This is a genomic window from Streptomyces reniochalinae (assembly GCF_003323735.1).
GTDB classification, from domain to species: Bacteria; Actinomycetota; Actinomycetes; order Streptomycetales; family Streptomycetaceae; genus Streptomyces; species Streptomyces reniochalinae.
The window spans coordinates 1-461,373 of the sequence record NZ_QOIM01000040.1 but is presented as its reverse complement, the minus strand read 5'-3'; the positions used below and the strand labels follow the sequence as shown (position 1 = coordinate 461,373).

The 461,373-nt window shown below is 72.6% G+C and carries 375 protein-coding genes, 1 tRNA gene and 14 pseudogenes (1 of these 390 only partly in view); 156 read left to right on the top strand and 234 right to left on the bottom strand.

Annotated elements, in window-relative coordinates; translation table 11 throughout:
• The 4 genes in view from DQ392_RS23875 to DQ392_RS23860 are tightly spaced (at most 46 nt apart) and all read left to right on the top strand, a layout consistent with a single transcriptional unit that may run on beyond the window.
• A protein-coding gene (locus tag DQ392_RS23875) for a class I adenylate-forming enzyme family protein (RefSeq protein WP_114017768.1) crosses the window boundary here: on the top strand, positions 1-877 show its 3' portion. The gene continues 686 nt to the left of window position 1, outside the view; 877 of the gene's 1,563 nt are visible here — the last part of the coding sequence; the start codon falls outside the window, past its left edge; its stop codon occupies positions 875-877.
• A gap of 46 nt (positions 878-923) precedes the next feature.
• Positions 924-1,748 carry a class I SAM-dependent methyltransferase gene (locus DQ392_RS23870; RefSeq protein WP_114017724.1) on the top strand — a complete coding sequence of 275 codons (825 nt, stop codon included), beginning with the start codon at positions 924-926 and terminating at the stop codon, positions 1,746-1,748.
• The gene (locus tag DQ392_RS35400) at positions 1,745-3,505 is read left to right on the top strand and encodes a CoA transferase (RefSeq protein ID WP_114017723.1); all 1,761 of its coding nucleotides are present in this window, start codon (positions 1,745-1,747) and stop codon (positions 3,503-3,505) included. Before DQ392_RS23870 ends, DQ392_RS35400 begins: the two co-directional genes overlap by 4 nt.
• Complete coding sequence (locus DQ392_RS23860) at positions 3,502-5,184, top strand: class I adenylate-forming enzyme family protein (protein WP_245981821.1); 1,683 nt, start codon at positions 3,502-3,504, stop codon at positions 5,182-5,184. Before DQ392_RS35400 ends, DQ392_RS23860 begins: the two co-directional genes overlap by 4 nt.
• Here DQ392_RS23860 and DQ392_RS23855 read toward each other — a convergent pair.
• The 6 genes from DQ392_RS23855 to DQ392_RS23830 all read right to left on the bottom strand — a co-directional run bounded on the left by DQ392_RS23855 (position 5,174) and on the right by DQ392_RS23830 (position 12,102).
• Positions 5,174-7,234, bottom strand: coding sequence for a phosphocholine-specific phospholipase C (locus DQ392_RS23855; RefSeq protein ID WP_114017721.1), 2,061 nt, complete (start codon positions 7,232-7,234; stop codon positions 5,174-5,176). The two genes, DQ392_RS23860 and DQ392_RS23855, sit on opposite strands and share 11 nt — an antisense overlap.
• Positions 7,235-7,465: 231 nt before the next feature.
• The gene (locus tag DQ392_RS23850) at positions 7,466-7,876 is read right to left on the bottom strand and encodes a PGPGW domain-containing protein (RefSeq protein ID WP_114017720.1); all 411 of its coding nucleotides are present in this window, start codon (positions 7,874-7,876) and stop codon (positions 7,466-7,468) included.
• A 186-nt stretch (positions 7,877-8,062) separates the two neighbouring features.
• Positions 8,063-8,722, bottom strand: a complete 660-nt coding sequence (locus tag DQ392_RS23845; protein WP_114017719.1) for a response regulator — start codon at positions 8,720-8,722, stop codon at positions 8,063-8,065.
• The gene (locus DQ392_RS23840) at positions 8,719-9,909 is read right to left on the bottom strand and encodes a sensor histidine kinase (RefSeq protein WP_425470589.1); all 1,191 of its coding nucleotides are present in this window, start codon (positions 9,907-9,909) and stop codon (positions 8,719-8,721) included. The genes DQ392_RS23845 and DQ392_RS23840 overlap by 4 nt, the downstream gene beginning before the upstream one ends.
• A gap of 307 nt (positions 9,910-10,216) precedes the next feature.
• Entirely contained in the window at positions 10,217-11,140 is a 924-nt protein-coding gene (locus DQ392_RS23835; protein ID WP_114017717.1) for an alpha/beta fold hydrolase, read from the bottom strand.
• 356 nt (positions 11,141-11,496) lie between these two features.
• Entirely contained in the window at positions 11,497-12,102 is a 606-nt protein-coding gene (locus DQ392_RS23830) for a class I SAM-dependent methyltransferase (RefSeq protein WP_114017716.1), read from the bottom strand.
• A 733-nt stretch (positions 12,103-12,835) separates the two neighbouring features.
• Here DQ392_RS23830 and DQ392_RS23825 point away from each other — a divergent pair.
• Both DQ392_RS23825 and DQ392_RS23815 read left to right on the top strand, forming a co-directional pair.
• Positions 12,836-14,773: an ABC transporter ATP-binding protein gene (locus DQ392_RS23825; protein ID WP_245981819.1), complete on the top strand. Its 1,938-nt coding sequence runs from the start codon at positions 12,836-12,838 to the stop codon at positions 14,771-14,773.
• Between the two features lie 373 nt (positions 14,774-15,146).
• On the top strand, positions 15,147-15,386 hold the full coding sequence (locus tag DQ392_RS23815; protein ID WP_114017715.1) for a hypothetical protein: 240 nt from the start codon (positions 15,147-15,149) through the stop codon (positions 15,384-15,386).
• A gap of 244 nt (positions 15,387-15,630) precedes the next feature.
• Here the strand turns inward: DQ392_RS23815 and DQ392_RS23810 are convergent, their stop codons facing one another.
• Positions 15,631-17,151 (bottom strand): sugar porter family MFS transporter, encoded by a 1,521-nt coding sequence (locus tag DQ392_RS23810; RefSeq protein WP_114017714.1) that lies wholly within the window; start codon positions 17,149-17,151, stop codon positions 15,631-15,633.
• A 245-nt stretch (positions 17,152-17,396) separates the two neighbouring features.
• Between DQ392_RS23810 and DQ392_RS23805 the strand changes: the two genes are divergently transcribed.
• The 5 genes from DQ392_RS23805 (at position 17,397) to DQ392_RS23785 (ending at position 22,661) form a co-directional block, all read left to right on the top strand.
• Complete coding sequence (locus DQ392_RS23805) at positions 17,397-17,816, top strand: MarR family winged helix-turn-helix transcriptional regulator (RefSeq protein WP_114017713.1); 420 nt, start codon at positions 17,397-17,399, stop codon at positions 17,814-17,816.
• Positions 17,817-18,216: 400 nt separating this feature from the next.
• Positions 18,217-19,080 carry an FAD binding domain-containing protein gene (locus tag DQ392_RS23800; RefSeq protein ID WP_114017712.1) on the top strand — a complete coding sequence of 288 codons (864 nt, stop codon included), beginning with the start codon at positions 18,217-18,219 and terminating at the stop codon, positions 19,078-19,080.
• Positions 19,077-19,607: a (2Fe-2S)-binding protein gene (locus tag DQ392_RS23795; RefSeq protein WP_181856557.1), complete on the top strand. Its 531-nt coding sequence runs from the start codon at positions 19,077-19,079 to the stop codon at positions 19,605-19,607. Before DQ392_RS23800 ends, DQ392_RS23795 begins: the two co-directional genes overlap by 4 nt.
• The gene (locus DQ392_RS23790; protein ID WP_114017710.1) at positions 19,604-21,967 is read left to right on the top strand and encodes a xanthine dehydrogenase family protein molybdopterin-binding subunit; all 2,364 of its coding nucleotides are present in this window, start codon (positions 19,604-19,606) and stop codon (positions 21,965-21,967) included. The genes DQ392_RS23795 and DQ392_RS23790 overlap by 4 nt, the downstream gene beginning before the upstream one ends.
• 19 nt (positions 21,968-21,986) lie before the next feature.
• On the top strand, positions 21,987-22,661 hold the full coding sequence (locus DQ392_RS23785) for an SRPBCC family protein (protein ID WP_114017709.1): 675 nt from the start codon (positions 21,987-21,989) through the stop codon (positions 22,659-22,661).
• A gap of 717 nt (positions 22,662-23,378) precedes the next feature.
• Here DQ392_RS23785 and DQ392_RS23780 read toward each other — a convergent pair.
• The 19 genes and pseudogenes from DQ392_RS23780 to DQ392_RS23690 form a co-directional block, all read right to left on the bottom strand.
• The gene (locus DQ392_RS23780; protein WP_114017708.1) at positions 23,379-24,005 is read right to left on the bottom strand and encodes a hypothetical protein; all 627 of its coding nucleotides are present in this window, start codon (positions 24,003-24,005) and stop codon (positions 23,379-23,381) included.
• Positions 24,006-24,282: 277 nt separating this feature from the next.
• A pseudogene (locus DQ392_RS35890) lies at positions 24,283-24,805 on the bottom strand (RHS repeat-associated core domain-containing protein); the annotation flags it as partial.
• A 1,033-nt stretch (positions 24,806-25,838) separates the two neighbouring features.
• Positions 25,839-25,923 (bottom strand) — tRNA-Leu (locus DQ392_RS23770).
• Between the two features lie 153 nt (positions 25,924-26,076).
• Complete coding sequence (locus DQ392_RS23765; RefSeq protein WP_114017707.1) at positions 26,077-27,141, bottom strand: sugar phosphate isomerase/epimerase family protein; 1,065 nt, start codon at positions 27,139-27,141, stop codon at positions 26,077-26,079.
• On the bottom strand, positions 27,138-28,532 hold the full coding sequence (locus DQ392_RS23760) for an alkaline phosphatase family protein (RefSeq protein WP_114017706.1): 1,395 nt from the start codon (positions 28,530-28,532) through the stop codon (positions 27,138-27,140). Before DQ392_RS23760 ends, DQ392_RS23765 begins: the two co-directional genes overlap by 4 nt.
• Positions 28,529-29,710, bottom strand: coding sequence for a metabolite traffic protein EboE (gene eboE / locus DQ392_RS23755; RefSeq protein ID WP_114017705.1), 1,182 nt, complete (start codon positions 29,708-29,710; stop codon positions 28,529-28,531). Before eboE ends, DQ392_RS23760 begins: the two co-directional genes overlap by 4 nt.
• Positions 29,711-29,723: 13 nt before the next feature.
• Positions 29,724-30,590 carry a TatD family hydrolase gene (locus DQ392_RS23750; protein ID WP_114017704.1) on the bottom strand — a complete coding sequence of 289 codons (867 nt, stop codon included), beginning with the start codon at positions 30,588-30,590 and terminating at the stop codon, positions 29,724-29,726.
• Between the two features lie 61 nt (positions 30,591-30,651).
• Complete coding sequence (locus DQ392_RS23745) at positions 30,652-31,353, bottom strand: EboA domain-containing protein (protein ID WP_114017703.1); 702 nt, start codon at positions 31,351-31,353, stop codon at positions 30,652-30,654.
• Positions 31,347-32,321, bottom strand: a complete 975-nt coding sequence (locus DQ392_RS23740) for a sugar phosphate isomerase/epimerase family protein (protein WP_114017702.1) — start codon at positions 32,319-32,321, stop codon at positions 31,347-31,349. The genes DQ392_RS23745 and DQ392_RS23740 overlap by 7 nt, the downstream gene beginning before the upstream one ends.
• The gene (locus tag DQ392_RS23735; protein WP_245981818.1) at positions 32,318-33,475 is read right to left on the bottom strand and encodes an SCO3242 family prenyltransferase; all 1,158 of its coding nucleotides are present in this window, start codon (positions 33,473-33,475) and stop codon (positions 32,318-32,320) included. Before DQ392_RS23735 ends, DQ392_RS23740 begins: the two co-directional genes overlap by 4 nt.
• Positions 33,415-34,545, bottom strand: a complete 1,131-nt coding sequence (locus tag DQ392_RS23730; protein WP_114017700.1) for an inositol-3-phosphate synthase — start codon at positions 34,543-34,545, stop codon at positions 33,415-33,417. Before DQ392_RS23730 ends, DQ392_RS23735 begins: the two co-directional genes overlap by 61 nt.
• 256 nt (positions 34,546-34,801) lie before the next feature.
• Positions 34,802-36,148: a ThuA domain-containing protein gene (locus DQ392_RS23725; protein WP_114017699.1), complete on the bottom strand. Its 1,347-nt coding sequence runs from the start codon at positions 36,146-36,148 to the stop codon at positions 34,802-34,804.
• Between the two features lie 13 nt (positions 36,149-36,161).
• Complete coding sequence (locus DQ392_RS23720; protein WP_114017698.1) at positions 36,162-38,612, bottom strand: PQQ-dependent sugar dehydrogenase; 2,451 nt, start codon at positions 38,610-38,612, stop codon at positions 36,162-36,164.
• 214 nt (positions 38,613-38,826) lie between these two features.
• On the bottom strand, positions 38,827-39,825 hold the full coding sequence (locus tag DQ392_RS23715; protein WP_114017697.1) for a sugar phosphate isomerase/epimerase family protein: 999 nt from the start codon (positions 39,823-39,825) through the stop codon (positions 38,827-38,829).
• A gap of 9 nt (positions 39,826-39,834) precedes the next feature.
• Positions 39,835-41,025: a Gfo/Idh/MocA family protein gene (locus tag DQ392_RS23710; protein ID WP_114017696.1), complete on the bottom strand. Its 1,191-nt coding sequence runs from the start codon at positions 41,023-41,025 to the stop codon at positions 39,835-39,837.
• 182 nt (positions 41,026-41,207) lie between these two features.
• Entirely contained in the window at positions 41,208-42,266 is a 1,059-nt protein-coding gene (locus DQ392_RS23705; RefSeq protein ID WP_114017695.1) for a substrate-binding domain-containing protein, read from the bottom strand.
• Positions 42,263-43,276: an ABC transporter permease gene (locus DQ392_RS23700; protein ID WP_181856556.1), complete on the bottom strand. Its 1,014-nt coding sequence runs from the start codon at positions 43,274-43,276 to the stop codon at positions 42,263-42,265. Before DQ392_RS23700 ends, DQ392_RS23705 begins: the two co-directional genes overlap by 4 nt.
• A gap of 143 nt (positions 43,277-43,419) precedes the next feature.
• Positions 43,420-44,919 carry a sugar ABC transporter ATP-binding protein gene (locus tag DQ392_RS23695; RefSeq protein ID WP_114017694.1) on the bottom strand — a complete coding sequence of 500 codons (1,500 nt, stop codon included), beginning with the start codon at positions 44,917-44,919 and terminating at the stop codon, positions 43,420-43,422.
• A gap of 110 nt (positions 44,920-45,029) precedes the next feature.
• Complete coding sequence (locus DQ392_RS23690; protein WP_114017693.1) at positions 45,030-46,211, bottom strand: ROK family transcriptional regulator; 1,182 nt, start codon at positions 46,209-46,211, stop codon at positions 45,030-45,032.
• Between the two features lie 194 nt (positions 46,212-46,405).
• Here DQ392_RS23690 and fdhD point away from each other — a divergent pair, with 194 nt between their 5' ends.
• Positions 46,406-47,248, top strand: a complete 843-nt coding sequence (gene fdhD, locus DQ392_RS23685) for a formate dehydrogenase accessory sulfurtransferase FdhD (RefSeq protein WP_114017692.1) — start codon at positions 46,406-46,408, stop codon at positions 47,246-47,248.
• A gap of 25 nt (positions 47,249-47,273) precedes the next feature.
• Here fdhD and DQ392_RS23680 read toward each other — a convergent pair whose 3' ends face one another.
• Positions 47,274-48,311: a bile acid:sodium symporter family protein gene (locus tag DQ392_RS23680; protein ID WP_245981817.1), complete on the bottom strand. Its 1,038-nt coding sequence runs from the start codon at positions 48,309-48,311 to the stop codon at positions 47,274-47,276.
• Between the two features lie 325 nt (positions 48,312-48,636).
• Between DQ392_RS23680 and DQ392_RS23675 the strand changes: the two genes are divergently transcribed.
• A complete protein-coding gene (locus DQ392_RS23675) occupies positions 48,637-50,463 on the top strand; it encodes an AMP-dependent synthetase/ligase (RefSeq protein ID WP_114017691.1) in 1,827 nt (608 codons plus the stop codon).
• Between the two features lie 166 nt (positions 50,464-50,629).
• Complete coding sequence (locus tag DQ392_RS23670; RefSeq protein WP_114017690.1) at positions 50,630-51,466, top strand: aldo/keto reductase; 837 nt, start codon at positions 50,630-50,632, stop codon at positions 51,464-51,466.
• 119 nt (positions 51,467-51,585) lie between these two features.
• Here the strand turns inward: DQ392_RS23670 and DQ392_RS23665 are convergent, their stop codons facing one another.
• Entirely contained in the window at positions 51,586-51,891 is a 306-nt protein-coding gene (locus DQ392_RS23665; RefSeq protein ID WP_114017689.1) for a 4a-hydroxytetrahydrobiopterin dehydratase, read from the bottom strand.
• Positions 51,892-52,197: 306 nt separating this feature from the next.
• Positions 52,198-52,620 (bottom strand): annotated as a pseudogene (locus tag DQ392_RS23660) (RrF2 family transcriptional regulator); the annotation flags it as partial.
• A gap of 120 nt (positions 52,621-52,740) precedes the next feature.
• On the opposite strand from DQ392_RS23660, the gene DQ392_RS23655 reads away from it, so the two are divergent.
• Both DQ392_RS23655 and DQ392_RS23650 read left to right on the top strand, forming a co-directional pair.
• Positions 52,741-53,052, top strand: coding sequence for a YrhK family protein (locus tag DQ392_RS23655; protein WP_114017688.1), 312 nt, complete (start codon positions 52,741-52,743; stop codon positions 53,050-53,052).
• 188 nt (positions 53,053-53,240) lie between these two features.
• On the top strand, positions 53,241-54,314 hold the full coding sequence (locus tag DQ392_RS23650; protein ID WP_114017766.1) for a fatty acid desaturase family protein: 1,074 nt from the start codon (positions 53,241-53,243) through the stop codon (positions 54,312-54,314).
• Between the two features lie 40 nt (positions 54,315-54,354).
• Here the strand turns inward: DQ392_RS23650 and DQ392_RS23645 are convergent, their stop codons facing one another.
• Positions 54,355-56,421: an alkaline phosphatase family protein gene (locus tag DQ392_RS23645; protein ID WP_114017765.1), complete on the bottom strand. Its 2,067-nt coding sequence runs from the start codon at positions 56,419-56,421 to the stop codon at positions 54,355-54,357.
• Between the two features lie 279 nt (positions 56,422-56,700).
• Between DQ392_RS23645 and DQ392_RS23640 the strand changes: the two genes are divergently transcribed.
• Together DQ392_RS23640 and DQ392_RS23635 are read left to right on the top strand one after the other, a co-directional pair.
• Positions 56,701-57,477 (top strand): MBL fold metallo-hydrolase, encoded by a 777-nt coding sequence (locus tag DQ392_RS23640; protein ID WP_114017687.1) that lies wholly within the window; start codon positions 56,701-56,703, stop codon positions 57,475-57,477.
• Positions 57,478-57,554: 77 nt separating this feature from the next.
• Entirely contained in the window at positions 57,555-58,208 is a 654-nt protein-coding gene (locus DQ392_RS23635; RefSeq protein WP_181856564.1) for a DedA family protein, read from the top strand.
• 19 nt (positions 58,209-58,227) lie between these two features.
• Here DQ392_RS23635 and DQ392_RS23630 read toward each other — a convergent pair whose 3' ends face one another.
• From DQ392_RS23630 to DQ392_RS23620, 3 genes and pseudogenes are all read right to left on the bottom strand, one after another.
• Entirely contained in the window at positions 58,228-59,541 is a 1,314-nt protein-coding gene (locus DQ392_RS23630; RefSeq protein WP_245981815.1) for an MBL fold metallo-hydrolase, read from the bottom strand.
• On the bottom strand, positions 59,542-60,807 hold the full coding sequence (locus tag DQ392_RS23625; RefSeq protein ID WP_114017686.1) for an aminotransferase class I/II-fold pyridoxal phosphate-dependent enzyme: 1,266 nt from the start codon (positions 60,805-60,807) through the stop codon (positions 59,542-59,544).
• Between the two features lie 509 nt (positions 60,808-61,316).
• Positions 61,317-62,102 (bottom strand): annotated as a pseudogene (locus DQ392_RS23620) (SigB/SigF/SigG family RNA polymerase sigma factor); the annotation flags it as partial.
• A gap of 268 nt (positions 62,103-62,370) precedes the next feature.
• On the opposite strand from DQ392_RS23620, the gene DQ392_RS23615 reads away from it, so the two are divergent.
• Both DQ392_RS23615 and DQ392_RS23610 read left to right on the top strand, forming a co-directional pair.
• On the top strand, positions 62,371-63,180 hold the full coding sequence (locus DQ392_RS23615) for a methyltransferase domain-containing protein (protein ID WP_114017685.1): 810 nt from the start codon (positions 62,371-62,373) through the stop codon (positions 63,178-63,180).
• Between the two features lie 77 nt (positions 63,181-63,257).
• The gene (locus DQ392_RS23610; protein ID WP_114017684.1) at positions 63,258-63,614 is read left to right on the top strand and encodes a VOC family protein; all 357 of its coding nucleotides are present in this window, start codon (positions 63,258-63,260) and stop codon (positions 63,612-63,614) included.
• A gap of 142 nt (positions 63,615-63,756) precedes the next feature.
• Here DQ392_RS23610 and DQ392_RS23605 read toward each other — a convergent pair whose 3' ends face one another.
• The 3 genes from DQ392_RS23605 to DQ392_RS23595 form a co-directional block, all read right to left on the bottom strand.
• Positions 63,757-65,748 carry a DUF5107 domain-containing protein gene (locus tag DQ392_RS23605; protein ID WP_114017683.1) on the bottom strand — a complete coding sequence of 664 codons (1,992 nt, stop codon included), beginning with the start codon at positions 65,746-65,748 and terminating at the stop codon, positions 63,757-63,759.
• A gap of 235 nt (positions 65,749-65,983) precedes the next feature.
• Positions 65,984-66,298, bottom strand: coding sequence for a hypothetical protein (locus DQ392_RS23600; RefSeq protein ID WP_114017682.1), 315 nt, complete (start codon positions 66,296-66,298; stop codon positions 65,984-65,986).
• On the bottom strand, positions 66,295-67,086 hold the full coding sequence (locus DQ392_RS23595) for a 4'-phosphopantetheinyl transferase family protein (protein ID WP_114017681.1): 792 nt from the start codon (positions 67,084-67,086) through the stop codon (positions 66,295-66,297). Before DQ392_RS23595 ends, DQ392_RS23600 begins: the two co-directional genes overlap by 4 nt.
• A 201-nt stretch (positions 67,087-67,287) precedes the next feature.
• Between DQ392_RS23595 and DQ392_RS23590 the strand changes: the two genes are divergently transcribed.
• Positions 67,288-68,325 carry an aminoglycoside phosphotransferase family protein gene (locus DQ392_RS23590; RefSeq protein WP_245981813.1) on the top strand — a complete coding sequence of 346 codons (1,038 nt, stop codon included), beginning with the start codon at positions 67,288-67,290 and terminating at the stop codon, positions 68,323-68,325.
• Between the two features lie 101 nt (positions 68,326-68,426).
• On the opposite strand, the gene DQ392_RS23585 is transcribed toward DQ392_RS23590, so the two are convergent.
• The 6 genes from DQ392_RS23585 to DQ392_RS23560 form a co-directional block, all read right to left on the bottom strand.
• Entirely contained in the window at positions 68,427-68,960 is a 534-nt protein-coding gene (locus DQ392_RS23585; protein WP_181856555.1) for a DinB family protein, read from the bottom strand.
• Complete coding sequence (locus DQ392_RS23580) at positions 68,957-70,999, bottom strand: S9 family peptidase (protein ID WP_181856554.1); 2,043 nt, start codon at positions 70,997-70,999, stop codon at positions 68,957-68,959. Before DQ392_RS23580 ends, DQ392_RS23585 begins: the two co-directional genes overlap by 4 nt.
• 6 nt (positions 71,000-71,005) lie before the next feature.
• Positions 71,006-72,487: a M20/M25/M40 family metallo-hydrolase gene (locus DQ392_RS23575; RefSeq protein WP_245981812.1), complete on the bottom strand. Its 1,482-nt coding sequence runs from the start codon at positions 72,485-72,487 to the stop codon at positions 71,006-71,008.
• Positions 72,480-73,313 (bottom strand): M55 family metallopeptidase, encoded by an 834-nt coding sequence (locus DQ392_RS23570; RefSeq protein ID WP_114017759.1) that lies wholly within the window; start codon positions 73,311-73,313, stop codon positions 72,480-72,482. Before DQ392_RS23570 ends, DQ392_RS23575 begins: the two co-directional genes overlap by 8 nt.
• 241 nt (positions 73,314-73,554) lie before the next feature.
• Complete coding sequence (locus tag DQ392_RS23565; RefSeq protein ID WP_245981810.1) at positions 73,555-76,356, bottom strand: MFS transporter; 2,802 nt, start codon at positions 76,354-76,356, stop codon at positions 73,555-73,557.
• Between the two features lie 288 nt (positions 76,357-76,644).
• On the bottom strand, positions 76,645-77,088 hold the full coding sequence (locus DQ392_RS23560; protein WP_114017680.1) for an SRPBCC family protein: 444 nt from the start codon (positions 77,086-77,088) through the stop codon (positions 76,645-76,647).
• Between the two features lie 201 nt (positions 77,089-77,289).
• Here DQ392_RS23560 and DQ392_RS23555 point away from each other — a divergent pair, with 201 nt between their 5' ends.
• The 3 genes and pseudogenes from DQ392_RS23555 to DQ392_RS23545 form a co-directional block, all read left to right on the top strand.
• Complete coding sequence (locus tag DQ392_RS23555) at positions 77,290-78,390, top strand: Rv2578c family radical SAM protein (protein WP_114017679.1); 1,101 nt, start codon at positions 77,290-77,292, stop codon at positions 78,388-78,390.
• A 12-nt stretch (positions 78,391-78,402) separates the two neighbouring features.
• Positions 78,403-78,816, top strand: coding sequence for a RidA family protein (locus tag DQ392_RS23550; RefSeq protein WP_114017678.1), 414 nt, complete (start codon positions 78,403-78,405; stop codon positions 78,814-78,816).
• A gap of 36 nt (positions 78,817-78,852) precedes the next feature.
• Positions 78,853-79,140 (top strand): annotated as a pseudogene (locus tag DQ392_RS23545) (hopanoid C-3 methylase HpnR); the annotation flags it as partial.
• Between the two features lie 95 nt (positions 79,141-79,235).
• On the opposite strand, the gene DQ392_RS23540 reads toward DQ392_RS23545, so the two are convergent.
• Complete coding sequence (locus DQ392_RS23540; protein ID WP_114017677.1) at positions 79,236-79,817, bottom strand: pyridoxamine 5'-phosphate oxidase family protein; 582 nt, start codon at positions 79,815-79,817, stop codon at positions 79,236-79,238.
• Positions 79,818-79,875: 58 nt separating this feature from the next.
• Positions 79,876-80,460 carry a HEAT repeat domain-containing protein gene (locus tag DQ392_RS23535; RefSeq protein ID WP_114017676.1) on the bottom strand — a complete coding sequence of 195 codons (585 nt, stop codon included), beginning with the start codon at positions 80,458-80,460 and terminating at the stop codon, positions 79,876-79,878.
• A 354-nt stretch (positions 80,461-80,814) separates the two neighbouring features.
• Here DQ392_RS23535 and DQ392_RS23530 point away from each other — a divergent pair, with 354 nt between their 5' ends.
• The 10 genes from DQ392_RS23530 to DQ392_RS23485 all read left to right on the top strand — a co-directional run bounded on the left by DQ392_RS23530 (position 80,815) and on the right by DQ392_RS23485 (position 93,456).
• Entirely contained in the window at positions 80,815-82,599 is a 1,785-nt protein-coding gene (locus DQ392_RS23530) for a 3-hydroxyacyl-CoA dehydrogenase family protein (RefSeq protein ID WP_114017675.1), read from the top strand.
• An 89-nt stretch (positions 82,600-82,688) separates the two neighbouring features.
• Complete coding sequence (locus tag DQ392_RS23525; RefSeq protein ID WP_181856553.1) at positions 82,689-83,480, top strand: TetR family transcriptional regulator; 792 nt, start codon at positions 82,689-82,691, stop codon at positions 83,478-83,480.
• A gap of 223 nt (positions 83,481-83,703) precedes the next feature.
• A complete protein-coding gene (locus tag DQ392_RS23520; protein WP_114017757.1) occupies positions 83,704-85,164 on the top strand; it encodes an amino acid permease in 1,461 nt (486 codons plus the stop codon).
• 336 nt (positions 85,165-85,500) lie between these two features.
• A complete protein-coding gene (ccrA, locus tag DQ392_RS23515) occupies positions 85,501-86,874 on the top strand; it encodes a crotonyl-CoA carboxylase/reductase (RefSeq protein WP_114017673.1) in 1,374 nt (457 codons plus the stop codon).
• Positions 86,875-86,882: 8 nt separating this feature from the next.
• On the top strand, positions 86,883-88,988 hold the full coding sequence (locus DQ392_RS23510; protein ID WP_114017672.1) for a protein meaA: 2,106 nt from the start codon (positions 86,883-86,885) through the stop codon (positions 88,986-88,988).
• The gene (locus tag DQ392_RS23505; RefSeq protein WP_114017671.1) at positions 88,989-89,960 is read left to right on the top strand and encodes an HpcH/HpaI aldolase/citrate lyase family protein; all 972 of its coding nucleotides are present in this window, start codon (positions 88,989-88,991) and stop codon (positions 89,958-89,960) included.
• A 1-nt stretch (position 89,961) separates the two neighbouring features.
• Complete coding sequence (locus DQ392_RS23500) at positions 89,962-90,486, top strand: MaoC family dehydratase (RefSeq protein WP_114017670.1); 525 nt, start codon at positions 89,962-89,964, stop codon at positions 90,484-90,486.
• 1 nt (position 90,487) lies between these two features.
• Positions 90,488-91,702 (top strand): acyl-CoA dehydrogenase family protein, encoded by a 1,215-nt coding sequence (locus tag DQ392_RS23495; RefSeq protein ID WP_114017669.1) that lies wholly within the window; start codon positions 90,488-90,490, stop codon positions 91,700-91,702.
• A 169-nt stretch (positions 91,703-91,871) separates the two neighbouring features.
• Positions 91,872-92,561 (top strand): phosphatidylserine decarboxylase, encoded by a 690-nt coding sequence (locus DQ392_RS23490; protein ID WP_245979434.1) that lies wholly within the window; start codon positions 91,872-91,874, stop codon positions 92,559-92,561.
• On the top strand, positions 92,548-93,456 hold the full coding sequence (locus DQ392_RS23485) for a CDP-alcohol phosphatidyltransferase family protein (protein ID WP_114017667.1): 909 nt from the start codon (positions 92,548-92,550) through the stop codon (positions 93,454-93,456). Before DQ392_RS23490 ends, DQ392_RS23485 begins: the two co-directional genes overlap by 14 nt.
• A 146-nt stretch (positions 93,457-93,602) precedes the next feature.
• Here DQ392_RS23485 and DQ392_RS23480 read toward each other — a convergent pair whose 3' ends face one another.
• The 3 genes from DQ392_RS23480 to DQ392_RS23470 all read right to left on the bottom strand — a co-directional run bounded on the left by DQ392_RS23480 (position 93,603) and on the right by DQ392_RS23470 (position 97,115).
• Positions 93,603-94,703, bottom strand: coding sequence for a glycerate kinase (locus DQ392_RS23480; protein ID WP_114017666.1), 1,101 nt, complete (start codon positions 94,701-94,703; stop codon positions 93,603-93,605).
• Between the two features lie 141 nt (positions 94,704-94,844).
• The gene (locus DQ392_RS23475; RefSeq protein WP_114017665.1) at positions 94,845-96,275 is read right to left on the bottom strand and encodes a phytoene desaturase family protein; all 1,431 of its coding nucleotides are present in this window, start codon (positions 96,273-96,275) and stop codon (positions 94,845-94,847) included.
• 18 nt (positions 96,276-96,293) lie between these two features.
• Positions 96,294-97,115: an inositol monophosphatase family protein gene (locus DQ392_RS23470; RefSeq protein WP_425470587.1), complete on the bottom strand. Its 822-nt coding sequence runs from the start codon at positions 97,113-97,115 to the stop codon at positions 96,294-96,296.
• A gap of 58 nt (positions 97,116-97,173) precedes the next feature.
• Between DQ392_RS23470 and DQ392_RS23465 the strand changes: the two genes are divergently transcribed.
• Positions 97,174-97,947, top strand: a complete 774-nt coding sequence (locus DQ392_RS23465) for an SIR2 family NAD-dependent protein deacylase (RefSeq protein WP_114017756.1) — start codon at positions 97,174-97,176, stop codon at positions 97,945-97,947.
• Positions 97,948-98,033: 86 nt separating this feature from the next.
• Here the strand turns inward: DQ392_RS23465 and DQ392_RS23460 are convergent, their stop codons facing one another.
• The gene (locus DQ392_RS23460; RefSeq protein WP_114017663.1) at positions 98,034-98,729 is read right to left on the bottom strand and encodes a B3/B4 domain-containing protein; all 696 of its coding nucleotides are present in this window, start codon (positions 98,727-98,729) and stop codon (positions 98,034-98,036) included.
• 154 nt (positions 98,730-98,883) lie between these two features.
• On the opposite strand from DQ392_RS23460, the gene DQ392_RS23455 reads away from it, so the two are divergent.
• Positions 98,884-99,708, top strand: coding sequence for an SDR family NAD(P)-dependent oxidoreductase (locus DQ392_RS23455; RefSeq protein WP_114017662.1), 825 nt, complete (start codon positions 98,884-98,886; stop codon positions 99,706-99,708).
• Between the two features lie 108 nt (positions 99,709-99,816).
• On the opposite strand, the gene DQ392_RS23450 is transcribed toward DQ392_RS23455, so the two are convergent.
• Positions 99,817-100,620, bottom strand: a complete 804-nt coding sequence (locus DQ392_RS23450) for a FadR/GntR family transcriptional regulator (RefSeq protein ID WP_245981808.1) — start codon at positions 100,618-100,620, stop codon at positions 99,817-99,819.
• Between the two features lie 300 nt (positions 100,621-100,920).
• Here DQ392_RS23450 and DQ392_RS23445 point away from each other — a divergent pair, with 300 nt between their 5' ends.
• From DQ392_RS23445 to DQ392_RS23435, 3 genes are all read left to right on the top strand, one after another.
• Positions 100,921-101,778, top strand: a complete 858-nt coding sequence (locus DQ392_RS23445; protein ID WP_181856552.1) for a serine hydrolase — start codon at positions 100,921-100,923, stop codon at positions 101,776-101,778.
• Between the two features lie 3 nt (positions 101,779-101,781).
• A complete protein-coding gene (locus DQ392_RS23440; protein WP_114017660.1) occupies positions 101,782-102,882 on the top strand; it encodes a mandelate racemase/muconate lactonizing enzyme family protein in 1,101 nt (366 codons plus the stop codon).
• Between the two features lie 195 nt (positions 102,883-103,077).
• Complete coding sequence (locus tag DQ392_RS23435) at positions 103,078-104,154, top strand: C40 family peptidase (RefSeq protein ID WP_114017659.1); 1,077 nt, start codon at positions 103,078-103,080, stop codon at positions 104,152-104,154.
• Between the two features lie 102 nt (positions 104,155-104,256).
• Here DQ392_RS23435 and DQ392_RS23430 read toward each other — a convergent pair whose 3' ends face one another.
• Positions 104,257-105,405, bottom strand: a complete 1,149-nt coding sequence (locus DQ392_RS23430) for a DUF819 family protein (protein WP_114017658.1) — start codon at positions 105,403-105,405, stop codon at positions 104,257-104,259.
• 159 nt (positions 105,406-105,564) lie between these two features.
• Positions 105,565-105,909, bottom strand: a complete 345-nt coding sequence (locus tag DQ392_RS23425; RefSeq protein ID WP_220182655.1) for a DUF3870 domain-containing protein — start codon at positions 105,907-105,909, stop codon at positions 105,565-105,567.
• Positions 105,910-106,464: 555 nt separating this feature from the next.
• On the opposite strand from DQ392_RS23425, the gene DQ392_RS23420 reads away from it, so the two are divergent.
• From DQ392_RS23420 to DQ392_RS23405, 4 genes are all read left to right on the top strand, one after another.
• The gene (locus tag DQ392_RS23420) at positions 106,465-106,962 is read left to right on the top strand and encodes a hypothetical protein (protein WP_114017656.1); all 498 of its coding nucleotides are present in this window, start codon (positions 106,465-106,467) and stop codon (positions 106,960-106,962) included.
• Between the two features lie 9 nt (positions 106,963-106,971).
• A complete protein-coding gene (gene lplAB / locus DQ392_RS23415; RefSeq protein ID WP_114017655.1) occupies positions 106,972-108,027 on the top strand; it encodes a lipoate-protein ligase LplAB in 1,056 nt (351 codons plus the stop codon).
• 215 nt (positions 108,028-108,242) lie between these two features.
• Positions 108,243-108,845, top strand: coding sequence for a thioredoxin domain-containing protein (locus DQ392_RS23410; protein ID WP_114017654.1), 603 nt, complete (start codon positions 108,243-108,245; stop codon positions 108,843-108,845).
• A 41-nt stretch (positions 108,846-108,886) separates the two neighbouring features.
• Positions 108,887-109,198 (top strand): GNAT family N-acetyltransferase, encoded by a 312-nt coding sequence (locus tag DQ392_RS23405; RefSeq protein WP_114017653.1) that lies wholly within the window; start codon positions 108,887-108,889, stop codon positions 109,196-109,198.
• A gap of 79 nt (positions 109,199-109,277) precedes the next feature.
• On the opposite strand, the gene DQ392_RS23400 is transcribed toward DQ392_RS23405, so the two are convergent.
• The 4 genes from DQ392_RS23400 to DQ392_RS23385 form a co-directional block, all read right to left on the bottom strand.
• Positions 109,278-110,297 carry a TIGR03842 family LLM class F420-dependent oxidoreductase gene (locus tag DQ392_RS23400; protein ID WP_114017652.1) on the bottom strand — a complete coding sequence of 340 codons (1,020 nt, stop codon included), beginning with the start codon at positions 110,295-110,297 and terminating at the stop codon, positions 109,278-109,280.
• Between the two features lie 12 nt (positions 110,298-110,309).
• Positions 110,310-111,710 carry a dihydropyrimidinase gene (hydA, locus tag DQ392_RS23395; RefSeq protein WP_114017651.1) on the bottom strand — a complete coding sequence of 467 codons (1,401 nt, stop codon included), beginning with the start codon at positions 111,708-111,710 and terminating at the stop codon, positions 110,310-110,312.
• Positions 111,707-112,981: an aspartate aminotransferase family protein gene (locus DQ392_RS23390; protein WP_114017754.1), complete on the bottom strand. Its 1,275-nt coding sequence runs from the start codon at positions 112,979-112,981 to the stop codon at positions 111,707-111,709. Before DQ392_RS23390 ends, hydA begins: the two co-directional genes overlap by 4 nt.
• A gap of 113 nt (positions 112,982-113,094) precedes the next feature.
• Positions 113,095-113,937 carry a nitrilase-related carbon-nitrogen hydrolase gene (locus tag DQ392_RS23385; RefSeq protein ID WP_114017650.1) on the bottom strand — a complete coding sequence of 281 codons (843 nt, stop codon included), beginning with the start codon at positions 113,935-113,937 and terminating at the stop codon, positions 113,095-113,097.
• A 227-nt stretch (positions 113,938-114,164) separates the two neighbouring features.
• Between DQ392_RS23385 and DQ392_RS23380 the strand changes: the two genes are divergently transcribed.
• The 5 genes from DQ392_RS23380 to DQ392_RS23360 all read left to right on the top strand — a co-directional run bounded on the left by DQ392_RS23380 (position 114,165) and on the right by DQ392_RS23360 (position 119,186).
• Positions 114,165-115,769: a CocE/NonD family hydrolase gene (locus DQ392_RS23380; RefSeq protein ID WP_114017649.1), complete on the top strand. Its 1,605-nt coding sequence runs from the start codon at positions 114,165-114,167 to the stop codon at positions 115,767-115,769.
• 166 nt (positions 115,770-115,935) lie between these two features.
• A complete protein-coding gene (locus DQ392_RS23375) occupies positions 115,936-116,508 on the top strand; it encodes a MarR family winged helix-turn-helix transcriptional regulator (protein WP_114017648.1) in 573 nt (190 codons plus the stop codon).
• Complete coding sequence (locus tag DQ392_RS23370) at positions 116,505-117,959, top strand: MFS transporter (RefSeq protein WP_425470585.1); 1,455 nt, start codon at positions 116,505-116,507, stop codon at positions 117,957-117,959. The genes DQ392_RS23375 and DQ392_RS23370 overlap by 4 nt, the downstream gene beginning before the upstream one ends.
• A 43-nt stretch (positions 117,960-118,002) precedes the next feature.
• Entirely contained in the window at positions 118,003-118,566 is a 564-nt protein-coding gene (locus tag DQ392_RS23365; RefSeq protein WP_114017647.1) for an isochorismatase family protein, read from the top strand.
• 125 nt (positions 118,567-118,691) lie between these two features.
• Entirely contained in the window at positions 118,692-119,186 is a 495-nt protein-coding gene (locus tag DQ392_RS23360) for a cupin domain-containing protein (RefSeq protein ID WP_114017646.1), read from the top strand.
• Between the two features lie 33 nt (positions 119,187-119,219).
• On the opposite strand, the gene DQ392_RS23355 is transcribed toward DQ392_RS23360, so the two are convergent.
• Positions 119,220-119,744 carry a MarR family winged helix-turn-helix transcriptional regulator gene (locus tag DQ392_RS23355; protein WP_114017645.1) on the bottom strand — a complete coding sequence of 175 codons (525 nt, stop codon included), beginning with the start codon at positions 119,742-119,744 and terminating at the stop codon, positions 119,220-119,222.
• Here DQ392_RS23355 and DQ392_RS23350 point away from each other — a divergent pair.
• The gene (locus DQ392_RS23350; protein WP_114017644.1) at positions 119,743-120,585 is read left to right on the top strand and encodes an alpha/beta fold hydrolase; all 843 of its coding nucleotides are present in this window, start codon (positions 119,743-119,745) and stop codon (positions 120,583-120,585) included. The two genes, DQ392_RS23355 and DQ392_RS23350, sit on opposite strands and share 2 nt — an antisense overlap.
• A gap of 82 nt (positions 120,586-120,667) precedes the next feature.
• Here the strand turns inward: DQ392_RS23350 and ggt are convergent, their stop codons facing one another.
• A complete protein-coding gene (ggt, locus tag DQ392_RS23345) occupies positions 120,668-122,662 on the bottom strand; it encodes a gamma-glutamyltransferase (protein WP_114017643.1) in 1,995 nt (664 codons plus the stop codon).
• A gap of 153 nt (positions 122,663-122,815) precedes the next feature.
• Between ggt and DQ392_RS23340 the strand changes: the two genes are divergently transcribed.
• Positions 122,816-123,577 carry a hypothetical protein gene (locus DQ392_RS23340; RefSeq protein ID WP_114017642.1) on the top strand — a complete coding sequence of 254 codons (762 nt, stop codon included), beginning with the start codon at positions 122,816-122,818 and terminating at the stop codon, positions 123,575-123,577.
• Between the two features lie 19 nt (positions 123,578-123,596).
• On the opposite strand, the gene DQ392_RS23335 is transcribed toward DQ392_RS23340, so the two are convergent.
• From DQ392_RS23335 to DQ392_RS23315, 5 genes are all read right to left on the bottom strand, one after another.
• Complete coding sequence (locus DQ392_RS23335; RefSeq protein WP_245981804.1) at positions 123,597-124,535, bottom strand: amino acid ABC transporter permease; 939 nt, start codon at positions 124,533-124,535, stop codon at positions 123,597-123,599.
• The gene (locus DQ392_RS23330; protein ID WP_114017641.1) at positions 124,532-125,176 is read right to left on the bottom strand and encodes an amino acid ABC transporter permease; all 645 of its coding nucleotides are present in this window, start codon (positions 125,174-125,176) and stop codon (positions 124,532-124,534) included. The genes DQ392_RS23335 and DQ392_RS23330 overlap by 4 nt, the downstream gene beginning before the upstream one ends.
• Positions 125,177-125,194: 18 nt before the next feature.
• The gene (locus tag DQ392_RS23325) at positions 125,195-126,115 is read right to left on the bottom strand and encodes a glutamate ABC transporter substrate-binding protein (RefSeq protein ID WP_114017751.1); all 921 of its coding nucleotides are present in this window, start codon (positions 126,113-126,115) and stop codon (positions 125,195-125,197) included.
• A gap of 81 nt (positions 126,116-126,196) precedes the next feature.
• Positions 126,197-126,940 (bottom strand): amino acid ABC transporter ATP-binding protein, encoded by a 744-nt coding sequence (locus DQ392_RS23320; RefSeq protein WP_114017750.1) that lies wholly within the window; start codon positions 126,938-126,940, stop codon positions 126,197-126,199.
• Between the two features lie 147 nt (positions 126,941-127,087).
• Positions 127,088-127,531: a DUF6278 family protein gene (locus DQ392_RS23315; RefSeq protein ID WP_181856550.1), complete on the bottom strand. Its 444-nt coding sequence runs from the start codon at positions 127,529-127,531 to the stop codon at positions 127,088-127,090.
• A gap of 176 nt (positions 127,532-127,707) precedes the next feature.
• Between DQ392_RS23315 and DQ392_RS23310 the strand changes: the two genes are divergently transcribed.
• Positions 127,708-129,558 carry an SGNH/GDSL hydrolase family protein gene (locus tag DQ392_RS23310; protein WP_114017639.1) on the top strand — a complete coding sequence of 617 codons (1,851 nt, stop codon included), beginning with the start codon at positions 127,708-127,710 and terminating at the stop codon, positions 129,556-129,558.
• 91 nt (positions 129,559-129,649) lie between these two features.
• Here DQ392_RS23310 and DQ392_RS23305 read toward each other — a convergent pair whose 3' ends face one another.
• Genes DQ392_RS23305 through pcaDC form a run of 3 tightly spaced genes read right to left on the bottom strand, consistent with a single transcriptional unit; the run spans position 129,650 to position 132,457 of the window.
• Positions 129,650-130,429 carry an exodeoxyribonuclease III gene (locus DQ392_RS23305; protein ID WP_114017638.1) on the bottom strand — a complete coding sequence of 260 codons (780 nt, stop codon included), beginning with the start codon at positions 130,427-130,429 and terminating at the stop codon, positions 129,650-129,652.
• Positions 130,430-130,475: 46 nt separating this feature from the next.
• Entirely contained in the window at positions 130,476-131,153 is a 678-nt protein-coding gene (locus DQ392_RS23300; RefSeq protein WP_114017749.1) for an MBL fold metallo-hydrolase, read from the bottom strand.
• Between the two features lie 5 nt (positions 131,154-131,158).
• The gene (pcaDC, locus tag DQ392_RS23295; RefSeq protein ID WP_114017637.1) at positions 131,159-132,457 is read right to left on the bottom strand and encodes a bifunctional 3-oxoadipate enol-lactonase/4-carboxymuconolactone decarboxylase PcaDC; all 1,299 of its coding nucleotides are present in this window, start codon (positions 132,455-132,457) and stop codon (positions 131,159-131,161) included.
• A gap of 545 nt (positions 132,458-133,002) precedes the next feature.
• Between pcaDC and DQ392_RS23285 the strand changes: the two genes are divergently transcribed.
• The gene (locus DQ392_RS23285; protein ID WP_181856549.1) at positions 133,003-133,470 is read left to right on the top strand and encodes a nuclear transport factor 2 family protein; all 468 of its coding nucleotides are present in this window, start codon (positions 133,003-133,005) and stop codon (positions 133,468-133,470) included.
• Positions 133,471-133,536: 66 nt separating this feature from the next.
• Here DQ392_RS23285 and DQ392_RS23280 read toward each other — a convergent pair whose 3' ends face one another.
• A complete protein-coding gene (locus DQ392_RS23280; protein WP_245981802.1) occupies positions 133,537-135,000 on the bottom strand; it encodes an MFS transporter in 1,464 nt (487 codons plus the stop codon).
• 203 nt (positions 135,001-135,203) lie between these two features.
• On the opposite strand from DQ392_RS23280, the gene DQ392_RS23275 reads away from it, so the two are divergent.
• Entirely contained in the window at positions 135,204-136,061 is an 858-nt protein-coding gene (locus tag DQ392_RS23275; protein ID WP_114017633.1) for a helix-turn-helix transcriptional regulator, read from the top strand.
• Between the two features lie 123 nt (positions 136,062-136,184).
• Here the strand turns inward: DQ392_RS23275 and DQ392_RS36260 are convergent.
• The 24 genes and pseudogenes from DQ392_RS36260 to allB form a co-directional block, all read right to left on the bottom strand.
• Positions 136,185-136,388 (bottom strand): annotated as a pseudogene (locus DQ392_RS36260) (acyl carrier protein); the annotation flags it as partial.
• A 168-nt stretch (positions 136,389-136,556) separates the two neighbouring features.
• Positions 136,557-144,041 (bottom strand): annotated as a pseudogene (locus DQ392_RS35390) (type I polyketide synthase); the annotation flags it as partial.
• A gap of 78 nt (positions 144,042-144,119) precedes the next feature.
• On the bottom strand, positions 144,120-150,758 hold the full coding sequence (locus DQ392_RS23250) for a type I polyketide synthase (protein WP_181856548.1): 6,639 nt from the start codon (positions 150,756-150,758) through the stop codon (positions 144,120-144,122).
• 15 nt (positions 150,759-150,773) lie between these two features.
• Positions 150,774-150,989 (bottom strand): MbtH family protein, encoded by a 216-nt coding sequence (locus DQ392_RS23245; RefSeq protein WP_114017631.1) that lies wholly within the window; start codon positions 150,987-150,989, stop codon positions 150,774-150,776.
• Positions 150,990-151,061: 72 nt separating this feature from the next.
• Positions 151,062-153,764 (bottom strand): condensation domain-containing protein, encoded by a 2,703-nt coding sequence (locus DQ392_RS23240; RefSeq protein WP_114017630.1) that lies wholly within the window; start codon positions 153,762-153,764, stop codon positions 151,062-151,064.
• Complete coding sequence (locus DQ392_RS23235) at positions 153,764-154,372, bottom strand: helix-turn-helix transcriptional regulator (protein WP_114017629.1); 609 nt, start codon at positions 154,370-154,372, stop codon at positions 153,764-153,766. Before DQ392_RS23235 ends, DQ392_RS23240 begins: the two co-directional genes overlap by 1 nt.
• A complete protein-coding gene (locus DQ392_RS23230) occupies positions 154,369-156,132 on the bottom strand; it encodes a non-ribosomal peptide synthetase (RefSeq protein ID WP_114017628.1) in 1,764 nt (587 codons plus the stop codon). Before DQ392_RS23230 ends, DQ392_RS23235 begins: the two co-directional genes overlap by 4 nt.
• A gap of 4 nt (positions 156,133-156,136) precedes the next feature.
• Complete coding sequence (locus DQ392_RS23225) at positions 156,137-156,940, bottom strand: hypothetical protein (RefSeq protein WP_114017627.1); 804 nt, start codon at positions 156,938-156,940, stop codon at positions 156,137-156,139.
• An 80-nt stretch (positions 156,941-157,020) separates the two neighbouring features.
• The gene (locus DQ392_RS23220) at positions 157,021-157,482 is read right to left on the bottom strand and encodes a YbaK/EbsC family protein (protein ID WP_181856547.1); all 462 of its coding nucleotides are present in this window, start codon (positions 157,480-157,482) and stop codon (positions 157,021-157,023) included.
• Between the two features lie 221 nt (positions 157,483-157,703).
• Positions 157,704-158,612 (bottom strand): LmbU family transcriptional regulator, encoded by a 909-nt coding sequence (locus DQ392_RS35385; RefSeq protein WP_181856546.1) that lies wholly within the window; start codon positions 158,610-158,612, stop codon positions 157,704-157,706.
• A 252-nt stretch (positions 158,613-158,864) separates the two neighbouring features.
• Positions 158,865-159,641, bottom strand: a complete 777-nt coding sequence (locus DQ392_RS23205) for a thioesterase II family protein (protein WP_245981801.1) — start codon at positions 159,639-159,641, stop codon at positions 158,865-158,867.
• Between the two features lie 734 nt (positions 159,642-160,375).
• Positions 160,376-160,963, bottom strand: a complete 588-nt coding sequence (locus DQ392_RS23200) for a hypothetical protein (RefSeq protein WP_114017748.1) — start codon at positions 160,961-160,963, stop codon at positions 160,376-160,378.
• A gap of 65 nt (positions 160,964-161,028) precedes the next feature.
• Positions 161,029-162,069: an ROK family glucokinase gene (locus tag DQ392_RS23195; protein ID WP_425470583.1), complete on the bottom strand. Its 1,041-nt coding sequence runs from the start codon at positions 162,067-162,069 to the stop codon at positions 161,029-161,031.
• A gap of 251 nt (positions 162,070-162,320) precedes the next feature.
• The gene (locus tag DQ392_RS23190) at positions 162,321-163,118 is read right to left on the bottom strand and encodes an ATP-binding cassette domain-containing protein (protein ID WP_114017624.1); all 798 of its coding nucleotides are present in this window, start codon (positions 163,116-163,118) and stop codon (positions 162,321-162,323) included.
• Positions 163,115-164,116 (bottom strand): ABC transporter permease, encoded by a 1,002-nt coding sequence (locus DQ392_RS23185; protein WP_245981844.1) that lies wholly within the window; start codon positions 164,114-164,116, stop codon positions 163,115-163,117. The genes DQ392_RS23190 and DQ392_RS23185 overlap by 4 nt, the downstream gene beginning before the upstream one ends.
• Positions 164,117-164,205: 89 nt before the next feature.
• On the bottom strand, positions 164,206-165,171 hold the full coding sequence (locus DQ392_RS23180; RefSeq protein WP_114017622.1) for a sugar ABC transporter substrate-binding protein: 966 nt from the start codon (positions 165,169-165,171) through the stop codon (positions 164,206-164,208).
• A 322-nt stretch (positions 165,172-165,493) separates the two neighbouring features.
• The gene (locus tag DQ392_RS23175) at positions 165,494-166,213 is read right to left on the bottom strand and encodes a GntR family transcriptional regulator (protein WP_114017746.1); all 720 of its coding nucleotides are present in this window, start codon (positions 166,211-166,213) and stop codon (positions 165,494-165,496) included.
• A 124-nt stretch (positions 166,214-166,337) separates the two neighbouring features.
• The gene (locus DQ392_RS23170) at positions 166,338-166,832 is read right to left on the bottom strand and encodes a GNAT family N-acetyltransferase (RefSeq protein ID WP_114017621.1); all 495 of its coding nucleotides are present in this window, start codon (positions 166,830-166,832) and stop codon (positions 166,338-166,340) included.
• A 70-nt stretch (positions 166,833-166,902) separates the two neighbouring features.
• Positions 166,903-168,135, bottom strand: coding sequence for a cytochrome P450 family protein (locus tag DQ392_RS23165; RefSeq protein ID WP_114017620.1), 1,233 nt, complete (start codon positions 168,133-168,135; stop codon positions 166,903-166,905).
• 154 nt (positions 168,136-168,289) lie between these two features.
• The gene (locus DQ392_RS23160) at positions 168,290-168,940 is read right to left on the bottom strand and encodes a bifunctional 4-hydroxy-2-oxoglutarate aldolase/2-dehydro-3-deoxy-phosphogluconate aldolase (protein WP_114017619.1); all 651 of its coding nucleotides are present in this window, start codon (positions 168,938-168,940) and stop codon (positions 168,290-168,292) included.
• Between the two features lie 100 nt (positions 168,941-169,040).
• Complete coding sequence (locus DQ392_RS23155) at positions 169,041-169,970, bottom strand: sugar kinase (protein WP_114017745.1); 930 nt, start codon at positions 169,968-169,970, stop codon at positions 169,041-169,043.
• A gap of 251 nt (positions 169,971-170,221) precedes the next feature.
• The gene (locus DQ392_RS23150) at positions 170,222-170,647 is read right to left on the bottom strand and encodes a guanyl-specific ribonuclease (RefSeq protein WP_114017744.1); all 426 of its coding nucleotides are present in this window, start codon (positions 170,645-170,647) and stop codon (positions 170,222-170,224) included.
• A gap of 337 nt (positions 170,648-170,984) precedes the next feature.
• Entirely contained in the window at positions 170,985-172,118 is a 1,134-nt protein-coding gene (gene alc / locus DQ392_RS23145) for an allantoicase (RefSeq protein ID WP_114017618.1), read from the bottom strand.
• Positions 172,115-173,458, bottom strand: coding sequence for an allantoinase AllB (allB, locus tag DQ392_RS23140; protein ID WP_181856545.1), 1,344 nt, complete (start codon positions 173,456-173,458; stop codon positions 172,115-172,117). The genes alc and allB overlap by 4 nt, the downstream gene beginning before the upstream one ends.
• Before the next feature lie 247 nt (positions 173,459-173,705).
• On the opposite strand from allB, the gene DQ392_RS23135 reads away from it, so the two are divergent.
• A complete protein-coding gene (locus DQ392_RS23135) occupies positions 173,706-174,539 on the top strand; it encodes an IclR family transcriptional regulator (protein WP_114017617.1) in 834 nt (277 codons plus the stop codon).
• Between the two features lie 244 nt (positions 174,540-174,783).
• Here the strand turns inward: DQ392_RS23135 and DQ392_RS23130 are convergent, their stop codons facing one another.
• Positions 174,784-176,601 (bottom strand): serine/threonine-protein kinase, encoded by a 1,818-nt coding sequence (locus DQ392_RS23130; protein ID WP_114017616.1) that lies wholly within the window; start codon positions 176,599-176,601, stop codon positions 174,784-174,786.
• Between the two features lie 62 nt (positions 176,602-176,663).
• The gene (locus tag DQ392_RS23125) at positions 176,664-176,984 is read right to left on the bottom strand and encodes a DUF5955 family protein (protein ID WP_114017615.1); all 321 of its coding nucleotides are present in this window, start codon (positions 176,982-176,984) and stop codon (positions 176,664-176,666) included.
• 234 nt (positions 176,985-177,218) lie between these two features.
• On the opposite strand from DQ392_RS23125, the gene DQ392_RS23120 reads away from it, so the two are divergent.
• The 3 genes from DQ392_RS23120 to DQ392_RS23105 all read left to right on the top strand — a co-directional run bounded on the left by DQ392_RS23120 (position 177,219) and on the right by DQ392_RS23105 (position 181,188).
• Positions 177,219-177,890, top strand: coding sequence for a nucleotidyltransferase family protein (locus DQ392_RS23120; RefSeq protein WP_114017614.1), 672 nt, complete (start codon positions 177,219-177,221; stop codon positions 177,888-177,890).
• A gap of 393 nt (positions 177,891-178,283) precedes the next feature.
• The gene (aceB, locus tag DQ392_RS23115) at positions 178,284-179,912 is read left to right on the top strand and encodes a malate synthase A (protein ID WP_114017613.1); all 1,629 of its coding nucleotides are present in this window, start codon (positions 178,284-178,286) and stop codon (positions 179,910-179,912) included.
• 223 nt (positions 179,913-180,135) lie between these two features.
• Complete coding sequence (locus tag DQ392_RS23105) at positions 180,136-181,188, top strand: hypothetical protein (RefSeq protein ID WP_181856544.1); 1,053 nt, start codon at positions 180,136-180,138, stop codon at positions 181,186-181,188.
• A gap of 104 nt (positions 181,189-181,292) precedes the next feature.
• Here the strand turns inward: DQ392_RS23105 and DQ392_RS23100 are convergent, their stop codons facing one another.
• From DQ392_RS23100 to DQ392_RS23075, 6 genes are all read right to left on the bottom strand, one after another.
• Positions 181,293-181,964, bottom strand: a complete 672-nt coding sequence (locus DQ392_RS23100) for a GOLPH3/VPS74 family protein (protein WP_114017610.1) — start codon at positions 181,962-181,964, stop codon at positions 181,293-181,295.
• A gap of 74 nt (positions 181,965-182,038) precedes the next feature.
• Entirely contained in the window at positions 182,039-183,499 is a 1,461-nt protein-coding gene (locus tag DQ392_RS23095) for a YfcC family protein (RefSeq protein WP_425470590.1), read from the bottom strand.
• Positions 183,500-183,889: 390 nt separating this feature from the next.
• Positions 183,890-184,360, bottom strand: a complete 471-nt coding sequence (locus DQ392_RS23090; protein WP_114017608.1) for a GNAT family N-acetyltransferase — start codon at positions 184,358-184,360, stop codon at positions 183,890-183,892.
• Positions 184,361-184,442: 82 nt separating this feature from the next.
• On the bottom strand, positions 184,443-185,228 hold the full coding sequence (locus DQ392_RS23085; protein WP_245981842.1) for an AroM family protein: 786 nt from the start codon (positions 185,226-185,228) through the stop codon (positions 184,443-184,445).
• Between the two features lie 2 nt (positions 185,229-185,230).
• On the bottom strand, positions 185,231-186,946 hold the full coding sequence (locus DQ392_RS23080; RefSeq protein ID WP_114017607.1) for an OPT/YSL family transporter: 1,716 nt from the start codon (positions 186,944-186,946) through the stop codon (positions 185,231-185,233).
• Positions 186,947-187,126: 180 nt separating this feature from the next.
• On the bottom strand, positions 187,127-188,119 hold the full coding sequence (locus DQ392_RS23075; RefSeq protein ID WP_114017606.1) for a DUF1177 domain-containing protein: 993 nt from the start codon (positions 188,117-188,119) through the stop codon (positions 187,127-187,129).
• A gap of 539 nt (positions 188,120-188,658) precedes the next feature.
• Between DQ392_RS23075 and DQ392_RS23070 the strand changes: the two genes are divergently transcribed.
• From DQ392_RS23070 to DQ392_RS23060, 3 genes are all read left to right on the top strand, one after another.
• The gene (locus DQ392_RS23070; RefSeq protein WP_181856543.1) at positions 188,659-189,504 is read left to right on the top strand and encodes an IclR family transcriptional regulator; all 846 of its coding nucleotides are present in this window, start codon (positions 188,659-188,661) and stop codon (positions 189,502-189,504) included.
• A 110-nt stretch (positions 189,505-189,614) separates the two neighbouring features.
• Positions 189,615-190,349: a dipeptidase PepE gene (pepE, locus tag DQ392_RS23065; RefSeq protein ID WP_114017604.1), complete on the top strand. Its 735-nt coding sequence runs from the start codon at positions 189,615-189,617 to the stop codon at positions 190,347-190,349.
• A gap of 154 nt (positions 190,350-190,503) precedes the next feature.
• Positions 190,504-191,199 (top strand): helix-turn-helix domain-containing protein, encoded by a 696-nt coding sequence (locus DQ392_RS23060; RefSeq protein WP_114017603.1) that lies wholly within the window; start codon positions 190,504-190,506, stop codon positions 191,197-191,199.
• Positions 191,200-191,323: 124 nt separating this feature from the next.
• Here the strand turns inward: DQ392_RS23060 and DQ392_RS23055 are convergent, their stop codons facing one another.
• The 8 genes from DQ392_RS23055 to DQ392_RS23020 form a co-directional block, all read right to left on the bottom strand.
• Entirely contained in the window at positions 191,324-192,838 is a 1,515-nt protein-coding gene (locus DQ392_RS23055) for a nucleobase:cation symporter-2 family protein (RefSeq protein ID WP_114017602.1), read from the bottom strand.
• Between the two features lie 316 nt (positions 192,839-193,154).
• Positions 193,155-194,552: an 8-oxoguanine deaminase gene (locus DQ392_RS23050; RefSeq protein WP_114017601.1), complete on the bottom strand. Its 1,398-nt coding sequence runs from the start codon at positions 194,550-194,552 to the stop codon at positions 193,155-193,157.
• A 195-nt stretch (positions 194,553-194,747) separates the two neighbouring features.
• Positions 194,748-195,683 (bottom strand): factor-independent urate hydroxylase, encoded by a 936-nt coding sequence (gene pucL, locus DQ392_RS23045; protein WP_114017600.1) that lies wholly within the window; start codon positions 195,681-195,683, stop codon positions 194,748-194,750.
• A 5-nt stretch (positions 195,684-195,688) separates the two neighbouring features.
• A complete protein-coding gene (uraH, locus tag DQ392_RS23040) occupies positions 195,689-196,114 on the bottom strand; it encodes a hydroxyisourate hydrolase (protein WP_114017599.1) in 426 nt (141 codons plus the stop codon).
• Entirely contained in the window at positions 196,111-196,629 is a 519-nt protein-coding gene (gene uraD, locus DQ392_RS23035; protein WP_114017598.1) for a 2-oxo-4-hydroxy-4-carboxy-5-ureidoimidazoline decarboxylase, read from the bottom strand. Before uraD ends, uraH begins: the two co-directional genes overlap by 4 nt.
• A gap of 168 nt (positions 196,630-196,797) precedes the next feature.
• The gene (locus tag DQ392_RS23030) at positions 196,798-197,181 is read right to left on the bottom strand and encodes a helix-turn-helix domain-containing protein (RefSeq protein WP_114017597.1); all 384 of its coding nucleotides are present in this window, start codon (positions 197,179-197,181) and stop codon (positions 196,798-196,800) included.
• Complete coding sequence (locus DQ392_RS23025) at positions 197,181-197,435, bottom strand: YkoF family thiamine-binding protein (protein WP_114017596.1); 255 nt, start codon at positions 197,433-197,435, stop codon at positions 197,181-197,183. Before DQ392_RS23025 ends, DQ392_RS23030 begins: the two co-directional genes overlap by 1 nt.
• 38 nt (positions 197,436-197,473) lie before the next feature.
• Positions 197,474-198,379: a helix-turn-helix domain-containing protein gene (locus tag DQ392_RS23020; protein ID WP_114017595.1), complete on the bottom strand. Its 906-nt coding sequence runs from the start codon at positions 198,377-198,379 to the stop codon at positions 197,474-197,476.
• A 245-nt stretch (positions 198,380-198,624) separates the two neighbouring features.
• On the opposite strand from DQ392_RS23020, the gene DQ392_RS23015 reads away from it, so the two are divergent.
• From DQ392_RS23015 to gcl, 4 genes are all read left to right on the top strand, one after another.
• Complete coding sequence (locus tag DQ392_RS23015) at positions 198,625-199,506, top strand: SAM-dependent methyltransferase (RefSeq protein WP_114017594.1); 882 nt, start codon at positions 198,625-198,627, stop codon at positions 199,504-199,506.
• A gap of 211 nt (positions 199,507-199,717) precedes the next feature.
• Entirely contained in the window at positions 199,718-200,536 is an 819-nt protein-coding gene (locus DQ392_RS23010; RefSeq protein WP_114017593.1) for a TIM barrel protein, read from the top strand.
• Positions 200,537-200,596: 60 nt separating this feature from the next.
• Positions 200,597-201,529, top strand: coding sequence for a 2-hydroxy-3-oxopropionate reductase (locus tag DQ392_RS23005; RefSeq protein WP_281273032.1), 933 nt, complete (start codon positions 200,597-200,599; stop codon positions 201,527-201,529).
• 160 nt (positions 201,530-201,689) lie between these two features.
• Complete coding sequence (gene gcl / locus DQ392_RS23000) at positions 201,690-203,459, top strand: glyoxylate carboligase (protein ID WP_114017591.1); 1,770 nt, start codon at positions 201,690-201,692, stop codon at positions 203,457-203,459.
• 51 nt (positions 203,460-203,510) lie between these two features.
• Here the strand turns inward: gcl and DQ392_RS22995 are convergent, their stop codons facing one another.
• Together DQ392_RS22995 and DQ392_RS34555 are read right to left on the bottom strand one after the other, a co-directional pair.
• The gene (locus tag DQ392_RS22995; protein WP_114017590.1) at positions 203,511-206,249 is read right to left on the bottom strand and encodes a class III lanthionine synthetase LanKC N-terminal domain-containing protein; all 2,739 of its coding nucleotides are present in this window, start codon (positions 206,247-206,249) and stop codon (positions 203,511-203,513) included.
• An 88-nt stretch (positions 206,250-206,337) separates the two neighbouring features.
• Positions 206,338-206,493 (bottom strand): hypothetical protein, encoded by a 156-nt coding sequence (locus DQ392_RS34555; protein WP_181856542.1) that lies wholly within the window; start codon positions 206,491-206,493, stop codon positions 206,338-206,340.
• 256 nt (positions 206,494-206,749) lie between these two features.
• Here DQ392_RS34555 and DQ392_RS22990 point away from each other — a divergent pair, with 256 nt between their 5' ends.
• A complete protein-coding gene (locus tag DQ392_RS22990) occupies positions 206,750-208,222 on the top strand; it encodes a catalase (RefSeq protein ID WP_114017589.1) in 1,473 nt (490 codons plus the stop codon).
• Between the two features lie 288 nt (positions 208,223-208,510).
• On the top strand, positions 208,511-209,230 hold the full coding sequence (locus tag DQ392_RS22985; RefSeq protein WP_114017588.1) for a hypothetical protein: 720 nt from the start codon (positions 208,511-208,513) through the stop codon (positions 209,228-209,230).
• Between the two features lie 100 nt (positions 209,231-209,330).
• Here DQ392_RS22985 and DQ392_RS22980 read toward each other — a convergent pair whose 3' ends face one another.
• Positions 209,331-211,016 (bottom strand): AMP-binding protein, encoded by a 1,686-nt coding sequence (locus DQ392_RS22980; protein ID WP_114017587.1) that lies wholly within the window; start codon positions 211,014-211,016, stop codon positions 209,331-209,333.
• Positions 211,017-211,176: 160 nt separating this feature from the next.
• Between DQ392_RS22980 and DQ392_RS22975 the strand changes: the two genes are divergently transcribed.
• Positions 211,177-212,151: an endonuclease/exonuclease/phosphatase family protein gene (locus tag DQ392_RS22975; RefSeq protein ID WP_245981796.1), complete on the top strand. Its 975-nt coding sequence runs from the start codon at positions 211,177-211,179 to the stop codon at positions 212,149-212,151.
• Between the two features lie 233 nt (positions 212,152-212,384).
• On the opposite strand, the gene DQ392_RS22970 is transcribed toward DQ392_RS22975, so the two are convergent.
• The 5 genes from DQ392_RS22970 to DQ392_RS22950 form a co-directional block, all read right to left on the bottom strand.
• Positions 212,385-213,548, bottom strand: coding sequence for an XdhC family protein (locus tag DQ392_RS22970; RefSeq protein WP_114017585.1), 1,164 nt, complete (start codon positions 213,546-213,548; stop codon positions 212,385-212,387).
• Positions 213,549-213,656: 108 nt separating this feature from the next.
• A complete protein-coding gene (locus DQ392_RS22965) occupies positions 213,657-215,138 on the bottom strand; it encodes an NCS2 family permease (protein WP_114017584.1) in 1,482 nt (493 codons plus the stop codon).
• A 293-nt stretch (positions 215,139-215,431) separates the two neighbouring features.
• Positions 215,432-217,825, bottom strand: a complete 2,394-nt coding sequence (pucD, locus tag DQ392_RS22960) for a xanthine dehydrogenase subunit D (RefSeq protein ID WP_114017583.1) — start codon at positions 217,823-217,825, stop codon at positions 215,432-215,434.
• Complete coding sequence (locus DQ392_RS22955) at positions 217,826-218,341, bottom strand: (2Fe-2S)-binding protein (protein WP_114017582.1); 516 nt, start codon at positions 218,339-218,341, stop codon at positions 217,826-217,828.
• Positions 218,332-219,237 (bottom strand): FAD binding domain-containing protein, encoded by a 906-nt coding sequence (locus DQ392_RS22950; RefSeq protein ID WP_114017581.1) that lies wholly within the window; start codon positions 219,235-219,237, stop codon positions 218,332-218,334. The genes DQ392_RS22955 and DQ392_RS22950 overlap by 10 nt, the downstream gene beginning before the upstream one ends.
• Before the next feature lie 259 nt (positions 219,238-219,496).
• Between DQ392_RS22950 and DQ392_RS22945 the strand changes: the two genes are divergently transcribed.
• Complete coding sequence (locus tag DQ392_RS22945; RefSeq protein ID WP_114017580.1) at positions 219,497-221,224, top strand: PucR family transcriptional regulator; 1,728 nt, start codon at positions 219,497-219,499, stop codon at positions 221,222-221,224.
• A gap of 87 nt (positions 221,225-221,311) precedes the next feature.
• Here DQ392_RS22945 and DQ392_RS22940 read toward each other — a convergent pair whose 3' ends face one another.
• From DQ392_RS22940 to DQ392_RS35380, 4 genes are all read right to left on the bottom strand, one after another.
• Positions 221,312-221,995, bottom strand: a complete 684-nt coding sequence (locus DQ392_RS22940) for a response regulator transcription factor (protein WP_181856541.1) — start codon at positions 221,993-221,995, stop codon at positions 221,312-221,314.
• A 65-nt stretch (positions 221,996-222,060) separates the two neighbouring features.
• A complete protein-coding gene (locus DQ392_RS22935) occupies positions 222,061-223,416 on the bottom strand; it encodes a sensor histidine kinase (protein WP_245981794.1) in 1,356 nt (451 codons plus the stop codon).
• Positions 223,410-224,531, bottom strand: a complete 1,122-nt coding sequence (locus DQ392_RS22930; protein WP_245981792.1) for a glycosyltransferase family 4 protein — start codon at positions 224,529-224,531, stop codon at positions 223,410-223,412. The genes DQ392_RS22935 and DQ392_RS22930 overlap by 7 nt, the downstream gene beginning before the upstream one ends.
• Complete coding sequence (locus DQ392_RS35380; RefSeq protein ID WP_245981790.1) at positions 224,449-226,242, bottom strand: hypothetical protein; 1,794 nt, start codon at positions 226,240-226,242, stop codon at positions 224,449-224,451. The genes DQ392_RS22930 and DQ392_RS35380 overlap by 83 nt, the downstream gene beginning before the upstream one ends.
• A 251-nt stretch (positions 226,243-226,493) precedes the next feature.
• On the opposite strand from DQ392_RS35380, the gene DQ392_RS22920 reads away from it, so the two are divergent.
• A complete protein-coding gene (locus tag DQ392_RS22920) occupies positions 226,494-227,342 on the top strand; it encodes a hypothetical protein (RefSeq protein ID WP_114017740.1) in 849 nt (282 codons plus the stop codon).
• 57 nt (positions 227,343-227,399) lie between these two features.
• Here the strand turns inward: DQ392_RS22920 and DQ392_RS22915 are convergent, their stop codons facing one another.
• Positions 227,400-228,164 carry a GntR family transcriptional regulator gene (locus DQ392_RS22915; protein WP_114017576.1) on the bottom strand — a complete coding sequence of 255 codons (765 nt, stop codon included), beginning with the start codon at positions 228,162-228,164 and terminating at the stop codon, positions 227,400-227,402.
• A 130-nt stretch (positions 228,165-228,294) separates the two neighbouring features.
• On the opposite strand from DQ392_RS22915, the gene DQ392_RS22910 reads away from it, so the two are divergent.
• Both DQ392_RS22910 and DQ392_RS22905 read left to right on the top strand, forming a co-directional pair.
• Positions 228,295-229,146 (top strand): (2Fe-2S)-binding protein, encoded by an 852-nt coding sequence (locus DQ392_RS22910; RefSeq protein ID WP_114017739.1) that lies wholly within the window; start codon positions 228,295-228,297, stop codon positions 229,144-229,146.
• A 216-nt stretch (positions 229,147-229,362) separates the two neighbouring features.
• A complete protein-coding gene (locus tag DQ392_RS22905) occupies positions 229,363-230,532 on the top strand; it encodes a DUF2637 domain-containing protein (RefSeq protein ID WP_114017575.1) in 1,170 nt (389 codons plus the stop codon).
• A gap of 189 nt (positions 230,533-230,721) precedes the next feature.
• On the opposite strand, the gene DQ392_RS22900 is transcribed toward DQ392_RS22905, so the two are convergent.
• On the bottom strand, positions 230,722-231,087 hold the full coding sequence (locus DQ392_RS22900; RefSeq protein ID WP_114017574.1) for a VOC family protein: 366 nt from the start codon (positions 231,085-231,087) through the stop codon (positions 230,722-230,724).
• A gap of 95 nt (positions 231,088-231,182) precedes the next feature.
• Between DQ392_RS22900 and DQ392_RS22895 the strand changes: the two genes are divergently transcribed.
• Both DQ392_RS22895 and DQ392_RS22890 read left to right on the top strand, forming a co-directional pair.
• Entirely contained in the window at positions 231,183-232,148 is a 966-nt protein-coding gene (locus DQ392_RS22895) for a helix-turn-helix transcriptional regulator (protein WP_114017573.1), read from the top strand.
• A gap of 291 nt (positions 232,149-232,439) precedes the next feature.
• On the top strand, positions 232,440-232,895 hold the full coding sequence (locus DQ392_RS22890) for a helix-turn-helix domain-containing protein (RefSeq protein ID WP_245981788.1): 456 nt from the start codon (positions 232,440-232,442) through the stop codon (positions 232,893-232,895).
• Positions 232,896-232,945: 50 nt separating this feature from the next.
• Here DQ392_RS22890 and DQ392_RS22885 read toward each other — a convergent pair whose 3' ends face one another.
• From DQ392_RS22885 to DQ392_RS22870, 4 genes and pseudogenes are all read right to left on the bottom strand, one after another.
• A complete protein-coding gene (locus DQ392_RS22885; protein WP_114017572.1) occupies positions 232,946-234,118 on the bottom strand; it encodes a protein phosphatase 2C domain-containing protein in 1,173 nt (390 codons plus the stop codon).
• 60 nt (positions 234,119-234,178) lie between these two features.
• Entirely contained in the window at positions 234,179-235,756 is a 1,578-nt protein-coding gene (locus DQ392_RS22880) for an AlkA N-terminal domain-containing protein (protein WP_114017571.1), read from the bottom strand.
• Positions 235,757-235,835: 79 nt separating this feature from the next.
• Positions 235,836-235,964, bottom strand: a pseudogene (locus DQ392_RS22875) (ribosome small subunit-dependent GTPase A); the annotation flags it as partial.
• 292 nt (positions 235,965-236,256) lie between these two features.
• Positions 236,257-237,327 (bottom strand): YihY/virulence factor BrkB family protein, encoded by a 1,071-nt coding sequence (locus tag DQ392_RS22870; RefSeq protein WP_114017570.1) that lies wholly within the window; start codon positions 237,325-237,327, stop codon positions 236,257-236,259.
• A gap of 141 nt (positions 237,328-237,468) precedes the next feature.
• Here DQ392_RS22870 and DQ392_RS22865 point away from each other — a divergent pair, with 141 nt between their 5' ends.
• Positions 237,469-239,142 carry an acyl-CoA dehydrogenase family protein gene (locus DQ392_RS22865; RefSeq protein WP_114017569.1) on the top strand — a complete coding sequence of 558 codons (1,674 nt, stop codon included), beginning with the start codon at positions 237,469-237,471 and terminating at the stop codon, positions 239,140-239,142.
• Positions 239,143-239,178: 36 nt separating this feature from the next.
• On the opposite strand, the gene DQ392_RS22860 is transcribed toward DQ392_RS22865, so the two are convergent.
• Positions 239,179-239,799, bottom strand: a complete 621-nt coding sequence (locus DQ392_RS22860) for a TetR/AcrR family transcriptional regulator (protein ID WP_114017568.1) — start codon at positions 239,797-239,799, stop codon at positions 239,179-239,181.
• A gap of 132 nt (positions 239,800-239,931) precedes the next feature.
• Here DQ392_RS22860 and DQ392_RS22855 point away from each other — a divergent pair, with 132 nt between their 5' ends.
• On the top strand, positions 239,932-240,897 hold the full coding sequence (locus DQ392_RS22855) for a beta-ketoacyl-ACP synthase III (RefSeq protein ID WP_114017567.1): 966 nt from the start codon (positions 239,932-239,934) through the stop codon (positions 240,895-240,897).
• Positions 240,898-240,945: 48 nt separating this feature from the next.
• Here DQ392_RS22855 and DQ392_RS22850 read toward each other — a convergent pair whose 3' ends face one another.
• The 4 genes from DQ392_RS22850 to DQ392_RS22835 all read right to left on the bottom strand — a co-directional run bounded on the left by DQ392_RS22850 (position 240,946) and on the right by DQ392_RS22835 (position 244,588).
• A complete protein-coding gene (locus DQ392_RS22850) occupies positions 240,946-241,932 on the bottom strand; it encodes a carbohydrate kinase family protein (RefSeq protein WP_114017566.1) in 987 nt (328 codons plus the stop codon).
• A 133-nt stretch (positions 241,933-242,065) separates the two neighbouring features.
• Positions 242,066-243,793: a murein biosynthesis integral membrane protein MurJ gene (gene murJ / locus DQ392_RS22845; protein WP_114017565.1), complete on the bottom strand. Its 1,728-nt coding sequence runs from the start codon at positions 243,791-243,793 to the stop codon at positions 242,066-242,068.
• 115 nt (positions 243,794-243,908) lie between these two features.
• Entirely contained in the window at positions 243,909-244,355 is a 447-nt protein-coding gene (locus DQ392_RS22840; RefSeq protein WP_114017564.1) for an ATP-binding protein, read from the bottom strand.
• Positions 244,355-244,588: a hypothetical protein gene (locus tag DQ392_RS22835; RefSeq protein ID WP_245981785.1), complete on the bottom strand. Its 234-nt coding sequence runs from the start codon at positions 244,586-244,588 to the stop codon at positions 244,355-244,357. Before DQ392_RS22835 ends, DQ392_RS22840 begins: the two co-directional genes overlap by 1 nt.
• 267 nt (positions 244,589-244,855) lie before the next feature.
• On the opposite strand from DQ392_RS22835, the pseudogene DQ392_RS22830 reads away from it, so the two are divergent.
• The 5 genes and pseudogenes from DQ392_RS22830 to DQ392_RS22810 all read left to right on the top strand — a co-directional run bounded on the left by DQ392_RS22830 (position 244,856) and on the right by DQ392_RS22810 (position 247,427).
• A pseudogene (locus DQ392_RS22830) lies at positions 244,856-245,623 on the top strand (DUF5753 domain-containing protein).
• Positions 245,604-245,825 (top strand): DUF397 domain-containing protein, encoded by a 222-nt coding sequence (locus DQ392_RS22825; RefSeq protein WP_114017563.1) that lies wholly within the window; start codon positions 245,604-245,606, stop codon positions 245,823-245,825. The pseudogene DQ392_RS22830 and the gene DQ392_RS22825 overlap by 20 nt, the downstream one beginning before the upstream one ends.
• Before the next feature lie 51 nt (positions 245,826-245,876).
• Positions 245,877-246,179: an acylphosphatase gene (locus tag DQ392_RS22820; RefSeq protein WP_114017562.1), complete on the top strand. Its 303-nt coding sequence runs from the start codon at positions 245,877-245,879 to the stop codon at positions 246,177-246,179.
• A complete protein-coding gene (locus DQ392_RS22815; protein ID WP_114017561.1) occupies positions 246,176-246,973 on the top strand; it encodes a Mut7-C RNAse domain-containing protein in 798 nt (265 codons plus the stop codon). The genes DQ392_RS22820 and DQ392_RS22815 overlap by 4 nt, the downstream gene beginning before the upstream one ends.
• A gap of 34 nt (positions 246,974-247,007) precedes the next feature.
• Positions 247,008-247,427 (top strand): hypothetical protein, encoded by a 420-nt coding sequence (locus tag DQ392_RS22810; protein WP_114017560.1) that lies wholly within the window; start codon positions 247,008-247,010, stop codon positions 247,425-247,427.
• Between the two features lie 30 nt (positions 247,428-247,457).
• Here DQ392_RS22810 and DQ392_RS22805 read toward each other — a convergent pair whose 3' ends face one another.
• Both DQ392_RS22805 and DQ392_RS22800 read right to left on the bottom strand, forming a co-directional pair.
• On the bottom strand, positions 247,458-247,916 hold the full coding sequence (locus DQ392_RS22805) for a protein-tyrosine phosphatase family protein (RefSeq protein ID WP_114017559.1): 459 nt from the start codon (positions 247,914-247,916) through the stop codon (positions 247,458-247,460).
• Positions 247,917-248,072: 156 nt separating this feature from the next.
• Positions 248,073-248,792, bottom strand: a complete 720-nt coding sequence (locus DQ392_RS22800; protein ID WP_245981783.1) for a restriction endonuclease — start codon at positions 248,790-248,792, stop codon at positions 248,073-248,075.
• A gap of 250 nt (positions 248,793-249,042) precedes the next feature.
• On the opposite strand from DQ392_RS22800, the gene DQ392_RS22795 reads away from it, so the two are divergent.
• Positions 249,043-249,573: an SRPBCC family protein gene (locus DQ392_RS22795; protein ID WP_114017557.1), complete on the top strand. Its 531-nt coding sequence runs from the start codon at positions 249,043-249,045 to the stop codon at positions 249,571-249,573.
• Here the strand turns inward: DQ392_RS22795 and DQ392_RS22790 are convergent.
• Positions 249,513-250,823 carry an MFS transporter gene (locus DQ392_RS22790; RefSeq protein WP_114017556.1) on the bottom strand — a complete coding sequence of 437 codons (1,311 nt, stop codon included), beginning with the start codon at positions 250,821-250,823 and terminating at the stop codon, positions 249,513-249,515. The two genes, DQ392_RS22795 and DQ392_RS22790, sit on opposite strands and share 61 nt — an antisense overlap.
• A gap of 328 nt (positions 250,824-251,151) precedes the next feature.
• Between DQ392_RS22790 and DQ392_RS22785 the strand changes: the two genes are divergently transcribed.
• The 14 genes from DQ392_RS22785 (at position 251,152) to DQ392_RS22720 (ending at position 264,642) form a co-directional block, all read left to right on the top strand.
• The gene (locus DQ392_RS22785) at positions 251,152-253,020 is read left to right on the top strand and encodes an ABC-ATPase domain-containing protein (RefSeq protein WP_114017555.1); all 1,869 of its coding nucleotides are present in this window, start codon (positions 251,152-251,154) and stop codon (positions 253,018-253,020) included.
• 23 nt (positions 253,021-253,043) lie between these two features.
• The gene (locus DQ392_RS22780; RefSeq protein ID WP_181856540.1) at positions 253,044-253,625 is read left to right on the top strand and encodes a GNAT family N-acetyltransferase; all 582 of its coding nucleotides are present in this window, start codon (positions 253,044-253,046) and stop codon (positions 253,623-253,625) included.
• A 316-nt stretch (positions 253,626-253,941) separates the two neighbouring features.
• The gene (locus tag DQ392_RS22775; protein WP_245981781.1) at positions 253,942-254,745 is read left to right on the top strand and encodes a phosphatase PAP2 family protein; all 804 of its coding nucleotides are present in this window, start codon (positions 253,942-253,944) and stop codon (positions 254,743-254,745) included.
• Positions 254,746-254,944: 199 nt separating this feature from the next.
• A complete protein-coding gene (locus DQ392_RS36010) occupies positions 254,945-255,028 on the top strand; it encodes a putative leader peptide (RefSeq protein WP_312000843.1) in 84 nt (27 codons plus the stop codon).
• A gap of 234 nt (positions 255,029-255,262) precedes the next feature.
• Positions 255,263-256,957 carry a nitrite/sulfite reductase gene (locus tag DQ392_RS22770; RefSeq protein ID WP_114017552.1) on the top strand — a complete coding sequence of 565 codons (1,695 nt, stop codon included), beginning with the start codon at positions 255,263-255,265 and terminating at the stop codon, positions 256,955-256,957.
• Positions 256,954-257,163: a hypothetical protein gene (locus DQ392_RS22765; RefSeq protein ID WP_114017551.1), complete on the top strand. Its 210-nt coding sequence runs from the start codon at positions 256,954-256,956 to the stop codon at positions 257,161-257,163. Before DQ392_RS22770 ends, DQ392_RS22765 begins: the two co-directional genes overlap by 4 nt.
• Positions 257,160-257,876, top strand: coding sequence for a phosphoadenylyl-sulfate reductase (locus tag DQ392_RS22760; protein ID WP_114017550.1), 717 nt, complete (start codon positions 257,160-257,162; stop codon positions 257,874-257,876). Before DQ392_RS22765 ends, DQ392_RS22760 begins: the two co-directional genes overlap by 4 nt.
• 29 nt (positions 257,877-257,905) lie before the next feature.
• Positions 257,906-258,448, top strand: coding sequence for an adenylyl-sulfate kinase (gene cysC, locus DQ392_RS22755; RefSeq protein ID WP_114017549.1), 543 nt, complete (start codon positions 257,906-257,908; stop codon positions 258,446-258,448).
• Positions 258,445-259,380 (top strand): sulfate adenylyltransferase subunit CysD, encoded by a 936-nt coding sequence (cysD, locus tag DQ392_RS22750; RefSeq protein WP_114017548.1) that lies wholly within the window; start codon positions 258,445-258,447, stop codon positions 259,378-259,380. The genes cysC and cysD overlap by 4 nt, the downstream gene beginning before the upstream one ends.
• A 2-nt stretch (positions 259,381-259,382) precedes the next feature.
• Positions 259,383-260,738, top strand: a complete 1,356-nt coding sequence (locus tag DQ392_RS22745; RefSeq protein ID WP_114017547.1) for a sulfate adenylyltransferase subunit 1 — start codon at positions 259,383-259,385, stop codon at positions 260,736-260,738.
• 247 nt (positions 260,739-260,985) lie between these two features.
• Entirely contained in the window at positions 260,986-262,107 is a 1,122-nt protein-coding gene (locus tag DQ392_RS22735; RefSeq protein WP_114017545.1) for an ABC transporter substrate-binding protein, read from the top strand.
• Between the two features lie 54 nt (positions 262,108-262,161).
• Entirely contained in the window at positions 262,162-262,917 is a 756-nt protein-coding gene (locus tag DQ392_RS22730) for an ABC transporter ATP-binding protein (RefSeq protein ID WP_245981779.1), read from the top strand.
• Positions 262,904-263,860 carry an ABC transporter permease gene (locus tag DQ392_RS22725; RefSeq protein WP_114017543.1) on the top strand — a complete coding sequence of 319 codons (957 nt, stop codon included), beginning with the start codon at positions 262,904-262,906 and terminating at the stop codon, positions 263,858-263,860. The genes DQ392_RS22730 and DQ392_RS22725 overlap by 14 nt, the downstream gene beginning before the upstream one ends.
• Positions 263,860-264,642 (top strand): sirohydrochlorin chelatase, encoded by a 783-nt coding sequence (locus DQ392_RS22720; protein WP_114017542.1) that lies wholly within the window; start codon positions 263,860-263,862, stop codon positions 264,640-264,642. The genes DQ392_RS22725 and DQ392_RS22720 overlap by 1 nt, the downstream gene beginning before the upstream one ends.
• A gap of 30 nt (positions 264,643-264,672) precedes the next feature.
• On the opposite strand, the pseudogene DQ392_RS22715 reads toward DQ392_RS22720, so the two are convergent.
• The 15 genes and pseudogenes from DQ392_RS22715 to DQ392_RS22640 all read right to left on the bottom strand — a co-directional run.
• Positions 264,673-265,146, bottom strand: a pseudogene (locus DQ392_RS22715) (hypothetical protein); the annotation flags it as partial.
• A gap of 83 nt (positions 265,147-265,229) precedes the next feature.
• Complete coding sequence (gene ssuE, locus DQ392_RS22710; RefSeq protein WP_114017541.1) at positions 265,230-265,832, bottom strand: NADPH-dependent FMN reductase; 603 nt, start codon at positions 265,830-265,832, stop codon at positions 265,230-265,232.
• Positions 265,833-265,925: 93 nt separating this feature from the next.
• Positions 265,926-266,294, bottom strand: a pseudogene (locus tag DQ392_RS22705) (winged helix-turn-helix domain-containing protein); the annotation flags it as partial.
• Positions 266,267-267,163: a TauD/TfdA dioxygenase family protein gene (locus tag DQ392_RS22700; protein WP_114017539.1), complete on the bottom strand. Its 897-nt coding sequence runs from the start codon at positions 267,161-267,163 to the stop codon at positions 266,267-266,269. The gene DQ392_RS22700 and the pseudogene DQ392_RS22705, both read right to left, overlap by 28 nt.
• Positions 267,160-267,930, bottom strand: coding sequence for an ABC transporter ATP-binding protein (locus DQ392_RS22690; RefSeq protein WP_245981777.1), 771 nt, complete (start codon positions 267,928-267,930; stop codon positions 267,160-267,162). Before DQ392_RS22690 ends, DQ392_RS22700 begins: the two co-directional genes overlap by 4 nt.
• Before the next feature lie 3 nt (positions 267,931-267,933).
• Positions 267,934-268,980 (bottom strand): ABC transporter substrate-binding protein, encoded by a 1,047-nt coding sequence (locus DQ392_RS22685; protein ID WP_114017538.1) that lies wholly within the window; start codon positions 268,978-268,980, stop codon positions 267,934-267,936.
• A 259-nt stretch (positions 268,981-269,239) separates the two neighbouring features.
• A complete protein-coding gene (locus DQ392_RS36255; RefSeq protein WP_341483331.1) occupies positions 269,240-269,326 on the bottom strand; it encodes a putative leader peptide in 87 nt (28 codons plus the stop codon).
• Positions 269,327-269,556: 230 nt separating this feature from the next.
• Positions 269,557-270,798 carry a S8 family peptidase gene (locus tag DQ392_RS22675; protein ID WP_114017536.1) on the bottom strand — a complete coding sequence of 414 codons (1,242 nt, stop codon included), beginning with the start codon at positions 270,796-270,798 and terminating at the stop codon, positions 269,557-269,559.
• Positions 270,799-271,037: 239 nt separating this feature from the next.
• Positions 271,038-272,276, bottom strand: a complete 1,239-nt coding sequence (locus DQ392_RS22670; protein WP_114017535.1) for a S8 family peptidase — start codon at positions 272,274-272,276, stop codon at positions 271,038-271,040.
• Positions 272,277-272,475: 199 nt separating this feature from the next.
• Positions 272,476-273,003 carry a DUF1697 domain-containing protein gene (locus tag DQ392_RS22665; RefSeq protein ID WP_114017534.1) on the bottom strand — a complete coding sequence of 176 codons (528 nt, stop codon included), beginning with the start codon at positions 273,001-273,003 and terminating at the stop codon, positions 272,476-272,478.
• Positions 273,004-273,039: 36 nt separating this feature from the next.
• On the bottom strand, positions 273,040-274,359 hold the full coding sequence (locus tag DQ392_RS22660) for an SAV2148 family HEPN domain-containing protein (protein ID WP_114017533.1): 1,320 nt from the start codon (positions 274,357-274,359) through the stop codon (positions 273,040-273,042).
• Between the two features lie 487 nt (positions 274,360-274,846).
• Positions 274,847-275,494, bottom strand: a complete 648-nt coding sequence (locus tag DQ392_RS22655) for a dihydrofolate reductase family protein (RefSeq protein ID WP_114017532.1) — start codon at positions 275,492-275,494, stop codon at positions 274,847-274,849.
• Between the two features lie 73 nt (positions 275,495-275,567).
• Complete coding sequence (locus tag DQ392_RS22650; RefSeq protein ID WP_114017531.1) at positions 275,568-275,750, bottom strand: hypothetical protein; 183 nt, start codon at positions 275,748-275,750, stop codon at positions 275,568-275,570.
• Between the two features lie 96 nt (positions 275,751-275,846).
• Complete coding sequence (locus DQ392_RS22645; RefSeq protein WP_245981776.1) at positions 275,847-277,169, bottom strand: MFS transporter; 1,323 nt, start codon at positions 277,167-277,169, stop codon at positions 275,847-275,849.
• A 119-nt stretch (positions 277,170-277,288) separates the two neighbouring features.
• A complete protein-coding gene (locus DQ392_RS22640) occupies positions 277,289-278,170 on the bottom strand; it encodes a LysR family transcriptional regulator (RefSeq protein ID WP_181856539.1) in 882 nt (293 codons plus the stop codon).
• Between the two features lie 109 nt (positions 278,171-278,279).
• Here DQ392_RS22640 and lpdA point away from each other — a divergent pair, with 109 nt between their 5' ends.
• The gene (lpdA, locus tag DQ392_RS22635; protein ID WP_114017528.1) at positions 278,280-279,710 is read left to right on the top strand and encodes a dihydrolipoyl dehydrogenase; all 1,431 of its coding nucleotides are present in this window, start codon (positions 278,280-278,282) and stop codon (positions 279,708-279,710) included.
• A 109-nt stretch (positions 279,711-279,819) separates the two neighbouring features.
• Here the strand turns inward: lpdA and DQ392_RS22630 are convergent, their stop codons facing one another.
• From DQ392_RS22630 to DQ392_RS22610, 5 genes are all read right to left on the bottom strand, one after another.
• Positions 279,820-281,334: an MFS transporter gene (locus tag DQ392_RS22630; RefSeq protein ID WP_245981840.1), complete on the bottom strand. Its 1,515-nt coding sequence runs from the start codon at positions 281,332-281,334 to the stop codon at positions 279,820-279,822.
• A 259-nt stretch (positions 281,335-281,593) separates the two neighbouring features.
• Positions 281,594-282,007 (bottom strand): peptide-methionine (R)-S-oxide reductase MsrB, encoded by a 414-nt coding sequence (msrB, locus tag DQ392_RS22625; protein WP_114017526.1) that lies wholly within the window; start codon positions 282,005-282,007, stop codon positions 281,594-281,596.
• A 20-nt stretch (positions 282,008-282,027) separates the two neighbouring features.
• Positions 282,028-283,440, bottom strand: a complete 1,413-nt coding sequence (murC, locus tag DQ392_RS22620; RefSeq protein WP_114017525.1) for a UDP-N-acetylmuramate--L-alanine ligase — start codon at positions 283,438-283,440, stop codon at positions 282,028-282,030.
• An 82-nt stretch (positions 283,441-283,522) separates the two neighbouring features.
• Positions 283,523-283,993 carry an indole-3-glycerol phosphate synthase gene (locus DQ392_RS22615; protein WP_114017524.1) on the bottom strand — a complete coding sequence of 157 codons (471 nt, stop codon included), beginning with the start codon at positions 283,991-283,993 and terminating at the stop codon, positions 283,523-283,525.
• 79 nt (positions 283,994-284,072) lie between these two features.
• Positions 284,073-284,873, bottom strand: a complete 801-nt coding sequence (locus DQ392_RS22610) for a pyrimidine reductase family protein (protein ID WP_114017736.1) — start codon at positions 284,871-284,873, stop codon at positions 284,073-284,075.
• Between the two features lie 64 nt (positions 284,874-284,937).
• Here DQ392_RS22610 and zapE point away from each other — a divergent pair, with 64 nt between their 5' ends.
• Together zapE and DQ392_RS22600 are read left to right on the top strand one after the other, a co-directional pair.
• Positions 284,938-286,065: a cell division protein ZapE gene (zapE, locus tag DQ392_RS22605; protein ID WP_114017735.1), complete on the top strand. Its 1,128-nt coding sequence runs from the start codon at positions 284,938-284,940 to the stop codon at positions 286,063-286,065.
• Between the two features lie 90 nt (positions 286,066-286,155).
• On the top strand, positions 286,156-287,556 hold the full coding sequence (locus tag DQ392_RS22600; RefSeq protein WP_114017523.1) for an alkaline phosphatase PhoX: 1,401 nt from the start codon (positions 286,156-286,158) through the stop codon (positions 287,554-287,556).
• A 42-nt stretch (positions 287,557-287,598) separates the two neighbouring features.
• Here the strand turns inward: DQ392_RS22600 and DQ392_RS22595 are convergent, their stop codons facing one another.
• Together DQ392_RS22595 and DQ392_RS22590 are read right to left on the bottom strand one after the other, a co-directional pair.
• The gene (locus DQ392_RS22595) at positions 287,599-288,276 is read right to left on the bottom strand and encodes an ABC transporter (protein ID WP_114017522.1); all 678 of its coding nucleotides are present in this window, start codon (positions 288,274-288,276) and stop codon (positions 287,599-287,601) included.
• Positions 288,273-289,217: an ATP-binding cassette domain-containing protein gene (locus DQ392_RS22590; protein WP_114017521.1), complete on the bottom strand. Its 945-nt coding sequence runs from the start codon at positions 289,215-289,217 to the stop codon at positions 288,273-288,275. Before DQ392_RS22590 ends, DQ392_RS22595 begins: the two co-directional genes overlap by 4 nt.
• Before the next feature lie 33 nt (positions 289,218-289,250).
• On the opposite strand from DQ392_RS22590, the gene DQ392_RS22585 reads away from it, so the two are divergent.
• The 4 genes and pseudogenes from DQ392_RS22585 to DQ392_RS22575 all read left to right on the top strand — a co-directional run bounded on the left by DQ392_RS22585 (position 289,251) and on the right by DQ392_RS22575 (position 293,507).
• Positions 289,251-290,003, top strand: coding sequence for an aminoacyl-tRNA hydrolase (locus DQ392_RS22585; protein WP_114017520.1), 753 nt, complete (start codon positions 289,251-289,253; stop codon positions 290,001-290,003).
• Positions 290,004-290,205: 202 nt separating this feature from the next.
• Complete coding sequence (locus tag DQ392_RS34550; RefSeq protein WP_181856538.1) at positions 290,206-290,364, top strand: hypothetical protein; 159 nt, start codon at positions 290,206-290,208, stop codon at positions 290,362-290,364.
• A gap of 131 nt (positions 290,365-290,495) precedes the next feature.
• A pseudogene (locus tag DQ392_RS22580) lies at positions 290,496-291,693 on the top strand (multinuclear nonheme iron-dependent oxidase).
• A 212-nt stretch (positions 291,694-291,905) separates the two neighbouring features.
• Positions 291,906-293,507 carry an alpha/beta hydrolase gene (locus DQ392_RS22575; protein ID WP_245981774.1) on the top strand — a complete coding sequence of 534 codons (1,602 nt, stop codon included), beginning with the start codon at positions 291,906-291,908 and terminating at the stop codon, positions 293,505-293,507.
• A 14-nt stretch (positions 293,508-293,521) separates the two neighbouring features.
• Here the strand turns inward: DQ392_RS22575 and hemQ are convergent, their stop codons facing one another.
• Both hemQ and hemG read right to left on the bottom strand, forming a co-directional pair.
• Positions 293,522-294,238, bottom strand: a complete 717-nt coding sequence (hemQ, locus tag DQ392_RS22570; protein ID WP_114017519.1) for a hydrogen peroxide-dependent heme synthase — start codon at positions 294,236-294,238, stop codon at positions 293,522-293,524.
• Positions 294,235-295,695 (bottom strand): protoporphyrinogen oxidase, encoded by a 1,461-nt coding sequence (hemG, locus tag DQ392_RS22565; RefSeq protein ID WP_114017518.1) that lies wholly within the window; start codon positions 295,693-295,695, stop codon positions 294,235-294,237. Before hemG ends, hemQ begins: the two co-directional genes overlap by 4 nt.
• Positions 295,696-295,843: 148 nt before the next feature.
• Between hemG and DQ392_RS22560 the strand changes: the two genes are divergently transcribed.
• Positions 295,844-297,244: an FAD-dependent oxidoreductase gene (locus DQ392_RS22560; protein WP_181856537.1), complete on the top strand. Its 1,401-nt coding sequence runs from the start codon at positions 295,844-295,846 to the stop codon at positions 297,242-297,244.
• Positions 297,245-297,267: 23 nt separating this feature from the next.
• On the opposite strand, the gene hemE is transcribed toward DQ392_RS22560, so the two are convergent.
• Entirely contained in the window at positions 297,268-298,365 is a 1,098-nt protein-coding gene (gene hemE, locus DQ392_RS22555) for a uroporphyrinogen decarboxylase (RefSeq protein WP_114017516.1), read from the bottom strand.
• A gap of 75 nt (positions 298,366-298,440) precedes the next feature.
• Here hemE and DQ392_RS22550 point away from each other — a divergent pair, with 75 nt between their 5' ends.
• The 5 genes from DQ392_RS22550 to DQ392_RS22530 all read left to right on the top strand — a co-directional run bounded on the left by DQ392_RS22550 (position 298,441) and on the right by DQ392_RS22530 (position 305,899).
• Positions 298,441-299,112 carry a DUF3000 domain-containing protein gene (locus DQ392_RS22550; protein WP_114017515.1) on the top strand — a complete coding sequence of 224 codons (672 nt, stop codon included), beginning with the start codon at positions 298,441-298,443 and terminating at the stop codon, positions 299,110-299,112.
• A gap of 1,130 nt (positions 299,113-300,242) precedes the next feature.
• Positions 300,243-300,923: a response regulator transcription factor gene (locus DQ392_RS22545; protein WP_027737418.1), complete on the top strand. Its 681-nt coding sequence runs from the start codon at positions 300,243-300,245 to the stop codon at positions 300,921-300,923.
• 106 nt (positions 300,924-301,029) lie between these two features.
• Positions 301,030-302,295 carry an HRDC domain-containing protein gene (locus DQ392_RS22540; RefSeq protein WP_114017514.1) on the top strand — a complete coding sequence of 422 codons (1,266 nt, stop codon included), beginning with the start codon at positions 301,030-301,032 and terminating at the stop codon, positions 302,293-302,295.
• Between the two features lie 266 nt (positions 302,296-302,561).
• Entirely contained in the window at positions 302,562-303,779 is a 1,218-nt protein-coding gene (locus DQ392_RS22535; protein WP_114017513.1) for a thiolase family protein, read from the top strand.
• On the top strand, positions 303,776-305,899 hold the full coding sequence (locus DQ392_RS22530) for a 3-hydroxyacyl-CoA dehydrogenase NAD-binding domain-containing protein (protein ID WP_114017512.1): 2,124 nt from the start codon (positions 303,776-303,778) through the stop codon (positions 305,897-305,899). Before DQ392_RS22535 ends, DQ392_RS22530 begins: the two co-directional genes overlap by 4 nt.
• 195 nt (positions 305,900-306,094) lie before the next feature.
• On the opposite strand, the gene DQ392_RS34545 is transcribed toward DQ392_RS22530, so the two are convergent.
• The 3 genes from DQ392_RS34545 to dxs form a co-directional block, all read right to left on the bottom strand.
• A complete protein-coding gene (locus DQ392_RS34545; RefSeq protein WP_181856536.1) occupies positions 306,095-306,262 on the bottom strand; it encodes a hypothetical protein in 168 nt (55 codons plus the stop codon).
• A gap of 259 nt (positions 306,263-306,521) precedes the next feature.
• A complete protein-coding gene (locus DQ392_RS22520; protein ID WP_114017510.1) occupies positions 306,522-308,090 on the bottom strand; it encodes an ArnT family glycosyltransferase in 1,569 nt (522 codons plus the stop codon).
• A 181-nt stretch (positions 308,091-308,271) separates the two neighbouring features.
• The gene (gene dxs, locus DQ392_RS22515; protein WP_114017509.1) at positions 308,272-310,209 is read right to left on the bottom strand and encodes a 1-deoxy-D-xylulose-5-phosphate synthase; all 1,938 of its coding nucleotides are present in this window, start codon (positions 310,207-310,209) and stop codon (positions 308,272-308,274) included.
• Positions 310,210-311,523: 1,314 nt separating this feature from the next.
• Here dxs and DQ392_RS22510 point away from each other — a divergent pair.
• From DQ392_RS22510 to DQ392_RS22505, 3 genes and pseudogenes are all read left to right on the top strand, one after another.
• Entirely contained in the window at positions 311,524-311,826 is a 303-nt protein-coding gene (locus DQ392_RS22510) for a hypothetical protein (RefSeq protein ID WP_114017508.1), read from the top strand.
• 13 nt (positions 311,827-311,839) lie between these two features.
• Positions 311,840-312,001, top strand: a pseudogene (locus DQ392_RS36250) (helix-turn-helix domain-containing protein); the annotation flags it as partial.
• 666 nt (positions 312,002-312,667) lie between these two features.
• Positions 312,668-314,422: pseudogene (locus tag DQ392_RS22505) on the top strand (AfsR/SARP family transcriptional regulator); the annotation flags it as partial.
• 15 nt (positions 314,423-314,437) lie between these two features.
• Here DQ392_RS22505 and DQ392_RS22500 read toward each other — a convergent pair.
• The 12 genes from DQ392_RS22500 to ngcE form a co-directional block, all read right to left on the bottom strand.
• The gene (locus DQ392_RS22500) at positions 314,438-317,125 is read right to left on the bottom strand and encodes a DUF4132 domain-containing protein (RefSeq protein WP_114017506.1); all 2,688 of its coding nucleotides are present in this window, start codon (positions 317,123-317,125) and stop codon (positions 314,438-314,440) included.
• Positions 317,125-317,526 carry a hypothetical protein gene (locus DQ392_RS22495; RefSeq protein ID WP_114017505.1) on the bottom strand — a complete coding sequence of 134 codons (402 nt, stop codon included), beginning with the start codon at positions 317,524-317,526 and terminating at the stop codon, positions 317,125-317,127. The genes DQ392_RS22500 and DQ392_RS22495 overlap by 1 nt, the downstream gene beginning before the upstream one ends.
• 150 nt (positions 317,527-317,676) lie before the next feature.
• Positions 317,677-318,996, bottom strand: coding sequence for a sugar ABC transporter permease (locus DQ392_RS22490; RefSeq protein WP_114017504.1), 1,320 nt, complete (start codon positions 318,994-318,996; stop codon positions 317,677-317,679).
• A complete protein-coding gene (locus DQ392_RS22485) occupies positions 318,993-319,799 on the bottom strand; it encodes an ATP-binding cassette domain-containing protein (RefSeq protein WP_114017503.1) in 807 nt (268 codons plus the stop codon). The genes DQ392_RS22490 and DQ392_RS22485 overlap by 4 nt, the downstream gene beginning before the upstream one ends.
• Before the next feature lie 137 nt (positions 319,800-319,936).
• Positions 319,937-321,049 (bottom strand): substrate-binding domain-containing protein, encoded by a 1,113-nt coding sequence (locus DQ392_RS22480; protein ID WP_114017502.1) that lies wholly within the window; start codon positions 321,047-321,049, stop codon positions 319,937-319,939.
• A 254-nt stretch (positions 321,050-321,303) separates the two neighbouring features.
• A complete protein-coding gene (locus DQ392_RS22475) occupies positions 321,304-322,491 on the bottom strand; it encodes an ROK family transcriptional regulator (protein ID WP_114017501.1) in 1,188 nt (395 codons plus the stop codon).
• Positions 322,492-322,692: 201 nt separating this feature from the next.
• Positions 322,693-323,598 (bottom strand): carbohydrate ABC transporter permease, encoded by a 906-nt coding sequence (locus DQ392_RS22470; RefSeq protein WP_114017500.1) that lies wholly within the window; start codon positions 323,596-323,598, stop codon positions 322,693-322,695.
• Positions 323,598-324,548 carry a carbohydrate ABC transporter permease gene (locus DQ392_RS22465; protein WP_181856535.1) on the bottom strand — a complete coding sequence of 317 codons (951 nt, stop codon included), beginning with the start codon at positions 324,546-324,548 and terminating at the stop codon, positions 323,598-323,600. The genes DQ392_RS22470 and DQ392_RS22465 overlap by 1 nt, the downstream gene beginning before the upstream one ends.
• A gap of 46 nt (positions 324,549-324,594) precedes the next feature.
• The gene (locus DQ392_RS22460; protein WP_181856534.1) at positions 324,595-325,857 is read right to left on the bottom strand and encodes an extracellular solute-binding protein; all 1,263 of its coding nucleotides are present in this window, start codon (positions 325,855-325,857) and stop codon (positions 324,595-324,597) included.
• Positions 325,858-326,138: 281 nt separating this feature from the next.
• Entirely contained in the window at positions 326,139-327,089 is a 951-nt protein-coding gene (locus DQ392_RS22455; protein ID WP_114017498.1) for a carbohydrate ABC transporter permease, read from the bottom strand.
• 13 nt (positions 327,090-327,102) lie between these two features.
• Positions 327,103-328,158 carry a carbohydrate ABC transporter permease gene (locus tag DQ392_RS22450; RefSeq protein ID WP_114017497.1) on the bottom strand — a complete coding sequence of 352 codons (1,056 nt, stop codon included), beginning with the start codon at positions 328,156-328,158 and terminating at the stop codon, positions 327,103-327,105.
• 42 nt (positions 328,159-328,200) lie between these two features.
• Positions 328,201-329,628, bottom strand: a complete 1,428-nt coding sequence (gene ngcE, locus DQ392_RS22445) for an N-acetylglucosamine/diacetylchitobiose ABC transporter substrate-binding protein (protein WP_114017496.1) — start codon at positions 329,626-329,628, stop codon at positions 328,201-328,203.
• A gap of 484 nt (positions 329,629-330,112) precedes the next feature.
• On the opposite strand from ngcE, the gene DQ392_RS22440 reads away from it, so the two are divergent.
• On the top strand, positions 330,113-333,508 hold the full coding sequence (locus DQ392_RS22440; RefSeq protein ID WP_114017495.1) for a GH92 family glycosyl hydrolase: 3,396 nt from the start codon (positions 330,113-330,115) through the stop codon (positions 333,506-333,508).
• Positions 333,509-333,593: 85 nt separating this feature from the next.
• Here the strand turns inward: DQ392_RS22440 and acnA are convergent, their stop codons facing one another.
• Positions 333,594-336,314, bottom strand: a complete 2,721-nt coding sequence (gene acnA / locus DQ392_RS22435) for an aconitate hydratase AcnA (RefSeq protein WP_114017494.1) — start codon at positions 336,312-336,314, stop codon at positions 333,594-333,596.
• Positions 336,315-336,600: 286 nt separating this feature from the next.
• On the opposite strand from acnA, the gene DQ392_RS22430 reads away from it, so the two are divergent.
• Positions 336,601-338,022, top strand: coding sequence for an APC family permease (locus DQ392_RS22430; protein WP_114017493.1), 1,422 nt, complete (start codon positions 336,601-336,603; stop codon positions 338,020-338,022).
• 395 nt (positions 338,023-338,417) lie between these two features.
• On the opposite strand, the gene DQ392_RS22425 is transcribed toward DQ392_RS22430, so the two are convergent.
• Positions 338,418-338,876: a DNA-binding protein gene (locus DQ392_RS22425; RefSeq protein WP_114017492.1), complete on the bottom strand. Its 459-nt coding sequence runs from the start codon at positions 338,874-338,876 to the stop codon at positions 338,418-338,420.
• A gap of 199 nt (positions 338,877-339,075) precedes the next feature.
• On the opposite strand from DQ392_RS22425, the gene DQ392_RS22420 reads away from it, so the two are divergent.
• Entirely contained in the window at positions 339,076-340,605 is a 1,530-nt protein-coding gene (locus DQ392_RS22420; protein WP_114017491.1) for a helix-turn-helix domain-containing protein, read from the top strand.
• Between the two features lie 87 nt (positions 340,606-340,692).
• On the opposite strand, the gene DQ392_RS22415 is transcribed toward DQ392_RS22420, so the two are convergent.
• The 4 genes from DQ392_RS22415 to DQ392_RS22400 form a co-directional block, all read right to left on the bottom strand.
• On the bottom strand, positions 340,693-341,508 hold the full coding sequence (locus tag DQ392_RS22415) for an SAM-dependent methyltransferase (RefSeq protein WP_114017490.1): 816 nt from the start codon (positions 341,506-341,508) through the stop codon (positions 340,693-340,695).
• Positions 341,509-341,633: 125 nt separating this feature from the next.
• On the bottom strand, positions 341,634-342,197 hold the full coding sequence (locus tag DQ392_RS22410; protein WP_114017489.1) for a TetR/AcrR family transcriptional regulator: 564 nt from the start codon (positions 342,195-342,197) through the stop codon (positions 341,634-341,636).
• Between the two features lie 104 nt (positions 342,198-342,301).
• Complete coding sequence (locus DQ392_RS22405) at positions 342,302-343,714, bottom strand: amidase (protein ID WP_114017488.1); 1,413 nt, start codon at positions 343,712-343,714, stop codon at positions 342,302-342,304.
• The gene (locus DQ392_RS22400; protein ID WP_114017487.1) at positions 343,701-343,925 is read right to left on the bottom strand and encodes a hypothetical protein; all 225 of its coding nucleotides are present in this window, start codon (positions 343,923-343,925) and stop codon (positions 343,701-343,703) included. Before DQ392_RS22400 ends, DQ392_RS22405 begins: the two co-directional genes overlap by 14 nt.
• Positions 343,926-344,060: 135 nt before the next feature.
• Here DQ392_RS22400 and DQ392_RS22395 point away from each other — a divergent pair, with 135 nt between their 5' ends.
• Positions 344,061-345,074, top strand: a complete 1,014-nt coding sequence (locus tag DQ392_RS22395; RefSeq protein WP_114017486.1) for an MBL fold metallo-hydrolase — start codon at positions 344,061-344,063, stop codon at positions 345,072-345,074.
• Here DQ392_RS22395 and DQ392_RS22390 read toward each other — a convergent pair.
• The 4 genes from DQ392_RS22390 to DQ392_RS22375 form a co-directional block, all read right to left on the bottom strand.
• Entirely contained in the window at positions 344,963-346,033 is a 1,071-nt protein-coding gene (locus tag DQ392_RS22390) for a Gfo/Idh/MocA family protein (RefSeq protein WP_114017485.1), read from the bottom strand. The two genes, DQ392_RS22395 and DQ392_RS22390, sit on opposite strands and share 112 nt — an antisense overlap.
• Before the next feature lies 1 nt (position 346,034).
• Complete coding sequence (locus tag DQ392_RS22385) at positions 346,035-346,955, bottom strand: sugar phosphate isomerase/epimerase family protein (RefSeq protein WP_114017484.1); 921 nt, start codon at positions 346,953-346,955, stop codon at positions 346,035-346,037.
• Between the two features lie 442 nt (positions 346,956-347,397).
• A complete protein-coding gene (locus tag DQ392_RS22380; RefSeq protein WP_114017483.1) occupies positions 347,398-348,582 on the bottom strand; it encodes an NAD(P)/FAD-dependent oxidoreductase in 1,185 nt (394 codons plus the stop codon).
• Positions 348,583-348,803: 221 nt separating this feature from the next.
• Complete coding sequence (locus DQ392_RS22375; protein ID WP_114017482.1) at positions 348,804-350,042, bottom strand: MFS transporter; 1,239 nt, start codon at positions 350,040-350,042, stop codon at positions 348,804-348,806.
• A 156-nt stretch (positions 350,043-350,198) separates the two neighbouring features.
• On the opposite strand from DQ392_RS22375, the gene DQ392_RS22370 reads away from it, so the two are divergent.
• Positions 350,199-350,783, top strand: a complete 585-nt coding sequence (locus DQ392_RS22370) for a CGNR zinc finger domain-containing protein (protein WP_114017481.1) — start codon at positions 350,199-350,201, stop codon at positions 350,781-350,783.
• A 100-nt stretch (positions 350,784-350,883) separates the two neighbouring features.
• On the opposite strand, the gene DQ392_RS22365 is transcribed toward DQ392_RS22370, so the two are convergent.
• Positions 350,884-351,381: a RidA family protein gene (locus DQ392_RS22365; protein WP_114017480.1), complete on the bottom strand. Its 498-nt coding sequence runs from the start codon at positions 351,379-351,381 to the stop codon at positions 350,884-350,886.
• Complete coding sequence (locus DQ392_RS22360; protein ID WP_114017479.1) at positions 351,378-352,739, bottom strand: acyl-CoA dehydrogenase family protein; 1,362 nt, start codon at positions 352,737-352,739, stop codon at positions 351,378-351,380. The genes DQ392_RS22365 and DQ392_RS22360 overlap by 4 nt, the downstream gene beginning before the upstream one ends.
• A 192-nt stretch (positions 352,740-352,931) precedes the next feature.
• Between DQ392_RS22360 and DQ392_RS22355 the strand changes: the two genes are divergently transcribed.
• Positions 352,932-354,725: an AMP-binding protein gene (locus DQ392_RS22355; protein ID WP_114017478.1), complete on the top strand. Its 1,794-nt coding sequence runs from the start codon at positions 352,932-352,934 to the stop codon at positions 354,723-354,725.
• Between the two features lie 4 nt (positions 354,726-354,729).
• Complete coding sequence (locus DQ392_RS22350; protein WP_114017477.1) at positions 354,730-355,617, top strand: PaaX family transcriptional regulator; 888 nt, start codon at positions 354,730-354,732, stop codon at positions 355,615-355,617.
• Positions 355,618-355,659: 42 nt separating this feature from the next.
• Here the strand turns inward: DQ392_RS22350 and DQ392_RS22345 are convergent, their stop codons facing one another.
• The 3 genes from DQ392_RS22345 to DQ392_RS22335 form a co-directional block, all read right to left on the bottom strand.
• A complete protein-coding gene (locus tag DQ392_RS22345; RefSeq protein WP_114017476.1) occupies positions 355,660-355,929 on the bottom strand; it encodes a DUF3099 domain-containing protein in 270 nt (89 codons plus the stop codon).
• An 88-nt stretch (positions 355,930-356,017) separates the two neighbouring features.
• The gene (locus tag DQ392_RS22340; RefSeq protein WP_245981771.1) at positions 356,018-358,291 is read right to left on the bottom strand and encodes a bifunctional salicylyl-CoA 5-hydroxylase/oxidoreductase; all 2,274 of its coding nucleotides are present in this window, start codon (positions 358,289-358,291) and stop codon (positions 356,018-356,020) included.
• Between the two features lie 128 nt (positions 358,292-358,419).
• On the bottom strand, positions 358,420-359,247 hold the full coding sequence (locus DQ392_RS22335; RefSeq protein WP_114017474.1) for an enoyl-CoA hydratase family protein: 828 nt from the start codon (positions 359,245-359,247) through the stop codon (positions 358,420-358,422).
• Between the two features lie 212 nt (positions 359,248-359,459).
• On the opposite strand from DQ392_RS22335, the gene DQ392_RS22330 reads away from it, so the two are divergent.
• The 3 genes from DQ392_RS22330 (at position 359,460) to DQ392_RS22320 (ending at position 361,806) form a co-directional block, all read left to right on the top strand.
• Entirely contained in the window at positions 359,460-360,713 is a 1,254-nt protein-coding gene (locus DQ392_RS22330; RefSeq protein WP_181856533.1) for an AAA family ATPase, read from the top strand.
• Between the two features lie 200 nt (positions 360,714-360,913).
• On the top strand, positions 360,914-361,243 hold the full coding sequence (locus DQ392_RS22325) for a nucleotide pyrophosphohydrolase (protein WP_114017732.1): 330 nt from the start codon (positions 360,914-360,916) through the stop codon (positions 361,241-361,243).
• Between the two features lie 104 nt (positions 361,244-361,347).
• Entirely contained in the window at positions 361,348-361,806 is a 459-nt protein-coding gene (locus DQ392_RS22320) for a DUF6099 family protein (protein ID WP_114017473.1), read from the top strand.
• Between the two features lie 80 nt (positions 361,807-361,886).
• Here the strand turns inward: DQ392_RS22320 and DQ392_RS22315 are convergent, their stop codons facing one another.
• Together DQ392_RS22315 and DQ392_RS22310 are read right to left on the bottom strand one after the other, a co-directional pair.
• Complete coding sequence (locus tag DQ392_RS22315) at positions 361,887-362,189, bottom strand: heavy-metal-associated domain-containing protein (RefSeq protein WP_114017472.1); 303 nt, start codon at positions 362,187-362,189, stop codon at positions 361,887-361,889.
• A complete protein-coding gene (locus DQ392_RS22310) occupies positions 362,186-362,590 on the bottom strand; it encodes a nuclear transport factor 2 family protein (protein ID WP_114017471.1) in 405 nt (134 codons plus the stop codon). The genes DQ392_RS22315 and DQ392_RS22310 overlap by 4 nt, the downstream gene beginning before the upstream one ends.
• 73 nt (positions 362,591-362,663) lie before the next feature.
• Between DQ392_RS22310 and DQ392_RS22305 the strand changes: the two genes are divergently transcribed.
• The 6 genes from DQ392_RS22305 to DQ392_RS22280 all read left to right on the top strand — a co-directional run bounded on the left by DQ392_RS22305 (position 362,664) and on the right by DQ392_RS22280 (position 369,254).
• Complete coding sequence (locus DQ392_RS22305) at positions 362,664-363,284, top strand: TetR/AcrR family transcriptional regulator (RefSeq protein WP_114017470.1); 621 nt, start codon at positions 362,664-362,666, stop codon at positions 363,282-363,284.
• 43 nt (positions 363,285-363,327) lie between these two features.
• Complete coding sequence (locus tag DQ392_RS22300) at positions 363,328-364,251, top strand: LLM class F420-dependent oxidoreductase (RefSeq protein WP_114017469.1); 924 nt, start codon at positions 363,328-363,330, stop codon at positions 364,249-364,251.
• Complete coding sequence (mmuM, locus tag DQ392_RS22295; protein ID WP_114017468.1) at positions 364,248-365,246, top strand: homocysteine S-methyltransferase; 999 nt, start codon at positions 364,248-364,250, stop codon at positions 365,244-365,246. Before DQ392_RS22300 ends, mmuM begins: the two co-directional genes overlap by 4 nt.
• Positions 365,247-365,285: 39 nt before the next feature.
• Entirely contained in the window at positions 365,286-366,539 is a 1,254-nt protein-coding gene (locus tag DQ392_RS22290) for an arginine deiminase (RefSeq protein ID WP_114017467.1), read from the top strand.
• Positions 366,540-366,625: 86 nt separating this feature from the next.
• Entirely contained in the window at positions 366,626-367,633 is a 1,008-nt protein-coding gene (gene argF, locus DQ392_RS22285; RefSeq protein ID WP_114017466.1) for an ornithine carbamoyltransferase, read from the top strand.
• A 178-nt stretch (positions 367,634-367,811) separates the two neighbouring features.
• On the top strand, positions 367,812-369,254 hold the full coding sequence (locus tag DQ392_RS22280) for an amino acid permease (RefSeq protein WP_114017465.1): 1,443 nt from the start codon (positions 367,812-367,814) through the stop codon (positions 369,252-369,254).
• A 25-nt stretch (positions 369,255-369,279) separates the two neighbouring features.
• Here DQ392_RS22280 and DQ392_RS22275 read toward each other — a convergent pair whose 3' ends face one another.
• Positions 369,280-370,359, bottom strand: coding sequence for a DUF5954 family protein (locus DQ392_RS22275; RefSeq protein ID WP_114017464.1), 1,080 nt, complete (start codon positions 370,357-370,359; stop codon positions 369,280-369,282).
• Between the two features lie 476 nt (positions 370,360-370,835).
• Between DQ392_RS22275 and DQ392_RS22270 the strand changes: the two genes are divergently transcribed.
• From DQ392_RS22270 to DQ392_RS22260, 3 genes are all read left to right on the top strand, one after another.
• A complete protein-coding gene (locus DQ392_RS22270) occupies positions 370,836-371,420 on the top strand; it encodes a sigma-70 family RNA polymerase sigma factor (RefSeq protein WP_114017463.1) in 585 nt (194 codons plus the stop codon).
• Positions 371,417-372,208: an anti-sigma factor gene (locus tag DQ392_RS22265; protein ID WP_114017462.1), complete on the top strand. Its 792-nt coding sequence runs from the start codon at positions 371,417-371,419 to the stop codon at positions 372,206-372,208. The genes DQ392_RS22270 and DQ392_RS22265 overlap by 4 nt, the downstream gene beginning before the upstream one ends.
• A gap of 116 nt (positions 372,209-372,324) precedes the next feature.
• Positions 372,325-372,696 carry a hypothetical protein gene (locus tag DQ392_RS22260; protein WP_114017461.1) on the top strand — a complete coding sequence of 124 codons (372 nt, stop codon included), beginning with the start codon at positions 372,325-372,327 and terminating at the stop codon, positions 372,694-372,696.
• A 186-nt stretch (positions 372,697-372,882) separates the two neighbouring features.
• Here DQ392_RS22260 and DQ392_RS22255 read toward each other — a convergent pair.
• The 5 genes and pseudogenes from DQ392_RS22255 to DQ392_RS22240 form a co-directional block, all read right to left on the bottom strand.
• A pseudogene (locus DQ392_RS22255) lies at positions 372,883-373,161 on the bottom strand (class I SAM-dependent methyltransferase); the annotation flags it as partial.
• Entirely contained in the window at positions 373,124-373,327 is a 204-nt protein-coding gene (locus DQ392_RS34115; protein WP_147266561.1) for a hypothetical protein, read from the bottom strand. The gene DQ392_RS34115 and the pseudogene DQ392_RS22255, both read right to left, overlap by 38 nt.
• Positions 373,324-374,628 (bottom strand): class I SAM-dependent methyltransferase, encoded by a 1,305-nt coding sequence (locus DQ392_RS22250; RefSeq protein ID WP_425470580.1) that lies wholly within the window; start codon positions 374,626-374,628, stop codon positions 373,324-373,326. The genes DQ392_RS34115 and DQ392_RS22250 overlap by 4 nt, the downstream gene beginning before the upstream one ends.
• 2 nt (positions 374,629-374,630) lie before the next feature.
• Positions 374,631-375,338: a DUF1365 domain-containing protein gene (locus DQ392_RS22245; RefSeq protein WP_245981833.1), complete on the bottom strand. Its 708-nt coding sequence runs from the start codon at positions 375,336-375,338 to the stop codon at positions 374,631-374,633.
• Positions 375,339-375,439: 101 nt separating this feature from the next.
• A complete protein-coding gene (locus DQ392_RS22240; RefSeq protein WP_114017457.1) occupies positions 375,440-376,738 on the bottom strand; it encodes an NAD(P)/FAD-dependent oxidoreductase in 1,299 nt (432 codons plus the stop codon).
• Between the two features lie 240 nt (positions 376,739-376,978).
• Here DQ392_RS22240 and DQ392_RS22235 point away from each other — a divergent pair, with 240 nt between their 5' ends.
• From DQ392_RS22235 to DQ392_RS22215, 4 genes are all read left to right on the top strand, one after another.
• Positions 376,979-378,868: a molybdopterin-dependent oxidoreductase gene (locus DQ392_RS22235; RefSeq protein WP_114017456.1), complete on the top strand. Its 1,890-nt coding sequence runs from the start codon at positions 376,979-376,981 to the stop codon at positions 378,866-378,868.
• A 116-nt stretch (positions 378,869-378,984) separates the two neighbouring features.
• Positions 378,985-379,644: a fasciclin domain-containing protein gene (locus tag DQ392_RS22230; RefSeq protein WP_114017455.1), complete on the top strand. Its 660-nt coding sequence runs from the start codon at positions 378,985-378,987 to the stop codon at positions 379,642-379,644.
• Between the two features lie 270 nt (positions 379,645-379,914).
• Positions 379,915-380,787: a PP2C family protein-serine/threonine phosphatase gene (locus DQ392_RS22220; RefSeq protein WP_114017454.1), complete on the top strand. Its 873-nt coding sequence runs from the start codon at positions 379,915-379,917 to the stop codon at positions 380,785-380,787.
• Positions 380,784-381,866: an MASE1 domain-containing protein gene (locus DQ392_RS22215; protein ID WP_114017453.1), complete on the top strand. Its 1,083-nt coding sequence runs from the start codon at positions 380,784-380,786 to the stop codon at positions 381,864-381,866. The genes DQ392_RS22220 and DQ392_RS22215 overlap by 4 nt, the downstream gene beginning before the upstream one ends.
• Before the next feature lie 71 nt (positions 381,867-381,937).
• Here DQ392_RS22215 and DQ392_RS22210 read toward each other — a convergent pair whose 3' ends face one another.
• The 11 genes from DQ392_RS22210 to yhfZ form a co-directional block, all read right to left on the bottom strand.
• Positions 381,938-382,534 carry a DUF4291 domain-containing protein gene (locus DQ392_RS22210; RefSeq protein ID WP_342774974.1) on the bottom strand — a complete coding sequence of 199 codons (597 nt, stop codon included), beginning with the start codon at positions 382,532-382,534 and terminating at the stop codon, positions 381,938-381,940.
• Positions 382,535-382,643: 109 nt separating this feature from the next.
• The gene (locus DQ392_RS22205) at positions 382,644-383,477 is read right to left on the bottom strand and encodes an aldo/keto reductase (protein ID WP_114017730.1); all 834 of its coding nucleotides are present in this window, start codon (positions 383,475-383,477) and stop codon (positions 382,644-382,646) included.
• Positions 383,478-383,678: 201 nt separating this feature from the next.
• Entirely contained in the window at positions 383,679-384,098 is a 420-nt protein-coding gene (locus DQ392_RS22200; protein ID WP_114017452.1) for a PPOX class F420-dependent oxidoreductase, read from the bottom strand.
• A 197-nt stretch (positions 384,099-384,295) separates the two neighbouring features.
• A complete protein-coding gene (locus DQ392_RS22195) occupies positions 384,296-385,510 on the bottom strand; it encodes a phosphopentomutase (protein ID WP_114017729.1) in 1,215 nt (404 codons plus the stop codon).
• A gap of 95 nt (positions 385,511-385,605) precedes the next feature.
• Positions 385,606-386,769 (bottom strand): alanine racemase, encoded by a 1,164-nt coding sequence (locus tag DQ392_RS22190; protein WP_114017451.1) that lies wholly within the window; start codon positions 386,767-386,769, stop codon positions 385,606-385,608.
• Between the two features lies 1 nt (position 386,770).
• Positions 386,771-387,973, bottom strand: a complete 1,203-nt coding sequence (locus DQ392_RS22185; protein WP_114017450.1) for a PLP-dependent aminotransferase family protein — start codon at positions 387,971-387,973, stop codon at positions 386,771-386,773.
• Between the two features lies 1 nt (position 387,974).
• On the bottom strand, positions 387,975-388,943 hold the full coding sequence (locus tag DQ392_RS22180) for a phosphotriesterase family protein (RefSeq protein ID WP_114017449.1): 969 nt from the start codon (positions 388,941-388,943) through the stop codon (positions 387,975-387,977).
• Positions 388,944-388,974: 31 nt separating this feature from the next.
• Positions 388,975-390,369, bottom strand: coding sequence for a YhfT family protein (locus tag DQ392_RS22175; protein ID WP_245981769.1), 1,395 nt, complete (start codon positions 390,367-390,369; stop codon positions 388,975-388,977).
• 43 nt (positions 390,370-390,412) lie between these two features.
• Entirely contained in the window at positions 390,413-390,769 is a 357-nt protein-coding gene (locus DQ392_RS22170; RefSeq protein WP_114017448.1) for a DUF2620 domain-containing protein, read from the bottom strand.
• A gap of 92 nt (positions 390,770-390,861) precedes the next feature.
• Positions 390,862-391,236, bottom strand: coding sequence for a PRD domain-containing protein (locus DQ392_RS22165; RefSeq protein ID WP_114017447.1), 375 nt, complete (start codon positions 391,234-391,236; stop codon positions 390,862-390,864).
• 110 nt (positions 391,237-391,346) lie between these two features.
• The gene (gene yhfZ, locus DQ392_RS22160) at positions 391,347-392,291 is read right to left on the bottom strand and encodes a GntR family transcriptional regulator YhfZ (protein WP_114017446.1); all 945 of its coding nucleotides are present in this window, start codon (positions 392,289-392,291) and stop codon (positions 391,347-391,349) included.
• Between the two features lie 517 nt (positions 392,292-392,808).
• Here yhfZ and DQ392_RS22155 point away from each other — a divergent pair.
• The 4 genes from DQ392_RS22155 to DQ392_RS22140 all read left to right on the top strand — a co-directional run bounded on the left by DQ392_RS22155 (position 392,809) and on the right by DQ392_RS22140 (position 400,883).
• A complete protein-coding gene (locus tag DQ392_RS22155; protein ID WP_181856558.1) occupies positions 392,809-395,463 on the top strand; it encodes a SpoIIE family protein phosphatase in 2,655 nt (884 codons plus the stop codon).
• Positions 395,464-395,504: 41 nt separating this feature from the next.
• Complete coding sequence (locus DQ392_RS22150) at positions 395,505-397,457, top strand: PucR family transcriptional regulator (protein ID WP_114017444.1); 1,953 nt, start codon at positions 395,505-395,507, stop codon at positions 397,455-397,457.
• 249 nt (positions 397,458-397,706) lie between these two features.
• Entirely contained in the window at positions 397,707-399,116 is a 1,410-nt protein-coding gene (locus DQ392_RS22145) for a type III PLP-dependent enzyme domain-containing protein (RefSeq protein ID WP_114017443.1), read from the top strand.
• A gap of 237 nt (positions 399,117-399,353) precedes the next feature.
• Entirely contained in the window at positions 399,354-400,883 is a 1,530-nt protein-coding gene (locus DQ392_RS22140; RefSeq protein WP_425470579.1) for an amino acid permease, read from the top strand.
• A 175-nt stretch (positions 400,884-401,058) separates the two neighbouring features.
• Here the strand turns inward: DQ392_RS22140 and DQ392_RS22135 are convergent, their stop codons facing one another.
• Together DQ392_RS22135 and DQ392_RS22130 are read right to left on the bottom strand one after the other, a co-directional pair.
• Positions 401,059-401,268, bottom strand: coding sequence for a DUF397 domain-containing protein (locus DQ392_RS22135; protein WP_114017442.1), 210 nt, complete (start codon positions 401,266-401,268; stop codon positions 401,059-401,061).
• Complete coding sequence (locus tag DQ392_RS22130; protein ID WP_114017441.1) at positions 401,250-402,092, bottom strand: helix-turn-helix domain-containing protein; 843 nt, start codon at positions 402,090-402,092, stop codon at positions 401,250-401,252. Before DQ392_RS22130 ends, DQ392_RS22135 begins: the two co-directional genes overlap by 19 nt.
• Before the next feature lie 180 nt (positions 402,093-402,272).
• On the opposite strand from DQ392_RS22130, the gene DQ392_RS22125 reads away from it, so the two are divergent.
• Both DQ392_RS22125 and DQ392_RS36005 read left to right on the top strand, forming a co-directional pair.
• Complete coding sequence (locus DQ392_RS22125) at positions 402,273-402,674, top strand: hypothetical protein (protein WP_425470578.1); 402 nt, start codon at positions 402,273-402,275, stop codon at positions 402,672-402,674.
• A 113-nt stretch (positions 402,675-402,787) separates the two neighbouring features.
• Positions 402,788-403,018, top strand: coding sequence for a hypothetical protein (locus DQ392_RS36005; protein ID WP_114017440.1), 231 nt, complete (start codon positions 402,788-402,790; stop codon positions 403,016-403,018).
• A gap of 44 nt (positions 403,019-403,062) precedes the next feature.
• Here DQ392_RS36005 and DQ392_RS22115 read toward each other — a convergent pair whose 3' ends face one another.
• From DQ392_RS22115 to DQ392_RS22100, 4 genes are all read right to left on the bottom strand, one after another.
• The gene (locus DQ392_RS22115; RefSeq protein WP_114017439.1) at positions 403,063-403,554 is read right to left on the bottom strand and encodes a phospholipase; all 492 of its coding nucleotides are present in this window, start codon (positions 403,552-403,554) and stop codon (positions 403,063-403,065) included.
• A gap of 255 nt (positions 403,555-403,809) precedes the next feature.
• Positions 403,810-404,361, bottom strand: a complete 552-nt coding sequence (locus DQ392_RS22110) for a sigma-70 family RNA polymerase sigma factor (protein ID WP_114017438.1) — start codon at positions 404,359-404,361, stop codon at positions 403,810-403,812.
• A 392-nt stretch (positions 404,362-404,753) separates the two neighbouring features.
• Positions 404,754-405,779 carry a hypothetical protein gene (locus tag DQ392_RS22105; RefSeq protein WP_114017437.1) on the bottom strand — a complete coding sequence of 342 codons (1,026 nt, stop codon included), beginning with the start codon at positions 405,777-405,779 and terminating at the stop codon, positions 404,754-404,756.
• A gap of 91 nt (positions 405,780-405,870) precedes the next feature.
• Positions 405,871-406,770 (bottom strand): lytic transglycosylase domain-containing protein, encoded by a 900-nt coding sequence (locus tag DQ392_RS22100; protein WP_114017436.1) that lies wholly within the window; start codon positions 406,768-406,770, stop codon positions 405,871-405,873.
• A gap of 888 nt (positions 406,771-407,658) precedes the next feature.
• On the opposite strand from DQ392_RS22100, the gene DQ392_RS22095 reads away from it, so the two are divergent.
• The 8 genes from DQ392_RS22095 to DQ392_RS22060 all read left to right on the top strand — a co-directional run bounded on the left by DQ392_RS22095 (position 407,659) and on the right by DQ392_RS22060 (position 416,359).
• A complete protein-coding gene (locus tag DQ392_RS22095; protein WP_147266560.1) occupies positions 407,659-408,195 on the top strand; it encodes a DUF6668 family protein in 537 nt (178 codons plus the stop codon).
• An 11-nt stretch (positions 408,196-408,206) separates the two neighbouring features.
• Positions 408,207-408,512, top strand: coding sequence for a hypothetical protein (locus DQ392_RS22090; RefSeq protein WP_245981767.1), 306 nt, complete (start codon positions 408,207-408,209; stop codon positions 408,510-408,512).
• A 60-nt stretch (positions 408,513-408,572) separates the two neighbouring features.
• Entirely contained in the window at positions 408,573-408,848 is a 276-nt protein-coding gene (locus DQ392_RS22085; protein WP_114017433.1) for a hypothetical protein, read from the top strand.
• Complete coding sequence (locus DQ392_RS22080) at positions 408,848-409,615, top strand: DUF8175 domain-containg protein (protein ID WP_114017432.1); 768 nt, start codon at positions 408,848-408,850, stop codon at positions 409,613-409,615. The genes DQ392_RS22085 and DQ392_RS22080 overlap by 1 nt, the downstream gene beginning before the upstream one ends.
• Position 409,616: 1 nt before the next feature.
• Positions 409,617-410,969 carry a hypothetical protein gene (locus DQ392_RS22075; protein ID WP_114017431.1) on the top strand — a complete coding sequence of 451 codons (1,353 nt, stop codon included), beginning with the start codon at positions 409,617-409,619 and terminating at the stop codon, positions 410,967-410,969.
• A gap of 124 nt (positions 410,970-411,093) precedes the next feature.
• A complete protein-coding gene (locus DQ392_RS22070) occupies positions 411,094-412,587 on the top strand; it encodes an SCO6880 family protein (RefSeq protein WP_114017430.1) in 1,494 nt (497 codons plus the stop codon).
• A 104-nt stretch (positions 412,588-412,691) separates the two neighbouring features.
• Positions 412,692-414,299 (top strand): ATP/GTP-binding protein, encoded by a 1,608-nt coding sequence (locus DQ392_RS22065; protein ID WP_245981827.1) that lies wholly within the window; start codon positions 412,692-412,694, stop codon positions 414,297-414,299.
• Positions 414,296-416,359, top strand: coding sequence for a type IV secretory system conjugative DNA transfer family protein (locus tag DQ392_RS22060; protein WP_114017429.1), 2,064 nt, complete (start codon positions 414,296-414,298; stop codon positions 416,357-416,359). The genes DQ392_RS22065 and DQ392_RS22060 overlap by 4 nt, the downstream gene beginning before the upstream one ends.
• A 52-nt stretch (positions 416,360-416,411) precedes the next feature.
• Here the strand turns inward: DQ392_RS22060 and DQ392_RS22055 are convergent, their stop codons facing one another.
• Entirely contained in the window at positions 416,412-417,638 is a 1,227-nt protein-coding gene (locus DQ392_RS22055) for a DUF418 domain-containing protein (RefSeq protein ID WP_114017428.1), read from the bottom strand.
• 51 nt (positions 417,639-417,689) lie between these two features.
• Positions 417,690-418,667, bottom strand: coding sequence for a hypothetical protein (locus tag DQ392_RS22050; protein WP_114017427.1), 978 nt, complete (start codon positions 418,665-418,667; stop codon positions 417,690-417,692).
• An 848-nt stretch (positions 418,668-419,515) separates the two neighbouring features.
• Here DQ392_RS22050 and DQ392_RS22045 point away from each other — a divergent pair.
• Complete coding sequence (locus tag DQ392_RS22045; RefSeq protein ID WP_245981765.1) at positions 419,516-422,371, top strand: AfsR/SARP family transcriptional regulator; 2,856 nt, start codon at positions 419,516-419,518, stop codon at positions 422,369-422,371.
• A gap of 23 nt (positions 422,372-422,394) precedes the next feature.
• Here the strand turns inward: DQ392_RS22045 and DQ392_RS22040 are convergent, their stop codons facing one another.
• Positions 422,395-423,291, bottom strand: a complete 897-nt coding sequence (locus DQ392_RS22040; RefSeq protein ID WP_147266559.1) for a hypothetical protein — start codon at positions 423,289-423,291, stop codon at positions 422,395-422,397.
• 225 nt (positions 423,292-423,516) lie between these two features.
• On the opposite strand from DQ392_RS22040, the gene DQ392_RS22035 reads away from it, so the two are divergent.
• Entirely contained in the window at positions 423,517-423,945 is a 429-nt protein-coding gene (locus tag DQ392_RS22035; protein WP_114017425.1) for a DUF4913 domain-containing protein, read from the top strand.
• Positions 423,946-424,023: 78 nt separating this feature from the next.
• Here DQ392_RS22035 and DQ392_RS22030 read toward each other — a convergent pair whose 3' ends face one another.
• From DQ392_RS22030 to DQ392_RS22000, 7 genes are all read right to left on the bottom strand, one after another.
• Positions 424,024-426,084, bottom strand: a complete 2,061-nt coding sequence (locus DQ392_RS22030) for an RICIN domain-containing protein (protein ID WP_114017424.1) — start codon at positions 426,082-426,084, stop codon at positions 424,024-424,026.
• 255 nt (positions 426,085-426,339) lie between these two features.
• A complete protein-coding gene (locus DQ392_RS22025) occupies positions 426,340-427,833 on the bottom strand; it encodes an ATP/GTP-binding protein (RefSeq protein WP_114017423.1) in 1,494 nt (497 codons plus the stop codon).
• Between the two features lie 48 nt (positions 427,834-427,881).
• Positions 427,882-429,381, bottom strand: a complete 1,500-nt coding sequence (locus tag DQ392_RS22020) for an SCO6880 family protein (RefSeq protein WP_245981763.1) — start codon at positions 429,379-429,381, stop codon at positions 427,882-427,884.
• Positions 429,368-430,696 (bottom strand): hypothetical protein, encoded by a 1,329-nt coding sequence (locus tag DQ392_RS22015; RefSeq protein ID WP_114017421.1) that lies wholly within the window; start codon positions 430,694-430,696, stop codon positions 429,368-429,370. Before DQ392_RS22015 ends, DQ392_RS22020 begins: the two co-directional genes overlap by 14 nt.
• Positions 430,696-431,484: a DUF8175 domain-containg protein gene (locus DQ392_RS22010; protein ID WP_114017420.1), complete on the bottom strand. Its 789-nt coding sequence runs from the start codon at positions 431,482-431,484 to the stop codon at positions 430,696-430,698. The genes DQ392_RS22015 and DQ392_RS22010 overlap by 1 nt, the downstream gene beginning before the upstream one ends.
• 62 nt (positions 431,485-431,546) lie before the next feature.
• The gene (locus tag DQ392_RS22005; protein WP_114017419.1) at positions 431,547-431,864 is read right to left on the bottom strand and encodes a hypothetical protein; all 318 of its coding nucleotides are present in this window, start codon (positions 431,862-431,864) and stop codon (positions 431,547-431,549) included.
• A gap of 11 nt (positions 431,865-431,875) precedes the next feature.
• Positions 431,876-432,484, bottom strand: a complete 609-nt coding sequence (locus DQ392_RS22000; protein WP_114017418.1) for a DUF6668 family protein — start codon at positions 432,482-432,484, stop codon at positions 431,876-431,878.
• Positions 432,485-432,613: 129 nt separating this feature from the next.
• On the opposite strand from DQ392_RS22000, the gene DQ392_RS21995 reads away from it, so the two are divergent.
• The 4 genes from DQ392_RS21995 (at position 432,614) to rfbD (ending at position 436,425) form a co-directional block, all read left to right on the top strand.
• Entirely contained in the window at positions 432,614-433,645 is a 1,032-nt protein-coding gene (locus DQ392_RS21995) for a bifunctional lytic transglycosylase/C40 family peptidase (RefSeq protein WP_114017417.1), read from the top strand.
• Complete coding sequence (locus DQ392_RS21990; RefSeq protein ID WP_114017416.1) at positions 433,642-434,355, top strand: hypothetical protein; 714 nt, start codon at positions 433,642-433,644, stop codon at positions 434,353-434,355. Before DQ392_RS21995 ends, DQ392_RS21990 begins: the two co-directional genes overlap by 4 nt.
• Positions 434,356-434,385: 30 nt before the next feature.
• A complete protein-coding gene (locus DQ392_RS21985; RefSeq protein WP_181856531.1) occupies positions 434,386-435,426 on the top strand; it encodes a hypothetical protein in 1,041 nt (346 codons plus the stop codon).
• 105 nt (positions 435,427-435,531) lie between these two features.
• Positions 435,532-436,425, top strand: coding sequence for a dTDP-4-dehydrorhamnose reductase (gene rfbD / locus DQ392_RS21980; RefSeq protein ID WP_114017414.1), 894 nt, complete (start codon positions 435,532-435,534; stop codon positions 436,423-436,425).
• A gap of 49 nt (positions 436,426-436,474) precedes the next feature.
• On the opposite strand, the gene DQ392_RS21975 is transcribed toward rfbD, so the two are convergent.
• The 3 genes from DQ392_RS21975 to DQ392_RS21965 all read right to left on the bottom strand — a co-directional run bounded on the left by DQ392_RS21975 (position 436,475) and on the right by DQ392_RS21965 (position 439,845).
• Positions 436,475-437,722, bottom strand: a complete 1,248-nt coding sequence (locus DQ392_RS21975; protein WP_114017413.1) for a class I SAM-dependent methyltransferase — start codon at positions 437,720-437,722, stop codon at positions 436,475-436,477.
• Between the two features lie 67 nt (positions 437,723-437,789).
• Positions 437,790-438,587 carry an O-methyltransferase gene (locus DQ392_RS21970; RefSeq protein WP_114017412.1) on the bottom strand — a complete coding sequence of 266 codons (798 nt, stop codon included), beginning with the start codon at positions 438,585-438,587 and terminating at the stop codon, positions 437,790-437,792.
• Positions 438,588-438,633: 46 nt separating this feature from the next.
• The gene (locus DQ392_RS21965; protein ID WP_114017411.1) at positions 438,634-439,845 is read right to left on the bottom strand and encodes a nucleotide disphospho-sugar-binding domain-containing protein; all 1,212 of its coding nucleotides are present in this window, start codon (positions 439,843-439,845) and stop codon (positions 438,634-438,636) included.
• 258 nt (positions 439,846-440,103) lie between these two features.
• Between DQ392_RS21965 and DQ392_RS21960 the strand changes: the two genes are divergently transcribed.
• Positions 440,104-441,027, top strand: coding sequence for a putative sugar O-methyltransferase (locus DQ392_RS21960; RefSeq protein ID WP_114017410.1), 924 nt, complete (start codon positions 440,104-440,106; stop codon positions 441,025-441,027).
• Between the two features lie 116 nt (positions 441,028-441,143).
• Here DQ392_RS21960 and DQ392_RS21955 read toward each other — a convergent pair whose 3' ends face one another.
• The 9 genes from DQ392_RS21955 to DQ392_RS21915 all read right to left on the bottom strand — a co-directional run bounded on the left by DQ392_RS21955 (position 441,144) and on the right by DQ392_RS21915 (position 458,199).
• A complete protein-coding gene (locus tag DQ392_RS21955; RefSeq protein ID WP_114017409.1) occupies positions 441,144-441,752 on the bottom strand; it encodes a dTDP-4-dehydrorhamnose 3,5-epimerase family protein in 609 nt (202 codons plus the stop codon).
• A gap of 251 nt (positions 441,753-442,003) precedes the next feature.
• A complete protein-coding gene (locus DQ392_RS21950; RefSeq protein WP_114017408.1) occupies positions 442,004-444,334 on the bottom strand; it encodes a HelD family protein in 2,331 nt (776 codons plus the stop codon).
• A gap of 56 nt (positions 444,335-444,390) precedes the next feature.
• Complete coding sequence (locus DQ392_RS21945; protein WP_114017407.1) at positions 444,391-447,309, bottom strand: BREX system ATP-binding domain-containing protein; 2,919 nt, start codon at positions 447,307-447,309, stop codon at positions 444,391-444,393.
• A gap of 534 nt (positions 447,310-447,843) precedes the next feature.
• On the bottom strand, positions 447,844-448,815 hold the full coding sequence (gene rfbB, locus DQ392_RS21940) for a dTDP-glucose 4,6-dehydratase (protein WP_114017406.1): 972 nt from the start codon (positions 448,813-448,815) through the stop codon (positions 447,844-447,846).
• Positions 448,816-448,834: 19 nt separating this feature from the next.
• On the bottom strand, positions 448,835-454,312 hold the full coding sequence (locus DQ392_RS21935; protein ID WP_114017405.1) for a type I polyketide synthase: 5,478 nt from the start codon (positions 454,310-454,312) through the stop codon (positions 448,835-448,837).
• An 81-nt stretch (positions 454,313-454,393) separates the two neighbouring features.
• Positions 454,394-455,437, bottom strand: a complete 1,044-nt coding sequence (locus DQ392_RS21930; protein WP_114017404.1) for a ketoacyl-ACP synthase III family protein — start codon at positions 455,435-455,437, stop codon at positions 454,394-454,396.
• Between the two features lie 101 nt (positions 455,438-455,538).
• Positions 455,539-456,300: an O-methyltransferase gene (locus DQ392_RS21925; protein ID WP_114017403.1), complete on the bottom strand. Its 762-nt coding sequence runs from the start codon at positions 456,298-456,300 to the stop codon at positions 455,539-455,541.
• A 37-nt stretch (positions 456,301-456,337) separates the two neighbouring features.
• Positions 456,338-457,549, bottom strand: coding sequence for a cytochrome P450 (locus DQ392_RS21920; protein WP_114017402.1), 1,212 nt, complete (start codon positions 457,547-457,549; stop codon positions 456,338-456,340).
• Positions 457,550-457,593: 44 nt separating this feature from the next.
• Positions 457,594-458,199, bottom strand: a complete 606-nt coding sequence (locus DQ392_RS21915; protein WP_114017401.1) for an allene oxide cyclase barrel-like domain-containing protein — start codon at positions 458,197-458,199, stop codon at positions 457,594-457,596.
• A gap of 461 nt (positions 458,200-458,660) precedes the next feature.
• Here DQ392_RS21915 and DQ392_RS21910 point away from each other — a divergent pair.
• A partial coding sequence (locus DQ392_RS21910) for a type I polyketide synthase (protein ID WP_425470577.1) occupies positions 458,661-461,373 on the top strand: 2,713 nt, incomplete at its 3' end.

Sequence of the window (461,373 nt, the reverse complement as noted above, 5' to 3'; positions counted from 1 at the left end):
GGACCCGGCCGAGATCGCCATCCTCACCACGCAGGACCCCGACGTGGCCGATCCCCTCCTGCGCGCCCACCCGCCGACCCTCGTGGAGGCGCTCCCCTCCGCCTACGTCCGCTTCCAGCCGCTGACCGCCCGCCTCGACAACCCCTTCCGCCGGGTGCGGCTGTTCATCAGCACCTACGACGCGATGCATCCACCGACCCTCCGCGCCTACCTGCGGGCCACCGCGCACCGTGCGCCGCTGTGGATGCAGGGCTGGGGGCAGACGGAGACGGGCCCGCTGACGTTCCGCTTCCACACCCGGCGGTCCGTCGCGCACACCTCCGAGGCGCGGGGCGTGGGCCGTCCGGTACCCGGCAAGACCCGGCTGCGCGTCGTCGACCCCGACACGTTCCGCACGCTGGGCCGCGGACAGGCCGGGCTGGTGCTGGCCCGCACGTCCGCCTGCGCCACCGGATACGTGGGCGAGAACGAGCGCTGGGCGGCCAAGCGGCACGGCGCCTGGTGGAACACCGGCGACCTGGGGCGCCTGCGCGGCGACGGCAGTGTGGAGCTGTTGGACCGCGAGGTGGACCACACCCCGGGCCTGAGCTGCCTGCGCACCGAGGACCTGCTGGAGGACCGGCTGCCCGAGGCCGCCGAGTGCGTGCTGCTGAGCCCCTCGGGGCGCGCTCCGCTGCCGGTCGTCGTCACCCAGGACGGCCTGCTGGACCGCGCCGCCTGGGACCGGGCGGTGCGGGACCTGCCGCCGCTGGGCGAGCCCGTGGCGCTGACGTGGGATCAGGTGCCGCGCACCGGCACGGGGAAGGTACGCCGCACGGCGCTGCTGCGGCAGCTGACCGGGAGCGGCGAGACGGTGGGCTCGGGACGGTGGACGTGACGAGCCGCGCACCGGGTCCTGGCGTAACGAGAAAGGACGGTACACCGTGGCCGACACACTGACGCAGGCGGCGCGTTACGCGTTCGACAACGACACCGAGCACAGCCGCGAACAGCACCGCTGTCTGGCCGCCGCCTACGACACCGCCACGTTCGCGCACCTGACCGCGGCCCGGGTGGCGCCGGGCTGGCGGTGTCTGGAGATCGGTGCGGGAGGCGGCACGGTCGCGCACTGGCTCGCCGAGCGGGTGCTGCCCGGCGGCCATGTCACGGCCACCGACGTCAAGCCGCACCACATCGCCGCCAGGGCCGGTTTGACGGCGCTCGCGCACGACGCGGCCACCGACCCGCTCCCCGAGGCGGCCTACGACCTGGTCGTCGCCCGGCTGGTGCTCCAGCACCTGCCCGAACGCACCGCGGTGCTGGGCAAGCTGGTACGGTCCCTGGCCCCTGGCGGGGTGCTGCACGTCGAGGAGTTCGACACCTCCTACGAGCCGCCGCTGCTGACACCCGACGAGGAGTCGGCCCGGGTCTACGAGAAGTTCCTGGACGCCAAGTGCGCCGTCTTCCGCGCGGGCGGCGGCGACCCCCACTGGGGGCGGCAGGTGCCCACGGCGCTGCGCGCGGCCGGGCTCGTGGACCTCGACGTGCGGCCCCGCATCGAGCTGCGCACCTCCGACTCGCCCGGCCTCCAGCTACAGCTGCACCACACCTACCACCTCCAGTACCAGCTGCTGGCCGCGGGCATGACGCGCGACGAGCTCGCACGGGTCAGGGCGCTGATGCGGGACCCGGGCTTCCGTGCGGCCTCCAGCGTCCTGTACGCCGTCCAGGGCCGCAGGCCCGACGACGGCCGAGGGGCGGCTACGTGACGACGAGTACGCCGCGCGCCCAGGTGGCGCCTGCTCCCACCGTCGCCCACCGGGTCGCCGACCGGCTGCTGGCCCTGGTGGGCGACCCGGGCACCGCCACCGTGCCCTGCCGCATCGACTGGGCGGGCCCCGTCGACCTTCCCCTGCGCAGCGAGCAGGCCGTGCAGGCGGCGTGCGGAATCATGCAGGTGCACGGCCGCGCCGCCGGACGGCCCACGCCGCTCGCCGTCGACTACGCCGGCACGGTGGCCGGGATTCTGGCGGCGCAGGGGGTCTGCGCCGCCCTGCTCGGCCGCGCCACGGGGCGAGACGTCGCGCGGGTGCGTACCTCGGTCGGCCAGGCCGCGCTGTTCAGCGTCGGCCAGTACCTGGCCGCGGCCACCGCCGAAGGCGACGAGGACGACGCGCCTCCCGCCGCGCGGCGGGAGGCGCCCACGGACGTGGGCCACCGTCCCTTCGTCTCCGCCGACGGTGTGTCCTTCGAACTGGAAGCGCTCGACGCCGAACGGTGGCTGGGCTTCTGGCAGCGCCTGGGGGCGCCCGGCGCCGCGCTGAGCCAGGGGTGGCGCCCCTTCCAGCAGCGCTTCGCGACGGCCACCTGTCTGCTGCCGCAGGCCCTGTACCGTGCCGTGGGCGCCGCGCCCTACGCGGCGATCCGTACGGCCGCCGCACAGGCGGGCGCCGACGTCCTGCCCATCGGCGAGGACCCGGGGGCCGGCCGGCCGCCACCGGCCTGGCGGCTGACACCGCTGGACAAGGCCACGACCGGCACCCCACCGGCCCGGGAAGCGGTACCGAAGCCGCCCGGCAGCGGGCCCGCTCCCCTCGCGGGGCTGCGCGTCGTGGAGTCCACCCGGCGCGTGCAGGGGCCGTTGGCGGGGCACGTGCTGCGGCTGCTGGGCGCCCAGGTGGTGCGGGTCGAACCCCCCGGCGGCGACCCGATGCGGGGCATGCCGCCCATGGCGGGGCCCACCTCGGCGCGCTTCCGTGCGCTCAACGACGGCAAGCAGGTCGTCGAGGCGGACCTCACGACGGGCCAGGGGCGGCGCACCGTGCGGGAGCTGGTGGCGGGCGCCGACGTCTTCCTGCACAACTGGGCCCCGGGCAAGGCGGCGCGGCTCGGCCTGGACGCCGCGGACCTGTCCGCCGTCCGGCCGGGACTCGTCCACGCCTGGGCCTCAGGATGGGGCGAAGCGCTGGGGCAAGCCCCGCCGGTGGGCACCGACTTCCTGGTGCAGGCGCACAGCGGGCTCGCCGCCGCCGTACGTCCGGCCCATCTGCCGCCCGCACCCTCGCTGATGACGCTCACCGACGTGCTCGGCGGGCTGCTGAGCGCGCAGGCCGTACTCGCGGGGCTGCTCGCGCGCGAGCGCACCGGGCGGGCGCAGCGCGCCGACTCCTCGCTGCTGTCCGCCGCCGCCCTCGTGCCACGGCCACGGCAGCGTGTCCGGTGGGGCCCGTGGGAGACGCCGCCCGCGACCGCCGACGGCCACCTGTGGCTGGGAGAGACCGCCCGCGCGCACCCGGAGCAGCTGGGGCGCGTCCTCGGCGCGGACGCGGCCCGCTGCCCCGACACGGCCGCTGCCCGGCTGCGCACGGGGACGAGCAGCGCGTGGGCGGCGCGCTTCGCCGAGGCGGGCCTGACTGCCCTGCCGGTCGGCACCGACCTCGCGCGGCTGGCCGCCGACCCGCGCTTCTCAGCCGCCGTCCGCCACGACGCGTACGCGCGTCCGCTCGCCCCGTGGGAGTTCCTGTGACCACCGCCGCTGCCGTGTGGACGTCGAACGCGGGCGTGACCGTGCGGGACCTGGTCCCCGCCTCGCTCCGCCGCGCGTGGGTGGACCGCGGGTGGTGCCCGGACCGCGACGTGTACGCCCTCTTCTCCGACCACGTACGCGCCCACCCCCGCAGGGCGGCGGTCGTCGACGCGTCGGGCACCGTCGACTACGCCGGGCTGGATGCCACCGTCCGCCACTTCGCCTCCCGCCTGGCCGAGCACGGTCTGGGCCCGGGCGACATCATCGCCCTGCGGCTGCCCAACGGGCGGGCCGCGGTGGCGGCGGAGCTGGCCGTGGCGGCCGTCGGCGCGGTCGCCCTGCCCTACCCGCCGGGGCACGGCAGCCTGGGCCCGGCCGGTCTGCTGGCGCGCTCCCGGGCCCGCGCCCTGGTCGTGGCGCGGGAGCGTGACGCCGTGCCGAGCGCCGGACTGCCGCACCTTCGAACGCTCTTCACCTGCGGCGAAGCCGGTGAAGGACCGCAGGGGGCCGAGTCGCTGACGGCCGCGTCCGGCAGGCACTTCCGGCCCCGTGCGCACGATCCCGAGGCGCCCGTCCGCCTCCTGGTCTCCTCGGGTTCGGAAGCCGAACCGAAGATGGTGGCCTACTCGCACAACGCGATGGCGGGCGGCCGCGCCTCCTACGTGCGGGCCCTGCACGACGGTAGCGAGCCGATGCGCAACCTGCTGCTCGTCTCGCTGGCCTCGTCGTTCGGCTCACTCGGCAGCTACGTCACGCTCGCCGCGCTCGGCGGCACGCTGCTGCTCCAGGACGGCTTCGACGCGGCGGCGGCCCTCCGTACGCTGGTCGCGCACCGCCCCACCCACGTGTTCGGGGTTCCGGCGATGCTGCGGCGGCTGGCCGACGTGCCCCGGCTGCCCGGGGAGGACGTCGGCGGGCTGCGGGCTCTCGTCTCCAGCGGGGCCGCGCTGCCCGGGGCGACCGCCGAGGCGTGCCGGGCCCGCTTCGGCCGCCGCGTCCTGACGGTCTACGGCTCCTCGGACGGGGTGAACTGCCACACGGCCAGGGGCGACGGCGGCGGGCCCACCTGCGCCGGGCTGCCGGACCCCGCGGTCGCCGAGATCCGCGTCGCCGAACCCGGCGGCAGCGCGCTGCCCCTGCCCGCCGGGCGGTCGGGCGAGATCCTGGCCCGCGGCCCGATGACCCCACTGAGTCATGTGGCGGGGCCCGGCCAGGACGCCCGCTACCGCACGGACGACGGCTGGGTGCGCACCGGCGACCTGGGGCGGCTGGACGCCGAAGGGCGGCTGCACGTTCTCGGGCGTCTCAAGCAGATCGTCGTGCGCGGCGGATACAACATCAGCCCCGCCGAGGTGGAGCGGGAGCTCGGCAGCCACCCCGCGGTGGCCGAGGTGGCGTGTGTGGGGGTACCGGACCCGGAACTGGGCGAACGCCTGTGCGCCTGCGTGCGCCAGGTGCCCGGCATCCGGCCCACTCCCCTGACGCTCGCCGCGCTCACCTCCTATCTGGAGGACGAGCGCGGCCTGGAGCGCCGGAAGCTCCCCGAGAGGCTGCTCCTGGTGGCGAACATGCCGCTCGGCCCCACCGGCAAGGTCTGCCGCACCACCCTCGCCGGGATGGCCGCGGCGTCCCTTGCCGGCAGGGCCGAGCCGCCCGCGTGCGCGCCGGTCAGTCCGTGAGGGTGGCCGGGTCGCTGACGCCGGGCTCCCCCGTCTCGACGTGTCCGGCGAGCCGGCGCAGCCACGCGTCGTCGGTGTCGGTGGTGACCGACAGGTCGTACCAGCGCTTGGTGGAGCGCAGGCCCACCGTCCGGACGACCCGCGCGCCTGCCCGCACCCTGTGGGTCTCCTTTTCGCCGCCGTAGGCGTTGACCACCGTCAGGTCGCAGTCGTCGTCGCCGTCGTTGCTCATGGTCAGCTCAAGGTCACCGCTCTCGCCCAGGTGGCGGGCGGTGACCTCCGGCCCGGCCTTGTCCGCAGGGCCTGTGAAGGTGCGCAGGAAGCCGCCGGGACCGTGCACCGTCAGGTCGTAGGCACCCTCGGAGTAGGCCGCGTTCCACGTGTCGGACAGCTTCTTGCCCGCCTCGGTGGTGTAGGTCCAGGGGCCGTCGGTGCGGTTGGCGGAGGTGACGAGGAAGAAGGCGCCGGCCTGCTCGCCGCCGCTGAAGGTGAGCGTGAACTTCCCGTCGGCGACCTGCGCCGAGCCGTCCACCAGCGGCGCGTAGGGCAGCGGCCGGGTCGGCCGGGAGCCCGGCTCCTGCTTGGGCAGCACCGGCTCGGCCGGGGGCTTGGGCACGTAGGAGTCGTGCCGCTCGTCGTCCGGCGGCTCGTAGGCGTCGGTGTCGGGCAGCGACGCCGGTTCCGTCTCCTTGAGACCGAAGTCGAACGCCGAGGTCAGGTCGCCGCACAGGGCACGGCGCCAGGGCGAGATGTGCGGCTCGTGCACGCCGAAGCGGCGCTCCATGAAGCGGATGATCGAGGTGTGGTCGAACAGTTCGGAGCAGGCGTAGCCGCCGGTGCTCCAGGGGGAGACGACGAGCATGGGAACGCGCTGGCCGAGGCCGTAGGGGCCGGGCTCGTAGCCCTCGAGGCCGCCGGTGTAGGTGTCGAGTTCGGTGGTGACGGTGGAGCGGCCCTGCGCGTGAGAGGCCGGCGGGTAGGCGGGGACGACGTGGTCGAAGTAGCCGTCGTTCTCGTCGTAGGTGATGAACAGCGCGGTCTTCGCCCACACGTCCGGGTTGGAGGTGAGCGCGTCGAGGACCTGGGAGATGTACCAGGCGCCGTAGTTGGCGGGGAAGTTCGGGTGCTCGGTGAAGGCCTCGGGCGAGGCGATCCAGGAGATCTGCGGCAGCTTGCCGGACTGCACGTCGGCCTTGAGGATGTCGAAGAAGCCGTCGCCCTTCTTGGCTTCGGTACCGGTGCGGGCCTTGTCGTAGAGGGGGTCGCCCGGCTCGGCGTCCTGGTACTTGGTGAACCACAGCAGCGAGTTGTCCCCGTAGTTGCCGCGGTAGGCGTCCTCGATCCAGCCCCAGCCGCCGTCCTCGTTCAGACCGTCGCCGATGTCCTGGTAGATCTTCCAGGAGATGCCCGCCTGTTCCAGCCGCTCGGGGTACGTCGTCCAGCCGTACCCGGCCTCCTCGTTGCCGAGGACCGGGCCGCCGCCCTCGCCGTCGTTGCCCGCGTGCCCCGTCCACATGTAGTAGCGGTTGGGGTCGGTCGCCCCGATCATCGAGCAGTGGTACGAGTCGCAGACGGTGAAGGCGTCGGCGAGCGCGTAGTGGAACGGGATGTCCTCGCGGGTCAGATAGGCCATGGTGCCGGGCCCCTTGGCCGGAATCCACTGGTCGTACCTGCCCTCGTTCCAGGCCTGGTGCCCGCCCGCCCAGTCGTGGTTGAGGCCGGCGATGAACTGCATGCCCAGGTTCTCGGCGTCCGGGTGGTACGGCAGCACGTCCTTGGAGCCGTCCGACTGGTGCCACACGGACTTCTTGCCCGTGGGCGCCATGGGGCGCGGGTCACCGAAGCCGCGCACACCGCGCAGGGAGCCGAAGTAGTGGTCGAAGGACCGGTTCTCCTGCATCAGCACGACGATGTGCTCGACGTCCTCGATGCTGCCCGAACGGCGGGCCGCGGGGATCGCGGCGGCGCGTTGGATGCTGCCGGACAGGGCGGAGAAGCCCGCGGTGGCGCCGGCGATCTGGAGGAACCTGCGGCGGTTGAGTGCTGGCATCTGTCTGCTGACCTCACAAGGGTGTGCGAAAACGTGCGAGTCAACGGAGTCTGTCAAGAAGAACCCCGTCCAGGGAAGTCACCTGTATGAACAAGTTGGCAACATCCGAGGACGATACGCCACCCTCCCACCCGTCTCTACCTGCACAATCACGACGTTTCCCGCCTCGGCTTCACAACCGAGCGGTGCGCGCCGCCGCGCAGCATCAGCCGGGCGGAGCGGGAGCGCCGGTCACCGCCGGGAGGCCCGTTGCGCGGTGACCCGGCGGCGGCTCCACACCAGCAGCCCCACCAGGATGAAGCCCGCGAGGATCAGGCTGGAGCCTGTGCTCCAGCCACTGAAGGGGAGGTCGGGCACGAGCCCCCAGGCCACCCCAGCGGCCATCAGGGCGAGCGCGGCGAGGGCGGATCCTGCCAGCCGCAGCGGTGAGGAGACGCTCTCCTCCGCGGCCTGGAGCGCCCTGGCCCGCACGGGCCCGACGTACCGGTTCAGGCCCGGAAACTCCCGGGAGAGGACGACCAGGCCCGCGAAGACGAGCAACAGCCCGGGCCCCGGCAGGACGAGGAGCGCCACCCCGACGAGCAGCAGCAGCCCCCCGCCCACGAGTGTCCCTACGCGCCTGACATGTCTGCCGGCCGCCATACCTCTCCCTTCACCGCCGCACACTTCTCACGGGCATCTCCGACACCAGGAGACCAGAAGACCAGAAGACCCGGAGACTGTCGGCCTGACACGGCGCCACGGCGAGCGCGCGACACTGGCCGGCCACCGCTCACCGGCCGCCGGCGACGGCGGCGGGACCCCTGGGGGGATGAGGGCGCCGGAGCGTCAGGTCACCAGGCCGCGACGGTAGGCGTAGACGACCGCCTGGACGCGGTCGCGCAGGTCGAGTTTGGTCAGGATGCGGGAGACGAAGGTCTTGACCGTCTCCTGGCTCAGCAGCAGCGCCGCGGCGATCTCGCTGTTGGAGAGGCCGTCCGCGATGAGGCGGAGAACCTGGAGCTCGCGTGGGGTCAGCGGGGTCTCCTCCGGGGTGGACTCCGCGGGCCGGATGCGGGCGGCGTACCTGCCCACGAGCTGACGCGTCACCTCGGGGTCCAGCAGCGCCGCACCCGTCGCCACGGTGCGGATCCCGTGGAGCAGCTGGGCGGGCGGTGCCTCCTTGAGCAGGAACCCGCTCGCCCCCGCGCGCAGCGCCTCGTACACGTAGGCGTCGAGATTGAACGTCGTCACCACGAGCACCTTGACGGGGTGCTCCACCCCGGCGCCGGCCAGCAGACGGGTGGCCTCGATACCGTCCAGCACCGGCATGCGCACGTCCATCACGACGACGTCGGGGCGCAGCCGGCGCACGAGGTCGACCGCGGTCCGCCCGTCCCCGCACTCACCCGCCACCTCCAGGTCGGGCTGCGCTCCGATGATCGTCACCAGTCCGGTACGGACCAGCATCTGGTCGTCGCAGACGAGGACCCGGACCGGCGGCGTCACGACAGGCTCCGCGCGGGTATACGTGCCCGTACGACGAAACCGCCGCCGCGCTGCCTGCCGGCGCTGAAGTCGCCGCCCAGGACGTCGACCCGTTCACGGAGCCCGGCCAGGCCCCGGCCGCTCCCGCCGCAAGAGGCGGCCCGCGCACCGGAACCTTCCGTGCCGACCTCCACGACGATCTCCTGCGCCCCGTGCCGCACCCGGACCGAGGTGCGGCCCCCATGGGCGTGCTTGAGGGCGTTCGTCAAAGCCTCCTGAACGACTCGGTAGGCCACCAGGTCGGCGCTTCCGGTCGACTCCGCGGGCGTCCCCTCCTCGGTGAACTCCACCGGCTGACCGGCCCGGCGCGTCTGCTCGACGAGCGTGAGCAGTCTGCCCACGGGAGGCGTTCTGGCGCCGGCGCGGTCACGGTCGCGGTCGGGAGGCGTCCCCGCGTCGGCGCGGTGGTCCGGGTTGAGCAGGTCGAGGAGGTGCCGCAGGTCGGTGAGGGCCCGCCGGCCGGTGTCCGAGGTGGCGGTGAGCGCCTGGTCGAGGCGGTCGGGCGCGGCCGTCAGACAGCGTGCCGCCTCCGCCTGCACCACCATCGCCGTCACATGGTGCGTCACGACGTCGTGCAACTCGCGCGCGATACGCGTCCGTTCGGCGGTACGTGTCTCCTCCGCCACCCGGAGACGGCGTTCGTCCTCCGCCTTCCGGGTGGAGCGCCACCAGGCGCCGATCCCCCACACCAGGGCACACGCCAGGTAGAACACCACGAACTCCTCCAGGCCCTCCGTGCCCAGCCGGAAGAGGACGAACGCCAGCGGCACGTACGCCACGGAGAAGCAGAGCACGGTGGCACGCCGGTGCCACTCCAGGTGGGCCCCCGCGCTCAGCAGCGCGAAGGACAGCCCCGTACCGGCGAGCGTGTGGTACCCGAGAAGCTGGTCGACGGCGAAGCCGACGAAGACCACGGCGAGACAGGTGACAGGCCGGCGCCGCCGCACCGCGAGCGGAAGGCACTGGAGGCAGATCGCCACCACGGTCAACGCCTCGAAGGGGCGGGTGGGCAGACCACCGAGCTGCGTCCCGTGGCTGTGGAACGCCGGCACGAACGAGGGCACGAGCAGCAGCAGCGCGAGCGGGAGATCCCGTACCACGACGTCGAGACGACGCCACAGACGAGGGACCAGCCGAGAACCGATCACCGGGGAAGTGTACGGGTGGCCACGGCCTGCTCCGCGCGCCGCTCGGCGCGCCCCTCCGTACGCACCTGTGCGCACTCTCGTGTGCGCCGCGACGACCAGCAGCTGCCATACCGCTCTCATGGGACCCCCTCTCCGCATCCGCAGCCGAAGCGCCACGCTGACCCGGAACGCTACGGACCCGAAGGCCCACGGGCGTCACCACGCGGTGGACACTTGCGGGGCCTCCGCGTAGCTCGCACGGGGGACAACGCACCGAACACGCGGGCAGAGCGGCCTCCAGGACGCTCAGCGGCGTACCCGCCCGTCCCTACGCCCGGTCAGCGGCCTGCGAGGTGACGCGCCGCAGCGCCCCGACCGCGACGTCCGGCTGGTCGAGGTAGATGTAGTGCTCGCTGTTCCCGGCGGTGCTCAGCTTGCTGCGGCTGGAGACCGCGAGCCACTTGCGCTGCCCCTTCGACCACGCCCGCTCCATGCCGGACCCGTACTCGGGCACCTCCGCCAGGTACCGCTTCCCGTGTTTGACCACCTCCACGGGGATGTCCCCGGCGGAGCGGACCTTCCCGTCGCGGACCGTGAGCCGCTCGGGGTTCTTCCCGCCCAGCACCGCGAGCGTCTGGTCGCGCAACTCGGCGGCCGGGCCGGTGGCGGACTCGGGTACCGCCTCGGCGAGATCCGCGTTCTGCGTCGGCGAGGTGGCGTCCATCAGCACCAGCCCCGCCACCCTGTCCGCGTTGTCGCCGGCGTACCGGGCGGCGATCAGACCTCCCAGCGAGTGCCCGCCGAGGACGACCGGAGCGTCCCCCGAGACCCGCTCGATCACGCCGGTCAGCACCTTGCCCGTGCTGTCGAGGGTCTGCGGCCCGCCCGGCTTGTCGCTGGCACCCGCGCCGAGCCGGTCGTAGGAACACACCCGGTTGTGGCTGCTCAACGCCTTCTGGAGGCCGGCCATCTTCTTGAGCTCGTCGCCGCCTCCGTGCAAAAGGACGATGACCGGCTTGCCGTCCGCGGCGGTACCGGCGCAGGACACGTTCACCGACCGTCCTTCGACCTTGACCTTCCTGGTCCCGGTACCGGTGAGCATGGCGTCGTCGGCGGGCCGCCGCGGAGCGGACGATTCCGGTGCCGGGTGCGAGGAGGCGTCCTTTGACGGCTCCTCGCAGCCGACGAGCCCGACGCCACCCACGGCCCAGCACAGTGCGATGACGGCAGAATTCCTGCCCTTGCGGCTCATAAGATCGCTCCCGTAACACAACGCAGGCGGGGCCCGAGGCCACGCACCTGTCCGCGACCGGAACGCCGCGGTCCCCCGAACGCTACGAATCCGTCCCCCCGGAATCGTCACCCCACGGTGGACACCTGGGTGTGGCTCACACGGGGGACGCCTCGTTCAGAGACGGAACGTCTACGGGCGTGCCCGGCTCGCGGACAACGCAGCCGGTGGCGCCGTGCAGCCCACCGCGCCGGCTGCGCTCACGCGTCTCCTGAGCCACACGCACAGTACGCGTGGGCCGGCCTCGGCGTGCGGGACCGCCCGGCCGTCGAGCCGGCCGAGCGGCGGAGCCGAACCGACCACCAAGACGGGCTGCCTCACCGGCGGTGGACGCTGACGGCATAGCCGCCGCCCTCGTACGGGTCGGCATCCCAGGTCGAGAAGCGGTCGACGAGGGCGAGGCCGGCTGCGGCACAGTAAGCGTCGTACTCGGGCAGCGTGATGCTGGGCGGCACAGGCAGGTGGGCCGCGTCCAAGCCGAAGCCGGCGACGATGTAACCGCCCGGCCGCAGGGCGGCGGCCAACCGTCCGACCACCGTGGCCTCGGTGCCGGCGGCGAGCAGCGGGAAGATGTTCCCTGCGGCGACCACGAGGTCGAAGTCCGCTGCGATGCCGAGCCGGTCCGGCTCGAACTCGGCCAAGTCGAGCTGGAACCACGGCAGATCCGGCGCCTGTTCCCTCGCCACGGCCAGCATGGACGCGTCGCGATCCACGCCGACACAGTCGTAGCCGAGCTCCGCCAGCCGGATCATGACCCGGCCGGTACCACACCCGGCGTCCAGCACCCGCGCCCCGGCAGGCACCAGGGCCGCGCAGAGCCGCGCCTCGCCGTGCACGTCCTTCCCACTACAGGCCAGCGCCGCGAACCGCGCGGCGTAGTCACTTCCGGACGTCTCCCCGGTCAGCTCACTCCAACGGCTCATGAGACCAACAATAGAGCGGCCGTACGCGACCGCCCTGGTCGCCACAGGGGTGCCAGGAAAAGAGCAGGTCTGTGCCGGCGACGGGCCGGCAGTTCGCCGCCGCCCGAGGCGGATGGGAGCAGAACTTGACGCGCGGCGGACCCGTCGCTCCCCCTGCATGACGGCCGGGGCCGTGTTCACCAGGAGCGCCGGGCGGAAGTCCGTGAGGGGCATGCCCTGTGCGGCGGGCCACGGCCTTCGTCAGGGCGTCGACCATCCCGAAAGCGCGTCGACCATCTCGCAAGGCAGCCGGGGCCGCTGATCGGCCACCCGGTCACCTTCGACATGAAGGGCGCAATCCCCCGAAGGAGCGCCCCGAGCCGATCGAACGAGTTTGATGCCCGCCCACCCCCAGTCCTCGCGGCCGGCCCCCGCCATGGGAACTCACGTTCACGAAGTGCCCGCGAACAGGCCGTGACGAGACCGGATTCGGCGCGTTTTTAGAGCACCAGTGCCACCTAGCCGCCCAGACGGAGGACACCGTGAGTCCTGTCCCTGCCCCCGCCCACCAGCCCCCTGGAATCGAACAGCGCCTCTCCCCCACCGTGCACGGCGTTGACGGCGGCGGCGCCGGCCCGGCACGTCCGGATACGGGGTGGGCGGCGTGAGTGAGTCCACCGATGGATCCGCCCCCGCAGTCCCGGGCCCGCGCACCGCCCCGCCCACGTCCGACACGCCTCCTGCCGCATCGCAGATGCGGTTCGTCGATGTCACCGGCAGCCGCGAAGCGGCCGGCCGCTCGATCCGCATGCGCGACATGGCCCGGCGTCTGCCCCAGCTGGTGCGCCGCTCTCTGTCGCTGGCCTGGCGGGTCGACCGGCGTGCCACCGTCGGCCTCCTGCTGTGCCAGACGGCCTCCGGCGTGATGCAGGCCCTGGGCCTGGTCGCGATCAGCGGCACCCTTACCGCGCTGCTGAGAAGCGGGGACGTCTACCAGCGGCTGGTGGAGGCGTGGCCCTCGGTGGCGCTGCTCGCCGGCGCGGCCGGCGTACGTGCCCTGCTGGGGATCACCGTGGGCTGGCTCTCCTCCCGGCTCGGCCCGCTCATGACCCGCGAGGCCGAGCAGATGCTGCTGACCGGCTGCGCCGAGGCGGAACTGCGCGCCTACGACGATCCCGACTTCAACCGTGACCGCGAAGCGGCCGACCGCGGCGCCCAGGTCACCGGAGACCTGGTCAACGAGGGGCAGGACCTGATCGCCTCGTCCGCCTCGTTCGTCGCCGGGGCCGTGGTCGTGACCGGGGTGCACTGGGTCCTGCTCCCACTCCTGGTGGCAGCCAGCCTTCCGCAGGCCATCGCCCAGGTCAGCGCCGCCCGGGTGCGGTATCTGGCCAACCTCCGCAGCAACGGTGACCACCGGATGCTGGGCGTGCTGCGCTGGCACATCTACACCAAGCACGCCGCCGACCAGATCCGCGCCGGCACCATGGCCGGCTTCCTCACGGGCCGCTACCGGCAGACCGTCGCCCGGATCAACCGCGAGGACCGCGCCGCGGCCGACAAGGGCGCCCGCATGTCCGTGCTCGGTGCCGTGTGCGGAGGTCTCGGGTCGGGCCTCGTGTGGGCGGCGGTCGTGGTGCTGCTGGCCACCGGCCGCATCGGCGTCGGGCACGCCGGAACGGCCGTCTTCGCCCTGCAAACGGTGGGGCAGTCGGTCCGCGGCCTGGTGAGCGTCGGGGCCCGCGCGGTGCGTACGGGGCTGTACATGGACGACTGGAGCAACTTTTTGACGAAGGCCGGCGGATTCCGCATGCGCCGGGGCGAGCACCGGCCCGAGCCTCCGGAGACGATCCAGATCAAGGGTGTCTCCCACCGCTATGCGGGCAAGGGCAGCGACGCGCTGTCCGATGTCTCGCTCACCCTGCGCCGGGGCGAGGTCACCGCGCTGGTCGGCTTCAACGGCTCGGGCAAGTCCACGCTCTCCAACCTCGCCTGCGGCCTGTACCTGCCCACCGACGGCGAAGTGCTGTGGGACGGCGTGCCGACCGGCGACGCCGACCCGCGGGCGCTGTGGCAGCGGGTGGCCCTGGTGCCGCAGGACTACGCGCAGTGGCCGCTCACGGCGCGCGAGAACATCACCCTCGGCCAGCCCTCACCGCGCGGCGACGCGGCGGTGCACGAGGCGTGCGAGGCCGCCGGCGCCGACGAGGTCGTCGACAAGCTCGGCAGCGGCCTGGACACCCTCCTCGCCCGCGAGTGGCTCAACGGAGAGGAACTGAGCGGAGGCCAGTGGCAACGCATCGCGCTGGCCCGTGCGTTCCACCGCCCGGCAGGACTGCTGGTCCTCGACGAGCCGACCGCGAACCTCGACCCCCGCGCCGAGTACCGGATCTTCCAGCGGCTGCGGGACCTGGCCCGCGACCGGGCAGTGCTCTTGGTCACCCACCGCATCACCAACGTGGCCGTCGCCGACCGCGTCGTGGTGCTCGACGAGGGCCGGATCGCGCAGGAGGGCACCTACCGAGAGCTCGCCCAGCAGCAGGGCCTGTTCAGGGAGCTGCTGTCCTACCAGGTCACATCCGAGCAGGCCACGTCCGAGCAGGCCACGTCCGAGCAGGCCACGTCCGAGCAGGCCGCGTCCGAGCAGCCCGCGTCCGAGCCGGACGGCGAGACGCGCGGGACACACGCGTGAGCCGCCCCGGGAAGCGGCCCAGGCGCAGGGTCGCGCGGACGCGGGGGCGGATGGGTGGCACGTCATCGCCACCGTCGTATCTCGGCCGGCACCGCACGAGCGGGAGGCCCTGGCCGGGCTGCCGGGCGTCCTCGACGGCACAGGCGACCCGTCCAGCCGCTCGACACTGCCCGGACACGTCACGCGCAGCGCGGTCGTCGTCGACCGCGACCAGCGAGTGCGCCGGCTCGACCAGGGCCGTCGGAAGTCTCCGTGCATTTTCTCCCCGGAGCCGTGAACTTCCGCCGCGGGTTGATCATCGAACCTCGGGAAAGGCGTGAGAACCGCCGGTCCGGCTTCCACCCGGCCCGGCACCGCACGTGAGGAGAAATGCATGAAGAAGTCATGGCGTAGGCCGGTGACCTACGGTCTCGCTGTCGTCGCCGCCGCGGTCGCGGTTCCGCTGTCGGCCGGCTCCGCCTCCGCAGCGAGCTGGCACGACATCGCCAGCGGACCCGCGGTGTACTCCAACATGGCCGAGTGCGAGTCGGAGATCCCCAAGGCGAAGGAGCACTACCAGGACGCCACGTGCACCGACGTCAACGGCAACATCACGCTCTGGGCGCTCTACTGATCCGGTAGCCGCCCGCGCGCCGGGGCCCGCCCTCCTCCCCGGGCGGGCCCCGCCTTCATGTCGGCCCGCAAGTACGACCTGTCTGTGCCTGCCTGAGCCCAACGCCGGCAGACCGTCCGACGCCGCCCCCTCAGCATGGGACGTGGAGTCTTCCTCGGCTCAACTGCGCGAGGGATGTCTGCCGTGAACGTACTGACGCGGACTGTCCAGCGACGGGGCCTGCCGGTGGTAGGCCCCGTCGGTCTCAGGACCCCTTCCTGGCCGGTTTCGGCAAGAAGGTGCCGCGCTTCAGGCTCTGTTCGATGGCCTCCAGCGAATGCCCCTTGGTCTCTGGCACGCGGAAGAAGACGACGATCCAGGCGGTGACGTTCAACATGGCGTACACCAGCATCGCCCCGCCCAGGGTGAGCGTGCTGACGAGGGTGAGTGCGGTGGAGGTGACGAGCAGGTTCGATCCCCACAGTGCCGCTGCGTGCAGGCCGGTGGCCGCGGGGCGGATCCTGAGCGGATACACCTCCGACCCGATCAGCCAGCCGACGACCTGGATGCCCCCGGTCTGGAAGAACATGAACGCCAGCAGCATGGCCAGTGCGAGCCACCGGTTGGGCTGATCGTCAGAGACGATGAAGAGCAGACCGAACAGCGCGATCGACACCGCCGAGCCGGGCAGCATGGTCAGCATCAGGCGCCGGCGGCCGATGCGGTCAACCAGCAGCTTGCCGACCAGGGTCATCACGACGTAGACGACGCCGACATAGACATTGGCCTGTAGCGAGAAAGTCGAGGGGAATCCCACGTCGGTCAGGATGACCGGCGTGTAGTAGATCATCATCTCAAGTCCTGTGATCTGAGTGAAGATCGCCACCGCGATTCCCGCGATCAGCGCCGGACGCAGCCACTTCTCGCCGAGGGCCCGCCACGGCCCTTCCTCGGCCTCGTTCTCCCGGCGCATGACGTCCTGGATGTCCCGCACCTCGCGGTCAGCCACCTGTCCGCTGGGGCGGACCCACCGCAGCACCCTTCGCGCGGGATTGATGTAGTTGCGGTGCACCAGCCAACGTGGGCTTTCCGGCAGCAGGAGGATCCCGATAATCAGGAACACCGCGGGGACCACCGCGACCATGATTTTCCAATGCCAGGCGACGTCACGGAAGATGACATTCACCAGCGCCGCGCTCAGAATGCCAATGCCGATCGCGACGTTGAAGAACGTCACGAAACCGCCTCGACGGTCCGGCGGGGACAACTCGGCGATGTAGGTCGGGATGGTCTGGGTACTGCCGCCCACCGCCAACCCCAGGAGCAGTCGGCTGCCGATCAGCGTGAGGGGTTCGGGAGACAGACCGGCCAGAATCACCCCGACGCCGAAAATCGCAGCAACCGTGATGATGGTGCCCCGCCGCCCGAACCGGATCGTGAACGGTCCCGCCACGAGCGCGCCGATCACGGCGCCGAGCAGGATCGAGGAGGTGATCATCTGTTCGACGGTGTTTCTAGGGATGGTGGCACCGAACAGCTCGTAGGATTTCGTGATCCCGAAGTCCTGGGCGATCTGGTCCAGGGTGCCGGAGATGACTCCGGTGTCATAGCCGTACAGCAGCCCGCCCAGCGCCGCCACGAAGGCCACATAGTAAATGTTCCGTGTCGAGGAGCTCGCCGTCTCGGCGGGAATGCCCGAGAGTTTCTGCTCCTCCGGTGACAGCTTCGGCTCATCGCCGAATCCTCGGTCCCCGGGGTCTTCGGGCTGACTCCGTCGGTCGGGCATACGTGCTCCTTGCCGAGGTCTGAGTGAAAATCGTGACAGACGAAACAATAATGAGCACCCAGCTGGTCAGATCGATGTTTCCCCGGTGAGTTGGCAGCCTGATACTGAGCTGTTTCCCACCCCTTCCCGACACGGCCCGCGCCGCCGTGCACCCACCCGGCGCAGCAAGGCATGCCGCTGGGCGAGGCCCTGCTCGTGGGTCACGAGCTGGTGGGCGCCCCACAGGTCGACGGTAGGCTCACGGCATGAGCGAAAGCGGTGTCGGCGAGAGTGACGCCTGGCGGGCGGGCATCCTGCTGCGCCAGGTTCACCAGCGGAAACACCAGGCGATTGATGCCGCCTTGGCCGCGCTGGGGGTGTCCATGTCGCAGTACGTCGTCCTGCTGGCTGTCGTGGAGCACCCTGACTCCTCAGCCCACGAGCTCGCCGTAAGTACGGCGCAGACGGACCAGTCGCTCGGCGCACTCGTCCGCCGCCTCGTCGACAGCGGCCTCGTGGAGCGGACATCGGGCCCGGGGCGGGTGCACCGCCACCGCCTCACAGCGCGCGGACACGACCTGGTGGAGCGTTGTGAAGGAGTGGTCACACGCGCGCTCAAGGAGGAGTTCTCGGCGTTGAGTGACGCTGAACTGGCCCAGCTCCGGGACATGTTGGAACGCCTGTAGCCCGCTCCGTCCCTGGTGGATCCACGCCGCGCCGCGGGCCGGCGGCACTTCGTCGACTCCCCCGGCGGGCGGCGACACGCCCCGGCTGCCGTCGAGAGTCTCCGGGGGCTGCGGCCTCCCGGGGGCGACGGCGGGTGAAGACAGCCGAGGCAGCTCCGTGTCCGGGCGCCGGCCCGCCGCAGACGGTCGCGTCGCTCCTGTGAACACGGCTGCCGGCCATCGCTTCCGCACTGCACGTGTGGCGAGTGCCGGCCGTGCGCCACACACGGTCGCGCATGGGGGGCATGTCCCGGGGGTTGACAATCGGCGACGAGCCCGCGTTCCCTGAATAAGGAGCCTTATTAAGCCCTTAGGTAACCCGTCCGGCCCAGCGCGCTCGGACGAGAGGACAGGTGGTTGTGTGAAACCGGGTCCCTTCGACTACGAGGCCCCGGCCTCGCTCACCGAGGCCGTGCGGCTGCTCGCCGACCAGGAGCGTGAGGCGAAGGTGCTGGCCGGTGGCCAATCCCTGATCCCCATGCTGAACATGCGGCTGGCCCGGCCCGGGCTGCTCGTCGACATCACCCGCGTCCCGGAGCTGAGCGGGCTGTACGTGGACGAGGCGGGCCATCTGCACGTGGGTGCGGCCGTCAGGCAGGCCGCTGCCGCCGCGGCACCCGAAGTACGCGCCGGGTGGCCGCTCCTCGCGGGGGCCATCGCGCACATCGGGCACCCGCAGATCAGGAACCGGGGCACCGTGTGCGGCAGCCTCGTCCACCATGATCCGGCGGCCGAACTCCCAGCCGCATCCCTGGCGTTGGAGGCCCGGTTCACGATAGTGGGGCCGGGCGGAAATCGGACGGTCACGGCCGAGGACTTCTTCGTCAGCACCTTTCAGACCGCCGTCGGGCCCGACGAGATCCTCACCGAGGTGGTCTTCCCGCCGGCGCCCGGTGACGGCTGGTCCTTCGCCGAGCATGTCCAGCGCCGCGGCGACTTCGCAGCGGTGGGTGTCGCCGTCGCCCTCGCGCGCAGGCAGAACGCGATGCACCGGGTACGGGTCGTCTTCTGCGGGGCCGGGCCCCTCCCCGTTCGCGTGCCGGAAGCGGAGTCGGCGCTGGAGGGGCGGCCCCTCGACGCCGAAGCGCTGGAGGGAGCGACCGCGCTCGCGGGTGCGGCCCTCGACCCGCCCAAGGACGTGCACGCGAGCGCCGAGTGGCGGCGCGAAGGAGCGCAGACGCTGCTCCGCCAGGCCCTGACCGAAGCATGGGAGCGAACAGCATGAGCGAGCGAGTCGACCATCCACCACTGACGGAACCCACGGCGTGGCGTGGAGTCGAACTGGTCGTCAACGGACGCCCACTGACCGCGCAGGTCGAGTCGCGCCTGCTGCTCAGCGACTTCCTCCGGGGCAGACTGCGGCTGACCGGCACCCACGTCGGCTGCGAGCACGGAGTCTGCGGCGCCTGCACCGTGCTGGTGGACGACGTCCCCGTACGTTCCTGCCTCACGCTCACCGTGCAGTGCGCGGGCACGCACATCCGCACGATCGAGGGGCTGACAACCGCTGGCAAGCCCCTCGGAGCCGTCCAGAGAGCCTTCCACGACAACCACGGCATGCAGTGCGGCTTCTGCACGCCCGGGTTCGTGATGACCTGCACCGCGCTGAGCGAAGCCGCCGAGCGGCCGGATGAGGACCACATCGCCGACGAGCTCAGCGGGCATTTGTGCCGGTGCACCGGTTACCGCAACATCCGTGCCGCCGTGCGGCAGGCGCTGGACGAGACCCACGGGAAGGGGCAGACGGAATGACGCGACAGCACTCCTCCGAGCCGACCGGCTACGTGGGGCAGAGTGTCCCGCGCGTCGAGGACGAGCGGCTGCTGCGCGGGCACGGCCGGTACGTCGACGACATCGCGCTGCCCGGCACGCTGGAGGCGGCCGTCCTGCGCAGCCCACACGCCCACGCCCGCATCACCCGGCTGGAGACCGCCGCCGCCCGCGACCTGCAAGGCGTGCACGCGGTCTACACCGCCTCCGACGTCGCCGCGCTCAAGCCCCTGGTGAACGAGGCGGAGCTGCGCGTGCCCCCAGGCCTGGCCGAGAAGCTGGAGCCGCTGGTCCGCACGCTGCCGATGCCGCTGCTGGCGCGCGAGAAGGTGGTGTACGCCGGCCAGCCGGTCGCCCTCGTCGTCGCCGACAGCCGCTATCTCGCCGAGGACGCGCTGGAGCTGGTCGAGATCGGCTACGAGCCGCTGCCCGTGGTCGTCGATCCCGAGCGGGCACTCGAACCCGGTGCTCCGCTGGTCGAGGAGAGCTGGCAAGACAATCTCGCCCTGGAGCTGGAGACCGGCGTCGGCGCCCCCGACACCGCGTTTCGCGAAGCGGCCGTGGTGATCGAGGAGGAGTTCGCGGTACACCGCCACGTGCCCTCGCCGATCGAGACCCGCGGCGTCCTCGCCGCACCCGGGGCGTATGACGGCCGGCTCACGGTATGGGCGAACACCCAGACCCCGCACCGGGTGCGCGACCACATCGCCATGAGCCTGGCGATGCCGGCCGACGACGTGCACGTGGTCGCCGTCGACGTCGGCGGCGGCTTCGGCCAGAAGGGGATCCTCTACGTCGAGGAACTGCTCGTCCCCTTCGCTGCCCGGGCCCTGGGCCGCCCCGTCCTGTGGCGCGAGGACCGCAATGAGAACCTCACCGCCGCCTCGCACGCACGCGAGCAGACGCACCGGATAGCGCTGGCCGCCGACGCAGAGGGGCGGCTGCTCGGCCTCCGTGACCGCATCCTGGTCAACTTCGGCGCCTCGACGATGACCGGCCTGGTCGTGCCGTACAACTCCGTGATCCACCTGCTGGGCCCCTACCGCGTCCCACACGTCGACATCGCGGTCCGCGCCGCCCTCACCCACACCACCTTCACCTCCCCCTACCGGGGCGCGGGCCGGCCCGAGGCCGTCTTCGCGATGGAGCGGGCACTGGACCGGCTGGCACGCCGACTCGGCCTGGAGCCCAGCGAGTTGCGCCGACGCAACCTCATCACGCCTGAGGAGATGCCGTACCGCACCGGGCTGCTGGACCGCTCGGGCGAGAAACAAGAGTACGACTCCGGCGACTTCCCCGAACTGCTGCGGCGAGCCGTCGACCACATCGACCTGCGGGGCGTGCGCAAGCGGCAGAGCGAAGCCGCCCGGAGCGGCGACCAGCGGACCGGCGTCGGCTTCGCGGTCTATCTCGAAGCCACCGGCCTCGGCCCCTTCGAGTCCGCCCGCCTCACCGTCCGCCCCAACGGACAGCTGCGACTCGCGATCGGCGCGCCGTCCCAGGGGCAGGGGCACCGCACCAGCATGGCCCAGATCGCCGCCGACGCCGTGGGCGTCCCCATGGAGTCGGTGGACGTGCTCGGCGGCGACACCGACGCGGTCCCCCACGGCGTGGGCACCATCGCCTCCCGCGCCCTCGTCACCGCCGGAAACGCCACCCACCGCGCGGGCCTCGCACTGCGCACCCGCATCCTCGACGCGGCCGCGGAACGGCTCGGCGTGCCCGCCGAGGAGCTGAGCATCGACGGGACGAGGGTCCGTCACCCCGGGGGAGCCGAGACGGCGCTGGCCGCGCTCGTCGCCGACGGCGCCGAACTCAGCGAGACCGCGTACTTCCGTCCCGGCGGGTTCACCTACGCCAGTGGAGCCCACGCCGCCGTCGTCGATGTCGACACCCGCACCGGACACGTATCCATCGAGAAGTACGTGGTCGTCCACGACGCCGGGCGGATCGTCAATCCGGTGATCGCCGAGGGCCAGATCACCGGGGGCGTCGCCCAGGGCATCGCCGGCGCGCTCTACGAGGAGATGATCTACGGCCCGGACGGCCAGCCGACCACCACGACGTACATGGACTACCTTCTCCCGACCTCCTCGGAGATCCCCGACCTCCACCTGGACGAGATCGTCACCCCCAGCGCCCTCAACGACCTCGGGGTCAAGGGCCTCGGCGAGGGCGGAGCCATCGCCCCCCAGGCGGTCCTCACCAACGCCGTGGAAGACGCGCTGACGCCGCTCGGCGTGGTCGTACGGCGCGGCCCGCTCACCCCCGACCGCGTCCGCGGCCGCATCCGTGAAGCCCAGGCCGTCCACTCCGAGCAGGCCGCCCCCGTCCCCTCTTGAGCACGTGAGGAGCCTCCGCATGCAACTCGATCACAGCTTCAGCGTCCCCGTCCCCCGCGCGGAGGCATGGTGCCTCTTCCAGGACATCGGCGGCATCGCACCGTGCATGCCCGGTGCCGTCCTCGACGAACTCGACGGCGACTCCCTCACCGGCCGCATCAAGGTCAAGGTCGGCGCGGTGCAGATGAGCTATCGAGGCCAGGGCACCGTCGAACGCGACGAGGCCGCCCAGCGCGTCGTGCTCGACCTCAGCGGCAGCGAAACCCGCGGTGCCGGAACCGCCGCGGCCACGGTTGTCGCGTCACTCACCGAAGAGAACGGCCACACGCGCGTCCGCGTCCTCACCGACCTCGACCTGACCGGCCGGCCGGCACAGTTCGGCCGCGGCATCCTCGTCGAGGTCGGCGAGCGACTAATCCAGCAGTTCGCCTCGAACCTCGAGACATACCTGCGCGAACGGCCCGCACCCACCACGACAACACCAACACCCCCTGCGGCCGCCGGTGCGGCTCCGGCCACGCCTGCGTCGGCCCCCGAGCCCGAAGCCCTCGACCTGGGCGCCGCGCTCTGGCCCTCCCTCGCCCGAAGGGCGAAGATCCCGGGCCTGATGGCGGCGACGGCGGTACTCACCGCACTCGCCGTCCGCGCTGTCCTGCGCAAGCCCCACCCCGACGTCCCGCCGCATGCCCCGTAACCCCTGTGATCTCCTCATGAGGACGGGCCATTGATGGTGGGTCGGCTTCCGCCGCCGGCTGCGAGGTTCCCTTCGCCACCGCGGCCATCGGCGACGGACCGCGCCGTCTCCTGGGCGGGACGAGAGAAGCGGTGCCCAGGGCGGCATGGAGCACCGGCCCGCTGTGACGAGAGCGGTCTGCGGCCGCGGCTCCACGAAGTGCTGCTGACAGAACTCAACGCTGCGGCCAAGCTGGGCCGCCGCCGGTACATGACCGACTCCTCGTACGTAAATTCGATCACGAAGAAATTTGTTTGGCCTCCTCACCTGTCGGCCGGGGCGGGACCGCCTCGAAGCACCGGGTGACCGCCGACGGGCACGGGACCCTCTCGCTGCCTCGGACACCAGTCAGACGGCCACCCCGGTTGGCTCATATACAGCGTCGCTGGCGACGGGGGCGGTGATGCGTTGTCAAGATCTCTTCCGTCGACGCGCACCGTGTGCGATGTTCACGCTGCGAGGGAGAGCCTCGTAGCCTGCGAGACCGCAGCATCCCAAGGCGCGGTGCACCGCTGCACATTTGTTCCAGCTCTCGCTCCATTCGAAGATTGCGGTGTGGGCGACTGTTCTGGTCAGCCAGGGCTGCGTGCCGATCGGGTCATTGCGCCAGCATCGTCCCGTCCGTCCCGACGGACAGACGGAATTTCAACTGCTCCGCAAGAGTGGCGAGTTCGTAGCTTATGTCCGCCTCGGGGCACCGTAGTTCGCGGTCAGAGTTGCGGCATATTCTTGCGGGACGACCCAATTCGCAAATGTCGGTGGAAGGTACGACTCCAGGGCCCCCGCAACATCCAAAAATGGGCCAAAGCAGGCACACCAGTCATTTCGGGCTGCCGCATCTGGAAAGCCTTGAAAAACCGCCAACTCAGGATCCCTTTCACCCCAGCATCCCCATTTCCCAGATGGACCGGTCAAAGCGATGACGTTCGCTGAAATCGCCAGTGATCCCATGATGTCCCCGTCGGGTTCGTGACCGATAGCCGCCCAGTATTCATCTTTGTCAGCTTCGACGGGCAGTGAAACCGCCGGGTACATCCGGTAGTCAGAGAGATAGAAAGTCTCGCACTCAGGCTCAAGGGCGACTAGCTCGACACGCGTATCACCGTACCACTGGGCCATCGCGCTGAGCGCTGGCCAGAATTCCGGAGTGAGGACTACGTCGAACTCACAGAAAAGGGATTCTCCATTGTCCCGCCTAAACACCTTTTCAGGCAATCTGGCGTCAAGATCAAATGTAGCGGCGGCGCGCGAGCGGACCTTCCGGTAATCTTCGCTATCTTTGACGATCCAGTCATCCCCTGCCATCAATCTTCTCCTAGCCTAATCTTGATGTCTGGCTTCTTGGACCCTGGAGCGTAGTAGTCCGCAGTCCATCCCTGGTGAGTATTTGCCTTCCCTCGGAGAAAATACCTTGCCCCCTCCTTCTCATACATATGATTGGAGCCTTTTTGGGTATGCATCCATCCATTGGATTCGAGGTTTGTGCCGAACTCTATGGGACCCACATCTGTTGACTTATTCAACATGCGAGCACGGGGCTTTGTAATGTCCTTATATTCGGATGAGGGCGAGGGGCCATCCTTGCATCCGGCGAGACCAAGTGGGTCAATCCAGCTGTGAGGGTTGGGGACGTAGGTGGTGGGATTGGGGGCAGGGGACAGGCCGAGAGGGTCCGGGGTGAGGTAACGAGCCGTCTCGGGGTCGTAGTAGCGGAAGTAGTTGTAGTGCAGGCCCGACTCCGGGTCGGCGTACTGGCCCGGGAAGCGGAGTGGGCAGGTGACGTCACCGTGGCCGTCAGGCGAGGGGAGGGGAGTGCCCCACAAAGTGGTGCGGTTCTGCCAGGCCAGTGAACCCTCGGGCGTGATGAGTTCTGTGGGAGTGCCCGTCAGGTCGGTGACAATCGCGTGGAATGCGGGGCGCGTTGCCGTGGGCTCGGTGAGTTTGGTGAGGAGTGAGGTACCGGGCTCGGGGACGAGCTGGGTGTGGTCGGTTTGGGTGAGGGGGCGGTGGGTGCCGGGGGTGTAGTCCCAGGTGGTGAATTCGCCGCCGGGGGTGGCCTGTTCGGCGAGGCGGGTGTCGTCCCAGGTGAAGGTGGTCGTCTCGCCACGTCATGGCAACCTCCTGCGCTGCTCAGTCGGTACGGTCGGCCGCGTGGTCAGTCGCGGACGATGGGCTGGTTTTCCTTGACGGTCACCTCCTGCTCGCGGCTGGACTGCCCTCCGGAAGGGTTGGGTCGCTGGCGGGCCGTCGGGATCGGCAGAATCGATCCAGGCCACGTCCCACACCAGGGAAAGCTTGAATGGATATGTGCCGTGCCCGCCGCCGCTCTTCCCAGAGGCCCGCTTGTAGCGGATGTCGCAGTTGGCGCCCTTTGAATCGATCTGATAGCCGCCCTTGACCTTCTCCAGGTCGTACGTGCAGGTGCGCGGGTGCGCCTCCTTGGGTGAATGCACAACGTGAAACCCGAGACTCCGCCGCCGAAGAAGAGAGCGCGGATGGCTTGTTCCCCCTCTCCGCACTCGCGATTCTGCCTGACTTCTGACCGTGTCACTGCCGCAGGCTGACAGGCGAGCGAGGCGGCGACGACCGTCGCAGCGAACGAGGCATACGGAAACTTCGCTTGCTCATCGAGTTCAACTCCCGAGTACCGCGGCGGCGTTGCGACCCACTCGGTCCGGATCATGCTCGCCCCCCGGTGCGCCAAAAACACTCAAGTGTAATCACACGGTCACTCGAACAACAGGACAAAATGCTACTTCTCAGGTCACGTAACATCCCTTAAAGGGTGAAATATCTGAGCAACCGCCCGGCTCTCGATATCGACGCCAATACGGCCCGGCGACCGCCATGGAATGGGTCAACCGAGCCGCCGCCGACCGGGACGCCGCCCAACGAAAGGTCACCGCCGCCCAGGCGGCCCCGCCCCGAAGGCCGCCCGCCCGCTCACCGAGGAGGAGATCGCTCAGGTCATCAAGGGCCTCGGGGACCTCACCGACCGGCTCCGGCAAGCCACCCCTGAACGCAAAGCACCGCTCTCCGCGGCCCTCGGGCTCACGCTCATCCACGACCACGGCAAAAGGGGCCGTGACTGTTGAGTCACGGCCCACATGCGTCCGCACACGACGTGCAGATGGTCTGTGTCCGAGGGGGGACTCGAACCCCCACGCCCGATAAAGGGCACTAGCACCTCAAGCTAGCGCGTCTACCATTCCGCCACCCGGACCGGGCTGCGCCACGTCAGCGGGGCTGCCGTGGCGACGCCCGTAACGATACCAAGGGTTTGGAGTGCTTCTCACCTGGGTTTCCAGAGGAGAAGAGGGGTTACGTCCCCTTTGCGACGAAACGTCCCATGGTGTGGGCGGGCCCGCTCGGGCCGTTACCGCCTTCCGCGGAGGTACGCCGCGGAGCGGCGGGCCGAGGTGAGGGAGCCGGCCGGGTTGGCCGCCGGGTCCACCGCGTCGTCGCGCTCCATCAGCCAGTGGTGGCCACCGCGGCCGTGGCCGCGGTGGCGCCGCAGCACCGTACCGATGAAGTTCTCGTAGTCGAGGTCGCCATCGCCGACATCGACCATGTGGAGGCCGTCGGCGGACGCCTCGTCGTGTTCGCCGTCCTTGACGTGGAAGAGGGGGTAGCGGTGCGGGGCGGCCAGCACGTAGTCGAGGGGTTCGAAGGGGGCGGGGGTGCCGTCGGCGCGTGTGCTGAAGCGGTACTGGCCGGCGAACGCCCAGTAGATGTCCATCTCCAGGTAGACGAGTTCGGGGTCGGTCTCGGCGAGGAGGACGTCGTAGAGGCGGACGTGGGGCTTGTCCTCGGCGAAGCCGAACTCCATCTGGTGGTTGTGCTGGTAGAACTTCAGGCCGCGTGCGCGGGCGGCGGCTCCGTAGGTGTTGAAGTCCTCGGCCGCGCGCTTCCAGCCGTCGACGGTGCGGCCGTAGCGGTCGGGGCTGGCGGCCGTGCCGACGTGCGGGAGGCCGAGCGCGGCCGCGTCGTCGACGACCTTCTCCAGTTGGGTGGCGAAGGTGTAGTCGTCCGGGTTGTCGGAGTAGTAGCCGACGTGGCTGCCGATGCCCCGCAGCCCGTGGTCCCGCATCAGCCGTTTGAGCTGCCGCAGCGTGAGGGCGCCGGTGCCCTGCGTGTAGCCGGCGAACTCGACCGAGTCGTAGCCGTAGCGCTCCAGCTCGCGGAAGACGGTGGCGAAGCCGAGCTCCTGGACCTGGTCGCGGACGGTGTAGAGCTGGATGCCGAGCTTGCCGCGCGGAACGAGCGGCCGGTGGCCGTGGCCGTGGCCGTGCCCTGGGGCGGGGTGCCGGCCGGTGGCGGGCTCGGCGGCGGCGGGACCGGCGCCGAGCAGCGTGGCGGCCGTGGCGCCCGCGGCGACGCTGAGGAAGCCGCGGCGGCGCAGGGTGTGGTCGAGTTCGGGGTGTGCGGGTCTGTGCGTCATGAGGCATCTCCCAGTGCGAGATCGAGGAGCAGGCGTTTGACGTCGGTGGCGGGGAAGGGACGGGTCTTCGCCGCGGCGCCGAGTGCGTCGGGGCGTGAGCACAGGAGGACGGGTCCGTCCTCGGTGCGGTCCGGCAGCCTGCCGTGGCTGCCGCGGATCGGTGACGGGTCGAGGGGGACGACGGCCATGCGGTACCGCATGCCGGTCTTCTTGCGGGCCAGCGCGGCGGCGGCGCGCAGCTTGACGTAGGGGTCGTGGGGGTCCATGAACAGTTCGACGGGGTCGTAGCCGGGCTTGCGGTGGATCTCGACGAGCTGGGCGAAGTCGGGTGCGCGGCGGTCGTCGAGCCAGTAGTAGTAGGTGAACCAGGCGTCGGGCTCCGCGACGGCGACCAGTTCGCCCGAGCGCGGATGGTCGAGCCCTGCCTCCTTCTTGCCCGTCTCGTCCAGCAGGACGTCGAGGCCCGGCACCCCGGTCAGCGCCTCGCGGGTGGCGGGCAGGTCGGCGGGGTCGCGGACGTAGACGTGGGCGAGCTGGTGGTCGGCGACGGCGAACGCCTTCGACGTCCACGGGTCGAGGTACTCCATGCCGTCCTGGGCGTGGACCTCCAGCAGTCCGGCGCGGCGCAGCACACGGTTGATGTCGACGTGGCGGCTCACCGGGGTGATGCCGTACTCGGACAGGACGACGACGGTGCGGCCTTCGGCGCGGGCGTCGGCCAGCAGGGGGGCGAGGGCGGCGTCGACGTCGGCGGCGGCGCGGTGTGCGCGCGGGTCGTCGGGGCCGTGGCGCTGGAGGTCGTAGTCGAGGTGGGGGACGTAGGCCAGAGCCAGGTCGGGGCGGCGGGTGCGCAGGATGTGGCGGGTGGCGTCGATGATCCACTGCGAGGAGGTGAGGTCGGCGCCGGGCCCCCAGAAGGTGAACAGGGGGAAGTCGCCCAGTTCGGCCACGAGTTCGTCGTGCAGGTCGGGGGGCCGGGTGTAGCAGTCGGGTTCCTTGCGGCCGTCGGCGTAGTAGACGGGGCGCGGGGTGACGGTCCAGTCGGTGTCGGCGCCCATCGCGTACCACCAGCAGATGTTGGCCACCGTGTAGCCGGGCTGCCGCTCCCTGGCCGCGTGCCACAGCTTCTCGCCGCCGACGAGCGCGTTGTGCTGCCGCCACAGCAGGACGTCGCCGAGTTCGCGGAAGTACCAGCCGTTGCCGACGATGCCGTGGCCTGTGGGGAGTTCGCCGGTCAGGAACGTGGACTGGGCGGCGCACGTGACGGCCGGCAGCACCGTCGCCAGGGGGGTGGAGGCGCCGTCCCGCGCGAGGGCGCGCAGGTTCGGCATCCGCTCCAGCAGCGCGGGGGTGAGCCCGACGACGTCGATGACCAGCAGCGGGGTGGTCATGGCAGCTCCTTGAGGCCGAGGCCGACGAGAAGGTCGCGGGCCGTGGCCAGCTCGGCGGCGAGGCCGTCCGCGAGCTGGGCGCGGGTGGTGGGGCGCAGTCCGGGCGGCAGGGCCTGCCAGGTGTAGGTCTCCACCTCCAGGTGCCGGGTCAGCGGTGCCGGGCCGCCGACCAGGTGGGTGAGGGCGGCTCGGAGCACACCGGTGGTGGCGTGCAGCGGCTCGGCGAGCGGGGCGTGCAGGGGCACGTGGAAGTGGGACCGCCAGGGTCCTTCGGTGGGCAGGGCGCCGGGGGCGAGCGCCCGGTCGAGGTCGTCGGTGGCGCGCAGGGTGCCCGCGGGGGTGAGGGCGCGGGTCTGGTGCAAGAAGCGCGGCTCGGCGAACTCGGTGAGCGCGTGGCGTACCTCGGGCCGCTCCGGGTGTTCGGCGTGCAGGGCGGCCGACAGCTGCGCCTTGACGACGGTCAGTCCGGCCTCGCCGAGCGCCGCGACCGCCTTGGCGGGGTCCTCGAACGCGGTGGCCAGGTGGCAGGTGTCCAGGCAGACGCCGATCCGGTGCGGGGGCGGCCCGCCTTCCCCGGTCAGCGCCTCGACGGCGTCGGCCGTCGTCTCCACGGTGCAGCCGGGTTCGGGCTCAAGACCGACGCGTACGGAGCGCCCGGTCAGCTCCTCCAGCGCGTCCAGCCGCCCGGCGAGGGTGTGCAGGCGGGTCAGCGCGCGGTGCCGGGCCTCGGCGTCGAAGCCGGTGCGCCAGGCCAGCGGCAGTGTGGAGATGCTGCCCTCGTGTACGTCGTCGGGCAGCAGGGCTGTCAGCAGCCTGGCGAGGTCGGTGGTGTGGTCGAGGCGTGCGTCGTCGGTCCAGTCGGGGCGGTAGACGCGGTACTTGACGTGGCTGTCGCCGAAGCCCTGGTAGGGGAAGCCGTTGAGGGTGACGACCTCCAGGCCCGCCCGCTCCAGCCCGGTGCGCAGCCTGCGGACGGCCGCCGGGTCGTCGGTGAGGGTGCGGGCGGCGTCGCGGGCCAGCCACAGGCCGATGCCGAGCCGGTCGCGGTGGAGCCGGCGCCGTACCGGCTCCGCGTACTCGGTCAGTTGGTCGAGGACGCCGTCGAGTTGTTCGGCGGCGTGGACGTTGGTGCAGTAGGCGAGGTGGACGGTGGTGCCGTCGGGGTGCCGGAATCGCATGGCCGCGCTCTCCTCACTCTCCGCCGCGCAGGATCGAGTTGCCCTCGAACAGCTGCGCCTCGGGGGCGGTGGCGTCGAGGCGGAGGCGGCCGCTTCGGCCGTAGAAGGCGACCGGGTTGCGCCACAGCACCTGGTCGACGTCGTCCTCGTCGAATCCGGCGGCGAGCATCGCGTCGGCGACGTGCGCCGTCTTGAGGGGGTCGCTTCTGCCCCAGTCGGCGGCCGAGTTGACCAGCACCCGCTCGGTGCCGTGCACCCGCAGGATGCGCACCATGCGGTCGGGGTCCATCTTGGTGTCGGGGTAGATGGAGAAACCGAGCCAGCAGCCGCTGTCCGCGGCGGGCCCGACCGTGGTCTCGTTGAGGTGGTCGAGCGCCACGGAGGCGGGCGGCAGCCCGGACTCGCGCAGGACGTCGAGAGTGCGGGCCAGTCCGGCCGCCTTGTCCCGGTGCGGGGTGTGCACCAGCGCGGGCAGCTCGTGGGTGCGGGCGAGTTCCAGCTGGGCCGCGAGCGCCGTGTCCTCCGCCGGGGTCATCGCGTCGTAGCCGATCTCGCCGACGGCGACCACACCGTCCTTGAGGAGGTAGCGGGGCAGCTCGTCCAGGACGGGCAGGCAGCGCGGGTCGTTGGCCTCCTTGGGGTTCAGCGCGAGGGTGCAGTGGTGGGCGATGCCGTACTGCGCGGCGCGGAAGGGCTCCCAGCCCAGGAGTGAGTCGAAGTAGTCGTAGAAGGAGGCGGGCGAGGTGCGGGGCTGCCCGAGCCAGAAGGACGGTTCGACCAGGGCGCGGACCCCGGCGTCGTACATCGCGGCGTAGTCATCGGTGGTGCGGGACGTCATGTGGATGTGCGGGTCGAAGATGCGGCGGGTCGGGGACGGCATGGTGGGCGTCACGCTCCTCGCTGTGGCGACCGCTTCTCGCTGTGGCGGCCGACGGGGCTTGCTACGACTCGGATCCCTCGGCGCGGTCCTGCGGGCTGGCCGGGCGTGCCGGGGTCTCGTCGAACCTGGCCAGGCGCAGCGCGTGGCCGAGGTCCTCGGGCACGGCGCGTCCCGCGGCGGTGCGCTCGCGGGCGTAGTCCTCCAGCATCCTGGCGAGTTCGCCGTCGCCCGCCGCCCGGTGTTCGAGTCCGGTGACGGCGGCCAGCGGCACGCCGGTGAACAGGCACTTGAGGATGCCGTGGCGCCACTGGTGTGCGTCCAGGTGCGCGGCGGCGTACGGGCCGAGCGCGGCGGCGACCAGCCGGGTGTCGTTGGTCCGCAGCGCGTCCTCCACCAGGCCGAGGGCCGCCCCGGCCGCCGGCGGCGGGTCCAGGTGCGGCAGTGCCAGCAAGACGGCCCGCCGCTCGTCGGCCGAGCCGCGCCGGTAGAGCGCGACGACGGCGTCGGTGCCGGGCGCGGCGGCGTGCAGGATGAGCACGCGGGCGGCGTCGACGGGGTCGGGGGACGAGCCCTGCTGCTGCTGGGTGGTGTGGCACCGGCGGCCCGCGGTGACGAAGTGCCGCTCCCACGGGGGCAGTCCACGGGCCTGGTCGTGCTCGCCGGCGTCGGCCGCCTCGGACAGCGCCAGGTGCAGCCAGGCGCGCGCGTCAGCGGTCAGGCGCAGTTCGAGACCGGTACGGAGCGAGGCGAGCGGGGTCAGCATGGCGCGGCCTCCTGCCGTGGTGGCGTGGCGTCGGCGGTGCGGGCGGCGGAGCCGACGGCCGTGGTCTCGCCCGGGGTGCGGGCACCGGACTCCGCGGCGGTGAGGAACTCCAGTGAGGAGGCGGCCCGTTCAGGTCCCGCGTGCGAGTCGCGGGGCAGCTCGACGGTGACCAGCCCGTCGTAGCCGACCTCGCGCAGCGCCGCCAGTACGGGCGGGAAGTCGATCTCCCCCTCGCCGAACGGCAGGTGTTCGTGCACGCCGCGCCGCATGTCCTCGATCTGCACGTGCCGCAGCCACGGCGCCGCCTCCCGTACGCAGGCGTCGGGTGGTTCGGCCTCCAGGCACTGGCAGTGCCCGACATCGAGGGTGAGGCCGAGCAGTGCGGGGCTGCCGAGCCCGGTGCGCAGCCGGTCGAATCCGGCCAGGTCGCCGAGGAGGTGGCCGGGCTCGGGCTCGATCGCGAGCGGGACGCCCGCGGCCTGCGCGGCGTCGAGCACCGAGCCGACGCCTTCCGCGAGCCGCCTCCAGCCCTCTTCCTGCGCGGTCCCCTCTGGCAGCTTCCCGCTGAAGCAGTGCACGGCGTGCGCCCCCAGGTCGGCGGCCACGCGCACGGCTTTGAGCAGCAGTTCGGTCCGCGCGGCGCGGGCCTCGGCGTCCGGGTCGAGCAGCGTCGGGTGGTGCTTGCGGCGCGGGTCGAGCACGTAGCGCGCCCCCGTCTCGACGGTGGCTGTCAGCCCGTACCGCTCCAGCGCCCTGGCCACCCGCGCGGTACGGGCCGCCAGGCCGGGGGCGAGCGGGTCGAGGTGCATGTGGTCGAGCGTCAGTCCGACGCCCGCGTAGCCGAGGTCGGCGAGGAGGCCGAGCGCGTCCTCCAGCCGCAGGTCGGCCAGGCCGTTGGTGCCGTACGCGTACCGTAGCGCCGGGTTCTGCGGTGGCTGCTGCGGGTGCGTGCGTGGGTTCCGCGTCATGTGGGGCTGACCTTCCGGGACATGCGGCGGGCGAGGGGCAGCAGCGCGAGCAGCGCGACGGCCGCCGGTCCACGCCCTGTACCCCTCTCGGCGAGGGGGGCTCCCCCCGCGCCGGGGCGGACTCCCCCCGCTTGGGCCGGCACGGCGGAACGGGCGCCTCCTCGACCGGCCTGCGCGGGGCGGGCGCCCGCCGCGGCGGACTCCGGGACACGGGCCGCCGCACCCGCCACATCGGTGGCGCGGGCGGCGCCCGTCGCGAGCGCCGCCTGGAGCGGGATCATGGCGCGGATGCCGCCGCCGACCGCCCGCTGGAGCAGCGGTGGGGAGGGGTTGAGCGCGGCGTGCAGGAGGGGCCGCGAGGCGGTCGCGGCGTACACGGCGCTCGCGGTCAGCGCCAGCGGGGTGCGCCGCCGCGCCGTCCACGCGGAGATCGCGCCGACGGCGCCGAGCGCGGCGAGCGGCACCCCGGGTGCACCGCCCTGCGTCTCCCGCCGCGAGACCGCGGTCACGGCGAGGGTGTGACCGCCCATGAGCGCCGCCGCGCCCCACACGTCGCGGGCGCGGGAGGCGTCGCGTACGCGGCGCTCACGCGCCCGCGGCGCGGCGGCGCCGTCCGAGGGGAGCGGGGCCGCGACGCCGGCCGCCGCCGCTCCCAGCAGGACGTCGAGGAAACGGGCCGTCGCCATGGCCGCAGGCCCGGCAGGGGTGCGGTTGAGGCGCAGGTCGTAGGCCCACACGGTGGCGGCCAGCGCGGTCGCGGTCGCGAGGGGGAGCCGTCCGGCGCGGGCGGCCAGCGCCAGCCCTGCCGCGGTCAGGCCGCCCGCTGCCGCGAGGGCCGCCGCCGGGTGGATGCGCCCTGAGGGCAGAGGCCGCTCGGGCCGCTCGCGGGCGTCCTCGTCCCGGTCGGCCCAGTCGTTGAGCGCCATGCCCGCCTCGTACAGGCACAGCGAGGATCCGGCGGCCAGCACCGTGCCGCGTGTCGGGACGCGTCCTGCCGCCGCCGCCCCCGCCAGTGCGTCTCCGGGCACCGTGAACAGGGCTGAGACACGCAGGAGTTGCGCCCACGCGGCCGCGCGCCCGGGCCCGCGCCCCGTCATGCGGCGCCTCCGGAGGCCGGGGTGAGACGGGCTGCCAGGCCGAGCAGCGCGCGCCACTGCCCGTGCAGGTCGGCGGGCCCGCTGTCGGGGTCCTTGAAGTAGAAGCCCAGGCCCTCGACGGGTCCGGCGAGGCGCAGTTCGTCGGCGCGTGCCAGCAGGCGGGCGAGGTCGAGGACGAGCGGTGCGGCGAGCGCCGAGTCGCAGCCCTGCCAGATGGTCTGGAGGATCATGCGGGAGCCGAGGAAACCGTCGAAGGCGATGTGGTCCCAGGCCGTCTTCCAGTCGCCCAGCGCGGGGACGTCGTCGATGTGCACCTCTCCCTCGGGGAGTGCGCCCAGGTTGTCGGCGAGTACCCGTTCCTTGCCCGCGTTCTTGGCGGCTGCCGCCGCCGGGTCCGCGAGGGCCGCGCCGTCGCCGCCGCCGAGCAGGTTGCTGCCGGACCAGGCCCGCACGGCGAGGGCCCGCTGCGCGAACATCGGCGCCAGTACGGACCGCAGCAGGGTCTGTCCCGTCTTGCCGTCCCGGCCCGCGTGGGGGACGCCCGCCGTGCGTGCGGCCTCGGCGAGGCGGGGGTGGTGCAGTCCGGTGGATGGCGTGAAGTTGACGTACGGGCACCCGGCACGGAGCGCCGCGGCGGCGTAGAGGGAGCTGGGTGGGAGAGGCCCTTGCGGGGAGGCCGGATGGGGTTCCGTGCTGGCGACGTTGACGACGACGGTGCGGGCGAGGCCGTGTGTGCGTCCGAACTCGGTGATGTCGTGCGCGCAGGTGTCGATGAGGGCGTCCTCGTCGCGGCGGTCGGAGGCCGGAGCGGGCGCGCCGGGACGGATCGCGGCGTCGGCCGCGGCGAGTTCGGCGTGGAGCGCGGAGGGGAGCCCGTGCGGGACGACGCCCGCCTCGGCGAGGGCCTCGGCCCGCTTGGGGAGAGGGCAGCTGGCCGTGTCGTGACCGCCGAAGACGAGGGAGTCCAGGGGTGGCAGCGAGGCACCGGCGAACGGGGGTGTCTCGGTCACGAGCCCTGTGGGTGGGGTCAGTCGCGCGGCGAGGGCGGTGGCGCCGGTGATCGTCGTGGTGGCTACGGACCCTCTGGCGCCTATGAGCCACAGGCCCGTGCGCGGTGGTGTGCTCACGCTGTCCTCCCTTGTGCCTTGCCGTGCGGTGCGGGGCGCCTGCGGCGGGCGGCCCCATGTCGCCCCGTTCCCCACGGGGAGCGCTTCTTGCGTAGCCTCCGGTGCCTTCGGTGCGTCGGCGGTGCGGTTGCCCGGCGGACGCGGGCCGGTTGTGCCCGCCCGTTCCGGCCCGGGGAACGCCCGCCCACGGCCCCGCCGGCCACCGGGCCGGGCCCGGGGGCCCTCGCGTGGCGGGCCCCCGGGTGTGGTGTCTCGGTCAGTCCAGTTGCCGTATGCGCACGTCGCGGAACGCCACCTCGTCGCCGTCCCCGTGGTTTTGGAGACCCACGTGGCCGTCCGTGAGGCTGCGGGCCGGGTCGGTGTTGGTGTAGTCGTTGACGAGGGTGCCGTTCAGGTAGATGCGCAGGCGCTCGCCCTCGACGCGGAGTTCGTAGGTGTTCCACTCCCCCGGCGGGTTGAGGGCCGCGTCGCGGGCGGCCAGGTCCGCGGACTGGAAGCCGTAGACGGAACCCGTGGTCTTCTCGTCGGTGTCGGTGGCGTCGATCTGGATCTCGTAGCCGTTGTCGACGGCGGACCACGGGTCGTCGGAGCCGGGGAACCCGACGAAGACGCCGGAGTTGTCGTCCCCGTCCTCGCTCGCCATCCTCCAGTCGAGTTTCAGCGAGTAGGAGGAGAACTCACGCTGTGCGTACCACAGCAGGCCCATGCCGCCGCTGCTGGTGAGCGTCCCGTCCTCGCTCTCCTCGAACGAGCCGGGCCCCGCCTGCTTCCAGCCGTCCAGTCCGTTGCCGTCGTACAGCGGGGTGTAGCCGCTCTCGGGACGGCAGTCGGCCTGTACGGCTCCGGTGGCGTACTGGAGGCCGCCCAGCAGGTGCTGCCGGAAGGCGGGGTCGGCGTAGGACTCCTTGGTGTGCCCCGCGCCGGTGTAGAAGGCGCGGCCGCCGGAGTACTCCTGGCACCAGGCGAAGGGGTGGTCCTCACCCATGGTGCCGCCGGTGTAGGAGTCCTCGTCGAGGGTGGCCAGCACGTGGGCGTGCTCGCGCGGGTTGGAGCGGTAGTCGTACCACTCGTCGGTGCGCTCCCAGCTCTCGTCCAGGTGGGCGGTCGCCGGGTGGCCGCGGTCCTCGATCTCCATGGTGGCGGGCTGGACCGCCGGGTGGGAGGAGAAGTAGGCGCCGGCCAGGCCGCCGTACCACTCCCAGTCGTACTCGGTGTCGGCGGCGGCGTGCACACCGACGTAGCCGCCGCCCTCGCCGATGTACTTCTCGAACGCCTCCTGCTGCCCTTGGTCGAGCACGTCGCCCGTGGTGGAGAGGAAGACCACGGCGTCGTACCGGTCCAGGTTCTCCCCGGTGAACGCGGTGGCGTCCTCGGTCGCGTCGACGGTGAAGCCGTGCTCGGCGCCGAGTTGCTGGAGGGCTGCGATCCCGTCGGGGATGGAGTCGTGGCGGAATCCGGCCGTCTTGGAGAAGACGAGCACCCGCTCATCGTCGGCCACGTGGCCGGGCTGCTGTGCCGCCTGACCGGGGACCGCGAACGCTCCGGTGAGGAGCGCGGCGGCCGCCAGGGTGAGGCGGGCGCGGTGTCTGCCGTGTCCGGTCATGGTCTGCCTCCCCTCATCCGGTGGTGACGGTGAAGCTGTCCAGGTCGAAGAGGTCTCCCTCACCGCCGGTGAAGACCAGGTAGAGCTTGCCCGCGTCCTCGGGCGCGCCGGTGATGTCGGTGCTCACCTCGCTCCAGCCGTCGGTCGCGGAGACCTTCGCGGTGCCCAGCAGCGGGCCGTCGGGCGCGTCGGCGTGGACCTCCACGGCGCCGTCCGCCGTGCCGGCCACGCGGGCGGTGAGCTTGCTGACGTCTGCGGGCGCGTACGGGTCGTAGGCGATCCACTGGCCGTTCTGCGCCCCGGTGACGGCCTTGCCGCCCTCGGCTCCGTCGGCGCTGCCGGTGGTGACGCCGTCAGCCGAGGTGGTGAAGTGCTCGGCCTGGCGGTGCTTGGGCTGGAGGATGCTCTGGCCGTGGCTGGTCAGCGGGGGCTGGCCGTTCGCGCCGTTGTCGGTGTAGGACGCGTCGATGACGCCGAAGATGTTGGCGTTCGGGTCGTGGTCACCGTCGGCCTGGGTCTTGAGCGTGCCCTCGCAGCCCTTGGCCGAGGTCATCGGGTGGCCGTGGCTGTCGTGTCCGAGGATGTAGTTGACCTCGACCTTGGAGCAGTCGATCTCGGACTCCTCGGGGTCGGTGACCTGGACCTGGAAGGGGATCTCGTCACCGAAGGTGAAGGGCTGCCCGTCGGCGGGGAGCTTGAGTTCCACGGTGGGTGCGGTGTTGCCGACGGTGACGTGGACGCTGGCCGACCCGGTACGCCCCGTGCCGTCCTCGGCGGTGACGGTCGCGGTGTAGGTGCCGTTCTCCTCGTAGGTGTGGCTGGGATTCGCCTCGGTGGAGGTGGCGCCGTCGCCGAAGTCCCAGTTCAGCTTGGTGTCGTCGCCGTCCTCGTCGCTCACCTTCGAGGTGAAGGCGACCTTGAGCGGTGCCTGCCCGTCACTCACGTCGCTGCCCGCCTCGACGACGGGGCTGTGGCCCTCGGTGGCGTTCTCGATCCGGTAGAGCGCGGAGTTCTCGTCGCCGTTGAAGTAGCCGGTGCCGTAGTCGAGGACGTAGAGGGCGCCGTCGGGGCCGAAGTCCATGTCCATGACCTGGGTGCCGGTCCACGGGAAGTCGTTGATCTTGGTGACCTCGCCGTCCTGGCCCTGCTCGATCCGCTTGATCCACTGGCGGCCGAACTCACCCGCGAAGAAGTCGCCGTCGAACTCCTCGGGGAACTTCGCCGGGCTGTCGTTGTTCTCGTCGTAGCGGTAGACGGGGCCGCCCATCGGCGACTCGGAGCCGTCGCCGAACTCGGGCACCGACGGGCCGTCGTACGGGATCCATGCGGCGTGGGCAGGCGGCAGGTCGGTCAGCCCGGTGTTGCGGGCCGAGGTGTTCTTCGGCGCCGCGCAGTCGAACTTCTCACCTGAGGTGCCGGTGGCGAAGTCGTAGTCGGTGTAGGCGTCGTTGTCGCCGGTGCAGTACGGCCAGCCGAAGTTGCCGGCCTCGGTGACGCGGTTGAACTCGACCTGGCCCGCGGGGCCGCGGTCCGGGTCGGCGGTGCCCGCGTCGGGGCCGTAGTCACCGACGTAGACCGTGTCGGTCTTCTTGTCGACGGTCATCCGGAAGGGGTTGCGGAAGCCCATCGCGTAGATCTCGGGCCGCGTCTTGTCGGTGCCCTCGGGGAAGAGGTTGCCGTCGGGGACGGTGTAGGAGCCGTCGTTCGCGACCTTGATGCGCAGGATCTTGCCGCGCAGGTCGTTGGTGTTGCCCGCCCCACGCCGGGAGTCGAAGGCCGGGTTGCGGTCGGCGCGGTCGTCGATCGGGGTGTAGCCGTCCGACTGGAACGGGTTGGAGTCGTCCCCCGTGGACAGCAGCAGGTTGCCCTTGGAGTCGAACGCGATGTCACCGCCGACGTGGCAGCAGGTGCCGCGGTCGGCGGGGACGTCCAGGATCTTCTTCTCGCTCGCCTTGTCCAGGGTGCCGTCGTCCTTCAGCACGAACCTGGCCAGCCGGTTGACGCCCTTGAACTTCTCGAAGTCCTCCGCCGTTCCGCTGTCGGGGGCGTCCGTGGACGGCGTGTCCAGCGGGGGCGCGTAGTAGAGGTAGACGAACCGGTTCTCGGTGAAGCCCGGGTCGACTCCGACGCCCTGGAGGCCCTCCTCGTCGTGGTCGTAGACGTCGAGGGTGCCGGCGACCTTCGTGCTGCCCTTCGCGTCGGTCAGCCGCAGGGTGCCTTCGCGGGCCGTGTGCAGGACGGAGCGGTCGGGGAGGACCGCCATCGTCATCGGCTCGCCCATCTCCTCCACGCCCTTGGCGAGCGTGACCTGCTGGAACTCGTTCGCCTCCGCGCCCTTCGCGGGCTGCGTCGCGGGCGCGGGCGCCGATGCGGCCTGCGCCCCCGCCGTCGCGGCGCCCGCGATCAGGAGCGCGCTCGCGAGGGACGCCAGGCCCGTGCGGAGTCTGCGGTGTCGTATGTGCACAGCGGTTCCTCCTGGGAGGTCCGGGGGTGTGACGGGTGGGGTGGTGGGGGTGCCGTCGTTACTGTGCTGTGCTGTTCGGCTACGTCCTCAGGACCGTAGCCGCGTTTGTCCGGGCCCGGAACCCCTTTGACGCGCGAGAAGTTGAATTTGTCCTCAGTCAGGACAAAGAGGGCCCGCCCTCCCCGGCGCCTGTCCGGGGAGGGCGGCGCCGGGGTCAGTTGCCGAAGGCCGCGTCGAACGACGCGCTCGGCGGCTCGTAGTCGTAGGCCCGCAGCCGGGCGAGCGCCTCGGGCGCGCCGACGAGGCGGTCCATGCCGGCGTCCTCCCACTCCACGGAGACCGGCCCCTCGTAGCCGATGGCGCGCAGCATGCGGAACACGTCCTCCCAGGCGACGTCGCCGTGCCCGGCGGAGACGAAGTCCCAGCCCCGCCGCGGGTCGCCCCACGGCAGGTGGGAGCCGAGCCTGCCGTTGCGGCCGTCCAGCCGCCGCCGGGCCTCCTTGCAGTCGACGTGGTAGATGCGGTCCCGGTAGTCGTACAGGAAGCCGGCGGGGTCCAGGTCCTGCCACACGAAGTGCGAGGGGTCGAAGTTGAGCCCGAAGGCGGCCCTGTTGCCGACCGCCTCCAGCGCGCGCTGCGTCGTCCAGTAGTCGTAGGCGATCTCGCTGGGGTGCACCTCGTGCGCGAACCTGACGCCCTCCGCGTCGAACACGTCGAGGATGGGGTTCCAGCGCTCGGCGAAGTCCTCGTACCCGCGGTCGACCATCTGGGGCGGGGTCGGCGGGAACATCGCCACCAGGTGCCAGATGGAGGACCCGGTGAAGCCGATGACGGTGTCCACGCCGAGCGCGGCGGCCGCCCGTGCGGTGTCCTTCATCTCCCCGGCCGCCCGCCGCCGTACGCCCTCGGGGTCGCCGTCGCCCCAGATGCGGGGCGCGACGATGGCCTTGTGCCGCTCGTCGATGGGGTGGTCGCAGACGGCCTGTCCGGTCAGGTGGTTGGAGACGGCCCAGCACTCCAGGCCGTACTTCTCCAGCAGCCGGCGCCGCCCGTCCACGTATCCCGGCTCGGCGAGCGCCCGGTCGACCTCGAAGTGGTCGCCCCAGCAGGCGAGTTCGAGCCCGTCATAGCCGAAGTCCCGGGCCAGCCGGCAGACCTCCTCCAGGGGGAGGTCGGCCCACTGCCCGGTGAAGAGGGTGAACTTACGTGCCACGGTGACCTCCTAGGCGGTTGCCGGGTTCTCCACCGGCGTGTAGACGCAGTTCTTCCCGGCGCTCTCCTCGACGGCGGCCAGCACCCTCTGCACCTGGAGCCCGTCCTCGAAGGACGGCGCGGGCCGCTCGCCCGTCGCGACGGCGTGCACGAGGTCGCGCGCCTGGTGGGTGAAGGTGTGCTCGTAGCCGAGCCCGTGCCCCGGCGGCCACCAGGCTTCCAGGTAGGGGTGGTCGTGTTCGGTGACGAGGATGCGCCGGAAGCCGGACTCGCCCGCCGCCTGGGTGTGGTCGTGGAACTCCAATTCGTTGAGGCGTTCCAGATCGAAGGCGAGGGAGCCGAGGGTGCCGTTCAGCTCGACGCGGAGCGCGTTCTTGCGTCCCGCGGCGACGCGGGTCACCTCGAAGGAGGCCAGCGCGCCACAGCCGAGCCGTCCGGTGAAGACGGCGGCGTCGTCCACCGTGACGGCTCCGAGCTCCCCCTCGGGGGCACCGTCGCCCAGCGGGCGCTCCTTGACGAACGTCTCCGTCTGGGCCGAGACGCCCGCCAGCAGGGAGCCGGCCACGTGCTGGGCGATGTCGACGGCGTGCGCGCCCAGGTCGCCGAGGGCGCCGGAGCCCGCGGTCTCCTTGCGGAGTCGCCAGGCGAGCGGAAAGGCCGGGTCCACCAGCCAGTCCTGGAGGTAGCTGACCCGTACGTGCCGCACCTCGCCCAGGCGCCCCTCGGCCACCATGCGGCGGGCGAGCGCCAGCGCCGGTGTGCGGCGGTAGTTGAAGCCGACCATGGCCGCCTGCCCGCGCTCGCGCGCGGCCCGCGCCGCCGCTGCCATGGCCTCCGCCTCGGCGACGGTGTTGGCCAGCGGCTTCTCGCACAGCACGTGCTTGCCGGCCTCCAGGGCCGCGATCGCGATGTCCGCGTGGCTGTCGCCCGGCGTGCACACGTCGACGAGGTGGACGTCGTCGCGCGCGATCAGCGCACGCCAGTCGGTCTCGGCCGCCGCCCAGCCCAGACGTGCGGCGGCGGCGCGCACGGCGGCCGGATCGCGCCCGCACACGGCAGCCAGCGCCGGGGTGAGCGGCAGGTCGAAGACCCGGCCCACGGTGCGCCAGCCCTGCGAGTGCGCCTGGCCCATGAACGCGTAGCCGACCATGCCCACGCCCAGGGGCGGCGCGGTGGCGGGCGCGGTGCTGTCGTACGGCATGAAGGTCCTCCCTGTCGGGGTTGCGGTCCCCGGGGCAGCGGGCCGCGCCGCACGGTGGTGCGGCGAGCGCGCTGCCGGGGATCCCGTCCTGCGTCAGCGGTCCCGTCCTGGCCCGGCCGGCCGGTGGGGGCCCGCACCGGCCGGTGAAGGCCGTGGGCCGGTGCGGCGGCCGGGCCTGCCCGTCAGGTGAAGCCGATCGGGAGGTACTCGTCGACGTTCTTCTTCGTCACCACGGCCGAGTAGAGGGTGACCTGGGCGGGGATCTCGTACTCGGCCATGCCGGAGATGCCCTTGCCCTGGCCCAGCGCGCGGGCCAGGTCGATGGCGGAGGCGGCCATGGTGGGCGGGTAGAGGACGGTGGCCTTCACCACGCTGTCGTCCTTCTTGATGGCCTCCATCACGCGCTTGGAGCCCGCGCCGCCGACCATGATGAACTCGTCGCGGCCCGCCTGCTTGATGGCCCGTTCGGCGCCGACGCCCTGGTCGTCGTCGTGGTTCCACAGCGCGTCGAAGCTCTTCTGCGCCTGGAGAAGCGCGGACATCTTCTTCTGTCCCGACTCGACGGTGAACTCGGCCGCCTGGCGGGCCACCTTCTCGATGTTGGGGTAGTTCTTGAGCGCGTCGTCGAAGCCCTTGGTGCGCTGCCGGGTCAGCTCCAGGTTGTCGATGCCGGCCAGCTCGACGACCTTGGCGTTCTTCTTGTCCTTGAGCTGTTCGCCGATGTAGCGCCCGGCGTTGAGGCCCATGCCGTAGTTGTCGCCGCCGATCCAGCACCGGTACGCCTGCTGCGTGGAGAAGATCCGGTCCAGGTTGACGACGGGTATCCCGGCGCGCATCGCCTTGAGCCCCGCCTGGGTGAGGGCCTTGCCGTCGGCGGGCAGGACGACCAGGACGTCGACCTTCTTGTTGATCAGCGTCTCGACCTGGCCGACCTGGGTGGCGTTGTCGTTGGAGCCCTCGGTGGCCTCCAGCGTGACGTCCTCGTACTTCTTGGCGCGGTTCTTGGCCTGCGTGGTGATGGCGTTGAGCCAGCCGTGGTCGGCCTGCGGGCCGGCGAAGCCGATGGTGACCTTCTTGCCCGGCTTGGAGTCGGCCACCTGCGCGCCGGCCGACTCCTCCTTGCCGTCGTTGTTCTCGTTGCTGGTGCAGCCCGTGGCCAGGAGGGCCGCGCCGGCCGCCGTGCCGAAGAGCATGTTTCTGCGGCTGGTGGCCGCCCGGGGAACGCGTGGGTTATCGGTCATGACGTGGAACGACCCTTCTGGACCAGGACGGCCGCGACGATGATCGCGCCCTTGGCGATCTGCTGGATGTCCGTCTGGAGGTTGTTGAGGGCGAACAGGTTGGTGATGGTGGTGAAGACCAGGACGCCGAGCACCGAGCCGAGAATGGTGCCCCGGCCGCCGCTGAGCAGGGTGCCGCCGATGATGGCCGCGGCGATGGCGTCGAGTTCGTACAGGTTGCCGTTGGTGTTCTGTCCCGAACCGGTGAGGATGATCAGCATGAACGCGGCGATGCCGCAGCACAGCCCGGACAGCAGGTAGAGCAGCAGCCGCTGGCGCTTGACGGCGATCCCCGCCAGCCGGGAGGCCTCCGCGTTGCCGCCGACGGCCACCGTGCGGCGCCCGAACGTGGTGCGGTTGAGCACCAGCCAGCCGACGACGCACACGAGGGCGAAGACCAGCACGATCGGCGGGATGCCGAGCACATAGGAGTCCTTGATGCCCAGGTCGAGGACGGCGTCGACCTGGACGACCTGCGTGTTGCCGTCGCTGATCTGCAACGCCAGGCCGCGGGCCGAGGCGAGCATGGCCAGCGTCGCGATGAACGGCACCATCGGCCCGTAGGCGATGAGCAGCCCGTTGACGAGTCCGCAGCCGAGGCCCACCAGCAGACTGCACAGCAGCATCCCGGTGAGCCCGAAGTCCTGGGTGGCCACCGTGGTGGCCCACACCGAGGCGAGCGCGACGATCGCCCCGACGGACAGGTCGATGCCACCACCGATGATCACGAACGTCACGCCGACGGTGACGACGCCGATGACGGAGGCCTGGGTGAGGATGAGGCGGAGGTTCTCCCCGGCCAGGAACTCGTCGGGCTTGGTGAGCGCGCCGACGACCACGAGGGCGAGCAGGACGCCGACGAGGGAGAGCTGCCGCACGTCGAACGGCATCCGGCGGCTGCCCGTGTGCTCCTTCTTCGCCTGGGGCGGTGTGGGTGTGCTTGCCACGGTGGTGGGTGCGTCTGCGTTCATGTGCGGTCACCTCTGGGGGCGTCGTGGTCTCGTGGGTAGTGCGCGCCGTGGCCGGGTGCGGTCGGCGGTCGTGCCCACCCGTCCCGCCCCGCCCGGCGCCTGCCCACGACCCGCGCTCGCGTGGGCGGAGTCAGGCAGGGCCCTCATGCCGGGGCGCCTTCCATCACGAGGTCGAGCACGCGGTGCTCGTCCAGTTCGTGGGCGGGGGCCGTGTGCACGACGCGACCCTCTTTCAGGACGAGCACCCGGTCGGCGAGGCCGAGGACCTCGGGCAGTTCGCTGGAGACCAGGAGCACGCACACCCCCTCGTCGGCCAGCCGCCGGATGACGGCGTACAGCTCCGCGCGCGCACCGACGTCCACACCGCGCGTCGGCTCGTCCAGCAGCAGCACCCGGCAGCCGTGCAGCAGCCAGCGGGCGAGAACGGCCTTCTGCTGGTTGCCGCCGGAGAAGGTGCTCACCGCACGCTCGGGGGAGTCGGGGTGGAGCGCGAGGTCGCGGGTGTGCCGGTGTGCCGCGGCCCGCTCGCGGCCGCGGTCGAGCCAGCCGGCGCGGGCGAAGCGGGACAGCGAGGAGACGGAGACGTTGCGGGTGACCGACTCCAGCATCAGCAGCGCCTGCGACTTGCGCTCCTCGGGCGCCAGCCCGATGCCGGCGCGGACCGCGGCCGGGATGCTGCCGGGCCGCAGCGGCCTGCCGTCGACCAGCACCCGTCCAGCGGTGGGACGCCGCGCCCCGTACAGCGTCTCCAGGATCTCCGAGCGGCCCGAGCCGACCAGCCCGGCGAGCCCGACGATCTCACCGGGCCGCAGCTGGAGGTCCAGCGGGGCGAACTCGCCGTCCCTGGCGAGCCCCTCGGCGCGCAGCACGGGCTCGGACCGACTCGGGGCACCGGGTTTGGCGGGGAACGCGCTGCGCACGTCCCGTCCGGTCATCCGCGCGACGAGTTCGTCGGTGGGCGTGGTGCGGGCCGGCAGATCGCGGGCGACGACGCTGCCGTCCTTGAGGACGGAGACGCGGTCGCCGATGCGGCGGATCTCCTCCAGCCTGTGGGAGATGTAGACGACGGCCACCCCCTCGGCCGTCAGGCTCGCGACGATGCGGAAGAGGTTGTCGACCTCGTCGGGGTCGAGCGCGGCGGACGGCTCGTCCATGATGATCAGCCGGACGTCGTGGGAGAGGGCGCGGGCCATCGAGACGATCTGCGCCCCGGCGGCGGACAGTGAGCCGACGAGCGTCCCCGGGTCGATCTCCGGATGGCCGAGCCGGGCCAGCAGTTCGGCGGTGCGGCTCCGCGCCTCGCGGGCCCTGATGAGGCCGCGGGTGGCGACCTCGTGCCCGAGGAAGACGTTCTCGGCGACCGAGACGTGCTCGACCAGGTCGAGTTCCTGGTAGATGGTGGCGATGCCCAGCCGCATCGCGGAGACGGGCGTGGGCAGCCGCACGGGATCGCCGCGCCAGGTGATCTCCCCCTCGTCGGGCTGGTGGGCCCCGGAGAGAACCTTGATCAGGGTGGACTTGCCCGCGCCGTTCTGGCCGAGCAGACAGTGGACCTCACCTTCCTCCACATCGAGGTCCACGCCGTCGAGCGCTCGGACACCAGGAAAGGACTTGGTGATTGAGGACATCGTCAGCAGGGGCATGCAGGACCTCCGTCCCAGGGCCGTACGGGGTGCGCTGTGCGGTGCTCGTACCGGTGGGGCGTGCGTGCTTCGGGCCTTGCGTGGTGGGTGGCGCCGTGCCTCGGGGGGTTCTACGCGGGTGAGAACAGGTGGTCGCTGGTGAGCCTGGCCGCTCCCGTCACCCCCGCGACCTGTCCCAACTCGCCCAGCACGATGGGAAGGTTGCCGGTCGCCAGGGGCAGCGACTGGCGGTAGACCTGGGTGCGGATGCTGGCCAGCAGAGTGTGGCCGAGCCCGGTGACCCCGCCGCCGATGACGACCAGGCCGGGGTTGAAGAAACTGACGAGCCCCGCGATGACCTGGCCCACGCGGGCCCCGCCCTCGCGGATGAGGTCGAGTGAGGTGCCGTCCCCGGCGGAGGCGGCGACGGCGATGTCGGCGGCGCCGAGCCGGCCGTTCGCCTCCAGCAGCCGGGCCAGCTCCGGCGAGCGCCCGTCCCGGGCCGCTTCCTCCGCGTCCCTGGCGAGGGCGGCCCCGCCGAAATAGGCCTCCAGGCAGCCGCGGTTGCCGCAGGCGCACTGGCGTCCTTCCGGCTCGACCTGGATGTGGCCGATGTCGCCCGCGCTGCCTGTGGTGCCGTGGTGGACGTCGCCGCCGACGACGACGCCGCAGCCGATGCCGGTGCCGATCTTGACGCAGAAGAAGTCCCGCACGGAGCGGGCCACTCCGGCCTGCATCTCGCCCATGGCCATCAGGTTCACGTCGTTGTCGACCATCACGGGGCAGCCGAGTTCCTGGCTGAGCGCCTCCCGCGCCGGGAAGCCGTCCCAGCCGGGCATGATCGGCGGGGCGACGGGGATGCCCTCGGGGAAGCGGACGGGGCCCGGCACGCCGATGCCCGCACCGTCGAACCCCTCGGCGACGCCGCTGTCGCGCAGCTTGGCCACCATGGCCAGCACCTGGTCGAAGACCGCGACAGGACCCTCGCGGACGTCCATGGGCTGGTTGAGGTGGCCGAGGATCTCCAACTCGGGGTTGGTGACGGCGACGTCGATCGAGGTGGCGCCGATGTCGACACCGAGGAAGCGCAGTTGCGGTGCCAGGCGGATGTTGTGCGAGCGGCGCCCACCGCGCGAGGCGGCGAGCCCGTCGGCGACGACGAGCCCCGTCTCCAGCAACCGGTCGACCTCGACGGCCAGTTTGGAGCGGGACAGGTCGACGCGGTCGCCGAGCTCGGCGCGTGAGCGCGGGCCGCCGTCGCGCAGCAGGCGGAGCAGTCGCGCCTGGTGCGCGTTCGCGGGCCGTGCAGTCATGCGCCTCACCGCTACCCCTCCAGCCGCCTGTGTCGGCATCACGTCCGGGAATGCACGGGGAACGTAGCAGTGGGAGCCGGGGTTGGGAAGAAGTTATGCGTTAACCAGCACGACTTTTTCCCGCCAGTGGACAAAGGGTCGCTCCAGCACGTCCCGCCTCCTGGCTTAGGGTCGGGGACAGGAGGTGAGGCGACATGGGCAGGGTCACCGAGCGGCGCCCGGTCATCCGGGTGCGGGACGGCGCCGTCAGCACGCGGCCCGACACGCTGGTGGCGGAGGAGCCGCTGGAGATCCGGCTGAACGGGAAACCGCTGGCCGTCACCATGCGCACCCCGGGTGACGACTTCGCGCTGGCCGCCGGCTTCCTCGTCAGCGAGGGCGTCATCGGGGCGGCGGACGAGCTGGCCACCATCGTCTACTGCGGCGGCGCCCGCGACGAGGGCGGCAACACCTACAACGTCGTCGACGTACGGCTGGCACCGGGCGTGCCCGTCCCCGACATCGCGCTGGAGCGCAACGTCTACACGACGTCCTCTTGCGGCCTGTGCGGCAAGGCCAGCCTGGACGCCGTACGGACGACGACGCGCTGGCAGCTGGAGGCGGAACGCCCGGCAGGGCTCGGCATCGACCTGCTGGCGGCCCTGCCCGAGCGGCTGCGCGCGGCGCAGCGGGTCTTCGACCGCACCGGCGGCCTGCACGCGGCGGCGCTGTTCTCCCCCGCGGGCGAGCTCCTGGACGTGCGCGAGGACGTGGGCCGCCACAACGCCGTGGACAAGCTGGTCGGACACGCCGTGCAGAGCGGCGCGCTGCCGCTGCGGGACGCGCTGCTGATGGTGTCGGGCCGGGCCTCTTTCGAGCTGGCCCAGAAGGCGGTGATGGCGGGCGTTCCCGTGCTGGCCGCCGTCTCGGCGCCCTCCTCGCTCGCGGTGGACCTGGCCGAGGAGACGGGTCTGACCCTGGTCGGCTTCCTGCGCGGCACCTCGATGAACGTCTACGCGGGCGCGCACCGGCTGGCGCTGCCGGTGGGCACCGGCTGAGGCGGGGCACCCGCGCCGGCAGGGCTTACCGGGAAGGTGCCGTCGTCGGAAGCGCGCCCGCGGGGGCACCTTCCGCCCCACCGCTCACCCGCCCTTCCCCGGCTTCCCCCTCTTCGTCCGGCGCCCAGCGGCGGGCCAGGTAGGCGCAGACCATGAGCTGCATCTGGTGGAAGAGCATCAGCGGCAGCACCGCGACGCTGGCCTGGGCGCCGAACAGGACGCTGGCCATGGGCAGCCCCGCGGCCAGCGACTTCTTCGAGCCGGCGAAACAGATGGCGAGGCGGTCGGGGCGCTCGAAGCCCAGCCGGCGCGACCCGAACCAGGTCAGGGACAGCATCAGCGCGAGCAGGACGGCCTCGACGCCCAGCAGCGCCACCAGCCGCGCCGGGGTGACCCGGCCCCAGATGCCCTCCGTCATGCCCTGGCTGAAGGCGGTGTAGACGACGAGGAGCACCGAGGAGCGGTCCACGTAGCCGAGCACCCGTTTGTGGCGGGTGAGGAAGCCGATGAGCCAGCGCCGCACGAGCTGGCCGGCGACGAAGGGCGCGAGCAGCTGGCAGGCGATCTCGATGAGGCCGCCGGCGGACAGGGCCGCCTGGCCGCCGATGAGCCAGGCGGCCAGCAGCGGGGTCGCGACCATCCCGAAGAGGCTGGAGTAGGTGCCCGCGCAGATGGCCGCCGGCACGTTGCCCCGCGCCATGGCGGTGAAGGCTATGGAGGACTGGATGGTGGAGGGGACCAGGCACAGGAAGAGGAACCCGTCCTGGAGTCCGGGCGTGAGCACGTGAGGGACGAGTGCGTGGGAGGCGAGGCCCAGCAGCGGGAAGAGGACGAAGGTGCACACCAGGACGGCCAGGTGCAGCCGCCAGTGGCTGAGCCCGTCCAGCGCCTCGCGGGTGGAGAGCCGTGCCCCGTAGAGGAAGAAGATCAGCCCTACCGCGATCTTGGTGGCCCAGCTGAATCCGTGGGCCACACCTCCTGAGGCGGGGAGCAGCACGGCGATCAGGACCGTGGTCACCAGCAGCAGGACGTAGGGGTCCAGGTGTCGGGTGAGGCGGCGCATGGGCACCAAGATACCGATGGGCGGAATCGCGCTTCCGAAGCGTCGCCCCCTGGCACTCCCCCGCACCAGGACCCAGCTCCCCCGCGCCGCGAGGAGCCGCGCGGAGCCACTCCCGCTTTCGCGAAGATTTGCGAAGCCTCGCGAAGGTTCGGTGCAGAAACCCGGCGGGTCGGGCGACGACTTGGCGGCGATCCCCTCACCCGCCGTCGAACTGTCCTCAATTGACCGACTGACCTGCGGGGACTCCCTGCCGATCATGGTGCCCGATCGGATACGGTCACTCGCACCGCCCCATGTGGCGCTGTGCAGTCGAGGAGCAGAGTCTTTGCGCGAGTTCACCGTTGACGCGTTGGCGACGGAGCCCCAGGTGGGCGGGCTGGCCGACGCCGTCTTCGCGCACGCCGACGAGCGTCCGGCCCTGCCGTTGCTGGCCCGCAAGGACCCGCAAGGCCAGTGGCAGGAGGTGACCGCGGCCCACTTCCGCGACGAGGTCGTCGCGGTGGCGAAGGGCCTGCTGGCCCAGGGCGTCCGGTTCGGGGACCGCGTCGCGCTGATGTCCCGTACGCGCTACGAGTGGACGCTGCTGGACTTCGCGCTGTGGTCGATCGGCGCCCAGCCCGTCCCCGTCTACCCCACCTCCTCGGCCGAGCAGGTCGCCTGGATGCTGCACGACGCCGAGGTGTCGGCGGCGGTGGTCGAGCACGAGGACCACGCGATGACCATCGGCTCGGTCGTCGACGGGCTGCCGCGGCTGAAGAAGCTGTGGCAGCTGGACGCCGCCGCCATGGAGGAGATCGTCGCCGCCGGCGCGCACCTGGACGACGAGGTGGTCCACCGGCACCGGCTGGCGCTGACCCCGGACACCGCCGCCACCGTCATCTACACCTCCGGCACCACAGGGCGCCCCAAGGGCTGTGTGCTCACGCACGCCAACTTCATGGCCGAGGCCGACAACATCGTCGCCCGCTACGACCAGGTCTTCGGCGCCAAGCAGGGGGAACAGGGCTCCCTGCTGCTGTTCCTGCCGCTGACCCACGTCTTCGGACGGATGGTGGAGGTCGCCGCGGTGCGCGGCGGGATCAAGCTGGGGCACCAGCCGGAGATGACGGCCAAGGCGCTCCTGCCCGACCTGCGGGCCTTCCGCCCCACCTTCATCCAGGCGGTACCGCACCTGTTCGAGAAGATCTTCCAGAGCGTCCGCCGCAAGGCCGAGGCCGACGGCAAGCTGGGCCCCTTCGAGAAGGCCGTGGACGTGGCGGTCCGCTACGCGGAGGCGCTCGAACACAAGGCGTTCGGCAGCGGCCCTGGACCCGGTGCCTCGCTGCGCATGCAGCACCAGCTCTACGACCGGCTCGTCTACACCAAGCTGCGGGAGGCGATGGGCGGCCGCTGCCGGTACGCGATGTCGGGCGGCTCGGCCATGGAACGGCGGCTGGGGCTGTTCTTCGACGGCGCGGGCATGCGGATCTTCGAAGGGTACGGGCTGACCGAGACAACGGCCGCCGCCGTCGCCAACCCGCCCGAGCGCCCCCGCTTCGGCACGGTGGGACAGCCGATCCCCGGCACCACCGTGCGGATCGCCGACGACGGTGAGATCCTGCTGCACGGCGGGCAGGTCTTCGGCGGCTACCTCAACAACCCGCACGCCACCCACAACTCCCTGCGCGGCGGCTGGATGGCCACCGGCGACCTGGGCTCCCTGGACGACCGGGGCTACCTGACGATCACCGGCCGCAAGAAGGAGATCCTGGTGACCTCCGGCGGCAAGAGCGTCTCCCCTGGACCGCTGGAGGAGCGGGTGCGGGAGCATCCGCTGGTCGGTCAGTGCATCGTGCTGGGCAACGACAGGCCGTACGTGTCCGCGCTGCTCACCCTCGACGAGGAGGCGGTGCAGCACTGGCTGGCGATGCGGGACAAACCCGGTCTGGACCCCGCCGAGCTGCTGCGGGACGAGGATCTGGAGCGGGAGATGCGGCGGGCGGTCGTCGCGGCGAACACCCAGGTCTCGCAGGCGGAGTCCATCCGCACCTTCCGGATACTGGCCCGGCCCTTCGCGGAGGAGGACGGGCTGCTGACGCCGTCGATGAAGCTGAAGCGGGGCGCGATCGAGACGGCCTACGCCGCCGAGATAGAGGCCCTGTACCGGGGCTGACGGCCCGGAGCGGGGCACCGGGCTGATGCCGCCCGGATCCCTGGGTACCCCGGGGGCGAGCGCCGGGTGCAGGGGAGGAACCGGGAGGGAACAGAAGCCGGGCACCGGGCGTTCACCTGGGGGGCAAGCAGCAAGAGAACCCGAAACGAACGTAAGGACCCCTCGCGTGAGCAACGTTCCCACCACCACGCTCAACAACGGCGTCGAGATGCCGCAGCTCGGCTTCGGCGTCTGGCAGGTGCCGGCCGACGAGGCGGCCACGGCGGTGACCACGGCGCTGGAGTCCGGCTACCGCAGCATCGACACCGCCGCGGCGTACGAGAACGAGGAAGGCGTGGGCCGCGCCCTCGCCGCCTCGGGTCTGCCGCGCGACGAGCTGTTCGTCACCACCAAGCTGTGGAACTCCGAGCAGGGCTACGACTCGACCCTGCGCGCCTTCGACGCCTCGCTGGCCAAGCTCGGCCTCGACGCCGTGGACCTCTATCTCATCCACTGGCCGATGCCCGAGGTCGACGAGTACGCGGACACCTGGCGCGCGTTCGAGAAGATCTACGCCGAGGGGCGCGCCCGCGCGATCGGCGTCTCGAACTTCCAGCCGGCCCACCTCAACCGGCTGATCGAGCTCGGCGGCACCGTTCCGGCCGTCAACCAGATCGAGCTGCACCCGCGGCTCCAGCAGTCGGTGCCCCGCGCCTACCACACCGACCACGGCATCGCCACCGAGGCCTGGTCCCCGCTCGGCCAGGGCGGTGACCTGCTCGACGACCCGACGCTGACGGGGATCGCGGGCAAGCACGGCAAGACCGTCGCCCAGGTGGTGCTCCGCTGGCACCTGCAACTGGGCAACGTGGTGATCCCCAAGTCGGTCACCCCCTCGCGGGTGCGGGAGAACTTCGATCTGTTCGACTTCGAGCTCACCAGCGAGGACATGGCCGAGATCGCCGCCCTCAACACCGACACGCGGCTGGGCCCCGACCCGGACTCCATGAACTGGAGGGGCTGACCCGCGGTCCACGGCGCGGCCACGTCCGCGCCGCACCTCATGCGCCCTGTGCCGCCCCGAGGGGTGGCACAGGGCGCGTGGTGTGCGGGGGCACGGCGCCGCGGGGCCGTCTTCGGCCGTCAGTTCGCGCCGTGTCCCGGAGCGAGCTCCTCGATACGCCGGGCCAGCGCCACGTCCAGCTCGGTGATCTTCCCGCCGACGCTGTGCGTGTTGACCGTGACGGACAGCGAGTTGTAGCCGAGCGTCAGCTCGGAGTGGTGGTTGAGCTCTTCCTGGACGGCGGCGACGTGCAGGGCCATCGCCGCGGCCGGCAGGTGGCCCGCCAGCGTGTAGGAGCGGGAGACGCTGTCGCCGTCGGTCGTCCAGTGCGGCAGACCGGCCAGCGCCTGCTCGGTCTCCTCGGGGGTCAGCGGCTGCGGCGCCATAGGATGCCCTTCCTTCCGAACGGTGCTTACCTCTACGGGAGTCAGCCTGCCACGCGGCGGCGGTCACCGTCGGGCCCCGCGGGCGCCGGCCGGGGTCCGTCAGCCGGCCGGCCACATGTCGGGCCCGAAGACCTCGTAGTGGACGCGGTCCGCCGCGACGCCGCCGTCCAGCAGTTGGGCACGCAGGGCGCGCATGAAGGGGAGCGGACCGCACAGGTAAGCGCGCAGACCGGCCGGGAGGGTCACCTCGGCCGGATCCATGCGGCCGTCGCGGTCGGTGTACCAGGTGTGGGCGTGCCCGTCGGCCACCGTGCCCAGCAGGACAGGCCCTGTGGGCGACTTGACGAGGTCGGAGACGGTCAGCGGATCGAGAGTGGCGAAGAATGCCTCCTGTGCGGAGCGGAGAGCCGAGCGCAGCCGGCAGGCCCGGTGCAGCGGGCACGGGTCGTTCCCCTCGCACTCCACCACGTCGCCCGCGCCCTCGAACTCGCGCGCGAGCCAGCCCACCGACGCGGTCCGCCCGGCCCCCGTGAGCGCGAGGCCGCCACCCCGGCCACGCCAGGTCTCCACCACGCCGAGCCGCTGGAGACGGTTCACCACCTTCGCGAGGTGGCTGTAGGGGACGGCCATGTCGTCGGCGACCTGCCGGGCGACACACAGCTCCTCCCCCGCCACCGCCAGCCGCATCACCACACGCAGTGCCAGATCCGTCGACTTCGCCAACCGCATGACAGCACCCTAATTAAATGTGAATCTGCCGTGCGAATTCTGTGCCCGCTTGACACCCCGCCACCGGATCGGCTCGTCGCACCACGCCCGCACCGCCCGCCTCCACTAGCGTCTGATCCCGTGCCCCAGAAACCGCCCCACCGGGCAGCCAGCCTCACCCTGCACATCGGCCACGCGGAACTCGTCGTCCGGCAGCGCTACGAGGCGGCCAGCGTCGCCAACGACGCCCTGATCGCCGTCTGGTTCCTGATCGGCAGCATCATGTTCTTCTCCCCCGCGTGGACGCACACCGGAACCTGGTGCTTCGTCCTCGGCAGCGTCGAGCTGATGATCAGACCCGCGATCCGGCTCACCCGGCAGCTCCACCTCCAGCGGCTGCGCGGCGGCGGCACCGCCGCCGCCGCGCTGACCGCCTCCGACCAGGACTACTGACCAGGGGCCTGCCACCCGGGCCCCGCCGGACCCGCTGACCCCCTACGGGACCTCCCCGAAAGCGGGCATCCGGGATGCCCCTGAGCCCTGGTGTAGCTAGCTACACCAGGGCTGGAGGCCAGGCCCCCGGCGGGAGAGGCGTGCTGCGCGGCTGTCAGCCCACCGGCACGGCCGGAAGGCTCGAGGGCATGACGACAGCGACCGACACGGCCCGCCCACGCCCCGCCGCCGGCGCCACAGCGGCTGCCCGTGAGGCCCGCCAGGGAAGCGACTTCTCCCGGCTCGCCGACCGGATCTCCGCCGCGGGTCTGATGGCCCGCAGGCCGCTCTACTACACCGTGCGCCTCACCCTGGTCGCCGCGGCGTTCGTGGCGGGCTGGGTCGCCCTGTTCACCGTGGGCACCTCCTGGTGGCAGCTCGCGGTCGCCGGATACCTCGGCCTGGTCTACGGACAGCTGGCGCTGGTCGCCCACGACCTCGCACACCGGCAGGTCTTCCGCGGCCGCCGCGCCAGCGAGACCTTCGGCCGCGCGGTCGGCAACCTGGGCATCGGCATGTCCTACGGCTGGTGGATGAACAAGCACACCCGCCACCACGCCAACCCCAACCACGAGGACCTCGACCCCGACGTGGCACCCGACATCCTCGTCTGGTCGCGGGAGCAGGCGAGCGAAGCGCGCGGGCTCCCCCGCTTCATCGGACGGCACCAGGCCGCGCTCTTCTTCCCCCTGCTGACACTCGAAGGCTTCAACCTCCACGTCTCCAGCTTCCGGGCACTGCGCCGGCCGCACATGAAGCGCCGGTGGCTCGAAGGCGGACTGCTCCTCGTGCACACGGCCGGCTACCTGGCAGCGCTCTTCACCGCGCTGCCCGCCGGCATGGCCGTGGCGGTGCTCTTCGTCCACCACGCCGTCTTCGGCGTCTACCTGGGCAGCATCTTCGCGCCCAACCACAAGGGCATGCCCACCCTCAAGGGCGACGAGCGGCCCGACTTCCTGCGCCGCCAGGTCCTCACCTCCCGCAACGTGCGCGGCGGACTGCTCACCGACGTCGCGCTCGGCGGGCTCAACTACCAGATCGAGCACCACCTCTTCCCCAGCATGCCGACGCCGCACCTGCGCAAGGCGCGGCCCCTGGTCCGGGACTACTGTGCCGAGCTGGGCATCGCCTACCACGAGACGGGGCTGCTGGCGTCCTGGCGCGAAGCACTGCGCCACCTGCGGGATGTGGGCGCCCCGATCCGCGACCGCGACCACGCGTGAGCCACCGCGTCACGGCACGGCACGCGGCCGGTGGGCGGGGTCAGGGCGCCGGGGAGAGCGGCTGGTTCTTCGCAGGCCCCGGCGTAGCGAGGGGTGCCGGGCCCGGCACGGGACGGGGCTCGGCGGACTCGGTCAGCCAGCGACGCAGCACCCGGTGGACCGCCTGGGCCCCCACCAGCTCCTCCCCCGGTTCGACGGGGGGAGACAGCTCCAGCGGAGAGAGGAGGAAGGCGTGGCTCTGCTCGCCGCCCAGCCCACCGTGCGAGCCGACCTGCTCCTCGAAGGCGTGCACCGCGCCCGTCGCCGGGTCGAACGCCGAGTTGACCATGATGTCGGGCGCGTGCGGGAACTGGGCCGTCCGCAGTACCGCCTGGGCCGCACCGGGTCCGAACGGCGCCAGCGGGTCGCGCGGACCGACCACCTCGCCGGTCAGCAGCCGGCGTTCGCAGCCGCCCGCGCCCAGTACGACGGGGCCGTGCCGGGCGCTGCGCACCAGCACGAAACCGATCCCCTGGTGCTCGGTCAGCGTCGGCAGCAGCGCGGGCCGCAGCTCCTGGATCCGTTCCCGGGTCAGTCGCCCCGGCACGTCGGGAAACGAGATCAGCCCCAGGTTGCCGGAGGCCAGCACCACAGGCCCCCGGTCGCGGTCCGGTTTGCGCGGGACTTCCTGGCCGCACTCCTCCGGCCGCCGCAGTGCCGCGCGCGCCGCGGCGCGGGCCTCGGAGCCGCTGGCCGTCCGGCCGGCACGCCGGGGCACCTGAAGTCCGCTGCCGGCACGCACGAGCTCTTCCAGCGACAGCCCGTACGCCTCCTCGAACGTCTCGCCGAAGCTTTGCCCATGGTCGGAGAGCAGCACCAGACGGTAGGGGCGCGGGGCGCGCGCGGCGACCTTGGCGATCAGCTGGACCGATCTGTCGAGGCGGCGCAGCACCTGCCGGGTGTCCCGGCCGCGCGGCCCGGAGTGGTGGGCGACCTCGTCGTAGCCGACGAGGTCGGCGTAGACGGCGGTGCGGCAGCTGAGCATGTCCCCCAGCACTGCGGCCACCACCACGTCCCGCTCGACGACGGTGGCGAAGGCCCGGATGAACGGGTACAGCCCGCCGCGCCCCACCCGGGGGCGCTCACGGCGCAGCAGCGCCCGCGTGGACTGCACCATCTCGCGCACGACCTCGGCCACGAACGAGACGGCGGTGCGGGTGGCGTTGGCGGGATCGGAGAAGTAGGCGAAGTACCCGGCACGGGAGCGGGTCTCCTTGCCGCGGCGCGCCGCGACGGAGAGCACCAGTGCCACCTGGCGGGCGCCGCCGGTGAACAGATTGCCCCGGCTGGCGCCGTCCTGGGCGAGGAGCCCCTTGTCCCCCGTGCGCTCCATGGCGCGGCGCTGGAGCTCGGCCGCGCTGGTGGGCCGGTTGCTGACGACGACCTCACCGGTCTCCTTCTCGTACCAGCGGAAGGCGGGGACGTCCTGGTTGCTGCCGTGCAGGATGCCCAGCTGGCTGGCGCCGGTCTGACTGGACCAGTCGGTGCGCCAGCGGGTGATCCTGTGGGTACGCCCGTACAGCGCGGCCACGGCGGGCATCAGCGGCTCCCCGCCCTCGGGCGCCTCCAGTGCCTCCTTGAGCACCTCGTACCCCAGGCCGTCGAGCTGGAGGAAGACCGTGCCGGGTGTGGTGGGCGGCTCGGCCCTGCCCTCGCGGCCCTCCCTGCGCTGCCGGCGGACTGCTATCCGCGCCAGCCTGCGGCGGTAGGCGCGATCGTCCCGTACCGCCAAGAACGCGTTGGTCGCCGAGGACGCCGCCGACATGGCCGCGGCCACGACCACGGCCATCGTCGGATCGGTGCTGCCGCGGCCGTACGGGACCAGGGAGAGCGCCAGCCACAGCAGCGACCCGTTCAGGAAGAAGACGAGCAGCCCCAGGACGAGCGCGGGCACGAGCAGGAAGGCGCGCACCAGCAGCGGCCACACCAGAGCGCTCAGCAGCCCGAAGGCGCCGGCACCCGCTGCCGCCGTGACACCGATCACGGTGGCGCTGTCTCCGCTGGCGGACTGGAGGCGGAAGTCGGGCAGCACACCCGCCAGGACGAGCATGGTCAGCGTGCCGGCCATCCAGACCGCTGTGACGCGCAACGCCGCCACGCCCAGCCTGTGCCACGGAATCCGGGGAACGCGCACGTCCGTCAGGTCACCTCCCACCCGTCCGAGGGGACATCCTCCCCTGTTGGGACATCCTCCACTTTTGCACAGTCCGGTACGACGCCCGGATCGCCCTTCGAAGCGGAGGCGGCGCCCGGTCCGCACCGTCGCACGCTTAGGCTCGTATCCATCGGACACCCGGCGACGGGGACCGTGAGCAGGACGGAGCAGCGAGCGGGAGGAGGAGCGCACGTGCCGGTCGAAGTCACCTGGTGGGGACACGCCACGGCCACCGTGCGGGACTCGGGCATCACGGTGCTCACCGATCCCCTGCTGGTGCACCGCCTCGCTCATCTGCGCCGCAGGCGGGGCGCGCTGCCACCGCCTCAGGCCGCGCATGCCGACCTGGTGCTCATCTCGCACCTGCACGCCGACCACCTGCACCTCGGATCGCTCGCCAGGCTGGCCGAGGGCACCCGCGTCGTGCTGCCGCTCGGCGCGAGGCGCGCCGTGCCGGGGCTGCGGCGGGTGGCGCGGCGGCTGGAGCTGACCGAGGTGGCGCCGGGCCAGACGGTGGAGGCGGGACCCGTGACCGTACGAGCCGTACCCGCCTCGCACGACGGCCGCCGGCTGCCGGTGGGACGGCACGCCGTCCCCGCGCTGGGGTACGTCATCGAGGGCGAGGAGCGCACCTACTTCGCCGGGGACACCGGGCTGTTCGAGGGCATGGCGCAGGCCGTCGGCCCGGTCGACACGGCGCTGCTGCCCGTCGGCGGCTGGGGCCCGTTCCTGGGCGCGGACCATCTGGACGCGGGCCGGGCGGCCGAGGCCCTGGCGCGGCTGCGGCCGCGCAGCGCGGTACCGGTGCACTTCGGCACCTACTGGCCGGTCGGCATGGACGCGGTCAGGCCGCACGAGTTCCACTCCCCCGGCCTCGAGTTCAAACGGCTGGCCACCCACCCCGCGCCCGACGTCACGGTGCACCTGCTGGGACACGGCGAGTGCGTGCGGCTGGAGGCGGACAGGTGAACGGTGCGCTCACCGAAGGACTGAGCGCGGGACTGACAGACCTGAGTCCGCGCGTGACGACGGACCTCGGCTCGGGTCTGGGCGGGCTGGCGACGGTCGCCGAGACCCTCTCCGACGCGGTGGTCAGGCCCCCGGAGGCCACCCAGCAGGCCCTGGGCTACCCCTCGCTGTTCCTGCTGATCGTCCTCGGCTCGCTGGTGCCCGTCGTACCGACCGGCGCGCTGGTCAGCGGAGCGGCGGTGGTGGCGCTCCACCAGAGCCTGCCGGTGTTCGCGCTGCTGACCGTCTTCGGCATCTCCTCGCTCGCCGCCTTCCTGGGCGATCTCGGCCTCTACTGGCTGGGCAAACGGGGCGTCGGCTCCAAGAACGGCTCCCGCTGGCTTTCGGCACTGCGCGAGCGGGCCGCACCGGAACGGCTGGCCCAGGCGGACCGGAAACTGCGCGAACACGGAGTCGCCGTGCTCGTCGTCTCCCGGCTGGTGCCCGCCGGACGCATCCCCGTGATGCTCGCCTGCCTGCTGGCGCGCATGCGCATGCGGGAGTTCGCTCGCGGCGACGTACTGGCCTGTCTGGCCTGGTCGGCGGTCTACCAGCTCATCGGAGTGGCGGGCGGCTCGCTCTTCCCCCGCCCCTGGGAAGGCGTGGCGGCCGCCGTCGCCTTGACACTGCTCGTCAGCGTCGCCCCCTCACTGTGGCGCCGGGTGCGGCGGCCGCGCGCATCGGAGCAGTGACGCGCCGCCGGGCCCGGGGTCAGGGGTGCGCGGGCTCCAGGACGCGGGAGGCGCCCACCGGCAGGTCCCACAGGTCCTCGCGCGGCAGTTCCGCCTTGCGCCAGGCCGCCCGTACCCGGGTGAGCGGCTCCAGCGGGGGCTCCTGAGAGAGCAGGAACGTCGACCAGTGCATCGGCGCCATCCGGCGCGCCCCCAGATCCTGGCAGGCGCGCACCGCCTCCTCCGGGTCCGTGTGCACCGGACGCAGCATCCAGCGCGGGTCGTAGGCGCCGATCGGCAGCAGCGCCAGGTCGATACCCGGGTAGCGGCGGCCGATCTCACCGAACCAGTGCCCGTACCCGGTGTCACCCGCGAAGTACACCCGCTGCTTGTGCCGGTCGGTCAGCACCCAGCCGCCCCACAGCGAGCGGCAGGTGTCGGTCAGGGAGCGCTTGGACCAGTGGTGCGCGGGCACGAAGTCGAAGCGGACCCTGCCGCCGCCCGCCTGCCCCGCGGGGGACGGCAGCTCGGCGCCCTCCCACCAGTCGAGCTCGGTGACGGTGGTGAAGCCGCGCTTGCGGCACCAGCCGCCCAGCCCCGCGGGGACGAAGAGAGGCGTGTCGCGCGGCAGCCTGCGCAGCGTGGGCGCGTCGAGGTGGTCGTAGTGGTTGTGCGAGATGACGACCGCGTCCACCGTCGGCAGGTCCTGCCAGGCCACGCCCACCGGGGTGACCCGGGCGGGCGTACCCAGGATCTTCCGCGACCAGACCGGGTCGGTCAGCACCGTCAGACCACCGATGCGCACCACCCAGCTGGCGTGCCCCGCCCAGGTGACGGCGACGGTGTCGGGCCCCACGTCCGGCATCGGGCCCGGCGCGAAGGGCAGCTTGGGGATCTCCTCGGCCAGCGCGGAGGAGACCGGCCGCATCGCGCCCTCCCGGGCCAGCCGTGCCAGCGCGCGGACGCCGGGCAGCGGCGAGGTCAGCCGGTCGGCGAAGGAGCGCGGCCACATCCGCAGCGCCCCCACGGGGCGCGGCGGGGACACGGCGGGCGGCGGCGGCCGCAAAAGCACGTCGGTCGGCCCGTGGCGGGCGGCGCCACAGGCCGACGCGGGTCTTTCCGACGGTTCAGCGGGCGGCTCACCACCCGGCGGGGAACTGTCCGCAGACGGGCTGACCGGCAGTTCGCCATCCGGTGACGGGCTGTCCGGCAACGCGCCCGCAGGCGACAGGCTGTCCGGCAGCGGATCGGCCGACGGGGTGCCGGAGGGGGCGGCCCCTTCCCGTGCCGGGTTCTCGCCCGACGGGGAGGCGGCGGAAGAGCGCTCGGAACGCTGCCCGGTCCGATCGGTCATCTAGTGAGGGCTCCCATCCGTGAGGTCGGCCAGCACCGACTGCACCTGTGCCAACGCCTCGGCCTCGCCCGGCAATTCCCCCTGCGCCGGCCCGGTGGGACCGCGCTGCCGTGCCCCGGGAACCGGCCCGGCGTCGGCAGGCCCCGCCGCGGTGGAGGAGACGGTCGGCACGCCGGGGGCGACGGCGGCGGAAGGGCCGGGCGGTGCGCCGCCGAGCGCCTCCGTCGACAGCCGCACCCGCAGCTCGCGCGGATCGTCGCCGAAGCGGTGCCCGCCCTCCGCGTACGGCCCCAGACGGCGCACCAGCTCCGCCTCCAGGCGCGGCGCGTCGGTGATGCCGCGCGCGGCGAGCCGTGCCCTGAGCTGGTCCAGGTCGGCATAGACGTGCCGGCCCACGCGGGGCGGGCGGCAGGTCGCTCCGGCTTCGGTGACCGCCCCGTGGAGCATCCCGGCCAGCCGGCCGTTCCGACGCGCGTCGGCGTCCCGTCGGGAGCACATCTGGGCCGGTTCGGACAGCGCCGCCTCGGCCGCCTCGGCCGACCGTTCCGACAGCCCCGAGCCGAGCAGGCCCAGCACCTCGTGCACCTGTTCGCCGAGCAGCGCGCCGCCGCGCGTGGCGGAGAACCGGGCGACGCCCGCGCACAGGCCGGGCTGCGGCAGCGCGGCGCCGAGGTCGGTGAGCACCACCACCTGCTCGGGACGGCCCGCCTCCGCGAGCATCTGGGCCGGACTGACCACGACGGTGTCGTCCGGGGCGTGCGAGGTGTCGCGCCACGTCTCGTCGCTGACGAGCAGCAGGTTTTCGGCGACGGCCGCCTCGCACACCTCATGCAGCAGTTCGGGTGGCGCGGCCGTGCCCGTGACGTCGTCGGCGACGGAGAGCACCAGCGCGTGCGGCGCCTCCCCGTCAGCGCGCGCCCTGCGCACCGTCTCCAGCAGCGCGAAGGGGTCTGGCACACCGCCGCACTCGGCGGGCACCGGCACCGTGCGCACGGGCTGCCCCAGCAGGTGCGCCTGCGGCGCGTACCAGGACGCGCACGGGTGCGGCAGGAGCACGCCCGCCGCACCTTGCCGCTCCCGTCTGCCCGCGGCGGCCAGGACGGCGAGCAGCAGCAGCGGCGCCGCGGGGGCCACGGCCACCTGCGCGGGTTCGGTCGGCAGGCCGCGCCGCCGCCAGTACCCGCTCGCGGATCCCCGCACGGCGGCCGGGCCGGTGAGGGGACGCGGGCCCGCGCCCCCTCCGCTCCCCTGGCCGGTGCGCCGCATATGTGCCGCCTACCCGTAGATCAGACAACCCTCTTGTGTACACCTTCGCAGACGGCGGTGACACCGGCATCGCCGACACGAAGCACCGTGCCGGAGCACGGCCCCTCGGCAGAGGGCCGCACGTCCCTTCCGGGACAGGGCTGTCAGCCGCGGGCCGTGGCCGGTACGGGGGCGTGCGGGCGTCGGGCGTGCCCGCCCGCCCCGGAGCCCTGCCGATGCTTCCGCCTGCCGTCGGTGTTGGTGTTGGTGTTGGTGTTGGCGTCGGTGTTCGTACGGCGACCGGCGTCGTACCCGCGCGGGGCCGTACGCCGCCCATCGCCCTCGCGGGCGCCGCAGCGCACAGGCTCGGCCCCCGGGGCCCGCCCCGTCACCCGCACCTCCGACTCCGAGGTGGCGGACTCCTCGGCCTCCTCGATCCCCTGGGCCTCCCGGACGTCGTGGGTCTCGGGGACTTCCCGCCCCCGGGTGTCGGGCGCCGCCGCGCCCGACACCCCGCGTCCGAGGCGCCGGTCGGCCTCCACCTCGTGGTGGATGCGGCTGCACGTGCTGCTGATCAGGCGGGAGACGTGCATCTGCGAGATACCGAGCTGTTCGGCGATCCGGCTCTGCGTCATGTCGCAGAAGAAGCGCAGGTAGAGGATGCGCCGCTCGCGCTCCGGCAGCCGTCGCAGCCGCGGTTTGACCGCCTCGCGGTAGACGACCTGGTCGAAGCCGGGTTCGCAGCTGCCGAGGGTGTCGACGAGGGAGTACCCGTCGTCCGCGCCGGGAAGTTGCGCGTCCAGTGACAGCGTGCTGTAGCTCTCCATCGCCTCCATGCCGAGCAGCACGTCCTCCTCGCGCAGTCCGGCGTGTTCGGCGATCCGCCGTACGGAAGGGGTGCGGCCGTCGAGCGAGTGGCTGAGCTCACGCCGGCTGGTGCGGACCCGGTTGCGCAGCTCCTGCACGCGCCGGGGCACGTGCAGCCCCCACAGGTGGTCGCGGAAGTGCCGCTTGACCTCGCCGACGATGGTCGGCACGGCGAAGCTCTCGAACGCGCAGCCGCGCGAGACGTCGTACCGGGCGACGGCCTTGACCAGTCCGAGCGCGGCGACCTGCTGGAGGTCTTCCAGCGCCTCACCCCGGTTGCGGAAGTGCCGGGCCAGCCGTTCGGCCATCGGCATCCAGGCCCGCACCACACGCCGGCGCAGCTCTTCCTTCTCGGGCCCGTCAGGCAGTGCGGCGATGCGTCGGAACTCGGCCGAGGTGTCGGGCGCGTCGTCGTGCGGGTGCCTCGAGCGCTGCGTACGAAGGGTCATCGGCTGTGCTCCCCTACCGGTCACGTCGTCGGACAGACACCGCGGGAGCGAGGGCACCGGCGGGGCGGGCGAACGGCCCTGGGGCGCGCGCGTCTTACCCGCGGGTGTGCCTTCTTTCCGAAGCACGGGCGGCCGGGTGCCCGGCGAAGCGGGCGGCAAACCAGCCGGGTGCCGGGCCGTTCGCCGGGGCGCGTGGCAGCCCCTCCTACATGTCCACTATGTGGGCGATAGTTGCTCACATGGCAAGACGACTCGTTAGGGTGCCCGCATGGCACACGAGACCGCCGTGTACACCCACGGCCACCACGAGTCCGTCCTGCGCTCCCACCGCTGGCGCACCGCCGACAACTCCGCCGCCTACCTGCTCGGCGCGCTGCGCCCGGACCACCGCGTCCTGGACATCGGCTGCGGGCCCGGCACCATCACGGCCGACTTCGCCGCCCTGGTGCCACAGGGCACGGTCACCGGACTCGACGCGGCCGAGGGCGTACTGGCCCAGGCGCGTCGAACGGCGGCGGAACGCGGGGTGGCCAACACGCGGTTCACGACCGGTGACGTCCACGCCCTCCACTTCCCCGACGACAGCTTCGACGTGGTCCACGCGCACCAGACCCTCCAGCACGTCGGCGACCCCGTCACCGCGCTGCGCGAGATGCGCCGGGTGTGCGCGCCCGGCGGAGTGGTCGCCGCCCGCGACGCCGACTACGGCGGAATGTTCTGGTACCCGCAGGTGCCCGGCATGGACGAGTGGCTGGACCTCTACCGGAACGTCGCCCGGGCCAACGGCGGCGAACCCGACGCCGGACGCCGGCTGCACGCGTGGGCACGCCAGGCCGGCTTCACCGACGTCGAGATCACCACCGGCACCTGGTGCTTCGTCTCACCGGAGGAACGCGCCTGGTGGAGCGGGCTGTGGGCGGACCGCACGGTGGACTCCGGATACGCGGCCGTCGCGGTCGAGTCCGGCCTGGCCACCCGCCGGGATCTGCACCGCGCCGCCGAGGCGTGGCGGGCCTGGGGCGCGGAAGAGGACGGCTGGTTCACCGTCGTCCACGGCGAAATCCTCTGCCACGTGTGAACCGGAACCGCCTGCGGGCAACTCCCCACCCCTCGCCGGGGTTCGGCACAGCCTGCGGCCCGTCCTAGGGTAGGGCCATGGATATTCTGGGGACCTCGCTGCGTATCTGCGTCGACGATCTGGACGCCGCGGTACCGGTGTACGAGCGGCTGGCGGGTGCCGAGGCGGCGCGCTTCGAGAACGGCTCGGTGGAGGTCGCCGCCGTGGGCCCGTTCTTCCTGATGAGCGGCCCCGAAGGGCACCTGGAGGTGCTCAGCAAGATCAAGGCCACGCTCGCCGTGAAGGACGTCGACGACGCGCTGGCCGACCTGCACACCGTGGGAGCCCAGATCATCGCCGGCCCCAAGTCCACACCCATCGGCCGCAGCCTGGTGGCCCGCCACCCGGACGGCAGCGTCTTCGAGTACATGGACAGGAAGGACGCCCCGCAGTGAGGTTCCTTCCCGACGTGTGACGCACGCGGCGGTCGCGAGCCGCCCCCGCAGCCCCGCCCGAGGGCCGCGGGGCTGCCGGCAGCCGGGGGCCGCGGAGTTGCCGGCAGCCGGGCTGCCGGCAGCGGCTGTGCGAGGCTACGGCTTACGGCCGCATGCGGAAGTCGTAGCGGTGCGGCAGGGGTTCGTCCGTCAGCGCCGCCCAGGTGTCGCTCAGCACCTCCTCGCCCTCGCGCAGGTCCTCCACCTCGAAATCGCTGTCGAAGACGGCGCGGGCGCCGGCGGTGTCGCCTCGCGCCAGCAGGACGCGGGCCCGCAGCAGTCGGAAGCGCCCGCGATCGCGCTCGGCCGCGGGGAGTTCGTCCAGCACGGCGGCCGCCTCGCCGGGGCGGTCCGCGGCCAGCAGCGCCTCGACCGCTTCGCGCGCGAGCGCGCTCAGTGCCGCCCGCGCCGAGACCTGGCCGGCGTCCAGCCCCTTCCGCGCGTCCGTGACGGCGTCGAGGCTCCGCTGGGCCGCGCGAGCCGTGTTCCCGTCCTGCTGGTCGGCGACGGCCAGGCAGCGCAACGCCGGCCAGCGCGCGCCCCCTTGCGCGGAGCCGAGGGAGCGTTCCCAGCTGCGTACCGCCTGGGAGCGGTCGCCCGCGTGCCACTGCGCGACGCCCAGGTGGTGGTCCAACTCGTACCCGGTTGCTCCCTTTGCGGCGTGCGCGGACTCCAGCAGCTCCCGCCACTCGGCCGCGACGAGCGTCGGCCCCGGAGGGAGGCCCGCAGGCCCGCACGGCAGCGCGCCGGTACGCAACAGCTCCGCCCACGGCCGCTGGTCCTCACCCATCGTCCCCGCCGCGAAAGGGGTGCCGGGCAGTGTGAAGCCACCGCGCTCCACCTCCAGCGCGCCCCACCCCGAACCGACCGCCAGCGGCTCCCCCTCGGGGTCGGCGTCGGCGTACGGCCGCCACGCCTCGTACGCCGCCTCCACGCGGGAGCGGGGCAGCGCGGCCTCCAGCCGCTCCTCCGTGTGGCCGCGCGCCGCCGCCCAGTCGGCGCCGTGGACAGCGGCGGGGTCGGTGGCCAGCGGGCCGTAGGCCTCCAGCCAGGAGAACTCGCCGCCCGCCTCCAGCGGGACGTGTTCGAGCTGGGTGCGTGCCAGGCCCGCCTGGATCTCGACGTATCCGGGCGTGCCGGGCTCCGTCAGCCACTGCTGCCAGCGCCTGCCGCCCGGGCCCGAGCCCCAGACGAACAGCTTGCGGCCGCGCAGCACGTCCGTGGAGGTCTGGACGAGCCCCTGCCCCTTCTCGTCGAGCGAGGCGATCCACTTGCGGGCGCCCTCGGGCACCTCGTAGAAATAGTCGGCGGGGAACCGGCTGCGCAGCGGATAGCTCAGGTCCGTGCCCCGCCACTCGGGAACGGGGATACGGCGCAGCCGGCGCTCGTAGGCGAAGTACCACGTCTCCTCCGCGGGCGCGAGGACACGCGTGCCCTCGTCCTCCGGAACGGCGATGTTCGACCACCAGTAGACCGGCACGGTGCGGTCGTGCGGATTGCGGATACGGGCGCCCACGTACAGGAAGTCCGACTCGTCGGGCAGCCACAGGTCCACCTGGAACGGGGTGTCGCGCAGCCGCTCCCACTCCCACAGCCGCACCATCGCGCCGTCCCCGCCGGGCGCGGGCACGCGCGCCGCGTGCACGGGAGCGCAGGAGAGCGTCGTGTGGCCTGTCGCACCGATGTTCCACTCGATGCCCCCGGAGTACCAGGCACCGTTGAGGGCGAAGTCGGCCGGCTGGAACACCGGGTTGGCGTAGAGGAGTTCCTGGCCGCTGGGCTTGTGAAAGAGGGAGGCGACGCGCCCCCCGAGACCCGGGAGGACGGTGGCGCGCAGGCGATCGTTCTCCAGGACGAGGGTGTCGAGCGGGGCAGGCTCGCGGCGCCGCCCGTAACCGTCGAGTACCCGGGCAGGCAGCACCGAGCGCAGCGGACCGTATCCGACCTGGTGAGCCATCTCGACGGGCAGCGCGGCGCGTTCGGACTCCTGAAGGGTGTGTGCCTCATCCAGCGGCAGCAGCGCGGGCAGCGGGTTCTCCGGGCCGAGCGGCGCGACGGGCAGGGTCCTGGTACTGCGTCGTACAGTCGTGGCCACGGGCAACCTCGCTTCTTCACGCGTCGTCCACGGGCGCCGCCGCCTGACCGGGACCCCCGATGACCATGGAACACGTTCGGCCCCTCCCGCGCCAGATCCTTTCCGCGCCTCTCCGCCGCTCCTCTCCTGGTCTCCCGCAGCGGAACAGGGCGGCTGTCGCGGCCCTCCAGCCGCGGAGCAGGGGCAGTCGCCGCCGCCCGGTGCACTCCCGCTCACGCGCGCCGAGGGGGTCGCCTCAGCGCAGCACCCGGGTCAGCAGTTCGGTCAGGAGGCGTGCGCCCGGCATCTCCGTCGCGTCCCGGTCCGGGTCGTAGACCGTCAACTGGAGGCCCGCACAGCGCGGTGACGCCACCAACGGCGCCACGAGAGCGCGCAGTTCGCCGGGGAAGAGGCCGCCGGGCTCGGCGCTGTCCACGGCGTCGAGCGCACGGGAGAGCTCCTGGTCGCGCCGGGCGCCCGGCAGCTTGCCGCAGCCCGGCACGGCGCCGGGCGCGGGAGGGCGCAGGCCCAGATTGGCGGGCGCCTCGATCAGTACGGTGCGCCGGCTCATCCCGGCTCGCTCTCCCCCGGCCCGCCCCCGGTCGGCGATCCCGTGGCCGATTCCGTCGGCGATTCCGCCGGCGACGGGACGTCCGCGCGCTCGGCGTCCGCCCCCTCACCCCGCGCACCGGTCTGCCGCAGCGCGCTCGCGGCCGCGTAACCGTCCGGCACCGTCAGGTCGGTCAACTGCCAGCCGGGGACCCGGGCGGGCCGGTCCAGCGCGCTGACGTACGTGAGAGCGGGGTCCTCCCCCAGGCCCGACCCGGTGCCCTTCAGGTAGGCCTCCTTACGCGTCCAGCAGCGGGCGAACGCGGCGGGCAGCGCGTCCGGCGCGAGAGCGGCCAGTTCGACCTGCTCGCTCGGGTGGAGCGCGGACGTCGTCTGGATGGCGGCGGCGACGGACGGATACTGCTCCACGTCCACACCGATGGGTGCGGCGGCGAACGCCAGCGCCACCAGGTCACCGGCGTGCGAGAGGGAGAAGTGCACCGGGTCTCCCGGCACGGACGGCCGCCCGTGCGGACCGTCGCACACGGGGCAGTCGGCACGGGTGAACGGCACGTCCTGGGGGGCGAGGCCGAGCAGCCTGCCGAGTTCCTCGCGCAGCGCCAGGTGGGCGACCAGGTAACGGTCGCGGTCGGCCTGGAGTACGAACTTGGCGGCACGCTCGCGCTCTTCCGCCGAGAGCGGTGCCTGCGCGCCTGGCGCCGCTGCGGCGGCCGCGTGCTCGGACACGCGCACGAGGCGCACGACGGGAGAGTGGAGGGGATCGGTGGTACCGGAGGCGGCACTCGTCATGCGGTGACCGTACCCGAAGGAGTGAAGCGCTCACGCGCGAGTCCGCGAACGCGCGAACGAAAGTCTCCCCTTACGGTGGTGGGCCAGGCCGTGCCGGCCGAACCGGCCCAGCCGGCCGAACCGGCCGAACCGGTGGCGGGCCGGGGCCCGCAGCCACGACCGCACATCGGCCGTCACCCCTCGACCGCCAAGGACGATGCCGTGACCGACCTCGACTCCGAGGCGCAGAGCCCCTCCCCGCCGCAGCCCAACCCTCCCGGCTTGCCAGGGACGTCGGCGCCCTGGACACCGGCACCGTCCGCCCTGTTCCCGCCCACTGTGCCGGTACTCACCGAGATGAGCCGCACGGACAGCGGACGCGCGTGGCTCGCAGGATTGCCCGCGCTGGTCGAGAAAGTGCGCGCACGCTGGCAACTGCGCCTGGGAGCGCCCTTCCACGGCGGCAGCTGCTCGTGGGTGGCTCCGGCCGAACGAGCGGACGGCAGCCGAGCCGTACTCAAGCTGACGTGGCCCCACCCGGAAGCCCGCACGGAGGGCACCGCGCTCAGCCTGTGGAACGGCGACAGCGCCGTCCGCGTGCACGAACAGGACGCCGAGCACTTCGCGCTGCTGCTGGAGCGTGTCGAACCCGGCGACGAACTGGGCCGCGCCGACCACCTGCCCGCCGAGGACCGCCTGCTGTCCGCCGCCGAGGTACTGCGCCGGCTCTGGTCCGCAGACGCGGCGAAGGCCGCCGCACTCGGGATCGACGCGCTCGCCGACACCACGGCCGGGTGGGCCCGCGTGGCCGAGCGGCAGGCCGCCAGGCAATGGCCCGCCGAACTGGACGCCGGCCTCTACCGGCTGGCGGAGCGGCTGTTCCGCGCACTGCCGCCGACCGCCGACCGCACGGTGGTACTGCACGGCGACTTCAACCCCGGCAACCTGCTGTCGGCCCGGCGCGCCCCGTGGCTGGCCATCGACGCCAAACCGATGACGGGCGACGCCGCCTTCGACCCGTGGCCGCTGCTCGAACAGATCGACGACCCGTTCGCGCACCCCGATCCACACCGCGTGCTCCGCCACCGCACCGCCCTGCTCGCGGACGCCGTGGGTGAGGACGTCGACCGCATACGCGCCTGGGCGGTGGCGCGGCACGTCGAGTACGCGCTCTGGTCCGTGGACGAGGACGCCGACCTGCACCACAGCATCACCCTCATGCGGCAGGCCCGTGTCCTCGCGGACGTCGCGGCGCTGTGACCACCACGGGGCGGGACCCGCCCACGTGGGCCGCCCACTCGGGCTCAGGCTCGGCTCTCCCCTCGCCCCCGGAGCGCCGCCCCACCGTCAACGCGCTCGTGTCACTCCCCCGTGCCGCCGCCCGCCAGCTCCACGACCACGTCGAGCTGGCCGACGTGCCGCGCGTACTCCTGGAGCAGGTGGAAGAGGATCCAGGCGAGGCTGGGGGCCTCCCCGGGCGCGGAGAAGCGGCCGCCGACCGCCGCCCGTCTGTCGAGCGCCGCGTCCGCCGTCGCCTCCCGGGAGCGCTCGCACTGCCGGGTGAACGCGTCGAGGACCTCCTGGACACTCATGCCGTCAGGCACGTACCAGCGGTCCGCCTCGGTCTCCGGCTCCCGGTCACCCCACGGGGCGGCGACCTGCTCGGCGCGGAAACCCCAGTGCAGCCAGCGCTGTTCGACGTGCTGGAGATGACGGATCAGCTCCAGTGGCGTCCAGCCCGAAGGGAGCCGGCTGGTGCGCAGCTCCTCCTCGGAGAGGCGGGCGGCCTTGCGGAGCAGGGTGCGGCGGTAGTAGTCGAGGTAGCCCTCCAGCAGGGTGTGCGGATCGGCCAGGGACGGGTCGGGCTCGCCCTCGGGCAGCGGGGGAACGCTCATGGGCGCAGCTCCAGCTGTGGGACGTCCTCGCGAGCGAGGCCGAACGTCTGGGAATACAGCGACAGTTCTGCCTCGACCGCACGGACGATGGTGTCGGCCCTGCGGAAACCGTGCCCCTCCCCTTCGAACGCCAGGTAGGCGTGGGGGACGCCCCGGCCCTTGACCTCCTTGAGAAAGCGGTCGCACTGGACGGGCGGACAGATCACGTCGTCCAGCCCCTGCAACAGTACGAACGGTGCGGCGACCCGCTGTGCGGCGTTCACCGGGGAGCGCTCGCGATACCTGCCTGGCACCTTCGCCAACGAGCCGACCAGCGACTCCAGGTACTGCGACTCGAAGTCGTGGGTCTCCCCCGTGGCCCACCCTGCCAGGTCGAGGATCGGGTAGGAGATGGTGGCGCAGGCGTAGACGCCCTCCGCGAGCGGCGAGGTGAGGGAGGCCGCGCTGGTCCAGCCGCCGGCGCTGCCGCCGCGGATGGCCAGCCGTGCCGGGTCCGCGGTGCCTTCGGCGGCCAGGGTACGGGCCACCGCGGCGCAGTCCTCGACGTCGACAACGCCCCACTGTTCCCGCAGCCGGTTGCGGTACTGCCGCCCGTATCCCGTCGAACCGCCGTAGTCGACCTCGGCGACGCCGATGCCGCGCGAGGTGAAGTAGGCGATCTCCAGGTCGAGCACCAGGGGTGAGCGGCTGGTGGGGCCGCCGTGCACCCACACCACGTACGGCGGCAGCTCGCCCTCGGGCGCGGTGCGGTCCGGGTGGTGCGGCGGGTAGAGGTGGGCGTGGATGTCCCGTCCGTCGGGGCCGGTGAACGTGCGGATCTGCGGCTCGGGGTAGTAGGCCGGGTCCACGTGGTCCTCGTGCCGGGCGGCCAGGACGACGGTGTGTCCGGTTCTGGTGTCCAGCTCGACGATCTCGTACGAGGTACGCGGGCTGGCGGCGATGCCCACGACCCGGGAGTCGACGACGGCGAGCGAGGCCGCCCACTCGGTCCACGGCCCTGCCGTGTCGACGAGTTCCCCCGTCCGGGGGTCGAGCACACCGAGCCGTTGGGCGCCCCTTCCGTGCAGCGCGGCGACCAGTCCGCCGGGCAGTGGCGCGAACCAGCGCTGACCGATCTTCCACGACGCGCCGGCGAACTCCTCCTCGCGGGGGCACAGCGGCACCCGGGGAAGCGTCGGGCCCCGTCCCGGCTCGGCGGCGTCGGCCGCCTCGGCCGCTTCGACGTCCACCCGCGCCAGGTTCCACCAGCCGCTCGCGTCCGTCGCGACGACCAGCGAGCCGTCGTGGGCGAACTCCACCTGGGCGACGGACTCCTCGGGGCCGCCGGCGACCGCGTGGGGGGTGCCGAGCGTGCCGTCGTCGGAGATCCGCGCGGTCATCACACGGGTGCCGTCCCACGGCATCGCGGGGTGATTCCAGGCGAGCCAGGCCGCGCGGTCTCCTGCCGGGGCGAGGCGCGGGCCGGTCACGAACCGGTCGCCGTCCCCGGTCAGCTCCCGCACACGGGTGCGGTCCCCGGCGGCCGATCCGTCGAGCGGGACCGCGGCCAGCATCCTGCGCAGCTCGGTGGGCGCCTCTCCGATGAACTCCTCCAGCACGCACCACACCTCGCCCCGCTCGGGGAGCACGACGGGATCGCACCAGCGCAGCCCCGCGTCCCTGGCGTCCGAGAGCGGCGTCAGCGGGCGCGGCTCGGCGTCCGGCGCTTCGGGCTCGAAGGCGTAGAGCCGCTCGTCGGCGAAGTGCGTGAAGACGACCAGGGGGCCGCCCTGGGGGCGTGGGGCGCCGGCCCAGGGCAGACCGCCGTACTCGATGACGCGGTTGCGCACGTTCCACGGCGCGGGCAGCACGCTGGTGGCCGGCTGTCCGTCCGCTGTGCACCGCATCAGTGCGCGGCGTCCGCCTTCCTCGGGGCGCGGCTCGGTCCACCACAGCTCCTCGCCGACGGAGCCGAGGAACTCGGGCCGCCCGTCGTGCGCGGCGACGGTCCGCGCGTCGATGGGTGAGGGCCAGGTGCCGTAGGGGGCCTGGGAGATCACGGGTGGTCAGCCTCCTGACGGGGTGTTCGTGTCGCGCGCCGGCGGATGGTCGGTGGGCGGGGGCGCGGCGTCCCCCGCCGGGACCGCGCCCCCCGTGCCCGGGGCGCCGGTACCGAGCAGTGTGCGGTCCAGGACGCGGATGCCGAAGTGCAGGGCCTCGACGGGGACCCGCTCGTCCACGCCGTGGAAGAGCGCCTGGTAGTCGAAGCCCTCGGGCAGCTTGAGCGGCGTGAAGCCGTAGCCGACGACGCCGAGCCGGGAGAACTGCTTGGCATCCGTGCCCCCTGACATGCAGTAGGGCACGGCGCGCGCTCCCGGGTCGAAGTGCTCCAGCGCCTCGCTCATGGCGGCGAACAGCGGCGAGTCGACGGGCGCCTGGAGCGGCACCTCGCGGTGCTGGAACTCCCAGCGCACGTCGGGACCGCTCAGCTCGTCGAGTGTGGTGTGGAACTCCTCCTCGGCGCCCGGCAGCATGCGCCCGTCCACGCGCGCGGTGGCCGTCCCCGGGATGACGTTGACCTTGTAACCGGCCTCCAGCACCGTCGGGTTGGCGCTGTTGCGCACCGTGGGCTCGATCAGGGCCGCTCCCCGGCCGAGTTGGGCGAGCAGCGCGTCCACCTCCGCGTCCTTCGCGTCGGGGCCCAGCGGGCGCAGTCCGTGCACCTCGGCCAGGCCGGCGAGCGCGGCCCGCACGGTGGGGGTGAGCCGGACGGGCCACTCGTGCTCGCCGATGCGGTGGACGGCGGCCGCCAGCCGGCTGACGGCGTTGGCCCTGTTGACCTTGGAGCCGTGCCCCGCCCTGCCGTGGGCGGTCAGCTTCAGCCACGCCGTCCCGCGCTCCCCGGCGGCCACCGGGTAGAGGCGCAGGCCGTCCTCGGCGTGGAAGGTGAAGGCTCCGGACTCGCTGATGCCCTCCGTGCAGCCCTCGAACAGCTCCGGGTGCTGTTCGACGAGGAAGTCGGAGCCGAACTCCGCGCTGTCCTCCTCGTCGGCGGTGAAGGCCAGGACGATGTCGCGGGGCGGCCTGACGCCCGCGCGGGCCCAGGCGCGCACCAGGGAGAGCGCCATCGCGTCGGCGTTCTTCATGTCGATGGCGCCCCGTCCCCACACCACGCCGTCCCGCACCTCTCCGGAGAAGGGGTGGACGCTCCAGTCGGCGGGTTCGGCGGGGACGACGTCGAGGTGGCCGTGGAGCAGCAGCGCGTCCGCTGAGGGGTCGGTGCCCGGGACGCGGGCGACGACGTTGGTGCGTCCCGGTTTCTTCTCCAGCAGCCGCGGCTCGATCCCCGCTTCGGCGAGCCGGGAGGCGACGTACTCCGCTGCCTGCCGTTCGCTGCCCTCGCCGCCGCCGTGGTTGGTGGTGTCGATCCGGATGAGCTCGGAGGTGGCCGTCACCACCTCCTCGAAGACCTGGGCGTCCAGGTGGTGGCCGGGGCCGGGCCACTGCTCGCCCGCGCCGGGTGCTCGTCGTCCTGCCGGCTCAGCCATACTGCTCCTCCACCGCCGAGGAGACGACGGTCGTGACGGCCTTGAAGCACCGGATGGCCTCGTAGGCGCTGGGTGAGGTGTAGGAGACCCGGCGCTCGGCGGTGCGGGCGACTCCGGGGACGACGGTGGCCGCGCCCACGAGGTGCTCCGCGTCGAACTCGATCTCGATGGTGTGCGGTTCGGGCGCGGGTGGGGTGCGCCGCACGGCCAGGGGCGCGGCACGGCACGCCGCGTCCCGGATCTCGGCCGCCGTGCGTGCGGGCGGGCGGCAGACGGCGGCGTACCGCGACACGTAGTCCTTGACGGCGACGCCACCGGCCTCCGGTGCGTACCCCTTGGCGTCCTCGACGGTGCGGTCATCCCCCGTCACCAGCACGATCGGCACGCCGTACTCCGTGGTGACCAGCGAGTTGAGATACCCCTCGCTCGCCCGCACGCCGTCGGCCCACACGCCCGTCAGCGAGTTGGCGAGGAAAGTGTGGGCGAGCACGCCCTCGCTGCCCGCGCCCGTGTGATAGCCGATGAAGGCGACTCCGTCGACGTCGCCGTGCTGGATGCCCTCGATCATCGAGAGGGACTTGTGCCTGCCGGTGAGCATCTCCGCGCGCTCATCCAGCTGTTCGAGCAGCAGATTGCGCATCGTCCAGTGCGCCTCGTTGATGAGCACCTCGTCAGCGCCCGCCTCGAAGAAGCCGCGCACGGCCGCGTCCACGTCGGAGGTGAACATCGACCGGCAGCGTTCCCACTGCGGGGTGCCCGGCAGCACGTCAGCCGGCCAGGTGACTCCCGTTGCGCCCTCCATGTCGGCGCTGATGAGGATCTTCATGTCCCGGAACGTTACGCGGTCGGCCATCGCCAGGACACCCCTGTGGATAACTCCACTGGTTTAGACCATTCGATTCCACCCGGGCGGGTGAGAAGCTGCCCCCCTCGCACCGCTGACCTGCGCGTTACCCAGTCGGCACGCCGCGCCGTACCGCGCGGCGAGGGCATGCGCGGAGGAGGGAAGCACCCACCGGTGCGGCACCGGATCGGCGCCGCACCGGTCGGCGGAACCGCGGTCCGGCTCAGTCCTCGTGGCCCAGTTGCACGTCCCGTTCCGTGCGACCGCCGGCCGCGATCTGCAGCACGGTCGCCACCGGCGGGTAGCCCGCGGCCACGACCGTGTACTCGCCGGAGGCGAGATCGACGAAGCGGAAGATGCCGTCCGCGCCGGTCGTGGCCGTGTCGACGACGTTGCCCGCGGCGTCCAGCAGCGTGACCCTGGCCTCCTCGACGGGCCGCCCGCCGCTGGCCCGCACGGTGCCGCGCAGCACCGCTCCGCCCGCCAGTTCGATGTCCTGCCTGGTCTCGCGGGAGGCCTGGACGGAGATCGGCAGCGCGGCCGGGCGGTAGACGGGCGCGCTGGCGGCCAGCGTGTACTCGCCCGCCACGAGTTCGGTGATGACGTAGGTGCCCTCGCGTCCGCTGCGGGTGGTGGCCACGACCTCCCCGCGCACGTCCGTCAGCGTCACCGTGGCGTCCTTGACGGGATTGCCGTCGGCGGTCAGCACGCTGCCGGCCAGGCGTCCCGCTCCGCCGAGCACCACGTCGAGGTCGACGGGGCGCTCTCCCACGCTGACGCTGACGGCGCGTGGCTGGTGCCCGCCCGCGGCGGCGATCAGCACGTAGGCGCCCTCCCCCGGCGTGCTCAGCGCGTACCGCCCATCGTCGCCCGTCGCGCCGCGGCCGATCTGCCGGCCGCCGGTGTCGACGAGGGTGAGTGCCGCGCGGGGGACGGCGCTGCCGTCGTGGTGCCGCACCGTGCCGCAGACCGGAACGCCTGCGGCGTACGGCGCTGCGGGGGTGTGCGAGGGCTGCGCGTGGAGGTGGGGGGCCGCTCCGTTGGCCTCGGGTGCCGGTGCGGCGGACGAGTCAGCCGTGCGAGCCTGCGGCACGGACGTGTGCTGGGACACCAGTGGTTTCTCCTTGAGGAAGAGGGACAGTGCCAGCCCGAGGACGAGCACAGGTACGAGGTAGAGGAAGATCCGCGGCATGGCGTCGGCGTACGCCTCGATGTAGCCGTCGCGCAGGGGCGCGGGCAGGGCGCGCACGAGCTGCGGGGTGATGGACTCCGGGTCGGGCAGCTTGCCCTGGCCCGCGGGCAGTTCACGGGCGAGCGCGTCCGCGAGCCGGTCGGCGAGCAGGGTGCCGAACAGCGCCGCGCCGACGCTGCCGCCGATCTGCCGGAAGTAGTTGTTGGCGCTGGTGGCCACCCCGAGGTCGGCGGAGCGCACGGAGTTCTGCACGGCGAGCACGAGGACGGGGAGCACGAAGCCGATGCCGAGCCCGAGGATGCCGGACCAGACGCCGAACACCTGGCGCGAGGTGTCCTGGTCCAGTTTGGAGAGCAGCCACATGCCTTCGGCGGAGAGCGCGCAGCCGATGACGGGGAAGATCTTGTAGTGCCCGGTGCGGGAGATGAGCTGCCCGGAGAGCGTGGAGGAGACCACCACGCCGCACATCAGCGGCAGCATCAGCAGCCCTGAGGTGGTGGCGCTGACGCCCTCGACCATCTGCAGGAAGCTGGGCAGGTAGCTGGCGGCGCCGAACAGCGCGACGCCGATGGCGACGCCGACGAGTCCTGTGACGTTGAAGACGGAGTCCTTGAACAGCCGCAGCGGGAGCACGGGTTCGGGCGCGAAGCGCTCGGCGACCAGGAAGAGGACTCCGCTGACCACGGCCCCGGCCGCGAGCCCCCAGATGACGCGGTCGCCCCACTCGTACGTCGTACCGCCCCAGCTGGTCAGCAGGACCAGGCAGGTGGAGAAGGCGGCCATCAAAAGTGCGCCGGACACGTCGAGCCGGGGGCGCACGCGGGGGCGCGGGAGCTTGAGCGCGAAGGAGGTGACCAGGAGGGTCAGCAGGCCGACGGGGACGTTGAACCAGAAGCACCAGCGCCAGGAGAGGTCGTCGGTGAACCAGCCGCCCAGCAGCGGGCCCGCGACGGAGGCGAGGCCGAACGCGCCTCCGATGAGCCCCATGTAGCGGCCCCGTTCGCGGGGCGGCACCACGTCCGCGATGATCGCCTGGACGCCGATCATGAGGCCGCCTGCGCCGGTGCCCTGGACGGCACGGTAGACGATCAGCGCCTCCATGGACCCCGCCCAGCCCGCGAGGGCGGAGCCGACCGTGAAGACTCCGATGGCGAAGAGGAAGAGCCCCTTGCGGCCGAAGAGGTCACCGAGCTTGCCGTAGATGGGCAGCCCGATGGTCGCGGCCAGCAGGTAGGCGGTGACGGCCCAGGACATCTGGCTCAGGCCGTCGAGCTCACCGACGATCTTGGGAAGCGCCGTGGCGACGATGGTCTGTTCGAGCGCGGCGAGCAGCAGGGAGAGCATCAGCGCGCAGAACACCAGGCGCAGGCGCCTGGGGCTGAGGGGGATCTCCGACTGGGTTCCCGCGACGTCCGCCTGCGGGGACTCGCCGGCAGGCGGACGGACCGGCTGCGCGGGGTCGGCCTCGCCGGGGAACGGGGGCTGAGGCTGTCCGGACGTACCGGGTGGCGGGGGCTGCCCGGGGGCGAGCGCACCGCCCCCGAGGGTGGTGTCCCAGGAGGGCTGCCCCGCGTCCGGGCCGGGGCGCCCGCCGTGCGCGATACCGGCCCAGACGTCGGGCTCGGTACCGGCCCAGGTGGCGGCCTCGGCGCCCGCCACCTTGGGTGCCCGCACCGGCACGGCAGCGACCGGCGCCTCGCGCCGGCCCGGCACCTCCACCCTGAACTCGACCGCGGCCGGGCTGTGAGCGGCCGCGGCCCGGGCCGCGCCCCCTCCCGGCGCGGGATGCTCATCGTCCCTGCTGTCGAGAATCGTCCCGCCGGTCCCGCCCATCGCACTCCCCTTGCCGCTGCTTTCGGGGGAGTATTTCTCGCATTGCACGACAAGAGCGTTCAACCGCGGTTCTGGTGCGCGGCATGGGACAGATGGGACTCAACTCGGTTGCCCGAGGCGTCTTTCGACCCGCCGAACAGGGGTTTTCCCCGCCGGGCCGACGCCGTCGGCAGTCGAGTGCGGGCAGCGGAAACCACCCGATCCAGTGAGCGCCGAGCGCGGGCTCACCTCGCGGTGAGCGCCCCGCAGGGGCTCACCGGCGAGGCGTCGGCCCCCCGGGGCGAGCGGTCACTCGACCTTGGAGGCGAGCCGCGCCAGCAGGTCGTCGTAGATGCGGGCCAGACCCTTGGGCGCGAAGGTCTTCTCGAAGAAGCCGCCGATGCCGCCGGCGCCGTTCCAGACGCTGGTGACCGTGACCCGTGCGCTGTTCGGCTGCGCACCGGGGGTGACCCGCCAGGTGGTGACCATGGAGGAGTTGCGGTCCTTCTCGACCAGTTCGCCGTCAGCGGGCTCGCCGACCTCCAGCAGGCAGTCGCGGACGCGCTTGGACGTGGCCTGGAGCTTCCAGTGCACGACGGTGCCCTCGCCGTCGCCGCCCTCGCGCACCTCGTACTCGCTGAACTGTTCGGGCAGCACCTCGGACCGGGTTCCGTTGTAGTCGGCGAGCGCATCGAACACTTTCTCGGGCTCGGCGGCGATCTCCCGCTGCGTGGTCGCCTCGACCTGCGCCATGGCTCCTCCTGTGCTGGTCGCCCCGCATGCGGCGCGGGGCTCTACGGACATCGCGACCAGCCAACCACCCTCACCCCGGGCTCCCAAATCCACCTTGACAGGGCCGGTGGGAACAGGTGTTCTATTCTGTGGGGGACGTCAGGGACGAGAGAGCGAGAGTGCCGCCAGAGGGACGCGACACCAGCACTGAGGAGGCCGCACATGCGCTGGGACGAACTGAGGGACACCGACGAGCACAGCCAGGCCGCCGCGCCCGCCCTCTTCGGCACCTCGGCCGTCACCCGGACGTTCGACACCCCCGAGTTCCGCGGCATCACCTTCCACGAGGTACGGGCGCGCTCGCTGGTGAACAAGGTGCCCGGCGCCTCGCGCATGCCGTTCGAATGGACGGTGAACCCCTACCGCGGCTGTTCGCACGCCTGCGTCTACTGCTTCGCGCGCAGGACGCACAGCTATCTCGACCTGGACACCGGCACGGGGTTCGACACCCAGATCGTCGTCAAGGTCAACGCGCCCGAGCTGCTGCGCAAGGAGCTGAGCAGCCCGCGCTGGCGCGGTCAGCACATCGCCATGGGCACGAACGTGGACTGCTACCAGCGGGCGGAGGGACGGTACCGGCTGATGCCGGGCATCCTGACCGCACTGCGCGACTACGCCAACCCGTTCTCGCTCCTGACCAAGGGCACTCTCATCCTGCGCGACCTGGACCTGCTGCGCTCGGCGGCCGCCGTCACCGACGTCGGGGTCTCGGTGTCGGTGGGCTTCACGGACGAGGAACTGTGGCGGACGGTCGAGCCCGGCACCCCCGCCCCGCAGCGGCGGCTCGAGGTCATCCGCCGTCTCACCGAACACGGCATCCCGTGCGGGGTGCTGATGGCTCCGGTCATCCCGTTCCTCGGCGACTCACCGGCCCAACTGCGCACGACCGTCCGCGCCATCGCCGCCGCCGGAGCCACCTCCGTCACGCCGCTGGCCCTCCATCTGCGTCCCGGTGCCCGCGAGTGGTACTTCCACTGGCTGCGCCGGCACCACCCGCACCTGGTGCGGCACTACGAGGCGCTGTACTCGGGCGGCGCCTACGCGCCCAAGTGGTACCAGCGGCGGATCACGCGCCAGGTGCACGAGTTGGCGGCCGAGTACGGAGTCGGCCCCTCGACACCGGGAGCGGCACGGCGGATCGGCCCGGAGGCGGCGGGCCCGGACGAGGACGGAAGCGGCGACGGGTCCACGGGGACGGGAGCGGACGCGAGCGCGCAGGTGCTCTCCCCGGAAGACCGCTGCACGCAGCTGACGCTGCTCTGAGAGCATGCGCGCATGTCGACGCTCAGCCACCTCACCACCCCCGCGGGCCTCGCCCCGGGCAACGGATACAGCCACGTCGTCCACGGAGAGGGCCGGATCGTCGCGATATCCGGCCAGGTGTCCCTCGACGCGCACGGCGAGGTCGTCGGGGAGGGAGACCCCACGGCGCAGGCCGAGCAGGTGTTCGCCAACCTGCACCGCTGTCTTGAGGGGGCCGGTGCCACGTTCGCGCAGGTCGCGAAGTTCACCTTCTTCGTGACCGATCTCGCGGTGATGCCCGCGCTGCGGTCCGTACGCGACCGGTATCTGGACCCCGAGCGGCTGCCCGCGTGCAGCGCGGTACAGGTCGCCGGACTCGTCCGCCCCGAACTGCTGATCGAGATCGAGGCGCTCGCCGTTCTGCCCTCCGGGACCGCCCGGACATGACGCGCCCGCGCGGCGCACCGGGGCCCCAGCGGACGCCAGGCCGTCATCAACCGCAAGCACCTCGGGCTGAGCACGGCGATCGGCGCGATGCGCGTCCTCGGCCGCAACCTGGCGTACGGCCAGACGAACTCCGCCCGCATGCTGTGGAAGTTCGGCCGGGTCTACAACGCGAACCGGCAGCTGTCCGACCACGCGCGCGAGGTCCGCTACGAGCTGCCGCTGCCCGAGCGGCGCACCGCGGCGCCCGGGCGCAAGGAGCTCTTCGTCCACACCATCGGCCGGGCGGGCCCGCGGGCCCAGGCGGGGCCCGCGACGCCGCAGTGACACCGGGCCCGCCTCGCCCCGGTGGCACAGGGCCCGCCTCACCTCGGTGACAGCGGCCCCTCGCTCTCCCCTGCCGGCCTCGCCCTCACGACGCCTCAGCCGTCCCCGGCCTCGCGCGGCGGCGCGTCCTCCCGCGGCGGAGCGTCGTCGTTGCCTCGCCTGATGGTCCGCGGCGGCCGGCCCGGCTTCCAGGTACGGAAGACGATGTCCGGGTCCTCGATGGTGACGCGCACCACCTCCTCGACCTCCACCCTGAAGAGGTGGAACTGCTCCGGCACGTCGCCCTCCGGCATGCCCGCCGCCCAGCGCGCGAGCTCGGCCGGCTCGCTCACCTCCACCGCGCGGCCGGAGACGCGCACGTCTCCGCCGTCCATGTCCGCGCCCCCCGGGTTGGCGTACATCGCGCACCTGTTGTCGCGCCGCAGGTCCAGTGCCTTGCGGGAGTTCGGCATCATGCCCAGCCACATCTCCCCCTCCCGGAAGTCGGCCTCCAGCCCCGTCAGCCGGGGCGAGCCGTCCCTGCGCAGGGTGGCCAGGACGTGGTGGGTGTACATGGCGAAGCGCTGTTCCACCGCGTCGGCGAAGCGGGGTTCGGCCCTGTGGAACTCAGCCCAGCTCACTCCGTGCGCGGTGCGGGGTGCGTTCTCGTTCGGCGTCGTGCGGCCACTCGTCGTCATGCGGCCACTGTGGCGCGGTAACCGGACACCTTCTGTCGGGTATCGCGCGGCGTTCAGGTCAGCTCGGGATCCGGGCCAGTGCCGCTTTCGCCGACGGGGAGAGGCGGTGGTGCTCGGCGGCGGCGTCGAGCACGGGAACGGCCCGCTTGTCCCCCAGCGCGCCGAGACCCACCACGCACGCCTCAGCGATCGGCCAGTAGTGCAGGGGGCCGATCAGCAGCCGCTGGAGGACGTTGATGAGGGTGGGGACGGACTCGGGGGCCCGCAGGGCGGTCAGAAGTCGGACCGGGTAGAGCGCGTAGGCGGTGCGCAGCTCGTTGGTGGCCAGGGCCGCGGCGGCCTTGGCGGTGCGCGGGTCGCGTAACCGCTCCAGGGCGTGGGCGGCGCTCGCGCAACAGACCGGGTCGCGGTAGTTCAGCAGGAACACGAGGGTCTCGAAGGCCCGCTTGTCCCCCGCGTTGCCCAGTGCGAAAGCCGCTATCTCGCGGGCCCACAGCGGCCGTTCGGTCTCCACGAGCACGGCGGCGAGCTGATCGCGCGCCTCGGTGCCGCGCTGCCTGGCCAGCGTGACCAGGCGGGCGTACTCGACGGGCTCGGCCTCGGTCCGCACCCGGTCGATCAGCGCTCGAAAAGCGTCGCCCACTTCGGTCCCCCTCACGTGCCGCGTTCCACAGCGTGGAAGTGTTCCTACCCCTGGCTTTCTGATTACCCACGAGTTACGGTGCTCATCAGAGCGGTACCCCCGCTCAGGCGGTTTGGTGACGCAGCCGCCGAGAGTGACGTCGGTTCGGCAGCGGGCCCCTCCCGCGCCCCAGGCGCGCGGCCCGTACGGGCCGCCCCGCGCTCCGGCCCCGGGACAGGGCCGCGCGGCGGGGCGTGACCGGTAACTCCCCTGCCTCGCGCGTGTGTACGCCCGTGCGCCCGGTAGTGCACGAAACCCTCACCCTCATCAGCCACGCCCCCTCGGGGCCTGTGTCACACCCTCTGGAGTCCCCTGATGGACCGTCCTCCTCTGCACACCATCGCCGTCGTCGGCCTCGGCACGATGGGTACCGGCATCGCCGACATTCTCGCCCGAGCCGGGCGCGAGGTCATCGGCATCGACACGAACGAAGCAGCCGCGCGGCAGGCCGTCGCCGCGCTGGAGTCCACGACCGCGCGCGCGGTGGAGCGTGAGCGGATGACACAGAGCGAACGGACGGACGTGCTGGCGCGCTTCCGCACCTTCACCGGGATCGAGGCGGCCGCCGAAGCCGATCTGGTCATCGAGGTGGTGCCGGAGGACTACGACACCAAGTGCCAGGTCTTCGCCGCGCTGGACACCCTCGTGCGGCCGGAGACGATCCTGGCCACCGGAACCAACGCGCTGTCCGTGACGCGGCTGGCCGCGGACTCCGACCGGCCCGAACGCGTGCTGGGTCTGCACTTCTTCAACCCGGCCCCGGCGATGCGGCTGGTGGAGGTCGTCTCCTCGGTGCTGACCGCGCCACGCGCCGTGGCCGCCGTCACCGCACTCGCCGAGGAGCTGGGCAAGGATCCGATCGCGGTCGGTGACCGCCCCGGGTTCGTCGCGGACGGGCTGCTGTTCGGCTACCTGAACCAGGCGGCCGCGATGTACGAGTCGCGCTACGCCACCCGCGAGGACATCGACTCCGCCATGCGGCTGGGGTGCGGTCTGCCGATGGGCCCGCTCGCCCTCCTCGATCTGATCGGGGTGGACACGGCACGTACCGTACTGGAGGCCATGCACGCCCAGTCGCGGGACCGGCTGCACGCGCCGGCCCCCGTCCTGCGCCAGCTGGCCGACGCGGGGCTGACCGGCCGGAAGGCCGGCCGCGGCTTCTACACCTACGCGGCGTCGGGCAGCGCCGAGGTGGTGCCCGACGCGCTCACCCCCGATCCGGCGGCGTCCGGCGCCGCGGGCCGCCCGGTGGCAGCGGTCGGCGTCGTGGGCTCGGGGACGATGGCGGGCGGTATCGCCGAGGTGTTCGCGAAGGCGGGCTTCCCCACGGTGCTCGCGGCCCGCAGCGAGGAGAAGGCGAAGACCGCCAAGGAGCGGGTCGGCGCCTCGCTGGACCGCGCGGTGCGCAAGGGGCGGATAGCGAGCGGGGACCGGGACACCGCCATGGGGCTGATCACCCCGGCGGGATCGCTCGACGCGCTGGAAGGGGCCGACCTGGTGGTCGAGGCGGTGGCCGAGGACCTGGACGTCAAGCGCGCCTTGTTCCGGCGGCTCGACGGGGTCTGCAAGCCGGGTGCCGTCCTGGCGACGACCACCTCCTCGCTGCCCGTGGTCGCCTGCGCCCGCGCGACCTCGCGGCCCGCTGACGTGATCGGGATGCACTTCTTCAACCCGGCGCCCGCGATGAGGCTGGTGGAGGTCGTCACCACCGTGCTGACGGGCGAGGAGGCGCACGCCACGGTCCGCGGGGTCTGCGCGAAGGTCCGCAAGCATCCGGTCGACTGCGGCGACCGCGCGGGCTTCATCGTCAACGCGCTGCTGTTCCCCTACCTGAACAACGCGGTGAAGATGGTGCAGGAGCACTACGCCTCGCTGGACGACATCGACGCCGCGATGAAGCTGGGCGGCGGCTATCCGATGGGCCCCTTCGAGCTGTTGGACGTCGTCGGTCTGGACGTCTCGCTCGCCATCGAGCGGGTGCTGCACGAGGAGTTCCGCGATCCGGGGCTGGCGCCCGCGCCGCTGCTGGAGCACCTGGTCTCCGCGGGATGCCTGGGCAGGAAGACGGGGCGCGGCTTCCGCGAGTACGCACGCCGGTGACCGGGGGCACGGCCGGGTGGGGCGGGCTGCTGGAGCCCGGGGGCAGCGGCCCGTCCCCCCACCCCGTCACGGCGTGTAACGTTCACCACATGCCAGAGCCCGAGAAGAACTCCCGTACGACCAGCACCCGTGCGAACGGTGCCGCATCCCAGCGCCTCAAGGTGCGCCGGGAGTTGGCCGCGGCGGCCATGGAGCTCTTCGCCACGAAGGGTTACGAGGCGACCACGGTGGATGAGATCGCGGCCATGGCGGGCGTCGCCCGGCGCACCTTCTTCCGGCACTTCCGTTCCAAGGAAGAGGCGATCTTCCCGGACCACGACGACACCCTGGTGCGCGCGCAGGCGGTGCTGGAGGCCGCACCGGCGCACGAGCACCCGCTGGACACCGTGTGCCGCGGCATCAAGGAAGTCATGAAGATGTACGCCGCCTCCCCCAAGGGCAGCGTGGAGCGGTACAAGCTGACCCGCGAGGTGCCGGCGCTGCGCGAGCGGGAGATCGCCTCGGTGGCGCGCTACGAGCGGCTGTTCACCCGTTATCTGCTGGGCCACTTCGACGAGGAGGCGCACCGGGACGGGGTCAGCGGCTACGACGAGCCGCTGCTGGCCGAGGTGGCGGCCTCCGCCGTGGTCACCGCGCACAACCACGTGCTGCGGCGCTGGCTGCGCTCGGGCGGCACCGGCGACGTGATGTCGCAGCTCGACCACGCGTTCGCGATCGTACGGCGCACCTTCGGCACCGGCTTCGGCGCGCACCGCCCCGGTTCCGAGGAGCCCGCCGCGACCCTCGAGCGCAAGGACGAGGTGCTGGTGACGGTCGCCCGTACCGACGCGCCGCTGGGCGAGATCATGTCCACGATCGAACGCGCACTCGGCCAGAGCTGACCGTACGCGGCCCCTCGCCGCCCCGCAGGCGGCCGGCGCTGACGCGCGCGGACGAGGGAGTCGGGTGAATTGCGCCCGTGCCCCGCCCCGCGTTCCCCCGTCCGCACCCGGGGAGTGGAAACCATGGCGCGTGAGGCGACATGGAGGTGCGGCGGTGTCGGTGGCGCCAGGCGGGCCGAAGAGCCCGAGACAGTGGTTGCGGACCAAGTCCGTCGAGGAGTCCATGCTCGACACGGACGATCCGGAGCGGGGCCTCAAGCGGTCGCTGAGCGCGCTGGATTTGACCGTCTTCGGGGTCGGCGTCGTCATCGGCACCGGCATCTTCGTCCTGACCGGGCAGGTCGCCAAGACGACCGCGGGGCCCTCGGTGGCCATCGCCTTCGCGATCGCCGGCGGGGTGTGCGCGCTGGCCGCCCTGTGCTACGCCGAGTTCGCCTCCACGGTCCCGGTCGCCGGGTCCGCCTACACCTTCGCCTACGCCTCGTTGGGCGAGCTGCCCGCCTGGATCATCGGCTGGGACCTGGTGCTGGAGCTGGCGCTCGGCTGTGCGGTCGTCGCGGTCGGCTGGTCGGGCTACGTGCGCTCCCTGCTGGACAGCGTCGGCTGGGGCCTGCCGCAGTGGCTCTCGGGCACCAGCGAGGAGACCGGGTTCGGCTTCGACCTGCTGGCCTGCCTGCTGGTGCTGGCGCTGACCGCGGTCCTGGTGGCGGGCATGAAGCTGTCGGCCCGCGTCACCACCACCGTGGTGGCCGTCAAGGTGGGCGTCGTCCTGCTGGTCATCATCGCCGGTGCCTTCTTCGTCACGGGGGACAACTACGACCCGTTCATCCCGCCCGCCCAGGGCGCCGCCGACTCCGGCTCCGGGTGGGCGGCGCCGCTGATCCAGCTGGTGTCGGGCTACCAGCCCACCCACTTCGGCGTGATGGGCGTCTTCACCGCGGCGGCCGTCGTCTTCTTCGCCTTCATCGGCTTCGACGTGGTGGCCACCGCCGCCGAGGAGACCCGCGATCCGCAGCGCGACATGCCGCGCGGCATCCTGGGTTCGCTGGTCGTCTGCACGGTGCTCTACGTCGCGGTCTCGGTGGTCGTCACGGGGATGCGCAAGTACACCGAACTGACGGTCGACGCGCCGCTGGCGGACGCCTTCAAGGCCGTCGGCCAGCCGTTCTGGGCCGGGCTGATCAGCTTCGGTGCCGCGGTCGGCCTCACGACGGTGTGCATGATCCTGCTCCTGGGCCAGTCGCGGGTGTTCTTCGCCATGAGCAGGGACGGGCTGCTGCCGCGCCTCTTCTCGCGGGTGCACCCGCGGTTCGGCACCCCCTACCGCTCGACGGTGCTGCTCGGGGTGGTGGTGGCGGTCATCGCGGGGTTCACCAGCATCGCGGAGCTGGCGGAACTGGTGAACGTCGGCACGCTGTTCGCGTTCGTCGTGGTGGCACTGGGCGTGCTCGTCCTGCGGCGCACCCGGCCCGACCTGCCGCGGGCCTTCCGTACCCCGCTGGTGCCCGTGCTGCCGCTGGTCTCGGTGCTGGCGTCGCTGTGGCTGATGCTCAATCTGCCCGCCGAGACGTGGCTGCGGTTCGCGGTGTGGATGGCGCTCGGTGCCGTGCTCTACGCGGTCTACGGGCGCCGGCGGAGCCGGCTGCGGAAGGGTGAGGAGCCGCCGGAGCACCCCGTGCCCTGACGCGCACCGGGCCGACGGCTGTGACCTGCGGCTACGCACACTCTGATCGATCATCGCTCACATGAGAGAGTCTGCCTCCATGTGAGTTTTCGCGGCACTCGGTGTCTTGTGCACTGGCACTGGGTGTCATACCTTGGCATCAGTCCGGGCGCTGTCCCCACGGCCGAAACCGTGTCGCCCCGGACCGCTCGGCGTCACGAGCGACCCCGCGCACACCCGCGCACACGCACCAGCCGAACCGACGGCGCTGCCTCACAACCGACGACCCCCCGGGGCACCTTCCGGCAGGACGCCGGAAGAGTCCTTTCGACTTTCGCGCTTCGCCGGAGGCATACCGTGAACCAGATCCTCGACGCGATCCTCGCGTCCGACACCTCCCCCGAGGACTTCGCCGCCCTCCCCCTGCCCGACTCCTACCGCGCCATGACCGTCCACAAGGACGACGCCGGGATGTTCGAAGGGCTGGAGACCCGCGACAAGGACCCGCGCAAGTCGCTCCACCTGGACGAGGTGCCCGTGCCCGAACTCGGCCCGGGCGAGGCCCTGGTGGCCGTGATGGCCTCCTCGGTCAACTACAACTCCGTGTGGACCTCGATCTTCGAGCCGATGTCCACCTTCGGCTTCCTGGAGCGCTACGGCCGCCTGTCCCCGCTGACCAAGCGGCACGACCTGCCGTACCACATCATCGGCTCCGACCTGGCCGGCGTCGTGCTGCGCACCGGCGCGGGCGTCAACTCCTGGAAGCCGGGCGACGAGGTCGTCGCCCACTGCCTCTCGGTCGAACTGGAGTCCGCCGACGGGCACAACGACACGATGCTCGACCCCGAACAGCGGATCTGGGGGTTCGAGACCAACTTCGGCGGGCTCGCCGAGATCGCACTGGTCAAGTCCAACCAGTTGATGCCCAAGCCCGGCCACCTCAGCTGGGAGGAGGCCGCGGCGCCAGGGCTGGTCAACTCCACCGCGTACCGCCAGCTCGTCTCGGGCAACGGCGCCGGCATGAAGCAGGGCGACAACGTCCTCATCTGGGGCGCCAGCGGCGGCCTGGGCTCCTACGCCACCCAGTTCGCGCTGGCCGGCGGCGCCAACCCGATCTGTGTGGTCTCCAGCGAGGACAAGGCCGAGATCTGCCGCAGGATGGGTGCCGAGGCCATCATCGACCGCAAGGCCGAGGGCTACCGGTTCTGGAAGGACGAGCACCGCCAGGACCCGAGGGAGTGGAAGCGCTTCGGAAAGCGCATCCGCGAGCTGACCGGCGGCGAGGACGTGGACATCGTCTTCGAGCACCCGGGGCGCGAGACCTTCGGCGCGAGCGTCTACGTCACCCGCAAGGGCGGCACCATCGTCACCTGCGCCTCGACCTCGGGCTACGAGCACAGCTACGACAACCGCTACCTGTGGATGTCGCTGAAGCGGATCGTCGGCTCCCACTTCGCCAACTACCGCGAGGCCTGGGAGGCCAACCGGCTGATAGCCAAGGGGAAGATCCACCCGACCCTCTCCAAGGTCTACCCCCTCGCGGAGACCGGTCAGGCCGCCCACGACGTGCACCGCAACGTGCACCAGGGCAAGGTCGGCGTGCTGTGCCTGGCGCCCGAGGAGGGCATGGGCGTGCGCGACCACGACAAGCGCGCCCGGCACGTCGACGCCATCAACCTGTTCCGCGACACCGAGGGTGCGCGGACCGGCGGGCACGGCCTGGACGTGTGAGGCGCGTCATGACCGAGCCCCACGACGACAGGCACCCCAAGGACCGGCCCTGGCTGATGCGCACGTACGCCGGGCACTCCACGGCCGAGGCGTCCAACGAGCTGTACCGGCGCAACCTGGAGAAGGGCCAGACCGGGCTGTCCGTCGCCTTCGACCTGCCGACCCAGACCGGCTACGACCCCGACCACGTCCTCGCGCGCGGCGAGGTCGGCCGGGTCGGTGTGCCCGTCTCCCACCTGGGCGACATGCGCCGGCTCTTCGACGGCATCCCGCTGGAGAAGATGAACACCTCCATGACCATCAACGCCACGGCCATGTGGCTGCTGGCGCTCTACCAGGTGGTCGCGGAGGAGCAAGGCGCGGACGTCACGCAGCTGAAGGGGACGACGCAGAACGACATCGTCAAGGAGTACCTCTCGCGCGGGACGCACGTCTTCCCGCCTGGCCCCTCGCTGCGGCTGACGACCGACATGATCGCCTACACGGTGGCGCACCTCCCCAAGTGGAACCCGGTCAACATCTGTAGCTACCACCTCCAGGAGGCCGGTGCCACGCCCGTCCAGGAGATCAGTTACGCGATGGCGACGGCGGTCGCGGTGCTGGACGCCGTACGGGACAGTGGTCAGGTGCCGCCCGAGGAGTTCGGCCAGGTGGTCGCGCGGATCTCGTTCTTCGTGAACGCGGGCGTCCGGTTCGTGGAGGAGATGTGCAAGATGCGGGCCTTCACCCGCATCTGGGACCGGATCACCGCGGAGCGCTACGGGATCACCGACCCCAGGCAGCGCCGCTTCCGCTACGGCGTCCAGGTCAACTCGCTCGGCCTGACCGAGGCGCAGCCGGAGAACAACGTGCAGCGCATCGTGCTGGAGATGCTGGCCGTCACCCTCTCCAAGGACGCCCGCGCCCGCGCCGTGCAGCTGCCGGCCTGGAACGAGGCGCTGGGCCTGCCGCGCCCCTGGGACCAGCAGTGGTCGCTGCGCATCCAGCAGGTGCTGGCACACGAGAGCGACCTGCTGGAGTACGAGGACATCTTCGCCGGGTCGCACGTGATCGAGAAGCGGGTGGAGACGCTCGTCGAGCAGTCGCTGGCCGAGATGGAGCGCATCGAGGAGATGGGCGGGGTGATGGCGGCCGTCGAGTCGGGCTACCTGAAGTCGCAGCTCGTCGCCTCGCACGCCGAGCGCCGGGCCAGAATCGAGTCGGGTGAGGAGCGCATCGTCGGCGTCAACTGCTACGAGTCGAGCGAGCCCAGCCCGCTGACCGCCGATCTGGACACCGCGATCCTGACGGTGGACCCGGCCGGCGAGGCGGCGACGGTGGAGGCCGTGGAGCGCTGGCGCGCGTCACGGGACGAGCCGTTCTGGCGCGAGGGCACCCGCGATCCCGGCCTGTACCCGAGCGCCGAGCAGGCCCTGGCGGCGCTGCGCGAGGCGGCGTTTGGCGAGACGAACCTCATGGAGGCCACCTTGGAGTGCGCCCGCGCGGGGGTGACCACCGGCGAGTGGGCGGGGGCGCTGCGCGAGGTCTTCGGCGAGTTCAGGGCACCGACGGGCGTCTCCTCCGCGCCGGTGGCGGTCAGCGCCGAGGAGGGCTCCGAGCTGGCCGGGGTGCGGGCGAAGGTGGAGCGCACCGCCGAAGAGCTCGGCGTCGGCAAGCTGCGGCTGCTGGTGGGCAAGCCGGGGCTGGACGGTCACAGCAACGGGGCCGAACAGATCGCCGTACGGGCCAGGGACGCGGGCTTCGAGGTGGTCTACCAGGGCATCAGGCTCACGCCCGAGGAGATCGTCGCCGCGGCGCTCGCCGAGGACGTGCACTGCGTGGGGCTGTCCATCCTCTCCGGCTCGCACGCCGAACTGGTGCCCGACGTGCTGGAGCGGATGCGGACAGCGGGCGCGAGTGACGTACCCGTGATCGTGGGGGGAATCATTCCGGCGGCGGACGCGCGGGCGCTGACCGAGGCCGGTGTCGCCGCCGTCTTCACCCCGAAGGACTTCGGGATCACCGAGATCATCGGCCGTATCGTCGACCAGATCAGGACACGCAACAAGCTCGAGAGAAGCGACCGGACGAGCGGCGCCACGCCCGGCCGGCGAGAGACTGTGGAGGTCAGCTAAGTGAGCAGCGAGAACCAGCAGCGTGCGCTCCGTCCGCGCCGCTCCTGCCTGGCGGTGCCCGGCAGCAACCCGCGGTTCCTGGAGAAGGCCCAGGGCCTGGCCGCCGACCAGGTCTTCCTCGACCTGGAGGACGCGTGCGCGCCGCTGGCCAAGCCCGAGGCACGGCACACCATCGTGAAGTTCCTCAACGAGGGCGACTGGAGCGGCAAGACGCGCGTCGTCCGCGTCAACGACTGGACGACCGAGTGGACGTACCGCGACGTGGTCACCGTCGTGGAGGGCGCCGGCGCCGCGCTGGACTGCGTGATGCTCCCGAAGGTGCAGGACGCGGCGCAGATCCAGGCCCTTGACATGCTGCTGACGCAGATCGAGAAGACGGTGGGCCTGGAGGTGGGCCGCATCGGCATCGAGGCGCAGATCGAGAACGCCAAGGGCCTGGTGAACGTCGACGAGATCGCCGCGGCCTCGCCCCGGATGGAGACCATCGTCTTCGGGCCCGCCGACTTCATGGCGTCCATCAACATGAAGTCGCTGGTCGTCGGCGAGCAGCCGCCCGGCTACCCGGCCGACGCCTACCACTACATCCTGATGCGCATCCTGATGGCGGCCCGCACCCACGACCTCCAGGCCATCGACGGGCCCTACCTCCAGATCCGCGACGTGGAGGGCTACCGCAAGGTCGCCCAGCGTGCCGCGGCGCTCGGCTTCGACGGCAAGTGGGTGCTGCACCCGGGCCAGGTCGAGGCGTCCAACGAGGTCTTCGCGCCCTCCCAGGAGGACTACGACCACGCCGAGATGATCCTCGACGCGTACGCCTACTGCACCTCGGAGGCGGGCGGCAAGAAGGGCTCGGCGATGCTCGGCGACGAGATGATCGACGAGGCCAGCCGCAAGATGGCGCTGGTCGTCTCCGGCAAGGGCCGGGCCGCGGGCATGCGGCGCACCACCTCCTTCACCCCTGAGGAGGCCTGAGATGCAGTTCGGGCGCACCTACGAGGAATTCACGGTGGGCGACACCTACAAGCACTGGCCGGGCAAGACCGTCACCGAGTACGACGACCATCTGTTCTGCCTGCTCACCATGAACCACCATCCGCTCCACCTGGACAGCCACTACGCCGGTTCGACGACCGACTTCGGCAGGAACGTGGTGGTCGGCAACTACGTCTATTCCCTGCTGCTGGGCATGTCGGTACCGGACGTGTCGGGCAAGGCCATCGCCAATCTGGAGATCGAGTCCCTCAAGCACGTCGCCCCGACCTTCCACGGCGACACCCTGTACGGCGAGACGACGGTGCTGGACAAGACGCCGTCGCGGTCGAAGGACGACCGGGGCGTCGTGTCCGTCGAAACCAAGGGCTACAAGCAGGACGGCACGCTCGTGTGCGTCTTCCGGCGGAAGGTGATGGTGCCCACCCGTGCCTACGTCGCCGCACGCGGCGGGGAACAGCCGGGCCGTCCCGAGATGGCCGAGCCCGCACCGAAGGGCGGTAAGTGAGATGGGTCGTCTGGCGCAGACGGAAGGTCTGACGGAGATACAGCGGGAAATCGTCTCGACGGTTCGCGACTTCGTCGACAAAGAGATCATTCCGGTGGCCACGGAACTCGAGCACGCGGACGCTTATCCGGACGAGATCGTGGCCGGCCTCAAAGAGCTGGGCGTCTTCGGGCTGATGATCCCCGAGGAGTACGGCGGCCTCGGCGAGTCGCTGCTCACCTACGCGCTCTGCGTGGAGGAGATAGCCCGCGGCTGGATGAGCGTGTCGGGCATCATCAACACGCACTTCATCGTGGCCCACATGCTGAGGCGGCACGGCACCGAGGAACAGAAGGCGCACTTTCTGCCGAGGATGGCGACGGGTGAGGTCCGCGGGGCTTTCTCGATGTCCGAGCCCGCCCTCGGTTCGGACGTCTCGGCCATCTCCTCCAAGGGGGTGCGCGCCGACGACGAGTCCGGCGACTTCCTGCTGACAGGGCAGAAGATGTGGCTGACCAACGGAGCCTCGTCCACGCTGGTGGCGGTGTTGTGCCGTACGGACGAGGGCCATCCGCAGTCAACTGCTCCGCACAAGTCCATGACGACGTTCCTGGTGGAAAAGGAGCCAGGATTCGGCCAGGTCAAGCCGGGTCTCACCATCCCCGGCAAGATCGAGAAGATGGGCTACAAGGGGGTCGACACCACCGAGCTCGTCATGGACGGTCTGCGCGTTCCGGCCGACCGCGTACTCGGCGGCACCACGGGACGCGGTTTTTACCAGATGATGGACGGAGTGGAAGTCGGCCGGGTGAATGTCGCGGCACGTGGCTGCGGCGTCGCTCAGCGTGCTTTCGAGCTCGGTATCGACTACGCACAGCAGCGACACACGTTTGGCAAGCCGATCGCCGGGCATCAGGCCATTCAGTTCAAACTGGCCGAGATGGCCACCAAGGTCGAGGCGGCACACGCCTTGATGGTCGGCGCCGCCCGCAAGAAGGACGCGGGCCAACGCAACGACTTGGAGGCGGGGATGGCCAAATATCTCGCATCCGAGTACTGCAAGGAGGTCGTCGAGGACTCCTTCCGTATACACGGCGGGTACGGTTTCAGTAAGGAATACGAGATCGAGCGGCTCTACCGGGAAGCGCCGATGCTCCTGATCGGCGAGGGAACCGCAGAGATCCAGAAAATGATCGTGGGCCGGCGACTGCTGGAGGAGTACCGCACACAGGGCTGAATGTCCCTTTAGGAGTGTTTTCTTGGGGATCAAGATCACACCCCGGCCCGGGACTTCGGTCACTGACTGGCCCGCTGGCTTGCCCAGTTGCCCTCAGAAACCGATAGCATCCCGGGAAAGCCGCCGTCCCCTGTCTCCTAAGCGGCTCCCTCCGCTACGAAGGTCATTCATGCCCCACAGCCCTACCACTGCACCCAGCGGCTCACCCTTGCCGGGACCGGCTTCCGGCGCGAGCGGCGCGCCCCGCGTACGCCTCGCGCGCGGAGCCTCGCCGTGGCTCGTGCCGACCGTCGCGACGGCGGCCCTCAGCCTGGCGCGCGTGCGCAAGTCGCCGCGCGCCGCGCTGGTCGCCGTGCCGGCCACGGCCCTCGCAGCCGGGATGCTGTGGTTCTTCCGTGACCCGGAGCGGGAAATCGGCCAGGGCCGGGTGATCTCCCCGGCCGACGGCGTGGTGCAGAGCATCATGCCGTGGGAGGACGGCCGAACCCGTGTCGCCATCTTCATGAGCCCGCTGAACGTCCACGTCAACCGCGCGCCGCTGGCCGGCACGGTGACGTCCGTCGAGCACATCCCCGGCGGCTACGTTCCGGCGTTCAACAAGGAGAGCGAGAACAACGAACGCGTCGTCTGGCACTTCGACACGGAGCTCGGCGACATCGAGATGGTGCAGATCGCCGGCGCCGTCGCCCGGCGTATCGTGCCCTACCTGCCCAGCGGCGCCAAGGTCGAGCAGGGTGAGCGCCTCGGGCTGATCAGGTTCGGCTCCCGGGTCGACGTCTACCTCCCCAAGGGGGTAGAGGCCGCCGTGGAGGTCGGCCAGGCCACGACAGCGGGGGTGACTCGCCTTGACCGTGATTGATCCCGACGCCCAGCCCACCTGGGCCCCGGGTGCCGAACGCACCGCCGAGCGGGACACCGACTTCGCGGACGACTTCGCCGCGGACGGCTTCGAGGACGACGCCGACGACGAGATGCCGCTCTCGACGCGCCTGTCGATCGCGGACACGCTGACGCTGGGCAACGCCACCTGCGGCTTCATGGCGGTGTACTTCACCACCACAGGCGTCCTCATCCCGCACCTGACGGGCAGCGAGGACGGCGGCATGGCCCGGCACAGCGCGGCGACGGCCGTGGTGCTGATGCTGATGGCGGCCGTCTTCGACCTCTTCGACGGGCTGGTCGCGCGCAAGCTGCGCAGCTCGGCCATGGGCGCCGAGCTGGACAACCTCTCCGACCTCATCAGCTTCGGGCTGGCCCCCGCCTACTTCGTGGCCGTGTGGGGCATGGTCGCCAACGACGCCAACCAGCGCGTCTCGGTGGTCGCCGCGATCGTGGTGCTGTTGGCGGTGGTGCTGCGGCTTGCCCGGTTCTCCTGCGTGCCCATGCGGAACGGGATGTTCCAGGGCATGCCGGGACCGTTCGGCGCGCTGACCGTCATCTCGATCGTGCTGCTGGAGCTGCCGTTCATGCCCACCGCGCTGGGCATCCTGGGCGTGGCGTGGCTGATGGTCAGCCGCGTCGAGTACCCCAAGCCGCGCGGACGGCTCGCGGTGGCCATGCTCTGCTGGATCGTGCTCAGCATGGGGCTGCTGGCCTCGTGGGCGTTCGACGCCCCCGGCGGTGAGCTGCTGCTCCAGACCGGGTGCGCGCTCCAGGTCGTCCTCGGAGCCGTGATCCCGCTGTTCGCGACGGCACGACGGGTGAACGCCTTCCGCGACAACCGCCGCGAGGCGCGCGCTGCCGCGCAGGGCTAGCCACGTCACGCAGGAGAGGGGCCCGCCACATATGTGGCGGGCCCCTCTCCTGCGTGCAGAGGCCCCTGCCGCACCCTTTCACTGTTGCTGCGGGGGGTGTGCCCGGAGCCCCCGAGGAAACGGGAAGGGGCGGGCAGGGGAAAAGCTCAGAGCTGGTCGGCGGCCAGCTGCTCGGCGAGCCGCTCCAGCAGCGGTCCGGCCTCGGCGATGCACCGCTGGACATCCGGCTCGATGTCCGTCAGCGCGTAGGCGCGCTCGATCCCGGCGGCCTTGAGCTGCTTGCGGTCGATGGCGAGCCGCCCGCACACCGCCACCACGGGCTTGCCGGCGCGCCCGGCAGCCGCCGCGACCCCGGCCGGCGCCTTGCCGTGCAGGGTCTGCTCGTCCAGCGAGCCCTCGCCGGTGATCACGAGCGCGGCCCGCTGGATGGCGGCCTCGACGCCGAGCTCCTCCATGAGGAGATCGATGCCGGGCCGGAAACGGGCGCGGAGCCCGACCAGGGCGCCGAAGCCGATACCGCCCGCCGCGCCCGCGCCGGGCGCGGCGGCCGCCTCCTGCGCGCCGAGGGTCTCCGCGAGGTGCGTGAGGGCGCCGTCGAGCAGCGTCACGTCCTCGTCGCTCGCGCCCTTCTGCGGGCCGTAGACGGCGGCCGCGCCCTTGGGGCCCGTCAGCGGGTTGTCGACGTCGCTGGCGAGGACGACCTCGACGTTCTCCAGCCGCGCGTCCATGGTCGACAGATCGGCGGTGACCAGCTCGCGCAGTCCGCCGCCGCCCCACGGCACGGAGTCGCCGTCGCGGTCCAGGAGACGGGCGCCGAGGGCGTCGAGCATGCCGGCGCCGCCGTCGGTGGTGGCGGACCCCCCGACGCCGAGGATGATGGTGGTGGCGCCCGCGTCGAGCGCTGCCAGCAGCAGCTCGCCGACGCCGAAGGTGGTGGCCGTCAGGGGGACGAAGACCCCGGGCGGCAGGTGCTGGAGACCGGCCGCCTCGGCCATCTCCACGACGGCCGTGCCCTCGCGGAGCGCGAAGGCGGCGGTGACAGGGGCACCGGTCGGCCCGGTGACCTCCACCTCGTGGCGGGTGAAGCCGCCCGCGACGGCCGCCGCGACGGTGCCGTCGCCGCCGTCGGCCACGGGTACGGCCTCGACCTCCGCCTCGGGGTGGGCCTTCCGGATTCCGGCCGTCACGCGGTCGGCGACCTCGACGGCCGTCAGCGATCCCTTGAACTTGTCCGCGGCGATCAGCACGCGCGCCGGTGTGGTCCGCGCCGTCGTAGTCATGGTTCTGCCCCTGGGTCTCTCTGTTGTTCGAACAGGCAGTCGCGCCGTCGTGACCCTATCTGCCGGGCGGCTTCCCCGACCATGGGGCCGTCGTCGGCCCGACGGCGGTCACGCCCTGCGGTGCAGCCTGCGCCATACCGCTCGGGCCGCGTGGTGCCCCGCCATCCCGTGCACGCCAGGCCCCGGCGGGGTGGCGGAGGAGCACAGGTAGACGGCGGGGTGCGCGGTCTCGTAGGGGACGCGCGTGAGCTTGGGCCGGATCAGCAGGCGCAGCCCGGCCGCCGAGCCGCAGGCGATGTCGCCGCCGACGTAGTTGGCGTTGCGTGCGGCTAGCTCGGGCGGCCCCGCGGTGGCGCGGGCGAGCACCCGGTCGCGGAAGCCCGGCGCGAAGCGCTCGATCTGACGCTCGACGGCCTCGGTGGCGTCGCCGCTCCAGCCGTTGGGCAGGTGCCCGTACGCCCAGAAGACGTGCTTGCCCTCGGGGGCGCGGGTCGGATCGGTGAGGCTGGGCTGCGAGGTGATCAGGAAAGGCCGCTCGGGGGCGCGCCCGCGGACCACGGCGTCCTTCATCGCGGTGTCGATGTCGCCGATCGTCGGGCCGACGTGCACCGTGCCGGCGCGGGCCGCCTCGGGAGAGGTCCACGGGACGGGCCCGTCCAGCGCGTAGTCGATCTTGAAGAGGCTGGCGCCGTAGCGGACGTTGTCGTACGCGCTGCCCAGCCCCGCGATGCGGGCGAGCGCGGTCGGTGAGGTGTCGAAGACGTAGGCGCGCGCGGGCGGCAGCTCGTCGAGGCGTCTGACCTCCACGCCGGTGTGGACGACGCCACCCAGCGCGCGCAGGTAGCCGGCCAGCGCGTCGGAGATGGCCTGCGAGCCGCCCCGCGGAACCGGCCAGCCGACGGCGTGCGCGGCGAGCGCGAAGACGAGCGCCGGCGCCATCATGAAGGGGTTGTTCATGGGTGCGATGACGTGTCCCGCCATGCCGGCGAACAGCGCGGGGCCCTTGGCGTCCCGGAACCTGAGCTTCGACCAGGTGACCGGCTGGAGCCCGGTCAGCCCGAAGCGGACGAGCTGGACGGGGTCGAGGGGGAAGCGGCCGTTGAGCACGGAACCGTAGCCGAAGAAGTCCTCGGCGAGCGTCTCCCAGTGGCCGATGTAGGGGCCCACCAGCCGGCGGTAGGCGCCCGCGTCGCGCGGGCCGAGCGAGGCCGCCGTCTCCCCCACGGAGCGCGAGAGCACGGCGGCGCTGCCGTCGGGGAACGGGTGGGCCATGGGCAGTTCCGGGTGCAGCCACTCCAGCCCGTACCGCCCCAGCGGCATGGAACGGAAGGCGGGCGATCCGGCGCCGGTGGGGTGGACGGCGGAGCAGGGGTCGTGGCGGAAGCCCGGGAGCGTCAGCTCCTCGGTACGGGCCCCACCGCCCACCGCGTCCCGCGCCTCGAACAGTTCGACGTCGAACCCGCGGCGGGCCAACTCCACGGCCGCGGTCAGCCCGTTGGGGCCTGCTCCGACGACGACCGCGTCCCGGATCGCTGGCACGTGTGGCTCCCCTCGCCGTCAGTCGTGCTGCTCGCGCAGGAGGCCCACCATACGCCGCGTCGTGTCCGCGTCACGCGCCGCCGTGAAGGGAAGCGCGTTGCCCCCCGCGAGGCGGAAGGGGGCGTACGCGACGGTGCTGTGCGCGCCTCCCGCCTCGGTGACCGTCAGCAGTCCCGCGGCGTGGTCCCAGGCCGCCTCCCAGGTGTAGGCCACCGCGTCCAGCCGGCCCTCGGCGACGGCGAGGTACTCCAGGCCCGCCGAACCGGTGTCGCGTACCTCCACGCCCTCGGTGCGCAGCGCGCGCAGCGCACGCTTCTGGGCGGCGTCCGTGTAGTCCGGGTGCGACACGGCGACGCGCAACGGTGACCCGCGTTCGGGCGAACCCGCGTACAAAGGTTCGCCGTTGACAAGGGCCCCTCCCCCGCGCCTGGCGAGGGCGGTGCGGCCGAGGACGGGGGCGTGTATCCAGGCGCCCAGGGTCTCACCGTGGTGGGCGAGGGCGACCATGGTGCAGAAGCCCTCCTCCCCGGCGACGAACTGACGGGTGCCGTCGATCGGGTCGATGATCCACACGGGCTCTTCCCCGGCGAGCGCGGCGTAGGAGGCGGGGCGCGCGTGCACGCCCTCCTCGCCGACGACGGCCGACCCCGGCAGCAGTGCGCGCAGCGCGTCCGACAGCCGCTGCTCGGCGCGCTGGTCGGCGACGGTGACCAGGTCGTGGCTGCCCGACTTGGTGGTGATCTCGTCCTCGGCCAGCTTGCGCCAGCGCGGCACGACCTCCGCGTCCACGGCCTCGCGGACGGCCTCCTCCACCGCTGACATCAGCTCGTCGTCGATCACCGCCCCATGGAAGCACGGAGCGGGGACGGGCGGCGAGACCGCGAACTACGCTGGCGCCATGGCCGAACGTGACAGCGCGCCCGCGGGGGACGACGGGCCCGGGAGCGGCACAGCGCCGCTGGTGGCGATCCTGACCGGAGCCGGCGTCTCCACGGACTCGGGCATCCCCGACTACCGGGGTCCGCAGGGGGTGTGGCGCCGGGATCCGGAAGCCGAGAAGCTGGTCACCTACGAGTGCTACATGGCGGACCCGGACATCCGCCGGCGCTCGTGGGCCATGCGCGGCGAGAGCCCGGTGTGGCAGGCGCGGCCGAACGCGGCACACGAGGCGATCGCACGCCTGGAGGGCTCGGGCACGCCTGTCCGCGTGATCACCCAGAACGTCGACGGGCTCCACCAGGCGGCGGGCGTACCCGGACGCAAGGTACTGGAACTGCACGGGAACGCCCGTTCGGTGGTGTGCACGGCCTGCGGTGCGCGCTCGACGATGGAGAGCGCGCTGGCCAGGGTCGGGGCCGGGGAGGCCGACCCGGCCTGCCTGGAGTGCGGCGGCGTCCTGAAGTCCGCGACGGTGATGTTCGGGCAGGCCCTCGACGCCGACGTGCTGGGCTCGGCCGTGGCGGTGGCCCGCGCCTGCGACGTCTTCCTCGCCGTGGGCACCAGCCTCCAGGTCCAGCCCGCGGCGTCCCTGGCGGGTCTGGCCGCCGAGAGCGGCGCCCGGCTCGTCGTCGTCAACGCCGAACCCACCCCGTACGACGCGCTGGCCGACGAGGTGGTGCGCGAACCCATCAGCGAGGCCCTGCCCGCGCTGCTCGCCGCTCTCCACAGCTGAGCGGCGTCCGCCCGGGCGTTGGATCGCCCCCACGGGGAGCCCCCTGGGCCCCCACAGGCGAGGGACCGCAGAGGTCGGAGTGGTCCTCAGGAGGCCGCCCGCAGCAGGCGTGAGGTCGTCACCGCGCCCGGGCTGCTCGCGACCAGGGCGTCCGTCAGGGCGCGGCCCGCGGCCTCCAGGGCCGGGTCGTCCAGAGGGCCGAGGGCGTCGAGGAGGAAGACGGCGCGGGTGGTCCGCGCCGTCAGACGGGTGCGCACGCACTGGCGCCAGTTCCAGCGCCGGCAGGTGACGCCTCTCTCGTCGCGCCAGACCACCTCGCCGGTCCTGGGGTTCTCCGTCACCGGCTCACCGCCCGACATCAGTTCGAAGGACTCGGTGCCGTCGGCCCGGGTGAGGCGGAGCGGACCGGCGTAGTGGTCGAGGTCCTCGCCACCGAGCGGGACGACGTGCGCGACGGAGACCGCGTTGTAGAGGTCGGTCAGCCGGTCGACGCGGGGCAGCCCGTCGGGGGCGCGCCGCAGGAGGGCGTCGACGCTGGGGCGGGTCCGCTTGGGTTTGGCTCCGAAGGCGCGGAACGCCTCGCGCCACGCGGCGACGTGCGGGTGCTGCTCGGGGTCGCACGCCGTGGCCTCGGCCTCGGCGAGGAGCTCTTCGCTGAAGGCGTCACTCGGACCCGGCCGCAGGCCCTCGGCGACGATCAGCAGCGCGCGGTAGTCCGGGCGCAGGGCGCCGACGGAGGGGTCGATGGCAGCGGCGTGCAGCCACTCGTCGGTGGTGTTCATGGGGGGCGTCTCGCTCCTCCTCGCGATACGGGGGCATGACCGCATGGTCCATTTCACCGTACCAGCAAGTGCAGCACAGCGGACTGCTCCGTGGTGGGAACGTGCCGTCCGTAGAGCGCCGGTCTCCGGCTGGGCGCGGGTCGAACATCGAGGCATGGACACGGAGACGGCACACGAGCCGACACCACACGAGCCGACGACGAAGAGGCTGGAGACGACGGTGACCGCTCACCCCACCAGCGGACCGCTGGCCGGCAAGGCCGCCCTCGTCACCGGCGGCAGCAGAGGCATCGGGGCGGCGGTGGCGATGCGGCTGGCGGCGGACGGCGCGGACGTGGCGCTGACGTACCAGTCGAACGGGGAGCTGGCCCGGCGCGTGGCCGAGCGCGTCAAGCAGAGCGGTGCCAGGGCCTGGACCGTACGGGCCGATCTCGCGGACGCGGCGGCGGTGCGGGCGGCGGTGGACGGGGCCGTCGGCACGTTCGGGCGGCTGGACATCCTGGTCAACAACGCCGGCACCGGCGCCGCCGGCGCGCTGGAGACGGTGGAGGAGGCCGAGCTGGACCGGGTACTGGCGGCGAACGTGCGCGGTGCCTACCTGGTGGCGCAGGCGGCCGCCTCGCACATGGCGGACGGCGGCCGGATCGTCAACGTCGGCAGCTGCGTGGCCGACCACGTGCCCTTCCCCGGCATGACCCTCTACGCCATGAGCAAGGCGGCCGTCTCCGGGCTGACCAAGGGCCTGGCCCGCGAGCTGGCGGCGCGCGGCATCACCGTCAACCAGGTGGCGCCAGGACCGGTCGACACGGACATGAACCCGGCCGACGGTGACGGCGGCGCGGCCCAGGCGGCCCTCACCCTGCTGGGGCGGTACGGCACACCAGAGGAGATCGCCGACTCGGTGGCCCATCTGGTGGGCGACGCCGGCCGCTGGATCACGGGGGCCTCCCTCGCGGTGGACGGCGGCTTCGCCGCCTGAGCCCGCGGCGTTCGGGGTGCCGGATCCCGACTTCTCCGAGTGGGTGCCCCTGGCCGCCTGTCCAGGGGCACCGGCGCGCTCGCGAGCGCGCCGGTGCCTCCGCGCGGTTCAGAGGGAGGCGGCGTCCTCGTCCGGCAGGCTCCGCACCAGGGCGGCGCGGAGCGTCTCCTCGGTGAGCACGAAGTGGCGGCGGGCCACACGCGCCGCGGTGTCGGCGTCACCGGCCACGACGGCCCCGCTCAGCTCGCGGTGGTCGGCCAGGGCCTGCTCGACCCGGTCACCCCGGAACGGCTCGATGGGGAATCCCGCGCCGATGTCGGCCAGCAGCTGCCGGGCGTAGCGCACCAGAGGCTCGTTCCTCGCCGCGCGTCCGATCGCCGCGTGCAGCGCGCCGTCGGCCCTCCGCGCCCCGGCGGGCTCGCCCGCGCCCACGGCGTCGACGTACGCGGCGAGCGCGCGTTCGATGGCGCGGGAGTCCTCTTCGGTGCACCGCTCGGCGGCGGTGCGGGCGACGAGGGACTCCACCAGGGCGCGGGTGTCGAAGAGTTCCCTGATCCGCTCCCAGCGCGGCAGCAGGGTGCGGCGCACGGCGGGCCCCGACTCCTCGCGCCAGCCGGCCCGTACGTAGTGGCCGCCCGCCCTGCCGCGCACGACCTCCAGGCAGCCGGACTCGTGCAGCCGCCCGATCGCCGAGCGCACGGTGGGCCGGCCCACCTCCAAGACGGCGGCCAGGTCGCGTTCGGGGGGCAGCCGCTCGCCGACGCTGAACTCGCCCAGCGCGATCGCCGTCAGCAGCCGGTCAGCGACCTCGTCGACGGCGGAGGCCACTTTGACCGGGCCCAGCGCGCTCGCGCGCCGCCCCGGCGCGCCGGCGTCCGTACCGCCGCCGGCCGGCTCTTCCTGGTGCAGCACCCGCGCTCCTGACTCCACTTCGTGACCGCCCCGCCGTCCCGCGGTCCGTGGCGCGCGGGCGCGCGGCGGCCGGCACCCGCCGCGCGGAGGGGCGGCATCCACCGTATGCCGCAGCACCCGAAAGGAAAAGGTCTTGATTGCTTACCTTTTCGGGGCGAGGATGCGTGGCGCACGGTCCGACACCCCCAAGGAGGCCCCCATGCCCTCGGCCCCGCCCCCGCACGACGGCGCAGCGCCACAGGACCGGTACGCGGGCAGGCGGCGGTGAGCACGCCAGGCGGCGCACAGGACCGTCCGACAGTGGCACCGGCCCGGCTCGCGGCGGCCGCCGCCGCACACCACGAGGGGCTGGAGGTCTCGGTGTGCTGCGGACGGGCGGGGGCGCCCCCCGCCGTCACGCACCGGGCCGACCGCCCCCACTACGCGGCGAGCATGATCAAGCTCGCCGTCCTGCTGGCCGCGCACCGCGCCGGCGCGCTGGATCGCGCCGTGCCCGTGCGGGAGGAGTTCGCCTCGGCCGCCGGCGGCACCTACCGCGCGGACCGCGCCTACGACAACGACGACGAGCCCTGGCGCCACCTCGGCGGCGAGATGACGGTGCGCAGGCTGTGCCACCGGATGATCTGCTCCAGCAGCAACCTGGCCACCAGCGTCGTCCTGGAACACCTCGGGATGGAGCAGGTCGCCGCGGCCTGTCCCGAGGGCCTGGTGGTGCAGCGCCCCATCGGTGACCGGGCCGCCGCGGAGGCCGGCCTGACCAACACCGTCACCGCGCGCGCCGCCGTCCAGGTCGTGCAGGCGCTGCTGGACACCGGCGACCCGCGGCTGCTGCGCCCCCTGCGGGAGCAGCGCTACACCCACGAGATCCCGGCCGCGCTGCCGCCGGGCACGCCCGTCGCCAACAAGAACGGCTGGGTCACGGGGGTGCTCCACGACGTCGCGCTCGTCGAACCGCCCGAAGCGCCGCCCTACCTGCTCGCGGTCTGCGTGGCCGGTGGCCCACAGGAGCGCGCCAGGTCCGCCATCCACCGCGTCGCCGAGGCCAGTTGGCTCGACCGGCGGCTGCTGGCCCCGGCCGCGTCCTGGGCCGGCGCGTCCGGGGCGGACACGACCGACGCCGGCACGACCGGGGCCGGCGCACCCGAGGGCGAGGAGTAGCGCATGCCTGTCACCGAAGTGCGGACGCACGGCGTGCGCGTCCCGCTCCACACCCCCTTCGTCACCGCCGTCCGCTCCACTCGTCAGGTGGAGGCGCTCCTGGTCGAAGTACGCGACGAGGACGGCAGGAGCGGCTGGGGCGAGGCCACCGAGAACTGGCGGGTCACAGGATCCAGCATCGCCGGCGCCGAGGCGGCGGTCGCCGGGCCCCTGGCCGCCGCCGTCGTCGGGAGCGACCCCGACGACCTGGAGCCCGCCACCCGGGCCGTCGCCACCGCCGTCGCCGGGAACCAGGCGGCGGTCTCGGCCGTCGACTGCGCCCTGCACGACCTCGCCGCCGCCCGCCTGGGGGTGCCCCTCGGCCACCTGCTGGGCACCACCAGGCGCTCGGTCCCCACCGACGTCACGCTGGCCGTCGACACCCCGGAGCGGATGCGGGACGCCGCCCTGCTCCGCCGCGCCGAGGGGTTCACCGTGCTGAAGGTCAAGCTCGGCCGGGGCGAGCAGGATCTGGCGCGGCTCACCGAGGTCGCCGAGGCGGCGGGCGCCTCGACCGTGCTGCGCGTCGACGCCAACCAGGGGTGGACGCCGAAACAGGCCATACGCCTCATCCGCGCCGTGGAGGACCGCGGACTGAACGTCGAGTTCGTGGAGCAGCCCGTCGCCGCCGGCGACATCGAGGGGCTCGCCGAGGTGACGCGCGCCGTCGGGCTGCCGGTCATGGCGGACGAGTCGGTCTGGTCCACACGCGACGCCCTCCACCTCGTCCGGACACGCGCCGTGGACATGATCAACGTCAAGCTCGCCAAGTGCGGTGGGCTCAGGGCCGCCCGGCACCTCGTGGCGCTGGCCGAGGCGTCGGGGGTGGGGGTGCTCTTCGGCTCGATGATGGAGACCCACGTCGGCGTCGCGGCGACCGCGGCGCTCGCCGCGACCGCCTCAGGGACCGGGCCCGTCGCGGACCTCGACGCGGCCTGGTGGCTCGCCCGCTCTCCTGTGATGGGCGGCGCCGGCTACGACGGCGCCGCGTTCGTCCTGTCCGACGCTCCCGGTCTCGGCATCACGGCACTCGCCGACCCGGCCCCCGCCCTCGCTCCCCGCTGACCGCCCGCACCTTCACCTCCGCTGACCCCGGCCGGGCCCCGGGCCCGGGCCTGGGCCCTGACCCGGACCCGGGCCCGGGGCCGGGGCCGGGAGAACCAACCGGAAGGAGCCCCGGCCGGGAAGGGACCCCGATCCGCTGGGGACCCCGACCGCCATGAACCCCAACCGGAAAGACCCAGACCGGAAAGGAACCCCGTGCGTCCCTCCCCCACTCCCCTGCGGCTCGCGCTCGCCTCGGCGGCCGCCCTCGCGTCCGTCGCCGCCGTCGCCGCACCCGCCGGCGCGGCCGGCGTGCCCGCCGCACACACCACCACGCCCACCACTCCCTCGACGCCCACAACGCCCACGACGCCCACGACCGCCTATGTCGACGTGGCCGTGGCCACCGTGTGGACGTCGCCGGACAGTCCCCGCCCCGTCGACAAGCCGGCCCTGACCGATCCGGTCCACCCCCGGCAGTGGCTCGCGGACATGACGCTGGACCAAAAGCGCGACCTGACCAGCAGCAACGTCACCCAGACGCAAACGCTCTACGGCCGCCGGGTGCGCATCCTCGACTCCGAGGGCGACTGGTACAAGGTCGCCGTGCCCGGGCAGGCCACCCCCAAGAACTCCCTCGGCTACCCGGGCTGGATACCGAAGAGCCAGCTCACGCGGGACCCCTCCTACGGCCGTGCGCTCGACGCGAGGCCCGTGGTGCAGGTCGACCGGGCCACGACCACCTGGCTGTACGGCGACGCGGGCAGGCACCGGAAGAAGCTCCAGGTCAGCGCCGGCACCCGGCTGCCGGAACTCGCCCGCACCCGAGGGGCCGTGCTGGTCGGCACGCCGGACGACAAGCCCGCCTGGATCAGCGCGCGGGACGTCCACGTCCGCTCCTCGGCCGACGCGATCCCCACGCCCACCGGCGCCGACGTCGTCACCTATGCCAAGAGCTTCCTCGACACCCCCTACGTGTGGGGCGGGCGCTCCGGTTTCGGCCTGGACTGCTCGGGGTTCACCTCCTCCGTGTACCAGACCCTCGGCCTCGACATCCCGCGCGACGCCCAGGCCCAGGCCCAGGAGGGCGGCGGCCGGCCCGTGGCCGTCTCCGACCTGCGCCCCGGCGACCTGCTCTTCTACGCGCACGACAGTGGGTCGATCTACCACGTCGCCATGTACGTCGGGGACGGCCGGATGATCGAGGCGTACGACGCGGCCACGCCTGTGCGGATCACCGAGGCCCGGCTGGACGGGGACTACTGGGGCGCGAGGCGCTTCCTGGCCGGGTGACCGCGAACCGGCCCCGCGCACCTCGGGTGCGGGGCCGGTTCCCCGGACCGAGCGGTGCCCGGCGGGAGGAGTTCCCCGCCGGGCACCGCGGTGTTTCCGGCGTCAGACGACCGAGAGGATCTGGACCGTGGTCAGTCCGAGGAACGTGCCGGCGAACGCGCCGATCAACGCGAACAGCACGCCCACCGGCACCAGCTGGCGGTTGTAGGCGCTGGCGACGACCGGCGCGGAGGCGACGCCGCCGATGTTCGCGGTGCTGGCCACGGCGAGGCTGAACAGTTCGGTGCGGGTGAGCTTGGCGTACACGACCATCACCCCGGCGTGCACCACCATGACCACGACCCCGACGAGCAGGTAGAGCGGGGCGTCGGTCAGCGACGAGAAGTCGGATTCCGAGGCGATGATGCCGATGATGAGGTAGAGCATGATCATGGCCAGCTCGGACGAGCCCGCCGTCCTGGCGAACGGGGTGACCGCGATGACCAGGCCGAGGACGCTGACGATGAGGATGGTCCAGGTCGTGCTGTTGATGACGTCGCCGACCTCGGGCAGCTGCTCACCGGCCCAGGTCGCCGCCGCGGAGGCGAAGAGGCTGAACCCGATGAGGGTCATCAGCGAGGTGAGGTCCATGCGGCCCTCCTCCTCGCCGGCGGTCTCCTGCTGCTCGAACGAGGCGGTTTTCGCCTTCGTCCAGCGGTTGAAGCGCTCGGAGAAACCGACCGAGCCGAACATCACCAGCAGCCACAGCGAGTAGATGACGGTGTCCACGATGAGGACGTAGCCGAAGACGTTCTCCGGCGCGTGGACGACGCCCTGGACCGCCACCATGTTGGCGGAGCCGCCGGTCCAGGAGGCGGCGAGCGCGCCGAGCGCCTTCGACGCGCCGTCGTCGAGCGCACCGTGCAGGAAGAGGAAGGCCACGACGAATCCGGCGACGATGCTCAGCGCCGTCACGGCGTAGGTCAGCAGGAGTTTCGGGCCGAGTTTGACGATCTGCCGGATGTTGCACTTGAAGAGCAGCAGCAGAATCATCGCGGGAAGCAGCGCGTCTTGCACCGAGCCGCCGGTCGACTCGACCGAGTCGGACTCTCCGAAGAGCCCCGCGGTGTTCAACGCGGCGGTGCCCAGGTACATCAGCACGAATCCCGGAACATAGCGGAAGAAGCGGGATCTGCCGCGCTGCGATACGAAGACGATGCACGCGGCCAGTCCCAGCAGCACGCCGAGGTACAGGAAGCCATCAGTGATCATGTGGGGGTCGCCACAGCCTTTCTGGTAAGCCGGTGCCGGCGCCTGGCGCGTACTCGACACGCAGCCGGGCACGGTCGGCACGGACATGCCTATGGGATGCAGGGCGACTGGGTCTGCGTCCGGTGGGGACCAGGCAATCGACTCGGTCCTGCCTGGTGGCTACGTGAGCCCGACCGCGGCGCGGTACTTGTTGGCGGCGTTGCGGAGCGCCGTGAGCAGCGCGCGCTGCGAAGAGCCGTGATAGCGGGTGGTGATCCGTTCCGCCAGGAGACCTTCCTCCGTGATGCACTCTCCGGCGATCAAGCTCTTGACGAAGCTGTTCGTCAGGGCCAACGTCGCCGAGCATTCCGCATCCAGGATTCGGTGCGTGCCCTTTTCGACGACCAGCGCGATGTAGAACATCCCGAACTGTGTGGTGATCGGGTTGTTCGCCGACGCTTTCGCCTCGCCGGTCACGAAGACCGACGAAACCGACGAAGGTGTACTGGTAAACGACATGGGCATGGCGGCAGGCTAAACGGGAGGTGTCGATGTTGGATAGTCGTCAAAGACGCTCGGGGACAGACGTTATCGAACTGTCATCCGTCACTCAAGAGCAGGTCGGAAGCCTCCCCGCCGGCCGCGGTTTCCGTTCCGCGCATCCCGGCGCCCGCAATCCGAAACAGGCTTCCCGCTTACCCGCAAGGAGTTACCACCGGCCCCGGGTTATTCGGTTTTCGACTTGCCTCGCCGCTCTTCTCCCGCCTCGCGAGGCGGGCCGGGACCGCCTTTCCCTTTGCCGACGAACGCCATGTGCCGACGCACACCGCACGCCATCGGACGCCGTGTGCCAACGGACGCCGCGTACCGGCGTACACCGCCCGCCGGCGCACGTACGCGGGTCGGCCCCGCCGAGTGGCCGCTGCGCCGCGCTCGTGGTGCCCTGGTCGGGCGGCCCGCGGCAGGCCGCCCGACCGACCGGTCGAGCGCCCCGGGCCTGAGGGCCGGGCCGGCAGCGCGCGAAGCTCCCCGGAGGGGAGCCGCGCCGGGTGCCGACCCGGGGAGAGGCAGGCGCAGGCCATGACCGCGACCAGCTCCAACCAGCCACCCGCGGCGCACAGCCCCGCGTACCGCGCCGTGCAGGTCGGCGCCCGCGTGCTGTCCGCCGGCGGCCTCGCCGTGAACGCCTACGTCCACGCCGCCCTCTCCGGCGACTACGACCGGGTGAGCGCGGGCATCAGCCAGGGCGACCTGTTCCGCGTCGAGGCGGGCCTCGCCGCGCTCGGGGCGCTGCTGGTCCTGGTGGGGTGGCGTGCCGTCTCCGACGCGTTCGCCTGGCTGCTCTCGGCGGCCGGGCTGGCGCTGCTGCTGGTGTACGCGTTCGTGGACGTCGGTGAGCTGGGGCCCTTCCCCGACATGTACGAGCCCGGGTGGTTCGACGACAAGCGGCTCGCCGTCGTCGCCCTGTCCTTCACGCTGGTGATGTCCACGTTCTTGCTGGTCAGCCACACACGCAGGTCCCGGAGGCTGAGCGAGGACGTATGGTTGGAGACCGGCCGGGGCAAATGGCGCAGATAGGTGGTTCGGGTGCACGGGGAGTACAAGGTTCCGGGCGGCAAGCTCGTGGTGGTGGATCTGGACGACGAGGGCGGGGTGCTGCGCGGCGTCCGCGTGGCGGGGGACTTCTTCCTCGAACCCGACGAAGCCCTCACCGCCATCGACCAGGCGCTCGAAGGCGCGCCCTCCGACACCGACGCGGCCGGACTCACCGCCCGCGTCGAGGCGGCGCTGCCCGAGGGAACCGTGATGTACGGCATCACGGCGGAAGGGGTCGCGGTCGCCGTGCGCCGCGCTCTGGCGGAGGCCACCGACTGGACCGACTACGACTGGCAGCTCATCCACGAGCCGCCGCAGTCGCCCGCCCTCCACATGGCTCTCGACCAGGTCCTCACCGAGGAGGTCGCCGCCGGGCGCCGGGCGCCGACCCTGCGGGTGTGGGAGTGGGACTCCCCTGCGGTCATCATCGGCAGCTTCCAGTCGCTCGGCAACGAGGTCGATCCGGAAGGTGCCGCCCGGCACGGGGTGACGGTGGTCAGGCGGATCTCCGGGGGCGGCGCCATGTTCGTGGAGAGGGCGAACACCATCACCTACTCGCTCTCGGTGCCCGCGTCACTCGTCTCGGGTCTCTCGTTCGCCGACTCCTACGCCTACCTGGACGACTGGGTGCTCACCGCGCTCGGCGACATGGGGATCAAAGCCTGGTACGTGCCGCTCAACGACATCGCCTCGAAGGACGGCAAGATCGCGGGTGCCGCCCAAAAGCGCCTCGCCCAGGGCGGGGGTGCGGTGCTGCACCACGTGACGATGTCCTACGACATCGACGTCGACAAGATGCTCGACGTGCTGCGGATCGGCAAGGAGAAGATGTCCGACAAGGGCACCAGGAGCGCCAGGAAGCGGGTCGATCCGCTGCGCCGCCAGACGGGCCTGCCGCGCCGCGAGGTCATCGAGCGGATGATCGCCTCCTTCCGCGGCCGCTACGGCCTGGCCGAGGGCCGCGTCACCCCCGAGGAGCTGGCACGCGCCGAGGAGCTGGCGCTCTCCAGGTACAGCAGCGAGGAGTGGACGGCCCGGGTGCCGTGACGGGGGCGCCGGGCCTCTCCCGCCGAAGAGCCCGGCAGCGGTTCTCCGGCGGAAGCCCCCGGCCGCGGGTCCCCGGAGGGGTCCTCGCCCGAGCCCCTCAGCTGAAGTCGGCCATGTGGTCGGCCACCCACTGGCGGTAGGTGAGCGCCGGGCGGCGTCACTCCGGTGGCCCGCCCGGCGTTGCCTGCCACGCACGGCGCGGCGAGGCTTGCGGCATGATCCCGGCGAACACGACTGGTGAAGGCGGCACGACGGTCGTCTACGGCGCCGACCCGCGGGCGGCAGAGCCCGGGCCGCCGGTGCTGGACCTCTACCTGGACCTGCGCTGCCCCTACTGCCGGGCCGTGGAGAACGCGCTGGGAGACACGATGCGGCAGCTCGCCGACGCGGGCGAGCTCGTGCTCCACCACCACTTCGGCACCTTCCTCGACGCCCAGCTGGGCGGTCACGGCTCGCACCGGGCGCTGGCCGCGCTGGGCGCGGCGGCCGACGTCGGCCAGCCGCAGTTCTTGACGTATCTGCACACGCTCTACCGCAACCAGCCGCACGAGGAGCACGACGGCTTCGCCGCCGAACGGATGCTGCTGGGCCTGGCCAACGACGTGCCGAGGCTGCGCAGCCGCACCTTCGACGACGCCGTCCTCGACCAGGCCTACGACTCGTGGGCGCGGCGCGTCGGCCGCGTCTTCGACGCGAGCGGGGTCGCGGCGACCCCCACGGTGCTCTTCCGCGAGCGCCCCGTCGCCGTCCTCGACGCCGCGGGCGACGCGGTGGAACCGGAGGAGTTCGTGGCGCGGATCCACGACGCGACGGAGTGAGGAACGGCAGGCGGACAGGGCCGAGGGGCACGGTGAGCAGCATGGCCGAGGAACAGCAGCGGATCGAGTTCTCCGACAACACCGCAGAGGGCCGCTACGAGGCCCGCATCGGCGGCACGCTGGCGGGGGCGGCGCAGTACCTGCGGGCCCCGGGTGTGGTCGCGGTGACCCACACCGAGGTCGAACCCTCCTTCGAGGGCCGGGGGGTGGGCGGTGCCCTCTCGCACCACATCCTGCAAGCCGCGCAGGAGGCGGGCGAGAAGGTGGCACCCGTCTGCCCGTACTTCGCGCGCTACATCCGCGAGCACCCCGACTACCAGCCGCTGGTCTACGACAAACGCGAGCACGGCTGAGCGGCCGGGGCGCCCCGCGGCCGCTCCCACCACAGCGGCGGCAGCGGCCCGACGCCCCGCGCGGGCGCGTCCCGCACCGCTACGGACGATCGGCCAGCGCGGGGATCACCCCCGTGCCGTAGGCGTCGATCGAGCGTTCCTTGGCGTCGTGCATGGCATAGAGCGCGAACTGGTCGACACCCAGCTGCGCCAGCTCCCGCAGCCGTGCCACATGGGACTGCTCGGAGCCCAGCAGGCAGAAGCGGTCGACGATGTCGTCGGGCACGAAGGCGGTGTCCGGGTTGCCGGCCCGGCCGTGATGCGCGTAGTCGTAGCCCTCGCGCTGCTTGATGTAGGCGGTGAGCGCCGCGGGCACCGCGTCCGAGTGCTCGCCGTAGCGTGCCACCAGGTCCGCGACGTGGTTGCCTACCATGCCGCCGAACCAGCGGCACTGCTCGCGGGCGTGCGCGAGCGCCTCGGGGGTGTCCTCGCACACGTAGGCGGGCGCCGCCACGCAGACCGTGACCGCCGCCGGGTCCCGCCCGGCCAGGGCCGCCGCCTCGCGCACGGCCCCGACCATCCAGGCGGTCAGCACCGGGTCGGCCAGCTGGAGGATGAAGCCGTCCGCCTCCCGTCCGGCCAGCGCCAGCGCCTTGGGCCCGTAGGCCGCCATCCACACCGGCAGCCGCCCCTCGCGCGCCCACGGCAGCCGCATCGGGGTGCCGTCCACGACGGCTTCCCTGCCCTCGGCCAGGTCGCGGATGGCGGTCATGGCCTCCCCGAGCCTGGCCAGGGTGCCCGGCGCACGGCCCGCGACCCGCATCGCCGAGTCGCCGCGCCCGATGCCGCAGACGGTGCGGTTGCCGTACATCTCGTTGAGGGTGGCGAAGGTGGAGGCGGTGACCTCCCAGGAACGGGTCTGCGGATTGGTGACCATGGGCCCGACGGTCAACTGCGTGGTGTGCGCGAGGATGCGGCTGTGGATGACGTACGGCTCCTGCCACAGCACCGGGGAGTCGAACGTCCAGCCGTAGGTGAAGCCGTTGCGCTCGGCGCGGCGCATCAGGGAGACGGTGGCGGAGCCGGGGGGATCGGTCTGGAGCACGAGTCCGAAGTCCATGGGCACAACCCCTCAGTTCAGGAACTGGCAGATCCCGCGCGGCACGTACTGGCCGCTTCCGGCGCGGCCCGTGTACGTACGGCGGTCGATGACCGTCTCGCCGCGGGAGAGCACCGTGACCACCCGGCCCGTGAGGGTTCTGCCCTCGTAGGCGGAGTAGTCGACGTTCATGTGGTGGGTTTGAGCCGAAAGGGTCTGCTCGGCGTGCGGATCGTAGAGGACGACGTCGGCGTCGGCGCCCGGCGCGAGGGTGCCCTTCTTCGGGTGGAGGCCGAACATCCTGGCCGGTGTCGCACAGGCGATGTCGATCCAGCGGCGCCTGGTGATGTGCCCGTCCACGACGGCCTGGTGGAGCAGGTCCATGCGGTGTTCGACGCCCGGCATCCCGTTGGGGATCTTGGAGAAGTCGCCCTTGCCCAGGTCCTTCTGTCCTGTGAAGCAGAAGGGGCAGTGGTCGGTGGAGACCACCTGGAGGTCGTCGGTGCGCAGCGCCCGCCACAGCGCCGCCTGGTGCTCGGCGGGGCGCAGCGGCGTGCTGCACACGTACTTGGCGCCGCCGAAGTCGGGCTCGGCGAGGTCGTCGGTGCTCAGGTAGAGGTACTGCGGGCAGGTCTCGCCGAAGACCGGCAGGTCCATCCCGCGGGCGGTGGCCAGCTCCGCCACGGCTTCCTGCGCGGAGACGTGGACGACGTAGAGCGGGGAGCCGGCCACGCGTGCCAGCTGGATGGCCCGGTGGGTGGCCTCCGCCTCCAGCAGCACCTTGCGGACCTCGCCGTGGTGACGCGGGTCGGTGCGGCCCGCCGCGAGCGCCTGTTCGACCAGGACGTCGATGGCGATGCCGTTCTCGGCGTGCATCATCGCCAGGCCGCCGTTGGCGGCGGTGCGCTGCATGGCGCGGAGGATCTGGCCGTCGTCGCTGTAGAAGACGCCCGGGTAGGCCATGAACATCTTGAACGAGGTCACGCCCTCCTCCACCAGGGCGTCCATCTCCCGCAGCGTGCCCTCGTTCACGTCGGAGAGGATCATGTGGAAGGCGTAGTCGACGCATGCCTGCCCGTCGGCCTTGGCGTGCCAGGTGTCCAGGCCCTCGCGCAGGGCGTGGCCCTTGGTCTGGACGGCGAAGTCGACGATGGTGGTCGTACCGCCCCAGGCGGCGGCGCGGGTGCCGGAGGCGAAGTCGTCGCTGGAGAAGGTGCCGCCGAAGGGGAAGTCCATGTGCGTGTGGGCGTCCACGCCGCCCGGGATGACGTACAGGCCGCTCGCGTCCAGGACGCGGTCGGCGGTCAGGCTCCGCGCCACGGCGGCGTTCCGGTCGACGACGGCGACGACGCGGCCGCCCTCGATCAGCACGTCGGCCTGCATCTCCTCGGCGGCGGTGACGACCAGGCCGCCCGTGATCAGGGTGGTGCTCATACCGCGGTTCCTCCTCGGGCGAGTTCGGCCTCGGCGGTGCGCAGGGCGGTCTCCAGCACCGCGGCACCCGCCTCGGCCTCGGAGACGGTCAGCGAGAGCGGCGGCGCGATACGCAGCACGCTCGGGGTGGAGTGGCCGCCGCCCTTGCCGATGAGGACGCCGCCCTCGCGTGCGGCCTCCAGTACCAGCGAGGCGGCGCGTGGCGACGGCTCGCCGGTACGCGGGTCGACGAGTTCGACGCCCACCATCAGTCCGCGCCCGCGCACCTCGCGGACGACTCCGAGCCTGGAGGCGGCCGAACGCAGCCGCTCCAGCAGCAGTCCGCCCACCCGGCGGGCGTTGCCCTGGAGGTCGTGTTCCAGCAGGTGGGCGAGGTTGGCCCGGGCGGCGGCCATGGTGATCGGGCTGCCGCCGAAGGTGGAGATGGAGTTCGCGTCGAGGCAGTTCATGATCTCGGCGCGGGCGACGACACCGCCGATGGACATGCCGTTGCCGATGCCCTTGGCGAAGGTGAGCATGTCGGGCGGTCCCGCCGCGTCGTGGGCCTGCCAGCCCCAGAAGTGGTCGCCGGTGCGGCCCCAGCCGGTCTGCACCTCGTCGCTGATCCACAGGATGCCGTGCCGCTTCAGCTCCTCGCGGAAGGCGGCGTAGAGCCCGTCGGGCGGCGAGGTGAACCCGCCCACGCCCTGCACGGGTTCGGCGATCAGCGCGGCGACACCCGAGCCGGCCTGGCCCAGCATGTCGCGCAGGTCGGCGACGCAGCCCTCGGTGAACGCGGCGTCGTCCAGGTGAGCGTAGGGGCCGCGGGTGCGGACGCCGCCGTGCACGTAGAGCGTCTGGAGGGGGGAGAGCGAGGTCGGCGACCAGGAGCGGTTGCCGGTGATGCCGACGGTGGTGAAGGAGCGGCCGTGGTAGCTGTTGCGCATGGCCAGGATCTGGTTGGAGCCGCGGCAGGCGGTGGCCAGCAGCAGCGCCGCGTCGTTGGCCTCGGTGCCCGAGGCGGTGAAGAAGACCCGCGCGTCGGGGATGCCGGACAGCGCCGCGATCCGCTCCGCCAGCTCCACCATGGGCCGGTTGAGGTAGAGGGTGGAGGAGTGCACAATCCGCGCGGCCTGTTCGCTGACGGCCTTGGTGACCTCGGGCAGCGCGTGGGCCGTCATGGTCGTCAGGATGCCGCCGAAGAAGTCCAGGTAGCGGCGCCCCTCCGCGTCCCAGACGTGACGGCCCTCGCCGTGGGTGATCTCCAGGGGCTGCTCGTAGTAGAGAGCCATCCAGTCGGGGAGCACGGCCCGGTGGCGGGCGTGCAGCGCGCGGTGGACGTCGGTGGAGGGGATCGGGGATACGGCGGTTGCGGCGGAGCCCGCAGCGGCTGTTGGCTCCGGGCTCACGGCCGCACCAGCCCCTCGTAGGCGTCCGGGCGCCTGTCCCGGTAGAAGGCCCACTGCTGCCGCACCTCGTCGATCATCCCCAGGTCGAGGTCGCGGACCAGCAGTTCCTCCTTCTCGTCCGAGGCGGTGTCACCGACGAACCGGCCGCGCGGGTCGACGAAGTAGCTGGTGCCGTAGAAGTCGTTGTCGCCGTAACTCTCGGTTCCCACGCGGTTGATGGCCGCGACGAAGTACTCGTTGGCCACGGCGGCAGCGGGCTGTTCGAGCTGCCACAGGTGGGCGGACAGGCCGCGCGAGGTGGCCGAGGGGTTGTAGACGATCTGGGCGCCGGCCAGGCCCAGCGCGCGCCACCCCTCGGGGAAGTGCCGGTCGTAGCAGATGTAGACGCCGACCTTGCCGACGGCGGTCTCGAACACCGGCCAGCCCAGGTTGCCGGGGCGGAAGTAGTACTTCTCCCAGAAGCCCGGCAGCTGCGGGATGTGGTGCTTGCGGTAGGTGCCCAGGACGGTGCCGTCGGCGTCGATGACGGCGGCGGTGTTGTAGTAGAAGCCGGAGCCGTCCACCTCGAAGACCGGGGAGACGACCACCATGCCCGTCTCCCGGGCCAGTTCGGACATCCGCCGGGTGGTGGGCCCGTCCGGCACCGGCTCGGCCCACCGGTAGTGCTCGGGGTCCTGCACCTGGCAGAAGTAGGGGGCGTTGAAGACTTCCTGGAAGCCGATGATCCGCGCTCCCTGGCGGGCGGCCTCGTGGGCGTGCTTCTCATGTTTGGCGAGCATCGACTCGGTGTCGCCTGTCCAGGTCGCCTGCACCAGTGCGGCACGTACGACATCGGGCATGAGCAGCTCCTTCGTGAGGGCGGCAGCCTGTTCGACACGCGTAGACATACGTGAGGTTGCGACCGTAGGTCCCCTCGGGAGGCGTGACAAGAACCCCGGCGGGGGCGGTATGGGGTGCGCCGCCTTTACCGCTCCGTAACCTACCGACGGGTTACCCCCGGTAGCCCGTCGTGGTTACTCTCCAGTCACTTTCCAGTCCGGGCCACCGATGACGTCTGGAGCCGTGCATGCGCCCCTCCCCCACCGCAGTGCGTTACGCCTCGGTCCTCCTCGCCGGAACACTCGCCGCCACCGGCCTCACCCTCGCCCCCGCCACCGCCCTGCCCGAACCGGCCGCCACCGGCGCCACCGCACCGGGGATCGACTTCGTCGACATCGAGGGCGACGGCGGCACCACCCTCAAGGCCAACGTCGCCCTGCCCGACGGCGCCTCCGCCGACTCGGCGCGGACCTACCCGCTGATCGTGCTCCCCACCAGCTGGGGCCTCCCGCAGATCGAATACCTCGCACAGGCCAAGAAGCTCGCCGACGCCGGGTACGTCGTCGTCAGTTACAACTCGCGGGGCTTCTGGCAGTCCGGCGGCGAGATCGAGGTCGGCGGCCCCGAGGACGTCGCCGACGCCTCCCGCGTCATCGACTGGGCCCTCGCCCACACCCCCGCCGACAAGGACCGCGTCGGCATGGGCGGCGTCTCCTACGGCGCCGGCATCAGCCTGCTGGCGGCCGGCCACGACCCCCGCATCAAGGCCGTCACCGCGCTCAGCGGCTGGGCCGACCTGATCGGCTCCATCTACAGCGGCCGCACCCAGCACCTCCAGGCCGCCGGGCTGCTCGGCGGCGCGGGCGAGCTGACCGGACGGCCCAGCCCCGAACTGCGGCAGGTGCTCAAGGACTTCACCGAGTCCAACCTCGACAAGGAGGACGAGATGATCGCGTGGGGCAAGAAGCGCTCCCCCGCGGCCTACCTCGACCGGATCAACGACAACGGCGCCGCCGTCATGCTCGGCAACGCCTGGAGCGACTCGATCTTCCCGCCCAACCAGTACGCCGACTTCTACGAGAAGCTGCGCGGCCCCAAGCGGCTGGAGTTCCGCCCCGGCGACCACGCCACCCCGGAAGCGACCGGCCTGCTCGGACTGCCCAACGACACCTGGTCGCACGCGCACGACTGGTTCGACCGCTACCTCAAGGGCGAGAAGAACGGCATCGACACCGAGCCCCCGGTCCAGCTCAAGTCCCGGTCCACCGGTCAGTACGAGGGCTACGGGAGCTGGAAGGAGGTCCCTTCGGGCAAGCGGGCGATCCCCCTGGAGGGGAAGAAGGAGCTGAAGACCGGCGGGGACTCCGGCGCCAACGGCGGCACCATGTTCCTGACCGGCCTCCTCGACCAGTTCCTCAAGCTGCCGCCCGTCGTCTCCATGCCGCTGCTGCCGCGCTCCCGGGCGGCCGTGTGGGAGTCGGAGCGGTACGGCGAGGACACGCGCGTGCGGGGCACGACGAAGCTGCACACCACCGTCGCCGGCACCGCCGAGAGCGGCACCTTCTACGCCTACCTGTACGACGTGGGCCCTCTCGGCGCCGGCAAGCTGATCACCCACGCCCCGCACACCTTCCACGACCGCACCCCCGGCAAGCCGTTCGCCGTGGACCTGGACCTCTTCTCCACCGCCTACGACGTGCCGAAGGGCCACAGGCTCGCCGTCGTCATCGACACCGTCGACCCGCTGTACGCCGAGCACAACCCGGACGGTGCCCGCCTGGAGTTCACCTCTCCCGCCGCGGACCCCTCGCGCATGACGGTCCCGACGGGGAAGCCGACGGACGCCGGCTGAGCCCGGTGGACGTCCGCCGGGGCGCGGACGTCCACCCCCGGGTGTCCACGGTCTCCGCCCCGCACCGGGTCGTCCGCACCGTGGGCCCCGGCCCCGCACCGTGCGGAGCCCAGTGCATCGACAGGGAAACTTGCAAGTTTCCCTGTCGAGCTCGTAGGCTCGACGTATGCCGCACAAGGACAGCGGACGCGCCCGGAAGCCCGCAGAGACCGCGGGGACCGCCAAGCCCGCGGAGACGACTGAGCTGGCCGCCGAGGTGGCGGCCGCCGTCGGGGCGCTCGGCAGGCACCTGCGGGCAGCCTCCCCCGCGGGGGAACTGACCCCGACCCAGCGCTCCGTACTGGGCCGGATACTGCGCACGGGCCCCACCACGATCGCCGCGCTCGCCCGCGCCGAACTGGTGCGGCCGCAGTCCATGCGGGTCACCGTGGGCGCCTTGGAGGAGCGGGGCGTTCTCGCGCGCAGCCCCCACCCGACCGACGGCCGCCAGGTGGTCTTCGCCCTGACCCCCGAGGGAGCGCGCACGCTCGACGCCGTACGCCGGGCCAAGCACGACTGGCTCTCCGAGGCCCTCGCCACCCGGCTGGACAGCGCCGAGCGGGGCACCCTCGCCGCGGCGGCCGTCCTGTTGCGCAGGCTCGTCGCGGAGAGCGGCCCCGCCGTCGGGGATCACGAGTCCGCCGAGGCGGAGGACCCCTCCGGTGCGGAAGACGGCTCGGGCGCGCAGGACTCGCGGTGAGCCACCCGGCGGCAGGAGGCGGGGAAGGCGGCCGTAGGGGCGAGGTGCTCGCCCCGGCGGCCGGCCCCGGCCGGACGGCGGCGCCCGGGGACGGCCCGGGCGCCGGCTTCGGCGCACGGCTGATGACACCGCTGCTGCTGGGCTCCCTCCTCAACCCCGTCAACTCGACGATGATCGCCACCGCGCTGGTGGTGATCGGCCGCGGCTTCGGCGTCGGCTCCGCCGACACCGCCTGGCTGGTGGCCTCCCTCTACCTCGCCAGCGCCGTCGCCCAGCCGACCATGGGCAAGCTCGCCGACGCGCTCGGACCCCGCCGCGTCTTCCTGGCCGGCCTCGTGATCGTCACCGCGGCCGGTGTGGTGGGGGCGGCGGCTCCCGCGTTCGGCTGGCTGATCGTCTCCCGCGTGCTGCTGGGCGTCGGCACGTCGGCCGCGTACCCGTGCGCCATGGCGCTGCTGCGGACCGAGGCGGTGCGGCTGGGCACCCACGTGCCGCGCCCCGTTCTCGCCCGGCTGTCCCTGGCCGGGCTCGGCAGCGCCGCCGTCGGCCCCGTCCTGGGTGGCCTGCTGGCGGCGACGGCGGGGTGGCGGGCGATCTTCGCCGTCAACATACCGGTGGCCCTCGCCGGGCTGGCCCTGGCGCTGCTGTGGCTCCCCAGAGACCCGCCGCGCGCCGCCCGGGCACCCGGAGGGCCGCGCACGGGCATCGACGCGCTGGGCGTCCTGCTCTTCGCCGGTGCCCTGACCACGGCGATGCTCTTCCTGATGGAGCTCGGCCACCCGCGCTGGCCGCTGCTGGCGCCATTCGCCGTGCTGGCGTGCGCGTTCGTGTGGTGGCAGCTGCGCAGCTCCGCCCCGTTCCTGGACCTGCGCGTGCTGGCGCAGCACCGGCCGCTGGTGCTCACCTACCTGCGGCACGGACTCACGTACCTGGTCATCTACTGCGTGATGTACGGCTACGCGCAGTGGCTGGAGGAGTCGCACGGCTTCTCCTCGTTCGACTCCGGCCTGATCATGCTGCCGATGTCGCTGGCCGCCGCCGTCTGTTCGCTGCTCGGCGCCCGGACGAAGGGCATCCGGGGCCCCCTCACCCTCGCCGCAGGACTGCTGCTCGCGGGAGCGGGAACCCTCGCCCTCGCGCACGGCGGCACACCCCTGGCCGCGCTGCTGCTGGCCTCCGTCCTGTGCGGGCTGCCGCAGGGCCTGGCCGGTACGAGCAACCAGGCCGCCGTCGCCCGCCAGGCGCCCGCCGACGGGGTGGGTGCGGCCGCCGGGCTCCAGCGCACCTCCCAGTACCTGGGTGCCATCACCGCGTCCAGCCTCATCGCCCTCTGCTACGGGCAGCAGGCCGACGACGCCGGCCTGCACCTGATAGCCGTGACGGCAGGGGTGCTCAGCGCCGTCGTGCTCGCGCTCACCGTCACCGACCGCGCCCTGCGCGGACGTTCGTAACCCCACCGACCCCGCATCCACCCCCGTACCGAGGAGCACCTCCATGGCCACCCTGACCCTGGACCCCCGCACCGCGCTCGTCCTCGTCGACCTCCAGAAGGGCATCACCGGCATGCCGACCGCGCCCCACCCGGCGGACGAGGTGGTCCAGCGCGGTGCCCGCCTGGCGGCCGAGTTCCGGCGGCGCGGACTGCCAGTCGTCCTCGTCACCGTCCAGGGCGGCGCGCCGGGCCGCACGGCCGCAGGGCTGGGCGGGCGCGGCGAGCGCCCCGCCGACCACGCCGACCTGCGCCCCGAACTGGACCCCCAGCCCACCGACATCCGCGTCACCAAGCAGAACTGGGGCGCCTTCTACGGCACCTCCCTCGACCTGGAGCTGCGGCGGCGCGGGGTCACCCAGATCGTCCTTTGCGGCATCGCCACCCGCTTCGGTGTCGAGTCGACGGCACGGTCCGCGCACGAGCACGGCTACCACGTGACCGTCGCCGAGGACGCCTGCACCGACATGGACGCCGACGGGCACCGGGCCTCCGTCGACGGCGTCTTCCCCCGGCTGGGCGAGACCGGATCCGCCGACGAGGTCGTGGCCGCCCTTCCCGCGGCCTGACCCGCCCCGCCACCGGCCGGGCACGGGCCGCCGCGTCCAGGCGCCCGCGTCCGGGCCGGTTGGTGGACAATGCGTGACGCTAGGGCGGTGTCCCCGCCGCAACGCCGCGCCCCCCGGAGGCCCGCATGTCGCTGATCGTGCCCGAGTTCGACGACACGGTCGTCGTCCGTGCCGCCGAGGCCGAGGTGCTGGGGCAGGCGCCCTCGACCGTCGCCCTGCTGGCCGACGCCGATCAGACCGGCGGCGCGCTCTCCACCCAGCGCGTCACCCTCTTCGACGGCGCGAACGGTGCCACCCCGCACCGGCACACCCGGTCCGCCGAGATGTTCTACGTGCTCGACGGCACCGCCCAGTTGCTGTCCGGGGACCAGGTCGTGACCGCTGAGCGCGGGGACCTTGTCGTCGTGCCCCCGCACACGGCGCACGCGTTCGCCGCCGCGCACGGACGGAACGCGGACCTGCTGATCGTCCTGGCACCCGGCGTCGCGCGCTTCGGCTACTTCCGGCATCTCGCCCGTGTCGCCAAGGGTGAACTCCCCCCTGAGAGCCTGCTTGAGGTCCAGGACAGGTACGACAACCACTTCCTGCACAGCGCGGCGTGGGACAGCGCGCGCAGCTGAGGACGGCCGCCGCGGGGCGTTCGCTCCGGCCGGTCAGCCGTCCTCGCGCCGCGCGGTGACGCCCTCCAGGACACCGGTCAGGAAGCGGCGTACGGCGGCCAGTTCGGGCTCCGCCAGCTGCGCTGCCGCCTCGGCCACCTGCGCGATCAGCGGGCCGAAGAACGCCTCCCCCAGCGCGACCGCTCTCTCGTCCACCTCCAGCAGCACGCGCCGCCGGTCGCGCGGGTCGCGGGTTCTGCGGACGTGGCCGAGGCGTTCGAGGCGGTCGACGAGGGAGGTCGTGCCCGCCGAGTTGAGGCCGAGCCGGGCTCCGAGGCTGCCGGGGGTGCAGGGCCTCCGGGCCCTGGCGGCGTCCAGGAGGCAGATGAGGGCGCGCAGATCGGTGGGGTGGAGCCCGTTGCGGTGGGCGAACTCTGCGGCGAACAGGTCGAGTTCGACGGTGACGGCGCGCAGCTGGTGCACGACGTCCAGCCCGTCGGTGCTCTCGTCGGTGCTCTTGTCCGTGGGGGTCACACCTCCGATATTATCTCGCTCAGCGAGGGAAATCGGAGACACCATGCACCCGGACCACCACTTGAGCTCCGCCTACGACGCCGTGCTCGGCCACTGGCCGCAGGACACCGAGAGCATCGACGTCACCACCGTCCACGGCACCACGCACGTGCTGGCCTGCGGGCCCGCGGACGCGCCGCCGCTGCTCCTGCTGCACGGCGGCTTCGCCACAGCCGCCGCGTGGTACGCCAACGCAGCCGAACTCTGCCGCACCCACCGCCTGTACGCCCCCGACCGGATCGGCGAGGCGGGGCTGAGCACCCCCGGCCGGAACCCTCCCCGCTCCGAGGCAGCCCTGCTGGAGTGGCTGACGAGCGTGTGCGACGCACTCGGCGTGCCGCGGACCGACGTGTGCGGGCACTCCTACGGCGGCCGGCTCGCCCTGGACCTCGCCCTCCGCGCTCCGGACCGCGTCCGCAAGCTGGCCCTGCTCGACCCGACCCAGTGCTTCACCGGGTTCAGCCGGCGGTATCTGCTGCGCGCCCTGCCGCGGCTGCTGAAACCGTCGGCCCACAGCACCGAGGCGTTCTGGGACTGGGAGACCGGCGGCAGCCAGGACATCGCGCCCGCGTACCGGCAGCTGTACGTGGCGGCCTCCCTGGCGCCCCAGCGGATACCGGTGCTCGGCCGCCGCCCGAAGCCGGCCGCCCTGCGGGCGCTGACCGTCCCCACCCTCGTGCTGTGGGCGGCCGACAGCCGCGTCCACGACGTGCGGAAGGCCGACGCGCACGCCCGCCGGTGGCTGCCCGGCGTCACGACCGCCACCGTGCCGGGCGTGTCGCACCACGGCATGCCGTACGTGGCGGCGGCCGAGACCGATGCGCTGCTGGCGGACTTCCTCGCGTGAGGCAGGCCGGGCGCGGCCCTCGCTCAGCCGCGCCCGGCCTGACCACTCGCCGGGCTCCCGGCCTGAGTCGGCCGCCCGCCGGTCAGCCGTGCGCCGGGTGGACGACCCTCGCCGAGCCGCCGCCCCTGCGCTCCGTCTCGGCCGCCGCACGCCAGCGGCCGTCCCGGAGGCGCTGCACCCCGGTGGCCGCACCGATCTCCGCCGTCTTCTTGAACGAGTGTCCCAGTTCCTCCAGTTGGCGCCGCGCCTTGCCGTCCAGGAACGCGGACTCCGCCTCCGTCTGCTCCGCGTTGCGCTGGCTGGCGCGCGGGGCGGCGATCGCGTCGACCAGCGGCATGCCGCGGTCGAGGTAGTTGGTGAGCGTCTGCAACACCGTGGTGATGATGGTCGCGCCGCCGGGCGACCCCAGCGCCAGTACCGGCTCGCCGTGCTTGAGCACGACCGTCGGCGACATCGAGGAGCGGGGCCGCTTGCCGGGCCCCGGCAGGTTCGGGTCGTACACGCCGGGGGTGGCGGGCGTGAAGGAGAAGTCCGTCAGCTCGTTGTTCAGCAGGAAGCCGCGCCCCGGCACGGCCATGCCGCTGCCACCGGTCTGCTCGATGGTCAGCGTGTAGGCGGCGACGTTGCCCCACTTGTCGGAGACCGTGAGGTGCGTGGTGTTCTCGCCCTCGTACGTGGTGGGCGCCGCCAGGTCCGCGTCGCCGCGGTCGCAGGCGCGCGGGTCGCGCGGATCGCCCGGCGCGACCGGGCTGGTCAGCGCCTCGTCGTCGTCGATCAGGCACGCGCGGGAGTCCGCGAACCTCTGCGAGGTCAGCCCCCTGGTCGGCACGTCCTCCTGGGTGGGGTCGCCCACCCACCGGCCGCGGTCGGCGAACGCGATACGGCTCGCCTCCAGATAGCGGTGCAGGTACTCCTTCTCGCTCAGGGAGCCCAGGTCACTCCGCTCCAGGATGTTCAGCGCCTCCGCGACGCTGGTGCCGCCCGAGGAGGAGGGCGCCATCCCGTACACCTCCAGGCCCCGGTACGCGGTGCGGGTCGGCTTCTGCGACCGCGTCTCGTACGCCGCCAGGTCCTTCGTGCGCAGATCGCCTGGACGCACCTCGCGGTCCGCGCCCTCGGCCACCCGGGGCTCGCGCACGGCCTCCACGATGTCGCGCGCCAGCTTGCCGTGGTACAGCGCCTTGGTGCCCTTGCGGGCCAGCAGGTCGTAGGTGCGGGCCAGGTCCCGGTTCTTCAGCGTCGAGCCGACCTTCGGCAACTTCCCACCGGGCAGGAACAGTTTCGCCGTCGCCGGGAAGTCCCGGAAGCGGTCCTCGTTGTCGGCGGTCTGCTCGCGGAACGTCTTATCGACGGTGAAGCCCTCGCGGGCCAGCCTCGTCGCCGGCTGGAGCACCTTGGCCAGTGACGTGGAGCCGTAGGCGTCCAGGGCCTTCTCCCAGGTCGCCGCCGTGCCCGGCGTGCCGACGCTCAGGCCGCTGGTGACGGCCTCGTCGAAGGGGATCGGCTTCCCGTCCTCGGTGAACAGGTCCTTGCCGGCGGTCAGCGGCGCCTTCTCACGGCCGTCGATGGTGTGCACCTTGCGGGAGTGCGCGTCGTAGTACACGAAGTACCCGCCGCCGCCGACGCCCGCCGAGTACGGCTCCGTCACACCGAGCGCCGCCGCGGTCGCCACGGCCGCGTCCGCCGCCGTGCCGCCCTGCTTGAGCACCTCGATGCCCGCCGCCGAGGCGTCCGCGTCGACGCTGGAGACGGCGCCTCCGTAGCCCGTCGCGACGGGGCTTTTGGCAGGAGCGCCTGACCCGCCGTCACCCGCCGTGTACACGCCACCCGTTGTCCCGGGGGCCGCGCCCGTCAGGCCCGCCACCACGGCGGCGACCGTCAGCACGCCGATCCCGCGCCGGGCGGCCTTCGCCTTCGGCCCGGCCGCTGTGCGTCTGCGTCCCCGCCGCAGCGCACCCCGGACCCGCGGCGGACCACCGCCGGGAGTGCCGCCGTCGCGGCGGGCCACGGGCGGGCCCTGGTGGTGGGGCGGTGCGGGGGCGTTCGGCCGGCCGGCGGGGTCGGGAGAGGGCGTCATGGGAGGGGCCTCCTTTGCGCTGGCTCCGCGGATGAGCGCGTGATCCGCGACAGCGTAATGCTCTTGACGCGCGCGCGTCAGCACCTCGCGACGGCGCCCGTCCGCGCTCACCCCCTCGGTCGGCGCGCCCGCGAGGGCCTACGCTGCCGCGTCATGGACGACAACGTGCGGGAGCTCGTGCTGGGTCTGGTGGCGGCGGCGATCACCGCCGCGGCGGGTTGGTTCGCCCGCACCTCGCTCTGGCGGCGGCAACTCCACAAGAGGCAGCGTTTCTTCGGGCTGCCGGAGAACTCCGGGTGCCTGCTGGTGGTCAATCACGACCCGGCGACCGACGAGGGCGCGGTCGCCCGCAACGACGTGTTCGCGCTGCTGGAGCTGTCCGCGCTCGTCAAGGACTGCGGCGCGCGGATGGAGATGGTGGGGCACGACGCGGCGCGCCGGGGGTTCGGTGAGCACACCGAGTTCTGTCTGGGCGGGCCGGGTTCGAACCAGCGTACGGCGGCACACCTGGAGACGCTGCTGCCGGGCGTGGCCGTGAACACGGACGCCGAACCGGGTTTGGGCCGGGCCGCGTTCACCGTGGGCGGCGAGCACTACCGGATGGAGGAGGGCAGCGTCGAGTACGTACTGCTGGCGCGGCTCACGGGGGCCTCCTCCCCCGCCGGCCCGAAAGGAGAGCGCGGGGACGGCGAGGCGGTGCGGCCCGTCTTCCTGATCTGCGGCCAGCGCTCCCTCACCAACCAGGCCGCCGCCCGCTACCTGGCGCGGCACCAGGTGCGACTGGCCCGCAGGCACGGGCACGGCGGGGACTTCTGCCTTCTGTTGCGGGTGGTCAACTCGCGCGCCTACGGCCCCGACGTGGTGGAGCTGGTGGCCGACGTGACACGGGAGGCCACCGCCTCGCAGGCCCGCTGAGCCGCGTGGGGGGCGGCGGTCAGGGGCGGGCGCCCGGCATGGTGGACCCGGCCTCTGCGGGGGCGACGGGTACCGCCTCGTTCTTCACGTTGTGCCGCTCGCGGCGCGCGACCCAGTTGGCGAACCAGGACAGCAGCATGCACAGGCCGATGTAGATGGCGGAGATGACGATGACCACGGGGATGAACGGCATGGTGTAGTCCATGTTGATGGCGATCAGCCGCCCGGCGTGCAGGAACTCCTCGTAGGTGATCAGGTACCCCAGCGAGGTGTCCTTGAGGGCGACGACGAGCTGGCTGATGATCGTCGGCAGCATGGCGCGCACGGCCTGCGGCACCAGCACGTGGACCATGACCTGGGTCTTGCGCAGACCGAGCGCGTAGGCGGCCTCGCGCTGGCCCCGGTCGACGGACTGCACACCGGAGCGGAAGACCTCGGCGAGCACGGAGCCGTTGTAGAGGGTCAGTCCGGTCACCAGGGCGGGCAGCGCCTGGACCTGCAACGCGACGAAGACGAAGAAGATCATGACGAGCACCGGCATGGCCCGGAAGAACTCCACCAGCAGGGTGCTCACCCAGCGCAGCGGCCGGTGGTCCGAGAGGCGTCCCGCGGCCAGCACGGCGCCCAGCGCCAGGGCGAGGACGGCGGCCATCGCGAAGGCCTTGAGGGTGTTGCCGAGGCCGCCGAGCAGCAGTTCCTGCACCCCTTCGTAGGCGAGGGGGCGCCACTTGACGTGGGCGAACTGGCCGGTGTCGAGCAGGAGCCGGCAGACCCAGGCCAGCAGCGCGGCGAGGGCGAGCGACGTCAGGAGGCCGTAGAGCAGGTGGCGGGCGCGGGCGCGGGGCCCGGGGATGTCGTAGAGCGCGGAGGCCGCGGCCTTCGGGGGGCGCTTGGCGCCGCGTCCGCGCAGCAGTGTGGCCAGTCCCGAGGGGGGCGGGGAGGGCGGCGGCGTGGTCATCGGGCCACCCCCCAGCGCCGCTCCAGCACGTGGAAGAGGCCGCTGATGGCGAGGGTGAGGATCAGGTATCCCAGTGCGATCCACACGAAGCTCCAGATGACGCTGTAGCCGTTCTCACTCAGCGTCTTGTAGGTGCTCAGCAGCTCGACGACGCTGAAGGAGCCCGCGATGGCCGAGTTCTTGGCCAGCGCGATGAGGGTGGAGCCGATCGGCGCGATGACGGTGCGGAACGCCTGGGGCAGCACGACGGTGCCGAGCGTCTGGCCGAAGGTCATGCCCAGGCTGCGGGCGGCCTCGCCCTGGCCGACGGGGACGGTGTTGATGCCGGAGCGCACCGCCTCGCAGATGAAGGAGGAGGTGTAGCAGCCCAGGGCGAGCACCGCGAAAAGTTCGAAGGGCAGGGCGACTCCGAAGCGGGGCAGCCCCAGCAGCATGGCGAAGAAGAGCAGGGTGAGCGGGGTGTTGCGCAATACGGTCACCCAGGCGGTGCCCACGCCGCGCAGCGCCGCCACGGGCGCCACCCGGAACCCGGCCATCACCACGCCGACGGCGAGCGCCAGCAGCGAGGCGTAGACGGTCAGCCGTACGGTGCCCCAGAAGCCCTCACCGTAGAGGGCGAAGTTCTGTGTCAGTACGTCCATGGAGCCGCTTGGTTCCTCTCAGCTCGTCAGGGAGCGGTCGACGCGGGGCGGTTGCGGCGCGGGGGCGCCGGAGAGGCCGAGGGTGACGTCGTAGGCCCGCTTCCAGTCGCCGTTCTCCTCCCGCGCGACGAGGGCGTCGTCGAGGGCGCGGGCGAGCGCGTGGTCCTCGCGGGGGACGCCGATGCCGTAGGGCTCCTCGGAGAACGCCTTGCCGACGACCTTCAGGTGCGCGGGGTCCTTGGCCGCGTAGCCGAGCAGGATCGTGTCGTCGGTGGTGACGGCGTCGACCTGGTCGTTGAGGAGGTTGTCGACGCAGATGGCGTAGCTGTCGTAGGCGACGGGCTTCGCGCGCGGGTAGTCGGACTGGATGCGCTGGAGCGGGGTCGATCCGACGGCGGAGCAGATCTTCTTGCCCGCCATGTCCTGCGGCCCCCTGAGGTGCCTGTCGCCCTTGCGTACCAGCAGCCGCTGTCCCGCGATGTAGTAGGGCCCGGCGAAGCCGACGAGTTTCCTGCGCCCCTCGTTGATGGTGTAGGTGCCGACGTAAGTGTCGATCTGGCCGTTCTGGAGGGCGGTTTCGCGGTTGGCCGAGGCGATGGCCTTGTACTCGATCTGCCGGTCGGGGTCGAAGCCGAGAGAGGCGGCCGTCATCTCGGCGATCTCGATGTCGAAGCCGGTGTACGCGCCGGTGGCCGGGTTCTTCTCGCCCATGCCCGGCTGGTCCTCCTTGACGCCGACGGTCAGGCGCCCGCGCTGGTGGGCGCGGGTCCAGGTGGGGGAGGAGGGGAGGGAGAAGTCCTTGTCGACGGCGTAGTGCGGCAGGGCGCTCGGCTGCGGCCCGCGGGCCGGCGGGCTGCCGGGGACGCCGCAGGCGGTGAGCGCGACGAGGAGGGTGGCGGCGGCGAGGGCGCGGCGCCGGTGCGGGCCGCGCCGCGGCAGGGGGCGCGGGCGCGCGGGTGGGTGCGGGAGCGGGCCGCGGCGCCGGGGGACGGGGGTGTGCGCAGGCACGGGGGCGGCCTCTCAGTGCTTGAGGATCTTGGAGAGGAAGTCCTTGGCGCGCTCGCTGCGCGGCGCGGTGAAGAACTCCTCCGGGGTGCGGTCCTCGACGATCTGTCCGTCGGCCATGAACACCACGCGGTTGGCCGCCGAGCGGGCGAATCCCATCTCGTGGGTGACGACGACCATCGTCATCCCCTCCCTGGCCAGCTGCTGCATGACCTCCAGCACCTCGCTGATCATCTCCGGGTCGAGCGCGGACGTCGGCTCGTCGAACAGCAGTGCCTGCGGCTCCATCGCCAGGGCCCTGGCGATGGCCACCCGCTGCTGCTGGCCGCCGGAGAGCTGGGCCGGATACTTCTGCGCGTGTTCGAGCAGGCCCACGCGGTGCAGGAGTTCGCGGGCGCGGTGCTCGGCCTCGTCCTTCTTCCTGCCGCGCACCTTGACGGGGGCGAGCGCCACGTTGGCCAGCACGGTCTTGTGCGCGAAGAGGTTGAAGGACTGGAACACCATGCCGACTTCGGTACGCAGCCTGGCCAGCTCCCTGCCCTCGGCGGGGAGGGGCCGGCCCGCCAGGGAGATGGTGCCGGACCCGACGGTCTCCAGGCGGTTGATGGTGCGGCACAGCGTGGACTTGCCCGAACCTGAGGGGCCGATCACGACCACGACCTCACCGCGGCCCACGGTGAGGTCGACGTCCTTGAGTACGTGCAGCTCGCCGTAGTGCTTGTTGACCCCACGCAGCTCGATGAGCGGTTCCAGAGGCAGCGATTCCATAGGGAAGGGAAACTATCGGGCCGAATGGGTCACTACCGGGATGACACGCAGTAAGGGGTTACAACAGGACGGGTGGCCTCCGACGTCTCACCTGTCCCGATTCCCGACCCGCCACCGGATGGCCCGGGCGGCGGCCGGTCAGTCCTCGCTGACCTCCGCGTACGCCTGGGAGAGCTCGGGCGAACCCGTCTCCGCCCACGTGGCGCCCTCCGCGAGCACGTCGACCTCCCGACCGGACGGGAGCCGCACCACGGGCTGCCCGTCGGGCCAGCGCACCCAGCGGGCGCCCGGCACCGAACGCACCATCACCGTTCCCAGGTAGAGCCCGGCGTCGGCGCCCAGCCAGGGCGTGACCTCCGGGTCCTCGCGCCAGTGCGGCAGCAGCTGGTCGAGAGCGCTCAACGACTCGACGGTGTCGTCGAGTTCGACCCCGGCGGCGCCCGCCTGTTCGCGCAGCAGTTCGCATTCGGACAGGAGCTGCGCCGCGCTCGTCTGGTCGCCCGACAACTCGTCGGTCACCGCCGCCGCCCCCTCGGCATCCGGGTGGGGCTTGCGCCAGTTGTCCAGAAAGGGGAAGTGCATGCCTGACAGCGTGGCATTCTCACGGCCCCGGGCACCATAGGCGCGCGGTGCGACGAGCCCACCCGGTTGGGCCGAAGGACACCTTGACGCCGCGTCAGGGCCTCCCTAACTTCACCCCGCCTCGGTCGAATCCGAAGTGCACACAACGCTGCTGGAGTCCCACGAGAGGGCAACACGTGCGCAGACGTACCTGGATCAGATCCCTCACCGTCCTGCTCGCCGCCGCGACCGCCACCGCACCGGCACTGACCACCGCCGCGACGGCGCAGACCCCCGCCACGGCAGGCCGGGCCGCCGCCCCCGCCAAACGGCCGCTCCCCCTGGAGAAGCTCTACGACAACCGCGCCGTCAGCGACGACGCGAAACCCGGCGCCGCCGACTTCGACGGCGCGGGCCGCTCCCTGTCCGCCCAGGACCTCAAGGCCGCCGGGTGGTCCCCCGGCACCGGGCTCGACCTGGACGCCGCACGGCTGCGCTGGCCCGACCGCGCACCGGGCCGCCCGGACAACGTGCGCGCCGACGGCCAGCGGGTACAGGTCGACGGCAGCGGCACCGCCCTCTCCTTCCTGATGGCCGCCACCTCGCCGCACGGCCCCGGCGACACCGCCGGCGGCGAAGGCACCCTCCACTACCGGGACGGCTCCCGCGGCCACTACACCCTCACGGCCGGCGACTGGCGCGGCGGCCCCCTCGCCACCAAGGCCGTCGCGCTCCCCCACCTCAACACCCGGCAGGGCGACCAGGTGGGCGAGAAGGCCAGGATCTACGCCGTGACAGTGCCCCTCGACCGCGGCCGCACCCTGGCCTCCGTCACCCTCCCCAAGGACCCGGGCGCCGACGCCGACCTGCACGTCTTCGACATCGCCCCACGCCCTCAGAGCACCGGATGGACCGGCAGCTGGGCCGCGAGCACCGGCGGCTACACCGGGGCCGGGCTGTGGCAGGACCAGACGCTTCGGCTGGTCGTCCACACCTCGGCCGGCGGGCCGAAGGCCCGCATCAGGCTGGAGAACACCTTCGCCGCCCAGCCCGTACGCATCGGCCACGCCTCCCTCGCCGTCCAGCGGGACGGCGCCGCGGCGAAGGGCCGCCCGGTGCCGCTCACCTTCGACGGCGGACGCGCCGGCACCCGCATCCCCGCGGGCGCCCGCGCCGTCAGCGACCCCGTCGGATTCGACGTACCCCAGGACACGAACCTGCTGGTCAGCATCCACCTGCCGGACCCGGTCAGCGCCGCTCCCGTGCACAGCGAGGCGCTCCAGCGGTCCTATCTGAGCGAGGGCGGCAGTGGAAACCGCACCGGTGACAGCGCCGGCGGCGCCTTCACCCGCTCCCTGTCGATGTGGCCCTTCCTGACCGGCGTCGACGTCCAGGGCGGACCCGGCTCTGTCGTCGCCCTCGGCGACTCGATCACCGACGGCGTCCGCTCCACGCAGGGCGCCAACCGGCGCTGGCCCGACGTGCTGGCCGGCCGGCTGCTGCACCAGAACGGCCAGAACGGAGTGCCGCGCTTCGGGGTCCTCAACCACGGCGTCTCCGCCAACCGTGTCGCCAGCGACCGCTACCCGGGCGACGGCGTCAGCACCGACACGGCGGGCGTGAGCGCCCAGCACCGCCTGGAGAGGGACGTCCTGGCCCAGACGAACGCGCGCACCGTCGTCCTGTTCGAAGGCATCAACGACGTGCGGTGGGGCGCCACCGCCGAGGAGGTCATCGCGGGCATGCGGGCCCTCGCCGCTCGCGCCCGCGCGCAGGGACTGCGGGTCGTCGGTGCCACCATCACGCCCTGCGAGGGATACAAGGACTGCACGGCGGATGTCGACGCGCGGCGGCAGAAGGTGAACGCCTTCGTGCGGGAGAGCGGCGGCTACTTCGACGCCGTTCTCGACTTCGACAAGGTCGTCAGGGACCCGGGGCATCCCGCGCGGATGGCCACCGCCTACGACTCCGGGGACCATCTGCACCCCGGCGACGCGGGGCTGAAGGCTCTCGGCGAGTCGGTGGACCTGCGGGCTCTCACGGGGTGAGGGTCCCGCGCCCCCGGTGGGGTCACGGGCCGGGGACCGCGTCCCCTGCCCGCGACCTCCGGTGCGGGGAGGCAGCCGGTCCCCGGCGGCCTCACAGGTCGAGGTCGACCACCACGGGCGCGTGGTCCGAGGCGCCCTTCCCCTTGCGCGCCTCCCGATCCACGAAGGCGTCGGAGACGCCGGTCACGAACGCCTCGTTCCCGTACACGAGATCGATGCGCATGCCGCGGTTCTTGGGGAAGCACAGCTGCCGGTAGTCCCAGTAGGTGAACGGCACGTCGTACTTGAGGGGCCGGGGGTAGACGTCCGAGACGCCCGCGGCCTCCAGCGCGGCGAGCGCTTCGCGCTCGCGCAAGGTCACGTGGGTGGAGGCCTCGAACTGGGTGATGTCGTGGACGTCCGCGTCGGTCGGCGCGATGTTGAAGTCGCCGAGGACCGCGAACGGCGTCGAGGCGGAGGCGAACTTCTCGGCGGTGTCCCGCAGCGCCGCCAGCCACTGGAGCTTGTACTCGTAGTGGGGGTGGCCGATCTCACGCCCGTTGGGCACGTAGAGGGACCACACCCGCACACCGCCGCAGGTGGCGGCCGCGGCACGGGCCTCCACGGTGCCCTCCCACTCGGGCGCGCCGGGCAGGCCGAGGGCCGGGTCCTCGATGCCGACGCGGGAGAGGACCGCGACCCCGTTCCACCGGCCCTGGGCGCTGACGACCGACTCGTACCCGAGCGCGCGCAGCTCCTGCTGCGGGAAGGCGTCGTCGGACACCTTGAGCTCCTGCAGGCAGAGCACGTCGGGCTGAGCCGTCTCCAGCCACTGGGTGAGGCGCGGCAAGCGGGCTGTTATCGAATTGACGTTCCAGGTGGCGATACGCATGCAGACTCCGTCGGGGCTACGGGGGTGGTCCCCCGGAGCATGCAGGCTACCGCGCCAGTGAGACACGCTCCCCCGGGTCGAGGTGAGCGTGGGCCGCGCCGCCCGTTCCCGGCCCGCCCGCGCCCAGCATCCGGCCGAAGAGCCCGAGGCCGTTGTCGTTGAGGAGCCCGTCGTGGATGTCGTAGACCTGCGTCGGGCCGACGGCGCGGACGTAGTCCAGCACCTCGGAGTACTTGTTCCACGGGGCGTGCACCGGCAGCAGCAGCGTGTGCACGGGGCGCGCGGGGACGGTCAGCGCGTCCCCGGGGTGGAAGACCAGGCCGTCCACGACGAAGCCGATGTTGGTGATGCGGGGGATGTCGGGGTGGATAACGGCGTGCAGCTCGCCGTGGACCTCGATCCGGAAGCCCGCGGCCTCGAAGGTGTCCCCGTCCCCGACGACGTGGACGCGCCCGGGGAACGCGCCGGAGATCTGGTCGGCGACGCTGCGCAGCGTCCAGATCTCGGCCTCGGGGTTGTCCTCCATGGCGGCCCGCAGCCGCAGCTCGTCGAAGTGGTCGGCGTGCTCGTGGGTGACCAGCAGCGCGTCGGCGCCGAGTGCGGCCTCCTGCTCGCTGAAGCCGCCCGGGTCGATGACGAGGGTGCGTCCCTCCTTGTGCAGGCGGACGCAGGAGTGGCCCTGCTTGGTGAGCCCCAGCGGGGTGTCGTTCGTGTCGATTCCCATGGAGGTCATTCTCCGTCGACCAGAGCGCCCGCGTCCCTGCGATCCTCCGGCGTGGTCTCCTCACGGATGACACGCTGCGCGACGGCGAAGGCCGAGTTGGCCGCGGGCACACCGCAGTAGACGGCCGTGTGGAGGAGCACTTCCTTGATCTCGTCGGGCGTCAGCCCGTTGCGCAGCGCGGCACGGGTGTGGAAGGCGAGCTCGTCGAGGTGGCCGCGGGCCACCAGCGCCGTGAGCGTGATCACCGAGCGGGTGCGGCGGTCGATGCCGGTACGCGTCCACACCTCGCCCCAGGCGTAGCGGGTCACGAAGTGCTGGAAGTCGTCCGTGAAGGCGTCGGAGCCCTCCGTGGCACGGTCGACGTGCGCGTCGCCGAGCACCTCGCGGCGGACCTTCATGCCGGTGTCGTAGGCGTCGGTGCGCGCCGCGGCGGCCTGCGCGGACTCCAGCTCGGCCACGGCCGACGCCTGCGGCGGTGAGGGCGTGATGACGGGAGCGGGCGCGGGCGGTCCCGCCGCCGACTCCTGCCAGGTGGTGGTGAAGTGCCGGATGAGCAGGTCGGTGACGGCGCCTGGCTGTTCGACGGGCGTCAGGTGGGAGGCGCCGGGCACGATGGCCAGCCGCGCGTCCGGGATGCCGGCGACCAGGGCGCGGGCCTCGGCGGGCGGGGTGACCTGGTCGTCGGCCCCGGCGACGACCAGCGTGCCCACGCCTATTCGGTCGAGGGAGGCCCTCGCGTCGAAGGAGGCCAGCGCCTCGCAGGCGGCGATGTAGCAGCCGGGGTCGGTGGTGCGCACCATCTGGACGGCCCACTCGACGATGGCCGGCTGCGCGGCGGCGAAGGTGGAGGTGAACCAGTGTTCCGGGGTGGTGCGGGCGATCGGGTCGAGTCCGTTGGTACGGATGACGACGCCGCGCTGCCGCCAGCTGTCGGGGGTGGCGAAGCGCGGCGAGGAGGAGATCAGCGCCAGCGAGGTGACCCGCTGGGGCGCGCGCAGGGCGAGCTGGACGCCGATGGCGCCGCCGAGGGCGCAGCCCGCGTAGCCGAAGCGTTCGATGCCCAGCGTGTCGAGGGTGGCCAGCAGCCGCTCGGCGAAGGCGTCGGCCGAGTCGGCCGAGTAGGCCGGTGAACCGCCGTGCCCCGGCAGGTCGAAGCGGAGCACCCGCCAGTGCCGGGTGAGTTCCGGGATCTGCCGGTCCCACATGTGCCAGGTGGTGCCCAGTGCCGGGCCGAGGACGAGCAGCGGGGCGTGTTCGGGCCCTTCAAGGCGGTGTTGCAGGGTCTTGGCGGTCGTGTCGCTCACCCGCTCACGCTCCCATATCTCGCACAGTCTCCCGTCAGAGGGGTCTCGTCCTCCACGAGTCCACCCCAGGCTTCCGCCGCCGGTCGCAGATCCTCCACATCCGGCTTCACGGCCGCCTCGCGCGTCGTCCTGACGCTCGTGCGGCCTGCCCACCGGGCGAGGAGGTGGTCCGCCCCGGCCTTGCGGGCGAGCCGGGTCGGGCACGCGGCTCGGGCATCGTACAGGCGTACGCGGCGGGGGCCGTTCCGCTCCCTGACCGGATACGCGCGCGGCTCGGGAGGGGCCGGCCGTTCCTCTGCCCGGGCCACGGAGCGGCCGCTTCCGGTCGAGGGAACGGCCGCTTCCGCGGCGTGGCCACGCCGGGCCGGCGGAAAGGCCGTCGTGCGACGTCCCGCCGGCGGGACGTCGCACGACGGGAACGTGCGGACGGGCGACCCCAGTTACGGCCGCGTTTCGTTGACCGCCTCAGAAGGCGAATGGAAGCATCGGCGCCCAGCACGCGCAGTTCGTCAGCATTCGCCGAATACCGCACTGGAGATCATTTCGTGGCCAGTAGCGAAACCCCCACAAAGCCCGCCGACGTCGCCCGCCATCTTCTGGATCTGCTCCTGCACAAGGAGATGGACCAGTTCTGCGACATGTGGGCGGAAGACGGGACGGTGGAGATACCGTTCGCGGCTCCCGGAGCCATTTCCCACATGGCAGGACGGGAGACCATTCGCTCATACCTCACGCACTACTGCGATCACCAGCTGATCGATGACCTGCCGCACGTCCACATTCACGAGACGACCGATCCTGAGGTCGTCATCGCGGAATGGACGGCCCACGGGACCACGGTGAGCACGGGCAAGAAGTACGAGATGAGGTACATCATCGTGATCACCGTGCGGGACGGCAAGGTCGTCAATTACCGCGACTATTTCTCGCCGCTGCTGGCCGCGCGGGCCGCGAACGACAGGACGGAGCTGCTGGCCCCGTTCAAGGACGAGGACTTCCCCTTCGGTGGATGACCGGGACAGCAACGAGAGGGGCGTCGCGGCCTGGCCGCGACGCCCCTCCGCTGTCGCCCACGGGGGTCAGGCGACAGTCTCGGACCCCGCCTCTTCCGGGCGGGAGAGCAGGTTGAGCAGCAGCGCCGTCAGCAGGGAGAGGACGGCGAGCACCCCGACGGACACCGCGAAGCCGCTGACCTCGCCGTGGCCGGCCGCCAGCGCCGCGAACAGGGCGCCGATACCGGCCACCCCAGCGGCCTCCGAGACCTGGACGGCGGTGAGGATGCCACCGGAGGCGGCGCCCGCGTCAGCCGGGACCACTCCCGAGAGGGCCACACCGATCAGCGAGGTGGCCACGATGCCGCCGCCTGCGCCGTACAGCACCAGCCCCGGCATCAGGGCCGCCGCCGGGTTGGTGCCCTCCATCAGGTCGACGCCGACCCACACCAGGCCCAGGCCGAGCGCCATCACGATGGCGCCGCCGGGCACCACCCGCTGGCCCCAGCGGGCCACGAGCTTGCCGCACAGCACGGAGAAGACCGAGGTGAGGATCGCCATCGGGGTGAAGGTGAGGGCGGACTGGAGCGGCGTGAAGTCCTGGGCCTGCTGAAGGTAGAACGCCAGCAGGAAGATGAACGCGCCGTTGACGCCGTAGAAGCACAGCGCCGTGGGCAGCCCCATGGAGAAGCCGCGCTGCTTGAACAGCCGTGGCGGCAGCAGCGGTGCCTCGGACCCCGCGGCCACCCGGCGCTCCCACACGATGAACAGCGCCAGCAGCACCACACCGCCGGCCATCTCGCCCACGCGCAGGCCCGTCCAGCCCTGCTCGGCGCCGATGACCAGCCCGTGCACCAGGCCCAGCAGACCGGCGCCCAGCATGACGACGCCCACCAGGTCCAGCTTCATCGGGGTCCGCTCACCGGGGTCGCGCACCAGTGCCAGCGCACCGACGAAGGTGATGACGCACAGCGGCACGTTCACCAGGAAGATCGAGCGCCAGCCCAGGTCGGCGATGTCCCACTCGATGAGGAAACCGCCGACGATCTGCCCGGCGACGACGCCGATGCCGATGACGGCCCCGTACAGGCCGATGGCGCGGCTGCGCTCCTCGTCGCGCTGGAACGTCACCTGAATGAGCGCCAGCACCTGCGGCAGCATCACGGCGGCGCCCAGCCCCTGGGCGATGCGGGCCCCGATGAGAAAGCCGGGGCTCTGCGCGGCGGCGCAGGCGACGGAGGTGAGCGCGAAGATGACGACACCCACCAGGAAGACCCGGCGGCGGCCGAAGATGTCGCCGAGCCTGCCACCGGCGACCAGCCCGGCGCCGTAGGCGAGGGTGTATCCGGTCGGCACCAGCTGGATGTCGGCGAACGAGGCATTCATCTCCGCTTGGATCGACGGATTGGCCACGTTCACGATGAAGATATCGAGAAATCCCATGAAGGCGCCGAGCAGCAGGATCCACACCGCACCCCATTGCGCGGTGGACGCGGCAGGCGGCGCCGGGCTGTTCCCCCCTTCCTGCTCAGCGGGAACGTCCGTTTCCACCACTCTTTGCTCCTTGGACAACGCGATGACCTTTCACTGATTCAGCGCGGCGGCGAGTCGCGCCGACAAGCACGGGGAGGCAGCGCCTACCGCCGCGCTGAACCGCTGTGTCGGATGCCGCCCCGGGTCGGACACCCGTGCCGGTACCGAACCAGTCTCGCGGCCCCCGTTGCGCGGGCCAAGTTGCAATTTATGCTGTTGGCGTGACCACCACCCTAGGAGCAGAGTCGGAACAACGGCGGGACGATCTGCGGGACTTCCTGCGCAGCCGCAGAGCCCGGCTGTCCCCCCAGGACGTGGGCCTGCCGACGTCGGGCAGGCGCCGCACCCCGGGGCTGCGGCGCGAGGAGGTCGCCTCGCTCGCGGGCATCGGGCTCACCTGGTACACGTGGCTCGAACAGGGCCGCAGGATCACCGTGACCACCAGCATCCTGGACGCCGTCAGTTCGGCGCTGCGGCTCGACGACGTCGAGCAGGCGCACCTGTACCGGCTGGCCGGGCACACGCCGGCCCGCGCCCCGCGCCGGGCGGCCCGCTCGTCGGCCCCGCGGCTGCCGCAGCACGTGGTGTCCCTCGTCGAGGAGTGGGCGCCGGGCCCGGCGTACGTCCTGGACCGCTACTGGCGCTATCTGCACGGCAACGCAGCGGTCGAGGTGCTGTTCGGTGAGGTGCCGAAGCTGCACAGTTGCCTGGACGGGTTCCTCGCACGGCAGGGTCCGCACCAGGCGCTGCCTGAGTGGGAGTCGATGGCGCCGTCGCTGGTCGCCGAGTTCCGGTCGGACGCGGCCCGCTACCCGGACGACCCGGGCTTCGCCGCGCTCGTGCGGCGGCTGTCCGAGCACAGCCCGGCCTTCGCCCGGCTGTGGGCCCAGCAGGAGGTGCGGGACACCGCACTGGGCGAGAAGGTCGTCGAGCATCCCCGCGGCGGCCGGCTGGTGTTCCAGCGCACGACGGTGCGGATCGCCGACCATCCCGATCTGCACGTCGTCCTGCTGCTGCCCCAGCCGGGCACCGGCACCCGGCAACGGCTGCGCACCTTGTTGTCGACGGAGCCGACGTAGCCGCGCGGTCGCGTTTGCCGGACTCCGCCGCGGGCTGACCGCGCGGGGCCCCGCGCACAGCACGACGGGCACCACGCTTGTGGCGTGGTGCCCGTCGTGGTCTCCGCCCGGCCGGAGAGGGGGTCAGGGCAGCCGGGAGCGGAGGTGCTCGGCGAGTTCCGCCGGAGTCAGGAAGTCGAAGACGAGGGAGACCGGCAGCTCCAGCCCGGTACGGGCGACGATCCTGTTCCTCATCTCGACGGCGGCCAGCGACGTGAAGCCCAGGTCCATGAACTCCTGCTCCATGTCGAACGCCTGGTCTTCGGGGTGTCCCAGTGCGACGGCCATCTCCGCCTGCACCAGTTCGGTGACGGCGCCCGCGAGGGCGTCCCCCGACAGGGCGCGCAGCGCCTCGGGGCCGCTCTCGCGCGCACCGGTGTCCGCCTCCTCGCCCGAGGGCCCCGCGGCCCGGTCGCCGCCGTCGCCGGCGCCCGCCTCGAAGGCGCGTTCCCGCCAGCGGGCCAGCACGGGCAGTGCCGCCCGGAGTGCCGCGCCCTCGGCCGGATCGTCGCCGGACGCGCCGAACTCCTCGACGAACCTGTCCGGGTCCATGCGCCCGACGGCGTCCCAGAAGGCGGCCGCCGCCTGGGGGAGCGCGGCCGGCCGCCGCGTGGCGCCGAGCCAGTGGTGCGCCCGCTGGAAGGCGTAGGTAGGCAGCTCCACGCGCCGGGGCTCCCGGTGGGCGAACAGCCGCTCCCAACGCACCGGTGCGCCCCGTACGAAGGCGTGTGCGAACGCGGTGAGCAGGGCTTCGGGCTCGGGGCGGTCCCGGCGCTGGGCCGGCACCGGCGGCGCCGCCTGGGGCAGCACGTCGGGCAGCATGCCGCTGAGCACGGCGTCCGGGCCGACCTCCCACCACAGTTCGACGCCCTCCAGGGCGGCGGCGCGCAACGCGTCCGCGAACCGCACGCCCGAGCGCACCTGGTTTACCCAGTAGGCCGGGTCGCTCATGGCCGTGCCCCGCACCACCTCGCCGGTCACGGTGGAGACCAGCGGGATGAGCGCCGGGTGGAAGACGAGATCCCGCACGCTCTCGGCGAATTCCTGGCACATCGGTTCCATCAGCGGCGAGTGGAACGCGTGCGAGACGGTCAGCCTGCGCGTGGAGACGCCCGCGTCGGCGAACGCCTTGGCGGCCTCCCGTACGGCGTCCTCGGCGCCCGAGATCACCACCGACGCCGGGCCGTTGACGGCGGCGATATCCACCAGCCCGCCGTGCGCGGCCAGCACCGCGCGGGCCTCGGCCTCGCCCGTCCGTACCGCGAGCATCGCGCCCCGCTCCGGCAGCAGGCCCATCAGCCGGCCGCGCGCCGCGACCAGCCTGGAGGCGTCCGGCAGGTCGAGCACCCCGGCGACGTGCGCTGCGGCGATCTCCCCGACGGAGTGGCCCAGCAGGTAGTCGGGCCGCAGCCCGGCGTCCTCGGCGCGGCGGTACAGCGCGACTTCGAAGGCGAAGAGGGCCGGCTGGGACCAGGCCGTCTCGTTCAGCAGCGCGGCCTCGGGCGTGTCCGGAGCGGCGAACACCACGTCGTGCAGCGGCCGTTCAAGGTGCGGATCGAGTTCGGCCGCCACCTCGTCGAACGCTTCGGCGAAGACCGGGTGCTCCGCGTAGAGCCGGGCGCCCATGCCGGGGCGCTGGCTGCCCTGTCCGGTGAAGAGGAAACCCGTCACCGGGGTGTGTCCTGACCGGCAGGAGCCGGTCACCGCACCCGGCGCCTCCGCCTTGCGCGCCAGCGCGCCGAGGGAGTCCACGAACTGCCCGTTCTCCCGGCCGATCACCACGGCACGGTGGTCGAACCTGGCGCGTCCGGCAGCCAGGGTGTACCCGACGTCCACAGCGTCGGCCGCCTCGCCCGCGAGGTGTTCGGCCAGCGCGCCCGCCTGCTCGCCGAGGGCACGGCCGTCCCTGGCCGACAGCACCAGGGGCACTGCGGCGCCCGACGCGTCCGGCTGCCGGGCGGGCTCCCCGGGCGCCTCCTGGAGCACCAGGTGCACGTTGGTGCCGCTGATGCCGAACGAGGACACCGCGGCGCGGCGCGGACGGTCGGCCTCCCGCGGCCACTCGCGCTGCTCGGTCAGCAGCCGCACCTGCCCGCGCGACCAGTCCACCTCGGCCGTCGGGGCGTCCACGTGGAGGGTGCGCGGCAGGGTGCCGTGCCGCATGGCCAGGACGGTCTTGATGACGCCGGCGATACCGCCGGCGGCGGCCGTGTGGCCGATGTTCGACTTCACGGAGCCCAGCCACAGCGGGCGTTGTTCGTCGCGTCCCTGGCCGTAGGTGGCCAGCAGCGCCTGCGCCTCGATCGGGTCGCCCAGCCGGGTACCGGTCCCGTGCGCCTCCACCACGTCGATGTCCGCGCCCGTGACGCCGGCGTGCGCCCACGCCTGACGGATCACCCGCTGCTGCGAGGGACCACTCGGCGCCGTCAGACCGTTGGACGCACCGTCCTGGTTGACGGCGCTGCCCCGCAGCACGGCCAGCACCCGGTGCCCCATGCGCCGGGCCCGCGAGAGCCGTTCTGCCACCACCACGCCGACGCCCTCCGCCCAGGCGGTGCCGTCGGCCGCGTCCGCGAAGGACTTGCAGCGGCCGTCGGGGGCCAGTCCGCCCTGCCGGGAGAACTCCACGAACGGTGCCGGGCTCGGGATGACCGTCACGCCCGAGGCGAGCGCCAGTTCGCACTCACCGTGGCGCAGCGCCTGGCACGCCTGGTGCAGCGCCACCAGCGACGACGAACACGCCGTGTCCACCGTCACCGCAGGGCCCTCCAGACCCAGCGTGTACGCCACCCGGCCCGAGGCCACGCTCCCGGCCGTGCCGGTCATCAAGAAGCCCTGCGCCTCCTCGGCCTCCGGCGAACCGGCGGCCTGTGCCGCGTAGTCGTTCGCGGACGCGCCGACGAACACGCCGGTGCGGCTGCCGCGCAGCGACGCCGGGTCGATACCCGCACGCTCCAGCGCCTCCCACGACGTCTCCAGCAGCAGCCGCTGCTGCGGATCCATCGCCAGCGCCTCACGCGGACTGATCCCGAAGAACCCCGCGTCGAACTGTGCCGCCGACGCGAGGAAACCGCCGCGGTCGGTGTAGCTGGTGCCTGGTGAGCGGCGCTCGGGGTCGTAGACGCTCTCGGTGTCCCAGCCGCGGTCGGTGGGGAAGGCGCCGATGGCGTCCACCCCGTCCAGCAGCATCCGCCACAGCTCCCGCGGGTCGTCCGCCCCCGGGTAGTGGCAGGCCATGCCCACCAGCACGATCGGATCCTCCCCGTCCTGGCCTGCGGACACGGCCGGGGCCGCCGCCTCCTCGGGCCGCTCCTCCCCGTCCTGCGCCAGGCCGAGTCCGCGCAGCAGGTGGCCGGTGAGCGCGGTGGAGCTCGGGTGGTCGAAGACGAGGGTCGTGGGCAGCGCCAGTCCGGTGTCCCTGACCAGCCGCTGCCGCAGTTCCACGGCGGTCAGCGAGTCGAACCCGAGGTCGCGGAAGGCGCGGTCCGCGTCCAGCGCGGCGGCGTCCGGCAGGCCCAGTACCTCGGCGGCACGCTCTTGTACGGCGCGGAGCAGCTCCGCGTGGCGCTCTGCGGGGGCTGTGCGCTCCAGCCGCGTGAGCAGCTCCGGCGTACCGGTGCCGTCCCCGCCGGTCTCGGCGTGGTGCCGCGGTGCCGCCCCGGGCAGCTCCGCCAGCAGTGGGCTGGGCCGCAGCGCGGTGAACGCCTGGGCGAACACCGGCCAGTCCACGTCGGCGAGCGTGGTGTGCGCGGCGCCCGGTCCGGCCAGGTCCGTGACGGCACGGGCGGCGGGGCCCGGCTCCAGCGGGCGCAGCCCGCGCCGGCTCACCTCGCTCTCGATACCGGCGTCGGCGAGCATCCCGCCGCCCGCCCACGGCCCCCAGGCCAGCGCGGTGGCCACGGCGCCGCGGGCGCACCGGCTCTCGGCCAGCGCGTCCAGTGCCGCGTTGGCCGCGGCGTACGCGCACTGGCCCGCCACGCCCCACACGCCGGCGACCGACGAGAACAGTACGAACGCGTCGAGCGGACGGTCGGCGAGCAGCGCGTCCAGGTGCGCGGCACCGGTCACCTTCGCCGCCCACAGCCGCTGAAGGTCCTCAGGTGCCGTCTCGTCCAGCGGCTTGACCAGCGGCAGCCCCGCCGCGTGCACCACGGCCCGCGGCGGGTGTTCCTCCAGCAGGCGGGCGAGCGCCGCGCGGTCGGTCACGTCGCACCGCGCCAGGGTGACGCGCGCACCGGCCGCCGACAGTTCCTCTTCGAGTGCGGCCGCGCCCGGCGCGTCGGGCCCCCGGCGGCTGACGAGCACCAGATGTGCGGCGCCTGAGCCGGCCAGCCGGCGAGCCACGTGGGCGCCGAGCGCGCCGGTGCCGCCGGTGATCAGCACGGTGCCGCGCGGTGTCCAGCCGGCGGCGTCCGCTCCGGTGTCCGGTGCGGGCACCAGCCGGCGCAGGTGGACACCGTCGGCGCGGACCGCCACCTGGTCCTCGTCGCCGGCCGCCATCGTCTCCAGGACGCGGCCGGCCGACCGCGCGTCCGCCTCGGGCCCCACATCCACCAGACCGCCGACCCTGCCCGGGTGTTCGAGGGCGGCGACCCGCCCGAGCCCCCACAGCTGGGCCTGGTCGGGCAGCGGCGGCCGGTCGGCCGCACGCACGCTGACCGCGCCGCTGGTCAGCGTCCACAGCGGGGCGTCGACCCCCGCGTCGCCCAGCGCCTGCACCAGGGCGAGCCCCGCCGCGCCGGTCAGGTGCCCGTCGGCCGCGCCCAGCGGCAGCAGCGAGACGACGGCGGTGAGCGGGGAGGCCGTGGCGACGGTCGCGCGCAGCCGCTCGGTGAGTCCGTCGCGGGTGCACGCGGTCGCGGGCACCTCGACGCGCAGCACTTCGGCGCCCTCGCCGGCCAGCCTCTCCGGCAGCGCCCGCAGCCAGTCGGCTCCGTCCGCCTGCGCCGACGCCTCCTGGGGGAGGACGAGGAGCCAGGTGCCCGTGCACGGCGCGGACGGCGCCCCGGTGCGCGGCCGGTTCCAGCGGATCCGGTGGCGCCACCGGTGGGTGTGGGCCCGTTCCCGGGCGTCCCTGCGCCACCGGGCCAGCGCCGGCAGCACCGGTGCCAGCTCCTCCTCCCGGACGCCGAGCGTGCCGACGAGTGCGGGCGTGTCCTCCCGCTCGACGGCCGTCCAGAAGCGGGCGGTGGCCGGGGATTCGGCGGTGGAAGCGGCCGGGGCGGTACGGTCCAGCCAGTACCGTTCCCGCTGGAAGGCGTAGGTCGGCAACTCGACCTGCACGGCGCCCGTCTCCTCGTACGGGGCCGACCAGTCGGCGTCGGTGCCGTGCGCCCACACCTGGGCGAGCGCCGCCAGCGCGGTGGGGCGCTCGGCCCTGTCCCGCCGCAGGACGCCCGCCATGACGGCCTCGTCGGGCGCCGTCAGACAGCCGCGCCCCATGGCGGTCAGCACACTGTCAGGGCCCACCTCCAGGTAGGCGGTGACGCCCTGGGTCTCCAGGGTGCGCATGCCGTCGTGGAAGCGGACCGCCTCCCGCACGTGCCGCACCCAGTAGTCCGGGGAGGCGAGTTCGGCCGCGGTGGCCAGGCGCCCGGTGACGTTGGAGACGACGGGGATGTCCGGCGCGCCGAACGACAGTGAGGCGGCGACCTCACGGAAGGCGTCCAGCATGTCGTCCATGTGCGGCGAGTGGAACGCGTGGCTCACCCGCAGCCTGCGCACCCGTCGTCCCTCGCCCTTGAGGAGTTCCGCGACGCGTTCGACTGCGGCCTCGTCGCCCGAGACCACCACGGAGCGGGGGCCGTTGACGGCGGCCAGCGACAGGCGCTCGCCCGTCCCGTCAGGCAGGTGGGGGGCCACCTCGTCCTCGGACGCCTCGATCGCCGCCATCGCGCCGCCCGGCGCCAGGGCGTCCATCAGCCTGCCCCGCGCCGCGACCAGCCGCGCCGCGTCCGGCAGCGACAGCACCCCGGCCACGTGGGCGGCCACGAGTTCGCCGATGGAGTGGCCCAGCAGGAAGTCGGGGCGCACGCCCCACGAGAGCATCAGCCGGCACAGCGCCACCTCGACGGCGAACAGCGCCGGCTGCGTGTACGCGGTGCGGTCCAGTTCCCCGGAGTCGTCGTCGAGCGCTTCACCCAGCGGCCGGTCCAGATGGGGTGCGAACGCCTGCGCCACCTCGTCGAACGCCCGCTTGTACGCGGGGAAGGCCGCGTACAGTCCCCGTCCCATGCCGGGACGCTGGCTGCCCTGTCCGGTGAACAGGAACGCGGTGCGGCCCGGGCCCGCCGACGGCACCTGCCCGCACACGGCTCCGGCCGGCTGCTCGCCGCGCGCCAGCGCCTCCACGGCCTGCCGCAGCACTTCGCCGTCGTCACCGGTGAGGACGGCACGGTGCTGGAGGGCGGCGCGCCCTGTGGCCAGTGTGAAGCCCACGTCGGCCGGGTCGAGTGCGCCTGCCGCGCGCAGCCGTGCCGCGAGCCGGTCCGCCTGGGCGCGCAGTGCCGTCGCGGTCGCGGCGGACAGCACCCACGGCAGTGGGGCGGGCCCGGCGCCGCGCGGCGCGCCGGCCGGCCGTGTCTCCTCGCCCTGGGCTTGTTCGAGGATGACGTGGGCGTTGGTGCCGCTCACCCCGAAAGCGGAGACCGCCGCCCTGCGGGGGCGGTCCACCGCCGGCCACTCCCGCTGTTCGGTGAGCAGCCGTACGGCGCCCTGGGACCAGTCCACCTCACTGGTGGGGGCGTCCACGTGGAGAGTGCGCGGCAGCGTCCCGTACCGCATGGCCAGCACCGACTTGATGACCCCGCCGACACCCGCAGCCGCCTGCGTGTGGCCGATGTTCGACTTCAACGACCCCAGCCACAACGGACGTTCCGGGTCGCGGCCCCGCCCGTAGGTGGCCAGCAGCGCCTGCGCCTCGATCGGGTCACCCAGCCGCGTACCGGTACCGTGCGCCTCCACCACGTCGACATCCGCACCCGTGACACCCGCACTCGCCCACGCCTGACGGATCACCCGCTGCTGCGAAGGACCACTCGGCGCCGTCAGCCCATTGGACGCACCGTCCTGATTGACCGCACTCCCCCGCACCACCGCCCACACCCGGTGCCCCAACCGCCGCGCACGCGTAAGCCGCTCCACCACGAGCACACCCGCACCCTCGCCCCAGCCGGTGCCGTCGGCCGCGTCCGCGAAGGACTTGCAGCGGCCGTCGGAGGCGAGGCCCCGCTGCCGCGAGAACTCGATGAAGGCGCCCGGCGTGGCCAGCACCGCGACCCCGCCGGCCAGCGCGAGGTCGCACTCACCCTGGCGCAGCGCCTGGCACGCCTGGTGCAGCGCCACCAGCGACGACGAACACGCCGTGTCCACCGTCACCGCAGGACCCTCCAGGCCCAGGACGTAGGAGACGCGCCCCGACAGCACCGCGGAGGCGTTGCCCGACAGCAGGTAGCCGGCCGTCTCCTCGGTGGCGTCCTGCGGCTCGGGCCCGTAGCCCTGGTCGGTGGCGCCGACGAACACACCGGTGGCGCTGGACTTCAGCGACGCCGGGTCGATACCGGCCTGCTCCAGCGCCTCCCACGCGGTCTCCAGCAGCAACCGCTGCTGCGGGTCCATGACCAGCGCCTCGCGCGGGCTGATCCCGAAGAAGTGCGCGTCGAACTCGGCGGCCGAGTCCAGGAACCCGCCCTCACGGGCGTAGGTCCGTCCGTGCCGGGGCTCCGGGTCGTAGAGGTTGTCGATGTCCCAGCCGCGGTCGGCGGGGAAGGCGGTGACCGCGTCGGTCTCCTCCCGCACCAGCCGCCACAGCTCCTCAGGGCCTTCCGCACCGCCCGGATACCGGCAGCCCATACCGACGATCGCCACCGGCTCGTTGGCCGCGTCCAGCAGTTCCGTGTTCCGGCGGCGCAGCCGCTCGTTCTCCTTGAGCGAGGCACGCAGCGCCTCGAAGACCTTCTCAGGCGACTTCGCCATGCTTTTCCGCTCCGGCAGTCGATGACAGGTGGGGGATGCGCGGGCTCAGCGGGACTCCTCCGTCCCTTCTCCCAGCGCCATACGGAGGAGCGCCTCGTCGTCCAGCTCCTCGATACGCTCCTCGGCCGCGGAGTCCGCGGCCTCCTCCTCGCCGGGCTCCTCGTCGGCGCCTGCCAGGTCCAGCAGCGCGTCGAGCAGCCCCGAGGCCCGCAGCCGCGCGGCCGGGATGCGGGTGAGGGCGTCGTGCGCCCGGGAGTGTTCGGCGCTGTCCGGTCCCGGCGCCGGCACGGGCGCACCGTGCTCCTGCTCGGGCAGCAGCCGCTCGCGCAGGTGCGCGGCGAGCGCCGCGGGATTCGGGTGGTCGAAGACCAGCGTCGCCGGCATCCGGGTGCCGCACGCGGCGGCGAGCCGGTTGCGCAGCTCCACGGCGGTCAGCGAGTCGAAGCCCAGCTCCCGGAAGCTGCCGGTGCGCCGGATGCCGTCCGTGGCCTCGTGACCCAGCACCGAGGCGGCCTGCCGCACGACCAGGTTCAGCAGCTGGTTCACCTGCTCGGCCGCCGGCAGCCCCGCCAGCTCCCGCACCAGGGGCGCGCCCGCTTCCTCGGCGTCGTCGTCCGTCCCGGCCGCTTCCCGAAGGGCGTTACGCACCTCGGGCAGGTCGGCGATCAGCGGCCGGGGGCGGGCGGCGGTGAAGCCGGGCGCGAAGCTCGCCCAGTCCACGTCCGCGACGGAGACGAACGTCTCGTCGTGGTCGAGGGTCAGGGTGAGCGCGTCGATCGCCGCCCGAGGCGCCATGGGGCGCAGCCCGTGCCGGCGCAGATACCGTTCCGTCTCCGGGTCGGCCATGGTGTCGCCGCCGCCCCACAGCCCCCACGCCACCGAGGTGGCGGCCAGGCCCGAGGCGCGGCGCTGTTCTGCGAGCGCGTCGAGGCTCGCGTTGGCCGCGGCGTAGGCACCCTGCCCGCGGCTGCCCCACACCCCGCCGTTCGAGGAGAAGAGCACGAACGCCTCCACCCGCGGGGTGTCGAGGAGCCGGTCCAGGTTGCGGGCGCCGGTCACCTTGCCGGCGAGGAGGTCGGCGAACTCCTCGGCGCTCACCTCGTCCAGGTCGGTGGTGTGCAGCACGCCCGCCGTGTGGAAGACCGCCCGCACCGGGCCGGCCGTCTCCTCCACGTCGGCCAGCAGGGTGGCAGTCTGGTCCGGATCGGCCACGTCGCAGGCGCGTACGGTCACCTTGGCGCCCAGTGCCGTCAGCCGCGCCTCCAGTTCGGCGGCACCGGGTGCCTGCGGGCCCCGCCGGCTGGTGAGCACCACGTGTTCGGCGCCGTTGCCGGCCAGCCACTCGGCGACGTGGCCGCCCAGCGCGCCGGTGCCGCCCGTCACCAGGACGGTGCCGTGCGGCCGCCAGCTGCGGGGCGCGGTGGCCGACCCGAGCCGGGCCCGGCTCAGCCGCCTGACGAAGGTGCCGGACGCGCGCAGCGCGATCTGGTCCTCGTCGCCCGCGCCCGCCAGCAGGGCCGCGAGCCGTGCCGCCGTCCGCTTCTCCGGTGCACCCGGCAGGTCCACAAGGCCGCCCCAGCGCTCGGGGTGCTCCAGGCCCAGCACCCGTCCCATGCCCCACAGCTGGGCCTGGTCAGGGTCGGCGGCCCCGTCCTGCTCCGCCGCGCCGACGGCACCGCGGGTGAGGAGCCACAGCGGGCTGTCGGGCAGCGCGTCGCCCAGCGCCTGGACGAGCGCGAGGGCCAGTGCGGTACCGGCGGGCAGAGGCCCCTCGGCGGTCGGCTGCCCGGCGTACGGGAGGGCGAGCACCCCGGCGACGGGCTGCTCTCCTGCCGCGGCGCCCACCAGCTCCGCGATCCGTGCCCTGTCCGTCTCCCCGCCGGGGACGGTGACGCGCACCGGGGACGCGCCCGCGCCGGCGAGCGCCTCCTCCAGTACGTCCGCGCTCTCGTCGCCCGCCTGCCGCGGGACGACGACGAGCCAGCGGCCGGCGAGGCCGGGCTGCTCCGCGGGCGTGAACGGCTTCCACGTGACGCGGTAGCGCCACGAGTCGATCACCGCTCGGGTACGGGCGGTGCGGCGCCACTCGGCCAGTTCGGGCAGCACCCGGCGCAGCCCCTCGGCGGCACGGGCGCCCACGACACGTTCGAGCACCCCGTCGTCGCCGGCCTCGACCGCCGACCAGAAGTCGTCCTCAGGGCGGTCCCCGGCCGCCACCAGACCGGCGGCGCGCGTGGGCTCCTGCCAGTAGCGTCGCCGCTGGAAGGCATAGGTGGGCAGCTCGACGCGGTGCGCCCCGGTGCCTTCGAACACCGCCTCCCAGTCGGGCGAGGCGCCCGCCGTGTGCGCCGCCGCCAGCGAGGTCACGAAGCGGGAGAGGCCACCCTCGTCGCGGCGCAGCGACCCCAGCGCCGTCGCCGCGATGTCCAGCGACTCGAACGTCTCGCGCATGCCGGGCACCAGCACCGGGTGGGAGCTCGCCTCGACGAACAGGGTGTGGCCGTCGTCCGCCAGGGCGCGCACGGTGTCGGCGAAGTCGACGGTGCGGCGCAGGTTCTCGTACCAGTAGGCGGCGTCCAGCGGTCCGGTGCCGCCCGCGTCGGGCGAGGCCAGGCCGTGGACGGTCGAGTGGAACGGTATGTGCGGCGTCGTGGGCGTCAGCCCGTCCAGGTCCCGCAGCAGCCGGTCGCGGATCGCCTCCACCTGCACCGAGTGCGACGCGTAGTCCACGGGCACGCGGCGTACCCGCACCTGGCGGGACTCGCACCGGGCCTGCAACGCGTCCAGGGCGGCCGCCTCGCCTGAGACCACGGCCGAGGAGGGGCCGTTGACGGCGGCGAGGGAGACGCGTCCCTGACAGCGCTCCAGTTCGCCGGCCAGTTCGCGCTGCGGCAGGGCGACCGACATCATGCCGCCGTGCCCGGCCAGTACGTCGCGGATGGCCTGGCTGCGCAGTGTCACCACCCGGGCGGCGTCGCGGAGGCCGAGGGCCCCGGCCACGCACGCGGCGGCGATCTCGCCCTGCGAGTGCCCGACCACGGCGTCCGGCTCCACACCGTGGGAGCGCCACAGGGCGGCGAGGGAGACCATGACGGCGAACAGCGCGGGCTGCACCACGTCGACCCGGTCCAGGGACGGGCTGCCCTCGGTCTCGTGCAACACCTCGAGCAGCGACCAGTCGGTGAACTCGGCCAGTGCGTCGGCGCACTCGTCCATGCGGGCGGCGAAGACCGGTGACTGGGCGAGCAGTTGTGTGGCCATGCCCCGCCACTGGGAGCCCTGTCCCGGGAAGACGAACACCGTTTTGCCCGGCCTCTCGACGGAGCCCGTCAGCGCCCGCCCCGACGGTTCGCCCGCGGCGAGGTCGGCGAGCCCGGCCATGGCCTCGCCGGTGTCCCGGGCCAGCACCACCGCACGGTGCGCGAAGACGGAACGGGTGGTGGCCAGCGCGTAGCCCACGTCGGGCAGCCGGTAGGTGTTCTTGGAAGCCAGGCAGGCGTGCAGCCGCTGGGCCTGGGCGCGCAGCGCCGCCTCGGTGGCTCCGGACAGCGGCCAGGGCACGAGCGCGCCACCGGCTACCGCGGTCACCGGCTCCCGGCCGGCCTGGCCTGCCGCTGCGGGCACCGTCTCGCCGTCGGCCGGTGCCGGCTCCTCGGGGTACTCCTCCAGGATCATGTGCGCGTTGGTGCCGCTCACCCCGAACGAGGACACGGCGGCCCGGCGGGGGCGGTCGCCCTCGCGGGGCCACGGCTGCCGGTCGGTGAGCAGCCGTACGGTCCCCTGGGACCAGTCCACCTCACTGGTGGGGGCGTCCACGTGGAGAGTGCGCGGCAGCGTCCCGTGCCGCATGGCCAGCACCGACTTGATGACCCCGCCGACACCCGCAGCCGCCTGCGTGTGGCCGATGTTCGACTTCAACGACCCCAGCCACAACGGACGTTCCGGGTCGCGGCCCCGCCCGTAGGTGGCCAGCAGCGCCTGCGCCTCGATCGGGTCGCCCAGCCGGGTACCGGTGCCGTGCGCCTCCACCACGTCGACATCCGCACCCGTGACACCCGCACTCGCCCACGCCTGACGGATCACCCGCTGCTGCGAAGGACCACTCGGCGCCGTCAGCCCATTGGACGCACCGTCCTGATTGACCGCACTCCCCCGCACCACCGCCCACACCCGGTGCCCCAACCGCCGCGCACGCGTAAGCCGCTCCACCACGAGCACACCCGCACCCTCGGCGAGACCGAAACCGTCGGCACCGTCGGCGAACGCCTTGCAGCGGCCGTCGGCGGACAGTCCGCCCTGCCGGGAGAACTCCACGAACATGCTGAGGCTCGGCATGACCGTCGCACCGCCGGCCAGGGCCAGTTCGCACTCGCCCTGGCGCAGCGCCTGGCACGCCTGGTGCAGCGCCACCAGCGACGACGAACACGCCGTGTCCACCGTCACCGCAGGACCCTCCAGGCCCAGCGTGTACGCCACCCGGCCCGAGGCCACACTCCCCGTCGTACCGGTCAGGACGTAGCCGCCGGTCTCCTCACCGGCCTCGAAGGCGCGCGGACCGTAGTCCATCGTCATCGCGCCGACGAACACGCCGGTGCGGCTGCCGCGCAGCGACGCCGGGTCGATACCCGCACGCTCCAGCGCCTCCCACGACGTCTCCAGCAGCAACCGCTGCTGCGGATCCATCGCCAGCGCCTCACGCGGACTGATCCCGAAGAACCCCGCGTCGAACTGTGCCGCCGAGGCGAGGAAACCGGCCTCGCGCTGGTAGTAGCGGCCGGCGCCGCGCCCGTGCGCGTCGTAGGCGCCCTCGGTGTCCCAGCCGCGGTCGGCGGGGAAGGCGGTGACCGCGTCGGTCTCCTCCCGCACCAGCCGCCACAGCTCCTCAGGGCCTTCCGCACCGCCCGGATACCGGCAGCCCATACCGACGATCACCACGGGGTCGTCCGGGTCGGCGGCCCGCGGCCCCGCCGCCGGCTCCTCCTGCGCGACGCCTCCGGCCGGCTCCCCCGCCACCAGGGTGTCCAGATGGGCGGCGACGGCTCCCGCCGTGGGATGGTCGAAGACGAGCGTGGTCGGCAGCGCCAGTCCCAGCGCTGCCCGCAGTCCGTTGCGCAGACCGACCGCCATCACCGAGTCGAAACCCAGCTCCTTGAACGGGCGCCGCTCGTCCAGCGCCGCCGCATCCGGCTGACCGGCCGCCGCCGCGGCCTGCGTACGCACCAGATCGAGCAGCCGGCGCCGCCGCTCGGCGGCGGGCAGGGCACGCAGCCGAGCGGCCTCGCCCTCCTCCGGAACGCCGGACCCCTCGGCCGGGCCCGCCTCCCAGCGCTCCCCGGCCTCGCCCACGACTTCGGCCAGCCGCGCCGCGCCCTCCCAGGCGGGCGCCTCGTGAGCCCGCAGCGCCGTCCAGTCCGGCTCGGCACCGCGCACGTACAGTTCGGCGAGCGAGCGCACGAACCGCTCGGGGGTGCCCGCGCCGCGACGCACCGTCTCCTGCACCACCAGCTGCTGTCCGTCGTGCTCGGCGGTGTTCTGCACGGCGGCCGTCAGCACCGGGTGCGGGCTGATCTCGACGGCGATCCGGTGTCCTTCGGCGACCGCCGCCGCCACGGCCTGGCGGAAGCGCACCGTGCTGCGCAGGCTGCGGCACCAGTAGTCCGCGTCCATCGGCTCGCCGTCCAGGAGCCCGCCGACCAGCGACGAGTACAGCGGCACGGTGGGGGCCGCGGGGCGGATCGGCGCCAGGGCCTCGCGCAGCGTGGGCAGGATCGCGTCGATGTGCGGCGAGTGCGCCGCCAGCCCGACCTCGATGCGGCGCGCCTGCACCCCGTCCTCGGTGAACCGGGCCAGCATCTCGGCGGCGGCGTCGGAGTCGCCGGAGACGATCACCGCGCCGGGGCTGTTGACCGCCGCGACGGTGAGCCGCCCCTCCCAGGGCGCCAGCCGCTCGCGCACCTCCTCCTCCGGCAGCAGCACGGACACCATCTCGCCCGCGCCGGCCAGCGTGGCCTGCGCCTTGCTCCACAGGGCCACGACCCGCGCCGCGTCGTCCAGGTCGAGCGCGCCCGCGACATGGGCGGCGGCGACCTCGCCGAGGCTGTGCCCCACCACCGCGTCCGGTGTGACGCCGACCGAGCGCCACAGCTCGGCCAGGGCCACCATGACGGAGAAGAGAGCCGGCTGCACCACATCGGCCGCCTCCAGCGGCGGCGCCTGCGCGTCGCCCCGGACGACGGCCGTCAGGGACCAGTCGGTCCACGGCGCGAGCGCCTCCTCGCAGCGGCTGACGGCCGCCGCGAACACCGGTGAGGTCTCCAGCAGCCCTGCGGCCATGCCCGCCCACTGGGAGCCCTGGCCGGGGAAGACGAACATCAGGCCGCCGGACAGCGCCTCGCCCGTGACGGCGTCCGCGGTGGGCCGCCCCTCGGCAAGGGCCCGCGCGGCGGCGGCCAGGTGCTCCTCGTCCGGGCCGAGCAGCACGGCGCGGTGGCCGCGGCCCGTGCCGCCGCCGTGCAGCGCCGCGGCCACGGCGCCGGCCGTCCAGCCGTGGCCCCGCGTCAGATGGTCGTGCAGCAGCCCGGCCTGGGTGCGGGGCGTGCCCGGGCCGCGGCCGGACAGCGGCCAGGCGGGAGGCGCGGAGGTGAAGGCCGCGGAGTGCGGCTGTGGCGTGTGGTGGTCGGACATCTCTTTCCCCCGGTCTCAGGCGTGGACGCCGCGCGTCGGTGCGTGCTGCGCTGTGGTGACGTGCCAGTGGGCCGCCACGTACGCGAGGCACGACTCCCGGTCGGTCTCGGCGAGGACGGCGCGCCAGCCGTCGGGTACGGGGCGCCAGGCGGGCCAGAGCGACAGTTCGGCCTTGTCGTTGGCCAGCACGGTGAAGCGGCCTTCAGGGTCGTCGAACGGACCGTCGGGCATGGCGGAACGGCTCCTGTCGGGCAGGTGGTGGGCATGGACGCGGTGCGTGCGGCGGGCCCGGCCCGCCTCTCGTCAGCCGACGGGGCCGGTGACGTGGTGCTCGGGCCCGCTCAGCAGCGCGGCGAAAGCGCGGGGCGTCGGGTTGGCGAACAGGTCGGCGAGCCTGAGCGCGGCACCGGTGGCCTTCTTGACGCGCTGCACGAGTTGCGCGCCGAGCAGGGAGTGGCCGCCCTCGGTGAAGAAGTTGGAGTCGGCGTCGAGCCCGGCGGTGTCCAGGAACTCCCCCCAGATCCGGACCAGTGAGCCGGTCAGCGCCTCGCCGGCGGCCGGCTCGCCGCCGTCCTCCCCGCCGTCCACGGGCCTCCCCGCGTACTCGGCGGCGAGGCGTTCGCGGTCGGGACGCCCGTCCTTGAGCGGCAGTGCCCCGACGCGGACGACTCCACCGGGTACCGCGGCGGGCGGCAGCGTCGCGGCACAGTGGGCCGCCAGCAGGTCGGCGAACGCGCGGTCGTCGCTCGCGTGCCCGTCGGCTGCCACCACCCACGCGGTCAGCACCGTCTCCTGCGAGCCGTCCCGGGCGGGGACCGCAGCAGCAGCCGCCGCGGCGACCTCCGCGCGCTCCAGCAGGGCGAGTTCGGCCCGGCGCGCCGGGGTGGCGCCGAACGCCTCCAGGGTGCCGTCGGCGTTCCAGCGCGCGGTCTGCGCCGAGTCCCGCGGGGCCCCCTCGTCGGCGAGGGCCAGCCGGCCGCGCAGCCCCGGGGGCAGCGGCCGGGCGTCGGGGCCCACCACGCTCGGTGCCGCCCCGGCCAGCGGCTGCCCGCCCAGGCGCTGGGCGCCCTCGGCGGTGGTGACGCGGCGCACGGCCACCCAGTGCGGCTCGCCCTCCGGCCGGTGACCGGTGTGCACCTCGGCGCCCTCGGCCAGGAGCCGCGCGGCGACGGCGGGCGGCAGCGGTTCCCCGGCGGTGAGCACCTTGCGTCCGGCCAGCGGTCCTGCCACGCCGGGCAGGTCCGCCGCCTGGTGCGGGGTGCACAGCAGGATCGCGGCGTCCTTGGCGTCGTCCGTGTCGGCCGCGGTGCCGCCGCAGGCCAGCGCCAGGAACAGCTCGGTGGTGCTCTCGGGGCTGCCCGTGGGGGCGGCCCAGCGCACCGTGGTGCCCTGCTCGGCGCCGACCGCGCGCGCCAGGCCGACGGCTGTGGCGGCCACGCGCCGCACGGCGCGGGCATCCGCTCCGCCGGACTGTTCGGCCGCCGTCCCGGGCCCGGTGTCCTCGCGCAGCGTACGCAGGGCGGCGACGGCTGAGGCGGCCCGTTCGTCGTCGAGCGCCGGTGCCTGCTCGGCGGTGACCTGCCGCCACAGCGCCGCGTAGTCGAGGTCGCCCGCACGGGTGCGCACCGCGACCCGGTCGGGGGCGGACAGCGCCGTGCGGCGCACCGCCTCGTACAGGCTTTCCCGGCGGTCGGCCGGTCCGTCGGCGGGTACGGCACGCCGGTCGGCGGCGCTCCAGCAGGAGAGCCGGCCAACGGGGGTGTCCAGCTCCTCGGGGAGCCGGGCGAGGAGTTCGTCGTAGCGGGCCACCAGCGCCGTGACGTCGTCCAGGTCCAGCACCTGGGTGTTGAACAGCACGCTGAGCAGCGCGGTGTCCGCCGACTCGGACGCGAAGAATTCCAGGTCGTACTTGCTGGTGCCGTTCTCCACCAGACGCTGCACCGCGGGCATCGCGGCCAGCGTGAAGGCGTTGCGGAAGTCGGTGGGCACGTAGTTGAAGACGTGCCGGAAGAGGGTGTTGCGCCAGGCGGGCCGATCCCCGCGGTCCTGCGGCAGGAACGTCTCGGCGGGCACGTCCGGGTGGGCCAGCGTCTCGAAGAAGGCGGCACGCACCTCGGCGGCCACCTCGCGCACGGTACGGTCCGCACCGATGCGTGCCCGCAGCGGCAGCATGTTGACGTGGTAGCCCACGGCCTGCTGCGAGGCCGTGTCCCGGGTACTGGCCGGCACCCCGACCACCAGGTCGGGGCCCGCGCCGTGCAGGGCCAGCGTCAGGTAGTAGGCGCTCAGCAGCACCACGGCCCTCGGCGCCCGCAGCGCGCGGCGCAGCCGGGTCACCGCCGCGCCGGCCTCGGGCGAGAGCACGTGGTGGTGCACCTCGCCGGCCAGCGTCACGGCCGGGTCGCCGTCCTTGTCGCACCACAGGCCGAGCCCGTCCGCGCGGTAGCCGTCCAGGTGTCGCCGCCAGAAGTCGAGGCTCTGCGCGGACGGTTCGCGCTCCGGCAGCCACAGCCCCTCGGCGAACCCGTCCGGCAGCGGGGCGCCCGCAACGCGGGCCTCGTAGGCGGTGACGAGGTCCTGGAGCACGACCCCGCCCGACATGGCGTCGAACACCAGGTGGTGGGCGACCAGGCAGACGGTGTCCTTCTCCGCCCCGCTGAACAGCGCGGCCCGCAGCAGCGGCCCGCCCTCCAGGGCGAACGGCTGCGCGATGCGGCGCCGCAGCCGCTCCTCGCCCACGGCCGGTTCGTCCTCGACCCGGAGGACGTCGAGAGGGATCTCCACGTACTGGCGCACGTCCAGCTCCAGGCCCTGCTCGCCCACCCGCGCGACGGTCCGCAGCGCCCGGTGCCTGAGCACCACGTCGTCCAGCGCCCGGCGCAAGGTCTCGGCGGAGAGGCGGCCCGCCACCTCGAAGACCACCGACAGGTTGTTCACGGCGGTCTGCGGCACCAGCGTCTCCAGCAGCCACAGGTCGTTCTCGCGCCGCGTCGCACTGCTCGTCATCAGGACAGCTCTCCGTTTCCGCGGGCCACCCGGCCCCGTCCGTACGAGGCGGGTCCGCCGGGCTCCTCGCCGCGCCAGGCGGGCGCCGGCAGGTCGGCCCGCGAGGCCACGCCGAGTTTGCGGTATGCCTTGGTCAGGTGCTGCTCGACGGTGCTGACGGTGATGAACAGCCGTCGGGCGATCTCGCGGTTGCAGTAGCCGGCCGCCGCGAGCGCGGCCACCCGCGATTCGGCAGGCGAGAGGCCCGCGGGCCGCGGCGGCGCGGTACGCGACGGACGGTGCCGCGGCGCCGCGGCGGCCCGCCGCGCCTGCCCCGCGGCACCGGTGCCGGGCCGCGCCGGGGCGCCCGAAGGGGCGGACGCTCCGGCCCGAGAGGCAGGACGCGCCGGGGCGGCGGCGGGGGGCAGCGCGCCGAGGCCGCGCAACGCTTCGGCCAGCGGGGAGCGTTCGGCTCCGGCCGCCTGGCCCGGTGAGGCGGTACGGGCCAGCGCGCGCAGCGCCCCGGCCGCCGTCTGCCGCGCACGGGACCGTCCACGCGCGTGGATCGGCAGCACGATCCGTCCTGTGCCGGAAGCCTGAGCGGGGTGGGGGGCGGCGCTGTCGGTCACGTGGCATCACCGGTCAGTGTCCGGACAGTGCGCTTGTGCAGGATGTCGCGGAGGGAGAAGTCCATGCCCTCCTTGCGGGCCCGCGAGGCGAGGCGGGCCGCCAGGAGGCTGTCCCCGCCCAGCGCGAAGAAGTCGTCGTCGAGACCGACCCGTACGACACCGGTCAGCTCCCCCACCAGGTCGCACAGCGTCTGCTCGGCGGTGCTACGGGGCGCCGCGTAGACGGTCCGGGCGGCGAAGTCGGGCGCCGGCAGCCTCTTGGTGTCGAGCTTGCCGTTGGTGGTCAGCGGCAGAGCCCGCATCAGCACCACGGCGGACGGCACCATGTAGTCCGGCAGCCGGCTGCCGGTGTGCTTGAGGATCTCCTCGGGTTCGGGGCTCTCACCGGTCTCCGGCACGGCGTAGGCGACCAGCCGCGCCCCTTGCCCGGGGTCCTCCCTGACGGTGACCGCGGCGTGGCGCACGGCGGGGTGACCGGCGACGGCCGCCTCCACCTCGCCCAGCTCCACCCGGTAGCCGCGCACCTTGACCTGATCGTCCATGCGGCCCAGGAACTCCAGTTCGCCGTCGGGGCGTTGCCGGACCAGATCCCCCGTCCGGTACATCCGGCCTCCCGGCGCACCGTGCGGGTCGGCCACGAACTTGGCGGCCGTGAGGGCGGGCTGGTTCAGATAGCCGCGCGCGAGCTGCTCCCCGGCGATGTACAACTCCCCTGTGAGCCCCGGCTCCACCCGGTTCAGCTCCGCGTCGAGCACGTACAGCGTGGTCTGCGGCGTCGGCCGGCCGATCGGCACGGCCCCCGGCTCCACCCCGTCCCCGGGCTCCACGGTGAACACGCAGCAGCCCACGGCGGCCTCCGTGGGGCCGTACTCGTTGACGACCCGGGTACCGGGGTTGGCGCGGCGCCAGTTGTCCAGCGCCGTCCCGGTCAGCATCTCCCCGCCGACGACGAGCTGCCCGGAGGGCGAACAGTGCGGTGCGGCGTCCCGCAGCAGCGCCAGATGCGAGGGCGTGACCTTCAAGAACGCGGGTGAGGGCACGCCGTCCCCGGGCCGGGCGTCGGTCAGGTCCGTGATCCGCACGGTGCCGCCCGCCGTCAGCGGCGCGTACAGGGTCGTGACGGCCATGTCGAAGGACACCGACGAGTGCAGCAGGGAGAGCCCGCCGACGCTCGGGTAGCTGTCCCGCGCGTACGTCAGATACGCGCTCAGCGCCCGGTGCTCGACCACGACGCCCTTGGGCCTGCCCGACGAACCTGAGGTGTAGATGACGTACGCCGCGTCCCCGGGGCCGCAGGGCCGCACCCGCTCCTCGTCCCGCAGCGGGCCGTCACCGTGCGCGGCCAGCGCCTCGTCGAACTGAGGGGTGTGCCAGCGCCACACGGGCGGCTCGGCCCCGTCCCCGGACGGCACCGGGACGGGGCCGGCCGTCGCCGAGAGGAGGACCGCGCGCGCCGCCGAGTCGGCCAGCACCCACTCCACCCGGTCGCTCGGGTCCTCCGGGTCCACCGGGACGTAGGCGGCGCCCGTCTTGAGAACGGCCAGCACGGAGACGACCAGTTCGACCGAACGCCCCAGCAGGACCGCGCAGACGTCGCCCGCGCCCAGCCCCTGCCCGGCCAGCAGCCGGGCCAGCCGGTTCGCACGGGCGTCGAGTTGCGCGTACGTCACCTCTTCACCGTCGATGAGCGCGACCGCGTCGGGGGTGCGTGCCGCCTGCCGCTCGAAGGAGTCCGGCAGGATGACGACCTGCCCGGTCACCGCCTCACTCCCCCTTCGGGCGCAGTATCGCCCCGGCCGCCGCAGCGGCCTGCGGGGAGCGCAGGAGCTCGTCGTGGCTCGCCTCGAAGCGCAGCTCCTCGACCGCCTGCCGTGCCCCGGTGCTCGACCCGGCCGACGTGATGGCCCGCGCCTGGCTCCACCCCCGCGAGGGGTCCAGCTTCCGGGCGGCGGCCAGGTAGGACACGTACGCCCTGAAGAGGCCCAGCAGTTCGGCGCCCAGGTCCTCGTCCAGCCCGAGCCGTTCGAAGGCCGCGCCGCCCGCCTCCTCGTACAGCTCGATCAGCCGGGCGCTGACCGCGTCGAACTCCTCACCGTGCTCGGCCCGCACCTCCTCGGCCCGCGCCAGCAGCTGCTGCTTCTCCTCCGGCGACAGCACGGACATCATCTCCGTGACCTTGCCGAAGTCCCGGTACAGGCTCAGCGTGTTGGGCATCTCCGGGTCGAAGAGCAGGATGCGCGGCCTGCTGCCCTGGGTCTTCTCGATCTCGTCGGCGAGCTCGGAGGCGAAGACACTGCCCACGCAGTAGCCCAGCACCGTACCGACCGGCCTGCGGCCCTTGTCGGGGTACTCCCGCCACCACGCCAGGTAGTCCTCCGTCGTCAGCATGCGGCGGTAGCTCTCCGCCGGCGGGACCGTCTGCCAGACCGCGACCGGTACCGGCAGGAGGCCCACCAGGTCCCGGAAATTCGCCTCCAGCCGTCCCGTGACGTCGAAGTCGACCGCGAGTACGGTTTCCTCCTCCGGGCCCTCACCGATTTTCACCCAGGGATTAACGGCCTCGGTCATCTTGTTTACTCAACTCCCTGTTACTCCACGAACCAGCACCGGCGCCAAACGCTAGTGCCCGTCCACGTGGCGGAGAACCCCTATTTTTCCGCCTTGGAAATGTCGGCGATCCGCGGCTTGACCAGTGACACCAAGTCATCCGGCTTGAGGCCGATCGACCGGTCGAGCCGCGCCGCATTGAAGTACACCTCCTGCGGCAGCAACAAGGACGGGTCGAAAACCACGGACAGGTCGTCCGCGAAGGAGAAGGGAATGATGCACCCCGACTGGCAGCCCGTCAGTTCCTCGGCCACCGAACGGTCCGCCATCCGGACGTCAACCGCGCCGAATTCGCGCCGCAGTTTACGGTAGTCGACCCGCCTGTCACCGGGCAGCACCGCCACCACGTGCCGGTTCTCCAGCTCCTGCCTGACATGCACCACCATGCATTTGGCTGCGCTTGCGAGTGCATGCCCGCGAAGGACACTCGCCCGCTCCGTCCGGCCCTCGCCGCGGTGCTGGATGACGCGATAGTCCACCGACGCGTCGACCAGCACCTGCATCAGACGACGGTACGTCGAATTATTCATTCCCCCACCCAAAACGGTTGCGTCCAGCCGCCCCCGGAGATTCCCTCCGGGGATTTCCATGCGACACCGGAAGCCCCGTTCCGGGCAAGGTTTCACAGAAAGAAAAGGGGTAAGAAAAGACGCGCGAAGTCCTGCGGGCGGGGCCCGTGGACCGGCCGCGACGCCGGTCCACGGGCCCCGCCCGCACAGAACCGTCAGCCCCGCGCCTCCCGACGCCCTGAGCCCGTACCGGAGACTCCCTCGCCCGCACCGTCCTCGCCGCCGCCCGACCCGCCTGAACCGGCGGACGCGGTCGCATCACCGGACGTGCCAGAACCGGCGGACCTGCCAGAACCACCGGACCTGCCAGAACCACCGGACGTGCCAGAACCACCGGACGTGCCTGAACTGGCGGATGCACTCGAACCGGTGGACGCGCCCGAACCTCCGGGCACACCCGACCCGCCGGACCCGGCGGACCCCTCCGACCCGCCGGGTCCGGCAGACCCCTCCGACCCGCCGAACCCGGCGGACCCGTCCGAGCCGGTGGGCCCGGCCGACCCGGCGGGCACCGCCGAACCGGTGGCCGCCTCCGCACCGTCAGCGGCGGCCGGCGCGGTGAGCCGGGCGGCCCGGTCGAGTTCGCGGGCGGCCCAGTCGGGGAATTCGAGACCCGCCTCCTGGGCGGCCTTGCGCCACACCTCCTCCCGCCCCTGCGGAACCCGCAGCCGCAGCATCAGTTGACTCGTCGCCGCCCGTACCGCGGCCCGCCCTGCCCGGATCTGCGCACGCAGCGTGTTGCGCGACCACTTCTCCTCCAGCGCCCGCCCGAGCCAGTACGTCTGCTCGTCGGCGGGCAGGGACGCCACCTCCGCGTGGTGCTGGAAGCTCAGTCCGTCCCGCCGGCGGGACAGCGGGACGTTCCGGGCGACCCAGGCGTAGTTGCGCAGCGTCTGGTGGTCGAGGGACGACTCCTCTATGCACCGGCGGTACCGGTCGGAGAATCGTTCCTGCCCATACACCAACCAGTCTCCGAGCCACCATGCCGAGGAATTCGCCACGACCGAGACGTAGTCGCCGAGACGACTCCAGCCGTCTAAGGTGATCCCGTCGGAGATCGACATCCCGAGTTCCGTGGTGCGCACGCCCCTGAATTCCGGCGACCCGCCCCACTCCGAAACCTCCGCCGGTCTCTGTCTCCGCGTTTTCGCAGGGCCCCGCCGTGCCAGTGTTCCCGCGCTGTACTCGTGCCGGTCGCGCATGTCACCGTAACCTTCCGTTCCCTACCTGTTCCCTGACCGTTCCTGTGGCGCAGCCGGTGGGGGCCGCACCGGAAACCCTCTGCGGAATGCGCCCAGCAGGCGCTCACGACCGGTTCACGACGAGAACTCGCGGGATCTGTCATGGTCCTGATCCGTACGCTTCCGGATGACTTCCAGCACCTCGGCGGCGTGGGCGTCCAGGAAGAAATGCCCGCCGGGGTAGAAGAACACTTCCGCGTCCCGCCTGGTATGCGCTTGCCACGCCTCCGCCTCGGCCTTGGTCGTCAGCGGATCGCTCTCCCCGCTGAATACCGTGACCGGGCAGCCGACGTCGGCATGGCAGACTCCACAGGTTTCCACCGCCTTGTAATCGGCGCGCAACGCGGGCAGGAACATCGCGAGGAGTTCCTCGTCCTCCAGCAGAATCGCAGCGGTGCTCTGCAACCTTTTCAGGTGGGCCACGATCCCCTGATCGCTGCGCAGATGAATGTTCTCCGTACGCGGACACGACGGTGCACGGCGCCCGGACACGAACAGCCGGCGGGGGCCGCGCGCGCCGGCGCCCTCCAAGCGGCGTGCGACCTGGTAAGCGAGCAGCGCGCCCATGCTGTGCCCGAAGAAGGCGTAGGGCTTGTCCAGCCAGGGGTCCAGGACCTCGCCCACGGAGGTGGCCAGTTCGGCCAGGGAGGCGACCGGCGGCTCGTTTCGCCGGTCCTGCCGCCCCGGGTACTGCACGGCCAGCACCTCGACGTCGGGCGCCAACGCACGGGCGACGGAGTGGTAGTAGCTGGCCGATCCGCCCGCGTGCGGGAAACAGACCAGCCGCGATCGGGCCTCGGGAGCGGGCCGGTAGAGACGTAACCAGAGTGCGGAGTGGGGGGACGGGGTCACGGAAGAGCACCTCCGATCAGGCCGGGCGGCCATGCCGCGCAGCATCGTGCGCCCCGCCGGGGCGGGGCTGCGAGCGAGAGGGATGGGGGGAACCGCCGACGGGGCAGCGCTAGGAGGTGGCACCCCAGCTCGCGGCGGGCGTCGGAAGCGGGCGTGGCGACGGCCGAAGAGCGGGGGCGCGCCGTGCCGCGGACCGCGGCTTCGGGCGCGGGCGGGCTCGGCGGCCGGGACGTGAGCGGCCGAGCCCTCTCGAGCGGCAAGGACGGATGGACCGGTGCCGCGGCACCGCGGAACTCTCGCTCACCTCGGCCTGTGGGCGGGCCAGGGAGCGTCTGACGAGGACCGCTCCGTGGCACCGGTTCACCCGGAAAGACACCCCGTTCCCCCTTTGTGGCTGACCGACCGTGCCAACAACGGTGAGCGCCCTTGCCCCCCGTTGTCGCTGGTGAGTGCGGTCGACGGCGTTCGCACCGGCCAGCCGCGCTCACAGTCGGCGACCGAGGCTACCTATTGAGTGACACGAGGGTCAACGACCCACCACAGCAGGGGCGTTGGCACAGCACGCCCTCCACCCCGGCCCCCAAACGGCGACGAACTCGCACAACGGCCCGGCGTCCGGCCCCACCCGCCGGCGGACGGGGCATCCCGGTGACATATCTCACCGGTGCGGCCCCACGCGCGCGCGCACGCCCGTCCGGGCCGCCCCGCCCAGGGGCCGGCCGGGGCGGGAGAGGTCAGAAGTGCGTGGAGGACACGATGTAGACGCGTGGGCGCTTCTTGTAGGTCATGTCCACGGTGATCTTCAGGTCCGGCTTGCTCTTGGGCTGCGCGTGGACGGCGCTGAAGTAGTGGCTCTTCGGCTCGTCGAACCGCCAGCCGACCTCGGTGGCCAGCTTGTCGGTGACGGCCACCCGGCCCTTGTGCAGCTTCACCGGCTTCGCCGGCTCCGCCGTGTCGCTGCCCACCTCGTCGAGGAACTCCTTGAGCCTCTTGGGGCTGGTGCGGAACTGCACCCACATGGTGCTCTTCTCCCACGCGTTCGTCTCGTAGAAGGCGACGCGCGTCGCCGAGAGCGGCACGGGAACGTCGTAGATCCGCTGGCTGACCTTGGGCGGGCGGCCGTAGGTGAGGCTCGTGGCGGCGGCAGCGCGCTCCTTGTCCTTGCCGCTGGCGCGGCTCTGGAACGCGGACTGCACCAGGTATCCGGCCGGCAATGCGATCAGCAGCACGACGATCACCAGCACGAAGACCCGGTGCCGTGGGCGGTGCGGGGGCCTGGCATGGGGCTCGTAGGGGCGGGGGCTCTCGTCCTTGTACGGCATGGCGCTCGGCGTCTCAGGCGTCGGGGAGGGGGAGGTGGACGGGTTGTCCGGCGTGGCCGCCGCGGTCACTGGCCCACCGCGCGGCGCAGGTTGTCGGCCGCACGCTCGTAGCGCTCGTAGCGCTCCAGGCGGCGGCGGTTGGCCCGGCGGAAGCGGCGGGCCACCAGCCGGGCGAGGTCCGCGGCACCGACCATACCGGCCTCGGGCCCCAGCTGTGCCTTCACGATACGGGCCTCGGGGCGGTAACCGCGTCCGGTCAGCTGGCGGCGGAAGGCTTCCTTGGCCGGGTCGATCAGCAGTTCGTCGGCGGCGCTGACGCCTCCCCCGATGACGAAGCAGGACGGATCCAGCGCCGCGGCGAGGTTGGCCAGGCCCACCCCGAGCCAGTTGCCGACCTCGTGGAAGAGCTCCGTGCACATGGCGTCACCGGAGCGGGCCAGCTCCGTGATGAGCGGCCCGGTGATGTCACCGACCTGGCCGCCGACCCGGTCGATGATCCCGTAGGCGACCGGCGACTCGGCCGCCGCCAGCTCGCGGGCCTCCCGCACCAGCGCGTTGCCCGAGCTGTACTGCTCCCAGCACCCTCTGTTCCCGCACGGGCAGCGGTGGCCGCCCGGCACCACCTGCATGTGCCCGAACTCGCCCGCCACCCCGTACTTGCCGCGCTTGACCCGGCCGTCCTCCAGGATCGCGCCGCCGATACCGGTACCGAGCGTGATCATGACGAGGTGGTCCTCGCCCCGGCCCGCGCCGAAGCGCCACTCCCCCCACGCCGCCGTGTTCGCGTCGTTGTCGACCATCACCGGGACGGCGAGCCGCGCCGTGAGGGCGTCCTTGAGGGGCTCGTCCCGCCAGGCCAGGTGCGGCGCGAACAGCACGCGGGAGCGGTCCGCGTCGATCCAGCCCGCCGCGCCGATGCCCACCGCGTGCACGTCGTGCCGGTCGGAGAGGTCCAGCACCAGCTCGGCGATGGTGTCCTCGACGACCTTGGGGCTCTTGGACTTCTCGGGCGTCTCGGCGCGCACCTTCTCCAGGATCGCGCCGTCCGCGTCCACGACACCCGCCATGACCTTCGTGCCGCCGATGTCGATGCCGACGGTCGGCACGCGGGGAGCCGACAGATGCGAGCGGCGCTCACGGGTACTGACCGTTCTCAGGACGCTCGCGCTGGGGCCGGTGCGCCGTCGGTAGACCCTGTCTGCCCTGTCTGCCCTGTCTGCCCTGTCTGCTCGCTGGAAGCTGTCCGCGTTCAAGAGTGGTCGTCTCTCTGGGAGGGGTCTTACGGGCGGGCTCGATTCTGCCAGGGATCAACGGTACGCCGCCCGGTCCCGGCGGGGTCCCCGCCTGTGTCCCGCACTCAGCGTTCCAGCTCGTGGCTGAGCTCTTCCAGCTCCGAGCCGCCCGCCATCTGGCGCACCAGCTCCTCCAGCTCCAGTTCGTCCCGCTCGTAGGCGCCGGCCATGGCGCCGCGCTTGAGCAGGACGAAGCGGTCCCCCACGAGGTAGGCGTGGTGCGGGTTGTGTGTGATGAGGACCACTCCCAGGCCCGCGTCCCGCGCGGCGGCCACGTACTTGAGGACGACCCCGCTCTGCTTGACGCCGAGCGCGGCCGTCGGCTCGTCCAGCACCAGCGCCTTCGCCCCGAAGTGCACGGCCCGCGCGATGGCGACGGACTGCCGCTCGCCGCCCGACAGGGTGCCGATGGGCTGGTCGACGTCGCGCAGGTCGATGCCCATGCGCAGCAGCTCGCTGTGGGTGGTGCGCCGCATCCGCGCCACGTCCATGCGGCGCAGCGGCCCCCGCCCGACGGTCGGCTCCGAGCCGAGGAAGAAGTTGCGCCACACGGGCATCAGGGGCACGACGGCCAGGTCCTGGTAGACGGTGGCGATGCCCCTCTCCAGCGCCTCGCGCGGGGAGGCGAGACGGGTCTCCTCGCCCTGGACGCGGAAGGTGCCGCCGTCGTGCTGGTGGAGCCCGGAGATGATCTTGATCAGGGTGGACTTGCCCGCGCCGTTGTCGCCGAGGACACAGGTGATCTCGCCGGCGCGGACGGTGAGGGAGATGTCCTCCAGCGCCCGGATGTTGCCGTAGAACTTGGCCACACCGGCCAACTCGACGAGCGGCGCGTCCTGCGCCTGCCGGGTCTTCTCACTCATCGGGTCGCCTCCGCACGCTTCCGGATCCACGCGTTGAGCAGGGTGGCCAGCAGCAGCATGGCCCCGAGGAAGAACTTGAACCAGTCGGGGTTCCACTGCGCGTAGATGATGCCCTTGTTGGCCATGCCGAAGATGAAGGCGCCCACGGCGGCGCCGATGGCCGAGCCGTAGCCGCCGGTCAGCAGGCAGCCGCCGATGACGGCGGCCGCGATGTAGATCAGCTCGTTGCCGACGCCCTCACCGGACTGGACGGTGTCGTAGTTGAAGAGCAGGTGCTGGCCGGAGACCCAGGCCGCGAAGGCCACACCCAGATACAGGCCGATCTTGGTGCGGGCGACCGGGACGCCGACGGCGCGGGCCGCGTCCACTCCGCCGCCGACGGCGAAGATCCAGTTGCCGGCGCTGGTGCGCAGCAGGATCCAGGTGGCGACGGCCACCAGCAGCAGCCACCACACCACGGTGATCTGGATGTGGACGCTGCCGAGCGTCAGCGTGGAGGCGAAGACGGCCCTGGCCGTCTCGAAGCCCTCCATGTCGCTGATGGTCTTGGTGGTGACGGTGCCGCTGATCACCTTGGTGAGGCCCAGATTGAGACCGGTCAGCATCAAGAAGGTGGCCAGCGTGATGATGAAGCTCGGCAGTCCTGTGCGGGTGAGCATGAAGCCGTTGAAGAACCCGATCCCCAGCGTGACCAGCAGCGACACCCCGACACCCACCCAGGTGTTGGCCGTCATCTGATAGCTGAACATCGAGGAGATGAGCGCCGAGGACGTCACCATCACGCCGGTCGACAGGTCGAACTCGCCGCCGATCATCAGCAGCGCCACCGGCACCGCCATGATGCCGATCGTGGAGGAGAAGTAGAGGACCGTGGAGAGACTGGAGGCCCGCAGGAAGCTGTCGGCGACGAACGCGAAGAAGACGAACAGCGCGAGCGCGCCGACGACGGCGCCCAGCTCGGGCCGCCGCAGCAGTCGCACGGGCAGCGGACGGTGCACGAGCCGGTCCCCGGCGCCCGGCGCGTCCTGCGGTTGACGCCTGTCGCCGGGCTCGTCGGAGTCGGGCCTTCCCGGGTCGGTCGCCGCCGTCACCGGGTCCCCCGCTTGGTGAGCTCCTCCAGCTTGCCCGCGTCCTTCTTGGTGAGGATCTGCGGTCCTGTGAGCACGGGCTTGCCGCCGCCGAGCATGTCGGCGTTGTAGCGGTGGAGCCACAGCAGGTCGACGGCCTGGTAGCCCTGCAAGTAGGGCTGCTGGTCGACGGCGAAGCCGATGGTGCCGTCCTTGAGGCCCGCGGCCACCTTGGCGTTGAGGTCGAAGGTGTCGATCTCGGCGTCGCTGCCGGAGTCCTTCTTGGCCTCGGCGGCGGTGTCGGCGAAGGGGGCGCCGAGCGTCACCACGGAGTCGACCTTCTTGTCGGACTGGAGCCTGGCCTCGACCGAGGACTGCACGCCCGGCATGTTGGTGCCGTCCACGTACAGGTCCTCGACCTTGCCGTCGAAGGTCTTCTTGATGCCGTCGCAGCGCTGTTCGTGGCCGACGTTGCCCTGCTCGTGGAGGACGCAGAGCGCCTTCTTCCTCCCCCGCTCGTTGAGCTCGCGGCCGACGGCCTCGCCGGCCAGCGTCTCGTCCTGGCCGATGTGGGTGAGTGCGCCGAAGTCCTGGGAGACCTCCTGACCCGAGTTGATCGTGATGACGGGTATGCCCGCTTTGACCGCCTTCTTCACGACGTTCTTCATGGCGTCCGGCTTGGCGAGGGTGACGATCAGCCCGTCGACCTTCTTGTCGATCGCGGTCTGCACGAGCTGGGCCTGGCGGCCCGCCTCCTTGTCGTGCGAGTAGAGGAACTCGATGTTGTCCTTGGCGGCGGCCTGCTTGGCGCCGCTCTGCACGATGTCCCAGTAGGTGTCGCCGTCACCGGAGTGCGTGACCATGGCGAACTTCCAGCGGGGCGTGGTGACGTTCGCCTTCCCCGAGGCGGCTTGCTGCCGGGCCTCCTCGGCCCGCTTGCCCCCGGTGCTGCTGCACCCGGCGAGCGAGGCCGCCGCGACGACCATCGCGGCCACCACAGCGGCTGTCGTACGCACGGGAGCGCGCCCCGCACGGGACGACCTGCCCGCACGGGACTGCCTGCCCGCACGGGGCGTACGGGACGTGAGCCGGGACCTGAGCACGCTGGCCACCCTGTTCTGCTCTCTGGCTGGAGGATCGGTACGGACTACGGACACTGCCGGGACGAAGCCCCGGATCTTCGCACAAGTATCCGTCACCGTGGCCGGAACGTGACGGACGGGCCGGATGCCTGTTCGCCATGGCCGTGTTGTAGCGGTCCGCGCGGTGCCCGTCAACAAGCGGGCGCCGCGCCCACGCGCAGGACGGCTACGGGCGCACCAGCAGCTGGAAGTCGAACGCGTAGCGGGAGGCCCGGTAGAGGTGCGCGCCGTACTCGACGGGGCGCCCGGTGTCGTCGTAGGTGGTGCGCTGCATCGTCAGCAGCGGAGCCCCCCGCTCCTCCCCCAGCAGCTCGGCCTCCGCGGCGTCGGCGGCCTTGGCCCCCACGGCCTGCCGGGCGGAGTGCAGCGTCACCCCGGCCGCCCGCATCAGCCGGTAGAGACCCGTGGACTCCAGTTCGGCGCGCTCCAGGGGGAGCAGGTCCGCCGGCAGGTGGTTGCGCATGTAGGCCATCGGTTCGCCGTGGGTGAGCCGCAGCCGCTCCACCGACCTGACCTCCGCGCCCTCGGACACCCCCAGCGCGGCGGCGACCTCGGCCGTCGCCTCCCCCACGCTCTCCCGCAGCACCCGCGTGGCGGGCCGCTGCCCGGCCGCCTCCAGGTCGTCGTACAGGCTGCTCAGCTCCATGGGGCGCCTGACCTGGCTGTGCACCACCTGGGTACCGATACCGCGCCGCCGCACCAGCAGCCCCTTGTCCACCAGCGACTGGATGGCCTGCCTGACGGTCGGGCGGGAGAGGCCGAGGCGCCCCGCCAGCTCGATCTCGTTCCCCAGCAGGCTCCCCGGGGCGAGCTTGCCGCGCTCGATGGCGCTCTCCAGTTGCTGGGAAAGCTGGAAGTAGAGCGGGACGGGACTGCCCCGGTCCACGCTCAGTTGCAGGTCCACCGGATCATTCTTGGGCACGAGGGGAGCGTAGTGGTCTTCGGGGCGGCCCGAAACCGTACATTCGATTGTCAGGACGAAAGGACAACCGTGGGCGGGCGGCCGGGCGCTAGAAGAGCTTGACCATGAACACGCACGCGTCGGCCACCCTGTGCGTGACCCCGGAGCCGTCCTCGTAGCTCCAGCAGTCGAGGTACGGCGTGGAGGGCCGGTAGCCCAGGCGGTCGTAGAGCGCGTGCGCGCGGGGGTTGTTCTTCTCGACGCCCAGCCCGATCGCCCGGCACCCGCGCCCGGTGGCCAGGCGCTCCGCCTCCTTGATGAGCGCCGTACCGATGCCCTCGGAGCGCAGCGTCTCCGGCCACACCCCCAGCCCGTTCACCTCGGGGCAGTCGGGGTGGACGGCGCGCACTTCGGGAGCCTCACACCCCTCCCAGCGGACTTCGCAGCTGCCCACCGGACGCTCCTCGCTCCAGGCCACCAGAAAGGTGCAGCGGCCCTCCCGCTGTCGCGCCCAGCGCACCCCGTGGTGCGAGGTCGCCCCCCGGAAAGGCATGTGCGCATCGAGCGTCTCGACGTCTTCTTCCCGGCACTGGCTGATCCGCATGCCCGTAGCCTACGCAGCCGGTCCAGACCACTGGGGGGTTCCGCACCGGCCTTCCCCGAGCCGCGCGCCGTCACCGCGCCCACCGCACCGGCAGGGTTTTGACCCCCCGCAGCAGCACGCCCTCCCGCCACCTCAGCGTGGCCGGATCCGCGTCCAACTCCAGCGCGCTGGTGCGCTCCAGCAGCATGCCGACGGCCACCCGCGCCTCAAGACGGGCCAGCGGGGCGCCCAGACAAAAGTGCAGGCCGTGGCCGAAGGCGAGGTGGCCGCGCGGGGCGCGGCGGATGTCGAAGGTGTCGCCGTCGGGGAAGCGCGCCGGGTCGTGGTCGCCGTCGGCCAGCACCGGCAGGACCAGTTGGCCGTCGCCGGGGATCAGCGTGCCGCCGATCTCGACGGGCTCGGTGGTGAAGCGGTAGGTGGTGGTCTCCACCGGGCCGTCGTAGCGCAGCATCTCCTCGACCGCGCCCTCCAGCAGCGCCGGCTCCGCGCGCAGCGCGGCCAGTTGGCCGGGGTGGCGCAGCAGCGCGAGGATGCCGTTGGCGATGAGCCCGACGGTCGTCTCGTACCCGGCGACGAGCAGCAGCCAGGCCATGCCGAGCAGTTCCCGCTGGTCGAGCCGGTCGCCCTCCTCGTCGCTGGTGCGGATCAGGGCGCTGAGCAGGTCGTCGCCCGGTTGGGACCTGCGGTGCTCCAGCAGTTCGGCCAGGTAGCCGCTCAGGGCCCGCGCGTGGACGGTCTTCTCCTCGCGGGGGGCGATGCCCAGCGCGTTGTCCGACCACGCGCGGAAGCGGTCGCGGTCCAGTCCCGGGACGCCGAGCAGTTCGCAGATCACGGTGATCGGCAGGGGGAAGGCCAGCGCCGCCACCAGGTCGGCCCGGCCTTCGCGACCGGCGAGGTGGGTGTCCAGCAACTCCCCGGTGATCTCGCGGATGCGCGGCTCCAGGGCCGCGATCCGGCGCGTGGTGAACTCCCGGGCGACCAGTTTGCGCAGCCGCGTGTGGTCGGGCGGGTCGGCGATCAGCATGTGGTAGCCGGAGGAGACGGAGTCGGCCCCCGCTTCGGGCGCGGCGTTGTCCCAGTTCTTGGAGAGCCGGTCGTCGGCCAGGGCGGCGCGCGCCGCGTCGTGCCCGACCACCATCCAGGCGAGGGCGCCTTCGGGGATGCGGACGCGGTGCACGGGACCGCGCTCGCGCAGTGCGGCGTAGAAGGGGTAGGGGTCACGGACGAACTCCTCCCCCAGCGCCGCCAGGTCGACGATGCCGTCCGCGTCCGGGCTCAGCTCCACCACGCTCAGGTCAGCCATGGCGCGATCGTACGGACTGCGGGCGGAGCGAGCGCGTTCCACTGGCGTTATCCGGCCAGGTGCCAGGCGGCCGGACGGCGAGCCCGGCGGGCTGGGCGAGCCCGGCGGGTTCGGCGGCGAGCCGAGCCGAACGGGACGGCGGCGGGCCGAACAGTCAGCGGTAGGAGCCCTGGGCACCTGTGGGTGCCGCGTCCGCGAGGCTCTGGAGCAGCTCCGTGACGCGCTTGGCCACCGCCTCGCGGTCGCCCTCGGTGAGCGCCGAGCCCATACCGCAGGCCACCGCTCCCGCGGCGATCCACTCGGGCGCCGTCTCCACCGTGATACCTCCGGTGGGCAGCACCGGGGCCTGGGGCAGCGCCGCGGTCACGTCCCGCAGCCAGCGGGGGCCGTGGGCCGAGGCAGGGAAGAGCTTGAGGCCGTCGGCGCCCAGCTCCAGCGCCCGCACCATCTCGGTGGGCGTGGCGACCCCGGGGAAGACGGGCACGCCGTAGCGGTGTCCGGTCCGTATGACCTCCTCGTCCAGGCTGGGCGAGACCAGGAAGTGCGCGCCCGCCTCCACGGCACGCCGCGCCGAGGGCCCGTCCAGGACGGTGCCGGCGCCGATCACGGTCTCCTCGCCGGTCTCCCGCCGGAGCGTGGTGATCGCGTCGAACGCGTACGGCGTGGTCAGCGAGATCTCCATGCTGGTCAGTCCCGCGCCGAGGAGGGTGTCGGCGGTGGCGGTGGCCTTCTCGTAGCTGTCCGCGCGCACGATGGCGAAGACGCGCTGTTCCAGCGCTGCTTTGGTGATCTCCCAGCGGTACACGGCAGTTCGCCGCCTCTCTTGATCTGTCGGATGCCGGGACGCCGGCCTTCGCCCGCCGGATCCGCGGGCTCGTCGGGTCACCCGGCGGGGGGTGCGGGACTCAGCGGTGGACCGGATCGGTGCCGCGGGTGAACGCCTCCAGCGCGCGGTCGCGGCCCGCTGCCGTGGGCAGCCCGTCGGTGTCTCCCGGCGCTTGGACGACCAGCGCGGCCACGCACGCCGCCTCGGCGAGCGCGCGCTGCTGGTCGAGCCCCCGCAGCCGGGCCGAGAGCCACCCCGCGGCGAACGCGTCGCCCGCGCCCACCGGGTCGGTCACCGGGACGTCGAACGGCTCCTGCCGCCAACGGCCTTCGACGGTGTGGGCGACCGCGCTGTGGTCGCTGTGCTTGACGACGACCGTGCCGGCGCGGCCCAGCGTCAGCAGCGCCTTGGCGCCCTCCTCGGGGCCCGCGCCCAGCAGCAGCTCCAGCTCGTCCTCCCCCGCGAGTACGAGATCGGCCTCGCGCAGCAGCGGGCCGACGCGCCGTATCCACTCGTGTTCCGTGCCCAGCTTGCGGCGGACGTTGGGGTCGAAGGAGACGGTGGCGCCCGCCTGCCTGGCGCCCTCGATCAGGGCGTGCGTGGCGCGTTCGGCGTCCTCGGAGAGCATCGGCGTGATGCCGGTGACGTGGACGAGCCGCACCCCGGCCAGCGCCTCGGGGGTGATCTGCGCCGGGCTGAGCAGTGAGGCCGCGGAGCCCGTGCGGTAGTACTGGACGTCGATGGCGCGCTGGGGGTGGCTGTCGCGCAGCAGCAGCCCGGTGGGCGACTCGGGGTCCATCTCGGCGCAGGAGACGTCCACGCCGTCGGCGCGCAGTTCCCGCAGGACGGCCTCGCCCGCGGGGTCGTCCCCGACGCGGCCGATCCAGCGGGCCCAGTGGCCCAGCCTGGCAAGGCCCGCCGCGACGTTCGACTCGGCGCCCGCGACGGAACGCCGGAAGTGCGTCGCTCGTTCCAGAGGAAGGCCGGGCTCGGCGAGCATGAGCAGCATGGCCTCACCGCACGTGACCGCTTCCGGGCCGTTTCTCACCGGTAACTCCCCATATCCACCGCCGACGCATCACTCTCTGTGGGGAACGTTACCCGTTCACGGCGGGTTGACCACCCCCGGGGGGCCGGGGCACCGGTGATGAGAGCCGAACGTTACACGCAAAGCGGCGGCCGCCGTCCCAATACGGGACAACGGCCGCCGCGGAGCCCGGGGCGTGGGGACCCGGAGCCCGGTTCTGCGCTCGTGCGGTCTCAGCAGGTGTAGTCGACGAGGTCGAAGGACTCGTAGTGGTCGGCCGTGTAGTAGTCCTCCTGCTCCTCCTCGCCGGTCACGATGCGGCGGGCGCCGCGGTCGTCCGAGCCCGGGGTCTCGACGGTGTACTCGTGGTAGTAGCCCTCGCTCTGATCCGGGAGGACGCCCTCGCGGTTCTGGAAGACGGTGCCGTCCTGCGGATAGGGGTAGGGGCCGCCCTGTTCGATCAGGTCGAGGGTCTCGTGCGCCTCGGCGGGGAGCTTCGACTCACAGATGTCGCCGACGGCGGCGACGTGCTGGGCCGCCGCCACGGTGGGCGCCGGTGCGGCGGCGCTCGCGGTGGTGAGGGCGGGGCCGCCAGCGAGCAGGGCGGCGGCGAGGGCGCCCGCGGCGCCGATGCGCTTGATGTGTGGGGGGAATCTCATGGCACCCATGGTGACGCGCGTAGACGACGTGTCAACGGCAAGTACCGGATTTTTGCGGGGCGTTCACGCTGACGCGCCGCCGCGTCGGGCTGCTGTTCCCTTCGCGACGGCGCGAGAGGCCCTGGTCGCCGACGGCGACCAGGGCCTCTCGTGCTGCTCTTTGGACCGGACGAACCCGGGTCCCCAGCGCGGCTGGGAGGCGTGGGCGTGCCCCGAAGGGGCGCGGGGAACGGCGCGACGAGCCACAGTCCACCCGCGGCCCGCGCACTGCGGACAGTGGCACCCCCTTACCGGGCGGGGGCCGGGAGCCCGGGAGCCCGGGAGCCGCAGGGAACTCCTAGCTCAGCTCGGCGTGGCGCGCCGCGAGGCGGCGGGCGCCCTCGTCGGTGAGGGAGCCGTGGAGGCGGAGGCGGGAGATGGCGCCGTCGGGGTAGATGTCCATGCGCACGTGCGTGACCGCAGGCGCTTCCGTCAGCAGGAAGCGGTGGATGGTGTCGGGCTGGAGGCGGGTGCGCGGCAGCAGTTCCCTCCACTCGCCACTCTCGCCGTCCTTGCCGACGAGGGCCACCCAGCCGGCCGCGTTGCCGCGGAAGCAGGCGGTGTCGATCTCGACGGCGCGCACGCGGCCCTGACCGGTCAGCGCGTAGCTGATCCAGTCGTTGCCGTTGTCGCGGCGGCGGCGGGTCTCCCAGCCGTCGTTCATCTTCTTCGAGCGGCCCGGGACGATCGTGTTGACCGGCGGGGAGAAGAAGCGGTCGGAGGCGTCCTCGGCGAGTCCGCCGTTCTCGAGCGCCACCAGGTCGAAGCTGCCCAGCGCGCCCAGCCACTCGGGGTCGGGCACGACCTCGCCGTGCACCCGCAGCCTGGCGATGCCGCCGTCGGGGTACTGGCGCAGCCGCAGGTGGGTGAAGCGCTTCTCCTCGGTGACGGTGAACCCGTTGGCGGCGTGACCGCCGACGCGGGTGTGCGGCACCAGGGTCGTCCACTTCACGTCGTCGGCCTGGAGTTCCTCGGGCGAGGGCGAGCCGGGCACGGAAGTGGCCTCGACGGAGACGGCCAGCGGGTAGTTGCCGCGGAAGTGCGCGGTGTCGACGACGAGGCCGCGGACGACGCCGGGGGTGCCGAGCTGGATCAGCACCCAGTCGTTCTCGCCCTCGGCCGGGTGCGGGCTCTCGCCGGAGGCGCCGCGGCGACGGCGGGTCTCCCAGCCGTCCATGATCTTGCCCTTGTGCTGGAAGGCGTGGGGGTCGAACTCGGCGCGCTCGGGGTTGAGCAGGTTCTCCCGCTCGGCGAAGAACTCGTCGTTGGCGGCGATGACAGTGGCGCCCAGCCGTCGGTCGGCCAGGTCGGGGAGGTGGGCGAAGGGGAACCCGGCCTCCGGTGCGCGGTAGTCGGCGTAGGTGTCGCCGCCCGAGTAGGGCTCCGCGTCTCCGGTGTAGCTGGGTATTCCGGCGGTCTGCGCCGCTGTCATGCTGCCTTCCTTTCGATGAGTCGGCCGGTTTTCCCGGTGGGGACACCGTGGTCGGCCACGCGCTCGCCGCGCAGCCAAGCGGAGCGGACGACGCCGCTGAGCGTCTTGCCCGCGTAGGCGGTCACCTGGTTGCGGTGGTGCAGGCGCGCCGGGTCCACGGTGAAGGTCTCCTCGGGTGCGAGGACGGCGAAGTCGGCGTCGCGTCCGGGTGCGATGGCTCCCTTGGTGTCGAGGCCGGCCAGCCGGGCGGGCGCCTCGGACATCCAGCGCGCGACGTCGGTGAGGGCGAGCCCGCGGCGGCGGGCCTCTGTCCAGATGGCGGGCAGCCCGAGCTGGAGGGAGGAGATGCCGCCCCACGCGGTGCCGAAGTCGGGGGTCTTGAGGTCGGTGGTGCAGGGCGAGTGGTCGGAGACGACGCAGTCGAGGGTGCCGTCGGCCAGGCCCTGCCAGAGCGCGTCCTGGTTCTCCCTCTCGCGGATGGGCGGACAGCACTTGAACTCGGTGGCGCCGTCGGGGACTTCCTCGGCGGTCAGGGTGAGGAAGTGCGGGCAGGTCTCGGCGGTGAGGCGGAGCCCGTCGGCGCGCGCCTTGGCCAGCAGGGGCAGCGCGTCGCTGGAGGACAGGTGCAGGACGTGGACGCGGGTGCCGTGCCGCTCGGCGAGCTCGATGAGCAGGGCGATGGCGTCGTTCTCGGCGGAGCGGGGGCGGGAGGCGAGGAAGTCCCGGTAGGCGGGGCCGCCCTTGTGGGGAGCGGCGGCCAGCGCCCCGGGGTCCTCGGCGTGCACGATGAGCAGCCCGTCGAAGGAGGCGATCTCGGCCATGGCGGCGGAGAGCTGCTCCCGGTTCAGCTCGGGGAACTCGTCCACGCCCGAAGGGGAGAGGAAGCACTTGAAGCCGAAGACGCCCGCGTCGTGGAGGGGCCGCAGGTCGGCGACGTTGCCGGGGATCGCGCCGCCCCAGAAGCCGACGTCGATGTGGGCCTTGGGCTCGGCGACCTCGCGCTTGGTGCGCAGGTTGTCGGCGGTGGTGGTGGGCGGGAGGGAGTTGAGCGGCATGTCGACGAGGGTGGTGATGCCGCCGGCCGCCGCGGCCCGGGTGGCCGTCCAAAAGCCCTCCCATTCGGCGCGGCCCGGGTCGTTGACGTGGACGTGGGTGTCGACCAGGCCGGGGAGGAGCGCGTCGTCGCCGACGTCCTCCAGGGCGACGCCGGGTGGTACTTCCGCGTCGTACCCCAGCACGTCCTCGATCCGGCCGGCACCGTTGACGGTGACGGTCGCCGGACGCTCCCCCTCGGGGGTGAGGACGCGCCGTGAGCGCAGGACGAGCCGCACGTCGGACAAACCGGCCTCCTTCAGCCTCTTCAACGAACTGTTGAAACGATCTGTTGAACGAATCCTCATCCGCCGGGAAGAGCCAGTCAAGGGTTCTCCCCTTGGAGAAGTCCACAAACTGGAACTAGAATTTCGCCATACAGAAGAAGACCGGTGTCTGTGCCGGGCGAGTACCGGAGGCGATCCGCAGGAGGCGGTCCGCCGCCCCCACCCCCGATACCATGCGCCTGACCGCAGGCCAGGAAAGGAACGCGACGTGCCGCCGTCCGCAGAGCGCAAGCCCACCGCCAGTGCAGCCCAGGCTGCCACGGCCCCTGCCGCATCCGGCGGAGTGCAGTCCCTGGAGCGGGCCTTCGACCTGCTGGAAAGGATGGCGGACGCCGGGGGCGAGGTCGGGCTCAGCGAGCTGTCCACCGCCAGCGGACTGCCGCTGCCCACCATCCACCGCCTGATGCGCACCCTGGTCTCCTGCGGCTACGTGCGCCAGCAGCCCAACCGGCGCTACGCGCTCGGACCCCGCCTCATCCGCCTCGGCGAGAGCGCCTCCCGCCTGCTGGGCACCTGGGCCCGCCCCTACCTGGCGCGGCTCGTGGAGGAGACCGGCGAGACGGCGAACATGGCGATGCTCGACGGCGACGAGATCGTCTACGTCGCCCAGGTGCCCTCGCGCCACTCGATGCGGATGTTCACCGAGGTCGGCCGCCGGGTGCTGCCCCACTCCACCGGCGTCGGCAAGGTGCTGCTCGCCCACACCCCGGAGGACCAGGTACGGGCCCTGCTCGGGCGCACGGGCATGCCGGCGGCCACCGAGAAGACGATCACCACCCCCGAGGGCTTCCTGGACGCCCTCGGGCACGTGCGCGAAGCCGGATACGCCACCGACGACAACGAGCAGGAGATCGGCGTGCGCTGCATCGCCGTCACCGTGCCCGACTCCCCCACCTCGGCGGCCATCTCCATCTCGGGTCCCGCCGGACGCGTCACGGACGCCGCCACCGACAAGTTCGTCCCCCTGCTCCACGAGGTCGCCGCCGACCTGTCCGCCGCGCTGGCCAGCTCGGGCAACGGCGGCAACGGAAACGGCCAGTGAGCCCGCGGACCGGCTAGGTCGTGTCTTCAAAGTCCCGCCTGCCTGGCGGTGTCTGGCACGCACGCTCGCGGCGTTGTCGTCGGTCGCCGCTTCCCCCAGGGCTCGGCTTCGCTCGCCCCGGGAGGTGCCCCCACGCAGGCACTCCCTCCTCCGCCTTGCGAGCGCACGCACCAGACACCGCCAGGCCCGCCCTCCGGGCGGACGCCGCTACTTTGAAGACACTCCCTAGGGCGAAAGAGAGGCCCTACGGGTTCTTCGCCTCGATGGCGTCCCGCCAGACGGTGACGTCCAGTTTCACGTAGTCGCTGGTGTCGCCCTCGGGAGAGCGGCCGCGGTAGGTGACCAGACCGACGTGCCCGGAGCTCGTCCGCAGACACATCCGGGCTCCGGGCGCCAGACGGTTCAGCAGGACGTCGTCGGTGAACCGCGTCTCCTTGCGGCAGGTGTCGAGCGAACCTTTCTGCGCGTCACGGAGCAGGGACAGCTTGCCGTTCGGTTTGTCGATGCCGAGGCTCGGCCCGTCCGTGCTCACGTTCAGGTACGTCAGCTCCGAGGTCACGCCGCCCTCGCCCAGCTCGCGCGGTTCGAGTGGATCGTCTGACATGGCCAGGAAGTACTTGTTGGGCAGCTCGATGTTCTTGTAGTTCGCGGGCTCGGGATCGGCCTTCGGCCGCCGCTCGTCCGAGGACGTCGGGCCTTGCCCCGCCCCGCTGCCCGCACCCCGGATGATTTCCAGCAGCGCCGAGCACCCGCCGACCAGGATCAGCGCCCCCACGACCAGGCTCACCGCCACGATCTTGAACGCGTTCGACTTGCGGCGCGGCGGCAGAGGCCGCGGAGGGCCCGGCGCGCCGTACGGGCCGACGGGCCCCGGGTGCCCGTAGCCGACCGTCGGCGGCGGGCCGCCGAACCCGGCGGGCGGCTGCGGGACGGCGGGACCGAACCCGGGAGGCCGCTGCCGCGCCCCGGCGCTCGCCGTCGGCGCGGACGGCGCCGGGGCCGGACCGGGAGCGGCGGGACCGTGCGCCGTCTCGGCGTCGGCCACGGCCGCTTGAGCCGGCGCCGGGCCCGCCGCACCGGCCCCGGCCGGCGCGGGCGCCTGCGGGGCGGCGCCGGTGACCGGCTGCGTCGCGGGATGCGACGACGGAGGCACCGGGGCGGCGGCGCGCCGGGCGATGTCGGCGGCCACGGCGTCCGGCAGCCAGTTGCCAGGCCGCCTCAGCTGCGTCTCGCCGGAGGCCGCCTGGCACATGCGCAGCACCTCGTCGGCCGACGGGCGGTCCTCAGCCGCCTTGGCCAGACAGCCGCTGACCAGCTCCCGCAACTCCCCGGGAAGCCCGTCCAGGCGGGGCTCGTCGTGGACGATGCGGTAGAGCACACCGTGCGCCGTGCCCTCGCCGAAAGCGGGGGTGCCGAGCGCCGCGTAGGCCGCGATCTGACCGAGCGCGAAGACGTCGGTGGCCTCGGTGACGGTGGAGCCCTCCGCCTGCTCGGGCGCCATGAACGAGGGGGTGCCGATCGTGACGCCGCTGCCGGTGAGCGCGGTGGCGTCGGCGGCACGGGCGATGCCGAAGTCGATGACGCGGGGCCCGTCGTCGGCGAGCAGCACGTTGGAGGGCTTCAGATCCCGGTGCACGATGCCGGCCTTGTGGATGACCTGGAGGGCTTCGGCGATCCCGGCGACCAGGAACAGCACCGAGGAGACCGGCAGCCTGCCGTGCCCGACCACCGCCTCGGTGAGCGAGGGCCCCGGCACGAACGCCGTGGCCAGCCACGGATGGTGGCCCTCGACGTCGCTGTCGATCACCGGCGCGGTGTAGAGGCCCTGCACCCGTTCCGCCAGGCGCACCTCGCTCAGGAAGCGGCGTCTGAACTCCGGGTCCTCGCTGAACTCCGGCCGGATCACCTTGATGGCGACGGCGCGCCCGCCGGGCGTGTAGGACAGGTAGACCTTGCCCATGCCGCCGGAGCCCAGCCGCGCCGCCAGCCGGTAACCGGCGACCGAAGCGGGGTCCTGGTCGGTCAGTGGCGAGAAGATCTCTGCTGCCGCTCCGTCAGCCATGAACTGCTGCCCCTGGGATAGTCGGTGGCCTGGAAAGACCACAAGACCGTACCCTCAGGTGATCAGTGCGCGGCGCGCGGGGCGGTCCCGAACAGCTCGACGGCCTCACGGACGGCCGCCAGCGGCAGCGCGAGCGCGCTGACGGAACCGACCGCGGCCGCGAGCAGCAGCAGCGCGTGCCGCAGCTCCTCGGTGGCCGGCGCGCCGGAGTGCACCGAGGCGGCCAGTACGTCCAGTTCGCGCTCCGCCTCGCGGCGGTCACGCAACTCGGCAGGGTAGGCGTCCAGCTCCCGCCGCATCCGGTGCACGGCGCTCCGCAACGCCTCGACCCTCGGATCCACACCGGTGTCCGGCTCGGCGGCCACCGGCCCCCGCTGCGCCATCGTCTCGCTCCGCACGCTCTCCCCCCACAGGATCTCCCCGGGACGAGACGCTCGCCCGGAGGTGCCGTTCCTCCGAGCAGTGACCCACGTCGTCGGAGGTTCCGACAGTAAACGACACTCTCCGCGTGTGGCGCCACACGGAACGCGAGATTCGGGGGTGCATTTCCAATGATCGTCCCCAAGGAGGAGGGCCCGTGTCCCCCTCAGGCTGTAGGCGCACGGTAGGGATGGACCATGACAGGGGAGCCGACACCGGCCGGCGGCCGGCACACCGAGGGCGGCCACGAGACCGCCACCGCTCCTTCGCCGGGCACGGCGCCCCCGCGAGTCGCGGGTCTGCTGCTGGCTGCCGGCGGCGGGCGACGGCTGGGCGGACGCCCCAAGGCGCTGCTGCCCTACCGGGGCAGGCCACTGGTGGAGCACGCGGCCGACATGCTGCGCGAGGGCGGCTGCGATCCGGTGTACGTCGTACTGGGCGCCGCGCGCGAGCGGGTGCGGGAGACGGCGCGCCCGGCCGGGTGCGTTCTGGTCGACAACCCCGACTGGGAGCGGGGCATGGGTACTTCGCTGCGGACCGGCCTTGCGGCGCTGCCGCGCGACGGCGCCGACGCCGCGCTCGTCTCCCTGGTGGACCAGCCGGGGATCGGCGCGCAGGTGGTCGCCCGTGTACGGGCCGCCTACCGCTCCCCCGCCACGCTGGCCGCGGCCGCGTACGAGGGGCGCCGCGGCCATCCCGTGCTGCTGGGGGCCGCGCACTGGGAGGGCGCCGCCCGCAGCGCGCGTCAGGACGCGGGGGCGCGCGCCTACCTGCGCGCACACCACAGGGCACTGACGCTCGTGGAGTGCGCGGACCTGGCCGACCCGTCGGACATCGACACCCCCGGAGACCTCCACCGGCTGAGGTGAGCGGCGCACGCCCTCTTTTCCTCCTTCTCCCCTCTTGCCTGGTCTTTGTCTCGTGACTCCCGGCACGGGCGTATGCGGACCACACGCCCGGCGCGTGGCCGACCCGCAGGGCTCGCGCGCCCAAGGAGCATGGCCCGGGCGCGAGGTGGCACCCGGGGTCAGCTCAGGGACGGGTTCCGGGGCCGGATCGGGGTGAGAGATATCTCGACGTCAACAAACTCTTGAAGTTCCACTATGAGGAAACTAATCTCCACTGATCAGAAGCACCTTCCTGTCCCGGAGGTGCCATGGCCGTGTTCCGCGCGCCCGGCGCGGCACGCGGCACCCCGTGCCGCCCCGCTTCGCCCGAGGCCCGGCGGCCGCACATCACGCTGTCTGAAGGAGTGACCCACCATGTCCGCACCAGCGCCCTCTCCGCTGGAAATCGTCGGTGTCGAATCCGGGCAGCGGCCCGCGAGGCAGGACGAGGTGCTGACCGGTGCCGCGCTGGAGTTCCTGGCCGCGCTGCACCGCGAGTTCACCCACCGCCGCGACGAGCTGCTCACCCGCCGGGCCGAGAAGCGCGCCGAGACCGCGCGCACCGCCTCGCTGGACTTCCTGCCCGAGACCGCGCACGTGCGCGAGGGCGAGTGGCGGGTGGCCGACTGCCCGCCCGCGCTGCTGGACCGCCGCGTGGAGATCACCGGGCCCACCGACCGCAAGATGACCATCAACGCCCTCAACTCCGGGGCCAAGGTCTGGCTCGCCGACTTCGAGGACGCCTCCGCACCCACCTGGGAGAACGTTATCGGCGGCCAGCTCAACCTGACCGACGCCTACGAGCGGCGCATCGACTTCACCGACGAGCGCACCGGCAAGAGCTACGCGCTGCGCCCGGCCGAGGAACTGGCCACCGTCGTGGTGCGGCCGCGCGGCTGGCACATGGACGAGCGGCACCTGGTCTGCGACGAAGAGCCGGTGCCCGGCGCGCTGGTCGACTTCGGGCTCTACTTCTTCCACAACGCGCAGCGCCTCATCGACGCGGGCAAGGGCCCCTACTTCTACCTGCCCAAGACCGAGTCGCACCTCGAAGCGCGGCTGTGGAACGAGGTGTTCGTCTTCGCACAGGACTACTGCGGCATCCCGCAGGGCACCGTCCGCGCCACCGTCCTGATCGAGACCATCACCGCCGCGTACGAGATGGAGGAGATCCTCTACGAGCTGCGCGACCACGCCGCCGGGCTGAACGCCGGCCGCTGGGACTACCTCTTCTCCATCGTCAAGAACTTCCGCGACGCCGGCTCCCGTTTCGTCCTGCCGGACCGCAACGCGGTGACGATGACCGCGCCGTTCATGCGCGCCTACACCGAACTGCTGGTGCGCACCTGCCACAAGCGCGGCGCGCACGCCATCGGCGGCATGGCCGCCTTCATCCCCTCCCGCAGGGACGCGAAGGTCAACGAGGTCGCCTTCGAGAAGGTCCGCGCCGACAAGGACCGGGAGGCCGGCGACGGCTTCGACGGCTCCTGGGTGGCGCACCCGGACCTCGTGCCGATCGCCAAGGCCTCGTTCGACGCGGTGCTGGGCGACCGCCCGCACCAAAAGGAGCGGCTGCGCGAGGACGTCGACGTCAAGGCCGCCGACCTCATCGCCGTCGACTCGCTGGAGGCCCGCCCCACGTTCGAGGGGCTGCGCAACGCCGTCCAGGTGGGCATGCGCTACATCGAGGCGTGGCTGCGCGGGCTGGGCGCGGTGGCCATCTTCAACCTGATGGAGGACGCGGCCACCGCGGAGATCTCCCGCTCGCAGATCTGGCAGTGGATCAACGCGGGGGTCGTGCTGGACACCGGCCGGCAGGTCACGGCCGATCTGGCGCGCCAGGTCGCCGCCGACGAACTCGCCGCGATCCGCGAGGAGATCGGCGAGGATGCCTTCACGGCCGGCCACTGGCAGCAGGCCCACGACCTGCTGCTGCGGGTCGCCCTCGACGAGAACTACGAGGACTTCCTGACCACGCCCGCGTACGAGATGCTGCGCGGCTGAGCCACCTCGGCGAGCCCCTGCCGCCTCGCACGCGGCCCCCACGGGCGGTGACCTGCCGGCTGTCCGCCGGTCGGGTCACCGCCCGTCGCGGTACGTCGACGCCGTGTTGACCGGTGGTTGCACCGATCGGGCTTCGCGACTAGCGTCCCGGCAATTCGCGTCTACGCGCGTCACGAGTGATTTCGCAGCTTCTGCGATCTCGCACGACTGAAACGGACGACAGATGCAACGCTCGCCACTGATACGCACGTGCCTCGCCGGATCCGCCACGCTCACCGCGGCACTCGCGGCACTGGCCACGGCAGCCCCCGCGCAGGCCGCCACCCCGTCCTCCGCAGCCTCAGCGGCCTCCGCGCCCTCCTCGTCGTCCGCACCGTCCGCGCCGTCCGCGCCGTCCGCGCCGTCCGCGCCGGGGGCGCATTCCGCACCGGAGGCGGCGACGCGGCACGACTGGACCTCCACCGGGACGGGCATGACCTCCGGGGTCAGCGGCATGGTGCTCACCCACCGGCACGGTCACGGCGGCTTCGACGCGCTCATCGTGCGCGACAACAAGAAGCCCGGCGAGAACCGGCTGGCCGAGGTCGCCTACAGGCCCGGGCAGAAGGCCGACGTCCAGCCCCTGGACTGGAAGGGCAGCGACGTCCCCGTGGACCTCGAATCCCTCGACGAGGTGCCGGGACACCACGGCCAGTACGTCGCCGTGGCCAGCGAGGGCAAGGGCTACCGCTTCGACGTGGACGGCGGCACGGCGCACGTCCGCGACACCTTCACGCTGCCGGGTATCGGCGAGGACGACAACATCGAGGACTTCGCGCTGACCTCCCGGCACGGGAAGCCCGCCGCCGTGTGGGCCGACCGCGGCCAGGACCAGAGGCCCTCCACCGTCTACGCCGCCCGGGTCTCCCTCGGCGCGCACCGGACCGGCTTCGGCGCGGTGACGGACGCCGAACTGCGCGCCCCCTACCCGGCAGAGCACGTGCGGCACGCCTCCGACCTCAAGATCACCGCTTCGGGATCGCTGCTCGTCAGCTCCGCCTCGGACCCGGGCGACGACGGCCCGTTCGACTCGGCGGTCTACACGGCTGGCACGGTCGCGGTGCACCGTTCCGGAGCCGCCCTGCACATCGCCGACGACCCCGACGTGCTCGAAACGTTCCCCGACCACAAGATCGAGGCGCTGGCCTGCCTGCCGGGGTCCCGTACGGGGGCGCTGGGAACGGACGACGAGAACGCGGGCGGCGCTTTGCGCACGGCCCGCTTCTGCGAGCGCTGAGCGGGGACCACCGGCACGTCAAGGGCCGCCGGTGCCAGGGCTCCGACGGCCGGACGGGGCGGCTGCCGCGCCGCGGCCCTGGCAGCGGGCCGCGGCCGGCGGTCTCAGGTCACCGCGACCGTCGTGGCCACGGTCGTGCAGAGCATGACCGCGGCGAGGACCGCCTGCATGTCCTGCAACGCCCTGCGTACGTCCTCCGCCGCCCACTGGCCCTCGGCGATGGACTCCATGCGCGGGGAGACCTGCTTGCGGGCCACGTCGGGGAAGGCCACGGCGTGGAGGTTGGAGGCGTGCAGGAGCGCGATCAGTCCCGTGGTGCGCTCGTCGGGCTCGGCGCCCTCGAGGACGACGTCCGCCAGCCGGTGCCGCAGCTCGCGCTCCACCGAGCCGTCCGCCTCCGGATACCGGCGGGTGACGAAGATGCCGAGCGTGCGGTGCTTCTTCTCGGTGATGACGCCGCGGGCGCACAGGTGCGCCACGGCGGCGTCGAAGGCCTTGGCCTGTTCCTTGGACAGCCAGTCGCCGACCTTGGCCTGGTCGTCCTGCGCGGTCCACTCGGTGAGCGCGGCGAGGCGGCCGTCCAGCAGCGCGTCGCCGGTCGGCGTCGGATCGGTGACGGCGAGCCGGCCCTCGGTGGCGGCCACCCGCCCGGCCAGTGTCAGCTCCAGCAGCGTGCCCCCCGCGACGGCCCATCCCGCGGCGGGGCGGTCCTTGGCCGTACCGGTGTCGTCGTCCAGCGAGAGCAGCGTGATTTCCTCACCCAACGTGACGGTCATGGGTCCCCCTTGGTGCATCCCCGTTCTTCCAGGTTCCGCTGCCCACCCGTTGGAGGCCCAAACGTCACCCAGGGCTACGTCAGGACGGCCCCCAGCGCGACGAAACCGGCGATCAGGAGGGCGAGGATGCCCAACAGCGGGGCGGCGAAGCGCAGGTACCGGTCGTAGCCGACCCGGGCCAGCGAGATGCCGCCCATGATGACGGCCGTGGTGGGGACCCACAGGTTCATCCAGCCGCTGGCCGCCTGCCAGGCGGTGACGACCACCGCGCGGGAGACGCCCGCGAAGTCGGCGAGCGGCGCCAGGATGGGCATGGCCAAAGTGGCGTGCCCCGAGGTGGAGGGGATGAGGAAGGCGAGGGGCAGGTTGACGACGAAGATCATGATGCTGAACAGCGCGGACGGCACTCCGGTGACGGCGCCCTCGATGGAGTGCAGCACCGTGTCGGTGATCTTCGCGTTGTTCATGAGGACCGTCACGCCGCGGGCCAGCACGATCACCAGCGCGGGCGAGACGAAGTCGCCGACGCCCTCCACGAACGTCGCCGTGAACCGCTGCTCCCCCATCCGCGTCAGGAGGCCCACCAGGATCGCGGCGCAGAGGAACAGCGCCGCGAGCTGCGGGAAGGACCAGCCCGGTTCCCAGCCGTAGGGGGTGGCGTCCGCGTCACCGCTCAGCGCGCTCGCCCACGGGATCACCGAGAAGATCATGAAGGCGAAGACCAGCACGACGGTCACCAGGACGGCCTTGTGGGTGCCGGTCAGCGGCGGCGGCTCGGCGGCGTCGGAGCGCACCTCGGCGCGGTCGCGGTCGCCGGGCAGGAAGCCGGACAGCGAGCGCTCGGGCCCGGCCCGCACGCGGCGCGCGTAGCGGACGACGTAGGCGATGGTGACCGCCGTCAGGACCACCCACATCAGGGCGCGCAGCACGATGCCGTCGCCGAGGGAGATGTCGGCGGCGGAGGAGGCGACGCCGGTGGCGAACGGGTTGACGGTCGAGCACAGGACACCGATCCCGGCGCCGAGGACGATGGTGCCGGTGGCCACCATCCGGTCGTAGCCCAGGGCGAGCATCAGCGGCACGATCAGCCCGTAGAAGCCGAGCGTCTCCTCGGCGAAGCCCTCCACGGTGCCCAGCAGCGAGAAGATCAGCATGACGCCGACGATCAGCAGCGCGCCGCGCTCGCGCAGCCGGTGGGCGAGGCGGCCGATGCCGCGGTCCATGGCTCCGGTCGCGAAGACGACGGTGATGAAGGCGCCGATGGCGAGTACGAACAAGAACACCCCCGCGGCGCCGTAGAGTTCGCCGGCGGCGTCGGGGGCCACCTGTCCCGTCTCGCGGTCCTGGACGCCGTAGAGGCCGTTGACCGGGGAGAGGAACAGGTCGGTGAGCCGGTCGAGGAAGCCGAGTCCGGACGGCTCCCTGTGGTAGGTGCCCTGTCGGGGCGCGCCGTCGGCGTCGCGCGCGTAGCGTCCCGAGGGGACGAAGAAGGCGATCACCCACACCAGGAGGGTGACCAGCGCCAGGACCGTCAGCGCGCTGGGGAAGGTGAACCCCCGGCTGCCGCGCCCCGAAGGGTCCTCGGCTCCGCTCTTCGGGGCTCCGTTCCTCGAAGGGTCCTCGGCTCCGCCCACGCCCCGCGCCTCTTTTCCCGCCTCGGTGTCACATCCCGTCGAATCGCAGCAACGCAGCAGCCCGGCAACATAGCGACCCGGCAACGCAGCGACCCGGCAGCACAACGACACAGCGCAGCATAACGGCCGGAATGGGTCATAGCGGGCAGAACCGGCTGGCGACATCGCCATCAGGGCCGCAGGTGCCGGGCGGACGAGCGTCGGAGTACCCCGGCCCCCGGCCGGCAGGTACCCCCTGGAGGGATTCAGTCACCCGCGCCCCTTCGCCGGCTCGCAGGGGGAAGAGCGTTGTCAGGCGCCCAGCGTCTTGAGTGCCTTGTCCGTGAGGCGGTAGACCGTCCAGCCGTCCTGCGGGCGGGCACCGAGCGCCTCGTAGAAGGCGATCGAGGGCGCGTTCCAGTTCAGGACGGACCACTCCAGGCGCTCGTAGCCGCGCTCGGTGCACAGCCGGGCCAGCCGGGTCAGCAGCGCCTTGCCGTGCCCACCGCCGCGCGCGGCCGGGCGGACGTAGAGGTCCTCCAGGTAGATGCCGTGCACCCCGCGCCAGGTGGAGAAGTTGAGGAACCACAGCGCGAAGCCCACGGGTTCGCCCGCCTCGTCCTCGGCGAGATGCGCGTGGACGGCGGGGTGTTCACCGAAGAGCGCCTCACGCAGCTGCTCCTCGGTCGCACGGGCCTCCTCCGGCGCCCGCTCGTACTCGGCGAGTTCACGGATCATCGTGTGCAGGACGGGAACGTCGGCGGGGACGGCGGGGCGGATCATGCCCGCAGGGTAGTGGGCCTCGGCGACACGCCGAGGAGCGGTCCGTTCAGCTGTCCGTCCAGCCGTCCGCCGTGCCCTCCGTTCAGTCGCCGGACGCGGCCGTCGCGGCCTCCGCGGCCAGCCGCACGGCCAGCGCGCGCGCCAGCAGGACCGGGCGCCCCGCGGCCAGGGCGGCGGCGCGGCGCATCGACCCGGTGTAGCCGATGCAGTCCAGCACGATCCAGCGGCTGCCCTCTTCCGCCAGGCGCCGTGCCGCCGCGGCGACGGCGTCGTGGGCGTCGGCCGCGTACGGGTTGGCGGGAGCGGCGCGCAGCGGCCCAGGCAGCAGCTGGGACCAGCGGCGGGCCACGTCGGCGCGCTGTTCGGCGAGGGGGCAGACGATGCCCACGGGGGCGTCGCCGACCAGCGCCCGGACCCCGCGCTGGACCAGGGACTCGGCGTAGAGGACGGGGTGCGGGCCCCGCCGGCTTCCCTCCCCCTGGACGGGTGGCACCGGGGGGAAGTTGCCGGTGCACAGCAGCAGCGTGGCCGCCGCGCCGTCCGCCGCGCAGCGGGCGACGGCGTCCCGCATGCGCGGCGCCAGCGCGTCGTGGCCCAGGACGGCGGAGGTGCCGTCGCGCAGCCGGGAGATCAGCGGGGCCTCGTCCGGGGCCGGAGCCAGGGCGGCGCGGGTGCGCTGCCCCTCAGGGCCGTCGAAGACGTCGTCGTCCAGCGCGCCGTGCTCGCTCACGCGCAGCCCGCCGAGCCAGGGCTCGAGGTCCCCGGCCAGGTCGGTGCGGGGCGCCTGTCCGATGGTGACCAGGCCCAGGGTTGCGCCGTTCCCGTCCGGCGTCGCCGCTCCGGCTCGCCCGCTCATGCCGTCTCGCATGCTCACACCGCCTTGTAGATCTGGCTGACGTCGTTCAACGAGCTGCCGGCCACCAGTCCGGCACCGACCAGCGCCAGTTCGTTGTCCGCGTCGGCTGAGGGGTCGGAGTCGGCTGACGGATCCGCGTCGGCCTGTGTCCTCTTCCGCGTCTTCCAGCGGGAGTAGCCGACCCTGACGGCGAGCGCGGCGAGCACCAGCCAGCCCGCCTGCGGGGTCGCGACCAGCAGACCGGTCGCCAGCAGAACGCCCATCTGGCGTGAGGAGCCGCCGAAGAACTGGATCAGCGCGCCGGGGATCGCCCACAGTGCCATCATCGTCAGCGTGTGGGTGTCGGTGAGCCCCGCCTTGATGGTGTCGACGTACACCTGGGCGACCGGCGGCACCCTGCCGTCCTCGAAGAACGGCTTCCAGGCGAGAGCCACGACGAGGATGGCCACCGCGAAGCCGACGAGCTGGGCGACGTACTGCTGGCGCCGCCCCGCCATCTCGTACGGGTGCCAGGGCACGGCGCCCTTGCGCAGCAGCCAGCCGGCCTTGAAGTCGAAGCCGACGTCGGCGAACGCGGGCCCTGTCGAGGCGGCGTAGCCGACCAGCAGGGCCAGCGGCACCATCGGGATGCCGAGCACCAGGCCGAGGATCAGGAAGATGAGGGTGACGGCGAAGGCGGGGAACCAGCCCGAGTGCATGGCCGCCAGGCCCACGATGAGCTGGTGCACCAGTGCGGCGACCCCGGCGAGCAGCACCCAGCCCACCAGTCCGGCGCCGCTCATGTCGGCGAGTACACCGCCGGTGAAGGCGATGAAGAGGGCGCCGACGAGGAAGAGGGCGAGCCCTTCCAGCAGCCCGCGCCGCAGCCGCCGGGAGTCGACCGTACGGACCTCGGGGTCGAAGGAGCCCTCCGCGTCCCGCGCCGGACGTGCCGCGCCGGAAGCGGTCCCCTTCGCGCCGTTTCCGCCCTTGCCGCCCTTGCGGTCCCGCATCATCAGCACCGCCTGTACCAGTGCGACGAGGCCCGCGCCGATCATGACGCCGTGCGGCACGTAGTTGGCCGACAGGTCGACGTCGAGCAGCGTCGGCGCGTACTGCGCCACCAGCAGGCCGACACCGAACATCAGCAGCGCCCAGATGTTGCCCAGGAAGGCGACGCCCGCCGCGCTCATCGGGAGCTTGAACAGCGAGCCGACGAAGCCGACGACCGCGCTCAGGCCGAGCAGCTTTGCTTTGCGGCCGCCCTCGTCACCCGCCTTGATCGTCTCGGCCGCGGCGATCCCGGCGGGCCACGCGGCGGCGGCGGGCAGCAGCCGCGAGTCGAACACCCGGTAGAGCACCCAGCTGTCCACGGCCAGCCCGATGACCGCGCCGCCCAGCATCGGCCACACCAGCCCTGGCTTGCCCAGCAGGAACGGCACGGCGATCGGGGTGACCAGCGAGTTGGCCGCGGCGAAGGTGGAGCCGGAGATCGCGGACTGCACGAGGTTCTGCCGCTGCGGGTCACGCATCCGCGACAGCGCCGCGAAGGAGATCCGTCCGATCAGCATGGCGATGAGCGCGCCGATGACGGAGGTGTTCGGCGCGATGCCCAGCGTGGTGATCAGGACGAGGCCGATCACGGCTCCGAGGACGGAGAGCAGGACCGTCACCACGAGGGTGACGGGCTCCAGCGCTCTGGGGTGGGTCCGCGCCGTCTCCGGGGCGGGGGCCTGGGGTGAAGTGCTCATGCGGATCTGTCTTTCCGGGTGCGCATGCGGTGCGTGGGTGGTGCGGTGGGTCGGCGGGTGCCGCCCCGTGTGCCCTTCTCCCGGCCACCGGCCGCAACAGGCTCGGGCGGGAGAGGGCCCCGGTTTCGCACCTGGGGCGGCGGCCGGGCCGCCCCGCGGGGCGTCCGGCCGCTCGCGGGGTCAGTCCTGCGTCGCTCCCTCAGTCGACTGGAGGCGGGTCATGGGGCCGTAGAGGTCGAGCAGGCGGGCGAACTCGTCCGCGTCGTGGAAGCGGACCGCTCCTCGTCCGTACTCCTTCGCGGCCTCGACGGCGAACCGCCCCGCCGCGGCGATGTCGCTCTCGTGGCTGGCGCCCGTCGCGCAGCCCGCGACGGCAGGACCCGTGGTCAGCGCCAGGCCGACCACGGGCGCGGAGGTGGCCACGCACGGCTGCATGATCGAGTTGATGTGGTGGACGCCGTTGCCGTACGGCGTGATGTCCTGCGTCGTGATCGGCAGCACGTGCGCGTCCTCGCCCGTCACGGTCTCCAGCAGGCCCAGCAGGTCGTCGCTGACCCGCAGGATCCACCCCTCCTTGACCGTCGGCGAGAGGGCGACGCCGCGGTGGTTGAGCAGCCGGTTGCCCTTGGTGGTGTCGATGGAGACGACGGCGTCCATGGCCACGTCGATCTCCTCGCGGTTGCAGTCGAGGATCGAGACGGGCGAGTCCATGAACGGCACCGGGTCGTGCGGCCTGGTCGGCGCGTCGGGGCACACGTGGGTGCTGAGGATGACGTCGCCTTCGAGCACGTCGCCGCGCCCGTACATGTCCAGCAGCTTGGCCGCCGCCGCCAGCGCCGCGACGGCGCCGTCCGCGTCCGAGACGATGCCGGTGCGCTCGGGGCGGGCGCCGACGCCGCCGAGCCGGCCGAGGATGCCGAGGGTGGGTGCGCTGCCGCCCGCGCCGGTGCCGGAGCGGCCGGGCACGACGACCTTCACGAAGTCGGTGCCCCCCTTGGCGCCCTCGACGCGGGTGACGGAGATCTCCACCCGCTCGGCGGCAGCCGCCGGGTCCGGATGGCCCGCCTGGGTGAGCGCCTGGTCGAGCACGCCGCGCAGGTGGGCTGCGAGGGAGTGCCCGTCGGCCTGCGGCCGGTCGAGAAGGTCGATGACGTCGAGTACGTGCTTGAGCACCGTGGGCTCCTTGGTACGGGTCGTGCGATTGTGCGGGAGAGATGCGTCGGACGTGCCGATGCGGGGCGCCGGGCGTGCCGACGCGGGAGGCGGCGCACCTGCGCGGGCTCGCCTGCGGCGTTCGGGTGCACGGCACCGGCGGTACGCCGGAGCCGGGTGCACCGGCGGTACACCCGAGCGAGCTGCACCGCTGGTACGCCGCGGGGCGGGGTCCGCACTGTGGACGGCTCGGAGGGGCCGCGGCGGGGCGGGGCGCCTACCGGTGCGGGCGCGGGTTCCGGCGTGCGGGCCCGCCGCCGACGCGGGGGACGGCGTGCGGGGGCCGCCGCGCGGTCCCGGCCTGCTCGCAAGGAGCGTCCGCGCCGCGTGCGGTCCGATCCGGCCGCGCGCGACGGGTGGGCGTGGGCGGGTCGGTGCCCGGCCCGGGGTCCGGGTGCGGTCCGGACCCCGGGGACGGGCGGGTCGGCCGGGTCGGGGTAGCCGTCGGCCGTTGCGGCCAGCGTGCTCCCACGATTCCGAGAGAGCAACCTTTTCCCTATATGAGGGACAGTGAATCGGGTAACGGTAGAGTGCGAGGCGTGACTACCGATCGAGGAGCACCGCTCCAGACCGCGGACCGCGCTTTGCAAGTCCTGCTCGCCTTCACCCACGACCGCGAGGAGTGGGGCGTGACCGACCTGGCGGCGGAGTGCGGCTGGGACAAGTCGGTCACCCAGCGGCTCCTGGCCTCCCTCGCGCACCGGGGCTTCCTGGTCTCCGACGCCGTCACCCGGCGCTACCGGCTCGGCCCCGCCGTCTGGCACATGGCGACCGCCTGGGAGCGCCACGGCGGTATGGCCGCGCTCGTACGCCCCGCCCTGCGGGAGCTGGCCGCGGTCAGCGGAGTGACCGCGCTGTTCGCCGTGCCCGACGGGGCGCATCTGCGCTGCGTCGACTCGGCGGACGGCACCCTGGGGCCCCTGCGGGCCTACCGGCTGGCCGACGAGCTCTACCCGGGGCACGCGGGCGCGACCTCGCGCGCCTACTTCGGGATGCTCACCCCCGGTGCCCGTGCGGCGGTCCTCTACGGGCGCCCCATGGCCCGCTTCAGCGAACTGACCGTCACCGACCCGGCCCAGTTGGAGGAGCTGATGTGCCGGGTGCCGGCGGACGGCTTCGCGTACTCCGAGGGCGAGTACGACCCGGCGACGGCGGGCCTGGCCGTCCCCGTGCTGGTGCGCTCGCAGCCGGTCGGCTCGCTCACCCTCGTCGGACCGCACGCCCACCTCGCCGGCAAGCAGCGGGAGTTGCTGGAGCCGTTGCGCTCCGCCGCGCAGGACCTCGGCGAGCTGCTCACCCCGCGCCGGGTGCGCGGCGCCCGCCGCCCGGAGACCACCCGGAGCTGAGAGACCACCCGAAGCCGAGAGACGGCCTCAAACCGAGCCCGGACACACACACCACAGACCGCCTCACACCGAGGCCGCCCCACCATCGAGACCGAAAGGCCGAACCACCCATGAAGCTGTTGCTGCTGTCCAACTCCTCCGCTCCCGGGCGCGCGTACCTCGACCACGCCCGCGAAGTGATCGCCGACCACCTGGCCGGGATCGATGAACTGCTGTTCGTCCCCTACGCGCTGGCCGACCACGACGGCTACACGGCGAAGGTCGCCTCCTTCATGGACGGGCTCGGCGTCCGCGTGACGGGCGTGCACACGGCGGACGACCCGCGGGCGGCCGTGGCCGCGGCGCGGGCGGTCTTCATCGGCGGGGGCAACAGCTTCCGGCTGCTCAAGTCGCTCCAGGAGCGCGGCCTGACCGAGGCGATCACCCGGCGCGTGCGCGAGGACGGCGTGCCGTACATGGGGTCGAGCGCGGGCACCAACATGGCCTGCCCCACGCTGCGGACCACCAACGACATGCCCATCGTCCAGCCCGCCTCCTTCGAGACGCTGGGCCTGGTCCCCTTCCAGATCAATCCGCACTACCTCGACCCGCAGCCCGGCAGCGCCCACATGGGCGAGACCCGCGAGGAGCGGCTGACGCAGTTCCTCCAGGAGAACGACGTGCCCGTTCTCGGGCTGCGCGAGGGCACCTGGCTGCGCCGCGCGGACGACGCGCTGGAGTTGGGCGGCGTCGCCGCGGGCGCCCGCCTGTTCACCACGGACGCCGATCCCGCCGAGCACGCGCCCGGCGCCGACCTGAGCCACCTGCTGTCCGCACGGGCGCGTTTCGACCACCGCACGGCCTGACGGGCCCGTCCCCGTCCCGGCCCGGACCGCGAAACCGCACCGGCGAGGTCGCGCACAGCCGTCGGATGCCCCGAAACGATAGAGGTTTCTCCAATCCCGCGCTTCGGGCGAACGCACGGTAGGCCGTCGTCCGTGCGGACCGTACGGTGTGCCGATGCACTACGGCACGTCACGGGGGCAGGCGGGGAGTTCGTTCGACGGCACGACCGCACGGCGGCTGCGCGAAGAGCTGCGCATGGCACCGGCCGATGTCGCCTACGGGATGCGCGCCGCCTACGGCGTGGCCGTCGACGCGCGCACCGTCGCCGCCTGGGAGGCGGGGGTGGCCGCGCCCGACGAGCGGCAACTCGCCGCGCTCGCGGGCGCTTTGTGGTGCTCGGCCTCCGATCTGATGGGCAGCCCGGGGACGCTGCGCGAGTACCGCATGGCGCGGGGCGTCTCGCGCGCCGATGTCGCGCTGGAGATCGGGGTGGCCCCGGAGGCGTACGCCCACATCGAGGACACCGGCGCCTGGACGGGGGACGCGCGGCAGGCCGAGGCGCTGGCACGGGTGCTGCGGCTGCCGGTGCCGGCGCTGATCGAGTTCACCGGGCGGGACGAGGAGTTGGCGGCGCTGCTGCGCAAGGCCGCCACCACCAGGTGGCAGGCGTATGTGAACCAGGTCGGCGCTCTGGTGCCGCTGCCCAGCGAGGACGTGGAGGAGGGGCTGCGCGCTCTGCACGCCGGGTACCAGTCCACGGCCGCGGCGTCTCTGGGCTGGGGGCAGCCGGCCTCGGCCACCTCGCGCGAGGCGGGCCGCACCTACCTCCAGGAGATCCTCACCCGCTTCTGGGAGGCCATTGAGGGCTGAGGGCGGCGGGCGGACGACCGCCCGTCCGGGACCTTGTCGCCCCCGTGGCCGCGTACGGACAGGCGCGAGGGCGTCGGGAGAGCTTCCCTCGCGCTCTCCCGACGCCCTCGCGCTGCCGTGTCCGTTACGCGGGGGCCTTGTCGGGCCCGTGCACCGGATCGGGCTCGTCCCGTTCGTAGGAGATGCCTTCTCCCGGTTCCATGGGGTGGGCGACGACTTCCTCGTCGCGGCGGGAGCGCCCCAGGTGGTTGAAGACCAGGTTCAAGACGATGGCGGTGACGCATCCCGTCGAGATGCCGGAGTCCAGGATGATCTTCGCGCTGTCGGGGAACGCGTGGTAGAAGTCCGGCGCCGCGATCGGGATGAGGCCGACGGCCAGCGCGGTGCCGACGATCAGTACGTTGTTGTCCTTGCTCAGGTCGGCCTTCATGAGCGTCTGGATACCGCTCGCCGCGACGGAGCCGAAGAGGACGACGCCCGCGCCGCCGAGGACCGGCTGCGGCACGGAGGCGACCAGCCCGGCGGCCATCGGGGACAGCCCCAGCAGGATGAGGAGGGCGCCTCCGGTGGCGACCACGTACCTGCTGCGGATCCGGGTCATGGCCACCAGGCCGATGTTCTGCGCGAAGGCGCTGCACATGAAGCCGTTGAAGAAGGGGCTGAGCGCGGAGCCGAGCATGTCGGCGCGCAGGCCGCCCGCGATGGTCTTCCGGTCGGCGGGGCGGTCCACGACCTCGCCGAGGGCGAGCATGTCAGCGGTCGACTCGGTCATGGAGACCAGCATCACCACACACATCGACACGATCGCCGGGATCGCGAACTGCGGGGCGCCGAAGTGGAAGGGCGTGGGAAAGCCGACGGGGTCGGACTCCGTCACCGCGGTGAAGTCCGTGATGCCGACGGGTATCGCGATCAGCGTGCCGATCACGAGGCCGATCAGCACCGCGATCTGCTTCATGAACCCGGTGGTGAAGCGGCGCAGCACCAGCACGATCACCAGGGTGAGCCCGGCCATGCCGATGTTGGCGAAGTCGCCGTGGTGCGGGCTCTTCTCGTCGCCGCCCATGGCCCAGTTGAAGGAGACGGGCATCAGCGAGACGCCGATGAGGGTGATGACGCTGCCGGTGACGACCGGCGGGAAGAACCTGATGAGCTTGGAGAAGAAGGGGGCGATGACGAAACCGAGCGCGGCGGCCACGATCGTCGCGCCGAAGATGACGGGGAGCGTGTCCTCGGGGCCCGAGGACTTGGCTATCGCCAGCATCGGGGCGACGGCGGCGAAGGTGGCGCCGTTGACGAAGGGCAGCCGGGAGCCGATCTTCCAGAAGCCGAGCGTCTGGAAGAGCGTGACGATACCGGCGAGGAAGAGACTGGCCCCGGTGAGGAACGCCAGTTCGGTCGGAGAGAGCCCCACCGCCGCGCCGACGACGAGCGGGGGTGCGACGACTCCCGCGTACATCGCGGCGACGTGCTGGAGGCCGGTGGTGAACAGCTTCAGCGGCGGCATGCCTTGGTCGACCGGGTGTTTGGGGTCAGCAGGGCCCTGAGAGTCCAGTGAGTCCTGTGAGCCCTGACCCGGTACGTCCCCACTGCCGTCCGCCGTCTTTCCTTGCGTGGTGAACCTGGGCGTCTTGGCCACGGGGTCCTCCTGTCGTTTACGGCGCCGTCGCGGCACTCGAGTTTCCGGAGGTGCTGCGGTGTGCAAGGTGGTGGTTGGGGTGGTGCTCTGGTGCTGGTGGCGCAGCGGTGTGCTGCGTCCTGCGGTGGTGCGGTGCGCCCGTACGGATGTCCGGAGCATGACAGAAGCCAGCTTTTCCGAAAGCCGCGTCGTGGAACCGAACCGGCCGGGGGCCGTCCCCCCCGGCCGGTGTCTGAGGGGTCGGCCGGGCGCTCCAGGTGGTGCGCCCGGCCTGCGGACCGCCGCGAGGCGGCCCGCCGTGCCGTCCGCCGGCGGGTCAGCCGGCCTCGGCGGCGATCTTGGCGAGGCGGCGGGCCTCGTCCCGCGCACAGCGTGCGATGTCGTCCTCGTCCGCCCGGGTCAGCCGGCCGTCCTCGACCACGGGTAGGCCGTTGACGAGGGAGAGCGTGACCGGAGCCGCTGCCCCCAGGACGAGCGCGGCGACCGGGTCGGCGATGGTGGAGTGCCCGATCCCGTCGAGCTTCCACAGCACCACGTCGGCGAGCTTCCCCGCCTCCAGGGAGCCGGTCTCCTGCGCCCGGCCCAGCACCCGCGCACCGCCCATGGTGCCCAGACGCAGCGCCTCGCGGGTGGTCAGCGCGTTCTCCTTGTGCACGCCGAGGCGGTTGATGAGCAGCGCGTTGCGCAACTCGGTGTGCAGCTCGCCCGACTCGTTGGAGGCCGTACCGTCCACGCCGAGGCCCACGGGGATGCCCGCCGCGAGCATGTCGGGCACCCGCGCCGTCCCCGCGGCCACCCGCGCGTTGGACGAAGGGCAGTGGGCGGCACCCGTCTTCGTACGGCCGAACGCCTCGATGTCCGCGTCGGTCATGTGGACGCAGTGCGCCATCCACACGTCCTCGCCCAGCCAGCCGACCGACTCGAAGTAGTCGGTCGGGCCCATGCCGAACAGCTCGTGGCAGAACTTCTCCTCCTGTGCCGTCTCCGAGCCGTGCGTGTGCAGGCGCACGCCCTTGCGGCGGGCCAGCTCGGCCCCCTGCCGCATCAGCTCGGTGGACACGGAGAACGGGGAGCACGGCGCCACGGCGACGTGCAGCATCGAACCGAACGAGGCGTCGTGGTGGGCGTCGATGGCCCTCTCGGTCTCCGCCAGCGCGCCGTCCAGCGTCTCGACGGCGAAGTCCGGCGGCAGTCCGCCGTCCGAGGTGCCGCGGTCCATGGATCCGCGGGCCGCGGTGAAGCGGACGCCGAGCTCGCCGGCCGCGCGTATCTCGGCGCCCAGCAGGTCTCCGGCGCCGCGCGGGAAGACGTAGTGGTGGTCCATCGCGGTGGTGACACCGCCGCGGGCCATCATCCCCAGCGAGCCGCGGGCCGCCGCGTACACCATCTCCTCGTCGAGCCGTGCCCACGTGGGGTAGAGGGCGACCAGCCAGTCGAAGAGGTTGGAGTCCGTGGCCAGACCACGGGTGATCCACTGGTAGAAGTGGTGGTGGGTGTTGACCAGCCCTGGGGTGAGCAGGTGTCCCGTGCCGTCGACGCGGCGCGTGACGTGTCGCAAGCCGCCGGGCGCGTCACCCGGACCGACCGACTCGATCCGGTTGCCGTTGATGACGACGTGACCGGTCGCGTACTCGGTATCTTCCGCGTCGACCGTCGCGATCGCACACTTCTCGATGACGATGCGGCCGGTAGCCGCGGCTTGTTGGTCCGCCATGGGGTCCTCGTTCGGGGGGTTTACGGCCCCGCCAGGGCTCTTCCCGTCTCCTCGCGGAGGTTCCGTCCCGGGCCCCGCGGTCCGCAGGGAACGGACCGCCCTCCCGGGCGGGCCCGCGCGACAAGCGGGCCCGCCGAGGGAGTCCGGGGCCGTGAACGGTCCCCCGGAAGGTGGGAAGGGGCAGGCAGGGGTGGATCAGAGGTTGGTCATGTCCACGGGGATGCGAGGGGTGGCACCGTCGCGGAGGACCGTCGCCTCGATCAGGCCGTAGGGCCTGTCCGCTGCGTAGTAGACCGCCCCGTCCGCCGCCTCGTTCTTCATGTCGAACGGCGACAGGTCGACGCGGAAGTGGTGCTTGTTCGGCATCGAGAAACGGATCTCGTCTATCTCGGGCCGGCTGTTGATGACGCGCGAACCCATCTGGTAGAGGGTCTGCTGGAGCGAGAGCGAGTAGGTCTCGGCGAAGGCGTGCAGCATGTGCTTCTTCGTCTGGGCGTAGGACTTCTCCCAGTTGGGCGTCCGCTCCTGCTCGCCACCTGTGTAGTTGTGCCGCCACACGGCGCTGACCGAGGTGGCCAGGATGCGGTCGTAGTCCTCCTTCAGCGTGGTGTAGCGGTCCTTGATGTAGCCCCAGAACTCCGAGTTGGTGGAGTTGAGCACGGTCAGGTCCTTCAGCCCGGAGAGCACCTCGACGCCCTCACCGTCGTAGGTGATCTGCGCGGTGCGGGTCTCCTGGCCCTTGCGGACAAAGGAGTGCTTGACCTCGTCGGCGCCGATGAACCTGGAGTTGGCGTCGGAGGTCTCGATGCGCTCCCACTCGTACTCCTCAATGCGGATACGGGCCTGGTGGATCGGCTCGGTGTCGTCGACGAAGTGCCGGGCCAGCAGGAGGCCGAACGCCTCGGCCGACTCGATGCCGTGCTCCTTGGCGTAGGCGAACACGGTGTTCTTGGTGGTGTCGGTCGGCAGGACGTGGGCGTTGGAGCCGGAGTAGTGCACGTCGTCCAGGTCGCCGCTGAGGGCGACCGAGACGTTCAGGTCCTTGATGTGGTGGGTGTCGCCGTCCCGCGTGATCTTGACGACGCGGTTCTCCGCCTTGCCGTACTGGTTCTGGCCGAGAATCGTGGGCATAGGTGTCAGCTCCCTCGGTACACGGAGTAGCCGAACGGGTTGAGCAGCAGCGGCACGTGGTAGTGCTCGCCCGGGTCGACCGCGAACACGATGGTGACCTCGGGAAAGAAGCTGCCTGGTGCGCTGTCCCTTACGCGGGGGGCGTCCTGCTGTTCCGCGGCTTCGCGCTGGCTGCGCGGATTCGAACTGTGCTGTTGCGCGAAGTACGGCTCCGTCTCGAAGACGATCCGTACGTGCGTGGTGCCTTCCGGCAGCGCCGGAAAGTCCTTGCAGCGCCCGTCGGCGTCGGTTTTCGACGCCCCGTGCGCGGCCCATGCGGCCTGTCCGTCACCCTGGCGTACGAAGAGCCGTACACCGACCTCCGCGGCCGGGCGGCCGAGGCTGGTGTCCAGGATGTGCGTGGACACCGAGGTACTCGTCGCGTCGCTCATGCCGTGGGGGCTCCTTCCTCCGTGAGGCGGGTGAGTCGAAGACGGTTGATCTTCGCCAGTTCCCGCCGCACGATCTCCCTCTCCTGCCGGGGGGAGTTGTCGATCCGGTGACGAACGGCGTCCCTCATCTCCTCGGCGGTCTTGCCGGTGGCGCAGATGAGGAACACGTGCCCGAACTTGTCCTGGTAGGCCAGGTTGAGTTCGAGCATCTCGGCCTTCAGTGCCTCGGAGGCGCCGGCCATGCTCCGCTGTTCGCGGGCCGAGGTCGGGTCGCCGGGCTTCGGGCGGCCGATGGGCGGGTGCCCGGCCATGGCCTCGTCGAGGCCCTCGTCGGTGAGGGCCCCGGTGGCCTCGTCACTCGCCGCGAAGAGAGCCTCGGCGCTGTCGTACGGTCGCTGGGAGAGCAGCGCGCTCCCCCAGCTTCCTGCGGCGCACACGTCGTGGAGCGCGGCGCGCGCCTCGGCGTCCTTGGCGGTGTTGAACCAGGTGAGACCTGGCGTCGAACGCGAAGTCACGGGACCCTCCGTGGCCGTGGTGCTGTTCGGGCTGGGAACAGCTAAGTCCCCCGGCAACACCACGTCAACAGTTTGTTGAAGCCTTTTCGACATCTTGGAAACGAAAGCCCGCCATGCGGAAGCATGGCGGGCTTTCCTTCGCGGTTCCCGGCGCGGCGCCGGAGACCCTCAGTCCGAGCGGCTGTCGTCCCGGTTCAGGTAGTTGTAGACGGTGAAGCGGGAAACGCCCAGGGCGCCGGCCACCGTCTCCACCCCGTGCCGGACCGAGAACGCTCCCCGCGTCTCCAGGATCCGGACCACCGACTGCTTGCTCCTGCGGTCCAGCTCCGCGAGCGGCACCCCGTGCCGCCTCTCCAGTTCGGCCAGGAGGTGGTCGAGGGAGTCGGACAGGTGCGGCAGCCGTACAGCCACCACGTCCTCGCCCTCCCAGGCGAGGACCACGTCGTCCCCCTGCGCCTGTTCCGGCTCCACCATCGCCCCTCCCATGGCGTCGACCAGCGGCTTGACCGCCACGACGAACGGATGGCGGGCGGCGTGCGGCTCGTCCCCCATCAGCCCTCGTCCTCCCCGATCACGTTGACCTGGAGGGAGACCCGGGTCGCCCCCGCCTCCAGCGAGCGGCGCAGCAGCTCGGTCACGGCCGCCAGCACCTGTTCGCCCGAGCCCTCGGCGGTGTTGCCGAAGGGGCCGACGTCCACGGCATCCAGTGCCGCACCCTGGACGACCTCCCGGGCCACGACAGCGTGCCGAGGAGCCTCGTCGAGGTCGAAAGGCTCGGTCGTGAACTCCACACGCAAGCGTTCCATGCGCCACACACTACCGAGGGCACCGCGCCCCGGGCTGCTCAGTGCAGCTCCTCCAGGAGCTCCTCGATGAAGGAGACCGTCTCCTTCGGCGAGAACGCCTCGGCGCACAGCCGGTCCATGATCAGCGTGTACTGGTCGATCTCGGCGGGCTTGTCGAGGTAGACCGCGTTGGTCAGGTGCTCCAGATAGACCTTGTCGGGCAGGTCCGGGTCGGCGAACCTGAGCAGCGTCACCGGCGTGCCGGCCGCCGCCGCGGTCACCTCGAAGGGCGCGACCTGGAGAGTGACGTGCGGCAGCCGCACGACCTTCAGCAGGTGTTCGAGCTGCGCCCGCATCACCTCGGCGCCGCCGAACGGCCGACGGACCACGGCCTCGTCGACCACGGCCCACAGGCGCGGCGGATCCGAGCGGTGCAGCAGCTTCTGGCGGGCCATGCGCAGATCCACGATCCGCGCGACCTTGCGCGGCTCGGTGTTGGGGTAGCCGAGGCGGCTGACGGCGTGCGCGTACTCCTCGGTCTGCAACAGCCCCGGCAGGAACTGGACCTCGTACGTCCTGATCAGGGAGGCCGCGTCCTCCAGGCCGAGGTGCAGCTCGAACCAGTCCTCCAGCACGTCCGAGTACTGGTACCACCAGCCCGGCGAGTTGGCCTGGCGGGCGAGGTCGAAGAACTCCTCACGCTCCTCCCGGTCGTGGAGGCCGTAGAGCGTCAGCAGATCCCGCAGGTCGCGTTCCTTGGCGCCGACCTGACCGCGCTCCAGCCGGGTGATCTTGGCGTGGGAGCCGCGGATGGCGCGGCCCGCGTCCTCCCGGGAGATGTCCAGCGCCTGCCGCAACCTGCGCAGCTTGACACCCAGGATGATGCGCAGCGCGGTGGGGCCGTTCGGCGCTTCTGACGCGCCCCCACGCGACGGCGCCCCTGACGGCTGCATCATGGCGGACATTCCGACTCCCAAGGGTGACTGGGCGGTCACAACAGTGTGGCACCTGAGCACCGGTCCGGTACAGGCACCGGGAGAATACGCGCCCCGGCGTGCCCGTGTCCGCCGGGGCGCCCCCATACCCCCTCCCGGAGCACCACGCAACCACCCTTCGAGACACGGCAGTTGGTGTCGCAGAATGGAGCGCTCGGCACACCTGGGGCCACTACGATGCCGCCCACAGCTCAGGCGACGACAGGGGCAGACACATGGACCGGAACGGCGAGCGGCGACGGCGGACGGAGCGTGCCGCCAGGCCACCGCACAGCGAGCGCGACCTGGGCCTCGACCGGCACCACAGCGCCCGCATCTACGACTACTTCCTGGGCGGCAAGACCAACTTCCCGCCGGACCGGGAAGTGGCCGAGAAGCTGCTGGCAGCCTTCCCCGGGTTCCGCAACGCCGCCCGCGCCAACCGCGCCTTCATGCACCGCGCCGCGCGGTTCCTGGCCGAGCGCGGCATCCACCAGTTCCTGGACATCGGCACCGGCATCCCCACCAGCCCCAACCTGCACGAGGTGGTGCAGGCGATGGCGCCGCGGGCGCGCGTCGTCTACGCGGACAACGATCCGATCGTGCTCGCGCACGCCCGCGCCCTGCTGACCGGCTCGGCCGAGGGGCGCACGGCGTACGTGGACGCGGACATCACCCGGCCTGACAGCATCCTGCACTCCGCGCAGGTGCGCGAGACGCTCGACCTCGACCGGCCGGTCGCGCTGTGTCTGGTGGGGCTGCTGCACTACATCACCGACGAGCACGACGCGCACGGCATCGTCCGGCATCTGGTCGAGGCGATACCCGCCGGCAGCTACGTCGTCCTCTCCCAGTGCACCCCGGACTTCGCGCCCGAGGAGTGGGAGCAGGCCATGGAGGTCTACAAGATGGACGGGGGCAGCGCCCAGGTGCGGCCGAAGGAGGAGTTCGCCCGCTTCTTCGAGGGGCTCGACCTCGTCGAGCCGGGTATCGAGGTGCCGCACCGCTGGCACCCGGACCAGGACACCTCGCAGGTCGTGAACCTGCCTCCGCACGATCCGGGGGACGCCACGGACGCGCTGGTGAGCATGTGGGCGGGGGTCGCCCGCAAGCCCTGAACAGGCGCGTCGGCAGCGCTTGCACATCGAGCCCCGGGCTCCGTCATTCCGGCGGAGCCCGGGGCTCTTCGCTGTCCGCGACCGCCTGCGGCTCTTGACAGGAGGGCCGCCCGGAGAGCAATCTTCCAGTGAGCAGAATACGAGTTTCACAATACGGAATTACTCGACGCGCTCACCGGACGAAACCCCCAAGGAAGGAAGGGCGGTCGCAGTGGTCTCCTCGGACCGGTTCACCGTCAACGCCTCGATCCTCTTCACCGAGCTGCCCCTGCTGGAGCGCCCGGCGGCGGCCGCCGCCGCGGGGTTCGACAAGATCGAGCTGTGGTGGCCGTGGGTCGACGCCCCCGTGCCCGAGCGCTCCGCACTCGACGCGCTGCGCAGCGCCATCGAGGACGCGGGCGTCCAGCTCACCGGGCTGAACTTCTACGCGGGACAGCTCCCCGGCCCGGACAGGGGCGCCCTGTCCATCCCCGGCCAGGAGTCGGAGAGGTTCCGCGCCAACCTGAAGGTGGCCGCGGACTTCGCCCGGTCGCTGGGCTGCAAGGCGTTCAACGCCCTCTACGGCAACCGCGTCGAGGGCGTCACCGAGCAGGAGCAGGACGCACTCGCGCTGGAGAACCTCCAGCTGGCCGCGCGGGAGGCGGACCGGGTGGGCGGCGTCCTGCTGATCGAGGCGCTCAACGCGCCCGAGTCGCCCAAGTGCCCGCTGGTGAGCGCCCCGAAGGCGATCGAGGTCGTCGACAAGGTGAACGAGGCGACCGGGCTGGGCAACGCGCGGTTCCTCATGGACCTCTACCACCTGTCCATGAACGGCGAGGACCTGGCGGGCGTCATCGAGCGCTACGCCGCCAAGACCGGGCACGTACAGATCGCCGACAACCCGGGCCGCGGCGCGCCGGGTACCGGCTCCCTCGACTTCGACGACCTCATCGGCCGGCTGGACAAGGCCGGCTACGACGGTCTGATCGGGCTGGAGTACAAGCCGGGCGACAACGGCAGCGCGGCCTCCTTCGGCTGGCTCGGCAAGTAATCACCCTCCCCCGGACGCGGTCCGGGGCAGTGCCCCGTGCGCGGGGCGGGCAACGACAGGATCTGGGAAAGGCAAGCAGTCATGGCTCACACGGCCGGCAACACCAAGATCGGCTTCATCGGTCTGGGCATCATGGGCGACCCCATGGCCCGCAATCTGCTCAAGGCGGGCTACGACGTCACGGCGTACACACTGGAGACCGAGAAGGTCGAGCAGTTCGCCAAGGACGGCGGCAAGGGCGCCTCCTCCATCGCGGAGGCCGTCGAGGACGCCGACGTCGTGATCACGATGGTTCCGGCCTCCCCGCAGGTCGAGGCCGTCGTCCTGCACGAGGGTGGCGTCCTGGAGAACATCCGCGAGGGCGGCCTGATCATCGACATGTCCTCGATCACCCCGCAGACCTCCATCGAGGTCGCCGCGGCCGCCAAGGCCAAGGGGGTGCGCGCCCTCGACGCCCCGGTCTCCGGCGGCGAGGCGGGCGCGATCGAGGCCGTGCTCTCCATCATGGTCGGCGGCGAGCAGGAGGACTTCGACGCGGCGAAGCCGATCCTCGAGGCCCTCGGCAAGACGATCGTGCTGTGCGGCCCGGCCGGCTCCGGCCAGACCGTCAAGGCGGCCAACCAGCTGATCGTCGCCGTCAACATCGAGGCCGTGGCCGAGGCCGTGGTCTTCCTCAAGAAGTCCGGCGTGGACCTGAACGCGGCGCTCGACGTGCTCAACGGCGGCCTGGCGGGCTCCACCGTGCTGACCCGCAAGAAGGACAGCATCCTGGCCGGCGACTACCAGCCCGGCTTCAAGATCGACCTGCACCACAAGGACATGGGCATCGTGACCGACGCGGCCCGCGCCGTCGGCGCCGCCGTACCGGCCGGTGCGCTGGTCGCCCAGCTCGTCGCCTCGCTGCGTGCGCAGGGCGACGGCGGGCTCGACCACTCGGCGCTGGTGCGCAGCGTCAAGCGGCTGTCGGGCGAGAACCCCGACGGCGCCAACTGAGAAACGCCCCACCCGGGTCACCCCGGACACCCCTCCCGGTTCCTGACCTGCGGGCTTACACCCACCGACTCCGGGCGGCGGCGTCGACACTGTCCTGTCGCGCCCAGGCGCCGCCGTCCGGGTACCACCTGCACCGAACCAGGAGAGTTCGATGGCTCGTATGACCGCTGCCCGTGCGGCAGTTGAGATCCTCAAGCGTGAGGGTGTGGAGGTCGCGTTCGGCGTGCCGGGGGCGGCGATCAACCCGTTCTACGCCGCCCTGCGCGCCGCCGGCGGCGTCGAGCACACGCTCGCCCGCCACGTCGAGGGCGCCTCGCACATGGCCGAGGGCTACACCCGTACCGCGCCCGGCAACATCGGGGTGTGCATCGGCACCTCGGGCCCGGCCGGCACCGACATGATCACCGGCCTCTACTCGGCGCTCGGTGACTCCATCCCGATCCTGTGCATCACGGGCCAGGCGCCGGTCGCGGTGATCGAGAAGGAGGACTTCCAGGCCGTCGACATCGCCTCCATCGCCGCCCCGGTCACCAAGAAGGCCACCACCGTCAAGGAGGCAGCGCAGGTTCCGGGCGTCTTCCAGGAGGCGTTCCACCTGATGCGCTCGGGCCGCCCAGGACCGGTCCTGATCGACCTGCCGATCGACGTCCAGCAGACCGAGATCGAGTTCGACGTCGACACCTACGAGCCGCTGGTGCCGCACAGGCCGGCCGCGACCCGCAAGCAAGTTCTCAAGGCCCTGGACATGCTGGCCGAGGCCGACCGGCCGCTGATCGTGGCGGGCGGCGGCATCATCAACGCCGACGCGGCCCACCTGCTGGTCGAGTTCGCCGAGCTGACCGGCGTCCCCGTCGTGCCGACCCTGATGGGCTGGGGCGCGATCGGCGACGACCACGCGCTGCACGCCGGGATGGTCGGCCTCCAGACCTCGCACAGGTACGGCAACTCCACCTTCCTGGAGTCGGACTTCGTCCTGGGCATCGGCAACCGCTGGGCCAACCGCCACACCGGCGCGCTGGACGCCTACACCGAGGGCCGCACCTTCGTCCACGTGGACATCGAGCCGACCCAGATCGGCAAGATCTTCGCACCGGACTACGGCATCGTCTCCGACGCGCACGCCGCACTGACCCTCTTCGTCGAGGTCGCCAAGGAGCGCAAGGCCGCCGGGCAGCTCAAGGACCTGTCCAAGTGGGCGGACACCACCCGCCGGCGCAAGGGCGAGCTGCAACGCCGCACGCACTTCGACAACGTGCCGCTCAAGCCGCAGCGCGTCTACGAGGAGATGAACCGCGCCTTCGGGCCCGAGACCCGCTACGTGTCCACCATCGGCCTCTCGCAGATCGCGGGCGCGCAGTTCCTGCACGTCTACCGGCCGCGGCACTGGATCAACTGCGGCCAGGCGGGCCCGCTGGGCTGGACGGTGCCGGCCGCCCTCGGTGTCGCCAAGGCGGACCCGGAGGCGAGCGTCGTCGCGCTGTCGGGCGACTACGACTTCCAGTTCATGATCGAGGAGCTGGCCGTCGGCGCGCAGCACCACATCCCCTACGTGCACGTGCTGGTCAACAACTCCTACCTGGGCCTGATCCGCCAGGCGCAGCGCGGGTTCGACATGGACTTCCAGGTCAACCTGGAGTTCGAGAACATCAACACCCCGGAGCTGGGCGCCTACGGCGTCGACCACGTCAAGGTCGCCGAGGGCCTGGGCTGCAAGGCGATCCGCGTCACCGAGCCGGACAAGCTGCTGCCCGCCTTCGAGGAGGCGAAGAAGATCGCCGCCGAGCACCGGGTGCCGGTCGTGGTGGAGGCGATCCTGGAGCGGATCACCAACATCTCGATGAGCGGGAGCGACATCGGCTCGGTCAACGAGTTCGAGGAGCTGGCCACCGAGGCGTCCCACGCGCCGACGGCCACGGTGCCGCTGGGCTGAGGCCCGGGCGGCCCGCCCGCCCCTCCTCTGTGCGCCGCCGGCCCCGCTCCCTCACTCCGAGGCAGCGGGGCCGAGCACGCCGGGGCTGTCCGGGTGCTCCAGGCGGCGCAGGAAGGTGAGGATCCCGGCGTAGCCCTGCGCCCAGGAGTACGGGGTCTCCTGGAGCTCGGTGTTCAGCAGGGCGGGCGCCTCGTCGGGGCCGAGGCTGCGCCGCAGCAGATGGTCCGCCACCTCGTGCGCGGCCTCCAGCCAGCGGCCGTCTCCGGTCGCCCGCGCCAGCTCCACCAGCATGGTGCCCACGCCGCTGGCGCCGCAGCACTGGCCCGGCGTCTCCATGCGCGGCACCCACTCGGCGGCGGCCAGCGCGGCCTGTTCGGCGGCCGGGGCGAAGTCAGTTTCGCCGGCGAAGAGTTCGCGGGCGTGCTGGAGCGTGCGGGCGGCGCCCGCCAGGCCGCGGCACCAGGAGGCCACCATCGGCAGGGCCTCGGGGCCGCGCGAGGCAGCGGCCAGCTGGACCGTGCGGCGGGCCAGTTCGCGCGCGTGGGCGTGCGCGGCGCTCAGCAGAGCCGAGTCGTCGGGCGTGCGCGCCGCGACGAGCAGCAGGAGGTCGGTCGTCCCGGCGAACCCGTGCGCGTAGCCGAATCCGGGGTCGCTGCCGCTCGCGTCGTCCTCGTCCCGCGGCGCGGTGCGGGGCGGCAGCGCGGCCAGGCGCCCGGCCTGTTCGCGCGCCGCGTCCAGGTCGCCCAGCGACAGCGCCGCCAGCCCCACTCCGGCACGGCCGCTGATCACGTCCGTCTCGGGCTCCGGCGCGCTCCACTCGGTGCCGCCGGGCAGCGGCCCCTCGGGTACGGCCACACCGGCCGCGCGCGCCCCGGCGAGGAAGAGCTCGGTGCCGGTACGCCCCGAGAAGAGCCCGGGTGGCAGCGCGACGCGGCGCAGCCCGTCGTGCGCGTGCGCGGCGAGCTGGTCGAGGACCTTGGCGACGCCGGGCTCCTCCCGGTGGTGCAGCAGTTCGAGGCCGACTCCGGCGCTGCCGGTGTAGAGGCTCGCGTCCACGGCGGGGAAGTCGGCGTACTCGCCGCCGAACTGGTAGTCGGCGACGCCCGCCAGCAGCGCTTCCCGCACCGCCTGCGCCAGGTGTGCGCGCGACGCGGTCCCCGCCGTGCGGGACGGCGGCCCTGCCGGGCGGGGCGCGGAGGCGGGGGCGGGCGCCGGTGGGGGCGCCGCCGGTGCGGGTTCTTGTGCCGGTGGCTGGGTGGCCAGGGCCAGCAGGGCGCTGCGCCCGGCGTCCGCGTCGCCGCTTTGCAGCTGCGCCAGCGTGGCCCGCAGCGCGGCGCGGCTCTCGCCGTAGACGGCCGCGAGGCAGGCCAGTTGCCGCTCGCGTGCCAGCCGGGTGGTGGCGGCCCCCACCACGGGCAGCAGTCCGGTCGCGGCGTAGGCGAGGACCATGCCCAGCGCGAAGTGGTCGTCCTGGGGGCGGGGCTCAGCCGTCTTGTCGAGCTGCTCGCGGGGCGCGAACCCGGGGGTGCCGCCGGGCAGGTGGAGGCCGTCGAGCGCCGAGATCCCGAAGTCGATCAGGTGGGCGCGGCGCGGGCCCAGGACGACGTTGCGCGGCGAGATGTCCCGCATGACCACGCCCCTCTCGTGCAGCGCCAGGAGGGTGGTGGCCAGGTCGCCGCACAGCCGGGCGAAGCGCTCCGCGCGCCGCTCGCGCTCGGCACGCGCCGCGCTTCCCTCGCCGCCGGGGCCGAGACCGCGGCCGGGGCCGGCTCCGGGGACCGGCGGCAGCAGGGCGCCGTTCCCGCGTATGTGGCGGAGCAGGTTGGTGTCCCCGGCGTCCGTGGTGACCAGGTATTCGTCCGCCTCGTGCGCGAAGTGGTCGACGAAGGCGGGGATGCCGGGCACCCCGGCGCAGGTCTCCAGCACCCGCCGCTCGTTGCGCAGCCGCGCTCGGACGTCCACACCGTCCGCGTTCTCGGCCACGTAGGCGCGCGCCTGCTTGACGACGAGCGTGGGGCGCGCGGAGCCGTGGGCCGGGCCGGGGGCGCGGATGTCCTCGGCGCGGTAGACGTTGCCGCGCGCCGACTCCCGCAGGCCCTCCAGCACCCGGTAGCGCCCGCCCAGCAGCGGCGCTTCGGCCGCGCCTTCGCCGTGGTCGGGGTCGTCAGGCGCCGGGTCCCGGGGGCCGGCCTCCGGCTTGAAGGGGTCGCGGGCCCAGGACGGCTGCCGGTAGTCGAGGGTGGCGGCCGCGTCGAAGACCTCACCGTCCGCGCCGTGCAGCCGCACCACGAGGGTGCCCTTGTCCCCCGCGTGCCACTGCGCCCGGAAGGGGCCGTACCGGTAGTAGACGGGTGCGTCGGCGGCGACCCGGCGGTCGCTGAGCACCCGGGGGCCCTCGTGGCCGCGCAGCAGCGCGGCCAGCTCCAGGCCGAGGCCGCGGACGCGCCCTGCGGACGGGTAGACCGTGACGGCCTTGCCGACCGAGGCGGGGCTGCGCTGTCCGTCGTTCATGAGGGCGAGCGCCCGCGCGGAGCGCACGACCTTGAAGCGGCACCGCTCCCGCAGCAGTCTGGGCAGCAGCACCTCGGCGAGCGCGGGGAGGGTGGCGGCCCGGGAGGAGATGTGCAGCTTCCAGCCCTCGCCGGGCAGCGGGTCCGCCTCGTGGGGCCGCACGTGCACCCAGTGTGGCCCGGGGGTGACGACGTGTTCCCCCGTGGCCGCCGGGTGCCCTGGGGGAGCCGGTTCCTCGACGAGCGCGCGCAGGCTGTCCACCGCGTTCCAGTCCGTCATCGACCCGACTCCCCCAAGGCGTTGGTCCCTCAGCAGTCAGCGGCGCTCAGCGGCGGCCCGGGGGCCGCCGGTCCTGCGGGCCGTGCGGTCAGCCGGTCTGGGTGCCGACGCAGTGGTCGACGCACATGCTGATCGGGCAGCGGTCCGCCGCCGCGGTGCTCATGTCGGTGTCGGCGAAGGAGGTCTGCGGCTCCGCCGGGAGGGCCCCGGCCTCGCGTGGCGTGAACTCTGACAGCGTTTCCATGGTTTCTCCCGTGAAAGCGTCATGTTCCCTTGAGCACGTGCGGTCAGCACGTGCGTGCGTCGCGACCCGAGGACGATATGAGCGGCGGACAGGGGCGGACAAGACCCGGGAAGCGGCGGGTTTCCGGCCGTGTCGCCGTCCTACGGGTTTCCCCCGCGCCAAAATTTCAACAAACTGTTGACTCGCCCTGCGGGCCTCCCTACGCTCCATGATGCGGAAACTGTTTTCCGCGAAACACGCCCCAGGAAGGTCGTCCATGTCGAAGTCGTCGAAGCCCACGCTGACCACCGAGGCGGGTGCGCCCGTCGCCGACAACCAGAACTCCACCTCCGCCGGCATCGGTGGCCCGCTCCTCCTCCAGGACCAGCACCTGCTGGAGAAGCTGGCGCGGTTCAACCGGGAGCGGATCCCGGAGCGCGTGGTGCACGCCCGCGGCTCCGGCGCGTACGGCTACTTCGAGGTGACGGACGACGTCAGCGCCTACACCAGCGCCCACTTCCTCGGTGAGGTCGGCCGCCGCACCGAGACGTTCGCCCGCTTCTCCACCGTCGCCGACAGCCTCGGCGGCCCCGACGCGGCCCGTGACCCGCGCGGCTTCGCCCTGAAGTTCTACACCGAGGAGGGCAACTACGACCTCGTCGGCAACAACACCCCGGTCTTCTTCATCAAGGATCCGCTGAAGTTCCCCGACTTCATCCACTCGCAGAAGCGCGACCCGTTCACCGGCAAGCAGGAGCCCGACAACGTCTGGGACTTCTGGGCCAACTCGCCCGAGGCGACCCACCAGGTCACCTGGCTGATGGGCGACCGCGGCATCCCGGCCTCCTACCGCCACATGAACGGCTACGGCTCGCACACCTACCAGTGGACCAACGCGGAGGGCGAGACCTTCTTCGTCAAGTACCACTTCAAGACGAACCAGGGCATCCGCTGCCTGTCCGCCGAGCAGGGCGCCGAGCTGTCGGGCTCCGACCCCAACAGCCACCAGACCGACCTGCTCCAGTCGATCGAGCGCGGCGTCTACCCGTCCTGGACGCTGTACGTCCAGGTCATGCCCGCGGCGGAGGCGGCCGACTACCGCTTCAACCCGTTCGACCTGACCAAGATCTGGCCGCACAAGGACCACCCGCTCATCCGCGTGGGCCGCCTGGTGCTGGACCGCAACCCGGACAACGTCTTCGCCGAGGTCGAGCAGTCCGCGTTCTCGCCGAACAACTTCGTGCCCGGCATCGGCCCCTCGCCGGACAAGATGCTCCAGGGCCGGCTGTTCGCCTACGCGGACGCGCACCGCTACCGGCTCGGCGTCAACCACACCCAGCTCGCGGTCAACGCGCCGAAGGCCGTGGCGACGGGCGCCAACAACTACGGCCGCGACGGCCTGATGGCCACCAACGCCTACGACCGCCACGCCAAGAACTACGAGCCCAACTCCTACGGCGGCCCCGTCGAGACCGGCGCCCCGCTGTCCGCGCCGCAGCCGGTGACCGGCCACTGGGGCACCCACGAGGCGCCGCAGCACACCAAGGACGACGACTTCTTCCAGGCCGGCGAGCTCTACCGGCTGATGTCCGAGGAGGAGAAGAACCGTCTGGTCGCCAACATCGCCGGCGGCCTCTCGCAGGTCTCGCGCGAGGACGTCGTCGAGAAGAACATCGCCCACTTCGCCGCCGCGGATCCGGAGTACGGCAAGCGCGTCGAAGAGGCGGTCCGCGAGCTGCAGGAGGGCTGAGCACCCGCGCTCCGCGCCAGCCGCACCATGAGCGGCGTACGGGACCGATTGGGAGGTCGGTCCGTGCGCGCCCCCGTGCGGGACGGTCCAGTTGATGAGGGGTGGCCGTCCCGCGCGGGGGCATCCTCGTGTCATCCTCCCGCACGGCGGGCACCGCGCGACAGCGGCCCCCACCGCGCGACACCGGCGACCGGAACGGCCGGTGACGATCAGGGCGGGGCTGGGGCACGATGGGGGGAATCGTGCCGTGACCGGCGAAGTGCCGGACGACCTGCTGGAGCCCGAACGATGGCTGAAAGTGTGCTTGTGCGCTGCCCCGTGTGCCGTCGCGAGCACCACTACGCGGCCCCGGTGTACCCCTGCGGATGCGGCGCTCCGATCGCGCTGCCCCTGCTCGCCACCGCCTCCGCGACCCAGGTGCGCCACCGCACCTGGGCGGGCTCCTGGATCTCCGTACGGTGCCCGGCGTGCGGGCGCGTCGACGAGTGGCCGCAGCCGGAGTTGGGCTGCGGCTGCGGCACCACACTGCGGGTGCCGGTCGCCCGCGCCGGCGCCCCGGCGCGCGAAGGCGCCACCACCGGGCCGCCCCCGGTGGCGGCGCCCGCCGCGCCCGGGACGCCGGTGGTACGGCCGCCGTTCAGACCCGTCACCATCCGCACGGCGCACGACGCCAAGAACGCCGCCGCGCAGTACCTGCGGTGGCTCGGGTTCGAGGGGGTGCGGGTCGCCGAGCGGATCCCGGCCTCGGGGGTCGACGTGCGGGGTGCACGGGTCGTCGCCCACGTCGACCCCTCCACCACGCCGACCGGGGTGCGCGAGGTGGAGACCCTGTGGCTCACCGGGCTCAACGACTCCGTGGAAGCCGTGTGCTTCGCCCTTGCCGGGTACGCGCCCGACGCGCGGGCCCGGGCCGAGGCGCTCGCCCTCCCGCTGTTCGTCCTCGACCTCACCGGAACACCGAGCGCCATCAACGAAGCGGCCCAGCACCTGCTGCGCACACGCCGCTGAAGCGACCCCACTTCCACCGTTTCCTCCGGGAGGCTCCGCCCCCTCCCCCGATCGCTGCGATCGGGGGCGGGGGCCGGACCGTGAAAGAACGCACTGGATCTCAGCCGTCGCGGTGCTCCACCCCGGGGGTGCCCGTCTCCCCGGCCGCGTGCGCGCGCAGTTCGACGCGGCGGATCTTGCCGGAGATCGTCTTGGGGAGCTCGGCGAACTCGACGACGCGCACACGCTTGTAGGGGGCGAGCCGCTCGCGGCAGTGCGCGAACAGCACGCGCGCCGTCTGCGCGTCGGCCGCGTAGCCGTCCGCCAGCACGACGTACGCCTTCGGCACCGCGAGCCGCACCGGATCGGGCGACGGTACGACGGCCGCCTCGGCGACGGCCTCGTGCTCCAGCAGGACGCTCTCCACCTCGAAGGGGGAGATCTTGTAGTCGCTGGCCTTGAAGACGTCGTCGGAGCGGCCCACGTAGGTGAGGTAGCCGTCCGCGTCGCGTGAGCCGATGTCGCCGGTGCGGTAGTAGCCGTCCGCCATGGCCCGCTCGGTGCGCTCGGTGTCGCCGTGGTAGCCCCGCATCAGGCCGACCGGGGACCCGGCGAGGTCGAGGCAGATCTCGCCCTCGTCGACACCCGCCTCGCCAGTGACGGGGTCGAGGAGGGTGACGTCGAAGCCCGGGGTGGGGCGGCCCATGGATCCTGTCTTGAGAACCTGGCCCGGGGTGTTGGCGACCTGGACGGCCGTCTCGGTCTGGCCGAAGCCGTCGCGGATGGTCACGCCCCAGACGCGGCGCACGTGTTCGATGACTTCCGGGTTGAGGGGCTCCCCCGCGGCGACGACCTCGCGCGGTACGGCCGCGAGCTTGCCCAGGTCTGCCTGGATGAGCATGCGCCAGACGGTGGGCGGTGCGCAGAAACTGGTGACGCCGCCGCGTTCCATCTCGGCCATGAGGCGGCCCGCGTCGAAGCGCGTGTAGTTGTGGATGAAGATGGTCGCCTCGGCATTCCAGGGGGCGAAGAAGTTGGACCAGGCGTGCTTGGCCCACCCCGGCGAGGAGATGTTGAGGTGCACGTCGCCGGGGCGCAGCCCGATCCAGTACATGGTCGAAAGGTGTCCCACCGGGTAGGAGACGTGCGTGTGCTCCACCAGTTTGGGCAGGGCGGTCGTCCCCGAGGTGAAGTACAGCAGCAGGGTGTCGTCCGCGCGGGTGACGCCCCGCGGGTCGAAGGCGCCGTCGGCCTCGTACGCGTCCTCGTAGGCGAGCCAGCCGGCCTCGGGCGTGCCGCCGCTGCCCACGGCGACGCGCGTGTAGTCGCCGGCCACCTCGGCGAACTTGCCGGTGTCCGCGGCGCGGGCCACGACGTGGCGGGCCTCGCCGCGCGTGACGCGGTCGGTGAGGTCGCGCGGGCCCAGCTGCGGGGTCGCGGGGATGACGACGGCGCGCAGTTTCATCAGAGCCAGCAGGGTCTCCCAGAGTTCGACCTGGTTGCCCAGCATGACGATGACGCGGTCACCGGGGACGACGCCGCGGCCGCGCAGCCAGTTGGCGACCCGGTTCGAGCGCTCCCGCATCTGCGCGAAGGTGACGCGCCGCTCGGTGGCGTCCTCCTCCACGATGTGCAGGGCGAGCCGGTCGTTGCCCTCGGCGATCCGGTCGAACCAGTCCAGCGCCCAGTTGAAGTGCTCGGGCCGTGGCCAGGTGAAGGCGGCGCGCGCGGCCTCGTAGTCCGTCCGGTGCGTCAGCAGCGTGTCGCGGGCGGCGCGGAAGGCCTCGGTGGGCGTGGACGGGATCATGTTCCCTCCTGGTCAGCGGGGGCCGGAAGTGCTGGGAGCCCATCGTGGAGGTACACCCGCGCGCGCACCACCCCCGGGCGGGGGCTTACCCCAACGTGACAGGAGGTGCGGCATCATCGGGGACGTGTACACGGGGGCGAGGACGGACAGGGAGCGGGGAGTGGCGGACGGTGCGCCCGCGGGGCGGCGCCGGCACCCCTTCGTCGCGGCACTGTGCGCGCTGACGCTCCTCGTCCTCAGCGTGCCGTTGGGTTTCCGCGCGGCGGACGAGGACGGGCCGACCCCGGTGCCGCAGCTGCTGGCGTTCCTGCCGTGGTTCCTGGTGCCCGCCTGGCTGGCGCTGGTGGGCGCGGCGCTGGCCCGGCGGTGGCTGGTGCTGGTGTGGGCGCTGGTGGTTCTGGCGGGCACGGGCTGGTTCCTGCGTCCTTACGGGCCGCCGGCGCCGGACGGGGCCGCGGGCCTGGCCGGCAAGGCGCAGTTCCGGGTTCTGACGGCCAACCTCAAGTACGGCGGGGCGACGCGGGACCTGGTGGAGACGGTGCGCAGGGAGCGTCCGCAGCTGGTGGCCGTCCAGGAGTGCGACAACCCGTGCGCGAAGGCGCTGAACGGTTCCGTGCTGCGCGAGGAGTACCCGCACCGGCTCGTCACCGGGGTGGACGGCGGCGCGCGGGGCTCGGCGCTGCTGAGCGTCTACCCGCTGCACGACCGGGGCCAGGTGAGCGGCCGGCTGTCGATGCCGGGCGCCGTCGCCGACATCCACGGCGAGCGGGTCGCCCTCCAGGTGGCGCACCCGATGCCGCCCACGCCAGGCGACACGGCCACGTGGCGGTCCGAGTTGGCCGGGCTGCGCTCCTACGCCGCGGCCCGCAGGCTGCCGACGCTGATCGCGGGCGACTTCAACTCCTCGCAGGACCACGCCGGATTCCGGGCCGTCCTGGACACCGGCATGCACGACGCGGCCCGCCTGCTCGGCAACTCGCGCACACCGACGTGGCCGACCCGCACCACACCGGTGCTGGGCGCGCAGATCGACCACGTGCTGCTCAGCGAGGAGATGGTGCCGGTGGACGGCAAGTTCCTCGACCTGCGGGGCACGGACCACCGGGCGCTGCTGGTGAACGTGAAACTGCTCTAGGTCGTGTCTTCAAAGTCCCGCCTGCCTGGCGGCGCCTGGCACGCACGCTCGCGGCGTTGTCGTCGGTCGCCGCTTCCCCCAGGGCTCGGCTTCGCTCGCCCCGGGAGGTGCCCCCACGCAGGGACTCCCTCCTCCGCCTTGCGAGCGCACGCACCAGACACCGCCAGGCCCGCCCTCCGGGCGGACGCCGCTACTTTGAAGACACTCCCTAGCACCGTCCGCCGTCGGCGGGTTCAGCCCGTCGCCCGGTCCGTGCCGCCCGTGAGCGAGCCGGGGGCCGGGCCCCGGTCGTGGTGGATGGGGGTGTGGGCGCCGTTGAGGGGCACGCCGGTGCCGCCCTGGCGCACCGCGACGATCTCCGCGGCGATCGAGAGCGCCGTCTCCTGCGGCGTCCTGGCGCCGAGGTCGAGGCCGATGGGCGAGCGCAGCCTGGCGAGTTCGGCGTCGGTCAGCCCGGCCTCGCGCAGCCGCTCCAGCCGCTCCAGGTGGGCGCGGCGCGAGCCCATGGCACCGACGTAGGCCACCGGGAGCCGCAGCGCGCGCTCCAGCAGCGGCACGTCGAACTTGGCGTCGTGGGTGAGCACGCAGACGACGGTGCGGCCGTCCAGCTCCTGGGTGTCGAGGTAGCGGTGCGGCCAGTCGACGACGACCTCGTCGGCGTCGGGGAAGCGGCGGGCGGTGGCGAAGACGGGGCGCGCGTCGCACACGGTGACCCGGTAGCCGAGGAACGTGCCGATCCGCACCAGCGCGGCCGCGAAGTCGATGGCGCCGAACACCAGCATGCGGGGCGCGGGGACGCTCGACTCGACGAGCAGGGTCACCGGCGCTCCGCACCTGCTGCCGTCGGCGCCGACGGTGACGGTCGCGGTGCGGCCGGCGTCCAGCAGGGCCCGGCCCTCTGCCACGGCTGTGGCGTCCAGCTCGGCCGCGCCGCCCAGGGCGCCGTGGGGCTGCCCTTCGGCGTCCAGCCACAGCGCGCCGCCCAGCAGCTCGTCGGGGCCCTCCACGAGGCGGACGAGCGCGGCGGTGCGGCGCTGGGCGGCTTCGGCGACGGCGGCGGTGAACACCGCGCGCGCCCGCGTTCCGGCGCGCGCCGGGGTGACCAGGATGTCGATGATGCCCCCGCAGGTGAGGCCGACGGCGAAGGCGTCCTCGTCGCTGTAGCCGAAGGTCTGGCGGATGCTGTCGCCGCACTCCAGCGCCTCCTGGCACAGCTCGTAGACGGCGCCTTCGACGCAGCCGCCGCTCACGCTGCCGACGGCCTCGCCGTCCGCGTCGACGGCCAGTGCCGCGCCGACCTGCCGCGGGGCGCTGTTGCTGACGCCGACGACGGTGGCGACGGCGAAGTCGCGTCCTTCCTCGCACCAGCGGTGCAGCTGTGCGGCGATGTCCAGCATGTGCCTACTCCTCGGCGTTGGCGCAGGTCCGAGCAGCCTGAACGGGAGCGGGAACGGCCAGGGCGACCGCACCCGCTCCCGCCGGGCGTCAGGCCGGCGGCCGGGCGGCTATTTCGCCCCCAGCCACTGCTCGATCGGGTTGAGCGCGAAATAGGCCAGGAAGACGAATCCCAGCACCCACATCAACCATCCGGGCTCGCGGAACTTTCCCTGTACAGCCTTGATCAGAACATAGGAGATGACGCCCGCGCCGATACCGGTGGTGATCGAGTACGCGAAAGGCATCAGAACGGTCGTCAGGAAGACCGGGATCGACGTGGCCGGGTCCGACCAGTCGATGTGCATGGCGTTGGTGATCATCATCGATCCGATGACGACCAGCGCGGCCGCCGCCACCTGCGGAGGGATCATCTGCGCGAGGGGCGTGAAGAACAGGCAGAGGGTGAAGCCGAGGCCGCTGATCACGCTGGCGAAGCCGGTGCGCGCGCCGTCGCCGACACCGGCGGTGGACTCCACGAAGACGGTCTGCCCCGAGGCACCGGCCAGACCGCCCATGACGCCGCCGGCGCCGTCGATGGTCAGCGCCTTGGCCAGCCCCGGCATGCGGCCCTCCTTGTCGGCGAGCCCGGCCTGCTGGCCGATGCCGATGATGGTGCCGATGGCGTCGAAGAAGCCCGCCAGGACGAGGGTGAAGACGATGACGCCGATGGAGATGGCGCCGACGTCGCCGAGGCCGTCGAACGAGACGGAGCCGAAGAGCCCGAAGTCGGGCGAGCTGACCACCGAACCGGGGAACTCGGGGGCGTTGTGGCCGCCCCAGTCCTTCTTGGTGAGCCCGGCGAACTGGTGGATGACGGCCGCGATGACGGTGCCGCCGACGATGCCGATCAGGATCGCGCCCGGCACCTTGCGCACCTGGAGCGCGAAGATCAGCAGCACGGTCACGGAGAAGCACAGCACCGGCCAGCCGGTGAGCACCTCGGCGGTGCCGAGCTGGATCGGCTTGACGCCGGGCAGACCTCCGGGGCCGCCCGTGGAGGTGACGAAGCCGGCCTGCACCAGGCCGAGCAGACAGACGAACAGCCCGATGCCCATGGTGATGGCGTGCTTCAGTGCCATGGGTATCGCGTTCATGATGAGCTCACGGAGCCCGGTGACCACCAGGAGGATGATCACGGCGCCGTAGATGACGCACATCGCCCACGCGTTGCCCCACGTCATCTCGGTGGCTACCTGCGTGGACATGACAGCGGAGACGCTGAGGCCCGCCGCCATCGCCAGCGGCACGTTGCCGATGAAGCCCATCACGAGGGTGGTCACCGCGGCCGCCAGCGCGGTCGCCGTGGTGACCTCGCCGCCGTCCAGCCTGTGCCCCGCGGCGTCGGGCACGGAGAGGATGACGGGGTTGAGCAGGACGATGTACGCCATCGCCATGAAGGTGGTGATACCGCCGCGCACCTCCTGGCCGTAACTCGACCCTCTCGCGGAGATGTGGAAGTACCTGTCGAGCCACGAGCGTCCCGCGGGGATGCGCGAGCCGGGGCCCGCGTCCTCCGGCGACGTCGTCGGCCCTACTTTGGACTGGGTCATTGTGCTGACTCCCAAGGTTCACAGGGGCACCCCGGCGGATACCGAGGATTTGGGAAGCCACGACCCGGGGGACGGCCCGCGCCGGCGCTTAGACCCCAGCCCCTCCCCCAGACTCCGTCCGGGGGACCCCCACCTTCACCGTTTCTCATGGGGGCTTCGCCCCCCTTTCCCCCGATCGCTTCGCTCGTCCTCAAGCGCCGGACAGGCTCAAAAGCAGCCCCTCCGGCGATTGAGGAGCGGGGGTTGGGGGCCGGGCCCCCGGTTCCGGGAAGGGGCGGGGCCGGGGAAAAGGATCACACCTGGACGATGTGCTCCGGTCGTACGGGCACGCGCGGCAGCGCGCGCCCGGTCGCGGCCCTGACGGCCGCCATCACGGCAGGCGTCGACGACAGCGTCGGCGCCTCCCCCGCTCCCCGCAGCCCGTACGGGGCGTGCTCGTCGGCGAGCTCCAGCACGTCGACCGGGATGGTCGGCGTGTCCGCAATCGTGGGGATCAGGTAGTCGGTGAAGGAGGGGTTGCGGACCTTGGCCGCAGGGTCGACCACGATCTCCTCCATCACGGCCAGCCCGAGCCCCTGCGTGGTGCCGCCGTGGATCTGGCCCACCACGGCCTGGGGGTTCATGGCCTTGCCGACGTCCTGGGCGCAGGCCAGCTCGACGACCTTGACGAGCCCGAGCTCGGTGTCGACCTCGACCACGGCGCGGTGCGCGGCGAAGGAGTACTGGACGTGGCCGAAGCCCTGCCCCGTCTCCAGGTCGAAGGGCACGGTCGTGCGGTGCCGCCACTCGTCCTCGGCCTCGACGGCCTCCTCACCGAGCACGTCCGCCAGCGAGGCGAGCACCTCGCCGCCGTCGGTGACGACCTTGCCGCCCTCCAGCAGCAGTCCGGCCGTCGCCCACGCCGGATGGTGGGTGCCGAACAGCTCCCGGCCGCGCTGGAGCACCTTCTCGCGCACCAGCTCGCACACGTGCTTGACGGCGCCGCCTGTCATGTACGTCTGCCGGGACGCGGAGGTCGAGCCCGCGGAGCCGACCTGGGTGTCGGCGGGGTGGATGGTCACCTGGGTGACGCCCAGTTCGGTGCGGGCGATCTGGGCCTGCACGGTAATGCCGCCCTGGCCGACCTCGGCCATCGCCGTGTGCACCAGGGCGACCGGCTCGCCTCCGGCGACCTGAAGCCGCACCCGGGCCGTGGAGTAGTCGTCGAAGCCCTCGGAGAAGCAGACGTTCTTGATGCCGACCGCGTAGCCGACGCCCCGCACGACACCCTCGCCGTGGGTGGTGTTGGACAGCCCGCCGGGCAGCGCCCGTACGTCGGCGCCACCGTCGGCGCTCTCCCACTGCGCCTCCATCGGCAGCGGCATGGCCTTGACCCTGCGGAGCAGTTCGGCCACCGGCGCCGGCGAGTCCACGGGCTGGCCCGTGGGCATCAGCGACCCCCGCGACATGGCGTTCCGCTGCCGGAAGTCGACCGGGTCCATGTCCAGTTCAGCGGCGAGCTTGTCCATCTGCGCCTCGTACGCGAAGCACGCCTGGACCGCGCCGAAGCCACGCATCGCCCCGCACGGCGGGTTGTTGGTGTAGAGGGCCAGCGCCTCGATCTCCACGTCGTCGACGACGTAGGGGCCCGCCGCGTGCGAGGAGGCGTTGCCGACGACCGCGGGTGAGGCGGAGGCGTAGGCCCCGCCGTCCAGCACGATGCGGCACCTGATGTGGGTGAGCTTGCCGTCGCGGGTGGCGCCGTGCTCGTACCACAGCGTGGCGGGGTGCCGGTGGACGTGGCCGAAGAACGACTCGAACCGGTTGTAGACGATCTTGACGGGCTTGCCGGTGCGCAGCGCCAGCAGGCAGGCGTGGATCTGCATGGACAGGTCCTCGCGGCCGCCGAAGGCGCCGCCGACGCCGGAGAGCGTCATGCGCACCTTCTCCTCGGGCAGCCCGAGGACGGGGGCGATCTGACGCAGGTCCGAGTGCAGCCACTGGGTGGCGATGTAGAGGTCCACCCCTCCGTCCTCGGCGGGCACGGCCAGGCCGGACTCAGGACCGAGGAATGCCTGGTCCTGCATGCCGACCTCGTACTCGCCCGTGACGATCACCTCGGCGCGCCCGGCGGCCGCTTCCACGTCGCCGCGGACGATGGGCTGGCGGTGCACGATGTTCGGGTGCGGTACGTGCGGCGCGTGGTCATCGTCGCGGCCCGGGTGGAGCAGTGGCGCGCCCTCGCCGAGCGCGCTCGCCTCGTCGTGGACGACGGGCAGCTCCTCGTACTCCACCCTGATCTTCGCGGCGGCGCGCCGCGCCGTCTCCGGGTGGTCGGCCGCCACCAGCGCGACGGGCTCCCCGTGGTGGCGGACCCGGCCGTGCGCGAGTACCGGGGTGTCCTGGATCTCCAGGCCGTAGTTCTTCATCTCGGCCGGCAGGTCGTCGTAGGTGAGCACCGCGTGCACGCCCGCCTGCTTGAGCGCCTCGCTGACGTCGATGGAGACGATCCCGGCGTGCGCGTGCGGGCTGCGCAGGGTGCAGCCCCACAGCATGTCCTCGTGCCACATGTCCGAGGAGTAGGCGAACTCGCCGGTCACCTTGAGGGTGCCGTCGGGCCGCAGCGGCGAGTCACCGACCCCGGCCCGGGTGCCGGCGCCCTGGTTTGGCCTGGTGGAGGTCCCGGTGGGCCCGGTCGCGGAGGCCACTCAGACCACCTCCGGGGCGCCGTCGCCGGTGCGCGCCGCGGCGAGGCGCACGGCGTCCATGATCTTCTCGTAGCCGGTGCAGCGGCACAGGTTGCCCGAGAGTGCCTCGCGGATGTCGGCGTCGGAGGGCTGGGGGTTGCGCTCGATCAGTTCGTCCGCGGCCACCAGCAGGCCCGGGGTGCAAAAGCCGCACTGGACGGCTCCGGCGTCGAGGAACGCCTGCTGCACCGGGGCGAGACCGCCCGTGTGCGCGGAGCCCGCGCGCTCCTTCGCGTACGCGGCCAGGCCCTCCACCGTGACGACCTCGCGCCCCTCGGCCTGCCCCGCCGCGACCAGGCAGGAACAGACCGACTCGCCGTCCAGCCGGACGGTGCAGGAGCCGCACTCGCCCTGCTCGCAGGCGTTCTTCGAGCCGGGCAGACCCATCCGCTCGCGCAGGACGTAGAGCAGGGACTCGCCCTCCCACACGTCGTCGGCCTCGTGCCGGCGTCCGTTGACCGTGAATGTCACGCGCACTGGGCGCCTCCTTCCGTGGTGCGGCCGTTGCCGGTCGAGCGGTAGCTCTCCCACGTCCAGCCGAGCGTGCGGCGGGCCATGACACCGACGGCGCGGCGGCGGTAGGCCGCACTGCCGCGTACGTCGTCGATCGGGTTGCAGGCGCCCGCGCACAGCTCGGCGAACTCGCGGGCGAGCGACGGCGGGATCGCCCTTCCGCTGTCCCAGAAGCCGCCGTCGCCCAGCGCCGCGCCGAGGAAGTCCTCGGCGGCCCGGGCCCGCAGCGGGGTGGGGGCGGCCGAGCCGATGCCGGCGCGGACGGTGCGGCTTCCGGGGTGCAGCGCGAAGCCGAAGGCGCACACCGCGATGACCATCGCGTTGCGGGTGCCGACCTTCGAGAACTGCTGCGGCCCCTCGGCCCTCTTGATGTGCACGGTCTTGATGAGCTCGTCCTCGGCGAGCGCGTTGCGTTTGACGCCGGTGTAGAAGTCCTCGACGGGGAGGAACCGGGTACCTCGCACCGACTCCGCCTCGACCTCGGCGCCCGCCGCGAGCAGCGCGGGGTGCGAGTCCCCTGCGGGGGAGGCGGCGCCGAGGTTCCCGCCGACGCTGCCCCGGTTGCGGATCTGGGGCGAGCCGACGGTGTGCGAGGCCAGTGCGAGGCCCGGCAGTTCGCTGGCGAGCTGGTCGATGACCGTCGAGTAGGGCACGGAGGAGCCGAGTCGGACGGTGTCGTCACCGACCTCCCATTCCCGCAGCTCACGGATCCGGTTGAGGTCCATGAGGTGGGTGGGGCGGCGCTGATCGAAGTTGATCTCGACCATGACGTCGGTGCCGCCCGCGATGGGCACGGCTGAGGGGTGCTCCGCCTTCGCGGCGAGCGCCTCCTCCCAGGTGGCCGGGCGCAGGAACTCCATGGTGTCTCTTCTCGGTGCTCGGGTGGGGGTGCGATCTTCGGTGCGGGGCGGTTCCGGGAAGCGTGGAGGGGACGCGGTCAGTACACAGACTGGTGCCCGCCCCGGTGCAGCCACCGAAACCATGAAGTGTTTGGCTGGTCGACCACCGGGTCTTGTAGATTCAGACGAAAGCCGGACACAGGTAACCTCACGGTTTTCTCCCGGCCTCCCCCGCACAGCACGACCACCACCCGACACACGAACGGCAGGCGACGAGACGATGCGGCTGCGCGCCCTCCTGGAGAACGACTCGCTGGGCCTCAGGCTCCTGGGCGGCGAGGACGAGCTGGACCGCACGGTGCGCGGCGTCATGACCACCGACCTGCGCGACCCGAGCCGCTACCTGTCCGGCGGCGAACTGGTGCTCACGGGGCTGGCCTGGCGGCACGCGCCCGAGGACTCCGAGCCGTTCGTGCAGATCCTCGCCGGCGCGGGCGTCGCGGGGCTGGCGGCGGGCGAGGCCGAGCTCGGCCGCGTGCCCGAGGACATGGTCGCCGCCTGCGCCCGGCACCGGCTGCCCCTCTTCTCCGTCACCGAGTCCGTCGCCTTCGCCACCATCACCGAACACGTGGTACGGCAGGTCTCCACCGAGCGCGCCGGAGACCTGGCCGCCGTCGTGGAACGGCACCGGCGGCTGATGTCCTCGGGCCCGGCAGGCGGCGGCCCCGACGTCGTCTTGGACCTGCTCGGCTCCGACCTGGACCTGGCCGCCTGGGTGCTCTCCCCCACAGGGCGCCAGATCGCCCGCCCCACGGAGGGTCCCGGACTGCCGCAGGAGACCGCCACCCGGCTGGCGGGCGCCCACATGGCGGCCGTAAGGACCGGACGGCGCAGCCCGCACCGCACCACCGACGAGGGCACCGCCTACTCCCTCTTTCCCGTGCACCGCGGGGCGGGCGACCCGCGCCGCACCGTCCTGTCCGACTGGCTGCTGGCCGTCGCCGCCGACACCGGCGACTGGCCGGCCGAACGCCTCGACCTGCTGCACGGCGTCACCCAGCTGATCGCGGTCGAACGCGACCGCCGCGACGCCTCCCGCACGGTGCGGCGCAGGCTGGCCCAGGAAGTTCTCGAACTGGTGCAGACCGGTGCCCCGCCCTCGGAGATCGCCGCCAGGCTGCGCGTCGCGGCCCCTGTCCTGCTGCCGGGCCAGGGCGCGTCACCGCACTGGCAGGTGATCGTGGCCCGCGTCGACTGGGACGAGCCCGACCCGGCTCGCGCGCTGGACGGCGGCGCCGTCGCCCAGACCCTGCTGGAGGAGCTGCTGATCGACCCGCGCGCGGCCGGCCCCGACGGCTCCGACCGCGTCGCCGTCGCCCACGTCGACGGCGAGGCGGTGGCGCTGGTGCCGCTGCCGGGCGAGAGCCCGCAGGAGGAGACCGAGGCGGGCAGCGGAGGCACGCGAGGGGAGCCTGCCCCCACCACTGGGCTCACCGGCGCACACGACGGTGCGGGGATGCAGGCGGACTCCCTACTGGCCGCGGTCGGCGAACCGCTGGGGCAGGCCCTCGCCGACGACGGGCGGCTCACCCTGGGGGTGAGCGCGGCGGTGCACTCCGCCGAGGGCCTGCGGGGGGCGCTGGAGGAGGCCAGGCACGCCCGCCGGGTCGCCGCGGCCCGCCCCGGCGCGGTACGCGCGGCGGGGCACGAGGAACTGGCCTCGCACGTGCTGCTGCTGCCGTTCGTACCCGACGACGTGCGCCGCGCCTTCACCGCCAGGCTGCTGGACCCGCTGCGCGAGTACGACCGCAAGCACCGCGCCGAACTGGTGCCCACCCTGGAGGCGTTCCTCTCCTCCGACGGCTCGTGGACCCGCTGCGCCTCCCGCCTCCACCTGCACGTCAACACGCTGCGCTACCGCGTCAGCCGCATCGAACAGCTCACCGGCCGCGACCTGTCCCGCCTGGAGGACAAGCTGGACTTCTTCTTGGCGCTGCGGATGAGCTGAGGGGCCCCCGGCCGGGGGTCGCCCTCGGGCAAACACAGCCTCGCGCTGCGGATGGGCTGGGAGGGGTCCGGCCCCGTTGTGCTCCGGTCAGGGGCGGGTGGTGAGGGGCACCGCCCCCGGGCCGCGTTCCGGGTGCCGCAGGTAGGCGAGAACGGCGAGGACGCGGCGGTGGTCGTCGGGGGCCGGCGGGAGGTCGAGCTTGGTGAGGATGGAGCCCACGTGCTTGACCACGGCGGCCTCGCTGACGACCAGGGCCCGGGCGATGCCCGCGTTCGAGCGCCCTTCCGCCATGGCGGCCAGCACCTCGGCTTCGCGCGCCGTCAGCCGGCGCAGAGCTGCGGGCCGGCGGTCGGGGGCCAGCAGCCGCCTGACGACCTCGGCGTCGATGGCCGTACCGCCCGCCGCCACGCGTTCGAGCGCCTCGACGAACTCGGTGACCTCGCCGACCCGGTCCTTGAGCAGGTACCCCACCCCGTCGCCCGTCGCCAGCAGTTCGGCCGCGTAGGAGTTCTCGACGTACTGCGAGAGAACGAGCACCGGCAGCGCGGGCCGCTCGGCGCGCAGGTCGAGGGCGGCGCGCAGCCCCTCGTCGCGCAGCCCGGGGGGCATCCGCACGTCGGTGACCACGGCGTCGGGGCCGTGCGCGGCGACGGCGTCGAGGAGCGCGGGCGCGTCGCCGACACCCGCGCAGACCTCGTGCCCGAACCGTGTGAGGATCTGCGTCAGCCCCTCGCGCAGCAGTACCGAGTCCTCGGCGAGCACCAGCCGCATACGTCCCCTCCACCTCTCATCCCGTCTTCCCCGCACCGATTGTCCCCGGAGTCCTCGTGCCTGGCTCAACCGCGGCCCGGCCGGTACGGCAGTTCCATGCGCAGGAGCGTCGGCCCGCCTTCGGGGCTGGAGAGGCGCAGCCTGCCCTCGTGCACGGCGAGCCGGTCGGCCAGCCCGGTCAGGCCCGTGCCGCGCCGCGGGTCCGCGCCGCCCCTGCCGTCGTCGTGGACCTCCACCACCAGCGCGCTCCCGGCCCGCACGGTCACGGTCGCGCGGGAGGCGCCGCTGTGTTTCGCCACGTTGGCCAGCGCCTCGGCGACGGCGAAGTAGGCGGCGGCCTCCACCGCCTCGTCCGGCCGGCCCGCGACCAGGCGCACGTCCACCTCGACGGGCACGGGCGAGCGCTCGGCCAGCGCCTCGACCGCGGCGCCCAGGCCACGGTCGGTCAGCACCGAGGGATGCATGCCGTGCACGAGTTCGCGCAGCTCGGCCAGGACGGCGCGGGCCTCGTCCTGCGCGTCGGCGACGAGCGCGGGATCGGCGTCCAGCTTCGCCAGACCGAGCGTCATGATCAGCCCGGTGAGGCGCTGTTGCGCGCCGTCGTGCAGGTCGCGTTCGATGCGGCGGCGCTCCAGCGCGAAGGCGTCGGCCAGCCGGGCCCGGGAGGCGGTCACCTCGGTCAGCCTGGCGTCCAGTTCCCTCTCCCGGCGCGGCCCCACCAGCACGGCGCGCGCGAGCGCCGCCCGCACTCCGGCGAGGCCCGCGCACACGTAGGAGACGAGCACCGCGAGGACGGGGGTCAGCAGCAGCCACGGCACCACCTGCCCCGGCTCGGTCAGCACGACGTGCTCCCCGTACATGACCTGTTCGCCGTTGCCGACCAGCAGCAGGGCGAGCGGCTGGCTGACGACCAGGCCGATCCCCGCGACCGCCACGAGCAGATCCACCAGTGACAGCACCGCGTGGGGCAGCGCGAACCCGAACTCGATCCAGGTGGCGGGCGTCGCGGTACGACGCCACAGGCGGCGCAGTACGCGCCGCACCGGTCCGCCGGACGGCTCGGGCCCCTCCGCGTCGTCCGGCTCGTGCGGTGAGGGTAGCGCCCCGGGCTGGAGCCACCGCAGGCGCCGCCGCTCCAACGCGGCCAGTCCGGCCGCCGAGACGGGCACACACGCCAGCGCGACCACCCCGACCCCGACGGGCAGCAGCAGGACGCCGGCGACGGCCAGGGCCAGGGCGAGGAAGAACCAGCCGACGCCCAGAACGCCGCCTGCCAGCAGGTAGCCCACCGCCCGCAGGGGCCAGGCGGAACCGAGGAAGGCACGGGGCCCGCCCGCCAGCGCCTGCCAGACCCCGCCCCCGGCGACCTCCGCCGCCCCGGTGTCGCTCCGCACTTCCCCCGCCGCCGTCCCGCTCACCACGACTCGACGGTACGGGACAGCAGCGTGCGCAACTGCCCCGCCGAGGTCTCCCAGCTCCACTCCGCCTCGACCCGGGCCCGCCCCCGCGCCCCCATCAGGGCGCGGGCGGCCGGGTCGTTGAGCAGTCCGGCCAGCCGGCCGGCGACGGCCCGCACGTCGCCGCCGTCCACGACGTAGCCGCTCACCCCGTCCTCGACCGCTTCGGGCGCACCGCCGGAGTCCCCGGCGAGCACCGGGAGTCCGGCGGCCGCGGCCTCCAGGTAGACGATGCCCAGCCCTTCCGACTCCAGGCCCAGGCGGCGCGTGCGGCAGGGCATCGCGAAGACGTCGGCTGCCGCGTAGTAGGGCGGCAGGGCGTCGTGTTCGCGGGCGCCGGCGAAGACCACCGCGTCACGGCAGGTGGCGGGCAGCCGGCCGGCCAGGCGCCGCAGCGCGCGCTCATGGGGCCCCGAGCCGACGATGACCAGGGTGGTCCCGGGCACCGAGGCGCGCAGCAGCGGCAGGGCACGCAGGAGAACGTCCTGGCCCTTGCGCGGAACGAGGCGCGAGACGCTGAGCACCAGCGGGCCCTCCCCCAGACCCAACTCGCGGCGCGACCGCAGGCGCTCCTCGGGCCCGGCCGGTCGGAAGAGCGCGGTGTCCACCCCGGGCACCAGCCGTGCCGTTCGCGCCCGGGGGCCGAGCGCGCCCGCCATGCGCCGGCGCGCGTCCGCGGTGAGGTGGGTGACGACGTCGGCGTTGCCCGCGATGCGCGCCAGCGCGTGCCGGGCTCCGGGCAGGGCCGCCCACCCCGCCTCGTGTCCGTGCGTCGTCGCCACCGAGGGCAGCGCGAGACGTCCGGCCAGCAGCCCGAGCGGCGCCGCGGCACCGAACCACACGCGGTCGCAGCCGTACCGGAAGGCCAGCGCCCGGGCGGTGCGGGCCACCCTCGGGGTGGGGAGCAGCGTGCGGGCCCGGTCCCTGACCACCGGATAGGGCTGCGCCGCGTCGAAGGCGTCACCGCCGTGCTGCGCCGCGGTGTAGACCACGACCTCACCGGGCGGGAAGCGGCGAGCGATCTCGTGCACGAACCTTTCGATGCCGCCCAGGCGGGGCGGGAAGTCGTTGGTCACCACGAGGGTGCGCCCGCACCCCTCCCCCGGCCGGCGGCGAGGACGCGTGGATGACGGTGGGAGTGACGGCGTGCGGCGGTGCATCGGACTTCCTCCAGTGCGCCCACAGGGCGAGGACGAGGGGATAGACGGCGTAGCCGAACCGGGAAGCGGGCATCAGCGCCATCGCGGTCAGCAGGCCGAGGGCGAGCCGGAGCGCGGCGGCGCGCGCGTCCCGGGGCGGGTGTGAGTACAGGGACCGGAGGACGAGCGCGGCAGCCAGCACGAGCAGCGCCACGGCCAGCGCGTGCCCGCCGGGGCCGAGCCGGCCCAGCAGCCGTCCGGGAAGCGGCGTGGCGGCGGGCGAGGCGGCGTCCGCCAGCCCGAGCGGGTAGCCGACGGCGTTGACGGCGAGACCCGTGGGGTCGGCCAGCGCGGGCAGGGCCAGCCCGGCCACCAGCAGCGGCGCGGCGGCCCCGGCGCAGCGGAGCACCGCCGGGCGGCCGCCGCGTACGTGCAGCAGCGCCACGGCGACCGCGAGCGCGGGCCACGCGGTCGCCTTGAGCGTGCACGCCGCCGCGAGGACGAGCCCCGCACGGGCCGCGCGTGGCTCGTCCTCCCCGGCCAGTGCCAGCCCGAGGCACACGAGCCCGACCACGGGCAGGTCGTCCCCGCCCGTCGCCAGGGGCAGCGCGACCAGGGGCGAGGCCGCGAGCGCCATCGTGCGGCCACGAGCGCCCCGCAGGCCCGCCGTCCTGAGGCTCAGGGCGAAGGCGAGCAGGAAGACGGCGCCGAAGACGAACCGGGCGTCGAGCCCGAGGAACCGGTGCGGCAGCCCCAGCAGCGCCATCCCGGGGAAGTAGGGGTTGTAGGCGGTGTAGTCGGCACCGGCGAGCGCTTCGGGGGCCAGGTAGGGCGTGCCGTGCGCGACGAGGCGGGCGGCCGACCGGTGGACGACGCCCACTTCCTCCTGCGCGCTGCCCGCCCCGACGAGGAGGAGCAGCGGCACGACGGCCGCCACCGCGAATGCCGGGAACGGCAGCCATCGCCGTTCCGGCCGGCTTCGCCGTTCCGACGGCCATCGGCGGACCGGCAGGCGTCGTCGGACCGACGGCCACCGGCGGCCAGGGAGGCGTCGTCGGACCGACAGGCGGCGATGCACCGACTGGGAGCGCCACATCGACAGACGGGGCCGCACCGTCAGGCCGGACCGGACCGTCAGGCGGGTCCGTACTGATGAGCGAGGCGGGTCGATCGGCGCCGCCAAGGCCGCATCGCCCGCCGGGGCCACGTCACGGACCCGGGCCACATCACGGGCCCAGGCCACACCGCGGACGGGGGCCGCACCACCGGCCGAGGCCACACCGCGGACGGGGGCCGCACCACCGGCCGAGGCCACATCACCGGCCGGGGACGCGTCACGGGCCGGGGCCGCGGCGCCGGACGCCCCGGGATCGCCGGAGGCGCTCGCGGCGGCGGTCGGCGCGGGCGTGGCCGAGGCCGGCTGCCGGGGCGAGGCCGTGGGCGGTGAGCGCACCACCCCGGTGCTGCCGGGCCGCCGGGCGGCGAGGAGGAGGACGAGGGCGAGTGCCGCGTAGGCGGGCGCCGCGCACAGGCCCCACACCCGGTGGGGTTCCAGCGCGGTCACGGCCGCCGTGACCGCCGCGTGCACGGCCGAGACGGCGCACAGGGCGGGGGCGGCGAGTCGGGCGCGCGGTGCGGAATGCGGATTCACGCACTCAGCGAACCGCGCGACGCCGCGCGGTTCACTGCACCCAGGTGCCGACCTGGGGTAGGGCAGGCCCTACCCCCTCAGCCACCCCGTGCGCCCCGGCGCCCGACGCCAGTTGGCAGAAGAGTCCCTCCGGTAAAACTTTGTGAACTGATTCACACCAGACTCTTGGCCGGGCGGGGCACGGCGTGCTGAGATGCGGTCACATCCGGCTCGACGGCGCGCTTGGGGAGGGCACTGTGGCGGACACCGCCATGTCACGTTCGGCACGGCTGGATCCCGCGAACCCCTCGGACGGCGGGCGGCAGCCGCCGTCGACGGGTCCTGACAGCCCGCTGGGGCGGGCGGTGTGGCGGCTGCGTTCGCGCGGCTGCTGGGAGGACGCGGCGGCCCTGCTGGAACCGTACGCCCACGAGCTGCCGCGGGCGGCGGTGGGCCGGGCCGCGCTGCTGGTGGAACGGTGCATGTACACCGGCGAAGGATGGGCTCCGGCCGAGGACGCGCTGCGGGTCGCCGAGGCTGTCGCCCAGGTGGACGACGACCGCGGAGCCGCCGCCTGCGAACGCGGGCAACTCGCCTACGCGGCCACCGTGCTGGGCGTACGCGACCGGACGGACGAGGCCCGTGCCGCCCTCGGCAGGGCGGCCGCGCTGCTGGAGCCGGGCGCCCCAGGGCGGGCGCTGCTGGACTACCGGCGCGGGCTGCTGGCCGAGAACCTGAGTGAGACCCCCGAGGCCGCGCGCGCCGCCTACCGCAGGGCGCACGCGGGGGCGACCTCGCGCGGCGACCACCTGCTGTGCTCGTCCACCTACCGGCACCTGGCGGGGATCGCCGCACGCGAGGGCGAACTGGCCGAGGCGCGGCACGGCTTCGCCGAGTCGCTGCGGCTGCGCGAGGAGCTGGGGTTCCTCGTCGGCATGGCACCGGCTCTCGCCTCGCTGGCCGATGTCGAGCCGGAGCCGGACTCGACCCGCCTGCGGGAGGAGGCCGGCAGGCTCCACCGCCTGCTGGGCGGCGTCCCCACCTGGCTGACCGGCCTGCTCCCGGAGACCGAGACGGAGCCGCAGGGCCCAGCGGGCTCTGCGGCGGGGACGGACGGCTAGGACTTTCGCCGCGGGCCTCGCCTCCGGCGAGGGGATGCCATTGCCCGCGGCGCGCGGTCAGGTGTGGTCGCGCACCAGGCGTTCCACCGCGGGCAGGTCCTGGCTGCTCAGTGCGTCGAGAAGAGCGAGGTGGTCGGCGGCCTCGGCGAGCAGGTCGGTGGTGCGGCGCGTCGGCGCCTGCCGCGAGGACGACAGGTGGACACGCCGTCTGACGTCCTCGGCGAGTGCGACCAGCTGCTGGTTCCCGGCCAGTTCCAACAGGGAGCGGTGGAAGGCGCGGTCGGTCTCGGCGTAGGCGCCGCGGTCGCCGCACACCGCCGCTTGGAGGGTGTCCTCGGCGTAAGGGCGCAGCTCCTCCCAGCGCTCCGCCGGCTGCGTCCGCGCGAGGGCCAGTACGACGGGCACCTCCAGCAGCGCCCGGATCTCGGTGAGTTCGGCCAGGTCGCGGGGGCTGTGCCGGGCGACGCGGAAACCCCGGTTGGGCACCGTCTCGACACACCCCTCGCTCACGAGCACCTGCATGGCCTCGCGCACGGGGGTCGGGGAGACGCCGAAGCGTTCGGCGAGTGCGGGCGCCGAGTAGACCTCACCGGGGGCGAGTTCCCCGGAGAACAGGGCCGCCCGGAGGGCCTGCAAGATCTGGTCCCGTACGGAGTGCCGCTGCGGGACCACGCGCGGCGCGGAGGGTTCGCTGTGGGTGTGCTCTCCCCGGGCCGTCCGGGGGCGCGGCGCGGGGGCGCGGGCGGTGACGCCCTGCGTGGTGAGCCGCGTCGGCCGGCCGGCGGCCGGCACGCCGGGTGCCCTGGTTCGGCTCTGCTCCATCGTTCCCCTCCGGCTGTGCCCTCCGGAACACTGCGCAGCACCTTAGGCCGACGCGACACGAGATCACACCTCGGGGACAATCAGTTAAGGTAAGGCTTACCTGCTCACGATCGTCGAATCGGTGGTCCCCATGGCCGTGCCCACCCTCGCCCGCGTAGCCCCTGACGTCTCGCCTTTCCACACGGCGTACGCGCGGCTCGCCGAGGTGTTCCCGTCGCTGGGTGTGACCGAGACCACGGCTCGTGAATCCCTTCCCGAGGGTCCGGGCTGGGTGCGGGCGAGCGAGTTGGCCGCCGGCGGGCAGGCCCTGGAGTCGTTCCTGGCCTGGGACGCGGAACAGATCCTGCGGGACTACGGGCGTCCCGGCCGCCCCGATGTGATCGCCAGCTTCGGGCTGCACCGCTACGCCTGGCCCGTCTGCCTGCTGGTGACCATTCCGTGGTTCCTCCAGCGGCGGGTGCCTCGGGTGCCGGTGGAGGCGGTGGCGTTCCAGCGCTCGCTGGGGCGGCTGGCCGTCCGCGTGGAGGAGTTCGCCTGCCTGCCCGACGACCCGGCCGCGGCGGCGCCTGGGGCCCGGGTGGTGCCCGACGAGGAGGCGCTGCGCGCCGAGGTGCGCGGCGCGGTCGCCGATCACCTCGCGCCCGTGCTGGAGGGCTTCAGGCCCAGGATGCGGCGCGGCGCGCGTGCCCTGTGGGGCATGGCGACGGACGAGGTCACCGAGGGCCTGTGGTACCTGGGGCACCTGCTGGGCGAGGAACCGCGCGCCATGGCGGAGGCCGAACTGCTGCTGCCCGGCTCGCTGAAGCCGTTCGCCCAGCCGGCGGGTTTCCGCCGGCTGACGGGCCCTCGGGGCCAGGAGCTGACCACCCGCGACCGGGCGAGCTGCTGCCTCTTCTACACCCTGCGCCCCGAGGACACCTGCGTCACGTGCCCGCGCACCTGCGACGCGGAACGTATCGAACGGATGACCGCGACTCCGTAGGGCATGCGAACACGGACGCCCCGGCAGACCACCGTCGCCCCCTTTTCGCGTTCACTTGCCCCGAAACCCCCCTGAGGGGTGGCGCGCTGCCGTAAAGATGCTCGGCGACACGAAGAAAGCCAGAGCGCGAGCGCGGCACCGCCCCGCGCACGGACATCCGCCCCACCCGGCAGACGCCCCGTGCGCCCCGGCACCGCGCGGCAAGGGGCACACCCGATGAGACTGACCGACATATCGCTGAACTGGGCGCTGCCGAGCGCCGTGCTGCTCGTCGGCACTCTGACCGCGGTGCTCGTGATGGCGCGCTCGCGCCGCCACGGCTCCGCCACCGAAGGGGACGCCGCGGCCACCGCCTCCGAACAGCAGCCGGCGCCCGACTCCTTCGAACGCGCGCAGGAGCGGCGGCGCCGTAAGGAGACCCTCTACGCCACCGCCGCCTACCTGCTGCTGTTCTGCTGCGCCGCCGTCGCCGCCGCGCTCTCCTTCCACGGGCTCGTCGGCTTCGGACGGCAGAACCTGGGGCTGAGCGGCGGCTGGGAGTACCTGGTGCCGTTCGGGCTGGACGGCGCGGCGATGTTCTCCGCCGTGATCGCCGTACGCGAGGCCAGCCACGGGGACGCCTCGCTCGGCTCCCGGCTGCTGGTGTGGATCTTCGCGGGGGCCGCCGCGTGGTTCAACTGGGTGCACGCGCCGCGCGGCCTCGGCCACGACGGGGCGCCGCAGTTCTTCGCGGGGATGTCGCTGTCGGCGGCGATCCTGTTCGACCGGGCGCTCAAGCAGACGCGCCGCGCCGCGCTGCGTGACCAGGGTCTGGTACCGCGCCCGCTGCCGCAGATCCGCATCGTGCGCTGGCTGCGCGCGCCGCGCGAGACGTTCGGCGCCTGGTCGCTGATGCTGCTGGAGGGCGTACGGACGCTGGACGAGGCCGTCGACGAGGTGCGCGACGACCGCAAGCAGCGCGAGCAGGAGCGGCTGCGCCGCAAGGACCGGGAGCGTCTCGACCGGGCGCGGGTCAAGGCCATCAACCGGCAGCACCGGCTGTGGAGCCGGGGCCGCGCGGAGCCCCCGCGTCCTGTGGAGGCCGCGCCTCATGTGGACGTCGAGATCGCGAGCCCCGTCTCCGCCGCGGGCGAGCCCGGCTCCGAGGGGACGGGCGCGAACCGGTTGACCGCGACCGATGCCCCGTCCGCGTACGCGCCGGGCGGCAGGCCCGCTCTCCAGGCCGTCGTGGACGACGGCGGCGGTGCCGCGCTGCGGCGCGGGGAGAGCACCGAGGGCGCCCAGGGGGCCGGTGGCACAGGGCGGGACGAGAAGAGCAACGCCGCGAGCCCGCGGCTGGACACCCTGGAGGAGAAACTGGCCGAGATCGAGCGTCAGTTCGGCTGACGGGTCGAAAAACCCGTCACCGGGGGCGTCCGTTCCACGGAGCGGACGCCCCCGGTCATGACCGCGCCCGCCGGCGACGGATACGGCCAGGCGGCCTGGAGGGACCTCGACCCGTGATCCTGTCCATGCGGCGCGACCCGGCTGACCGCAGTCTCCTCGACATGCTCGTGCCCAAAGCCCGCGCCTGGGTCAGTCGACCGGGGAGACCCGGATGAGGTTTCCATCGGGGTCAGTGATCACGAACGTGCGGCCGAAGACAGCGTCGTGCGGCTCCTCGACGACATGGACCCCCTTCGAGACCCAACTCGTGAAGACCTCGTCAACTGCGGACGATGGTCCCGGCATCATCAGTCCGACTTCGCTCGTGCGAGGAGTGCTCGGGACAGCGTGCTCGCGGTATCCCGTCCACAGCGCGAACAGGACGCCGGGGGCAACCTCGAAGGCCACGTAGTGGGGACTGGTGAAGACCGGTTCGAGCTCGAACAGGTCGCTGTAGAAGGCGGTAGCGGCCTGGGCGTCGCGAACGCCGATCAGGAACAGGTTCGGTGCGGCCATGGAGCGCTCCTCAACTGGTTGATTTCTTGGTACTGCTCCAGCGGATCGTCTGATCGCGACAGAACCTGTCACCTTTTCTGCGAGCATTGGCGCGCATGAAGGCTTCGCGGCTCTTGCACCTACTGCTGCTCCTGCAGACCCGTCAGCGCATCACCACCAGCGAACTCGCCAAGCGGCTGGAGGTGTCACGGCGGACTGTGCTGCGGGATGTGGAGGCACTCTCAACTGCGGGTGTGCCTGTTTATGCAGAACGGGGGCGGAACGGCGGGATCACCTTGCTCCCCGGTGCGCGGCTCAACGCATCCCACCTGGACCCACCAGAGCTGGAGGCGCTCTCCGTGGCTGGCTTGGACAGAGCGCAGCTTGAGGGCATGGGCCTGTCCGGGGTGTGGGAATCGGCCGCGCGCAAGATCGCTGCCCGCCAGGCTGGATCACCTGAGCCACCGCACTTGCTGCGATTGGCGGACCTGGTGCTGGTGGAAAGCACCTCGTGGTTCGCTGGCTCACAGGCGGCGATCGACGTAGCGGATCTGGCTACGGCACTGCGGCACCGCCGTCGGCTGCGCATCCGGTACCGGCGCAGCGCCGAGAGTCGGGCCTCGACGCGAGTGGTCGACCCGTACGGGATCGTGGCGAAGTCAGGCCGCTGGTATCTCATCGCCGACGACCAGGGGGACGGTCGGCTGTTCGCTCTGGAACGACTCTCGGCCTACGAACAGCTCAACGCGCCGGCTGTTCTTCGACCTGGTGAGACCCTTCACACCAGGTGGGCCGCGTTGAAGGCACGCACCGAGGCGCAAGGCCGCGTGAGCGTGACCATCCGCCTGCCAGAAACTGGCATCGACCTGGCGCGGCGCATACTCGGCAACCGCATCCACGAAGTTTCCGACCCAGAAGAGGGTTGTCGCACCGTCGTCGTGCGCTATCCCAGCATCGAGTCAGTGCGCCAGCTCCTCCAATTCGGTGACCATATCGAGGTGCTCGCCCCAGAGAGGGCCCGCGAACGCATCAGTCAGCTCGCCAGAGACCTGCTTGAACGCCACTCGGCCCCCACCTCGTAGCTGCTGATCGGAGCGCCGTGCTTTCCATCAACGTCTCCGGTCAGTACACCTAGTGGCCCCGGATGCCGGCCTCGATCAACCTTCGATGGCACGTGCTCAAGGTTCGCTGTCACAGGACACCGTCACCGGGGCGGGGTCTTCCGTACCGGCTGTCGCCAAAGGTTCGCATGACGACAGGCTCGGCGGGCGTCCAATGAACCCGGGGTTTCCGGGGCCCTCGCCGCCGCCGGCGAACTCCAGCGCGACCTCCGACGGGAGCTGACGTACGACGGACTGCGGGCCGCCGAGGCCATGGGCAACAAGGGTGGACGCCGCCCCGCCCTCACGGGCGGGGCAGTCACCGACGTGCGCGCCGCGTACCTGGAGGGCCAGTCCATCGCCGCCCTGGCCCGCGACCACGGAGTCAGCCGCGGCGCCATCGGTACTGCCGTCGCCGATCTCCTGCCCGAGCACGTCACTGCCGACGACCCCGTTCCGGTCCCGGAAGTGCCCCTCACCCTCGACATGCCCGGCAAGGTCGCCGACTTCCTGCGTGCGACCGACCTGGACGACGCCGAGCGGGCCGCACTCGACCACGGCCAGGCTGTACGAAGCGGCACGGGCTACACCCTGCGCGTCACCGCCGTACTCGCGCTCCACCGCCAACTCCTCGACCGCTGCCAGAGCCTGGACGGTGCCGGAGCCATTCCCGCACAGCGCAAGGCCCGCCGCGAGTTCGAGAACCGTGTCAGCGCGTGCGCCCACTAACCAAGATCATCCCGTGGCGGGTTTCTGCCGTATCTGCGTCATGCCCCTGCTCAGTCCTCCTGGAGGAGAACGCCCGTGCGGTCGCGCGTGTGCCCGGCGACGCGGTGTCCGAGGTCGCCGAGGTACGCCGCGAGGGCCGCCGGGCCCGTTTCGGCGCGCGTCCAGCGGGCGGCGAGCCGGTCGGCGAACGACGGTTCGGCGCGCAGCGGTTCGGCCAGCCCCGGGGAGGTCAGCAGCAGCGCGTCGCCGGACTCGGCGGCGCACACCCGGAAGCGGAACGGCTCCGCGAGCCCGGAGGGGCGAGGCTCCGCGGCGGTGAAGCCGTCCCGGGCCGCCGCGGCACCGGCCGGGTCCGCAGTGCGCCCGCGGTCCACCGGCGGCTGAGCCGCGGGCGGCGGCGCCGGCGTGGCCCGCGGTTCGATGTCCTCCCAGGCGCCGTCCCGCAACCTGAGCAAGCCGCCCGCTCCCGCCCCGAAGCAGACCCGGGTACGGCAGCGCGGATCGGTGGGCACGAGCAGGCAGCGCACGTCGGCCGTGTGCTGTGCGGGTGTCAGTCCCCAGGCGGCGGCCTGCGCGCGGAGCCTGCCCAGGGTGCGGTCGGTCAGCCGGTGCAGCCCGGGTCTGAGCGCGTCGCGGCGGTCGGCTCGCAGGTCCTCCGCGAGCCGCACGGCGCTGCGGCCGACGGCGGCCGCGAGTACGTGGCATGCCTCGCGCGCGGCGCGGTGTGCGCCGGCGCCGTCCGTGCGCGCACCCGCGGCGACCACCACGAGTACCAGTTCGTGCGCGCCCGCTGTGAACCGTGCCGCCAGCAGCGCGTCCCCGCGCGGCTCTCCCGCCTCGCGGGCCGCCTCGCCCCGCAGGGAGACCGCCCGCAGTGTGGTGTGTCCGTGCCGCGCCTCCTCCAGCACGGTGTCCGGCACCAGTTCGGCGAGCGCGTCGGGGTCGGCGCGCGGCAACAGCGCGGCGGGACCGGACGGCTCGGCCGCGACCGAGGACTCCCGCGCACCCGGCGGCTCGGCCCTCTCGGCCCGCTCGGCCGCATCCGGTGACTCCCGCCCTCCCGTGGTGGTGCCGAGCGTGCGGGCGACCGAGGCGAAGCGGTCGTCGACGCTGTCCTCGGCGCGGGTGCGACCCGTGTCGGGCGTGTACGGGTCGTACAGCTGGGCCCACCAGTCGCGGCCGCGACCGCCGCCCGAGCCGTTTCGTGCCCCCTGGCCGTCCATGGGCTCATTGTTGCCCGCGCGGGCCTGTCGGAAAGCCCGCAGGGCGAACTCGGTTCGCCCTCACGCGGCCCGGGGAGCCCGCTGCGGCCCGGCCTGCGTGGTCGCGTGCCACAGGTGGTGCAGCGCGTAGGAGCGCCATGGCCGCCAGTGGTCGGCGTGCGCCGGGTCGGCCCCGGCCAGTGCGAGCCCGCGCCGCACGCCCACATCGCCCGGCAGGAACACGTCCGGGTCGCCCAGTGCGCGCATCCGCGTGTAGCCCGCCGTCCAGGGGCCGATCCCCGGCAGTGCGAGCAGGGCGCGCTCGGTCGCGTCGCGGTCGGCGCCCGGGTCGAGGACGACGGTGCCGTCGGCCAGTGCCGCCGCGACGGCCCGCAGGGTGCGGCGGCGCGACTCGGGCATGCCCAGCTCGCCCAGCGGCGCCTCGGCCAGCGTCCCGGGCTCGGGGAAGAGGTGGGTGAGCGCGCCGCTGGGCGCCGCCAGTGGCTTGCCGTACGCCTGTACCAGCCGGCCGGTCAGTGTGCGGGCCGCGCCCACCGTGACCTGCTGGCCCAGCACCGCGCGGGCCGCCAGTTCGTGGGCGTCGGCGGCGCCGGGCGACCGCAGCCCCCGGGTGCGCTCCAGCAGCGGCGCCAGCGCCTCGTACCTGCTCAGGTGCTCGGTGACCGCGAAGGGGTCCGCGTCGAGGTCGAACAGGCGCCGGATCCGCTGTACGGCCGTCGTCAGGTCACGCAGGTCCCCCAGGTGCAGCCGGCAGGCGAGCCAGCCGCCGCCGCGCGCGGGGCGTTCGTCGACCTCCGCGACGCCGGTGCCGTACGGCAGGTCGAGGGTGCGCCGGTAGGTGCGGCCTCCTGGCCGGCCGAGCACCTCCTCGACGCCGGGTACGGCGCGCCGCTCCAGGAAGTCGAACACCTGCCCGGCGGCGTAGTCGCCCCGGTACGCCAGCCGCAGCGTCACCCCGCTGACGGGTCCGCCCTCCCGTGGCGTACCCGCCCGCGCCTCGGGGCGGCCCGCGGGTCCGTGCCCGCCGCGTACGGAGGCGGCACGCAGGGCGCTGGGCGTGCGGGCGTAGACCTCCCGCACCGTGTCGTTGAACTGCCGCACGCTCGCGAAGCCCGCGGCGAAGGCGATCTCGGTGACCGGCAGCCCGGTCGTCTGGAGCAGCACCCGCGCGGTGTGGGCGCGCTGCGCCCGCGCGAGGGCGACAGGTCCCGCGCCCAGCTCGGCGGTCAGCTGCCGCTGCACCTGGCGGGGGCTGTAGCCCAGCCGCGCCGCCAGACCCGCGACTCCCTCGCGGTCCACCACGCCGTCGGAGATCATCCGCATCGCGCGGCCCACCAGGTCGGCCCGCACGTTCCACTCCGCCGAACCCGGCACCGCGTCAGGACGGCACCTGCGGCAGGCGCGGAAGCCCGCGCCCTGGGCGGCGGCCGCGGTCGGGTAGAACCGCACGTTCTCGCGCTTCGGTGTCACCGCCGGGCAGCTCGGCCGGCAGTAGATTCCGGTGGTGCGCACGCCGAGGAAGAACACTCCGTCGAAGCGTGCGTCCCTGCTGCGGACGGCCTCGTACCTGCTCTCGTCTGTGGTCACACCTCCAGTGTGCGAGGGTGCCGCTCGCGCGAGCCAGCGGAAAAGCGACATGGCCGTCGGGGCGGGCAGGGGACGGCGGGGACGGTTCCCGACCGTCCCCGCCAGGCGCTCCCCGGCTACCGTGCGCCGCTCACGGCTTGCGGCGCGGGCCGCGCTTGCGCGCCATCATGTGGCGGCCCAGTGCCTGCCGCTGTTTGACCTGCTGCCGCTGCTCGGCACGCAGGCGGGCGTCCGTACGGGCCGCCAGGCGCACGTTCTCGCTCCCCCAGCCTTCGGCCGGGAGGTGCCCCCAAGCCGGAAGAAGACGTGTCCGTGCTGTGGGACAAGGGTGTGGCCCTTCACAGGGGCGGCCCCGGCCGCGCGGAGAAGCGGTCTCGTCCCGTTCGGCGGCGGCTGGTGCCGTCGCGTGGTGCGCCGGGAATCTAGCGCGGCCCCGCGGCGGAAAGCCACCGCTTTCCCCCCGGAAGCCGCCCGGCCTTCCCCCGGAAGCCGCCCGGTCTTCCCCCGGAAGCCGCCCGTCTCGGATCCGGTCGACGCCGTGCGGCCGTGTCTCACCGGCCGTCGTCGTCTCGGGCCCCGTCCCGTTCGTCGTGGTCGCGGCCCCGCGGCCGGAGGAGCCGCCCCCGCACGTCCGAGGGCGGCAGGAACTTCGTCCAGCGCTCGGGGAACTCGGCCGGGGCGTCCGCGCCCCCCGGCTCCTCCTCGCCGGCGGCGCGCCGGCGCGCGGCGACGGCGGCGACGACCTCCGCGGCCGCCTCCTCCCGCCGCCGCTCGTTGGCCCGCCGCGCCGCGGCGGTCGCGACCGAGGGCCACACGTGGTCGATGGCCGCGTTGACGGCGGCCCCCACCAGCACGGCGAACGCCGACACGCCGATCCACAGCAGCACGGCCACGGGCGCCGCGAGCGAGCCGTAGATGGTGGGTCCCTCGACGGTGTTGGTCAGGTACAGCCGCAGCAGGAAGCTGCACAGCACCCACATGACCAGCGCGACCAGCGCGCCGGGGACGTCCTCCCGCCAGGGAGAGCGTACGGGGACGGACACGTGGTAGAGCGTCGTGAGGAAGACGATCGACAGCAGCAGCACCACCGGCCAGTAGAAGGCGCTGACCACCCCCTCGGCCTGCGGTGCGAGCCGCAGCACCGCGTCGGGGCCCGCCACCATCAGCGGCAGGGCGACCGCGCCGATCACCAGTGCGACGAGGTAGAGGACGAAGGCGAGCAGCCGGGTCCTGACGATGCCGCGCCGCCCGTCGAGCCCGTACATGACGGTGATGGTGTCGATGAAGACGTTCACGGCGCGGGAGCCCGACCACAGGGCGAGCGCGAAGCCGAGGGAGATCACATCGGGCCCCCCGCCCCTGATCACGTCGTCGATCAGCGGTCTGGCGAGCTGGTCGACGCCCTTGTCGGACAGCACGGTGGCGGAGGCGTCGAGAGTGTTCTGGCGCAGCGTCTCGACGGTGTCGGCGCCGATCCAGTCGAGGTAGCCGAGGGAGCCGATGAGTCCGAGCAGCAGCGGCGGGATCGAGATGAGGGTGAAGAACGCCGCCTCGGCCGCCAGTCCGAGGACGCGGTACTCCATGCAGGAGTTCACGGTGTCCTTGAGCAGCAGCCACGCCATCCTCCGTTTGGGGACGTCGCGGTATTTGACCCGCGCTCGCCGCAACTGGCCGCGGGAGCGCCGCGGGGCCCACTTCGGGCCCTCCGCGACGGTCTGCTCAGGGGTTTCCTCGACTGCACGCACGTCTTTAACGTATCTGCCATGCCACCCTCGACTCACACCGTGACCAATCAGGCCTCGCCGCTGGTCGACTACGACGTCTTCACGGCCGACTCCGCGCTCGCCGAGGGCGTGGCCCGCCACGTGGCCCCCGAGCGCGCCGAGGAGGTACGCGAAGAGCTGTCCGAGCTGGGCCGGGCGGCCGGTTGCGCGCAGGCGCAGGAGTGGGGCAGGCAGGCCAACGCGAACCCTCCGGTGCTGCGCACCCACGACAGGTTCGGGCACCGCGTCGACGAGGTGGACTTCCACCCGGCCTGGCACCAGCTGATGGAGCGGGCGGTGGGCGCGGGGCTGACCGACCCGTTCTCGCGCCCCGACGGGCAGCTGCGGCGCAGCGCCGCCTTCCTGGTGTGGTCGCAGGTGGAGCCGGGGCACGGCTGCCCGGTCTCGATGACGCACGCGGCGGTGCCGGCGCTGCGCCAGGATCCGGCGCTCGCCGCCGAGTGGGAACCGCTGCTGACCTCCCACCGCTACGACTGGGGCCTGGACCGTCCCGCGAGCGCCAAGCTGGGCGCCATCGCGGGGATGGGCATGACGGAGAAGCAGGGCGGCAGCGACGTTCGGGCCAACACCACCCGGGCGACCCCGCTGACCGGCGCGGGCGCGGACGGCGCCGAGTACACGCTGCTGGGCCACAAGTGGTTCTGTTCCGCGCCGATGTCGGACGTCTTCCTGGTGCTGGCGCAGGCCCCCGGCGGGCTGACCTGCTTCCTGGTGCCCCGCGTGCTGCCGGACGGCACCCGCAACGGCTTCCGCATCCAGCGGCTCAAGGACAAGCTGGGCAACCGCTCGAACGCCTCCAGCGAGGTCGAGTTCGACGGGTCGACGTGGGCGCGCCGCGTGGGCGAGGAGGGGCGCGGGGTGGCGACCATCATCGAGATGGTGGCGGCCACCCGGCTGGACTGCGTGACGGGCTCGGCGGCGCTGATGCGCCAGTCCGTGGCGCAGGCCGTCCACCACGCGGGGCACCGCTCGGTGTTCGGCAGGCCGCTCGTGGAGCAGCCGCTGATGCGCAACGTGCTGGCGGACCTGGCGCTGGAGTCGGAGGCGGCCACGACGCTGGCGCTGCGGCTCGCGGCGGCGCACGACAGCGTGGCGGGGGGCGGCGAGCGGGCCGAGGCGGAGCGCGCGTTCCTGCGGCTGGCGCTGCCGGCGGCGAAGTACTGGGTGACCAAGCGGTGTGTGCCGCTGGCGGGTGAGGCGCTGGAGTGCCTGGGCGGCAACGGCTACGTGGAGGAGTCGCCGATGCCGGCCCTGCTGCGCGAGTCGCCGCTCAACTCGCTGTGGGAGGGCTCGGGCAACGTGCAGGCGCTGGACGTGCTGCGGGCGCTCCAGCGCTCGCCCGCGTCGCTGGACGCCTTCCTCGGCGAGATCGGCCGGGCGCACGGTGCCGACCACCGGCTCGACGCCGCCGTCAAGGACGTGTTCACCCAGCTCGCGGACCTGGAGGGCATCGAGGCGAGGGCGCGGCGGCTCGTGGAGCGGATGGCGCTGGTCCTCCAGGGCTCGCTGCTGGTGCGCTTCGCGCCGCCCGAGGTCGCCGACGCGTTCTGCGCCTCCCGGCTGGGCGGCGACTGGGGCGCCGCGTTCGGGACCCTGCCCTCGGGCGCGGACCTGGAAGCGCTCGTGGAGCGGGCGCGGCCCGTGGCGGGCTGACACGCACGGGCGCGCCCCGCGCCGAACCGCCCGTGTTCAGCCGCGCGGCTGCGCCGGGCCCAGCAGGCGGTCGAGGGCGCGGCGGGTCCTGACGGGCGCCGTCGCGTCGGCGAAGAGCTGGAGTTCCTGGTTGAGCGCCATGTAGAGGCCGTGCATCTCGAAGGCGAACTGCTCGGGGTCGACGTCCCCGGGCAGTTCGCCGGTCTCGACGGCGATCCGCAGGTCGTTCACCAGCAGCCGCCTGCCGCGCAGCATGAAGCGTGCCACCGTGTCGTGCACGGGCCCGCCGCGCGTGTCGAACTCGACGGAGGCGACGGCGAACAGGCAGCCGCCGGGGAAGGCGGTGCGCTCACTCTCCAGATAGCGGATCCACTCCTCGCTGAAGGCACGCAGCCGGACCAGCCCGGGCCGCAGTGCGGCGACCGGCGCCCACACCAGCCGGGTGAACAGCTCGGAGGCACCGTGCAGGGCGGCGAGTTGCAGCGCCTGTTTGGAGCCGAAGTGGCCGAGGACGCCGGCCTTGCTCATGCCCAGGTCGGTGGCCAGCCGGCCGATGGTCAGCCCGTCCAGGCCCTCGACGGAGCCGATGGCGACACTGCGCTCGATGATGCGCTCGCGCGTTCTGCGCGCCTCGGCGACGGACTTGCGTGGGCTCATGCGCCCATCGTAGCCGCCCGGGCCTGTTTAACTTCCGATCGGTCGGTTGCTATATTCCCGCCACCGGTCGGCCCGGTGCCCTGTGCGGCAACGGCCACCGGCCACAGCCCCTTCCGTGAGGAGAACTGCACCGTGCCGGGAACCCGTATCGCAGCGCTGGGCCACTATCAGCCTGACCGCGTCCTCACCAACGACGACCTGGCGGAGGTCGTCGAGACGAACGACGCGTGGATACGCCAGCGCACCGGCATCGCCACCCGGCGCATCGCCGCCGAGGACGAGACCGTCGCCGACATGGCGACCGCGGCGGCGGGCAAGGCGCTGGCCGCCGCGGGGCCGGCGCCCTCCGACATCGGCATGGTCGTCGTCGCCACGTGCTCCGCGCGGGACCGCTGCCCCAGCACCGCCGCGCAGGTGGCACGCCGTCTGGAGATCCCCTCCCCCGTGGCCTACGACCTCAACAACGGCTGCGCCGGGTTCTGCACGGCGCTCGCCTCCGCGAGCCACTCGGTGGCCGCGGGCGCCGCGCGGCACGCCCTGGTGATCGGCGCGGAGAAGATGTCGGACCTCACCGACTGGAGTGACCGCGGCACCTGCGTCCTGCTGGCGGACGGCGCGGGCGCCGCCGTCGTCAGCGTGCAGCCGGACAGCGCGGCGAGCGAGGGCCCCGACGGCATCGGGCCCGTCGAGTGGGGCTCGGACCCCTCGCGGGGCGACCTGGTGCGGCTGCTGGACGCCTGGCAGCCGCGGTTCGCCCAGGAGGGCCCCGCCGTCTTCCGCTGGGCCACGGCCGAACTGCCCACGCTGGCCCGCCGGGCCTGCGAGCGGGCGGGGCTGGCGCCGGGCGACCTGGCGGGCGTGGTCACCCACCAGGCCAACCTGCGCCTGATCGAGGCCGCACTGGGCCGGCTCGACCTGCCCGGAAACGTGGTGATCGGCCGCGACGTCGTCGACTCCGGCAACACCTCGGCCGCGTCCGTCCCCCTCGCCCTGTCCAAACTGGTCGAGCGCCGCGAACTGGAGCCGGGCGCTCCGGTGCTGCTGCTCAGCTTCGGCGGCGGCATGTCGTGGGCGGGCCAGGTGGTGCGCTGCCCCTGAGGGGTGCGTGAGCGCGGCCCGTGGGGTGTGCGGGGCGCGGCCGGGGCATCAGCTCGCCTGGTGCGGCCCGTCGAGGTCGGCCGCCCAGGGCGGGTTCGCGCCGCGTACGGCGACGACGGCCGCGGCCACCCGCACACCCCACGCCAGCGCGTCGCGCACCTGCTCACGGGTGAGCGCCTCGAGACGGCCGCCAAGGGCGCCCGCTTCGTGGAGGGCGTGCAGGAAGCCCGCCATGAAGGAGTCACCCGCGCCGACCGTGTCCACCACGCGGGTCGGGGGCGCGGCCACGTGGATCCGCTCGCCGTGGAGGGAGGCCATGACGCCGTCCCCGCCCAGGGTGACGACCACCAGGCCGGTGCCGTCGGCGTGGAAGGCGTCCGCGGCCTCCTGCGGCGTGGCGCCGGGGCGCAGGTGGCCCAGGTCGTCGTCGGAGAGGCGCAGGATGTCGGCGAGCGCGCACCAGCGGGGCAGCGCCTCGCGGTAGACGGCGGGATCGACCAGCAGCGGCCGCACGTTGGGGTCGAGGGAGACGGTGGCGCGCTGCCGCACACGCGCCAGCAGGCGCTCGACGGCGGCGCCGCCCGGCTGCTGGGCGAGGGCGAGGGAGCCGGTGTGCAGGCACGTCGTCGGGGAGTCGGCGGCGCGGGCCAGTTCCTCGTCGGTCCACTGCCAGTCGGCTGTCCGCTGCGCGTGGAAGGAGTAGTCGGCGCTGCCGTCGTCGGCCAGGTCGGCGACGGCGAGGGTGCTGGGTTCGGCCGCGTGGACGGCGCGGCTCAGGTCGACGCCCGAGCCCGCGAGGTGGTCGGAGAACAGCCGTCCGAACACGTCGTGCGAGAGCCGTCCCAGAAACCGGGTGGGCGTGCCCAGCCGGGCCAGCGCCACCGCGGTGTTGGCCGGCCCCCCGCCGGGGTGGACCTCCAGCGTGAGCGGCGCCGGGGACTCGCCGGCCGAGGAGGGCGGCGGGGTGGTGCGCGGCGCCACGAAGGCGTCGGCGACGCATTCGCCCAGCACGGCCACGGGGTGGTCAGCGGTCATCTCGGCCCTTTCGTGTCTGCCCCCGGAAGGCGGGGAGCACCGCGTTCCGCGCAGGGCACTGTCCCGCCCTGTCGGCTCGCCACCCTACGGACCCCCGTTCGACCACCGTCGGCCGCACCTCCACCGGCGCTGTTCAGCCGCGCCCGCGCGAAAGGCCCGCGAGGCCGCGCAGTTCCGGCACGCGCAGCAGCCGTCCCAGCGCGAGGTAGCCGAGCGCGAGCACCAGTGTGCCCGCGACGAGCGCCGCGGCGGTCGGGCCCGTACCCTCGCCCAGCGCGTGCGCGGCCGCGTCCGAGGCCACCCGGGCGAGCCCCGCCGCGAGGGCCGCGGCCACCACCAGCAGGCCGTAGAGGCGGATCAGGCGCCGGTCGGGGTCGAGGGGCGCGGCCAGCCGGCGGCGCAGCAGCCAGGCCGTGAGCCAGAGCCCGAGGGCGTAGGAGAGGGCGTAGCCGGCGGCCATTCCGGTCACCGCCCAGCGGGCGGGCAGCAGCAGATGGCAGGTGGTGGCCAGGGCGATGTTCACGGCCGCGATGAAGGAGGCCGCCCAAAACGGCGTCCGGGTGTCCTCGAAGGCGTAGAAGCCGCGCAGCAGCAGGTACTGCGCCGAGAAGGGGATCAGCCCGAGCCCGAAGGCCTGGAGCATCTGCCCCAGCGGGCGCGCCGACTCCGCGTCGGCGGCGCCGTGGGCGAACAGCAGCGTGGCGAGCTGCGGTCCGAGCGCGAGGAAGAGGAAGGCCAGGGGGACGATGAGCGCGCCCGTCAGCCGCAGCGCGCGCGTCAGTTGGCCGCGCAGGTCGGTGAGGCGTCCCTCGGCCACGGCCAGGCTCATGCGCGGCAGCAGCGCGGTCACCAGGGAGACGGTGATGATGGACTGGGGCAGCATCCAGATGGTCTGCGCGTAGGTGTAGGCGGAGTATCCGGCGCCCGCGTGCGGGAGTTGTTGGTCGGCCGCGTTGGCGTAGTTGGTGACGACGGTGAGCGAGACCTGGTTGGCCAGGACGAACAGCAGGGTCCACTTGGCGGCGTGCGCGCTGCTGCCGAGCCCGGTGCCGCGCCAGTCGAAGCGCGGCCGGAAGCGGAAGCCGGCCGCGCGCACGAACGGGACCAGGGCCAGCGCCTGGAGGGCGATGCCCGCGGTGGTGCCGAGGCCGAGAAGCCGCACCTGGCCCGCGGTGATGTCGGCGACGCGGTCCGGCACGGTCATCATGGTCAGGTAGGCGCCGAACATGGCGATGAGCACGGCGTTGTTCAGGATCGGCGTCCACATCATCGCGCCGAATCTCTCGCGTGCGTTGAGCACCTGGCCCAGCATGCCGAAGAGCCCGTAGAAGAAGATCTGCGGCAGCAGGAACCTGGCGAAGACGACGGTCAGTTCGAACGCCTCGTGGTTGGCCGGTGTGTCGCGCATGTAGAGGCCGACGATTCCGGGCGCGGCCCAGACGGCGAGCAGCGTGCCGACGGCGAGCACGGTGACGACGAGGGTGACCAGCCGCTGCTCGTACGCCGCCCCGCCGTCGCGGTGGGTGGCGCGCGCCCTAACGAGCTGCGGCACCAGCACCGCGTTGAGCGCGCCCCCGATCAGCAGCGTGTACAGGCTCGTGGGCACGGTGTTGGCCGTGTTGTAGGTGCTGGCGAGCAGCCCGGTGCCGAGCGCGGCGGCCTGGAGCACCTGCCGGACGAGCCCGGTGGCCCGCGAGACGACGGTGCCCGCGGCCATCACCAGCGAAGAACGCGCCAGTCCAGGGCGCGCGGGGGCCGCCCCCGCCGCCGTCGGCTGCTCGGATGCCGCATCTTGTCCGGATGCCGCGCCTTCTCGGGATGCCGCACCTTGTCCGGCCGTCGCCCGCGTCCCGTCCACCATCCGGTCAACCTATGCGCAGTGGATGACGAAGTGTGAATCCGCCGCCCTGGCCGTGCCGGCCGGGATGAAGAGGGCGTGTCGGCGCGGCCAAGAGTGAGTGCGGCGATGACAACTGTCAACAACCGCTCCCGCCCGGCGGGCGTGTGGTGCTCAACTCGCACCAAACGGTCTTCGTGTAAGCGCCCTGCTCCACACCCCACCGCAGCGCGAACGCCTCGATCAGAGCGATCCCCCTGCCGGACTCGGCCTCCGCCGCGGCGGCCATCAGCACAGGCAGCGGACGCGGGTCGGAATCGCTGACGGCGAGCCGCAGCCGCTCACCGCCGCACCACGCGACCCGTACGGTCGCGGGGGCCGCCTCCCCCACGTGCACGACGACGTTGGCGAGCAATTCGCCGACACAGAGCGCCGCCCCGTCGGCCACCGCACGCGGAGCACCCCACCGCGTGCAGTGCGCGGCCACCTCGTGGCGCACCGCGCCGATGTCGGCGGCCCGCGCCAGCACCGCGAGAGACAGCGCGGGCCGCTGCGGGGCCGTGGCGACCCGCCACACCTGGGACATCACCCCTCGGCCCGCCCCTCCGCCGCGGCGGCGCGCAGGACGGCCGTCAGGGCGCGCACCGTGTCGAGGTTGCAGTCGCCGAGCGCGATCAACGGGTCGGGCCGGTAGGCGGCGTACGTCACCGGATCGACTCCGAGAGACGGCAGCGTCAGCCCGTGCGCACGGAGCGCGTCATGCAGCCCGGCAATACATTCCTCGACATTTTTCGATCGGCTGAACGCATGCTCGTTCATGTGTCGCACCCTTCCTGAGCACTGTGTGACGGACCCCTCACACAATGGACCCAGTACGGGTAGCGTTGCGGCGTGTCGGGCTCCCGCGAGCGAACTGCCCCTCAGCTACGCCCCCTTGCGGACCAGCCGGGAATGGCCCCCACCCGAACGAAAACAGCCACCAACTCTCGGCGGTGAACCGTGCCAGGGCCCAAGGACATCGACGGCTCAGTGGGCGTCCCCACCTTCTACGGTGCGGAGTTGCGCTGGCAGCGCGAGCAGGCCGGAATGACCCAGCAACAGCTGGTGGACGGCAGCTTCTACGGCTACAGCCACCTGAGCGAGATCGAACGCGGCTAGCGCCGCATGCCACTGGATCTCGCGGAGCACGTGGACAGAGTCCTCAAGACGGACGGATTCTTCACCCGCCGCTGTGAGGATGTGCGCAAGGCGCGCCTAAGAGGGCACGCTGCCTACTTCGCGAAAGTGCTCGAAGCTGAGAAGCAGGCCTCGACCATTGAGGAATGGGCGCCGACGGTCTTTCCTGGGCTGCTCCAAACTGAGGCGTACGCACGCGCGGTCGTGGAGGCGACACATCCCATGGAACACGCCGACCAGGTCGAAGCCAAGGTGAAGGGGCGCGCGGCACGCGCTCAACTACTCGACGGTGACCATGGGAAACCCACGTACTGGGTAATCCTGCACGAATTCGCACTACGTCAGCAGGTCCTGCCGGGTGAAGAGATGGCATATCAACTGGATCACCTCGCAGAGCTTGCGCTGCGCCGCCGCATCGTTTTGCAGGTGCTTCCGTGGAACGTTGGGACGCATCCCTTCATGCTCGGCACAGCGATGGTCATGACCTTTCCGGACGCGCCTCCGCTCGTATACACGGAGTCCCTGCACAGCGGCGAGACGATCGATGATCCAGGCCTCGTGCAGCAATACCGCACGTCGTACGATCTCCTCAGGGCCGCCGCCTCGCCTCCTGAGGCGTCCTTGGCCATGGTTCGGAAGATGGCAGAGGAGCACCGAAATGGCAGGCAGCCGCGCTGACCTCAGCACCGCCCGCTGGCGCAAGAGCAGCTACAGCAACGGCAGCGGCGGCAACTGCGTGGAGGTCGCGGACACTCCGCCCGGTACCGTCGTACCGGTCCGGGACACCAAGACCGCCCCCACCGGCACGGTGCTCACCTTCCCCGCGCCCCAGTGGGCGCACTTCGTCAGCGCCCTCCGCCAGAGGAGCCCCCGCGGCTGAGGTCCGCGGCCCCGTGATGCTCTCGGGGCCGCTCCGCGCGACCATGGGGGGATGGCTGTGGCGGCGAAGCATGTGAGCGTGACGGGGCAGGTGCAAGGCGTGTTCTTCCGGGACACCTGCCGCCGGACAGCGGCCGCGCGCGGCGTCACCGGGTGGGTCCGCAACCGCTCCGACAGCTCCGTCGAGGCGGTTTTCGAGGGCGAGCCGCAGGCGGTGGACGCGCTGGTGGAGTGGGCCCGCGAGGGCCCGACGGCGGCGGTCGTCGAGGAAGTGACCGTCACCGAGCAGGAGCCGCGCGGGCACTCCGCGTTCCAGGTGCGGCCCACGGCCGGGCCGGGGGCGGCGGACGGGTGAGCGGACCGCGTCAGCCGGCCGACGAGTCCGCCGGGCTCCGCGTCCGGGTACCGCGCACGCTGCGGCTCTTCCTGCCGAGCCGCCTCCGCCGCGAGGCGGAGCGCGCGGCGCCGGAGGACGGCCTGTGGTGCGCGTACGACGGTACGTCCTCACTCGGTCACGTGGTGCAGTCGCTCGGTGTGCCGCTGACGGAGGTGGCCGGGCTCCGTGTGGACGGCGAGGAGGTCCCCGCCGCGTACCGCCCGCCCGCCGGGGCGCACATCGACGTGGAGCCCGTCGTGTACCCGCAGACGCTGCCCCCGTCGGCGCCGTTCCCGCCGCGCTTCGTCCTCGACGTGCACCTCGGCGCCTTGGCGCGGCGCCTGCGGTTGCTGGGCGTCGACACCGCGTACCGCAACGACGCGGACGACCCCGAACTGGTGGAGCAGGCCAACGCCGAGCGGCGCGTCCTGCTGACGCAGGACCGGGGTCTGCTGCGCAGGCGGGCCCTGTGGTGCGGGGCGTACGTGCGGGGCAGCGGGCCCGACGACCAGCTCACCGACGTGCTGTCCCGGTTCGCACCGCCGACGGCGCCCTGGACGCGCTGCCCAGCCTGCAACGGCACGCTGGAGCCCGTCGCCAAGGAGGAGATCGCCGACCGGTTGCCGCCGGGGACCCGCCGCACGTACGACACCTTCACCCGGTGCACATCGTGCGCCCGCCTGTACTGGCCGGGCGCCCACCACGCCCGCCTGACGGCACGGGTGACCGCCGCCTTGGAGGCGAGCGCAGGCGGCCCGCCCCGGGGCCGGTGAAATCCCCGGCGCACCGCACGGCACACTGCACGTCATGAGCGAGCGCTACGAGGTCGTCGTCACCTGTTTCCTGCGCGAGGACACGCCGTCGCACGTACTGGAGGCGCTGCGCTGGCATCTGGGCGCTTCCGCCGCCCGCCCCGGCGGGCTGGAGGAGGAGGCCCACCCGTACCCGTTCCTCGAACCCGATCCCGGCAGCCCGCTACCCGGCGGCGACTACGGCGTACTGCGCGGCGAGGACCACCACGCATGGGGGCTGTTCAGCCGCACGTGCCGGCACGAGGACGACCTGGGCCAACTGAACGCGCTGCTGGGTCTGTTGGAGCCGTACGTGGCCGAACCCGGTTACGGCGGCCATGTACGGGCGGCCACCGCCGACCCGTCACAGCCCGGCGCGGCGCCGTCTCTCCTCACCTTCGCCGACGGCGCCTACGTACTCGCTCCGGCGGCGTGACCACCGCCGAGGCCCGGCTCCGGGCCTGCCCTACCCCTGCCCGGACGGCGCCGTGTCCGGCGCGGTGAAGCGCCGGACATACCGCTTCTGCCAGGGGGTCTCCACCGCGCGGGGCGCGTAGTGCGTACGGACGTAGGCGACGGCCTCGCGGGGCGGGACGCCGTCCAGGACGGCCAGACACGCCAGCGCCGTTCCGGTACGGCCCTGCCCGCCCCCGCAGGCCACCTCCACGCGCTCGCTCTCGGCGCGTTCCCACGCCTGGCGGAAGGCGTCGCGGGCCGCGCCGCGGTCGGCGGGCAGTCGGAAGTCCGGCCAGCGCAGCCAGCGGTACTCCCACGCGACAGGCGCGGGCTCACGGCCCAACAGATAGAGGCCGAACGCCGGTTCGGGCCCGGAGGGCAGCGGATGGCGCAGCCCTCTGCCGCGCACGAGCCGTCCGGAGGGCAGGCGCAGCGTTCCCGGCGCCCCGGGGTCCCAGGTGGCGGTCATCCGGCCACCCTAGCCAGCCGGACGGGGACACGTGCCCGAACCCGGAAGCCGGGCGCCTCACGGGCTGTGCGCCTCGGTGCGGAGCCGTAGCAGCAAGGCGATGGCAACCGCCGGGTCGGCCGGCACCCGAGAGTGCCGGCCCCCGCGCGGAAGCGGTCAGCGTCGCGGGCGGCGGGGCTGGGGGACTCTGGGCAGCAGGTCCCACAGTGGCCAGGAGCCCGCCGCCCAGCGGGCGAGCAGCTGCCGGTCGACCAGGTGCATCCGCGTGTCCTCGCTGAACGGCCCCGCGTCCCTGGTGAATCGGCCGTTGGTCAGCATGACGACCACGTCGGCCCCGTGCACCGGGCGGGCCGTGCCGTTGAGCCGTTGGAGGTCCGGCGTGCCGATGGCCGATCCGGCCGCGCCGTCCCGCCGGTGCTTGCACTGGATGACCCACCGACGGCCCGCCGGATCGGTCGCGATCACGTCGGCGCCTCTGTCCCCGCGGCCGCCGGTCCGCACCGCGTCGCGGCAGCCGTCCCGGAACATCAGGTCGCGGACCGCCTGCTCGAACGCCGCGTGGTCCAGCGCGTCCAACTGGGCCACCTGGTAGCGCAGCCCCTGGGCCCGCGCCGCCTCCCAGCGCCGCCGTCGCAGGCGCTGCCCCCACCACAGCGCACCGGTGCCCGCTCCCAGCACGGCGGCGAGGGCGAGTACCCACCAGTGCGCGAGGAGCCACTGGACCACCGCCACGACCAGGCCGACACCGAGTACGGCGACCGCCAGGGCGACGATCAGCTTCTCCTCCTGCCGCCTTCCGCGCCGCTTGGTGCGCCGCCCGCGACGACGCACCGGCGCCCGCCGGACCGACCGCCGGACCGGCCGCCGCCCGCTCACCTGCTCTCCTTCGACCCGGTGTGTGCCGGCACCGGAGTCCCCACCCCGCGCGTGTGCGCACGGACGTCCACCACATGCCCTCCCCTGACGAGTCCGGGTCCCCCGTACGGCCCCTGCCCGGCGGCGGGCGCGAGCCCGTGGCGGGAGGATCGCATGGACGGTCACCGGTGGCGAGCCCTCGACCGGCGAGCAGGGTGAGCGAGAGGCAAGAGAGCACAAGGCAAGCGAGAAGGCAAGAAGGCATGAGGCCATGAACGTGGAACTGGGCATCTTCGTGGAGCGGGACGGGCTGCCCGCGGTGCGGTTGGAGCGCCCGTTCGGGGTTCCGGCCGAGCAGGTGTGGCGGGCGCTGACGGAGCCGAGCCGTCTGGAGGCGTGGTTCCCCTCGCCCACGGTGCACTTGGAGGCGCGTGTGGGCGGCCGGGTGGAGTTCGCCGGCGACCCCTACGCGGACGACACCTCCGGCACCGTGCTGGAGTTCGACCCGCCGCGGCGCCTGGGCTACACCTGGGGCGACGACGAGCTGCTCTTCGAGCTCGGCCCGCGCGGCGAGGGCTGTCTGCTCGCTCTCACCGACGTACTGGAGGAGCGCGGCGCCGCGGCCCGCAACGCCGCGGGGTGGGAGATCTGTCTTGAGGAGTTGGACAAACTCCTCACCGGCGGCTCCCCCGCGGGACCGCACAGCGGCCCGGCCGGCGACTGGCAGGCCCGCTACGACGCCTACGTCGCCTCCGGCATGCCCTCGGGCGCGCCCATCCCCGAAGGCGGCGACCCCGGCTGAGGTCCAGGGCCCGGCCAGCGGCGGGCCACCAGGAGCGTCCAGCATGTGAGCGCGGCGCACAGGGCGGCCCCGGTGGCGAAGACCGCGCTGTGCCTGCCGTCCTGGAGGAGGGACGTGGTGGCGGCGACCGTCGCCGAGCTGGCCAGTATGGCGGCAGCCGAGAACAGGGAGGCGGCACGGGCCCTGGCCGGGGGCGGCAGCAGGCGGGGCAGCCAGGTCTGGAGAGTGGTGTGCAGGTAGCTCCAGGCGACGCCCAGCAGCGCGGCGCACAGCATCAGTACGGCCGTGCCGGGCAGGACGGCGGCGAGAAAGGCTCCGGTCATCGCGAGGGAACCGCCGGTGCCCAGCAGCCGCTTGGGGCTCCAGACCCTCGCGTGGCGGCGCAGCACGAGGGTGCCGGTGAGTACGCCGAGGGCGTAGGTGACCAGCACGGCGGAGGTCGACGTCTCCTCGCCCGCGGTGGCGAGGGCGGGCGCGAGGAGGGCGGGGAGTCCGAGCAGGACGGCTCCCTCGGCCGCGCCGAGGCCGAGTACGGTCCCGTAGGCGGCGCAGGTCCGCGCCGCGGAGCCCCCGCGCGGGGCCCGCTCGTCGGGCGCCGGCGCCGGGGGGCCGTACGCCGGCTCGCCCGCCGTACGTACGTGCCCCTTCGGCCCGCCCGCGGTGGACGACGCGGTGAGCCCGCCCGCACCACGTGGATCGCCGGACGCCGGTGTCCGCGCAGGGCCGGAGCGGGTGTCGCCGAGGCGCCAGATCGTGACGGCGGTGAGGACGGCGATGACGGCGAAGGCGGGCCGCCACGAGCCGATGCGCAGCACGGTGTCCGCGAGCACGGGTGAGGCGATGGCGCTCGCCGCCGTCACGGTGGTGAGCGTCGCGAACGCCCGCTGCCTGGCGGGGGCCGAGCGCAGCGACTCGTAGTACAGGGACACGGACGGGGTGACGGTGGCGAAGCCCGCCCCTGCCGCGGTGCGCAGCGCGACCCACCAGCCGGGCCCGGGGCACAGCGCGGAGCCCACGGAGGCGGCTGCCGCGACGGCCAGTCCGGTACGGAGGCTGTGTCCTGGCCCGTAGCGGTCGGCCAGCCAGCCCCACAGGGGCAGCGCGAGGCCCTGGCCGAGCGAGTAGGCGGCGATTCCGGTCGTGACGGTGGCGATGTCGGTGTGCCAGGCGGCGGCGAGAGCGACGAGCAGCGGCGCGCACAGGTGCCAGTCGGCGTTACCGAGAGCAGCGGCCCAGCGGAGCGCGGACATGGCCCCCTCCTTCTCCCCCTCGCAAGAGAGAATATGGAGCTTTCCGCCAGGAAAGGGGTGAGTCGCAGAATGTGACCCCTTCTGGGGACGTGCCGGAACAGTGACAGGACAGCACGGGGAGAGTGCGGGGACGGTGCGGTGGCCGTTTCCGAGTCCGCCGGGCGGCGTTTCGGGGCGCTCGCCCCCGGCCCGTATCGTCGGCCCCGACCGGCCTTCGGCGGCCCCACCGGCCTCCGGCGGCCGGCCGGCACGGCGGCCCGGTGACGGGCACGGCCGGTCGGGAGCGAGCGGAGCCGACGACAGAGACGACAGGAAGGCGGAAAGCGGCGTGCGCGAGGAGTTCGGTGGCGCTGAGGGCCGACGGCGCGGCGGCGGGCGGCCGTACGGGCGCGGCGGATACGGGGGCGGCCACGGCGGTCCGCGCGGGGGCCGCCCCCGGGGGCGCGGCGGGCCGCCGCGCGAGCACGCCGGGGGTGCCGACGGGGCCGCCGGATATGCGCAGGGCCGGGCGCGGGCGCCGCGCACCGGGCTCGCCGCCGAGCTGCGGGGCCTGGAGGGCGCGCAGTACGGGCGGTACAAGGGCCTGACCGGGCGGTGGGAGCTGCCCGGCGGCCTGGTGCTGGAGCTGGTGCGCGGCCAGTCCGACCCGTACGCGCCGCCCGCGAGGGTCGCCGTCCACGTGCCCGGCGCACAGGCCGGGCTGCCCGCAGAGCTGTGGGCGACCCCGACCCGGCGGCGGGCGCTCGCCTCGTACCTGGCGCGCGGAGCCGCGCGGGCGGTGCGCGGCGAGAAGGCGCTGCGGGTGGACGCGGGCGGCCAGGAGGTGCTGGAGCGCAGCTCGTGCACGGTCAGCGCGGACGACGGCTCGGTCGTCCTGCGGCTGGGGGTCGCGCTGCCGGGCCACGGGCGGCGCATCGACGGGCGCGAGGCCGAGCGGCTGCTGTGCCAGGTGCTGCCGCGTGCGGCCGAACGCACCCTGGTGTACGCGGCGTTGGACGCCGACCAGGTGCGGCGCTTCGTGGAGACCGTCGAGGACTCGGTGGCGCTGCGGGACGCGCTGGCGGGGCTCGGTCTGGTCGGGTTCGTCGCCGACGGCGCCGTACTGCCGCGCCGCAGCGGGGTCGACGACCGCCCGGCGGCGGGTGGCGGCGTGGTGCCGTTCGCCGCACCCGAGGAGTTGCGCGTGACGGTGGAGCTGCCGCATGCGGGCGCCGTCACGGGCATGGGCGTCCCCGAGGGGGTGAATCTCGTCGTGGGCGGCGGTTTCCACGGGAAGTCGACGCTGCTGCGCGCGCTGGAGACCGGGATCTGGGACCACGTGCCGGGCGACGGACGCGAACTGGTCGTCTCGAGGAATGAGACGGTGAAGCTGCGGGCCGAGGACGGTCGCCGGGTGGAGCGGGTCGACGTGCACGCCTTCGTCGACCACCTCCCCGACGGCTCGGACACCTCCGACTTCTCCACCGAGAACGCCTCGGGGTCGACCTCGCAGGCCGCGTCCCTGTGCGAGGCCGTCGAGGCCGGGGCGCGCGTGCTGCTGATCGACGAGGACACCGCCGCGACGAACCTGATGATCCGCGACGCGCGGATGCAGGCCCTGGTCGCCAAGGACCGCGAGCCGCTGACCCCGCTGGTCGACACCATCCGCTCCCTCCACCGCGACCACGGCGTCTCCACGGTGCTGGTGATGGGCGGCTCGGGCGACTACCTGGAGGTCGCCGACCGCGTCGTGATGATGGACGCCTACCGTCCCTCGGACGTCACCGCGCGGGCCCGGGAGATCGCGGCCGTCCCCACGGGGCGGCACGCCGAGGCGGGGGCCTTCCCCGGTGTCGTGGCCCGGGTGCCTGACCCGGCCTCGCTGGACGCCGAGGTGCGCGGGCGGTCCCGGATCCGGGCACGCGGCGAGGACGTGCTCTCCTTCGGCGACCACGAGGTGGACCTGCGCGCCGTCGAGCAGATCGCCGACCCGCGCCAGGTCACCGGCGTCGGCCTCGCCCTCGAACTGATGGTGCGCCGCTCCATGCTCGACGGGCGCCGCACCCTGTCCGAAGCTCTCGACCTGCTGGAGGAGATGCTGGCCGACGGGCCGACCTGGCCGCTGCTGACCGTGCGGGACGAGGACTTCGCCGTGCCCCGCAGGTTCGAGACGGCCGCGGCCCTCAACCGGATCAGGGGGCTGCGGATGCTGCGCTGAGGCGGCGTGGTGGGATGTCCCCCATGAGCACGACCGTGACCGTCACCACCTGGTACCTGGAACAGAACGCGCCGGGGGAGTTGACGCCCGCCCGGGTACCCGAGGAGACGGCCGGGGTGAGCGTCGCCCGCGCCGAGGTCCCCAGCCCCGAGTTCAACAGGTTCCTGTACGCCTCGGTGGGCGCGGACACCACGTGGGTCGACCGGCTGCCGTGGACGTACGCGCAGTGGGAACACTTCCTCGGGCGCCCGGGTGTCGAGACGTGGGTCGCCTACGAGCGGGGCACGCCCGCCGGGTTCATCGAACTGGACGGCGCGAGTGAGGCCGCTCAGGGCGTCGTGGAGATCAGCTACTTCGGCCTGCTCCCCGCCTTCCGCGGCCGGGGCATCGGCGGCCATCTGCTCTCGGTGGGGCTCGCGCGCGCCTGGGACCTCGCGAGGCGGTGGGAAGGCCGTCCGGCGACCAGCCGCGTGTGGCTGCACACCTGCTCGCGGGACGGCCGGCACGCCCGCGCCAACTACGAGCGGCGCGGCCTGCGCGTCTACCGCACCGAGACGGGGGACGAGCCGGACGTGCCCTCGCCGGGGCCGTGGCCGGGAGCCTAGTACCGCTCCGTCACGCGGTGCGGTGCCGCGTGAGGGGGGCGGCTGGACGGCGTCCGCCTTGCCGCCCTGGCGTACGCCGTCCAGCGCCAACGGGGGCAGGCACTCGTCGAGCAGAGCGCCCCGGTGGGCGCCACCGACCGGGACCGGCGGCCCGGTCGCACCCCGGGACGTGTGCCCGTGACAGTACTTTCCCAGGAACAGGACCACGATGCCCGAGCACCCCTCTCCGCCCCTGCACCCACGCTCTGCGGGGACTTCGGAGGAAACACCGGAGGCCCCCTTCGACCCCGGCGCGCCGCGCACGCCACGGCCCTGGATGCCGACTGCGCTGCACAGCCTGGGCTTTCTGGCGGTCTACCTCCTCGCCGTCTGCACCCCCTGGGGGCAACGAGCCGAGAACCTGCTGTTCGACCTCGGCGAGAAACGCGCGGCCGCTTGGATCTACCCCCTGTCCGGAGCGGAGTACGGCTCCATACCCCTGCCGCCGTTGGAATCGAGCGCCGAAGCCACCCTGCTGGTGGGCTTGGTCGTCGTCGCGGCCGTCACTCTGGTTCGGCGGTGCTGGTGGCAGGGGTGCGCGGCGCTCGGGGTGGTCATCTGCACGACGGGAGGTAAGGAGGTACTGGCGTCGGCGCTTCCCCGGCCCGACCTGCTGGGTGCACCCCCGAACCTCCTCGACCAGGGTTTCCCCAGCGGTCACACGGCCATCCCCGCCGCGCTGACCCTCGCCGCCGCCCTCGTGGCCTCCCCCCGCGTCCGCCCCTATGCCGTCGCCACCGGCGTGTTGTGGCTGTCCTGCATCTCCGCCGCCAGCGCGGTCCTCGGCGGCCACCGGCCCAGCGAAGTGCTGGGAGCCACGCTGCTGGCCTGCGCCTGCTACAGCCTCGCCACATGGCTCCTGCCGCCGGCCGCCACGCCGAGCACCACGCGGAGTCCCCGCGCGCTGCCCGCCGTCACCCTGGCGCTGGCGTCGGCCGTCGCCCTCGCTTCCGCGATGTGGCCTGGTGCCCTGACAAGGTCGCTCGTCACCGCGGCGACCGCCTTCGTGTGCGCGGCTCTGGTCTGGTATGCCGCAGCCGGGTGGCCCGCCCGCACCGCACGCCGCACGTCTGCGCACTGAACCGGCCCCCGATCGGGTTCCGGTCGTGTGCGGGCGGCCGCGCCCGCCCGCCACACAGCCGGGCGGGCGGCGAGAACGCGACACGTCCTGAGCAGGACCGCAACGGAGCAGCACTCCCTGGTCTCATCATTCGGTATGTTTTTGTCCATCATCCGGATGGCAGTGGACTGGCGTCTGACGGGCGTGCGACGCTTCGGTCATGTCTCGCGCTGGAATCGCCTTGGTGAGTCGACGTCACGTCGACCTCGTTCGCGTGTCCAGCGCCATCTGTCCGGCGGGCTGACAGTCACAGCACCGCCGTATCGACACCTTTCTTCCGACGCCTTCCCCCTCGGCCGGGCCCCGGCCACCGCCCTCACCGTCGCGGGCGCAGCCTCCGGACGGCGTCGCCGCATCCCCCGCGTACGGGCGCTTCCCGCGTGGTGGTCCGCCACCGCGCGCCGGGTCCGGCCCGTCGTCGTACCCGATCGCACCCGTCACGCGTGTGCCCGCGCCCCCTGCCCGAAGGATCTGAGCCATGGCCGACACCTCCGAGCGCCCCCCAGCCCCCGCCCGCCGCAAGGCGGGACGCCACCGCGGCGAAGGGCAGTGGGCCGCAGGCCACTTCACCCCGCTGAACGGCAACGAGCAGACCAAGAAGGACGACGACGGTCTCAATGTGCGGACACGCATTGAGACGATCTACGCCAAGGGCGGTTTCGCCTCCATCGACGGCGCCGACCTGCGCGGCCGGATGCGCTGGTGGGGCCTCTACACCCAGCGCAAACCGGGCATCAGCGGCGGCAAGACCGCCGTGCTGGAGCCGGAGGAGCTGGACGACGAGTACTTCATGCTCCGCGTCCGCATCGACGGCGGCCGGCTGACCACCGGGCAACTGCGCGTCATCGGCGACATCTCGCAGGAGTTCGCGCGCGGCACCGCCGACATCACCGACCGTCAGAACGTCCAGTTCCACTGGATCCGCGTCGAGGACATGCCAGAGATCTGGCGGCGTCTGGAGGGCGTGGGGCTGTCCACCACCGAGGCCTGCGGCGACGTCCCGCGCGTCATCCTCGGCTCGCCCGTCGCCGGCATCGCCGCCGACGAGATCATCGACGGCACCCCGGCCATCGAGGAGATCCACCGCCGGGTCATCGGCAACCCCGCCTACTCGAACCTGCCCCGCAAGTTCAAGACGGCCGTCTCCGGATCGCCACTGCTGGACGTGGCGCACGAGATCAACGACGTGGCCTTCGTCGGTGTCCACCACCCCGAGCACGGGCCCGGCTTCGACGTGTGGGTGGGCGGCGCGCTGTCCACCAACCCCAAGCTGGGGGTGCGGCTGGGCGCGTGGGTGCCGCTGGAGGAGGTCGCCGACGTCCACGAGGGCGTCACGGGGATCTTCCGCGACTACGGCTACCGGCGGCTGCGCAACCGCGCCCGGCTGAAGTTCCTCCTCGCGGACTGGGGCGCGGACAGGTTCCGGCAGGTGCTTGAGGACGAGTACCTGGGGCGCGAGCTGCTCGACGGCCCGGCGCCCGAGCAGCCTCCGCAGCAGTGGCGCGACCACATCGGCGTCCACCGGCAGAAGGACGGCCGCTACTACCTGGGCTTCGCCCCCCGGGTGGGCCGCGTGGACGGCGCCACGCTCAGCAAGATCGCCGACCTGGCCGAGGCCCACGGCTCGGGACGGGTGCGCACCACGGCCGAACAGAAGATGCTCGTGCTGGACGTCGAGCAGGACCAGGTGGCCTCGCTGGCCGACGGGCTGGAGGCGCTCGACCTGACGACCCGGCCCTCCCCCTTCAGGCGGGGCACGATGGCCTGCACCGGGATCGAGTTCTGCAAGCTGGCCATCGTCGAGACCAAGGGCCGCGGCTCCTGGCTCATCGACGAACTGGAGCGCCGCCTCCCCGACTTCGACCAGCCCGTCACCATCAACCTCAACGGCTGCCCCAACTCCTGCGCCCGCATCCAGGTCGCCGACATCGGCCTGAAGGGCCAGTTGCTCACCGGGGCCGACGGCAACCAGGTCGAGGGCTACCAGGTGCACCTGGGGGGCTCGCTGGGCATGGAGCCCGGCTTCGGCCGCAAGGTGCGCGGCCTGAAGGTGACAGCGGACCAGCTCCCCGACTACATCGAACGGGTGCTGCGCGCCTTCCAGGACCAGCGCGAGGACGGCGAACGGTTCGCCCAGTGGGCCGCGCGTGCCGACGAGGGGGACCTGAAATGAGCTCGGCCGAAGGCGGGGAGAGGGCCGCGCCGTTCCACTGCCCCTACTGCGGTGACGAGGACCTGCGGCCCAGCGAGGAGGCGACCGCCCCGGGGCAGGGCGCGGCCTGGGAGTGCGCCGCCTGCAACCGCGCCTTCCGTCTGAAGTTCCTGGGGCTGCTGGCCTCCGGGCTGCGGTCGGTACACGGAGAGGACCCCACCCCATGAGCATCGCGCACATACCCGCGCAGCGCTCCGCCGAGGAGCTGGAGGAGCTGGCCGGACAGGCGGGCCGCGATCTGGAGGACGCCGACGCGCTGGACATCCTGCGCTGGGCCGCCGACACCTTCGGCCACCGCTTCTGCGTGACCTCCTCCATGGAGGACGCCGTCGTCGCGCACCTCGCCTCGCGCGTCTTGCCCGGCGTCCGCGTCGTCTTCCTCGACACCGGCTACCACTTCCCCGAGACCCTCGGCACCCGCGACGCCGTCGAGGCCGTCATGGACGTGGAGGTCCACACCCTCACGCCGCGCCAGTCGGTGGCCGAGCAGGACGCCGAGTACGGCCCCCGGCTGCACGACCGCGACCCGGACCTGTGCTGCGCGCTGCGCAAGGTGCGGCCGCTGGAGGAGGGGCTGCGCGCGTACGACGCGTGGGCCACCGGGCTGCGCCGCGACGAGTCGCCGACCCGCGCGAACACCCCGGTCGTCGGCTGGGACGGCAAGCGCGGAAAGGTCAAGATCTCCCCCATCGCCCGCTGGAGTCAGCGGGAGGTGGACGACTACGTCGCCGAACACGGCGTCCTGACCAACCCGCTGCTGGGCGACGGCTACGCCTCCATCGGCTGCGCGCCGTGCACCCGCCGCGTGCTGGAGGGCGAGGACGCGCGCGCGGGCCGGTGGGCCGGGCGCGGCAAGACCGAGTGCGGGCTGCACGGATGACGGATGACCGACAAGAGCAGGGGAGCGTGATGAGCGGGGGAAGCGGCGCCACCGTGTGGCTGACCGGCCTGCCGAGCGCGGGCAAGACGACGATCGCCACCGCGCTGGCCGAGCGGCTGCGCGGCGAGGGCCGGCGGGTCGAGGTGCTGGACGGCGACGAGATCCGCACCTTCCTCTCCGCGGGTCTCGGCTTCTCCCGCGCGGAGCGGGACACCAACGTGCAGCGCATCGGCTTCGTCGCCGAGTTGCTGGCCTCGCACGGCGTGACCGTGCTGGTGCCCGTCATCGCCCCGTACGCCGACAGCCGCGAGGCCGTAGCCAAGCGCCACGCCGCCGAGGGCACGCCGTACGTCGAGGTGCACGTCGCCACGTCGCTGCGGGTGTGCTCCCAGCGGGACGTGAAGGGCCTGTACGCGAAACAGGCGGCCGGCGAACTGACCGGGCTGACCGGCGTGGACGACCCGTACGAGGAGCCCGAGAGCCCGGATCTGCGGCTGGAGACCGACGGCCGGAGCGTCACCGAGTCGGCCACGGCACTGCACACGTTGCTGAGGGAGAGGGGACTGCTGTGACGACGGCGGTGACCGTACCGGAAGAGACCGACAACCCGTTCGCGCTCTCGCATCTCGACGCCCTGGAGTCGGAGGCGGTGCACATATTCCGGGAGGTCGCGGGAGAGTTCGAGCGCCCCGTGATCCTCTTCTCGGGCGGCAAGGACTCGATCCTGATGCTGCACCTGGCGCTCAAGGCGTTCGCGCCGGCGCCGGTGCCGTTCGGGCTGCTGCACGTGGACACCGGACACAACTTCCCCGAGGTGCTGGAGTACAGGGACCGCGCCGTGGCGAGCAACGGGCTGCGGCTGCACGTGGCCTCGGTGCAGGAGTACATCGACGCCGGCACGCTGCGCGAGCGCCCCGACGGGACGCGGAACCCGCTTCAGACCGTGCCGCTGCTGGAGGCCATCTCCGCGGGCCGGTTCGACGCCGTCTTCGGCGGCGGCCGCCGGGACGAGGAGAAGGCGCGCGCCAAAGAGCGGGTGTTCTCGCTGCGGGACGAGTTCGGCGGCTGGGACCCCAGGCGCCAGCGTCCCGAGCTGTGGCAGCTCTACAACGGCCGGCACGCCCCGGGTGAGCACGTACGCGTCTTCCCGCTCTCGAACTGGACCGAGCTGGATGTGTGGCAGTACATCGCGCGGGAGAAGATCGAGCTCCCGGCGATCTACTACGCGCACGAGCGTGAGGTCTTCTCCCGCTCCGGCATGTGGCTGGCGCCCGGCGAGTGGGGCGGCCCCAAGGACGGCGAACGGGTCGAGCGGCGGCAGGTGCGCTACCGCACGGTCGGTGACATGTCCTGCACGGGCGCCGTCGACTCGGACGCGGACACGGTCGAGAAGGTGATCGCGGAGATCGCCGTCTCCCGGCTGACCGAGCGCGGAGCCACCCGGGCCGACGACAAGCTCTCCGAAGCCGCGATGGAAGACCGCAAGCGGGAAGGCTACTTCTGACCATGACCGGAACACTGGACAGCGAAGCGCTGGGAACCGCGGCCACGGCGACGACGTCGCTGCTGCGCTTCGCCACCGCCGGCAGCGTCGACGACGGCAAGTCCACCCTGGTGGGCCGCCTGCTGCACGACTCCAAGTCGGTGCTCACCGACCAGTTGGAGGCCGTCTCCCGCGCCTCACGGGAGCGCGGCCAAGAAGCACCCGACCTGGCGCTGCTGACCGACGGCCTGCGGGCCGAGCGGGAGCAGGGCATCACCATCGACGTGGCCTACCGCTACTTCGCCACGCCCAAGCGGCGGTTCATCCTCGCGGACACCCCGGGGCACGTGCAGTACACCCGCAACATGGTCACCGGCGCCTCCACCGCCGAGCTGGCCGTCGTCCTGGTGGACGCGCGCAACGGCGTGGTGGAGCAGACCCGCCGCCACGCCGCCGTGGCCGCGCTGCTGCGCGTCCCGCACGTCGTCCTCGCCGTCAACAAGATGGACCTGGTCGACTACCAGGAGAGCGTCTTCGCCGCAATCGCCGACGCGTTCTCCGCCTACGCCACCTCGCTCGGGGTGCCGGAGGTGACGGCCATCCCCATCTCCGCGCTCGAGGGCGACAACGTCGTGGACGCCTCGGCGCACATGGACTGGTACTCGGGGCCCACCGTCCTCGAACACCTGGAGACCGTGCAGGTCACTCACGACCCCACCGACGACGCGGCCCGCTTCCCCGTCCAGTACGTCATCAGACCGCAGACCGCCGAGCACCCCGACTACCGGGGCTACGCAGGGCAGATCGCCTCGGGGGTGCTGCGCGTCGGCGACCGGGTCACCGTCCACCCGTCGGGGCAGACCTCCACGATCACCGCGATCGACAACCTCGGCCAGGCGGTCGCGACGGCCTGGGCGCCCCAGTCGGTCACCCTCCGCCTGGCCGACGACCTCGACATCTCCCGCGGCGACGTGCTCGCCCCCAGCGAGGCGGACCTGGTACCGAGCCAGGACGTGACCGCCACCGTCTGCCACCTCCACGACACGCCCCTGGTCCCCGGCGCCCGCGTCCTGCTCAAGGTCGCCACGCGCACCGTCAAGGCGCGGGTCGAGGACATCCCCTCGCGTCTCACCCTGGCCGACCTCTCCCAGCACCCCGCGCCGGGACAGCTGGTGGCCAACGACATCGGCCGCGTCGTCCTGCGCACCGCCGAACCCCTGCCCCTCGACCCCTACGCCCGCTCCCGCCGCACCGGATCCTTCCTCCTCGTCGACCCCTCCGACGGCAGCACCCTCACCGCCGGCATGGCGGGCGATGCCTTCGCCGACGCGGACTCCCCGGTGGCCACGGCCGCCGACGACGAGGGCTGGGACTTCTAGGACCGGGGGTCCGCACACCATGGGCGCTCCGGGCATGTCGCACGAGGCCTTCTCGACCTTCGACCAGACCGGTGGCCGCATCGGCAGCGGCGCACGCGGCAGCGGACAGGGCGGAGTGGGGCGATGTGCACGGTGAGGTGCGTACGCCCCCGTACGCCACGCTCACCGCCCGCCGTCCGTGAGGTCCGGCAATCCCCGGACACCGCGCGGAGGCCGCCCCGCACCCGCCCCCTGAGAGGACACCTCAGTGCCCCGCATCCGAGCCCTGCCACCACGCCCTTCCCGCCGGACCCCGGCGGCTCTCGCCGCACTGTGGGCACTGCTCCTGGCGGCGGGCTGCGGGTACGGGTCGAAGGCCGTCGTCAGTGGTGACCCCGCGCCCGCGGGCGGCGAGAAGATCGACGGGCTCGACGAGGTGAAGCTCGGGTACTTCCCCAACGTCACCCACGCCACCCCCCTGGTGGGGCTGCGCTCCGGCGGCCCGATACCGCGGGAGCTGGGCGGCACGAAGGTCTCCACCCAGGTCTTCGACGCCGGGCCCTCCGCCATCGAAGCGCTCAACGCGAAGGCCGTCGACATGACCTGGGTCGGCCCCTCCTCCGCCGTCAACGGGTGGGTGCAGTCGGGCGGGAAGAACCTGCGGATCGTCTCGGGCGCGACCTCGGGCGGCGCCTCCCTGGTCGTTGACCCGGAGAAGGTGGCCTCGCCCGACGACCTGAGGGGCAAGACGCTCGCCACACCCCAGTTGGGCAACACACAGGACGTGGCGCTGCTGCACCACCTGCGGAGCAAAGGCATCGACGTCGACCCGGAGACCGGCAGGGGCGCCACCTCGGTGCTGCGGCAGGACAACAAGGAGATCCCCACCACCTTCCGGCAGGGCGGCATCGACGGCGCGTGGGTCCCCGAACCGACCGCCTCCAGGCTGGTGGCGGAAGGCGGGAAGGTCCTGCTCGACGAGGAGAAGCTGTGGAAGGAGGGGAAGTTCGTCACCACCAACCTGGTGGTGCGAAAGGACTTCCTCGACGAACACCCCGACGCGGTCGAGGCCGTGCTGCGCGGCTCGGTGCGGACCAACGCGTGGATCCGCTCCCACCCCGGCACCGCGAAGAAGTACGTCAACGACGCCCTGCGACGCGACGCGGGCAAGCCGCTGCCCCGCGACGTACTCGACGCGGCCTTCCGGCGGATCGAGGTGACGGACGACCCGCTGGCCGCCACGTTGCGGAAACAGGCGGAACACGCCGACGCGGCCGGGCTGCTGGAGACGCCGCAACTGGCCGGGGTCTACGACCTCGCCCCGCTCAACCGAGTCCTCAGGAGCGAGGGCCGTCCCGCCGTGACCGACGCCGGTCTCGGCCGCCCCTGATCCCCCTGAGCCCCTCCGAGAAGCCTGAGCCCCCTACGAGAAGGAGGTGAACCAGTGACCGTGACCACAGCGGCCGGCACCGCCGCCCGCCTCACGCACGTGACCAAGTCGTTCGGCCCGCAGCAGGTACTCGACGACATCAGCGTCGACGTGGCCCCCGGAGAGTTCGTCACCCTGCTCGGCGCCTCGGGCTGCGGCAAGAGCACCCTGCTCAACCTCGTGGCGGGCCTCGACGCTCCCACCACCGGCACCATCGAGGTGCCCGGCGGACGCCCGGCACTGATGTTCCAGGAGCACGCGCTCTTCCCGTGGCTGACCGCGGGCAAGAACATCGAACTGGCCCTGAAGATGCGCGGCATGCCCAGAGCGGACCGCACCGACGAGGCCGAACGGCTGCTACGGCTCGTCCGGCTGCGAGGCGCGTACACCAAGCGCGTCCACGAGCTGTCCGGCGGCATGCGGCAGCGGGTCGCGCTCGCCAGGGCGCTGGCGCAGGACAGCCGGCTGCTGCTGATGGACGAGCCGTTCGCCGCGCTGGACGCCATCACCCGCGACGTCCTCCACGAGGAGCTGACCCGCGTCTGGTCCGAGACGAACGTCGCCGTGCTCTTCGTCACGCACAACGTCCGCGAGGCCGTACGGCTCGCCGAGCGCGTCGTGCTGCTCTCCTCCCGGCCGGGACGCGTCGCCAGACAGTGGGAGGTCGGCATCCCGCACCCGCGCCGTATCGAGGACGCGGACGTCGCCGCGCTGTCCGTCGAGATCACCGAACAGCTCCGGGGGGAGATCCGCCGCCATGGCCAGCACTGAGACACAGCCGGCGACCACAGAGCCGCGACCCGACGACGAACGGGCCACCAGCGCGGCGGCCACCACGGCCGCGCGCGAGACCCCGGCGCCCGGCAGCGACCTGGCCGGCCTGGAGGCCGGGCTCGACGCGCTGGACACCCACGCAACGGCACGCCCCGCCCTCGGGGAAGCGCTGCGGCACAAGGTACTGCCGCCGGTGCTGGCCGTCGTGCTGGTCCTGGCGCTGTGGCAGGCGGCGTTCGCGCTCGACCTCAAGCCCGACTACCAGCTGCCCGGCCCGCTGATGGTGTGGGACGCGCTGGCCGAGGAGTGGTACAAGGGCACGATCCTCGGCGTCGTCTGGCAGAGCGTCTCCCGTGGGGCGCTGGGCTTCGGCGTCGCCCTCGTGGCCGGGACGCCGCTGGGGCTGCTGGTCGCCAGGGTGCGGCCGGTGCGCGCGGCGATCGGTCCGATCCTCTCCGGACTCCAGTCGCTGCCCTCGGTCGCGTGGGTGCCGGCGGCGATCATCTGGTTCGGGCTGACGAACGCCACCATCTACGCCGTCGTACTGCTGGGCGCCGTCCCCTCCATCGCCAACGGCCTGGTCGCCGGCGTCGACCGGATCGACCCGCTGCACCTGCGCGCGGGCAAGGTGATCGGCGCCCGAGGGCTGCGCGGCGTCCGCCACGTACTGCTGCCCGCCGCACTGCCCGGCTACATCGCGGGGCTCAAACAGGGCTGGGCGTTCTCCTGGCGGTCCCTGATGGCGGCCGAACTGATCGCCACCTCACCCGAGCTGGGCGTGGGCCTCGGCCGGCTGCTGGACACCGGCCGCTCCTACCAGGACATGCCACTCGTACTGGGCGCCATCCTGCTCATCCTGCTGGTGGGCATCGGCATCGAACTCCTCGTCTTCGCGCCCGTCGAACGGCGCGTCCTGCGCCACCGGGGGCTGCTGCGCTGATGTCACGTGCCACACCCCTCACCCCCGCCTCCCCCGCACTGCTGCTGATCGCGCACGGCAGCCGCGACCCGCGGCACGCCGCCACGGTCGCCGCACTCACCGCCCGCGTGCGGCGGCGCGCGCCGGGGCTGCCGGTCGCGGTGGGATACCTCGACTTCGACACGCCGTCGGTGGGGACCGCGCTGCGGTCGCTGCACGCGGCGGGCGCCCGGCAGGTCGTCGCCGTCCCGCTGCTGCTGACCCGCGCCTTCCACGCCAAGACCGACATCCCCGGGGTGCTGGCCGAGGAGAGCGCGTCCCTGCCGGGCCTGACCGTCCGCCAGGCGGACGTCCTGGGCCCGCACCCCGCACTGACCGTCGCCCTGGAGCGGCGGTTGCGCGCGGCCGGGGTGGCGCCCGGTGACGCGCCCTTCACCGGCGTCGTCCTGGCGGCGGCCGGTTCCTCTGACCCGGAGGCGAGCGCAGTGATCGCAGCAATCGCGCGGGAGTGGCGGCGTACCACCGGTTGGTGTGCCGTGCGGCCTGCGTTCGCCTCCGCCTCGGCGCCCCGCACGGCCGACGCCGTACGGGACCTGCGCGCGGCGGGAGCGCGCCGGGTGGCGGTGGCACCGTACGTCCTGGCCCCCGGCCGCCTCCCCGACCGCATCGCCACCGGCGCCCGGGAGGCCGGCGCCGACATCCTGGCCCCCGTCCTGGGCCCCGCGCCGGAAGTGGCCCGGGTCGTGCTCGAACGCTACCGGGCCACCACGCCGGCCCACGACCTCGCCGCCTCGGCGGCGTAGGGCTCACCCTCCACCGGCGGTCGATCCGGCTCAGGTGTGTCGCCGCCGGCTTCGGCGATCCGGCCGGCCCGTAGACGTCCCCACCCCCACGGCTGGACCCGGTGCCCGCGCCGCCCGGCGGCGTACCAGTGGGAGTACGTTCTCGCCGAACCAGTAGACCTCTTCCAGGTGCGGGTAGCCGGAGAGGACGAACTCCTCGATGCCCGCCTCGCGGTACCGGGCGATCAGGTCGGCGACCTCCTCGTGGCTGCCGACCAGGGCCGTGCCCGCGCCGCCGCGCACCAGCCCGATGCCCGCCCACAGCCCCGGGTGGATCTCCAGGTCGGCCCGGGTGCCCCCTGCTCGACCGGGTCCGGGGGCGCTGGGAAGCGCCCCGCCGTGCAGGGCCAGCATGCGCTGCTGGCCCTCGGACTCGCTGCGGCGCAGGCCCTGTTGGGCCCGCGGCACGGCTTCCGGGCTGGAGCCCTCCAGCAGCCGTTCCGCCTCGGCCCAGGCCAGCTGCGAGGGCCGGTTCTGCGGCCTGTCGCACGCGGCGGTGGGACGGCGGGCGGCCTGTCGCACGCGGGCGCCGGGGACGGCGGTCTACTTCACGCCACCGCCGGAACGGCCCGGGCGCTGTGCCGTTCTCGTGCGGCGAGGGCTTCGGCGACGGCTGCGGCCACCCCCGCCTCCGCCTCGCCGCTGAGCCGGACACCGCCGACACCGCCGAGACCACCGGCGCCGCCGTCGGCCGCGTCCCCGGGCTCGGTGACGAGGTGCTCGTCCAGCACGAAGCGGCCCCTCAGCTGGGCGTGGCCGCCCAGCGCGGCCAGGACCGGACACAGCGCGTAGTCCAGCGCCAGCACGTGTGCGCGGCTGCCGCCGGTCAGCAGCGGCAGCAGTTCCTTGCCGTGCAGCGCGGTGCGCGTAAGGACGTCGAGGAAGGTCTTGAGCAGGCCGCTGTAGGCCGCCTTGTAGACGGGAGTGCCGATCACGACGGCGTCCGCGGCCGCGACGGCCGCGAGCGCCTCGCGGAGTGCGGGGTGGGTGTGGTCGGCGGCCAGGAGCGGCGCTGCCGGCAGGTCGCGCACGGCGAGGTGCCGTATCTCGTGTCCGCCCTCGCGGCCCAGCCGTGTGCCCACCTCGCGCAGCAGCCGCTCCGTGCGGCTGGAGGGTGAGGGGCTGCCCGCGAGGGTGAGGATGAGTGCCATGTGGGGTCCTTGGTCGGTCCTGGTCGGCCCGTTCTCCCGGGGCGCACGGGGCGTGTGGCCCCGGGAGAACGGTGTGGGTGCGGGCGGGGGAGGCTACGGCGTGTACTTGTAGCCGACGCGCCGCACCGTCACGATGCGGGCGCGGTAGCGCGCTCCGAGCTTGCGCCGCAGCCGGGCGACGTGGACGTCGACGGTCCGCCCGTCCCCGACGTGCTCCCCGTACCCCCACACTCCGCTGACGAGCTGCACCCGGGTGTGCACCCGGTGCGGCTGTTCCACGAAGTGCGCCAGCAGCTCGAACTCCAGGTAGGTGAGGTCGATTTCGGTACCGTCGACGTGGACGGTGCGCCGCTCGCGGTCGACGCGGATGCCCTCGGCGGCGGGCAGCCGCAGCACGCGCGGCGGGCTCTCGGCGAGGACGGCGGCCCCGGCGGTCATCGGGAGGCCGCCGCGGGGGTGTAGTGGCCGGCCTCGTCGCCCTCGACGACGTGGCTGAGCGCGCCGTCCACACCGACGGGCACGTCACCGGCGACGGTCACCCGGTGCAGCCGCCTGGGCAGGTCGCCGTAGTCGTCGGGGGCGTAGTGCTGGGTGATGCGGTTGTCGAACAGCACGAGGTCGCCGGGTGCCCAGGCCCACCGCACGGTGTTCTCGGGACGGGTGACGTAGGACTGGAGGATCCGCAGCAGGTCGCGGGACTCCTCGGTGCCCAGCCCGACGAGGCGCTGGGCGAACCCGCCGATGAACAGACCGCGTTCGCCGCTGACGGGGTGGACGCGCACCACGGGGTGCGCGGTCTGCCAGCGGCGCGCGGTGAACACCTTGCGCCGCTCGGCCGCCGCCTGGTTCTTCGGTTCGGCGTAGTCGTGGTCGTTGGTGTGGACGGCCCAGAGCCGGTCGGCGAACGCGCGCAGCACTTCGGGCAGGTCGGCGTAGGCGGCCGCCGCGTTGGCCACCAGCGTGTTCCCGCCGTAGGGCGGGACGACGAGGCTGCGCAGCGTGCTGACCGCGGGCGGGGTGCGCACGAAGGTGACATCCGTGTGCCACCGGTTGGCGCGTACGCCCTCCTCGCCGTCGACGGGCAGGATGTGGGGCTGTCCGGCCACGGAGGGCACGGTGGGGTGGGCGGTGGTCAGTTCGCCGAAGAGGGAGGCGAAGCGGATCTGGTCGGCGTCGTCGAGGCTCTGGTCGCGGAAGAAGAGCGCCTTGTGGGCGAGGAGGGCGGAGGTGATCTCCTCGACGAGGTGGGGGGCGAGCGGCTCGGACAGGTCAACGCCGAGGACTTCGGCGCCGATACGGCCGCCGACGCGGCGGATGTCGAAGCTGGTCATGGGAGGGGGTTCCTTTCGGTGAGCGGCGGGGTCAGGCGGTGCGCCACGAGGTGAAGCGGCGCTCCAGCGCGACGAGAAGCTGGTTGAAGGCGACGCCGAGCGCGGAGACGGTGAGGATGCCGGCGTACATCTGCGGCCTCGTCGATGCTGTGGGTGATGAAGACGACGGTCTTGCCGGTGCGCCGCCACACGCGCAGCAGTTCGTCCTGGAGGGATTCGCGGGTCTGCGCGTCGAGCGCGGCGAACGGCTCGTCCATCAGCAGGACGTCGGGGTCGCAGGCGAGGCTCCGTGCGAGGGCGACGCGCTGGCGCATGCCGCCCGACAGCTCGTGCGGGTGCCGGTCGGCGAACCCGTCGAGGCCCACCAGGCAGAGGTACTCGGCGGCTTTCTCCGCGCGCTCGCGGCGCGGCGTGCCGCCCGCCTCCAGACCGAACTCGACGTTGCCGCGCGCGGTGCGCCACGGCAGCAGCGCGTAGCTCTGGAAGACGGTGCCACGGTCGCGTCCGGGGCCTGTGACGGGTGCGCCGTCCAGCAGGACACGGCCGCGGGTGGGGTGGGTGAGCCCGCCCAGCAGGTCGAGGAGGGTGGACTTGCCGCAGCCGCTCGGGCCGACCAGGACGCTGAACTCGCCCGGAGCGATGTCCAGGTCGATGTCCTGGAGCGCGGTGAAGCGCTCGGGGGCGGTCCGTGCCGTGCGTGCGCTTCGGAGGGGGAAGGTCTTCCCGACGTGCTCGAAGCGGATCTTCGGGGTGAGGGAGGAGGGCATGGGTCAGCTCCCGGAGCGGTCGCGGTGCGGTTCTGCGGTGTGGTTGTAGGCGTTGGTGTAGAGGTCGGGAACGTGCACCCGGCCGGGTGCGATGTCGCCGCGCCGCTCCAGCCAGCGGGCCCACAGCGACAGCTCGTCGGGGGCGATCCGCCCCGCGCGGCCCGCGACGCCGTAGGAGCGCCAGTAGCGCAGCGGTTCGGTGTCCTCACTGCGGTCGCGGCGCCGCACGATGCGCACCATCCGCTCGACGACCTCCTCGCGCGGGGTGCGCCGCGACCACTTGAGCGCCCGTCCGACGCCGGTCACGAAGGCGCGTGCCTGCCGCGGGTGGGCTTCCAGGTAGCGGTCGGCCATCACGTAGGTGCCGGCGCTGAAGGAGCCCAGCAGCCGGTGGTCGTCCAAGAGGGCGCGGATGCCGCCGCGTTCGCGTGCCTTGTCGCGCAGGATGTCGGTGAGGACGGCGACGTGGACCTGTCCCTGGCGCAGCGCCTGTTCGGTGTTGACGGGCGGCAGGGCGAGGCGCTCCACCCGGGCGGCCTCGTCCGGGTGGAGGCCCTCGCGGGCGAGGTAGGTGTCGAGCACGGCTTCCGCGTGGGCGCCGAGGGTGTTCATCGCGACTCGCTTGCCGATCAGGTCGCGGGCCGAGTGCAGGGCGCTGTCCTTGAGGACGTAGAAGCCGCTGTAGCGCTCCTCGTCGACGCCGTAGTAGCTGATGACGGCCTTCACCGGTGCCTTGGCTGCGGCCATCTTGACGACGGCGCCGTTGAACGCGCCGCCGAAGTCGGTGTCACCGGCGGCGGCCGCCTGGATGTCCTGAGGGCCGCTGGTGGTGTTGCCGACCCACTTGAGGGTGAGACCTGGCAGGTAGCCGAGGTCCTCGGCGAGTTCGGCCGGGGTGACGGTCCCGGCCCAGCCCTGGTAGCGCAGCGTGTCGGCGGGGACGCGGGACCTGCCGGAGGCGCGCCCGCAGCCTGCCGTGGTGGCGGCGGCGAGGGTCGTCAGGCCGGTGAGGGCGAGGAACTCCCGTCTGCGGAGCTGGTGAGGGCGCACGGGTGCCTTCCGTTGCGTTGCGGTGTGCGACGGCGCGCGGACGTTCCGTGCCGGGTGTGGGCCGTCCGCGTCGGGCGCACGGTCCTTGGGGCATGGCTGTCACTCGCGGTGCGGACGTGTCCGTGCGGGCCCTGGCCCGGCGCGGCCCGGCCGGCTGGGCGTGCGGGGCCTTACGCGGCGCGGGGGCCGTGGCGGACGTGGGGCGTGCGGGGGTCCGCCGCCGTCGGCGAGGAGGGAAGAGGTGAGCTGCGGGCGCGCGTCAGGCGCAGGCGGGGGCACACAGGGCGCTGGCGTGACGTCGCAGGTCGACGTGCAGGCGCGCTACGAGGTTCCGGTACTGGCTCACGGCATGTGAGCCTGCCAGCCGCGCCGCGGGGGCGTCAACGGGCGCCGTGTTAAGTCCGTATGAACCGCGCGCGGGCGTGTGCGCGGCGGCCGGGTGGCGCCGTGAGGGTCCCGGCACGGCGAAGGCCCGCCGTGCCCCGTGGGGGGAGGGCACGGCGGGCCTGGTGTTGCGCTTACCCGGAAAACCGGGGTTACGCACAGAAGGAGCTCACAATTGACCGTGAAAGGCGGTCACTTGACCACGCGGAGGAGCTTGTCGGTCGTCCCCTTGGCCGGATCGGTCACCGCTGCGGCGGTGGCGCCCTTGGTGAGTGCCGCGGTCACCTGTGCCGGGGTGGCGCCCTTGTGGCCGCTCAGGTAGACGGCGGCGGCTCCGGCCACGTGCGGGGAGGCCATGGAGGTACCCGACATGGTGGCGGTGCCGGTGTCGCTCTTGTTGCTCGCGGAGACGATGTCGACTCCGGGGGCGAAGAGGTCGACGAGCTTGCCGTGGTTGGAGAACTCCGCCTGCGCGTCCTTCTTGTCCGAGGCGGCCACGGTCAGCGCCTCGGGCACCCGGGCCGGCGAGGAGGTGGAGGCGTCGGCGCCCTCGTTTCCGGCCGAGACGGCGTAGCTGACGCCGGAGGAGATCGAGCGCTGTACGGCGGCGTCGAGGGCCGCGTCCTTGTTGCCGCCCAGGCTCATGTTCGCGACGGAGGGGCCTTTGTGGTGCTCGGTGACCCAGTCGACGCCCGCCACGGCCAGCGCGGTGGTGCCGGAGCCCTCGTCGTCCAGCACGCGTACGGCCACGATGTCGGCCTTCTTCGCGACGCCGTACTCGGTGCCCGCGACGGTTCCCGCGACATGGGTGCCGTGGCCGTTGCCGTCCTGGGCGGTCTTGTCCTCGTCGACGGCGTCGTAGCCGTAGGAGGCACGGCCGCCGAAGTCCTTGTGGCTGATGCGCACGCCGGTGTCGATGACGTACGCGGTCACCCCGGCCCCCGCGCCCGAGGGGTAGGTGTAGGTCTTGTTCAGCTTCCCCGACTTCTGGTCGACGCGATCCAGACCCCAGGAACGCGGGTTCTTCTGGGTGGTGGCCGTGGTGGTGATGCGCTGGTTCTGGAAGACCTGGGCGACCTGGTCGTCGGCGGCGAGGCGCCTGGCCTCCTGTGCACTCATACCGGTGGCGTTGAAGCCGTGGACGGCTGAGCGGTAGGTGCGCGCGACCTTGCCGCCGTACTCGTCGGCCAGGCCCTTGCCCGCGCTCTCGACGCGGGTGGCGGAGGTCTTGCCGTGCGCGGAGCCGCCGTTCTTCAAAAGCACGATGTAGCTGCCCTTGACGGCGTCGTGGGAGCCGGCCCCGACGACGGTGGCCTCGGCGGGTGCCGCGCCCGCCGGGAGGGTGAGGAGGGTGGCGCCGCCCGCGAGGGCGACGGCCGCTCCGATCGCGAGGGATATCCGGCGTTTGGTGTTGCGGGCCACGTGCGTTGCCATGCGGGGAGCGCCTCTCCTGGTGTCGTGTGGGGGGTGACGGTCCAGCGCCCGCGAGTGGGGCGCCGGGCCGTCGCCGACTGGTTCGAAACCCTGTCGGATTGGCGCGCGCAGCTCAAGTTCTCCGTGCGGGTGTGACACACGCAACGGGTGAGGCTGGTGGTGCGGTCGGTGTTCCGAGCGAGGGCGGACGTGGCCGGTTCAGGACCGCTACGTGTCCGCCAACCGCTCACAGGGACGGGCTACTTGGGCACGCGCAGCAGCCGGTTCGGCGTGCCGGCGCCGGGGTTGGCGATGGCGTCCTTCGTCGCCCCGTCCGTCAGCGCGGTGGCGACCTGCGCGGGGGTGGCCGTCTTGTGCTCACTCAGGTAGAGCGCCGCGGCTCCCGTGACGTGCGGGGTGGCCATGGAGGTGCCGTATCCGGCCATGGAGGCGGTGTCGCTCTTGTTGCTGGCGGAGACGACGTCGATGCCGGGCGCGTAGAGGTCGACGCTCTTGCCGTAGCTGGAGAAGTCCGTCTGCTCGTCGTCCTGGTCGCTCGCCGCCACGGTGAGGGCCTCGGGGACGCGCGCCGGGGAGGCATCGCTCGCGTCGTTGCTGTAGTTGCCCGCCGCGACCACGCAGGTGATACCGGCGTCGACGGCGCGCTCCACCGCCTCGTCGAGCGCGTAGTCCTTGAAGCCGCCGATGCTCATGTTGGCGACCGCGGGGCCGTCCTCGCCCCCGTGGTCCTCGATCATCCAGTCGATGCCCGCGACGGCGGCGGCCGTGGTGCCCTTGTTGTCGTCGCCGAGGATGCGCACGGCCACCAGATCGGCCTTCTTGGCGATGCCGTACTTCGTGCCCGCGATGGTGCCTGCCACGTGGGTGCCGTGGTTGGCCCCGTCCTGCGCAATCGTGTCGTCGTCCACCACGTCGTAGCCGTTCGCTGCGCGGCCGCCGAAGTCCTGGTGGCTGACGCGGATACCGCTGTCGACGACGTAGGCCGTGACGCCGGCGCCCGCGCTGTCGGGGTAGGTGTACTTGCCGTCCGGTTTCGTCGCCGCCTGGTCGACGCGGTCCTGTCCCCAGGAGGGCGGGTCCGTCTGGGTGGCCTGCGCGCGGATCCGCCGCACCTGCACGACCTTGGCGACCTTGTCGTCCGCCGCGAGGCGCCGCGCCCCCTGCGCGCTGAGCCCCTCGGCCGCGTAGCCGGTCAGCGCCGCGTGATAGGTGTGCTCGACCGTGCCGCCGTACTCGTCGGTGAGGCTCTTCGCCTCCGTGGCCGCCTGCGCCCTGGCGGCCCCGGCGCCCTTGTCGAGCACCACGATGTAGCTGCCCTTGACGGCACCTTCGGCGTCCGCGCCCAGGACGGTGCCCTCCTCGGGAGCACCCGCGCCGGCGGGCAGGGTGAGCAGTGTCGCCCCGCCCGCGACCGCGAGCGCCGCGCCGAGCGCGAGGGATATCCGTCGTCTGGTGTTCCGTGCGCCGTGAAGTGGCATGCCCAGTGAGCCTTTCGCTGATGGCGGCTGACCGATCCGGTGTCGGACCGGTCGAATCCTTGTCGGATTGCCGTGTACGGCTCAAGTGGCATGTCGTTCTGTGACAGACGCAACACCGCCGAGGGACAGCCGCCCCACGCGCCCGCCAAGCCCCGCGACCACTGCCCGGCATCCGCGCCGGCCCTCCGGGCGCGGTGACTCAGCTGGTCAGCTCGATGAGGCGCTGGACCGTGCGCCAGTTGCGCCCCGTCATGGTCAGCCGGGGCCGCACGCCCTCCAGCGCGGGCACCAGTTTGCTGCGGCCCATCCCGTGCGGGAAGTGACAGTAGACGGCACGTCCCACGTGCCGGTACTCCTCGGGTGCGAAGGCGTCCGCGTCCAGCCCCGCGAAGTGGTCGGCGGCCGGCTCCTCCTCGATGAACAGCACCAGCAGCTTGGCCGGATCCAGCTCCGCGACGGGGAGGGGGCAGGCCGCCGCGACGGCCCGCAACTCCTCGCCCGTCCGCACCAGGGCGGGCACCTCCACGCCGAACCGCTCGGCGACGGCCCGCTCCAGGACGGGGCGCGGGTCCTCCTCGTCCGCGGTGAACACCGCGTTGCCGCTCTGCAGGTAGGTGCGCGCGTCACCCCACCCGAGTTCGGCCATGACCGTGCGCAGCTCGGCCATGGGCACCTTGTTGTGCCCCCCGACATTGACCCCTCGCAACAGCGCGGCATACCTCGTCATGCCGTACACCGTATGTGCCGTAGCGGTTGCGTGGGGCTACGAGACGGGACGGGAGTCCGCCCAGAAGTGGTCGAACTCCTCTCGGTAGAGCGGGAAGAGCGCCCCCTCCACGTCGTAGTCGCCGGACACGTGGCGGCCCGGGCCGCGCAGGACGAACGCCGGGGTCTCCATGCCGCGCGAGTGGCGCAGATAGGACTGGACGACGGCCAGACCGTCGGAACCGTCGCCGTCGACCAGGTAGGCGCTGAAGCGCGGGGTCTCGTCGAAGACGTGGATCTCGAACGCGCCGGCGTCCCGCAGCCGCGAGCGCACCCGCCGCATGTGCAGGATGTTGGTCTCCACCGAGCGGGCCAACTCGCCCTTCTTGAGGCCCAGCTCCCGCTCCCTGCGCCGCAGCGCGCTGCTCGCCGGGTTCATGAACAGCAGCCGCACCCGGCATCCTGCCTCGGCCAGTCGTACGAGCCGCCGCCCGCTGTAGTTCTGCACCAGCAGGTTGAGCCCGATGCCGATGGCGTCCAGCCTGCGCGCCCCGGCGAACAGGTCCTCCGCGGGCAGCTGGCGTTGCAGCCGTACGCGATCGGCGTGGACACCGACCACGTCCGCGAACCGGTCTCCGACCAGCTCCTCGACGGCGTCCACGGGCAGCCTCTCCACCGAGGCGGCGCCCCGCGGGGCCGCGCCCAGCACCTCCAGCAGCCTGCGGCACATCCGTTCGGCCTGCGCGAGCACCGTCTCGGACAGCGCGCGGTTGCGTGCCACCGCGCTGCGGGCGACCTCCAGCTCGTCCAGCGCCAGCTCCACCTCCCTGCGGTCGGCGAAGTACGGCTCGAAGCAGGGCCAGTGCTGCACCATCAGCTCGCGCAGCTGCGGCAGGGTGAGGAAGGAGATGAGGGTGTCGTCCGCCGGATCGAGCAGATAGCCCTTGCGGCGGCTGACCTCCCGCACGGCGACGGCCCGCTGCACCCACTCCTGCCCCGCGGGGCCCGCGGCGGCGATGACCCACTCCTCGCCGTGCACCGGCTCGTAGATCGGCCGCAGCACGGCGGAGACGACCGCGCGCATCCGCTGTTCGACCAGATTCAGCCACACGTAGGCGCGCCCGGCGCGCTGCGCCCTGGTGCGGACCTGCGCCCAGTCGTTCTCGTCCCACCCCACGTCCGCGCCGATCTCCATGGGGCGGGCCAGCGGAACGGCGCCCGGCTGGAGCCCGGCCTCCCCCAGCCCGCTCCTGGGCGGCACACCCGTTTCCCAACCGCCCGGCGGGTCGTCGGCCGTCCCGTCCTGGGCGGCGGCTCCGCCACCGTCCGGCCCCTCACCGCCGTCACCTGGGGGGAGTTCGTACCCTCCCGAGCCCAACTGCGCACCGCCTTCCGCACCCCGGTCCGACCCCCGCTGTTCGATCAAGGAAGACTACTGCGGCCCTCTCACAGCCGCACCCGTAACCCCTGTCAACTTCGGGTGCCCGTACGCGCGCACGGGCTCAGGAGACGGCCGGGCCCCCGCTGGTCCGCCGCAGAGGCGAACCCGCAGCGGCGTCGCGACGGGGCCGAGACACTCCTGTGCGGGCCCTGCCGGGGCGCGCGTACTCCTTCCGGGTACGGGACAACGCACCGACAAGGCCCCGTACTACCGCCTCGGGGACGCTCCGCGCTACCGCGCCGACACGACCGGCACGGGGAATTCACCGCTGATCCCCAGGCCCCACGACTCCCAGCAGGCCCGGGCGCCGCCGTCGGCTCGGTCCGAGCGCCGGCCGCGTCATCGCCCCGCCCCATGTCCACCTCGGCGCCCCGGGCAGGAAGCAGCCACATGGTGGGTCGAGTCCTGAACAGTTCTCGGCGCGTCACTTCCGCCAGAACAGGTGGTGCACCACCCCGCTCGGGCTCGGGACCACGTCGAGGTGGAAGCGGTCGGTCAGCTCGTCCGGGGACTCCCACAGCCTGGCACCGGAGCCGAGCGTGATCGACGGGGCCACCACCACGTGCAAGGTGTCCACCAGGTCCGCCTCCAGGAAGGCGCGGATCGTCGTGGCGCCGCCACCCACGCGGACGTCCTTGCCCTGGGCCGACTCCTTCGCCCCCTCCAGGACCTTGGCGGGGTCGTCGTCGACGAAATGGAAGGTCGTGTCCGACAAGGTGAAGGACGGGCGGGTGTGGTGGGTCATGACGAAGACCGGGGTGTGGAAGGGGGGCTCGTCGCCCCACCAGCCCTGCCACTCCTCGTTCTCCCAGGGGCCGCGCTGCGGACCGAACTTGTTGCGTCCCATGATCTCGGCGCCGATGTTGTGGTCGTAGTCACGGATGAAGTAGTCGTCCAGGCCGCGGCTGCCTCCCGGCTCCGTGCGCATCTTCCAGCTGGCCGTGGCGCCGGCCCAGCTCATCAAGCTCATCGGATCGGCGTGGCCGAAGGGCCGCTCCAGGCTCTGCCCCTCGCCCGCGCCGAATCCGTCACTCGAGACGGTGAAGTTCTGGACCCGCAGCAACTGCGTCACGGTGCCACCTGCTCCCCTTCGGTGATCTGTGATCATCGTTGTCGGAAGGGTAGACCCGCGGGAACGGGAAAAGTCATCGCAGCGGTGACCGCGGCATCAGCGCGATCTCGTCCGTCCGCTCCGGCCGGGTCAGATCCCGCCCGTACTCGATGGCGTGGTTCACCAGCGTCCCGCCGGTGTACGGCGCCCACCCCCTGCGCGTCAGCCGGTCCTCGCCCCAGGCGCGGCCGCCTCCCACCCCGGACCGGCGCACCATCGAACCCCACGGACCGGCGCGCCATCGAACTCCCGGACCGGCGCGCCGCATACGGCTCACTTCGCCATCACAGGACATGCGCGCCTCCCGGCGCGGTCACCCGGCCGACGAGGCGGGCGCGAGCGCGCCGCCGTGCCCGTCCCGCGCCCTCTCAGGACGAGCCGCCCAGGCGAGCGCGCACGCCGCGGCGGCGGTGCCCACCGCGATCCCGAAGGCGGCGCCGGGACCGTACCCCTCGGCCACAGGGCCCGCGGCCATCAGGGCGAGGGCCTGTCCGCCGATGACGCCACTGGTCATGAACGCCATCGACTCGCCCATCCGGGAGGCGGGCACCACCCGCTCCGTGAGGGAGAACAGCGTGATCAGGTGCGGGGCGTACGCGCTGCCGAGGATCACCACCACGAGGTACAGCCACCCCAGGCTGTGCACCACCAGCAGCGGCAGGGCCAGCACCAGGGCGGCACAGGTCGCCGCACGCCACCGGGCCGTGAGCGTCACGGCGGGTGGCACCGAAGCCATGGCGAGCCCGACCACGGCACTCATCACGCCCATGGCGGCGTAGACCAGCCCCGACTGGCCGGGGGCGCCCAGTTCCTCGGTGAGCGCCGTGATGCCCGCCTGGCAGGCCCCGAACATGGCGCCCTGCAACGCGGCGGAGGCCCGCAGCGCGTAGACGGTTCCGCGCCGCCGGTGCCTCTCCCCACGCCCGGCCCCGGCACCCGGCCGGCCGCTGCCCGCGGGCCGGGGGACTCGGAGGCCGCCGCCAAGGGGAAGGGCGCCCACGCGGCCCCCGCGCGCCGGTGCGACGGCCCGCGCCGTCGGATGCAGCGCGAACGCGACGCCGCACGCCGCGAGCAGCGCCGCCGCCAGGCCGAGCGCCACCGCGGGGTGCGCCACCGTCGCGGCGATTCCCACCAGCGCGGGACCCAGCACGAACGAGGTCTCGTCCAGGGTGCCTTCCAGTGACAGCACCCCCGATACCGTGCGCTCGTCCGCTCCCCCGCGCCGGGCGAGCGCGACCATGCGGGAGCGCGACAGCGGGCCCACCTGCGGCACGCTCAGTCCGACGAGGACGCCGAGCGCCACAAGGCCCGCGGTCGGCGCGTGGCCGAGCGCGCCGGTGACGAGGCCGGTGACGGCGCACGCGTTCAGGAGGGCGGCGACCAGCACGACCGGACGCTGTCCAAGCCGGTCGGCCAGTCGCCCGACCACGGGCCCGCCCGCCGTCTGTCCAGCCGCCAACGCGCCCCCCACCAGACCTGCGGTGGCGAGGCTGCCGCTGGTACGTGCCACCAGCAGCAGCGAGCCGAGCTGGCACATCGCGGTCGGCAGCCGTCCCAGGAACGAGACGGCGGGCAGGAGTGGCCCCCCTCCCAGGCCGATCACCGTGCGGTATGTCGTCACCAGTGCTCCAGCCATCGCCCGACGCTAACCCGCGTGGATCACGCCCCGGCACGCACAGGACGCACGAAATGGCCCCGGGCGGGTACGTACGTTCGCATGACACGCCGGGGTGTTCCGCCCGTCCAGCGACGCCGCTACGCGAGCGGCCGCCCCTCGGTCAGCAGGCGGAGGAAGGCGTGCGCGGCGCCCGTCGGCTCGGAGCGGCAAAAGGCCGTCACCGGGCGGCGCCAGGGCGGTCCGACACCGACCAGCTGGTCCGCCGGAACCAGCGAGGTCGCCAGGTGGGCGGAGACCAGGCAGACGCCCGCGCCCGCGGCGGCCACGCGCGCGGCCGTCGTGGGATGCTCGACGCGCACGGCGGTGAGCGGAACGAACCCCGCCTGTCCGCAGACCCGGTCGAGGAACTGCTGCCCCTCGATCCACGGCTCCATCCCGCACCGCACCCAGCCGCGGCCGGCCAGCTCCTCCAGGCGCACCGGCTCGCCGCCGTCTCGCGCACGCCCGCGCAGCGGATCGCCGGGCGGGACGACGAGCACCACCTTCTCCTCGCCGACCTCCCAGGAGGGGCCCGGCCAGTCGGGCAGCTGGTAGCCGACGGCGAGGTCGGCGATCCCGCGGGCCATCCGCTCACGGAGCTCGTCCTCCGTCACGTACTCGCGCAGCCGCAGCTCCACGGCGGGGTGCAGCCGCCGCATCCGCGCGACCGCGTCCGTCAGGACACCGACGGCCAGACCGTGCACGGTCGCGATCTGGAGTTCGCCACCGCAGGACCCGGCCGCGGCCCGCGCGGCGCGGCGGGCCTGCCGGGCGCTGCGGACGGCCAGTTCGGCGTCGGGGAGGAACGCCCGCCCCATGGGCGTGAGCCGCACCCCGCGCGGCAGCCGCTCCAGCAGCGGGCCGCCCACCTCGCGCTCCAGAGCCTTGATCTGGTGCGAGAGCGCCGACTGCGTCACGTGCAGGGCCTCGGCGGCGCGGGTGAAGGACGTCTCCTCGACGACCGTGACGAGGTATTCCATCTGCCGCAGACTCACCAGCCGCCCCCCGCCTGTTCATGAGCGCTGTTCATCGCCTCCATAGAAGCATTGCGTTGGACTCATCTGCCAGCCGGAGACCAGGCTTGGCCCCATGAGCGGGAACAGCACAGATGTGATCGTCATCGGCGGTGGAACGGGCGGCTACAGCACGGCCCTTCGCGCCGCGCACCTCGGCCTGGACGTCGCATTGATCGAGCGGGATCTGGTCGGGGGCACCTGTCTGCACCGGGGCTGCGTGCCGAGCAAGGCGATGCTGCACGCCGCCGAACTGGTCGACGGGGTCTCCGAGGCCCGCGAGAGGTGGGGCGTGAAGGCGACGCTGGACAGCGTCGACTGGGACGCGCTCGTCGCCACCAGGGACGACATCGTCTCGCGCAACCACAAGGGCGTGGAGGGACAGCTGGTCGAGGCCGGCGTCACCGTGGTGCGGGGAACCGCCACGCTGGCCGGTCCACGCGACGTCGACGTCACCACCACGGCGCACGGGGCAGATCAGCGGTGGACGGCGCGGCGCGGTCTCGTGCTGGCGACCGGCTCCAGGCCGCGGACGTTGCCCGGGCTCGATCCCGACGGGGCGCACATCGTCACCAGCGACGACGCCCTCTTCGCTCCTGGCCTGCCGCGCAGTGTGCTGGTGCTGGGCGGCGGCGCGATCGGTGTCGAGTACGCCTCTTTCCACCGTTCCATGGGCGCCGAGGTCACGCTGGTGGAGGCGGCCGGGAGGCTGTTGCCCCTGGAGGACGAGGACACCAGCCGCCACCTGACCCGCGCGCTGAAGAAACGCGGCATCACCGTGCTGACGGGCGCCAAGCTGCTGGAGGCGCACCGCGTCGGGCCGGGCGTCGAGGCCCACGTCCGGCCGGCCAGGGGCGAGGGGACGACGCTCGCCGCCGAACGGCTGCTGGTCGCGGTGGGGCGGGTCCCGGTCACCGACGGGCTGGGGCTCGGGGCCGCGGGGCTGACGGCCGACGAGCGGGGGTACCTGCCGCCCGCGCGCTGGGACACCTTCGAGACGGCCGTCCCCGGCATCCACGTCGTCGGTGACCTGCTGCCGCCGCCCTCCCTGGGGCTGGCACACGCCTCGTTCGCGGAAGGACTGGTCGTCGCCGAGACGCTGGCGGGCCTGGCGCCGCGCCCCGTGGACTACGCGGCCGTGCCGCGCGTGACCTACTCCGGCCCGCAGACCGCCTCGGTGGGCCTGAGCGAGGCGGAGGCCCGCGCGGCGGGGCACGAGGTGCGCGCCAACGTGATGCCGCTGACGGCCACGGCCAAGGGCATGGTCCACGGCCAGGGCGGCATGGTGAAGGTCGTCGCCGAACAGGGCGGCGAGGGACGGGTGCTGGGCGTCCACCTGGTGGGCCCGCACGTCTCCGAGATGATCGCCGAGTCCCAGCTGGCCGTCGCCTGGGACGCCGCGCCCGCGGACATCGCGCAGCACATCCACCCGCACCCCACGCTGAGCGAGGCGGTCGGCGAAACGTTCCTCACGCTGGCCGGAAGGGGCCTGCACCAGCACGCGTGAGCCCGGCGCGACGGGCCCGTGCCACGGCGCACGGGCCCGGCAAACGAGCCGGCGCACCGGGGGCGCGGCGTGCAGCCCGGCTCAGGTCACCGGATTACCGGCCACCGGGTCACCGGGGAACGGCCGCCCTGTGCGGCTCGTCGTCCGCACCCGGCCCGCCGCGCTGCACCAGATGCGGGTCGGTCAGGTCGCCGTGGGTCCCCGCCCCCGCCGCGCGCTTCGTCGCGGACGACGGGAGGAACGCCGCGATCAGCAGGCCGAGGAGCGCGGCTCCCGAGGCGATGAGGAACGCGGTACGGAAGCCGTCCAGGTTGGGGACGCGTGCCGCGCCGAGCGGGCTGCTCATCCGGGCGAGGACGACACCGACCACGGCGCTCGACGTCGAGGTGCCGATCGACCGCATCAGCGTGTTCAGCCCGTTGGCCGCGCCGGACTCGGACGGGTCCACCGCGCCGAGGATGAGCGCGGGCATCGCGGAGTAGGCGATGCCGATGCCGACGCCGATCAGCACGGACAGCAGCACGGTCTGCCACACGGCGCTCAGCAGCATCGTGCCCAGCAGGTAGGAGGCGGCGAGGATCACCAAGCCGGTCATCAGCGACACCTTGGGGCCCCGCGCCTGGGACAGCCGCGCCGACAGCGAGGAGACGAGCATCATCGCGACGCCCATGGGCGCCACGCACAGCCCGGAGACGACCATCGACTGGCCCAGCCCGTAGCCGGTGGCGGCGGGCAGTTGGAGGATCTGGGGCAGTACGAGGGTGAGCGCGTAGAAGGCCAGCCCGACCATGATTGAGGCCAGGTTGGTCAGCAGTACCTGGCGGCGGACCGTGGTCCGCAGGTCCACGAGCGGGTCCTTGATCCGCAGTTCCAGCAGGCCCCACGCCAGGAGGATCAGCGCGGAGGCGCCCCACAGGCCCAGCACCGTCGGGCTGCCCCAGCCCCACTCGCCGCCCTTGGAGATGGGCAGCAGCAGGGTCACCAGACCGGCGGAGAGCCCCAGGGTGCCCAGCACGTCGAATCTGCCAGGGGTCCGCAGCGGCGACTCGGGCACCAGGAGGAGCACCAGCACCATGGCCACCGCTCCGATGCCCGCGGACCCGAAGAACAGCACGTGCCAGTCGGTGTACTGGGCGACCCACGCGGCCAGCGGCATCCCCAGCGCGCCGCCCACGCCCAGTGAGGAACTCATGAACGCCATGGCGGAGCCCAGCCGCTCGGGTGGCAGCTCGTCCCGCATGATGCTGATGCCCAGCGGAATGGCCCCCATGGCGAAGCCCTGCACGGCCCGCCCGGCCACCATGGGCACCAGGGCGGAGGTGAAGGCGCAGATCAGCGAGCCGAGAACCATCAGCCCGAGGCTGAGGAGCACGATCCGCCGCTTTCCGTACAGGTCACCGAGGCGCCCCATGATCGGCGTCGCGACAGCGCCCGACAGCAGCGTGGAGGTGATCACCCACGAGGCGTTGGATGTGGACGTGTCCAGCAGGGTGGGCAGTTGGGCGACGACCGGCACGATGAGTGTCTGCATGACGGCGACGGAGATCCCGCCGAACGCCAGGACAGGCACCAGCCACCGTCCGCCTCCCGTTCCCCGGCCCCCCGCTTCCCCCTCGGTGCGTATGTGCGCCCCGGCACTCGCTCCCACGCTCTCCCCCACGCGTCGACCCCGCCCCTTCTCTCTTCTGCTGTGTACGTACCGCTGTCTACCACTCACGTGCAGCGTACAAAGGAACTGCCGGGGGCCGTCCCGTATTCCGAGGGGAGAGACGAGGCACACAACGCGCCCCCGCGCGTTTCGCGCGCCGCCCTCCCGTGGTCCCGCGGTGCGCCTCGCCCGGTGACGTGCGCGACGCCCCTCGGCGGGAGGGCGGCGCGGGGCTTCAGTCGGTGCTCTCGCGCGGGACCAGCTTCAGCGAGACCGAGTTGATGCAGTAGCGCTGGTCCGTCGGGGTCGGGTAGCCCTCCCCCTCGAAGACGTGTCCGAGGTGGGAGCCGCAGCGGGCGCAGCGGACCTCGGTGCGGGCCATGCCCAGGGAGTGGTCGGTCAGCAGCTCGACGGCCTCGCTCTGCGCCGGGTCGTAGAAGCTGGGCCAGCCGCAGTGGGAGGCGAACTTGGTGTCGGAGCGGAACAGCTCGGCGCCGCACCCCCGGCACTGGTACACGCCGGTCGTCTCCGTGTCGTTGTACTCGCCGGTGAACGGCCGCTCCGTACCGGCCTCGCGCAGCACGCGGTACTCCTCGGGCGTCAGCTCCGCCCGCCACTGCTCGTCGGTCCTGTCGACTTCGTATGCCATCTCGGCTCGCTCCTCGGTGCTCACTCTGCCAGCTTGGCGAGGATCCGGGGCCCCAGATCGGTGACGTCCCCGGCTCCCATGGTGAGAACGAGATCACCGGACTCGGCCATTCCCGCGACGGCCGCCACCGCGTCCTCGGGCGCGTCGACCCCGCGCACCGCCGCCCCCGCCGCCTGCGCCGCGTCGGTGATCAGCGCGCTGGTGACGCCCGGGACCGGGTCCTCGCGCGCCGGGTAGATCGGCAGCACGACCGACCCGTCGGCCAGCGCCAGCGCCTCGCCCATCTCCTTGCCGAGCTCCTGTGTGCGGCTGAAGAGGTGCGGCTGGAAGACGACGAGCACCCGCCCCTCCCCCGCGCCGCCGCGGATGGCCTCCAGGTCGGCGGCCATCTCGGTGGGGTGGTGGGCGTAGGAGTCGATCACCTGCACGCCGCCGGTGAGCCCCTTGAGCTGGAGCCTGCGCTTGACGCCCGTGTAGGAGCCCAGCGCCCGCGCCAGGTCGCCCGCCGGGACGCCGAGCGCCGCGCCCGCCGTGAGCGCGGCCACCGCGTTGAGCGCGTAGTGCCTGCCGGGGACGGAGACGGCGAAGGTCAGCTCCGCGCCGTCGAGCACCACGGCGACCTCGCTGGTCAGCCCCTTCGGGGTGATCCGCAGGACCCGCACGTCGGCGTCCTCCGCCTCCCCGTACGTACGCACCGTGAGCTTCTGGTCGCTTTCGGTGCGCAGGCGGCGCGTCAGCTCCCGCGCGCCCTCGTGATCGGCGGAGACGACGAGCGTGCCGTCCTCCGCGATCCGCCCGGCGAAGACGCCGAAGGACTCGTAGATCTCCTCCATGGAGGCGTAGTTCGCGTGGTGGTCGAGTTCGACGTTGAGCACGATCGCCACCTCGGGCGCGTACTTGTGGAAGCTGCGGTCGCTTTCATCCGCCTCCGCCACGAAGATCTCACCCGTGCCCTGGTGGGCGTTGGACCCAGGACCCTCCAGATCGCCGCCGATCGCGTACGAGGGGTCCAGGCCCAGGTCGGCCAGGCTGACGGCGAGCATGGAGGTCGTCGTCGTCTTCCCGTGCGTACCGGCCACGGCCAGCGGCCGCAGCCCCGCCATCAGCGCGGCAAGCGCGTCGGCGCGGTGCAGCACCGGCAGGCCCCGCCGCCTGGCCTCGGCCATCTCCGGGTTGTCCTCCCGGATCGCGCTGGAGACCACGACCACGGTCGCGTCGGGCGCCAGGTGCCCGGCGGCGTGCCCGATGTGCACGGTGACGCCGAAACCACGCAGCGCGTCAGCCGTCGCGGACTCCCGCGCGTCGCTGCCCGCGACCCGCGCCCCCCGCACCGCCAGGATCTTCGCGATACCGGACATCCCCGCGCCACCGACCCCGATGAAGTGCGGCCGCTCCATGGCGGAAGGGAGGGAGGGAGTGACGGCAGCGGTCATACGTGCGTCTCCTGGCTGGCTCAACAACGGACTGCGGAACGCGCCCAGCCTATGCGGTAGGCCCCCGCCGCCACGCCGGCCCTCACTCCTCGTTGTGCGCGAACAGCTTCAGCACCGGCACCCCCACCTTGTGCCGGGCCCGCGAGGCCCAGTCCCGGTGGAAGAACTCCTCCACCAGGTGGGGGGCCGTCAAGACGATCACCTCGTCGGCGCGGGTCTGCTCCGCCACGGACTTGAGGACGTCGAGAGGGTGCTCGTCGATGATCTGCCCGACCGCCTCGGACCCCGCCTCTCTGAGCCGTTTGAGGGAGAGCTCGAGGAACTGTTCGGCGGGCCCGACGGCCTCGCCGCCCTCGGGCTCGTCGCCCTCGTGCACGACCTGGTCCAGCTCCCCGAGGGCCACGTCGTCCAGCGCCCGCAGCAACCTGTCCTGGTCACCGCGCGGCTGGAGGAGGACGACGAAGGAGACGGGCTCCTCGCCGTGCAGCGTCGTCACCATCTCCACGTCGGTCTGCACCAGCGGCTTCTCGATCATCAGCACTGTCGTGATCACGACGGGCGCCCCTTCTCCTGTCGGAAAGAAACCATCCTGCGCTTGTCAGTCTGCCCAGCAAGACGAAAAGCGGAACGTCTCATTCCGCTCGATCCGTGCCGGCCCGCGCCCTGCGGTACCGCGCGAAGAGGAACCCGCCCTCCTCCAACACCCCTTCGAGCGTGAACTCGTCGGGGTCGGGCAGCAGGGGTCCGTTCATGATCCGCGGAGCCGGGCCCGCCACGATCCGCGGGGCGATCGACAAGCACAGCTCGTCGAGTACCCCCGCGCCGGCGAACTCCCCCAACAGCTTCGGACCGCCCTCCGTCAACTGCCGCCGCAGGCCGTGCGCTGCCAGCGCCGCGGGCACCCGAGCCGGGTCCGCCGCCGCCCCCTCCCCCGCGAAGACCACCTCGGCGCCCGCCCGACGGGCGCGCGCCACCCGGCCCTCGGGCGCACCCCGTCCGGTCACCAGCAGCGTCGGCACGACGGGCTCGGTGAACAGGGGCTGCGTGAAGTCCAACTCCAGCCCTGCGCTGACCACGGCGATGGCGGGCACCGGCGCCTGCCCCAGCGCTGCGCGGCGGCCCGCGAAGCCCGAGCGCGGCTTCGCGGGGCGGTACCCCTCCTGCCGGACGGTCTGCGCGCCGACGACCACGACGTCCGCCAGCGCCCGCAGCACCCCGAAGATCCGCATGTCCGCCTTGCACGAGAGCGGCTGGGAGCGGCCCTGATGGTGGACGGCGCCGTCCAGCGAGGCCACCATGTTGCCGCGCAGCCACGAGCCGGCGCCGCCGGACCCCTCGCCCAGCGGCGGGTAGGCGTACTCCTCGGCGATCTCCTCAACGCTCCACTGGGGAGCGGTCCTGCGGTCGGTACTCGGGTGGAACAGGCGTCGCATGGGCCGCAGTGTGGCACGGCGCACGCCGGGCGGGCGGCACACCGCCCGCACCCGGCCGACTAGCATGACAATCGTGTCAACGACCGAAGCGCACATATCCCCAGCCGCCCCAGGACCCGCCGGCACCGCCGGGAACGGGGCCCCCGTCGCGCTCGCCGACCGCGAGCCGCACGTCCCGGCGGAGCAACTGGTGGCCGAGATGGTGCCGCCACCGCGCTTCGACGGTGTGCGCTTCGCCACATACATTCCCGATCCCGCGCAGCCCAGCCAGACCGAGGCGGTGCGGGTGCTGAGCGCGTTCGCCGACGGCCTCGGCGGCGGAGCGGGCCGTACGGCCGGCGCACGCAGGCGCTGGTTCCGGCGCGAGCCCAGGCAGCAGGCCCCCGAGGGGCCCCGCGGCGTCTACCTGGACGGCGGATACGGCGTCGGCAAGACACACCTGCTCGCCTCGCTCTGGCACGCGGCCCCGGCCGCGCCCGAGCGCAAGGGCTTCGGCACCTTCGTGGAGCTGACCAACCTGGTGGGCGCGCTCGGCTTCCAGCAGACCGTCCGCACCCTGGCAGAGCACCAGCTGCTGTGCATCGACGAGTTCGAACTGGACGACCCCGGCGACACGGTGCTGGTCTCCAGCCTGCTGGCGAGGCTCGTGGAGAACGGCGTGGCGCTGGCCGCCACGTCGAACACCCTGCCCGGCAAGCTCGGCGAAGGGCGGTTCGCGGCCGCCGACTTCCTCCGGGAGATCCAGGGCCTGTCCGCGCACTTCCGCACCCTGCGCATCGACGGCGAGGACTACCGCCACCGCGGGCTGCCCGAGGCGCCGGAGCCGTACTCCGACGACCAGGTCACCCGCGCCGCCCAGCGGACCGCCGGCGCCTCCCTGGACGCCTTCCCCGCCCTGCTCGGCCACCTCTCGCGGGTCCACCCCAGCCGGTACGGCGAGCTGGTCAAGGGCGTCGGCGCGGTCTGCCTCACGGACGTGACCCCGGTGCCCGACCAGTCGACGGCCCTGCGCCTGGTGGTGCTCGCCGACCGGCTCTACGACCGCGAAGTGCCCGTCGTCGCCGCCGGGGTGCCGTTCGACCAGCTGTTCAGCGAGGACATGCTCCAGGGCGGATACCGCAAGAAGTACTTCAGGGCGATATCCCGGCTGACCGCACTCGCCCGGGACGGCAAGGCGCTCGCGGACGCGTGACAATCAGTTGCGTCCCGAGCGGTGTGGGGATGTCGGCGTGCGTGGTACACACACTCGGGTCACCTGTCCGCCAACAGGAGAGAGTGCCCGATGCCCACGACACGACGTCTAGCGCTGGCAAGAACCGGAGCCGTTGGGGCGGCCGTCGCCTTCAGCGGCGCGCTCTCGGAATTGTTCACAGGGACCGCCGCGGCCCAGGCCACCGGCGGGAGCGCGGGTTACGGCCCGCTCGTCCCCGACCCCGACGGACTGCTCGACCTGCCCGAGGGCTTCCGCTACAAGGTCCTGTCCGCCGAGGGCGACCGGCTCCGCTCCGGTGAGGGCAAGGTGCCCAGCAACTGCGACGGCATGTCCGCCTTCCCCGCGCGCCCCAGGCACGGCAAGGGACACGGACACGGCAAGGGCCACACCTGGCTCGTCCGCAACCACGAGAACCGCAAGGACTCGCGCGTCCCCGTACCCACCGTCGAAAGGCTGACCTACGACCCCGAGGGCGAGGGCGGCTGCACCGTCCTCGAACTGGACGGCGACAACGACGTGCTGACCGAACGCGTCGGCATCGCGGGCACCTCGACCAACTGCGCGGGCGGCCCCAGCCTGTGGGACACCTGGCTCACCTGCGAGGAGACCGAGTTCAAGGCGGGCGAGGAGGGCTACACCAAGGACCACGGCTTCATCTTCGAGGTCGGCTTCGACAACCGCCGCCCCACCTCGGTCGAGCCGCTGAAGGACATGGGCCGCTTCCAGCACGAGGCCGTCGCCTTCGACCCGCACAACGGCGTCGTCTACGAGACGGAGGACGCCTTCGACGCGCCCTTCGGCCTGTTCTACCGCTTCCTGCCCCGCAAGCCCCGGGGCGGCTACGGCTCGCTGCACGCGGGCGGCACCCTTCAGGCCATGCGCGTGCCCGGCGTGGCCGACCTGTCCTCCGTCACCGAGACCGGCACCACCTTCGAGAACATCGAGTGGGTCGAGGTTCCCGACCCGGTGGCCAAGGAAACCCCCATCCGCTTCCAGGACTTCGGCAAGGGCGGCATCACCCACGCGCAGAAGCTGGAGGGCTGCTACTGGGGCGGCTCCTGCGTCTACTTCGTCTCCAGCTACGCGCGCAGCTCCGAGGGGTCGCAGCGCGACCACTTCGGGCAGATCTGGCGGTACGACCCGCGGCGCCGCCGCCTCACCCTCGTCATCCTCTTCGGCCCCGACACCGACGTGCAGCTGCCGGGCGAGGAGCCCGACAACATCTGCCTCGCGCCCAGCGGGGGCCTGATGGTGTGCGAGGACGGCGCCGGCGCCCAGCACGTCTTCGGGCTCACCCGGCGCGGCACCGTCTACCCGATGGCACGCGGCGCCCAGAACATCGGCACCCCCGAGGAACCGGAGTGGGGCGAGTTCGCGGGCGTCACCTTCGCCCCCGACGGGCGCACCATGTACGTCAACTGCTACACACCCGGCACCACCTTCGCGGTGACCGGGCCCTGGCGGCACTGACACCGTCCCGCCCCCGGGGAAGGTCCACCCGGGGGCGGGCTCTCACGGGCGGCGGCCCACCACGGCGCAGGCGGCGCACACGGCGAGACCCGCCACCGCCAGCGCGCACAGCAGCTCCACCCACGGCACGTCGACGCTTCCTTGCGCCGAGGCGCGGGACAGCGCGGCGACCGCCGCACGCGCCGGCGAGGCGCCCGCCACGAGGGCCACGACCGTCCCCAGCAGGGACATGGCCACCGCGTAGCCGCGCGCGCCGACGAGCGGCCGGTTGCACAGCACCCCCACAGCCGTTCCGACCGCCACGCAGGTGAGGACGCCGCACACGCCGGCCACCACGGCGGACGCGACGGGGATGGCGCCCCCGCCGTCCGTGCTCCACCGGCTGCTCACCGCGGTGACGAGCCCCACCGCCGCACCTCCCGGCACGGCGGCCGCCGCCGCACCGGCCACCACACCCGCGAGGTGGGCGCGGGCCGGTCCCGTGGCAGCCGCGGCGCAGTGCCGGGCCGCGGCCGGCTCGGCCGTCACGCAGACGCGCACCAGCCACACCGCGGTGGGCAGCAGCGCCGCGGCAGCGAACCCGAGGGAGTCCAGCACCGGATCACCCGCGCGTACACCGACCGCCAGGAGCCCCGCGTACAGCAGCAGCGGCGCGAGCCAGCGCTGGGAGCGCACCAGGAGGGCGAGTTGGTAGCGCGTCAGTGCGAGTGTCTCCCTCATCCCGGCCCCGCCTCCTCCCGCGCGGGGCCGACGGGACCGCCCCGCTCCTGGACGGCGTCCTCCTCCCGCGCGGCGTCCTCCTCCCGTACGGAGCGCACGTGCCAGCCCGGGTGCGCGGCCAGCAGGGTGCGCAGGGCGGCGTCCGAGGCGGCGGCGGGCACGGTCAAAGACAGCACGCCCTCAGGCGTCACCCGGCAGCGGGCACCGCGCGGCAGCCCGGCAGGCGCACCGGCACCCGGCGTCCCCCGCGCCTCGATGCGCAACCGGGGCGTTCGGGGGCGCGGTTCGGTACCCGCGCGAGCGCGCGGGCCGCGCTCCGCCCTCTCCGCCAGGCCGCCCGCAGCGATCCGCACGACCGCGTCGGGAGCCGCCGCCAACCGAGCGGGGTCGTGCTCCACGAAGACCACCGCGCCGCCCTCCGCGACCCGCTCCCGCACCACCTCGTCGAGGACCGCGCGGGCCGACTGGTCGAGCCCGGTCCACGCCTCGTCGAGCACCAGCAGGGCAGGGCGGCCGACGAGGGCCTGGGCCACGGCTACCTTCTGGCTGCTGCCCTTGGACAGCTCCCGCATGCGTGTGCCGGCATACGGGCCCGCGCCCAGGCGCTCCAGCCAGCGCGTGCTCTCCCGGGCGGCCGCACGCCCGCGCAGCCCACGCACGCGCCCGAGGTGGGTGACGTAGGCGGCAGCGGTCAGCGGCAGGGCGGCGGGGAAGCGTTCGGGGACGTATCCGCGTGTCCCGGGCAGTCCCCGTATCCGGCCCGCGCTGGGGGCCTCGACCCCGGCGAGCAGCCGGAGCAGGGTGGACTTCCCGCTGCCGTTGCCGCCTTCGACGCGCAGCAGGGTGCCCGCGCGCACCTCCAGATCGACGCCGCGCAGGACCCATCTTCCGCCCGCCCGGTACCTGCGCCCCACGTCGTCCAGCGTGACAGCCCAGCTCATGGGGGCAACGCTAGCCGCTGGCAGACTGACCCGGTGACCGTTTCGACCTCTTCAGCCTCCCCGGAGCCCGCGGCCGGGGCCCCGGAGCCCGCCACCTCCCGCGAGCAGCCCGCCGCCGAGCCCGACCGCTACGTCCTGCCCCTCGTCGTCCGCATCGAGCGGGCGGACCCGCCGGCGCGCACGGACGCGCTCCAGACGGCGGCGCGCGCGGTCCTGGCGCTGCTGTCCGATCCGCGCACGGTGGAGGAGACCGGGGCGTGGCACGCGCGGGTGCGGCAGTGGGAGGAGCGGCAGATCCGCAAGGTGGTGCGGCGGGCGCGGGGCGCCGAGTGGCGGCGCACGGAACCGCTGGGCGGGCTCACCGTGAGCGGCCACCGTGCCCAGGTGCGCGTCTTCCCTCCGATCCCGCTGGACGGCTGGCCCAAGGAGCTGGCGCGGCTCCAGGTCTCCGGCACCGACCTGGCGGAGCCCGGGCCACTGCCCACCCCGGACGCCGGCACGCCCGTGCTGTGGCTGAACCCCGGTCTGGAGATGTCCGCCGGCAAGGCGATGGCGCAGGCGGGCCACGGCGCGCAGCTCGCCTGGTGGCGGCTCGAGCCCGCGGCGCGGGCTGCCTGGCGCGCGTCCGGCTTCCCCCTCGCGGTGCGCCCTGCACGCGACACCGCTCACTGGCACGACCTGACCACCGCGGGGCTCCCGCTCGTCCAGGACGCCGGGTTCACCGAGGTGGCGCCCGGCTCGTGCACCGTCGTGGCGGAGCATCCCGCCTCGCGCACGGCGGACTGACGTCCTGTCGTACCCCTGACAGGCGGCCACGGTTGGTGGCATCCTCCTCACCGGGCGCAACGCGCCGCGCGCCGGGGGGCGCGCGAGGGGGATCGGGGTGCGGGAGATGACACACCTGCGGGCTGCCGCGCGCCGTCGAACAAGTGCTGACGCTGCTCGACCAGGCGGACCTGCCGTCGGGCAGCGGACACGAGCGCGAACTGTGGCTGCGCCGGCTGCCCGACAGGCCGCTGCCTTCGGACACACCTGGCCGCTCCACATCGTCAAGCGCGTGGCCGCGCTCGTGGTCGCCCTCGCCGCACGCGACGGCCGGAAGGAGCGCGGATCCGCCCAGGAGCGCGATGCCGCCAAGGAGCGTTGAGCTCGGGGGCGGGGCGTCCGGACGTCGGGGTGTCGGGAACCTCAAGTTTCGCTCTGAAGGAGGCCCTGCGGGGGTTGGGTTGGGCGCCGGCAGAGCAGGAGTTCACTCGCGGCCACGGGGAGGAGCGGCGGATGGACAGGCTGGGGACCGGGATCGGCTGGCGGCCCGAGATCGCCGAGGGCGTCGAGGCGCTGCCGGACATCGACTGGGTCGAGGTCGTCGCGGAGAACATCTGCCCAGGGCATCTGCCGGACTCCCTGCGCCGGCTGCGGGCGCGCGGCACGGTGATCGTGCCGCACGGAGTGGCGCTCGGCCTCGGGGGAGCCGAGCGCCCCGACCCGGGACGCCTCGCCGCCCTCGCCGAGCGCGCCGAGGCGCTCGGCGCTCCCCTGGTCAGCGAGCACATCGCCTTCGTCCGCGCCGGCGGCGCCGGCACGGGCCTGCCGCCGACGGAGGCCGGGCATCTGCTGCCGGTTCCCCGGACACGGGACGCGCTGGACGTACTGTGCGAGAACGTGCGCATCGCGCAGGACAGCCTGCCGGTGCCGCTGGCCGTGGAGAACATCGCCGCACTGTTCGGCTGGCCCGGCGAGGAGATGAGCGAGGGCGCCTTCCTGTCCGAACTGGTCGAGCGCACCGGGGTGCGGCTGCTGATCGACGTGGCGAACCTGCACACCAACCACGTCAACCGCGGGGAGGACCCGTGCGCGGCGCTGGACCGGCTGCCCTGGGAAGCACTCGCGTACGTGCACGTGGCGGGAGGCGTGGAGCGGGACGGCGTCTGGCACGACAGCCACGGGCACCCGGTGACCCGCCCGGTACTGGAGGTGCTGGAACAGCTGTGCGCCCGGGCGGTGCCGCCCGGCGTCCTGCTGGAGCGCGACGAGAACTTCCCTCCCGTGGCGCGGTTGGCGGCCGAGCTGGACGCGATCCGCGCGGTCGTGGAGGCCGCGCGTGTCTGAGCACACGGACGGTGCGCGCGAGCGGCTGGGGCGGGCGCAGGCCGGGCTGCTCGCCTGCCTGGTGGCGGGGGCGCCCGCGCCGGCGGGGTTCGACCCGGAGCGGCTTCAGCTCCAGGCGCGGGCGCTGCGGGCCAAGCGTGCCGACATCGTCGCCGAGGTGGCGCCCGAGCTGCCCGAGATCCTGGGCACGGACGTGTTCAGGCGGCTGTTCCACGCGTACGCGGCGCGGTGTCCGCTGCGGGACAACCACCGGTGGGACGCGCTCGACTTCGCGGGCTTCGCGCTGGAGCGCGGACGGCTCGCCCGCCGCGAGCGCAGGACCCTGAAGCGGTGGCTGCGCCACCGGCTGGGGCCCGCCCCGCGGTGACGCCCCGCCTGTGTCCTCAGGGCGGGGCCGTGGCGGTCGCCGCGGCGCGGTACGACGCAAGGGCCGCACGAGGGGCCGTACGAGGGGTCGTGGGCGACACCCGGGGACGTTGCTTTACATGAGCGTATGAGCGGCTGAGCATCCGATATGAACAGCGGTGCCCCACGGCACGGCTGACGGAGCGACAAGCGACCAGCGCCAGGGAGCCCACAGTGCGCGCAGCGGTGATGACGGCGACGGTGGCGGCGCTGGCCGTGGCGGTGGCCCCCGCCGCACCGGTGACGGCGGCGCCCGCCGGGGACGTGACGGAGCCGGCGGGGGTCGCCGACGCCGCGGCGAAGGCGGCTCGGGCAGGGGTCGAGTGGGGCACGTGCCCGAAAGCGGAGCACCTGCCCGACCCCGTCGAGTGCGGGACGGTCGAGGTCCCGGTCGACTACCGCGACCCGGACGGTGAGCGGATCCGGCTGACCGTCAGCAGGGCGCGGGCCACGGGCACGCCGCACAAGCGGCTGGGGCCACTCGTCTACAACCCCGGCGGGCCCGGCGGAAGCGGAATGAGCTTCCCTCTCTACCCGAGCCTCGGCGGCCTGTGGAAGCGGCTGAACGAACGGTACGACTTCATCGGGTACGCCCCGCGCGGCGTCGGGCGTTCCGGCCCCTTGTCGTGCCAGGCCCCCCAGGAGTTCACCAAGGGCCCGAACCCGTCACCGCGGCACCCCTCGGCCGCGTTCAAGGAGAAGATGAAGGAGAAGGCGGCCGCCTACGCCCGGGGCTGCGCCACGGCGCAGCCCGAGAGGCTGCCGCACTACACGACGGCGAACAACGCCAGGGACCTGGACGTCGTGCGCGCCGCGCTCGGGCAGCGGAAGCTGAGTTACCTGGGTGTCTCGTACGGGACCTACATCGGCTCGGTGTACGCGACGCTCTTCCCCGGGCACGTCGGCAGGCTGGTGCTGGACAGCGTGGTCAACCCCTCGTCCGACAGCGTGTGGTACCGGGCCAACCTGGAGCAGAACCGCGCCTTCGAGCGCCGCTGGGGCGACTGGAAGAGCTGGGTGGCGCGGCACCGGGACACCTACCACCTGGGGGCGACGGCCGAGGAGGTCCAGCGGTCCTTCGACGCGGCCATGGCGGCGGTGCGGCGGAAGCCCGCGGGCGGGACGGTGGGGCAGAAGGAGCTGGTGGCCGCGTATCTGAACACCGGATACGCGGACGCCCTGTGGGCACCGTACGCACGGGCACTGGCCGCGTACACGGCCGGGGACGACAAGCCGCTGGTGAGCCTGGCGGCGCCCGAGGAGGCGGCGGCGAAGGGCGAGGAGAACGGAAACGCCGTCTACAACGCGGTCGAGTGCCAGGACGCGCCCTGGCCGCGCGACTGGGACCGCTGGGACCTGGACAACACCGCCTCGGCGGCCGTCGCCCCGTTCAACACCTGGGAGAACGCCTGGATGAACCTGCCGTGCGCCTACTGGAGAACCCGGCCCTCGCACCCCGTGGAGGTGGGTACCGGGCCCGGCGAGCTGCCGAAGGTGCTGCTGGTGGCCGCGACCCGGGACGCGGCCACCCCGTACCAGGGGGCGCTGGAGACCCGGCGCAGGCTGGCGGGGTCCTCGCTGGTGACCGAGCAGGGAGCGGGGAACCACGGCGTGAGCGGCGGCAACGCGTGTGTCGACGCGCACCTGGAGCGGTACCTGTTCGAGGGCAGGACTCCCGGGTTCCACGCCGAGTGCGCAGCCCGCCCCGAGCCGGAGCCCGGCGGGCGGCACCGGGCGGGGACCAAGCCGGCCTCCAACACCCGGGCCGCCCGCTGAGCGGGCCGTGAGGCCTACGCCAGCCCGGCCACCAGCTCGGCGACCGGCTTGCGGCGGCCGGTGTAGAAGGGGATCTCCTCGCGGACGTGCCGCCGCGCCTCGGAGCCGCGCAGGTGCCGCATGAGGTCGACGATGCGGTGCAGTTCGTCCGCCTCGAAGGCGAGGACCCACTCGTAGTCGCCCAGCGAGAACGCCGGAACGGTGTTGGCCCGCACGTCGGGGAAGCCGCGCGCCATCTTGCCGTGGTCGGCGAGCATCCGGCGGCGGTCCTCGTCGGGCAGCAGGTACCACTCGTAGGAGCGCACGAACGGGTAGACGCTCACGTAGTCGCGCGGCTGCTCGTCGGCGAGGAAGGCCGGGATGTGCGACTTGTTGAACTCGGCGGGACGGTGCAGCGCCATGTTCGACCAGACGGGCTCCAGCGCGCGGCCCAGCCTGGTGCGGCGGAAGCGGTTGTAGGCGTCCTGGAGGGCGTCCGACTCCTCCGAGTGCCACCAGATCATCACGTCGGCGTCGGCGCGCAGCCCGGAGACGTCGTAGGTGCCGCGGACCACGACGTCCTCGGCGGCGAGCTGACCGAACAGCTCCTCCACCTCGTCCGCGTACCCGGCACGGTCCTCGGGCAGCACGTCGCGCAGCTTGAAGACGGACCAGAGGGTGTAGCGGATGACCTCGTTGAGGTCCTTGGCCTTCTTGCCCGCGTTGGGGGCCTTGGGCTGTGCGTCGGTCATGGCTCTCTTCTCTGCTCTCGTTCGCCGGTCTCCCCTGCCTGGGGGACCGTCGGGTCGGCGGGGTTGGCGGGGTGCTGCACGAGGTGCCGGGCCGCGCGGCGGCCGGCGGCGACACAGGCGGGGATGCCCACGCCCTCGTAGACCGCGCCGGCGACGGCCAGCCCGGGGACCCGGGCGACGGCGTCCTTGATCTGCGACACCCGCTCCAGATGGCCCACCGGATACTGCGGCAGGCCGCCGCGCCAGCGGGTGACCAGCGTGTCGACGGGGCGGGCCCGCAGCCCGGTGGCGGCGCGCAGGTCCGCCAGGGACAGCTCGACCAGTTCCGCGTCGTCCCTCTCGAGCACCCGCTCCTCACCGTGGCGGCCGAGCGAGGTGCGCAGGACGAACAGGCCGGGGTCCTGCTCGGCGACCCAACCCCACTTGCGGGTGGAGAAGGTGGCGGCCTTGATCGCGCGCCCGTCCACCGGCGGCACCAGGAAGCCGCTGCCGTCCGGCAGACCGCCGCAGTCGGCCCGGCGGAAGGCCAGGGTGACCAGCGCCATCGAGGCGTACGCGACCTGGTCGAGACCGGCGGCGGCAGCCGGCGCGTGCGGACCCAGCAGCCGGGCCGCCGCGGGCGCGGGCACGGCCACCACGACCGCGTCGCCGCGCACCGTCGCGTGGTCGGTGACCGCGATCCAGTCCCGGGCGCCGTCCTCACCCGCCGTCCGGCGCAGCTCCCGCACCGGTGTACTGCGCCGGATGTCGGCGCCCTTGGCCGTGCAGGCGTCGGCCACGGCCCCGGGCAGCCGGCCGACGCCGCCTTCGATACCCATGAAGACGGGCCCCGTGCGCGCGGGCGCGGCGGCGGCCCGCCGCTGGAGGGCGCGCACCCCTGCCAGCAGGGAGCGCTCGTCGCGAGCCGCCTCGTACAGCTGCGGAACCGCGGCGCGCAGGGAGATGCGGTACGCGTCACCGGCGTAGACGCCGCCCAGCAGGGGTTCCACGAGCCGGTCGACGACCTCGCGGCCGAGCCGCCCGGCCACGTAGTCCCCCACAGACACGTCCTCGCCGACCTCGGTACGCGGCAGCCGCTCGTCCTCCTCGATACGGGCGAGCCCCTCGGGCGAGACCACGCCCTCCACGGCCGCCGGGTCACCCGGCACGCCCATCACGTGGCCCTTGGGCATGGGGCGCACGGCGCCGCGCGTCCACAGGGCGCCGCCCGCGACGGACGGCGGCGCCAGCCGCTCGCCGAGCCCGACCGCACGGGCCAGCTCCACGGCCTCGGGGCGGCGGGCCAGCAGGGACTCGGCGCCCAGGTCCACGGCGGCGGCGCCTGCGATGCTTCCGGCACGCAGCTTGCCGCCGAGCACGGCCCCGGCCTCCAGCACGGTCACCCGCGCACCGTCCGCGAGGAGTTGGTGCGCGGCGGCCAGGCCCGAGATGCCACCTCCGATGACAAGTACGTGCATATCGCAAGTCTCGCAGAGTGCCGATTGGTGCATAACGTGGGGCCCGGTAGTGGGTCAGAAGAAGTGGGAGGGCACAGCGGGCGCGGAAGCCGGCGTAGAAGTGGGACAGCACGGCAGGCACGGGCGGAACGGCGAGAGGAGCTCGGTGATGGCGGCGGAGCGGATGGTGGTCATCGGTGGCGATGCGACGGGCATGTCGGCCGCGTCGCAGGCCCGCAGGCTACGGAGCCCGGAGGATCTGGAGGTCGTGGCGTTCGAGCGCGGCCCCTTCTCCTCGTACTCGGCCTGCGGCATCCCCTACTGGGTCGGCGGCGACGTCCAGGAGCGGGACGCGCTGATCGCCCGCTCCCCCGAGGAGCACCGCTCACGCGGCATCGACCTGCGCATGCGCACCGAGGCGGTCGAGCTGGACCTCGCGGGGGCGCGGGTGCGGGTGCGCGAGGAGGCCGGCACGGAGCGCTGGGAGGGCTACGACCACCTGGTGCTGGCCACCGGCGCCGTGCCGACACGCCCACCGCTGCCCGGCATCGACGCCGAAGGCGTGCACGGGGTGCAGACGCTGGACGACGGACGCCAGCTGCTCGACGCACTGGAACAGCGCATCGAGCGGGGCGGCGGCTCGGGGGGTGACGGCGCGCGGCGAGCGGTCGTCGTCGGCGCGGGCTACATCGGCGTCGAGATGGCCGAGGCGTTCGTCCAGCGCGGCTACGAGGTGACGGTCCTCGAAAAGGCCGAGCAGCCCATGTCCACCCTGGACCCCGACATGGGCCGGCTGGTCCACGAGGCCATGTGCTCCCTGGGCATCGAGACGGTGCTCGAAGCCGCCGTCACCGAGATCCTCACCGACGAGGACGGGCGGGCCCGCGGGGTGGCGACCGAGGAGACCGAGTATCCGGCGGACGTCGTCGTGCTCGGCCTGGGGGTACGGCCGGCGACGGAGCTGGCGCGCGCCGCCGAGCTGCCCCTGGGCACGTCGGGCGGGCTGCTGACCGACCTGGCGATGCGGGTGCGGGGCCAGGAGAACGTGTGGGCGGGCGGGGACTGCGTGGAGGTCCTCAACCTCGTCTCCGGCCGCGCCCAGCACGTCCCGCTGGGCACCCACGCCAACAAGCACGGGCAGGTCATCGGCCAGAACATCGGCGGAGGCTACGCCACGTTCCCCGGCGTGGTGGGCACGGCCGTCAGCAAGGTATGCGATCTGGAGATCGCCAGGACGGGCCTGCTGGAAGCACAGGCGTCGGCGGTCGGGCTGCGGTTCGAGAGCGTGGTGATCGAGTCCACCACCCGGGCGGGCTACTACCCGGGCACCCGCCCCATCCACGTCAAGATGATCGCCGAGCGCCGCTCGGGGCGACTGCTCGGCGTCCAGATCGTCGGCCGGGAGAACGCGGGCAAGCGCGTCGACATCGCCGCGGTCGCCCTCCACGCGGGGATGACGGTGGAGCAGATGACCTCACTGGACCTGGGCTACGCCCCACCGTTCAGCCCCGTGTGGGACCCGGTGCTGGTGGCTGCGAGAAAGGCGGCGGCAGCGGTGCGCGCCGGCTGAACCGGGGCGGCAGCCCGCGGGGCTCAGCTGGTGTGCTCGTGTACGTAGGAGACCAGGTCGGTCAGCGCCTGCGGGTCGGTGTCGGGCAGCACCCCGTGGCCCAGATTGAAGATGTGCCCCTCGAGACCGTGAGCGGCCCGCAGGATGCGCTCGGCGTGCTGCTCGACGGTCTCACGGGGAGCGAAGAGGACCGCCGGGTCGAGGTTGCCCTGGATCGCCTTGCCGGGACCGACCCGGCGGGCCGCCTCGTCCACCGGCACCCGCCAGTCGGCGCCGACGACATCGGCGCCCGCCTCACCCATCAGAGGCAGCAGCTCGCCGGTCCCGACACCGAAGTGGATCCGGGGCACGCCGTAGGGGGCCACGGCCTCGAAGACCTTCTTCGACGCCGGCAGCACGCTGCGCCGGTAGTCCTCGGGGGCGAGCGCGCCGACCCACGAGTCGAACAGCTGCACCGCGCTCGCGCCCGCCTCGATCTGCACCTTCAGGAAGCCGGCGGTGATGTCGGCGAGGCGGTCCACAAGGTCGGCCCACAGCTCGGGCTCGCCGTACATCAGGGCCTTGGTGCGCTCGTGGTTCTTTGAGGGACCGCCCTCGACCAGGTAGCTGGCGAGAGTGAAGGGCGCCCCGGCGAAACCGATCAGCGGCGTGCCGCCCAACTCGCGGGTGAGAATCCCGATCGCCTCGGTCACATAGGCAACGTCCTCGGGCTCAAGCGTCCGCAGCCGCTCCAGGTCGGCGCGGCTCCTGACGGGCTTTTCGACAACGGGGCCGACGCCGGGCTTGATGTCGACATCGACACCGATGGCCTTGAGCGGGACGACGATGTCGCTGAAGTAGATCGCCGCGTCGACCCCGTGCCGCCGCACGGGCTGGAGCGTGATCTCGGCGACGAGATCGGGCCGCATGCACGAGTCCAGCATCCTGATGCCCTCGCGCACCTTCCGGTACTCGGGCAGCGAGCGTCCCGCCTGCCGCATGAACCACACCGGCGTGTGCGGCACCGGCTCACGACGGCACGCCCGAAGGAACGCCCCGTCGAGGACAGCGTCCCCGGCGGAGTCGACTGGGGCATTCGGTGTCTGCGTCGGCTGGCCCACGGGGCGGTCGTTTCCACTCACACAAGGAAGTCTCCCACGGCCGAACGGGGTGTCCCTACCAGCCTCAAGGCCCGCCGCCGCCTACTCTTCGGACCCATGACTGCGGGTCGGGCAGCGAAGGCGGGAGGCTTCGGCGGAGTGGAAGACACCGGCGGGACGGGCGGTTCTGGTGGCGGTGGCGGGGACTCCTTTCCCCCACCCTTCCGGGCGGCGGTCACCGCGCTGAGCGAGACGCGGCCGCGCCCCGAAGTGCGGATCTCGCCGCTGCCCGCACCCAAGCGGCTGGCGCCCTACGCGTTCGCCCTGGAAGCGGCCGTGACCGAGCCGGACGACGCGGGCGTCGAGCTGGCCGACGGGCGGTTCGTCCTGTTGCACGACCCGCAGGGCCAGGAGGGCTGGCGAGGCACCTTCCGGGTCGTCACCCTGGGCCGCGCCGAACTGGAACCGGAGATCGCCGGTGACCCCCTGCTGCCCGAGGTGACCTGGTCATGGCTGACCGGCGCCCTGGAGGCACGCGGTGCCGGATACGGGGAAGCGAGCGGCACCGTCACACGGTCGAGCTCCGCGTACTTCGGCGGCCTCGCGGAACGCCCTGCGGAGGAGGTGCTGGAGATCCGCGCCAGCTGGACCCCCGAGGGCTCCACACCCGACGCCTCCGCACACCTGACGGCCTGGTGCGAACTCCTCTGCCAGTGCGCCGGATTGCCCCCGGAGACCGGCGAGGGCACCTCGGTCGTACAGCTCCCGCAACGCCGCGGCCCCCACTGACCGGTCCCCCGGCCCCGCCCCGTCCGCCCACCCCCTCTGCCGAATACCGGACCCGGGCAGCAGCACCCGCCCGGGCCGCCGGCCCCCTGACGGACACCGAGCCAGGTCGGCCTCCCTCGCCCGAGCGGCATCACGCCGGTGCCGGGCCCGCCGGTCCTCCCCCGCCCCTTCCGATGACCGCGGGGAAGGACCGGCTCGCTGACGGACACCGCGACCGACCGGCACCGCCGACGACCGCACCGCTCGTCCGCCCCTCACCCATGAACACCCGGACCATCCCCGCCCCCGCAAGACCGCGGGAAACGTCCGGCCCCCTCACGGGCACCCCTACCGCCGTGCCCCCGCCACTGCCCCACCGGAAGACCGCGGGTAACAACCGGCCTCCCTCGCGTTCGCCCGGACCGACCGGCACCGCCCGACGTTCGCGGGACTCGCCCGGCCCCGCCGACAAACGCGGCCCCGCTGCCGTCCCGTGCCCGGGTTCCTTACGGGGCCCGGAGGAGCCCCCCGCCGGGTCGCCGCAGGCCAGCAGACAGCAGGCAGCAGGCAGCAAACACCAGTCAACAGGCACCAAGCAGCAGGCACCGGGCGACCACCCAACTCCGCGGCGCGGCGCGTCTGGGCACCGGAAGGACACCCACCCGCGCCGGCTCCCACGACCGCACCACCCCACGATCTGCCGGGCAAGCGTGCCCCGAGGGCACCCCGGCACCCGCTCCCCGACACCCCGACACCCCGACACCCCGACACGCGGGCAAGCGTGCCCCTCCCCCGGGGCGCCCCGACACCTAAGCGCGGGGCACGGGCACGGGGCGAGCCAGCACCCGGACCCGCACAGGCAGGGCCCCACGGAACACCCGTGGGGCCCCCGCTGCGTTGTTTTGTCTACAAAGTACCTCTCCGAATTCCGGTCACCGGTCTCTCGGGGACTCGGTCTCTGTGTAGACAAAGGAATGTTTCCCGGGGAGGTAATTGGCGACAGAAACGGCATTGGAGAAATTCGGGTCACTAATTCGTGATCTTTCTCTAAAGAGGCACGGAGAAGGTGCCGAAGGAGTCTGTGACCCTTCACACGGAATACCCGACTCGTTCGGTTCCGTCCCCCACAGCCACTCCCCCCAGGAGGCCCGGTGTCTGTTCTCCTTGAGCACCCCACAAGCCTGGTCGCCTACCGCCCGAACAAGCCGACGGCCATGGTCGTCGTGGCCGACCCTCGTGTCCGCTCCACCGTGACCCGCCACCTGTGGGCTCTCGGGGTGCGGGACGTGATCGAGGCGTCGTCCATCGCGGAGGCCCGTCCCCGCGTCGGTAACCCGCGCGACATCTGCGTGGCCGACGTGCACCTGCCCGACGGCTCAGGACTCAGCCTGCTGTCGGAGACGAGAGCCGCGGGCTGGCCCAACGGGCTGGCGCTGTCCGCGGCCGATGACATCGGCGCCGTACGCAACGCGCTGGCCGGCGGCGTCAAGGGCTATGTCGTCACCGGTACCCGTACCAATCTGGGCGGTGCCATGCCGACGCGGCACGGCGCGGCCCCCATCGGCGCCGCAGCGGCGGCCCGGATGCACCGTCGTCCCGGCGGCGGCCCGGGCGGTCCGGGGCACCCTGGCGGTTACCGGGAACTCTCGGGCCGCGAGGTGGAGGTACTGCGCCTTGTCGCGGAGGGGCAGTCGAACAAGGCCATCGGCGTGTCGATGGGCCTCTCGGCGCTGACCGTGAAGAGCCACCTCGCCCGGATCGCCCGCAAGCTGGGCACAGGTGACCGCGCGGGCATGGTGGCCGTGGCGCTGCGGACGGGCATCATCCACTGAACCCTCGGGCTTCCCCTCCCGCGCCGTTCCGCTTTCCGGGCGCTCGTCGACGTAACGTTCCGTCGGCGGGCGCCCGGCGGCGCGTGTGCGCGGCTACCCTTGACTGGTGACCGACGCCCAAGAGACCGACGCAGCCCCCGCAGCTCAGGCCCCCTCCGCAGACTCAGCACCGGCGCCGGTCCCGCTGCTGGAACCCCGCGAGGGGATTCCTCCGGTGACCGCTTCCGCCGAGGAGCTGGCGCGGGTGACCGAGGCTTTCGCGGCGGGCAGCGGTCCGGTGGCCGTCGACGCGGAGCGCGCGTCGGGTTACCGCTACGGGCAGCGGGCCTACCTGGTGCAGCTGCGCCGCGCGGGCGCGGGCACGGCGTTGGTCGACCCGGTGGCCTGCCCCGATCTGTCGGGGCTCGACGAGGCTTTGGCGGGCAGCGAGTGGGTGCTGCACGCTGCCACGCAGGATCTGCCGTGTCTGCGTGAGATAGGTATGCGGCCCACGAGGCTCTTCGACACCGAGCTGGCCGGGCGGCTGGCCGGGTTCGCCCGGGTGGGGCTGGGCGCGATGGTGGACAACGTGCTCGGTTACGCGCTGGAGAAGGGGCACTCGGCGGTGGACTGGTCGACGCGTCCGCTGCCCGAGCCGTGGCTGCGGTACGCGGCGCTGGACGTGGAGCTGCTGGTGGACCTGCGGGACGCGCTGGAGGTCGAGCTGTCCCGGCAGGGGAAGCTGGAGTGGGCGCGGGAGGAGTTCGCGGCCATCGCCGCGGCCCCCGCGCCGCCGCCCCGCAAGGATCCGTGGCGCCGTACGTCGGGTATGCACAAGGTGCGTCGTCGCCGTCAGATGGCGGTGGTGCGGGAGCTGTGGTTCGCGCGGGACGCGGTGGCCCGCAAGCGGGACGTCTCGCCCGGCAAGGTGCTGACGGACGCGGCGATCGTGGAGGCCGCGCTGGCGATGCCGACGCAGGCGCGGGCTCTCTCCGCGCTGCCCGGGTTCGGGCAGCGGATGGGCCGCAAGCAGCTCGATCAGTGGCAGGCCGCCGTCGAGCGGGCGCGGGCGCTGGCCGAGGAGGAGCTGCCGCAGCAGGGGCAGGCGACCAGTGGTCCGCCGCCGCCGAGATCGTGGGCGGACAAGGATCCGGCGGCCGCGGCCCGGCTGTCGGCGGCGCGGGCCGCCGTCACCCGGCACGCGGAGGAGTTGAACCTGCCGCAGGAGAATCTGCTGACGCCGGACACGGTGCGCCGCCTGTGCTGGGAGCCGCCCGCCGCGGTGAGCGTGGAGTCCGTCTCGGGTGCGCTGCGCGGGCTGGGTGCGCGGGAGTGGCAGATCGCGCAGACGGCGGAGCTGCTGCGTGCCGCGCTCTCGTCTCCCGGCGCGTGAGCCGATCGCCCCGGCGCGCGGGCGTCCCGGCTTTCCTGGCCCCTGAGCGCCGCTGCGGCGGTACCTGAGCCGGGCGGCTCGGCTTCTTGTGCCCTGGCTCCCGCGCTCACGCGCGGTGGAGCGCCGCGCTCGCCCCCGGTGACGCCGCGTCGGCCCGCGGTGTGGTGTGACGTGTGCCCTTCCCTCTGGTCGGCCCTTGCCAGCTGGTTACCGACAAGTAGCATGGGGGGCGACCGACCCCTGGCCGCACCTGGAGGAGAGCCAACGTGCCTCGTACCGCAAGGGACGTCGTCTTCGTCGACGGCGTACGCACCCCGTTCGGCAAGGCGGGCCCCAAGGGCATCTATCACGAGACCCGCGCCGACGACCTGGTCATCAAGTGCATCCGTGAGCTGCTGCGCCGCAACCCCGACCTGCCTGCGGAGCGCATCGACGAGGTCGCCGTCGCGGCGACCACCCAGATCGGCGACCAGGGGCTCACCCTGGGCCGCACCGCCGGCATCCTCGCCGGGCTGCCCAAGACCGTCCCTGGCTTCTCCATCGACCGGATGTGCGCGGGCGCGATGACGGCCGTGACGACGACCTCGGGGTCGATCGCCTTCGGCGCCTACGACCTGGTGGTGGCCGGCGGTGTCGAGCACATGGGCCGCCACCCGATGGGTGAGGGCGTGGACCCCAACCCGCGGTTCGTCTCGGAGAAGCTGGTCGACGAGTCGGCGATGTTCATGGGCATGACCGCCGAGAACCTGCACGACCGCTTCCCGCACCTGACCAAGGAGCGCGCGGACAGGTTCGCCGTGGCCAGCCAGGAGAAGGCGGCCAAGGCGTACGCCAACGACAGGATCCAGCCCGACCTGGTGCCGATCTCCGTCCGCCGCACCTCGCCCGAGGGCGGGGAGACCGGCTGGGGTCTGGCCACAGCGGACGAGCCGATGCGGCCCGGCACGACGCTGGAGAACCTCGCCGGGCTCAAGACGCCCTTCCGCGCGCACGGCCGGGTCACCCCGGGCAACGCCGCGGGGCTCAACGACGGTGCCACCGCCTCCCTGCTGGCCGCCGAGGACGTGGCCCGCGAGCTGGACCTGCCGGTCAAGATGCGGCTGGTCTCCTACGCGTTCGCCGGTGTCGAGCCGGAGGTCATGGGCGTCGGCCCGATCCCGGCCACCGAGAAGGCGCTGGCCAAGGCGGGTCTGTCCATCGACGAGATCGGCCTGTTCGAGGTCAACGAGGCGTTCGCCGTCCAGGTGCTCGCGCTGCTGGACCACTACGGCATCGCCGACGACGACCCGCGCGTCAACCAGTACGGCGGCGCCATCGCCTTCGGCCACCCGCTGGCCTCCTCGGGCGTACGGCTGATGAACCAGCTCGCCCGGCAGTTCGAGGAGCAGCCGCACGTCCGCTACGGCCTCACCACCATGTGCGTCGGCTTCGGCATGGGCGGGACCGTCATCTGGGAGAACCCCCACTGGGAGGGCAACAAGTGAGTAAGACCGCCGAACTCCTCAAGGGCGCGGCCGAGCTGTTCCCCGACGAGGTCGTCACCCAGGCGCACGTACGCCACCTCGACCTGCCCGGCGGCGCAGGCAGGTTCGCCCTCATCACGCTGGACAACGGGCTGGACCACACCAAGCCCACCACCATCGGCCCGCAGTCGCTGGCCAACCTCGACGCCGCCCTCGACCAGGTGGAGAAGGAGGCCGCCGACGGCGAGATCAAGGGTGTCGGCGTCACCGGCAAGCCCTTCATCTTCGCCGTCGGCGCCGACCTCAAGGGCGTCGAGTTGCTGAAGCGGCACGAGGACGCCGCCGCCATCGGCAAGGGTGGCCACGACGTCTTCGTGCGGCTGGCCAACCTCGCGGTGCCGACGTTCGCGTACTACAACGGCGCCTCCATGGGCGGCGGTGTGGAGATCGGGCTGCACTGCACCTACCGCACCGTCTCCGCCGCGCTGCCCGCCTTCTCGCTGCCCGAGGTCTTTCTCGGCCTGGTGCCCGGCTGGGGCGGCTGCGCGCTGCTGCCGAACCTGGTCGGCGCCGACCGCGCGGTCAGCGTCATCATCGAGAACTCCCTCAACCAGAACCGCCAGCTCAAGGGCGAGCAGGTCTACGAACTCGGCATCGCCGACGCGCTGTTCGAGGGCGCGGACTTCCTGGAGGAGTCGCTGCGCTGGACCGCGGCAGTACTCAAGGGCGAGATCGAGGTCGTGCGGCCGGAGGTGGACCGCGGAGAGGCGTGGGACGCCGCCGTGCAGCGCGGCCGGCAGATCGCGGACGGCAAGGTGCACGGCGCCGCACCGGCCGCCTACCGGGCCCTGGACATCATCGCCGCCGCCAAGAACGGCGACCTGCGACAGGGCTTCGAGGCCGAGACGCAGGCGCTGGCCGACCTGATCATGAGCGGTGAACTGCGCGCGGGGCTCTACGCGTTCGACCTGGTGCAGCGGCGCGCGAAGCGCCCTGCGGGCGCCCCCTCCAAGGACCTGGCGCGTCCGGTCACCAAGGTCGGCGTCGTCGGCGCGGGGCTGATGGCCTCGCAGCTCGGTCTGCTGTTCGCCCGGCGTCTCGAAGTGCCTGTCGTACTGACCGACATCGACCAGGAGCGGGTCGACAAGGGAGTGGCCTACTGCCACGAGGAGATCGACAAGCTGCTGCTGAAGGGCCGCGTCAACCAGGACAAGGCCAACCGCCTCAAGGCCCTGGTGACCGGGTCGCTGGACAAGGCCGCCGCCTTCGCCGACGCGGACTTCGTCATCGAGGCCGTCTTCGAGGAGATGGGCGTCAAGCAGAAGGTGTTCGCCGAGGTCGAGGCGGTCGTGCCCGAGCACGCCATCCTCGCCACCAACACCTCCTCGCTCTCGGTCTCCGAGATGGCCTCCCAGCTCGAACACCCCGAGCGCGTGGTCGGCTTCCACTTCTTCAACCCCGTCGCGATCCTTCCGCTGCTGGAGATCGTGCGCGGCGAGAGGACCGACGACGCGGCGCTGGCGACCGCGTTCGGTGTCGCCAAGAAGCTGAAGAAGACGGCGGTGCTCGTCAAGGACGCGCCGGCGTTCGTCGTCAACCGTGTGCTCACCCGGTTCCTGGGGGAGGTCCTGCGCTCCATCGACGAGGGCACCCCGGTGGAGGTCGCCGACCGGGCGCTGGCCCCGCTGGGTCTGCCGATGTCGCCGATCCAGCTCCTGGAGCTGGTCGGCCCGGCCGTCGCGCACCACGTGGCGGGCACCCTGCACGGCGCCTTCCCCGAGCGCTTCGGCGTCTCGGAGAACCTGGGCCGCGTCGTCGAGGCCGGCAAGCGCAGCCTGTACCTGCCGGGTACGACGGAGCTGGACCCCGAGGTCGCCGAACTCTTCCAGGTCGGGGGCAGCGTGCTGACCGAGGAGCAGGTCCGCGAGCGGGCGCTGGGTGCCGTCGCCGAGGAGATCCGGCTGATGCTGGACGACGAGGTGGTGGCCGAGGCGCAGGACATCGACCTGTGCCTGATCACGGGTGCCGGGTGGCCCTTCCACCTCGGTGGGATCACGCCCTACCTCGACCGCGAGGGCGTCAGCGAGCGCGTCACCTCACGCCGCTTCCTGGCCCCGGGCGTCGCCGGCGTCCCGGCGTGAGGGGCTGAGCAGCGCCCCACCTCGCGCCGTGGCGACCGCGGAAGGCTCTCGGCCCTTCCGCGGTCGCCACGTCCGTTTCCGCGGACCCGGGCTTTCCAGGCGGCCCAGAATCAGCCCGCTTGCGGTTCCGGGCCCTCGTAGGCATTGCTCCGCGGGCCTGTCGCCCGATATCTGCTCTTGATGTCGTCGGCGAGATCACCCGCCACATCGGCCCCTTCTTCCGTAATGGGCGAGGTACTTCTCCGCGGTGGCGCCCGGTTCGTGCTCTTCGCGTGCGAAGAACCCGTCCAGGTCGTGCGGTGGATCCGGCGTATCGGCGCCGTTGAAAACCGCGTCGTCGTGGAAGAGTTTCGCGAATTCCACGCCGGCCGCCTGGGCGAGGGGAATGGCCACACCCCAGGGCCCGCGCTTTCCCCCCACATGCCACACGCCGTTCTGCTGGACGCGGGAGTGGTCGAGCGTTCCGTGGCGGCGGTGCGGCGGTCGCCGCCGTCCTCGCAGACCTCCGGGTTCCGGCCGTCCCGCGCGCGGGCGGGCGGCGAACGTAACGGCCTCGGGAAAACGGGAGGCGAACAACAGGGGCGCGGAAGCTGGGCGGCCGGGAACCGCGCGGGACCGCCCTTCAGCGGGGACCGGCCGCCCGCTCCCGGCTCAGGTGGGGGGCGCCGGTGCTGGTCCTGAGGTAGAACTCGGAGCCGTCGATGGTCGCCACCTTCTCGTAGTGACGGCCGAGGTGGCGGCGGAGCGTGGGCGTGCGCCGCACGCCGTACTCCTTGCCGCGCGAGTCGTCGACGACCAGCTCGGGCTTCCGCCGCCGCAGGTCCCTCTCGAAGCGCGTCCAGGCGCCTTCCATCGCGTACCGCTCCCCCACGCGTGCCTCGCCCCGGCCGCCGCTGAAGTTGGTGAGGAACCCGGCGGTGAGATAGCGGGAGGCGGGGTCGCGTCGGGAGAGCCAGTACCCCTCGGGGTGCATGCCCCACAGCAGCACCCGGTCCTCGCGATCGGTGTAGGAGCGGACGGTGTCGGCGAGCCGGTGCGCGTGGTCGAGTTCGTCGCGCCCCGCCGTGAAGCCCCAGCCGACGTAGCCGCACGCCAGCAGTGCGGTGCCGGTGAGCGCCGCCGTCGCGGCCCGGGCCGTCAGCTCGTGCAGCGCCGCGGCTCCGAGAAGGGCGAGCGAGGGGACGAGCTGGAGGAAGTAGTGGCCGAAGAACTGGAGTCCGACGGTGGCGGCGGCCAGCGACGCGGCGAGCCAGAGCCACACGTCGGCGGTACCGCCCAGCGGCACGCGGTGCCCGTGACAGGTGGCCGTGTACGGGTGGCCGCCGGCGCGGCGCCGCCGTACGGCGTGCACGAGGGCCACGACGAGTGGAAGGGCGGCCAGCGTCAGCAGTCCGAGCGCCCCCAGGGCGCGCAGCACGGGTTTGAGCCCGGATCCGTCGGCGGAGAGGTAGGCGCCGGACCCGGTGGCGATCCAGTACAGGAACTTCCCGGGTCCGAAGGCGAAGGCCGTGCCCAGGATCGGGAGCGCCGTTCCCACCCCGACCCCGAGCAGCGCCGTCCACCCGGCCCGGGCCTGCCACAGCACCACGCAGACCGGCAGCAGGACCGCGCCCCCCGTCTGCTTCGTCAGTACGGCTCCGGCGACGGCGAGCCCGGCCACGAACCAGCGTGAGCGCTCCGCGCACCACATCGCGGCCACCGTCCAGGGCAGCATGAAGACCTCGAACGTGGCGGCCTGCGTGTCCTCCGGATCGAGCCCCACCGACAGGAAGACGTAGCACAGGCCCGCGACCCACGCGGCCCGCTCCCCCCAGCGCCGCGCCGCCATGGAGGCCACCAGCACGGCGCCCACCAGCACGGCGAGGATCGCCGCGACCCGCACGGGCCACAGCGAATCGTCCCCGAACACCGCGAAGGTGGCACGGTAGAGCCACGGCACCAGCGGGGGTTTGCGGTCGACGACGGTCTCGTAGAGCACACCACCGTTGGCCAACTGCCGTGCCTGCGTCGCCAGGAACCCCTCGTCGGGGTTCCACGGGGTGCGGACGAACGAGGGCAGGCGGGTGAGGACGGTCAGCGCCGCCAGGACGGTGATCAGCCGCGTCCAGTTCGTCGCGGGCGCCGCCTCGGTGCGCCGGCCGACGCGCTGCACGGTGCGCCACTCGGCGCGGACGGTACGGGGCAACGGCATACGCCCCAATCTAGCGAGGCCCGCCACGGACGGGCCGCCGCCCCCGGCGCGCGCCGCCCCCTCGGCCCACTGCGGGACGAAAGGGGTGAAGCGCACCGGATACGGGCAGGGCGGCGCGCACCGTGCGCGGGCGGGCAGCCGCGGCGTGACGAAGAGGCGCGCCGTTACGGGGTTGCGCCGACTACGAGGGGGTGGCGCCCTCCCAGGCGCTGACCTGCGGGCCGCTGGGGTCAGGGCCGCGGCCGTCCAGCTTGGCGACGAGTCCGGTGACCTGGCGGGCCACGTCGGGGGCGGTCAGCCCGATCTCCGCCATGATCTCCTTGCGGCTGCCGTGGTCCAGGAACCGCTCCGGGATGCCGAAGTCCCGCAGCGGCACATCGACACCCGCGTCCCGCAGCGCCTGCGCGACGGCGGAGCCCACACCGCCCGCCCGGCTGTTGTCCTCGACGGTGACGACGACCCGGTGCCGCTCGGCCAGCGGCGGCAGCGCCTCGTCCACCGGCTTGACCCACCGGGGGTCGACCACAGTGGCGGTGATGCCCTGCTTGTCGAGCAGGTCGGCGATCTCCAGGCACATCGGGGCGAGCGCGCCCACCGAGACCAGGAGGACGTCGGCGCCCGGGGCGCCCGCCGGCTCGCGCATGACGTCCATGCCGCCCACCCGGCGCACCGCGGGCACCGCGGGGCCGACCGCGCCCTTGGAGTAACGCACCACCGTGGGCGCGTCGTCGACCTGGACGGCCTCGCGCAGCTGGGCGCGTACCTGCTCGGCGTCGCGGGGCGCGGCCAGCCGCAGCCCGGGCACGCACTGGAGGACCGACATGTCCCACATGCCGTTGTGGGAGGCACCGTCGGAGCCGGTGATGCCGGCGCGGTCCAGCACGAAGGTGACACCGCACTTGTGCAGGGCCACGTCCATCAGCAACTGGTCGAAAGCGCGGTTGAGGAACGTCGCGTAGACGGCGAAGACGGGGTGCAGTCCGCCGGTGGCGAGCCCGGCGGCGGAGACCGCGCCGTGCTGCTCGGCGATGCCGACGTCGTAGACGCGCTCCGGGAACTCCTGCGCGAACGCGTGCAGGCCGGTGGGCCGCATCATCGCCGCGGTGATGGCGACGATGTCCTCACGCTCGCGACCGAGCCGGACCATCTCGTCGCCGAACACGGAGGTCCAGTCGGCGCCGGAGGACTTGACCGGCAGGCCGGTGTCGGGGTGGATGGCGCCGACCGAGTGCATCTGGTCGGCCTCGTCCTGGCGGGCGGGCTGGTAGCCGCGGCCCTTCTCGGTGAGGCAGTGGACCAGCACGGGCCCGCCGAAGCGCTTGGCACGCTGGAGCGCGGACTCGACGGCGGCGATGTCGTGCCCGTCGATCGGCCCGACGTACTTCAGGCCCAGGTCCTCGAACATGCCCTGCGGCGCGATGAAGTCCTTGAGCCCCTTCTTGGCGCCGTGCAGCGTCTCGTACAGCGGCTTTCCGACGACGGGGGTGCGGTTGAGCACGTCCTTGCCGCGGGCCAGGAAGCGCTCGTAGCCGTCGGTGGTGCGGAGGGTGGCCAGATGGTTGGCCAGGCCGCCGATGGTGGGCGAGTAGGAGCGCTCGTTGTCGTTGACGACGATCACCAGCGGACGGTCCTTCGCCGCGGCGATGTTGTTGAGGGCCTCCCACGCCATGCCGCCGGTCAGCGCGCCGTCACCGATGACGGCCACCACGTGGTCGTCCCTGCCGCGGACCTCGTTCGCCTTGGCCAGCCCGTCGGCCCAGCCCAGCACCGTCGAGGCGTGGCTGTTCTCGATCACGTCGTGCGCCGACTCGGCGCGCGAAGGGTAGCCCGACAGACCCCCCTTCGCGCGCAGCTGGGAGAAGTCCTGCCGCCCGGTGAGCACCTTGTGCACGTACGACTGGTGCCCGGTGTCGAAGAGGACCTTGTCCTTGGGGGAGTCGAAGACGCGGTGCAGGGCGATGGTCAGCTCGACCACGCCGAGGTTCGGGCCCAGGTGCCCGCCGGTCTTGGAGACCGCCCCCACCAGGAAGGTGCGGATCTCCCCTGCCAGCGTCTCCAGCTGCTCCGGAGTGAGCCGGTCCAGATCGCCTGGTCCCGTGATGCGGGTCAGCAACGCCACCCGTACCTCCTTGCTTCGAGCGTGTGAACACGCTGTCGAGCTGTCGTTGTCGGACCGTACCGATTCCTCCCCAACCCTTCGGCCGGGCGGTCTTCCAGAGTCTAATGTTCCGCCGGCGTCCGGGTTCACCGGCCGGTGCCATATCAGTCACACGAATGGCAGCCCGGCGCGGCGTGTGCGGACACCCGCACGAGCCGGATGCGGCTGTTCCCTCGCACCCGCCCCGCATGCCTCCCGTCCCCCGGATGACTCGTATCTCACACTGCGGGGACGGGCGGCGGGCCGCCCGTCCTCGAATCCCTGTGCGGTTCCTGACCCCTCGCCCGCCCCGACGACGCCGACGCTGGTCTGCCCGGCCGGTGGGCCGGGTGGCGGGACCGGGGGCCCGGTGAGCCGGTGGGCCGGAGGCCCAGAGCCCCGGAGGGCCCGTGGCCCGATGGCCCGGAGGACCGGTGAGCCCGGAAGACCGGTGAGCCCGGAGGGCCGGCGAGCCCCGGAGGGCTGGTGAGCCCGGTGGGCGGGCCCGGACGGACCGGAAGGCCCGGCGAGGCCGGGGGCCAGAGGCCGGAGGGGCCGGTGAGTCCCGGGTGAGCTCCCAGGGCACCGGTTAGCCCGGTGGGCAGGGTGGGGCCCGGGGCCCGGGTGGGCTCAGTGGCGCGGGTGAAGTTGGTGTGCGGTAACCGAGGCCGCTCGCTCTGCGCCGGGCGCAGGGCTCGGGCGGCCACGCGGGGGAACGGCGCCGCACGGCGCCGCCGGGCGGCACACGCGGGGTGGCAGCACCGCCGTATCCGGCCCGGCAGCGTCGCCGCGCCCGGTCCTGACCGGGCGCGCCCGTAGCGGGGCCGGCGTCCGCGTCGCGCACGCCGGCCCCGGAAGCGGTGACGCGCGGCAACGCGTGTCCGCCTCATGTCCCTGCTCGTCTCGGTGGAGCCCGCAACTCTCAGGGAGCGGTACGGGAGTTCTCCCGTACGCCGAAGATGCTCGCAGAGGGCGGTCACCAATCGGCAAGCGGAGGTGGGACGGGGACGCATCTTCCGGCGCGGTCGTGCGGCGCCGCCACACCGGCAGGTGTTCCGTCGCTGGTCACACCCGTGTCGGGAGCGTCTGCCCCCGGCTGTTCCGGGCCCGGCGTCCGGGACAGGAACGCATCAACTCCCCTTGCCCTCTTCGGGCACCTGCTTCCGGGTGCGGGGAGTGGCACGATGCTTCTCCAGCCGCCGGTGTCGGCAAGCACCGGTCGGCCGTGCAGACGTGTGGAGCCCGCAACGCGCCCGGCTCGCAACGCCGGGCGGACGATCTCAGGAGGCACGATCCATGTTCCGCCTTCCCCTCCCGGCCCGCTGCGCCGGACCCACCCCTTCCCCGGCTTCCCCGGCTCACTGTGTCGAGCCGAAACCGTTCGACCAGGGCAGGCCCGGCCCGTCGGAGGTCGTGGTCGTCGTGGTGATCGCCGTACTGGCCAGCGCACTGACCGTCACCGGGACACCGCCATCCGCGGTCCGCGACGTGCTGGGGGCCGCCGGACTCGTCGCGCTCGGTGTGCTGCTCGCACTGCGCGGCGGCAGCCGGGTGGGCCGCCTGGTGATACGGGGGCTGCGGGTCGGCTCGCAGGTCTGAGGGCGTCTCGACCGTGGGGCGCAGAGAGAAGCCGATCACCACACCGAACCGGGCGCTCGCCGATCTCGTCAGGTGGCTGCGGCACCAGCGAGCGGCGGAAGGTCTGACCTACGCTCAGCTCGCCGTGCGCACCGGGCTGCACGCCACGACGCTACAGCGGGCCGCTTCGGCGACGTCGGTGCCCACGGGGCCCGTTGTCGAGGCGTACGCCCGGGGGTGTGGCGTGTCGGTGGAGGTGGCTCTGCGGATGTGGCGCAGGGCTCGGCAGGAGCATCTGCACGGCGCCGCGGGAGGCCGCATGACACCGGCCCCGGAGACCGTCGCGGATCTGCCGGGCCTGTCGGCCGCGCTGTGGGGGCTCTACAGCGAGGCGGGCGGGCCCCCGTTGCGGACCATGGAGCACCGAGCGGGGGGTTACGGCGCGCTGCCGCACAGCACGGTCCACCGCATACTGCGCGGGCAGACGGTGCCGCGTGACGAGCGCCAGCTGGTCGCGTTCCTGGACGCCTGCGAGGTTCCCGCCAGGGAGCGGCGCCCGTGGGTGGAGGCGTGGCGGCGTGTGTGCACGCGCACGCCGCAGGGCTCCGACGCGGTCCCGCCTCGCGGGGAGGCCGCCTTCCGCGGGCCCGGCGAAGAGGCCCCCTTCCGCGAACCGTCCCGCGAAGGGGTCCCGTTCGCCGCTGAGGACCCCTTCTTGGGTGCACATGTGACTCGGGCTCAGCCTCTCCCCGCGCCCCGGTCCGGACCCGCGGCCCTGGCCGGCCCCCCGGCCCTGTCCGGGCCCACGCCCGCGCACGGTCCCGCGCCCCGGACGAGCCCGGTCCCGCCGGGTGCCGGTGCGCTGCGCCTCACCGTCCTCGGCCCCGTACGCGTCTGGCGCGGGGACCAGCCTCTTTCCCTGGGATCGCCCCAGCAGAAAGCGCTGCTCGCGGCGCTCCTGCTGCGCGGCGGGCACACCGCGACCGCCGAGGAGCTGATCGACGCCATCTGGGGCGAGGAGCCCCCCGAGCAGGCAAGGGCGGCGCTGCGCACCTACGCGTCGCGCATTCGCAAGGCCCTCGGACCCGACGGCGACCTGCTGGTCAGCGAGTCCGGCGGCTACGCGCTGCGCGAGGGAGGCGGTACGTCACTCGATGTGGAAACCGCGCGGGAGCTGGCCGCGCAGGCCGACAAGGCCGCCTCGGGCGGCGACCTGGCCAGGGCCTGTGAGCTGTACGACGCGGCCCTGGCCCAGTGGAGCGGCGAACCCCTCGCCCACATACCGGGCCCGTACGCCGAAGCCCAGCGCGCCCGCCTGGCGGAGTGGCGGATGAGCCTGCTGGAGTTGCGGTACGACCTCGACCTGCGGCTCGGCCGGCACGCGGAAGCCGTCGCCGGACTGACGGCACTCGCCGCCGCGCACCCGCTGCGGGAACGGCTGCGCGAGCTGCTGATGCTCGCGCTCTACCGCAGCGGCCGCCAGGCCGAGGCGCTGGCCGTGCACGCCGACATCCGGCGCCTGCTCGCCGACGAGCTCGGAGTCGACCCGGCCCCGGAGCTGGCCGCGCTCCAGCAGCGCATTCTGGAGGCCGACGAGACCCTGGCGCCCCCGGGCGAGAGCGGCACCACGCAGGCGCGTACACCCGCCCGGCCGGCCCAACTTCCGGCCACTCTCCCCGACTTCACCGGCCGGGACTCGCTCGTCGCCCGGCTCGGCGCCCAGCTCTCGCGGGCCGACGGCACCGTCATGGCGCTCGCGGGTATCGGCGGCGTCGGCAAGACGGCGCTGGCCGTCCACCTGGGGCACGCCGTGGCCGACCGGTTCCCCGACGGACAGCTCTACGTCGATCTCCAGGGCACCGGCGCCTCCCCCGCGGACGGCGCAGCCGTGCTCGGAGGGTTCCTCCGCTCCCTGGGAACCGACGACGCCTCCCTCCCGGAAGGCGTCGAGGAGCGCGCGGCGCTCTTCCGTTCGCTGCTGGCGGGCCGCCGCGTCCTGGTCCTGCTCGACAACGCCCGCGACGCCGCCCAGGTCCGCCCCCTCCTTCCCGGCACCGCGGGCTGCGCGGCGCTGGTGACCAGCCGCGTCCGCATGGTCGACCTCGCCGGTGCCCGCCTCGTCGACCTGGACGTGCTGGGCCCCGGCGAGGCCATGGCCCTCTTCTCCCGCGTCGTGGGGGCGGAACGCGTCGGCGCGGAGCGGGAGGCCGCGATGGATGTCGTGGCGGCCTGCGGGTTCCTGCCGCTGGCGCTGCGCATCGCGGCCGCCAGACTCTCGGCCCGCCGTACCTGGACCGTCTCCGTGCTCGCCGCCAAGCTGGCCGACGAGCGGCGCCGGCTTGACGAGCTCCAGGCGGGCGACCAGGCCGTCGGGGCCACCTTCGAGCTCGGCTACGCCCACCTGGACGCGGAGCAGGCCAGGGCCTTCCGCCTGCTCGGGCTCACCGAGGGCCCCGACATCCCGCTGGCCGCCGCCGCCGCGCTCCTCGACCGCCCCGCGGAAGAGGCCGAGGACCTGCTGGAGGCCCTGGTCGACAGCTCCCTGCTGGAGTCAGCCGGTCCCGGACGCTACCGGCTGCACAACCTGATGCGGCTGCACGCCCGTGGCCGGGCCGAGGGGTGAGGTTCGGCGTCATCCCCGGAGCTGTTCGAGCAGGACCGGGTCGGTGATCCGCGTGTCGTCCGCCAGCATCAGCGCCTTGCTCAGGATCACCGACAGCGTCCAGTCGCCGTCGAACGGCAGATACACGTGCGGGGAGGACGAGGGCTCGCTCTTCGCGACAACGCACAGGTACCGGTCCCCCGAATCCAGCAGGACGTTCCCCGACCCGAGGTGGATCCTGTACGTGTGCAGGTCGCCCTTGACGTGCAGGAAGCGGCCCTCGACGTGGCAGCGGTCGCCGATGGCCAGCCGGGGCAGCAGCCGCGCCAGCAGGTCGTGGCGGGTGCGCGCGGTCTCGCTCAGCTCGCCGAAGCCGACGGAGGACCAGTACCGCGCGTAGTGCCCGCCGGGTCCGCCGTCCTGCCACGTGGGGTCACCGGCCACGCTCGCGACGCCGACGAACAGGTCGACGTCTCTGAGCACTTCGCTGAGCACCCGGGCCGGTATCTCCTCCAGCGGCACGGGGTCCACCTTCTCGGGTCCTGGCATGCAGAACCCCTGCCTCCCCTCGCTGCTGATCGTGTTGCCCGGTGCGTCGATCGGGTAGAACCTCACCTGGTCCGTGGCCAGCAGCGTGTAGGCGCCCGAGTCGGTGGTCGGCGCGTTGCCGGACTCGCCCTCGCCGCGCACCCAGTATTCCGCGCGCAGCCCCCACTCGGACAGTTCGCGCACGGCGGGCGGGTAGGAGGTGTCGTGATGGCATATCCGCAGCTCGGCGTCGTGCCAGCCGCGCTGGGCCGCCAGTGAGCGGAACCTGTGCTGGCCCAGGATGTGCCCGGCGAAGCGGTTGGAGTAGGTGGCGGTGCGCCGTTCCGCGTCGGTGAGCAGGTAGACCTCGCGGTGCGCCTGCTTGAAGGGCTGGGTGATCCGCTCGTCCTCCAGGCGCCGCCGCCAGGCCATCACCTCCTCGACGGGCCTGCCCACCGGGTGCCACAGCCGCACGGTGCCCTGGCCCGTCACCGGCTCGCCCGTCAGGTCGCGCAGTGCGCCGTCGGTGTGGCGGCAGGCGGTGCCGTCGAGCGTCCACAGCAGGCGGCGGGCGACCGTACCAACCAGCGGATGTTCCAGGTAGCGCTCGCGCCACACCTGGGCGGGCCATGAGCGCCGGGTGAGCAGAGCCCTGTCCAGACGCCTGGCCACCGCGCCCAGCGTCGCGTTGATCTCCTTGACCTCGGCCCTGAGCTCCTTCAGCCGGGACGCGTGGTCGCGCCGCACGGCGGCGGGGACCGAGGCGACGGGCTTGCCGGCGGCGTTCCGCCAGCGCAGCACCGCGGTGCCACCGTCGATCACCAGCTCGGCGGTCGCTTCCGCCGCCTCGTCCCCGAAGTGCACAACCCGGCGGCCGTCCTGCGGTGAGAGCCCGTAGGAGGGAACGGCCAGCTCCTCGATCTCCTCCCGGCCGAGTCCCTGGTCCCGCGCACGCGTGTCCAGCCCGGCCTGGAGAATCTTGAGTGTCGCCTTGTACGTCACCCGGGTGGTGAGCCGGGCGAGTTCCGCGAGAGCGGCCTCCCCCTCCATGGTGCACAGCGCCGTCGCACACGCGTTGGCGAGCTTCGGCATGCCCGGGCCCACACCCGGTACTCTGCGCAGCGCTCTGTCCAGCACCGCGCCCAGCGCCCGGGGGGCCCGCGCGTGTCCGGGCAGGAACGTCAGCGTCCACACCAGGCCGCGCGCCACCTCGTAGTTGTACGGGTCGTAGGCGAACCCCCGCTCACGCGGCAGTGTGGGCGGGCCGCCCAGCAGGGCCAGCCAGTCCGCCACCCGCTCCAGGAACCGTTCCGCTTCGACCTCGGCGAGCAGGGCCCGCGCCGTCCGTGCCCAGGGTGCGCCGGGCCTGACCGACGTCAGCGTCGCGGCGTGCCGCAGCACGTCGGTCCAGGCCGCGGGCAGCTTGGCCAGCTCGGCGAGCGCGTGATCCGACCACCGCTCACCGGCGTTGAGCACCGGGTGGCGCTCGGCGAGCAGCCGCAGGACTTCCCGGGAGGCCGTCGTTCTGATCGGTTGGCTGTCGTGGTAGGCCCGCCGTATCTCCGCGCCGAGAGACGACGGGATCTGCCGGCCCGAGGCCAGCTCGACCCAGGCCGCGTCGTAACTCTCCAGCGTGTACTGGACATTCCCCGCCCAGCCCGCCAGCAAGCGCTGACGGTCCGCCGCCATGAGGTCGTCAGGACGGCCCGCCGACGCCATGGCGTGCAGGACGACGGCCTGGTCGCGCTGTTCCGGCGTCTCAGCGTCGTGGTAGCGCTCGGCGCAGTGGCGCAGCAGGCGGTGCCGGGCGTCGTCGGGCAGCACGTCCAGCAGGACCCACGGCAGTTGCACGCGGCCGATGGCCCGTTCGCAGGCCGCCGCCGAAGCCTTGCGTGCGACGGCCGCCCGTACGACGTCCTCCAGCTCGCGAGGGCCCAGGGCGGCCAGTTCCGGTGACTCCGACACCCGCAGGTACAGGTTGGCGGCACGCTGCTGCTCCGTCTCGGCCTGCCGGTAGGCCTCGTCGGCCCGCAACCGGGTGCGCAGACGAAGGTATTCGGGAAGGGGCCGCAGCAGCTCCACCGCCCAGGACAGCTCGGGAACGGAGGCCAGCGCCTCGTGGACCGCCGAGGCGTCGTCGCGTTCGGCGGCGGCCCGCACCGCGGCCCGGCACGCGTCGAAGTCGCTCATCAGCCACCCACCAGGGGGACGAGCTTCAAGAAGGTGATCTCCGACCCCGCCACGAGGTCGATCTCCTCGTCGAGACGCGTCAACTGCCGCTCCTGGGTCAGGAGCAGGAAGCCGTTCCTCTCGAACGCCCGCACCGCGGCGTCGAACTGCCGCTCCGGGTCGATCCGGTGCGGCGGACGGGACGGGCCCCGCGAGCCGTTCAGGGCGGCCTCGTCCGCCGTCGGCCGCACGAGCCCCCGAAACGGCCCGGCTGCATCCCCTGCGTGGTACTCGGCGACCTCCTGGAACACCCGCCGTCTGATCAGCTCGCGCACACTGACCCGTTCCTCCTCCACATCGAGCACAAGCGCTGCGCACCGGCCCTGCGACGTGCTCTCATCCGCGCATACGATCTGAGTCATTCCCAGACCCTAGTGGCCGGGTGTGACACCGCGACGCCGCCGGCGACGGCGCCGGACCGGGACACGCACGCGGCTGTTGTGACGGCGGACGAGGCCGCGGTGGCCGGTGCCGGGTGGGCGGTGCGCCCGCCCCACCCGGCACCGGCGCACTCAGGCGCGCCCGGCTGTCTTCTGGGTGCGGCGGGAGATCGAGTCGATGACGACCGCGGCGAGCAGCACCGCACCGGTGATCATGTCGCGGACGGCGGACCCGGTGCCCAGCAGGGCCATGCCGGAGTTGATCGACTGGATGACGAGGGCACCCAGCAGGGCCGACCAGGTCTTGCCGCGGCCGCCGAAGAGGCTGGTGCCGCCGATGACGGCGGCGGCGATGCAGTTCATCAGCAGGCTGCCCGCGCCCGAGGACTGGTTGGCGGCGTTGATCTGCGAGGCGAAGAACAGTCCGCCGACGGCGGCCATGGTCCCGGCGATGGCGTACACGGTGATCCGGATCATGGGCACGCTGATGCCGGCCCGTGCGGCGGCCTCGCTGCTGCCGCCGACGGCGAAGACCTGCCGCCCGTAGGTGGTGCGGCGCAGCACGAAGTCGCCGAGGAGGATGACGCCGACGAAGATGACGACCGCCAGCGGGAGGCCCTTGTAGGAGTTGAAGACGAGGGCCGCGGCGTAGGCGGGTATCGCCACGACGACCGTGCGGAGCACGATCTCGCTGAGCGGGCGGCTGGGCACGTCCGCGGCCTTGCGCCGGCGGGCGTCCAGCAGCGAGAAGCCGAGGAACGCCAGCACGCAGACGGTGGCCAGGGCAATGGCCCAGATCTTGTCGGCGAAGTAGTGGTTGGTCAGCTGGGCGACCACCCCGTCGTCGTCGAGGTTGATGGTGCCGCTGGGGCCGAGGATCTGGAGCATCAGGCCGTTCCAGCCCAGCAGGCCGGCCAGTGTGACCACGAAGGCGGGGACGCCGACCTTGGCGAAGAAGAAGCCGTGCAGGGCGCCGGCGGCCATGCCGACGAGGATGGCCAGGATCACGGCCAGGACCTCGTTCATGCCCTGGTTGATGTTGAGCACGGCCAGCACGGCGGCGGACATGCCGCTGACCGAGCCGACGGACAGGTCGATCTCGCCCAGCAGCAGGACGAAGACGATGCCGACCGCGATCAGCCCGGTTCCGGCGCTCTGCACGAACAGGTTGCTGAGGTTGTTCGCGCTCAGGAACGCGGAGTCCTGGAGCTGGAAGACGAGGCCGATGACGATGAGCCCGACGATCACGGGCAGCGAGCCGAGTTCGCCGGTGCGCAGGCGGCGCGTCAGGTCGTCGAGGTAGCCTGCGAAGCCGCGTTCGCGCACGAGGAGGCGCGGGTCGACGGAGGCGACGGATCCGGCGGCCGCGGTGCCGTTCGCCTCGCTCCCGTCCTGCTGGGGGGCGGCGGCCTTGTCGCCCGTGGCCCCGTCGGTGGGGGTGCCGGTGGTCACTTGCGCACCTCCGTGGTGGACGCCTGCTGTGCGGTTCGGGCATTGCGCCGGGTGACGACGTTGTCAGTGGCTCCGGTGATCGCCGAGACGATCTCCTCCTGGGAGGTCTCGCTCACCGTGAAGGTGCCGTTGTTGCGGCCGAGGCGCAGGACGGCGACCCGGTCGCTGACGGCGCGCACGTCGGCCATGTTGTGGCTGATGAGCAGCACGCCCAGCTCCCGCTCCCGCAACCGCTCCACCAGGTCGAGGACCTGCGCGGTCTGCTCGACGCCGAGTGCGGCGGTGGGCTCGTCGAGGATGACGACGCGGGGCTCGCCGAGCAGCGAGCGGGCGATGGCGACGGTCTGCCGCTGGCCGCCGGAGAGGGAGGCGACGGGGATGCGGACGCTGGGTATGCGGATCGAGAGGGTGGACAGGAGCTCGCGGGAGCGGCGCTCCATCTCGACCTCGTCGAGGATGCCGCCCGACTTGAGTTCGTTGCCCAGGAAAAGGTTGCCGACGACGTCGAGGTTGTCGCACAGCGCCAGGTCCTGGTAGACGGTCGCGATGCCAAGTTCCTGGGCGTCGTGCGGCTTGTCGATGCTGACGGGATCGCCGTTCCACTCCACGCGGCCCTCGTCCGCGGGGCTGACCCCGGCGATGGCCTTGACCAGGGTGGACTTTCCTGCACCGTTGTCTCCGACGAGCGCGACGACCTCGCCGGGGTGGACCTCCAGCTCGACGTCCGTGAGCGCCTGCACGGCGCCGAACCGCTTGGAGACTCCGCGCAACGCCAGCACGGGCGTAGCGGACACGTGAATCACTCCTTAACCGGGATCGGCGCGCAGGCGGTGGGCCGTCGGGCCGCCCGCCCGCCGCGCGGGGCCGCTGAGGCTCCCCTACGGCGGGCGGGCGGCTCGGGTACCGGCGGTGCCACCGGGCCGATCGATGTCGCTGGGACCTACTTGATGCCCGCCTCGTCACAGGCCTTCTTGAACTTGCTGGTGCAGATCTCCTTGGCCGTGAAGAACCCGGACTTGCCGACGTACTTCTTGATGTCGCCCTTGACCAGCGGCAGCGGAGTGACGATCTTGGTGGGGATGTCCTTCTGCGAGGAGCTGTCGGTCTTGGAGGTGGCGATGTCGTCCAGCTTCTCGCCCTTGGCCAGCGCGACGGCGAACTCGGCAGCCGCCGAGGTCTCGGGCACGTACGGCTTGTAGACGCTCATGAACTGCTCGTCGGACAGGATGCGCTGCACGGCGTTGAGTTCGGCGTCCTGGCCCGTCACCGGGGGCATGTCGTCCTTGGTGAAACCGGCGCCCTTGAGCGCGGTGATGATGCCGCCCGCCATACCGTCGTTGGCCGAGTAGACGCCGACGATGTTCTTCTTGCCGAGGGAGGAGAGGGCGCCCTTCATGTTGCCGTTGGCGTTCTCCGGCTTCCACTCCTTGGTGTCGTACTCCTTGCCGACCTTCACCTTGCCGTCGAGGACGGAGTGGGCGCCCTCCTTGTACATCTTGGCGTTGGGGTCGGTGACGGAGCCGTTCATCATGACGATCTTGCCGTCCTCGGCCTTGTCGCCGAGCTCCTTGAGCAGGGACGTGGCCTGGATCTTGCCGACCCGCGGGTTGTCGACGGAGGTGTAGGCCTTGATGGGGCCTTCGGCCAGACGGTCGTAGGCGACGACGGGAATGTCGGCGTCGTCGGCCTTCTTGACGGAGCTGGCGATGGACTTGGCGTCCACCGCGTCCACGATCAGCGCGTCGACCTTCTTGGTGACCATCGTCTCGGCCTGCTGCTGCTGGAGGTTGGCGTCCTGTTTGGCGTTGGAGTACAGGATTCTGGTGTCCTTGCCCGCCAGTTCCTTGATCTTCTTCTCCAGCAGCGGCTTGTCGAACCGCTCGTATCGTGCTGTCTGGTTCTCGGGGAGCAGCAGCCCGATCGTCAGCGGGCCCTTCTTGTCCTTGCCGCTGTCCTTGCCGTCCGCCTGGTCAGCACTGCCGCAGGCGGCGGTGGTGAGGGCGAGCGAGAGTGTGACGGTACCGAAGACGATGCCGCGCAGCGCTGCGTGCATGGTGACCTCCCTGACGGGGCCGCGGCGTTGCGGCCGGGGTAGCCGGAAGTCAACTCGTCGCCGTCGCACCGGTCAAGAAGAAAATCCTTAACGAGATGACAACGATGCCATCCATTGAAAACAGAAAGCCACAGGACGACCGGAGAGGGCGCCCCGGAAAGGGCGCGCGGAACTGCGCGACCGGCCGCGACAAGCCCGCACCGGGCAACGCCGCAGGGCCGCAGCGGCGATGCCCCCGACAGGCCCCGCAGGGCTCAGGCAGCGGCCGAGGCGGCCGCGTCCACCAGTGTGGTGTCACCCATCTCGTTGAGCACCAGGGCGAGCGCGCCCAACACCTCAGCGCGACTGTCGAGTTCGCCGGGCGCCACCTTCACCTGCCGGGCCGCGCTGGGGATGGCGTAGCGCGCCACCGAGTCCCGCACCGGGTCCAGCACCAGGTCACCGGCCTCGGCCAGGTCCCCGCCGAGCACGACCCGTGAGGGGTTGAGAAGGTTGCACAGGCTGGCCACCCCGCTGCCGATGTGGCGGCCGATGTCGGCGACGACGCGCCGGCACCCCGGGTCGCCCTCGCCGGCCAGCCGCACCACCCGCGCCATGGTCAGATCGGTGCCGTGGCTGGAGTGCAGCAGCGGCAGCACGTACCGGGCCGCGGTGAAGGTCTCCAGGCAGCCCCGGTTGCCGCAGCGGCAGACGGGACCCGACTCGTCCAGCGTGATGTGGCCGATCTCGCCCGCCGTGCCACCCGGGCCCCGGTAGATCTGGCCGTTGATCACCAGCCCGGCGCCGACACCGCTGGCGACCTTGATGTAGGCCAGGTCGCCTGCGCCGTGCCCCGCGCCCCACACCTGCTCGCCGAGGGCGCCGAGGTTGGCGTCGTTGTCGACGTAGACGGGGACGCCGATCCGGGTGGCCAGCTCGTCGCGCGGGTTGGTGCCGGCCCATCCCGGCAGGATCGCGGTGGAGCCCAGCACGCCCGTCTCGATGTCGATCGGTCCCGGGACGCCCAGGCCGATGCCGATGACCTTGCCCGGGCTGATCCCGCTCTCGGCGACCAGCCGCCGCACCAGCCGCTCGGCGCGGTCGAAGCCCTGCCCCGCCGAGGCGTCGACGTCGATGGGCTCGGCGTCCTCGGCCAGTACGGTGTGCGCCAGGTTGCCGACGGCGACGCGCAGGTGCGAGTGCCCGAAGTCGACGCCGACGACGATGCCCGCGTCGGCGCTGAGGGAGACGGCGCGCGCCCGCCTGCCGCCGGAGGAGGTGGGGGTGACCTCGACGGTTCCGGCGTCCTTGAGTTCACGGACGATGTTGGAGACGGTCGCGGCGGACAGCCCCGTGCTGCGGGCGATCTCCGCCTGGGTGAGCGAGCCCGCCATCCGTACGGCCCGCACGACGCGCTCCAGATTCGCCCGGTGCAGCGAGGACTGCGACCCCGGAGTCTCCACCACTGTTCACTCCCCGCTTGTCTCCAACATCTGAACCCTAAGAAGAGCCCCGGCGGTCCTCCCCGTCAAGTCCTTCGATCGAGCCGGCAGCGGTCGGCGCTCATTTGTGACTCATCATACGGAGGTGAGCGGGCCCAACGCGCCGGGTCCCCGGCCGGTGGCAGGGGACCCGGACTCGGAGCCGTCGCGGCGGTGCTCACCTCACTTGACGGAGCCCGCCGTCAGCCCCGAGACCACGTGCCGCTCGATGAACGCGAACAGGATGATCACCGGGACGATGGCGACGACGGAGGCGGCGAACAGATAGTTCCACTGCACCGTGTAGGCGCCGATGAAGTTGTTGATACCGACCGTCAGCGGCTGCTTGTCCGGCTCCGTGGACAGCGTCAGCCCCATCACGAACTCGTTCCAGGCCGAGATGAAGGTGAAGATCACGGCCGTGACGACGCCGGGCAGTGCCAGCGGAAGCGTCACCCGCGTCATCGCCCCGAAGCGGCTGGTGCCGTCCACCATCGCCGCCTCCTCCAGCTCCTGCGGGATGGACCCGATGTAGGCGGTGAGGATCCACACGGCGAAGGCGAGGTTGAACGCGGCGTTGGTGAGGATCAGCGTCCAGACCGAGTTGAGCATGTCCAGCTGGTAGAACTCGCGGTAGAGGCCCACCAGCAGGGCGGTCGGCTGGAACATCTGGGTGACCAGCACCAGCAGCAGGAACCACTTGCGGCCCCTGAACCTCATCCGCGCCGTGTAGTACGCGGCCGGCAGCGAGACGAGCAGCACCAGCAGCGTGGAGCCGCCCGCGACCAACAGGGTGACCTGGAGGTTGTTCCCGAGCGACGACTCGCGCCAGACCTCGATGAAGTTCGACCAGTCCAGCTTGTCGGGCAGGTAGGTGCGGTCGCGCAGTTCGTCGGCGGGCCGCAGCGCCGTGACGATCATCTCCAGGTACGGCGCCAGGAACAGCGCGGCGAGCAGCCACGCGAAGGCGGCGATCACCAGGCTGCGCGGCCGGAAGCCGCGCCTGGGCGGGCGCACGGTGCGCTTGGCGGGCCCCGCGGGCCCCTCCTTGACGGGCCCGGGCCCGGCGGTCTGTGTTGCGGTCGCCATCAGTCCTCCTCGTTCCACCGGCTGACCTTGAGGAAGAGCAGCACGAGCACGACGACCATGGCGAAGTTGACCACCGACATCGCCGCGGACTCGGCGATGTCCGTCTCCTTGAGCTTGTACATGAACACGGTGGTCGTCGAGGTGTCGCTGCCCGGGCCGCCCTGCGTCATCGCCCAGATGATCGGGAACGAGTTGAAGACGTTGATGAGGTTGATGACCACACCGACGAGGAACGCGGGGCGCAGCAGGGGCAGGGTGATGCTCCGGTAGGTCTGCCAGGGTCCCGCACCGTCGATGCGGGCCGCCTCGTAGACATCGCCCGGGATCGTCTGGAGCCCGGCCAGCAGGGTGTAGGTGGTGAAGGGCAGCGAGACGAAGACCGCCACGAACATCATCCAGGGCCAGGCGGTGGACTGGGAGCCCAGCCAGTCCTCGGACTTGTCGATGATGCCCAGGTCCAGCAGCACCGTGTTGAGCACACCGGCGGTCTGGTTGAGCATCCACTTGAAGCCGATGGCGGTCATCAGGACCGAGGCCGCCCAGGGCGCGATGAGCGCCCACCGGGTGACGCTGCGCCCTGGGAAGCGCTGGTTGAACAGCTGGGCCAGGCCCAGTGACACCAGCATGGTGACGCTGACGACCACGACCGTCCACAGGACGGTGTAGCCGATGACGTGCCCGAAGCCGGACTCGTCGAAGAGCTTCTCGTACTTGTCGGTGCCGGCCGAGCCCCGCACGACCCCCGAGATGCTGATGTTCTGGAACGAGGTCCTGATCAGCTCGACGATGGGCCACACGACGACGGCGAGGATGAGCAGGACGACCGGGGCTATCCAGGGAAGCGGGCCGAGCCGGGCCAGCCCGCCGCTCGCGCGGCGGGCCGGCCTGGTCGACTGCCCGCCCCGCCCCCGGCTCCTGCTGGCCGGGGACGGCGGGGCCTTCAATGACACGGGGTCTCCTTGCGGTACGGAGGGGCGAAGCGGGGCGTCGGGCGGCCTACTTGGTGTTCGCCGCCGCTTCCTCCGCCTTCTTCTGCAGGTCCCCGAGGATCTTCTTCGGGTCCTCCTTGGCCGCCTTGCCGCCGGTCTTCTTCATCTCGGCGGAGACGATGTCCCAGGCGGGGTCGCCCAGCGGGTAGAAGCGCGCGCCGTCCAGCTCGTCGAAGAAGGGCTGGAGGTCCTTGTGCTTGCCGTTCGACTGCATCGTCTCCAGCGCGTCGTTGGTGACCGGCATGAAGTTGTACATCTCGTCGAACTTCAGCATCTTCTTCGCGTACACGAAGTCGAGGAACTTCTTTATCTGCTCCTGCTTGCCGCCGTCCTTGAAGGCCATCATCCAGTCGGCGACGCCCAGGGTGGTCTTCAGCGGCCCGTTCTTGCCCGGGATGGTGGTGACCCCGTAGTCGACCTTGCCCGCCTTCGCCATCTGAACGAGGCTCGGGTGGCCGTTGAGCATGCCCGCCTTGCCCGCGGCGAAGTCGGCGAAGGCCGTCTTGCGGTCGGTGGAGGCCGGGTTGGAGTACGTCAGACCCGGCTTGACCAGGTTGTCCTGGAGCCAGTTGAAGGTCTCGACGTTCTTCTTGCTGTCGAGGGTGTACTTGCCGCCGGAGTCGGTGTAGCCACCGCCGTTGCCCAGCTCCCAGATCATCGACTCGCCCTGCGCCTCCTCGGGGCCCAGCGGAAGCGCGTAGGGGGTGTCGGCGGCCTTCGACTTCTTGATCTTCTCGGCGGTCTCGGCCAGCTCGTCCCAGGTCTTCGGCGGGTTCTTGATGCCCGCCTTCTTGAAGACCTCCTTGTTGTAGAACAGCACACGGGTGGAGGAGACCCACGGAATGCCGTACTGGGTGCCGTCCACCTCGCCGGCCTTGGCGAACGACGGGATGAGGTTCTTCTTCGTCTTGGGCGAGAGGACGTCGTCGGCCTTGTAGAGCAGGTCGTCGGCGACCTTGTCGGCGTAGCCGCCGGTCTGCAGGAGATCCGGAACGTTGCCGCTCTGGATCATCGTCTTGACCTGCTTGTCGATGTCGTTCCAGTTGATGACCTGGACCTCGACCTTGACGTCCTTGTTCTGCTTCTCGAAGTCCTTGACGACCGAGTCCCAGTAGATCTTCGAGGCGTTGGACTTCTTGTCGCCGTAGTCGGCCGCCACCAGTTTGATGGTGTTCTTGTCCCCGGAGCTCCCGCTGTCACCGCCGCAGGCGGTCACGCTCAGTGCCATGGCGAGCGCTGCGGCGCCGGCCGCCACTGCTCTTTTGTTCATGTTGCTCAACCCTTCGACATCGGTGTCGACTTGCTCGCAGGTGATGCGTCGCACCGGGCGCCACCCGGTCCCCCACACAACGCTCGGGCGAGGAGCCCCGACTGCCCGGCCAGAAGATCCCGCAGCAGTCACGGCGCAGACTATCCATGGCGGATTCCGCCTCGACAGGTCTAGGCCACTTTCGTGGCCAACCTGAAATCACCGCTGTGGGCGGCCAGTTTGACCGGCGCGTTTCCCCCGGCCCCGGGTGCCTGGCACCCGGTACACGACCGCCGTACGGCCTATTTGATCGCGCCCGCGGTCAGCCCGGCCTGCACCTGGCGCTGGAATACCGCGTAGACGACGAGCACCGGCACCATGGCCAGGGTCAGCCCCGCGAACAGCGCGCCCCAGTCGCCCGCGTAGCCCTGGGAGACCGTCAGCGCCGCGAGGCCCTGGGGCAGCACGTAGTTGTTCTCGTCGTCGTTGTTGAGCAGCAGCGGGAGCAGGTACTGGTTCCACTGGCCGAGGAAGTTGAAGATGCCGATGCTGACCAGGCCCGGCTTGGCCATGGGGAGCATGACCTGGAAGAACGTCCGGGTGTGCGAGGCTCCGTCGATCATCGCCGCTTCCTGCACCCCACTGGGCAGCGTCCGGAAGAACGAGGTGAGGAAGAAGGTGGTGAACGGCAGCGAATAGGCGATGTACGCGATGATCAGCCCGGGCCGGGTGTCCAGCAGGGACATGTTGTCCATGATCGTGAACAGCGGGATCAGCGCCAGGATCACCGGGAACATCATTCCGCCGGCGAACAGCAGGAAGATGAACCGGTTGCCGGGGAAGGTGAAGCGGGCGATCACGTAGGCGGCCATCGAACCGAGCAGCATGGTGCCCGTGAGCGAGCCCGCCAGGATGATGACCGAGTTGAGCGCGTAGCGGCCCACCTTCGCCTCGGTCCAGGCGTTGACGAAGTTCTCCCAGTGCAGCGAGGTGGGCAGGCCCATCGGGTCGCCCAGGTAGTCCGCCGTCGGACGGAAGGCGGTCAGCGCCACCCAGACCAGGGGCCCCGCCGCCATGATCACCCACAGGACCAGGAAGCCGTGCGAGAAAGCGTTCAGGGTGCGGCTCTCGCCGCCCTTGACGCCCTTCCCGCCCCCGCCCGCGGCGTGCGGGCGGGTGGTGCTCCCGGGCGCCGGGGCGGCCGCCTTCTCGGCCACCGCTGCCGCGTCCGTGCTCATCGGTTCGGCACTCATCGCATCCCGCTTCTCAGTACTCGATCGTCTCACGGCGGCCGATCCTCATCACGATGAGCGTGAAAACCATGCTCAGGACGAGGAGCACCACACCGATGGCCGTGGCGTAGCCGAACTGGCCCTCACGGAACCGCTCGTACAGGTAGACCGGGGTCACCTTCAGCACGTGACCCGGCACCATGATCAGGACCACCGCGAAGGCGTCCAGCGCCTGGATGCCCATGTAGATCCAGCCGGTGCGCACGGTGTCCCAGATCAGCGGCAGCGTGACCCGGAAGAACGTGGCGCCCCGGCCCGCGCCGTCCAGCAGCGCCGCCTCGTAGATGTCCTTGGGGATCGCCCCCATCGCGGCCGAGAAGAGCACCACGTAGAACCCGACGAAGCTCCAGGCGATCACCGCCATCGTGGCGAGCAGGCCCAGCTTGTAGTCGCCGCCCAGCCAGCGCTGTTCGAGGGAGCCCAGGCCCACCTCGCCCAGCAGCCCGTTCAGCAGACCGCTGCGGGAGCTGTAGACCTGCTGCCAGACCACCGCGATCAGCGCGATGGAGAGCACCTGCGGAAAGAAGTAGACGACCTTGTAGAACGAGGAGCCGACGACCCCGGAGACGGCCTCTCCCCTGCGGTGCCGGCCGCCCGCGGTGATCATGTAGGCGAAGAAGATGCCGAGCGCGAGCGTGATCACCGGAACGAGCACCAGCAGCAGCAGGCTGGTCTGGACCGACGACCAGAACTTCTCGTCGTTCCACATCTTCACGTAGTTGTCGAAGCCGACGAAGTTCGCCGTGGCGCCGCCCGCCCAGTCGGTGAACGAGTAGTAGATCGCCTGGAAGAACGGGGAGATGACGAAGACGGCGTAGAAGGCCAGCGGCAGGATCAGGAATCCCACGATGAACCGGTACTTGTCCAGCGTCCGGTACCTGCGGTCGGCACGGACCCGTGCCGGGGTGAACCGGGGCGGCAGCAGGACCGCCACCGCGAAGGCCAGCTTGTCGCCGGGCGGAAGTTTCCGCCACGGAACCGTTCCCTGTGTCGCCGGCCCGCTCGGGGCCGGCCGTGTCCGAGTCCTCACGCCGCTCCGCTCTCCCCCACTCCCCGTTCCCGACGCCCTGCCTCAGGCCTTCTTGATCTTGTGAACGTCGGGGTCCTTCGCGACCCGGTCGGCGGCCTTCTGCATGGTGTTCATCGCTTCCTTGACCGACGAGTCACCGTTCATGAAGGAGCCGACGACGTTGTTGAACTCCTCGTTCCACAGCGCCGTGTACCACTCCTTGAAGAACGCGATCACGATGTCGTCGCCCGCCGCCTTGATGGCCTTCTGCGAGCTGGCGACGCCCGGGGGCAGGTCGAGGCCGTCGATGGCGCCCTTGACCACCGGCATGGAGGAGACCTCGCGGAAGAAGTTCTGTGCGGCCTTCTTGCTGTACATCATCCGCATCCACTCCATCCCGCCCTGCTTGTTCTTGGCCTTCTCGGGGATGAGGAACGGCTCGCCGGGCGGCGCGTACAGGGTGCCGAACGGCATGGCGTCGCCCTTGTCGAGGGACGGGGTGGCGCCCACCCGCATCTCGAAGTCCTTCGGCGTGGTGGGCTTCGCCTCGTTCTCCACCCAGGAGCCGTCCGGGATGAAGACGGCCTTGCCCTTCGTCCAGGCGGTCTGTGCCTCGATGTGCGCCTTCTCGCCGTCGAACCCCTCGAGCACGTACTTCTTGGCCAGCAGCTCCTCGTAGGCCTCGAAGACGGCCTTGACCGCGTCGGACTTCCAGGCGTTCGGCTCCAGGTAGTCCATGGCCTCCAACTGCTTGCGGCCGCCGGCCTGTCCGAACATCGCGTACATGCTGAAGAACATGTAGCGCGGGTGTCCTGCCGGATACGTCCAGCCGTGCACGCCCTTCTTCTTCGCCGTCTTGCAGACCGCCAGCATCTCGTCCCAGGTCTTGGGGTATTCGACTTCCAGCGTCTTGCTGAGCATGGTGTCCGAATACCAGATGCCGTAGACGGTCTGTGCGACGTTCAGCTGGTAGACGGCGTCGCTGCCGAACTGCCCCATCTCCACGACGCCGGGCACGAAGGTGTCGCGGACCTTCACGTCCGGGTCGTCCCAGCTCGGCGCGTCCAGCAGCTCGCTCACGTCCGCGGCCTGCTTGTTCTGGACGAGCGAGAGGATGTTCATGTTGTCGGCGCCGGAGTTGTTGATCACGTCCGGCGGATCGCCCTTCACGATGCGCGGCTGCGTCTGCGTGGCGATCTTCTCGGTCTTCTTCTGGTCGACCTTCGCGTCCGGATACTTCTTCTCGTATATGTCGCTGACGTAGCGCGCGTACTTGTCGTCGTAGCCGCCGTTGAAGATATAGGCCTGGAGTTCGGCGTCCTTTTTGACCGCGAGCGGATTGTCGGCGGACTTCTTTCCCTTTTCGGCCTTGTCCTCCTCGCCACCGCCGGTGGCGCAGGAGGTCAGCGACCCGAGTGCGGGTACCGCGAGAAGACCGGCCGCTGTGGCCCGCTTCATCACGTCACGACGGTCGACGTTGGTGGTTCCCATGCTCAAGTCCTCGCCTTCTCCAGGACTCAGGCGGTGTACCGGTCTCCCGTCAACTCGCCACCGGCGAAGGGCCCGACACCGCGGGTGAAGTTCAAGCTGGTTGGTGCGGGTTGTGCGATGGTGCGCCAGGAGTACGGCCTCCCGCGCGCGGGTACCGCTCAAGGTGCGGACAGGTATAGTCCACTCTTCGCCATCTGGGCAAGATCAAGAACGGACCGGACCGTCATCTTTCCCGAGTTGAGACCTGTGCCGAATTCCCCTGCGGTTCGAGCTCCCCGGCACTCTTGACACCAGCGGGCTCGCGTACATTACTGGTCGTCGAAAATCACAACTGACAACGTTGTCGGCCCGTTGAGAGGTCCGTGTGTCGCACAGCCCCCTGCTCCGACTCCGTATCCCGTCCGGGCACAGACCCGGACACCGGCCGCCACCCGCCAGGCGAGCGGGCCGCCGCAGACCCTCCGGCTTCCGCGCCGCGCCCCGCATGACGGCCGTGCGACGATCCGCCGTCGCGCTCGTCCTCGCCCTGGTCGCCACCTCCACGCTCGAGGCCACCAGCGCCGTCGCCCGCCCCGACCCCGGCTCCGGAGCGCACCCCACACGGTTCGCCTCCTCCTTCGAGCCCGACACCCCGGCCCCCGACTGGAACGGCACCGTCGAGACCGGCCCCGACGGCACCCCACGCGCCGACCACGTCACCCACGAAGGAAAACCCGGGCTCGCCACACGCACCGGCACGGGCCCCGAGAAGTCCCCCACCGCGAAGACGGGCGCGGGCTTCACCGGCACCCGCGCGCTGCGCTTCGCCGGCGAGCACTCCGGAGCGGGGCGCGGCCACGCCACCAACAAGGTCTTCGACGTCGACATCACCGTCACCCGGGACACGGTGCTCTCCTACCGGCTGTTCCCCGAGATGCCCGAGGGCGACCGCAGTTACGCCGCGACGAACGTGGCCGTCGACCTCGCCTTCACCGACGGCACCTACCTGAGCGAACTGCGCGCGGCCGACCAGCACGGCAACCGGCTGACCCCGGCCGCCCAGGGCGCCTCCAAGACGCTGTACGTCAACCAGTGGAACAACACCGAGGCCCGCATCGGCCGCGTCGCCGAAGGCAAGACCGTCGACCGGGTACTGCTCGGCTACGACGCGTCCACCGGCCCGCAGGACGGCGCACGGCCCTTCAGCGGCTGGCTCGACGACGTGCGGATCGCCCCCCGCGAGCCGGCCGCGGCCACCCGGCCTTCGGCCCACCTCTCCGACCACGTCACCACCACCCGCGGCACCAACTCCAGCGGCTCGTTCTCGCGCGGCAACAACTTCCCCGCCACCGCCGTCCCCCACGGCTTCAACTTCTGGACGCCGGTGACCGACGCGGGCGCCAAGGACTGGCTGTACACGTACGCGCAGCAGAACAACGCCGACAACCTGCCCTCCCTCCAGGCGTTCAGCGCCAGCCACGAGCCCAGCCCGTGGATGGGCGACCGGCAGACGTTCCAGGTGATGCCCTCGACGGCGAAGGGCACCCCCGACGCCGACCGCGAGGCACGCGCCCTGCCCTTCCGGCACGCCAACGAGACCGCACGGCCGCACTACTACGGCGTCACCTTCGAGAACAAGCTGCGCGCTGAGGTCACCCCGACCGACCACGCGGCCATGATGCGCTTCACCTTCCCCAAGCGCGACGCCAGCCTGATCTTCGACAACGTCGACGACAACGCCGGGCTCACGCTCGACCCCGAACGGGGAGTCGTCAGCGGCTGGTCCGACGTCAAGAGCGGACTGTCCACGGGCGCGACGCGGATGTTCGTCCACGCCGAGTTCGACGCGCCCGTCACCGACGGGGGCGAGCTGTCCGGCGGCGGCAGCAAGGACGCGGCGGGCTATCTGCGCTTCGCACCGGGCTCCGACCGCACCGTGACGATGCGCATAGCCACCTCGCTCATCAGCGTCGAACAGGCCGAGGCCAACCTGCGCAGCGAGATCCCGCGTGCGCGCTCCTTCGCACAGGTGCGGGACCGGGCGCAGAAGAAGTGGGACGACCTGCTCGACGTCATCGAGGTCGAGGGCGCCACCCCCGACCAGCTCACCACCCTCTACTCCAACCTCTACCGGCTCTACCTCTACCCCAACGCCGGCCACGAGAAGGTCGGCTCCAAGGCCCGGTACGCCAGCCCCTTCTCCCCCGCCGAGAAACCGGACACCCCCACAGAGACCGGCTCGAAGATCGTCGACGGAGAGGTCTACGTCAACAACGGCTTCTGGGACACCTACCGCACCACCTGGCCCGCCTACTCCTTCCTCACCCCCAAGGCGGCGGGGAAGATGGTGGACGGGTTCGTGCAGCAGTACAAGGACGGCGGCTGGGTCTCCCGGTGGTCCTCGCCCGGCTACGCCGACCTGATGACCGGCACCTCCTCCGACGTCGCCTTCGCCGACGCGTACCTCAAAGGCGTCGACTTCGACGCGGAGGCCGCCTACGAGGCGGCCCTCAAGAACGCCACCGTCGCCCCACCGGAACCCGGCGTGGGCCGCAAGGGCATGAACACCTCCCCCTTCCTCGGCTACACCAGCACCGAGACCAAGGAAGGCATGTCCTGGGCGCTGGAGGGCTACCTCAACGACTTCGGCGTCGCCCAGATGGGCAAGGCCCTCTACAAGAAGACCGGTGAGAAGCGGTACAAGGAGGAGTCCGCCTACTTCTCCCAGCGGGCCCGCGACTACGTCCACCTCTTCGACGACAAGATCGACTTCTTCCAGGGCCGGAACGCCGACGGCACCCGGCGGCTGTCCCCCGACGCGTACGACCCGCGCGTATGGGGCCACGACTACACCGAGACCAACGGCTGGAACTTCGCCTTCACCGCACCCCAGGACACCCGCGGCCTCGCCAACCTCTACGGCGGCCGCGGCGGCCTCGCCAAGAAACTGGACACCTACTTCGCCACCCCCGAGACGGGCGAGGAGAAGTACGCAGGCAGCTACGGCGGCGTCATCCACGAGATGACCGAGGCCCGCGACGTCCGCATGGGCATGTACGGGCACAGCAACCAGCCCGCCCACCACATCGCCTACCTGTACGACGCGGCCGGGCAGCCCTGGAAGACCCAGGAGAAGGTCCGCGAGGTCCTCTCCCGGCTCTACGTCGGCAGCGAGATCGGCCAGGGCTACCCGGGCGACGAGGACAACGGCGAGATGTCCGCCTGGTACGTCTTCAGCGCACTGGGCTTCTACCCCCTGGTGATGGGCTCGCCCGAATACGCCGTCGGCTCGCCCCTGTTCACCAAGGCGACCGTGCACCTGGAAAACGGCCGGGACCTGGTGGTCAAGGCGCCGGAGAACAGCGCGAAGAACGTCTACGTGCAGGGCCTGAAGGTCAACGGCAAGAAGTGGCGCTCCACGGCGCTGCCGCACAAGCTGCTGGCCAAGGGCGGCACCCTGGAGTTCGACATGGGTGCGAAGCCGTCCCGGTGGGGTGCGGGACCCGGCCAGGCACCGACCTCCCTCACCAAGGACGGCAAGGTGCCCTCCCCGCAGGGTGATGTGAGCGAGCCCGGGAACTCCCCGCTGACCGACGACACCTCCGACACGGCCGCCGAGGCCGAGGGCGCGCCGGTGACCGTGGAGAAGGGCGCCCGCGTCACGTCCTACACCCTCACCTCCGACGACCACGCCGACGCACCGTCCGGCTGGAAACTGGAGGGCTCCCGCAACGGGGGCAAGAGCTGGCACACGGTGGACCGGCGCGCGGGCGAGACCTTCCGCTGGGACAAACAGACCCGCGTCTTCTCCCTGCCCCACGCGGGTCGCTGGACGAGCTACCGCCTGGTACCCACCGAGCCGGGCTCACGCCTCGCGGAACTCGAACTCCTCGGCCACTGACCGCTCCTTGACCCGCACCACCAACGGACGGGCCGCACCCTCGCGGGTGCGGCCCGTCGTGCTCGCGTGCGGCGTCCGGGGGACGTCAGTCGCGGATCAGGGAGCGGAGGACGTACTGGAGGATGCCGCCGTTGCGGTAGTAGTCCGCCTCACCGGGGGTGTCGATGCGGACGGTCGCGTCGAACTCGACGCCCGTGTCGGTGGTGACCTTGACTGTGGCCGGGATCTCGCCGTCGTTGAGGGCGGTGATGCCGGTGAGGGTGAAGGTCTCCTCGCCGCTCAGGCCGAGGTCGAGGGCCGAGCTGCCCTCGGGGAACTGGAGCGGCAGGACGCCCATGCCGATGAGGTTCGAGCGGTGGATGCGCTCGTAGGACTCGGCGATGACGGCGCGGACGCCGAGCAGCGCGGTGCCCTTGGCCGCCCAGTCGCGGGAGGATCCGGAGCCGTACTCCTTGCCCGCGAGGATGACCAGCGGGGTGCCCTGCGCCTGGTAGTTCTGGGAGGCGTCGTAGATGTAGGAGACCGGGGCGCCCTCCTGGGTGAAGTCCCGGGTGAAGCCGCCCTCGGTGCCCGGCGCGATCTGGTTGCGCAGGCGGATGTTGGCGAAGGTGCCGCGGATCATCACTTCGTGGTTGCCGCGCCGCGAGCCGTAGCTGTTGAAGTCGCGGCGGGTCACGCCGTGCTCGGTGAGGTACTGGCCGGCAGGGGTGTCGGCCTTGATCGCACCGGCCGGGGAGATGTGGTCGGTGGTGACCGAGTCGCCCAGCTTGGCCAGGACGCGGGCGCCGGAGATGTCGGTGACCGGGGCCGGCTCCATGCCCATGCCCTCGAAGTAGGGGGGCTTGCGCACGTAGGTGGACTCGGTGTCCCACTCGAAGGTGTTCCCCGTGGGGACCGGGAGGGCCTGCCACTGGGCGTCGCCGGCGAAGACGTCGGCGTAGTCCTTGGTGAACATCTCCTGGCCGATGGCGGAGGCGACGACCTGCTCGACCTCCTGCTCGGAGGGCCACAGGTCCTCCAGGTACACCGGGTTGCCGTCCTGGTCGGTGCCCAGCGCGTCCTTGGTGATGTCCACCTTCATGGAGCCGGCCAGCGCGTAGGCGACCACGAGCGGCGGGGAGGCCAGGTAGTTCATCTTGACGTCGGGGTTGATCCGGCCCTCGAAGTTGCGGTTGCCGGACAGGACGGAGACGACGGCCAGGTCGTTGTCGTTGACGGCCTGGGAGACCTCGTCGGGCAGCGGTCCGGAGTTGCCGATGCAGGTGGTGCAGCCGTAGCCGACGAGGTTGAAGCCGAGCTTGTCCAGGTAGGGGGTCAGGCCCGCGCGGTCGTAGTAGTCCATGACGACCTGGGATCCTGGGGCCAGGGTGGTCTTGACCCAGGGCTTGCGGGTCAGGCCCTTTTCCACCGCCTTCTTGGCCAGCAGCGCGGCGCCGACCATGACGTAGGGGTTGGAGGTGTTGGTGCAGGAGGTGATGGCCGCGACGGCGACGGCGCCGTGGTCCAGATCGTAGGTGACGCCGTCGGGGCCGGTGACCTGGACCGGCTTGCTGGGCACGCCGTTGGAGACGGCCGGCGCGTCGGAGGCGGGGAAGGACTCCTTGCCCGCCTCGTCGGTGTCGGTCTCGGAGACGTAGTTGACCACGTCGAGGCCGAACTGGTGCGCGGCGTCGGCGAGCGCGATGCGGTCCTGCGGGCGCTTCGGACCGGCGATCGAGGGGACGACCGTGGCCAGGTCCAGCTCCAGGTACTCGCTGAACTCCGGCTCGCGGGACGCGTCGTGCCACAGGCCCTGTTCCTTGGCGTAGGCCTCGACCAGGGCGAGCTGCTCGGCGCTGCGGCCGGTCAGCTTGAGGTAGTTGATGGTCTCCTCGTCGACCGGGAAGATCGCCGCGGTGGAGCCGAACTCCGGCGACATGTTGCCGATCGTGGCGCGGTTGGCCAGCGGCACCGAGGCGACGCCCTCGCCGTAGAACTCGACGAACTTGCCGACGACACCGTGGTGGCGCAGCATCTCGGTGATGGTGAGCACCAGGTCGGTGGCGGTGGTGCCGGTGGGCAGCTCGCCGGTGAGCTTGAAGCCGACGACGCGCGGGATGAGCATCGAGACGGGCTGGCCCAGCATCGCGGCCTCGGCCTCGATGCCGCCGACGCCCCAGCCCAGGACGCCGAGGCCGTTGACCATGGTGGTGTGCGAGTCGGTGCCGACCAGGGTGTCGGGGTAGGCCTGGCCGTTCCGGACCATGACGGTGCGGGCCAGGTGCTCGATGTTGACCTGGTGGACGATGCCGGTGCCGGGCGGGACGACCTTGAACTCGTCGAAGGCGCCCTGGCCCCAGCGCAGGAACTGGTAGCGCTCGCGGTTGCGGCCGTACTCCAGCTCGACGTTCTTCTTGAAGGCGTCGGAGGTGCCGAAGGTGTCGGCGATGACGGAGTGGTCGATGACCAGCTCGGCCGGGGCCAGCGGGTTGATGCGGTCGGCGTCGCCGCCGAGCTCCTTGACGGCCTCGCGCATGGTGGCCAGGTCCACGACGCAGGGCACGCCGGTGAAGTCCTGCATGATGACGCGGGCCGGGGTGAACTGGATCTCCTGGCTCGGCTGCGCGTTCGGGTCCCAGTTGCCGAGCGCGCGGATGTGGTCGGCGGTGATGTTGGCGCCGTCCTCGGTGCGGAGCAGGTTCTCCAGCAGGACCTTCAGGCTGTAGGGCAGCCGGGCGGAGCCGTCCACTTTGTCCAGCTTGAAGATTTCGTACGACTCGTCGCCCACCTGCAGCGTGCTGCGGGCGTCGAAGCTGTTCGCCGACACGACAGTCTCCTTCAGTGCCTTGTGTGCATCGGCCGCCGGTGCGCTATGGTGAGCGGGTCACGAAGTTAGGTAAGCCTTACTTGACTCACCGTCCACCCGTGCCGCCTCGCGACAGCGACCGCGACGTTTGCCGTCGCCAGTTATCTCGATGTCGAGATAACTCTAGTACACGAGCGCGCGCCGGTCATGCCTGCCCCCGGACGCACATGCGGGGCCACCACCGGGTGCCCCGAGACGACCTCGCCGACACGCCCGCCGCGGCGGCGCGCCGATCCCTGTCCGACCCATGGACCCGCGCCGCCCTCTGCCGCACAGTGGTGCCGTGTCCTCCACAGACCCAGCGGCCCCCGCGCCGCGCGGACCCGGCCGGCCGGAGGAGCCCGCACTGAAGCGGGCCATCGGGCCGAAGCTGCTGATCCTGTTCGTGATCGGCGACATCCTGGGCACCGGGATCTACGCCACGACGGGCAAGGTCGCCGGGAAGGTCGGCGGCGCGCTGTGGCTGCCGTTCGCGATCGGCTTCGTCGTCGCACTGCTGACGGCCGCCTCGTACGTGGAACTGGTCGGCAAGTATCCGAAGGCGGCCGGCGCCGCGCTCTACACGCAGCGCGCGTTCAAGGTGCCCTTCCTGACCTTCATCGTCGCCTTCATGGTGATGTGCTCGGGGCTGTCCTCCGCGAGCGCGGCGGCGCTGGCCTTCAGCGGCGACTACCTGGACGAGCTGACGAACGGCGCCCTGCCCGCGACACTGATGGCGATCCTGTTCGTGCTCGCCCTGGCGGCACTCAACCTGCGCGGCGTCTCGGAGTCGGTGAAGGCGAACGTCGTCCTCACCCTGGTGGAGATCACCGGGCTGGCCATCATCCTCGGCATCGGCCTCTACGCGGCCCTCTCCGGGGACGGCGACCCCTCACGGCTGGGCGATTTGGAGACCGGCGGCACCGGCTACGCCCTCTTCTCCGGCGTCCTCGGCGCCACCGCGCTCGGCTTCTTCGCGTTCGTCGGGTTCGAGGACTCGGTCAACATGGCGGAGGAGACCGTGAACCCGCAGCGCACCTTCCCGCGCGGCATCTTCCTCGGCGTCGCGGTCACCGGCACCGTCTACGTCCTCGTCGCGCTGGTCTCCTCGCTGCTCGTCCCGACGAGCACGCTGGAGAAGTCGAGCGGCCCGCTGCTGGAAGTGGTCAAGGCGGGTGGTGTCGACTTCCCCCACGAGCTGTTCGCCGTGATCGCGCTGTTCGCCGTCTCCAACTCGGCGCTGATCAACATCATGATGGCCTCACGGCTGTGCTACGGCATGGCGAACGAGCGCATCCTGCCCCGCGCCATGGGCCGGGTACTGCCCGGGCGCCGCACCCCCATCGTCGGCATCGTCTTCGTGACGCTGCTGGCGATCGGCCTGGTGTCCACGGGTGAGATCGCGGGGCTGGGCGACACCACGTCGTTCCTGCTGCTGTGCGTCTTCGCCGTCGTCAACGTGGCCGTCCTGGTGCTGCGCCGCGACCGGGTGGAGCAACACCACTTCCGGGCACCCACAGCGGTGCCCGTACTGGGGGCCGTCACCGCGCTGATCCTCGCCAGCCCGCTGGCCGACCGCGAGGCCGGCGTCTACATCAGGGCGGGAGTCCTGGTACTGATCGGCGTCGCGCTGTGGGCGGTCAACAAGCTGGTGCTGAGGGTGCGCGGCGAGGACGCGGCCGGTCGCTGACCGGCCGGCCACCGCCGGGCGGGCCCGGGCGTCGGACCGGCGCCCAGGCCCCCGGAAGTTGGACTGGACCCCTCCCTGGCGCCGTCCCCACCCGGACGTTGGGCGGGACCCCGCCCCGGGCGTTGGCGGGCCCCAGCTTCCGCCACGAGTGCGGGGTCGCCCCCGGCCGGGCAGCGGCCGAGGAGCCGGTGACGGGCGCCGGGCTGAAGGACTGGTGGCAGACGGGCCGGTGGCCGACGTACCGGTAACCCGGCCCCTGGCCCTGGCCCTGGCCGCCGGCCGTCAGACCGGTGGTCCGGACAGTGGGCGGGGGCCGACGTCCGCCCGTCCGGCCGGGCGGCCCCCGCCTGAAGGGACAGCGGCCGGACGCTTCCGCCGCCCGCCCGGGGACGGGCCTACGCGTCCTCGGGCTCGCCCGAGCGCGTCCGTTCGGCGAGCCGTTCATAGCGCTGGCGGGCGGCCTGCGGGGTGCCCAGGCCGAGGCCGAAGGCGATCTGCGGCCACGTCATGTCCCGCCCGCGCGCCATCCGCACCAGCCCCTCCTCCAGTTCGTCCAGCTCTCCGCGCACCCGGGGCACGAGAGTGAGCGCCGCGGTGATGTCCGCCTCGTCCACCGCCGGTTCGCCCTCCTGGGCGCTCGCGGCCCCGCTGAGCAGGAAGGCGACCAGGCGCACGGCCTCGTGCGCGCCCGGCATCGCGGGGTGGACCTGCCGGGCCCGCTGCGCCTCGGTCGCCGCGTGCCGCTCGGCGATACGGAAGAGCGCGGCGTGTGCGCGCCGGGCCCTGGCCTGGTCGGGGTGCGGGGGCGTGAAGGGGTCCTGGTCCACGGGCTGTGGTTCGTCGACGGATGTCATGGGGACAGCATCCGTCGCCGGACATGCGTTGTCAACTTTCGGTTGTGAACATTTTGTTTACACGTCACATCCGGCATCCTGGCGACCCGCCGGGGCCGGGACGCAAGCCGGCCGTGGCATTCGGGCGGTTCTTCGCCTCTTCGACGCGCCACGACCCCCCGAGTGAGCCGCTATCTCACATCTGAGATAGTCTCTTCGCATGACCGACGACTACCTCGCCCGTATCGGCCAGTTGATCCGCGATGCCCGCCAGCACCGCGGTATGACGCAGTCTCAACTGGCCGAAGCGCTCGGCACCAGCCAGAGCGCGGTGAACCGCATCGAGCGCGGCAACCAGAACATCAGCCTTGAGATGATCGCCCGGATCTCCGAGGCGCTGGACAGCGAGATCGTCTCGCTGGGGTACTCGGGCCCGATGCATCTGCGCGTGGTGGGCGGGCGCCGCCTGTCCGGCAGCATCGACGTCAAGACCAGCAAGAACGCGTGCGTGGCGCTGTTGTGCGGTTCGCTGCTCAACTCCGGTCGCACGGTGCTGCGTCGAGTCGCCCGGATCGAGGAGGTCTACCGCATCCTGGAGGTCCTCTCCTCCATCGGAGTGCGGTGCCGGTGGATCAACGGCGGCGCCGACCTGGAAATCGTGCCGCCCGCCGAGCTGGATCTCGACTCGATCGACCAGGAAGCCGCGCGGCGCACGCGGAGCATCATCATGTTCCTCGGCCCGCTGCTGCACCGGATGGACCACTTCCGCATCCCCTACGCGGGCGGCTGCGACCTGGGCACCCGTACGGTCGAGCCGCACATGAGCGCGCTGCGCCACTTCGGACTCGCGGTCACCGCCACCGAAGGCATCTACCACGCCGACGTGGAAGCCGGGGTCGCGCCCAAGCGGCCGATCGTGCTGACCGAGCGCGGGGACACCGTCACCGAGAACGCGCTGCTGGCCGCCGCCCGGCACGAAGGCGTCACGGTCATCCGCAACGCCTCGTCCAACTACATGGTCCAGGACCTGTGCTTCTTCCTGGAGCAGCTCGGCGTGCGCGTGGACGGCATCGGCTCCACCACGCTGACGGTGCACGGCGTCCCGGTCATCGACACGGACGTGGACTACTCGCCGTCCGAGGACCCGGTCGAGGCCATGAGCCTGGTGGCCGCCGCCATCGTCACCGAGTCGGAGCTGACGGTGCGGCGCGTGCCCGCCGAGTTCATGGAGATCGAACTCGCGGTCCTGGAGGAGATGGGCCTCGACTTCGACCGCAGCGCCGAGTACGCGGCCGACAACGGGCGTACGAGGCTGACGGACCTGACGGTGCGGCCCTCCAAGCTGGAGGCGCCCATCGACAAGATCCACCCCATGCCGTTCCCCGGCCTCAACATCGACAACGTCCCCTTCTTCGCCGCCATCGCCGCCTCGGCCCAGGGCCAGACCCTCATCCACGACTGGGTCTACGACAACCGGGCCATCTACCTGACCGACCTCAACCGGCTCGGCGGCAGGCTCCAGTTGCTCGACCCGCACCGGGTCCTGGTCGAGGGGCCCACGCGCTGGCGCGCCTCCGAGATGATGTGCCCGCCCGCGCTGCGCCCGGCCGTCGTCGTCCTGCTGGCCATGATGGCGGCGGAGGGCACCTCGGTCTTGCGGAACGTGTACGTCATCAACCGCGGCTACGAGGACCTGGCGGAGCGCCTCAACGAGGTGGGCGCACAGATCGAGACGTTCAGGGACATCTGAGGGGCGGCGCGCCGTGGTACGGCGCCCCTTTCCGGCCCGCACGCACGCGGGGTCGGAAAGGGGCGCCGCGGGCCGCGGCCCGTCCGGTCACGGTTTGCGGCCGACCACGCCGAACTCGGCGACCTCCCGTTCGCTCACGTCCGCCGGCTGTTCGGGCCGCCACTGCGAGCAGGGCACGATGCCCGGCTCCAGCATCTGAAGACCTTCGAAGAAGTCCGCGATCTGGGCGCTGTCGCGGCCGGTGATCGGCGGCTTCGCGTTCTCGTTCCAGAACCGCATCATCGCGGCGCCGCCCTCGCCACCGATCTCCAGGGTGGGGTGGGTGAGGACGAGGTAGCTGCCGGAGGGCACGGCGTCCATGATCCGCCGCACGATGCCCTTCGCCGTGTCCGTGTCCAGGACGAAGTTGAGTATGCCGAGCATCATCACGGCCACCGGACGGTCGAAGTCCAGGGTGCGGGCGGCACCTTGCACAATCGCCTCCGGCTCGTGCGCGTCCGCGTCGATGTAGTCGGTGGCGCCCTCTGGAGAGCCGGTGAGCAGGGCGCGGGCGTGCACGAGGACGGTGGGGTCGTTGTCGACGTACACGATCCGTGACTCGGGCGCGATGCGCTGGGCGACCTCGTGCGTGTTGTCGACGGTGGGCAGCCCGGTCCCGATGTCGAGGAACTGCCGGATCCCCGCCGTCTCGGTCAGGTGGGTGACGGCGCGGCGGAGGAACGCACGGTCGGCGCGGGCCGCTTCGACGATGGTGGGGAACATGCTCAGCACGTGGTCGCCGATCTCCTTGTCGACGGGGTAGTAGTTCTTGCCGCCGAGCCAGTAGTTCCACACCCTGGCGTTGTGGGCCACCGTGGTCGCCCGTTCGCCGACGCCACTCGACGGGCTGTTGTGCTCACTCACTCCGCTGTCCCTTCGTCGTCCCACTGTCACGGGAGCCTACGCCCGGCCCGTGAGAGGCGAACCCAAGGGTGGGGCGGCCGTGTTGGCTGCGGGCAGCGGCGCGGCGTCGGTCCTGGGCGCGGGGCCTACGCCCCCGCGGCGAGCAGTCCGGTCACCAGCCGGTGGGCGTAGGTTGGGGTGAGCCCGTCGGGGCGGAAGAGGATGCGGTACATCATGGGGGCGACGACGCGGTCGATGACCGTCTCGACGTCGGGGGCCGGCTCGCCGCGGCCGGCCGCGCGGGTGAGGACGACGTCGATCTGTTCGGCCGCGTAGGCCGAACACTGGCCGCCGTTGCCGCCGTCCGGGTCGCCGAGCAGCGCGTCCCTGATGTAGGCGCGGCCCGGCGGGGAGGACATCTCGTCGAGGAACTCCTCCGCCCAGGCCGTCAGGTCGGCTGACAGGTTTCCCAGGTCGTCCGGCGGCGTCTCAGGGCGCAGCCGTTCGACCGCCACGTCCGAGAGCAGTTCCTTCAGGTCGCCCCAGCGGCGGTAGACCGTCGAGGGGGTGACTCCGGCGCGCGTGGCGACCTGAGGCACGGTCAGCGCGTCCCGGCCCACCTCCGCCACCAGTTCGCGGACGGCGGTGTGCACGGCTTCCTGCACCCGGGCGCTGCGTCCACCGGGGCGCACCATCGGTCGACGGCTCATGACCCCCACCTTAATGCAAAATCCTTGCTTCTAGCGGATCCGGGGGCCGCCCCGCACCGCGAGCGAGCGGCGGCGGAGCGGGGCGCCGGTCGTGGCACGCCGTCTCATGCCGCCCTGGCGAGCTCGTGCGCGGGCCGGGTCGCCTCGTAGGCGTGGCCCGTCCGCAGGAGGAGCGGCTCACCGAGCGGCCGCCCGATGAGCTGCATGCCGACCGGCAGGCCGTCCGCGGCGTGCCCCACGGGGAGCGTGAGCGCCGGCATCCCGGTGAGGTTGGCGGGGGCGCACAGGCGCACGTAGGCGTCGGAGACGGCCTCGGTGGTGCCGTCCGGCCAGGTGACGGCCTCCTCGTCGACGGGGGTCGCGGTCGTCGGGACGGTCGGCGCCGCGACCAGGTCCACCTCCTCCAGCAGCTGCTCCCATGCCTGCCGCATCAGCGTCCGGGCCCGCTGGGCGCGCAGGTAGTCACCGGCGCCCATCAGCGCGCCCGCTTCGAGGAGGACGCGGACGTCGGCGCCGTACAGGTCGGGCGCGGCGCGCAGGGTGCGTTCGTGGTAGGCGGTGGCCTCCGGGACCATCAGGCCCCACTGCGCCGCCTGGACGTAGCGCGCCATGGGGGTGTCGACCTCGACGAGCCGCGCACCCAGAGCCTCCAGGTGGGCGAGCGCGCGTCGGACAGCCGCCTCCACCTGCCCGTCGACGCGGTCGAAGTAGTAGTCGCGCGCCACTCCTACGCGCAGCCCCGTAAGGTCCGGCGGGTTCGAGCGGCCGGTCGGATGCTGCGGGTTCGTACCGGGGTCGGGAAGGGCGGGCAGGGAGGCGGGGTCGCCCGCGTCGGGGCCTGTCAGGGCCGCCAGTACCAGGCCCGCGTCCTCCACGGTGCGGGTGACGGGGCCGACGTGGTCCAGTGACCAGGACAGCGACGTCACCCCGGTGCGGGGCACGAGCCCGTAGGTGGGCTTGAGCCCGACGACGCCGTTGAGCGCGGCCGGCACCCGGATCGATCCGCCGGTGTCCGTGCCCAGGGCGAAGGTCGCGGAACCCGCAGCCACGGCGACGGCGGAGCCGCCGCTGGATCCGCCGGCGACACGGCCCCGGTTCCAGGCGTTGCGGGTCTGGGGCGTGGTCAGCCCGTAGGCGAACTCGTGGGTGTGGGTCTTGCCGACGAGGACGGCGCCGGCCGCCGCCAGACGTGCGGCGACCGCGCTGTCGGACTCCGCACGGTGTCCGGTCCGTACCCGCGAGCCGGCCTCGGTGGGCACGCCGGCCACGTCGATCAGGTCCTTCACGCCCATGGGCACCCCGTGCAGCGGTCCCCGCAGGCGGCCGGCGGCGATCTCCCGCTCGGCCTCGTGCGCGATGCCCAGCGCCCGTTCGGCCGTGACCGTGGCGTAGGCGCCGACCAGTGGTTCCGTACGGTCGAGGCGGTCGAGCACCGCCTCGGTCAGTTCGACCGGGGAGAGCCGCCGCGTCCGTATGGCCTCCGCGGCGGCGGCCAGGGAGAGTTCATGCGCGCGCACAGTGCCGCTGCCCTCCTCGCACGTCTTCCGGCACGCGGTAGGTGGGTGCGGGAGGCGTGTCGGCGAAGTCGATCTCGTGGAGGACCGAGACGACGGAGTGGATGTACTGGGCGGTGGCCGCGACCTCGGCGTGGCGGTCCGCGTCGAGCGGCAGCCCGGAGCGGTCGGCCCAGCGGGCCGCCTCCTGGGGGGTGAGCGCGTCGGTGGGCATGGAGGCCCCTTCCCTGTCCCTCGGACAACCCTTAAAGCGAATACTTTGCATTAGAGGACTGTAGAGCGTACGGTGAATAAACGCAAAGGTTTTGCGTTTGAGGGAGAACACTCACGGGAGAAGGGGAACCCCACCATGGCCACCGACGCGCTCACCCCACCGGCCGACAGCGCCGGCACCCCGCCCACCGCTCCCGCGTGGAGCGTCGGTGACGTCACCGTCCACCGGATCGACGAGGTGTCACTGCCTTCTGCCACCGGGCCCTGGCTGCTGCCGGACGCCACCGCGGACGTCGTCACCCGGCACGGATGGCTGCACCCCGACTTCGCCGACGACGCGGGCGTCCTGCACCTGGACAGCCACAGCTTCGCGCTCACCGCGGGCGGCCTCCGCGTTCTCGTCGACACCGGCATCGGCAACGGCAAGCAGCGCGCCAACCCCGCGTGGCACGACCTGCGCACCGACTACCCGCAACGCCTCGCCGGCGCCGGCTTCGCCCCCGACTCGGTGGACCTGGTCGTCCTCACCCACCTGCACACCGACCACGTCGGCTGGAACACCCGGGCACGGGAAGACGGCAGCTGGACCCCCACCTTCCCCCACGCCCGCTATCTGGTCTACCGCGCCGAGCGGGAGTTCTGGGCCGGATACGCCATGGACGAGCCGCGGCGGCAGATGTTCCGCGACTCAGTGCACCCGGTCGAGCAGGCGGGGCTCCTCGACCTCGTCGACGTCCCCGCGGAAGGCACCGAAGTCGCCCCCGGGATCCGCCTGCTGCCCGCGCCGGGACACACACCCGGACACGTGGCCGTGGAGGTGAGCAGCCGCGGCGAGACGGCGCTGATCACCGGGGACGCCGTCCACCACCCCGTGCAGTTCGCGCACCCGGACCTCGGCAGCCGCGTCGACATCGACCCGCGGCAGGCCGAGGCCACACGCCGTTCCCTGCTCGCCGCGTCAGCGGCCTCGGGCGGCCTCCTCCTGGGCACCCACTTCCCCCCGCCCACCGGCGGCCGCGTGCGGGCGCACGGTGACACCTACCGGCTGGAGCCCCTCGCCCCGGCGCCCGGGGCACGGCGCGAGCGGACGTCGGACACGGCCACCGGAAGCCCTGTGCGGCGGGAGGTGTCACAGGCTTCGGCGACGTAGAGGGCCTCGAGGGCTTCGGCGGCCGGGCACGGGTTGGCGGCGCGCCCGGCGGCGACGTCCACGAAGGCGGCCAGTTCGGCGACGTAGGCGTCGTGGAAACGCTCCAGGAACGTGGCGTAGGGGGTGCCACGCTCCCCTGCCGGGCCCGGCACCACCGCGTTCGGCACGCTGTGTGCCGGCTCTGCCGTGGGCAGCGGGGCGCGGTCGTCCAGGCCGACGATCCGGGTGTCCCGCGAGCCGCACACCTCCAGGCGGACGTCGTATCCCGCGCCGTTGTAGCGGGTGGCGGTGACGGTGGCGAGGGTCTCGTCGTCGAAGCGGAGCAGCGCCGCGCAGGTGTCCACGTCGTCGGCCGCGGCGAAGAAGTCCTCCCCCTTGTTGGCACCCGCAGCGAAGACGGACACCACCTCGCGCCCCGTGACCCAGCGCAGGATGTCGAAGTCGTGGATGCCGCAGTCCCGGAAGAGACCGCCGGAGGTGGGGACGTAGGAGGCGGGCGGCGGCGCCATGTCGCTGGTGCAGGCCCGCAGGGTGTGCACCCAGCCCAGCTCGCCCGTCCGCAGCGCCTGCCGGGCGGCCAGGTAGCCGGCGTCGAAGCGGCGCTGGAAGCCGATCTGTACGGGGACGGCGCCGGACGCGGCCCGCTCGACGACGGCGACGGTGCCCGGCACGTCCGGGGCGACGGGCTTCTCGCAGAACACCGGCACGCCGTGGTCGAGGGCCTGGTGGAGCAGCGTCGCGTGGGCGCTCGTGGCTGCCGTGATCACCACACCGTCGGGCCCCTCGGCGTACAGCTCCTCCAGGCTGTCCGCGGCCTCCACCTCCAGCGAGGCGGCCAGCGCCCGCGCGCGTCCCGCGTCCACGTCGGCGACCGTGACCCGGCCGACGCCCGCGAGGGACCTGAGAGTCGCCGCGTGGAAGGCCCCGACGCGTCCGGTTCCGATGAGGCCGAGCTTCATGTCAGGCTCCGCAGGAGCGCAGGAAGCGGCGCGTGCGGTCGGCGATGGGGAAGGGCTGGTCCGCAGGGCAGGGGTACATGTCCTGCTCGACGATCGCGAACAGGTCGACCCCCAGCTCCTGCGCCGCGTGCAGCACGGGCGGCAGTTCGGGCACACCGCGCGGTGGCTCGCACATCACGCCCTGCCGCACGGCCGGTCCGAAGGGCGTGCCGTTGGCGTGGACGTCTTCCAGGATCCGCGGGTCGACCTGCTTGAGGTGCAGATAGCCGATGCGCTCCCCGTAGGTCCTGATGAGCTTGACGCTGTCGCCGCCGCAGTAGGCGTAGTGGCCGGTGTCCAGGCAGAGCCGGACCAGGTCGGGGTCGGTGGCGTCCAGGAGCCGGGTGACGTTCTCCTCGGTGTCGATGTGGGTGTCGGCATGCGGGTGGACGACGATGTCGAGGCCGTACTCCTCGCGGACCTGCCGGGCCAGCCGTTCCATGCCGGTGGCCTGGTGGCGCCACTGCTCGACGGTCAGCTCGCGCGGCTCCAGCTCCCGCGCGGTCTTGTCGTCCCGCCAGAAGGAGGGGATGACGACGAGGTGGGTGGCGTCCATCGCGCGGGCCAGCGCGGCCACCTGCGCGACGTGCGCCCAGGTGGCGTCCCAGACGGCCGGGCCGTGGTGCAGCGAGGTGAAGACCGTGCCGGCCGAGACCCGCAGGCCGCGCCGGGCGGTCTCCTCCCGCAGGACGTCCGGATCCGTCGGCAGATAGCCGTAAGGCCCCAGTTCGATCCACTCGTACCCGGCCTCGGCGACCTCGTCCAGGAAACGCCGCCAGTGGACCTGCTGTTCGTCCTCGGGGAACCAGACGCCCCAGGAGTCGGGCGCCGACCCGACGCGGAGCCGGTCGAGAACGGGGGCGCCCGTACGCGGTGCGGACATGGCTGGGGTCTCCTCCCCCCGGTCCGCGGTGACCGGGCAGTCGCGGCGTCGACGATGTCGTCGGCTCAGCCTGCGGCGCCGCGGCGAGCGCTGTCAAGGCTTCGTCCTGACATAAGGACTTAAGGACTTTCTCGAAAGCACGTGCGGTGACGGAAACGGTCACAGGGGCGGCCGGAGAGCAGCCGGGACAGGGCGTCCCCCCAGTTCGGAGTAGCCGCAAACAGCGGGCGGCGCGCACCTGTCGGTGCCCGGGCAGGGCAAGCATGTCGGTGCGCGGGCGGGGCAGGGCAGAGGGGCCGGCCGGCGCGGAGCCTGCGGCGCGGCGAGCGGGGTCCGGTCGGGCGGAGTCAAGTGAGCCTCGGGGGCGGGCGGTTCCGCTGCGGGCCGGAGCCGGGTCGTACCCGGCCGGCGCCGCGGTGGCCGCCGCGGTTGCCGCCTCCCCTCAGGCCGACGAGGCGAACCGCAGCGGGTCGTACGGCCCCGTGTCGATGCCCGGTTCACGACCGAGCGCCAGCCGGGCGGCGACAGCGCCCGCGAACGGTCCCGCCGTCAGACCTCCGGAGCCCAGCCCGTTGGCGACCACCAGTTCGGGGGCGCCCGGGGTACCGGAAACCGTGCCCACCACCGGCTGCCCGTCCGGGGTCGTGGGGCGGAAGCCCACCCGGGTCTCCAGGTGGGTGGCCCTGGCGAGCCCCGGCGCCACGGCCATTGCCGCTTCGAGCACCTCCGCGAGGCCCGCAGCGGTGACACGGTGGTCGAAGCCGGTGCCGCTCTCCCGGGTGGCGCCGACGACGACACGCGAGTCGTCGAAGGTCAGCAGGTAGTGCCCGGTGCCGGGCAGGACGACGGGCCAGTGCGCGGTGTCGGTGCCGGAGAGCCCCAGATGGACGATCTGGCCCCGCTGCGGCACGACGGGCACGCGCACGCCGAAAGGTTCCAGGAGCGCGGGCGACCAGGAGCCCGCCGCCGCCACCACCGTGTCGGCCTCCAGCACCTCGCCGTCCACCCGCACCCCCCGCACCCGGGCGCCGCGGGCCTCGACGCGGGCGGTACCGCCGACGACGCGCAGCCCGTGCCGCTCGGCCGCCGAGACCAGCGCGCTCCGCAGCCGACGGCCGTCGAGCCGCGCCGCGCCGGAGAGGTGCAGAACGTCTTTTGCGAAGGCGTGGCGGTGACGGGCGGCTCCCAGGGCGTGGCCCCCGGGCCGGTCACCGTGGGTCTGTGCGGGTGCGAGCGCGGGGAACATCCGGTGGGCGTCGGACGCGCCCACCACGCGGACCTCGCCCGCGTGCGGGTCCGCCGCGGCACGCGCTGACACCCTCTCGCGCACCTGTGCCGCCTCGCTCCCGTCCGCGGGCAGCAGGACGAGCGCGCCGACCCGGCGGTAGCCGACGTCGTCCTGCCCGTCCTCGGCGAGGGCTTCGAGCAGGTCGGGGTAGTACCCGGCACCGGCCACGGCGAGCGGCTCCGCCACGCGCCCCGACCACGGGCAGATGATGCCGGCACCCGCCGACGTGGCGCGTCCCTCGTGCGCCGCGTCCACCAGTACGGTCTCGACGCCCGCGCGCGCCAGTTCGTAGGCGGCGGCCGCACCGACGATCCCCGCTCCGACAACGACGATCCGCACGCCGCCTCCTCCGCTCGGCCCCGCTCGGCCCCACGCCCAGCCTGCTCAGGTCCGTGCCCGGCCCTGCTCGGCCCCGCGCCCGGCCCTGGTCGGGCCCAGCTCACCACCCTGCCCGAACGCCCGTCAACGCCCCTCTGTGCGGGGAACCTCACCGCTCGGCCGAGGAGGACGCGACCGCGCGGGGCGAGGCCCTCGTTCCTCGTCGGCCCGTCGGACGGCCCTCAAGGCGCCTCGTGGCCGGACCGTCCCCCGACGCGGGGCAGTGACCGGTCGAGTGCGCGCAGCACAGCGGCGGCGGCGAGTTGCGACGCGGCGACGCCCAGCACGAGGGTCGCGGGCGGCAGGTGGGCGAGGAGGCCGACGAGGGCGGAGCCCGCCGCCGCGCTCGTCAGCTTCAGACCGGCGCCCAGGGTGAAGACCTGGGTGCGTGCGCCGTCGGGAGCGTGCTCCGCGCGCAGCCGCAAGGTGGCCGTCAACAGCGGCCCGTCGCCCAGCCCCGCCAGGGCGAACAGCGCGACGGTCAGCGGAAAGGCGGGGGCCAGGGCGGCACCCGCCAGCGCGAGCGCGGTCGCGCACAGGCTGCCCAGGGCGAGCCGTCCGGCCTCGGGCGCACGGCGCCACCTGGCCAGGCCCAGCGAGCCCACCAGCCCGCCCACCGCGAACGCGGTCATCAGGACACCGCCGCCCCCGCCGGCCTGGCCGCTTGTTCCGGAATCCGCGGCGTTCCCGGCGTCCCCCGCGAGCAGTACGGCCGCGACGGGCAGCCCGCCGATTCCGAGGAAGGCGACGCAGGTCGCCACGGTGAGCGCACGCAGCGGCGGAACCGACCAGCAGGCGCGCACCCCGGCGGTGAGCCGGACGCGCAGTGCACCGGCCGGGCGCGCGGGGCCCGCGTCCGCTCCGGGTGACCGTGCGGGGCGCGGCAGCGTGGTGGCGGCCAGCAGGGTCGCGCAGCCGGCGGAGGCGACCAGCACAGCGGTGCCCGGCCCGGCGGAGGAGACGGCGACGGTGGTGCTCACGGCAGCGGGGGCGGTGACGGCGGCGGCGTTGTAGCTCGCGGCGTCGAGCGCGTAGGCGCGGGAAAGGGCGCGGCCCTCGGGCACGAGCGAGACCAGGAGGCTGGAGAGCCCCCCGGTGACGACGGGGCCGGCGCAGCCGCCGAGCACCGCGGCGGCCACGGGGAGCCACACCGGCGCACGCCCCACCGTCAGGCCCAGTACGGCGATGGCCGCGCCGAAGACGGCGAGCGCGCCGCCGTGGAAGAGCCGGGGCCTGCGCGCCCGTTCGGCCAGAGCGCCCGCCACCGGAGCGGCCACCGCGTGCGGTGCCAGCCACGCGGTGAGGACGTAGGCGCCCAGTGCGGGGCTGCCGGTGCGTTCGAGCGCGAGGAGGGCGAGTGCGACGGCGACGCCTTCGTCCGCGAGCCGCGCCAGGAAGGCCGTCGCCAGATACGCCTTCACCGCTCCTCCTCACGGGCTCACTCCTGCGCGAGCTGCCGCCTGCACGGACCCATGTCCGGACGGGACCACGCGCCTGCGCGGGCCCATGCCTGGGCGGGACCACGCGTGCGCGGGCTCATGCCTGGACGGGCACCAACGTAACGCCTCACACCTATAATGCGTTACATGAGCGACAGCACGAGTGTGCACGGGAGCGGCGGGCTCGCGGGTGGGTTCCGGCCGGGCGAGCGGCTGATCGATCTGGCGAACGCGGTCCGGGACGAGCCCGAGGCGCCCCGGGACGTGCTGGCCGCCGTGCTCGCCCGGCACGGCGAGACGGAGCGCGATCTGGCGAGCCTCACCACTCGCGAGGCGACAGCCCTGCGCCGCGCCGTCTCTCAGCTGACCGACCGCGTCCTCACCGAGACCGACACCGACCGCGCGGCGACCGCGCTCAACTCCCTGCTGGCGCGCTGCGGTGCCAGGCCGCGGCTGAGCCGGCACGACGGTCACGCCTGGCACCTGCACGTCGACCGGGACGACGAGGCGAGCTGGGCCGAGTGGTTCACCGCGTCGGCTGCGCTCGCGCTGGCCAGGATGGTGAGCGAGCAGGGCGGCATCGCGTGGGGAGAGTGCGCGGCTTCCGGCTGCCGCAGGCTCTTCCTCGGCGGCGGCCCCGGGGCCCCGCGCCGCTACTGCTCCCGTACGTGCGCGACCCGCACCCGCGTGGCGGCCCACCGGCGGCGCCGTGCGCGACCGTGACGGCACACGGAAAGCCGCACATGACGGTGTGACGGTGCACGGAAAGCCGCACACCGCGACGGTGTACGGACAGCGGGGTGGCGGGCCGTCGCGGTGCGGGTCAGGGCAGCACGGCGATGCCGTCGAGTTCGATGGCGGCGTCCTCGTCCCACAGCCGTACCGCCCCGATGACGGCCATCGCCGGGTAGTCGCGCCCGGCCAGCTCGTGCCAGATCCGGCCCAGGTGTGCGGCGTGGTGACGGTAGGCGGCCACGTCGGTGGTGTAGACGGTGACACGCGCCAGGTCGGCCGGCTCACCCCCGCACGCGTCCAGAGCGGCCAGCAGGTTGGTGAGGGCGATCCTGAACTGGTCGGGGAACGCGGTGGCGGCGACCCGGCCTTCCCCGTCCAGGGCCGTCTGGCCCGCGAGGAAGACCAGCCGGGTGCCGGCGCGGGCCGTCACCGCGTGGGAGAAGCCCCGAGGCGGGGAGAGTTCCGCCGGATTGACGCGGGTCACCGCCGTCCGGGGAACGGCGCTCTCGTGGCTGTCGTCCACGGACTCCCGGGCGCCGGTCGGGAACTCGTGGCTGCCGGTCGTGGTCTCCTGGCTGCCGCTCATGTGGGCGACTCCTTCGTGTGCGGCCGGCCGGTGCGCGGCGGGCGTGTCCTGTACAGCTCCTTGGCGATCAGCGAACGCTGCACCTCGCTGGCCCCCTCGTAGATGCGGGGTGCGCGCACCTCCCGGTAGAGGTGTTCGAGGAGGTGGCCGCGCTGGAGCGCTGCCGCGCCGTGGATCTGGACGGCGGTGTCCACCACGTACTGGGCGGTCTCCGTCGCCATCAGTTTGGCCATGGCCGCGCGCCTGGCGACGTCTGCGCCCGTGCCGGTGCTCGCGTCGTACGCACCGGCTGCGGCGTACACCAGCAGCCGTGCCGCCTCGGTGCGGGTCGCCATCTCCGCCAACTGGTGGGAGACGGACTGGAGGTCACGCAGGACACCGCCGAAGGCGGGCCGCTCGGCGGCGTGCTGGAGGGAGGCGTCCAGCGCGGCCTGCGCCATGCCGACGGCGAACGCGCCGACGCTGGGGCGGAAGAGGTTGAGGGTGCGCATGGCCACGGAGAAGCCCTGCCCCGGCGCGCCGAGCAGGTCGGCGCCCGTGACGGGCACGGCGTCGAAGGTGAGAGTGCCCAGCGCGTGCGGGGCGAGCATGTCCAAAGGTTCGCCCGTCAGGCCCGGCCGGTCGGCGGGGACGAGGAAGGCGCTCACCCCGCGCGAGCCCGGGCCCTCTCCCGTGCGGGCGAAGACGGTGTAGAAGTCGGCCTCGGGGGCGTTGGAGATCCACGTCTTGCGTCCGCTCAACCGCCACCGCCTCGCAGCGTGTTCTCCGCCGCCACCGCCGCCACCTCCCGGCCCCGCCCCCGACTCGGGCTCGGGCTCGGCGCGCAGGGCGAGCGCCGCCGCGTCGCTGCCCGCACCGGGCTCGCTCAGCGCGAACGCCGCGACCGCGCGCCCGGCCGCCACCTCGGGCAGCCAGCGCGCGCGCTGCTCGGGGGTGCCCACGTCGGCGACGGGCCCCGCGCCGAGCCCCTGGAGAGCGAGCGCGGTCTCCGCCTGCGGGCAGGAGTAGGCCAGCGCCTCACGCAGCAGGCACAGGTCGAGCGCGCTGACGCGCTCTTCGGACCGCGCGCCGGGGACGGCGTGGCCGAGCAGCCCCAGTTCGCCCAGCTCGCGCAGCAGGGGCCGGTTGACGCGCCCGGGGTCGCCGGACTCGGCGTGCGGGCGCAGCCGCTCGCTGCCGAGGGCGCGCAACCGCGCGCTCCACTCCCGCTGTTCACGGCTGAGCGCGAACGCCGAGGGGGAAGCGGGCGGTGGCGGGGCGGCGGTGGCGGACGGCAAGGCGGAAGCGGACGGGGGCTCGGACAGGGACGGGCGCGTGGACGGCGTGGCCCCGACCGGCGGCGGCTCGGTGGTGGACATGGCGGCTCCCCTCGGCGTCGGGCCCCGGCGCGGGACCTTCTCCCCGCGCCGCCCGCCCTCTTGTCTATCGCGGACCATTGACTGCCGTCACCATCGCGTTACGCTCAACGCCACTCGTCACCACCGGCCCCGCGGCCGGTGCCGCGTCGGCGCCGCCGCCTCCCGAGCCGCCCGCGAGGGGGTAGATCGGTCATGCGTCCGACTCCGTCAACGCCCGTCGCCACCGCCCACGTCGACACCTTCGCCCGGGACCACCTGCCACCACCCGGCCAGTGGCCCGACCTCCTGCTGGACGACCCCGCCCTCGACTACCCCGACCGCCTCAACTGCGGCGAGGAGTTGCTGGACCGTACCATCGCGCGGCTGGGGTCCGACCGCCCCGCCGTCCACGCCGGCGGTGTGCCCTCCCCCACCGGCGAGAGATCCCCGCGCCGCACCTGGATCTACGGTGAACTGCGCGCGCTCGTCGACCGGTTGGCGCACGTACTGCGGGACGAGATGGGTGTGGTGCCCGGCAACCGGGTGCTGCTGCGCGGACCGACGAGCCCGTATCTGGCCGCCTGCTGGCTGGCGGTGATGAAGGCGGGGGCGGTCGCCGTCACCGTGCTCGCGGCGCAGCGGGCACGGGAGCTGGCCACCATCTGCCGCCTCGCCCGCGTCTCGCACGCACTGTGCGACGCGCGGTCGGCGGACGAGCTGGCGAAAGCCGAGGCCCCCGGCCTGCGCACGTGGCTGTTCGGCACGGGGGAGGCCACCGACGTGCTGCGGCTCGCCGCGGGCAAGCCCGACCGGTTCCAAGCGGTGGCCACGGCCGCCGACGACGTGGCGCTGATCGCCTTCACCTCCGGCACCACCGGCGTCCCCAAGGGCTGTGCGCACTTTCACCGCGACGTGCTGGCCGTCGCCGACACCTTCGCCGCGCGGGTGCTGCGCCCGCGCCCCGACGACGTCTTCGCGGGGACGCCGCCGCTGGGCTTCACCTTCGGCCTCGGTGGTCTGGTGATCTTTCCGCTGCGCGTAGGCGCCTCGACACTGCTGGAGGAGTTCAAGGGCGCCGCGCAGACGCTGGAGATGGTCGAACAGCACCGGATATCGGTGCTGTTCACCGCACCGACCGCCTACCGCGCCATGCTGGCGCGGCCGGCCGATCCCGACCGGGGCGAGGCGCACGCCCTCTCGTCGCTGCGCCGCTGTGTCTCCGCCGGGGAGCATCTGCCCGCCGCCACCTGGCAGGCGTGGCACGCCCGCACGGGCCTGCGGATCATCGACGGCATCGGCGCCACGGAGATGCTGCACATCTTCCTCTCGGCGGCGGACGAGGCGATCCGGCCCGGGTGCACGGGCGTCCCCGTGCCCGGTTTCGAGGCGCGGATCGTCGCGGAGGGCCCGGACGGCGCGCTGGTGCCCGTGCCGGACGGCACCCCGGGCCTGCTGGCCGTGCGCGGGCCGGTCGGCTGCCGCTACCTGGCGGACGAGCGGCAGCGCGCTTATGTGCGAGAGGGCTGGAACCTGACGGGTGACACCTACGTACGGGAGCGGGACGGCTACTTCCGCTACGTCGCCCGCGCCGACGACATGATCATCTCGGCCGGGTACAACATCGCGGGGCCCGAGGTCGAGGAGGTGCTGCTGGGCCATCCGGACGTGCGGGAGGCGGCCGTGGTGGGGCGCCCCGACGCGCGGCGGGGGCAGATCGCGGTGGCGCACGTGGTCCTGGCGCCCGGTGTGCCGGCGGACGAGGCGACGGCCGAGCGGCTGCGGCAGCACTCGCTGGCCCGGGGAGCCCCGTACAAATGTCCTCGCGAATTCGTGTTCACCGCGGGCCTTCCGCGCACACCCACGGGCAAGCTCCAGCGCTTCCGGCTGCGCGAGCACACGACGGGCTCCGCGGGAGACGGGCCGCCCGGGGTGCGCCGCGCGCCCCGGCCGCCGCACGAGCCAGGCCAGGCGCCCGGTCCGGGCGGCTCAGCCGCGGATCTAGAGTGACCGCGTGGTACAGAAAGCGTTCGAACAGTTCGACACGGCACCTCGCAGTCCGGAGACCCCGCAGCCGAGCAAGCCGTCTCCCGGTTCCCTCATCCTCACCTTCTACGGCGCCTACGGGCGCGAGCTCAACGAGTCGGGAACGGTACCCGTCGCCGCCCTCATCCGGGTGTTGCAGACCGTGGGCGTGGACGCGCCCTCGGTGCGCTCGGCCGTCTCCCGCCTCAAACGGCGCGGCCTGCTGACCCCCGACCGGCCCGGCAGCAAGTCCGCCGGATACCGGCCCTCCCCCGCCGCCGCGCAGCTCCTCGCGGACGGCGACCGGCGCATCCACACCCGCCCCGAACCCGACGGCTCCTGGCTGCTGGCGGTCTTCTCCGTGCCGGAGAGCGAACGCGACAGGCGGCACGTCCTGCGCTCCCGGCTGGCCAGGCTGGGCTTCGGCAACGCCGCCCCCGGCGTCTGGATCGCGCCCTCCCACCTGGAGGAGGAGACCCGCCACGCCCTCGACCGCCTCGGCCTCGCGCCCTACGTGGACCTTTTCAGGGGCGAGCACGCCGGGTTCACGCCGACCGCGCGCTCCGTGGCCCGCTGGTGGGACCTGGAAGAGCTCGCCGAGCGTCACCGGGCGTTCCTGACCGTGCACGAGCCGGTGCTGCGGCGCTGGTCGCGGCGGACCCGCACGCCCGCGGAGGCCGCCTACCGCGACTACCTGCCCGCCCTGGACGCCTGGCGGCGTCTGCCGTACGCGGACCCGGGCCTGCCGCCGGCGCTGCTTCCGAAGCGGTGGCCTGGTGAGCGCGCCGCGAAGGTGTTCTTCGCCTTGCACACCGCGCTGCGGGACGCGGGCCTCGCGTACGTACAAGACGCCTACGCCCACGCCCGCGACCGCTGAGCCGCCTCGGGGGGCGCCCGGGGGAAGGCGCTCGGACGCGGACTAGCGGCGCCGCCGGCCGTCGCCGTGCCGCTGCCCCGGGCGCTCGGGGGGCGGTTCGCTCTCCTCCTTCGGGGGCTCGTCCCACCAGCGGTCGTCGGGCTCCCTGCGGTTCCCGACGATCGCGGCGACGGGCGGGATGACCATGGCGACCACGCACATCCCGATCGCCGCGGGCACCGACCAGAGCCGCACGAAGGCCCAGGCGCTGACGAACAGCACCAGACAGACCGCCATCAGCGCGAAGTAGCGCCGCCGCCTTCGTGCGTACATGTCTCCACGGTACGGCGGACCGGGCCGTCCGTCAGGCGGGGACGTGCGCGCACCGGGCAGGGGTCGGGGGCGCCGGGAGGGGCCTCGTTCACAGCGCGAGGCGCGGCTTGGGCGCGTCGGTACGGCCCGTGGGGGGACGGCGGCTGCCCGCGCGGTACGGCTCCGGCCAGGGCGCCCCCGGCCCGGTGTAGCCCTGCTCGGCCGCCGCGTGCAGCGTCCAGTGGGGGTCGTACAGGTGCGGCCTGGCCAGTGCGCACAGGTCGGCGCGGCCCGCCAGGACGAGCGAGTTGACGTCGTCCCACGAGGAGACGGCGCCGACGGCGATGACGGGGACGCCCAGCGCGTTGCGGATGCGCTCGGCGTAGGGGGTCTGGTAGGAGCGGCCGAAGTCGGGGCGTTCGTGGGCGACGACCTGCCCGGTGGACACGTCGACGGCGTCCGCGCCGTGCTCGGCGAAGGCGGCGGCGATCCGGACCGCGTCCTCGCCCGTGGTGCCGCCCTCGGCCCAGTCGGTCGCGGAGATGCGCACCGTCATGGGACGGTCGGCGGGCCAGACCTCGCGCACCGCGTCGAACACCTCCAGGGGGTAGCGCAGCCTGGCGGTCAGTGTGCCGCCTAAGGCGTCGGTGCGCCGGTTGGTCAGCGGGGAGAGGAACCCGGACAGCAGATAGCCGTGCGCGCAGTGCAGCTCCAGCAGATCGAACCCCGCCCGTGCGGCGCGGCTCGCCGCCGCGACGAACTGGTCGCGCACCGCTGCCAGCTGCACCGGGGTGAGCGCCTGCGGAATCTGGCTGACCCCTGGGCGGTACGGCAGCGGGGAGGGCGCGACCAGCGGCCAGTTGCCCTCGGGCAGTGGTTCGTCGATCCCTTCCCACATCAGTTTCGTGGATCCCTTGCGGCCCGCGTGGCCGAGCTGGACGCCGATGGCGGCCGTCGGCGACCTGGCGTGCACGAACGCGGTGACACGGCGCCAGGCGTCCTCCTGCGCGTCGTTCCACAGCCCCGCGCATCCGGGTGTGATGCGCCCGCGCGCGGAGACGCACACCATCTCCGTCATGACCAGTCCCGCCCCGCCCAGCGCCCGCGCGCCCAGGTGGACGAGGTGGAAGTCGCCGGGCACACCGTCCTGGGAGCTGTACATGTCCATCGGGGAGACGACGACACGGTTGCGCAGGGTCAGCCCGCGCAGCCTGAAGGGCGTGAACATCGGTGGCGTGCCCTCGGGCACGCCCGCCTCGCGTTCGGCCGCCGCGACGAAGGCGGCGTCGCGCAGCCGCAGGTTGTCGTGGGTGACACGGCGGCTGCGCGTGAGCAGGTTGAAGGCGAACCTGTACGGCGGCTGCCCGGTGTGGTCGGCCAGCTCCTCGAACCAGGTCAGGCTCGCCCTCGCCGCCCGCTGCGTGGACCGCACGACCGGCTGCCGCTCGGCCTCGTACGCGGCCAGCGCCGTCGGCAGGTCGGGCTGCTCGCGCAGGCAGGCGGCGAGGGCGAGCGCGTCCTCCACGGCGAGCTTGGTGCCCGAGCCGATGGAGAAGTGCGCGGTGTGCGCCGCGTCGCCGAGCAGCACGACATGGCCGCCGGCGGCGCTCCGGTGCCACCAGCGCTCGTTGACGACGGTACGGAAGGCGGTCCACTGCGAGTTGTTGCCGCGCAGCGGCCGCCCGCCCAGGGTCTGGGGGAAGAGCCGCGCGCAGGCCGCCGCCGAGGCGCGCTCGTCCAGTTCGTCGAAGCCGGCGGCCCGCCACACCTCCTCCCGGGTCTCGACGACGGCCGTGGAGGCGTCCGCCGAGTACGGGTAGGCGTGCAGCTGCACCACCCCGTGTTCGGTCTCGGCGATCTCGAAGCGGAAGGCGTCGAGTGCGAAGTCGGCGGCCAGCCATATGTAGCGGCAGCGGTGAGGGGTGACGGTGGGCCCGAACACGTCGGCGTGCGCGGCACGGGTGGCGCTGTGGACGCCGTCGGCGGCGACGACGAGGTCGCAGGAGCGTGCCAGCTCGGCGGCCGGCGGCGCCTCGGTGGAGAAGCGCAGCCCGACGCCCAGCCGGCGGCACCTGTCGTGCAGCACGGACAGCAGGGTGCGGCGGCTCAGCGCGGCGAAGCCGTGCCCTGCTGAGCTGAGGGTGCGGCCGCGGTGGGCGACCTCGATCGCGTCCCAGCGGACCATGTGGGCACGCAGGGTGGCGAACACGTCCGGATCGGCGTTCTCGACGCCGCCGACGGTCTCGTCGGAGAGGACGACGCCGAACCCGTACGTGTCCTGCGGCGCGCCCCGTTCGTAGACGGTGATCTCCCGCGCCGGGTCGAGGCGCTTGAGCAGCAGTGCGGCGTACAGCCCGCCGGGCCCGCCGCCGATGACGGCCACCCGGAGGGCCCGGTCTCCGGGTGGGCGGGTGGCCCTGTGCCCCGGAGCGGTTCCGGGCGGGGCGGTTCCGGGCGGCGGTGTGGCCGGCGCGGTCACCGGCGGCTCACCGTCCCGGCCGGGCGGGCGGCTCACCGTCCCCGCCAGACGGGCGGCCGCTTGGCGGTGAAGGCGGCGTGGAACTCCTTGTAGTCCTCACCGTGCATCAGCAGCGCCTGTGTGGCGGCGTCCAGTTCGACCGCGCCGGCGAGCGGAAGGTCGAGTTCGGCGGTGAGCAGCGCCTTGGTCTGCGCGTGGGCCAGAGCGGGACCGTCCGCCAGACGCCGGGCCAGATCCCTGGCGGCCCGCTGGGTCTCGCCCTCGTCCACGACCTGGCTCAGCAGTCCGATGCGCTCGGCCTCCGGTGCCCGCACCGGCTCGCCCAGCATCAGGATGCGCGTCGCATGGCCGAGGCCGACGACGCGGGGCAGCAGATAGGCGGCGCCCATGTCGCCTCCGGAGAGACCGACCTTGGTGAACAGGAAGGCGAACCGCGCCGTCGGGTCGGCGACCCGGAAGTCGGCGGCGAGCGCGAGCACCGCACCCGCGCCCGCGGCGACCCCGTGCACGGCGGCCACCACGGGGAAGGGCGCCTCCCGGACCGCCCGCACCACCTGTCCCGTCATCCGGTTGAAGTCCAGCAGCCGGGCGGTGTCCATACCGAGAGTGGCGCCGATGATCTCGTCCACGTCACCGCCCGAGCAGAAGCCGCGCCCCTCCCCCGCCAGCACCAGCGCCCGCGGGCGCTCCCGGTGCGAGAGCTCCGCGAGCAGGTCGCGCAGATCCGCGTACGCCTCGAACGTCAAGGCGTTCAGCTTCGCGGGCCGCGCCAGCGTGACGGTGGTGACCCCGTCCTCCTCGCGCACTTCCAGATGCCGCCAGGGGGCGGTGCGTTGAGCGGAACCGGTGAACGGGCTCATACGGGCCTCCGTCGCTCCGTCGGCGAACGCGCCCGGGTGGGCACCCGGGCCACCACGCGCCGAACGTATCATCGGTCGGTGACCACCGTCACGAGTGCGCGATAGACGTGCCCTGCCGGACCCCCTTGCGGGAAGCTGGAGTTCACCGGATCGGGCGAAGCCCGCTGCGCGGGAACGGTTCGCCGCGCGGCCGGCTGCGTACGGTCGGCCGTATGGCAACCACGGCACCGGAGCGCCGCACGGCCCCCACGGCGGCGGCACAGCGCGCCGGACAGGACGCGCAGCCCCCAGGACCCCGACCAGGCGGGCAGGACGCACAAGCCGTGCGGGCACCGGTGGTCACCGCGCTGCACCTGTCCGCGTTCCGGGCGCTGCGGGCGCTGACCGTCCCGCTGGAGCCGCTGACCGTGGTGACGGGCCCAGGCGGGAGCGGCAGGACCAGCGTGGTCCAGGGCTACGAGGCCCTGGCCCGGCTCGCGGCGGGAGCCGCGCTGGACGACGTCTTCGCAGCCGGAAGCGGCGGGCCCTCCCCGTACGTGCCGCAGGCCGCACGCCCCGACCAGCAGGGCCGTCGCGGCTTCCGGCTCGGCTGCGCCGTGGCGGGGCCCGCGGGGCTGCTGCGGTTCGACGTCGCCGTGCAGGCGGAACCGGAACTGCGCGTGGTCGGCGAGCGGTTGACCGACGCACACGGCACCACACTGCTGGCGACCGCCTTGCGGGACCCGGCGCGGCGCGCGGTGGAGGCCACCTGCCGTGCGGCGGGAGCGGCCCGCGCGCTGCGCACCCCCTTCCCCGACGACCGGCTGGCCCTCCCCCTGCTGCCCCTGCGCATGGCGGGCACGACGAGGGCCGAGCGGGCACTGCTCCAGGCCGCCGAACAGGTCGTCGTCGCACTGCGGTCGGCCTTCGGCTGCGATCCGGTACCGGCGCGGATGCGCAAGCCGGTCCCGGTGCGGGACGGGATGCTGCGCGGTGACTGCGCCAACCTCGCCGACGTGCTGCGCCGTACGCGCGCGGAGTGCGCCACCCGGCACGCGGCGCTCCTGGCGGCGGTACGCGACGGCTGCACGGGCGCGGTGAACGACCTGCGCGCCGAGGAGTGCGGTCCCGGCCTGGTACGGGCCGTACTGGAACGCGAGCGCGCGGGCACCGTCACCCCTGTGGCGTGGCTGGGCGACGGCGAACTGCGCTTCCTGGCCCTGGCACTGGTGCTGCTGACGGGCCCAGGCGTGCTGTCGGTGGACACGGTGGACGAGGTGCCTGCCGCCCGGCGGGCGATGGCGGTGCTGGCGGACGGCCTCGATGGCGGGCTGGACGAGCGCCGGACGGCCGCGCTGCTGGCGCTGGCGGGCCGGATGTGCGAGCGGGGCCACGTGCGGCTGCTGGCGACGGGGCCGCAGGGCGGCCTCCTGGCACGGGAGGCCGCGCGGAGGGAGGAAGTGTGCCTGGTAGACCTTGGGGCGTGAACGAGACGCACGGCGACACGCACGACGACACGTATGGCAACAGCGAGGACGAAGGCCGGGACGGGGCGCGCGGTGGCTCCGGCGCGCCCCGGAGTGGCGGCGCGAGCGGGGGCGGGGGTGCACGCGGGAACCTGGCCGCATACGGAGACCGCGGCGCGCCCTCGGACGGCGGCGCGTCCGCAGCGGCGGAGGCCCGCAGCGTGACCGGGCTCCAGCAGCGCCTGGCGCGGTTCGCGGCGGAACGGGACTGGGGGCAGTACCACACGCCGAAGAACCTGGCGGCCGCGCTGAGCGTCGAGGCGGCCGAACTGGTGGAGATCTTCCAGTGGTTGACCCCGGAGCAGTCGGCGCGGGTGATGGCCGAGAGCGGTTCCGCTGCACGGGTGGAGGACGAGGTCGCCGATGTGCTCGCGTACCTCCTCCAGTTCTGCCATGTGGTGGGGGTCGATCCCCTCGCGGCGCTGGAAGCGAAGATCGAGAGGAACGAAAGGCGTTTCCCGAGGCCCGGAACCGGTCACTCTATGGAGTGACGGAGTTATCCACACGAGCCTTTTTATCCACAAAAACCCGAAACCCCCTGGCGGAGCTGGCCATTGACAGTCACGCTGGGTAGCGACCAGTGAGGGGGAAGCAGATGGATGCTGTACGGCTCATCGCCGCCACGCGGCAGGCGCTCGCGCTCAGCGCGGACGTCGCCCAGATCGTGACGGAAGCCTGGCAGGCCCAGGCCCTCGCCGTGGCGGTGGGCAGCCATCTCGCGGTCAGCGGTCCTCCGGCGGTGCGGTCGGAGGCGCTGGGGCTGAGCGAGGTGGGCACCAGGGCCGGTGGCTCCAGACACCACACCGTCGCGCGCGCCGGCGGTGTCCGCGCGGCCCAGCTGTCGGCGATCGACGATCCCCGCCGCACCCTCGACGACCTCGGCGCCCTCCTCGGCGAGGCGGGGGTCGCGCTGGTGGGTGTCGCGGTCACCGCCGAGGACGAGGCGCTCTACTGGCAGTGCATGGAGGCCATCGACGCGGCGGACGAGTCCGGTGACCGGGTCGCCGCCATTCTGCGCGCCCTGTCGATGCGCGAGCGCGGCAGCCTCGCGTAGCGCCCGGCGGCACACCGGCCCGGGGTGGGCCCCGGGTCGCACCCGTGTGTACGCCTGCGGCCGGACGCGGTGACGGCGCACTACGGGCGCCGCCGCACCCGCGCCGGACCGGTCCCCCTCTCCCCCGCTTCCTCCCTCTCCTCCGCTTCCTCCCTCTCCTCCGCTTCGACCCCCTCCTCCGCGACGAGTTCGTAGCCCGCCTCGTCGACGGCGGCACGGACCTCGCCGAGGCCGAGAGCGCGGGTGCTGGTCACGGTGACGGCGTCGCCTTCGACGTCGACCGCGACCCCGGTCACACCGGGAAGAGCTCGCAACTCCTCGGTGACGAAGCCGGCGCAGTGGCCGCAGGCCATGCCGAGCACGGTGTAGGTCCGCGTGGTCATGCGGCGTCCTCCTGCTTGCGCGGGAGGGCGCGCGTGAGCATGTGGGCGCTGCGCAGGCGCCCTTCGGGCGCGAACCTGCCGAAGAAGGAGACCTCGACATCCAGGTCCCGCCCGCGGTCGCGCACGTGGAGCGTGTAGCGGGCGGCGATCCGGTCGCCGTCCGCCAGCGCGTCGTGGACCTCCACCCCGAGTGAGGGCTTGTGCTTGCGGGTGGGCCTGGTGTGCGCGATGAGCTTGTCCCGGTCCATGCGGTGGCCGTCGGCGAACTGGACGACGTCCGGGGTGTGGTACCGGTCGACGACGGTTCCGGCGTCCTCGTCCCCGTGGGTGAGGTCGTGGTGGAACGCGGTGAAGAACGCGGCGAGGAAGCCGTGCGGATCGGCGCTGTCGAACGGTCTCATGGTGATCCCTTCTCCCGATCTCTTACAGCTTGTAAGGTATGGTGAACCGTGGAATTTTGACAAGGTGTAAGAGATGACGCATTCGCCGACCCCGCGCCGCCGTGCCGACGCCCGCCGCAGCCGGGCCGCGATCCTCGACGCCGCGCTCGCGCTGCTCGACGAGCGCCCCGACGCGAGCATCGAAGCCGTCGGCCGGGCCGCCGGGGTGACACGGCAGACCGTCTACGCCCACTTCCCCTCCCGCGAACGGCTGCTGGCCGGGGTGGTCGACCACCTCACCGGGCGGACCGTCGCCGCGATGGAGGAGGCCGCCCCCGACGAAGGGCCGGCCGCGGAAGCGCTGCTGCGGCTGCTCGACGCCGCCGAGCGGACCGCCGGGCGCTACCCCGCGCTGGCGCGGCAGGCCGGCAGCCTGCCCGCGAGCGCCGAGGAGGACCGGGCCCGCCACGCGCGCGTCGCCGACCTGCTGGGACGGGTCGTGCGGCGCGGGCAGGCGAGCGGGGAGTTCGACGGGCACACCTCGCCCGACTGGCTCGTCGCCGCCACGATCGCCCTGGCCCACGCGTCGAGCGGCGAGGCCGACGCCGGACGGCTCTCCCCGAAGGAGGCCCGCCGGACGCTGCGCACCGGCCTGCTGCGGCTGCTCGGCGCTGAGGGCGCGTCCGGGCAGGCGCGGAGCGGGGCCGGCCGGTGAGGGGGCGCGGCGGGCGGGGACGCCCACGGGGCAAGATGGGGGCATGCGACTGCGAATCTTCACCGAGCCCCAGCAGGGGGCCGACTACGACACACTGCTGAAGGTCGCGAAGGCCACCGAGGACCTCGGCTTCGACGCCTTCTACCGCTCCGACCACTACCTGGCCATGGGGGACTCCGACGGTCTGCCCGGGCCCACGGACGCCTGGATCACCCTGGCGGGGCTCGCCCGGGAGACCAGCCGCATCCGGCTGGGCACACTGATGACGGCGGGCACCTTCCGGCTGCCCGGCACGCTGGCGATCCAGGTCGCCCAGGTGGACGCCATGTCGGGGGGCCGGGTCGACTTCGGACTCGGTTCGGGCTGGTACGAGGACGAGCACACGGCCTACGGCATCCCGTTCCCGAAGGAGAAGTTCGGCCGGCTGGAGGAGCAGCTGGCGATCATCACAGGGCTCTGGGAGACCCCGGTCGGGCAGAAGTTCGACTACGAGGGCACCTACTACCAGCTCAAGGACTCCCCCGCGCTGCCCAAGCCGCACCAGGAGCGGATCCCCGTGCTGGTCGGCGGCTTCGGCGCCAAGCGGACCCCGCGGCTGGCGGCGCGGTACGCGGACGAGTTCAACGTGCCGTTCGGCTCGCTCGCCGACAGCGAGCGGCAGTTCGAGCGGGTGCGGGCGGCAGCCGAGGAGCGCGGCCGTGACGCCTCCGAGCTGGTGTACTCCAACGCGCTGGTGGCCTGCGTGGGCAAGGACGACGCCGAGGTCGCGCGCCGCGCCGCCGCCATCGGCCGCGACGTGGCCGAGCTGAAGGAGAACGGCCTGGCCGGTTCGCCCGCGGAGGTCATCGACAAGATCGGCCGCTACGGAGAGCTGGGCAGCACCCGCGTCTACCTGCAAATCCTCGACCTGAGCGACCTGGACCACCTGTCGCTGATCGCCGACCAGGTGCAGGCCAAGCTGGCATGAAGCGCCGCCCCCCGCTCGCCGAAGCCCTGCGCGCCGGCCCCGTCCTCCTCGACGGCGGGCTCTCCAACCAGCTGACGGCCCAGGGCCACGACCTGGACGACGACCTGTGGTCGGCCAGGCTGCTGGCCGAGGCGCCCGAGGAGATCGAGGCGGCGCACGCGGCCTACGTGCGGGCGGGGGCGCGGGTGCTGATCACCGCCGCCTACCAGGCGTCGTTCGAGGGCTTCGCCCGGTACGGGCGGACCGCGGACGGGGCGCGGGCGCTCTTCCGGCGCAGCGTGGAGCTGGCCCGTGCGGCGGCAGCCCGCACCACCGGCGAGGCGGTGTGGGTCGCCGGGTCCGTCGGCCCGTACGGAGCGGTCCTCGCCGACGGGAGCGAGTACCGGGGCCGGTACGGGCTCGGCGTCGCCGAACTGGCGGCCTTCCACCGGCCGCGGATCGAGGCGCTGGTGGCCGGCGCGCCCGACGTGCTGGCGGCCGAGACGGTGCCCGACGCGACGGAGGCCGAGGCTCTGCTGCGGGCGGCGGCCGGCTGCGGGGTGCCGGTGTGGCTGAGCTACACCGTCGCGGGCGGGCGTACGCGGGCGGGCCAGCCGCTGGAGGACGCCTTCGCCGTCGCCGCGGGGAACGAGCAGGTGCTCGCGGTCGGCGTCAACTGCTGTGCGGCGCACGAGGTGGCGCCGGCGCTGGAGGCCGCGGCTCGCGCCTGCCCCGGAGTGCCGCTCGTCGCGTATCCCAACAGCGGTGAGGGCTGGGACGCCGGGCGGTCGGCCTGGACGGGCGCGCCGACGTTCGCACCGTCCCTCGCCGCGGAGTGGGTGGCGCGGGGAGCGCGGCTGGTCGGCGGGTGCTGCCGGGTGGGGCCACGGGACATCGCCGAGGTGGGCGGCGTGCTCGACCGTTGCCAGCCCGGTCCGGGGGCGCCCGCAGGGCGCGGGCCGGTGTCCGGGGAGTCCGGCCGGCTCCGGTGGGCCGGCCGCCGTGGGGGCGGGTGAGTTCTCGCGGGCGCGCGAGCACTCCGCCAGGATGAGCGCATGGGATTCCATGTCGACTCCGAGACCGGGCGGCTGCGCCGCGTCATCGTGCACCGCCCTGGCCTCGAACTGAAGAGGCTCACCCCCACGAACAAGGACGATCTCCTCTTCGACGACGTGCTGTGGGCGCGCCGCGCCCGGCAGGAGCACGACGCGTTCGCCGGCACGCTGCGCGAACTCGGCGTCGAGGTGCACCTCTTCGGTGAGCTGCTGGCCGAGGCGATGGACGTGCCGGCGGCCCGCGCACACGTACTGGACCGGGTCTTCGACGAACAGGAGTACGGCCCGCTGGCCACCGGGCATCTGCGGGAGTCCTTCCACCGGATGCCGACGCCCGAACTGACCGAGGCACTGATCGGGGGCATGACCAAGCGCGAGTACCTGGAGCGCCGCTCCGCGCCGTCGTCGGTCCGCTTCCACGTCATGGAGGAGGACGACTTCCTGCTCGCCCCGCTGCCCAACCACATCTTCACCCGCGACTCGTCGGCATGGGTGTACGACGGGGTGTGCGTGAACGCCATGCGGTGGCCCGCGCGGCAGCGGGAGACCGTCCACTTCGAGGCCGTCTACCGGCACCATCCGCTGTTCGCCGCCGCCGCGCGAGAGGACGGTTTCCACACCTGGGCGGGCGGTGGTTCGGGGCAGCCCTCCCCCTCGACCATCGAGGGCGGCGACGTGCTCGTGCTGGGGAACGGCGCGGTGCTCGTCGGCATGAGCGAGCGGACCACTCCGCAGGCCGTCGAGACGCTGGCCCGCGGGCTGTTCGCCCGGGGCTCGGCCCGCGCCATCGTGGCGCTCGACATGCCCAAGCGGCGGGCGTTCATGCATCTTGACACGGTGATGACGATGGTCGACGGGGAGACCTTCACCCAGTACGAGGGGCTGGGGATGCTCCGCTCGTACACCATCGAGCCGGGGGCCCCGGATAGCGCGGGCGGGCCGGAGCTGAAGGTCACCGACCACCCGCCGGAGCACATGCACCGTGCCATCGCCGCCGCGCTCGGGCTGGGCGGGATCCGGGTGCTCACCCCCTCGCAGGACGTGCGGGCGGCGGAGCGGGAGCAGTGGGACGACGGGTGCAACGTGCTCGCCGTCGAGCCCGGCGTCGTCCTGGCGTACGACAGGAACGTCACCACCAACACCCATCTGCGCCAGGAGGGGATCGAGGTGGTGGAGATCCCGGGCGGCGAGCTGGGGCGCGGGCGGGGTGGGCCGCGCTGCATGAGCTGCCCGGTGGAGAGGGACGCGGTGTGAGGAGCGGGCCCGCCGCCGGACGGATCGCATAGTGATTCTTCGTACCGTATACAATTCCAGCATCAGCAGTGCGAGCGAGGAGCGACATGGCAGACCTGGCAGGCCGCCACTTCCTGAAGGAGCTGGACTTCACCCCTGAGGAGTTCCGGAACCTCCTCCGGCTCGCGGCCCAGCTCAAGGAGGCCAAGCGGGCCGGCACCGAGCGGGACGACCAGCGGCTGCGCGGACGCAACATCGCGCTGATCTTCGAGAAGTCCTCCACCCGCACGCGCTGCTCGTTCGAGGTCGCCGCGGCGGACCAGGGCGCGCACACCACCTACCTCGACCCGTCCGGCTCCCATCTGGGCAAGAAGGAGTCGGTCAAGGACACCGCGCGGGTCCTCGGACGGATGTACGACGGGATCCAGTACCGCGGCAGCGGTCAGGAGATCGTCGAGGAGCTGGCCGCGCACGCCGGGGTGCCCGTCTACAACGGGCTGACCGACGAGTGGCATCCGACCCAGATGCTCGCGGACGCGCTGACCATGGCCGAACACGCGCCGCAGGGCCGCGACCTGTCCGAGCTGTCGTACGCCTACCTGGGCGACGCCCGCAACAACATGGGCAACTCCTACCTGGTGACGGGCGCGCTGCTCGGCATGGACGTGCGGATCGTCGCACCCAGGTCGCTGTGGCCCGAGGAGTCGGTGACGGCGCGGGCGCGGGCGCTCGCCGAGAGCACCGGGGCACGGATCACGCTCACCGAGGAGGTCGAGGAGGGCGTGCGGGGCGCCGACTTCCTCACCACCGACGTGTGGGTCTCGATGGGCGAGCCCCCGCAGGTGTGGGACGAGCGGATCGCGCTCCTGCGCCCCTACGCGGTGACCATGGACGTGCTGCGGGCGACGGGCAACCCCGCCGTGCGCTTCCTGCACTGCCTGCCCGCCTTCCACGACCTGGGGACGGCGGTGGCCCGGGAGATCCACGAGCGCCACGGGCTGACCTCGCTGGAGGTCACCGACGAGGTGTTCGAGTCCGCGCACTCGGTCGTCTTCGACGAGGCCGAGAACCGGATGCACACCATCAAGGCCGTACTGGTGGCGACCCTGGGGTGAGGCGGCGCCGCACGCGGCCCTGTGTGCATAGTCATACACATAAATGCGGGAACATGCATAAACGGCCGTTACGATGGAATCAGCTCGAAGGGTCCGGGCCATCCGCCCGGGCCCTTCTGCTGTGAACGTCCCCGCGTGCACCCACCCCGTGCACCCCCGCACCGCCCCTGGAAGCTCCATGCCCCGCACCGGCCTGCGCCTGAAGTCCCCCGAACAGCTGATCTTTGAATCCGGCGCCGACCTGGAGGGGAACGGCCTCAAGCGCACCATCGGCCCCTTCCAGCTGGTGTGCTTCGGCATCGGCGCGATCGTTGGCACCGGCATCTTCGTCGGGCTGTCCGACACCGTGGCCGAAGCCGGGCCCGCCGTCATCGTCTCGTTCATCCTCGCCGCGCTGACCTGCGTCTTCACCGCCTTCTCCTTCGCGGAGCTGGGCGGCGCCATGCCGGTCTCCGGCAGCTCGTACTCCTACACCTACGCCTCGCTCGGGGAGCGCGCCGCGTTCCTGGTGGGCTGGTGCCTGCTGCTGGAGTACGGCGTCTCCGTCTCGGCGGTGGCCATCGGCTGGGGGCAGTACCTGAACGAACTGCTGGAGCACACCGTGGGCTGGCGCATCCCGGCCGCCCTCGCGGACGCGCCGGGGCACGGCGGCGTCGTCAACGTGCCGGCGGTGATCGTGATGCTGCTCGCCGCCGTCCTGCTGGTGCGGGGCGTGCGGGAGAGCGCGCGGGCGACGGCGGCGATGGCGGTGATCAAGGTCGGCATCCTCGTCCTGTTCTGCGCGATCGCCTTCACCGCGTTCCGGTCGGGCAACCTGTCGCCGTTCGCCCCCGAGGGCATCGGCGGCATCGGCGCGGGCGCCTCGCTGGCGTTCTTCTCCTTCATCGGCTTCGACGCGATCTCCACGGCCGGCGAGGAGGTCAAGAACCCGCGCAGGAACCTGCCGCTCGCCATCCTGGTGACCATCGGCTGCGTGGCACTGCTCTACTGCCTGGTCTCGGTGGCGGCACTCGGCGCGATGCCCTGGGAGCAGGTCGGCGGCAAGCCGGCGGCGCTCTCGCTCATCGTCAACCACGCGACCGGCTCCACCTTCGGCTCGACCGTCATCGCGCTGGGCGCCGTGGTGGCCATCGCCTCCGTGGTGCTGGCGGTGATGTACGGGCAGACGCGCATCCTGATGTCCATGTCCCGCGACGGGCTGATGCCCAAGGTGTTCGAGCGGGTCTCGCCCAGGACCTCGACGCCGGTGGCCAACACCTGGATCGTCGCCGTCGTCTTCGCCGTGCCGGCCGCCGTCGTACCGCTGGACGTGGTGCTGGACATGACGGTGATCGGCACGCTGGCGATCATGGCCGTCGTCAACATCTGCGTCCTCGCGCTGCGCCGCTCCCACCCCGGGCTCCAGCGCCGTTTCCGGGTGCCCTTCCACCCAGTGGCCCCCCTGCTCGGGGTGGGTTTCAGCCTCTACCTGATGTACGGACTGCCGGTGGTCACCTGGGTCCAGTTCGCGGTCTTCGTGGCCGTCGGCGCGCTGGTCTACTCCTGCTACGGGCGGCGCCGCTCCCGGCTGGCGCGGGCGCAGACGGCACCGGACGACGAGACCCGGGGCGCGGCCCGCTGAGGCCCTGGGGGCCGTCCGGGGCGGGCTACCCCTCGTCGCGCCGGCCCCTGCGGGCCATCTCCTCCTGGGTGAGGCGGCGCAGCATCTCGGCCCGCGCCGCGAACTCCGGGTCCTCCTCGGGGTCTTCCTCCACGGACGTGCCCTCGGCGCGCAGCCGCATGTCCTGGACCATGACCGGCTCGTCCGGGTCGTCGTCGGAGGGGCGGGGGCCCTCGGGCCCGTCGGGGCCGATCCTGACGAACCGTTCGACGCGGACGAGGCGCAGGTGGCGCCCGCCGAAGCTCAGCTCGCTCCCGCGCTCCGCGTCGAGCCGGTCGGCGGCCTCCCGGTAGACGGTGCGGGTCGCCTCGTCGAGCCCCTGCATGGCCGGGGCGAGCACACGCAGCAGCATCGTCAGCGCGTCCCGCGCCTCCTGCGGGGTGCCGCCGTCGCCGGTCTCCGAGCGCCAGGCGCCGCCCTCCTTCTCCGCGAACAGGAAGACGGGCGGCAGCAGCACGCCACCCGGATGGCTGACGGCGGCCTTCCGCGCGTCCTCCCGTACCTGGGGCGGGTCGCCCTCGCGGTGGGCGAGGGCGAGAAGCTCCGCCTTGAGAATGCCCTCGGAGGGTCCGGTGGGGATGACGGTGTCGAGTACGAAGCCCTCGGTCCGGTCGGACAGCCGGCTCGCGGCACCCGGTCCGGCCGGGTCCGGGTCGGAGGGGCGGGGCGGCTCTGGCCCGTCGCGCCCGGCACGGATGACGTTCTCGGCGCGCACGACGCGGTAGCGCTCCTCCAGCACCGTCATCTCGTCCAGCGCCTCCCAGTCGAGGCGTTCGGCGGCGGCCTGACAGGCGGCGCGGATCTCCTGCCGGCCCGCCTCCTCCGCCTCGCGGGCACGGCGCCTGAAGTGCGAGGCCAGCCCGTCCCGCGCGCTCTGCGGCGTGGGCGCCCCGAAGGAGGACAGCAGCTGCCAGCCGCCCTCCTCCCGTTCCCGGGCCGCGCCGAAGACCGGGCGGAACCCCATCAGCACCGGATAGCGCTCCCGGGCCAGCCACGCCTCCTCGTCCGCCAGCGCCGCGACGGGTTCGACGACGGGCGCCACGCGGATCGTCCGGTAAGCCGGCACGTCGTCACCGCCGCCCCGGCCGCCGTCTCGGCCGGTCCCACGGCTGCCGTCGCCGTCTCGGCCAGCCCCACGGCCGCTCCCGCTGCCATTGCCACGGCCACGGCCACGGCCACGGCCACTGTCACGCTCACCATGCATGCCGTCAGTATGCTCACGACTACCGTGTGTGCGGGGCGAGTTGGGCGTACTTCCCCATCCGACCCGAATCGCACCCGCGTACGAGCGCCCCTCCCCCTGTTCCCTTCCTTCCCGCTCCCCCGCGCGGGCGGAACGCCCCGCCACCGCCGGAGGCCGCCGGACACAGGCCGATACCGTGCTCCCCACCGCACGGACGCCTCTCCTGGCCCCCGGAATCCCGCACGGACCCATCCGTGCGGCGCCGGGCGACGAATGCGAGGTGGACAGTTCTTCCAGGAGGAGCGCATGACAGCAGCCCCCATTCCCCGCCCCTCGGCCAGGGCCGGAGGTGACATCCGGTGAAGGAGCCGGTCCGCATCTCCAGCCGCGCCGAGGCGCAGTCCGAGCCCGACGCACTCCTGACCCAGGCCGCCAAGGGCGACCAGGACGCCTTCGCGGAGCTCTACGACCGCGTCGCGGGGCCCGTCCTGGGCCTCGTACGCTCGGTACTCCGCGACCCCTCCCAGTCCGAGGAGGTCACCCAGGAGGTCCTGGTCGAGGTGTGGCGGCTGGCCACGCACTTCAACCCGGACAAGGGCAGCGCGATGACCTGGATCATGACCCTGGCCCACCGCCGCGCCGTGGACCGCGCCCGCTCGGCCCAGGCCGCCAGCGACCGCGAGGAGCGCGCCGCCCGGCTGGACCGCACACCCGACTACGACCACGTCGTCGAGCAGGTCGAGGCCCGTCTGGAGCGCGAGCAGGTGCGCCGCTGTCTGCGCACGCTCACCGAGATCCAGCGCCAGTCCGTGACGCTCGCCTACTACAAGGGGCTGACCTACCGCGAGGTCGCCGAACTGCTCGCCCAGCCGCTGGGCACGGTCAAGACACGGCTGCGGGACGGGCTGATCCGCCTGCGGGACTGCCTGGGGGTGGGGGCATGACGAGGACGACGACGGAGCTGCACACGCTGACCGGCGCCTACGCGGTGCACGCGCTCCAGCCGGACGAGGAGGCCGCCTTCGAGCGGCACCTGGGCGACTGCGCCGCGTGCAGCGTCGAGGTCGCCGAGCTGCGGGCCACCGCCGCCAGGGTCGGACTGGCGCTGGCCGAACAGCCCTCGCCCCGGATGCGGGCCGAGGTGCTGCACCGGATCGGCGAGGTCCGCCAGGAACCGCCGCCACGGCAGCAGCCGCCGAGCGACGCCCCCGGCACGGACACCCCGCGCGGTCTGCGGCGGCGCGCAGCACGCACGTGGCCCACCTTCGCGCTGGCGGCCTGCCTCGCGGTCGCGGCCGGCTTCGGCGGCGTGGCCGTATGGCAGTACCAGCGGGCCGAACAGGCACAGGAGAGCGGCCAGAGCGCCCAGAACCGGGCCGCCCGGTTGGCCGAGGTGCTCTCGGCGCCGGACGCGCGGACCGTTCCCGCCAAGGACCTTCCCGGCGGCGGCAGCGGAACCGTCGTCGTCTCCCGCGACCAGGACCGTGCCGCGTTCGTCGCCTCGCGGCTGCCGCGGGCTCCCGAGGGCAAGACCTACCAGCTGTGGTACGCCGACCACGGCACCATGCGCTCGGCCGGTCTGATGGACGCCTCCTCCGACGACGCCTGGCTGCTGGAGGGCCCCCTGGGCCGCGCATCGGGCATGGGCATCACCGTGGAGCCCAGCGGCGGCTCGACGAAGCCGACGTCCGAACCGGTGGTCCTGGTCAACTTCCCGGCCCAGCAGGCGTAGGACGGGGAGGGACCACCGGGGAACGGAAGCGAACCGAACGGAAGACACGGCCCGGCGCGGTGACACGCCGCCGGGCCCGCCGAGTCGGCCGGTGGCCGAAGAAGCGGAGGAGAAGGATGCGGGTCGGTCTGCTACGAGCCGTCGGAGTCGCCACGGCCGCCTACGGGATCGCCGTCACCGCCAGACCCGAGCTGCTGGCCAAGCCGTCCGGGCTGGTGGACGAGGCGGGCCGCACCGCGCCCCACACCCGCACCTCGCTGCGCCCACTGGCGTGGCGGGACGCGGCCAGCGGCATCGCGCTGGCGCTCGCCCCCGAAGGGGCGGCGCTGCGGACGGCCGCCTGGGTGCGCATCGCCGCCGACTTCGGCGACGCGGCGCTGCTGGGCACCACCCTGCCCGCGAAGACCCGCGGCAAAGCGGTCGCCGTCTCGGTGGGCTGGGGCGCACTGTCGGTGGCCGCGCTGTGCGGCGGGCGAGCGACCGGCTGAGCCGGTCGCTCGGTTCCGGCTGAGCGCCGGTCCTTTTCGGCTGGGGCGGTCGTCTGGCCCGAGTGGTCGTTTCGGGTGGGCCGGTCCTCTGTGGCTGGGGCGGTCCTTGCGGCTGAGTGGTCGTTTCGGGTGGGCCGGGCGAGGAGGTGACGGGCCGCCCGGCACCGCGCGTGGTGGTCCCACGGGTCACGGCCACTCGCCGTCGTGGCCCCCATGCGGTACGGGGCCCAGCCCGGCCTCTCCCTCGTCCAGGGGGCGCACGGCGAGGATCTGGTCGACGCCCATCCGGCGCTCCGCGAAGGCGAGTCCGCCACCGGCCAGGTACAGCCGCCAGACGCGGGCCGTCTCCGCGCCCGCCAGCTCGGTGAACTCCTTCCAGCGCTCCTCCAGGGTGCGCGCCCAGGCGGCGATGGTGTGCACGTAGTGCTCACGCAGCGACGCGGTGGCCCGCACCTCGGCGCGAGCGCAGCACTACGAGCGGCGCCTGCGCGGGCCCCGCCTCGCTGCCGTCCCAGGCCCGCAGCCGCACCGGCAGCGGGCCGCCCAGGAGCCGCTGGGCCAGGGCCGCGAGACGCCCGGCCACGCCTTCCGTACTCGTCCGCGTCCTGTCCGTCGTGGATGCCGCCGTCACTGTGCTTCTCCCCTGGGGTTCGGGATCGGGGTCGTCTTGGTGCTCCGCACCGGTTCCTTGCGGAACAGCAGTTGCTCCACGTCGAGGTAGCCGGTGCGGAAGCCGGCCTCGGAGTAGGCGAGGTAGAGGGTCCACATCCGCTGGAACGTGGCGTCGAACCCGAGGTCCCGCACGTCCTGTGCCCGCTCCGCGAACCGCTCGCGCCACAGCCGGAGCGTCTCGGCGTAGTGCGCGCCGAAGCCCTCGTGGCGCGCGAGCCGCAGAGCCGTGTCCTCCTCGGTCAGGCGCCGCAGCGCCTCGCGGGAGGGCACCAGGCCGCCGGGGAAGATGTACTTCTGGATCCAGGTGTAGGTGTGCCGGGTGGCGAGCATCCGGTGGTGGGCCATGGTGATGGCCTGGAGGGCGACCTTCCCGCCGGGCGCCAGCAACCGGTCGAGCGCCGCGAGGTAGACGGGCCAGTACTCGTGGCCGACCGCCTCGATCATCTCGACGCTGACGATCGCGTCGTACTCCCCCCGCACCTGCCGGTAGTCCCGCAGCAGCAGCGTCACCCGGTCGGAGCAGCCCGCCTCGCGCACCCGCGCCGTGGCCAGCGCCAGCTGTTCCGAGGAGAGCGTGACCGTGACGACCTCGGCCCCCCGCCGTGCGGCTCGTATCGCCAGATCGCCCCAGCCCGTGCCGATCTCCAGCATCCGGGTTCCCGGGCCGACGCCCGCCAGGTCGAGCAGCAGGTCGGTCTTGCGCCGCTGGGCGTCGGGCAACGCCTCCCAGGTGGCGGGGAAGCCGCGGAAGACGGCGGAGGAGTAGGTCAGCGTCTCGTCGAGGAAGAGCGCGAACAGGTCGTTGGACAGGTCGTAGTGGCGGTGGATGTTCTCGCGGGCGCCCCTGGTGGTGTTGCGCTGCGCGGCCGGGTGCCGGGGTGCCCACAGGTGGCGCAGCTTCTGCGTCCAGGCGGGGAAGAGGGAGTCGGCGTGCTCGGCGAAGACCGCCAGCACGCCCACCAGATCGGGCGCCTCCCACTCGCCGGCCATGTAGGACTCGCCGAACCCGATGAGTCCGCTGCGGCCGAGGCGGTGGTGGAAGGCGTCGGGGTCGCGCAGTTCCAGCAGCGGGCCGCCCTTCCCGAGGCTGGACCCGTCGGGCAGCCGCACCCGCAGGGGCAGCCTGTCGAAGGCCCGGCCGACGAGGCGGGCGGTCACGGCGGTACGCAGCCTGGAGGAGCGTGGCGCAGCGGCCACGTCGGGCCAGCGGGAACGGTCGACGGCGGCCGTCCGCGGGGACGCCGACAGCGGTGCGGGCACGGTCAGTGCAGACCTTTCTGTTGAGGGTGGTGCGGTCGTGGGCGTACGGGCAGTCCGCGCAGCCACAACCGGATCCCGTGGGCGCGGATGCCCACGGTGACGGCGAGCGTGGGCCAGGGGTGCCGTGCGGTCGCACGCAGCAGTTCCCGCACGGTCGCCGGGCGGCGCTCGCCGTGCACGGAGGCGGTGAACGGGACGTGCGCCCGGTGGCCCCCGCGTTCGAGCTGGACGGTCAGCCGCAGCCGGGTGTCCGGCAGTGGCAGTCGCATGCGGTATCCGCCGTCCACGGGGAAGAACGGTGAGACGTAGAACTCCTTGTCCGTGCGGGCGACGCCGTCCGCGTCGGGGCGCAGCAGGTAGCAGTGGCGCTCGCCGTAGGTGTTGTGCACCTCGGCGACGACGCACACCAACTGCCCGGCCGCACCGTGGCACCAGTAGAGGGTCAGCGGGTTGAAGACGTGGCCGAACACCCGGGCGTGCGCCAGCATCAGCACCCGGCCGCCCTCCAGATCCACGCCCTGTGCGGCCACATAGCGCTCCAGTCCCGCGCGGACGGTCGGCGCGGTGCCGCCGAAGTGGTCGCGCGGCTCGAACCGGGCCAGCGGCCGCAGCAGGCGCGGCAGGCGCGGCGGTTCGTCCACGTCGGTCAGCCACATGGAGGTGCGGAAGCGGAAGGCGTGCCGCACGGGGTGGGTGCGGGCGTGGGCGATGACGCAGCGGTAGAGGGCGGGTGTGAAGGGACCGGGGCCGGGGTCCTGGAGCGGGGTCCGCCGCGTGGTTTTCCGGGCCCCGTTCGAGGGAGGGCGCGGGCTCACCAGCGCACCCCCAGCGCCCGGGCGGCCTCCACCCCGGAGCGGCAGCCGTCCTCGTGGAAGCCCCAGCCGTGGTAGGCGCCGGCGAACGCCACGGGGCCCCGGTTCAGTTCGGGCAGCCTCCGCTGTGCCGCCACCGAGTCGGGCGTATAGACGGGGTGCTCGTAGACCATGCGCGCGAGCACCCGTTCCGGGGCCACCCGGTCGTGGGCTCCCAGGGTGACGACGTGTTCCTCGGGGGCGTTCAGCCGTTGCAGCCGGTTCATGTCGTAGCTGACCCGCACCCGCCCGGCCGGGGTACAGCAGTCGGGCATCAGGTAGTTCCACGACGCACGTGCGCCGCGTGTGCGGGGCAGCGGGGCGGGGTCGGTGTGCAGGAGAGCCGGGTTGCGCGAGTAGCGGAAGGCGCCCAGCACCTCGCGCTCGGCCTCGGTCGGTTCCGCCAGCAGCCGCAGCGCCTGGTCGGGATGGGTGGCCAGCACGACGGCGTCGTAGGCGTGCGCCGTGCCGTCCTCGGTGACGAGCGTGACCCCGTCAGCGCCGTCAGCGTGTCTGCGCACCGTCCGCACGGGTGTGGCGGTGTGGACGGCGCCGAGTTGCTTGCCGACGCGTTCCACGTACTCGCGCGACCCGCCGGTGACCGTGCGCCACGGCGGGGAGCCCGAGATGCCGAGCATGCCGTGGTTGTCGAGGAAGCGGAACAGGTAGCGGGCCGGATAGCGCAGCGCGGTGCCGGGCGCGCACGACCAGACCGCCGAGATCACCGGCGTCACGAAGTGGCTCACGAAGTACGGCGAGAACCCGCCCCGGCGCAAGAACGCTTCGAGCGTCACCGCGTACTGCCGGTCGTCCGCCGTCCCGCCGCCCTCCTGGGCCAGCAGGCGCTGCGCACGCCGGTGGAAGACGGGCACCTGGGCGAGCATCCGCAGGTACCTGCCGCGCAGCAGATGCCCCGCGCGCGGCACCAGCCCGCGCGGCCCCTTGGCGCCCGCGTACTCCAGGCCGCAGCCCTCGCACCGCACCGACATGCTCATCTCGGACTCCTGGGTCGTCACGCCCAGCTCGCCGAAGAGCCGCGTCAGCAGGGGATACGTCCGGCGGTTGTGCACGATGAAGCCGGAGTCGACCTGGAGCAGGCGGCCGTCGGCGGAGACGACGTCATGCGTGTGCGCGTGACCGCCGAGCCGGTCGTCGGCCTCGTAGAGCGACACCGCGTCCGTGTGCCGCAGGACGTGTGCCGCCGTCAGCCCGGCAACTCCACTGCCCACCACGGCCGTTCTGCGCCGCTGTTGCGTCATGCTGCTCCTCCCACTGCGGAGCACGCCCCGCACGGCCTGCCGGGCATGTCTGCTGCCGTGTGCTCGCCGCCGGCCGCCGGGCCGGGGTGCGTGCCTTTCGCTCTGCATTCGGAGCCGCGGGCCTCGCGGCTTGGCCCGGACGTGGACAGGTCGTCCGCGCAACGCCGTCTCCGCGGCGCGTGTCCAGCCGGACGTCATCCGATCGGGGGACCGACCAATCCGCCGGGCGGGCTGAGCCGAATGCGGGGTGTGAGCAACGAGAGGAAGCCCCGCATCGGCGCCCTGACCGGCGCGCTGGGAGCGCTGAGCGGCGTGATCGCCGGGTGCGGCGCCCTGGCCGTCGCTGAGTTGGCGTCCGTACCCGTGCGCCCCGAGGCCGGGCCGGTCACCGCCGTGGGCGGTGCCGTGATCGACCGAGTGCCCGCGCCGGTCAAGGACTTCGCCATCCGCACGTTCGGCACCGACGACAAGCTGGTCCTCCAGCTGGGCATCGTCGTCCTGCTCGCGCTCTTCGCCGTCGCCCTCGGCGTTCTCGCCGTGCGCCACCGCCCGGCAGGATCGGCGGGCGTGCTGCTCTTCGGCGCCGTGGGCGGCTGGGCCGCCGCGGGCCGCCCGGACGGCTCGCTCGTGGACGCGCTGCCGTCCGTGGTGGGAGCCGTGGCGGGCAGCGCCGTGCTGTACGCGCTGACGGGCCTGTTGAGGCCGTCCGGCGCGGTCGCGGAGCCCGTCGCGGCCGACGGCACCTCTCCGGTGGGGGCCCCGCCCTCCGTGGAGGGGACCCCTTGCACGAGCGTCACCCCCTCAGCCGGTGACGCTCCGACAGAGGGTGCCGGGTCCGACGACAGCGCCAAGACCGACGGTGCCGAGGCCGAAGGCTGCGCCGGGGCCGAAGACGGCGCCGGGCCGGTGGCCGACGACTCGTCGGCAGCCGAAGGCGCGGCGACGAGCGCAGACCCGGCACCGGCAGGCGGCGACCGGAATGCGCCCACCGGCCCCGGCAAGCCGCGACTGCTGCTGGGCAAGGCGCCGGACGGGGCGGGGTTCGACCGGCGCAGGTTCGTGCTGGGCGCGGGTGCGGCGTGGGTGGGAGCCGCCGGGGTGGGACTCCTCGGGCGGGGCCTCAACTCCCGCAGCGGCGCCGAGGCCGTCGCGTCCCGCACCGACCTCACGCTGCCCGCCCCCGTCTCGCGGGCGGCACCCGTACCGCGCGGCGCCGAGCTGGACATCGACGGGCTGAGCCGGTTCGTGACATCGAACAACCGGTTCTACCGCGTGGACACGCTGCTGCGCGTGCCGAAGCTGTCAGCGGCCGACTGGTCGCTGCGCATCCACGGCAAGGGGGTGCGCGACGAGCTCACCCTGGACTACGACCAGCTGCTCGAACGGGGCCTCGTCGAGCGGGACGCCACGCTCACCTGCGTCTCCAACCAGGTGGGCGGCGAGTACGTCGGCAACGCGCGCTGGCTCGGGGTGCCCCTGGCGCCGCTGCTGCGCGAAGCCGGCGTACGACCACCGTCCAAGGGCGGGCCCGCCGACCAGCTCGTGGCCCGCTCCGAGGACGGCATGACGCTCGGCAGCCCGGTGGACACCGTCATGGACGGCCGGGACGCGATGCTCGCCGTGGGCATGAACGGCGAACCGCTCCCCTTCGAACACGGCTTCCCCGTCCGCATGGTGGTCCCCGGCCTGTACGGCTACGTCTCGGCGTGCAAGTGGATACGCGAGCTGGAGCTGACCTCGTTCGACGACTTCGACGTGTACTGGGTCGAACGTGACTGGGGACGCCGGGCCCCGATCAAGACCCAGTCGCGGATCGACACGCCGGGGCCGCTCGCCGGCCTGAAGGCCGGCAAGGTCGCGGTCGCGGGCGTCGCCTGGGCACAGCACCGCGGCATCGACCGGGTCGAGGTCCGCGTCGACGACGGCCCCTGGCACACCGCGCGGCTCGCCGAAGAGGACTCCCGCGACACCTGGCGCCAGTGGGTGTGGGAGTGGAACGCGACGCCGGGATCCCACGAGCTCCAGGTACGCGCGACCGACAGGACGGGGCACACCCAGACCGCCGACCGCGTCGGCACGGTGCCCGACGGCGCCACCGGACGGCACTCGGTGGTGGTCGACGTGACCTGACCACCAGCCGCACACCACGCCCTTCCTTCCCCGACCACCGAACCGTCCGTAGCCCCGCATGCCCCCTCTCGTGCCCGACATGAGCGGCATGACCGTCACAACAAGGAGTAATCGCAATGACCAGCACCACCACCCGTGCCCGTCGCGTCCTGCTGGCCGCCACCGCGGCCGTCGTCCTCCCGCTCGGTCTGACCGCGTGCGGCGGTGACGACGGGGGCTCCGACAAGGCGTCCGACAAGAAGAACGAGCAGAGCAAGAGCTCACCGAAGGAGACGGACGACAAGCAGGACACGGCCATGGGCACCTTTGGTGACGCCTGCAAGACCGTGCCGAAGTCGGGCAAGGGCAGCTTCAAGGGGATGGCCCAGGACCCGGTCGCCACCGCCGCCTCTAACAACCCGCAGCTGTCGACGCTCGTCGACGCGGTGAAGAAGGCCGGACTGGTCGACACCCTCAACAGCGCGAAGGACATCACCGTGTTCGCGCCGACCAACGACGCCTTCAAAAAGATCCCGAAGGCCGACCTGGACAAGGTCATGAGCGACAAGGAGATGCTGAAGAAGGTCCTGACCTACCACGTGGTGGGCGAGCCGCTGGACAAGGCGAAGCTGGCCGACGGCTCCTACCCGACGCTGGAGAAGCAGAAGCTCACCACGAAGGGCTCGGGTGACGCCTACAAGGTCAACGACTCGGCGAACGTCGCCTGCGGCAACGTGAAGACCGCGAACGCCACCGTCCACATCATCGACACGGTGCTGATGCCCCCGAAGAAGTGACCCACCGCCGTGCCCGGGCCGGCCGCACCGCCAGCCGGGCACGGCGCTCCGCCCGCTCGAACGGAACCGGGTGCTGCCGTTCCCGGCATCGCGCCGACGGCAGTACCTGTACCCGTTGGCGCTGTGCGTCGAGCAAGCCACGCACCTGCGTGCCGTTCTCCTCCTTCAGCGTCTGCGCCTGCGCGGCGGACTGGGCGCTGCCCTGCGCACGGGCCGCCCGAAGGAGGCGCTCGCCGGGCGGCGGAAGCGGCCCGCGTCTAGGCTCGTGCCATGGGTGGCCGCCGTCATGCCCGTCCGGCGAACGCCGACGATCTGCTCTCGCAGCTCGGACGGCTCACCGCGCGGGTGCGGGAGGAGATCGAGGTCCAGCGGGCCCGCGTCGAGCTGGCCGAGGCCCTGCAACGGGGCATGCTGCCCGCCACCCTGCCCACCGCGCCGGGGCTGCGCGTCGCCGCCCGCTACGCACCGGCCGGCAACGGGCTCGACATCGGCGGTGACTGGTACGACGGCTGCCGGCTGTCCGACGGCACCCTCGCCTTCTCCGTCGGCGACGTGCAGGGTCACGACGTCGAGGCCGCCGCCTACATGGGCCAGGTGCGGATCGTCCTGCGCGCGGTCGCCGCCATGGGGGCGACCGATCCCGGTGACATCCTGGCCACCGCCAACGAGCTGCTGGCCGCCACCGACAACCCGCTCTTCGCCACCTGCCTCTTCCTCTGTTTCGACACGCGGACCTGGAGCGTACGCACCGCACGCGCCGGGCACACCGGAGCCGTGTGGGCGCGGGCCGACGGCGTGTGCGGCATCGTGGAGCACTCCGAGGAGGAGATCGGGCTGCCGCTGGCCGTCATGGAAGGCGAGACGTACGCGGTCACCGAGTACCGCTTCACCCAGCCGGGAGCGCTCGCCCTGCTGACCGACGGAGTGGTCGAGGGCCCCCGCTTCCCCCTGGAAGAGGGCCTGGCGGCAGTTGCCCAGGTGTTGCGCGACGGCGTCTTCGAGGACCCGGAGACGCTCGCCGACCGGGTCATGGAGGTCACCGGGCGGACCGGACACACCGACGACGCCGCCGTCCTCGTACTGCGCCATGACGGCCCCGAGGCGTGTCAGACGGACGACGCGGCGCCTGAGGGGGTGAGATGAGTGGCGTGGCACCCACGCACTCGACGGCGGACCGCGCACCGGACCCCTCCCCCGCTCCCGGCGGACGGGCCCGCCCGGAGCGCGGCGCGGGCAGGATCCGCGGCCGGCTGCTCGCCGGTTACGTGCTGCGCGTCGTCCTGATCGCCCTCGGCTACTACGCCGGCGGGCTCGTCGGCCTGCTGTGGCACGTGTCGGTCGAGGGAGCCACCGTCACCCCGTTCTGGCCGCCGACCGGCATCGCCGTGGCCTGCCTGCTCCTCTTCGGCGCGGGCGTGTGGCCCGGCGTGACGCTCGGCGCCCTGCTGGTGGTCAACGGCATAGGTCCGCTCAGCCTGACCTCGGTGGGTTTCATCGCCGGCAACACACTCGCCCCGCTCCTCTCGTGCGCCCTGCTGCGCCGCACGGGCTTCCGCACCGACCTGGACAGGTTCCGGGACGCGGTGTGCCTGGTCTTCCTGGGCGCCTTCCTCGGCATGCTGGTGAGCGCCACCGTCGGAACGCTGATGACGGTCGCGGGCGACGGCCTGACGCTGTCGCACTTCTGGCCCGTCTGGTCGGCCTGGTGGGCCGGCGACGCGGTCGGTGTCCTCGTCGTCACCCCGCTCCTGCTGGCGCTCCGCAAGCTGGACGTACCTCGCGACCGCGCGCGGATCGCCGAGGCGGTGGCCCTGGCGGCGGCGACGGCGGCGCTGGGCCTCCTGGTGACCCGGAGCACGATCAGCCTCCTCTTCCTCGTCTACCCGCTACTGGTATGGGCGGCGCTGCGGTTCCAACTGGCGGGCGCGGCGGTGTGTACGGCGATCCTGTCGGTCTCCGCGACGTGGGCGGCCACCGACCGCGCCGGGGTCTTCGCGCGCCAGGACCTGATCGAAGGCATGATCACTCTCCAGGCGCTCAACGGTTCGGCCGCGCTGACGGCCCTGCTGCTGGCCGCGGTCACTGCGGAGAGGCGCAACACCCAACGGAGGATCGCCGCGGCCTGCGACGACCTGGCGGAGATGGTCGAGGTTCTCGCCCCCAAGGGCCGCGGCCCCCGCAACTTCCCCGCCGGCGGCCGCACGGGACAGCGCCACGTCTAGCAGCCGGGCGGGGCGGGAGGCGACGGGCGTCAGGGGGCAGGGCGCGGGCGTCAAAGAGCAGGACGCGGGCGTCAGGGGGCCAGGTGGGCGAGGAGTTCCGCGCCCGCGGGGTACGGACGTTCGGGTGGAAGGAGACCGCGAGCCGCTGCCAGGTCGCCGTCACGGACGGCGGCGTGGACCCGGTGGGCGAGCGGGGTGACGTCCGTGAGGGAGACGAGCCACTCGTCGGCGTAGCGCCGCGTCGCCTCGCCGGCCAGCCCCAGCTGGAGGGAGCGGTGCGGCAGCGGGCGCAGGTGCAGATCCCGTTCGGGGTCCCACTGGACGCGGGCCGGAGACTGCCGCAGTCGCCGCTTCCACTCCGCGTGGTCCGTGTGGCGCTCGGCGTCGTAGTGCGAGAGGCAGGCGTTGCGCAGCGCCCACTCGAAGCCCTCGCGGGTGATCTCGACCGCGAGCACCGTCTCCTGGTCCTCCTTGGCCGCCCAGCCGCAGCGGTACATCATCCACAGGAAGGACGGCTTGATCCACGTCATCCGGTCGCGCTTCCAGGAGGCCGGGAAGCGCCCGTCGCGGGCCGCCGGCAGGCCCAGCCGCGGCGCGTAGGCCTGGTAGACGGTGACGGTGGACGCCATGTAGGCGGCCCGTATCTGGTGGGTGGGTTGTTCCGACACGGCGTCCACGGTCTCCGGTCACGGCGCGGAGTGCCAGCGAATTAGCCCCGGTGGCCTCCGGGAGCCGGGGCCTTGCGCGGCCTGCCGTGGCCCACTCGGCGACGGCCCGTCACAGGATCTCCAGCGGACGCTTGCCGGCCGGCGGCGGGAACGCCTCGTCCAGCGCGGCGAAGTCCTCCTCGCCCAGGACCAGGTCGGCCGCAGCCCGGTTCTCCTCGACGTGGCGGCGCGAGGAGGCCTTGGGGATCGCGATGACATCCTCGCGGCGCAGCACCCACGCCAGTGCCACCTGCGCGGGCGTCGCCCCGTGCGCGTCGGCGACCGCGCGCAGCGCCTCGTGCCCCAGCAGCCGCCCCTGCTCGACCGGCGAGTAGGCCATGACGGGCACGGACAGCTCGCGGCAGCGGGGCAGCAGCGCGTACTCGGGGCCGCGCCGGGTGAGGTTGTAGAGGATCTGGTCGGTGTCGGGCACGGCGCCCCGCGGGAGGTCGGCGAGGTCGTCGGTGTCCAGGTTGCTCACGCCCCAGGAGCCGATGCTGCCCTGGCGCACCAGTTCCTCCAGCGCCTCGACCGTCTCCGCCAGCGGGACGCCACCGCGCCAGTGCAGCAGGTAGAGGTCGATGCGGTCCGTTCCCAGGCGGCGCAGGCTCGCCCGGCAGGCCTCGGCCGTGCCGCGCCGGTCGGCGTTCGACGGCAAGACCTTGCTGACGAGGAACACCTCGTCCCTGCGCCCCTGGATCGCCTCGCCCACCAGCTCCTCGCTGGCCCCGCTGCCGTACATCTCGGCCGTGTCGATGAGCGTCATGCCCAGATCGAGGCCCGCACGCAGCGCGTCCAGTTCCTCCGCGCGGCGGGAGCGGTCGTCCCCCATGTGCCAGGTCCCCTGCCCGAGGGCCGGGACCCGCGCACCGGAAGGAAGGGTCACTGTACGTATCACGTGGATCGTGGTCCTTTCCGTGCGACGGTGCTGAGGGGTACCCCCATGATCGCCGCTGCCCGCCCGGAGCGCCCGCCGGGGGTGCCCGCCAGGGGCGGCCGCCGCACGACGGCGGCTTCCCCGGCAGCTTCGGCGCTGCCGGGAAACCGTCCCGCCGTCTCGGCGTCCCGCCATCGCACCGTCCCGGAGGGCTGTCCTGGAGGGCCGTCAGCCAGGCTGACTGCTGTCCTTCATCGAGCCCCAGCCGTGCCAGCGCTCCACCGCGATCCAGGCGCTGACCCGGGGGCGTTCGCGGTCCGGGTACTGCTGGCCGAGGTAGTGCTGGGCGAGGCGGTCGATGTCGGTGAGGCCCTCGTCCGCCCTGAGCTCCTCGACGCGGCCGATGAGGCTGATGTGCGTGTACCAGTCGTCCTTGCCGAGGACGGTGAGCGTCACGCGCGGGTCGTTGCGCATGTGGGACAGCCGCTTGCGCCCCTCGTCCATGTTGACCAGCACCCGGCCGTCGTCCCACAGGTACCAGGTCGCCGTGGACACCGGCTGCCCGTCGGAACGCAGCGTGGTGATGACGCAGGGGTTGGGCTCGGACAGCATGGCGACTGCCGCGTCGGTCAGTGGTGGCTTCGACACGTGGTCCTCCTCGATGCGTGTGCGGTTCTCTCTCCGCGGCCCGGGTGCCCACTCCGCCCGCGCCGCACAGGACGCGTGCTCAGCCTGGCACACGCTCCGAGCGTGAGGCGCGCAGTGGGACGGCCCGTCGTGGTCGCCTGGCTCGTGGCGGGGCCCACGACCGGTTCACACGTCACGGCCCGTGTCGCACTCCGGGCTCAGACCACGCCGGCCTCCGGTATGCGGGTGCCGTTGGCCAGGGCTGCCGGGTCGAGACCGAGCGCGGCCGCGGCCGTGGCGCCCACGTCGGCCAGGCTGCCCGCGTCCGGGAGCAGTTCCACGCCCGGGGCGCCGGGGCGGTGGATGAGCACCGGCACGTACTCGCGCGTGTGGTAGGCGTGTCCGATCGTCGGGTCGTTGCCGTGGTCACCGGTGACCACGAGACGGTCCCCGGGCTGGTCCAGCAGCGCCACCAGCGCGGCCAGACCCGCGTCGACCTGTTCGAGTATCCGTGCGTACCGCTCCGGGTCGCGCTGGTGTCCCGCCAGGTCGCTCTCCTGCACGTTGGCGACGACCAGCGCCTCCCCGGGCGCACGGGCCGCCTCCAGGGTGTGGGCGAGAACGTCGGCGGTGGGCACGGCGGGGCGCCGCACGGCGGCCTCGCACGCCAGGATGTCCGCCGCCTTGCCGACGAGCGTCACCGGGACCCCGGCACGGGCGGCCAGTTCGGGAAGCTGACGGGTGTGGTCGAGTTCCGCACCCAGGTGCCGCACCTGGAGTCCGCCGTTGCGGTAGAAGCCGCTCGCCGGTGTGTCCAGGCCGACGGTGCCGCCGTCGCCGGCGCGGACGAATCCGGGCAGCGGCCCGTCCGCGTGGCCGCCCACGGCGATGACCCGGGCGACGGGTGCGACGGCACGCACGGTGCGGGCGACCGCGAGGATGGCGTCGAAGCCCAGGTCGTCCAGGCGCGCCGAGGCGTTCCAGTTGATGCCGGGGTCCGCTTCGAGGTTGTCGTGCACGAGCACGCCGCCGTCGACGACCAGCACCGGCCCGCCGTCGAGCGGCTCGACCCGGTGGCCCGCCGCGCTCAGGGCCTCGGTGACCTCTTCCAGGTGCTCACCGAGGCGGGCGACCGTCACCCGGCTGAAGTCCGCGCCCATCATCGTCTGGTGCCCGGCGAACGTGTCGGCCCCCGGGTATCCGAGCGCGGCCCTGCCCGCCGCGACGGGCAGCGGGGTGCGGCGGGCGAGGTCCGGATGCGGGTGGACCAGGCCGAGTCCGAGCGCGCCGAGCGCGGGCAGCCGCAGTGGCCGTCCGAACGCCTCGCGCGCGTGGTCGAGTACGTGCCCGCAGGTGTCGGCCTCCGCGTCACCCGGACGCAGCACGCCCGCGTCGGGCATGGCACCGACACCGAAGCCGTCGAGGACGACGATGACGGTGCGGCCGGAGTGGTCAGTGCGACGGGTGGGACCGGCGCGATGAGTGGGGCCGGTCGACTCGGCCTGGTCAGCCGGGTCGTCATGGGTGGTCACAGTGCCCTCCCTCGTGCGTCGTAGAGACCGGTCAGTCTCGGCGTCCCGGACGAGAGTCCGGCGACGACCGCGACCCTGGAGCGGGTGACGAAGATCTGCGTGCGGAACGCCAGCAGCGCCGTGTCACCCGCACGCACGTCCGCTCCGGCCTCGGGGGCCGCCAGCAGGCGGTAGTAGTCGATGTTCTCGGCGGGCGCGTCCTGGACGGCCAGCCGCAGTCCCGCGCGGGGCAGTAGCGCGGAGCTGATGTGCGAGCGGGCGTAGAAGCCGCCGCCGAACACGGCCGGACGGCCGTCGGCCAGGGTGTGGGCGACCTCGGTGACGTACACGTACGCGGGCCGCTCCGGTTGCGCGGTGTCGCGGGCGTGCAGCGGGGTGGTGCCGGTCAGCGCGTGCCCTGGCTCGCCGTGGGTGGCGCCGAGGCGTGCGAGCAGCGGCAGGCCGGCGACACACGTGGCGCTGGGGGCGCTCAGCTTGAGGTCCTGGTGTCCGCGCGCGGCCAGCAGATCACGCGCCCTGGCGGCGAGGTCGAAGGTGGGCGTGGGCGTCGGTGCCCCGGTTTCCGGATCGCACAGGACGCAGGGGAACGCGGTGACCCCGGCGATCCTGATGCCCGGCAGCCGCTCCGCGTCCTCCGCGAACTTGTCGAGCGCCGCCAGCGGTACGCCCCCCTCCTGCCCGGGGTAGACGGATCCGGCCGCGCCCTCCAGCCGCACGAGGACGTCCTGGACCATGCCCAGGCGCTGGGCCTGCTCGGAGACGGCGCGCGCGTTGGCCAGGTCGTAGACGGTGACGGCCTCGGGTCGCCAGGCCAGCATCTCGGGCAGTGCCCGCCGGGGGATCTGCACGAGGTGCCCCAGGTTGCCGGCGCGGGCGCCCGCCGCGTGCAGGATCCGGGCCTCGTCCTGGTCGATGGCGGCGAACCGGGGGATGGCGCGGGCCACCGCGCGGATCAGCTCGGGGTTGCGGCCGAGCTGTTTGACGACGAACCACAGGGACAGGCCGAGACGTTCGGCCTCGGCCGCCAGGAGGGCGGCGTTCTCCTCGATGGCGTCCAGGTCCATGACGTAGGTGTCGGGCGGGATATCGCCGCGCCTGTGCAGGTCGGCCGCGACGTCGGCGAGCCCCGGGTTGCGGGCGAGAAGGCTGTCGAGAAACACGTCAGTCCTTTGCTCGGTGCGTGAGGGGCGTGGCGGGCGTGCCGGGCGTGCCGGGCCGGGGGGCTTCGACGGTGGGTTGGGCGCGCAGCTCCCGCAGGCTGCGGCGCAGCACGGACAGGACGAGGTCGGCGCCCGCCCGCATCGGGTTGACGCGGATCGCCCAGTCGGCCAGCTCCGGGGCGTCGTCCAGGCTGGAGCTGGACATGCGGTAGACCAGCGGCGCCACCTCGTAGCGGGAGTTGGAGCCCACCGGGTAGGGTGCGGCACCGAACCGGGCGGCGACCTCGGGCAGCTGCCGCGCCACGGGCGCGTCGAGCTGGACGATGAGGCATCTGTCCTGCGCGTTGGCCAGGCGCACGTCGGTGACGCCCGGAACCTCGCCGGCGGCGAGGCGTTCGGCGACCTCCGCGCCGACGCGGGACTGCACCGCCCACATCACGGGCACGTGGGTGAGGGCGCGCAGCGCGTCGAGGGCCTGGTGGCCCTGCACCTGTCCACCGCCCGAGTAGTTGTCGGCGCGCACCCCGTCCACCAGGTCTCCGGCGCCGACGACCACGCCGACGCCCTCGGGGCCGTGCAGTTTGAACAGCGAGAAGCAGGAGGCGTCGGCGCCGAGTTCGACGCCGCAGGCGGGCACGCGGAAGGCCGCGTAGTTGTCGTCGACCAGGCTGCGTACGCCGGCGCTCGCGCACGCTGACAGGACTTCCCCGGGGTCGTAGGAGTCGGCGAGGCGCTGCCGGGTGTGCTGGACGTAGGCCCACCTGAACCGGCCGGAGGCGAGTGCGCCGCGCAGCGCCGCCGGGTCGTTGAAGTCGACCTCGACCGCCTCGACGCCCAGGCCGCGCAGCGTCACCGCCGTGGTCCTGTAGACCGGAGCACGGTGGATGAGAAGCGGCTCGCCGGGGCTCACGGCGGCGCTGAGGGCGGCGCGGATCGCGCCGGTGCCCGCGCCCTGGACCAGTGCCGCGTCCTGCGCGCCGAAGTAGTCGGCCAGTACCGCCTCGACGCGGGCCGTCGTCCGCGGCCTGCCGAGGCCGGGCACCACACCGGTGTCCGCGGTGAACAACTCCTGCCCTTGGAAGTGCCCCGCGGTGGCCTCCAGCAGCCGGAACTGCCACCTGACGGCGTCCTCCACGGGGACGGTGGCCAGCGGATACGTCCGCGGGAGTGCACCGGGGGGTACGGGTGCCGCCGCTGGTGTCATGTCAGTCCTCCTCGGGGCTCGCGCCGGTCAGGAAGCGCGTCGGGTTGCGCCGCGTCATCAGGTCGATCAGGTCCTCGTCGACGCCCGCGGTGCGGAGCGCGGGCAGGAACGAGCGGAAGAGGTGGCCGTAGCCCTTTCCGCCCTCGCTCAGCAGGTAGCCGTGGCGGGAGATGTCGCAGCTGAGCAGCGCCCGGTCGGCATGGCCCGCCTCCAGCAGCGCGAGGAGGAGACGCAGCCGCACCTGGTCGCTCTGGTAGCTCTCCTTTCCGACGGTGTCGAAGGCCACGTACGCGCCCGCCTCGGCCAGCCGGCGGTGCACGGCGGAGTCGTCGAGCAGGTCTTGGTGGCCGACACAGATCCGGTGCGGGGCCAGGCCCTCCGTTGTCAGCAGGTCGAGCTGGGCGAGTCCGCCGTGTCCCAGTTGGGCGTGGGTGGACACCGACAGGCCGGTGGCGAGGGCGGCGCGGGCGGCGGCCCGCAGCGATCTGGCCTCCGGTTCGCTGGGGGTGTCGCCGTGGCTGCCCACCTCGCCGAGCACACCGGGCCGTACGCCCGTGGCGCCGATGCCCTGTTCGATCTCCTGCACGAGCGTGCCGGTCAGCTGCTCGACGGAGGCGCCTTCCAGGTCCGCCCGTGGGTGGAACGGCTCGTAATACCACCCGGTGGCGGCGACGACGGCGACACCGCTCTCGCGGGCGATCCGCACCAGCGCTTCCGGGTCCCGGCCCATGCCCCGGCAGGTCAGCTCGACGACGAGACAGAGGCCGAACTCCTGCCGCAGCGCGGCGAGTTCGCGACTGACGGCCGGGCCGTGCTGCCGTGGATCGAGGACCGAGGCCGCGTCGCCCTGGCGGTCCAGGTCGAGGGCCAGGTGCTCGTGGGCGAGCACGGGGCCCGTCAGCGACGCGGCGGCGAGCGGCCCGGTGACGGTCCGCAGCAGGCGTTGCGGGGTGTGCGGGATGGTGGTCATGGTGCGGGTCTTCCTGGTGACGGCGCGGCCCTCAGCCCTTGACGGGGGTGAACAGGTCGAGCCAGTAGAGGACGTTGAGCAGGATGCCGCCGACGATCACCGCGGCGGGTGCGGCCGCCATCCTCACCACGGGACGGCCCATCGCCTCGTTGAGCAGGTAGAGACCGCCCACGATGAGGATGCCCAGACCGGCGCCCATCGCGTTGGCCGCCATCAGGGAGCCGAAGAGGATGGCCAGGTGGAGGCTGTCGGTGATGGCGTTGCGCAGGTGCTCGGAGGAGTCGCGGACGCTGGGCAGCTTGCCGAGGACCTTGCCGATGTAGGACAGCGCCAGAACCTCGATCGCGAAGACCGCGGCTCCGACGACGACCGCCAGCACCGGGTTCGGCATCAGGTAGCCGATCGGGTAGACGAGCGTGAACCCTGCGATGCCGTAGGCGCCGGACGCCAGCGCCGTCGTGGCGATCAGCGGAATGAAACCGAAGACGCGGTAGAAGTCGACCTGTGCCGCCTCGGAGATGTGGCCCTTGGCGATGAGGAAGCTGGTGGCCTCGCCGCCGCCGAATATGTGCATCTGGGCCAGCAGGCAGACTCCGGCTCCCAGCAGCATGAACAGTGGCAGGTGGCGGCGCAGCCGCGTCGCGCTCGCGCTGAACAGCGAGGCCATCGGGTCGTCTTCCGCGGGCTGGGCGGAGTCCTGGTCCGCGGCTGTCGTGCCTCGTGCCGCCTCGGCCGCGCGGTCGGCCTTTCGTTGCGCCAGGTCCCGCCGCACGGCGAGGCCGATCAGCATCAGCACGCCGACGGCCATGGCGAGCGCACCGGCGAACATGTCCGGCCACAGCTTCATCGTCGCGACGACGAGGACCAGTTCGACGACACCGGCCACAGCTCCCCACGCGCGCCCGAACTGCTTGGTGATGGCCAGCACCGGGAAGAGCGTGAAGAGGAAGAGGATCGGCGTGGACATCTGCTGCATGGCGGTCAGGAAGTCCACGGGCAGGTCGTGCGCCACCTCGTTGGCCCCGTTGAGCCCGAAGACGACGACGGCGCCCCAGCCGGCGCCCAGCAGCGGTGCGAGCCACTTCTTGGGGGACAGCAGGCCCAGGATGTCGGTGGGCAGGAAGAGCAGCCACGGGTTGAGCACGCCCGAGGAGAGCGCCATCGGCGCGCCGAGTCCGAAGATGAACCCGGCCGAGAGGCCGAAGGAGACCGCCGTGGTGGCCGAGCGGGTCGTCCGGCCGTGGATGAAGTCCAGCATGAACGGGCGCACGCCGTCGTTGAAGACGGCCAGCGCCATGTGCGAGATGAACGCCGTCAGCGCGCACAGGACGATGACGGTCAGCTGCTGGGGCAGCGAGAGGTTCAGGCCGGCGCCTGCGGCCAGTTGGGTGCCGGTGGTGCCCACCGTGCTTGCGAGGTCACTCACGGGGTCGCTCCTTCACGCCCGGGGTGTCTGCGACCGGTCCCGCTCAGCCGCGCGCGGCGACGGCGCGGGTGAGCAGGGGGACGACGGTGCTGATCTGGTCCATGGAGAAACCGAAGACCTTCTTGCCCTCGGTGAGCAGCGCGGCGACCTCGTCCTCGGTGGGCACGGTGCGGCCGAAGGTGTGGCAGGCGGGCTGCCCCATCAGGCCGACGAGCACGCCCAGGGAGGCGCCCGCACCGGTGTGGCAGGTGCCGAAGAAGTAGTCGGCCTGCCCGGCGCGGAGCTTCATCGCGGCGTCCATGTCGCTGGAGACGACGACGTCCACGCCGTCGAGGCCGAGTTCCTTGATGGCGTTCGCGACCTCGGTCTTGCCGACTCCGCCGGTGAGGATCTTCGTCATGGCTGGTGCCTCTCGTCTGTGCTGCGCGGCCCGAGGGGTGGACCGTGCGGGGAAAGGGGGTGTGGTTCTCGGGGGCCCGGCGCGGGCGGCTGTCAGCCGGTGACGCGCTGGGCGAGGACGGCCAGGTGCATGGCCAGGAAGTTGATCTCGGAGGTGGGCAGGGCGGCGCCGAGTTCGCTCTCGGCCCGTTCGGCTATCCGGCGGGCCCGCTCGACGGCTGCCGGGTGGTCGGCGAGTTCGGCGGCCACCTGCTCGTCGGTGGAGAACTCCTCGATGGGCTCCCCGTCCAGGAGCCGGGTGAGGGCCATCATCAGATGGCTCGTCAGCATTCCGGCCGTCTCCTCGGTGACAGGCGCGCCCTCGTCGATGAGCGCGGTCAGCTCGGCGGTCACGAAATCGGCCACCTGGGGGCGGACTTGGCCGCTGTCACGGAAGAGCTGGATGCGCAGCGCGAGCTGGTCGTCCACGGTGGTGCCTCCTCAACATCCCACAGAACTCGGGATTCTGGATTCTCTCGGCCGGCGCGAGCCCGCACGGGCTGAGCCGTGCGGTGCGGTGGCGCGGCAGGTGGGGTCCGTCAGTACGAGGGCATACGGACTCCTCGCAGGACCTCGGACTGGAGCTTGGCGACCCGGGCGGGGTCGATGGCCTGCCGTATCGCGTGCAGGGCCGCGGCGCTTCCGGCTCTGCCGATGACGACCGCGCTCGAGTTGCGCAGCGACAGGTCACGCGTCACCTCGTCACCGAGCGGGCGTACGTCCACCCCCTCGCCGATCCGGCCCTGCACCTCGTCCAGGTTCCAGACGGTGGCGTCCGCCTCGTTGTGCCCGAGCAGATCGGGGAGCTGCATGTAGGAGCACTCCACCCATTCGACGTCGACCCGTCCGCCGAAGGTCAGCTCGGCGAGCATGCGCTGGTCCTCCGAGGCGTGGTCGATCGCCACGCGGAGGCCGGGCGAGTCGAGCGAGCCGCCCTCCCGTACCAGCACGCCGTGGGCGCCGACGTAGGTGGCGGGGCCCAGATCCACCACGATGGCCAGATCCTCGGGATACTCCTCGATGAGCCGGTCGGCGGCGAAGCGGGAGAGCACGACGAGGTCGGCCTTGCCCTCCATGAGCGCGGTGGCACGGCTGCCCGCGCCTCGCATGAACGTGATGGCGAACGGGGTGCCGGCGTCGTCGAACGCCGCGCGCAGGCCCGTGGCCAGTCCTTCGTAGCGGCGGGAGTAGGGCAGTGGCATGGCGGCGAGCAGGGTGCCGAGCCCCGACAGCCGCCACAGGATCGCGCGGTCCGATCTGACGAGGAAGGTGCCCAGGTGCCCGCGGGCGGCGGTCTCGATGGCACCGGCTTCCTCCAGCAGCCGCAGTGCGGCCTGGACCGTGCCGTTGCCGCACCCCAGCTCCTCGGCGAAGTCCCGCACGCGGGGCAGGCGCGTCTCCGGCTCGTACTCCAGCAGGAGGAGCGCGAGCTGGCGGGCCGCGAGGCCGTTGCGGGTCAGGAACCGCTCGTCGTAATCGTTCACGAGGAAACAGTAAACAGAATCCTGGATTTTTGACAAGACCCCTCTTCGCCCGCCTCTGCCGCGACCTCGGGTGAAGCCGCCCCGCGACTTCGCCCGAAACCGCCGCTCCTGACCCGAAGCCGCCCCGGATCCCGCACCGGTCGCGGCTGCCCGGGCCCCCGCGTCGGCCACGATCCCCGGCCCGGAAGCCGTCGCGACCCCATTCACCGGATCAACCAGGGCCGACACCGCTGGAAACTGCTAGAAAAGGGTCATGCGCGGACTCTTCGGGCGCCGAACGGCTCGGCGCGAACGCCCCCGCCGGGTGTCGCCCGCCTCCGCGCACTCCGAGCAGGAACCGGATCCCGGCACACGCGGCTCCGGGACAGGCAGCTCCGGCACACACGGCTCCGGTACGCCGGACCCCGGTTCCTCCGGAGGGCACGCCCGGCCCCGGAAGGGGTCCCGTCTCCCCTTCGGGGCCCGGAGCGTCGCAGGAGAGGTCTTCATCCTCCAGGTGACGGTCATCGTGCTGCTCATGATCGCGGTGGTGGTGGCCTTCCTGCTGCACGCCCAGTGGGACAGCAACCGGCACGCCCGGCAGGAGGGCCTCGCCGTCGCCAAGACCTTCGCGAGCTCGCCCGGGGTGGTGGAAAGGCTGGACGGCCCGGACCCGACCGCGGCGCTGCAACCGCGCGCCGAGGCGGTCCGCAAGGCCACCAGTGTGGACTACGTCGTCGTCTGGAGGCCGGACGGCATCAGGGTCACCTCGTCGGAGCCCGACCTGATCGGCAAGCGAGTCGTGCGGCCGTTCAAGAACATGGTGCGGCGGGCGCGCCGGGGCCTGCCCACCACCACGACCCTCAAGGTGGCCGGCACCGGCGGCGAGACCGTGAACTCCGCCGCCCCGATCACCCGCCCCGACGGCTCACTGGCCGGACTGGTGTCGGCAGGCGTGAAGGTCACCCGGGTGAACCAGGGGGTGAAGAACCAGCTGCCCGTGCTGCTGATGTCGGCCGTCGGTGCGCTCATCCTCGCCTCGGGCAGTTCCGCGCTGGTCAGCAGGCGGCTGCGCCGCCAGACCCACGGGCTGGGGCCGACCGAGATGACCCGCATGTACGAACACCACGACGCCGTACTGCACGCGGTGCGCGAGGGAGTGCTGATTCTCGACGAGGAGGCCCGGCTGAGGCTGGCCAACAGCGAGGCCCGCCGGCTGCTGGAGCTCCCCCGCAACGCGGAGGGGCGGCGCGTCGACCAGCTCGGCCTCGACACGGGTATGGCCGGACTGCTGGCCTCGGGCCGTACCGCCTCGGACGAGGTGCACCTGGCCGGGGGGAGGCTGCTGGCCGTCAACATCCGCGCCACCCGTGCCGAAGAGGGCGTGCCTGGAAGGGTGGCGACGCTGCGGGACACCACGGAACTGCACGCGCTCGAAGGCCGCGTCGAGGTGGCGCGGGAGCGGCTGCGCCTGCTGTACGAGGCGGGCGTGCGCATTGGTACGACCCTGGACGTGGTGCGTACCGCGGAGGAGCTGACCGAGGTCGTCGTGGACCAGTTCGCCGACTTCGCGACCGTGGAACTGCTGGACCCGGTGCCGCGCGGTGAGGAACCGACAGAAACCCCCACCGACATGCGCCGGGTGGCGATCAGCGGCATCCGCGACCCGTCGCCCCTCTACCCGGTGGGCGAGGTCACCAGGACGGTGGGGGTCACCGGCACGGGCGATGGGACGGCGGACGGGACGGGGCCGGACAGTGTCGGCGCCGTGCTGGAGCCCGACCTGCGGGAGGCGCACGCCTGGCAGGAGCAGAACCCCGAGCGCGCGCGTGCCGCCATCGCGGACGGCATCCACTCGCTGATCACCGTTCCGCTGCGGGCCCGCGGCGTGCTCCTGGGGGTGGTCGACTTCTGGCGCGCCGGCGGGAGCCAGGCGTACGGCGAGGAGGACCTGGCCTTCGCGGAGGAACTGGCGGCACGGGCCGCCGTCAGCATCGACAACGCCCGGCGCTACACCAGGGAGAACGCCATGGCGGTCACCCTGCAGCGCAGTCTGCTGCCGCGCGGTCTGCCCGACCAGGACGCACTGGAGGTCGCCACCAGGTACCGGCCCACCCGGGCGGGGGTGGGCGGGGACTGGTTCGACGTCATCCCGCTGCCCGGCGCCCGTGTCGCGCTGGTGGTCGGCGACGTGGTGGGGCACGGTCTGCACGCCGCCGCGACCATGGGACGGCTGCGCACCGCGGTGCTCAACTTCTCCTCCCTGGACCTGGCCCCCGAGGAACTGCTCGCGCATCTGGACGAGCTGGTCGACCGGATCGACCAGGACCAGACGGCGGAGGGGAACGGCGAGTCCGTCACCGGCGCCACCTGTCTGTACGCGATCTACGACTCCGTGACGGGCCGCTGCACCATGGCGCGGGCCGGGCACCTGGGTCCGGCCGTGGTGCTGCCCGACGGCACCGTGGAGTTTCCCGAGATCCCCGTGGGACTGCCCCTCGGGCTGGGTGGCGCGCCCTTCGAGACGACGGAGTTGCACCCACCGGAGAACAGCCGGCTGGTGCTCTACACCGACGGGCTGGTCGAGGACCGCGACCGGGACATCGACGACGGTCTCGCGCAGCTGCACGACGCACTGGCGGGCCACCCGGAGCGGTCCCCGGAGGAGACCTGCGGGGCGGTGCTCGACGCGCTGCTGCCCCCCGATCCGAGCGACGACGTCGCCCTGCTGGTGGCGCGCACCAAGGTACTGCCGTCGGAACGGGTCGCCCAGTGGGACGTGCCCGCCGACTCGGGCGCCGTCGCCCCGGTGCGCGCCCAGGTGACACGGAAACTGGCCGAGTGGGGCCTGGAGGACGTCGCGTTCACCACGGAGCTGATTCTCAGCGAGCTGGTCACCAACGCCATCCGCTACGGCAGCGAACCCATCCGCGCCCGCCTGCTGTACGGACGGACCCTCACCTGCGAGGTCTCCGACGGCAGCAGCACCTCGCCGCACCTGCGCCGCGCGGCTGCGACGGAGGAGGGCGGGCGGGGCCTCTTCCTCGTCGCCCAGCTCGCCGAGCGCTGGGGCACCCGGTACACGCCGCACGGCAAGGTGATGTGGACCGAGCAGAGTCTGCACAACGGGGCGAGGGGCGGCGAGGAGGACGAGGAGAGCCTCCTCGACCAGTGGGACGACGGGTCCCTGTGAGCGCGCCGTCCGGCCGGTGGCCGATGCGCGACACTTGAGCCATGCCCGGCACCACCCCTCCGCACGGCGAGCACACCCCCTCCGGCCCTCCGCACAGCGGGTACGGCCTCACCGACCCGCCACCCTCCGTGCCCGCGGAAGCGTCCCTGGGGGCACCCTCCGTGCCCGCCAAAGCCTCCCTCGGGGCGCCGTCCGGCGGGGAGGAAGAGCACCACGCGGCCTCCCCCACCCTCGCGAGTCTGTTGGCGACCGGCGCGGGCGAGGCGCTGGAACTGGTACGGGCGCCCCTCGGAAGCGGCGTGCCGGTGCACGGAGTGGGCGTGTTCGACTCGGGGGAGACGCTCGCCGCGCGGGGCCAGGTGCTGATCGCGGCCGGTGTCGACGATTCGTCCGACGTCGCCCCGCTGGCGCTGCGGTCGGCGGCCCGGGCCGGTGCGGTGGCCGTCGTCGTACGGCGCGGGGCGAGCGGGCCGACGCGGCGGCTGCTCGAGGTGGCCGACGAGACCTCCACGGCCCTGCTCACCAGGGCGCCGTGGGTCGAGTGGACCGAGCTGATCGGCATGCTGCGGGCCGGGCTCGCGCACCGGGGCGGGCCCGCGGGCGCCGAGTCCCTCTCCGACGTGCCGCTGGGTGACCTTCCCGCGCTGGCACGGGCTCTCGCCGAGCTGGTGGGCGGTGCCGTCACCCTGGAGGACCCGGACTCGCGGGTGCTGGCCTTCTCCCCCACGGAGAACGGAGCCGACCCCCTGCGGCGGCTCACCATTCTCGGCCAGCAGGTGCCACGGTGGCGGCTGGACGAACTGGCCGCCAGCGGGTTTCTGCGCACCCTGTGGTCGACCGACGACGTGGTGCACCGTCCGGCGGAGGAGCGCTTCTCGGAACGTCTGGCGATCGCCGTACGCGCCGGGGAGGAGGTGCTGGGCTCCATCTGGGCGGCCGCGGACGGCAGCCCTCTGCCGTCCGACGCACGGCAGGCACTGCGGGAGGCGGCCCGGGTGGCGGCCCCGCACCTGCTGCACCACCGACTGAGCGCCCGGAACGGTTCGTCGCGGCGCCGACAGGCGCTCAGGGCACTCCTGGAGGGCACAGGAGACGCACGGTCGGCAGCGGCGACCCTCGGGCTGGACCTCGACACACCCTGCGCGGTGCTGTCCGTCACCACCGGCGGAGCCACGGCGGACGGCAAGGCCGACCGTTCCGCCGTCGACAGCAGGACAGTCGACGGAAGGACGGCGGACGGCACAACAGAGGCCGCCGTGCATGAGCGGGCCCTGCGGCTGGCCTCGCTCCAGGTGACCGCGCACCAGCCCGCCGGCTTCGCGCAGCGTTCCCAGGGCCGGCTGGACGTCCTGCTGCCGCTCCCCGGCGAACGCCCCGAGCCGGCCGGCGGCCGGGCGCCACGCGCCGACACCGCACACGCCGGTGAAGAGCCCCGGGAGGGCGACATAAGGGCACGGCGGCTGGCGCTCCAGCTGGCGGGCGCCGTGCGGGAGGCGGGCGCCCGGCCTCTCGTGGCGATCGGCCCGGCGCCGACGGGGCTCGACCAGGCCCCGGGTTCCCTCGAAAGAGCGCATCTCGTGCTCCGGGTGCTGCTGGAGCGGCCGGCCCGCGCCGGAGAGCTGGAGGTCGCCGACGAGTCGGACGTGCGGGCCGCCATGGACGCCATGCGGGTCGTACGGGCCGTGGGGGAGCTGACGCCCGCGGTGGACGGGCCCGTACGGGAGCTGCTGGCCCACGACGCGGAGCACCGCACCGACCTGGCCCCGACGCTCGCCGCGTACCTGAGCAGGTTCGGCGACGTCGCGGGTACCGCACGGCAGCTGGGCATCCATCCGAACACGCTCCGCTACCGTCTGCGCAGACTGCGCACCCGCTTCGCGCTCGACCTGGACGACCCGGACGTGCGCCTGCTGGCCGAACTGGGCCTGCGGGCGGCGGGCCGGCACCCGGCACCGGCGGGCAGCCCGGGACACGGCCCCGAGGCGGAGGCATGAACCGACCGCCCACTCGCACAGTGCGCGGTCCGCGCGCGTGAGAGCGCCCACATCGCCGCACGGTCAGCCCGCACAAGAAATTACCCTCACCGTTGTGCGTCCGGACAACCCGTTGTCCGCTTCCCGGGCTCCCGTTGTGCTCTCGCACATCGTCCTCTCGGCAGCTTCGGCCCATCCGCCGCAGACACGGCCCCGCGCCGCCGCGCAGAGTGGACGGCATCCGAACCGGCGCAAGAGAGGAGCACCCGCGTGGTACTGGAGGCCGTGACACGGAGACAGGAGGCGATCGCCTCAGCGGTCCGCGAGCGGCTGCTCGGCCCCGACGCACCGGTGGTGGCCCTGCTGGACGTCGAGGGCATCCGTGAGGCCGCCAGGGAGCTGCACGCCGCGTTCGCCGGGCCTGCCCCCGTGCTGCACACCTTCGCCGTGAAAGCGGCCTCCCTCGTGCCCGTGCTGGAGCTGCTGAACGCGGAGGGCATCGGCTGCGAGGTGGCCAGCCCCGGCGAACTGGAGCTGGCCCGGGCCGCGGGCGTGCCCGCCGGGCGCACCGTCTTCGACTCCCCCGCCAAGACCGTCCCCGAGCTGCGGGACGCGCTGGCGAGCGGGGTCGCCGTCAACGCCGACAACCCGCAGGAGCTCGCCCGGCTCGACGCGCTGGTCGCCGAGCGCGAGGCGGCGGGCCCGCGCCCCGGCGCACCGCTGGGCATGCGGATCAACCCGCAGGTGGGCACCGGTTCCATCGGGGCGATGAGCACCGCGACAGCCACCTCCAAGTTCGGGGTGGCACTGCGGGACGAGGGCGCGGAGCAGTGGATCGTCGACAGCTACCTGGCGCGCCCCTGGCTGACCCGGCTGCACACCCACACGGGCTCCCAGGGGGTGCCGCTGGAGCTGATGGCCGAGTCGGTACGGGTCGTCTTCGAGCTGGCCGAACGGATCAACCGTCAGGCGGGCAGGCAGCAGATCGACACCGTGGACATCGGCGGCGGCCTGCCGGTGAACTTCGCGGGCGACGAGACGGAGCCCTCGTTCGCCGCGTACGCGGACCTGCTGCGGCACACGGTGCCGGGGCTGTTCGACGGGCGCTATACGATCGTCACGGAGTTCGGTCGGTCCCTGCTCGCCAAGCAGGGGTTCATCGCCGCGCTGGTGGAGTACACCAAGACCGCGGGCGGCCGCCGGATCGCCGTCACGCACGCGGGTGCGCACGTGGCGACCCGCACGGCGTTCGCGCCGGGGGCGTGGCCGCTGCGGGTGGGCGCCTTCGACGCCGAGGGCGCGCCCAAGGGCACGTCCGAGATGGTGCAGGATGTAGCGGGGCCGTGCTGCTTCGCGGGTGACCTGGTGGCGCGCGAGACAGCACTGCCCGAGCTGGAGCCGGGAGACGTGGTGGCGCTGTGGGACACGGGCGCCTACTACTTCTCCACCCCGTTCCAGTACAACAGCCTGCCCCGCCCGGCCGTGCACGGTTTCCGGCGGGACAGCGCCGGACGCGTCAGCTTCTCGCTGGTGCGTCCTGCGCAGCGGATCGAAGAGGTGCTGGCGGACAGCGGTGCCGCGCAGAGCGGCGCGCTGACCGAGGCACTGACCGGCCGTGCGGACGCACCGGCCGGCCGGGCCGGTGAGCCACACCGGTTCGCCTCCTCATCCGCTTCCTGACCCTCGGATCGTGAGGTCCCGACTTCGGATCCTCGGGTTCTGACGTCCTCAGGACAGCCGGTCCGGCGCTGCCCGGACCGGCACCCAGCCCTGCCCGCCAGGGCCCTCAGCCCTGTCCGTAGGGTGCCTCGCCCTGCCCGTCAGGGCGCCGGGTCCTGTCCACACAGGCACACCCCCAGTGCGCCGTACGGCGTGCCGGGACACAGGTGTGCCCCGATCCACGGAGAGCCAAGACGTATGGCGAACGCAGCCGAGACCCGCGGAGGCGGGGTGACCACCGAGTCCCCCGAGCGCACCGCGCCCGCCAAAAGCACACTGGTGCGCGAGGACGGCTACGCGTCGGGCCTGCGCAACCGGCAGGTCCAGATGATCGCCGTGGGGGGCGCGATCGGTACAGGGCTGTTCCTCGGCGCCGGTGAACGGCTGAACTCCGCGGGGCCCTCGCTGGTGATCGTCTTCGCGATCACCGGCCTGTTCGCCTTCTTCATCGCCCGCGCCATGGGTGAGCTGGTGATGCACCGGCCGACGTCCGGTTCGTTCGTCTCCTACTCCCGGGAGCTGCTGGGCGGCGAGAAGGCGGCCTTCGTGGCCGGCTGGGTGTACTTCCTGCACTGGATATGCAGCGGCATCGCGGAGATCACTGCGGTCGCCGTCTATCTGCACTACTGGAGCGCCCTGCGGGAGATCCCCCAGTGGACGCTCGCGCTGTTCGCGCTGCTGGTGGTGCTGGGCGCCAATCTGATCTCCGTGAAGTGGTTCGGGGAGTTCGAGTTCTGGTTCGCCCTGATCAAGGTCGCCGCGATCATCGCGTTTCTCGCCATCGGCTGCTGGCTGCTGGCCAGCCGCCACCCCGTCCAGGGCGGCGAGGCGGGCGGCCCTCAGCTGATCACCGACCACGGCGGTCTGCTGCCGCACGGCTTCCTGGCCGCGCTGATCATCGTCCAGGGTGTGGTCTTCTCCTACGCGGCGATCGAGATGGTCGGCATCACCGCGGGCGAGACGGAGAACCCCCGGAAGGTCATTCCCAAGGCGATCAACTCCGTCTCCTGGCGCATCGTCGTCTTCTACGTCGGCTCCGTGCTGCTGCTCGTCCTGCTGCTGCCGTGGACCGCGTACAGCGGTGACGAGTCGCCGTTCGTGACGCTGATGAGCCGCGTCGGCATCCCCGGCGCCGACCAGATCATGAACTTCGTGGTCCTGACCGCGGCCCTCTCCAGCTGCAACTCGGGCCTCTACTCGACGGGCCGCACGCTGCGCTCGATGGGCCTGGCCGGCTCCGCGCCGCACTTCACCACGAAAATGAACCGCCGGCACGTCCCGTTCGGCGGCATCCTGCTGACCGCGTCCTTCTACCTGCTCGGCATCGTGCTCAACTACATCGTTCCCGAGCGTGCCTTCTCGATCGTGTTGAACTTCTCCGCGATCACCATGATCGGCACCTGGGCGATGATCATTCTGTGTCAGTTGGCGCTGCGCCGCAGGGTGCGCGAGGGCCGTGCCGAGGACGGCGGCTTCCACCTGCCGGGCGCCCCCTTCACCTCGTATCTGACGCTCGCCTTCCTCCTCCTGGTCGTCGTCCTGATGGCCTGCGACGGCGACATCGGTACCTGGTCGGTGGTGTGCATGCCGCTGATCGCGCTGGCGCTGTGCGCGGGCTGGTACGCCGTACGGAACCGGGTGACGGCGATGGCGGCACGGCGCGACGGGCCCAAGCCCTCCTCGGAGTCCTCCGAGGCCACAGGTGGGACGGCGGGGTCGCGGGGGTGAGTTCGTGCGTCACCGGCCAAGGGGGTGACGCGCCGCCGCCCGGGCCGTTTGTGCCTGCGTGTCGCACGCCCAAGCCGCACGCGACGCGTCCGGTCGATCTCGTCCGAGGCCGGTCACGCGAAGGCGGCCCCGCGCAGTCGTCCTGCCGGAGCCGCCTCGCGTCACCTCGTCGGCGTCAGGCGTTCAGTTCACCGGCCTGCACGGCGGACACGAACGACGCCCACCCGGCAGACCCGAAAGAGAGCACGGGCCCGTGCGGGCTCTTGCTGTCTCGTACGGGAACGACGGCAGCGAAGTCGTCGGAGACCTCGACGCACGCGCCACCGTCCGGATTGCTGTAGGAGCTCTTACGCCAGGTAGCGGCGCTCAGGTCGAGGGATGACAAGGCACTTCCTCCAACATGCGCAGGACGAACTTCCGCGACTCGACCGGGGACAGCGTCAAGTCACGCATCGCATCGTAAGCGCGCTGCAATCGCTCGACCGCAGCGTTTTCCTCGATGAGATCGCCCCGGTAGGTGCTCTCGCTGTACGCCACAGTACGTCCGTCCGGCTGACGCAGGAACCACATGTCGGTTCCGACCAGGCCATGCAGCCCGGCACGGAACGGCAACACGTGCAATGTCACATCCGCGCGCTCCGCCACCTCCCCCACATAAGCCAACTGCTCCCGCCACTCCCCCACATCCCGCAGCGGCGTCCGCAGCGCCGCCTCCGACAGGATCGTCCGGAACGGTGGCGCGTCCTCGCCCTCCAGCAGCGCCCGCCGTCCCATCCGGGCCTGCACCTGTTGCTCCAGTTCCTCACCCTTCAGCCCGCCCGCGGCCAGGACTTCCCTCGCGTAGCCGGGGGTCTGCACCAGCCCGGGCAGCACGCTCACGGCGAAGTGCCACAGGCTGGTGGCCTTGGCCTCCAGCGCCATGTACCGCCGATAGCGCTCGCGGAACTGCGTCTGGTCGTTGATGGCCAGCTCCCAGAGAGCCAGCAGCAGACCGGGGGTGCCGTAGTACTGGTCGAGCGCTTCGACGACCTCCGGTCCGCCCAGCGTCTCGCCGTTCTCCATCTTCCCGAACAGGGACCAGTCCCAGCCGAGCTTCTCCCCCAGCTGACGCAAACTCTCGCCGCGCCGGGTCCGCAGCGCCCTCAGCTCTTCCGCGAACCGGGCGCGGGGTTCGCGACTGCGCCCGGTGACCGCTCGCCTCGTCGGCATCGTGCACCTCCGTGGAACGTGTGGAACGTGTGCCGACCTGCCGGGGAACCACCACCGGTCCACGGTGTGCGCAGCTCAGCCGGGGACGCATCCTGGTAACGCCTCCCTCACGCACGGTAGTTCACCGGACGCACGCGAGGGAGCGAATACGCATATCGAGCGATAAACGGAGCAGCACTGATGACCGACGATCCGCGATTCCCCCACCCCCACACCGACCACGAGCGCCCCGACGACATGCGCCGTGGGTCGGCCGAGCTGAGTGCCTGGACGGAAGGCCGGACCCCCGCAGAACCGACGAGGGTCCGTGAGGCGGTCGAGGCGAGGGACGCCCTCGCCGAAGCCCTCACCCAGGCAGGCATCCAGCTCCCGGCCATGGACGTACGCACTCCGTGGCGCGACGCCGTGTCCGGCCCTGACAGCCCCGGGAGTCCGGGCCCCGCCGCTCACGACGACGGTCACGCGCCCCTCGATGCCGACTCGCGGACCGCCGCGCGCTACGCCCTCATCCACCTCGGGGTCTGCTCGGCGCCGGTGGCCTTCGCCCTCGCTGCCGTGATCGCTCGGGGCGCCGGGCGGTGACAGGGCACGACGACGGTGACGCCCCCGAGGCACCGCCGCCGACAACCGGCCCCGCGGTACCCGCCGTCGGTTCCGCAGTGCGCGATCCCGCGCGCGACCGCGTCGGAGTCGTCATGGCAGCAGAAGGGCCCCACCTCCAGCTCCGTCCGCTCGCCGGCGGCCGCGAGTGGGACGCGGACCCCGACCGCGTCCAGCTCCTCACCCACGCCGAGTTGCTGAGCGCCCGCGTCGCGGAGGTGAACGCCCGCAGTCGCGGCCGGCTGACCAGGGGCGGGTTACCGGTGACGCCGCCGCCTCATGCCGCACGCTTCATCGGCACGCACGCGCAAGGCGACGGCATATGACTGCGCCTGTGTGACTGCCCCTCAGTGCACGCACGTACGGCGGCTCAGGCGGCCTTCTCCGAGGCGGCCTCGTCCGCGCCCTTGAGGCCGAAGATGTCGACCGCGTGGTAGTACGTCCACGCGGTCGAGTTGCAGGCGGTCTTCGTGGAACCGGAGTAGCCGCTGCACACGCGCTTGAGGTCCTCGTAGAAGGCCGAGTCGATGCGGGCCTTGTTGGCGTCGAAGAGGCCGGCCGCCTTGTAGTTGCGGTAGCCGAAGTCGTGGCGGGCGCAGGCGGTCTGGAAGGGGAAGCCGAAGGGGTTGTCGGGCGAGGAGCTGCAGTAGTCCGTCGACCAGTCGAAGCCGTAGGCCGACCACTGGCCCTGGTTCTGGCGGGCCGCGTTCCAGGCGTTGTAGCTGGAGACGCTGGTCTGCGTCCAGGAGCTGAGAACCTGCGGTTTGTCGGCGGGAGCCGCCGAGGCGGAGCCGGCCGGGACAAGGGCGGCGGGGAGCGCCAGTGCGGCGGCGGCAACGGGTAGGGCGTAGCGGCGGCGCATGAAGACCTCCGAGGGAGCGGGCCCGGGTGCCCCGCTGGGTGTGCGGGGCGTCACCATCGTGACGGACCCGTACGCCGAGCGACAGACCAACTCGGCGTTCTCGGGGAGGGTTTCACTCGCACGGGCCCCCACGGATGCGCGCTCGCGCGTACCCCGCCTCCTCCCGTGGCACCCGGGGCGCGATACGCGCCCGTGGGCCGTGCCGCGCCAGGCGGCGGGAGGAGGCGGGGTACGCAGTGGGGTACGGGCGGCGGTCTACCGCACGCCGGCCTCGGGTACTCCCAGCGCTTGCCTCAGGTTGCGCACCGCGTGGTAGAGCCGCGATTTCACCGTGCCAGGCGGTATGCCGAGCACGCGGGACACCTCACGAGTCGACCGTCCCGTGTAGTACGTCTCGTACAGCACCTCCCGGTGCGCGGGCGAAAGCGTCTGGAACGCCTTCACGAGCACCAGCGAGGAGAGCACGCGGTCGACATCGTCGGTGTCGGCCAGTACGTCTTCCAGCCAGGCGGTGCCGTCGACTTCCTTGGGGCGTGCGCTGCGCAGGCGGTAGTCGTCGATGACGAGGTTGCGCGCCACCCTGAACAGCCAGGGGCGCAGGTCCTGTCCACGTCCGCCGACGAGTTGTTGGTTGCGCCAGCAGCGCAACAGCGTCTCCTGCACGACGTCCTCAGCCCTTTGGTGGTCACCCCCCAGCAGCTGGAGCACATAACCCTGTAACGGACGTGCGTGCTGTTCGTAGAGCGAGCGCGTCGCCCGTTCCTGGGCGCTCGTCGCGCCGTCCGACCCCAAGACGATCCAGCTCACCGGATGTATCCCCTCGATTCGAGCCGCCGGACACGGCGGACTGGCCTCGGGACTCGCGCGGCGGGCCCCCTCACGAAACCGAGAGTTTGGTGAGGGGCGATGCACATGCCTTTGACGACCGATTGCCTTGAGGACGGCGCACGGCAGCGCCCCACAAAAGGCATGAAAAGCCGCATCCCGTAAAACCAGGTGCTTAATCTGCCTTACGAGGATTTAGATGCGAGCTTCACGAGGGGAGTTCACGACAACTGGCCCCACTTTGTGTGATGCCAGTCACATAGACCTCTGAAGACGGGCTTCGGGCACCGGCGTACATCGGCGTCAATCGGATGTTGATCCTGCTGGTCAGCGGCGTACATCGGATCGAAGAGCCGAATGAAAACCGGAGTTGGTCAGGCGTCACCCCCCTGTGCGCCGGTCGCACGCACCGTGCCGACGAACGCCTCCAGCCGGCGCCGAACCCGACGCAGCACAGCCATGTCCTTCGCCGTCGGGCCCGACTCCGAAGAAAGCCGCGACCAGGCGGCGAGCAACTCACGCCCGTACGTGCGCATCGGCCGCGGATCGGTGAGCATGTGCCAGTTTCCGACCGCTCGCTCGAGATATCCGTGTGCGCGGGGGTCGCCCATTTCGTGACACTGCCGGGCGAGTTCGAGGTAAATGGCCGTGGAACTGGTGTAGTCGCCGGCCAGGCAGGCGACATATGCCTCCAGATCGCGGGCTTCCACCGTGTAGGGGTGCGCTTCTCCGTACGTGCGCACGGCGTGCTCCCGCATCCGGAACGCCAGCACCATGGCGCGTTGCGTCTCACCCACGGCCGCGGCCCGGTTGATGTGCGCCACGGCGTCCCGGAGTTCCTCCGGAACCACTGGCTGGGCGGGACCGGCCGGTTCCGCCCTCTGCTCCGACTCAACCTCCGGTTCGGATTCGGGTCCGGGCTCAGGTTCGGAAGACGCTTCGGCCCAGGACTCGGACTCGGAGTCGGAATCCACTTCGGCTCCGGACTCGGGCTCGGACACAGGCGCGGCCTCGGAGGCGGACGCACCCTCGGGCGGCGCCGTCGAAGCCTCCTGCGAAGCCGGCCCCGGCCCGGCATCCGGTTCCACGAGCTGACTGGAGCCGTCCGGCGCGACCCTGACGTAGGTCGCATAGCCCTCGCCCCGCATGTCGAAAATCGTCGCCTCGACCGGCTCGCCGCGCTCCTCGGCAGCGCGGTGCGCCGCGTCGAGCACGGCGACGTGCACCTCCTCCCCCTCCCCCACCGGCATACGCGCACCGTTGAGGGAAACGGCGCCGTCCTGGGCGATGAGGAACTCGAAACGTCCGGCCGCTGCCGACGTGTGCGTCTCGCCGGTGTCCTCCCGCGCCGCCTCGGCGTGGTCGCCCGAGGGTGCGGCACCGTCCCGCGTCGCCGCCACCGCTACACCGTCCCGTGGTGCCGCGTCGTCGTCCGACTGCGCCGGCCGGTGCCCGAGTGCTGTGTCATCGGGCGTGCAAAGCATGCGGTGCTCACTCTCCACTCTCTTCGGGGTCCGGCGAGCCACTGTCTTGGGGGTCGGGCGAGCCACTGTCTTCGGGATCGGGCGAGGGAGATTTGTCCGGGCTGGGTGGGGAGGACACGCTGGGGTTCGAGGTCGAGGGGATGCTCTCGGAAGGGAAGTCGGAAGGTGCCACAGAACCTCCGATGCCCTCGAACCGGGGAAAGTTCGCGCGGACACCCGCCACGTAGCTCTGAGCCTCGCTGGTCGCGGGCACCCCCTTGGCTTCCTTTACCGCGTCCAGGCCCACCGCGTACGCCGCCAGCGTCAGGTCCAGAACACTCTCACCGTCCATGGCCTCGCCGCTGTCGACGAGCGGCTTGATCTTCTCGGCGAGGTCACACATGTACCTGCCCTGGGCCATGATCGAGTCCTCGGGATCGGTCGCCTGGGTCTCGTCGTTGTCGTCCTCGTCCTCGCCGAACTCCTCGAACTTGTCCGGCGGAAGCTGTGAGATGCCCTCCTCACCGTTGGGCCCGAGCATGTCCTTGTTGAAGGACGACTCACGCTCGATCTGCGCCGCGATGACGACGGGGCCGATGACGTCGCAGATCCCGCCGGCCTCCTCGATGGTGTCCGCCAGGTCGTCGGGGATGGTGTTCTCGTCCAGGTCGCCCTTCCCGTCGCCCTGCACCGACTCGGAGACCTCGTCGGTGTCGATGCCCGAGCCGCCGTCCCCGCCACTCCCGCCGCCACCGAAGAACAGGATGAGGGCGATGATCGGCGCGAAGAGGACACCGAGCCCACCGAAGATGATCAGCACGACGACGAGTCCGGCCGCCGCCACGGGCAACGACATGCACCCACAGCCCAGGCTCGCCAGACCGATCATGGCCGCCTTGCTGGAAGCTCCTCCGCCGTCGTCGCTCATGGGTGCACCTCCTTTCCCCACCTCTGCCGCCGCACCGATCCCGGGCCGACTGCCAGGAACGGTGAACCACTTCCGCTGAAGTCCCGTTGTGCCTCTCCGACGGAGCACAACGCGCTGCACACCGAACGGGAGCGACGCCGAAACAGTTCAATCGACTTCGCGCCGACCGCTTCCGTCCGGGTCACGAAGGCGCGGCAGCACAGGAGTTCTTCAACGAGAGGAGGCTGGCCCGCGATGAGCGTCCCCCCATCAGCGTCCGCCGGCCCGCACATGTGGGTGCGCGGACCGACCGCAGCCCAACCCGGTGGGGAGGCCCCCGAGCGTGCCGGGGCGGACGAGTCGTCCGCCCGCCCGAGCGCGGAGCAGTCCCCTCCCGCTGCTACGGCCGCACCGGTCGCGCAACAGACCGCGCAGGCTCCCCAACCGGCCCCGCAGACCCAGACGGCCGCGCAGGCCCCGCAGGCCCAGGCAGCTGTGCAGGCCCAGGCAGCGCCGCAGGCTCCGCAGCAGACCGCGCCGACGTCGTATCACCCAGCGCCGGAGCCACAGCGGCCTGAGCCGGCACCGAAGCAACCCGCCGCGGCTGTGCAGCAGTCGGCACCAGCGCAGCCCACGCCTGCCCCGCAGCCGGCACCGGCTGCCCAGCAGCCCGCACCGGCAAGGGAGCCGACGCCCGCTGTCCAGCAGCCCACGCCCGCACCACAGCAACAGGCAGCGGCACCGGCGGCACCGGCGCCGGCACCGGCACCGCAACAACCGGCACCGGCACCAGTCACACAACAGCCCGCGCCGGTCACACAGCAGCCGGCACCCGCACCCGCACCGCAACAACCGGCACCGCAACACCCCGTACCGTCCGCACAGCAGCCCACCCCACAACCCGCACCGGTGTCGTTGCCGGGCGACGGTCCGGCCGTACTGCCCTCACCGGCCGTTCCCGGACAGTCGCCGGGGCACCCGGCACCGCGCCAGGTCTCCGCGCCCGGCGGCGCCCTGGTCAGCTGGGTCGGTGCGCACGGTGGGGCGGGGACGAGCACGCTCGCCGAGGTCGTGGGCGGCAGCGATCTGGGACGCCACTGGCCCGACCTCTCCCAGGGCGACCCCGGGCGGGTACTGCTCGTGGCGCGTACGCACGCGACGGGCCTGCGTGCGGCGTCCCGTGCCCTGGAGGCCCTGCACACCGGGCAGCACCCGGAGGGTGTGGAACTGCTCGCCGTGGTCCTCGTGGCCGACGCACCGGGCCGCCTGCCGCTTCACCTGCTCCAGCGGGTCCGCGTTCTGCGCTCGGTCGCGGACGTGCACCGGGTCCCCTGGGTTCCGGCGTGGCGAGGGGAGAAGCGGACCGGGGCTCTGCCGAAGGCCGTCCGCTCCCTGGCGGCGTTGGCGGGAAGCCCGATCAACAGGCCCGGAAGGCATGAAGGATGACGATGAGTGTAGTGAGCCATGTACTTGATCCGGCATCAGTCGAACCACTGATGCAGCTGGCCGAGAAGAAGGAACCGGGAAAGGCGGATGCGGTAGAGGAAGCGTCGAAGATCCTCAGCTGGCTGGCCTACGGGGCCTCCGCGGCCGGGGTGCTCGGCATCATCATCGTCGGCACCCAGCTGACCCTCCAACTGCGCCGGGGGGACATGGGCGAGGGCGCATCGTACGGCCGGGGGCTGTTCATCGTGCTGCTGGCCTCGGTCCTCGCCACCACCGCCGCTCCGCTCGTTCAGTGGTTCATCCCGAACGCTGTCTGAAAACCGCCGGTCACCCCGGCGTCGTCCCCTGTCAGCACACCTTGACGTGAAGGAATACTCATGAAGGCGTCCATGCTCTACTACCTGGCCAACGTTCCCCAGCCGGAGGGTGAGGCACCCGAGGGGCTCGGCGACAAGGTCCAACAGATGCTCAACTTGGCTGCCTGGGCGGGCACCGCGGCCGGTGTCCTGGGCATCGTGGTCACCGGCGCGATGATGGGCATCTCCCTCAAGCGCGGTGAGAGTTCCGAGCACATGAGCCGCCTGGGCATGGTGCTCGCCGGCTGCTGCCTCGTCGCCTCCGCGGGCCCGTTCGCCAGCTGGATCTTCAAGTGATGTTCGGACGCAGAAAGAGCCGGACTGAGGAACCCGCGGAGTACTGGAAACAGCGCAGTTGGGTCTCCTCCGCGGTGTTCCTCGGTGCCGCAGTCGTCATCGGCTCCGTCTCCTTCCTCACAAGCGGATCCGGCGGCGAGGCCGACGCCGCGCCCCCTGAAGCCGTGAAGGGCCCGCTGTCCACCGACGACACGAAGGACGGTGGGCCGGCCCCGGGGAAGCGGCCGAAAGGCTGTGACACCGGGAAGGACGAGGAGGCCGGCCGGCCGGCCTCCGCACCGAAGGACGTGGAGTGGAAGAACCTGAACGGCGTCACGGTGCCGACCTCACCTTCGGCGGGTCCCACCCGGTACAGCGGCCCTGTGTGGTGGTGCTACGCGCACACGCCGATGGGGGCGGTCATGGCCGCGCACAGCATTCTCACGCACATGAGCACCACCGACTGGCGGACCGTGGCGGAGCAGCAACTCGTGGCGGGAGAGGGCCGTGATGCCTTCATCTCTCAGCGATCCAGCCTCGGGCAGTCGCAGACGACGGACGACGACGCGGGTGTTCCCTCGGGGTTCTTCGTCGGTTCCTTCACGAAGAACACGACCCAGGTGCGCCTCCTCATCAAGGGCGCCAGTGGTGGTCTGGGAGTGGCGACGGTGTCCATGCGGTGGAGCGGCGGCGACTGGAAGGTGGAGCCGCGTTCGGACGGGGCGCTCTTCGGCACGTCGGACTCCGGCGTGAACAGTAACGGTTTCATCAAGTGGGGAGCGGCCTGACATGGCTAGTCCATGTAGTTCGGGGAATCCGTTCCTCGATGCCCTGAAGGGTTTCTTCGAGTTCCTGGGAGATCCCGTCGGGACCATCATGAAGGGGATCGGGGACCTCGTCATGAAGGCCGCTCTCAGCGCCTTCCAGGCGCTGAGTTCGAACATCCCCACCTTCGCGGTGGGTGCGTCGAAACCGGCCCAGCGCGAGTTGCAATGGCTGGTCGTGTACGTGGCCATCGGTTCGCTCATCTTCGCCTGCATCAAGATGGCGGCCGAGCGTCAGGGGGAAGCGGGGCAGACCGCGCTGCGGGGCATGATACGGCTCATCATCGTGGCCGGCGGAGGAACGACCATCGTGACGTCGGCCGCCGTTATCGGCGACGGTTTCGCCAATCACCTGTACGGGTTGGCGATAGAAGACCAGATGATGAGTTCGATGTGCACGTCCTCGAAGGACATCCCCGCCTTCCTGTACCTGATTCTCGCGTTCCTGATGCTCATCGCCGCCATCATCCACGGGATCATGCTGTACATCCGTCTCGCGGTCATGATCGTGCTGTTCGGAACGCTGCCGATGGCGGCCGCGGCCTCCATGAGCAACTGGGGCGGCGGCTGGTGGCGCAAGCACCTCGGCTGGATGGTCGCCTGGCTGCTCTACAAACCCGCGGCCGCACTCATCATGTATGCGGGAACCGAGATGCTCAGCGGCGACATGGAGGATCTCAAGGATTCCGGTGACAGGATTCACGTCAAGATCGCCGGTATCTGCGTCATGCTGCTTGCGGCCATCGCCCTCCCCGCACTGCTGAAGCTGATCGTGCCCGCTGTGGGCGCGTTGGGCGGCGGCGGCGCCTACAGCGGGGCGGTCACCGGTGGAGCGGGCGGCATCGCCTCCGGGGCCAAGTCGATCGCCACGTCCGGGCTCTCCAGCAACGGCGACGGCGGGTCGGGCGGTGGATCCGGGCCCTCCGGGTCGGCCGGCGGCGGTGGACAGGCCGGGTCCGGAGGCCGGGCAGGGCCCGCGGGCAGAGCCGGGCCCGCTATGGCCAGTGCCGGTGGTGGCTCGTCCGGTGGGGGCGGTTCGAACGGCTCGGGCCCGACGGGCAGCCGCGGCTCCCGGGGCGGCGGCTCCGAAGGCGGCGGTTCGGGCGGCGGCTCCGGCAGCGGTTCGGGCAGCGGAGGCGCAGGACGGGGCTCCGGCGGCGGACCCAGCGGTGCCGCACGGGGTGCGGGCGCAGCGGCAGGGCCTGCGGCGGCCGTGGCGGTGGCCGCGGAAACCGCCAAGGGTCTCGCCAAGGGCACCGCGAACCTCGCCACCGGCTCACTCGAAGGCGGCAGACAGGAAGACGGCCTCAACCAGTAGGCCCCACTCGGGGCGTGCGCACCTGGCCTGACAGTGCCCGGCGCGCACGCCCCGCCAGTAACCCGCAGTCTCCTTCCCCTCCCGCGAGGGGGCACGGACCGAGGGACACGGAAGGAAGCAACGCATGTCAACCCACGCCGCGTCGAGCCCGACATACGGGAACTGGCGAAGGCCGAGAAGGCCGGGGCTCGGGCCCTTCGGCATGCTCGGTACCGCGGGCCTGTTCGGCGGGCTCGTCATCACGCTGCTGGCCTCACTGATCTCCATGGCGGCAGCGGTCGTCGTGCTGGTCCCGATGGGCCTCGTACTGGGCCCCCTGCTGATCCGGACGCAGGACGGGCGCAACGCCTTCCAGCTGGTCGCCCTGCGCATCAGCTGGATCCGCCGCAAGTCCAAGGGATCGACCACCTACGTGTCCGGGCCGCTGTCGCGCCGTACGGGCGGGCGGTTCCAGCCGCCCGGGCTGCTGGGCCGGATGCAGATGCGCGAGGGCAGGGACGCCTACGACCGCGACTTCGGGGTCCTCTTCCACCGCAGCCGCAACTTCTACACCATCGTTCTCGCCTGCGAGCCCGACGGCGGCTCCCTGGTCGACCCGGACCAGGTGGACAACTGGGTGGCCGCGTGGGGCGGCTGGCTGTCCCGGCTCTCGCACGAGACGGGCCTGCGCGGCGCCTCCGTCATCGTCGAGACGGCGCCCGACTCGGGCACCCGGCTCGCGAACGAGGTACTGCCCCGCCTCGACCCCAACGCCCCGCCCGCGGCCCGAGCCGTGATGGAGGAGGTCGTCGAACGGTACCCGCAGGCCTCCTCCGAGATGCACACCTACATCACCCTCACCTACGGGGTCCCGGCCGGGCAGAAGGTCAAACACGACGAGCTGATCACCGAGATCGCCACCCGCATCCCCGGGCTGCTGTCCGGACTGGTCGGTGCGGGCGGCGGCGTCGCCTACCCGCTGTCGGCCGAGCGCATCGCCGAGGTCGTACGGGTGGCCTACGACCCGGCCGTCGCGGGAGAGGTCCTCGACCTGCGCGCCCGGCACGGCGGTACCGGCCTGGAGTGGGACGACTCGGGCCCCGCGGCCTGCTACGAGGACGTCGGCTCCTACCAGCACGACTCGGGCGTCTCCCGGACCTGGATGCTCACCCTCGCTCCCCGCGGCACGGTGCGCGCCAACGTCCTGAGGGGGCTGCTGGAGCCCTCGTCCGGCACCCGCCGCAAGCGGGTCGCGCTGCTCTACCGGCCCATCGACCCCGCCACCTCGGCGCGGATCGTGGAGGCCGACCGGCGCGCGGCACAGTTCATGGCCACCTCGGGCCGTGGCATGGTCCAGGCGCGGGCCGCCACCGAGGTGCGCGCGGCCGAGCAGACGGCGCAGGAGGAGGCGACCGGCGCGGGCCTGGTGGAGTTCTCGCTGATGCTCACCGTCACCGTCGACGACGAGGAGGAACTGGCCGACGCCAGCGCGGCCATGCGCAACCTCCAGGGTGCGGCACGGCTGTCGATGCGCCCGGCCGACCGCATGCAGGCCGCGGCCTTCAGCTGCACCCTCCCCACCGGGCTCCTCCCCTGGGAGCTCACCCTGGTCCCGCGCGACCTGCGGGAGATGCTGTGAGTCCGCGCGCGAGGAACCAGCAGCGCGCCCAGGCACCCCTCGGTGCGCAAGGGCCGGGCGGAAAGAACCGGAAGAAGCAGCAGAAGGCGCCGCCACGGGAGCGGATGGCTCCCTCGCGCGGCTGGCCGGGGCCCGGCGGCGGGCAGGTCGGCGGCATGGACCCGCCCACGATGTGGCGGGCGACGACCGTACAGGCGTGCGGGCTGTGGCCGTTCGCGGCGGGCTCCGGCGCCCCGATGTCCGGCGTACCGCTGGGGCAGCACCTGCACACCGGCGCCACGGTGTGCGGCGACCCGCTCTCCTGGTTCACCAGGGCGCGCTACATCTCCAACCCGTCGCTGTTCATGCTCGGCATGCCGGGCCTGGGCAAGTCGACGCTGGTCAACCGGATGCTGATCGGGCTGTCCGCCACGGGCGTGGTGCCGCTGGTGCTCGGCGACCTCAAGCCCGACTACGCGGACACCGTGCGCGCCCTGGGCGGTCAGGTCATCTCCATCGGCCGGGGCACGGGCGGCATCAACCTGCTCGACCCGGGCGCTATGGGCGCGGTCGCCGCCAGGATCGGTGGCAAGGCCGGTGAAGCGCTGAAGGCCGAGGCGCACGGGCGGGTGCTGAACATGGTCGCCGCGCTGATCGGGATCGTCCGCGGCCGCCCCATGGACGACCACGAACAGGCCGTCGTCTCGGCCGTGCTGCACCATCTGCGCGAGCGCCTTCCCCCCGGCCGTGCCCCGCTGCTGCCGGACGTGCTCAAGGTACTGAACGAGGGTCCTGACCGGATCCGCGCCGTGACGCTGGACCGCGGGGACGAGGAGCGGTACCGCGACGCGGTCGACCCGCTGCACCGTTCGCTGCTGGGCATTCTCGACGGCCCCCTCGGCGACACCTTCGCCTCGGAGACCTCGACCAGGGTCGACCTGCACGCGCCCGCCGTGTGCATCGACATCTCCCGCATCGGTGAGGCGGACACCCAGCTGACCGCCGCGGCGATGCTGGCCGCCTGGTCCGACGGCCTCGGCTCGGTGGCGGCCTCCCACGCCCTGGCCGACGAGGGCCTCACCCCGCGGCGCTGGTTCTTCACCGTGCTCGACGAGCTGTGGCGCCCGTTGCGTGCCGCCTCCGGCATCGTCGACCGCATCGACGCGCTCACCCGCCTCAACCGCACGCTCGGCATGGGCGACGCCAAGATCACACACACGCTCAAGGACGCCGAGGCGCTGGGCACCGACGCCGACCGGGCCAAGGCACGCGGCTTCGTCGAACGCGCCGGCATGGTGGTGTGCGCGGGGCTGCCGCGGGCGGAGATGGAGGAGCTGGGCAAGATCGTCGGGCTCTCCCAGCGGGAGATCGAGCTGGTCTCCTCCTGGTCCTCGCCGCCGGGCTGGGCCGTGACCGGAGACCGGGAGGAACCGCCGGGCCGGGGCCGCTTCCTGATCAAGGTGGGCGGCCGGCCCGGACTCCCCATCAAGGTCGCCATCACCGACACCGAACGCCGACTGCACGACACCAACATCCGCTGGGTGCAAAACGACGCCCCCGCGCAGCAGGGGGAGCCCGGCTCCGGGGCCGGAGTCGAGCAGGCACCGACCGCCGGTCCCGACCCAGTCAACGGGGCGGCTCCCGTCAACGGGCAGGCGCCCGTGGACGGTCCCGCCCCGGTCGGCGGACCTGCACCCGCCAGCGGAGCGGATCCCGACAGGAGGACCGCATGAGCGGAAGAGGCGGAACCGAGCACTGGCCCTGGGCCATCGTCGGGGTGGTGACCCTGGCCCTGATGACGTCGGGAGGCATCTGGTTCGGCGGGACGCTGGGCGCGGCGCTGCTCAGCGGCGCGGGCTGGCATCCGCCGGCCTTCTCCCCCCTCCTGCTGGCCTCACTCCTCACCCGCGGCGCGACGGAACTGTGGCCCGACGCGTCGCCGTGGGCGGTGTGGACCGGGATCTGCGCGGTGTTCGGCGCGTTCGCCGTACTGGTGGCCCTCGCCGTGCGAAAGGTGCTGGGCGGCACGAAGCGCTCCTCCCGCACGAAGGGGCTGGCGGGGGCCAAGGAGCTGGCCGCGATGTGCCCCCGGGGCATCGCGGCCCGCGCCCGCGAACTGCGCCCCTCCCTCAAGGGCCTCGACCAACTGCACCCGGACGAGACGGGCAACCTGCTCGGCGACCTGGAACCCAGGGGCCCGGAGCTGCGCTCCTCCTTCGAGGACGTGGAGCTCGACCTGATGGCGCCGCGCGCCGGCAAGTCCACCGGGATCGCCGTCCCCCGGGTGCTGCGGGCACGCGGCGCCGTGCTGCTGACGTCCAACAAGTCGGACGTCTACGCCGTCACCCGGGCCGCACGTGAACAGACCGGCGTCGTATGGACGTTCGACCCGCAGGGCATCGCCCACGTCCCGCGCGCCATGTGGTGGGACATGCTGGCCGACTGCGACACCATCGAGGGCGCACGAAGGCTGGCAGGCCACTTCGTCGCCTCCGTCAACGACGACGCCTCCAAGAAGGACTTCTGGATCTCGGCGGCCCAGAACACCATCACGGCGCTGTTCCTCGCCGCGGCGCGGGGCGGTGCCTCGGTCACCGAACTGCTCGGCTGGCTCGCCGACCCGGCCGACCGCACCCCCGTCGACCTGCTGCGGGACGCCGACATGACCGCCATGGCCGACCAGCTCCAAGGAACGGTGCGCGGCGCGGTCGAGACCCGCGACGGCATCTACGAGACGGCCAGGCAGTGCGTCGCCTGCCTGCTCGACCCCGAGATCGCCGCCTGGGTCACGCCCGACCCCGCACTGCCGGAGTTCCGGCCGCACGAACACGTACTCGGCCGCGACACCCTCTACCTGCTCTCCAAGGACGGCGGAGGCTCCGCAGCCGGTGTCATCGCAGGACTCGCCGACGCCACCCTGCGCGCCGGAGTGATCGCAGCCGAGCGCATGGGCGGCCGCCTCGACCCCCCGATGACCGCCGTGCTGGACGAGGCAGCCAACGTCTGCCGCATCTCCGACCTCCCCGACCTCTACAGCCACCTGGGCTCCCGCGGCATCAACGTCGTCACGCTGCTCCAGAGCTACCGCCAGGGCGCACGGGTGTGGGGAGAAGCCGGCATGGACGCGCTGTGGAGCGCCGCCACCGTCAAGCTGCTGGGCGCCGGGCTCGACGACGCCGACTTCGTCGATAAGGTCTCCAAACTCGTCGGCCAGCACGACGTGAAGACCTCCTCCTACTCCAAGAGCAGCGACGGTGGTTCCCGCTCGGTCTCCTACCGGCTCGACCCGATCCTGCCCCCGGACAAGATCCGCGCCCTGCCCAAGGGCAGGGCCCTGCTGCTGGCCACCGGTGTGAAGCCCGCACTGATCCGGCTCCGCCCCTGGTACAAGGAGCCCGACGCGGCGGTCATCTCGGCAGCCGCCAAGGCCGAGACGGAGGCCATCACCGAACGGGCGGCACGGGCGTGGGCCCGGCACACGGGGGGCGAAGCGGTGCCGGCCGGCATGGGCGTCGGTGTCGAACACAGCGGGCACCCGCACGACGCGTCGTACCCGCACGACGCGTCGTACCCGGACGACGAGTCGTTCGCGTACGACGCGCCGTACCCGGGTGAGCCCGCGTATCCGGCGGACGCCGGGTACGCCACGTTCGAGGAGAGCGCACCCTGGCCGGAGAACGTGGAGTACACGGACGGCGGCCCGTACGCCGACCACGGTGGGCCGCCGCAGAGCGCCCCGGCGCCCGGCCTTCCCGACGACGGGTTCAGGTGGACCCGGGAAGCGACGTCCTAGCGACCTTTTCGAGAAGCCGTCCCGGCAGGGGATGTCGGGACGGCAGCCGTGATCAGGTCCCGCGCCCCCGTGTCACGGTGCGCAGGACCCACTCGAGGGGACCGTAGCGGAAGCGCCGCACCAGCCACGCGCTGAGCGCCAGTTGCCCGGCGCAGAGAACGAGACAGCCGGCCAGTACGGGCACCAGACCGACACGCCCGTACAAGGCGAGACCGTATCCAGTGAAGACCAACGCCATGACCAGGGACTGCGTCAGGTAGTTGGTGAGCGCCACCCGGCCGGCGGCGGCCAGCGCCTCGGCCGCTCGCCGGCCGTGGCGCGTACGCAGCAACAGCAGCAGCCCGCAGCCGTACGCCGCCGCCAGGACCGGGGCGGCGAACACCCCGACGGCCGCGCCGACTCCACTCCAGCGCGCGTCCAGCGGTCCGTTACGGCACATCGCCGTCACAGCACCGCCGACCAGGCCCGTCGGCAGCCCGTACACGACCAGCCGCCGGGCCAGGCCGCGATACCGGTCGAACTCCGCGAGCACCCGCCGCTTGCCCGCGGCAAGCCCCACCAGGAAGGCCGCCAGGATGTGCGGCATGTAGAGGAGGTCTCCGGCGAGCAGGTCGCGCCACTGCCGTAGATTGGCGTGCACGACGGAGGCCGGAGCACCCCGGTAGTCCGCCACGGCCGTGGCGGTATCAGCGGCGGCGCCGGCGCCCGGCGAGGTGGTGCCGAGAGTCAGCATCCCCTTCCCGAGCAGAAGGACACCGAGGCAGACGACGAGCACGACAGCGGCGCGAGCGGCTGTCCGCGGCGCCACTCCACGCATCGCGAACAGCACGAGGCCCAGCACCGCGTACGTCATCAGGATGTCGCCCGGAAACAACAGCACGGCATGCGCCAGCCCCAGGCACCACAAGCACACCAGCCGGCGCAGCATGCGCCCCGCGAACGCGGCTGACTCCCGCTCGGCCGAGCGGGCCTGGAGGGTAAAGCTGTACCCGAACAGGAAGGCGAAGAGCAGGTAGAACTTGCTGCTGACCAGCGCGGTCACGAGCCAGGCGGCGATCCTCTCCTCCACCGTCCCGGATGCCCCCTGGCCCTCGTAAGGGCCCGCCATCGTCTGGGCGTTGACCAGCAGGATGCCGAGCAGCGCGAAGCCGCGCAGCGCATCCACGTCCCGGATGCGCCGCGCCTGCGCGGATGTGGCGGCCGCCACCGGCGCCCCCGTCGCACGCACGAACGCCGCCGCACGGCGTCGGCCTCCGCCGTCGCTTCTCGGTTTGAGCATCGAGAGTCACCACGGGGCGCGCGCCGGAGGGGTTCAACCGCGCTGACCGGACTACATGCTCCGCCGCTTCGGCGCCGGCTTGGTCTGCTGCACCGCGGGCGCGCGGTACGGCGGCGGCTCGGACCGGGACGTCGAAGAGCCGGGGCCCCGTGCCTCGTTGGAGGACAGGTGGTGTTCGAGTGACCGGTTGGCCACGTCGGAGCTGAAAGCGGGCGAGGCGGGTTGCGCTGACGTATTCATCGGGCTCACGGGCCTGCTCATGGGGCTCACGGGCCTGCTGGTCGGATCCATCGGGCTCACGGGCCTGCTGGTGGGATCCATCGGGCTCACGGGCCGGCTCACCGGATCCGCCGGACTCTTGGAGCCGGCAGGAGAGTACTGCTCGCGCCCGGAGGGGGAAGCGCTCCGGGCGTGCACTGGTGCGGCCTCGGGCGCGTCGAGCGGGATCTTCGGTGGAACGTCGGGCGCGCCCGGCGCGATCTTGCGCGGTACCTCGGGCGCGTCCAGCGGGATCTTCCGCGGAACCTCGGGCACCTTGTCCGGAACGGGCGGCGGCCTGTCCCCGGCGGGGCCTCCTTGGGGTGGAGCGACGACGCGGGACACCGCCCGGGTGGCGGCGTTCTCGGGTCGGGGGCCAGGGACCTGGCCAGGGGCGTTGCCCGACGGTTGGGGAAGGTTGGGCGGTGCGGTCATGCGGGCACCGGGGGCCGCGGCGGACAGGCTGCGCGCGGCGGTGTCCGTGTTCGCGCGCCCCTCGGCGTTGCCCGGTTTCGCCGTCCGCCAGGGGGTGAGCCTGGACAGCCAGGAGCGCGCGGGTGGCGGCGGGCCGGCGTTCTTCGCCTCGGCCTTGGCCGCCTCCGAGAGCGACTTGTTGAAGGGCAGCAGATTGTTCTGGGCCGCCACTCGGTAGCGGGTCTTCTTCTCGATCAGTTTGTCCACGGCTTGCCGGACTGCCCGCTTGTCGTCGTCCTTGTCGTCGAGACGCATGTACTGAGCGAGCCGCGGGTGGGCCTCAGGCTGCTGCTTCATGAGCCTTCGGCGGTCCGGCTGCCGCGGGGGTGGCGCGAGGGCCCACCCAGGAGGCGGCGGTGCGAACCCGGTCCCCTGCGGAGCAAATCCCGCTGCCTGAGGTGGATGGCCGGACGCGGGAGCGAAGCCCCACCCCTGAGGTGGCCCCGGGGCGAGGTCCGGACGGGGCGGCGCGAAACCCGGTGGCGCCAGGGGCTGTTGCGGGCCCATCGCTTCGGGGCCCCACTGCGGCGCCGGAGCGTACGCGGCCTGCTGAGGAGCCCACTGCATGGGCGGGCCCTGTGGGAAGTCCCGTGGCGCGTCGGAGTCGGCAGCGGGCTGTGGACGCCTGCGGTTGCGCGTGAGGCGGCGCAAGACGGCGCTGAGGAAACGCAGCATCTCATCCGCCACGTCGTCGGAGCCTTGGCCGGCCGAAGTCTGCTGCGGCGCTCGCTGGGGAGCGGGACCGGGACCGGGAGGGTCGCCCTGCCTCCTCCGTCGCCTGTTCGCCCTCAGTTCCTCGTCGAGCAACTGCCGCGCAAGCCGCTTGGGCCTGACGCGGCGTGCACCGGGCTCAGGCATAGGGGCGTCCTCCGTGTCGTCGACGACCGGTACTCAAGGACCTCACGGATCGGCGCCGCATCCGGTTCAATTGGGGACGCGTCAGCGCGCCGGGGCGCGGCGGACCGGCGAAATCCCCTGCCGGCGGCCCTCCGCGCAGATGTCGAACGTGTTGCGTCCCGAAGTCCGGGTGGAAACGACTCGGCGAGAAACGGACCTGGGTGGTTCCGGATCGTTGGCACCTCGGTAGAGTCGAACTCGTGAACGCGAGCCATACGAACTCCCTGCGCATAGCTGTTTTAGGACCCGTGCGAGCGTGGTGTGGGGAGAAGGAGCTGGCCCTCGGGTCACCACAGCAGCGAGCGGTGCTGACGGCGCTGCTGCTGCGCCGCGGACGCCCCGCATCCATCGACCAACTCATCGACGCCCTCTGGGGCGAGGAGCCGCCGTCGGGAGCCGTCACGGTTTTGCGTACGTACGTCTCCCGGTTGCGCAAGGTCCTGGAACCGAAGCGCGAGGCGGGCCGGCCCCCACAGCTGATCGTGTCCTCCGCGGACGGCTACCTCATACGCCTTCCCCAGGACTGCCTCGATCTCGACCTGTTCGAGCGAAGAGTGGCCGAAGCCAAGAAGCTCCGTACCGCGGGCTCCCTCAGCGCGGCCGACGAGTTGCTGCACGCCGCACTGGAGTTGTGGGACGGCAAGCCGCTGGCCGGGCTGCCGGGGCCGCTGGCCGTCGCGGAGCGGTACCGGCTCGACGAGCAGTGGCTGAGCGCGTCCGAGGCCCACCTGGACGTCGGCCTGGCGTTGGGGCGCCATGAGGAGGTGGCCGCCGCCCTGACCACGCTGACGGCCGGGAACCCGCTGCGCGAGCGGCTCCACGAGCTGCTGATGCTGGCCCTGTACAGGGCAGGACGGCAGGCCGAGGCCCTGGCGGCCTTCCGCGAGATCCGCTCGGCACTGGCCTCGGAGCTGGGCGTCGAGCCCGGTGCCGCGCTGGTGGACCTGCACGCCCGCATGCTGTCCGGCGACCCCGCGCTGCGCGCGCCCGCGCCGCCGCAGCCCTCCAGCCCCGACCGGGCTGCCGCCTCGGACCCTCCCCCCGCACCTGCCGCGGCCCGGCCCGCGCAGCTCCCCGCCGACCTGCCCGTCTTCACCGGAAGGGAACACGAACTCGCGCAGAGCCACGCCCTGCTGCCCTCCGACGGCAGGCATCCGAACGCCGTGGTGATCAGCGCGATCGGCGGTATGGCCGGAGTCGGAAAGACGACCCTGGCCGTGCACTGGGCACACGAGATCGCACACCGGTTCCCCGACGGGCAGCTCTACGTCAACCTGCGCGGTTTCGATCCGACGGGCACGGCCATGCCGCCGGACGAGGCCACCCACACCTTCCTCGACGCGCTCGGTGTGCCTCCGGGACAGATGCCCGGCCGTCCGGAGGGGCGCACGGCGCTGTACCGCAGTCTGCTCGCCGAGCGTCGGGTCCTGCTGCTGTTGGACAACGCCCGCGACACCGAGCAGGTCAGGCCCCTGCTGCCCACGGGCCCCGGCTGCCTGGCCATCGTCACCAGTCGCAATCAGCTCACCGGCCTCATCGCCAACGACGGCGCGCACCCGTTGACGCTCACTCCGCTGCCGCTCGCGGACGCGCGGGACTTCCTGGCCCGCCGGATCGGCGCCGCCCGGCTCGCGGCGGAACCCGAGGCGGCGGACGAGATCATCTCCCGCTGCGCACGGCTGCCGCTGGCGCTGGCCATCGTCGCCGCCCGTGCCGCCACCCACCCCAGCTTCCCGCTGCACGCCGTCGCCGAGGAGCTGCGCGACAGCCACGGCAGCCTCGACGCCTTCGCCGGCGGCGACATCAGTACCGACGTACGCGCGGTGTTCTCCTGGTCGTACCAGGCCCTCTCGGCGCCGGCCGCACGGCTGTTCCAGTTGCTGGCCACCGCTCCAGGCACCGACATCTCCGCGCCCGCCGCGGCCGCGCTGGCGGGCCTCACCCGCCGCGAGACCCGCGGTCTGCTCGCCGAACTCACCCACGCCCACCTGCTCACCGAGCACTTCCCCGGCCGCTACGCCTTCCACGACCTGCTGCGGATCTACGCCGCCGAACAGGCCGACTGCACGGAGACGGCACCGGATCGCGAACAGGCGGTCGAACGCGTACTCACCTGGTATCTGCACACCGCCGACGCCGCCTCCCTGTTCCTCACCCCGAACCGCCCACGGGTGCCGCTCGTCCCGCTGCTCGCCGACAACGAGCCCCTGGAGTTCACCACCTACGACCAGGCACTGAACTGGTGCTCGGCCGAACGCGCCAACCTCGTCGCCTCGATCGCCCACGCCGCCGCGGCACCCCACCCGGCTGTCGCCTGGCGACTGACCGCCGTCCTGTGGGGCTTCTTCTACCTGCGCAGCCATACGAACGACTGGCTGGCCTCCAACCGGCTGAGCCTGGCGGCCGCCCGCCGGGCCGGGGACCGCAAGGGCGAGGCCGAATGCCTCACCGGCGTGGCCAACGCCCTCGCCAACGGCGGCAGCCTGAACGAGTCCATCGACTACTACCTCCAGGCCCTGCCCCGTTGGAGAGAGCTCGGCGACGAACTGGGCGCCTCCCGCATCATCGGCAACCTGGGGGACGTCTGCCTGCGAGCGGGCCGGTACGAGGAGGCGCTGGAACACTTGCAGCAGGCGCTGGAGATCGACCGCTCCGTCGGCCACGGGTGGGGCGAGGGGATCTGCCTGAACAACCTGGGCGAGGCCCACCTGCGGCTCGGGAGGCTCGACGAGGCCCGCGCCTACCTGGAAGCGGCACTGGTCATCCAACGTGCCACCGACAACACGTGGGTCGAGGGCATCTCCCTGGACTTCCTCGGTACCGTGCACCACCAGCTCCACCACCATGACGAGGCCATCTCCCACTACCGCCACGCGCTCACCAAGCACCAGGCCGTCGGCAACCGCTGGGGCGAGGCCCAGACCATCGACCACCTCGGCGACGTCCACCTGGCGGGCGGCGACCCCGACGCCGCCCGCACACACTGGAGCCGTGCGCTGGGCCTGCTGGACGAGTTCAACCACCCGGACGCGGAACACATCCGTGAGAAACTGCGCAAGCTGGAAGACTCCCCTCGGCACGCGCCACCCGCCCCACATGACTGAGGAGTGGTGCGTTTCGCTCGCGCCTACCCAAGGCGCTTGCCGTTGCCGCTCGTGCCCGGGCTGGTGTGCCGACCGGCCACGGTGTTGCCGACACCCGCGGTGGACCCGCGGCCCACGCCGGCGTGCGTGGCCTGCTGCCCCACGCTCAGCGGTTCGGCCCGGTCCCTGGGTGCCGTCGAGGGGACCGGCGTCTGCGCGGTCGGATTCGTGGGGAGCTGGCCGGAAGAGGCCCGTCCCAGGTTGGCGTCAACGACCTCCATCAGTTCATCGGCGGACAGGGCACCGGGGACACGTTCCAGGGCGATACGCGGAGCCTCGGACGGCACGCTCGTTACAGGCGGCGCCTGCCGCCCCGCCGTGGCCTGCTGCCGCCGCATCCACGCCTCGATGCCCAACGCGGCTCCTTGAACGGACGCCCCGGCAGCTCTCCCCACCTCGGTGGGGGCGAAGGCGTAGGCCGCTGAGCCGCCGAGTCTGGCCGCTCCGATGACGGCGGCCAGGACGTTGGGCGGGTCGTCCGGATGGGGCTTGAGCGCTTTCCTGCCTTCGAGGAAGACGGTGCGTGCGCCGTCGGCCCCGCTCAGCAGAACGCCCCAGTTGTAGAACGACGCCGCGCCCTGGTTCGCGTCGCCCAGCCCCGTGCCCACCCCCTGCGCCACGAGCGCGGCCGGCTGCAAGGCATCGACGGCGGCATCCACCACTTGGGGGGACCGCTCCACGAACCCCTGCCCTGCACGCGCCAGGGCGGCGCTGGCGGCCGTCATCAGTTCGCTGCCCTGGAGGTAGTAGTACACGTCGGCGGCGGTGCTCCACGGTTCCGAGCGGAATTCCTCCGGCGGCGGGGACGGCGACCGGGAGCCCCACTCCGGGTCCCTGAGCCGACGGCCTCGGACGTCGCCCTGGTTCGGAGGAGTTGTCACGCTGCCCTCCCCGCGGTGTCGATGTGTTCCACACCCTTCTCACGGGACAGAAAGCTGATCGGTTCACCGATCACCGCGGTCGATCGTCCCTGTGCCGCGCCACGGTGGCCCGGAGACCGTGGTGAACCGGGCCCGCGGCGCACACGTGTTGGTCACCAGCACGACGAGAGGGCGAAGCGCCGCGCGACGCGCCAGCCGACGACACCACCCGCAGGGAGCACCCGCATGGCAGTGAACAGCGACGACCCCGGAACCGCGGGCGAGGACGGGGGGCCTGCCGAGGAAAAGGCCCCGGCCAAGCCTCGGTTCATCCTCTACCAGGACGGGGCCGAGTACCAGGCGTCGCTGTACCAGCTCCTCCAGTGGACGCACCACGTGCTGCTGCCGGTCTACGGCAGGGAGGTGAGTTCCACGGCTCCGTGGTGTTCGCGCTGGTGGGAGCATCCTGAGGCGGTGGCGCAGCTCCACGGACTGTGGCTGGCCTGGGCCGAGTTGACCGGTCCGAACGCCGACAACACGGGGCCCTCCGTATGGCACCGCGACTTCTTGGGGCCGATCATGGGAGCCCTGCGTGACCCTATGGGGCCTTTCGCCGGGTGCAAACCGGGCTCTCACCGGGCCAAGGAGGTCCCGCCGGTGGACCCTGTGGGCTGAAGCTCCAGCACGCGCCCGGCCGGACGAGACGCCCGGCCGGGCCGCCCGCACCGGCCCGCTGTCCCCGGTGCCGCCTCCTCACGGCTTGCGGAAGGTCCACTGGTGGTCGTCGGCGTCGTCGCAGCCGAAGATCAGCAGGGGGGCGTGCGGCTTCTCGCCCTTGCCGGACACGTCGAGGCACAGGTGTCCGCTCTCGTGGTTGCGGATCCAGTACGTGCCGTTGGACCGCTTGTCGAACCACCACAGCTGGTTGTCGTTCTTGGCGCGGCAGTGGTATTCGGTCACCGGCGACCTGGCCGCCTTGGGTCCGAACCCGGCCAGGTCCAGGCAGAGGTTGTCCTTGACGTTACGGATGAGGTAGAGGTCGGCCTTCCCCGGCCCGCCGTCCTTCTCCTTGAGGTCCAGCTTCCACCGCTGGTTGCCGCCGAGAGCCGCGTGGGTCGTGTCGCACGCGCCCTGCTGGGCCCGGCCGTCCGGCTTGCCCTTGCCGGTTCCCGGCAGATCCAGGCACAGGTCGGTCTTCCGGTTGACGATCATGGTGACCCCCGACGGGATTCCGGGTCCCGCGGACGCCTTCTTCGTGTCCTTCTTGTCGTCCCCGCCCGAGGACTCCTCGTCGGACGAGTCGGAGTCCTTCTCGTCCTTGGACTCGGAGGGCTTCGAGTCCCCGAACTTCGGCTTGTCGCTGGGGTCGTCCTTCGCCGAGGGGGAGCCGGAAGGCGACGGCGGCGGTGAGGGGCGCACCGCGCCTCCCGGGCCGCGTGTGACCTCGTCCTTCGGACCGTCGGCCAGGGTCTTCTCGTCCTTCCCGCCCTCTTCCTCGCCGCTGCTGGCACCGGCCAGCGCGAGCGGCGTGGTGACGAGCGCCACCACGGCGACGGCCGAGGCCGCGACCACCCAGGGCTTCTTGAGCAGGCTGGTGGGCACGAACTCGACGTCCGAACCCCGGGGCCCGCGCGCGGCGTTGCCCCCACCGCTGCCGTTGCTCCCGCCTCCGGCACCGGACGAGCGTCCGAGCAGCGCGGGTCGCGGCAGCGACGGCAGGGACGGGCGCGGGATCGACGGCAGCGCGGTGCGTCGCTTGGCGGTGCCCTTCTGGGCCAGTGGGCCCGGCTGTCCGCCGCCGACGGGCGAGCCGCCCGCCACGGCTGCCGGGCCGTCCCCGACGGCCGGGCCGGTTCCTGGAGCCGGGCCGTTGCCGGCGACCGGGCCTCCCCCGGCGACGGAGCCGTTGCCGACGGCTGGGCCGTTGCCGACGGCTGGGCCGTTGCCGGCAGCTGGGCCGTTGCCGGCAGCTGGGCCGTTGCCGGCAGCTGGGCCGTTGCCGGCAGCTGGGCCGTTGCCGGCAGCTGGGCCGTTGCCGGCAGCCGGGGACGGCCCGGCAGCCGTCGTACCGGGGGCGGCGGCCGCGTCAGGGTCTGCGGTCGTCCCGCCGCCCACGACGGATTCGGGACCAGCGACCGTCCCGGAGCCCCCGGCCGCCTGGGGGTCCACGGCCACGCCGGGGCCCACAGCCGCCGCAGGCCCCACAGCCGCCGCAGGCCCGGCAACCGGCTCAGCTGCTGCCGGGGACGGGTCCGCCTCCACGGTCGGCATGATCGCGGTGGCCGCCTCATCCCCGGTCTCCACGCCACCGGGCTGGTCCTGAGTGCCGCCCCCGGGCACCGGGGCGGTGCCCTCGGGCGCGGAGTGGGCCACCGGGGCGGCGTCACCCGCCGCGCCGCCGACCACTGGAGCGGCCCCGTCAGCCACGGCGCCGGCGCCACCGGCCGCGGAACCGGCCACGGCGTCGGCCCCCGCGCCGGGGCCCCCTGCCGCCGCGTCGCCCTCCGACGCGGCGCTTTCGTCCGCGTCCTCGGACGGTGGCCCGGCGAGTCGGCTGGAGCCGTCGGGGCCGACCTCGACGTGCACCGTCGAGTCGGTGGCCGGGTTGGAGATGACCGCTGTGACGGGGGTGTTCCGCAGCCGCGCGTACCCGTGCAGCGTGTCGAGGATGGCGGTGTCGAGCGGCTGGTCGCCGATGACCGGCACCTGCTCGCCGTCGATCGAGGCGGCACCGGACCCGTCGATGACCACTTCGAAGGGGGCCGGGTCCTCGGGCGGCGCGCCGGGCGCCCGGGCCTCTCCGTCCTCGCTCATGTGCACCACTCCCTGACGTCTCGGCTTGCGACGGAAGAACTCCACGGTGAGAACGGAGCGCTGTGCGTATCGGTTCACAGCTGTGCCGATCGCCGACCGCCTCGCCGTGCCGCACACGTCGCAGCAGACCGGGCCCAGGGCGCCGAACGGGGAACGCGCCCCGGGCCCGGTTCGGGTGGAGACCGCGGTGGGGGCCCGGCCTCCACCCTTTCCACGGATCGGCGACCTGATCGGTTCACCGCGTGGTCAGGGCCCTCACGCCTGTTTGTTCCACCTCTTGTTGGTGTTGTTGACCTCCAACTCGCCCTCGGTGAGGTCGACATGGACGGGGATGCCGGGCCTGCTGCCGACCTTGACGAGGAAGTTGCCGAGTCCTGGCGGGTCGGCCTGGCGGTTGCGGGAGCTGTCCCAGGCGGGTGGTGTGGACCAGTCGACCAGGAGCCGCTTTTCGACCTCCGTCAGCTCCACCACCTGCGACAGTTGCGGCATCTCGGCCGGCGGCAGTCCCGCGCACACCACCATGCCCGCGCGTTCCACGAACCCCTTGGCCTTGATGCGGTCCTCCTCGGTGGGCAGGGCCAGCAGGTCGCCGATGGTGTGGGTGACCATGGCGAGACCCACGCCGCGCTGGCGGTCCAGGCGGGTGAGGGCGTTGACCCGGTCGACCAGGCCACGGCCCGCTTGCAGCACCCGCCACAGCTCGTCCATGACGAGGAAGTGGTTGCGGCGCGGCTCGAGACCCGCGTCGGCGAGCGCGTGGGCGGCCGAGACGGCGCCGAAGCCGTAGGACCAGCAAGAGAGCAGGGCGGCCGCCTGGAGGAGGGTCTCGCTGTCGTCGATGTCGCTGATGTCGAAGCACACGGGGCGGTCGAGCTTCATGGGCTCCGTGGTCGGGCGGGCGAAGGAGTCGCCCAGCATGCCGTCCCCGAGCAGTGCCGTCAGCGAGGCTTCCAGGTTCTCGGTGATGTCGCGGTAACGGTTGATGTCCCCGCGGTCGAGCGCGACGGCACGTACCGGCTCCGGGGCGTCCTTGATGACCTGCACCAGGTCGGCGAGGACAGGTGTGCGGCCGGGGCCGTGCCGGTCGTCGAGGATGTCGAGCGCCGCGGCGAGCACGGTCTCCTCGCGGTCGCCGGGCGGCTCGGAGCGCAGGATCGTCAGCAGCGCGGACACCATGTTCAGGCGCCGGCTGTGGGTGGCGGCCAGGAGTTGGCGGCGCGCCGATCCTGTGAGCCGGGCGGCGGCAGCGGTGGACTCGCCGGGGTCGAGGACGTTGAGGTGGCCCCGGCCCCGGCCGAGGCTGATGACCTGTCCGCCGATGGCCCTGATGAGGTCGACGTAGTCGGGCTTGAGGTCGCCGAAGACGAGCGGGTGCACCCCGTAGCCCGCCAGGCCCAGCGCCATCCGCCGTACGACGGTCGACTTGCCGAGTCCCGGGCGGCCGAGCACGAACATCGAGGGGTTGGCGAGCAGCCCCGTGCGCATGAACCAGCTGACCGGGTCGCAGCACACGGTGGCCCCGGAGTCGAGGTCGCGGCCGAGGGGCACCCCGACCATCGGTGTGCCGGCCCCCGCACCGAACGGCCACATTCCGCAGACCTGGACGGTGGTGCCGCGCCATTCGGGCGCTGGATCGACGTAGCCGACGGTGCCGCCGCCCCGCCCGGGCCAGCCGCGCGGCGTGGGCTGCGGTGTGCGGGGGGTGTCAGGCCTGCGCGCCCGGGTCCTGCCGCTCGTGCGGGCTGCCATGGGTCCTCCTGTGCTGTTTGCGTGCGGTGGCGACGGGTCCGCGAGGCGCTACATCGCGTCCCGCACGGTCTGCGGCAGTGCGGTGTGCAGCGGCAGGACGAGGCCCAGCGGCAGCGCGGCGGCGAAGGCGGCGGCCTGCGATCCGTAGACCGGCCTGACCGCGATCCGGGCGGCGGGTGCCAGGTTGTCGACGGCCGCGCTCGCCCTGGGCAGGTCCTCGGCGGAGTCGACGGTGGCGGTGATCAGCAGCCCGAACTGGATGACCCCGTGGCCCTGTGCCTGTTCCTCGGCGGCCTTCCTGGCGGCGACGACCTCCGCGTCGTCGCTCGCCCTGCCGAGTGGCGACTGCTGGGCGGTGAACAGGGCGTTCTTGTAGTCCTGTTGTACGACGCGGGCGCTTTCGGCGCGGCTGTGCGGGCGGTAGAGCAGGGTGACCCGCTTGCGGGCGATGTCGCGGCTGGGCTGCACCAGGCCGGTCAGCACGTTGGCGAACACCTCGCCCTGCGGCGCCTCCGTCATCGCCCAGGTGACGCTGTGCACGCCGTCGTGCCGGTAGTGGTCCCACGCCTCCTGCGCGGCGGTGGGGCCCGCCTGGTCCCAGGTCAGTCCGGTGCCCCCGGCGGCGCGGGCCTCCTCCACGAGTTGGGCGACGGTGGGGTCGTAGGCGACCCGTACGGCCTCGGTGAGTTCGGTCGCCGTCATCGGTACGGCCGTTCCCGCGCCGGTCATGGACAGCCCGGCGGTCAGCCCCGGCAGGCGGGTGCCGATGTGCACCGCCATCTCCTCGACGTTGCGGCGAGGCGATCCGGGGCGGGCCGCGCCCGAGTACGTCAGCGCGATGCGGGTGCTGATCTGCGCGGAGCCGCTGGGGTAGGCGGCGACCACGTCCCGCAGCATCCTGCGCGCGAGTTCGGGGCCCTCGTCGACCGCGTTGGCGTCGATCTCCTGCTGGAGCCGGACGCCGGGGTCGGGTGCCGTCTCCACCGTGACGCTCGCGGCGACCAGGCCCGGCTCGGTGCCGAGCGCGGAGAGCCACTGGCCCCAGTGGGCCACCCAGATGTCGACCTGGCGCTCGTCGACCAGGGCGGCGCCGTCCGCGTCGCAGGCGACGACGACGGTGTGGTGGTTGGTCGCCGGCACGGTGATCATGGCGAACGCCCGGCCGTAGCCGTCGCGTGCCTCGCTCAGCGACGACTGGGCGGCGAGCCCCGGCAGCCGGCAGTTGCCGCCGCCGGCCCGGCCCAGCGGACCCGAGCGGTAGAGGTTGCCGCCCGAGGAGGTGGTGCGCCACCAGGCGAGGCGGACCGCGCCGCGCTGCATCAGCGTACGGCCGTGCCGGTCGCGCAGGGCCAGCGGAGCCATGGCGAGCGCCAGGACGGCCGCCAGCGCCAGCGCGACCCACAGGGAGATCAGCGTGCTGAGGACGACGGCGATCAGGCCGCCGAACAGCAGCAGCGTGGCGCCCAGGGACAGGCCCCGCAGTCCGGAGGCGCGCGGCTTGCGGAAGTTGCCGTAGGTGCGCGGGCCGGATTCTTCAGTCACTGCCACGGGATTCCCCCTGCTGGTCGTCGTGGTGTCGAGGAGCCGTCGAGAGCGCGGAGGAGAGGAGTTCGCCCTCGGACGGGTCGCCGGGGTCCGCGGACGGCGCCGGCTGGTGGGACTGCTTGCTCGTGGCCTTCGGGCCCCGTCCCGCGGGGCCGCCTGCCGTGGTGGCACTCGCCGCGGCGCCCGGCGAGGCCTGGGCGCCGCCGGCGCCTTGCGCGGGCCTGCGCGCTCCGGCCATCCGGCCGGTGCCGCTGCGGGCCCCGGTGGCTTCCGTACGATCCTGGTGCAGCATCGCGCCGGAGACCGAGCGTCCCGCGGCGGGCCCGCGCAGTTGCGGTACCGCCTGCGCCCCGGTGGCGACCGTCCGGGCGCTGCGGGCCCCCGAGGAGCCGCCGCGCCCGAGGCCCGAGGCGGTGGCCTGCACGGCGGGCGCCGCGAGGCGCAGCAGCGCGGGCAGGGTGCAGCAGGCCAGCACGAGCAGGACCACCCCGGAGACCATGGAGATGATCTCCTTGCCCTCGCCGCCCGGCGCCGTGCCGGTCATCGAGAACGCCGCCGCGTACACGACCGCGGCGGTCGGTTTGTACAGCACGAACGCCAGCAGCCAGCCCGTGGACTTGCGGAACCAGGCTCGGCCCCCGGGGGTGGAGCTGGCGGCGGCGGACAGCGGGAGCGTTCCGGTGAGGATCACCAGCATGGCCACTCGCACGATCATGAGCGCGATCTGCACCAGACTGCCGACGATCACCAGCAGGGACATGATCAGCACCAGGAAGGCCGAGTCCGAGTCCCCGAGCGCGAGCATCGCCGAGACACGGTCGTCGAACTCGTTCACGCACTGCCGCACCGGCTCGCCGTCCGGGCTGATCCGCTGGCAGCCCGTGGACCTGTCGATGATCCAGACGCTGAACCTGTCGCCCGCCACGGTCAGCAGGTTGACGGCCGCCACCCCAGCGGAGGAGACGACGACCAGGTTGAGCAGGCCCCGCAGCGCCTGCTTCCCCGGCTCGCTGCGGCGCTGCCAGGCCAGGTGCCCCGCGGCGACGAGCAGGCACAGGACGGCGGTGAACGAGGTGAACCACAGGGTGGAGCCGCGCAGGAAGGCCGCGGGGCCGCTGTCGTAACTGAGCAGCGGGCTCTCGATCTGCGTCCACGCGCTGCCGAGGGCCTTGACGGTGGATCCCGCCGCCTCCGCGGCGCTGTCGACGATATTGTCGAACGCGCTGTCGCCGAGATCCTTGGGCGCCGTGCCCTTCCCGTCGCCGACGCAGTAGCCGCCGACCGTGGGACGCACCCAGCCGAAGTCGCAGCCGGCCATCACACACCACCCCACTCGACGTATCCGGCCAGCGAGTCGACCGGGGTGGGCGCCGGCGGATCCGCCGGGTACTCCAGGCGCCAGTCCCCGTCCTGCCACAGCACCGTCGTGGTGGCGGCCTGCATCCGTCCGTCGGGGAACCGCCACACCGTCTGGATCACCGCCGAGTCGCCCGTGTAGGTGACGAACTTGAAGCCGGCGATCTGGCCCTGCACGGCACCCTCCCCGCTCTCGGACTCCCCCTCACGCTCCGACTTGGTCCGCGCGGTGATGTAGGGGTCCCGACCCGCGCCGCGCACCTGGGCCCGCGTCACCTTCAGCCAGTCGTCGGCCGCCAGGTACCGCACGCTGATCTGGCTGGTCGCCAGCAGCGCGCCGACGGGCGTGTGCGCGTAGCAGCGCGCCATGTCCCCGCCGGCCACGGCAGGGCCCGCGCCTTTGGACGCCGGCAGTGCGACGGTGCCGAAGAGCTTCCACGTCACACCCGTGGGCGCCGCGGTGGGCGTCTCCTTGCCGGTGTCGCCCAGCCTCGGGCACGGGGCTTCCTCGTCCGCGGCCGTGGAAGAGCCGCCGTCCGCTCCCTCGCCGCCCGGCTGCGGCGCGGCCGGCTTCCGCGACGCCGCGGCCCTGGCGGCACCGCCTCCTTCGTCGGAGGGTTCGGAGGAGGTGAGCACCACCACTCCGATGACGGCCACGAAGCCGAGGAACGCGACCGCCAGGACGAAACCGGTCCGCAGCCACGGACTGTGCGACTCCTCGCGGTCCGCGCGGTTGCCGGGCTCTGCCATGTCCCTCCCGCTCCTCCCCATTCTTGCGCTGCGCATGTCAGCTCCCGTCGCCTATCGCGCCGTCACACCAGCGCGCCGACGACGCCGGAGGCCGAGCCGACGAGCACACAGGCGCCCAGGACGAATCCCAGGCCCTTGACGTGTTCGCGGCCGCCGCCCTTGGAGTGGTCGACGGCCATCCGCGCGGCGACGCCGAAGATGCCCGCGACGCACAGGGCTGTGACGGACCAGGCCACCCACTTGAGCACCGTCAACAGACCGTCGGCTCCGGGTGGTGCCTCCCCGCCGCCGACATCCGGCACCCCGGAGGGTGCCGGGTCGGCGACGACGGAAGCGAACTGCTGCGAGGCGGCCGAGACGGCGGCCAACAGAGTGGACATGCGGATTCCCCTTACGCGCGTCGGGTGAGTCGGGACAGGTCGCGTGCCAACGGCGCGCACTGGCTGGGCACATGAGCCGTGGGCGATTCGCCGAGCCGCCACGGCTCCACCCACGGGATCTCCCACAGGCGGGGCACGGCGCCGGAGACGAGGCGCACCAGGTCGCGCAGGGGGCGCGGGCGGCGGCCCGGGGCGTCGGCGACGACGGCGAGACCGAGCAGTTCGACGCCGGTCACCATCTGCGAGGCCCACTGCTGGGCCGCGCTCTGGGCGGCCTTGAGACCGACCGCGCCGGAGCGCGCGACGAGCACCACGGGCTGCGGCACGTCCCCCGCGGGCCAGGCGCGGCCCGCGTCCCGGCCACCGGGCACGGCCTGCTCCAGCGTGGTGACGCCCGCGCCACCGTGGACACCCAGCCACCACCACGCGGGCCCAGCGGCCGCCTGCGGTGCGGCGACGGGCAGCACGTGCGCGGGCCGCGGCACACCCGCCTGAGGTGCCGCGGGGCCCGTCAGCGCCGTGGGTACGTCCTGAACCGATCGCTGCGGCTCTCCGTTGTTGCCCCCCGAAGGGCGGGCCGGCGACAGCCAGGGGTTGGAAACCGGCGCATCCCCGGCCATGGCATCTCCCTTCGACGCGGACACGACGCCGCAACGCACTGCACGAGTTGACACACGTTCCGAGCGCTGCTTTTCGACTACGGGCCCACATACGGACTCTCGATCGAACTGGTTCAAGGGGGGTTGCGGATGACCACGACCACGGTGAGATGGGCGGGGGGTCTCCTCGCCGGACTGCTCACCATGGTGGTCGGCCTGTCCGTGGTGGCGGCCGCCGACGAGGAGGAGTCTCGCGCTCCCCGGGGGCTGGTCACCGCGCTCGACGGCGAGCACGTCCCGGCCGAGTACCTCCAGTGGATCGAACGGGCCGGCAAGGAGTGCAAGGAGGTCAGCGCCCCGCTGATCGCCGCACAGATCGCGGCCGAGTCGGGCTGGAACCCGTCGGCGGTCAGCGGCGTCGGGGCCCGGGGGCTCAGCCAGTTCCTCCCCGGGACGTGGAAGACGTGGGGGGTGGACGCGGCGGGCAAGGACGGCGGCTCCGAACCTGACGGCGAGGCCGACCCGTTCACGCCGGGCGACGCCATCATGACCCAGGCACGGTACGACTGCTGGCTGGCGGGCAAGGTCACCGAACTGGAGCTGGGCGGCGACCCGACCCGGCTGATACTCGCCGCCTACAACGCGGGGCCCGGCGCGGTGGAGAAGTTCGGCGGACTGCCGCCCTACCCGGAGACACAGAACTACGTGTCGAAGATCGTCACCTCGATGGCCGACTACTCGGGGGACATGGCGGTCGAGGACGGCGGCACGTTCGGCAACCGGGTGGTGGCCTACGCCAAGAAGTGGCTCGGCACCCCGTACGCGTGGGGCGGCGGCGGGCCCGAGGGGCCGGGGCGGGGGTTCGCGCAGGGCGCGGGCACGGTCGGATTCGACTGCTCCAGCCTCGTGCAGTACGCCGTCTACCACGCGAGCAGCGGCCGCACCCTCCTTCCCCGCACCTCGCAGACGCAGGTCACCGAGGGCCGCGAGGTGGCCCGCGACGACATGCGGCCCGGCGACGTCATCGGCTTCAATCTGCACGGCAGCTACGACCACATAGGCATCTACCTCGGAAACGGACAGTTCATCCACGCGCCCAAGACAGGCGACGTGGTGAAGATCAGCGACCTCGGCGACAGCTACTACACCAGCAGGCCCCAGAAGGTGAGGCGGTTCGGATGACGCCACTCGGATCCCGCGCCACCGCCGCCACCACGGCGCTCGCGCTGACACTCACGCTCGCGCTGACCGCCGCCGGATGCGGCCTCGGCGGCAGTGACGGCGACGGCGGCGACAACGGCGGCAAGCAGCGCGCACACGCGGCCGGTTCCTCACCGGCCCCCGACCCGACCGGCTCCGGCACGCCCTCGGCCCCGGCCTCGCCCGACGCGGACACGGGCTCCCCCTCCCCCACCGAGTCCGACACCGCCTCGCAGGGCGGCACCCCCAAAGGCGGCGTTCCCCAACCCGGCGACATCGACCAGAAGGACGCCGACGCGGTCGGCAAGGGAACGCTCACCGCGATGTGGACGTTCGACACCACGGTCGACCAGGGCCCGCAGGACGCCGGCACCCGCACGGCGGACGCGGGCTGGCTGACGCCGTCGTACGCGCGGCAGCTGAGCGAACACCGGCCCCGCTCCGGTCCCGGAGCCCAGTGGGCGACGTGGAAGCGGCACCGCGCCTACACCACCGTGGAGTTGGCGAAGACGGAGGACGCGGCGAAACCGGACGACACCGACACCGTGGCCTGGCGGCAGTGGACCCTCACCACCACGCCGCACGGGCGCGACGGTTGGACGCAGAAACCCACGGCCGCCGCGGCGTACGTCCACCTCGTCCGGGAGAACGCCGACGCGGAGTGGCACGTCGCCGACGTCACCGTGCGCTAGCGCCTGGGGACCTGACCAGAAAGGAGCTTCATGCCCACCACGTACGAGCCCGCCGAGGTACCCGCCTGGCCGGCGTACGCCTTCGTCGTCACGGACGACGACCGGGTCACCGTCTCGGGCCCGCTCCTCCCCGCGTCCGAACACCCCGACCGCGCCTCGGCCATCGACGCCGTGGCCTCGGCGGCCGCCGGGCTCGGCCGACCGGTGCGGGCACAGGCCACCGAACCGGACGGCGCGGTGTGGCTCCTGGTCATCTCGCCCGACGGAGCGGTGGGTGAGCTCGCGGGCGGTGGCCAGCGGGGGAAGGCGCCGAAGAAGCGCGGTGCCCCCGCGCGGGCCGCCGGCTCTCCCGCTCCCGCCGCTCCGAGTACCGGCCCCGGCCCCGGCGCGGGCGCGGGCACGGTGCCGACGCCCCGCCCCGCGCCGGCGCCCGTCCCCGAGCCGGCCCCGGTTGCCGCGGGGACGCCCGCTCCCGAACCGACGCCCGCTCCCGAACCGGAACCGGAACCGGCGCCGGCCGCCGGGCTGCCGGCGCCCGCCGCCGAGCCCGCACCCGCCCCGGCTACGGCCCCGGCCCCGGCCCCGGCCGCCGAGTCGGCCGTGACGCCAGGGTCCCTCGCCGACGCCGTGTCCCACCTCAACGCCCACGCCGCAGCGGGCCGGGTGGACCACGCGCTGGCGCTGGCCGCACGGCTCGACGACCAGACCGCCAACGCGCTCGGCCTCTCCCACCCCGACGCCCTCCGCATCCGGGAGGCCCGTGCGCGCATCACCTCCTTGGCCGGTGACGTCAGCGGCGCCGTCCGGCTCTACCGCGACGTGGCCGAACGCTGGCACTACCAGGGGGCCGACGAGCAGGCCGAAGCGGTGGCGGACTGCGCCCACGCCCTCTGGCTGGAGATCCCCGACCTGGAGACGGCGATCCTGGCCGGCGTGGCCGTGGTGCGGATGCGCAACCAGATACCGGGCGAGTCGGGCAGCGCGTTCACCGCCGTCGTGGAGCACCAGGCACGCCTCGAAGCAGCCCGCGACGCCGCCGCACGGGCCGAGCGCGCGATGACTCCCCACTGAGCCCCGCGCGCTTTACCCGCGCTGAAGCCGGCTCTTGGGAAACGGTTGGAGGCACCGCGTACGCTGCCGCTTTCGACGGCGGAACGTCTGCGGAAGGGGCCGTTGGTGCGGTGGATGGTGACCGGCGGGGGCGGGAGACTCGGACACCATGTGACCGGGGCGCTGACACGGGAGAGCGAACGGGGCGGTGACCAGGTCGCCGTCCTCGACCGGGCGGCGCTGGACATCACCGAACCGGACGCGCTGCGCGCCGTGTTCGCCGCGCACCGCCCCGAGGTGGTACTCAACTGCGCCGCGTACACGGCCGTCGACGGCGCGGAGACGGACTGGGCCCGCGCGCTGCGCGTCAACGCGGAGGGGCCCCGCCGGCTGGCCGAGGCGTGCGCCGCACACGGGGCGAGGCTGGTGCACGTCTCGACCAACGCCGTCTTCCCCGGGGACGCACGGACGCCGTACGACGAGGACCATCCGCCCGCGCCGGGCACCGCGTACGGACGCAGCAAGCTCGCGGGCGAGGAGGCCGTCCTCGCCCGGCTGCCCGGGACGGGGGTCGTGGCCCGTACGGCCTGGCTCTACGGCCGTCGGGGGCGCAGCTTCGTCAGCACGATGATCGAGCGGGCCGCGGCCGGCGAGGCCGTCGATGTCGTCGACGACCAGTACGGGCAGCCCTCCTGGGCGGGGGACGTCGCGGCGCAGCTGATCACGCTGGGCCGCTGCCCGCGGGCGCACGGCGTCTTCCACGCCACCAACTCCGGCGAGGCGTCCTGGTACGAGCTCGCGCGCGAGGTCTTCCGCCTGGCCGGCGCCGACGCTGGGCTGGTACGTCCGATCAGCGACGCGGAGTACGGGAGGGCGGCACGGCTCCCCGCCTACACGGTGCTGGGGCACGGGCGGTGGCGGGAGATCGGCGCGGATCCGCCCCGCGACTGGCGCCGGGCGCTGGCCGGCGCGCTGGAGGAGCTGCTGCCCCTGTGGGCGGTGCCGCGCGGATCCGCGTAGGCGCCCGGCGCCCCCGGCAGGCGTTCCGCGTGCCGGGGGCGAGGGGTGCTCAGAGGATCACGGGCTCGGGGATCGGCAGGATGAACCGGCCGCCGGCGTCCCGGAAGGCCGACTCCTTGCCGATGATCTCCTCGGCGTAGTTCCAGGCCAGGAGCAGGTAGAAGTCGGGAGCGTGCTCCTTGGCGTACTCGGGCGGATGCACCGGTACGTGCGTGCCCGGCAGCACCTTGCCCTGTTTCAGGTCGGTGGTGTCGATGCAGAACTCCAGCTCGTCGAGGCCGATTCCGCACACATTGAGGATCGTGTTCCCCTTCGCGGGCGCTCCGTACCCGGCGATCCGCTTGCCCTGCGCGACGAGTCCGCGCAGGAGCGCGGGCAGTTCCGCCTGGATCTCCGCGACGTTGCGGGCGAAGCCCTCGTAGGTGGCGTCCAGGTGCATTCCGGCGCGCTGCTCGGTCTCCAGCAGTTCGTCGACGATCGGGCGTACGGGCCACGGGCCGTCCGCGTGCCCGACGAACACCAGGATCGAGCCGCCGTGCACGGCCAGCCGCTCCACGTCCACCACGCGCAGCCCGTGCCGCTCGAAGAAGGTGACGAGGGTGCCGACCGTCAGATACGAGAGGTGCTCGTGGTAGATCGTGTCGAACGACGTCTTCTCCAGGAGGTCGAGGGCATAGGGCACCTCGATGGCGAGCACACCCTGGGGGCTCAGCAGTTCCCTCGCGCCGGCCGCGATCTCGGCGATGTCGTCGGCGTGCGCGAAGACGTGTCGCCCCAGCACCAGCCTGGCGGGCCCGTGGTCGGCCTTGATGGACGCGGCGGCCTCGGCGGAGAAGAACTCGGGAACGGTCTCGATGCCGTCGGCCATGGCGACAGCGGCGAGATTCCGTGCCGGGTCGACGCCCACCGTGCGCATGCCCGTGTCGCGGAAGGCCATGAGCTGCCGCCCGGTGTTGCTGCCGAACTCTACGACGAGGCCGTCGTGGGGCATCTCGAAGCGTTCGCGGCACACGTCGACGACGTACCGCATGTGCCGCGTGATCATCTCCGAGTCGGGCGTCACGTACAGGTAGTCGCGGAAGAGGATCTTCGGATCGACCACGTGCGTGAGGCTCATCAACCGGCACGAGCGGCAGGAGCGCACGCCCAGCGGGTAGAACCGCTCGTCGTAGGAATCGGCCTGCGGCAGGAACTGGTTGGCCAGCGGTACCGGGCCGAAGGAGACGACGTCCTGCCAGTCGTCCCGTTCACACACCCGGCACGTGACGACCTGTCGGACTGTCTCGTGCTTTTCCATGTGAGGGAGCCATTCTGGGTCTGCCGGGAGAACACGGGCGGCGAGCCGGGGGCCCGTGCTCGGTCCCTCAGTGATTCGTGGTCGGATCGTCGGTTCTCCGCTCTCGTGTCCGCGCCCTTGACTGCGGCACGGAGAGGTCGACCGTGGGGACACGGGCGCGGCTCATCGGGAGCGTGCCCTCGGTGTTCTCGCCCTTCTGGATGAGCGCCAGGTTGTGGTAGAAGTGCGCCGCCACCACGGTGCTGTCGGTGTAGCGGGGCGTGTAGTCGGGCAGCAGGAATTCCTCGTAGTTGAGGCCGTCCACGAGGGTCTTGAGGAAGCCCATGGACGTCGTGGTGTCGCCGAGTTCGGTGCTGCTGCCGCCGTAGCCGGGCCAGTAGGCGGTCTGGGTGTCCTCCACGACGTAGAAGCCGCCCTCCCGCAGTACGGGGAAGAGTTTGCGGAAGGACGCCAGGACGTCGCGGTTGATGTGGCTTCCGTCGTCGACCACCAGGTCCAGCGGCCCGGTCTGCGCGATCACGTGGTCGAGGAAGTCCTCGTCGGCCTGGTGGCCCTGGAAGGTGCGGATCCGGGCCTCGTCCAGCGGCGACTTGTCGAACACGTCGACGCCGTAGACACGCGCGTGCGGGAAGTAGTCGCGCCACATGCGCAGCGACGCGCCGCCGGCCTCCGGGTCGTCGTGCCCGCCCACGCCGATCTCCAGCACCCGCAGCGGCAGGTGGCGCAGCGGGTGGAAGTGCCTTTCGTAGTGCGTCGTGTAGCGGTGCGTGCCCCACTTGTCCGAGCCGTGGAGCTGCGCCAGCTCCGTCAGGCTCGCGCCGTCGCCGGAGCCGGGATCGCCGTGCGGGTCGTGCGGTGTGTGCATCGCGCCTTGTGCCTCCTGCCCGTGGACCGTCATCGCGGCGCGCCCGTCACTGCCGGGCCAGGTTCTCGAGGACGCCGACCACCTCGGCGGGGGTGGGCTGGGCGAGCATCTCCTCGCGCAGTGCCCCGGCCGCCTCGCGGTAGCCCGGGTCCGACAGCACCTCGGCGGTGGCCTTGCGCACGACCTGCGCGTCGAAGTCGTCCAGCGACAGGTTGATGCCGGCGCCCGCCGCGGCGAGACGTTCCGCGTTCAGGCGCTGCTCGCCGAGGTGGCTCGGCGCCGTCACCTGGGGCACGCCGTTGACCGTTGCCGTCATCAGCGCTCCCGCCCCTGCCGTGTGGATCATCGCGTCGCAGCTGGGCAGCAGCAGGCTCAGCGGGGTGTCCTCCAGGATCCGTACGCCGTCCGGCACGCCCGCGAGCTGTCCGCGGTCCGCGCTGCCGACGGCCACCACGATCTCGGCGCCCAGGTCGGCGACGGCGTCCACGACCATGGGGACGGGAGAGGACTCCTGGCCCAGGATGCGGGTCGTGGAAGTGCCCCAGGTGACGCACACGCGCGGCCGCTTCGGGGCCCGTGCCAGCCAGTCCGGCAGCTCGGTCGCACCGTTGTAGGGCACGTACCGCACGGGCAGCCGGCCCGGTACGTCCGGCACCCGCATGCTGGGCGGGCAGGGGTCGATCGTGCGGGCTGCGTAGTCCTCACGTACCGGGACGCCGTAGCGCTGGCACAGTGCTGCCAGCGCCTCGGGGAGCAGGCCGGTGGCGGGGTCGCTCTCGGCGGTGCGGTCACGGCCGGGCGGCAGCGCGGGGCCCCACAGGCAGCGGACGAAGGGGGCACCGGTGAGCTCGGCGATCAGCGGCGCGGCGAAGGGCAGCGGGTCGGCCAGGACGAGGTCGGGCCGCCAGTCCTCGACCGCCGTGCGCAGATCGCCGACCATGGCGTCGACGAGCCGGACGAGGGCCGTCTCCATCGCGTCGGGGCCGAGCCGCATGAAGCGCCGCAGCGCCTCGTCGCGGGAGAGGGCGGAGGCGTCGTCGCCGGCTTCCGCCGCTCCGGGCCCCGCGGAGATGTCACCGCGTACGTTGAAGTCGCCGGCGATCGGCACCGCGGTCAGCCCTGCCCGGGTGACGGTGGCGACGGCGGGGGGCTGGCCCGCGACCCGCACGTCGTGCCCGGCGGCCCGGAACGCCCAGGCGAGGGGAACCAGCGGGAACACATGCGGCACCGCGGCCATCGAGATGAACAGGACTCGCAATTCGTGTACCTCCTGTCCCAGTGAAGGAAACGACACCAACGCGCGGCTAAAGCGGCCCTTGGCGCGGTTCTCCCGTACGGTACACGGCGGTTCGCGCTTTCTCAGCAGCTAAAGGGCCCCTGAAGGTGCACTGAAAGTCGTCTGGCGCTTCCGCGGGGAAGGGTGTCTCATGGGCGCCTGGAAGCATGGGGAGAATGCTGTGATTTCCCTGCGGTTCCGACTGTTTCGGCGCGGGCGAAAGACGAAGAGGAGAACGAGATGGCGCAGAGCTTCACGGCCAGCCGGATGTGGAACCGCATCCACGACCTCTGGGGCGAGGAAGCCGCGGCCGATCTGTCGGACTTCAAGTCCGACACGAGGAACTACAAGATCTCCCTGTGGGACCCGAGGGTCAACGGAGTCAGGTACCTCAAAGCACTGATCTACAACTACGGCACGCAGCTGGGCCCGGACGACTGGGCCAGGATCCGGAAGATCGAGAACCGCGAGACGGGCAATCCGGTCTCGGTGCGCATCAACGGCGAGATGCTGTGCATGGACTACCTGCAAGGCGTCCTGGAGCTCGGGTTCATCGAGAAAGAGGTCGATCTACGGGGCGGAAGCGTCATGGAGATCGGCGCGGGATACGGGCGCACGTGCCACACCATCATGTCCAATCACGACCTCGCTGCGTACTACATCGTCGACCTCGAAAAGACCCTTCAACTGAGCAGGAAGTACCTCGGGCTGGTCCTTCCGCCGGAACAGTTCGAGAAGATCACCTTCGTACGGGCCGACGATTCCGTGGAAAGTGTGTATTCCGCGATAGGCGCGGCACACTTCGACCTGTGCATCAACGTGCACTCCATGGCGGAAATGCCCGAGGAAACGGTGCGCGCGTACCTGGAGCTGATCGACACCAAGTGCTCGGCGTTCTTCGTCAAGAACCCGGTCGGAAAGTTCCTCGACAAGAACCTGGACGGCCACCCGGAGGGGCAGGAGGCCGTGGACCTGGCTCTGGAGGCGGGGCCGCTGCGCCAGGTGCTCGACATCTACGACAGCGAAGCCGTCGACGCGGCGGTCCCCGGGTACATCACCACCTACACGCCCGGAGACGGCTGGACGTGCGTGGCCGACGGGCGCGGGCTCCCGTGGAGCTACTTCTGGCAGGTGATCTACAAGAACGAGCGCACGGGCCGGTAGCGGGGCCGGCCTCCCCGTGGAGGGAGCGGCGCGCTTCGAGCGCCGCTCCCGGGCACGCCGCGCGCCCTTCGGGGTGCGTACGGACTCCGGACTGGGAGCCCCGGGCCTCGGCCCGCTCACGCCTCGCGGTGCGGTTCCCTGCCGAGTTCCAGGCACGTGCGGTAGTCGGGGAGCATCCCCGCCTTCTCCGCCTCGGCGACCGTGGGAGCGCCCGCGTCCCGCTCGGAGACCACGACCTGCCCGCGCCCTGGCACCGGCAGGTCCAGCGCGGGGTCGAAGGGGGACACCGAGTGCTCGTGCTCCGGCACGTACTCCTCGGAAACCAGGTACGACATCACCGTGTCGTCCTCCAGCGCGAGGAAGGCATGGCCCACCCCGATCGGGAAGTACACGGCGCGCGGCTGCGTGCCGCCCATGGTGACGGCGTCCCACTCCATGAACGTGGGTGAGCCGACGCGCAGGTCGACGACCAGGTCGACCGCCCGCCCGTAGGCGCACGAGACGTACTTGGTGACGCCGGGCGGTGTCCGCGTGAAGTGGATGCCGCGCAGCGTGCCGCGCCGTGACGTGCTGCAGTTGGTCTGCGCCACCGCGGGCAGCGGGTGGCCCACGGCCGCGACGAAGGCGGACCTCTGCAAGGGGGCCGTGAACTGGCCGCGGGCATCGGGGAACACCCGCGGTACGAACTCGAACGCGCCTTTCACCTTCAGTTCGCGGTATTCCATGCCATCCTCCGCAGGGGTTCTGCTACGAGCGCTGTCCCGAAGCCGGTGTCCGGGTGGACCGGGCGGTCGGACGCGCACGCCCGCGGGGCCACGCGCGCCACGCACGCCCACACTCCGCCGCCCTCATCGTGGTGCGTCCCGCTTAAGGGCCTCTAAGCGTGCCCGCGCGCCGCGGGCGCCGCGCACGCACGCACGCCCCCACGGTCACGCACGTGCGACCCGGCGACCCGGCGACGCAGCGGCCCAGCCGCTCAGCCGCTCAGCGGCTTCGCCCGCGCCAGCGCGTCCGGCAGTTCCCCGGTGTGGACGATGCCCAGCCGCTTGGTGGCACGGGTGAGCGCGACGTAGAGGTCCTTGGCGCCGTTCGGCGAGACGGACAGGATCTCCTGCGGCTCGACGACCAGCACGGCGTCGAACTCCAGGCCCTTCGCCTGCTCGACGGTCAGCACGACGGCCGGCGTGTCCAGGGCCTCGGGGTCGTCAGCGAACGTGACCGACCCCAGCGCTTGCAGGGGCGCGCTCAGCTCGTCCAGGCACGAGGGAGGCGTGATGACGGCGAGCCTTCCGTCGCCGAGGCCGGCCAGCTCCTCCCGCACGGTACGCACCACGACGTCCGTGAGGGCGGCGGACTCCACCGACAGGCTCCACGGCGGAACGCCACTGCTGCGCACGGCGGTGGGCGCGACCAGATTCTCGTCGATCTCCCGCAGGACGTCGGAGGCGACCTCCATGATCTCCGAGGGCGTCCGGTAGTTCATGCTGAGGTGTTCCTGGCGCCACCGGTCGCGCGCGTACGGGTCCAGCACCTGGGACCACGAGCGCGCGCCGGACATCGAGCCGGTCTGCGCGATGTCGCCGACGACGGTCATGGACCTGCTGGGACAGCGCCGCATCAGCACCCGCCAGGCCATGGGCGACAGCTCCTGCGCCTCGTCGATGATGACGTGGCCGAACGCCCAGGTGCGGTCGGCCCGCGCGCGGTCGGCGGTGGACGTGAAGCGTGTTCCGCCCTCGTACTGCGCGACGAGCTGTTCCGAGCTGACCATCTTGATGCCCATCTCGCCCAGCGCCTCCTTGGCGTAGGCGACCGCCTCCTGACGCTCGTGTGCGGCGACCTGTTCGGCGCGGCGCTCCTCGGCGCTCTTGACGTGGCCGAGCTGTTCGGCCGCCTCGTCGAGCAGCGGCACGTCGGCGGGCGTCCACCGCAGGTTCTCCGGGGTGTCCTCGTCCGGCCGCGGGCGCAGCAGTGCCGCACGCTCGGCCTCGGTCAGCTCGGGAGAGGCGTCGGCGAGCAGCTTCGGATCGGCGTACAGCGCGGTGAGCAGCCGCTGCGGGCTCACTTCCGGCCACAGCCGCTTCACGGCCGCCTGGACGTCGGCGTCGGCGAGCAGTTCGGCGGACAGGTCCTCGGTGTCCTCGGGCCTGAGGGTCTGGCCGAGCTGGGAGGCCAGGCGCTTGGTGAGGCCGTCGATGATTTCCTTGATGAAGATCCGGCGCGCGTGGTTGTGCGGCTGACGCGTCTCGCGGGCCGCGTCGCGGGCGCGGCCGCACAGGGCGCGGGTCAGCCGGATCTCCTGCTGGTGGACCGTGTTCCGGTTGACGGTCAGGGTGATCGGCTCGTCCGGCAGCCGTTGCAGATTGCGCACGGCGTTCGCCAGGACGTCGGCCATGCGCGGGTCGCCCTTGACCGCGACGGCCTCCGGCGTCTCCTGCCCGGCCGCCTCGATCCCGGGGAAGAGCTGGCCGACGCTGCTGAGCAGGACGTCGTTCTCGCCGAGCGAGGGCAGCACCTGGTCGATGTAGCGCATGAACGTGGGGTTGGGTCCGATCACCAGGACGCCGCGCTTGGCGAGGCGGTCGCGGTGCGTGTAGAGCAGGTACGCGGCGCGGTGCAGCGCCACGACGGTCTTGCCCGTGCCAGGGCCGCCCTGGACGACGAGGATCCCGGACAGTCCGGAGCGGATGATGCGGTCCTGCTCGCCCTGGATGGTCGAGACGATGTCGTGCATGCGGCCGGTCCTGCTGGCCGTCAGAGCGGCGAACAGTGCCGACTCCCCGTTCAGCGAGCCGCGTTCGGCGTCGCTGAGCTCCTCGAGCTCGAACACGTCGTCGTCGACGCCGATCACCGTACGGTCCTTCGTGCGGATCTGACGACGCCGCCGCACGCCCCGCGGCGTAGCGGGGGTGGCGCGGTAGAAGCCCTCGGCCGCGGGCGCGCGCCAGTCGACGAGCAGCGGCTCGTAGTCCTCGTCGGCCATGCTGATGCGGCCCACGTGGAGGGTCTCGCCGTCCTTCATGTCCAGCCGGCCGAAGCACAGCCCCTGCTCGGCCGCCGACAGCTGCGACAGGCGCCGCGTGTAGTGCTCCTCGAGCGACTCGCGCTCCACGCGCGACTGGTAGGTACCTCCGTCCCCGCCCCGCAGGTGGACCTCCCGCAGCTGTTCATCGGCCTGACCGCGCAGTGTGTCGAGCCGGTCGTAGAGAGTCGAGACGTACTCCTGCTCGGCCTTCAGCTCCCGCTCCCGGTACGTGCGCACCGCGTCGTTCCCGGTCCCGGCGTTCTCCACGGGTCCGTTGCCCATACTTGTCCTTAATTCGCGTTGGCGTCAGGTCGAAACTGAGGAGCCGGCCCGGTGTCTCAGGTCGGTACCGTTCTGGGGCTGTGGCCGCCGGTGGCCGTCCGGCCGGCGTGCGGTCCCGCACCGCAGTCGTCCGACGGCGGGATCGCACCGTCGAGGATCTCCGCCGTCAGATCGGTGCGCGAGCGCACCCGGAGCTTACGGTAGACGCGGGTCAGGTGCTGCTCCACCGTACTCACGGTGAGGAACAGCTGCCGGGCGATCTGCCGGTTGGTCCGCCCCGCCACGGCCAGGGACGCCACGCGGCGTTCCGCGTCGCTGAGCGCCAAGTGGCCCTCGCACTCCCTCGGCTCTGGCACGCGGCCCGAGCCGGCGGCGGGGTGGCGGGTGCCGGGGCGGCGCTCGTCCCCGGGGAGCTCGAAACCGCACGCGTCGGCCAGCCGGGCGGCGGACATCCGCACGGTGTGCGCCGCCTCCACGTCACCGCGGCTGCGGTGCACCAGGCTGAGGTCCAGGAGCGTCCGTGCCTGCTCGTAGCGGTCGCCGTACTCCTCCAGCAGGCGCAGCGACTCGCGCAGCAGCGGCAGTTCGTCACGGGACTCCTCCGAGGCGGCCAGTACGCGCAGGGTGGTGCCCCGGATCCACCGCTCGTCCGGGCGCAGCAGCGCCAGCTGTTCCCTGGCGTACTGCCGCGCCTCCTGTTTACGGCCCAGCGCCAGACACATCTCGGCCGCGTCCGTGCGCCACGGCACCACGGCGGACAGGTCGATCCGCCAGTTGCCCATCAGCTCGCCGCACTGGCGGAAGTCGCCCAGCGCGGCGTGCGGACGCCCCCTGGCGGCGAAGTAACGCCCCCGTGCGCGGAGGTAGTCCAGCCCGAAGGGCGTGCGGAACATGCCGGTGGTGACCGGCACGCGCAGATACTCCTCGGCCTCCTGATGGCGGCCCGCCGCGACGCTGGAGAGCACCAGGCTGGCCAGCGGCGAGCCGATGAAGATTCCCCAGCTCTTGACCGGGTGGGCCTGCAAGGCCTCGCGGGCCGCGTCCGCCGCCCGGCGCATGTCGCCCGTCCGCAGATGGATGTGCGCCCGAATGGCTTGCAGGAGAGCGCACCACATGGGGGCGTTCCACTTGCGGGCGTCCTCGACGAGGGAGTCGCACGAGAGGGCGGCCTCGTCCAGCCGGTCGGTGTAGATGAGCACCACCAGTGCCGCGGTCGCGGGCAGGAACCCCTCGTTGTCCACGGAGAACCGCTGGATCGCCTCGTCGACGTCCAGGAACTCGCTGCCGGCGCCACTGCCCGTCAGCGCCTCGTACATGGCGCTCAGGGCGCGCCTGTGGAGGCTGTGCCGGGCGGCGGCGCCGGCCGACTCCTCAGGGAGCGGGCCCGGGCAGGAGAAGCCCAGCCACAGGCGTGCGGTGTTCAGGGCGTCGTCGAACTCGTCCGCGCCGAGCGGGTTCCGCTTGCGGGTTTCCTCGGTCGCCGTGAAGACCTCCCTGGCCTCACCGGTCCTCCCGTGCCACAGCAGGTGGGCGATGAGCTGAGTGGCCTCGTACGCCGACAGTTTGTTCAGCCGTGCCGCGGCGGTCAGCTCCGGCAGGTGCCGCACGGCTGCCGCGGGGTTGACCCGCCACTGCACGCGCATCAGGGCGGACAGGACGGTCATCCGCTGGCGTTCGTCTGCGCAGCTCTCGTGGGCGGCCCGGAGGCTGTCGATGGCCAGTGTCACGTCGTTGTCCGCGATGGCCTGCCGGGCGGCGTCCAGGAGAACGGGCGTGGCCCAGCTCTCGCCGAAGGGCGACGCCGCGATCAGGTGCCTGGCCAGGTCGATCGATCCGCGCCCGTGGTTGCGCAGCACCCGTGCCGCGTCGGCGTGCAGCCGACTGCGGCAGTCGGGCGTCATGCTGTCCAGCACGGCGTCCCTGACGGCCTCGTGCCGGAAGCGGCCGTTGTCCAGTAATCCCATCGCGACCAGCGCCTCGGTCGCCTGCCGGGCGGTGTCCGTGTCGAGGCCGAGGACTTCGGCGAGCACGGCGGGCGAGGCCGGCTCGTCGCCGAGGACCGCCCTCACCCTGGCACAGTCCCTGAGCGTTTCCCCGCAGCGGTAGAGGCAGTTGGAGACGGCCTGACGGAACGCCTCTCCGGGTACGAGCGGGGCAGGGCGCCCGCCCGCCGGTGGGCGGGCGTCCTCCAGCAGGGCGCCCAGCAGCAGCGGGTTGCCGCCGCTGACGCGGTGGCAGGCGGCGGACTCCTCCGGCGGGCGGGCGCCCGCGACGTCGGCGATCATCCGGGAGACGCCGTCGGCGCTCAGGAGCGGGAGCTTGAGCCTTCTGCCGTTCGGCTGGCGGAAGAGCTCCGCGTGGAACCAGGGGTACGTCTGGTGGGCGCGGCAGTCCTCGTTGAGTACCAGCAGGACGCGCGCCGAGCGCATCCGCCGTGCGACGTAGAGCAGGCTGTCCAGGGACGCGCGGTCGGCGTCGTGCACCTCGTCGACGCCGATCACCACCGGGCGCGACTCGGCCTGGCGTCGGATCAGTTCCCACAGTTCCCGTTCCAGGCCCATGGTGACCGCGGGGTCGATGTCCGCCGTCCCCGCGTGCGGCCCCACGGAGGGCGTCTCGCTCTCGACGCGCTTGAGCAGCGGGTCGATGTCGGCCGCGGGCAGCCCGCTCGTCCGCACGAGTTGTGAGATGACGCCGAACGGCCTGTCCTGTTCCGAGCGGGAGGCGGCGGCGTGCAGGACGACAGCGCCGGACCGCTCGGCGCGCTGGGTGAGCACGTGCAGCAGGGTGGTCTTGCCGCTGCCCACGACACCGCGGACGACCACCACTCCGCCTTCTCCGGCCGCGCAGTCGGACAGGGCACGGGTGAGCGTCTCCAGTTCGACGTCCCGTTCGATCAGTCTTGTCGGTTCGGTCAGTCTTGTCGGCTGCTGGCTTCGGCAGTTGAGAGCCGCTTGTGGGCTCGAAGAGCGCATCGGGCACCGTCACAAGTCAACGTCAGGGGATCCTGTTGATCAGCACGGTGAGGCGCACGGGCCCGTGAAGGCCGGCATGCGGGCGCCAGCGCCACCGGTGTGCGGTCATGGGTGGGGCGCTCCGCTGCTGCAATGGGTCCGTGCCACCGAGCCGGTTATCCGCTAAGCGAAGGTTTTAGACCGAACACCGTTCGACGCATTCGAGCGGAATCGGACTGTTGGGGTGCGCCCGGCGGATTGCGCTCCCACCGAGCCCCGTTTCGGCGCCATATCCCTTTTGGACTATTGCATCGTGCATCGTCAGCCCCCGTGAGCATCAGTAACCCCGGTAAGTCGACCCGACTGCGCCACTTCACGCGCAGCCTGAGGCGCTTGCGACAACCGGAACTCAGTCCGCCTCATTATATCGCGCCGTCAAGACAGGACAGCCGGGGGCGACGCCCTACACAATTGGCTGAAACAAGACTGCCGCAAATGAAGTATGTGCCTCTCCGCTCCTCGACTTCTCTGCGCAACGCGCCAGTCGGCGCCGCGTCACGCCTTCAGCGGCGTCCACCAGTCCCGGTTCTCCCTGTACCAGCGGATCGTGTCCTCCAGGCCGTCCTCGAAAGCGATGAGGGGGACCCATCCGAGCTCGTCGGTGATCTTCTGCGGGTCCACGCAGTACCGGCGATCGTGCGCCACCCGGTCCGAGACGCTCTCGACGGCGGTCCAGTCCCTGCCGAAGCCGTCCAGAATGCGCTTGGTCAACTCGGTGTTGACCAGCTCCGCGCCGCCTCCGATGTTGTAGACGTTGCCCGCCTTTCCCTTGGTCGCGACGAGCGCGAGGGCGCGGCAGTGGTCGTCGACATGCAGCCAGTCCCGGCTGTTCATCCCGTCCCCGTACAGCGGTACGGGGACCCCGTCCAGCAGGTTGGTGACAAAGAGTGGAATGACTTTTTCCGGATACTGGTACGGGCCGTAGTTGTTGGAACAGCGGGTGACACGGACGTCGAGACCGTGGGTGCGGTGGAAGGCCAGCGCCAGCAGGTCGGAAGACGCCTTGGACGCCGCGTAGGGGGAGGTGGGCGCCAGGATGCACTCCTCACCCCAGGCGCCCTCGGGAATCGATCCGTAGACCTCGTCCGTGGAGACGTGCACGAAGCGCCCCACCCCCTCGGCCACGGCGGCCTGCAACAGGGTGTGCGTGCCCAGCACGTTGGTGCGGATGAAGGTGGCGGAGTCGGTGATGGACCGGTCCACGTGGGACTCGGCGGCGAAGTGCACCACCAGGTCCGCGCCGCGCATGGCCTGCCGCACCCGCCGCGGGTCGCAGATGTCGCCGTGCACGAGCTCCCACCGGGGATCGTCGGCGACGGGGGCGAGGTTCTTCCGGTTGCCGGCGTAGGTGAGCTTGTCCAGGACGGTGAGCCGGACGTCCTCGAAGGCCGGATAGGAGCCGCGCAGCAGTTCCCTGACGAAGTGTGAACCGATGAAACCGGCCGCCCCGGTCACCAGAACGCGCATGTCTCCACCACCTTGTCTGTCATCGGGGACGGAGCGGACGGACCGCCCCGCCGGTGCCGTCGGCCCCGTCGGCCTCACGGGTCTCCTCGGGCTCACGGACACCTTCGAACGCTCGGGCGTCTTCGGAAGCACGGGCCCTTTCGGACTCACCGGGCTCCCCCGCCTCGTCGGGCTCGTCGGGTACGTCGGGCTCCTCCGGCTCGCCGGTCCCCTCGGGGTCGCCGGCCGCCAGCAGTTCCGCCACGTGGTCGGCGATGGCCGCCACCGTGGGCTGGTGCCACAGCAGCGTGGCCGGGAGGCCCTGTCCGAAGCGCCTCTCCAGCCGGCGCCTGACCACGATCGTCATGACCGAGTCGAGCCCCTGTTCGGTCAGCGAGCGCCGCGGATCGAGGTCCCTGGCCGAAAGCCTCATCTCCCCGGCCACCTGAGCGGTGATCTCCTCGACCAGCCGCTCCCTGAGCAGTCCTGGCGGCAGGCCGGCGAAGTCGTCCTGCCGCCCGGCGGTCCCGTCCTCGGCGCCGGTCTCCGCCGCCGTGTCCAGCTCCGCGAGCACGGCCGGCCGTTCCATGCCGGGCTCCAGCGGAAGTACCCGCAGGACGGACACCTGCGACGCCGGGTGCCCGTGCGCCAGGTCCCAGGCGCCGAAAGCCTCGGCCGGGGTGATGGGGGCCGTCCCCCGGGCGCGCAGCTCCAGGTCGACCACCTCGTTGACGGCCATGCCCTTGCCCTTCCACGAGGTCCAGCCGAAGCTGACGGTGCCCTCGCAGCCCGCTGCCCGCCGGTGCGCGGCGAGCCCGTCGAGGAACGCGTTGGCGGCCCCGTAGGTGACCTGCCCCGGCAGCCCGAGCAGTTGGCCGCACGAGGAGAACAGCGCGAAGAAGTCCAGTGTGCCCGCGGGGAACATTGTGTGCAGCGTCCACGCGCCGCCCACCTTTGGCCGCAGTACGGAGCGGAGCGAGTCCTCGTCCACGTCGTGCAGCAGACGGTTGTCCACAACGCCGGCGGCGTGCACCACGCCGCGGATCGGGGGCATGCCCAGCGACTCGGGTGCCAGCGCCTCGGCGGCCTGCCGCGGGTCGGCGACGTCGACTGCCACGGTGCGCACGGTGACGCCGAGCGCCTCCAGTGCCCGTACCGCCTGGATCCGGGAGGCTGTCTCGTCGTCGTCCTGCCGGTCCCACGTGCCGCGCGGCGGCAGCGTGCGCCGCCCGGCGAGCACCAGCCGCCTGGCGCCGCGTTCGGCCAGCCAGTGGGCCACTTCGAGACCGAGCACGCCGAGGCCGCCGGTGACCAGGTACGTGGAGTCCGCGCGGCACCGCACGGGTTCTCGGCCCCCCGCGCGCTCCAGCGGCGCCAGCCGGGCGGCTTCGGTGGTGCCCGCGGCCACGGCCACCACGTCCTCGTCGGGCGCGGCGCGCAGCACGTCGAGCACGGCCGCCGGGGCGCGGTCGTCGCCGGGGGTGACGTCGACCGTTCCGCCCCACACCCCCGGCAACTCGGCACGCAGGACCCGGCCCAGGCCCCACAGCGGTGACTGGGCGAGGTGCGCGTCGCCCGCGGCCTGCCGCACGCCCGTCGTCAGGCACCACAGCCGTGGCGAGGGGCCCTCGGTGTCACCTGCCAGCTGTTGCGCCGTCTCGGCCAGCAGCCATGCCGCGCGTGCGGAGGACTCCGGAACCGCGAGGCCCGGGGCGCCGCCCGGCACCACCAGCACGCACGACGCGTCGGTCGGCTGCGGGTCCAGTACCGCCAGCTGCCCGGGCGTCGCGACGGCCCGGGGTTCGGCGCCGGCCCGCTGGAAGCGGCTGCGCCACAGCCTTGTCTGCGCCGGGTCGGGGCACACCAGCACGAGATCGAGCGGGCGGTCGCCGTCGGGCGCCGGAGCCGGGCACCGGGCCGGCAGTTCGAAGGGGCGCCACACCGTCGCGTGGGCCAGTTCGCCGGGTGCGGCCGCGCCGGAGGCCGCGTCGTCCATGGCGGCGTAGCGCAGACCGCCGAGGCGCGCCAGCACGTGACCGCGGTCGTCGGCGATGAGCACGTCGACGGTGTTCTCGCGGGCGGGATCGGCGGTCACCTCGATGGTCGCCGCGTCCGGAGGCGTTCCGGTGAGGTGGCACTCGTCGAGCCCGGCCACCATGCGCAGGGTGCGCGGTCCCCGGCACCCCGCCGGCGCGACGGACAGGGCCGCGTCCAGCAGCGGCGCCCAGCTGGACGGGGACGCCTGCGGCCGGTCGGCGCGGACCCGGGCGCGGAGCAGTCCCTCGCCGCGCAGCAGTTCCTCGACGCTCCAGTCGAACGCCATGCTGGGAACGCCGACCGAGGACAACAGCTCGCGCACCGCAGCTGGGTCCTCCGGGGTGAGCGGCGGGCCGCTTTCCGTGCCGGGTGACGGCTGAGGCGGCGCGGGCCGGGAGGCGGGCACCGCGAGCACCGTGGCGTGGGTGAGCCACGGGCGGTCGCCTCCCTCCTCGTCCCGCATCCGCGAGGTCAGGCGGACACCGCCGTCCTCGCGGATGACCTGTACCTCGCGCGGTCCCACGTCGGTGAGCGGCAGGAGCAGGCGCAGGTCACGCAGCACCGGCGGTTCGGCGCCGTCAAAACCGGCCCGCAGCAGCGTGTTGATCAGCACCGCGGCCGGGATGACCTCCACGCCGTTGATGGTGTGGCTCCCCGGGTAGGGGCGGCACGTCTCATCCAGCAGGGTCCGCCACAGCCGCAGAGGGCGCCCGCCGACCGGGACGGGCGAGCCCAGCAGGGTGTGCGTGTCGACGTCGTGTTCGAGCCCGTCGCCTGTGCCCTTGCGCGCGTCCCGCCACAGCGGCCGGCGCTGCCACGCCACCGTCGGCAGGGGGGCTTGTGAGCCCTCCGGCTGAAGGCAGGCCCAGTCGACCGGCGTGCCGTGGCAGTGCACGGCCGCCACAGCGGCCGCCAGAGTGGCCGCCTCGGGCTGGTCGCGCCGCAGCGTGGAGCCGACGAAGACGTCCGCCTGGTCCGGTTCCGAGAGGGTCTCCCGGATCGAGTGCGCGACCACGGGGTGCGCGGAGATCTCCAGGAAGGAGCGGTGGCCGTCCCGCGCGGCCCGCGCGACCGCCTGCGCGAGCCGCACCGGGCGGCGCAGGTTTCCCGCCCAGTACGCGCCGTCGAGCACGGGGTCGGTGCGCACCTCGTCCAACGACGTGCTGTACAGGGGAATCCGAGGCTCCCGGGGGGACAGGTCCGCCGCGGCGGCGGCCAGTTCGGGCAGCAGCGGGTCCATGTACGGGCTGTGGAACGCCACATCCGAGGCGACGCGCCGCACGGTGAGGTCCTCCGCCTGCCAGGCGGCGGCGAGGGCGTCCACCGCGCCCGGCTCTCCCGAGACGACCGTGGACAGCGGGGACGAGGCAATCGCGGCCACCACGTCCGTGCGGCCGCGCAGCCGCTCGGCCACGTCTTCGAACGGCAGCGCGACCAGGGCCATGGCGCCCTGCCCTGCCACGCGTTGCAGCAGCCGCGAGCGGCGGCAGATCAGCCGCGCACCGTCCTGAAGGGTGAGCGCGCCGCTCACGACGGCGGCGGCGATCTCTCCCACGGAGTGCCCCACCACCGCGGCGGGGGTGACACCGCGGGCCCGCCACACGGCGGCGAGACCCACCTGCATCGCGAAGATCATGGTCTGGACGCGCTCGACCGTCCCGAGAGCGCCGTCCACCAGTACCTGCCGCGGCGAGAAGCCGATCTCCTTCACGAACACCGGCCCCAGCGCGTCGATGACGTCGGCGAACGCCGGTTCGGCCGCCAGCAGTTCACGCCCCATTCCGGGCCACTGCGAGCCGTGCCCCGACAGGACCCACACGAGACCGCGGTGCCGCCCGCCCGGCACCCTGCCCGTGACCACGCCGGGGCCCTGCTCGTCGGCGGCCACTCTGCGCAGCCGCTCGACCAGCGTTTTCCTGTCGGCCGCGAGCACCGCCGCGCGGTGGTCGAGATGCGTCCGGCGGTGCGCGAGCGTGTGCCCGACGTCCCGCAGCGGCACCTCGGCGCCCGCGCCCTCCAGCCACGTGGCCAGCGCGTCCGCCTGCCGGCCGAGCCCCGCAGCCGAGGCCGCCGACACGGGGAACAGCGACTCGCCCGCCGCGCCGGCGTCCTCACCGGCGCTCCTGTCGCTCTCGGCCGCCGGCGCGTCGCGCCGCGGCGCCTCCTCCAGGACGACGTGCGCGATGGTGCCCCCGTAGCCGAACCCGGAGACACCGGCGCGGCGGGGGCGGCTGGAGCGGGGCCACGGCTCCGGCGCGGTGACGACCTCCAGGCCGGCGTTCTCCCAGTCCACCGCGGGCGTGGGAGTGGTGTGGTTCAGGCTGGCCGGGATCTCGCAGCGGTCCAGGGCCAGGATCGCCTTGACGACTCCGGCCACTCCGGCCGCCGCCTCCAGATGGCCGATGTTGGACTTCACCGAGCCGATGAGACACGGCCGGTCCGCCGGGCGCCCGGTGCCGTAGACGGCGCTGAGGGCCGAGACCTCCAGCGGGTCGCCCCGCCGGGTGCCGGTGCCGTGCGCCTCGACGTAGCCGATCGACAGCGGGTCCACACCCGCCCGGCGGCAGGCCCGCTCCATGACGTGGCGCTGCGCGTCGCCGTCGGGGGCCATGATGCCGCTGGTCCTGCCGTCCTGGTTGACGGCGCTTCCCAGCACGGTCGCCCAGACGCGGTCGCCGTCCCGCCGCGCGTCGCTGAGCCGCTTCAGCACGAGGACCCCGGCGCCCTCGCCGCGGCCGTACCCGTCGGCGGCGGCGTCGAACGGCTTGCAGCGCCCGTCAGGTGCCGTCGCGCCGGCCGCGTCGAGGGTCAGTGTGAGCCCCGGCGAGATGATCAGGTTGACTCCCGCCGCCAGCGCCACCGGGCTCTCCCCCGACAGCACGCTCTGGCAGGCCAGGTGCAGCGCCACCAGCGAGGCCGAGCAGGCGGTGTCCACGGCGAGGCTCGGGCCGCGCAAGTCCAGCGCGTGGGAGATCCGGTTGGCCGCCGCGCACATCGCGGAGCCGATCCCCGTCCACGCCTCGATGCGCGGCAGGTCCTCCAGCAGCCTGCGCCCGTAGTCGTCGGAGCCGACGCCGACGAACACGCCCGCGTCGGTCCCGGCCAGCCGCGCCGGTGGAAGCCCCGCGTCCTCCAGCGCCTCCCACGCGACCTCCAGCAGGACGCGCTGCTGCGGGTCCATCAACTCCGCCTCGCGCGGGGTCAGCCCGAAGAACTCCGCGTCGAAGCCCTCGATGTCGGCGAGGTAGCCGCCCCAGCGGGTGGCCCGGCGCAGCGCCGCTGTCGTCTCGGAGCCCAGGCCCCGGTAGACCTCCCAGCGCTTGTCGGGTACCTCGCTGATCCCGTCCCGGCCCTCACGCAGCATGTTCCAGTAGCGCTCGGGCGAGGTGGCGTCGGCGGCGAAGCGGCATCCCATGCCGATGACGGCGACGGGTTCCGCGGAGTGGTGCTCGCTGTACTCGGACCCCGGGACGCCGGCCATCGACGCTTCACCTTTCGCCGGAAGGTCACCGACGGCGGACGCGCGTCCTGTCGGCGAGGAGGAGTGGACGGTCATGGCCGGTCAGGCCCGCCACGGTGCGTCGTGCAGGACCTTGACGACGGCGCTGGAGACGGTGATGCCGGGGCCGACGCTGAACAGCAGCATGTGGTCTCCGGGGGCCAGCTCGCCGGTGGAGACGAGGTGGTCGAGGGAGACGATCTGGTCGCTGGCCCCGATGTGCCCGACCATCCGCCCGAACTCCCACGTCGACCTGGACAACGGCAGTCCCAGCACGGCGAGGAAACGCTGCTCCGTGATCTCCCTAGAGTGGTTCATCATCGCGACCCGTGTGACGTCGTCGAGCCCGATGCCCGCCTCGTCGAGGCTCTGCCGGACGATGTCGCCGATCAGCTGGTGCACCTTCGGCCACACGCGGGTACCGCCGGCCTCCGTCAAGGCACGCCGGTTGAACGCGGCGGAGCGGGCCGCGAAGTCCACCTCGCGCCCGGACGTGCAGCCTGGCGGGAACAGCTCCTCGCCGTACCTGTGGACCTCCTCGGACTCCGAGACGATGCCCGAGGTCACCGAGAGCAGCTGGGCGAACCCGTGCTCCTTGTCGAGGACGAGCGCGCTGGCGGCGTCGCCGATGATGAACCCGGGACCCGAGCGCCACCGGTCCATCAGCGGAGTCCCGTAGTTGTCCGAGGCCACCAGCAGCGCCCTGCGGCGCTCAGGCACGGCCCGCAGGTGCCCGGCCGCCAGCTCTATGGCGCTGAACATGCCGTTGCAGCCTTGGCGGATCTCCAGCCCGAGCGCCTTGTCGCCCAGCAGGTGGCGCTGCACGTAGTACTGCGGCTGCCAGCCGTCGGGGCCCTGGTGCCAGGTGTCCGCGTACAGCAGCAGATCGATCTCCTCCGGAGAGCCGCCGCTGCGTTTGACCGCCTCCTCGGCCGCCATCAGCGCCATCTCCGGTGCCGAGACGTCCCCGGCGACGGCGGCCCCGCCCAGCTGGTGCTCCTCCACGGCGTCCGGCGGATACAGCCCCTGCTCGACGGCCTGCTCGACGGTGACCGTCTGGGGCAGGTAGGACCCGACTCCCGTGATGAACATGTCGTGCGTCTGCACGGCCGTCTCCTCTCTCGGATGACTGGACGCGTCCCCGGGAAGTGGCCGACGGGGGACGGAGGGGGCCGGACGGGTTCCGGCCGGCGGGGCGGGGACGCGGCTCAGTCGCGCACCGAGAACTCCAGCCCCGGGGCGCTGGGCATCAGCGTCACCAGCGGAGACTGCGGGGTCAGGCTCTTCATGGCCGCCCCGAGCCTGCGCCGCTCGGCTTCCGAGAGCTGAGGCGTCACCGGAATCCAGCTGGAACGGAAGCCGTTCGCGGGATCGCGCACGTGCTCCAGGTAGTCGGGCTCCGCGTTGTCGTTGACGAGGACGGCGCCCGGAGCCAGCTGCGGGGTGAGCAGCCTCAGTACGTCCAGCGCGAGCGACGAACCCCGCTCGCCCGCCCAGCCGTCGCGCGACTCCTGGAACCCGTCCACGATGGCGTACCCCACCGGGCCGCCCAGCTCCTTCAGTGTTTCGCGCGCGTCGCCCTCGCGGATCTCCACGTAGTCCGTGAGCCCGGCGTCGTCGACGTTGCGCTGAGCGGCCTTCACCTTGGCGGGCACGACCTCGGAGCCGATCACCAGCCCGCCGCCGTTGTCCCGCACCGCCGCCGCGAGGTAGATCAGCGAGGTGCCGACCGAGGTGGCGAAGTCGACGGCGCGGGTGACCTTCGCGGCCCGCGCCGTCAGATAGATGAGCTGGCCGATCTCGGAGCTGACCGAGAGCGGCAGCTCCGCGAAGTCGAACGGGTCGTCACTCCACGTCTCCGTCGACCTGCCCATGTCGTTGACGGTCTCGAACGACGCGGAGTTGCCGGCGTCGAGCCTTTCGAGGACGTCGAGCACCCGGGGGTCGCGCAGCGCACCGGTGGAAACCATGCTGGCCGGCCTTTCGCAGTAGTAAGGGCGCCGTCCGCTACCAGGCGACGGGCAGCCGGTGGACGCCGTAGGTGTTCATGTCCTCCCGCATCGGGATCTCCTCCGGCGCGGCCGCGAGGCGCAGCCCGGGGAAGCGTGCGAAGAGTTTCTGGAAGCCGATGCGCATCTCGATGCGCGCGAGCTGCTGGCCCAGGCACAGGTGCAGCCCGTGGCCGAACGCCAGGTGCGCCGTCGGCGGCGCCGTGACATCCAGCTTCTCCGGGTTCTCGAACCGCTCCGGGTCCCTGTTGGCCGCGGGCAGCGAGACCGTGATGGTCTCGCCGGCTTTGATGAGCTGCCCGTCCAGCTCCGTGTCCTCCAGCGGCGCCCGCGTCGGGCTGTACTGGACGACGGTCAGGTAGCGCATCAACTCCTCGACGGCGTTGTCCAGCAGCCCGGGATCGGCGGTGAGGGCCGCGCGCTGGTCCTCCTCCCTGAGCAGCGCGTAGGTGCCCAGCGCGAGCATGTTCGCCGTGGTCTCGTGGCCCGCGGCCAGCAGCAGCATCGCGATGCCGACGAGTTCCTCGTCGGTGAGGTCGCTCTCGGTCAGGTCGCTCAGCACGTCGTTCCCCGGCGCCTTGCGCTTCTGCCGCACGAGTTCCATCAGCGATCCGGAGATCTCCCCGATGGCCGCTCCCACCTGCTCGGGGGTCGCGTTGAGGCTGACGAAGGTGGCCGCGTTGCGCTCCAGCGCCTCACGCTGCGCCTCTGGCGCCCCCATCAACTCGCTGATCACCTCGACGGGAACCGGCAGCGAGAACGCCGGGACCAGGTCGGCCGGAGGGCCCGCGGCCTCCATGGCGTCGAGGCGCTGGTCGACGATCTGCTCGATCCGCGGGCTCAGCTCCTTCATCCGCCGCGCGCTGAAGACCCGCGTGAGCAGACTGCGGTAGCGGGTGTGCTCCGGCGGGTCCATGCCGATGAACATCCCCGGAGGCGCGGTCCGCCCCATGAACGCCGTGGAGCCGGGGCGTTCCACGGGAGAGCGCTTCAGGTCCAGCCGGGCGCTGAACCGCGGCTCGTCCAGCACGGTCCGCGCCAGGGCGTAGCTGGTGACCAGCCATCCGACGTGGCCGTCGGGGTAGGCGAGCCGCTGGAGCGGCTGCTCGGCCCGCACCCGCGCCAGGTCCGGTGGCAGGTCGAAGGGGCGGGGACGTGCGGTGGGCAGTACGTACGGTTCCGCGGTGGAGACGCCGGAGTCCTCGGCCATGGTCAAGAGTCCTTGTCGATCGGTGGACCGGAGCGAGTACGGGGTCAGGCCATGACGAACGTCGTCCGGTACAGCGGCGGGCGCTGTTCGTGGTCGTGCAGCGTCAACGTCATGAAGCCCTGCTTGCCCGCGTAACGTCCCGACGTCCCGCGGACCTGGAGCACCTGCGTCATGCCGCTGAGGATCGCCGTGCAGTCGATGACACCGCTGGTCTCGAAGGTGCCGTCCTCGAACGTCGTGACGCTGCTGTGGTACTGCCACATGTGGGGGGTGTACGTGAGCACCACGGCGGTGCCCTCGACCGTGCCCACGCGCTCCCCGGCCTCGTCGTAGAAACCGTCCTCGTACTCCGCGTAGTCGACGCCGCCGGACGCGGCATCGTCGATTGTCGCGAGCTTCTCGATCCGCTCCGTCAGACCCTCGACGACGATGACGTCGTCGAGGACCTGCCCCAGCGGACCGTCCTGGGCCTTGTACAACCCACCGGCGACCGCTGCCGCGACGGCGAGCCGGCCTGGCTCCAACTCGCTGGACGTCCCCAGGTCGCCCTGGAACGCGAGCGTGCCGGCGTTGAGAGCACGCTCGGACACCGGGCCACCCGGGTTCGCGTCCTCACCCGAATCCCGGTCCCTCGTTGCGTAGTAGTTCATCTCCGGCTCCAGACTCGTCATCGGGCTCACGCCCGCCGTCGGACACGCCGCTCGCTGTCGGACACGTCACCCGCGTCCGGGCCTCACCCGTGTCCGAGGCGTTTGCTGCGCGCCACGCGGTGGCGCATTTACGGCGGACCGCCCTGTCCCGGGCGTTTATCCGTGTACTCAAAACCCCGGCAAGCATCGGAGCATTCACTAAAGTTGCGCTAATCCCGGGCTTCTGCGAGCAGCCGCACGGATTATCGCGCAGGCGGCACGCCCGAGTACTGGAGCAGAGTTAGCGCCGCTTTAGTCGCGCGGTGAAGGATGCCCGTAGCGCAATGGGCCACGCATGGAACCCGCACGGACCCCGCGTGGGCCCGCCGAAAATACCCGCCCCCGGGAATACCCGGCGGAATGCAATCTCGGTGCTGAGTACGGTGTGCCGGCCCCCGAAGATCTCTGGGAGCAGGGAACTGATGACGGCTATCTCCTCCGACAAGGTCGCCGAGGCGCTTCGGGCGTCACTGCTGGAGAACGGACGACTTCGGCAGCGCGTGCAGCAACTCACGGAAGAAGCCGGCGAACCGATCGCCATCGTGGGCACGGCCTGCCGCTACCCCGGTGGAGTACGCTCCCCCGAAGACCTGTGGCGACTGGTCACCGAAAGCGGAGATGCCGTCGGCGATTTTCCCACGGACCGCGGCTGGGATGTCAACAGACTGTACGACCCCGACCCGGAAAGCGTCGGAAAGACCTGTACACGCTCGGGGGGATTCCTCCACGACGCGAGCGGATTCGACGCGGATTTCTTCGGCATCAGTCCGCGCGAGGCACTGGCGATCGACCCGCAACAGCGGCTGCTGCTGGAGACGGCCTGGGAGACCATCGAACGTGCGGCCCTGACCCCCGCGTCCCTGCGCGGAAGCCGCACGGGCGTCTTCACCGGCGTCATGTACAACGACTACGGCGCACGCCTACAGCCCGCACCGGACGGATTCGAAGGCTTCATCGGCACGGGCAGCTCGCCCAGCGTCGCCTCGGGACGCATCTCCCACACCTTCGGGTTCGAGGGCCCGGCGGTCACGATCGACACGGCGTGCTCGTCGTCGCTGACCGCCATGCACCTGGCGGGGCAGGCGCTGCGCAACGGCGAGTGCGAGCTGGCTCTGGCGGGCGGCGTCACAGTGATGTCCACACCCGGCGTCTTCGTGGAGTTCAGCCGCCAGCGCGGGCTGTCACCGGACGGGCGCTGCCGCGCGTTCGCCGCCTCGGCGGACGGCGTCGGCTGGGGCGAGGGCGTCGGACTGCTCCTGCTGGAACGGCTCTGCGACGCGCGGCGCAACGGTCATCCGGTGTTGGCCGTCATCCGGGGCAGTGCGGTCAATCAGGACGGTACGAGCAGTCAGCTGACGGCTCCGAATGGTCCGTCGCAGGAGCGGGTGATTCGTGCGGCGCTGGCGAACGCGCGGCTGAGCGAGGCCGATGTCGACGTCGTAGAGGCGCACGGTACGGGCACGAGGTTGGGTGATCCGATCGAGGCGCAGGCGCTGTTGGCGACGTATGGGCAGGACCGGCCGGGGGATCGGCCGCTGTGGCTGGGGTCGGTGAAGTCGAACATCGGGCACACCCAGGCCGCCGCGGGTGTGGCGGGTGTGATCAAGATGGTGGAGGCGATGCGGCACGGTGTGCTGCCGCGCACGTTGCATGTGGATGAGCCGACGCCGCATGTGGACTGGTCGGTGGGTGGGGTGCGGCTGTTGACCGAGTCGACCGCGTGGCCGCAGACGGGGCGTCCGCGGCGGGCTGCGGTCTCTTCGTTCGGGATCAGTGGGACGAATGCGCATGTGGTGCTGGAGGCTCCGCCCGCTGTGGAGGGGGCGCTGTCGGAAGGCTCGGGGGTTGAGGAGCCGGGCGGGGTTGTGTCGTGGGTGTTGTCGGCGAAGTCGCAGGTGGCATTGCGCGCCCAGGCGGCCCGGCTGGAGGAGCATCTGCGCACTCGTCCCGACCTGGGGGCGTCGGCTGTCGCGGGGGCGTTGGCCACCACGCGTACGGTCTTCGACCACCGTGCGGTCGTCACCGGGACGGGCCGTGACGAGCTGATCGAGGGCCTACGCGCCCTGGCCCAAGACGAGACACGCCCCGGTGTGGTGTGCCCGGGTCAGGCTGCCGACGTCTCCGGGCGGACGGCGTTCCTGTTCTCTGGCCAGGGTTCGCAGCGCGCGGGGGCCGGCGCCGGGCTGTACGCCGCTGAGCCGGTGTTCAAGGCGGCGGTCGATGAAGCCTGCCAACACCTCGACCCCCTGCTGGGCCGGTCGCTGGTGGAGGTCATGTGCGCCGAGCCGGGCAGTGAGGCGGCCAGGCTGCTGGACCACACCCGCTACACCCAGCCCGCACTGTTCGCCCTCCACCTGGGCCTGTACCGCCTCCTGGAGCATCACGGCCTCAAGCCCGACGTCCTGGCCGGACACTCGGTGGGGGAGATCACCGCTGCCCACTGCGCGGGGGTCTTCTCCCTCGCGGATGCCGCACGCCTGATCGTCAAGCGAGCAGAGCTGATGGGGCAGCTGCCTCCCGGCGCGATGGCCAGCATCCAAGCCACCGCAGACGAACTCACCCCCCACCTGAACGACCAAGTGTGTATCGCGGCCTACAACACACCCCGCCACACCGTCATCTCCGGCGATCCGGACGCTGTCGCGGCCATCGTGGAGGCGTTCACGGCTCAGGGGCGCAGGGTGAAGACACTCGCGACCGAGCACGCCTTCCACTCCCCCCACACCGACACCATCCTGGACGCCTTCCGGGAAGCAGCCGAGCAAGTCACCTACCACCCACCACACACCCCCCTGATCTCCAACCTCACCGGCCAACCCGCCGAGACCGAGCAGATCACCACTCCTGGCTACTGGGTGACGCATGTTCGCCAGCCGGTCCGGTTCGCGCACATGCTCACCACCCTCGCCAACGCCGGCACAAACACCTACCTCGACCTCGGCCCCACCCCCACCCTCGCCCCACTCATCCACCACACCCTCAGCGACGGCGCCGACAACAACAGCGAAACAGACACCCCCACCGTCCTCACCACCCTCCACCCCGACCACCACGACACCCACGCCCTCACCACCACCCTCGCCCACGCCCACACCACCACCCACCCGCTGACCTGGCAGCACCCCCACCCCAACG

Coding starts and splice junctions, on each gene's coding strand:
- DQ392_RS22345 (WP_114017476.1), bottom strand. CDS start 355,929: ATGTACGCACGAAGGCGGCGGCGCTACTTCGCGCTGATGGCGGTCTGT.
- DQ392_RS22865 (WP_114017569.1), top strand. CDS start 237,469: ATGCCACCCTCGACTCACACCGTGACCAATCAGGCCTCGCCGCTGGTC.
- DQ392_RS23190 (WP_114017624.1), bottom strand. CDS start 163,118: ATGAGTGAGAAGACCCGGCAGGCGCAGGACGCGCCGCTCGTCGAGTTG.
- DQ392_RS21920 (WP_114017402.1), bottom strand. CDS start 457,549: ATGGCCGAGGACTCCGGCGTCTCCACCGCGGAACCGTACGTACTGCCC.
- DQ392_RS22470 (WP_114017500.1), bottom strand. CDS start 323,598: ATGGCGACCGCAACACAGACCGCCGGGCCCGGGCCCGTCAAGGAGGGG.
- DQ392_RS23245 (WP_114017631.1), bottom strand. CDS start 150,989: ATGCCCGACGGTCCGTTCGACGACCCTGAAGGCCGCTTCACCGTGCTG.
- DQ392_RS22055 (WP_114017428.1), bottom strand. CDS start 417,638: ATGCTCAAACCGAGAAGCGACGGCGGAGGCCGACGCCGTGCGGCGGCG.
- DQ392_RS23540 (WP_114017677.1), bottom strand. CDS start 79,817: ATGACGACGAGTGGCCGCACGACGCCGAACGAGAACGCACCCCGCACC.
- DQ392_RS23710 (WP_114017696.1), bottom strand. CDS start 41,025: ATGCCGTACGACAGCACCGCGCCCGCCACCGCGCCGCCCCTGGGCGTG.
- DQ392_RS23400 (WP_114017652.1), bottom strand. CDS start 110,297: ATGGACTTCGGACTCGTGCTCCAGACCGATCCCCCCGGCTCCGCCACC.
- DQ392_RS22310 (WP_114017471.1), bottom strand. CDS start 362,590: ATGAGACCGTTCGACAGCGCCGATCCGCACGGCTTCCTCGCCGCGTTC.
- fdhD (WP_114017692.1), top strand. CDS start 46,406: ATGGGCAGGGTCACCGAGCGGCGCCCGGTCATCCGGGTGCGGGACGGC.
- DQ392_RS23725 (WP_114017699.1), bottom strand. CDS start 36,148: ATGACCGGACACGGCAGACACCGCGCCCGCCTCACCCTGGCGGCCGCC.
- DQ392_RS22230 (WP_114017455.1), top strand. CDS start 378,985: ATGACCAGCACCACCACCCGTGCCCGTCGCGTCCTGCTGGCCGCCACC.
- DQ392_RS22365 (WP_114017480.1), bottom strand. CDS start 351,381: ATGAGCGGCAGCCAGGAGACCACGACCGGCAGCCACGAGTTCCCGACC.
- pucL (WP_114017600.1), bottom strand. CDS start 195,683: ATGCCCACGATTCTCGGCCAGAACCAGTACGGCAAGGCGGAGAACCGC.
- DQ392_RS22495 (WP_114017505.1), bottom strand. CDS start 317,526: ATGACTCAGATCGTATGCGCGGATGAGAGCACGTCGCAGGGCCGGTGC.
- DQ392_RS22700 (WP_114017539.1), bottom strand. CDS start 267,163: ATGACCAGCTTCGACATCCGCCGCGTCGGCGGCCGTATCGGCGCCGAA.
- DQ392_RS21925 (WP_114017403.1), bottom strand. CDS start 456,300: ATGGTTTCCACCGGTGCGCTGCGCGACCCCCGGGTGCTCGACGTCCTC.
- DQ392_RS21995 (WP_114017417.1), top strand. CDS start 432,614: ATGACCACGACCACGGTGAGATGGGCGGGGGGTCTCCTCGCCGGACTG.
- argF (WP_114017466.1), top strand. CDS start 366,626: ATGGCAGACCTGGCAGGCCGCCACTTCCTGAAGGAGCTGGACTTCACC.
- DQ392_RS22840 (WP_114017564.1), bottom strand. CDS start 244,355: ATGTCCCAGGTGTGGCGGGTCGCCACGGCCCCGCAGCGGCCCGCGCTG.
- DQ392_RS23455 (WP_114017662.1), top strand. CDS start 98,884: ATGGACACGGAGACGGCACACGAGCCGACACCACACGAGCCGACGACG.
- DQ392_RS22385 (WP_114017484.1), bottom strand. CDS start 346,955: ATGTCCGCACCGCGTACGGGCGCCCCCGTTCTCGACCGGCTCCGCGTC.
- lpdA (WP_114017528.1), top strand. CDS start 278,280: ATGAGCGGGAACAGCACAGATGTGATCGTCATCGGCGGTGGAACGGGC.
- DQ392_RS22075 (WP_114017431.1), top strand. CDS start 409,617: ATGGCTAGTCCATGTAGTTCGGGGAATCCGTTCCTCGATGCCCTGAAG.
- DQ392_RS22240 (WP_114017457.1), bottom strand. CDS start 376,738: ATGACGCAACAGCGGCGCAGAACGGCCGTGGTGGGCAGTGGAGTTGCC.
- DQ392_RS23330 (WP_114017641.1), bottom strand. CDS start 125,176: ATGGACGTACTGACACAGAACTTCGCCCTCTACGGTGAGGGCTTCTGG.
- DQ392_RS23830 (WP_114017716.1), bottom strand. CDS start 12,102: ATGAGCCGTTGGAGTGAGCTGACCGGGGAGACGTCCGGAAGTGACTAC.
- DQ392_RS22025 (WP_114017423.1), bottom strand. CDS start 427,833: ATGGCAGCCCGCACGAGCGGCAGGACCCGGGCGCGCAGGCCTGACACC.
- DQ392_RS23355 (WP_114017645.1), bottom strand. CDS start 119,744: ATGGTGTCTCCGATTTCCCTCGCTGAGCGAGATAATATCGGAGGTGTG.
- DQ392_RS22280 (WP_114017465.1), top strand. CDS start 367,812: ATGCCCCGCACCGGCCTGCGCCTGAAGTCCCCCGAACAGCTGATCTTT.
- DQ392_RS23495 (WP_114017669.1), top strand. CDS start 90,488: ATGGGTCGTCTGGCGCAGACGGAAGGTCTGACGGAGATACAGCGGGAA.
- DQ392_RS22510 (WP_114017508.1), top strand. CDS start 311,524: ATGTTCCGCCTTCCCCTCCCGGCCCGCTGCGCCGGACCCACCCCTTCC.
- DQ392_RS22360 (WP_114017479.1), bottom strand. CDS start 352,739: ATGTCCACCACCGAGCCGCCGCCGGTCGGGGCCACGCCGTCCACGCGC.
- DQ392_RS22215 (WP_114017453.1), top strand. CDS start 380,784: ATGAGTGGCGTGGCACCCACGCACTCGACGGCGGACCGCGCACCGGAC.
- msrB (WP_114017526.1), bottom strand. CDS start 282,007: ATGGCATACGAAGTCGACAGGACCGACGAGCAGTGGCGGGCGGAGCTG.
- DQ392_RS22170 (WP_114017448.1), bottom strand. CDS start 390,769: ATGACGAAGATCCTCACCGGCGGAGTCGGCAAGACCGAGGTCGCGAAC.
- DQ392_RS22115 (WP_114017439.1), bottom strand. CDS start 403,554: ATGCGCCGCCGCTACGCCCTACCCGTTGCCGCCGCCGCACTGGCGCTC.
- DQ392_RS23315 (WP_181856550.1), bottom strand. CDS start 127,531: ATGCACTTCCCCTTTCTGGACAACTGGCGCAAGCCCCACCCGGATGCC.
- DQ392_RS22880 (WP_114017571.1), bottom strand. CDS start 235,756: ATGTCGCTTTTCCGCTGGCTCGCGCGAGCGGCACCCTCGCACACTGGA.
- aceB (WP_114017613.1), top strand. CDS start 178,284: ATGTCCGCACCAGCGCCCTCTCCGCTGGAAATCGTCGGTGTCGAATCC.
- DQ392_RS23610 (WP_114017684.1), top strand. CDS start 63,258: ATGGATATTCTGGGGACCTCGCTGCGTATCTGCGTCGACGATCTGGAC.
- DQ392_RS22905 (WP_114017575.1), top strand. CDS start 229,363: ATGAGACTGACCGACATATCGCTGAACTGGGCGCTGCCGAGCGCCGTG.
- DQ392_RS22940 (WP_181856541.1), bottom strand. CDS start 221,995: ATGCGGCTGGTGCTCGCCGAGGACTCGGTACTGCTGCGCGAGGGGCTG.
- DQ392_RS23305 (WP_114017638.1), bottom strand. CDS start 130,429: ATGCGTATCGCCACCTGGAACGTCAATTCGATAACAGCCCGCTTGCCG.
- DQ392_RS23100 (WP_114017610.1), bottom strand. CDS start 181,964: ATGACCGTCACGTTGGGTGAGGAAATCACGCTGCTCTCGCTGGACGAC.
- DQ392_RS22015 (WP_114017421.1), bottom strand. CDS start 430,696: ATGGCCGGCTGCGACTTCGGCTGGGTGCGTCCCACGGTCGGCGGCTAC.
- DQ392_RS23165 (WP_114017620.1), bottom strand. CDS start 168,135: ATGGCTGACCTGAGCGTGGTGGAGCTGAGCCCGGACGCGGACGGCATC.
- DQ392_RS22835 (WP_245981785.1), bottom strand. CDS start 244,588: ATGAACGAGCATGCGTTCAGCCGATCGAAAAATGTCGAGGAATGTATT.
- DQ392_RS22480 (WP_114017502.1), bottom strand. CDS start 321,049: ATGCACGCAGCGCTGCGCGGCATCGTCTTCGGTACCGTCACACTCTCG.
- DQ392_RS22675 (WP_114017536.1), bottom strand. CDS start 270,798: ATGGCAACGCACGTGGCCCGCAACACCAAACGCCGGATATCCCTCGCG.
- DQ392_RS22010 (WP_114017420.1), bottom strand. CDS start 431,484: ATGGCAGAGCCCGGCAACCGCGCGGACCGCGAGGAGTCGCACAGTCCG.
- DQ392_RS23530 (WP_114017675.1), top strand. CDS start 80,815: ATGGACCGTCCTCCTCTGCACACCATCGCCGTCGTCGGCCTCGGCACG.
- DQ392_RS22810 (WP_114017560.1), top strand. CDS start 247,008: ATGAGCGAGCGCTACGAGGTCGTCGTCACCTGTTTCCTGCGCGAGGAC.
- DQ392_RS22400 (WP_114017487.1), bottom strand. CDS start 343,925: ATGCCCACCGACGCGCTCACCCCCCAGGAGGCGGCCCGCTGGGCCGAC.
- DQ392_RS23460 (WP_114017663.1), bottom strand. CDS start 98,729: ATGAACACCACCGACGAGTGGCTGCACGCCGCTGCCATCGACCCCTCC.
- DQ392_RS23565 (WP_245981810.1), bottom strand. CDS start 76,356: ATGGGCGGGACCGGCGGGACGATTCTCGACAGCAGGGACGATGAGCAT.
- DQ392_RS23575 (WP_245981812.1), bottom strand. CDS start 72,487: ATGGCTGAGCCGGCAGGACGACGAGCACCCGGCGCGGGCGAGCAGTGG.
- DQ392_RS23180 (WP_114017622.1), bottom strand. CDS start 165,171: ATGGTCGTCGCGGCGGCCTCGCTCGCCGGGTGCAGCAGCACCGGGGGC.
- DQ392_RS23595 (WP_114017681.1), bottom strand. CDS start 67,086: ATGACGAGTGCCGCCTCCGGTACCACCGATCCCCTCCACTCTCCCGTC.
- DQ392_RS22305 (WP_114017470.1), top strand. CDS start 362,664: ATGACGCATTCGCCGACCCCGCGCCGCCGTGCCGACGCCCGCCGCAGC.
- DQ392_RS23410 (WP_114017654.1), top strand. CDS start 108,243: ATGATCCCGGCGAACACGACTGGTGAAGGCGGCACGACGGTCGTCTAC.
- DQ392_RS23745 (WP_114017703.1), bottom strand. CDS start 31,353: ATGCTGACCCCGCTCGCCTCGCTCCGTACCGGTCTCGAACTGCGCCTG.
- DQ392_RS23815 (WP_114017715.1), top strand. CDS start 15,147: ATGAAGAAGTCATGGCGTAGGCCGGTGACCTACGGTCTCGCTGTCGTC.
- DQ392_RS22260 (WP_114017461.1), top strand. CDS start 372,325: ATGCGGGTCGGTCTGCTACGAGCCGTCGGAGTCGCCACGGCCGCCTAC.
- DQ392_RS22420 (WP_114017491.1), top strand. CDS start 339,076: ATGACCGACGACTACCTCGCCCGTATCGGCCAGTTGATCCGCGATGCC.
- DQ392_RS23070 (WP_181856543.1), top strand. CDS start 188,659: ATGAGGGACAGTGAATCGGGTAACGGTAGAGTGCGAGGCGTGACTACC.
- DQ392_RS23150 (WP_114017744.1), bottom strand. CDS start 170,647: ATGAGATTCCCCCCACACATCAAGCGCATCGGCGCCGCGGGCGCCCTC.
- DQ392_RS22640 (WP_181856539.1), bottom strand. CDS start 278,170: ATGGAATACCTCGTCACGGTCGTCGAGGAGACGTCCTTCACCCGCGCC.
- DQ392_RS23300 (WP_114017749.1), bottom strand. CDS start 131,153: ATGGGAATCGACACGAACGACACCCCGCTGGGGCTCACCAAGCAGGGC.
- DQ392_RS22100 (WP_114017436.1), bottom strand. CDS start 406,770: ATGAGCGACGACGGCGGAGGAGCTTCCAGCAAGGCGGCCATGATCGGT.
- DQ392_RS23615 (WP_114017685.1), top strand. CDS start 62,371: ATGGCACACGAGACCGCCGTGTACACCCACGGCCACCACGAGTCCGTC.
- DQ392_RS23780 (WP_114017708.1), bottom strand. CDS start 24,005: ATGGCAGGGGATGACTGGATCGTCAAAGATAGCGAAGATTACCGGAAG.
- DQ392_RS23060 (WP_114017603.1), top strand. CDS start 190,504: ATGCACTACGGCACGTCACGGGGGCAGGCGGGGAGTTCGTTCGACGGC.
- DQ392_RS22315 (WP_114017472.1), bottom strand. CDS start 362,189: ATGACCACGCGGACCTACACCGTGCTCGGCATGGCCTGCGGCCACTGC.
- DQ392_RS23030 (WP_114017597.1), bottom strand. CDS start 197,181: ATGGGGGACGAGCCGCACGCCGCCCGCCATCCGTTCGTCGTGGCGGTC.
- DQ392_RS23560 (WP_114017680.1), bottom strand. CDS start 77,088: ATGGCGCAGGTCGAGGCGACCACGCAGCGGGAGATCGCCGCCGAGCCC.
- DQ392_RS22085 (WP_114017433.1), top strand. CDS start 408,573: ATGAAGGCGTCCATGCTCTACTACCTGGCCAACGTTCCCCAGCCGGAG.
- DQ392_RS35385 (WP_181856546.1), bottom strand. CDS start 158,612: ATGTCGATCTCCGACGGGATCACCTTAGACGGCTGGAGTCGTCTCGGC.
- DQ392_RS22460 (WP_181856534.1), bottom strand. CDS start 325,857: ATGAACAAAAGAGCAGTGGCGGCCGGCGCCGCAGCGCTCGCCATGGCA.
- DQ392_RS23105 (WP_181856544.1), top strand. CDS start 180,136: ATGCAACGCTCGCCACTGATACGCACGTGCCTCGCCGGATCCGCCACG.
- DQ392_RS23850 (WP_114017720.1), bottom strand. CDS start 7,876: ATGGCGGCCGGCAGACATGTCAGGCGCGTAGGGACACTCGTGGGCGGG.
- gcl (WP_114017591.1), top strand. CDS start 201,690: ATGACCGCTGCCCGTGCGGCAGTTGAGATCCTCAAGCGTGAGGGTGTG.
- DQ392_RS23625 (WP_114017686.1), bottom strand. CDS start 60,807: ATGCGGCGCACCGGCCAGGGGAGCGGAGGGGGCGCGGGCCCGCGTCCC.
- DQ392_RS23170 (WP_114017621.1), bottom strand. CDS start 166,832: ATGCGGATCAGCCAGTGCCGGGAAGAAGACGTCGAGACGCTCGATGCG.
- DQ392_RS23405 (WP_114017653.1), top strand. CDS start 108,887: ATGGCCGAGGAACAGCAGCGGATCGAGTTCTCCGACAACACCGCAGAG.
- DQ392_RS22765 (WP_114017551.1), top strand. CDS start 256,954: ATGAGCTCGGCCGAAGGCGGGGAGAGGGCCGCGCCGTTCCACTGCCCC.
- DQ392_RS23365 (WP_114017647.1), top strand. CDS start 118,003: ATGGCCACCCTGACCCTGGACCCCCGCACCGCGCTCGTCCTCGTCGAC.
- DQ392_RS23765 (WP_114017707.1), bottom strand. CDS start 27,141: ATGACGCACAGACCCGCACACCCCGAACTCGACCACACCCTGCGCCGC.
- DQ392_RS22825 (WP_114017563.1), top strand. CDS start 245,604: ATGGCAGGCAGCCGCGCTGACCTCAGCACCGCCCGCTGGCGCAAGAGC.
- DQ392_RS22805 (WP_114017559.1), bottom strand. CDS start 247,916: ATGACCGCCACCTGGGACCCCGGGGCGCCGGGAACGCTGCGCCTGCCC.
- DQ392_RS22300 (WP_114017469.1), top strand. CDS start 363,328: ATGCGACTGCGAATCTTCACCGAGCCCCAGCAGGGGGCCGACTACGAC.
- DQ392_RS21960 (WP_114017410.1), top strand. CDS start 440,104: ATGGCGCAGAGCTTCACGGCCAGCCGGATGTGGAACCGCATCCACGAC.
- DQ392_RS23760 (WP_114017706.1), bottom strand. CDS start 28,532: ATGACCACCCCGCTGCTGGTCATCGACGTCGTCGGGCTCACCCCCGCG.
- DQ392_RS23225 (WP_114017627.1), bottom strand. CDS start 156,940: ATGACCGAGGCCGTTAATCCCTGGGTGAAAATCGGTGAGGGCCCGGAG.
- hydA (WP_114017651.1), bottom strand. CDS start 111,710: ATGAGCACCACCCTGATCACGGGCGGCCTGGTCGTCACCGCCGCCGAG.
- DQ392_RS23340 (WP_114017642.1), top strand. CDS start 122,816: ATGGACGACAACGTGCGGGAGCTCGTGCTGGGTCTGGTGGCGGCGGCG.
- DQ392_RS22150 (WP_114017444.1), top strand. CDS start 395,505: ATGCCCGGCACCACCCCTCCGCACGGCGAGCACACCCCCTCCGGCCCT.
- DQ392_RS22355 (WP_114017478.1), top strand. CDS start 352,932: ATGCGTCCGACTCCGTCAACGCCCGTCGCCACCGCCCACGTCGACACC.
- DQ392_RS23795 (WP_181856557.1), top strand. CDS start 19,077: ATGAGCGAGCGAGTCGACCATCCACCACTGACGGAACCCACGGCGTGG.
- DQ392_RS22850 (WP_114017566.1), bottom strand. CDS start 241,932: ATGACCGCTGACCACCCCGTGGCCGTGCTGGGCGAATGCGTCGCCGAC.
- DQ392_RS23090 (WP_114017608.1), bottom strand. CDS start 184,360: ATGATCCGCCCCGCCGTCCCCGCCGACGTTCCCGTCCTGCACACGATG.
- DQ392_RS22425 (WP_114017492.1), bottom strand. CDS start 338,876: ATGACATCCGTCGACGAACCACAGCCCGTGGACCAGGACCCCTTCACG.
- DQ392_RS21975 (WP_114017413.1), bottom strand. CDS start 437,722: ATGGAAAAGCACGAGACAGTCCGACAGGTCGTCACGTGCCGGGTGTGT.
- DQ392_RS22430 (WP_114017493.1), top strand. CDS start 336,601: ATGGACCCGCGCCGCCCTCTGCCGCACAGTGGTGCCGTGTCCTCCACA.
- DQ392_RS22995 (WP_114017590.1), bottom strand. CDS start 206,249: ATGACGGACTGGAACGCGGTGGACAGCCTGCGCGCGCTCGTCGAGGAA.
- DQ392_RS22035 (WP_114017425.1), top strand. CDS start 423,517: ATGGCAGTGAACAGCGACGACCCCGGAACCGCGGGCGAGGACGGGGGG.
- DQ392_RS23695 (WP_114017694.1), bottom strand. CDS start 44,919: ATGCCCCTGCTGACGATGTCCTCAATCACCAAGTCCTTTCCTGGTGTC.
- DQ392_RS22745 (WP_114017547.1), top strand. CDS start 259,383: ATGACCGGAACACTGGACAGCGAAGCGCTGGGAACCGCGGCCACGGCG.
- DQ392_RS22290 (WP_114017467.1), top strand. CDS start 365,286: ATGGGATTCCATGTCGACTCCGAGACCGGGCGGCTGCGCCGCGTCATC.
- DQ392_RS23250 (WP_181856548.1), bottom strand. CDS start 150,758: ATGTCCGACCACCACACGCCACAGCCGCACTCCGCGGCCTTCACCTCC.
- DQ392_RS22320 (WP_114017473.1), top strand. CDS start 361,348: ATGGATGCTGTACGGCTCATCGCCGCCACGCGGCAGGCGCTCGCGCTC.
- DQ392_RS22945 (WP_114017580.1), top strand. CDS start 219,497: ATGCGGCTGCGCGCCCTCCTGGAGAACGACTCGCTGGGCCTCAGGCTC.
- DQ392_RS23785 (WP_114017709.1), top strand. CDS start 21,987: ATGCAACTCGATCACAGCTTCAGCGTCCCCGTCCCCCGCGCGGAGGCA.
- DQ392_RS23790 (WP_114017710.1), top strand. CDS start 19,604: ATGACGCGACAGCACTCCTCCGAGCCGACCGGCTACGTGGGGCAGAGT.
- DQ392_RS23420 (WP_114017656.1), top strand. CDS start 106,465: ATGACCGCGACCAGCTCCAACCAGCCACCCGCGGCGCACAGCCCCGCG.
- DQ392_RS23525 (WP_181856553.1), top strand. CDS start 82,689: ATGCCAGAGCCCGAGAAGAACTCCCGTACGACCAGCACCCGTGCGAAC.
- DQ392_RS23465 (WP_114017756.1), top strand. CDS start 97,174: ATGGCCGAACGTGACAGCGCGCCCGCGGGGGACGACGGGCCCGGGAGC.
- pepE (WP_114017604.1), top strand. CDS start 189,615: ATGAAGCTGTTGCTGCTGTCCAACTCCTCCGCTCCCGGGCGCGCGTAC.
- DQ392_RS21955 (WP_114017409.1), bottom strand. CDS start 441,752: ATGGAATACCGCGAACTGAAGGTGAAAGGCGCGTTCGAGTTCGTACCG.
- mmuM (WP_114017468.1), top strand. CDS start 364,248: ATGAAGCGCCGCCCCCCGCTCGCCGAAGCCCTGCGCGCCGGCCCCGTC.
- DQ392_RS23080 (WP_114017607.1), bottom strand. CDS start 186,946: ATGAGCACTTCACCCCAGGCCCCCGCCCCGGAGACGGCGCGGACCCAC.
- DQ392_RS22500 (WP_114017506.1), bottom strand. CDS start 317,125: ATGAGCGACTTCGACGCGTGCCGGGCCGCGGTGCGGGCCGCCGCCGAA.
- DQ392_RS23700 (WP_181856556.1), bottom strand. CDS start 43,276: ATGAACGCAGACGCACCCACCACCGTGGCAAGCACACCCACACCGCCC.
- DQ392_RS22600 (WP_114017523.1), top strand. CDS start 286,156: ATGCCCACGACACGACGTCTAGCGCTGGCAAGAACCGGAGCCGTTGGG.
- DQ392_RS23200 (WP_114017748.1), bottom strand. CDS start 160,963: ATGCCGTACAAGGACGAGAGCCCCCGCCCCTACGAGCCCCATGCCAGG.
- ggt (WP_114017643.1), bottom strand. CDS start 122,662: ATGACGCCCTCTCCCGACCCCGCCGGCCGGCCGAACGCCCCCGCACCG.
- DQ392_RS22125 (WP_425470578.1), top strand. CDS start 402,273: ATGACCGACGATCCGCGATTCCCCCACCCCCACACCGACCACGAGCGC.
- ssuE (WP_114017541.1), bottom strand. CDS start 265,832: ATGGCACTCATCCTCACCCTCGCGGGCAGCCCCTCACCCTCCAGCCGC.
- DQ392_RS22590 (WP_114017521.1), bottom strand. CDS start 289,217: ATGAGCTGGGCTGTCACGCTGGACGACGTGGGGCGCAGGTACCGGGCG.
- DQ392_RS22235 (WP_114017456.1), top strand. CDS start 376,979: ATGCGGGGTGTGAGCAACGAGAGGAAGCCCCGCATCGGCGCCCTGACC.
- DQ392_RS23650 (WP_114017766.1), top strand. CDS start 53,241: ATGACGACAGCGACCGACACGGCCCGCCCACGCCCCGCCGCCGGCGCC.
- DQ392_RS36005 (WP_114017440.1), top strand. CDS start 402,788: ATGGCAGCAGAAGGGCCCCACCTCCAGCTCCGTCCGCTCGCCGGCGGC.
- DQ392_RS22335 (WP_114017474.1), bottom strand. CDS start 359,247: ATGAGCCCGTTCACCGGTTCCGCTCAACGCACCGCCCCCTGGCGGCAT.
- DQ392_RS22440 (WP_114017495.1), top strand. CDS start 330,113: ATGACGGCCGTGCGACGATCCGCCGTCGCGCTCGTCCTCGCCCTGGTC.
- DQ392_RS23805 (WP_114017713.1), top strand. CDS start 17,397: ATGAGCGAAAGCGGTGTCGGCGAGAGTGACGCCTGGCGGGCGGGCATC.
- DQ392_RS22890 (WP_245981788.1), top strand. CDS start 232,440: ATGGGCAACAAGGGTGGACGCCGCCCCGCCCTCACGGGCGGGGCAGTC.
- DQ392_RS23740 (WP_114017702.1), bottom strand. CDS start 32,321: ATGACGCGGAACCCACGCACGCACCCGCAGCAGCCACCGCAGAACCCG.
- DQ392_RS22185 (WP_114017450.1), bottom strand. CDS start 387,973: ATGACACCAGCGGCGGCACCCGTACCCCCCGGTGCACTCCCGCGGACG.
- DQ392_RS21985 (WP_181856531.1), top strand. CDS start 434,386: ATGCCCACCACGTACGAGCCCGCCGAGGTACCCGCCTGGCCGGCGTAC.
- DQ392_RS23510 (WP_114017672.1), top strand. CDS start 86,883: ATGACCGAGCCCCACGACGACAGGCACCCCAAGGACCGGCCCTGGCTG.
- DQ392_RS22900 (WP_114017574.1), bottom strand. CDS start 231,087: ATGGCCGCACCGAACCTGTTCCTGATCGGCGTTCGCGACGCCCAGGCC.
- DQ392_RS22915 (WP_114017576.1), bottom strand. CDS start 228,164: ATGGAGCAGAGCCGAACCAGGGCACCCGGCGTGCCGGCCGCCGGCCGG.
- DQ392_RS22885 (WP_114017572.1), bottom strand. CDS start 234,118: ATGGACGGCCAGGGGGCACGAAACGGCTCGGGCGGCGGTCGCGGCCGC.
- DQ392_RS22265 (WP_114017462.1), top strand. CDS start 371,417: ATGACGAGGACGACGACGGAGCTGCACACGCTGACCGGCGCCTACGCG.
- DQ392_RS23155 (WP_114017745.1), bottom strand. CDS start 169,970: ATGCTGCTCATGCTCGCCGAGCCCGGCCTTCCTCTGGAACGAGCGACG.
- DQ392_RS23240 (WP_114017630.1), bottom strand. CDS start 153,764: ATGACGAGCAGTGCGACGCGGCGCGAGAACGACCTGTGGCTGCTGGAG.
- DQ392_RS22760 (WP_114017550.1), top strand. CDS start 257,160: ATGAGCATCGCGCACATACCCGCGCAGCGCTCCGCCGAGGAGCTGGAG.
- DQ392_RS22920 (WP_114017740.1), top strand. CDS start 226,494: ATGTCACGTTCGGCACGGCTGGATCCCGCGAACCCCTCGGACGGCGGG.
- eboE (WP_114017705.1), bottom strand. CDS start 29,710: ATGCGATTCCGGCACCCCGACGGCACCACCGTCCACCTCGCCTACTGC.
- DQ392_RS22140 (WP_425470579.1), top strand. CDS start 399,354: ATGGCGAACGCAGCCGAGACCCGCGGAGGCGGGGTGACCACCGAGTCC.
- DQ392_RS22970 (WP_114017585.1), bottom strand. CDS start 213,548: ATGCTGGACATCGCCGCACAGCTGCACCGCTGGTGCGAGGAAGGACGC.
- DQ392_RS23855 (WP_114017721.1), bottom strand. CDS start 7,234: ATGCCAGCACTCAACCGCCGCAGGTTCCTCCAGATCGCCGGCGCCACC.
- DQ392_RS22005 (WP_114017419.1), bottom strand. CDS start 431,864: ATGTCCACTCTGTTGGCCGCCGTCTCGGCCGCCTCGCAGCAGTTCGCT.
- DQ392_RS23125 (WP_114017615.1), bottom strand. CDS start 176,984: ATGGCGCAGCGGGGGCCGGTGGCCGCCGAGCCGGACACCGGTGTGGAT.
- DQ392_RS22155 (WP_181856558.1), top strand. CDS start 392,809: ATGATCGCGGTGGTGGTGGCCTTCCTGCTGCACGCCCAGTGGGACAGC.
- DQ392_RS22720 (WP_114017542.1), top strand. CDS start 263,860: ATGTCACGTGCCACACCCCTCACCCCCGCCTCCCCCGCACTGCTGCTG.
- DQ392_RS23335 (WP_245981804.1), bottom strand. CDS start 124,535: ATGACCACGCCGCCGCCCTCCCCGCCCCCCTCGGGACTGGCCACACTG.
- DQ392_RS22000 (WP_114017418.1), bottom strand. CDS start 432,484: ATGGCCGGGGATGCGCCGGTTTCCAACCCCTGGCTGTCGCCGGCCCGC.
- DQ392_RS23680 (WP_245981817.1), bottom strand. CDS start 48,311: ATGCGCCGCCTCACCCGACACCTGGACCCCTACGTCCTGCTGCTGGTG.
- DQ392_RS23570 (WP_114017759.1), bottom strand. CDS start 73,313: ATGAAGATCCTCATCAGCGCCGACATGGAGGGCGCAACGGGAGTCACC.
- DQ392_RS23390 (WP_114017754.1), bottom strand. CDS start 112,981: ATGGCTCTCTACTACGAGCAGCCCCTGGAGATCACCCACGGCGAGGGC.
- hemQ (WP_114017519.1), bottom strand. CDS start 294,238: ATGACCGACGCACAGCCCAAGGCCCCCAACGCGGGCAAGAAGGCCAAG.
- DQ392_RS21935 (WP_114017405.1), bottom strand. CDS start 454,312: ATGGCCGGCGTCCCGGGGTCCGAGTACAGCGAGCACCACTCCGCGGAA.
- DQ392_RS22985 (WP_114017588.1), top strand. CDS start 208,511: ATGGCTGAAAGTGTGCTTGTGCGCTGCCCCGTGTGCCGTCGCGAGCAC.
- DQ392_RS22610 (WP_114017736.1), bottom strand. CDS start 284,873: ATGCGACGCCTGTTCCACCCGAGTACCGACCGCAGGACCGCTCCCCAG.
- alc (WP_114017618.1), bottom strand. CDS start 172,118: ATGACAGCGGCGCAGACCGCCGGAATACCCAGCTACACCGGAGACGCG.
- DQ392_RS23835 (WP_114017717.1), bottom strand. CDS start 11,140: ATGAGCCGCAAGGGCAGGAATTCTGCCGTCATCGCACTGTGCTGGGCC.
- DQ392_RS22595 (WP_114017522.1), bottom strand. CDS start 288,276: ATGAGGGAGACACTCGCACTGACGCGCTACCAACTCGCCCTCCTGGTG.
- murC (WP_114017525.1), bottom strand. CDS start 283,440: ATGACCGCTGCCGTCACTCCCTCCCTCCCTTCCGCCATGGAGCGGCCG.
- DQ392_RS36010 (WP_312000843.1), top strand. CDS start 254,945: ATGTCTCGCGCTGGAATCGCCTTGGTGAGTCGACGTCACGTCGACCTC.
- DQ392_RS22395 (WP_114017486.1), top strand. CDS start 344,061: ATGGCCACCGACGCGCTCACCCCACCGGCCGACAGCGCCGGCACCCCG.
- DQ392_RS23500 (WP_114017670.1), top strand. CDS start 89,962: ATGCAGTTCGGGCGCACCTACGAGGAATTCACGGTGGGCGACACCTAC.
- DQ392_RS21915 (WP_114017401.1), bottom strand. CDS start 458,199: ATGAACTACTACGCAACGAGGGACCGGGATTCGGGTGAGGACGCGAAC.
- rfbB (WP_114017406.1), bottom strand. CDS start 448,815: ATGCGCGTTCTGGTGACCGGGGCGGCCGGTTTCATCGGTTCACACTTC.
- DQ392_RS22180 (WP_114017449.1), bottom strand. CDS start 388,943: ATGACCACCATCCCGCACACCCCGCAACGCCTGCTGCGGACCGTCACC.
- DQ392_RS23380 (WP_114017649.1), top strand. CDS start 114,165: ATGCGCCCCTCCCCCACCGCAGTGCGTTACGCCTCGGTCCTCCTCGCC.
- DQ392_RS23665 (WP_114017689.1), bottom strand. CDS start 51,891: ATGGCGCCGCAGCCGCTGACCCCCGAGGAGACCGAGCAGGCGCTGGCC.
- DQ392_RS21950 (WP_114017408.1), bottom strand. CDS start 444,334: ATGGGCAACGGACCCGTGGAGAACGCCGGGACCGGGAACGACGCGGTG.
- DQ392_RS22965 (WP_114017584.1), bottom strand. CDS start 215,138: ATGACCCAGTCCAAAGTAGGGCCGACGACGTCGCCGGAGGACGCGGGC.
- DQ392_RS23020 (WP_114017595.1), bottom strand. CDS start 198,379: ATGTCCGCCATGATGCAGCCGTCAGGGGCGCCGTCGCGTGGGGGCGCG.
- zapE (WP_114017735.1), top strand. CDS start 284,938: ATGACAATCGTGTCAACGACCGAAGCGCACATATCCCCAGCCGCCCCA.
- DQ392_RS22080 (WP_114017432.1), top strand. CDS start 408,848: ATGTTCGGACGCAGAAAGAGCCGGACTGAGGAACCCGCGGAGTACTGG.
- DQ392_RS22520 (WP_114017510.1), bottom strand. CDS start 308,090: ATGCCGTTGCCCCGTACCGTCCGCGCCGAGTGGCGCACCGTGCAGCGC.
- DQ392_RS22330 (WP_181856533.1), top strand. CDS start 359,460: ATGGCAACCACGGCACCGGAGCGCCGCACGGCCCCCACGGCGGCGGCA.
- DQ392_RS22770 (WP_114017552.1), top strand. CDS start 255,263: ATGGCCGACACCTCCGAGCGCCCCCCAGCCCCCGCCCGCCGCAAGGCG.
- DQ392_RS22670 (WP_114017535.1), bottom strand. CDS start 272,276: ATGCCACTTCACGGCGCACGGAACACCAGACGACGGATATCCCTCGCG.
- ngcE (WP_114017496.1), bottom strand. CDS start 329,628: ATGGGAACCACCAACGTCGACCGTCGTGACGTGATGAAGCGGGCCACA.
- DQ392_RS21990 (WP_114017416.1), top strand. CDS start 433,642: ATGACGCCACTCGGATCCCGCGCCACCGCCGCCACCACGGCGCTCGCG.
- DQ392_RS23750 (WP_114017704.1), bottom strand. CDS start 30,590: ATGCCGTCCCCGACCCGCCGCATCTTCGACCCGCACATCCACATGACG.
- DQ392_RS22455 (WP_114017498.1), bottom strand. CDS start 327,089: ATGAGTGCCGAACCGATGAGCACGGACGCGGCAGCGGTGGCCGAGAAG.
- DQ392_RS23810 (WP_114017714.1), bottom strand. CDS start 17,151: ATGCCCGACCGACGGAGTCAGCCCGAAGACCCCGGGGACCGAGGATTC.
- DQ392_RS21970 (WP_114017412.1), bottom strand. CDS start 438,587: ATGCACACACCGCACGACCCGCACGGCGATCCCGGCTCCGGCGACGGC.
- DQ392_RS23425 (WP_220182655.1), bottom strand. CDS start 105,909: ATGCCCATGTCGTTTACCAGTACACCTTCGTCGGTTTCGTCGGTCTTC.
- DQ392_RS22220 (WP_114017454.1), top strand. CDS start 379,915: ATGGGTGGCCGCCGTCATGCCCGTCCGGCGAACGCCGACGATCTGCTC.
- DQ392_RS22060 (WP_114017429.1), top strand. CDS start 414,296: ATGAGCGGAAGAGGCGGAACCGAGCACTGGCCCTGGGCCATCGTCGGG.
- DQ392_RS23025 (WP_114017596.1), bottom strand. CDS start 197,435: ATGGAACGCTTGCGTGTGGAGTTCACGACCGAGCCTTTCGACCTCGAC.
- DQ392_RS23705 (WP_114017695.1), bottom strand. CDS start 42,266: ATGACCGATAACCCACGCGTTCCCCGGGCGGCCACCAGCCGCAGAAAC.
- DQ392_RS23130 (WP_114017616.1), bottom strand. CDS start 176,601: ATGGCTGACGGAGCGGCAGCAGAGATCTTCTCGCCACTGACCGACCAG.
- DQ392_RS34555 (WP_181856542.1), bottom strand. CDS start 206,493: ATGGAAACGCTGTCAGAGTTCACGCCACGCGAGGCCGGGGCCCTCCCG.
- DQ392_RS22645 (WP_245981776.1), bottom strand. CDS start 277,169: ATGGCTGGAGCACTGGTGACGACATACCGCACGGTGATCGGCCTGGGA.
- DQ392_RS22725 (WP_114017543.1), top strand. CDS start 262,904: ATGGCCAGCACTGAGACACAGCCGGCGACCACAGAGCCGCGACCCGAC.
- uraH (WP_114017599.1), bottom strand. CDS start 196,114: ATGAGCGACGCGACGAGTACCTCGGTGTCCACGCACATCCTGGACACC.
- DQ392_RS23085 (WP_245981842.1), bottom strand. CDS start 185,228: ATGCGAGACGGCATGAGCGGGCGAGCCGGAGCGGCGACGCCGGACGGG.
- DQ392_RS23375 (WP_114017648.1), top strand. CDS start 115,936: ATGCCGCACAAGGACAGCGGACGCGCCCGGAAGCCCGCAGAGACCGCG.
- DQ392_RS23825 (WP_245981819.1), top strand. CDS start 12,836: ATGCGGTTCGTCGATGTCACCGGCAGCCGCGAAGCGGCCGGCCGCTCG.
- DQ392_RS22650 (WP_114017531.1), bottom strand. CDS start 275,750: ATGGTGCGCCGGTCCGGGGTGGGAGGCGGCCGCGCCTGGGGCGAGGAC.
- DQ392_RS22550 (WP_114017515.1), top strand. CDS start 298,441: ATGACTGCGGGTCGGGCAGCGAAGGCGGGAGGCTTCGGCGGAGTGGAA.
- DQ392_RS23385 (WP_114017650.1), bottom strand. CDS start 113,937: ATGCCCGATGTCGTACGTGCCGCACTGGTGCAGGCGACCTGGACAGGC.
- DQ392_RS22065 (WP_245981827.1), top strand. CDS start 412,692: ATGGCTCCCTCGCGCGGCTGGCCGGGGCCCGGCGGCGGGCAGGTCGGC.
- DQ392_RS21945 (WP_114017407.1), bottom strand. CDS start 447,309: ATGCGCTCTTCGAGCCCACAAGCGGCTCTCAACTGCCGAAGCCAGCAG.
- DQ392_RS23555 (WP_114017679.1), top strand. CDS start 77,290: ATGCGCTGGGACGAACTGAGGGACACCGACGAGCACAGCCAGGCCGCC.
- DQ392_RS22795 (WP_114017557.1), top strand. CDS start 249,043: ATGAACGTGGAACTGGGCATCTTCGTGGAGCGGGACGGGCTGCCCGCG.
- DQ392_RS22390 (WP_114017485.1), bottom strand. CDS start 346,033: ATGAAGCTCGGCCTCATCGGAACCGGACGCGTCGGGGCCTTCCACGCG.
- DQ392_RS22775 (WP_245981781.1), top strand. CDS start 253,942: ATGCCGACTGCGCTGCACAGCCTGGGCTTTCTGGCGGTCTACCTCCTC.
- DQ392_RS22370 (WP_114017481.1), top strand. CDS start 350,199: ATGCGTTACATGAGCGACAGCACGAGTGTGCACGGGAGCGGCGGGCTC.
- DQ392_RS22950 (WP_114017581.1), bottom strand. CDS start 219,237: ATGGAGTTCCTGCGCCCGGCCACCTGGGAGGAGGCGCTCGCCGCGAAG.
- DQ392_RS22860 (WP_114017568.1), bottom strand. CDS start 239,799: ATGAGCCCACGCAAGTCCGTCGCCGAGGCGCGCAGAACGCGCGAGCGC.
- DQ392_RS23645 (WP_114017765.1), bottom strand. CDS start 56,421: ATGGCCGGCACGCTGACCATGCTCGTCCTGGCGGGTGTGCTGCCCGAC.
- DQ392_RS22665 (WP_114017534.1), bottom strand. CDS start 273,003: ATGACGAGGTATGCCGCGCTGTTGCGAGGGGTCAATGTCGGGGGGCAC.
- DQ392_RS23690 (WP_114017693.1), bottom strand. CDS start 46,211: ATGACTGCACGGCCCGCGAACGCGCACCAGGCGCGACTGCTCCGCCTG.
- DQ392_RS22410 (WP_114017489.1), bottom strand. CDS start 342,197: ATGAGCCGTCGACCGATGGTGCGCCCCGGTGGACGCAGCGCCCGGGTG.
- DQ392_RS22820 (WP_114017562.1), top strand. CDS start 245,877: ATGGCTGTGGCGGCGAAGCATGTGAGCGTGACGGGGCAGGTGCAAGGC.
- DQ392_RS22990 (WP_114017589.1), top strand. CDS start 206,750: ATGTCGAAGTCGTCGAAGCCCACGCTGACCACCGAGGCGGGTGCGCCC.
- DQ392_RS23440 (WP_114017660.1), top strand. CDS start 101,782: ATGCCTGTCACCGAAGTGCGGACGCACGGCGTGCGCGTCCCGCTCCAC.
- DQ392_RS22560 (WP_181856537.1), top strand. CDS start 295,844: ATGGCGGCGGAGCGGATGGTGGTCATCGGTGGCGATGCGACGGGCATG.
- DQ392_RS23220 (WP_181856547.1), bottom strand. CDS start 157,482: ATGCAGGTGCTGGTCGACGCGTCGGTGGACTATCGCGTCATCCAGCAC.
- DQ392_RS23550 (WP_114017678.1), top strand. CDS start 78,403: ATGTCGACGCTCAGCCACCTCACCACCCCCGCGGGCCTCGCCCCGGGC.
- DQ392_RS22030 (WP_114017424.1), bottom strand. CDS start 426,084: ATGAGCGAGGACGGAGAGGCCCGGGCGCCCGGCGCGCCGCCCGAGGAC.
- DQ392_RS23490 (WP_245979434.1), top strand. CDS start 91,872: ATGCCCCACAGCCCTACCACTGCACCCAGCGGCTCACCCTTGCCGGGA.
- DQ392_RS22895 (WP_114017573.1), top strand. CDS start 231,183: ATGAAGGCTTCGCGGCTCTTGCACCTACTGCTGCTCCTGCAGACCCGT.
- DQ392_RS22870 (WP_114017570.1), bottom strand. CDS start 237,327: ATGGCGTGGCTGCTGCTCAAGGACACCGTGAACTCCTGCATGGAGTAC.
- DQ392_RS23015 (WP_114017594.1), top strand. CDS start 198,625: ATGGACCGGAACGGCGAGCGGCGACGGCGGACGGAGCGTGCCGCCAGG.
- DQ392_RS23050 (WP_114017601.1), bottom strand. CDS start 194,552: ATGGCGGACCAACAAGCCGCGGCTACCGGCCGCATCGTCATCGAGAAG.
- DQ392_RS22050 (WP_114017427.1), bottom strand. CDS start 418,667: ATGAAGCAGCAGCCTGAGGCCCACCCGCGGCTCGCTCAGTACATGCGT.
- DQ392_RS23630 (WP_245981815.1), bottom strand. CDS start 59,541: ATGACCGATCGGACCGGGCAGCGTTCCGAGCGCTCTTCCGCCGCCTCC.
- DQ392_RS23520 (WP_114017757.1), top strand. CDS start 83,704: ATGCTCGACACGGACGATCCGGAGCGGGGCCTCAAGCGGTCGCTGAGC.
- DQ392_RS22980 (WP_114017587.1), bottom strand. CDS start 211,016: ATGATCCCGTCCACGCCCACCGAGGCCTTCCGCGCCGCCCGCGACACG.
- DQ392_RS23600 (WP_114017682.1), bottom strand. CDS start 66,298: ATGAGCCGGCGCACCGTACTGATCGAGGCGCCCGCCAATCTGGGCCTG.
- DQ392_RS22070 (WP_114017430.1), top strand. CDS start 411,094: ATGTCAACCCACGCCGCGTCGAGCCCGACATACGGGAACTGGCGAAGG.
- DQ392_RS23350 (WP_114017644.1), top strand. CDS start 119,743: ATGCACCCGGACCACCACTTGAGCTCCGCCTACGACGCCGTGCTCGGC.
- murJ (WP_114017565.1), bottom strand. CDS start 243,793: ATGGTGGACGGGACGCGGGCGACGGCCGGACAAGGTGCGGCATCCCGA.
- DQ392_RS22790 (WP_114017556.1), bottom strand. CDS start 250,823: ATGTCCGCGCTCCGCTGGGCCGCTGCTCTCGGTAACGCCGACTGGCAC.
- DQ392_RS23360 (WP_114017646.1), top strand. CDS start 118,692: ATGTCGCTGATCGTGCCCGAGTTCGACGACACGGTCGTCGTCCGTGCC.
- DQ392_RS22910 (WP_114017739.1), top strand. CDS start 228,295: ATGGCCGTGCCCACCCTCGCCCGCGTAGCCCCTGACGTCTCGCCTTTC.
- DQ392_RS22690 (WP_245981777.1), bottom strand. CDS start 267,930: ATGCCCTCCTCCCTCACCCCGAAGATCCGCTTCGAGCACGTCGGGAAG.
- hemG (WP_114017518.1), bottom strand. CDS start 295,695: ATGCACGTACTTGTCATCGGAGGTGGCATCTCGGGCCTGGCCGCCGCG.
- DQ392_RS23430 (WP_114017658.1), bottom strand. CDS start 105,405: ATGATCACTGATGGCTTCCTGTACCTCGGCGTGCTGCTGGGACTGGCC.
- DQ392_RS22780 (WP_181856540.1), top strand. CDS start 253,044: ATGAGCACGACCGTGACCGTCACCACCTGGTACCTGGAACAGAACGCG.
- DQ392_RS23585 (WP_181856555.1), bottom strand. CDS start 68,960: ATGAGCGTTCCCCCGCTGCCCGAGGGCGAGCCCGACCCGTCCCTGGCC.
- DQ392_RS23120 (WP_114017614.1), top strand. CDS start 177,219: ATGACAGGGGAGCCGACACCGGCCGGCGGCCGGCACACCGAGGGCGGC.
- DQ392_RS22130 (WP_114017441.1), bottom strand. CDS start 402,092: ATGCCGACGAGGCGAGCGGTCACCGGGCGCAGTCGCGAACCCCGCGCC.
- cysC (WP_114017549.1), top strand. CDS start 257,906: ATGAGCGGGGGAAGCGGCGCCACCGTGTGGCTGACCGGCCTGCCGAGC.